Here is a 461,373-nt window from a genome sequence, read left to right on the forward strand (position 1 = left end):
ACAAAGCACTAGAGAATTTTAAAGCAAACCAAACTGAAGTAACTGTATTCTTTCTAAACGGTTTCCAAATGAAAGGTGTTATTGAAGAATACGACAAGTATGTCGTAAGCTTAAATTCTCAAGGCAAACAACACTTGATTTACAAACATGCGATCAGCACTTATACAGTAGAAACTGAAGGTCAAGCATCTACTGAAAGTGAAGAATAAGTTGTAATCATATGGGCACGATTTAATGACTCGTGTACATAACGTTTGAAGTATGATAAATAGATATAGAAATAAAGTCATATGTGACATCAATTAAATGATGTTCAAATGACAAGATACAATAGAGGAATGTTTGTAATAAAAACGCTTCATATAAAGGTCGAGTCAATATATGATACGACTTTATATGAAGCGTTTTATTTGCTATGAGCTAGTATATTTTATAATAATTTTTCTATTTCTCTTTCGATTTGAACAGGTTTTTTTTGAGGTGCAAATCGTTTAACAACGTTACCTTCGCGATCCACTAAAAACTTAGTGAAATTCCATTTGATTTTCTCATTAAAGAATCCGTGTTGTGCCGCAGTCAAATATCTAAATAAAGGTAATTGATGTTCCCCTTTTACGTCTATTTTTTGATGCATAGGGAAGGTAACACCATAGTTTAATTTACAGTTTTGAGCTGCTTCTTCGCCTGAACCAGGTTCTTGGCCACCAAATTGATTACAAGGGAAACCTAGAATTACAAACCCTTGATCTTTGTATTTCTCGTATAATGATTGCAAACCTTCAAATTGTGAAGTAAAGCCACATTCGCTAGCTGTATTAACAATTAGCATAACGTCACCCTTATATGCATCTAATTTGTAAGTAACACCTTTATTTGTTTCTACTACAAAATCATAAATTGTCTCCATTGTATCATCCTTTCGATTTACTTAAAATGTACCACAAAATCGTGTAATAGTCTTTACTAAAACTCTATGATAGAATACTTTGAGTAGGATTTTATTAAGGAGATGTATAACATGGCTCAGCAACAAATTCATGATACTAAAAATAAACTAGAAAAAGCTGTCTTAGTCGGTGTACATGCTCAAGATGATAAGCAATTTAATTTTGAGTCTACAATGGAGGAATTATCATCTTTATCAGAGACTTGCCAACTTGAAGTGTTGGGTCAAATTACTCAAAACAGAGATCGTGTAGATCGCAAATATTATGTTGGTAAAGGTAAAATTGAAGAAATTCAAGCATTTATTGAGTTCAAAGATATTGATGTAGTCATCACAAATGATGAATTAACGACTGCACAATCCAAATCACTAAATGAAGCTTTAGGTGTAAAAATTATTGATAGAACTCAGTTGATTCTTGAAATATTTGCATTAAGAGCAAGAAGTAAAGAAGGTAAATTGCAAGTAGAGCTAGCACAACTTGATTATTTATTACCTAGATTGCAAGGCCATGGTAAAAGCCTTTCTCGTTTAGGTGGCGGTATTGGAACTAGAGGCCCTGGTGAAACGAAGTTAGAGATGGATCGCAGACATATTCGAACTCGTATGAATGAAATTAAACATCAATTGCGGACGGTAGAAGAACATCGCGAAAGATATCGAAATAAAAGAAATCAAAATCAGGTGTTTCAAGTAGCTTTAGTTGGTTATACAAATGCTGGTAAATCATCATGGTTTAATGTTTTAGCAAATGAAGAGACGTATGAAAAAGATCAATTATTTGCAACGTTAGATCCTAAAACACGACAAATTCAAATAAATGATGGATTTAATTTAATTATTTCAGATACTGTTGGTTTTATACAGAAACTACCTACGACGTTAATTGCAGCTTTTAAATCAACTTTAGAAGAGGCTAAAGGTGCAGATTTATTAGTACATGTCGTAGATAGTAGCCATCCTGAATACCGTACGCAGTATGACACAGTTAATGATTTAATCAAACAATTAGATATGAGTCATATTTCTCAAATAGTTATTTTTAATAAAAAGGACTTATGTGATCATGCATCAAATCGTCCAGCAAGTGATTTGCCTAATGTTTTTGTTTCTTCTAAAAATGATGGTGATAAATTACTTGTTAAGACGTTATTTATTGATGAAATCAAAAGGCAATTAACTTATTATGATGAGACAATTGCGACGAATAATGCAGATCGATTATATTTTCTAAAACAACATACATTAGTGACTGAACTTAAATATGATGAAATTGAAAATGTTTATCGTATAAAAGGATTTAAAAAATAATAAAAGGACGAAATTCAAATGAAAGATATAAGTAAGATAGTAGCTGACGTCGAATCAACGTTAGCACCATATTTTAAAGAAATTGAAGAAACAGCATATATTAATCAAGAAAAAGTATTAAATGCATTTCATCATGTCAAAGCAACCGAAAGTGATCTACAAGGATCAACAGGATACGGGTATGATGACTTTGGACGTGATCATTTAGAAGAAATATATGCGCAGGCATTTAAAGCAGAAGATGCAATTGTTCGTCCGCAAATTATTTCAGGTACGCATGCGATTACTATTGCATTACAAAGTTTATTAAAACATGGTGATGAATTAATTTATATAACGGGTAGTCCATATGACACTTTACTTGAAGTCATTGGCGTAAACGGAAATGGTATTGAAAGTTTAATGGAGCATGGCGTATCGTATAAAGATATTGCACTTAAAGAAGGTAAGATCGATATTGAAAGTGTGTTAGATGGGGTTTCTGAGCGCACCAAAGTAATAGCGATTCAACGTTCGAAAGGCTATGATCAAAGACCTTCAATTCCGCTAGATGAAATTGAAAAGGTAATTACTAGGTTGAAAAACGTGCATCCTAATATTTTAATATTTGTGGATAACTGTTATGGGGAATTTGTTGAAAGACGTGAACCTATAGAATGTGGTGCCGATTTAATAGCAGGATCATTAATTAAAAACCCTGGCGGTGGTTTAGCTAAGATTGGTGGATACATTGCTGGTAGAAAAGATTTAATTGAACGATGTGGTTATAGATTGACAGCACCTGGTATTGGTAAAGAAGCGGGTGCATCATTAAATGCATTGCTTGAAATGTATCAAGGTTTCTTTTTAGCACCACACGTTGTCAGTCAGAGTCTTAAAGGTGCATTGTTTACTAGTTTATTTTTAGAAAAAATGAATATGAACACAACGCCGAAGTACTACGAAAAACGAACTGATTTAATTCAAACAGTTAAATTTGAAACGAAAGAACAAATGATTTCATTTTGTCAAAGTATTCAACACGCATCCCCAATTAATGCACATTTTAGTCCAGAACCTAGTTATATGCCTGGTTACGAAGATGATGTTATTATGGCAGCTGGTACGTTTATTCAAGGTTCATCGATTGAATTATCTGCAGATGGACCTATTCGTCCTCCTTATGAAGCATATGTTCAAGGAGGATTAACATATGAACACGTTAAAATTGCTGTGACAAGAGCTGTTAATCAGTTGAAAGAACAAGGACTTATATAATAGATTAAATTTCACCCTAAATGATAATGTGTTTTGGGTGAAATTTTTTGCGGAGATTTATCAGATTATTTTTAAAAATTGAAAAAATATTTTAGCTGTAGATTGTTTTATGTCGTTTTAGAAGTCGAAATCGCAGTTATATCAATGTTTTAAGCTTTATGTTAGAAAACCTGACATATTTTTGAAATCCTAAAAAAATTATGATAAGTTATTAACAAGTTCAAAAGTAGAGGAGAGGAACAATGATATCGAATGATGCAATCAGACGAAATATGGCTGTCTTCTCTATGAGTGTAGTAAGTAAGTTAACGGATTTAACGCCAAGGCAAATACGTTACTATGAAACACATGAACTCATCAAACCTGAAAGAACAGAAGGTCAAAAACGTCTGTTCTCACTCAATGATTTGGAAAGATTACTAGAAATTAAATCATTATTAGAAAAAGGATTTAATATCAAAGGGATTAAACAAATCATTTATGACTCACAAGAGCATTTAACAACAGATGAACAAGAGATAAGAAAAAAGATGATTGTAGATGCCACGCAAAAGCCTATTGGAGAAACTTTGCCAATAAATCGTGGTGATTTATCCCGATTTATTAAATAAAATTTGGAGGATTTTAAAATGCCAAAACGTACTTTCACTAAAGACGACATTCGTAAATTTGCAGAAGAGGAAAATGTAAGATATTTAAGATTACAATTCACTGATATTTTAGGAACAATTAAAAATGTTGAAGTGCCTGTAAGCCAATTAGAAAAAGTACTTGATAACGAAATGATGTTTGACGGTTCTTCTATCGAAGGTTTCGTACGTATCGAAGAATCAGATATGTACTTACATCCAGATTTAGATACTTGGGTAATCTTCCCATGGACTGCTGGACAAGGTAAAGTTGCACGTTTAATTTGTGATGTATATAAAACAGATGGAACACCATTTGAAGGGGATCCTCGTGCAAACTTAAAACGTGTATTAAAAGAAATGGAAGATTTAGGCTTCACAGACTTTAACCTAGGACCTGAACCAGAATTCTTCTTGTTTAAGTTGGATGAAAAAGGGGAACCAACTTTAGAACTTAATGATGATGGTGGATATTTCGATTTAGCACCTACAGATTTAGGTGAAAACTGTCGTCGTGATATTGTTTTAGAATTAGAGGATATGGGCTTCGATATTGAAGCTAGTCACCATGAAGTTGCCCCTGGTCAACATGAAATTGACTTTAAATATGCAGATGCTGTTACAGCATGTGATAATATCCAAACATTTAAATTGGTTGTTAAAACAATCGCACGTAAACATAATTTACACGCAACATTTATGCCTAAACCATTATTCGGTGTGAATGGTAGCGGTATGCACTTTAACGTTTCATTATTCAAAGGTAAAGAAAATGCATTCTTTGATCCAAATACTGAAATGGGCTTAACGGAAACTGCATATCAATTTACAGCAGGTGTGCTTAAAAATGCACGCGGATTTACTGCTGTATGTAACCCGTTAGTAAACTCATATAAACGTTTAGTACCTGGTTATGAAGCACCATGTTATATTGCATGGAGTGGTAAAAACCGTTCACCATTAATCCGTGTACCATCTTCAAGAGGATTATCTACTCGTATCGAAGTACGTTCAGTAGATCCAGCTGCAAACCCATACATGGCGTTAGCTGCAATCTTAGAAGCTGGACTAGATGGTATTAAAAATAAATTAAAAGTTCCAGAACCAGTTAACCAAAATATTTACGAAATGAACCGTGAAGAACGTGAAGCAGTAGGCATTCAAGACTTACCTTCAACACTTTATACTGCATTAAAAGCAATGCGTGAAAATGAAGTTATTAAAAAAGCTTTAGGAAATCATATCTATAATCAATTTATTAATTCAAAATCAATTGAATGGGATTACTACAGAACTCAAGTCTCTGAATGGGAAAGAGATCAGTACATGAAGCAATATTAATACGCTAAACAATGATGGGAAATCAGTAATATCAAGGGCTAGAGCATTTTGCTTTAGCTCTTTTTTGATTTGGAAAGATGGGATTTCACTTGACCACTTTTGTTAAAAAATGGATTTGGTCAAGTTTTGGTCAAGTAAATGTTTTATGTATTTATTTTTTTAAAGCTGGGGAAGACCATTTTATATTTTAGTTCACATGAATTTTAATATATTTGGAGGTGATGAGATGAGGCGATAAAAGAACGTCGCGAAAACGTTGAGTATTACTTGAAAATAGCCATATTCATATTACTTCTCATCGAATTCATTTGCAGAACGTTCTAAGGTAAGACCCCGAAAAGAGGGACCTTACTACGCATTATTAAGGGGGTAATACTATATGAAAAGAGAAACAAAACAAAAAATATCTTTTTGTTTATCGATCGGTATTTTCATTTTAGTTATACTACTATTGATATTCTAAAAAATTAAAAATTTCGCCTCATCTAATTTATGAATTGCTATGATGAAATATTCAATACAATCAAAGAATTGATAGAAAACAAAGAGATATCGAGTTATCAAATTAATAAAGATACTGGGATAAGTTACGGTAATATTAATGCTATGCGCCGTAGAGAAAGAAGAATAGAAAATTTAAGCTTAAAGAATGCAAAGATCTTATATGAATATGCGAAAAAGGTATTGTAATATAAGCATTGAGTTCAATAGGCATACAATAACTGCCCAAACTAGTGACTGAGTGGGTGCTTTTATAGTATTAAAAGTTTTCTAAAAGTGAAAGAAATCATGTTTAGTGATTTACTTATGTTTTTCAAAATAGTATAATAATTTTATATAATATATAGAGCTTCAGTATACCTTTTGAGTATATATGGAGTTCTTTCTTTTTATACAAGATGTATATGTATAAATGGAAATATTTAATACATTACATAAAAACCTTTAGGTGCACTTAGAGGGATGTTAATCATAAAAAAAGAGATTTTGAAAAATATAGGCTATTATACTTTAGAATTACAAATTATAAATCTTGCCAGTGGATATGGGAGTTCAACATGTCACTTACCCCAATTTGTGGAATGTTAAATAACTATAAAGAGGAAAGGAGAAAAAATGATAAGAATGGTTAAAGAAAAAGAACGAATAGCAAAATTAAATTTCGAATAGCTGTGACGAGCTTAATAATTCAAGTACTTAATTTTATCAAATCGTTCTTTTAAAAAGGTAAAGGGCAAAAGACCTTTACCACATTAAATAGGGAGGTGGTATTTATGACAAGAGAATTAAGGAAAAAATTAACTCTCTATCTTAACATTGCAACTTTAATATTATTTATTATTAATTTAACTAGAAAAAAATAAATTATTCTTTCATTTTGACAAAAATTATGAACCAGTTTAAAGAAATTTATAATACAATAGAAAAATTACTAAATGATAAATCAATATCTAATTATAGAATTAATCAAGACACTGATGTTTCTTATGGTGGTATAAGTGAATTAAGAAGCGGGAAAAGAAAAGTGAATAATTTAACTTTAGAAACAGCGGAAAAACTCTATAATTACCAAAAACAATTAGAAATAATGATTGAAGATTAAAATAAGGCCATATTTTTGAAATATCATGGAGTGAGCCTTTTAAGTCATCTAATTTTAAAGTATATTAAATATGGATAACTTAATGTGAATATAAATAAAAAATTATCAAATAATATAATATAGAATAGATGGAGACAAGAAATTTTATCAATATATAAAAAAAACGCCAATACTATTAGGTATTAGTTTATGAATTAACTAGTTTGGCAACTAGAAAAAAACAATGTATTGCTAAACGTAGTTACTGCATTAGGATTATTATAATTATAAATAGAAAGAGAGTGTGATTAATAATGAATGAGATTGAAACTATTATAAGTGAAATAGAAAAGTTATTAACTAACAATACACCATATAGTATTTCAAAAAACTCAGGTGTACCACGTCAAACAGTTACTGATTTAAAGGTAGGTAAAACTAAAATAAAAGAAGCTAAATTTAAAACGATAATCAAGTTATATGAATATCAAAGAACATTAGAAAATAAAACAGAATGTTAACAAAAATATTTTGTTAGGTTAGGTGGACAAGAAATTAAATTTCTAATGATTTCATGGTTGTCTGTCCACGTTTTGTCCACCTCAATAAGATAATCTCTTAGTTTTAGAAATTGTACATGGTTAAATAATCAAAAATGCATATTATGAAATTATCATTGCCATTAAATCTTGAATGATCTTTAAGCGATGATATAAAAGGCTGAACACAGTAAATAAGTTAACTTTAATGCAGTATTCTATACTATACATATTTTGTAATAATGTTTATGCACATAATTTTTCATTGACAATTTTTTATATTAAATTGTGTAATTGGCATATATGATGATTTGTGATAATTATATTGTAATATAGCATTTGGTTTTATGATTCTAAAATTAATAGATTTGAAAAGTATACTTTATTTCATGAAAGTTTTTGGTACATTTATTTGAAAATGTTTTTATTACAAAGTTACATGGCTAAATGTTTCTTAACAAAATTAATTTTTCGAGTGTAAAGAATCGTGTGGTAAACATAATTTATATAGATTATAAGGAGGTGAAAATGGTCGAGGAAGTTAAAACGATAAAATAGTTTGAATGTTTTGATTTCAATTCTGGTAGGACTATTGAATTTGCAATCTAATAAGAATGTGAGGTTTGATTTAATATGAAGTCATATTCTTTGAATAAAATATTACTTTCTCACCATTAGTAAAATGAAGATGACTATTAAAGTGCGAAAAACAAATAAAAAAGAGAAAATAGAATTTTTAATAGGGACGTTTATAATTATTTTAGTAATATTAGGGTTCAAAATTATGAAATAAATGTATAGTATTTGAGAAGTCTATATGACTCCGGAAAAATTAAATTCTAAAGATATCTCAATATCTCAAATTTAATAGACTACTGGAGTTAGTAGTTTGAATATTGAAAGACACTAATCTAATAAAAATACATAAAAGGTTAAACTTTAGAAGTGGCTGTAAACTTCAATGAATACTAAACATTGAAGTTTTGTAAAAGGCGTAAGGTATACAAGACAAATCGTTTATCTTTGACAAAGTAATTGATGATGAAAAGTCGTTAATATGTAGAAACAAAAATTGAAAATATAAAATTTAACTATTATGAAGTGATGATAGCCATTAATGAATAGAAAAATAATAAAATCATTTATAGATAAAAAATACGTTAAGTTCACAGAATTTCGAAAAAAAGCAGAAAACATTGTACAGATATGGAGATGAAAAAATGTCAGAATACAAGAAAAAAATAATTGAATTAATTGAAAGTAATTTAACAGGATATGAAATTTCTAAAAAAACTGGAGTTTCTCAATACGTACTTTCACAATTAAGACAGGGCAAACGCGAAGTAGATAATCTAACCCTGAATACAACAGAAAAATTATATGAATATGCCAATAAAGTTTTGTAATTTAACTAATGTATAAATTAATCAAGCTATGTTTATTTGATTTAACTATTAATAAAAATCATATGGTGAATGGATATTATAATAATTAAAATACAAAAATAGTAGATTCCAATTTGTGAAAAAGGAGTATGTCGTTTCATTTAGAATTTATTGCACGAAATTAGCATCGAATAAGGGAAAATAAGTGTTAAGTTTTAAATGATAAAAAAGATTGGAATGGATCGTCTTGAAATGCTCCCTTCAAAGTTTTCATTTTTTCAATGTCGACTTCGAAGGGGGCATTTTCATTAAATTGTTATAGCTTTTTATATTTGTATAATGAACATATAAGTTTAAGAAGGTGCGAGTGAAGGAAATAAAAAAGCTCAAATGTACCAAATTGTTAATCTTAATAAATCTCTACTTTATAAAGATTGAATGGACATTCGAGCGTTAATCAGTCAGGAGGGACTTTCCCTCCTACAATTTAATAATAATACTTGCTTCACCACTATACAAGGAGTGAGTTGTTATGTTCAAAGTGAATTATTCGATTTTAAGTTATTATCCAGAATATAATATCGCAGTAAGTTGGCAACGTTTAAGAGAAGGAAAAACAATAAAAAACAAGATTTAATACTGCTGCGTCATGAGGCGCTTGAACATTATTTGATGAATAAGTATAATTTCAACTATGATTATGCACATAAAATTGTATCAAAAAAATACGATTATTCAATTTTTATAAAAAAGAAGGTGGATTAAATGCTTACATTAATAAAATTGAAAGAAGATGAACAGGTTATAATATATGAATATATACCTGAAGATGATATAAGTAACGGTAAAGGTTCAGTAACTTTTAATAAAAAAGATGCAGAGGTTATAGATTTCTCATTATCTGAAATAGAAAATGAAGAATATTTTATGTTATATCGTAATAAGTCTTTTTCTGTAGTAAGAGACTTTATCGAGAAGCAAGAATTTCCCGAAAATTATAAAATAGCATGGTATTAAAGCATCCTTTCTACACAGATAAAGAGAAAGCGATGCTATTTTTATATGCTTTTTTCATTATTCGTTGAAAAAGAAGAGTCACAAAAGTTAACATATTTAAAAGAACTTGGTGAAGATGGCGAATATAAATATGTTGCCAAAATAGATAGTAAAACATCTAAATTATGTCATTCACTCAACGGAAAAATATTTAAAGTTAAAGATATGATACCAGGTGTGAATGCGCCACCTATGCATCCTTGGTGTAGAAGTACCACAGTGCCACATGTCGGCAATTGGCGAGACAAGTTCTTTAAAGAGCGTGAAGGTAAATATCAAGTAGAAGGTTGTTTTATTGAATCAGGTGCACTTAATAATAAAAGTGATGAATACGGTATCAAAAGGAACAGACATGCTCAAATTTATTATAATTCAGTTAGAAATCGAGATAAACAGATAGAGATTTCTAAAATTGCTAAAAATACTAATATAAATAAAAATTTAATTCAAAGAGTTTATGAACATATATTTGAAAATAAGTATTTATTAGAAAGTGGATTTAAACAATTTGATCCTGACTTTTATATGGCTCAAAGTTGGCAACGTTTAAGAGAAGGGAAAAATATTAAAAAAATGGATATAATAATGTAGAAACATGAAGCTCTTGAACACTATCTAATGAATAAGTATAATTTACACTATATAGAGGCACATAAACTTACAGAAATAAAATATAATTATAGTATTTTAATTAATTAGAGGTGGAAATGATTGCTAATATTAAAAATAAAAGAAATTAATGATAAAAGTGTTACATATAAATATTTTCCTAATAATGATGAAAATATTAAGCCTGGTATTATTCAAATGGATATAGATAGTCTTGAAGTTATCAATGCTGAAAAATCTAGTTTAGAAAAAAATACAAGAGATAATTATTTTATTCATGCCATAGACAGAATATACATAAATACTAGTAAAGGGCTATTTCCTGAATCTGAACTCGTAGCATGGGGATAAAGAAAGTTTACTTTAAAAATTTTAACCTTCAAATGTGAAGGTTATTTTTTATTGTCCAAAACGTGCTGATGACATTTTAAAAGCAAGTATGGAATATCAGTCGACAGACTATAAACGGAGGTATATCTCATGGAAAACAATGATAGCAATGAAGTAGCTTATTTGTTAAAAGATGGTAAATTTACAAAAGTATATGTCAATCAAGATAGTGTATCTTTTGTGCCAGGGTAACAAGCAACCGAATTATTATTTAACAGTAAACCGAATTCAATTGTTATGTTACATAACCATCCTGGACAGTCAGGATTTTCAGAATATGATTTATTTACATTTTTTAAGCATCCATCAATAAAATCAATGACAATCGTTACTAATAAGGGACAAGTAAAATTTATTACCAAGTCAAATAGGTTTCATGGTAAAATAGTGAGTAAATTTTGTGCTAAATATTTTACGCATATTAATATCATTAATGATAGCCATATTGAAAAATTATTGAAAAAACTTTATAGTATAAATATGATTAAATATAAAGTGAGATGATTTTAATTATGTTAGATTCACAATTAGATGGAAATGTAACTGCAAAAGAATTGAGTGAATCTTTTAAAGAATTAGTTGAAGAATTTGAAAGTATAGAAAAAGCGAAAAAGAATTCAAATTCAAAAGATAAATAGCATCCTTTTTAGACAGATAAAGAGAAAGTGGTGCTATTTTTATACGCTTTTTTAACTATTTACTGAAAATGCAGAAGCACAAAAGTTAACATATTTAAAAGAACTTGGTGAAGATGGCGAATATAAATATGTTGCCAAAATAGATAGTAAAACATCTAAATTATGTCATTCACTTAACGGAAAAATATTTAAAGTTAAAGATATGATACCAGGTGTGAATGCGCCACCTATGCATCCTTGGTGTAGAAGTACCACAGTGCCACATGTTGGCAATTGGCGGGACAAGTTCTTTAAAGAGCGTGAAGGTAAATATCAAGTAGAAGTAAAAGAAGCATAATTACAGGAAAAAGCTAAAAACCAGATGAAAGAAATGATTAAAAATGGTAAAATAAAAATAGAAATAAATTGCGGAAAATAAAATAGATATATGTTAGGTCATCACCTATATAATGAAAATAAAAAAAGAGCCATTTTAAATAATAAGAAATTGCCTAGCTATACAATACTTTCTATAGATTTATTGAATGAATTGTTAAGAGAAAAAATGTCAACAGGCAATCTAATATTAAGTGATGAGCGATTTGATTTGAAAGAGATTATTAATTTTAATCAAATTATTGGAAAAATACATATCGAAAATGTGTATATTGAAACCAGAAAGGGAAAAGTGCATTATTCGAAGACAGGTGCTCATATAGTACCTTATATTGATAAGTAGGTGAAAAGTATTGAGAATTGAAGATGCATATCGTAAAGATGTTATTATCACGCTTTTGAATAATGAAGAATACGAAGGGTTTGTAACTGACTATGAAAATGAATTCGAGAGCGAAACAGGAAATCTTGTTGTAGATATACAGACTGATTTTGCTGTTTATTCGTTTGATGAAACTGAGATAAAAAGTATTAGATTATTAAAATAATTACAAAATAGCATCCTTTCTACAAAAAGCTAAAAAAGAAATGCTTGAAATGATAAGTAATGGTAAAATGACGATGAAATTGAATAATGTTAAGCAAAAGCGTCATATTTTATGCACAAATGAATATAATAATAAGAAAAATAATTCATCTTTATTACCAAGTTATACTATAATAGATTCTAATGAAAGTGAAAAGATGACTAAAAAAGAATTTATTGATATTCCAGTTTTGTTTGATGATGAAGGGAATTTTAGAATAAAACAAGTTATAGATTATAAAAAGATAATAGGTAAATCTTATGTGAATGGTAAATATATTGAAACGAAATTAGGTAAGGTTCATTATTCTAAAACTGGTTTTCATGTAGTTCCGTATATTAAAAAGGAGTGATTAAATATGAATTTACAGTCATACATAGGCAAATTAGTCAAATTAACGCTTACTAATAATAAAATATTAATTGGAAAAGTGATAGACTTTGATGATAAAGTTGATAATTTTGATGGTTATAATTCGATAGAAATTGATACAGGTAGAATTACATATGATATATCAGAAAATAAAATTAAAACTATTGTTTTACAATAATAGCATCCTTTCTACACAGATAAAGAGAAAGCGGTGCTATTTTTTGCGCTTTTATAACAACTAAGGATACAAGACACATAACTTCAACAATATCCTCATCTAAACCTATCGATTTCCTAAGCTCAATTTTAAACACAAAGTTTATTTGAAATGATGCACACCTATAAAAATCTTAATCATCGAAAAGTCACAAACATCTCCATATTAAAAACTTAAATAGTGCATTCCATTTAAACTAAACATCGATATTCCTACCAATATAGACTTAGTAATTCGATTGTTAATACATTACTTTCATAAAATAACTACAACCATCATAATACTTCTCAAATGTCGTCAAATTAAAGTAAATACAGCACAAATTAACATTTTTAAATATATAAAATAAAACAAGATACTCAATAATCTGTAGTACCTTGTTTTGGAATAATGTAATTTTATATCATCAACGGCTACAAATGAGCAGTTTCATATATAAATAAACACATCTACTCAACTGATCTTAATTAATTAATAAATGATTTACCAGATGACATATAACAGCATTATTAGATTAATTCTAATAGTTTATTTAAATTTTCTTCGGTTGTCGCCCAACTGGTTGCGAATCTAACAACACGATGTTGATCATCGTATTTTTCCCAAACAGCAAATTTAACTTTTTGTTCTAACTCTGCTATTTTCTCGTTACTTAAAATAAAAAATTGTTGATTGGTTGGAGAATCAAAGTAAAGACGATAGCCTTTATTTTTAAACCCGTCTTTCATCTTATTTGCCATTTCGATAGCATGTCTGCTTATATTAAAATATAAATTGTCCGTAAATAATTCTAAAAATTGTATGCCTGTTAACCGTCCTTTTGCTAAAAGGGCACCGTGATGCTTGATTCGAGTGGTAAATTGTTTCGGTTCATTATTTTTCGTAAAAACAATGGCTTCCCCGCATAATGCACCTATCTTCGTACCACCTATATAAAATACATCACAATATTTAGCGATGTCTTTAATAGTCATATCTGATTGGTCACTCATCAATCCATACCCTAATCGTGCACCATCCATAAATAATGGAAGCTGATATTGCTTACATACTTTGCATAACTCTTCCAATTCTGATTTAGAGTATAATGTGCCATATTCTGTAGGATGAGAAATATATACCATTCCTGGGAATACCATATGGTCCTTTTTAAAATCACTTTTAAATGTCTCCATGTAAGTTTCAACATCTGAAGCACTAACTTTTCCTTCCTTAGAGGGTATAGTAATTACTTTATGTCCACTATATTCAATTGCACCGCCCTCATGCACAGCAACATGACCAGTGTCTGCTGAAATGACCCCTTCGTAACTTTCTAACATTGAATTAATAACAACCTGATTGGTTTGTGTTCCACCTACTAAAAAACGAATTGTAGCATTTGGACAGTCAATTGTATCTTTAATCTTTTCAATTGCCTGAGCTGTGAATTGATCAAAGCCATATCCCGAAGCTTGTACAAGATTTGTATCTACTAATCGTTTTAATACTTTTTCATGAGCACCTTCTAAATAATCATTTTCGAATGAAATCACTACATTTCCCCCTAAAACTAATATCAACATTTTAATAAGATAAACCAATTTCAAAACTAGTTCGATATTTAAAATGTATTATGAATGGTTAAAGTTTGTATCGCATTATCGCGAAGTTGAATAAATATATTATACATCAAACAATACATTATGAAAATTAATTAATTTTTTATCACAGCGACTTTTCATGCTGGAACACATGTATTAATGATTGAATTTTACTGTTAAAAGTTCTATGATTTAGGAAATAGAGAAAAGAGGGGATTTAAATGGAACAAATTAAACTTAAAACTTTTACAGCTGAGACTTTAGAGTTATTAGAAAAAAACATTAATGCTTTTTTAAGTTCTGAAGAAGCTACAAATTTAAAATTAGTAAATATTACTATTAAAGAAATAGAAGAAAGAACATTCCCAAATAATGAAGAAGAATTCAATGCAATTTTAACTTTATCTGTGAATAAATAATATGACGTGAAAGGTGCAAAATGTTTTTTTGTGCCTTTCTTTATAGGAGAAAAGACTATGCGATTTACATTTTCAAACGATTTAGGAACGTTATTTACTATTATTTTAGCCATTGGATTCATCATTAATTTAGTATTGGCTTTTATTATTATCTTTTTAGAAAGAAATAGGCGTACAGCGAGTTCAACTTGGGCATGGCTATTTGTACTTTTTGTCTTACCATTGATTGGTTTTATTCTTTACTTGTTTTTTGGTAGAACCGTTTCGGCACGCAAATTGAATAAAAACAATGGTAACGTGTTAACGGATTTCGATGGACTTTTAAAACAACAAATAGAAAGCTTTGATAAAGGTAATTATGGTACTGATAACAAACAAGTTCAAAAACATCATGATTTAGTACGTATGCTTTTGATGGATCAAGATGGTTTTTTAACTGAAAATAATAAAGTTGATCATTTCATTGATGGAAATGATTTATATGATCAAGTTTTAAAAGATATTAAAAATGCAAAAGAATATATCCATTTAGAGTACTATACTTTCGCTTTAGATGGTTTAGGTAAAAGAATTTTACATGCTTTAGAAGAAAAATTGAAACAAGGTCTAGAAGTAAAAATATTATATGATGATGTTGGATCTAAAAATGTTAAGATGGCAAATTTTGATCATTTTAAATCGTTAGGTGGAGAAGTTGAAGCATTTTTTGCTTCAAAATTACCGTTATTGAATTTCAGAATGAATAATAGAAATCATAGAAAAATCATCGTAATCGATGGTCAACTAGGTTATGTCGGAGGATTTAACATTGGTGATGAATATCTAGGATTAGGAAAATTAGGATATTGGAGAGATACGCATTTACGTATACAAGGGGATGCGGTTGATGCACTGCAGTTGCGATTTATTTTAGACTGGAATTCGCAAGCGCACCGTCCACAATTTGAATATGATGTTAAGTATTTCCCTAAAAAGAACGGACCATTGGGCAATTCACCAATTCAAATAGCTGCAAGTGGCCCGGCTAGTGACTGGCATCAAATTGAATACGGTTATACAAAAATGATTATGAGTGCAAAGAAATCTGTATATTTACAATCACCATATTTCATTCCGGATAATTCATATATAAATGCCATTAAAATTGCTGCTAAATCAGGTGTAGATGTACATTTAATGATTCCATGTAAGCCAGATCATCCATTAGTATATTGGGCGACATTTTCAAATGCCTCTGACTTATTATCAAGTGGTGTTAAAATTTATACGTATGAAAATGGATTTATACATTCTAAAATGTGCTTAATTGATGATGAAATCGTATCAGTGGGCACAGCAAATATGGACTTTAGAAGTTTTGAATTAAATTTTGAAGTAAATGCCTTTGTATATGATGAAAATCTTGCTAAAGATTTAAGGGTGGCTTATGAACATGATATTACAAAATCAAAACAACTAACCAAAGAATCATATGCCAATAGACCGCTGTCTGTTAAATTCAAAGAATCGTTAGCAAAATTAGTTTCGCCAATTTTATAATTTATTTGTAAGGAGTCTCGATTATAGAGGCTCTTTTTATTTTGCCCAAAATTAAAATAACGATAAATATATTATGTAAATCTAATAATGACATTTGTCATTTCAAATCTATGACAAAGTGTTCTATTTTAAATCTAATAAATTTACTAATATTAAATTAAGAAAAAAATAGAGGTGATTAAATTGATTCAAATATCTAATATCAACAAGTCATTTAATAAAAGATGTGTTCTAAAAAATATTTCGTTCGATATTGAACAAGGTAAATGTATCGCTTTAATTGGAAAAAATGGTGCTGGAAAGTCAACGTTAATTGATATATTAATTGGTAATGTTAATGCTAATTCTGGTGAGATATTTGATAAAGACAAGTTATTACAAAGTGAAAATCGCAGTATAATGTTCCAAAAAACGATGTTTCCAGATCAATTAAAAGTTATTGAGATTATCAACTTATATCAATCATTTTACGAAAATCCATTACCATTGGAAGAAATAATAGAACTGACGAAATTTGATTCTAGTCAACTGAACCAATTTGTAAATAAACTTTCTGGTGGTCAACAACGATTACTCGATTTTGTATTATCTTTAATCGGACAACCACAATTGATCTTATTAGATGAACCAACATCGACTATGGATATAGAAATTAGAGAATATTTTTGGTCAATTATTGAAAATTTAAAAGAAGATAATCGAACGATACTCTATACATCGCACTATATTGAAGAAGTCGAACGTATGTCAGACAAAATTATTCTCATTGAAAATGGAGAAATAATACTTAATGATTCAACGTCACATATTAGAACCAATCAGCAATCTCAGATTACGTTATCCGATGAATATATAAGAAAGTTAAAACTAGATAAAGATGATTTAGTTATTCAAAAAAATCATAATGGCACTATCAAAATTATTACTTCAAATGTAAATGATACGATTTTATATCTTCAACAACTTCATATTAATTTGGATGATATTGAAATACAAAAAGTCTCAATTGTTGATTCATACTTCAACAATAAAAAGCAAAGGGGATCTAATTATGATACTAAGTTACTTGAAAATCGAATTTAAAGTTATAATGCGTAAAAAAACAACATTAATATTATCTATTTTATTTCCTGTTATATTCTATATATTATTTACTTCGATATTGGAATTGCCGGAAGATGTTAAACCTAAATTTTATAAAGAGTATATGTATAGTATGACGGTTTATAGTTTGTTAAGTTTTAGTTTACTAACTTTTCCATTAGATATTATTAATGAAAAACAAAATGAATGGCGCCAAAGATTAATGGTAACACCATTTACTTTTACTAGTTATTATATTTCAAAAGTAGTGAAAACTATGCTGCAATTTGCAATAGCGATATTAGTTATTTTTATGGTTGGACATTTTTATAAAGGTGTTGCAATGAGTGCAGTTCAATGGTTAGAGTCAGGAATATTTTTATGGTTAGGTGCGTCTCTATTAATAACTTTTGGCATATTATTTTCTTTGTTAAATGATATTCAAAAAACAAGTGCTTTAGCTAATATCGTAACAATTGGTTTAGCAGTATTAGGTGGATTGTGGTTTCCGATAAACACATTTCCAAATTGGCTTCAACATGTTGCTCATGTTTTACCGAGCTATCATTTGCGTAAACTAGGTGTAGATATTGCTTCAAATCATCATATCAATTTAATATCATTTGCTATAATACTCTTGTATGCTTTAGGGAGTATAATAGCAGTATATTGTATTAGTCATTTTAAAAGGGCGGAATAAAATATGAAATTTTTAAAAGATACTTCAATTGCTGAAATATCGTCTATACTTTATCTGATTTTTCCTATTGCCGGTATATTTTTTAATGAAGTATATGGTCCCAAATGGTTGTATATTATATCAGTCATTGTCTTTTCGTTGTCGTATCTTATATTAGTTATAGTAAATAATAGACTTAATACATTAATGTTTTACATTTTGTTGATTATTCATTATTTTATTATTTGTTATTTTGTTTTCAGTGTACATCCAATGCTAAGTTTGTTTTTCTTTTATAGTGCTTTTGCCGTTCCATTTACTTTTAAAAATAATGTTAAAAAAACGGCAACTAATCTTTTCATACTAACAATGATTATATGTACAATAATAACGTACTTATTGTATAACAACTATTTTGTTGCAATGATGGTTTATTATGTCGTTATATCGTTAATAATGCTAGATAATTTTAAAAAAATGAAAAACCGTGAATATCAAAAAGAAATAGCAGAAAAAAATAGACATATTAATACATTAATTGCTGAACAAGAGCGACATAGAATTGGTCAAGACTTACATGATACGTTAGGGCATGTGTTTGCAAGTTTATCATTAAAATCAGAATTAGCTTATAAACTAATAGATGCTGATGTAGAAAAAGTAAAAGCTGAATTATTAGCAATTAATAAATTATCTCGTGAATCATTGAACAAAGTTCGAGAAATTATTGATGATGTAAAATTACCATCATTTATTGAAGAGATTGATAGTATACGTAAAGTTTTAAAAGATGCTGATATTGATTTTACATTTGAAAATAAAGAATTAGCGCAAGTATTAAGTCCTACTAAACAATCTATGTTAGTTATGATTACGCGTGAAGCGATAAATAATGTTATTAAACATGCAAATGCTTCAAAAGTTCATGGTAAATTAAAAACTGTAAACAATCATAAATTACTGCTTATGATTGAAGATGATGGCAAAGGTATCGATAGTGATTGTGAGGTGAAAAGTATTTCACAGCGTGTACAACATTTAAATGGAACTTTAGCAGTCGACTCAACAAATGGAACTAAAATAATCATTGAAATCTCAACAGGAGGAATAGCATGACATCTTTAATTATTGCAGAAGATCAAAATATGTTACGACAGGCAATGGTTCAATTAATTAAACTACATGGTGATTTTGAAATTTTAGCAGATACTGATAATGGTCTCGATGCAATGAAACTTATTGAAGAATATAATCCTAACGTTGTTATTTTAGATATAGAAATGCCAGGCATGACTGGACTTGAAGTTTTAGCGGAAATTAGAAAAAAGCATTTGAATATTAAAGTGATTATTGTAACAACTTTTAAAAGACCGGGATACTTTGAAAAAGCAGTTGTGAATGATGTGGATGCATATGTTTTAAAAGAACGTTCTATAGAAGAATTGGTGGAAACCATTAATAAAGTAAATAACGGAGAGAAAGAATATAGCGCCACATTGATGACTTCATTTTTTGTAGATAAAAACCCATTAACGCCCAAAGAACAAATTGTATTAAGGGAAATTGGCAATGGTTTAAGTAGTAAAGAAATAAGTGAAAAATTATTTTTGACAGATGGAACAGTTAGAAATTATACATCTGTTATAATTGATAAATTATTTGCAGATAATCGTTTTGATGCTTGGAAAAAGGCAAATGAAAAAGGCTGGATCTAAATACAAACAAAAAAGTATTGAGTGTTTTGATTTAAGAGACTTGGAAAGTGAGTCAATAATCAAAATCTTACTCAATACTTTTATTTTGGTACTCGCAATTTAGATTTGTTAACTAATTTTTTCGCTTATTATAAAACGAAACAATCAAGTAAACGATAAAGCCTACAAAGATACCCAATAAAATAGATAGTACTGCCGTCACTATTAATGGTAATTTGAAAAATATTTGTAGGAAAATACCAATGATAATTGCGATAATTACTGCAATTAATGTGACTGTATTTTCATTTGAAATGTTCATTTATTTTCACTCCTTAACAATAACATTATATCATGCTATAGCTTTCCAAAATATTGAAATATGTAGATATGGCTATTGACGATATTTCTTAACTTTTATATGATTAATCGGAATGAAAAAAGAGAAGTAGGTGGCAATATGAAGTCAAATAAATCGCTTGCTATGATTGTGGTAGCCATCATTATTGTAGGTGTATTAGCATTTCAATTTATGAATCATACGGGTCCTTTCAAAAAGGGGACGAATCATGAAACTGTACAAGATTTAAATGGTAAAGATAAAGTACATGTTCAAAGAGTTGTGGATGGTGATACATTTATTGCAAATCAAAATGGTAAAGAAATTAAAGTTAGGCTTATAGGGGTTGATACGCCAGAAACGGTGAAACCGAATACGCCTGTACAACCATTTGGCAAAGAAGCATCAAATTATAGTAAGAAGACATTAACAAATCAAGATGTTTATTTAGAATATGATAAAGAAAAACAAGATCGCTATGGTAGAACATTGGCGTATGTATGGATAAGTAAAGATCGTATGTACAATAAGGAATTAGTGGAAAAGGGACTTGCTAGAGAGAAGTATTTTTCACCAAATGGCAAATATAGAAATGTATTTATAGAAGCACAAAATAAAGCTAAACAACAGAAATTAAATATTTGGAGTAAATAATTAAATAGGTGATTATATATATTAAAGTAAAATATACTTGAAGCATCGATTTATTATTACCATAAATTTATATATAGAAATAATTTAAAGGCATAATAACCATAGTGCGTATCGAGCGTAATGGATTATTATGCCTTTGATTTTACTTGAATATAGCTGTGATTTGATCAACCTGTTCTTTATTTAAAGGGTGTTTAGATAGCTCTATGGCTTCGCTAATAATACGTCGTAACGAAGATTTTGTTGAAACTGTATCAACATATTTATCTCTTTCTTCAGAACCTTGAATGATATTAACTGTACCATCACTAAAGTAAATAACACCGGTACTTTGGACTTTAAAGTTAAAGTTTTGTTCAATATGATCCTTTAATGCTTTCGCATTATTTGCTGCTAATTGATACGGATCATAATCATAAAAATCATAAATAACACGATTTGGTTGAACTGTTTCTGTAAAAGTATAGATAGACTTTCTTGATGAATTAAACTGATCATGATATTGCTGGCTAATGTAATGACCGACAACTTTTTCAATATTACTATTGCTTATTTCTGTATCATGCTCATCAGGTACATCAAAGTGATAAAATGTTTTTTCACCCCAGCTTTTTACATCAACGTTTATTAAACCGATATCTGAAACAATGATAAAATCAAATGAACGTGCATACTCGAAAAACGGATGTTTAGTAGCTAAATTGCTTGTAACGATAATATCGTAATATTTTAATTTACCATTTTCGAGATAGCTATCTAAAATCTTGCGTAATTCTCTTTTAGCATTTTTGTATGCATGGTGGCCAACATCATTATTAGAACTCAGCATTTGACTTCTTAATTCAGCATTTTCTGCACTTAATGCTTTGTTCTTTTTAATAAGTTGCTTTCTTGCATAAACTTCGGTATCTATTTTACTATTACTATACCTTTGATTTAAAACTAATATACCAATTAATGCTACAATGATAATGATAAGTACAACATAAAAAGACATTTTTTCACCAATCCTTTTTGACTTCTTTAACTTTGTATACAATAATAATTAATAAAGATTAATTGTTATTCAATTTCCCACATTTTTATTAGTTGATTTTAGTTCATCATTGTTATAATCAAATTATAAACTGACAGATATTGATGTTCAATGAATATGACGTGAAAGATTCGTGAATTCAAGTTTATGTCGAATTTATGTTATAACGGTCATTTAAATGACAGAATTAGGTCACTCATAGTATTTTGAAGATTGAATTCATTAATTTTAAAATGTATAATGATATTTGTGAAAGCGCTTGCTTAGGAGGTGTATTTGAGAGTGAATGAAATGAATGCTAAAGAACAATTAGTGGACAATTTAATGAAAACATCATCGCAATTATTTAAATTTCACGGTGAAGTTGCCATGCAGCTTTTCTTAAATGATGAATTAAAATTACCTTCTATTGTTGAAATATGCGTGGAACGTAAGCGTTTAAGTGATATTGTGAAAGTTATTCCGCAATCATATGCGTTACTATACATAGATAAGCAAGATCAAGCAATAGCTAAAGAAGATTTATCACTTTCAAAAATTGCAAAAGTTTATGTGCAATATGATGATACAACAATAATGAGTATTTTCGTTTATGATGTAGTAAACGATGAATGGATTTTTAGATTGGATCCGAATATACGTATACCTAAGAGTAACATATACTTCCATAGTTTAAATTGGGATGTGGATTATATTAAACCGGAGATCGTTCTAATGTATGATCTAATGCAACACCATCAGTATCATCATTATTCCAATTATAAACGAGTCATAGATGCATTAAGCTACTATCAATTTTTTATTTTAAAATTTGTAGTAGGTGAGCAACGTATTAAGGATGCAATCCAGAGAACAATAAATAATTAAGAAAAAGCAATTCATAACGCAGTTGAATACATGTGTTACGAATTGCTTTTATATTAGTTTTTATCACACAAGTTTTTTAATGCAACCCCGTGATAGCAAAACTCATATGTAGATAATACAGCTTTTTCAGCATCATCTACATGAATTCCAAACATCATCGAGATTTCCGAAGCACCTTGGTTAATCATTTTTAAGTTAATTTTTGATTCAGCTAAGGCATGTGTAATTTTATTTGCAGTACCGATGACTTTATTCATACCTTCGCCGACAATCATTAATATTGCTAAATCATGCTCAATACTTAGCTCATCAACATCACATTTTTGACGAATTTCATTTAATACTTTTGTTTCTTTATTTTGAATTTGTTTTGAACGCATAACGATACTGATAGTATCAATACCTGAAGGCATATGATCAAATGAAATATTATTATCCTCTAAGACACCTAATATCTTTCTAGTAAAGCCGACTTGTCTATTCATTAAATACTTTTTGATATTAATAACGGTAAAATCTTTATCACAACTTATACCGCTAATCACATTTTTCGCATTTATTTCTCTATCATGCACTATAAATGTACCCTTATCTTGAGGGCGGTTCGTATTTTTAATCACCACAGGGATGCGATCTTTATAAAGTGGTTGTAAGGCTTCATCATGGAAAACACTAAAACCAGCATAAGATAATTCACGCATTTCTCGATAAGTGATTTCTTCGATTAATTCAGGATCTTTGATGATATTTGGATTAGCTTTATAAATACCAGACACATCGGTGAAATTTTCATAAATTGTGGCTCTAACACCACTTGATATGATGGCGCCAGTTATATCTGATCCGCCACGTGGAAATGTAACTATATATCCTTCATGAGATACGCCAAAAAATCCTGGGATAATTAGTTTTTCATCATAATCTCTTAATTTTTTAATTTCAGAGTAAGCACTATCTAATATTTGTGCTTCTTGTGGGACGTCAGTAACAAAAATACCCGCTTCCTTCGGTGATATATATTTTGTTGGTATACCTTGACTATTATTATATAAAGCTATCAATTGCGCATTAAAATCTTCACCACAAGAAAGTAATGCATCTAATAGTCTCTTTGGTTCATTTTTTAATTGATTTATATAATGTTCCAAAGTCACATCTATCGTCCGTAAAATACTTTCATCCATTTGCAATTCTTTTACAATATCATCATAACGCTGAATAATTTCTCTTTTTTTATCATGATAATCAAGATGATTAATGACCTTTTCATATAATCTGATTAACAAATCAGTTGTTTTAATATCATTATCATGTCTTTTACCTGGAGCAGAAACGATAACAATCTTTCGCTCTGGATCAGAATTAACAATATTTAAAACCTTTTTAATTTGAGTAGCATTGGAGACGGAGCTACCACCGAATTTGGAAACTTTCATAGTGCATGCCAACCTTTCTAAAAAATCAGAAAATTGTATTCAGTTTTGTAAGTAAGAATGATATTATGTATTTATATTTTGAATATTACGAACTTTACAAAAATAAAGAATAATTCTATACTATACTATCATCTAGTGTTTTTCAATAATACATTTGTTTTTCTCAAAAGCACAAACGGAGGTACATAAAATGAAAAAATTAAATATAGCATTATTAGGATTAGGTACTGTCGGATCTGGTGTTGTTAAAATCATCGAAGAGAACCGACAGCAAATTCAAGATACATTAAATAAAGATATTGTCATAAAGCATATTCTTGTTCGAGATAAATCTAAAAAGAGACCGCTAAATATTAGCCAATATCATTTAACTGAAGATGTTAATGAAATTTTAAATGATGATTCATTAGATATTATCGTTGAAGTCATGGGAGGAATTGAACCAACTGTAGATTGGTTAAGAACAGCACTTAAAAATAAAAAACATGTTATTACCGCAAATAAAGATTTATTAGCAGTACATCTTAAACTTTTAGAAGATTTAGCAGAAGAAAATGGTGTAGCTTTAAAGTTTGAAGCGAGTGTAGCAGGTGGTATTCCGATCGTAAATGCCATAAATAATGGTTTGAATGCGAATAATATTTCAAAATTTATGGGAATTTTAAATGGTACCTCTAATTTTATTTTATCTAAAATGACTAAAGAGCAAACGACATTTGAGGAAGCACTTGATGAAGCGAAAAGACTTGGTTTTGCTGAAGCGGATCCAACTGATGATGTAGAAGGGGTAGATGCAGCGCGTAAAGTTGTCATTACATCATATTTATCATTTAACCAAGTCATTAAATTAAACGACGTTAAACGAAGAGGAATTAGTGGCGTAACTTTAACTGATATTAATGTAGCCGATCAACTGGGGTATAAAATTAAATTGATTGGTAAGGGAATATATGAAAATGGCAAAGTTAATGCATCGGTAGAACCAACGTTAATTGATAAAAAGCATCAATTAGCAGCTGTAGAGGATGAATATAACGCGATTTATGTTATTGGTGATGCCGTTGGTGACACGATGTTTTATGGAAAAGGAGCAGGCAGTTTAGCAACAGGTAGTGCCGTTGTCAGTGATTTATTGAATGTAGCATTATTCTTTGAATCAGATTTACACACATTGCCACCACATTTTGAATTAAAGACAGATAAAACACGGGAAATGATGGATTCAGATGCAGAAATTAATATTAAAGAAAAATCCAATTTCTTTGTAGTAGTGAATCATGTCAAAGGTTCAATTGAAAATTTTGAAAATGAGTTAAAGGCAATATTACCATTTCACCGATCATTAAGAGTTGCAAATTACGATAATCAATCATATGCCGCTGTTATAGTTGGATTGGAATCATCACCGGAAGAATTAATCACTAAGCATGGATACGAAGTTGACAAAGTATACCCAGTAGAAGGAGTTTAATTATAATGAGAAGATGGCAAGGATTAGTAGAAGAGTTTAAAGCACATTTACCAGTAAATGAAAATACACCAAAATTAACATTGAACGAGGGAAATACACCACTCATTCATTGTGAAAATATGTCTAAAATACTAGGCATAGATTTATATGTGAAGTATGAAGGTGCCAATCCGACAGGTTCATTTAAAGATCGCGGTATGGTAATGGCTGTGACAAAAGCAAAAGAGCAAGGTAAGAAAATTGTAATATGCGCTTCGACTGGAAATACATCAGCGTCTGCAGCAGCATATGCAGCGAGAGCAGGTTTAAAAGCTATCGTCGTAATACCAGAAGGTAAAATTGCATTAGGTAAATTGTCGCAAGCAGTAATGTATGGTGCAGAAATCGTTTCTATTGAAGGAAACTTTGATGAAGCTTTAGAAATTGTAAAAGAAATTGCAAAAAGTGGCGAAATCGAGCTTGTAAACTCTGTCAATCCATTTAGAATCGAAGGACAAAAGACAGGCTCATTTGAAATTGTACAACAATTAGACGGTGAAGCACCTGATATTTTAGCGATTCCTGTAGGTAATGCAGGTAATATTACTGCATATTGGAAAGGCTTTAAAGAATATCATGAAGCTAAAGGATCACAATTGCCGAAAATGTTTGGCTTCCAAGCTGAAGGCGCATCACCAATTGTTCAAAATAAAGTCATTAAAAATCCTGAAACGATTGCAACTGCTATTCGAATTGGTAATCCTGCTAGTTGGGATAAGGCGACTAATGCTCTTAAAGAATCAAATGGATTAATAGATAGTGTTACTGATGATGAAATTCTAGAAGCATATCAGTTAATGACAACTAAAGAAGGTGTCTTTAGTGAACCAGCGAGTAATGCTTCTATTGCAGGTTTAATTAAATTGCATAGACAAGGTAAATTACCTCAAGGTAAAAAAGTAGTTGCTATTTTAACTGGTAATGGATTAAAAGATCCTGATACTGCTATTTCACTACTAGATAATCCGATAAAGCCATTGCCAAATGATAAAGATAGCATTATCGATTATATTAAAGGAGCTTTATAACATGTCGAATGTTTTGGAGTTAACAATTCCTGCATCAACAGCCAACCTTGGAGTTGGCTTTGATTCTATAGGTATGGCTTTAGATAAATTTTTGCATCTGTCTGTAAAGGAAACATCAGGGACAAAATGGGAATATATTTTCCATGATGATGCATCTAAGCAATTGCCTACTGACGAAACAAACTTTATTTATCATGTAGCACAACAAGTTGCTTCTAAATATAGTGTTGACTTGCCTAATTTATGTATCGAAATGAGAAGTGATATTCCATTGGCAAGAGGGTTAGGTTCGTCAGCTTCTGCTTTAGTAGGAGCTATATATATCGCAAATTATTTTGGTGATATCCAACTGTCTAAACATGAGGTATTACAATTAGCGACTGAAATCGAAGGACATCCTGATAATGTTGCGCCGACCATTTATGGTGGTTTAATCGCTGGATATTATAATGATGTCTCGAAAGAAACGTCAGTTGCACATATCGACATACCAGACGTGGATGTGATTGTAACGATACCAACTTATGAACTAAAAACAGAAGCATCAAGACGTGCTTTACCACAAAAATTAACACATAGTGAAGCGGTTAAAAGTAGTGCAATTAGTAATACAATGATTTGTGCATTAGCACAGCACAATTATGAATTAGCAGGTAAACTCATGCAACAAGATGGCTTTCATGAACCGTATCGTCAGCATTTAATTGCTGAATTTGATGAAGTGAAAACAATTGCTAGTCAACATAATGCCTATGCAACTGTAATTAGTGGTGCTGGACCAACTATTTTAATATTTAGTCGTAAAGAAAATAGTGGGGAATTGGTTCGCTCTTTAAATAGTCAGGTAGTATCATGCCATTCTGAATTGGTCGATATTAATATCAGTGGTGTTAAAGAACGAATTGTATACCAATAGACGCTTTATATTGTAAAATAGTATTAAATGCAGAATAGAGAGGAGATTTAATGCGATATGACAAATTATAAAGTTGTCGTTTTAGATATGGATGACACATTGCTAAATTCAGATAATGTGATATCAGAAGAAACTGCAAATTATTTAACAGCAATTCAAGATGAAGGTTATTATGTTGTTCTAGCATCTGGTAGACCTACTGAAGGTATGATTCCAACTGCTAGAGATTTAAAATTACCTGAACATCATAGCTATATTATTAGTTATAACGGTAGTAAAACGATTAACATGACTAATGAAGAAGTAGAAGTAAGTAAATCGATTGGTAAGCAAGATTTCGATGAAATTGTAGATTATTGTCGAGATAGAGGCTTTTTCGTTCTTACATATCATGATGGTCAAATTATTTACGACAGCGAACATGAGTATATGAATATTGAAGCAGAATTAACAGGTTTACCGATGAAACGTGTTGATGATATCAAAGCGTATATTCAAGGCGATGTACCCAAGGTCATGGGTGTAGATTATGTAGCGAATATTACAGAAGCTAGAATTGATTTGAATGGTGTGTTCAATGATAATGTAGATGCTACGACAAGTAAGCCATTCTTCTTAGAATTTATGGCCAAAGACGTTTCAAAAGGTAATGCAATTAAAGCGTTATGTCACAAATTGGGATATTCGGTGGATCAAGTCATTGCTTTTGGTGATAGTATGAATGATAAATCAATGTTTGAAGTCGCAGGTCTAGCTATTGCTATGGGGAATGCATCAGATGAACTTAAGCAATATGCAAATGAAGTTACGTTGGATCATAATGAAAATGGTATTCCACATGCGCTCAAAAAATTGTTATAAATTTTAAAATAAGCCTTAACACATGATATTTGAATAAGATATCTTGTGGTTAAGGCTTTTTATTTTTGTGAAAATGACTTCAGTTATACTATGGAGGATTTGAAATACATATTTTAGATTAGTAATGATATCAAACGAATAGAGTAAATGTATATTTTTTGAATAAATCAAGTATTAACTAGTCACGGAAGGTAGATAAATAAATTTGATCATTCTGAATAATAACGAATGCATTAAAAAATGCAGTGACAATCTAACATTAATTGTTAAAATCACTGCAAGCATCTTGATTTTATTTAGCTGTTTGTGTCCAGTCATGCTTACCTCTGAAACGTTTTACATGAGCATATATTTGGTCAGCAGTATAATCTAAATTTGTATAAACTGTAATACTGAACGCTGATTGGTTTTCAGCAAATGATTCTTCGGAAAATAATTCCTTTAAGTGCATAAATAAATCATTCATTTGTTTATGGTTTAAACCGGGATATTCCCTTAAAGTTCTCTTTAATAATTGTCCGTTCTTTTCTTCTAATGCTTGAACTACAATAACAAATCTTTCATCTTGCTTTAGTACATCATCAAATAAATTTGTTTGTCCAATCATTGAATTTCACCCCTGAAAAGTTATTGTTATCTATATTATACACGATATGCAAAATATCTAAAATAAAGAATGGTAACATGGTAATAATAAAATATAAACAGAATACTAGTTAATACACTTTATACTAGAAAAAGATATTAAAGTATATCTGCTTTACACCATTAAAAAGCGGCAAATGCTATAGATAATCTAAAGCATCTGCCGTATGAGAATTTATTTATTTTTGATTGTCATAATCGTGTGGTTTTAAATTAATTGTTTCTAGCTTTACAAATTTTGTTTTGTGAATGATTTTATGAATAAAGTAAATCAACGCTAGAATGATTAAAGGTAAAAAGTTTTTAAAAGCATTTAACCATTGATCTTTTAAAATATATTCAACTGAGCCACCAAATAGCAAGAATAATAGTGTAGTGATGACAATGATTGGTCCTAATGGATAAAAAGGTGCTTTATATGGTAGGACCTTATTAGGGTCTTGACCTTGTTTTTTAATAGCTTGTCGCAATCGTATTTGTGACCAAATGCTTGATCCCCAAACAACTATAATCATTGAACCAATAATTTCAAGTAAATTAAAAACGGCATTTGAATTAAAGTTTGCATAAATAATAACAATAACAACGACTGCATAAGTAGTTAATAATGCTCTTAAAGGTAACTTAGTTGTCTTGTTTAATTTACTTAAAAATTGGGGTGCTTTTTTGTCTGAACTTAAGGAATACAACATTCTGCCTGTTGTATAAACACCTGAATTTGCAGCGGATAATAATGAAGTTAAAATAACCGCGTTGATTACTGATGCTGCAAAGGCTATGCCTACTCTATCGAATACAATTGTAAATGGGCTTTGACTTATTGAACTACTTGCTCTTAATAATGATGGATCTGTGTACGGAATAATTGCACCAATTACTGCAATTGATAAGACATAGAATAAAAGAATACGCCAAAATACTTGTTTAATTGCCTTAGGCATAGACTTTTTAGGGTCATCTGATTCACCAGCAGTTACTGCTACTACTTCTGTACCACCAACCGAAAATCCGGCGACTAATAATACGCCTAAGAAACCAGAGATACCACCAACAAACGGTGCTTGGCCTTTTGTATAGTTTTCAAATCCATATGTATGACCACCTAAGATACCGAAAATCATTAAAAAGCCAAAAATAACGAATACGATAATTGTTAACACTTTAATCAATGATAACCAAAACTCAGTTTCTCCAAATGATTTTACAGAAAAAATGTTTAATAATAGTAAAATTGTAATAAAGATTAAGCTCCAAGTAATGGGGTGGAAAAATTTAAATGTGTCCCAGAAATAAAGCACATTTGACGCTACTATGACATCAACACTTGTAACTAATGACCACAATGCCCAATACAACCATCCCATGGTAAAGCCAAGAGATGAGTCAATAAAGCGTGTTGAATAAGAGCTGAATGAACCTGATACTGGATAAAATGTTGCCAACTCTCCAATTGATGACATTAAGAAATATAGCATGACACCAATAACAAGATAAGCGAGTATAGCGCCTCCAGGACCAGCTTGAGAAATGATATTACCAGTAGCTACAAATAGACCAGTCCCAATTGCACCACCTATAGCAATCATGGAAATGTGTCTTGAGTTAAGACTACGGTTCATTTTATTATCTTCCATATTTAGTCTCCCATCTATTTAAATATACCCATTATTGTAAGCTTTTTAAGTGTACTATTCAATAACTATTTAGTACTGTAAAGCGAAAAAATTAAAATTTTCTGATTTTTTAATCATCTTGAGCATGTTTAATTGTAATTTTGATGGGGTTAAATTATAATATGTATTAAATTATAATTATTATAAATTGTGGAGGGATGACTATGTCACAACAAGACAAAAAGTTAACTGGTGTTTTTGGGCATCCAGTATCAGACCGAGAAAATAGTATGACAGCAGGGCCTAGGGGACCTCTTTTAATGCAAGATATTTACTTTTTAGAGCAAATGTCTCAATTTGATAGAGAAGTAATACCAGAACGTCGAATGCATGCCAAAGGTTCTGGTGCATTTGGGACATTTACTGTAACTAAAGATATAACAAAATATACGAATGCTAAAATATTCTCTGAAATAGGTAAGCAAACCGAAATGTTTGCCCGTTTCTCTACTGTAGCAGGAGAACGTGGTGCTGCTGATGCGGAGCGTGACATTCGAGGATTTGCGTTAAAGTTCTACACTGAAGAAGGGAACTGGGATTTAGTAGGGAATAACACACCAGTATTCTTCTTTAGAGATCCAAAGTTATTTGTTAGTTTAAATCGTGCGGTGAAACGAGATCCTAGAACAAATATGAGAGATGCACAAAATAACTGGGATTTCTGGACGGGTCTTCCAGAAGCATTGCACCAAGTAACGATCTTAATGTCAGATAGAGGGATTCCTAAAGATTTACGTCATATGCATGGGTTCGGTTCTCACACATACTCTATGTATAATGATTCTGGTGAACGTGTTTGGGTTAAATTCCATTTTAGAACGCAACAAGGTATTGAAAACTTAACTGATGAAGAAGCTGCTGAAATTATAGCTACAGATCGTGATTCATCTCAACGCGATTTATTCGAAGCCATTGAAAAAGGTGATTATCCAAAATGGACAATGTATATTCAAGTAATGACTGAGGAACAAGCTAAAAACCATAAAGATAATCCATTTGATTTAACAAAAGTATGGTATCACGATGAGTATCCTCTAATTGAAGTTGGAGAGTTTGAATTAAATAGAAATCCAGATAATTACTTTATGGATGTTGAACAAGCTGCGTTTGCACCAACTAATATTATTCCAGGATTAGATTTTTCTCCAGACAAAATGCTGCAAGGGCGTTTATTCTCATATGGCGATGCGCAAAGATATCGATTAGGAGTTAATCATTGGCAGATTCCTGTAAACCAACCTAAAGGTGTTGGTATTGAAAATATTTGTCCTTTTAGTAGAGATGGTCAAATGCGCGTAGTTGACAATAACCAAGGTGGAGGAACACATTATTATCCAAATAACCATGGTAAATTTGATTCTCAACCTGAATATAAAAAGCCACCATTCCCAACTGATGGATACGGCTATGAATATAATCAACGTCAAGATGATGATAATTATTTTGAACAACCAGGTAAATTGTTTAGATTACAATCAGAGGACGCTAAAGAAAGAATTTTTACAAATACAGCAAATGCAATGGAAGGCGTAACGGATGATGTTAAACGACGTCATATTCGTCATTGTTACAAAGCTGACCCAGAATATGGTAAAGGTGTTGCAAAAGCATTAGGTATTGATATAAATTCTATTGATCTTGAAACTGAAAATGATGAAACATACGAAAACTTTGAAAAATAAATTTGATATGTAGTTTCTATATTGCGTAGTTGAGCAGTTTATGATATCATAATAAATCGTAAAGATTCCTAACAAGAGAGGGTGTTTAACGTGCGCGTAAACGTAACATTAGCATGCACAGAATGTGGCGATCGTAACTATATCACTACTAAAAATAAACGTAATAATCCTGAGCGTATTGAAATGAAAAAATATTGCCCAAGATTAAACAAATATACGTTACATCGTGAAACTAAGTAATTCTTATCATTCAAATACGACGATTTGAAAATAAAGCGGGCTTACCTATTATATTGGGGAGCTCGCTTTTTTATGAAATTTTTGTGAAGAGTGATTAATGGATTGAGTTTCATCGGTAGAACAATATATGATTATATTAGTTGTTACTTTATTAAAATTTGAGAATATTTATAGAAGGAAATAGATTACTGATTTTATAAAGTCACTTTGTTAGCGAATGCTTGAAAGAGTATTTAATATAGTAGAATTTAAAATTTCAAAGCGGAATTTAATAAGTACGAAGTAGTTCTGGGTATGTTTTATAAATGTTCGATAATACACTTTAATCTTAAATATGATGGTTTAGAAAATGATTTAACAAAGAAATGAAACTTTACTGTTGAATTATGTGAGGATTGTGTTATTATATAAATCGTAATAATTACGATTTGATAAAAAGTGAGGTAACTATATATGGCTAAGAAATCTAAAATAGCAAAAGAGAGAAAAAGAGAAGAGTTAGTAAATAAATATTACGAATTACGTAAAGAGTTAAAAGCAAAAGGTGATTACGAAGCGTTAAGAAAATTACCAAGAGATTCATCACCTACACGTTTAACTAGAAGATGTAAAGTAACTGGAAGACCTAGAGGTGTATTACGTAAATTTGAAATGTCTCGTATTGCGTTTAGAGAACATGCGCACAAAGGACAAATTCCAGGTGTTAAAAAATCAAGTTGGTAAAATCAAATTTCGTACTTTAGCCCATTTACAATATCAATAAAACAATGTACAGTATATACGAATGCTATAAACTGAATGTTTTCTCATATTAATAAGGAAACATTCGGTTTTTAATTTGCATTTAAAAATAATTAGTTTTTAAAGGGGCTATTTAAAGTGAAAATATTTGATTACGAAGATATTCAATTAATACCTAATAAATGCATAGTTGAAAGTAGGTCTGAATGTGATACAACTATCCAATTTGGTCCGAAAAAATTCAAGCTACCTGTAGTTCCTGCAAATATGCAAACAGTTATGAATGAGAAATTAGCGAAATGGTTTGCTGAAAATGATTACTTTTATATCATGCATCGTTTTGATGAAGAAGCAAGAATACCTTTTATAAAACATATGCAAAATTCAGGCTTATTTGCATCTATTTCAGTTGGTGTAAAGAAAGCGGAATTTGATTTTATTGAAAAGTTAGCTCAAGAAAAATTAATCCCCGAATATATTACAATAGATATTGCGCATGGTCACTCAGATTCAGTGATAAACATGATTAAACATATAAAAACCCATATACCTGATAGTTTTGTTATTGCTGGTAATGTTGGTACGCCAGAAGGTGTTAGAGAATTAGAAAATGCTGGTGCTGATGCTACCAAAGTCGGTATAGGTCCTGGTAGAGTTTGTATTACAAAGATTAAAACAGGTTTTGGTACTGGTGGTTGGCAGTTAGCGGCATTAAACATATGTAGTAAAGCAGCTCGTAAACCTTTGATTGCCGATGGTGGTATAAGAACGCATGGCGACATTGCTAAATCAATTAGATTTGGTGCATCAATGGTCATGATTGGTTCATTATTTGCGGCACACGAAGAATCACCTGGTGAAACTGTAGAACTTGATGGTAAACAGTATAAAGAATATTTTGGTAGTGCATCTGAATTTCAAAAAGGCGAACATAAAAATGTAGAAGGTAAAAAAATGTTTGTAGAACATAAGGGTTCATTAATGGATACCTTAAAAGAAATGCAACAAGATTTACAAAGCTCAATTTCATATGCCGGTGGAAAAGACTTGAAATCATTACGTACTGTAGATTATGTTATTGTTAGAAACTCTATTTTCAACGGTGATAGAGATTAATATTTATAGTAGGTGATGTAAATTAAAAAATTCATAGTAACTGTTGTTGCGTTTTTATCAATTATTATCATTGCGCCAATAACAGAATTTAAACCATTCATTCATTTACAAAATGAAGTAAGACAATATATTGACATTCACATCAATAAAGAAACAATTTCTGCGGAAAATAAATTGGATACACCGAAGAAACAACAATTTGCCTTTAATAATATACAAATGAACATGTCGAAATCAGATGTTGAGAAAACATTAAATAAACCAAAAAGAGTGACATTTAATGAATATGGTACGAAGTGGTATACGTATTATGATGACGATTACAATAATTTTATAATGATAAGTTACATGAAAGATAAAGTTAATGCGTTATATACAAATCAAAATATAATCACTTCAAAATCAAAAATTAAATACAATACACCTAAATCGGTTGTAAGGCAAAGATTAGGCGAACCAGAAACAGAGATTGTTAAAGGTAGAGTGCGTTACGAACAAAATAATAAAGAATATGATGTTTTCCATAAAAATCACATTTATACGACGGTATTTTATGATAAGCATCGACGTAATAATGTAACAGCTGTTTTACAAGTAAGTGATGCTATGGAAAATAGATTAAAAGAACAATATGGAGCACCATCGAAATCGCTTGCAGATAGTTTTGAACTACAAAATTTTGATTTAGTTAATGCTGAAAGAAAACAACATCAATTATCTACATTGAAGTATTCTAAACAGAATTCTGAAACTGCACGTAAGCATAGTAAAGATATGGCCAACAATCATTATTTTGATCATACAAATTTAAAAGGTCAATCACCATTTGATCGATTGAAAAAAGATGGTATTACATTTAACTCAGCCGGAGAGAATTTAGCATATGGTCAAGTTAGTAGTATCTATGCACATCAAGGATTAATGAATTCTATTGGTCACAGAAAAAATATTTTAAATGATACGTTTAAAATATTAGGTGTTGGTGTTGATTTTAATGATGAAAAACAACCTTTTTGGACAGAAAATTATACTGGTTAATGTTTTTGGCATGAGATTAAAGGGTAATGTTTGTCTGTAAGGAAGTAGATAAACATGATGACAACAGATAAACCAAAAGATGCGGATATACTTGAACGCGTCAAAGATATACTTAATAAAAAAGAAAGAAAAAAATAATAATGGCTCGCTCCTGTAAATTATTACGGGGGCGAGTTTTAATTTGTGTAACATTTTGCAGAAATCTGTAATTCAAAATTTATATTAAAGAATGAGATTATCTAACAATTCGCAATTTCTGTTTGAACTGAATTTAGATTAGAATAAATAAAACCTCTTGAAAACGTAACTTTTTCAAGAGGTCCAAAATTTATAAAAATGAGGGCTTAACAATTACGATAATATATAACGGTTTAAAATATTACATTTCGCGGTACAAACCAATTACTTTCCCAATTACAGCAACATTGTCTAGGTAAATTGGCTCCATTGTACTATTTTCAGGTTGTAATCGATAACGATTTTTTTCTTTATAGAAGCGTTTGACAGTTGCTTCATCTTCCTCAGTCATAGCAACAATAATGTCTCCATTTTCTGCTATGGTTTGACTGCGAACAATTACTTTGTCTCCGTCTAATATACCAGCCTCAATCATACTGTCGCCTACGACGTTTAATATGAATATGTCGCTATTGTGTGTCGATGTTAAGTGTTCAGGTAATGGAAAATATTCTTCAATATTTTCTACTGCGGTAATAGGAACACCTGCTGTGACTTTACCAATAACTGGCACATGAATCGTTTCTTCCATATTAATATTATCATTTGTTTGATCACTTACAATTTCTATAGCACGTGGTTTCGTTGGATCTCTTCTTATATAGCCTTTTTCTTCAAGACGTGAAAGGTGACCATGAACAGTTGAACTGGATGCTAAGCCAACTGCTTCACCAATTTCGCGAACACTAGGCGGATAACCTTTCGTTTGAACAACTTGTTTAATATAGTTATATATTTCGCTTTGTCGTTTTGTTAATTCTCTCATATATAGGCACTCCCTAAATTAATTTAAATACAGTATATCATTAATTTGAAACCAAAACAAACATTTGTTCGTTAAAATATTGACACAGAACATAAGTTCTGATAAATTACTAATACAAACAAATGTTCTAGGAGTGAAAATGATGTTTTACAATAAATATAAAAACGTATCAACATATATCATCATATTTTTAGTTTCAAGTGCAGCCTTTGCAATATTCTTGTTAAGTGCGAACATTAGTGCTCACTCGGAACAAGTGTACGAAATGACTGACCATCAAATTAAGAACAATACGATAAATAAAGCATACGAACATAAAGACCCTACAAACAATAGCGAACAAAGAGATGGGAAAGTGTTCGCTTTAATAAATTGATACATTGTCACAACGTTATTTTGCCTATTTTTGCGAAATAGCGTTTTTTATTACTTTTTTGCTGATCTTAAATTTGTTATATTTTGTTAAAGTATTATAATGATTGAATAAACAAATTGAAGGTAGGTTTTTTAATTGAGTAATTCTGATTTGAATATCGAAAGAATTAACGAGTTAGCTAAAAAGAAAAAAGAAGTAGGATTAACTCAAGAAGAAGCAAAGGAGCAAACAGCCTTAAGAAAAGCTTATCTTGAGAGTTTTAGAAAAGGGTTTAAACAACAAATTGAAAATACTAAAGTAATTGATCCAGAAGGTAATGATGTAACACCTGAAAAAATTAAAGAGATACAACAAAAAAGAGATAATAAAAATTAAATCACAAATCTGTAAAGAATTTTCTGACATTATAACTTGAAATAAGTATTTTACTTATCTTTTTATTTTAAAATAAGTTATAATGTATTTGATAAAATTGAAGAAGGGAAGATACACAAGATGTTTAATGAAAAAGATCAATTAGCTGTTGATACGCTACGTGCACTAAGTATCGACACAATCGAAAAAGCGAATTCTGGTCATCCAGGATTACCTATGGGAGCTGCCCCAATGGCTTACACTTTGTGGACACGTCATCTGAATTTTAATCCACAATCTAAAGATTACTTCAATAGAGACCGTTTCGTATTATCTGCAGGGCATGGTTCAGCATTATTGTATAGCTTGTTACATGTTTCTGGTAGTTTAGAATTAGAAGAATTAAAGCAATTTAGACAATGGGGTTCTAAAACACCAGGTCATCCTGAATACAGACATACAGATGGTGTAGAAGTTACTACCGGACCACTTGGACAAGGTTTTGCTATGTCAGTAGGATTAGCTTTAGCAGAAGATCACCTAGCAGGGAAATTTAATAAAGAAGGATATAATGTTGTAGATCATTACACATATGTATTAGCTTCTGACGGTGATTTAATGGAAGGTATATCGCATGAAGCAGCTTCATTTGCTGGACATAATAAATTAAGTAAATTAGTTGTTTTATACGATTCAAATGATATTTCATTAGATGGCGAATTAAACAAAGCTTTTTCTGAAAACACAAAAGCTCGTTTTGAAGCATATGGTTGGAATTACTTACTAGTTAAAGATGGTAATGATTTAGAAGAAATTGATAAAGCGATTACTACAGCTAAATCTCAAGAAGGACCAACGATTATTGAAGTTAAAACAACAATCGGATTTGGTTCACCGAATAAAGCAGGAACTAATGGTGTTCATGGGGCACCTTTAGGTGAAGTTGAAAGAAAATTAACATTCGAAAATTACGGTTTAGATCCTGAAAAACGTTTTAATGTTTCAGAAGAGGTATACGAAATTTTCCAAAATACTATGTTAAAACGTGCTAATGAAGATGAATCTCAATGGAATTCATTATTAGAAAAATATGCAGAAACATATCCTGAATTAGCAGAAGAATTTAAATTAGCGATTAGTGGTAAATTGCCTAAAAATTATAAGGATGAATTACCACGTTTTGAACTGGGTCATAATGGTGCATCTCGTGCTGATTCTGGTACTGTTATTCAAGCAATCAGTAAAACTGTCCCTTCATTCTTTGGTGGATCAGCAGACCTTGCTGGTTCAAACAAATCCAATGTAAATGATGCAACTGATTATAGTTCTGAAACACCTGAAGGTAAAAATGTGTGGTTTGGTGTACGTGAATTTGCTATGGGTGCTGCTGTAAATGGTATGGCTGCACATGGAGGTTTACATCCATATGGTGCAACATTCTTCGTATTTAGTGATTATTTAAAACCAGCGTTACGTTTATCATCAATTATGGGATTAAATGCAACGTTCATCTTCACACATGATTCAATTGCAGTAGGTGAAGATGGTCCTACTCATGAACCAATTGAGCAATTAGCTGGATTAAGAGCCATTCCAAATATGAATGTTATCCGTCCTGCTGATGGTAATGAAACAAGAGTAGCATGGGAAGTTGCCTTAGAATCTGAATCTACACCTACTTCATTAGTATTGACACGTCAAAACTTACCGGTATTAGATGTACCAGAAGATGTAGTTGAAGAAGGCGTTCGAAAAGGTGCCTATACAGTTTATGGCTCTGAAGAGACACCAGAATTCCTATTATTAGCTTCAGGTTCAGAAGTTAGTCTTGCAGTTGAAGCTGCTAAAGATCTTGAAAAACAAGGTAAATCAGTACGTGTTGTTTCAATGCCTAACTGGAATGCATTTGAACAACAATCTGAAGAATATAAAGAATCAGTTATTCCATCAAGCGTAACAAAACGTGTTGCGATTGAAATGGCTTCACCGCTTGGATGGCATAAATATGTAGGTACTGCAGGTAAAGTTATTGCTATTGACGGCTTTGGCGCAAGTGCACCTGGCGATTTAGTAGTTGAAAAATATGGATTTACAAAAGAAAATATCTTAAACCAAGTTATGAGCTTATAAGAATAATTTATAAAGCGAGTATGTTTAGAAGTCTAGGATGCATAATCTTAGGCTTCTTTTAAAGTGTTGAAATTTAGAGTATAGCACTTAAACTACATCATAAGTGATAAGTTATGAAAGTATACTATTTCAGATTAATCTTTAAAAGCTCTGTTATAACAGCATGATTTTTGATATTATTTTTAGTATCGATATTAAAATACTTGAATAAACTAGTTCTTGAAATAATGTGATGAATTTAGTAAAATTCAGTAGGATAAAGAAAGCGGGTGAAACAATGGCAACTTGGTTAGCAATTATTTTTATAGTAGCTGCATTAATTTTAGGTTTAATTGGAGGTTTCCTTTTAGCTAGAAAATATATGATGGACTACTTGAAGAAAAACCCACCAATCAACGAAGAAATGCTTCGTATGATGATGATGCAAATGGGTCAAAAACCTTCTCAGAAGAAAATTAATCAAATGATGACGATGATGAATAAAAATATGGATCAAAATATGAAGAGTGCGAAAAAGTAAATTCGCAATTGATAGAGGCTATTTTCCAGATATGGAAATGGCCTCTTTTTATAATCAAATTAATAAGAATAAATATGTTTATTAAAATTAAAGTTAACAAAATGACGAATAGACTGAGAAATGCTATAATTCATTTTGTATGATTTACAGAGAGTTTATTTAACGAGAAGGTGTCTGCGTGCTCTATTTAATATTTTCAATCATTGTAGCTTTATTTATGGGAACTATAGTTATAGTTATTCGTATGAAAGCTCAAAATTATCCGGTAAATGAGAAAAAAATAGTTTTGCCACCGTTTTTTATGGCGACCGGTGCATTGATGTACGTCGTTCCATATTTTAGGCTAACAGGATCGGAAATGCTAGAAGCCTTTATAATTGGTTTGCTTTTTTCTACAGTTCTAATTTGGACTTCTCGATTTGAAGTCAAAGGTACAGAAATTTATATGAAACGATCTAAAGCATTTCCAGTTATTTTGATTTCATTACTTATCATTCGTACTGTGATGAAAATATTCATTAGTAATGAAATAGATCCTGGAGAATTAGGCGGCATGTTCTTTTTATTAGCATTCTGTATGATTGTTCCTTGGAGAGCAGCAATGCTATATAAATACAAAAAACTAAAGAAAACATTAATCAATTAATTACTTTTAAAACCACTTGTGATCGACTTCTAAATCAGTCAATGAGTGGTTTTAATTTTACTTGAAAAGGTGAAATGATTATATTAAAATAAAAGCGAACAAATGTTCTATATGGAGGCAGTAATGAAAATTATACATACAGCAGACTGGCACTTAGGGAAAATATTAAATGGCAAACAGCTTTTAGAAGATCAAGCGTATATTTTAGATATGTTCGTAGAAAAAATGAAAGAAGAAGAACCTGATATCATTGTGATAGCTGGAGATTTATATGACACAACATATCCAAGTAAAGATGCAATCATGTTATTAGAACAAGCGATTGGAAAGTTAAATTTAGAACTGCGTATACCAATAATTATTATTAGTGGAAATCACGATGGTAAAGAGAGGTTAAACTATGGGGCGAGTTGGTTTGAACATAATCAGTTATTTATAAGAACAGATTTTACATCGATTAATTCACCAATAGAGATAAATGGGGTTAATTTTTATACACTCCCTTATGCTACTGTGAGCGAAATGAAACACTACTTTGAAGATGACACCATTGAAACACATCAACAGGGAATTACGCGCTGTATTGAAACAATAGCACCGGAAATTGATGAAGATGCCGTCAATATTTTAATTAGTCATCTGACTGTTCAAGGTGGAAAGACATCTGATTCTGAAAGACCATTAACTATTGGAACGGTTGAATCAGTTCAGAAAGGTGTTTTTGATATATTTGATTATGTCATGCTAGGTCACTTGCATCATCCATTTAGTATAGAAGACGACAAAATTAAATATAGTGGCTCCTTATTGCAGTATTCATTTTCGGAAGCGGGTCAAGCTAAAGGGTATAGACGTGTAACAATTAATGATGGCATTATTAACGATGTATTTATTCCTCTTAAGCCACTTAGACAATTGGAAATTATCTCAGGCGAATATAATGATGTTATTAATGAAAAAGTTCATGTGAAAAATAAAGATAATTATTTACATTTTAAACTTAAAAATATGTCTCATATTACTGATCCAATGATGAGTTTAAAACAAATTTATCCTAATACTTTAGCGCTGACGAATGAAACTTTTAATTACAATGAAGAAAATAATGCTATAGAAATAAGTGAAAAAGATGACATGTCAATTATCGAAATGTTTTATAAACATATAACTGATAAAGAATTATCGGATATCCAATCTAAAAAGATAAAAAATATTTTAGAAAACGAATTGAGAAAGGAGGATTAATGAATGAAACCATTACATTTAAAGTTGAATAATTTCGGCCCCTTTTTAAAAGAAGAAATTGATTTTTCTAAAATTGATAATAATGAATTGTTTTTAATAAGTGGTAAGACTGGATCGGGTAAAACAATGATTTTTGATGCAATGACTTATGCCTTGTTTGGTAAAGCATCAACTGAACAAAGAGAAGAAAATGATTTGAGAAGTCATTTCGCTGATGGTAAACAGCCGATGTCAGTAACATTTGAATTTCAATTAAATCATCGAATTTATAAAGTGCATAGACAAGGCCCTTATATCAAAGAAGGTAATACAACAAAAACGAACGCTAAATTTGATGTATTTGAGATGGTGGATGGCAAGTATGAAATTAGAGAAAGTAAAGTAATTTCAGGTACCCAATTCATTATTGAATTATTAGGAGTAAATGCAGATCAATTCCGACAATTGTTTATTTTGCCTCAAGGTGAATTCAAACGCTTTTTAATATCAAACAGTCGTGAAAAGCAAGGGATATTAAGAACACTGTTTGACAGTGAAAAATTTGAAGCTATACGAGAAATATTAAAAGAAGAAGTAAAAAAAGAAAAAGCTCAAATCGAGAATAGATATCAACAAATTGACCTTTTATGGCAAGAAATTGAATCATTTGATGATGACAATATAAAAGGCTTATTAGAGGTTGCCACTCAACAGATAGACAAATTGATTGAAAATATACCACTTTTACAAGCTAGGTCGAAAGAAATACTAGCATCTGTAAATGAAAGTAAAGAAACTGCTATTAAAGAATTTGAAATAATAGAAAAGAAAACATTAGAAAATAATATATTAAAAGATAATATTAATCAACTCAACAAAAATAAAATTGATTTCGTTCAATTGAACGAACAACAACCTGAAATAGAGGGAATTGAAGCTAAGTTAAAGTTGTTACAAGATATTACAAACCTATTGAATTATATTGAAAATAGAGAAAAAATTGAAACTAAAATTGCTAATAGCAAAAAAGATATTTCTAAAACCAATAATAAAATATTGAATCTTGATTGTGATAAGCGAAACATAGACAAAGAGAAAAAAATGTTAGAAGAAAATGGAGATTTAATTGAAAGTAAAATCTCTTTTATTGATAAAACTAGAGTATTATTTAACGATATTAATAAGTATCAACAAAGTTATCTCAATATTGAACGCTTGAGAACTGAGGGTGAACAATTAGGTGATGAATTAAATGATCTAATTAAAGGTTTAGAAACGGTCGAAGATTCAATAGGTAATAACCAAAGTGATTACGAGAAAATTATCGAACTAAATAATACGATAACGAACATAAATAATGAAATTAATATAATTAAAGAAAATGAAAAAGCTAAAGCTGAATTAGATAAACTATTAGGTAGTAAGCAAGAGTTAGAGAATCAAATTAATGAAGAAACATCTATATTGAAGAATCTCGAAATAAAATTAGATCGCTACGATAAAACAAAATTGGACTTAAATGATAAAGAAAGCTTTATAAGTGAAATTAAATCTGCTGTAAATATTGGAGATCAATGTCCGATATGTGGTAATGAAATTCAGGATTTAGGGCATCATATTGATTTTGACAGTATTGCTAAACGTCAAAATGAAATTAAAGAAATTGAAGCAAATATCCACGCTATAAAATCGAATATTGCTGTGCATAATTCTGAAATTAAATTTGTTAATGAAAAAATATCGAATATTAATATTAAAACGCAAAGTGATTTTTCACTTGAAGTATTGAATAAGCGTCTGCTAGAAAATGAAAATGCATTGAATAATCAAAGAGATCTTAATAAATTTATAGAACAAATGAAAGAAGAAAAAGATAATCTAACGTTGCAAATTCATAATAAACAATTGCGTCTAAATAAAAATGAATCTGAGTTGAAATTATGTCGAGATCTCATCACTGAATTTGAAACACTCTCGAAATATAATAATATCACTAATTTTGAGGTGGATTATAAGAAGTATGTTCAAGATGTGAATCAGCATCAAGAACTCTCAAAGGAGATTGAAGATAAGTTAATGCAATTGTCTCAAAGAAAGTTAATTGAGCAAAATAATCTAAATCATTATGAAAATCAACTAGAAACTTACAATAATGACTTAGAATTGAATGAACAGTCTATTGAAATGGAAATGTCGAGGCTGAATTTAACTGATGACAATGATATAGATGAAATAATAGCCTGGAGGGGCGAGCAAGAGGAATTAGAGCAGAAAAGGGATACTTATAAAAAACGTTATCATGAATTTGAAATGGAAATAGCTAGGTTAGAATCATTAACTAAGGATAAAGAGTTATTGGACTCTGATAAATTAAAAGATGAATATGAGCTAAAAAAAGGAAAGATGAATACACTGATAGATGAATACTCTGCTGTTCATTATCAATGTCAAAATAATATTAATAAAACACAATCTATAGTTTCGCATATTAATTACTTAAATCAAGAATTAAAGGATCAACAAGAAATATTTCAATTGGCTGAAATTGTCAGTGGTAAGAATAACAAAAATCTTACATTGGAAAACTTTGTCTTAATTTACTATTTAGATCAAATTATTGCTCAAGCAAATCTGAGATTAGCAACAATGTCAGATAATCGATACCAACTAATTAGGCGAGAAGCGGTTTCTCATGGTCTTAGTGGCCTAGAAATTGATGTATTTGATTTGCATTCAAATAAGTCTAGACATATTAGCTCGTTATCAGGTGGAGAAACTTTCCAATCGTCGCTTGCATTAGCTTTAGGGTTAAGCGAAATTGTACAGCAGCAATCAGGAGGTATTTCACTAGAATCAATATTTATTGATGAAGGATTCGGTACATTAGATCAAGAAACGCTTGAAACAGCGTTAGACACTTTATTAAATCTTAAATCAACTGGTAGAATGGTTGGGATTATTTCACATGTGAGCGAATTGAAAAATAGAATACCTTTAGTTTTAGAAGTGAAATCAGATCAATATCAGAGTTCAACAAGATTCAAAAGAAATTAAAACATAAAAAATAGAGATGGTACTTTGGAATGTATAGAACAACCTTAGCCCATCTCTTTTTATTTAAAAATTATTTTTTCTCACGTAATAAATCTCTGATTTCAGTTAATAACACAACATTTTCTTCCACAACTGCTTCTTCTTCGGCTTCTTCTTTCTTCATTAATGTATTTGCAATCTTAACAAAGATGAATAAAGCAAACGCGATGATAATAAAGTCGATAACAGATTGGATAAATAAACCGTATTTAATACCCCAGAATGACCATTCTTTAGCAAAATCAACTGATCCGAAAATTTTACCAATTAATGGCATAATGATATTTTCTACTAATGAAGATATAATCTTGTTGAAAGCTGCACCCATCACAACAGCAATTGCTAAATCTAAGACGTTACCTTTTAAGGCGAACTCTTTGAATTCTTTTAACATTACACTCAACCTCTCTTTTTTAAATGTAACCTCAATTATACAACAAATAAAAAAATTAGAAAATAGATTATTCAAGAAAATTTGATTATCGCAAAGACCTTTGTTATCCTATAAAGGTGCGTGAGTTATTGAATAAAATGTTTAGATAATATTTTTATTCTACTACATAAAATTAAATATAGAATTGAAGGGAGTAATTAATTATGAATTCTTCTTCACCAGAGAATCCAAATGGAAAGAAGTATTCACCAGTCTTCATCTATAGTGCAATTGTTGTTGCTATAGTCGTATTACTTGGTGCATTTTTACCTGAACAATTCAACTATGTTACCAATAATATTAAAATGTGGATTACAGAAAAGTTAGGTTGGTATTATCTTATTCTTACTACGATTATCGTGTTCTTCTGTATATTCCTTATTTTTAGTCCTATTGGAAAACTTAAACTAGGTAAACCAAATGACAAACCTGAGTTTAATACAATTTCATGGTTTGCTATGTTGTTTAGTGCTGGTATGGGGATAGGTTTGGTGTTTTATGGTGCAGCTGAACCGATGGCGCACTTTGCTACGCCACCTACAGCAGATCCCAAAACTACTGAAGCTTATACTGAAGCTCTACGTTCAACATTTTTCCATTGGGGATTCCATGCTTGGGCTGTTTATGGTGTTGTTGCGTTAGCGTTGGCATATTCGCAATTCCGTAAAGGTGAACCAGGTTTATTATCTAGAACTTTACGTCCTCTTTTAGGTGATAAAGTAGAAGGTCCTATTGGGATTTTTATTGACGTTTTATCTGTATTTGCGACAATCGTTGGGGTAGCCGTTTCGTTAGGTATGGGTGCTCTACAAATTAATGGTGGTTTACATTACTTGTTCAATGTTCCAAACAATACGTTTGTACAAGCGATTATCATCATTGTTGTTACTATCTTATTTATAGCAAGTGCATGGTCTGGATTAAGTAAAGGTATTCAATACTTAAGTAACTTGAACATTGGTTTAGGTACTATTTTAATGGTAGCTGCTTTAATTGTTGGACCAACTGTTCTTATTTTAAATATGTTAACTAGCTCTACGGGTAGTTTACTAAACACATTCTTGTTTAATAGTTTTGATACAGCAGCTTTAAATCCTCAAAAACGTGAATGGATGTCTTCATGGACACTTTATTACTGGGGTTGGTGGTTAAGTTGGAGTCCATTCGTTGGAGTGTTTATTGCACGAGTTTCAAAAGGACGTTCAATTAGAGAGTTCATTTCTGGTGTCTTGCTAGTTCCAGCAATTGTTAGTTTTGTTTGGTTTAGTGTCTTTGGTGTATTAGGCATCGAGACAGGTAAGAAACACAAAGAAATTTTTGATATGACTCCTGAAACACAGCTATTTGGAGTGTTTAATCATGTGCCATTTGGCATTGTTTTATCGTTGATTGCATTATTATTAATTGCATCATTCTTTATTACATCTGCTGACTCAGCAACATTTGTATTAGGAATGCAAACAACATTTGGTTCATTAAATCCATCTAGTATGGTAAAAGTTGTTTGGGGAATTTCACAGGCCTTAATAGCATTTGTACTTTTATTAGCTGGTGGCGGTAACGGCGCTGAAGCTTTAAATGCGATTCAAAGTGCTGCAATTATAAGTGCATTCCCATTCTCCTTTGTCGTCATACTCATGATGGTAAGTTTCTACAAGGATGCGAACCAGGAACGTAAATTCCTAGGTTTAACATTGACTCCGAATAAACATCGCTTACAAGAATATATCAAGAGTCAACAAGAAGATTATGAATCTGACATTCTTGAAAAGCGTCAGTCACGTAGAAATATAGAGAAAAAAGATAACTAATAAAGTTTAGTTAAGTATTTTAATAACAAGTAGTATGTCATTCTAGTAGCTAGAACAGATATACTACTTGTTTGTTTTTGTGGAAAATTGAGTATATTCAAAAGGATAAGAACGAGAATTTCGTTATTAAACTACGAATTCTCGATTTTTTTATATTTTAAGATAGGTTTATTTCTGAAAACTTAATAGAAAGGGGTTTGACAAAGCTAAAGTGAAGTTTGACGGTATAAACGCAAATTAAATATACTTTTATAGAAAATTAACTCAGGCTGGGACATAAATCAATATTCTATGCTCTACGAAGTTATATTGGCAGTAGTTGACTGAACGAAAATGCGCTTGTAACAAGCTTTTTTCAATTCTAGTCAGGGGCCCCAACACAGAGAATTTCGAAAAGAAATTCTACAGGCAATGCGAGTTGGGGTGAGGGCCCCAACACAGAAGCTGACGAAAAGTCAGCTTACAATAATGTGCAAGTTGGGGATGGGCCCCAACAAAGAGAAATTGGATTCCCAATTTCTACAGACAATGCAAGTTGGGGTGGGACGACGAAATAAATTTTGCGAAAATATCATTTCTGTCCCACTCCCATCAAAAGAATGACATTGAAAAAAATATTAAAGTTTGGTGCCATAATTTTCTTTCTGCTCAATGAAATAATACGTTTAAAAATTGAATTGAATCATTCGCGAAATTGATAATTATTCTCAATTAATAAAAAATACTTATTACACCTTACCTGTATGATAAGTTTTGCTTATATACTCTGATTAAAAAGTCAAAACCTAAATTAAGCGTTTTCTAAGCATGATGAGTTGTTTATCAATAAATATAATAATACAATTTAATCAAGGCATATAAATATAAAAATGTATCAAGGGGGATCATTAAATGGCTGCAAATTTTAAAGAGCAATCAAAAAAACATTTTGACTTGAATGGCCAAAGTTATACTTACTATGATTTAAAAGCTGTAGAAGAGCAAGGTATTACTAAAGTTTCCAATTTACCTTATTCAATTCGTGTTTTGTTAGAATCTTTACTTCGTCAAGAAGATGATTTTGTAATTACAGACGATCATATTAAAGCTTTAAGTCAGTTTGGAAAAGATGGAAATGAAGGCGAGGTACCATTTAAACCTTCTCGTGTTATTTTACAAGATTTCACAGGTGTACCAGCCGTAGTTGATTTAGCTTCTTTACGTAAAGCAATGGATGACGTTGGGGGAGATATTACTAAAATTAATCCAGAAGTACCGGTGGATTTAGTTATTGACCACTCAGTTCAAGTGGATAGCTATGCAAATCCAGAAGCTCTTGAACGTAATATGAAATTAGAATTTGAACGTAACTATGAACGTTATCAGTTTTTAAATTGGGCAACGAAAGCATTTGATAATTACAATGCAGTTCCTCCTGCAACTGGAATAGTTCACCAAGTTAACTTAGAATATTTAGCAAGTGTTGTACATGTTCGTGATGTAGATGGTGAAAAAACTGCATTTCCAGATACATTAGTTGGTACTGATTCACATACAACAATGATAAATGGTATTGGCGTACTAGGATGGGGTGTTGGTGGTATTGAAGCTGAAGCTGGAATGCTTGGACAACCTTCTTATTTCCCAATTCCAGAGGTTATTGGTGTACGACTAGTAAATTCATTACCACAAGGCGCAACAGCAACTGATTTAGCGTTAAGAGTAACTCAAGAGCTACGTAAAAAAGGTGTTGTTGGTAAATTTGTGGAGTTCTTTGGTCCAGGTGTACAACATTTACCACTAGCAGACCGTGCTACAATTGCAAACATGGCACCAGAGTATGGAGCAACTTGCGGATTCTTCCCAGTTGATGATGAATCTCTTAAATATATGAAGTTAACTGGTAGATCAGACGAACATATCGCGCTAGTAAAAGAATATTTGAAACAAAACCATATGTTCTTTGATGTTGAGAAAGAAGATCCTAATTATACAGATGTTATCGAATTGGATTTATCAACAGTTGAAGCATCGCTTTCAGGACCAAAACGTCCTCAAGATTTAATTTTCTTAAGTGATATGAAATCATCATTTGAAAATTCTGTAACAGCTCCAGCAGGCAACCAAGGACACGGTTTAGATAAAAGTGAATTTGATAAGAAAGCTGAAATTAACTTTAAAGATGGATCAAAAGCTACAATGAAAACAGGTGATATTGCAATAGCAGCAATTACATCATGTACAAATACATCTAACCCTTATGTAATGTTAGGTGCAGGTTTAGTTGCTAAAAAAGCAGTTGAAAAAGGCTTGAAAGTTCCTGAATACGTTAAAACTTCTCTAGCACCAGGATCAAAAGTTGTTACCGGATATTTAAGAGATGCTGGCTTACAACCTTATTTAGATGATTTAGGCTTCAACTTGGTTGGTTATGGATGTACAACTTGTATCGGTAATTCAGGTCCTTTATTACCAGAAATTGAAAAAGCGATTGCTGATGAGGACCTATTAGTGACATCTGTATTATCTGGTAACCGTAACTTTGAAGGTCGTATCCATCCTCTTGTTAAAGCCAATTACCTAGCTTCACCACAGTTAGTTGTTGCTTATGCATTAGCTGGAACGGTTGATATTGATTTACAAAATGAACCTATTGGTAAAGGTAATGACGGTGAAGATGTATATTTGAAAGATATTTGGCCATCAATTAAAGAAGTTTCAGATACCGTTGATAGTGTTGTAACACCTGAATTATTTATTGAAGAATATAATAACGTATACAATAACAACGAATTATGGAATGAGATTGATGTAACTGATCAACCTCTATATGACTTTGATCCTAATTCAACATACATTCAAAATCCATCATTCTTCCAAGGATTATCTAAAGAACCGGGTACGATTGTTCCATTAAATGGTTTACGTGTTATGGGTAAATTCGGTGATTCTGTGACAACTGACCACATCTCTCCAGCAGGTGCAATTGGTAAAGATACGCCAGCTGGTAAATATTTACAAGATCATCAAGTGCCTATTCGTGAATTTAATTCATATGGTTCAAGACGTGGTAATCACGAAGTAATGGTTCGAGGTACGTTTGCTAATATACGTATTAAAAACCAATTAGCGCCAGGTACTGAAGGTGGTTTTACAACTTATTGGCCAACAAATGAAGTAATGCCTATCTTTGATGCTGCAATGAAATATAAAGAAGATGGTACAGGTTTAGTTGTATTAGCTGGTAACGATTATGGTATGGGTTCATCTCGTGACTGGGCAGCAAAAGGTACAAACTTATTAGGTGTTAAAACAGTTATTGCACAAAGTTATGAACGTATCCATCGTTCAAATTTAGTTATGATGGGTGTATTACCATTAGAGTTTAAAAAAGGTGAATCAGCTGATTCTCTTGGTCTAGATGGTACAGAAGAAATTTCTGTTAATATTGATGAAAATGTTCAACCACATGACTACGTCAAAGTTACTGCTAAGAAGCAAGATGGTGATTTGGTAGAATTTGACGCTATGGTTCGTTTTGACTCACTTGTTGAAATGGATTACTATCGTCACGGTGGAATTTTACAAATGGTTTTAAGAAATAAATTAGCGCAATAAAAAATAGATATCACAGTAAAATTTTAATCGGTATTTGAGGCACTTTGATAGTGCTCAAAAATACTTCTATAAACTTTATGATATAATAGGTCGGTTCAAAACCTTTGTGTTCTTGGCCGGCCTCTTCTTGTATTTTATGTTAGAATGAGATATAAAGTTAAACTGAAAGAAGGCTTAAAATGATATATAGTATTACAGAAATAGAAGCGCGTTATGCTGAAACTGATAAGATGGGTGTAATTTATCACGGGAATTATGCAACTTGGTTTGAAGTTGCGCGGTTGGATTATATATCGAAGTTAGGTTTTAGTTATGCTGATATGGAAAAACAAGGAATCATTTCACCTGTGACTGACCTCAATGTCAATTATAAAAAGTCTATTTTTTATCCAGAAAAAGTTAAAGTTAAAACTTGGGTTGAAAAATATTCGAGATTACGTTCAGTGTATAAATATGAGATTTTTAATGAAAAAGGTGAACTTGCAACTACAGGTTCCACAGAATTGATTTGCATTAAAGAAGATACTTTTAAGCCTATACGGTTGGATCGTTATTTCCCAGATTGGCATGAAGCTTATAGTAAAGTGCAAACGCTCAATAATGAAGGGAAAACAGTAGAGATAATGGATGGTATTGATTCTTTATAAGTTACTGTAAATGTTTGGAGAGGCAATATTAACAATTAATCTATAAAAAATAGCCAATACGTTAACATTAATGTAATTAGCGTGAAGATAAGCTAATATATAGCAAAAACGAACTTGTTCATACAACATCAGATGTGCTAAACCAAAGTACAACTTCCGAGGTTCAGGACACATCAGAATGTGTAAACAAGTTCGTTTTATTTTAGTTATTTTGTGGAATAAGAAATTTCATCTTCGTGATCAACTACATTTACAATAATGTGGTCATCTTCAAAGTACCACAAATCTTTTTCCGCTACGACAACATTTAAATCGTCATATTGTTGTTCATAGCCAATATCAACATCTTCCTTTGGTTCAACTGTAAAAGCAGGACTAAATCCTTGCTTGAGTTGGAATTCGCCACCATATCTTACAAAAAACACGAGCACTTTATTATTTTCAGGCAACTCAAGTTCATTTTTAAACCAAGTTACTGCTGCATCAGTAAGTTCTATTTGCATAACAATGACCTCCTATATTTATTACAGAATGGGAGTGGGCCAACTTGTATTATTTGTGGAATTTCTTATCGAAATTCTCTGCGTTGGAGCCCACCCCAACCTGCTCATTATTGTAAGCTGAATTTCCATAAGCTTCTATGTTGGGACCCCCGACCAGAATTGAAAAAACCTAGTTATAAGCGCATTTTGTTCGGTTAACTACAGCTAATATAACATTGTGGAGCCTATGACATTGATTTATGTCTCGGTCTCAAATGTTCTTGTAAAAAAACTAAGTATAGTTGAATTTTAAGTTAAAAAAATTGTTTTTGCAAAAATAAAATAATCCATCAACTGCAAAAAAATATGCAATGATGGACTAATGTCAAAAAATTGTTACATCCATTTTATTTTAGGTTCTTCGCCTCTAAAAATCCTTGCGATATTAGAGCGATGTCTAATTATCAATATGATTGAAACTAAGAAACTAACGACTAATAAAATATAGTCTTGAATGATAAGCGAGCCAATCACACAGCAAATTGCTGCAACGATACTTGCTAAAGAAACATATTTAAAAATCTTCAATACAATAAAGAAGATAATTGCAAGTATTAGTAAAAGTATCGGATTGACTCCCAAGACGACACCTGCACTAGTTGCAACAGCTTTGCCACCTTGGAATTTTAAATAAACAGGATAAACGTGTCCAAGTATAGCGAATAAGCCAACAATTAAACCATTTGTAAAAAAAGTACTAATAGGGCCATCTGCGTGAACTTGTAACCATAAAGGGAAGAAAACAGTTATGAACCCTTTGAAAATATCTAGAAATGTTACCAAGAATCCTGCAGGACGACCTAATACTCTAAAGCTATTAGTAGCGCCAGTATTACCACTACCAAATTGTCTAATATCTTTTTTGAAAAATAATTTTCCAATTACGAATCCACTTGGGAAAGCGCCGATAAGATAACTTAGTAGTAACATGACGATTATCATCATAAATATTACACATCCTTTAATATCTTAGGACTATTTTATCATATTCATTTAAATTACGGCTAAAAATTTTAAAAACGGGGATTAATATATGGAATTAAGCTATGAAAGTTAATTGATACTTGCATTTTACGCTGATTTATATAAGAATAACTATTGTATAGTTTTAAAAACGAACGTACGTTTGCAGGAGGCGAAATCATTGGCAATGAATAAACAAAATAATTATTCAGATGATTCAATACAGGTTTTAGAGGGGTTAGAAGCAGTTCGTAAAAGACCTGGTATGTATATTGGATCAACTGATAAACGGGGATTACATCATCTAGTATATGAAATTGTCGATAACTCCGTCGATGAAGTATTGAATGGTTACGGTAACGAAATAGATGTAACAATTAATAAAGATGGTAGTATTTCTATAGAAGATAATGGACGTGGTATGCCAACAGGTATACATAAATCAGGTAAACCGACAGTCGAAGTTATCTTTACTGTTTTACATGCAGGAGGTAAATTTGGACAAGGCGGCTATAAAACTTCAGGTGGTCTTCACGGTGTTGGTGCTTCAGTTGTAAATGCATTGAGTGAATGGCTTGAAGTTGAAATCCATCGAGATGGTAATATATATCATCAAAGTTTTAAAAACGGTGGTTCGCCATCTTCTGGTTTAGTGAAAAAAGGTAAAACTAAGAAAACAGGTACCAAAGTAACATTTAAACCTGATGACACAATTTTTAAAGCATCTACATCATTTAATTTTGATGTTTTAAGTGAACGACTACAAGAGTCTGCGTTCTTATTGAAAAATTTAAAAATAACGCTTAATGATTTACGCAGTGGTAAAGAGCGTCAAGAGCATTACCATTATGAAGAAGGAATCAAAGAGTTTGTTAGTTATGTCAATGAAGGAAAAGAAGTTTTGCATGACGTGGCTACATTTTCAGGTGAAGCAAATGGTATAGAGGTAGACGTAGCTTTCCAATATAATGATCAATATTCAGAAAGTATTTTAAGTTTTGTAAATAATGTACGTACTAAAGATGGTGGTACACATGAAGTTGGTTTTAAAACAGCAATGACACGTGTATTTAATGATTATGCACGTCGTATTAATGAACTTAAAACAAAAGATAAAAACTTAGATGGTAATGATATTCGTGAAGGTTTAACAGCTGTTGTGTCTGTTCGTATTCCAGAAGAATTATTGCAATTTGAAGGACAAACGAAATCTAAATTGGGTACTTCTGAAGCTAGAAGTGCTGTTGATTCAGTTGTTGCAGACAAATTGCCATTCTATTTAGAAGAAAAAGGACAATTGTCTAAATCACTTGTGAAAAAAGCGATTAAAGCACAACAAGCAAGGGAAGCTGCACGTAAAGCTCGTGAAGATGCTCGTTCAGGTAAGAAAAACAAGCGTAAAGACACTTTGCTATCTGGTAAATTAACACCTGCACAAAGTAAAAACACTGAAAAAAATGAATTGTATTTAGTCGAAGGTGATTCTGCGGGAGGTTCAGCAAAACTTGGACGAGACCGCAAATTCCAAGCGATATTACCATTACGTGGTAAGGTAATTAATACAGAGAAAGCACGTCTAGAAGATATTTTTAAAAATGAAGAAATTAATACAATTATCCACACAATCGGGGCAGGCGTTGGTACTGACTTTAAAATTGAAGATAGTAATTATAATCGTGTAATTATTATGACTGATGCTGATACTGATGGTGCGCATATTCAAGTGCTATTGTTAACATTCTTCTTCAAATATATGAAACCGCTTGTTCAAGCAGGTCGTGTATTTATTGCTTTACCTCCACTTTATAAATTGGAAAAAGGTAAAGGCAAAACAAAGCGAGTTGAATACGCTTGGACAGACGAAGAGCTTAATAAATTGCAAAAAGAACTTGGTAAAGGCTTCACGTTACAACGTTACAAAGGTTTGGGTGAAATGAACCCTGAACAATTATGGGAAACGACGATGAACCCAGAAACACGAACTTTAATTCGTGTACAAGTTGAAGATGAAGTGCGTTCATCTAAACGTGTAACAACATTAATGGGTGACAAAGTACAACCTAGACGTGAATGGATTGAAAAGCATGTTGAGTTTGGTATGCAAGAGGACCAAAGTATTTTAGATAATTCTGAAGTACAAGTGCTTGAAAATGATCAATTTGATGAGGAGGAAATCTAGTGAGTGAAATAATTCAAGATTTATCACTTGAAGATGTTTTAGGTGATCGCTTTGGAAGATATAGTAAATATATTATTCAAGAGCGTGCATTGCCAGATGTTCGTGATGGTTTAAAACCAGTACAACGTCGTATTTTATATGCAATGTATTCAAGTGGTAATACACACGATAAAAATTTCCGTAAAAGTGCGAAAACAGTCGGTGATGTTATTGGTCAATATCATCCACATGGAGACTCCTCAGTGTACGAAGCAATGGTCCGTTTAAGTCAAGACTGGAAGTTACGACATGTCTTAATAGAAATGCATGGTAATAATGGTAGTATCGATAATGATCCGCCAGCGGCAATGCGTTACACTGAAGCTAAGTTAAGCTTACTAGCTGAAGAGTTATTACGTGATATTAATAAAGAGACAGTTTCTTTCATTCCAAACTATGATGATACGACACTCGAACCAATGGTATTGCCATCAAGATTTCCTAACTTACTAGTGAATGGTTCTACAGGTATATCTGCAGGTTACGCGACAGATATACCACCACATAATTTAGCTGAAGTGATTCAAGCAACACTTAAATATATTGATAATCCGGATATTACAGTCAATCAATTAATGAAATATATTAAAGGTCCTGATTTTCCAACTGGTGGTATTATTCAAGGTATTGATGGTATTAAAAAAGCTTATGAATCAGGTAAAGGTAGAATTATAGTTCGTTCTAAAGTTGAAGAAGAAACTTTACGCAATGGACGTAAACAGTTAATTATTACTGAAATTCCATATGAAGTGAACAAAAGTAGCTTAGTAAAACGTATCGATGAATTACGTGCTGACAAAAAAGTCGATGGTATCGTTGAAGTACGTGATGAAACTGATAGAACTGGTTTACGAATAGCAATTGAATTGAAAAAAGATGTGAACAGTGAATCAATCAAAAATTATCTTTATAAAAACTCTGATTTACAGATTTCATATAATTTCAACATGGTCGCTATTAGTGATGGTCGTCCAAAATTGATGGGTATTCGTCAAATTATAGATAGTTATTTGAATCACCAAATTGAGGTTGTTGCAAATAGAACGAAGTTTGAATTAGATAATGCAGAAAAACGTATGCATATCGTTGAAGGTTTGATTAAAGCGTTGTCAATTTTAGATAAAGTAATCGAATTGATTCGTAGCTCTAAAAACAAGCGTGACGCTAAAGAAAACCTTATCGAAGTATACGAGTTCACAGAAGAACAGGCTGAAGCAATTGTAATGTTACAGTTATATCGTTTAACAAATACTGACATAGTTGCGCTTGAAGGTGAACATAAAGAACTTGAAGCATTAATCAAACAATTACGTCATATTCTTGATAACCATGATGCATTATTGAATGTCATAAAAGAAGAATTGAATGAAATTAAAAAGAAATTCAAATCTGAACGACTGTCTTTAATTGAAGCAGAAATTGAAGAAATTAAAATTGACAAAGAAGTTATGGTGCCTAGTGAAGAAGTTATTTTAAGTATGACACGTCATGGATATATTAAACGTACTTCTATTCGTAGCTTTAATGCTAGCGGTGTTGAAGATATTGGTTTAAAAGATGGTGACAGTTTACTTAAACATCAAGAAGTAAATACGCAAGATACCGTACTAGTATTTACAAATAAAGGTCGTTATCTATTTATACCGGTTCATAAATTAGCAGATATTCGTTGGAAAGAATTGGGACAACATGTATCACAAATAGTTCCTATCGAAGAAGATGAAGTGGTTATTAATGTCTTTAATGAAAAGGACTTTAATACAGATGCATTTTATGTTTTTGCGACTCAAAATGGCATGATTAAGAAAAGTACAGTGCCTCTATTTAAAACAACGCGTTTTAATAAACCTTTAATTGCTACTAAAGTTAAAGAAAATGATGATTTGATTAGTGTTATGCGCTTTGAAAAAGATCAATTAATTACCGTCATTACTAATAAAGGTATGTCATTAACGTATAATACAAGTGAACTATCAGATACCGGATTAAGGGCAGCTGGTGTTAAATCAATAAATCTTAAAGCTGAAGATTTCGTTGTTATGACAGAAGGTGTTTCTGAAAATGATACTATATTGATGGCCACACAACGCGGCTCGTTAAAACGTATTAGTTTTAAAATCTTACAAGTTGCTAAAAGAGCACAACGTGGAATAACTTTATTAAAAGAATTAAAGAAAAATCCACATCGTATTGTAGCTGCACATGTAGTGACAGGTGAACATAGTCAATATACATTATATTCAAAATCAAATGAAGAACATGGTTTAATTAATGATATTCATAAATCTGAACAATATACAAATGGCTCATTCATTGTAGATACAGATGATTTTGGTGAAGTAATAGACATGTATATTAGCTAAAAACTATATGCAATCACGAAATTAAATGATAAAATACAGTAATGTTAAATTTTGACTAAATTCAAGGGATTTATATTAAATGCTGACCAAGTACTTATCGTTAAATTAGCGATATACTTTGACCAAACTAATATAAATCTCTTGTATTGTATAAGAAATGATGATGTATCTCTATATTTACTGAAGGTTCAATTCGGTCTAATTTTATAGAAGGTACATGATTCATGTAGAGGATGCGAGGGGTTTATTTTGAAAGATTTCGATAGTTTAATACCTGGATGGTTTAAAGAATTTGTCCATGTTGGTACCGATTTAATATGGTCTCAATATTTAATTGGTCTATTATTGACAGCTGGATTCTTCTTTACGATTAGTTCTAAATTCGTTCAATTACGAATGTTACCTGAAATGTTTAGAGCTTTAGTAGAACGTCCAGAAACTTTAGAAGATGGTAAGAAGGGTATTTCGCCATTCCAAGCATTTGCGATTAGTGCTGGTTCGAGAGTTGGTACTGGTAATATTGCTGGTGTTGCGACTGCGATTGTTTTAGGCGGTCCAGGTGCAGTATTTTGGATGTGGGTTATTGCATTTATAGGTGCAGCGAGTGCATTTATAGAAGCGACTTTGGCTCAGGTTTATAAAGTACATGATAAAGATGGTGGATTCCGTGGTGGTCCAGCTTACTATATTACTAAAGGTTTAAATCAAAAATGGCTAGGTATCGTATTTGCGATTTTAATTACAATTACATTTGCATTTGTATTTAACACAGTGCAATCTAATACAATTGCGGAGTCGTTAAATACGCAATATAATATTAGTCCAGTAATCACAGGTATTATTTTAGCAATCGTAACAGCTATTATTATATTTGGTGGTGTACGTAGTATTGCTACGTTATCTTCGTTAATTGTACCGATTATGGCTATCATTTACATTGGTATGGTTTTAGTAATATTGCTATTTAATTTAGATCAAATTGTTCCTATGATAGGTACGATTATTAAAAGTGCATTTGGTATCGAACAAGTAACTGGTGGCGCTGTAGGTGCTGCGGTTCTTCAAGGTATCAAACGTGGTTTATTCTCTAACGAAGCTGGTATGGGTTCTGCGCCGAATGCAGCGGCAACTGCTGCCGTACCACACCCTGTTAAGCAAGGTTTAATCCAATCATTAGGTGTGTTCTTTGATACAATGTTGGTTTGTACAGCAACTGCAATCATGATTTTACTATATTCAGGACTGAAATTTGGTGATAACGCACCTCAAGGTGTTGCAGTTACTCAATCAGCACTTAATGAGCATTTAGGTTCTGCTGGAGGTATTTTCTTAACAATAGCAGTTACACTGTTTGCATTTTCATCTGTTGTAGGTAATTACTATTACGGTCAATCTAATATTGAATTTTTATCAACAAACCGTGTAATATTATTTATCTTTAGATGTCTTGTTGTAGTACTTGTCTTTGTCGGTGCAGTTGTAAAAACAGAAACAGTATGGAATACGGCAGACTTATTTATGGGCTTAATGGCAATTGTAAACATTATTTCCATTATAGGACTGTCCAATGTAGCTTTTGCATTGATGAAAGATTATCAAAAGCAGAAAAAAGAAGGCAAGAACCCTGTCTTTAAACCTGAAAACTTAGAAATTAACTTATTTGGAATTAGTGCTTGGGGCGCTAACAAATATAAGAACTCTGATAAATAAATATTTTTAATGTAACGATTCATTATATAAAAATCAAATAAACCCTGAGGTTTTCAAATTAAAGCGAAAATCTCAGGGTTTTAAATTTGTACTCAATTATCATCTGTATCATTACACTAGTTAATCTAAGATTTGATTATATATTAATATAGTAAGGTTGAGATTTATTTCCTCCATTGGTGTGCAAAGACTATACCATTGATAAGACATATTGTTGGATAGATGAATATAAATTTGTTTTAGCTTTGCACAATTTAATAGTACGTTTTAGTTTGTATTGAGTATTAATTCAGATAATATATAAATAAATAGAATTATTTGTAAATATGGGAGTCAGATTTTTTTATTATAGTTATTCCACTTTGAGAGACATCGAAATTAAATTAAGATATATCATATAGGATAGGCGTGTAATAGAACACAAGTATTTAAATTATTATACTTTCAAGTTAGACATTTCCGATATATAATCTTAATAATAGAAAAATAGGTGATGATAATGGGAGAATATATTGTTACTAAAACATTGAACAACAATGTCGTAGTATGTACTAATAATGATCAAGAAGTTATTTTAATCGGTAAAGGTATTGGTTTTAACAAAAAAGAGGGAATGGCGTTAAACGACCAAACTATTACAATAGAGAAAATTTATAAATTAGAAAGTGAGCAACAAAAAGCACATTATAAAAGTTTAGTTGAAATCGCTGATGATAATGTATTACAAGTAATTATTGATTCGTTGAATTTTATTTCTAATACTGCGATGAATGTTGATTCAAAACAACTTGTAGTTTCATTAACGGATCATATTATATTTGCTTATAAACGCTTAAAACAAAATCAAGTTATTAGCAATCCATTTGTTATGGAAACTATGCAGTTATATAGTGATGCATATCATATTGCTAAACAGGTGATTGATCAGTTAAATGCAGCATTAGATGTACATTTTCCTGAAGATGAGATAGGATTTATTGCATTACATATTGCATCTAATACAGAAGATTTATCTATGCATGAGATGACCTTGATCAATAATGTTATTAAAAAAGGTATAGATATCATTGAATCAGACCTTGTGACAACTGTTGATAAGGAATCATTACAATACCAACGTTTTATAAGGCACGTACAATTTTTAATTCGCCGATTAAGAAGAAAAGAATATATACATGCACAAGATGATTTTGTGTCTATGATTAAAAATCACTATCCGATTTGCTATAACACAGCATATAAAATTTTAACTATGATACAAAAACAATTTGATGTTAATATCAGTGAGTCTGAAATTATATATTTAACATTACACATTCATCATTTTGAAGAAAGGATTAATCAATCCTAAATTAAGTGTATTACACGGGCGTTTCGTTACTGTAAAGGGTATTTGTATGGTATCATTGATGTTAGTAATTTTACATAAGTGGACTGTTTTTATACAACATCTTATGAATATTTTAAGTGGTGGTGAATCTATAATTGAATGAAAATGAAAAGAATATAAGAAAGAATTTTTTAAAATTTACCGAATCACGGTATATGAAGTTTGTTGGTGGGAATGATTTAGTCTTCTCATTAATAGCGCTAGTATTGTTGGGTATTGTTATTTTTATTTTCGAAAAAGTATCATATGTTTTTGATCCTTTTATCATCGTTTTTAAGACGATAGCAGCACCTATCATCGTCTCTTTAATTCTATTCTATCTATTTAACCCAATCGTAAATATGATGGAACGTTATAGAATACCAAGAGTTGCAGGTATTTCTATTATTTATCTAGCTGTAGTAGGTGTTATTACGTTAATTGTTAATTTATTGATACCTATTATTGGTTCGCAAGTAGATAGTTTAGTTAAAAATTCACCGCAATATCTAGAAAAATTAATTAATTCTATTGATAAAATAGCAAATAATACGTTTTTCTCTTCGTATTATAGTCAAATTAATGATTGGTTAAATTCTTTACCTAAGAAAATACCATCTATGTTAAGTGAATTTACAGATGGCTTTGGGTCTAAAATTGCAACGTTTGCAGAAACGATTGCTAATATTGGCGTTGTGATTGTCACAACACCATTTGTACTATTCTTTATGCTTAAAGATGGACATCACTTCAAAGAATTTTCAACGAATATTATGCCACCGAAATTCCGAAAAGATTTTCATGATCTACTTGAAAAAATGAGTGTTCAAGTTGGTTCATACATTCAAGGACAAATTATCGTTTCATTCTGTATCGGTATACTGTTGTTTATCGGTTATTCGGTTATCGGGTTGAAATATAGCTTAGTATTAGCTAGTATTGCGGCAGTTACAAGTGTTGTACCATATTTAGGGCCTACTATAGCGATTTCTCCAGCTATTGTAATAGCTGCTATAACATCGCCGTGGATGCTCTTAAAATTAGCAGTAGTATGGACTTTAGTACAATTTGTTGAAGGGCACTTCATTTCACCAAATATCATGGGTAAAACACTTAAGATTCATCCACTTACAATCATTTTCATTTTACTGTGTGCAGGCAAATTGCTTGGTATTGTAGGCGTTATTTTAGGTATTCCGGGATATGCTATTTTAAAAGTATTAGTTACTCATTTATTCCAATTATTTAAACGTCGATACAATCGTTTCTATGGTAATGATGTAGGTGAATATGATATTAAAGAAAGTAATAAAATAGTTGAATAAGTAATAAAAAATACCAATGACTATATGTTTGTTGGTATTTTTTATGGTGCTTATAATGTTGGGCAGTTACATTTATGATTATCAGCACATGTTTAGCTTATAAATTTTTACGAAAGTTTAGCCGTTTATAAAGCACATGCATAATGAAACGAGTATTTGCCACTTGATTAGTACTTCATTATTATGTCGAAAATAAAAATAAGTGGTATTTTTAATATATTAAGAAGCACTCATAATCGGCTGTTAATTAATAATATTTTTCATAAGTATTGATTCATCATTTTCTTTATGTTAAATATGAATCAGTATAGATAACCATATTGTTCTGTTTGAGATAGAAATATTTTCTATTTACTTCTTAATACAGATATCAATATGACAAAAGTGTTATATAAATCAAAGGTAAATGATATGCTATTTTTATGGTTTATATGATATATTTTGATTTATAACAGAAATAATTAGAATTGATGTGAAAAAATGAATCAGGAAGTTAAAAACAAAATATTTTCAATCTTAAAAATTACGTTTGCTACAGCTTTATTTATTTTTGTAGCAATCACATTGTATCGGGAGTTATCTGGTATTAACTTTAAAGATACGTTGGTTGAATTTAGTAAGATTAACCGTATGTCCTTAGTGTTACTATTTATTGGTGGTGGGGCATCGCTTGTTATTCTATCAATGTATGATGTGATTTTATCTAGAGCTTTAAAAATGGATATATCCTTAGGCAAAGTTTTAAGAGTAAGTTATATCATCAATGCATTGAATGCGATTGTAGGTTTCGGTGGCTTTATTGGTGCAGGCGTTAGAGCAATGGTTTATAAAAACTATACGCATGATAAAAAGAAATTAGTTCACTTTATATCCTTAATACTTATTTCAATGTTGACAGGTTTAAGCTTATTATCATTGCTAATTGTATTCCATGTTTTCGATGCATCTTTAATCTTAGATAAGATTACATGGGTAAGATGGGTATTATATGTAGTGTCATTTTTCTTACCATTATTCATTATTTATTCAATGGTTAGACCACCCGATAAAAACAATCGTTTTGTAGGATTGTACTGCACTTTAGTGTCGTGTGTTGAATGGTTAGCAGCTGCAGTTGTATTATATTTCTGTGGTGTAATTGTTGACGCTCATGTATCATTCATGTCCTTTATTGCAATATTTATCATTGCTGCATTATCAGGTTTAGTCAGCTTTATTCCTGGTGGTTTCGGCGCTTTCGATTTAGTTGTATTACTAGGATTTAAAACTTTAGGTGTCCCTGAGGAAAAAGTATTATTAATGCTACTTCTATATCGTTTTGCGTACTATTTTGTACCGGTAATTATTGCATTAATTTTATCATCATTTGAATTTGGTACATCAGCTAAGAAGTACATTGAGGGATCTAAATACTTTATTCCTGCTAAAGATGTTACGTCATTTTTAATGTCTTATCAAAAGGATATTATTGCTAAAATTCCATCATTATCATTAGCAATTTTAGTATTCTTTACAAGTATGATCTTTTTTGTAAATAACTTAACGATTGTTTACGATGCTTTATATGATGGAAATCACTTAACGTATTATATTCTATTGGCAATTCATACTAGTGCTTGTTTATTACTTTTACTGAATGTAGTTGGTATTTATAAGCAAAGTAGACGTGCCATTATCTTTGCTATGATTTCAATTTTATTAATCACAGTGGCGACATTCTTCACTTACGCTTCATATATTTTAATAACATGGTTAGCTATTATTTTTGTTCTGCTTATTGTAGCTTTCCGTAGAGCACGTAGGTTGAAACGCCCAGTAAGAATGAGAAATATAGTTGCAATGCTTTTATTCAGTTTATTTATTTTATATGTTAACCATATATTTATTGCTGGAACGTTATATGCATTAGATATTTATACGATTGAAATGCATACATCTGTATTGCGCTATTACTTCTGGCTTACGATTTTAATCATCGCTATCATCATAGGTATGATTGCATGGTTGTTTGATTATCAATTTAGCAAAGTACGTATTTCTTCTAAAATTGAAGATTGCGAGGAGATTATTAATCAGTACGGCGGTAATTATTTGAGTCACTTGATATATAGTGGTGACAAGCAGTTTTTCACTAATGAAAATAAAACAGCATTTTTAATGTATCGTTATAAAGCAAGTTCATTAGTGGTTCTTGGAGATCCGTTAGGTGATGAAAATGCCTTTGATGAATTGTTAGAAGCATTCTATAATTACGCTGAGTATTTAGGCTATGATGTTATATTCTATCAAGTTACAGATCAACACATGCCTTTATATCATAATTTCGGTAACCAATTTTTCAAATTAGGTGAAGAAGCAATTATTGATTTAACGCAATTTTCAACTTCAGGTAAAAAACGCCGTGGATTTAGAGCGACTTTAAATAAATTCGATGAACTTAATATTTCGTTCGAAATTATTGAACCACCGTTTTCAACTGAATTTATAAATGAACTTCAACATGTAAGTGATTTATGGCTAGATAATCGTCAGGAAATGCATTTCTCTGTTGGTGAATTTAATGAAGAATACTTATCTAAAGCGCCAATTGGTGTAATGCGAAATGAAGAAAATGAAGTAATTGCATTTTGTAGTTTAATGCCAACATACTTTAATGATGCCATTTCAGTCGATTTAATTAGATGGTTGCCAGAGTTAGATTTACCATTAATGGATGGTCTATACTTGCATATGTTACTTTGGAGTAAAGAACAAGGTTATACAAAATTTAATATGGGTATGGCAACGTTATCGAACGTTGGTCAATTGCATTATTCATATTTAAGAGAACGACTTGCAGGCCGTGTCTTTGAACATTTCAACGGTCTATATCGTTTCCAAGGATTACGTCGTTATAAATCTAAATATAATCCGAATTGGGAACCACGCTTTTTAGTTTATCGTAAAGATAATTCGCTTTGGGAATCACTTTCTAAAGTAATGCGTGTAATACGTCACAAATAATTAAAATCCAAGTGCTAAGAGGTATACAGTTATGCCTGATGCGCTTGGATTTTTTGGTTTCTATAAAGAATGATTTATAAAAAACGGTACAGATAAGAATATTTAAGTTTCCTATCTGTACCGTATTTTAATATTGAAATGAGCTAAAGTTAAGTCGCCTAACTTTTATTATCAGTCCAATCAGTTTCATCAAGTATAAATGTTATTGCTTATTTTTGTATTCTTGGCGTATTTTTTGTTCTTCTGCATAGCGCTCTGGATTTTTCTTATAAAAATCTTGGTGATAGTCTTCGGCTTTGTAAAATTGTGACGCTGGTAATATTTTTGTTGCAATTGCCTTATCAGCATTAATCGTATTTTTAAGCTGCTCGATATAAGTCTCAGCGAGTTCTTTTTGATGATCATTAGTGTAGAAAATAGCTGTTTGATATTGAGGACCACGGTCTTGATATTGACCACCTGTATCTAATGGGTCAATGACTGAGAAAAATATTTCTAATAACTTATTGTATGAGAATAATGCAACATCATATTGAATTTCAACAGTTTCTAAATGACCACTCGTACCTGATTTTACTTGTTCGTAAGTAGGATTTTCAATATGTCCGCCCATATATCCAGAAGTTACTTTTTCTATGCCGTCAAAGGTGTCAAATGGTTTCGTCATACACCAAAAGCAACCTCCGGCAAAATAAGCTGTATTAATATTCATTTTTGACATCCTTTCATTAGACCTTAGTACGATTTATTAAGAAATCACTTGCTTTTTGAATTGTTTTTATATAACGTTAATATGTGATTATTATAGTACACAAAAATCTATTTTTGAAGATATAAGGTAGGTAAATATGGATAAAGAAACTAATGACAACGAATATAGACGTCAAAGTGAACATCGCACTTCGGCGCCTAAGCGAAAAAAGAAGAAGAAAATTAGGAAATTACCTATCATTCTTCTGATTGTTGTAATTTTACTTATCGCATTAGTTGTATATATTGTACATAGTTACAATAGCGGTGTAGAATATGCCAAGAAACATGCGAAAGATGTTAAAGTACATCAATTTAATGGACCAGTAAAAAATGATGGTAAAATTTCTATTCTTGTACTCGGTGCAGATAAAGCACAAGGTGGACAATCAAGAACAGATTCTATCATGGTTGTTCAATATGACTTTATCAATAAAAAGATGAAAATGATGTCTGTCATGCGTGATATTTATGCAGATATTCCAGGATATGGAAAACACAAAATTAATTCAGCATACGCTTTAGGTGGTCCAGAGCTACTTAGAAAAACACTTGATAAAAATTTAGGAATTAATCCTGAATATTATGCAGTAGTTGATTTTACTGGATTTGAGAAAATGATTGATGAATTAATGCCTGAAGGTGTACCAATTAATGTCGAAAAAGATATGTCGAAAAATATTGGTGTATCTTTGAAAAAGGGTAACCATAGGTTGAATGGTAAAGAATTACTTGGTTATGCAAGATTCCGTCACGACCCTGAAGGTGACTTCGGACGCGTGCGACGTCAGCAACAAGTGATGCAAACATTGAAAAAAGAAATGGTTAATTTTAGAACAGTTGTTAAATTACCAAAAGTTGCAGGTATTTTAAGAGGCTATGTGAATACAAACATTCCTGATTCAGGGATTTTCCAAACAGGTTTGAGTTTTGGTATCCGAGGTGAAAAAGATGTTAAGTCATTGACTGTGCCAATCAAGAACTCATACGAAGATGTCAATACAAATACTGATGGTAGTGCATTACAGATTAATAAAAACACAAATAAACAAGCTATTAAAGACTTTTTAGATGAAGATTAAAAATAAACAAGGCGATTTCTATCATACTCAGATAGAAGTCGCCTTGTTCGTTTTCAAAGAATTAATTGGCATGCATCTTATGAAGAATTATTGATCTGACTTTCTTACGCCAGCCACACCATAATGGTTTGGTTTCATTTCTTCTATAACAACGTGAATTGCTTGTCTATTTGCCCCCGTTGTTTTTTCTACGGCGTCAGTTACTTCGCTAACTAAATTTTTTAATTGTTCATCCGAACGACCTTCTAATAATTTTACATTGACGATTGGCATCATCCAAACCTCCTAATCATTATTAATTTGAGTATATCATGTAATACTTAAAAATTCATTTGCAAAATAACAGAACATTTGTTCTAAAATAGTTGAAATAGAACACGTGTTCGTATATAATAAGATTCAAGTAAGGGAGGAATAACAGTGTATAATTATCATTTATTAGAAGATAGGGATGTTCTATGTATTGACCAAAAAAGTTTTTTTGCGAGTGTTTCTTGTATTGAAAAGGGGCTAGATCCATTAGAAACAAAGCTAGCTGTTGTTGCAGATACTAAGCGTCAGGGTTCTGTAATATTGGCTGCGACACCTAAATTAAAAGAATTAGGCATCAAGACAGGGTCGCGATTGTTTGAAATACCACATAGAAATGATATTTACATTATCAATCCAAGTATGCGTAAATATCTTAATGTTTCAGTTGCTATTTCTAAGATTGCATTGCGTTATATTCCACCTGAAGATTTACACCAATATAGTATTGACGAATTTTTTATGGATGTTACTGATAGCTATCATAGATTTAGTTCTACAGTACATGCATTTTGCGAAAGACTTAAACGTGAAATTTATGAAGAAACAGGCATTTATTGTACTGTGGGCATTGGTTCTAATATGTTATTAAGTAAAATTGCTATGGATGTTGAAGCGAAGCATAGTCAAAATGGTATAGCTGAATGGCGATATCAAGATGTACCAACGAAATTATGGCCAATTCAGCCCTTGCGAGATTTTTGGGGTATTAATCGTCGAACAGAAGCCAAATTGAATAAAAGAGGAATTTTTACTATAGGAGATTTAGCGAAATATCCATATAAATTTTTAAAAAAAGAGTTCGGTATTTTAGGTGTTGATATGCATCTACATGCGAATGGGATAGATCAGAGTAAAGTACGTGAAAAGCACAAGATCAGCAATCCATCGATATGCAAAAGTCAAATATTAATGAGAGATTATCATTTTGATGAAGCAAAAGTAGTAATGCAAGAGTTAATTGAAGATGTTGCTAGCAGAGTTCGAGCAAGAAAAAAAGTGGCAAGAACGATACATTTTGCCTTTGGCTATAGTGATGAAGGCGGTGTACATAAGCAATATACTTTGAAAGATCCAACAAACTTAGAAAAAGATATTTATAAAGTAGTAATGCATTTCGCAGATAAATTATGTAATAAACAAGCACTATATCGTACGCTAAGTATATCTTTGAGTCAATTTATTAATGAGGATGAGCGACAGTTAAGTCTGTTTGAAGATGAATACCAACGCAAACGTGACGAATGTCTAGCTAAAACGATAGACCAATTACATTTGAAATACGGCAAAGGTATTGTGTCCAAAGCAGTATCGTTTACAGAAGCAGGTACAAAACACGGCAGATTAGGTTTAATGGCTGGACATAAAATGTAATGACTATACGGTTTAAGTAATATATAACTGTGATTCGTATAAAATAAGTCTCTAAAGATAAATATTTCATATATCACAATAGATTTTCACAATAATATCTAAGAATACATGGAATTTATCAAAAGAGACTTAATAATTATTGGATATAACAATCAAAATCACTCAATGCTTGCATACCGCGTTCTCGGTCAGTAGGGTTTTTGAAACTAATTTTTAAAGCACCGTATATATCTTCGCGTACTTCTAAGATTCTTAAGTTGCTTATAGATATGTTATGTAAACTCAGGATATAAGTCACTTTACTTATCATACCTGATTCATCCGGAATGTCTACATATAGATCATACGCAGTATTTAGTCCACCTAGTTGTTTAGCGGGTAGTGCGTCGCGATACGATTTAGCTTGGGCAAAAAATGATAACAATTTTTCAGAATCATTGCTTTCAATTAGTCTTTCTAAATCTTGAAACTGACTTTTTAGCTGTCGAATCATTTCTAAAATATACGTTTTATTACTCAAGGTGATATCTTTCCACATTTGTGCATTACTACTAGCTATACGAGTGATATCACGAAAACCACCAGCTGCAAGTTTATTAACTAAATGATGTTCTTGACCGTTCTTTTGACTAACATGAACTAAACTAGATGCAACGATATGAGGTAAATGACTTACGACGCTTGTTACGTAGTCGTGTTCTTCAGCAGTAGTTACAATAAATTTAGCAAGAGTAGGTGATAACAGTTCTTTTAACGTGTTTGCTGCTTGCTCATTTCTTGGCTCATTGTAGACTAAAATATAATAAGCGTTTTCAAATAAGTGCTTTTTAGCATTTAGTACACCAGATTTATGACTACCAGCCATTGGATGACCACTGACTAAATGAATATTATGCTTTAATAAATTGCATTCGTGTTGCTGTATCATTGCTTTAGTACTACCAGTATCAGAAACAATAACACCAGGTTTAGTTGGCATATCTATAAGCTCGCTAAGATATTTATTTGTGATAGCAACAGGTGTTGCATAAATAATTACATCGGCTTTTTTAATAGCTTCACTATAATTTAAACATTTTTCATTAATAATGCCGATTGATTTAGCTTTATCTAACTGAGAAATATCTGCATCGTATGCAATAATATTAGTATTAGGGTTATGGTATTTTATATTGCTAGCAAGACTTCCACCAATTAATCCAAGCCCAACAAATAAAACTGTTGTCATATAAATCACCTTATTTCGAAATTTTCAGAATAATAACATTGTAAATGAGCTGTTGACACAGTGCAATAGTAAATAAAAATCGATAATAGCATTAATAGATAAACGGAGATAAATCATCTACAATAAAGAGTATAGTAACACAATGGCAACGGAGGGGTAAATCAATGGAACCAATATTAGAAATGATTAAAACATTAACAGGTATTAATAGTCCTTCAGGAGACACAGAAGAAGCAATTCAATTTGTCGAAAAATATGCAAAAGACTTGGGTTATCAAACAACACTAACAAATAAAGGTGCGTTATTAATAACAGTGCCAGGCAAAAATGATGAAGTACAACGCTGTATTACTGCTCATGTTGATACTTTAGGTGCAATGGTTAAAGAAATTAAAGAAGATGGTCGCTTAGCAATAGAATTAATTGGAGGATTCACGTATAACGCGATTGAGGGTGAATATTGCCAAATTAAAACTGATGCTGGTCAAATATATACAGGAACAATTTGTCTGCATGAAACAAGTGTTCATGTATATAGAAATAATCATGAAATACCTAGAGATCAAAAGCATATGGAAATAAGAATTGATGAAGTAACTACATCAGAAGAAGATACAAAGAGTTTAGGTATTTCAGTAGGTGATTTTGTTAGCTTTGATCCACGTACAGTTATCACGTCATCAGGTTTTATTAAATCTCGTCATTTAGATGATAAAGCTAGCGTAGCGATGATACTACAATTACTAAAGAAATTAAAAGAAGAGCAAATAATATTACCACATACAACGCAATTTTATATTTCTAATAACGAAGAAATAGGTTACGGTGCAAATGCATCAATTGATTCGAAAATCAAAGAATATATTGCATTAGATATGGGCGCGTTGGGAGACGGTCAAGCATCGGATGAATATACAGTTTCTATTTGTGCCAAAGATGCTTCAGGTCCATATCATAAGCAATTGAAATCGCACCTAGTTAATCTTTGCAAAATAAATAACATTCCATATAAAGTAGACATATATCCATATTATGGTTCAGATGCTTCAGCAGCTTTACATGCTGGTGCGGATATCAGACATGGTTTATTTGGCGCTGGCATTGAATCATCTCATGCAATGGAACGAACACATATTGATTCTATTAAAGCGACAGAGAAATTACTATATGCATATTGCTTATCACCAATTGAGTAAACAATTAGTGTTGACAAATGTGAACGACCTATGTAATATAATGAACTATAAAAATAATTAGAATTTTCTAAAGAAATAGTAGCAGATATGAAACGTAGCAAATAGAAAGCTAATGGGTGATGGGAATTAGCACGCCATATCTTGTGAATTGGACTTTGGAAAACAATTGAATGAGTTTTGAAAGTGAACATGAATTATGTTAACTAAGGTGGCACCACGGTAACGCGTCCTTACAGGTATATGCGTTATGTGGTGTCTTTTTATTTAGACAAAATGTAGTAGTTAATTAAAGGTAGCAACAGAAAGTTAGTGGATGATGTGAACTAACACCGAGATTAATGAAATTGGGTTTTGTCTGCAACAGAAAAATTATATATAGTAAAGAGTGAACTATGAATATTTCGAATATTCGGTTAATTTAGGTGGTACCACGCGTCAGCGTCCTTTATATTGATAAGGATGCTGGCGCTTTTTTGAAAGGAGCGTATAGAATGGATATATTTTATAAAAAAATAAAAGCAAATGTAACGCCCGAAGTTTTAGCACAACTTCATTCCAAGAAGATCATTTTGGAAAGTACAAATCAACAACAAACTAAAGGTCGCTATTCAGTTGTTATTTTTGATATTTATGGCACTTTAACTTTAGATAATGATGTATTATCAGTAAGTACTTTAAAAGAATCGTATCAAATCACTGAAAGACCGTACCATTATTTAACGACTAAAATAAATGAAGACTACCATAATATTCAAGATGAGCAACTTAAGTCATTACCATTTATATCTGGATATGTTGGGACGTGTAGCTTTGATTTAGTAAGACATGAATTTCCTAAATTGCAATCAATACAATTAGAAGATCACAAGCAGCACGATGTAAGGTTATATATGGTTGAACAAGTTTATGTATTTGACCATTACAAAGATGAGTTATATATCATCGCGACGAATCAATTTTCAAATTCAACAAAATCAGATCTTGAGAATCGAGTTATTAAGTCTATCGAAGACTTAACTAAAATCCAACCATTCATGCCTACACAAGATTTTGATTTTAAAACTAAAGAAATTCAATCAAACATTTCTGAAGAAAGATTTATCGAAATGATTCAGTATTTCAAAGAGAAAATAACAGAAGGGGATATGTTCCAAGTTGTGCCATCAAGAATTTACAAATATGCGCATCATGCTAGTCAGCATTTAAATCAACTTTCGTTTCAACTGTATCAAAATTTAAAACGACAAAACCCAAGTCCATATATGTATTATCTTAATATCGATCAACCATATATTGTCGGTAGTTCTCCCGAAAGTTTCGTAAGTGTCAAAGATCAAATTGTAACAACTAATCCTATTGCAGGTACGATTCAACGTGGTGAGACGACACAAATAGATAATGAGAATATGAAACAACTACTTAATGATCCAAAAGAATGCAGCGAACATCGTATGCTAGTTGATTTAGGACGTAATGATATTCATAGAGTAAGTAAAATCGGTACCTCAAAAATTACTAAATTAATGGTTATTGAAAAATATGAACATGTTATGCATATCGTAAGTGAAGTCACAGGTAAAATAAATCAAAATTTATCGCCAATGACAGTTATTGCGAATTTATTACCAACAGGTACCGTTTCAGGTGCACCAAAATTACGTGCAATTGAAAGAATATATGAACAATATCCACATAAACGGGGCGTTTATAGTGGTGGTGTTGGATACATAAATTGTAATCATAACTTAGATTTTGCATTAGCAATTCGAACGATGATGATAGATGAGCAGTATATCAACGTAGAAGCTGGTTGTGGCGTTGTATATGATTCTATTCCTGAAAAAGAACTGAATGAAACGAAATTGAAAGCTAAAAGCTTATTGGAGGTGAGCCCATGATCTTAGTTGTAGATAATTATGATTCCTTTACATATAACCTAGTGGATATTGTTGCTCAACATACTGACGTCATTGTTCAATACCCTGATGATGATAATGTGCTGAATCAATCGGTGGACGCTGTTATTATATCTCCTGGTCCAGGGCATCCATTAGACGATCAACAGTTAATGAAAATCATATCAACCTATCAACACAAACCCATTTTAGGTATTTGTTTAGGGGCTCAGGCACTGACTTGTTACTACGGTGGAGAAGTCATTAAAGGCGACAAGGTTATGCACGGCAAAGTTGATACACTAAAGGTTATATCGCATCATCAACATCTGTTATATCAAGATATACCAGAACAGTTTTCAATTATGAGATATCATTCATTAATAAGTAACCCTGACAATTTTCCAGAAGAATTGAAAATTACTGGACGTACCAAAGATTGTATACAGTCATTCGAGCATAAAGAAAGACCGCATTATGGTATTCAGTACCATCCTGAATCATTTGCTACAGACTATGGTGTCAAAATAATTACAAATTTCATTAATCTAGTGAAGGAAGGATGAAAACCATGACATTACTAACAAGAATAAAAACTGAAACTATATTACTTGAAAGCGACATTAAAGAGCTAATCGATATACTTATTTCTCCTAGTATTGGAACTGATATTAAATATGAATTACTTAGTTCCTATTCGGAGCGAGAAATCCAACAACAAGAATTAACATATATTGTACGTAGCTTAATTAATACAATGTATCCACATCAACCATGTTATGAAGGGGCTATGTGTGTGTGCGGCACAGGTGGTGACAAGTCAAATAGTTTCAACATTTCAACGACTGTTGCTTTTGTTGTAGCAAGTGCTGGCGTAAAAGTTATAAAACATGGTAATAAAAGTATTACCTCAAATTCAGGTAGTACGGATTTGTTAAATCAAATGAACATACAAACAACAACTGTTGATGATACACCTAACCAATTAAATGAAAAAGACCTTGTATTCATTGGTGCAACTGAATCATATCCAATCATGAAGTATATGCAACCAGTTAGAAAAATGATTGGAAAGCCTACAATATTAAACCTTGTGGGTCCATTAATTAATCCATATCACTTAACGTATCAAATGGTAGGCGTCTTTGATCCTACAAAGTTAAAGTTAGTTGCTAAAACGATTAAAGATTTAGGTAGAAAACGTGCAATCGTTTTACATGGTGCAAATGGTATGGATGAAGCAACACTATCTGGTGATAATTTGATATATGAATTGACTGAAGATGGAGAAATCAAAAATTACACATTAAATGCGACTGATTATGGTTTGAAACATGCGCCGAATAGTGATTTTAAAGGCGGTTCACCTGAAGAAAATTTAGCAATCTCCCTTAATATCTTGAATGGTAAAGATCAGTCAAGTCGACGTGATGTTGTCTTACTAAATGCGGGTTTAAGCCTTTATGTTGCAGAGAAAGTGGATACCATCGCAGAAGGCATAGAACTTGCAACTACATTGATTGATAATGGTGAAGCATTGGAAAAATACCATCAAATGAGAGGTGAATAATATGACGATTTTATCAGAAATTGTTAAATATAAACAGTCACTTTTACAAAATGGCTATTATCAAGACAAACTTAATACCTTGAAAAGTGTGAAGATTCAGAATAAAAAATCTTTTATAAACGCAATTGAGAAAGAACCAAAGCTAGCAATTATTGCAGAAATTAAATCGAAGAGTCCTACAGTTAATGACTTACCTGAACGAGATTTATCGCAACAAATCTCAGATTATGACCAATATGGTGCAAATGCCGTGTCCATTTTAACTGATGAAAAGTACTTTGGTGGTAGTTTTGAAAGATTACAAGCATTGACGACAAAAACAACATTACCCGTATTATGCAAAGACTTTATTATAGACCCGCTTCAAATTGATGTTGCTAAACAAGCTGGTGCATCTATGATTTTATTGATCGTTAACATCTTATCTGATAAACAATTGAAAGATTTATATAACTACGCTATATCGCAAAATCTAGAAGTGTTAGTTGAAGTACATGATCGCCATGAATTAGAACGTGCCTATAAGGTTAATGCTAAATTGATTGGTGTAAATAACAGGGACTTAAAACGATTTGTTACAAATGTGGAACATACAAATACTATTTTAGAAAATAAAAAAACAAATCATTATTATATTTCTGAAAGTGGTATTCACGATGCATCTGATGTAAGAAAAATCTTGCATAGTGGTATCGATGGCTTACTAATAGGTGAGGCGCTTATGCGTTGTGACAATCTATCTGAATTTTTACCACAACTGAAAATGCAAAAGGTGAAGTCATGATGAAATTGAAATTTTGTGGCTTTACATCAATAAAGGATGTTACAGCGGCCAGTCAATTACCTATTGATGCGATAGGTTTCATCCATTATGAAAAAAGTAAAAGGCATCAAACAATTACCCAAATAAAAAAGTTAGCGTCTGCTGTTCCAAATCATATCGATAAAGTATGTGTCATGGTAAATCCTGATTTAACAACAATTGAACACGTATTAAGCAATACGTCAATTAACACAATACAGTTACACGGCACAGAATCTATTGATTTTATACAGGAAATTAAAAAGAAATATTCAAGCATTAAAATCACTAAAGCTTTAGCTGCAGATGAAAACATAATCCAAAACATAAATAAATATAAAGGGTTCGTAGATTTATTTATTATCGACACACCCTCAGTGTCGTATGGTGGTACCGGTCAAACATATGACTGGACTATTTTGAAGCACATAAAAGACATACCTTATTTGATAGCAGGAGGCATTAACTCTGAAAATATTCAAACAGTTAATCAACTTAAATTATCACATCAAGGTTATGATCTTGCATCAGGTATAGAAGTAAATGGGCGAAAAGATATAGAAAAAATGACAGCAATTGTAAATATTGTGAAAGGAGATAGAGACAATGAATAAACAAATACAAACAGAAGCAGATGAATTAGGTTTCTTTGGTGAATATGGAGGGCAATATGTTCCAGAAACATTAATGCCAGCAATTATTGAGTTGAAAAAAGCTTATAAAGAGGCAAAAGCAGACCCAGAGTTTCAAAGAGAACTGGAATACTATTTATCAGAGTATGTAGGACGCGCGACACCACTTACATATGCTGCATCATATACTGAAAGCCTAGGTGGCGCTAAAATATATTTGAAACGAGAGGATCTAAATCATACAGGCGCCCATAAAATTAATAATGCGTTAGGTCAAGCGTTGCTTGCTAAAAGAATGGGCAAGAAGAAGCTTGTTGCTGAAACTGGTGCGGGTCAACATGGTGTAGCTAGTGCTACGGTTGCTGCATTATTTGATATGGAACTTGTTGTCTTTATGGGAAGTGAAGATATTAAAAGACAACAACTTAATGTATTTAGAATGGAATTACTTGGTGCAAAGGTTGTGGCAGTTGAAGATGGTCAAGGGACTTTATCGGATGCAGTTAATAAAGCATTGCAATATTGGGTAAGTCATGTAGATGATACACATTATTTATTAGGTTCTGCATTAGGTCCAGACCCGTTCCCAACGATTGTTAGAGATTTTCAGAGTGTGATTGGTAAAGAAATAAAATCACAGATATTGAAGAAAGAAGGTCGACTTCCGGATGCAATTGTAGCATGTATCGGTGGTGGCTCAAATGCAATCGGTACATTTTATCCATTTATTAAAGATGATGTTGCATTATACGGTGTTGAAGCCGCAGGTCAAGGCGATGATACTGATAAACATGCACTTGCAATTGGCAAAGGATCACCTGGCGTATTACATGGTACTAAAATGTATTTAATTCAAGATGAAGATGGGCAAGTGCAACTAGCACATTCTATTTCAGCAGGACTTGATTATCCTGGTATTGGACCAGAACATTCTTATTACCACGACATTGGTAGAGTAACTTTTGAAAATGCTAGTGATACACAAGCAATGAATGCTTTAATCAACTTTACAAAACATGAAGGTATTATACCTGCAATTGAAAGTGCACATGCACTGAGTTATGTTGAAAGACTAGCGCCTACGATGTCGAAAGAAGATATTATTGTAGTAACTATTTCTGGACGTGGCGATAAAGATATGGAAACAATTAGACAATATATGGTAGAGCGAGGTCTTGCAAATGACTAAATTATTTATACCTTATATTATGGGCAATAAAGATTTGATTGAAAATGCAACATTGTTGAGTGAAAATGGTGCAGATATAATTGAAATTGGAGTACCTTTCTCTGATCCGGTTGCTGATGGTCCAGTTATCATGGAAGCAGGTCAACAAGCGATTAAACAAGGCATCACGATAGATTATATTTTCAATCAATTAGAAAAACATGGTGATCAAATTAAGTGTAACTATGTATTAATGACGTATTATAATATTATTTGTCATTATGGAGAACAAGCGTTTTTTGAAAAATGTCGAGATACTGGTGTCTACGGCTTAATTATTCCTGATTTACCATATGAATTATCGCAGCGTTTAAAACAACAATTTAGTCACTATGGCGTCAAAATCATATCGTTAGTTGCGATGACTACTGATGACAAACGTATAAAAGATATCGTATCCCATGCGGAAGGCTTTATTTATACTGTGACGATGAATGCGACAACAGGGCAAAACGGTGCGTTTCATCCAGAATTAAAACGAAAAATTGAGTCAATTAAAGCGATAGCCAATGTGCCAGTTGTCGCAGGATTTGGTATAAGAACACCACAACATGTTGCAGATATAAAAGAGGTTGCAGATGGCATTGTCATTGGTAGCGAAATCGTTAAGCGATTTAAATCTAACACGCGTGAGGAAATCATTAAATATTTACAATCTATCCAACAAACATTGAATAATTAAGTTTACTTGATTTAAAAAAATTAGGCGAATACTGTTTGAAAAAGTGAAAAACGGTGAATTATAAAATTGAATACAATTTCAAAAAAAGTAATATGAGCAAACCCAAACGTTCATATTACTTTTTTTGAAATTGTATTCAAAAACCTAAATATTACTATAAAAGTATACGCAATTAAAGCGTTTATGTTTTAGTTTTAACATTAACTATTGTATACTTATTTAGATTAGATTTATTATTTTTGACATTTGCAGAGGGGAAATAGAAAAACTGCAAATACGGAAATGAAATTAATTAACGAGAGACAAATAGGAGTAATGATAATGAAGTTTACAAATTTAACAGCTAAAGAGTTTGGTGCCTTTACAGATAGCATGCCATACAGTCATTTCACGCAAACTGTTGGCCACTATGAGTTAAAGCTTGCTGAAGGTTATGAAACACATTTAGTGGGAATAAAAAACAATAATAACGAGGTCATTGCAGCTTGCTTACTTACTGCTGTACCTGTTATGAAAGTGTTCAAGTATTTTTATTCAAATCGCGGTCCAGTGATTGATTATGAAAATCAAGAACTCGTACACTTTTTCTTTAATGAATTATCAAAATATGTTAAAAAACATCGTTGTCTATACCTACATATCGATCCATATTTACCATATCAATACTTGAATCATGATGGCGAGATTACAGGTAATGCTGGTAATGATTGGTTCTTTGATAAAATGAGTAACTTAGGATTTGAACATACTGGATTCCATAAAGGATTTGATCCTGTGCTACAAATTCGTTATCACTCAGTGTTAGATTTAAAAGATAAAACAGCAGATGACATCATTAAAAATATGGATGGACTTAGAAAAAGAAACACGAAAAAAGTTAAAAAGAATGGTGTTAAAGTAAGATTTTTATCTGAAGAAGAACTACCAATTTTTAGATCATTTATGGAAGATACGTCAGAATCAAAAGCTTTTGCTGATCGTGATGACAAATTTTACTACAATCGCTTAAAATATTACAAAGACCGTGTGTTAGTACCTTTAGCGTATATCAACTTTGATGAATATATTAAAGAACTAAACGAAGAGCGTGATATTTTAAATAAAGATTTAAATAAAGCGTTAAAGGATATTGAAAAACGTCCTGAAAATAAAAAAGCACATAACAAGCGAGATAACTTACAACAACAACTTGATGCAAATGAGCAAAAGATTGAAGAAGGTAAACGTCTACAAGAAGAACATGGTAATGAATTACCTATCTCTGCTGGTTTCTTCTTTATCAATCCATTTGAAGTTGTTTATTATGCTGGTGGTACATCAAATGCATTCCGTCATTTTGCCGGAAGTTATGCAGTGCAATGGGAAATGATTAATTATGCATTAAATCATGGCATTGACCGTTATAATTTCTATGGTGTTAGTGGTAAATTTACAGAAGATGCTGAAGATGCTGGTGTAGTTAAATTCAAAAAAGGTTACAATGCTGAAATTATTGAATATGTTGGTGACTTTATTAAACCAATTAATAAACCTGTTTACGCAGCATATACCGCACTTAAAAAAGTTAAAGACAGAATTTTTTAGGAAGGGAATTATCAAAACATGAAATTTACAGAGTTAACTGTTACCGAATTTGACAACTTTGTACAAAATCCATCATTGGAAAGTCATTATTTCCAAGTAAAAGAAAATATAGTTACCCGTGAGAATGATGGCTTTGAAGTAGTTTTATTAGGTATTAAAGACGACAATAACAAAGTAATTGCAGCAAGCCTTTTCTCTAAAATTCCTACTATGGGAAGTTATGTTTACTATTCGAATCGTGGTCCAGTAATGGATTTTTCAGATTTAGGATTAGTTGATTATTATTTAAAAGAGTTAGATAAATATTTACAGCAACATCAATGTTTATATGTTAAATTAGATCCGTATTGGTTATATCATCTATATGATAAAGATATCGTGCCATTTGAAGGTCGCGAGAAAAATGATGCCCTAGTAAACTTGTTTAAATCACATGGTTACGAGCATCATGGCTTTACAACTGAGTATGATACATCGAGCCAAGTACGATGGATGGGCGTATTAAACCTTGAAGGTAAAACACCCGAAACATTGAAAAAGACATTTGATAGTCAACGTAAACGTAATATTAATAAAGCGATAAACTATGGTGTTAAAGTCAGATTCCTTGAACGTGATGAGTTCAATCTTTTCTTAGATTTATATCGTGAAACTGAAGAGCGTGCTGGATTTGTATCAAAAACAGATGATTATTTTTATAACTTTATTGACACATATGGAGATAAAGTATTAGTACCATTAGCATATATTGACCTTGATGAATATGTGTTAAAGTTGCAACAGGAATTGAATGACAAAGAAAATCGTCGTGATCAAATGATGGCGAAAGAAAACAAATCAGATAAGCAAATGAAGAAAATTGCAGAATTAGATAAGCAAATTGATCATGATCAGCATGAATTATTGAATGCAAGTGAATTGAGCAAAACGGACGGCCCAATTCTAAACCTTGCTTCTGGCGTTTATTTTGCAAATGCATATGAAGTGAATTATTTCTCTGGTGGTTCATCAGAAAAATATAATCAATTTATGGGACCATACATGATGCATTGGTTTATGATTAACTATTGCTTCGATAATGGCTATGATCGTTATAATTTCTATGGTTTATCAGGTGATTTTACGGAAAACAGTGAAGATTATGGCGTATACCGCTTTAAACGTGGATTTAATGTACAAATCGAAGAATTAATAGGGGATTTCTATAAACCAATTCATAAAGTGAAATATTGGTTGTTCACAACATTGGATAAATTACGTAAAAAATTAAAGAAATAGATGTAAATGATGTTAGGGCTTATAGTTATTGATACTATAGGCTCTTTTTTATATGTTTTTTAATAAAGCCTCGAATAATGATATATTAAATGACAAGTTTAACAAGTGATTGCAATAAATATAAATATGAATTGCACAACCTATTTGTAAATGATTGAGTTGAGTATACTTTTTAATTCATTCAATATGACTCAAAACAAGCCAATATGTATTATATTTTTGGTGAATAAACCTTAGCATAACAATTTATGTCTGATTATATATGTGTGTGTTTGCAAGTGTGTGATATCAAATGTCATATTTGTCTAATTGTAATTTATAAAATGCATGAGCAATGATTGCTGTAACAAATTCTAGCAAAGTATTCAGTTTGTATTTTAGAAATAAAAATGATGATAGATGTATGATCGATATAAAAGATTTAATATGCACCAAAACGTGAGTAATTGGTTTAATGAAACATAACATGAATGTAAATTTAGCTTACTGACATAAACACTACACAAACATACAGTTATATAAGTCCCCTTATGGAATTTCACATTCTAGTTTACATAATATATATTATAGGAAGTTATATGTGTGTAACGCAAAAGGTACCCTACATCATAATCATTATCTAATATCGTCACATAACTTACTTATGCTATAATCATGGTATTATATTGTTTGGAGTGATTTGATGAGATTTGTCTTTGATATTGATGGTACGCTTTGTTTTGACGGCCGATTAATTGACCAGACTATTATTGATACATTGTTACAATTACAACATGATGGTCATGAACTTATATTTGCATCAGCACGTCCGATTCGTGATTTGTTGCCAGTTTTACCATCAGTATTTCATCAGCACACATTAATTGGCGCAAATGGTGCTATGATTTCACAGCAATCAAAGATTTCTGTTATCAAACCAATTCATACTGATACATATCATCATATCTTCAAAATAATTCAAAAGTATGAGTTAGATTATATTATTGATGATGATTGGAATTATGCTGCACAACTTGACGCTGAGAACGCGATTTTTGAGCGTTTAGATCCACATAAGCTGGCCAGTTGTATTGATGTTGCAAATATCGACACGCCAATCAAGATTATTTTATTAAATATAGACCCGGCACAAATTACAACTATATTAGACGAGCTAGATAAATACCATCAAGAATTGGAAATGATTCACCATTCAAATGAGTATAACATTGATATAACAGCGCAAAATATTAACAAATATACTGCATTACAATATATATTTGATGCAGATGTTAAATATATAGCATTTGGTAATGACCACAATGATATTGTCATGTTACAACATGCTAGTAGTGGCTATATTATAGGACCATCAGAAGCATACACACACGCAATATTGAAACTTGATAAAATCAAACACATCAATAATAATGCACAAGCTATTTGCAAAGTCTTAAAATCATATAAATAAAAACACCCCTATCAAATGATAATCATTATCAATCGATAGGGGCTATTTTAATAAAATTCGTCCTCGAACATTTCTTCCTCTTCATCTAATCCAAATAATTCTGCCATTTCTCCATGTTCAATTAACATGTTTAAATATGCATCGCGGAGTTCTTCTTCACTCATATCATTAATCATTTCTTTAAGACTATCAATCCACATATTTCTGCGTAATTGATAGTCTTCTTCAACTTCGTTTAACATCATTATATGTTTATTTGCTGCTTCTGGACTAGCTGTAAAGAGTAATGCAATCATATGTTTACATATCACTCGTCTTCCATCAGCATGAGGACAATTACATATGGATTTTCTAGGATGTTCCATATCAATATAACAACGATATACTTTGTTGCCACTGCCCTTTACTTCAGCCTCATGCTGCGTTTCTGAAAATGATTTTAAGTTAATGACGCATTCACTTTGATAATAATTAAAGCCTCTTTCTATAGAACGAATACTTGCAATATCAAGTAATCCCATTAATGATACTCCTTTTTATTATTATTTTTAAATAAAGAAAATAAAATAGATAAGTGTCTAGATTAAAATACTTGATTTATCTATATTTTATAACAAGTCTAGAATTATCGCATTCTTAAATAACTAATATGAAAATGCTTGCACTAATTCTTTTGTATAAGGGTGTCTATCAACATTAAATAATTCCTCTATTGCAAAATCATCGACTATCATGCCATCCTTAAGAACGATAATTCTATTAACTAAGCGTTGTAACACGGATAAATCATGAGAAATAACGATAAAATGATTTAAGTTCGTAATCGTTTGCGCTTTTAATATATTGATTACATTTTGTTCAGCTATAACATCTAAATTTGAAGTTATCTCATCACATATTAAAACGCGAGGCTGTGCTAATAACGAACGCATGACATTAAATCTTTGTAATTGTCCGCCACTCACTTCGCTTGGTAATTTAGTCAATAATTGCGCGTTTAACTCAAAAGTAGATAAATGTTGTAATAATAATTGATCCTGAGCAGTATTATCAGTTAGACCTCTGTAATAATATAACGCTTCTTTTAATGAGGTCTCAATCGTCCAATCAGGGTTAAAGCTAGTTAAAGGGTGTTGGAAAATCGGTAACACAGCATTGTCACTTAAGTAAATCTCTCCTTTAACAGGTTTAAACAAGCCAAGAACCAATGAAGCGAGCGTACTTTTACCACAGCCACTTTCGCCTAAAATACCAACATTTTCTCCATCAGGTATAGTAATATTGATATCTTGTAGCACCATCTGCTTTTTATTATAACCAAAAGTCACATGTTTTAACTCAATCATAGTAATCCCTCTTTAATTGTGTTCTATATTTAATTAGACGTTCAGTATACGGATGCAAATGCTCATACTTGAAATGATTAATATTACCTCGTTCAATGATTTGACCTTCTTTTAAAACATAAATGTACTGACAATATTTCAATACATGACTTAAGTTATGTGTGATAATAAATAATGTTTGACCATGTTCTAATACAATATGCTGTAATAAATCCATCACTTGATTACCGTTCAAAGCATCCAATGATGCAACTGGTTCGTCTGCAATGATTAATTTAGGCTCCAACATGAGAACGCTTGCTATGTATACGCGTTCAAGTTGGCCCCCAGAAAGTTGGAAACTATATTTATTTAATATATCTTTGCTTTGTAAATTAACCCACGACAAAGCCTTATCAACTTTGGACAAAGCCTCTTCTTTACTACCTTTATAATGCTTACGATAAATCGCAGTTAACTGTTTACCTAATTTAGTATGGTCGTTAAAACTTTCTGCATAATTTTGAGAAATATAGCCAATTGTATGACCATAATATTGACTCAATCTACTAACATTTTCCCCATCAAATTGGTACGAATCATACGTGCAGCTTAAATCAAATGGTAAATATTCAAGTAAAGCTTTAGCAATCAAACTTTTTCCAGCGCCGCTCTCTCCAATCAAGGCATTAATCTGTTGACTAAAAATTTTCAAATCAATCCCTTTAATAAGAGATTTCTCACTAGTATTCTTTATTGTTAAATTTTGTATATCAATGAGACTCATCATATTCACCCCGTTGTTTCAGCAATCTATCTCTTAGTGCATCACCGGTTAAATTAAAAATTAAAATAGTTATAGCAATGACTGAAGCAGGTGCAATCAACATAATTGGATGAGACGAAATAAAATCACGACCTTGTTGCAACATAGCGCCCCACTCTGGTGTTGGCGGTTGTGCACCTAACCCAATAAATGATAGTGAACTTATATATAGAATGATTTTACCGAAATCAACGACCATCAAAACGATAATAGCCGGTATAATTTTAGGTGTTAAATGACGTATTAATATTGTTCTTGTTGGTACATGAAATAATTGTGCCATTTTTATATAAGGCTTATTCATTTCGCTATTAACTATACTTCTAGTCAACCTTGTGTAATTCATCCATTTTATTAATGTAATTGAGATAACTAAATTCCATAAAGATGGTTGAAAAAAACTTGCTAAAGCAATCATGATGATAAATTCTGGAATACTTAGACCAACATCAATAAACCTTAACACTAATCGTTCAATCCACCCTTTTTTGTATCCGGCAAATAGACCTAGTGTAACACCTATGACAACGATAGCTATTAATGTTAAAACAGTAACAAACAATGTTGAACGTGCACCGATAATAATTCGGGTAAATAAATCTCTCCCATAATCATCAGTTCCTAATAAATGCAACCAACTAATAGGTTCAAAAGTTTGTGATAAATTGACTTTGGTTGCATTTTCACTACTGACAAAGAATTGCAGTACAATTACCACAAAAATAAATGCAACGAATACAAAAAATATCAGGTTATTCTTTGAAAATATTTTATGCATGACGGTCACTACTTTCTGATATCAATGGTGTATTGGTTTTGATTTTTGGATTTCCTAATTGTAAACGCTGCTTCGGATCAAGTAATAACGTTAATAAATCAGCAATCGTATTGATAATAACAACGAAGAAGCCAATAAATAACACGCATCCTTGAATAACAGGATAATCTCGAGATTTAATACTATCCATTAATAGATAACCAATACCAGGTATATCAAATAAATTTTCAATCACTACAGTACCACCTATTAGACTGCCAAGTGAAATCCCTAGTAATGGGATAATCGGCAAAATTGTTGGTTTTAGTAAATCATGAATTAAAATATAACGTTCATTCATACCGCGTAATCTTGATGCTTGTACGATATTACTTTGCAATAACATCAATAAATTAGAACGCACTAAACGAATGATGTATGCACACATACCTAAAGATAGCGTGATTACAGGTAATATAAACTGACTTAGTATAACGCTATCTATATTCATTAAATTTGTGACAATAAATAATAAAATAATACCGATAAAGAACGCTGGTAAACTAATCGATAGTGTTGAGATCACTCTAATCACTTTATCCGTCCACTTATGAAATCGTTTGGCTGCTATAATGCCGAGCGGTATAGATATGCATAACGACACTACTAATGTTGAAAATGATATGAGTAATGTTATGGGTGCATAGTTGAATAATATCTGTGTTACCGGTTCTTTTGATTCAAAACTTTTTCCTAAATTAAAATGTAATAAATGATTCATCCAATGCCACCACTGTACCAATAAAGAATCATTTAATCCCAATTTATCTTTGGTTGCATTTATTTGTTCCGTCGACACTTGTGCTACATCAAGATGTAATATTTTATCAACAGGATTGCCTGGTGATAATTTCATTAAAATGAATGTAAGTGTAGAAATAACAAATAAAACAACTATCATTTGCATCAGTCTATACAACATAGACTTTATTATGAACATAATAGTCCCCCTCCTTGTGTAAGTTACTAACACTTTCTTTTTACATGAGAATGGCGCATGTATATGCAACTTACATATTAAGAACTAACGTTCATTATAGTATTATCCATAAAGAAATTGAAGTATATTTAATTTTTTAACAAAATCATTATAAAATATAATATTTTGAATCAAGTCAACCATGTAAAATATAAAAAAGTCAAAACAAAAACAACTATAGCACTGTATTCCATCTCTTTCGAAATAATTGTTACTGCAGTGTAACTTAAAAGTCGATGATTTTGTGCATATAGTTGTCGAATATTATTTTTTATCTTTACGGCGAAGTTCAGCGCCCTCATAGCCGTATTTTTCAATTTGCTTTTCTAATTTACGCGCTTTTCTTTCTTTACGCCAATTTCTAGTAAAATACCATAATAGAAAACTAATTAATAAACTCATAATCGCTAAAAATGCAGCGTATCCTAATAATGGTTGATATTTTATATCTTGAAAATTTGGAATAAAAAATGCAAGCACACCTAATATAACAAATGTAATTACTGCAGATACAAACCATTTATTTAAAACTAAGCAACAGAATATTGTTAATAAAATCATTATTAATGTTGTGATCCATAAATAATTAGGCATATCGAATAATGTCATATTCATTCTCCTTTTATTTCATTACTTTCCTTGTATACATTTTATTATAAATTTTTAAAAACTTAAACAATAGCAGTCAGTTTCAAGCAATATTCTATCTACTAATAGAAAAATCATTGTTCCTTGCGACATGGAAATCGTAACATTATCGTTTAGGAGACAAAATTATGTATAATGAATGTATTATACCAAAGGAGTGATTATATGTCTCAAGGTTTACCTTTAAGAGAAGATGTTCCTGTTTCAGAAACATGGGATTTAGTAGACTTATTTAAAGATGATCAACAATATTATGAAAGTATTGACGCTCTAGTACAACAAGCAAATCAATTTCATCATACATATGCAACAACATTAAATTCAATCGAACAAATTAATACTGCTTTAGCTGAATTAGAAAATATTTTAATTGCCTTAGATCGCTTAAGTAATTATGCAGAACTACGTTTAAGTGTAGATACTAGTAATATCGAGGCACAAGTATTGAGCGCTAAATTATCTACTACATACGGTAAAATTGTTAGCCAATTATCATTTGTAGAGTCAGAAATACTTGAATTACCAGAAGAAATACTTCAACAATTAGAAGAATCATGTCCATATCAACACTATATTAAACAGTTAATAAAACAAAAGCCATTCCAATTATCTGCGTCGGTAGAACAAGTATTAGCAACTTTATCACCTACGCTAAACAGTCCTTACGATTTATACGGCACGACAAAAATGCTAGATATTACATTCGATTCATTTGAACATGATGGTACAACGTACCCTGTCGACTATGCTACGTTTGAAAATGATTATGAAGATAATAAAGATCCTGAGTTTAGACGTAAAAGTTTCAAATCGTTTAGCGATGGGATTCGAAAATATCAGCATACTACCGCGGCTACATATAATATGCAAGTACAACAAGAAAAAATTGAAGCTGATTTACGTGGATTTGAATCAGTCATCGATTATTTATTACATAGTCAAGAAGTAACGCGTGATATGTTTGACCGTCAAATCGATATGATTATGCGTGACTTGGCACCAGTTATGCAGAAATATGCTAAACTTTTACAACGTATTCACGGATTAGATAACATGCGTTTTGAAGACTTGAAGATTTCTGTAGACCCTGATTATGAACCAGAGATTTCAATTGAAGACTCAAAAAATTATATTTTCGGTGCGTTAAGTGTTTTAGGTGATGACTATACAAACATGTTACGTGAAGCATACGATCAGCGATGGATTGATTTTGCACAAAATAAAGGTAAAGATACAGGCGCATTTTGTGCAAGTCCATACTTTACACATTCATATGTGTTTATTTCTTGGACTGGTAAAATGGCTGAAGCATTTGTCTTAGCACATGAATTAGGTCATGCAGGTCATTTTACATTAGCTCAAAAACATCAACCATATCTTGAATCAGAAGCATCAATGTACTTTGTTGAAGCCCCTTCTACAATGAATGAAATGTTGATGGCCAATTATTTATTTAACACAAGTGATAATCCAAGATTTAAGCGTTGGGTTATTGGCTCAATTTTATCTAGAACATATTATCATAATATGGTTACCCATTTATTAGAAGCTGCTTATCAACGTGAAGTGTATCACAAAGTAGATCAAGGTGAATCTTTAAATGCGCCGACATTAAATGAAATAATGCTAAATGTTTATAAACAATTTTTTGGAGATGCAGTAGACATGACTGAGGGTGCTGAATTAACATGGATGCGTCAACCTCATTACTATATGGGATTATATTCGTATACGTATTCTGCTGGCTTAACAATCGGAACTGTCGTTTCTCAAAAGATTAAAAATGAAGGCCAACCAGCTGTTGATGCTTGGTTAGAAACATTGAAAAAAGGTGGTAGTGTATCACCTGTCGAACTTGCAAACATTGCAGGTGTAGACATTACTACAGAACAGCCACTTAAATCTACAATTCAATATATTTCTGATTTAGTCGATGAAGTTGAAAAATTAACAGATGAAATTGAGCAAGCAAATAACTAAGATGCGAGACAATTTATAGTAGAACAATATAAACCAAGATTTTCACATTACTAATTGTGAGAATCTTGGTTTTTTTGAGGGTTTATGAATAATAGAAATATATATTTATCGTAAGGGATTTTATAGTAATAACTTTAAGTTATTGTTCGTAATGTGTACCTGTTAAATAAAAATAAACACTTTCAGCGATGTTAATAATATGATCACCAATACGTTCTAAATGTCTTGCTGCTAAATGAGCTTGTGCAGCGACAAATGGATCGTTATCAATAAGATACGTTGCGTTAATAATATGACTATATAAGTCATCGATATCTTCATCACGCTCAATTATTTCTCTTATTAATACGGTATCTTTCTTTTTAAATGCTTGATCTAAGTCCTTTAACATTAACATAGCTAATTTACCCATTGTCTTTAAACGGGTTAACACATAATCATCTGTAATCTTTGTACGCAATCGAATATTGGCAATACTCGAGGCATTATCTCCTATTCTTTCTAAATCGGAGGCGATTTTTAATGAAGAAATCATCATACGCAAATCACTCGCAATGGGCTGTTGCTTTGTAATTAACATGATAACTCGCTCATTAATATCATAATTTAATTGATTGATATGTTTATCGTTTTTAACTGTTTGTCGTGCAAAGCCTCTATCGTCAATACTTAATGATTTTATACCATTTTCAATACTCACATAGACATTTGCACCTAACCGACGTAATTCTTTTATTAAATCATCAAGTTGCTCCTGATATCGTTGTCTAATTATTGCCATTATATATCAACCAAACCTTCCTGAAATATAATCTTCTGTTTTCTTGTTTGATGGGTTAGAGAAAATTTTATCAGTATCATCATATTCATTGACATAACCATTTAAGAAAAATGCAGTTTTATCTGATACACGAGCTGCTTGTTGCATATTATGTGTAACCATAATAATTGTATACTTTTCTTTTAGTTCTTGAACCAACTCTTCTACTCTTAATGTTGAGATTGGATCTAATGCTGATGTCGGTTCATCCATTAAAATGACTTCAGGTTCAATTGCTAAACAACGCGCGATACAAACACGTTGTTGTTGCCCACCGGATAAACTATATGCATTTGTGTGCAACCTATCCTTTAATTCATCCCAAATTGCAGCGCCACGTAATGATTTCTCAACGATTTCATCAAGAACTTTTTTATTTTTAATACCGTGAATCTTTGGACCGTAAGTAATATTATCGTATATTGATTTTGGAAATGGATTAGGTTGTTGAAAGACCATGCCCACATTTGTACGTAATTGTTCTTTAGAATATTTTTGATCAAAAATGTCTTGATCTCGATATAATATTTTACCAGCTGTTTTCACAGAAGGTACTAACTCAACCATTCGATTCAAAGTTTTAATATATGTTGATTTGCCACAACCAGATGGACCTATAATGGCAGTAATTTGGTTTTCATAAATATCTAAATTAATATTTTGTAATGCATGATTTTCGCCATACCATAAGTCTAAATTTTGTGTTGAATATATAACAGAATGTGAGTTTGTATCATCTGGTGTTTTATGATGACTTTGTGAGACATCAAACGTATGACTTTGAGATATTTGTTTAGTTTGTGCAAGTGTTTGCGCCATATTTAAAACTCCCTTTTTAATAGATAAATGAGATTGATTGTTTAAATTAGAATTTTTTACTAAATTTGTTACGTAAAATAATCGCAACGCCATTCATTAAGATTAAGATAACTAGTAAAACGATAATGCCTGCCGATGCAACATTCTGGAATTCTTCTTGAGGCATTTTCGCCCAAGTAAATATTTGGATAGGTAATGCTGAAAATTGATCCAATATACTTCTAGGTGTTGCCAATAATATAGTCGGTATACCGATTAGCACAAGTGGCGCTGTTTCTCCCAGTGCTCTTGAAAGAGACAAAATGAATCCAGTTAAAATACCAGGTAACGCTGCTGGTAAGACAACACGTCTTATCGTTTGCCATTTATTAGCACCTAAGCCGTAAGAAGCTTCGCGTACTGAGTTAGGTACAGCTCTAATTGCTTCCTGACTTGAAACAATAATAATTGGTAATATCAGTAAGGTCATTGTTAGCGCTGCTGCCAATATACTGTTACCCATTTTCAAGGCTTCAATCCCTGCACCACCAACGAACAAAGTATAACCTAATAACCCAAATACAACTGATGGTACACCAGCTAAATTGGAAATACTGATTTTAACAAACTGAGTAAATTTGTTGTTTTTCGCATATTCTTCTAAGTATATAGCTGTACCTATTCCTAGGATGATTGATAATGGAATGATACTTAACATTAACCAAAGTGAACCGATTAACGCGCCTTTAACGCCAGCCATAGATGGTGTTGAAGAAGAAAAATTAGTGAAAAACTGTAAATTTAAATGACTTACCCCTTTAATCAATGTTTGAGTTAACAACGCAATAAGTACGACAAGTCCTAATAATGTACATGCTAAAAATATGAGTTTGAACACTTTATTTTTAACCGTTCTGGATGATAAATGTTTTTGGACAAGTTGTTGATCGACGAGTGATTGTCTATTATTATCTGTCGTTTCCATATTAATACTCCTCCCTAAAACGCTTAGAAATCCACTGAGAAAGTAAATTCATGATTAAGGTAAAGATAAATAGTGTGAACCCTACAGCATAAATACTGTAATAAATATTTGATCCAAATGTTGCATCACCTGTCGCTATCTCAACAATATATCCAGTCATTGTTTGAATCGAACTTGTTAAACTTAATGAAGCTGTTGGCGAACTACCTGCCGCTAATGATACAATCATCGTTTCTCCAATTGCTCTTGAAATCGCGAGAACGATTGAAGCTACAATACCTGATGTTGCTGCGGGAAGTACGACTTTAGTTGCTACTTCTAATTTAGTTGCTCCAAGTCCATAGGCACCTTCTCGAATTTTATTTGGTACAGATGCCATTGCATCCTCACTCAAACTTGTGATGAGAGGGACAATCATAATACCGACAACTAAGCCGGGACTTATAGCATTAAACTCTCCAAGACCTGGTATGAAAGATCTTAATACTGGTGTAACAAAGGTTAATGCAAAGAAACCAAACACAATTGTTGGTATTCCTGCTAAAATTTCTAATATCGGTTTAATTATGCGTCGTGCACGGTCACTTGCATATTCACTTAAATAAATTGCTGCACCAAGCCCGACTGGAACTGCAAATATAGTCGCAATAACTGTGATTTTTAAAGTCCCTATTATCAATGCCCAGATACCAAACTTAGGGTCTGAACCGGTAGGATTCCAAGTAGTAGAAAATAGAAATTCAGTTATTGGAATTCTGGTGAAAAAAGTGATGGTTTCTAAAAGCAATGTGATTAATATACCTAGTGTTGTTAAAATGGAAATCGCTGAAATTGCGGCTAAAATAACTGGTATAATTTTGTCATTATGCTTTCCTTTTTTATTATTATTTTTTTCGATTAAAGCTTTAACATTAGTAGATGAAGTCATAATCAAACCTCTTTCTATTACTCCCAAAATAATTAGATTTGTAAAATAATGATGAACCACTATTTTAAGTTGATAAGCTTGTAGACTAACTGAATGTCAAAATCAGCGTCTCGATAAATCAAGCTTTGTACTCTAAATAATGATTCACCATCAAAATCATGTTTCAAGACACATTTGAAATTGCGTCTTATTATTTTTTGTCTTCAGACTTTTTATCATCAGATTTCTTGTCGTCTGATTTTTGATTTTTATCAATAAATGCTTTTAAATCATCTAATTGTGATTTGTATGTTTTCTCTGGTGCTGCTACATATCCAGCTTCTTCAGCTGCTTTACCTTTATCTTCTAAGACGAATTTGATAAATTCTGACATTACTTTATTATCTTTCAATGCTTTTTCATTTACATAAATGAATAATGGTCTACTTAATGCATAAGAGTTATCTTGAATTGTTTTTTTCGTAGGCTCTGTTGCTTTACCATTTTCATCTTTGATTTTAACTTCTTTTAATTTATCTTTATTTTGTACGTAGAAGTTATATCCAAAGTATCCGATTCCCTCTTTGTTTTTCGTTACAGAAGAAACGATAGCATTTGTATCAGCATTTTTTTCTGCTTTAATATCTTCTTTATTCATTACTTCATTTTCAAAGAAGTCATAAGTACCATGACTTGAGTTTGGTGATACAGCATTTATTTTTTTATCTGGCCATTTACTATTAACATCTTTCCATGTTTTAGCTTTTCCAGAATAAATTGCTTTTAATTGCTGTTTGTCTAATTCATCTACAAAATCATTTTCTTTATTTACAGCAACCGTTACACCATCTTGCGCAATTTTGAATTCTTTGTATTTGATATTCTTATCTTGTAATTTTTGCTTCTCTTCATCTTTAATTGGTCTAGAAGCATCAGCGAAGTCGATATCTCCTGCAATGAATTTTTGGAAACCAGCACCTGTACCAGCTTGTCCTGCTGAGATTTTAGCATCCGAGTGATCTTGAGCCCATTTTTCATTTAATTTCTCCACAATTGGTGCTACTGTTGATGAGCCATCACCTTTAGCTTCCCCTTTTAAATCACTATTACCACTGCCACCATTACCGCCACCACAAGCACCTAATAATAGTGTTGCACCTAAAGCTGTAGTACCAACAAATTGCCATTTTTTCATTGAAATATCCTCCCTGTATGAACAACAAATAGTATTTGTATTGATTACATCTTTATCTTAACCTTGAATTATTAACCTCATTTTTAGAAACTGTAAATGTTACATAAAAAATTGTTAAGAAAATGTAAATATTAATTTTTGTTAATCTAAAAAATATTGCTTCATTAGTAAAATTAAAATGCTTCCTGAAAAATTATCGAAATTTAAATATGAATACAAAAATGGCTGGGACATAAATCCCTAAAAAAACAGCAGTAAGATAATTTTCAATTAGAAAATATCTTACTGCTGTTCTCTATTTATACAATACTTCGTATTGAATGGCTTCGCTTTGCCCGTCTGTCACATTACTGTAAAATTCTATAAATAGAATTTTTGATGACGGGTCCCTTCCTAGGGTGCCGTCTCAGCCACCCCAACCGGCACATTGTTGTAAGCTGACTATATGTCAGCTTCTGTGTTGGGGCCCCTGTCTTCGACTGGCACTGCTCCCTCAGGAGTCTCGCCATTAATACTACGTATTAACATGTAATTTTACTTTGAAATACATTAAAGCCCAAATTAATCAAAAGCTTTCTGAACCAGAAACGAAAAAAATCTATAGTCATAGAAAAATTTATGTAGAGCCTGTTTTTGGATTTATGAAGGCTATTTTGGGTTTCACTCGAATGTCAGTTCGAGGAATAAATAAAGTTAAACGAGAGCTAGGTTTTGTATTAATGGCACTTAATATAAGGAAAATAGCAGCTCAACGAGCTGTACATTATAAAATACATATCAAAAAAGCTGATTTCCATCAAATAATTAATAGAAATCAGCTTTTTTACATTGCCTAAGAACTTAATGTCCCAGCCTATTCGTTTGAATTATTTAATTTTTTACTTTGAAAGGAATGTTTAAAAAACTACTTCATCTGTCCGATTTAATATTGAATAAAAAAAACACGCATCCTACGACACGTGTAAAAATGATTATTCTTTTGAGTCCATTCGACTCCAACCTTTTTTAGTTAAAGCGATTTTACCTGTTTCTATATTAATAATCTTCTGTTTATATAAGTGACCGATTGCACGTTTGAATGAACCTTTACTCATATTGAATACTTCTTTAATCGCTTCAGGGCTTGATTTGTCCCAGAATGGTAATTCACCATCATATTCAACTAGTAAATCAAAGATGACTTGGCCGTCATCGTCTAAACGTTCATGTGCAAGTGGTAAAAATGAACCATTTAACTCACCTTTATCATTATGCCCGATAATTCTAACTTGAACAGATTCACCTAATCTTGGTTCAGCTTTACGTTCTGATTCATGTACGAAAATTTTGTAACCTGATTCGCTTAATAAAAAGCTACCAATTCGTAATACGCGGTAAGGTTTGGCTTCAATGACTTCGTTTTTTAAATTATCGTCGTGTACAGGTGTAAACATATTTTCTACAACAGATTCACTCGCTAAACGTCCATACATATGATTCTCACGGTCAATTCGTAATGTAACTAGCAAATAATCACCAGGTTGTGGCCATAGTGATTTCACTTTTGGTAAATCTTCCCATGGTACTAACACTTCACGGGGTAATCCAACATCTATACGTGCCCCATCGCGATCCGTTTTAAGTACTTTAGCAAAGTCATATTTATCTTTCGTAATATCAGGCATATTTTGAGTTGCAAATAATTCACCTGAACGGTTTGGATAAATGAAGAAACTATATTCTTCACCTACTTCTAATTCATCATCATCGTTCATTTCTGATTGGTTTAACTTTACGTTTTCACCGTTTGGTCCTTTTAAAAGGTAAGTTGAACCTTGTAACCCTACTACTTCAAGGAATTCTATAGAACCTACTATATCTTTGTCTAATGCCATGTTATTCTCCTTCGATTCTTGTATTCTTTATTATTATAACATGTGTGAGTCATTCTATCATTACAACTTATATGAGGTCGAAACTGTGACGATAATATGATATAATTCTTCCGTTAGAATATCGAATGAAAAAAAGGAGAAAATGCATGTTACAAGTAACTGATGTGAGTTTACGTTTTGGAGATCGTAAACTATTTGAAGATGTAAATATTAAATTTACAGAAGGTAATTGTTATGGATTAATTGGTGCGAATGGTGCAGGTAAATCAACATTCTTAAAAATATTATCTGGTGAATTAGATTCTCAAACAGGACATGTTTCATTAGGGAAAAATGAACGTCTAGCTGTTTTAAAACAGGACCACTATGCTTATGAAGATGAACGCGTGCTTGATGTTGTAATTAAAGGTCACGAACGTCTTTATGAGGTTATGAAAGAAAAAGATGAAATCTATATGAAGCCAGATTTCAGTGATGAAGATGGTATCCGTGCTGCTGAACTTGAAGGTGAATTTGCAGAAATGAATGGTTGGAATGCTGAAGCTGATGCTGCTAACCTTTTATCTGGTTTAGGTATCGATCCAACTTTACACGATAAAAAAATGGCTGAATTAGAAAACAACCAAAAAATTAAAGTATTATTAGCGCAAAGTTTATTCGGTGAACCAGACGTACTATTACTGGATGAGCCTACTAACGGTCTCGATATTCCAGCAATCAGTTGGTTAGAAGATTTCTTAATTAACTTTGATAATACTGTTATCGTAGTATCGCATGACCGTCATTTCTTAAATAATGTATGTACTCATATCGCTGATTTAGACTTCGGTAAAATTAAAGTTTATGTTGGTAACTATGATTTTTGGTATCAATCTAGTCAGTTAGCTCAAAAGATGGCTCAAGAACAAAACAAGAAAAAAGAAGAAAAAATGAAAGAGTTACAGGACTTTATTGCTCGTTTCTCAGCTAACGCTTCTAAATCTAAACAAGCAACAAGTCGTAAAAAACAACTCGAGAAAATTGAATTAGATGATATTCAACCATCATCAAGAAGATATCCTTTCGTTAAATTCACACCTGAGCGCGAAATCGGTAATGACTTACTAATCGTTCAAAATCTATCTAAAACGATTGACGGTGAAAAAGTATTAGATAATATTTCATTCACAATGAATCCAAATGATAAAGCAATTTTAATTGGGGATAGTGAAATTGCGAAAACCACATTGCTTAAAATATTAGCCGGTGAAATGGAACCAGACGAAGGTTCATATAAATGGGGTGTAACAACGTCATTAAGTTACTTCCCTAAAGATAACTCAGAATTCTTTGAGGGCGTTAATATGAACCTTGTAGATTGGTTAAGACAATACGCACCAGAAGATGAGCAAACTGAAACATTTTTACGCGGCTTCTTAGGCCGTATGCTATTTAGTGGAGAAGAAGTTAAGAAAAAAGCTAGTGTACTTTCAGGTGGAGAAAAAGTACGTTGTATGCTAAGTAAAATGATGTTATCAAGTGCAAACGTTCTTTTACTTGATGAACCAACAAACCACTTAGACTTAGAAAGTATTACTGCTGTTAATGATGGACTTAAATCATTCAAAGGTTCTATTATCTTTACTTCATATGACTTTGAATTTATCAATACAATCGCAAACCGTGTTATCGATTTAAATAAACAAGGTGGCGTTTCAAAAGAAATTCCATATGAAGAATATTTACAAGAAATCGGCGTTTTAAAATAAACATAATATGTAGAATTTCTTTTCGAAAATCTCTGTATTGAGGCCCGACCAACTTGCACATTATTGTAAGTTGGCTTACTGTCACCTTCTATATTGGGACTTATTCCGCAACTTGTATTGTTTGTAGAAATTAGGAATCCAATTTCTCTATGTGTTGCACCGACAAGGATTGAAAAAAGCTAGCTACAAAGTCATTTTCATTCAGTCAACTACTGTCAATATAACATTGCAGGGCCTAGGGCATTGATTCATGTCCGAGACTATATTCAATTTAATAGACATTAACTGGGCGTCTCGATGCTAATATTTATAGCATCGAGGTGTCCTTTTTATTTTATTTTTTAACACATCAGCATAGTGAACACCCCTTCTCTAAATTACAAATACAGTTATCAACGCATTAAAAGAGTACATTTATTTAATGTGCATATTGATTATGCTATAAGTATTTTGAATTTTATTTTTCAAAAAGTCTCATTATCACCACCTTTTAAAATATAAGCAACGCTATAACTTGAATTTTCAGGTTATTCCAAAAAATCTAAATTATCGGTTTACATTCATATTTGTCATATGTATAATGAACACATACCAATTTAATAATATTTTGATGAGGCGCATCAATCATGAGTAAAGTTTAGATTACTGTCTGCTAACAGCTAAATTTGAAAGGGTGCGATGCCGAAGCAATTATAATAGCAGTTATAATTTGTTGGACTTTTTGGTTAAGAGCTGAGAGTTTGTCATTATTTAAAAATAATGGAGTGCATCACTTGTATATAGATTAAGAGCAAGTTCGCATTCCGAACTTGTTCTTTTTTTATTATTGTGTGCCCTTCCTAACAATTAGGAGGATTATATGGTAACAAGAAGTGTGTTGAAATTTGGCGGATCATCCGTCAGTGATTTTACAAAAATAAAAAGGATCGCTGAAATGTTAAAGGAGCGAGTCAATCAAGATGAACAATTAATTGTCGTTGTAAGTGCTATGGGTAACACAACAGATCAATTAATGACGAATGTATCAACCTTGACTAAAGCACCAAAACAACAAGAACTGGCATTATTATTGACAACCGGAGAGCAACAAACTGTATCTTATTTATCAATGGTATTAAATGATATCGGTATGAATGCCAAAGCAATGACTGGCTATCAAGCGGGTATTAAAACCATTGGCCATCATTTAAAAAGTAAAATTGCTCAAATTAATCCTCAAACATTTGAACAAGCCTTTCAAGAAAACGATATTTTAGTAGTTGCTGGATTTCAAGGCATCAATGAACATCAGGAATTAACAACTTTAGGCAGAGGTGGTTCTGATACGACCGCTGTGGCACTTGCTGTTAGTAATCAAATACCTTGTGAAATTTATACCGACGTTGATGGTGTGTATGCCACTGACCCAAGACTTTTACCAAAGGCTAAACGACTAGACATCGTCTCATATGAAGAAATGATGGAAATGAGCGCTTTAGGTGCTGGTGTACTTGAAACAAGAAGTGTTGAATTAGCTAAAAACTATAATATCCCTTTATATTTAGGAAAAACTTTATCGAACGTGAAAGGAACATGGATTATGTCAAATGAAGAAATATTAGAGAAAAAAGCAGTTACTGGTGTGGCTTTGGATAAACATATGATGCATGTAACAATTAGTTATCCCCTACCTGACAATCAGCTACTTACCCAACTATTTACGGAACTTGAAGAAGGTGCTGTAAATGTTGATATGATTTCACAAATCGTCAACTTGGATGGGCTACAACTATCCTTCACGATTAAAGATAGTGATTTTCATCAAATTTCTATGATTCTTGAAACATTAAAGAATCAATATGAAGCATTAGCTTATAAAATCAATGAGCATTATGTCAAAATTTCATTAATTGGCTCAGGCATGCGTGATATGTCAGGTGTGGCATCAAAAGCATTTTTGACATTAATTGAAAATAATATACCTTTCTACCAAACAACAACATCTGAAATAAGTATTTCATACGTCATTGATGATTTTAATGGGCAACAAGCGGTAGAAAAACTATATGACGCATTTAACATTTAATGGTAAAATGATTGTTAAAATATTCTAAAAATTGGAAATTATTATAAAATGGAGTGACAAGTTATGACAAAGTTAGCAGTTGTGGGTGCAACAGGATTAGTAGGTACAAAAATGTTGGAGACATTAAATCGTAAAAATATTCCTTTCGATGAATTAGTATTATTTTCATCAGCACGTTCTGCAGGGCAAGAAGTTGAATTTCAAGGAAAAACATATACAGTTCAAGAATTAACTGATGCTCGTGCAAGTGAACATTTCGATTATGTATTAATGAGTGCTGGTGGCGGTACAAGCGAACACTTTGCCCCACTTTTTGAAAAAGCTGGTGCAATCGTTATAGACAATTCAAGTCAATGGCGTATGGCAGAAGATATTGATTTAATCGTTCCGGAAGTCAATGAACCTACATTTACAAGAGGTATCATTGCCAATCCAAACTGCTCTACGATTCAATCTGTTGTACCTCTAAAAGTATTGCAAGATGCTTATGGTTTAAAACGAGTGGCATATACAACATATCAAGCTGTATCAGGTTCAGGGATGAAAGGTAAGAAAGATTTAGCTGAAGGTGTAAATGGTAAAGCACCAGAAGCATATCCACATCCAATTTATAATAATGTGTTACCGCATATTGATGTGTTTTTAGAAAACGGATATACAAAAGAAGAACAAAAAATGATTGATGAGACGAGAAAAATTTTAAATGCGCCAGACTTAAAAGTAACAGCAACATGCGCACGTGTGCCTGTTCAAGATAGTCATAGTGTTGAAATTGATGTAACGCTTGACAAAGAAACAACAGCAGAAGATATTAAAGCGTTATTTGATCAAGATGACCGCGTTGTTTTAGTAGACAATCCAGAGAACAATGAATATCCAATGGCAATCAATTCTACTAATAAAGATGAAGTGTTTGTTGGCCGTATACGTAGAGATGATTCATTAGAAAATACTTTCCATGTATGGTGTACATCAGACAATTTATTAAAAGGTGCTGCATTAAATGCTGTACAAGTATTGGAACAAGTTATGCGTTTAAAAGGAGCGAATTAAAATGACACATTTATTTGAGGGTGTTGGCGTTGCACTTACAACCCCTTTTACAAATAACAAAGTTAATATTGAAGCTTTGAAAACACACGTTAATTTTTTACTAGAAAATAATGCCCAAGCAATCATCGTTAATGGAACTACTGCTGAGAGCCCTACTTTAACAACAGATGAAAAAGAACGCATTCTAAAAACAGTTATTGATCTTGTAGATAAACGTGTTCCTGTCATAGCAGGAACTGGCACTAATGATACTGAAAAGTCAATCCAAGCTTCAATCCAAGCTAAAGCCTTAGGGGCTGATGCAATTATGTTAATTACGCCCTACTACAACAAAACGAACCAACGTGGTTTAGTCAAACACTTTGAAGCGATTGCAGATGCTGTGAAATTACCAGTCGTGCTGTACAATGTTCCTTCAAGAACGAACATGACAATTGAACCAGAAACTGTAGAAATATTAAGTCAACATCCTTATATAGTTGCTTTAAAAGATGCTACGAATGATTTTGAGTATTTAGAAGAAGTGAAAAAGCGCATTGATACAAATTCATTTGCATTATATAGTGGCAATGATGACAACGTCGTCGAATACTATCAACGTGGCGGTCAAGGGGTTATCTCTGTTATTGCCAATGTCATTCCTAAAGAATTTCAAGCGTTATACGATGCTCAACAAAGTGGATTAGATATTCAAGATCAATTTAAACCAATCGGCACACTGTTATCAGCTTTATCAGTTGATATTAACCCAATTCCTATTAAAGCTCTAACAAGTTATTTAGGATTTGGAAATTATGAATTACGTCTACCATTGGTTAGCCTAGAAGATACAGATACTAAAGTGCTTCGTGAAACATATGACACATTTAAAGCGGGTGAAAATGAGTGAAAATATTACTAATTGGCTATGGCGCAATGAATCAACGCGTTGCTAGATTAGCAGAAGAAAAAGGACATGAAATCGTTGGGGTCATTGAAAATACACCGAAAGCAACAACGCCATATCAACAATATCAACATATTGCAGATGTTAAAGGTGCCGATGTTGCAATAGATTTTTCAAATCCAAATCTGCTTTTCCCTTTATTAGATGAAGATTTTCATTTGCCATTAGTTGTGGCAACAACTGGCGAGAAAGAAAAACTACTTAATAAGTTAGATGAATTGAGTCAAAATATGCCTGTGTTTTTCAGCGCGAACATGAGTTATGGCGTTCATGCATTGACTAAAATTTTAGCAGCTGCTGTTCCCCTACTTGATGATTTCGACATCGAATTGACTGAGGCACATCATAATAAAAAAGTAGATGCACCAAGTGGTACGTTAGAAAAATTGTATGATGTGATCGTATCTTTGAAAGAAAATGTAACACCTGTGTATGATAGACATGAATTAAATGAAAAACGCCAGCCACAAGATATTGGTATACATTCTATTCGTGGAGGTACGATTGTCGGTGAACATGAAGTTCTATTTGCTGGCACTGATGAAACGATTCAAATCACGCATCGTGCACAATCAAAAGATATTTTTGCGAATGGTGCAATACAAGCAGCAGAACGCTTAGTTAATAAACCAAACGGCTTTTATACGTTTGACAACTTATAAACATATTAAAGGAGATCGATTATTTTATGGTACAACATTTAACAGCTGAAGAAATTATTCAATATATAAGTGATGCTAAAAAGTCTACACCAATAAAAGTATATTTAAATGGTAATTTTGAAGGCATCACATATCCAGAAAGTTTTAAAGTATTTGGTTCAGAACAATCTAAAGTAATCTTTTGTGAAGCGGATGATTGGAAACCTTTTTACGAAGCATATGGTAGTCAATTCGAAGATATAGAAATTGAAATGGATCGTCGCAATTCTGCTATTCCATTAAAAGACTTAACAAATACGAATGCACGAATTGAACCAGGTGCGTTTATTAGAGAACAAGCCATTATTGAAGATGGTGCTGTCGTTATGATGGGCGCAACAATTAATATTGGCGCAGTCGTTGGCGAAGGTACAATGATTGATATGAATGCTACTCTCGGTGGTCGTGCTACAACTGGTAAAAATGTACATGTAGGGGCTGGCGCAGTATTAGCAGGTGTGATTGAACCCCCTAGTGCTTCACCGGTTATAATCGAGGATGATGTATTAATCGGTGCAAATGCAGTTATTTTAGAAGGTGTACGTGTTGGTAAAGGTGCTATTGTTGCAGCTGGCGCGATTGTGACACAAGATGTACCAGCTGGTGCAGTTGTTGCTGGTACACCTGCAAAAGTGATTAAGCAAGCTTCTGAAGTACAAGATACTAAAAAAGAGATTGTAGCAGCATTAAGAAAACTGAATGACTAGTGACGTCAACGTATAATAATTTCAAGGTTGAGATACGATTATGTCTCAACCTTATTGTTTAGCATTGAATAAACTTATGATCACAAATTTCGAAATACGTTACACTATTTATATAGTAATTTAACACAAAGGATTGATAATTATGAATGAATTAGAATTTGTTACGAAACATCGCCGTCATTTACATCAACATCCTGAATTAAGCTTACATGAATTTGAAACAACTGCTTATATTAAAGCGTTTTTAGATAGTTTAAATATTAAATACGATTGCCCATTGGAAACTGGCGTCATTGCATACTTAGAAGGTAATGGCTCACATACGATAGCGTATAGAGCTGATATTGATGCGTTACCTATTTTAGAGGAAAATGATGTGCCTTATCGCAGTCAATCTGATCATGTGATGCATGCTTGTGGACATGATGGTCATACAACTGCATTAATGCTTTTTGTACAACGTTGCAAAGACATGCAAGATGCAGGTCAATTACCGCAAAATGTCGTTTTCATTTTCCAACCTGCAGAAGAAACTGGTGGCGGTGCAAATCGATTAATAAAAGCCGGTGCCTTTGATAAGTATCCAATTGAAGCGGTATTTGGTATTCATGTTAACCCATTTGCTGATGAAGGCATTGCAGTGATAAGAGATGAAGAAATTACGGCCAGCGCAACAGAGTATCGCTTTTTCTTAACAGGCCTGTCAAGTCATGTTGCTGATAAAGAACAAGGTCATTCTTGTGGTGAAGCATTACAACATGTATTAACTCAAATATCACAAATTCAACAATTTCACCTTAACGGTTTGAAACGAAATATTGTTCATATTGGTCATTTTAAAGCTGGTGAAGCGATTAACACTGTACCAAGTAATGGCTATTTAGAAGGTACTATTCGTACATATGATATTGATGATTTAACAATCGTTAAAAATCAAATGCACAAGATAGCAGAAAGTGTCAAGCTTCTGTTTAATGTAGATTGTGAAGTTAAATTTGCAGAAGGTTATCCCCCTACAATCAATAGTCCGAAATTACGTACTCAAATAGAGGACGCCTTAATAAAAGCTGATTTAAATGTCTATGACAAACCAACGCCATTCTTATTTGGGGAAGATTTTAGTTTTTATGGTCAACAACTAGCTCCAGCTTACTTTGTTTTTATAGGAACACGAAATGAAGATAAAGGTTTTGTAACTGGTTTGCACACATCACATTTAAATTTTGATGAAAAAGTGTTAATAAACGTGGTTAATTTTTACGAAAATTTATTAAATAATTACAAAGAGGTGTAATACATTGACAGCAACATGGTCTGTAAATAAGAAAATATTTTTACAAAATGCAATCACAGTCAAAAACAATCAGCCATTAATGGCAGTTGTTAAAAATAATGCATATCACTATGACCTAGAATTTGCTGTAACTCAGTTTATCCATGCAGGTATAGATACATTTAGCACAACATCACTACGAGAAGCAATTCAAATTAGACAACTTGCTCCAGATGCAACAATCTTTTTAATGAATGCAGTTTACGAGTTTGATTTAGTCCGTGAACATCAAATACACATGACTTTGCCGTCGTTGACATATTACTATAACCATAAAAATGATTTAGCTGGTATTCATGTTCACTTAGAATTTGAAAATTTATTACATCGGTCTGGATTTAAAGATTTAAACGAAATTAAAGAAGTATTGAAAGATCACCATCATAATCAAAATGCAAAAATGATTATTAGTGGTTTATGGACCCATTTTGGATATGCTGATGAATTCGATGTGTCAGATTATAATGTTGAACGTTCACAATGGATGGAAATTGTTGAAGCACTTTTATCTGAAGGTTATCAGTTCGACCTAATCCATGCTCAAAATAGTGCGAGTTTTTATCGGGAAGGACAAATATTACTACCCCACCATACACATGCGCGTGTAGGTATTGCGTTATACGGTTCAAGACCATATAGTTCACTGAATCAACATGATATAGTTCAGTCATTAACTTTAAAAGCACATGTTATTCAAGTGCGCGAAGTACAAGCTGGTGATTATTGCGGTTATAGCTTTGCCTTTGAAGTGACTAAAAACAATACAAAATTAGCTGTAGTTGATATCGGTTATGGCGATGGAATTTTAAGAACTCGTGCTAAACATGAAGCACTTATCAATGGTAAACGCTACCCGATACGTGCATTAATGATGAGCCATATGTTTGTTGAAGTAGATGGCAATGTACATGCACAAGATGAAGTTATTCTTTATAATAATGATATCCGCATCGATGAATATACCTTTAAAGGTGTTGGTGCAAATTCTGAACAATTAAGTGCTATGAATCATGATTCTTTAAAAAAGGAGTACATTTCAAATGACTGTTAAATATAATCAAAATGGCGAATTAACAATGGATGGTATTAGTTTAAAAACGATTGCACAAAGCTTTGGTACACCTACCATTGTTTATGATGAACTACAAATTAGAGAACAGATGCGCCGTTACCATCGCGCATTTAAAGATAGTGGATTAAAATACAATATTTCATACGCCTCAAAGGCATTTACTTGCATTCAAATGGTCAAACTTGTAGCTGAGGAAGATTTACAGTTAGATGTTGTTTCTGAAGGTGAATTATATACAGCTTTAGAAGCAGGTTTTGAACCGAGTCGCATCCATTTCCATGGTAACAATAAAACGAAACATGAAATTAGGTATGCTTTAGAAAATAATATCGGTTATTTTGTTATAGATTCATTAGAAGAAATTGAATTAATAGACCGCTATGCTAATGATACGGTTCAAGTTGTATTACGAGTTAATCCAGGTGTTGAAGCACATACACACGAATTTATTCAAACTGGGCAAGAAGATAGTAAGTTTGGATTATCAATTCAATATGGCTTAGCTAAAAAAGCAATTGACAAAGTCCAACAATCTAAACACTTAAAATTAAAAGGTGTACATTGTCATATTGGTTCACAGATTGAAGGTACAGAAGCATTTATTGAAACTGCTAAAATTGTTTTACGTTGGCTTAAAGAGCAAGGCATTCAAGTTGAATTATTAAACCTTGGTGGTGGCTTTGGTATTAAATATGTTGAAGGTGACGAAAGTTTCCCTATCGAAAGTGGTATTAAAGATATTACAGACGCAATAAAATCCGAAATTAAAGTTCTAGGTATAGATGCACCAGAAATAGGTATTGAACCGGGACGATCAATTGTAGGTGAAGCTGGCGTTACTTTATATGAAGTTGGAACCATTAAAGAAATTCCAGAGATTAATAAATATGTTTCAATCGATGGCGGTATGAGTGATCATATCAGAACTGCACTTTATGACGCAAAGTATCAAGCATTGCTTGTTAATAGAAATGAAGAAGCAGATGACAGTGTAACTATAGCTGGAAAATTATGTGAGTCTGGTGATATCATTATTAAAGACGCTAAATTACCTTCATCAGTCAAACGTGGAGACTATCTTGCTATATTATCAACTGGTGCATATCATTACTCTATGGCATCCAATTACAATCAAATGCAAAAGCCTTCTGTGTTTTTCTTAAAAGATGGCAAAGCACGTGAAGTTATAAAGCGACAATCGTTAAGACAACTCATTATTAATGATACAAAATAAAAATAAACAAAGTAATCCCCGAAGCACAGAAAATTATACTGTGACTCGGGGAATTTTTATGCATTATAGATGACTGTAGAAAACATGCTTGGACATATACTCTAAAAAAGGAAGAACAGCACATTTTTAGTTAGAAAGTATTTATTTCTTTTTGTCATTAATCCTTTATATTTAGTTAGCCCTATTCAACTAATTTAAAGCATCATATACATACCACACTTTAAACAAGCATCATGAAATTAGATTTTATGCTTTACTTGCTTTTTCAAATAATATAAAACGATAAGAATTAACAACAAATATAATGTATAAAACAGAATTTCATCAAATCCAAAATCTTTACTTGTAATTAATACATCAATATCTTCTAATTCCATCATCTCTGCTTTAATATAATTATTAAACTTTGGCAAAGTCATTAAATGTACATTGTAAATATAGTAATAAAAGTCGATAAATATGATGTTAAAAAATATGTATGTTTTATCAATATTAGTTTTGAAAAATAGTATCCCAGAAATCATTATCGGAATCACTAATACAATCATCATTGCTGCTAAAATATTAATATTTAATCCAATTGCAGATAATACACCGAAAACTAATAAATTAGCAACTAAACTAAGGATAAGATATTTCATAAAATCACCTCGTCGTTGTACACCATAATTATATTATATAAATATATTTTTCTATTGCAAACAATGTTGGTGATATAAAAAAAGAGTTCTCAATTTGGTTGAGAAACTCATCGCGTTAAGTATTTGTAATAAGCATATAAAAACACCTTACTTCTTGGTAAGGTGTTAGTTAAAATCAATGATTCAAATCTAAGAATTATAGTTTAACAACGTTTGCAGCTTGTGGACCGCGGTCGCCTTCAACTACTTCAAACTCAACAGCTTGACCTTCTTCTAATGATTTGTAACCATCTTGGTTAATTGCTGAAAAATGTACGAATACGTCATTTTCTCCTTCAACTTCGATAAAGCCGAATCCTTTTTCAGCGTTAAACCATTTAACTGTACCTTGTTTCATAATCTGAAACCTCCAAGACTAAAATTCATTCAATATGCTTATTCGCATATTACAAAAAATACATGCAAATTTCACTCAAATATTCTTTGCAATATGGAATAATCATCTGCTTAACTTGTATTATAGTGCAGTTATTACCAAATTGCAATACAATAATAAAAAATATTCATTTAATCAATTATTGGTAGTTTATAATATACTTCATTATTTTGTAAAACAATGAAACTATAAAATATTTGTAAATCCTCTTCACAATCTTCGCAATAGTTCATGTCACAATTATTATAAAATGCATAAATATTATATTTGCCTGTGACATAGTTATCGAACTGAACTTTACATTGATTAATCAATTGTTGATAGTGCTTAAACATGTCATCAAAATCTTGATATTGATATTTTTCAACAATGTTTTCTGGCCAGTCACTGAATAACCACCATCCCTCATAATCGGCTCTAATTTTGGTAACTGTCCACATTATTAAAGACCCCTTCCATACTTCAAAAACTCTATACTTATTTTTATACCTTTATCCTCTGAAAATCAAGTTTGACGACTTGAAACAAACAAAGTAGTAACTATAGTAATTATTAGTTTTTTTAAGTAAAACTACGTATAATAACATTATGAGGTGGTAAAAATGAGACATATACATTTACAAGTATTCGGACGCGTTCAAGGCGTCGGATTTAGATATTTTACACAACGCATTGCAATGAACTATAACATTGTCGGTACTGTTCAAAATGTAGATGACTATGTAGAGATATATGCACAAGGGGATGACGCAGATATAGAGAGATTTATTCAAGGTGTAATTGAAGGTGCCTCACCAGCATCAAATGTAACAAGCCATCAACTTGAAGAGTTAGAACTAAATCAAAAATTATCGGATTTTCGATCAATATAAAATGCTAAATAAAGGAAGATGACAGTGAGATATAATATTTCTCATATATTTGGGGTGTTAGTGGGAATTCCTGTAGCGTTTTTAACAAGCATATTTGGGATGATTGCACTTGATGTATCTTTTTTAATTGATATGTCTATTGGTATTGTTGGCTTTTTAATGACATACCTACCGATACAAAAACTCACTTCACGCAAATATTTAAACGAAATTGGTTTGACTAGAAAAGACTATCGCTATATTCGAAATCAGTTAAATCATACACACCAAAAACTTAGAGGTATTTTAAAAACGTATGTCAATATAAGATCAATTAAAGATTTTAGGCAGATTAATGATATATACCAAATTTCACGTTCTATTTATACGACAGTTAGACAGAGACCTGCATCATTTTATAAAGTTGAAGGCTTTTTTTATTCTCATATTGATAATGCTTTAAATTTGGTTGATGCATATACACGTCTAGCAAAAATGCCCAAAAAATCAATTAATGAACAGCAAAAGTTAGAACAAACACGAATTACTTTGGATGAGGTCAAACGAACATTAATCGCTGATTTAAAGCGTCTCAACGAAGATGATTATGAACGTTTAGATATTGAAATGGAATTAAATAAGTTACATCAAAAACATCATCAAGATTGATGTAAAATAGCAACTATTGGAGAGATGATTGATGACTGAAAATAAAAGTTTCAAAGAAAGCCATCCACTAGATGATTTTATAAGCGATAAAGAATTATCGAATACTACTATTCAAAAAGAAAAGTTAACAATTGAACAACAAAAACAGGTAGACACAATCAGTAAACAAATTAACCCTTTAGACAATGAAGGTTTATTAGCGTTTGGTTCTGATTTACAGAAACAAATGTCTCAATTTTCACATCAAATGTTGGATGAAGTACAAAGTAAAGATGTTGGTCCTATTGGAGATACTTTGTCAGATCTAATGTCAAAACTAAAGTCAGTTAATCCAAATGAGTTAAATACTGATAAACCATCTATGTTAAAAAGAATTTTTAGCAGAGCAAAGTCGTCTATCAATGAAATCTTTTCAAGAATGCAATCAGTTAGTGCTCAAGTCGATCGCATAACGATTCAACTGCAGAAACATCAAACACATTTAACAAGAGATATTGAATTATTAGATACGCTATATGATAAAAACAAACAATACTTTGATGACTTATCATTGCATATCATTGCTGCACAGCAAAAAAAGTTGCAATTAGAAAATGAAAAGCTACCACAATTGCAACAGCAAGCGCAGCAATCCACTAATCAAATGGATATTCAACAAGTTGCAGATATGCAGCAATTTATAGATAGACTAGATAAACGCATATATGACTTACAGCTTTCAAGACAAATAGCTTTGCAAACTGCGCCACAAATTCGTATGATTCAAAATGTTAATCAAGCACTTGCCGAGAAGATACAAAGTTCAATTTTGACAAGTATTCCACTATGGAAAAATCAAATGGCCATTGCGCTTACATTAATGAGACAGCGTAATGCAGTTGCTGCACAACGAGCTGTCACTGATACAACTAATGATTTATTAACAGCAAATGCTGAAATGTTGAAACAAAATGCGATTGAAACTGCAACAGAAAATGAGCGTGGCATTGTTGATCTTGATACATTGAAACGTACACAGCGTAACATTATTGAGACAATTGAAGAAACATTAATTATTCAACAACACGGTCGCGAAGAACGACAATTAGCTGAAAAAGAATTACAACAATTAGAACAAGATTTAAAGTCACATTTAGTGAACATCAAAGGACCGAATAAACAATCATAAATTACGAATTAGATATAACAAAAAAGAGCTTGGGACATTAAGTTCCTTAAAGTTCTTAGGCAATGTAAAAAAGCTGATTTCTATTATTTATTTGATAGAAATCAGCTTTTTTGATATGTATTTTATAATGTACAGCTCGTTGAGCTGCTATTTTCCTTATATTAAGTGCCATTAATACAAAACCTAGCTCTCGTTTAACTTTATTTATTCCCGAACTGACATTCGAGTGAAACCCAAAATAGCCTTCATAAATCCAAAAACAGGCTCTACATCAATTTTTCTTTGACTATAGATTTTTTCGTTTCTGGTTCAGAAAGCTTTTGATTAATTTGGGCTTTAAAGTATTCCCAATTATAATTCTTCATAATTTTCTTATTGGATTTCGAATTTGGCTTCATGCATTGATGTCTCAAAGAACATGATGAACAGTCATCACATTCATATAGCTTGAAGTCACGTTTAAAACTATATCTATCATTACGGTATGCATATCTTTTAAAACCTATTCTTTTGTTATTAGGACATATAAATTCATCGAATTCGCTATCAGATATCGTTTCAACAATTTCATTAACATATCGCGTATTATCATTTTGAGGAATTCTAACAGAAGTTTCTATTGGTAGTGTAAGTTGGGTCATGTTATAATTTTTATACATAAGGCACCTCGTTAATTTAGTTTAGTAGTATTTATTAAATTATACGAAGGGATCCAACACAGAAAATTTATTTTATTGAATTTTACATTTATGTGCAAGTTGGGCAAAGTGTCTTATTTTTTTAAAGTATTTCAAAGTAAAATTACACGTTAATACGTAGTATTAATGGCGAGACTCCTGAGGGAGCAGTGCCAGTCGAAGACCGAGGCTGAGACGGCACCCTAGGAAAGCGAAGCCATTCAATACGAAGTATTGTATAAATAGAGAACAGCAGTAAGATATTTTCTAATTGAAAATTATCTTACTGCTGTTTTTTTAGGGATTTATGTCCCAACCTCTTTTATATTATTCGTTATTCCTGTTGATATTTAATTGGATCTTGTTTTACAAATATGCCGACTAGATAGCCTAATATCGTTGCAATAATTGCTACTGGGAACCACTCTAAAGAATACGCTCTTAGAGGCAATGATTCTATAAAGTTAATTTTCAGCCAACCTAACTTACTAATAACACTGAAAATCGACAATATAAATACGATAATAACTGGAATTTGTTGTGAAATGCGTTTTGTCGGTATGAATTTGGCAATTAAAATTAATAATACAACAGTTATTGCTACTGGGTATACAATGCTTAATACCGGAATTGACATTGAGATAACAGCATTTAAACCTTGGTTAGCAATAATAAAACTCATTAAAATGAAAACTAATACAAATGCTTTGTATGATACTTTAGGTACGATTCTATGGAAATATTCAGAAACTGCAACAATAAGCCCGCATGCTGTAGTTAGACATGCCAGCGCCACAATGATGCCCAATAAATATTTTCCGAATGAACCAAATCCTGTTGAAGCCATTGTCGTTAATAAATATGTCCCAATGTTTCGATCTTTGGATTTCAATTGATCTAACGTCATGTCACTTACTGGCATATGATTACCAATATAACCTAATGAAATATATATGAAAATTAAAGCTACGGCTGCAATTAAACCAGCAGTCAAAGTTTGTTTGAATATTTGATTTGTTTTAGTAATGCCTGTTAGTTTTACTGCATTAACAACAATCATTGAAAAAGCAATTGCTGCAATGGCATCCATTGTTAAATAGCCTTGTGTAAAGCCTTCAGCAAAACTTGAAAAATTAGAATGATATAGTGCTTCATTGCCCTTTCCAGCACTATTACCGCTAAAGTCTAAGTATCCTTTAATAATCATCGCTAAAATAGTAATCAATAATAATGGTGTTAATAATGAACCAATACGATCGATTAACTTAGATGGATTTAAACAAATATACAAAACGACTATGAAGTAGATAATCGTAAATATAAATAAAGCGATACTACTATTGCTATGTATAATTGGTGTAATTGTCATTTCAAAAGATGTAGATGCAGTTCTAGGTATTGCAAAAAGTGGTCCTATAGTCAAATAAATGATGATTAAGAACAATATTGAAAATTTAGGTGAAATTTTATTTAATGCGCCAATATATCCTTCTTTATCAAGTGCACCTACAATCACACCTAATAATGGTAAACCAATCCCAGTTAGAACAAACGCTAAAATGGCGGGCCAGAAAAATTGACCACTATCCAATCCGAGATTAGGAGGAAAAATTAGATTGCCTGCGCCAAAAAACATAGCGAAGAGCGTAAACCCAATGACCCATGTATTTTTATTCATAGAGTTACTCCTTTTTTTAAAACACGAAATAATTTACAAGTAAATATTTTAGCACAAAAAATAATAAAGAGTCTATATGAAATATGTTGTACATAGCAGAAACAAAACACATGTGTTGTTTAAATCAAATTATGTCAGAAAATAAAATTCTTCAAATCCACTTTTTAAATAGTAACTGATGACTTTTATTCACAATTTCATATAAACTCATATTTTAAATTTATTTATAAAGATTTAAGTAGTAATTTTTTTAATAATGGAGAGAGATGTCCAGGTAAATGCGCAACACCTTCAACGAAAATAGCATATTGACCATAAATATTATGAATTGTTTGTTCAACATCTTCAGTTATTGGATCTTGACTCAAAAATACATTAAATACTTCAATACCAAATTTACGTGACATTTCTACAGCTTCATACGTATCAATAATACCATCTTGACTATAATTAAATGCAGACGGTTCGCCGTCTGAAAATACGATTAAAAATCGTTGATGTTGATTTCGACGCATTAATCGTTCACTTGCAACTCTAATAGCAACACCATCACGATTATCATCTTGAGGTTCAAGTGCCATAATACGTGGGCCATCTTTTTCAAAGGTTGAGTAATCATAGTTAATAATTTCATTAATGATATTTGGTTGTGCATGCTCGTCTGAATCAAAGGCATCCTCACTGAATGATAAAATTTCATGTTTAATGTTCAATGCTTTTAACGTCTCGTGGAATAACACTACACCTTTCTTCGTTTCAGCCATTTTATCATGCATACTTGCTGACGCATCAATTAACAATGTAAATGTCGCATCAAATGATTTACTTAAATCTTGTTTTTTGTAAAACAATTTATATTGATCGTCGATAAACCAATTAATTAAATCCTTTTGTAATCGCCCTTTTGTTAAATTAAAACGTGCATCTCGTTGTTCTCGTTCAATCGTTTTCTTTATAATTTGAATTAAGTCTTTGATTTCATATTGTACGTCTTGTTTCGATTCTTGATATTCTAAAACATATTGTGGCTCAATTTCAGGAATTTGCCATTTTATTTCTACATTTTTGTTCACACCATCAAGTTGAAATGCTTGGCTTTGACCAACAGCATCGCCTTCTTCACGATTTAGCGTATCGTTTGATCCTTTGCCCTTTTTGGTCATCATATCAGTCATATCATCTGTAGCATCGCCTTCACGTGCTTCATCATTACCTAATGTTTCACTATTTTGTCCTTCGTGAAGCTCCATTTCTAAATAGGCGCCACCTTTTGACTCACTATCTGCAGATTTAGAGTCAGCTTTTTCACTTTCGTTATCATCATCTTCTGAAGTATCATCTTGCCCATCGACTTGACTTGCATCAGTTCTCTTTAAATCATCAAACTCTGGACTAGCTAATGTATTATATAGTGTTTTAGGTAAGTAATAATATTCGTTTAGCATATCTTCTTTTAAAATATCATCTACTTGATACATAATTCTTTGAGCCAGATACATATTATCTTCAGAATTTTGATTTTGGAAAAAATTAGGTAAATATAAGAACATATTTACTAAAATATCATCTAAATCTGAATGTATAGATGGTATATCAAAGAAATCTTGGCTTAAAAATGCATGTTCTAAATACAAAAATAATAAATCTGTATATTGTGTTTTAGTACGATACACTTTAATTTGAGATTCCGTATATGATATACGTGTATCTAAGCGAAGATCAATTAATTTAGCAGTACTTGGGCGCTCAACTTTAATAGAATTTAATACGCGCATATCTTCTAATAATTTAAAAAGTTGTTGATAAAATTTAGGGTGTTTAAAAGTTTTATCTTGTACTACTTCATTTACAATTTGTACATCCATCATATGATAACCGTAAGCAGCTAACATAACATCTGTTTTTAAACCAGCCATTTCGATATGGCTTGGTCGATGTGACCAAAACCAACTCGTAATCAAAACATTTTGAACAGGATTATAGTAAGGGAATTTTTGGATTTTAACTTGTGTTTGTTCATTTTTTAATAAGAGTCGAGCTAAGTCTTGCAACATCATTACTTGCTTGGCATCTAACTGTTCGTCATTAAATTTTATGAAACGATCACTCATGTTTTATCCCTCTTTAAAAGTTTAGTTCTACAGCATTATATATTGCTTGTTGTTCACGTTCATCTTCCAATTTATCAATAATTGTACGTTTAATTGCACGTTCAACTGGCATTACAGTGATTAAATCACACAAGTCTAATAATGCACGGATACTAGCGGCTTCTTCAGAAATTTGTCCCTGCTTAGACATAGTACGTAAATCTTCATTAAACTTAATAATTTGTTCGATTTGTTTATCATCTTGTAATAAACTTTGCTCTTTAATCACATTTTTTAAAATGTCCCCATCAATATAATCAACGTGAATAACAACAAAGCGATTTTTTAGTGCTTCATTCATTGGCAAAGTACCAACATAACCTTCATTTATCGCTGCTATAACGTTAAATCCTGGTACAGCTTTGATTACTTCACCAGTGTATGGATTCGTAATTTGACGACGATAATCTAAGACCCCATTTAATACAGGCAATGTTTCAGGTTTAGCCATATTTATTTCATCAATATATAAAATATGCCCCTCTTTCATAGCTTTAATAACTGGACCATCTACAAAGACAATTTCTTGTTGACCTTCCGCATTTGTTTTAATTGTTTTAAAGCCTAATAAGCTTTCTGTATCTAAATCAACAGAACAATTGACTTGATGCATGGGTGTATCAACAACTTCACTTAATGTTTCTGCCAACTTTGTTTTCCCTGAACCTGTTGGACCTTTAAGTAAAATATTTTTATTTAAATCAAATAATGCCTTCGCATCATTGAAAACTGTTGAATCTGAATTCTTATAATGTTTTAGTGCCATTTTAAAACGTTCTCCTTTAAATAAATTAAAAAACTAAGACATGGAATAAGTTCTCCAAATGCCTTAGTTTACTATTCTATTCTGATATAAAACGCAATGCTTAGTATGCGAATTGTTTATATTTTACCAAATTTACTAATTGAAAATCTCATATTAGGCTTCATTTCAATAATTATGCGTTTAAACTTCTTTGAAATATGTTTTATAGTAACCGCCAACTAATCCAGAATTATCTATTATTTGATAATATTCTTCAGTTTCGTTGATAACATCATATTGTTTGCCAACCGTTAACATGTCAGAAACTGTAAATTTCTTTGCATCTGTATTAATGACTTCTACTTTCTTGATTGGTGTACGTTCTTTCCAAGTTTCATGTAACATAAATTTTGTCCTCGCTATCGTAAAAAAATTATTTTTGTAAAGTGAATATAAACGATAATCCACTGTTTTCAGTAATTCTAATTGATTCAATATCATCTTGCTCAAGCGTTTGATATGGTATTTCCACTTCATCTAAGCGCGATTTCGCTTGATTAAAGAAATCTGCATCTTTCGTTTCAAACTCAACTTGATCGACTGCGCCATATTCCGGCATTGTCATTTCGGTTTCTACAGGCATTAAATGTATTTCGCCACCTAGACCACCCGTTCCAACTTTGAATACTTGGACATGATAGTCAGCATTGTCGAAGGGTTGGTATTCTGCAAATACTTCAAGTCCGAATATATTTGTTAAAATTTGACCTGTAATATCTACATGATTCACTTTAAGAATCACTGGTCCTAAACCTTGCACTTGATGTAACGGATTGACCGCACTCTCAAAAGAAGGCATACCTAAACCAACGCCATAATTATTCTCGTTTGAATATATTGAGAAAATATGACCATTGTTATCTTCGAGACTGAAATATTTATTGCCATTTAATTCTTTAACTGTTGTAAATGGAATATCCTTATTCGATAATATTTCCGCATACTCCTCTAAACCTGAGTCAGTTGGTGTACGTAATCCAATACCCACAAAGTGAGATTCTTCTAATTGCTCACTTGGAACTTGTATAAATTGAAGTCTTGTTCCTGGGCTTATATCTGCATCGCCGAAACGAATTGAGTTTTCAAGAAGTTCTTCATAATTTAATCCTAATATGTCAACCATGAAATGTTTTGTCTGTTCTATATTTGTTGTACCTAATGTTATACTTCTAAGTCCACACATTATAGCCACCTCTATCTTTATCTTTACTATTATATTATAACTTATTTTAATCATAAATTATAGAATATCGGTCAGTTGATTTTGATTATAGATTAATATGTGAAAAATGTATTTCTTTAAAAGAACTATTTCATTTAAATAGGTAACATAATATTGTTATGGTTGCTATTGAGTGTGTCATTAATGAATATCTGTATATAGCAATTGAATATTTCGTTTTTTGTAGGACATGAAAAACATATATATGTCGTGTCCATAAAGCGAATTTACATCATGTTCAGATGATTTTAAATTAACTAAAGGCGCTTATAGAATTCATATATTTCATCGTTTGTTATTATCTAAAATGCATTCATTAGCATATTGAAACACGCTATTCTACCTATATTTCTATTGTGAGTCTATTTCAATAGAAATGATATATTTTTTAAGTAGTCAAAATTAAACCCACATTTTAATACGAATCATTATAAAAATAAAGTACAGCAGTAAGATATTTCGACTAGGAAATAATCTTACTGCTGTTTGTTATTGATTTAATCCCGCTTTTAGGAATAGTAAACTATTTTGTGTTGTGGATTAAGATTCTAATAATAAGTCTTCTGGGTTTTCAATTAATTCTTTAATTGTTTTTAAGAATCCAACTGCTTCTTTACCGTCAATAATTCTATGATCATAGCTTAATGCAATATACATCATTGGACGATTTTCGATTGTATCTTGATCAATCGCAATTGGTCTTGTAATAATTGAATGCATGCCTAAGATTGCAGCTTGATTACCATTGATAATTGGCGTACTCATCATTGATCCAAAAATACCGCCATTTGTAATCGTAAATGAACCATTAACCATATCATCTAAGCCAAGTTTTTTCTCTCGTGCTTTAACTGCTAAATTAGCAATTTCTGCTTCGATTTCTGCAAAATTCTTTTTATCACAATCTCTTACAAATGGTACTAATAATCCATCATCTGTAGAAACAGCTACACCAATATCATAATATTGTTTCGTAATCATGTCGTCGCCGTCGATTTCTGCATTAACTTCTGGATACTTTTTCAAAGCTGCTACAGAAGCTTTAGTAAAGAATGACATAAATCCTAATTTAGTACCATCATGATCTTTCATAAATTGTTCTTTCTTACGTTTACGCAATTCCATAACATTTGTCATGTCAACTTCGTTAAATGTTGTTAACATAGCTGTATTATTAGATACCTCTAATAATTTTTTGGCAGCTGTTTTCTTTCTACGTGACATTTTTTCACGAATCACTGGTTTTGTAGGATATTGATTGTATTTTTTCTCTTCTTTTGCAGATGCTTGTTGTGTTGTTTGTGTTGATGCCGGTGCCTGTTGTTTCTTATCAATATCTTCTTTACGAACCACATCATTTGTTTTCGGACTTACTTCAGCAAGATTCACACCATTTTCACGAGCATATCGACGCGCAGAAGGCGTAGCATTAATACGTTGCTGATTGTCATCATTTGCTTGATTTACTTCAGCTTTATCTACCGAATTATTTGTTGTTTCTTCTTTTTTATTATTTGTTTCTTCATTTTGTTGTGGAGTATTGTCGTTACTATTTTCTTTAGAAGCATTGCCACTACCTTCGCCGATGATAGCAATTGCTTGTCCAACTTCTACAGTGTCGCCTTCACTTGCAAGTTGTTCAGATAATACACCTGCTTCTTCAGATACAACTTCGACATTAACTTTATCAGTTTCTAATTCAAGAATAGCTTCACCTTTTTCTACGCTATCCCCTACGTTTTTCAACCATTCTGCAATGGTACCTTCTGTAATAGATTCTGCTAATTCTGGAACTTTAACCTCTGGCATGACTTATTTCCCCCTAGTTATTTTTTAATGCATTTTCTATAATTTTATTTTGAACAAGTTTATGAATTTCTCCATCGCCTTCAGCTGGAGCAGCCCTTTGAATTCTGCCATGATAACTTAAATCATATTTATCTGCAACTAGCACTTTAACATATGGATAGACATATAACCATGCACCTTGATTTTTAGGTTCTTCTTGTACCCATGACACTTCTTCAAGGTTTGGCAATTGTGCTAGTAATGCTTCAATCTCTTCCTCTGGGAATGGATACAATCTTTCAATCGCAACGAGTAATACTGATTCGTCTGGATTTTTAGCTAATGCTTCTTTTAAATCAATGAACATTTTACCAGTTGCCAAAATAACTTTTGTAACCTTATCCGCTTGATATGATTCTGTCAAAATTGGCTCAAATCCACCAGAAGTAAATTCATCAATTGGTTTTGCAACTGTTTTATTTCTCAGTAAGCTTTTTGGTGACATAACAACCAATGGTCGCATTTGTTCAGAATCTAAACTAGCCGCTTGTGCACGCAATAAGTGGAAATAATTACTTGAACTAGATAAGTTGACAACTGTGCAATTATTTTCAGCAGCTAATTGTAAAAATCGCTCTAATCTTGCTGATGAATGTTCAGGCCCTTGACCCTCATATGCATGAGGTAAGAATAATGTTAATCCTGAACGTTCTCCCCATTTTGAGCGAGAACTGAATAAGAAGTTGTCAAAAATCATTTGTGACATATTTGCAAAATCACCATATTGTGCTTCCCAAATATTGAAGCTTTTTTTGTTTTCCACATTATAGCCGTATTCAAAACCAACTACTGCTGCTTCTGAAAGCGGAGAATTGTGTATATCAAATGTCGCTTTTTGATCAGGAACATGATGTAAAGGTGTATATGTTTCACCTGTTTGCTCATCATGTAACACGGCATGCCTATGACTGAATGTACCACGTTCACTATCTTGACCAGTTAAGCGAATCGGTGTACCATCTTGTAAAATTGTCGCAAATGCAAGTTGTTCTGCTTGTGCCCAATTAACTAAACCATCTTCTTTATTAAACGGCTCATGACGCTTCTCAAGAACTTTGTTTAACTTTTTCAAAATGTTAAAGCCATCCGGATATGTTAACAATGCATCATTTATTTCTTTCAAGTGATCAAAAGTAAATGATTGTTCGTCTGCTTGTAACGGTAATGCAAGATCTGCAGGCTTTTCCATATCTGGATTATCCATTTTATCAGCTTTATTAATTTTATCATGAGCTTGTCTTAGTTCCTTTTGGACTTGTTCTATAAATGAATGCATTTCATCTTCTGAAATGACACCTTCATTAACAAGCTTTTTACCAAACACATATTCAACAGAGTCATGTTTGCGAATATTCTGATAAGGAACTGGATTAGTAATTGATGGTTCATCCATTTCGTTATGTCCGAAACGACGATAACCTACTAAATCAATAACGACGTCTTTATGAAACTCTTTTCTAAATTCCATTGCAATATCAATTGCTTCAATAGTAGCTTCAACGTCATCTGCATTGACATGGAATATTGGCACATCATAACCTTTGGCCACATCTGTAGAATAAGTTGTTGAACGTGCATCAATTGGTTCTGTAGTAAATCCAATTCTATTGTTAGTAATAATATGCAATGAACCACCCGTAGAATAGCCTTTCAAGTTTCCTAAGTTCATTGTTTCGAAGTTAATTCCTTGACCAGGATAAGCAGCATCGCCATGTATAATAATTGGCATTGCTTTATGATGATCAGTCGTCGGAGCCCCAGCTCGTTGTGTATCATCTTGTGCTGCTCTCGTACGCCCCTCAACAACAGGTGCAACAATTTCCAAGTGACTTGGATTGTTAGCCAGTGCAATACGCTGCATTGTACCGTATGAATCAGTAGTTTTAATGCCACCAAGGTGATATTTCACATCACCAGTCCATCCAGCAGTTAACTGCAAGCTACCATCTTCAGGTAAGAATTTCATTGGATCTGTATGCATAAATTCTGAAATCATCATTTCGTACGGTTTTTCTAAGACATGCGTTAAAACGTTTAAACGTCCACGGTGAGCCATGCCTATTTGTATATTTTTAATACCTTCTTTCGCAGCAATCGTAATAGTACGTTGTAACATCGGTACAAGTGCGTCTACCCCTTCAATTGAAAAACGCTTTGCACCAACGAAGTTTTTATGAAGATATTTTTCAAACCCTTCAACATACGCTAATTGTTTGAATAGTGCCCTTTTTTCGTTATTATTTAACGTTACTTTATATGGCGTTTCAATTCTTCTTTTTAACCAACCACGTTCGGTATTGTTATTAATATGTGTATACTCAAATGCAATTGGTCCTTTGTAACGTTTTTCCATTCTTAAAATTGCTTCATAAGCATTATCATAAATGTCGGCAAAGTGATCTGAAACAATTCCTGCTGATATACCTTCCAAAGTCTGTTGATCTAAATCAAAGTCTTCAATCTCTAATTTAGGTACATGTTTCCTTTTTGGAGGATTTACAGGATAAATATCGGCTTTAAGATGCCCGTATTGGCGAATATTATCAATTAAACGCATGACACGCTTAATTGTGCCGTCGCTATTTTGACTACTTGTACTTTTTAAAGCTGGTACAATTGAGTCATCATTCTTAATTGTGCTGAATAAGACTTGTAAATCTTCTGGTACAGATGATGGATCTTGTAAAAAGTCATCATATAGATCTAACATTAGACCTAAATTCGCACCGAAGTTTACAGGAGCCTCTGAAACTTCTTTTCTTTCGTTAGTCATTTTACACCCTCCACAAAAATGTTGAAACGCTTACAATGTAATAATATCACTATTTAGTTATTTGTTAAAGTAGATTTACCTATTTATCTGCTAAAAAGAAGAATCAACAAAAGCGTTGATTCTTCTAGGTTTATAGATGTATTTTATTGTAAATTTTGGGAGTACAACAGAAATGATAAAGAACCACTGTTTATTTGTTTTATAGTTGTTCTTATACATTAGTCACAGCTAATGTGTACTTAAAAAATTGATCCTATGACTTTGATTGACGTCTCAGTCATGATTAAAATATGATTTTAAACGTTGTTCCTTTGTTAATTTCACTTTTAATTTTAATCGATCCTCCGTTTAATTGAATGATTTTTTGAGCAATAGATAATCCGAGTCCATTACCGCCTTGACTTCTTGAACGAGATTTATCCACTCGATAAAAGCGATCAAAAATGAAATCTTGATCTTCCTCTGGAATACCAATTCCATGATCTGTAATTTCAATTATTTTTTGCTTATTTTTTAACCTTGTCTTAACTTTAATTTTCTTATTCTTCACATCATATTTGATTGCATTATCAATAAAGATTAAAAATAATTGTTCGAATTGATGAGGTTTCATTTTAATTTCTAGATTTTTAGATGTCAGATCCGTATCAAATTGATAATCAGGATGCAATTGTTTTAATGAGTGTATTCGCGAGCGAATTTCATCATTAATATGCACGGTCTGTGCTTCAGAAGAAATGTCATTTACATCTCCTTTAGTCAATTCAAGTAATTCTTCGACTAATTTTATGATACGATTCATTTCTTCAATAGAAATATTTAACGATTCTTCTAATACTGCTGGGTCTTTTTTTCCCCATCGCTGAATCAAATTTAAATGACCTTGAATAATTTGTAATGGTGTTCGTAATTCATGTGACGCATCTTCAACAAATTGTCTTTGTTGATTAAATGATTCTTCAATTTGGCTCATCATCTCATTAAACGTATTTGCTAAATTATCTATTTCTTCATAATTTGTATTTAATTGCAATTTATTTTGAAAACCATCTCGTCGAATCTCAATCATTTTATTTGATAAACTGACAAGCGGTTTAGTAATTTGTGTTGAAAATACATAACTGATTGTGGCAGTTATAATTGTTGCAATCACTCCAAATGCCAGCGCAATGATATACAATGATTTTACGATGTTATCATAATTTTCTAGTGAATGAATTAACAAGCTATACCCTTTGAAATCTTGCGTTGTAATTGGTTCTTTAATAATTAAATATTCAATGCCTTTATAGCGTTTTTTTATTACGCGGTCAAAATAACGGTGTTCATAACCTGGTTCAACTCTCACTGTGTTATCATTCGATGTCTCAAATAATTTATTATTATGCTCATCATAAATAATTATCTCTTGAAAATTACCTAAAGATGCATTCAAGTCTAATGCAGATATATCTTTAACAGGCTTAGAATGAAATAAATTATTAATATCGCTTGAGCTTCGTTCTGCATCATCAAGCTCACTATTATGCAGTGTATCTTTCAAGAAAAAAATAATAATTAAACAAAACAAAAATATCGTGACAAACGTAATCATCGTGGTAACAATAATCCAGTTATTGCGCAATTTACGTTTTGTCATCGTATCACATACCCAACGCCACGAACTGTTTCAATCATTTTGTCACGATCGTATGGTTTTAACTTGTTTCGTAAATATCTTATATAAACATCTACGACATTTGTTTCTACTTCACTATTATAACCCCATACATGATTTAAAATTTGTTCCCGTTGCATAACATGGTTTTTATTTTCAGCTAGAAGATATAGTAAATCATACTCTGTTTTTGTTAATTCAATTTCTGCGCCATTTACCGTCACTTTAAAAGCGTTCTTATCAATTGTAATACCGTTGACATCGATAATATCCTTTTGTGGCTGACGACGTAAAATTGCACGAATTCTTGCTAAAAGTTCTTCAATATCAAACGGCTTAACTATATAATCGTCTGCACCGTAATCAAGCCCAGCAACTTTGTCATACGTATCACTTTTCGCTGTAATTATAATGATAGGTGTAGATTGTTGTTGTCTAATTTTGCGACAAATTTCTAAGCCATTAATTGACGGCAACATTAAATCTAATATGATTAAATCATAGTAATGGCTAAGCGCTTTATCTAAACCGTCTTGTCCATCATACTCTGTGTCCACATTGTAATTTTCATGTGTGAGTTCCAATTCAAGAAATCTTGCTAAGTTTTGTTCATCTTCTACTATTAAAATTTGCGTCATTTGTACACCTCATATTACGACTTTTTCTAATAAGGTAATATATTTTAAATTTTGTATTTTTCTATACAATAGTTGCTTTTTAAATTAGTTTGTTTACGTTTAAATTTTATCACAAATCAATAACCATGTTTTAAATTTTTCAAGCTACAATCATTAATTATTTATTAACTCAAATATTTAATAATCAGTTAATGGCATTCTGTTAATTCTGATTGCAGTACTTAAATATAGAATACTGTAACACAAGGCCTTACCGCAATATTAATTGTTGTCATATACTGACTTTTCACTATTGTAAAATGAATAGTTATTATCTTTATTTTCACAAAATGACCGTAGTTTAAACATTTCACACATCATTTCAATGTGCGATTTTGAACTTGGAAGTAACATTTCATAATGTATGAATTCAAAAGGAGTATGTAAACAATATAATGTTTAAACCTCATCACTTTTAAATATTCTAATTCTAATGAGAAATACAAATTTTTTTATTTTCTAAAATAGCGTAATCATGCGTTTTATTTACTATTCTTAAAAAATATTCAAAAAAAGTTTTAGTTTCTAATTGACAATGATTCTCACTAATGTATAATAGTAGTTGAAAATGATTATCAATACCACATAGAACATCCCCCCCACAACGTTTCGTTCTTGTTGGATTGGTCATTTTCAAATATTCCCCTTTTATATGCCCGTAAAAGACAATATACGTTATAACAACGTTTTATAAAAGCAGTAAACCCTTACGACACTTTAGGTTTACTGCTTTTGTTTTTTTACTATTTAATTTATTAATTTATTTCTAAGTAATAACGTTGATAAAATAATGCAAAATAATCCACCAATAATGCCGGCAATAATATCTGTTGGATAATGTACACCTAGATATACACGTGATATGGAAATCAATAAAATCATAGCTGCACATAACCCTATAAGAATACCTTTTGAATTACCTTGATTTAATCGATTTAATAGATAGATACCACTTCCAAAATATGCAGTTGATCCCATAGCATGACCGCTAGGAAAACTAAATCCTGTTATATCAATTAAACGCAGCAATGTAGGTCTTTCTCTATCGAATATATTTTTTAATGCTGGATTCAAAATTCCAGATAATGCCATTGTTAATGCAAAAAATAATGCTTCAATTTTGTGGCGCTTTAACATGAGATATGCCACAAGAAGTAATGAAATACATAACATTGCCCAGACTTCACCTACTTTAGTAGCCCCAAGCATGATAGATGTCGTAATAAAGCTCTCTGATGAATATACAAACTCATAAACTTCATTATCAATCCATTTCCCAAGTCTTGATTCGTGGAAAAACGCGATAATTCCAAAAACCAATGTAAAAACGATGAGCAAAGAGATACGTTTCCATTGACTCATAAAGCATTACCCCCCATTAATTCAATGCGTCTTTAATCATCTTATCAAATAAAGCTTCTTTCGTATAACTTTGTTCATACGATTTCATATTATTGATAATTCGAGTTCTTTCCTGTTCCATTTCATTTAGTTCTTGTAATAAAATTTGTGCTGTTAATTGTTCTTCATCAATCGCTTTAGCATATCCTTTATCAGCAAAATGATTTGCATTGTCAATTTGGTCGCCTCGGGATTGATCTAAACCTAATGGTACTAATAACATTGGTATACGTAATGTTAAGAACTCATAAATCGCATTTGATCCAGCTCTACTTATTACTGTATCCGTAATTGCTAATAAATCTGTTAAATCCTCTTTAACAAATTCATATTGTATATATCCTGATTTTTTAACTTGAGCATCTTTTAATCCTTTACCAGTTAAATGTATCACTTGATATTGTTGTAATAATGCATCTAAGTTTTCGCGAATAATGCTATTTAATTTTTTACTTCCTAAGCTTCCACCCATAACGAGTAAAACTTTTTTATTTTCATTAAAGCCTGTTAATTGATAACCATTATGTGCATTACCATTTTTTAAATCTTCTCGAATTGTTGCTCCAATAAAATCAGCTTTCTCTTTAGGTAAGTAGTTTAGCGTTTCTTCAAATGTTGTATATATTTTCTTGGCAAATTTAAGTGCTATCTTATTCGCTAATCCTGGTGTTAAGTCAGATTCATGAATAATAGTTGGTATATTTAATGATTTGGCTGCAATAACAACAGGCACAGATACAAATCCACCTTTTGAAAATAATAGATCAGGTTTTTCTTTTTTCAAAACTTTACGAGCATCAAGAATACCTTTCAATACTTTAAATACGTCTTTGGCATTTTCTAAAGAAATATATCTTCTTAATTTACCACTCGAAATAGGATAATACTTAATTTCTGGTAGTTGTGATTCAATCATTTCTCTTTCAATACCATTTTTAGAACCAATATAAAGCGCTTCATAACCTTGTGATAATGCAGTTGGAATTAAACTTAAATTTACTGATACGTGTCCAACTGTTCCCCCTCCGGTAAATGCGATTTTCGTCATTAATATTACCTCTATTCTTTTAAATTTTTATAATATGCATAAAATGGTTCACCTTTATCATATGGCGGATATTCCATTAATTGTTCACCGACCTTATGAAATCCAAATTTGGCAAATAAACCTTGTGCAGGTTTGTTTAACGCAAAGGTGTCCGTTAAAATAACTTCTGCACCACGTGCTTTAACTACATCAATAACATAATTGAATAATTCTGTAGCAGCTCCTTTATATTCTTTCGAACCAGTTAATCGATGAATAACAAAGGCGCCTTCTCTATTTACTGGCCAGTCAATGTCATCATACCATTCTGCTTGGTCTTGGTCGACAACAATAAAGCCATAAATTTTGTCATTTTCCTCTAATACGTACAAATAATCTTTAGCAATATCTTCTTCAAAATGTTCTAAAAGTGGGTACTGATCGTCCCATTGCTCGTTGTCGTGTTCTTTCATTAATTCTTTTGCTTCTTCTACTAGATTTAAGATTTGATCTAAATCTGACATTTTACCTAGACGGATCATGTACGTCACTCCTTATATCATTATGTTAAACATGTTTTTCAGTACATGTTAATCTTACACACTATTAACATGCTTTAAACCTTTATTATGAATGAAAAATAGTAATTATCACACTATGGGATAAAAATAACCAATAAAAGTATCATATACCAATTAATTGATTGTTAAAACTAGTGAATAATACTATTTAAAAAGTATATGCTCATTGCATATTAAACCATGAATTGTTATCAGCGATGATAGAAATTGCGTTATTTACATCATTTGTAAATGTCTAATTTATATCTTTTAGAGTTAGACGTCAATAAAAATAAACACGCCTCCTAAATTGCTATCTTTGCAAATTTAGGAGGCGTGTCATTAACATAATAATAATACAATTTTAGTAGTGTGTATCGCTTATTTTAAAATATTAATCAACTTATCGAGAACATCATCATGTTTATTAGCTTTTTCAACTAATAACTCAGTAAATTTATTATTCGTTTCTTTATTAAATTCACCAGTTACCTCAAGTTTATTCGCTTGTTGGAAAGCTTTAACTTGATTTTCTAAAGCTTTATCAAATTGCGTTGATTCATTATCAACTTTATAACCTAAAGCTGATAAACCAATTTTAATAGTTTTAATATTTTTATCATCGTCTCCAACTTTAAATGTTTTCGTATTAGGAATGACATTTAAAGATTGATATTTAGGTGTGTCAATAGTAACGTCTGGTTTAATGCCTTTACCGTGAATATAATGACCATCTGGCGTTAACCATTTCATTTCAGTATATTTTAACAATGAACCATCCTTAAACTCTCTTGTAGTTTGTACGACACCTTTGCCGAATGTTTTTGACCCATAAACTTTAGCTTTATTATAGTCTTTTAGCGCACCAGTAAACACTTCAGAAGCGCTAGCTGAACCTTCATTCACTAAGATGGATATATCCATGTCTTTCGCTTCTTTTAACGCATCATTAGAAGTTTGAATTGCTTCAGTATCTTTACCTTTTTCTAGTTTAACAACAGTTTTTCCTTTATCGATAAAAATATTTGCCATTTTAACAGCTTCATCTAGTAGTCCACCTGGATTATTTCTTAAATCTAAAACAATCTTTTTCAAACCATCTTTGTGAGCTTTTAGAACTGCATCTTTCAATTCACCTGATGTATCATTCTGGAATTTATTAATAGTAATAACTCCAACTTTACCTTTTTTCTTATACTCAACACTTTTAACATGAATTTTTTCACGTTTAATCTTAACGTCTTTTTCTTCACTACCTCGTTGAACAGTTAAAGTGACTTCAGTGTTTTCTTTACCACGAACATCTTTGACAACTTCATCTAATGCTTTACCTTTAATTGATTTTCCATTTACTTTAGTAATGACATCTTTAGGACGAATGCCAGCACGTTCTGCTGGAGATCCCTTCATAGGACTAGTAACCATAATTTGATCATTTTTCTTTTGCATTTCTGCACCAATACCTACAAAATCACCTGAAACACCTTCATTAAAGGATTTCGTTTGTTCTTTTGTTAAATATTCAGAATAAGGATCTTTTAATTCTTTGACCATGCCATCAATTGCAGCTTTACTTAACTTGTCAGAGTCCTGTTTTTTGTAATAATCACTATTTAAGATTTTATACACATTTTCAATTTTATTTAAGTTTGCTTGATCAGTTTTGTTTAAACCACTTATTTTTTGATTTATAAAAATATATGCAACAACTGTGATGACAGCTGTTATTAGGATTGTACCAATTAATATTGATATGAATTGCCAACGTTTTAAGTGAACGCGTTTCGATGAATTAGTTTCTTGGTCTTGATTGCTTGTTGCAATTTCAGCGCGTTCATCATCGGATGAAGATGTGTGTTGCTTATCATCCATTGTATCACTTCCTTATTATGTATTATGTACTTTTAAATTCTGTGTAGTTAATCATATCAATTTATGCAAGATAGCGCACCATATTTCACTATAATTGATTAATTTTTAGTCACAACTTAGTTTATTTTAAATTAAAACCAGGATAACGAATTGCATCACCCTGGTTCTAACTATTATTATTAAAAATTATATTAAAATTTTAGCCATTCCGTATATTCTTCATATAAATCATCAAATACAGACATTGGCAATGTGAAATCACCATGTGTCTCAATATAATCAGACAGTATGTTAAAATCATCATCGTGTTTTGGGAAAGCAAGATCGTCAAATATCTCTTCTGCTAGACGACCTTTATCGTCGTGTCGACCACGAACTGTCATGACAAATTGATAAAACGAATAGTTTTTCATTAGTTCATTGTCACATCAATCACTTTTGTTTCACCTTTAATCACAGCATTTTCATCATAAATATTAATTGAAGCTGCTTGATCAGTGTTAGTAATTATAATTGGTGAAATTACAGATTTAGCGTTATTATTAATATATTCAAGGTTGAATCTTACTAATGGATCTCCGACGTTAACTTCGTCACCACTAGACACTAACACTTCAAATCCTTCACCGTCTAATTGAACTGTGTCTAAACCGATATGAACTAATAATTCTAATCCGTTATCTGCTTTTAACCCAATCGCATGCTTAGTTGGAAAGACATTGTCAACACGTCCTGCAATTGGAGACACAACTTCTCCTTCAGTTGGATTAATACCAAAACCTTCGCCCATCATTTTTTGTGCGAATACAGGATCTGGAATATCTTCAATTTTCACGAATTCTCCAGTTAATGGTGCATAAATTGCGATATCTTTCTGAACTTCTTTGCCTTTTCCGAATAATTTTTTAAACATACTTTCCACTCCTACTTATCAAAATGTGATATTAAATCGCCATAACCCAATTCTTCTAACTTTTCATATGGAATAAATTGAATTGCAGCGGAATTGATACAGTATCTTAAGCCGCCACTTTCTTTAGGTCCATCATTAAAGACATGTCCTAAATGACTATTTGATTCTTCTGAACGCACTTCAGTTCTCAACATACCAAATGATTTGTCGACTAATTCTATAATTTCATCGTCATCAAGCGCTTTGGAAAAGCTAGGCCATCCACATTCAGAATGAAACTTTTCTTCAGATGTAAATAAAGGTTTACCAGAAATTTTATCTACATAAATTCCTTTAGCAAAATGATTCCAATATTCATTCATAAATGGTGGTTCAGTGCCGTTTTCTTGTGTAACAATATATTCTATATCTGTTAGTTCACTTTTATCTTTTTTAAGCATTTTGATTCCCCCAATGTGATTCTATAAACGCTTTTCTACCTGAACCACGTTGATATTGGTAATAATGTACCGGGTTCTTTTTGTAATAATCTTGATGGTAGTCTTCAGCTGGATAGAAATTTTTATATGGTTTAATAGGTGTAATCACTGGTTTCTTGAAAATACCTTGTTCATTTAATTGTTGCTTTTTAAACTCAGCAGCCTTTTTCTGATGTTCATCATGATAGAAAATGACTGGTTGATAGCTTTCGCCTCTATCGAAAAATTGCCCTTGATCATCAGTTGGGTCAAATGTTTTGAAATATATGTCTAATATATTTTCAAAGGAAGTAACCTCTGGATCAAACGTAATTTGTACTGCTTCGACATGGCCGGTTTGATTCGTACATACCTGTTCATAAGTTGGGTTGTCAACATGACCGCCACTATAACCAGATACGACTGACTTGATGCCTGGATATGATGTAAATGGTTTAACCATGCACCAGAAACATCCTCCTGCTAATGTTGCATATTCTTTTGTCATATGAATTACCTCCTCTATCTATCTAATTATAAATTTAGTCTATAAAGGATTGAAATGGAAGTAATTAACACTGAAAAGATTAAATTTACTTCTTAAGGACTACGAGGCCAATCGCACCTTGACCAGTATGTGCAGAAATAACTGGTGTAGTTACATTTATATCGTAATTATTCACATGAAAAGCTTCATTAAAAACTTTCTTCAATTTATCAACATATTCAATGACGTTAGCATGTGCGACACCAATGGATTTGATTTCATGATCTCCTATAAATTCAGCAATTTCCTTTTTCAAGTATTGGATACTAGAATTTTGAGTTCTCGCATTGTGCACAAGCTCTAAGCGACCATCATCTAGTGTACCAATTGGTTTAATTTTCATAAGATTACCAATCAAACCTTTTGTTTTACTAATTCTGCCACCTTTAATTAATTGATTCAATTGCCCTATAACTACAAATAATTTAATGTTTTCTCTTAAATGATTTAACTTTTTAACTATTTCAGAAGTTGAGACACCTTCTTTTACAAGCTCTACTAGGTGTTGTATTTGATACCCTAAACCAAAAGAAATAGATTTTGAATCAATAACAGTTACATTAGCATCTACCATTTGACTTGCTTGGTAAGCAGTGTTATATGTACCACTTAATCCTGAAGAAAGATGAATACTTATGATTTCAGAGCCATCTTTTCCTAGTTCTTCATAAGCAGATATAAATTCACCTATGGCTGGCTGACTTGTCTTTACATCTTCATCATTTTCAATATGATTAATAAATTCTTCTGATGTAATATCTACTTGGTCAACGTATGAAGCTCCTTCAATAGTTAAACTTAAAGGAATTACATGAATGTTGTTTGCTTCTAAGTATTCTTTAGATAAATCGGATGTTGAGTCTGTTACTATAATCTGTTTTGTCATGGTCGTTTTCCCCCTTATTTTTTACGAATTAAATGTAGAAAGGTATGTGGAATTGTATTTTTCTCATCTAGTTTACCTTCAACTGAAGAGGCAACTTCCCAGTCTTCAAATGTATAAGGTGGAAAGAACGTATCACCACGGAATTTACCTTCAATAACAGTAATATACATGTCGTCCACTTTATCAATCATTTCTTCAAATAATGTTTGCCCTCCAAATATGAAAACATGGCCCGGTAGTTGGTAAATATCTTCAATAGAGTGAATTACATCAACGCCCTCTACGTTGAAACTTGTATCTGAAGTAAGTACAACATTTCGACGATTCGGTAGTGGTTTACCAATCGATTCAAATGTCTTACGACCCATTACTAAAGTATGACCTGTTGATAATTTTTTAACATGCTTCAAATCATTTGGTAGGTGCCAAGGTAATTGATTTTCAAAACCAATTACTCGTTGCAAGTCATGTGCAACTAGAATGGATAAAGTCATAATTATCCTCCTTCTTCTATCATTTCATTTTTTATTACTAAGTTATCTTTAATTTAACACAATTTTTATCATAAAGTGTGATAGAAATAATGATTTTGCATAATTTATGAAAACGTTTAACACAAAAAAGTACTTTTTTGCACTTGAAAATACTATGATGTCATTTTGATGTCTATATGGTTAGCTAACTATGCAATGACTACACTGCTATTGGAGCTTTTATTGCTGGATGTGATTCATAGTCAACAATTTCCAAATCTTCATAATTTATGTCGAAAATAGACTTGTCACTGTTAATTTTTAATGTTGGAGGATTGAAGCTTTCACGTGCTAATTGTGTTTGAATCGCATCAATATGATTTGAATAAATATGTGCATCTCCAAATGTATGCACAAATTCACCCACTTCAAGTCCACATTCTTTGGCAATAAGGTGTGTCAATAAAGCGTAGCTTGCGATATTAAATGGCACACCTAAAAAGATATCTGCGCTACGTTGGTATAACTGGCAACTTAACTTACCATCTTGGACATAAAACTGGAACATGGTATGACAAGGCGGAAGTGCCATTGTATCAATTTCTGTTGGATTCCATGCAGATACGATGTGTCGCCTTGAATCTGGATTATGCTTAATTTGTTCAATTACTGTTTTAAGTTGATCAAAATGATTACCATCTTTATCAACCCAATCTCGCCATTGTTTACCATAAACATTTCCTAAATCCCCGAATTGCTTCGCAAATGTATCATCTTCAAGAATACGTTGCTTAAATTGTTTCATTTGTTCTTTATATTGTTCGTTAAATTCAGGATCACTCAATGCACGATGCCCGAAATCTGTCATATCTGGACCTTTATACTCGTCTGATTTGATATAATTTTCAAAAGCCCATTCGTTCCATATATTATTATTATATTTTAATAAGTATTGGATGTTTGTATCTCCTTTAATGAACCATAATAATTCGGTTGCTACTAATTTAAAAGAAACTTTCTTTGTCGTTAATAGTGGAAATCCTTTAGATAAGTCAAAGCGAAGTTGATGACCAAATTTCGAAATCGTACCTGTATTTGTGCGATCATTTCGTGTATTTCCTATTTCTAAAACTTCTTCACAAAGACTGTGATATGCTGCATCAAATGAATTCAACATATGCGATAACACCTCATTTTCATTATTTATAGTATGTATATTTAGTTTGATATAACTTAACTTTATGTAGCATTTTGTTATCACTCATTTTAGGAATATGATATTAATATCATGAATTCCGTTACTTTATTTATAAAATGCTGATTAAGTACCTACCCCATCGTAACGTGATATATGTTTCCAATTGGTAATTGTTTACCCAAATCTATAACTTTAATGCTAAAAAATTTTAAAAAAGAGGTTAACACATGATTTGAATATTATGTTTGATGTCCTATTAAAACAGTTAAATTTCTAGAAAATATAGTTGGTAAAAACGGACTTTATTTAACAAATAGAATACAACTATATTCTCTATTTTCAATGACAGACACCATTTTTAATATTATAAAATGTGTTAACCTTTATATTTATTTATGTGTACTATTTACAATTTTCGTCAAAGGCATCCTTTAAGTCCATTGCAATGTCATTAATATCTCTACCTTCGATAAATTCTCTAGGCATAAAATAAACTAAATCTTGACCTTTGAATAAAGCATACGAAGGACTAGATGGTGCTTGCTGAATGAATTCTCGCATTGTAGCAGTTGCTTCTTTATCTTGCCCAGCAAAAACTGTAACTGTATTTGTAGGTCTATGTTCATTTTGTGTTGCAACTGCTACTGCAGCTGGTCTTGCTAATCCAGCTGCACAGCCGCATGTAGAGTTAATAACTACAAAAGTAGTGTCATCAGCATTTACTTGGTTCATATACTCCGATACTGCTTCGCTCGTTTCTAAACTTGTAAAACCATTTTGAGTTAATTCGCCACGCATTTGTTGCGCAATTTCTTTCATATAAGCATCATATGCATTCATATTTAATTCCTCCAATTAAATTGTTCTGTTTGCCATTTGTTTCCATACTGAACCAAGTGCTTCATCTCCGTTTTCAATACGAGATATGGCCATTTCAATTTGTAATTTAACTTCAAACGCATTGTCATTAATATGGGCTTTTAGTGCGGGAAGCTGCTCTGCATTACCTTCATCAAAGATAAACATAGCAGCACGCCACCTAACGATTTTCTGTGGATCATCTAATAGTAGCACCATTTCTGGTAGTGCCTCTGGATACCCTAAATCGCTTATGCAATCCCCTGCTGTTCTTCTTACAGCAGGACTTTTATCACGAAGCCCCTTATATAAATACGGTAAAATTTCTTTACTTTCAATCATACCTAATAATACAATCGCTTGACGTCTAACCGGTACTTTTTCATCAGATAAAGCTAAATCAAGCAGCGGTATATCTTCAAAAGTCGGCTTTGGAAAATGGTTTAACATTCGTAATCGAGTCTTCCAATTATCAGTTGCATGATATTCATCCAAAGAGACATGTCGATAGAAATGATAATTATTAGTTGCGTGATTTTCTTCTAAAGCATGTTTTACCAATACGGGTAACTGTGATTCTGGATAGGTAGCTAGCACTTCTTCTAGGACACCATCCATTACTTCTTGAATATTTCCATAGCGATTTCCTAAATCTAGCCATTTACGCATAAAAACAATATTGTCATGTGCTGTTTGCGCTTGAGTCATATGGTCAACATATGTTTGTGGTAATTGTTCTCTTAATTCTTGGTCAGCAGAAGTTAGCTTAATTTGATACGGTATACCCTTAAAAGTTAATAATTCAGCTTTAATTTCACCAAAATGATTGTCAATTTGAGGTTCATTTACAGATTCTAAAACCTTATTCGCATCAGAAAAAGCAGCTTTAATATCAGGTAATATGACTTCCCAATCAGCTTTTGGTGCCTTATCAACAGCTAAGAAGTTCATGACATGAAAAATGGAAGTGATACCATCTATAGATAACAACTGATTTATAAATCTTGGTTGTGTTTCTTCTACTTTTTTATAAGTATTAGATAACTTGTCTTCTCTTGTATATGACAAAACAACTTTCATTGTATTTGGACTTGGTGTTGGCTCTATACGTAAAATTTCCATATACTTTATTCCCCCCGAATACTAGTTGATGAAAAATTTATTCGAATACAGCCTCTACTTTTGGCAATACTGTTTCCCAATTTGCGTCATTTTCTTTATCTACTGAAATAAAGTCCATAACATGGAAAATTGATTTAACGCCTTCAACCTTTAAGATGTCATTAATAAATGCTGGCTGTGAATCATCAACTTTAGTATACGTATCTGATGTCATACCTTCTCTGCTTTCACTAAGTGTAATCTTCATTGTGTTGTGGTTCGGTGTTTCTGATATAGATATAATTTTCATTTGACTTCCTCCTATTGAAGTTCATTTCCTAATTGTTTTATTTCTTTCCCTATTGAACACTCATTGATACAAAAATGATGCGCCTTCGTTTTCCCCTCTAATTTACGCAGACGAGTTTTGATTGGACATTGATTGCAATAAGTATTCATTAAATCATCTATTTTCGCGAGTGCATTTTGCTCTGAAAAAGTTAAAATACGCGACACTTCCTTTATTACTTCAAAATATTGCAACCTTGTAAATAAGTGTTACTGTTTTAAATTTGACATAAAAATATTATAACATTTTTGACCCTAAGATTTGAATGAAACCTTTTATAATTCTATACGTAAAATGTATTTATATTCAAATGCTATTGCATCGCAAACGATTTTTCAGTAAAATGAGTTAGTTATTTATTGAGCGGTTTCTAAACACCCGCATGATCAAAATTTAGGAGGACATTTTAATATGTATAATGAAATTTTAGGACTAGTTACGTTTATTGCAACGTTCGTGCTTATGGTACTTATGTATCGCTTTTTTGGTAAACAAGGTTTAATTGCATGGGTTGCAATTGGCACAATCATTGCCAACATACAAGTGATTAAAACTGTAGAAATCTTTGGTATTTCAGCAACTTTAGGTAATGTCATGTTTGCTTCTATTTATTTAGCAACAGATATATTAAACGATATTTATGGGCGTAGAGTTGCAAAAAGAGCAGTTTGGTTAGGCTTTTCATCAACATTAATTATGATTATTGTTATGCAATTGTCATTACATTTTATTCCTGCACCAGAAGATATGGCACAAAAAGCATTACACGCAATCTTTGATGTTGTGCCACGCATTGCTTTAGGCTCAATCGTCGCATATATTATTGGTCAACATATTGATGTATTTATCTTTTCACTAATTAAAAAAGTATTTAGTTCTGATAAAACGTTTTTCATCCGTGCATATGGTAGTACATTTTTAAGCTCAATAATTGATACAGCTTTATTTGTAGCTATCGCATTTATCGGAAGTTTACCTGGTACAGTTGTATTTGAAATATTTATTACAACGTACGTATTAAAATTAGCTTCAACAGTTTTCAATGTACCATTTGGATATATTGCTAAATCATTTTATCGTAAAGGTAAGATTGATAAGTTAGATCAAGGCTATTAACGCACTTACTACACAAAAGAATAAGTTTTAAGGGAGTGGGACAGAAATAATATTTTCGCAAAATTTATTTCGTCGTCCCACCCCAACTTGCATTGTCTGTAGAAATTGGGAATCCAATTTCTCTTTGTTGGGGCCCATCCCAAACTTGCACATTATTGTAAGCTGACTTTTCGTCATCTTCTGTGTTGGGACCCACACCCCAACTCGCATTGCCTGTAGAATTTCTTTTCGAAATTCTCTGTGTTGGGGCCCCTGACTAGAATTGAAAAAAGCTTGTTACAAGCGCATTTTCGTTCAGTCAACTACTGCCAATATAACATCGTAGAGCATAGAACATTGATTTATGTCCCAGCCTGAAGATGATTTTTTTAGGAAGTATATTACAGTACTACGTATTAGAAAATCATCTTTGAATCAGCGAGTATTTTAAACACGTGTTACTTATTTAAGTGATGCGTGTTTTTTAATGGATTACCCAACATATTTTGTATTACAGTAATAGTAACTTTAACTAAGTATTGAATAGAAAGTAGGTTTATTATGGCGAAAATAAATTTTGATGCTGCGACGAAAGGAAATCCAGGCATAAGTACATGTGCCATTGTAATCAAAGAAGATGAGCAGCATTATACATATACACATGAGTTAGGCGAAATGGATAACCACACTGCAGAATGGGCTGCATGTATTTATGCACTAGAACATGCACGTGAATTAAATGTTCAAAACGCACTATTATATACAGACTCAAAGCTAATTGCAGATAGCATTGAAGCTGGTTATGTGAAAAACGCAAATTTCAAACCTTATTTTGATCAAATAGAAATATTTGAAAAAGATTTTGATTTATTATTTGTTAAATGGATACCGAGAGAACAAAACAAAGAAGCGAATCAACACGCTCAACAGGCATTGTATAAATTAATTAAAAAGAATAAATAAAAGGAGCACCGACTGATGTGATGTCAATCGGTGCTCCTCTATTTATCAAAGAAACAAATTATTTTTTATTTTTCTTAGCTTTCTTTTTCTTCTTTTTAGCTGCTACCTTTTTAGAAGTATTTTTTGATGCTGACTTTTTGTCTTTGGATTGGTTATCTTTTTGATTTTTCTTTTTAGCCAATAATAAAGGAACGTCCTCATCTTTAGATTCAATACTAGTTGTTGTTTCAACATCTTCCTCTTTATCTTTGCGTCGTTTTGCGAATAAGAGTGGTGAATGTTCGTTATCTTTCAACACTTTTTCATCTGTGTTTTCATTTGTAACTTCCACATCTTCTTCATCTTCTTTACGACGACGTTTTGGTAAGAAGAACGGCGTATGTTTAACTTTATCGAGTGACTCGCCATTATTTAGCGAATCTTTTTCTTCAACAGTAACATCTTCTTCATCTTCTTTTCTGCGACGTTTCGCAAATAAAAGTGGTAAATGTTTTGTATCGTCTAAAGTCTCTTTTATTGAATCTTTATTATTATCTCTTATTTCTAATTCTTCCTCTTCATCTTCTTTACGACGACGTTTGGCAATGAAGAACCAGAAACTAGCTAGTAAACCAGAGATACCCACCACACCAATAGCGTTTTTAATAACATTACCGAAATTATTACTAAAGTGACGCATATGAAGTGGATCAATGTCATCATCTTCATCAAGTTTCTTTTTATGTCCAATAGTCGAACTGTTAAATGGATGATTTGCAGTTCCATAACCAATTGTTAAATGGCTATTAGATTCATTTCCAGTACTTGACGATTGTTTAGCACGATCAGATGTTACAATTTGTACTGCTGAAATTCGAGCAATACCATTGTTCAATGCAGCCTCAACTTGCTGTAATGTATGCGCATTATTAATATCTCTAATTGTTTCAAGCACAATTTCGTTAATTTGATTCATTGCTGCTTGTTTTTCATCAGCTGTGCCAATTTCACTATTTCGAATACTATTTATTTTTTCATTTGAAAAGTCTTTAATTCTACTAATAGCTTCTTGCTTGCGTTTAGCTAGTTCTTTTGCTGTTGGATTAGCTGCTTTCATTTGAGCTTTAAATTGTTCCAATTGCTCACTTATTTCATCGATGCTTTGCGCACGTTGAATCGCTTGAATTGCTTGTTCTTTTAATTGATTTAACTTAGCAATAGCTTCTTGCTTCTCTTTATCTGTTAGATCAGTACGAGCTTTGATTTCATCAATCATATGTTGAATTGCATCTTCAATCGATTTAATTGCATTTGATTTTGCTTGTTCAATCGTAAATTGTTCTGGATTAAATTGTTCAATATGCGCTTGTTCTTGTTGTTGAATTTCTTCAACTGAATGAACATCAGGTGCATTGTTAACATGATCAATTGCTTGTTGTTTAAGCTTATTAACTTCTGCAATTGCAGCTTCTTTTTGTTCCAGTGTTAATGTCACACTATTATTGATTTCATTAATCTTTTGTTGTGCCGCATTTTCGATTGATTCAATTGCCTGTTGTTTGACTACTGACAATTCTTTTTCTACAACTTTTACAGGAACATTAACAATCACTTTTGATCCATCAAGCAATGTAACTTCAACTTTTGCTGTTAAGCTATCAGAAATCGTTGCAGTTGATGGTGTATCGATGACTTCTGCTGAAAGCTGATCAATTAAGTTTATGTGTGCAAGAATATCTTGTTCTGTAATGATGTCATCACGATGTACAATGAGTTCACCATTAACTAGGATTTGCTCAGGTGTTGCTTCAAAAATTTCATTTACAGCAGGTTGTTCATCAACCTCCCATACATGTGTATTTCTAATGTCATCTAAACCTAAGTTTAATCCTCGATTTAATTGATCTATAGTTTGAGCATTCTCAACGTTTTGTAGTGCTCGTTTTTCAGCTTCGTCAATTTCTTTGAGCGCTTTTGCTTTTTGCTCAGGTGTTAAATCTGGATTTGAATTGATTTGATCACGCTTCGCATTAGCTAAGGCTTTTATTGCATTTTTCGCATCTTCTTTAGCTTTCACTAAATCTTTGATGTCTTGCAATGCTTGTGCAAGTTGTGCTTTTGCCTGCTCAATTTCTTCTTTAGTCAGCGCATTGTTAATGTCGTTATGACCTTGTTGAAGTATTTGATTAATTCGATCTTTAAGTGCTTGTTTTTCCTTATCTGTTAGATTTGGATTTTGATCGATTTCGTCAATTAAAGCTTGTACACGTTTATCAATATCATTTTTCGCATCTTCTTTAGCTTTCACTAAATCTTTGATGTCTTGCAATGCTTGCGCTAAACGTTCTTTTGCTTGTTCAATTGCTTCTTTTGTCATCGCATTGTTAATGTCGTTATGACCTTGTTGAAGTATTTGATTAATACGATCTTTAAGTGCTTGTTTTTCCTTATCTGTTAGATTTGGATTTTGATCGATTTCGTCAATTAAAGCTTGAACTTGTTTATCAACATCTTGTTTCGCATCTTCTTTAGCTTTCACTAAATCTTTGATGTCTTGTAATGCTTGCGCAAGTTGTGCTTTGGCTTGTTCAATTTCTTCTTTAGTCATCGCATTGTTAATGCCGTTATGACCTTGTTGAAGTATTTGATTAATACGATCTTTAAGTGCTTGTTTTTCCTTATCTGTTAGATTTGGATTTCGATCAATTTCGTCAATTAATGCTTGAACTTGCTTATCAACGTCTTTATTGGCATCAATTTTTGCTTTTGGTATTTCATTGGCATGCACTTGTTCAATCGCGTGGTTGCCTGCTGTTTGAACTTGAGATACAGCCTGATTACTTGTTGCTTTATTAATGTTGTTGATGATGCTGTTTGCCAATTCTTCTGCTTTATTTTTCGCAATAAGCTTGTCTTGATCCGTCGCATTTGAAGCTTCGATTTCTTTTAGCTTATTAGCTAAAGCTTGATTAATAGATTGAATTGCCTTGTCTTTAGCATCTTGTAGTCGTTGATCACCATTAAGATTATGGATTGCATCATTGACTGCTTGGATTGCGCCATTGATATCATTCACATTTGTGTTATCACTATTTAGCAATGTATTTGCTAGACGTTTGGCATCATCGAAGTTTGTTTTAGCATTATCGTCAGCGTTTTGGTAATTGACAGTTTGCTCTGCATTTGGAATTTCATTGTCAACTAAATGTTTCAATGTTTCCATTGCATCATTTAAGTCAATTTGATTATTAACAATATCTGTTACATCTGATACAGTATCGGCATTGTTAATTGCTTTATGTGCAAGATCTTGTTGCTGTTGATTTAATCCATTTAACGAATTAACAAACGCATTTGCTTTATCTTTGGCATTTGCAAGGTTTTGGTCTCCATTTAATGCATTTTGAGCATCGATAATATTTTGTTTCAATTGCTCTGCTTCAGCTTTTGCAATTGCATTACCTTGCACTTTATCTAACTCATGTGCTGCATTCGCAATTGCATTATCATAATTTGCTTTCAAATTGTCATCTGCATTGATGTAATTTGTGCTGCTGATAACACCAAGGTGCTGTTCGTCAATATATTGTTGTACTGAACCCATTGCATTATCTAATTTAGTTGCTCTATTAATTGCTCGAGATGCTTTATTTAGCGTTTCAGCATTATTAATTTGTTGGATTGCTAATTGTCTTTGAGCATTGTTTAGATGTGTTAATTGATCCAATCTTTGTAATGCTTCAGCTTTACGATTATTAAGTCTTTCTTCACCATTTAATGCTTTCTTAGCTGCAGTGACTGCATCATTTAATTTGATAACTTGTTTTGCAGTTAAGTTTTGACCAGTCGATTTATCAAGTGCTTGTTTCGCTTTATCAACCGTTTCATCATATACTTGTTTGACTTGTGTATCTGCATTGACATAGTTCGTGCTACCTTTCGTGCGTCCTTCATTGTCAGTGATTTCTTGTGACAATTGATCCATTGCACGATTAAGTGCCTTAGCCTCATCTACAATTTGTTGGATTTGATTTAAATCGTTTGATTGATCGATGCGACCTTTAAATCCATCTTGTTGAGCATTGTTTAATGCATTCAATTGGTCGATGTCATGTTTACCATTTGTTTTAGCAAGTGCTACACGTTCATCACCATTTAATGCTTGTTTTGCATTTAAAATATTTTGAAGTGCTTGATCCACTTGTTGCTTATTCGCATTTTGTTTCAATACATTTTCAGCATCAGCAATAGCTTGTTTATAAGCATTTTGTTTATCTGAATCTGCTTGTGTGTAATCTACAGTTTGCTCAACGTTAGCATGTTCATTAACTGCTTGTTGTAATTGATCCATAGATTGATTCAATTGCGTTGCTTGATCTACTAATTCAGCAATTGGTTGAAGTTTCGTCGCTTGATCAATGTTTTGTTTAGCAGTTGCAATTTGATCAGCATTTAAATGTGTTAATTGGTCAATAGTTTGTTTCGCTTGTGTTTTAGCTTCAGCGACTCTCTCATTACCATTTAACTCATTTTCTTTTTCTTGAAGCTTAGTTAATACTTGGTCTACAGCGTCTTTATTCGCATTTGAACCATTAGTTGGATCTGTAATGCTTTCTGCAGCTTGTAACGCTTGATCTACTGCTTCTTTTTTATCAGTTGACGCTTCAGTGTAATTTGGTTGAGCCTTATCTGTATTCACTTGATCAACTTTATTTTTCAATGTTTCCATCGCGTGATCAAGTTCAGTAGCAGTTTGAACATGTTGTGCAACCTCTGTTCTTGTAGGCGCTGCATTTATAGCATCAGTTAATGCTTGTTGTTGTGCATGATTTAAGTTTGGCAATGCATTTACAGTTGTTACTGCTTGTTGTTGATCACGAGCAAGTTTTTGATCACCATGTAGATTATCTTTTGCAGTTGTTACTGCTTGTGTCAATTGTTCTACTTGTGATTTGTCGAGTGTTGGATTACCTGTTTGGTTAATTAAATCTTTTGCATTTTGAACTGCTGCTTGGTAAGCATCTTTTTGCGGTTTATCTTCATTGATAAACTTGCTACCAGATTCTGTTTGTTGTTGATCTTGAATACTATTACGTAATGCTTGCATTGCTTGATCAAGCGCTTTTGCTTCAGCTAATTTTTGTGCTACTTCGCCACGAGTTGCTGCGTTGTTTATTTGGCTTTCAAGTGCTTGACGTTGCGGATTATTCAAACCATTTAATTGATTTAAATCAGTAACCGCATGTTGTTTATCGTCTGCAAGTTTTTGATCACCGTGTAGGTTATCTTTAGCTTGGTTAACAGCTTGTGTCAATTGTTCAACTTGTGCTTTATCAAGCGTTGGATTGTTAGTTTGATTAATTAAATCTTTTGCATTTTGAACTGCTGCTTGGTAAGCATCTTTTTGTGGTTTATCTTCATTGATAAACTTGCTACCCGCTTCCGTTTGCTGTTGATCTTGAATGCTATTACGTAAAGCTTCCATTGCTTGGTTAAGTGCTTGTGCTTCAGTTAATTTTTGTGCTACTTCGCCACGAGTTGCTGCATTATTAATTTGATTTTCAAGTGCTTGACGTTGTGGTGTATTCAAGTTAGACAAGTTATTTAACGTTTCTGTTGCACGTTGCTTATCTTGAGCTAGTTTTTGATCACCATGTAAATTGTTTTTAGCATCTGTCACTGCCTGTGTCGCTTGATCAATGATTGATTTAGCTAATGTAGGATCAGTTGTTTTGTTAATCAAATCTTTCGCGTGTTGTACTGCTTGCGTATAAGCATCTTTTTGCGCTTGATCCTCGTTAATAAATTTACTACTTGCTTCAGTTTGTGGTTGATCCTTAATACTTTCTTTTAATGCTTTCATCGCTTCATTTAATGCTTGCGCTTGTGCAATGATTTCAGCCACTTTATCACGAGTTGTTGCATTATTAATTTGATTTTCTAGCGCTTGTTGTTGAGCTGGTGTTAATTGATCTAAATGATTTAGAGAATTTCCAGCAGTTTGCTTATCTTGAGCTAATCGTTCAACACCATCTAATGCATTTTTAGATGATATTACTGCTTGAGTCGCACTTGATACATTACCTTTATTGATAGTTGGATTATTTAATCCTGCAATGATAGACTCAGCATTTTGAACTGCTTCATCATAGGATTGTTTTTTATTCGGTTCTGCATTGACATATGCACTGCTCGCACGTGTTGCATCTTTGTCAGCAATACTTTGTTGTAATGCATCCATAAGTTGATCTAATGCTTGTGCTTCAGTCAAATCTTGCTTAACTGCTGTTCTAGTTGTTTCACTATCAATTAACGTATCTTCCATATGTTTTTGTGCATTGTTTAGATGTGCTAATTGACTAACCGTTTGCTTAGCATGATCTTTATCATTTTGTAACTTCACATCACCATGTAATGCTGCTTTCGTTGTATTCACAGTTGTCGCTGCTTGATTAATCGCATTATTATCTAATGTTGCAGTTTGTTCATTGATAATATTATTTGCGGCTTGAACAGCTTGATCATAGTTTTGTTGCTCTGGTTGATCTTCGTTGATATATTTGCTATTTGCTTTAGTTGCTGCGTTATCTTGAATGCTCTGTCTTAAACCATGCATTGCTTGGTTAAGCGTATTCGCATTTTGTTCAATTTGATGAACTGCAGTTACTAAAGTTGCAGCTGTAACTTGGTCTTTTAATGCTGTTTTTTGAGGATCATTTAAGCTTGTTAAAGCATCAATTGCTTGCGTCGCATTTGTTTTAGCAACTTGTAAATTATGGTCTCCATTTAACGCTTGAAGTGTTGTTTGAACTTTAGTAATAGCTTGTTCTACTTCTGTTTGGTTCGCATTTTGACCAGTTTGTTTGTTAATCATTGCTGCTGCTTCATTTACCGCTGTATTATAAGCAGTTTGTTTATCAGTATCAGCATTGATGAAGTTACCACGTTGTTCAACGGCTTGATGATCTGCAATCGCATTAATTAAGTTACCCATCGCAGTATTTAAAGATTCTGCTGTTTGTTTGTGACCATTAACTGCAGCAATATCAGATGATTGCGTAATTTGTGATTGTAACTGTTGCTTTTGCGCATTATTCAAATGATCTAATTGATCAAGTCTGTTGTTTGCTTGTTGTTTAGCTGCTGCAAGGTTTTCATCACCATCTAATGCAACTTTCGTATTATTCACTTGTGTCGTTGCACCATTAACATCATCTGGATTCATCGTAGGCGATGTAGTTTGATTAATTATATTATTAGCAGCTGTTACAGCTTGGTTATAGTCATTTTGTCTTTGCGCAGTTGCATCATGATAATCTTCAGACGCTAATGTCGTTTGATTATCCGCAACACTATTTCTTAATAATTCCATCGCATGATCTAACGTTTGTGCTTTTTGATTAATCGTAGTGACATCTGTAACAAGTGGCGCTTGTGTAATTTGACTTTCAAATGATTGTTTTTGTGCATCATTTAAGTGTGTTAAGTTCGCCAATTGTTGTTTTGCTTGTTGTTTTGCATTTGCCAAATTGTCATTACCATTTAATGCTTGTTTCGCTGCGTTCACTTCATTAGTGATGCTTTCAACTTGTGCTTGTACTTCATTAGTACCACTTTGTTTATTCAATAATGCTTCAGCTTTTGCTACTGCCTGTTTATACGCATTTTGTTTGTCAGGATCTGCATTTAAGTAATTACCGTCCGCTAATGTTTGAGCTTTATCATTAATAGCTTGTGATAATTGATCCATTGCTTGATCTAGGCTCGTTGCTGTTTGTTTAACTTGGTTCACTGTAGCAATTTCAGGCGATTGATCGATTTGACCTTTTAATGCTTGTTTTTGAGCATCGTTTAAATGCGTCATCCCACTTACGGCATCTTTAGCATTTTGCTTTTCAGTTGCCAATTTAGCTTCACCGTTTAAGCCATTTTTAGCATCAGTCACTTGAGTTAATGCACGTGTTATTTCATCTGGGTTAAGCGTTGGATTTGTCGTTTGATTGATAATACCTTCCGCTTGAGACACTGCATTTGTATATGCTGTTTGCTTATCGGCATCAGCATCATGATAGTTCTCACTTGCTTTGACAGTATCTTTGTTTGCAATACCTTGTTTCAAGTTACTCATTGCTGTATTCACATTTTGTGCATTTTGTTTAGTTTGTTCAACTGTAGCTAACGCTTGTGCTTGATTGATTTGGTTACGTAATGCATCACGTTGTGGTTGATTTAAATCGCGTAACGTATCAAGATTTGCTAAAGCTTCTTGTTTCGCTTGTGCTAATTTTTCATCACCGTTTAATGCATCTTTCGCTTGATTCATAGTTGTCACTGCTTGTGTTACTGTATCAGGCGTCAATACAGGTGTTGGTATGCCATTTGCGATTTGTTGCGCTTGGTTAGCCGCATTGTTATATGCTTGTTGTTTGTCTTGATCCGCTTGTGTAAAGTCAACTGACTGTGGTACTTGACTGTTCGCTTGAATTTGTTGTTTCAATGTACCCATTGCATTATTTAACGCATCAGCATTTTGCTTAATAGCATTAACACCTGTAACAAGTTCTGCATGCGACACTTGGTCTTTTAATGCTGTTTTTTGTGGTTGATTTAAGTTTGGTAACTGATCAATGGCTGTATTTGCATTGTCTTTAGCAACTTGTAAGTTATGGTTACCGTTTAAATCACCCTTAGCTTGATTCACTTGTTGTAACGCTTGAGCCACTTGTTGTGGATCCACGTTTGCATTTGGTGTACCACTAATTATTTGTTCAGCATGTGCTACCGCATTGTTGTAAGCATTTTGCTTATCAGTATCAGCATTGACAAAGTTACCATTTGCTTTAGTTTGGTCTTTATCTGCAATACCTTGTTTCAATTGTGTCATTGCTTGATTTAAATCATTTGCATTTGTAATCACTTGTTTCGCTGCATCTTTTGCACGTTGTACATTGTCATTACCATTCAATGCTTGTTTCGCTTCGTTCACACGTTGCATCGCTTGTTCCACTTCAGTTTGACTTGCATTGCTGCCATTTGCTTTAGATAAAATACCTTCTGCATGTGAAACCGCATTAGTATAAGCATCTTTCTTAGCTTGATCTGCATCAGTAAAGTTAATGCTATTTAATGTCTCAGTTTTATCTTGTAATGCATTGTTTAAGTTAGTCATAGCATTATTCAGATTTTGAGCATTTTGCTTAACATTATTAACTGTTGCAATATCTGGTGCTTGTTCAACTTGAGTTGTTAGCGCTTGTTTTTGAGCATCATTTAAATGATCTAGTGTACCAAGTGTTGTCTTAGCATCTTGTTTGGCATCAGCTAATTTTTGATTACCGTTAAGTGCTTGATTTGTGTCATTCACTTTAGTTAATGCTTGTTGAATTGTATTTGGATCCATTGTTGGATTTGTTGTTTGTTTTAACAATTCTTCTGCTTTTGTTACTGCATTATCATATGCTGTTTGCTTGTCAGTATCAGCATCGTGATAGTTCTCGCTACCTTTAATTTGTGCTTTATTCGCAATACCTTGTTTCAATTGTGTCATCGCGTCATTAAGCGTTGTCGCCGCTTGTTGAATAGCATTGACGTTTGGTACAAGTGTTGCTTGCGTGATTTGTTTGCTGTATTCATCACGTTGCGCTTGGTTTAAGTTTGGCAATTGATCAATAGCATGTTGAACATTTTGTTTCGCCGTTGCTAAGTTTGTATTACCATTTAAATCATTTTTAGCTTGCGTAACTTTATTTAACGCTGCAGTAATTTCGCTAGGTGTAACGACAACATCAGGCGTAGCACTAATTAATGCTTCAGCTTTCGCTACTGCTTGATTATATGCATTTTGCTTATCAGGATCTGCATTGACAAAGTTACCATCAGCTTTTGTTTGTTCTTTATCTGCAATGCCTTGTTTTAATTGTGTCATAGCATTGTTTAACTCTTGTGCTGTTTGTTTAACATTGTTTACACCAGCTACAGTAGTTGCATTTTGAACTTGTTGTTTTAATGCGTCTTTTTGTGCTTGGTTAAGGTCATTAGAGCTATTAATTAATGCTGTTGCTTCGTCTTTTGCATGTTGAACGTTGGCATTACCATTTAATGCTTGTTTTGCAGCATTAACTTGTTTGATTGCTTGTTCAACTTCAGCTTGTGTTGCATTGCCGCCATTAGCTTTTGAAATGATATTTTCAGCATTTGTAACAGCAGTGTTATATGCTTGTTGTTTTGCTTGATCTGCATCAGTGAAGTTAACTGTCGCTTTCGTAGCATCTTTGTCAGCTATCGCTTGTTTCAAGTTACCCATCGCTGTATTTAAGTTTTGCGCATTTTGCTTAATTTGATTTGCTTCATCAACAGTATGCGCGCCATTAATTTGATCAGTAACTGTTTGTTTTTGCGCATTATTTAAGTTATCTAATGAACCTAATGATTGTGACGCTTGTTGTTTCGCTGCCTCTAGGTTTTCATTACCATTTAATGCATTTTTAGTTGTGCTTACTTGTCCAGCAGCTTGATTGATAACAGTCGGATCTAAAGTTGGACTTGTAGTTTGATCAATAATACCTTGTGCAGTTGTGACAGCATTATTGTACGCATCCTTTTTATTCTGACTTGCATCAGTATAATTTTGGTTTTGTTTTGTTGTCGCATTATCTGCAATACTTTGACGTAATTTGTCCATTGCTGCATCAACATTGTTTGCTTTTTGCTCATTACCTTGTGCTTCTGCAACAGTAGTCGATTGTTGTACCAATTGTTTTAATGCCTCTTTTTGTGCATTTGTTAAATGGCTTAAACCGTCAATTGCTGTATTTGCGTGTTGTTTAGCTTTTTCAAGGTTTTGAGTACCATTAAGCGCTGCTTTTGTAGCTGCTTCATCATTAATACCATTTTGTAAGTTGCTCATTGCTGTATTTAATTCAGATGCCGTTGTAGACACTTGATTTACACCTGCAACTGTTGTCGCACCTTCAATTTGTGATTTCAATGCTTCTTTTTGTGCATTATTAATTGATGTTAGGTTATTCAATGCATTTTTCGCAGTTGTCTTAGCGTTCGCAACATTTTGATTACCGTTCAATTCGTTTTTAGCACGTTGTACATTTTCTAACGCAGTTTCGACACCGTCTTTTGAAGTATTTGGACCTTGTGCTTTATTTAAAATTTGTTCAGCTTGCGTCACTGCATTTGTATATGCATTACGTTTCGCTTCGTCGGCATCAGTGAAGTTAACACCTTGCTTAATCGTATTCTGATCTTGAATACCATTTTTCAAGTTCGTCATAGCTGTATTTAATGCATCCGCATTATTTTGTGCTTGTGTTACTTCATTAACATGCGTTGCACCTTCGATTTGACGTTTCACTGCATCTTTTTGAGCGTCAGTTAAGTCACTTAAGCCGTTCAAATGTTGCTTCGCATTTGTTTGCGCAGTTCTTAAGTTTTCTTGACCGTTTAACGCTTGTTGTTTAGCTGTCACTTGGTCTTTCGCTTGATTAATTTCTTGCGCATTCATTGATGGACTAGTTGTTTGACCAATGATTGCTTTTGCTGCAGTGACTGCACTGTTGTAGTCAGTTTGTTTGTTTTGACTTGCATCTGTGTAGTTTTGACCTGCTTTAATCGTTGCTTCATTCGCAATGCTATCTCGTAGACCTTTCATTGCAGTGTTTAATGTTTGTGCATTATCACGAACAGTTTGAACATTTGGCAACGTCGTCGCTTGACCCACTTGTTCTTTAAGTTTTGCTTTTTGCGGACCATTTAAAGAAGTTAAACCATCAATTGCAGTGTTAGCATTTTGTTTCGCTACTTCTAAATTATGATTACCGTTTAACTGCGTCTTAGCATTCGTTACTTGCGTTGCTGCATTTGTAACATCTGCTGGTGTTAACGTTGGTGTTGGTGTACCACTAACGATATTTTCGGCAGCTGTAACTTTTTCATCATATGCTTGACGTTTATTCGCATCAGCATTGACATAGTTACCACTAGCTTTTGTCTCAGCTTTATCAGCAATGGCACGCTTTAAAGCTGTCATCGCAGTATTTAATTCAGTCGCAGTATGTTCAACACCATTTGCTGCAGATACACGTCCTGCACTTGTTACTTGTGCTTTTAATGCTTCTTTTTGTTTTGTATTTAAGTCCGAAGCATTTGTAATCGCTGTGTTAGCAGCCTGTTTCGCACGATCTAAGTTTTGAATACCGTTTAATGCAGTATTTGCTTGTGTAACAGCTTGCATTGCTCTTTCAACATCTGCTTTAGGTGTATTACCGCCAGCTGTTTTATTTAAAATAGTTGCTGCTGCATTTACTGCTTGAGAATAAGCAGTTCGTTTAGCATCATCAGCATCTTGATAATTTTGACTTTGTAACGTCGTGTCTTTATCACGAATTGATGTTTCTAATTGACCCATAGCACCATCTAATTGTTGCGCTTTGGCTTTAACTGTATTAACACCTTCAACATTTGTTGCTTGTGTAATTTCATTGTCTAACGCTGTACGTTGTGCATTATTAATGTGTGTTAATGTACCTAACGTTTGTTTCGCAGCTGCTTTAGCTTCATTTAATTTCGCATCACCGTTCAACGCCGTCTTCGTACTGTTCACATTTTGCAATGCTTGTTCAACTGCTGCTTTGTCTACATTTTGACCACTAGCTTTTGTTAAAATTGCTTTCGCTGCATTTACTGCTTGATCATAAGCTGATTTCTTACTTGGCTCTGCATCTAGGTATTTCTGAGTTTGTTTTGTTTGTGTCTCATCATTGATACCATTTTGTAAACTATGCATTGCGTTATTTAATTCTGTTGCTTTTGCAGTTTCTTGATTTACACCAGCTACTGTTGTTGCACCATCAATGCTACGCGTTAACGCATCTTTTTGTGCATTGTTAATTGATGTTAAGTTATTCAAGTTGTTTTTCGCAGTTGTCTTAGCTTGAGCTAAGTTTCGCGCACCATTTAATGCCTGTTCTTTAGTTGTCACTTGTGATGTTACTTGCGTAATAGTATTTGGTTCCATCGTTGGGTTCGATGTTTGATTAATGATTGCTTTTGCTGCAGTAACTGCACTGTCGTACTCGTTACGATTATTTGGACTTGCGTCAGTGTAGTTTTGACCTGCTTTAATTGTTGCTTCATTCGCAATACTATCTCTTAAGCCTTTCATCGCTGTATTCAACGTTTGAGAACTATTTTTAACAGTTTGAACACCATCTAATGTAGTTGCACTTTGAACTTGTTCTTTTAATTTTGCTTTTTGTGCATTATTCAATTGTGCTAAGCCGTCAATTGTATTGTTGGCATGCTCTTTCGCTACACGTAAGTTGTTATCACCATTTAATGCTGTTTTAGCCGCATTGACTTGTGATGCCGCACTATTTACGTCATTGACTGTTAATGTCGCATTCGGTGTACCACTAATGATATTTTCAGCGTTAGTCACTTTTGAATCATACGCTTGACGTTTTTCTTGATCAGCATTGACATAATTACCGCTTGCTTTTGTTCTTTCTTTATCAGCAATAGCTGCTTTAAGTGCTGTCATCGCACTGTTCAATTCAGTTGCAGTGTGTTGAACGTTATTTGCATCAGATACACGTTGTGCATTGTTAACTTGTGTTTTTAATGCATCTTTTTGTTTTTGGTTTAAGTCATGTGCGTTGTTAATTGTGTTCGTCGCATTTGTTTTAGCTTGAGCTAAGTTTTGTGCACCATTTAACGCTGCTTTTGTTGTATTGACTTGATTTGCCATGCCATTAATCGCATTAGCATCCATATTTGGATTGTTCGTTGCATTAATAACACCATTTGCATTATTTACAGCAGTATTGTAATTATTTTTGTTGCTGTCAGATGCATCAAGATAATTTTGACTTGTTTTCGTCGTATTATCATTTTGGATACTTGTACGTAATGCACCCATGGCAGTATTTAACGTATTACCTTTATCTTTAACACCATTTACACCTGCTACATTTTGCGCTTGTTCAACTTGATGCTTCAAGTTGTCTTTTTGTAATTGTGTTAAGTTAGGTAAACCATCAATCGTATTTGTTGCTGAAGTTTTCGCATTTCTTAAGTTGTCAGCACCATTTAAAGCCGCTTTCGCTCTTGTAACTGCATTTAATGCATTATCAACGTCTGCTTTAGATGTGTTACCACCAGTTTGTTTATTTAAAATGCCTTCAGCCGCTGTGACAGCTTGCGTATATGCATTTCGTTTTGATTCATCCGCATCAAGATAATTTTGATTTCTTAATGTCGCATCTTTATCATTGATTGAACCTTGTAAGCTATTCATTGCGCCGTCTAATGTATTGGCATTTGTTTTTACAGTATTAACGCCATCAACAGTCGTCGCTTGATTGATTTGGCCTTCTAAGTCAGTACGTTGTGCATTCGTAATATGGTTTAAAGTGCCTAAGTTTTGTTTAGCTGCCGCTTTCGCTTCTGCCAGTTTTGCATCACCATTCAATGCATCTTTCGTACTTGTTACTTGTTGTAATGCACGGTCAACTGCTGCTTTATCTGAATTTGAACCTGTTTGTTTATTTAAAATTGCTTTCGCAGCAGCTACAGCTTGATCATAAGCAGTTTTCTTACTTTGTTCAGCGTCACGATATTTTTGAGTTTGTTTTGTTGCATTTTCATCATCAATACCATGTTGTAATTGACCCATAGCTGTATTAAGTTCATTTGCAGTTTGTTGGATACTTGTTACATTTGCAACACGTTGCGCACTTGTAACTTGTGCTTTTAACGCATCTTTTTGCGCTTTATTTAAGTTAGTAGCACCATCGATGGCATTTGTTGCTGTTTGTTTCGCTTGCGTTAAATTATGTGTACCATCTAATGCATTTTTCGTTGATGTCACTTGTGTAGCGATTTGGTTAATTGCATTAGCATCCATATTTGGATTGCTTGTTGCATTAATGACACCATTAGCACTATCAACAGCATTGTTATAGTTTGTTTTGTTACGTTCTGTAGCATCAAGATAGTTTTGGCCATTTTTCGTAGCTGTGTTATCTTGTATGCTATTTCTTAACGTACCCATAGCACCATTTAATGTGTTGGCACTTGATTTAACAGTATCTACACCTGCAACATTTTGTGCTTGTTGCACTTGTTGTTTCAATTTATCTTTTTGAGCAGTTGTTAAATGTTGAAGTCCGTTTATAGTAGTGTTTGCATTTGATTTAGCTTGCTCTAAATTATGGTTACCATTTAGGGCACCTTTCGCATTAGCAACTTGTGACAACGCGTTTTCAACGGCAGTTTTGTCTAAATTTGATCCACTATTTTTATTTAAAATATTTTCTGCGTTCGTAACGGCTTGAGTATAAGCAGTTTTCTTATCTGAATCAGCATCATGATAGTTTTCACTTGCTAGTGTATTTGTTTTATCATTAATACCATTTTGCAAGTTAGCCATCGCTGTATTCAATTGTGTACTCGTATTAGATACAGCTTCAACACCAGCTACAGTTGTTGCTTGATCAATTTTAGTTGTTAAGTCACGTTTTTGTGCATTATTAATTGACGTTAAGTTATTTAATGCATTTTTAGCTGCATTCTTCGCATTTGTAACGTTTTGATCACCATTCAATGCATTTTTAGCACTTGAAACATTTTGAATAGCCGCTTCAACATCTTGTTTAGACGTATTTGCACCTTGCGTTTTATTCAGAATTGCTTCAGCTCTGCTTACCGCATTTGTATACGCATCACGTTTAGCTTTATCTGCATCAGTAAATTTAACACTTTGTTTAACTGTGTTTTGATCATGGATAGCTTGTTCCAAGTTACCCATTTGCGTATTCAACTCAGTTGCTGCATTTTTAGTAGCAGTTACCTCACTCACATGACCTGCACGATCAATTTGTGATGAGATGGCAGATTTTTGGTTATTTGTTAAGTGTGATAATGTATTTAAGTTTTGCTTAGCAGTGTTTTGTGCATTTCTTAAGTTTTCAGCACCGTTTAAACCATTTTTAGCATTATTCACTTGTGTTGTAGCTTGGGTAATCGCACTAGTATCCATAGTCGGATTGTTAGTTTGATTAATGATACCTTTCGCATTTGACACAGCGCTATTATATGTTGATTGGTTATTCGGACTTGCGTCTGTATAGTTTTGACTTGTTTTGACTGTTGTTTCGTTAGCAATACTATCTCTTAAGCCTTTCATTGCATTGTTCAATGCTTGTCCATTTGTTTGAACAGTTTGTACGTCTTCTAATCTATTGGCTTGTCCCACTTGTTCTTTTAATTTAGCTTTTTGAGGTGTATTTAATTGTGTTAATGCATCAATAGCAGTATTGGCGTTTTGTTTTGCTTCACGTAATCTTTCGTCACCATTTAATTCTTGTTTCGCGCTGTTTACTTGATTAGCTGCAGCTGTTACTTCTGAAGGTGTCGTAACAACCGTTGGCGTACCGCTAATAATATGTTCAGCATTGGTAACTTTAGTTGTGTAAGCATTTTGTTTAGTGCTATCGGCATTAACATATTTACTGCTTGCTAACGTATTCGTCTTATCTGCGATGGCATGTTTTAATGTGCCCATTGCCGTGTTCAGTTCAGTCGCATTGTGCTGTACATCTTGTGCATTAGATACGCGTTGAGCACCATTAGCTTGTGCTTTTAATGCATCTTTTTGTTTTTGATTTAAATCAGATGCGCCATTGATTGCTGTAATCGCTGCTTGTTTCGCATTGTTTAAGTTTTGCGTACCATTTAATGCATGTTTCGCATTATTAACATTATTAAGTGCTTGTTCGACTGCTGTTTTCGCTGTATTCGGTCCAGTTTGTTTATTTAAAATGGTTTCGGCTGCTGATACAGCTTGATTGTATGCATTACGTTTTTGCTCATCAGCATCCAAGAAGTTTTGGCTCGCTAATGTTCCTGACTTATCGTTGATAGCCGTTTGTAAGTTACCCATAGCACCATCTAAACTATTCGCATTTTGTTTAACAGATTCAACACCAGCTAAGTTTGTAGCTTGTGAAATTTGATTTGTTAAATCATTACGTTGAGCTGTAGTGATATGCGTTAAAGTACCTAAATGTTGTTTCGCTGCGTTTTGAGCTGCAATTAATTTTGCATCACCATTCAATGCATCTTTCGCATTATTAACACGTTGTAATGCTGCTTCAACTGCATTTTGCGCAGTGTTTGGACCTGTCGATTTATTTAAAATCGCTTTCGCTGCAGTAATAGCATTATCATACTCTTGTTGTTTATTTGTATCAGCATCACGATATTTCTCAGATGATTTCACTTGAGATTCGTTGTTAATACCATTCTGTAAGCTAGCCATAGCTTGGTCTAGATGTTGCGCATTTTGTTTTACAGTATCAACACCACTCACTCTTGTCGCACTAGTAATTTGACTAATCAAATTGTTCTTTTGAGCATCTGTAATACTTGTCAATGTGTTTAAGTACGTTTTCGCATTTTGTTTTGCAGCAGCTAAGTTTTCATCACCGTTAAGTGCCGTTTTAGAACTATTCACTTGCTCTGCTTTTTGTGTAATCGTACTTGGATTCATTTCTGGATTACTATTAGCATTAATAATCGTTTCAGCAGCAGCTACTGCGTTGTTATATGCTGTTTGCTTATCATTATTAGCATCTACGTAATCTTCACTTGCTTTAGTCGCATCTTTGTTGGCAATACTTTGTCTTAACGTATTCATGGCTTGATCTAATGTATTGGCATTTGATTGAACCGTTTGAACACCAGCGACAGTAGTACCACTATTAATTTGGTTTGTTAAATTCGTTTTTTGTGCAGTTGTTAAATGCGTCATATTATTTAACTGCTGTTTTGCTGTTTGCTTCGCTTGATCTAATAAACGCGTACCATCTAAGTTATTTTTAGCAGAATTCACTTGATTCATCGCTTCAGTAACTTGATCTTTCGTTTTATTTTGACCATTTGATTTATTTAAAATATCTTTCGCAGCTTGTACCGCATTTGTGTATGCTGTTTTCTTACTAGGTGTCGCATCTTGATAGTTTTGACTATTAAGCGTCGTTTGTTCATCATTGATTGCACCTTGCAAGTTACCCATCGCTGTATTTAAATCTGTACCTTGTTGTTTAACAGTATTTACGCCAGCAATATTTGATGCAGCATTAATTTTAGATTTAACATCTGCTTTTTGTGCATTATTTAAATGTGGTAATGCATCAATTGCTCTTGCAGCATCTGTTTTAGATTGTGCTAATTTTTCATAACCATTTAATGCATTTTTATTAGAAGTAACAGCTGAAGTTGCACGATTAACATCATCAACAGACATCGTTGGATTTGTTGTTTGATTAATGATTGTTTCGGCACTTGAAACTGCACTGTTATATGCATTTTGTTTAGCTGTATCTGCATCCGCATAATCTTCTGTACGTTTCACTTGATCTTTATCTGCAACAGCTTGTCTTAAGTTACCCATTGCACTATTCAAGTTTGTTGCATTTTGCTTAATTGTATTAACTGCATCAATTTGATGCGCACCATTAATTTGCGATTGTAAGTTTTGACGTTGTGCATTATTTAAATTGTTTAAATGACCTAATGCAGTATTCGCTTCTTGTTTCGCAGCATTTAACTTAGCTTCACCATTCAATGCATGTTCTTTACTTGTGACATTTGATAAAGCATTGTTAACATCACTTGGTGTTATAACTGGATGTTGTGCATTACCATTAATAATGTCATTCGCATGGTTGTATGCATTGTTGTAATCATTTTTCTTATTAGTATCTGCGTTGACATAATTATCACTTTGTACGACTTGGTTATGATTAGCAACGCCACGTTTTAAACCTGTCATAGCAGTATTTAAGCTTTGAGTCGTTTGTTTAATATCATTTACTGCTTGCACGTTTTGTGCACTATTCACTTGTTGTGTTAATGCATTCTTTTGTGCTTGGTTTAAATCACTTGCATGCGTAATCGCATTTGTTGCTTCTGTTTTCGCACGTTGTAAGTTTTGTTGACCATCTAAAGCATCTTTCGTCGATTTAACAGATGCTGCTTTTTGGTTCACTGTGTTAACATCCATCGTTGGATTAGTCGTTTCTCCAATGACACCTTTAGCCGCATTAACTGCATTATCATACGCTTGTTTATTAGCTGGTGTTGCGTCAGTGTAATTTTGATCTGATTTAATTGTATTATTATCCGCAACACTGTCTTTTAATTTCGTCATCGCAGTATTTAAAGCCGTAATGTTAGACTTAATTGTTTCAAGCGCAGCATGATTTTGAGCAGCATTAATTTGTTGCGTGAAATTATTTTGTTGTGCTTGGTTTAAGTTAGATGCACCATGTAATGTTGTTAACGCTGGCTGTCTATCTAATGTTAAACCTTGACGTGCTGTATTTAATTGATCCTTAGCTTGGTTTGCCTCTGTCACTTTATCATTGATATTTTGGACAGTTGGGTTGCCATTCAACACTTGATTAATTTCAGTTAACTTTTGACGCGCTGCTTGTAATTTTTGGTTGTACGCATTTAACGAAGCGGTCGTCATACCTGTTGTATCCGTTGGTTGATTAATGCTTTGTTCTAATTGCGTTTTCGCAGTTTGAAGCGGCGCTTTATCTGGTGTTAAAGCTTGACGTGCATGATCTAAATCAGATTTAGCTTGATTTGCTGTAGACGTATTTGTATTAATTTGTTCTACAGTCGGTGAACCTGCTAATACTTGATTGATTTGTTGAATCTTATTACGTGCAGCTGTTAACTTCGCATTGTATGCATTTATAGAGTCTTGTGTCATACCAGTTGTACTTGTTTGCGTGTCAATACTATGTTGTAGTTGATTTTTCGCATTTTCTAAAGGCGCTTTATCGACTGTTAAGCCATTACGTGCTTGATCAAGTGCTGATTTAGCGGCATTCGCTGCTGTCACGTTTTGACGTATTGTCGCAACATCTGGATGTGAGGCTAATACACGATCAATTTCTTGAATTTTAGTTCTAGCTGCTGAAAGTTTTTCATTAAATGCTGCAATAGATGCGCTTGTCATACCAGTCGTACTCGTTGGCTGATCAATATCATTTTGCAACTGAGTTTTTGCAGTTTGTAATGGTGCCAAGTCTGGAGTTAATCCAGCAATTGCTTGTTTTAAGCTATTATATTTTTCTTCTACTTTTGTTTTTTCTGCGGCAATTTGTTGGTCAGTCGCATCACCATTGTTAATAACATTTTGTGCATTTGTTGATTCTGTTTGACCCGCACGTTTAGCATTTTCATATGCTTGGATTGATGATTGTGTCATACCATCAGTAGTTACTGATTTATTGATTTCTTCATCAAGTTTCGTCTTAGCAGTTTTTAAAGCACTATTATCAGCTAAAGGTACTAATTGATTAATTGCTTGCGTTAATCGCTCATTGACACGATTTACATTTGTTAACGCAGATTGCACTTCTTGTACTGTTCTTATTGGCTTTTGAATAATAGCATTAGCGCTATTTTTAGCACTTGTTAAGTCACTTTGAAGTGCACGAATCGAATTATTGTAAGCAGTAATACTTGCCGGCTTCTTACCAGTCGTTGTACCTGTGCGATTCAATTGTTGCACTGCTTGCTCTAAGGCATGTGTATCTGCAGTTAAATCATGTTTCGCTTGGTTTAATGCTGTTAATGCGTTATCGACACGATGTTTTTCATCTGAAATTTGTTGTGCAGTTGCATCGCCATTGTCAATAACACGTTGAGCTGCAGTTATTTCAGTTTCTGCTTCACGCTTCTTCGCATTATAGTTATCAATACTTTGTTGCGTCATACCAGCAGTTGATGGTACTTGGTTCACAGAACTTTGTAAGTTATTTTTAGACGTTACTAATTGGCTATTATCTTCTTTATTTTGAAGTAATGCTTTAGCTTGATCAATCTTAGTTTGTGCTGCACGAACTTTAGTTAGTGCGTCAGAAACTTGTTGTGGTGTTGCACGCTCATTATTAATCACTTGTTGTGCTTCTGTTTTCGCAGTATTGATTTGTTGTTGCGCATTATGCATTGCATTATTGTACTGCGTAATTGTACCTGGCTTTTTACCTTCAGTGCTTACTGGATCATCTAAATGATTTTTAGCTGTGATTAACTCACGTTTATCCGCTTTTGTGAAAATGGACTCTTGTACTTCTTCAGTACTACCATCATTGTAAGTTACTGTCACAGGAATCGTCGTTGTGCTACCACCAGCTAAATTAGTAGGCATTGCTGTGCCATTTTTAATCGTTGCAGTACGTTTATTAGCAACTTGAACTGCATTGTTAATTTCAGCTGCTGTTACATTTGAACCATAATCTTTCACAATTTCAGTTGTGTTGACAGTATGAGCTGCCGGTGCAGTTAATGTACTTGGATTACTACTTACTGAGTGACCTGTACCTGCTTTCGGAGTAATTGTGATTGATGAATTTGGTTTTATAGTATTGGCATTGAACGTCACTTTACCAGTTTGTGCATCTAACGTTACATAGTCAGGCTTATTCGCAATTGTCCATTGATTATTTTGACCACGAACAACATTAATTGTCTTACTATGTTCTGCACCATTACCCACTTTTTCAGTGTAAGCAATATCCATTGCTTGAGTTGGATTAATTAAATGTCCTGATGGATTATTAGGCGTGATATCAATATGACCATTTTGCCAAATCTTAGTAGTCGCTTGGTTCGGTTGTGGTGCGACAACTGTGAAATCATCACTACGTTGCTCATCACTCACTGTCTCTCCGCTTCCTTGCGTTGCAACAACTTGAATTGTATCAGCAGGGTTGAAAGTACCTGCTGCAACAGTAATACCATTATTAGTTCCAGCAATACCTGCTACAGTTGCTGCAGATGCTTCTTTCACCCATGGACTCGTATTATTGCGACGTGTAAATGTCGTCACAACGTTACCATTACGTTTAATAACTAATTTATCAGCGTATGTCGTTACGTTACCGGCATGTGTATTCACTGTTTGGTTTGCTCCAGGTGCAATTGTAATCGCTCCTGCCGCTGTTTCAGTCACAGTTGGTTTCGCTGGTTGCACATCTTTTACTACAAATTTCGCTGGTAAAGATGTTGCAAAAGTATGTCCGTTATAGATGACGTCATATTTTGCGTTAACGACTTTAGCCACATTCGGTTTATTCATAGCTGACCAGTTTGCGTCATTTGTACCTGTAGTATCACGATTCCATTTATACGTAAATCCATCTGTTGGTAAACCAGTAGCATTTTGCATATGTGCATATCCTGATGCTTGCGTACCACTTGCTAAAGTGCCTCCAACCGTTGTCGTATAAGTAGTTTGAGGGAATTCAAATTGATATACATTAACAGTAACAGGAACTCGTTTAGCAGCTGAAATACCTGGATATGTGACATCGACATTTAAATGTTGCACGCCTGCTTGTTGGTTATTTGGTTGTTGTCTATTTGCCCATGCTGCAGTGATACCATTTGTGTTTGTATTTGGATCAAATGTAATGTAGTTCATCGCATCCGTTCCATTAGTCAAATTTTGACCTTTCACATCACGTGATGGCGCCTTTGCATTAGCAACTGGATAAACTTTGACTGGAACTTCAACATTACGCGTACCTTGACCATTAGGTAATGTTACAACCGCAGTTTTATGAGTGTTACCGACTGTATTCTTCCATGTATCTGGACTATCATGCCATGCAACCGTTGCCCCATGTGGCGGGTTTTGAATAAATCTTTCTACGTGTCCGAAATCAAAACCGTCGCCACCTTTAATAAATACAGCGCCTTCAGTAGTTGCTTGTAATTGTGGTGTCACTGTTACTGTTGCACTGTCATTTGAATCAACAGATTCATTTCTTGTTACTGTAACAACTTGACCATGTTCGTCTTGCGTCGTATACGTCACATTGTTCATTGAAATTGAAGATTTTGCTTTAATTCCGCCATTTGGTAACGCGTCACTTACTGTCACAACCGAACTAAAACCGCTACCATGAGTAATATTTGTGACATTTAATGGTGTATTATCTGCTTTAAATAATTTTACTGACGAGTTATTTAATACGTTATTAACTTTAATTTCTTGGTTTGTAAGACCTGCTTTATATGTCACAGAGTTTGCGTCAATTCTAGGTGGGTCAGGTTTAACTTTAGATAAAATAGTTAAATCTTCTGTTTGTCTATTATCATATGTCACTCTAATAAGACGAGTAGATATGCCTACAACATCTTTGTTAGGACCATATGTTCCAACAAATTGGAAATTCATATGTTGCGCATTTGTCGACCAAGAATTATTTACTGGCTTAACATATTGTTTCGCATCATACATATCTGAAACACCTGGGTATAAAACACCTCTGGCTGTTTCAAAGACATGTTTCGGTACAGTTCTTACTACTTTATATGTTGCTGTTTTCGTAATCGGCGTTGTTTCGCCATCAATTAAGATATGTGCAGTTACAGTTATATCTTCACCAATACGTGTATTATCTTTATTTGGCGCTTGTCCACTTACCCATGTAATAGTTGCATCTGCAATGTCACTACCATTAGATAACTTAAAGTAATCTGATGCACTAGAACCATTACCTGCTGGGAAGTCTTGGCCTTGTACAGTGTAATGCGAATGTGCAACGATTTCTGGAATGACATGCTTTACAGGTACAGTCACTGTTGATGTTGTTCCATCTTGATAAGTAACAGTTACTGTGACATTGGCATTATTTCCAGTACGACTGACATTACTAACTGTTTTACTAGTGATTTCATTCGCACTTGCTCTTGCATAACTTCTATTTGGTACTGTTTCAGTAAACGTTAACGAATTAATAATTGTCGTTTGATCAGCTTGTGATACTGTCGCATTATTCGAAATATTGGCAATTCTCACAGGATTAGCAGCCGTTGATGAAGTACCAACTCGATATTTATCACGCAAAGGTTTCACTGTTACATTGAACGAAGTTGTAGCTGTATTGCCGCTTGTATCAGTTGCTAATAAATTGATTGTCTTATTAGTTGCTGATGTCACATTTGGTGCCGTTGCAGAAACATGTTGATGGTTATTATCAACAGTACCTGTAATTTGTGATGTATTTGGTACAGTTACAGATTGCACACCAAAGTTATCATTCGCTGTAATAGTATTTGTAAATGTTTCACCTGAGAACACTTGATGATTAGTGTAATTACCTACTGAAATTGTTGGATTCACTAAGTCACTTGGTACAAAATAAATGTTAATAGCGTCAGTAGTATTTCCTGTATTTTGATTTAAATGTTCAACATATTGTTTTGGACCATATGGCGTTAAGTATAACTGTGCTTTATAAACTGCATCACTTGCATTATGTGTAGAATTACTTTTTACAACGTGGTCAATTGTAAATGCGCCAGCACCATTAGCTGCCGGTTCGTTTACGTTAACAACAGTTGAGTTACTATGGTTTGCACGAGTATTTGAATTTGTAACAGGTTGCCCACCATAACCGTTTGAAGGGTTGATGATGTCTAACACTTGAATCACTTGACCATTCAACGTAAATTGACGTTGACCATCAGTTGTCGCATTTGATTGTGAATAACCAGTCGTTCTAAAGTTAGGTCTTCCGCCAGCTTCTGCTTGTGATTTTTCATTACCAGTAATGTTATTTCGCAATCCAGGCACTGTAGTTGTTGCTTTTAACATTGTTAAAATATCATTCGTCGTAATTTGAGTACCTAATGTAGCATCATAACGATAAATTAAAGATTTATGGTCATCAGACCATGATAAACCACCATCTGTTGGTCTGTTTGCAATTTTTGCATTCGTCCATGTCACTGTATAATCTTGTGGGAAATTAACCCAACGCAAGAAATTCATATTAGCTAGGTTTGACGCGAATGATTTCGTTAATCGACCTTTATTAATATTTACTGTAATAGTACTTACATTAGCACCATTAGGTGTATTTGTAACTGAAATATCACCTTCGGCAAGCGTAATTACATCTCTATTTGCATTAATAAATGCTTGTTTTACTTTTGAGATTTCATCAGTAGTTAAATCATATGTTGATGTACGATATACACGTTGATCGCCTTCTGGTTGTTTCACATCGATGATTTTCAAACTAATATAGAAGTCTTCACTATCTTTATGATACGCATTTGTAGCAGTTATATGGTATAACTGCGTGCCTGCGTTCATTTGACTAACTTCTTGTGCAGTTGGAATAGTTCTATCAGATGTAATATTTGTAAATGTGCCACTTGGAATAGGTTGTCCATTACTTAAAGTAAAATATTGTTTAATATCACCAATACTAAATGATTGTCCTTTAGCAATCGTTACCGTTGCTGTTTTAGCAGCATTGACAGTTTGGTATTCAGGTTTCACAACTGGTTCGTATGTCATCACATTTGTAGCATCAAGCGTTGTCGATGAGCCATCACGGTAATGTAATGTGACATTACCATTATTATCGACAGTTACTGGATCAGTTGATGCTAAATATCCTCTTATATTTTGGTTTTTATTCATAAAGGCAGTAATTATGCTTTGCTTTTCATCATTAGATACAGCAGTCGGATTGACTACTACAACTTTCTCAGTATTTCCTAATACAATCGGATGAGCATCTTCACTAATTTTACCTACATGAATTGAAACATGTTTAGATTGACTATCATTTGTCGTATTATTGACATTGTCTGTCGCTGACACTTTAAATGTAATATCACTGTTAAATGCCTGATTCATACTCACTCTACCTGTAATAGATAATGAGCCATTATTCTTATCCGCTTTTGTTAAATTTGATGTCCAACCATTCGGCAATGTCGTAATAGTTGTATTTTTTATACCAGAATGTCTATCAGAGACACCCATTGTAAAGTTGACTTCGTCGCCTCGATAGTATTTGGCATTTATTCCAACAGGATTATTGATTGTTGGTGGAATGTCATCTGGCAAAATAGTAACAGCATTACTCATATTAGATGCAACTACTTTATTATAATAAACTACTGCTCTAATTTGTTTACCTACAGGTGGTATGAATACAACATAATCTTGCGGTCGTATAGTAATTGTATTATGCACCCCATCAGGTGTACCAGTCGCAAGTATCGTATAACCAGATGGTATTTGATCTGCCTCACTACCACCATTCGTAGTTTGATTTGTTGGTGCAACTAAATAAACCAATGCCGATGGATCCAACGGTATTCCCGAAATATTAACAGGCACTTTTTGTAATGCTGTACCTCTTAATTGCTCAGCTGTCGTTGTAATTGTTGGTGTATGTGGTTTAACACGAATTTCGAATAATTGTTCTTTACGTCCAAAACGTATCGTTCCAAAGTAATCCCCTGGTAATAAGTTACCAACAAGTTCAATATTGCGTTCTCTGGCATTATTAGGTCTATTTGTCGAGTTTTCAATGTGTAATGTACGCGGAATACCTGTAATTTGCCAATCTTTATCTGTAAAATTCTCATTACTTGTTAAATTAATACGTAATGGTTGAATAGATGTTACGCTACCACCTAAATTCACGGAAGCATTCCCTTGGTTACCTGCATATACATAGAAAACTGGATGCCCAGCTTGTTTTGAAAATGGTTTTTCAGCAATATTTTGAGTATCGTCATTTTTAAAGAATTTAATATTATGTTGGATTTCAGGTAATACCGTTAAGTTAACAGGAACTAAAGTTTCACTATTACCATAAGCATCAGGATAGTCGAAACCAATCATTAATCTTATTGGGTTTCTAGTTCTTGCTGCTTCTTGTAATTTTTGATCAGTAAATAATTGACTTAATTGATATTCATTTAATTGTTGGGCTCCACCCGGTCTAAAAGCATTAGTATTTGCATTATTCGAATAAAATCCTAACACTTTATTACTCGGCGTCTTAACATAACTTAAAGGATCATCAACAAAATCATCTATATTTAGGTTTGTACTTTCTAATACCTTTTTCGTTTGTACATTTCCTTGACTCACTTCTACACGTTTAGTTGTACCTATGCGATATGTACGATTAACCACTTGTCTTAAACCATTAAGACGTTGTTGATGGTCTTGCGTTGATTCGACGTATAGTTGACTGTACATAAATAATTGATTGTACTCTAAAGCACGCCCACCTGCTGCATAGTACAATTTATTAACAGTTGGACCTTGTGTTTTAAATGAAATTGTATAACTTGCATCACCTTGACCGATGAAAGTATAAACTTTAGGAACACCCGGTGATTCAGCAGGTTTTTGACCATTAATATATTCAAAATTTTGTCTACCAAAAGCTTTAGTAGCAGGTGTCGCTCCAGCTTCACTAAAATAATCACTCGCTCTAGATAAATCTTCTAAAGAATAAATATGGACAGTTGGCCAGTCATATATTACTTGGCCACTTCTATTTCTTATTTTAAAGTCATGTGAACGATGAGGATCATTTACTCCATATTCCCACATTTGTTGAAGTGGTTTATTTGCACCTGCTCCTGCTCCATGACTCCATTGTACATTTGTTCCATCTGAATTAACTGTTACAAAGTCAGTTCTTCCTACTGGCACTTGGTCTGCTGGTAATGCAAACCAAAAGATCATATTTTGATGTGGAGCATGTCCTTTATTAAACTTAATAACCCATTGGTACCCGTCTCCAGTTTGTTTCGCTGTCATAAGAGCAATTTCCTTTGAGTCAGAGGCCTTCAATGTATTCCATGGTGTAGTTGGTAAATTATATGGCGCCCCTTTACTAGAAGCATTGATATATGTACCAACAGGATAGCCCGAACCATCATTAGCATTTTCAACATAATATGATGAATTTGCATTTTGATAGTCTGATACTGATCTAGGCTCTGCAGCTCTTGACTCAACCGAACGCGTTTGAATTCTATTTGAACGTCGGCTAGTCTGTTGACGTTGAGGCATTGTACGAATTAAAGCAACAGCTTGTTCCAATTCTTTGTATGCAAGTTGCAAGTCTTTATTGTTTATTGGATCATTACTGCCTAATAACGTATTAATCTTATCAAAAATGCCTTTTACATAGTTAAATGTGCCAGAATCTGCATTTTCACGGTCAATAAAGCGATAATCATGATAATTTGCATCAAAAAACGCTTGTAATTCATTTCGGTCATGTTGTACGTTACCATTATCAGATGAATCTGAAGCTGTTACTACATTTGCTTCATGATTTTCTACATGAGCCGCTCTATTGTCGTTTCCATTTTTATTAGCAGATTGACTTTCGTTTTGTTTATGCTTACTTTGTTCTTTATCTGGTTGTGTTGTCGCAGCCGTTGCCGAATCTTTCTTTGTATTTACATTTTGAGATGCTGGTTGTTCATCATTAGTAGTAGATGATTGCGCTACTTTTTGATCTACTAAATTAGCTTGACTAATATTTGGTTGCTCATTTTCATGAGTAGCAGATAATGATTGACCATTTTGTGAATTTTGAGAATTTTGTACTTGAGATTCTCGATTCTCAGTCTGTTCATTATTACTTTGTTGTTTCTGTTTAACCACGCTTGCTGGTTGATTTGTTTCAGCAGCATGTGCTTGTGATGTATTGAATCCTAAAAATACCAATGTCGCAATGACAGTTGAAAATGTACCAACTGTATATTTACGAATACTAAACTTTTGAATTTTATCACGATAATTCACAGCTATTGTTCACTCCTTATCTTGTTGTTATGTCTCTGTTGTGTTGTGAATGTATTTACTTTTGATTGCTTGTGTATTGTAATGCTCATTCCATTCTCATTTAAAAATTTAAAACGATGACGATTCAATACAATTTCGCAATCTATCCAAAAAGTATTGAAACACATTACAACTATGTGTTGAACAATTTATTTATGCTCCAGAATATAATAACACAAAATATATTGTAAGGTAAATTGAATTTGTGACAATTTATAATAATTATAAATAAAGTAGCGTAAAAGAGTAATAAAAAACCAATCCCTATGTTCATTTAAAATAATGACACATAAGAATCGGTTTATATTTTTGTTTAATATTGTAGCGACTTGTATGATTTCAATTTAATTCTCAATTATCATAATTGAGTGTCGTTTTGTTTAGGCACAAGTAACAAAATGATAACGAATGATAATATTCCCATACCTGCATTTAACCATAATGCAATCATTGCACCTGTATAAATGTTTGTCATATTTGATACGATTGCATATACTGCACCACTCAATGCGACGCCAAATGCTCCACCTAATGCAGAAGCCATTTTATAGATACCTGCAGCAACGCCTACTTTTTCTAACGGTGCATTTGCAATTGCTGTATCTGTTGATGGTGTAGCATATATCCCTAGTCCTAAACCAAAGAATAAATAACCTATAATACAACAAATGACATAGAATATTTCTGGCAAGAAAGTTAATGAAATGAGACATTCTCCGACAATAAGAACTCCTGTTCCAATTAACATTGGTTTCTTGCATCCGAGTGTTTGAAGTAACTTTTCACCAACACGAATCATAATTAGTACCATTACTAAATAAGTGATTGATAAACTTCCTGCTTGCAATGAAGAATATCCTAAACCTCTTTGAACAAATGTGTTGGCTACTATTAATGTTCCTGCAACACCATTTAACAAAAAGTTTGAAGCTGTTGCACCTGTGTAAGCTTTATTTTTAAATAATTTAAAATCGATTAAAGGATTTGTAGCACGCTTTTCAAGAACTATAAATAAACTAAAAGATCCAATTGCAATAGCTAATAAAGTAATAAAAAGAAGTGAGGTTACACCTAATTCTGATCCTTTAGTAATTAAAATATTTAAACTGAGGAGCATAATGACTAAAAGAACCAGACCTTTAATGTCAAATTTATTTAGAGAAATCGATTTAGATTTAGTTTCAGGTGTGCCTTTAATAAGAAACAGTGCAATTAATGAAATTATAATTGATAGGATGAAAATCCAACGCCAACCTAAAAGCGTTGCAACTGCACCTCCAAAAAATGAACAAACACCAGAGCCGCCCCATGAGCCAATTGACCAATAACTTAAAGCGCGTTGTCTATCTTTCCCAATGTAATATGACTTAATAATAGACAAAGTTGCAGGCATAATACATGCTGCTGAAAGTCCTTGAATTAATCTTCCTATAATAAGTAATAAAGGAATATTTGAAATAATGATTAATAATGAACCTAATATATTTAAGATAATACCAATGTTCGTGAGTTTAATTCTGCCATATTTATCAGCAAGACCACCTGCTCCTACTACAAACATTCCTGAAAATAAAGCAGTTATACTAACGGCGATATTAACCGTTCCAATATCTGTATTGAAACTATCTTCAAGTATTGGTACAACATTAACCAATGATTGTGCAAATAGCCAAAACGTTATTACACTTAGAACAATTCCTATTAACAACTTATTATTGCCTTCAAATGCCTCTCTTGACGGCTTTTCCATCTCTATTTGCCTCCCTATACTTTTGAAAAACAGACAAATTCCATAACAGAAATTTGTCTGTTCCATAGAATAATTGAATGGTTTTTGATTTTAATGTGTAAAACTTTAAATTTATTAGTAGTCCATCCATTTATTCTCAATGCTAGTTATCTTACCTTATGCTGCTTTTTGTTTCTTTTTATAGTAATAAACTGGTATACCAAGTGCTGTTATTAGAATTCCAATGATTGCTAATATAAATTGTGTAAACAGTGTATTAATTAATACAAATGATCCTGCCAAAATAGCAATTAAAGGTATGATCGGATATAACGGTACTTTATATGGTCGTTCCATATTTGGTTCACGTTTTCTTAAAATTATTACCGCAACAAATGACATACAATAGAACAACCAAATAACAAAGATTAACATATTTGTAATTGTATCAAATGCTCCCATTGACATCATGATGATAGCGATTATAAGTTGTATAATTGCGCCAAACCATGGTGCGCCAGATTTTGTTAATTTTGCGAATAAATGGCTAAATGGCAATAATTTTCTTTCAGCCATTGCATATGGTACGCGCATACCAGTCATAGTATAGCCATTGATCGTACCATAAACAGAAATTAATATACCGATTGTAATAATCTTACCGCCATTTTCACCAAATAATATTTTTGATGTATCTGAAGCTGCATTTAAATTACCAGCAAGTAGTTCTATTGGCAACGTTAATAAGAATGTAGCGTTAATTAATAAATACACAGCCATAATACAACCGATACCAACTGAAATCGCTAAAGGTAAATCGCGTTTAGGATTTTTAAGTTCCCCCGCAACATTTCCTACATGAATCCAACCATCATATGCAAACATAGTTGCTAATAAACCACTACCAATTGCTGTAAAGAAGCCATTTCCTGAATTACCTGTAGTTGGAATTAATGAAAAAGTGATATCTCCAGATTGAAAAATACCAAAAATTACAATAACGATGATTGGAATCAGTTTAATTACTAAAGTAACTGATTGTAAAATTCCGCCTGCTTTTGAACCTAGGAAATTTATCAACACAATAGATAACGCAGATGCGATTGCTATTGGTATTAACGAACCTATAGATAAATGGAATAAATTAATTAGCTGTGTCGCAAATACGATAGACAATGCTGCTACGTTAGCTGGAAAATAAATAAATGATTGCGCCCAACCTGATAGGAAGCCCCAGAAATCACCGTATGTATATTCTATATACTTCGTTAAGCCACCTGTTTCAGGGATTGCAGCAGCAAGTTCTGCTGCTGTTAACCCCGCACAAATGGTAATGATGCCGCCTAGGAACCATACAAACAAGGCCATTCCTGCTGTTCCTGTTACTTCTGTTACGTTTGATATTTTAAAGAATACTCCTGAACCAATAACTGTCCCCATAACAATAGCAAACGCTGAGAAGAAACCTATATTTTTTTGTAATTCTTTACCATTTGACATAATTACACCTCATTTTTAAGATTAAATGTTTTAACCTACCACACCCTTGCTTGTATCTGCAATATTCAGTCCATGTTCAATGACACCTGAAACTCTAGTTAAGTCAACATTCCCGCCTGAAACTAATGCAACAACATTTTTATCTTCAAGCCATTTATTGTTTATTTTTCCACTTAAAATTGCAGCTGTTGGTAATGCGCCTGCACCTTCAGTAATAATTTTGGCACGCTGCATTAAATCTTTCATAGCATGTTCAATTTCTTCTTCAGTAACAAGAATAAATTCATCTACTAAATGTTTAACTACTTCATATGTTTGTTCACCAGGAACTTTTACATCACAACCATCTGCTATTGTGCTATCCACTCGATGTTCAGTTAAATCTCTCTTATAGAAAGACTCAGCCATACCATGAACATTCTCAGATTGAACACCGATAATATGAATTGAAGGGTTAAATGATTTTAATGCGGTGGCAATACCTGCAATTAATCCTCCACCGCCAACTGGTACGATGACTGTATTCACATTCCAAATATCATCTAAAATTTCTAAACCAATTGTTCCTTGGCCTGCCATTACAAACTTATCGTCATATGGATGAACGATTGTCATGCCATTTTCTTTCGCTAATTCTTCCATATAAAGTCTAGTTTCGTTAAAGTTTTTACCTTTTAAAATAACCTTTGCCCCATAGCCTTTTGTTGCTTGTTGTTTCGCTTGTGGTGCTGTTTCAGGCATTACAATCGTTGCATCAATGCCTAATAATTTAGCTGTTAAAGCAACACCTTGTGCATGGTTCCCAGCAGATGCTGCGATAATGCCTTTTTCTTTTTGTTCATCTGTTAAGTGATTAATTTTATTGCTAGCGCCTCTAAATTTAAAAGATCCTGTGAATTGCATATTTTCTAATTTTAGAAATACATTCCCTTTAGTTATACTTTGGCTTAAATACATTGATTTAATTAGAGGTGTTCGACGAATAAATGGTTTAATGCTTGCTTTAGCTTCTTCGATATCTCCTAAACTTACAATATGTGCTGTTTGTAATGTAACTGTGTTGGTTGTCATAATAATTACATCCTTCCGTTTTGTAAATTTTTAGTCCAAACTATAATGCTATATTTAAAATATTCATTTCACTCAATTTCATTTAAATTACTATCTATTCGATAACATTTAATATTTCTTTATAATCTAGGTCATGTGATGAAGCTAATCCTTGATTTGTCACTTGTCCTTGGTAAATGTTTACACCAGTACTTAAGGCTTCATTATCTTTAATTGCTTGTTCTAAGCCTTTGTCACAAATTTCTAATATATAATCAATATTTCCTTGTGCTAATGCCATTGTTGAAGTTCTTGGGACTGCTCCTGGTTGATTTGGTACACCATAATGAATCACACCTTCTTCTTCATACACTGGATCAGAAATTGTAGTTGGTCTAATTGTTTCAATAGTTCCACCTTGGTCAATAGCTATATCGATTAATACTGAACCTTTTTTCATTGATTTAACCATCTCACGAGTAACCAATTTTGGCGGTTTCGCACCTGAAATTAAAATTGTAGAAATAAATACATCTGCTTTCTTAATTTGTTCTGCTAAATTTTCTGGTGTTGATTTGACTACTGTGACATCTTTTTCTGCATACATATCTTCAAGATATTTAATGCGGTCATCGTTTAACTCGATAATGATTACTTTAGCATTTAGTCCCAAGGCAACATTTGCTGCATTTGTTGCTGCTACTCCACCACCGAAAATCACATATGTACTACCAGGTATATCCACATTTTCATGTACACCAGTCACTAAAGTACCTTGACCACCATGTTGTGCTTCAGAGTAGTAAGCTCCCATAATTGCTGAGCGTTGACCTGCTATAGCACTCATTGGCGCTAATAATTCTGCTTTTCCATTTTTTATAATGGTTTCACCACTAATCGCAGTTACACCAACTTCTTGCATTTTTTCTACTATTTCTTTTGAAGATGCTAGATGTAAAAATCCCCAGATAATTTGATTCTTTTTGAAATATTGATATTCGCTTTCATGAGGTTCTTTTACTTTGATAACAAGATCAGCTTCCCATGCTTGTTCGTGAGTTACGATCTTAGCGCCTTCTTTTTCATACATATCGTTAGAAAATCCTGAACCAATGCCAGCATTTTTTTCAACAATTACTTTATGTCCTGCATCCGTTAACTTACGCACATTTTCGGGTGTGCAAGCTACACGTCCTTCACCTTGTTTTAATTCTTTGACTACTGCAACTAACATTTGCAACACTCCTCTTTCATTTGTGAATAATTTCACAATTATTTTATCCTTTGGTTATGAATATGTAAATACCATTAATTAATTATTCATATTTTATCTATAATTTGTTAATAAATATTTAATATATTATTCTTATTCTTAAATATTATGTGCAATTATACCACTATATTTATTTCTTATACTCCATTTGATTTATAGTTGTATTAATACATTGACTCAAAAACTAATTAATCAAATATGTTTTTTAGATTAATAAAGTTGTAACTGTACTATTTTGTAGTGTATGGTAATTTATTTGGATGAAATATAATTCTTTATACTCTATTGATTAATCAAATATGTATCTATCAAAATTCGGCTTATTTATTCACTCTGACATATCCAAATACGCAAAAAGACTATTTCTACCTTGTATCGATAGAAATAGTCTTTTTATACTTAATTGGTTTAATTTTTCATAAAATCTTATACTTTTTAAAAATGGGATGAAATATATTTTCCTGAAACATGTAATTCATGTTCGTTACAAATTGATAAAATATGATTAAGCGTTGTTGCAAATGACATTTTCTCAAAAAGCGCTTCACTATCAATTGGTACTTGTGTGTGAATTTCAGCCAGTCGCTTCGATAAATATAGTTCATCTAAATTGTCATTAATCTTATTACGTTGCCCAGCTGATAATGCATCAATGTTTTCAACCACATTTTCAACGCTTTGATATTGCTGAATTAACTTAATAGCCGTTTTCTCGCCAATACCTTTAACACCCGCATATCCATCTGCTGTATCACCCATAAACGCTTTAATATCGATTAGTTGTTGTGGTTCAAGGGCATATTCTTCGTTAAAACGATGTAATGTATATCTATTATAAATGTTAAAACCTTTTTTAATTAGCCAAACTTCAACATTGTCATTAATACATTGCAGTAAATCTTTGTCGCCCGTAATAATATAGACATCGTTATCAGTTGAATATTGTTGTGCTAATGTACCTATAACATCATCCGCTTCATAGTTTTTAACGCCAATATTTACAAAGCCAAATTGCTCTGAAATTTCTTTAACATAATCAAATTGTGGTATCAATTCTTCTGGTGGTGCAGAACGATTTTGCTTATAACCATCAAACATATCATTTCTAAAAGTTGATTGTCCCATATCCCAACATACAGCTACATGTGTAGGGCGTATTTCATGTATTGCCGAAAAGATATGACGCACAAATCCTTGTATTCCATTTGTAGGTTCACCTTGTGAATTGTACATAAATTGTTTATGAAGACTTGTAGCATAGAAATGTCTAAATAATAGCGCCATACCATCTACAAGTAATATTTTATTAGGCATTTAAAACGTTCCTTCTTTCTTAATATAAAATAGTTTTCAGTTGTTGATGTTTATCTTTCAATTGATTGATAAGTGTTGTATCTAAATCAAATGCTAATAAATCGTTTATTTGCGTTTGAATATTAGCTTCAAAACTTTCAAATTGCGATTCAGCTTCTACAGCCATTTGCTTTACATATAATTCAAGCTGTTGCCTCAATAATCCCATTTGTGGTTGTAATAATCCTAACGTACTTTGACAAATTGATTCATGTATATCTCTTTGCCCATTTGGATTCAAAATTTTACGTTTTGTTAATTGTTTAGGCAATGCATTTAGCATATCGTTGAAATCGATGTGCAATAATGGTTGCTCTATATTAGCTGATTCAAAGTTAAACTGAGGATTAATAATGACATGTAAATCTGCTAATTGTTGAACGATTGGTGCAATTTGCTCAGTGAGTTGCTTATTAAAGTATTTTTTTATACGTTCTGTAATTAAAGATTGCTCTAAAAACAATCGTTGATGAATTTGATCTAAGTATACTCTCGTAGACACTTTCTTTTCTTCATTAAAATCACTATTTTGCGTCATTTGAGAATTAAACACTGATTTAACATCGTCAAGTAGTTGTAGTTTTAAACGGGCATTTAAATGATAAACTTGTTCTTCAACTTCGTTGTCTGTATGTTGTAACGTCGCATCAATTAATTGATGTTGTAAACGCTGTTTATCTTTATAATCTGTTAACCTTTGTTGGCGACGTGAAATATCAGCTTTATTTGTTTCAAATTCTGTAATCATCTCTACATAAGAACGATCCATTTGTTGAAGCTGATGAATCATTTGTTGTTCTAAAATTGATTTAGATTCAACATCAACAAATTGTTGTATGCTTTGTTTTAATTGATCAATGCCCTTATCTTCAGCTTGCAATGCATTTCGACTTGATACAGCAAAAATGTCTGATTGTAAGTGTACTTGTCTTAATGCATCTGATACATATGTTTCAACTGCTTCAAGATCATCTTGACTTTCTGCTAAATCAGCAGCATTAATTACCATTTTAAATGCTTGGTTTTCATTCAACTGGTTCATATCTTTCATGTGTTCTATAAACGCTTTGTCATTATCAGTAAATGAATGATTAAAATAACTTACATACAATATTAAGTCTGAAGAAGTTAAAATTTGTTCGGTTTCATTTGTATGCCTTTGGTTATTTGAGTGTAGCCCTAATGAATCAACAATTATTTTACCTTTTAACCAATCATGCATTAATGCAATGTGTACTGTCTTAACAAATGTTGCATATTCATCTTCTGCACTCCACTTTTTCAATTCCTGTTGATTAATGGCATGTTTTTCTCCATTTTCCAACATATTGACATACAATTTATAATGTTTTTCAACTGCCTGAATAAAAGCGAGTTGATTTTTATTTAAATGTGATTTTAACTTTTCTAAATCTGAATTAATAAAGTCTTCTATAGTCGAATAAGACATATCTTGGTATTCAACTACTGCATTAATTTCATCTAATAATTGCGATTGTGATTTTAGCGTTATATAACTCTCGTCTCCATAAGATATTTCTGTAGTAGCTGCTGTAGTAGGATTTGGAGAACTGACTAAAATATGCTCGCCTAATAATGCATTTATCAAACTACTTTTACCAGCACTAAATGTTCCAAATACACCTATTTTTATTAATTTATTATCTATACGTGTTAATGTTTCGTGGATATCTTGCTTTGTACGCTTGAACAAAGGCACATCCGAAATTATATCAAGCGCTTTTTGAATATCTATAGACATATTTGTTGTAGCTGTATTTTGATTTAGCTGCTGATTATCACGATTATCCTGAGCATTATCAGTAGCCACTTGATATGTTGTCTCTTGTCGACCTATTAATTTATCTAGAGATTCATCTAAATGAATATAGTAGTGACGATAATTCTTAGTCGTCAATGACTGACGCAGCTCATTTAATTCTGTATAACGTTGATATTCTTTTAAATCATCACTTTCTTCTGTTGGTAATTCATCTGCCTGCACATTTTCTATTATTTCTTTAAAAATTGGTGTTGATTGTTGTTCAACATATTTCTTAATGGCTTTAACCACTTCGTCTGAAAATGTAAGTACATAAGTATTGCTGATTGATGTTTGTGGTTGATATAAACCTTCAATCATTTCTGGCTTAACGTCATAATGCTGATTTAATACTTTATCTGAAGCTTCTTTTTTATTGATAAAACGCGTAACAAATGACATATCTTCTCGCATTGGTTGACGAATTTGTTGATTAACATGTTCTTGTAACGCATCTGTCGCTGTTAATAATCGCTGTTGTTGAATTTGTAGTTTTTTCTTCTTTTTATTAAAAAATCCGCCAACATTAAAGTCTTGAGACATACTTTCCAAATAACTTCGTAACATTTCTCTCATATTATGCGGCATAATGTATGCATTTTCTAAAATATTTTTACGCTTATTCTTTAAAAATGCCATTAATTCATCTGGATTATTTAAAAGTTGTGCCTCTTCACTAATTGCTTGATGTTGTTGACTATTTAAAAATGCTTGTTCAAACTCCGCTTCTTCGATACCTAAATCTTCTAGTACTTCCTGAATTTCAGACTGAATGTAATCTAGCTGAGCTTCGGTAATGTATTCAACCGTTCTTGATGTATAATCCTCTATTGTCTCTCTATGTTGATCTAATGAAATTAGATAACTTGATAATACTTCAAGTTCATTTTCAGGGTGATCAAATTTAGATACATAAAAGGTGCGTTCTAATTTAATACCCCAATCTGCAATTGATTTTTCAACTCGAGATTTAAACGTAGAGAATGACAATTCATCGTCTTGATGCTTGTCAATTTGATTAATGATAAACACAACAGGTATTCCAACATCATTTATATGCTTCATAAACTTAAAGTTAAGTTCAGATTGAACGTGGTTATAGTCAACCGTATAAAATATCATATTACTTGTATACATATATTGTTCTGTTATTGACTGATGTGATGCAACATTTGAATCAACACCTGGTGTATCTTGCAACGTAAACCCATTTTCAAATTTAGCTGATTGAAAATTAATTTCTACAGATTCAACGTCGACATTTTGGCGATTCATTTCCCTTACTTCATCATAATTAGATAATTTGGCATACGTTTGATTCGGCAAATTAGCAATAATATCGTGATTGTCTGAAACTGACACAATAGCAGTATTACTTGTCGTTGGTACAGGTGAACTTGGTAAGATATCTTGTTCAATTAATAAATTTATCAGTGTCGATTTACCTGCAGAAAAATGTCCAACGAACGAACATGTATATTGCTGCAAATATACTTTCTTAATTACTTGGTTAATTGTATGTAAAAGTGCTTCATTTCGCGACTTTTCAACTTCTTTTTTTAATTTATATAAAAGATCTAATTGTTCTTTATTAATCATGTTACTTTCCCCTTTGGTTCGTTCACATAGAAATGCTTGCTTGTTACAACGAATTCATACAATATCGATGTCCATTTAAACATAGATCGTTAAATGGCTCGCATTGTATTATGTTTAAATTTTATCATAGCTGCTTGATAAAACATACGAATAATCAATTTTCTTCAAACATTCCAACTTAAAAGTTCATTTTTCTAAAAATCACAAATCATCGTTAAATTTTTCTAGAAAATAAATATTGTCACAGTTTGTTCACACACATCACAGAATTGACACCGTATAATAGCCAATTGGGAGGGAAATATGAAAAATACATTTAATCCATTACAAAGATTACATTTCTATGCAGCAATATTTATTGCTCCACTGTTAATCACTTTAACCATTTCGGGCATTGGTTACTTGTTCTTTCCAGAAGTTGAAAATAATATTTATAAGAATGAGTTTTTTGGTGACAGTGATGTAAAAACGCATCAAACATTAAATGATGCAGTACATCAAGTTGAACAACAATATGAAGGATTCTTTGTAAGTAAAGTTAGCATACTTGATGAACCATATAACAAACGAATTACACTGAGTGATATGGCAGGAAATCAACGTTACGTCTTTCTAGATCATAACAATCAATTTGTTGCAGATCAAAATGCGAAACATACGTATTCTAATGTGATGCGAAGTATACATAGTTCTTTGTTTACTGAAAATACTATTATTAATTATTTAGTAGAGTTAACCGCATGTTGGATGATATTCATGATTTTATCTGGTACTTATTTACTCATTAAGAAGCATTTAATTTCTAACAAAAGTAAGGCACTTCGTTGGCAAAAGTGGCACGCAATGATTGGAGTTATCATTGCAATTCCAGTATTTGTATTAGTCTTAACTGGATTGCCATGGTCTGGTTTTATGGGCAGTAAAATTGCCGGTATGATGGACACAAACGGTGACCTTGGTCAAGGTGAATTAGCGATTAATCCACCTAAATCAGATTTGAACGAATTACCTTGGGCTACACGTAAAAATAAACAGCCAGCTTCATCCGAAAAAGGTTCAAGTGGTCATCATGGTAATGCAGCAATGCCTCAAACCAAATTAGATTATCAAATATCTATTGATAAGGTCGTTGAACAGGCGCAAAAAGCTGGTATTAAAAAGCCGTTTTCAATCGTATATCCAAGTGATAAAAATGGTACCTTTATTGTATCTAATACTAGTAATTCAGGTGTTACTGGGCTAGATGTATCACCATACAAGGAACAAACACTTTATTTCGATCAATATAGCGGTAAAAAGCTAGGTACGATTAAATATGATGACTACGGTATTATTGCTAAATGGTTTACATGGGGCATTCCGCTTCACGAAGGTCATTTATTCGGCATTTTAAATAAAATCATTAATTTATTTGTATGTATCGCTTTATTAGTAGCCATTGGCATGGGGTTTGTCTCTTGGATAAAGCGTACAAAAAATACTGCAGTAAAAGTACCACATCGCGTAAAAAAACCAGCATCTATATCACTCATAATATGTTTAATTGTATTAGGATTATTAATGCCATTATTTGGATTATCACTTATCCTTGTATTTATAATTGAATTAATATTATATATTAAAGATCGTCGTGCTAAACAATAATGCACTTAAAGTTTTGAACTGACGAAATTTACAAAATGATTCTCGTCTCTCTAATTACTTAAAACGGGTTCTATAATAAATCGTACTGATGGAAAGTTTTTACTTTTTATCTGTCCGATTTTTTGAATTTGAAGATAAAAAAGCATCTAAAACGCATAAGAAGATAACTCTACTTCTTCAAAATTACGTTATAGATGCTTTTTTATTAATTCATATGCATGTCGTGAATTTTCATCATTAAACCGTGTGGGACGTCATCATGTTTAACAATCTCTTGTTTATAAAATGTCTTCCCATCATCTTTAGAAACTAATTTTACAAAGTCTCCTTTTTTCGGCTTGAAATCATTAGATGGTTCTACTTTGATATTATGTTTGACTAATCCATCTTTTTCACTGACAACTTTTTCTGCATTTGTATTACTATTCATATAACCAAAATAAGTCGTTTTTTGACTAGAAAAAATCATTAAACATACAACGGCAATACCAATAACAACCAATGCAATAGATAAACCTAGACCCATTTTTTTACCCATTTATAGACTCCTCCATTTTTCAAAAATACCTATTATCATGAGAACTTAATTATTACTAATTTTAGTCACGCATTAGAAACACTTTAGTTTTCAATAGTTTTACGTTCTGTCTTTTTACCCCAGTATTGATAATAAGTACATTCTATATATCCATTAAATAACTTACGTCGCTTTGTTGCTTTACGATCTACTAAATATTCAAATTCTTTATTACTTGTTAAAATGTATGTAGATAAAAATGGATGTTGTTTCATTAGTTTACCAATATAACGGTACATTTCTTCAACTTCTTCACGATCACCAATACGTTCACCATATGGAGGATTTCCAATTAACGCCACCGGTTCTTCTGTATCAATTGTTAATGTATTGACATCTTTTACACTAAATTTAATAATATCAGACAACCCAACTTCTTCAGCGTTACGCTTAGCAATCTCTACCATTTCTGGATCGATATCAGAAGCATATACTTCGATTTCTTTATCATAATCAGCCATCTTATCCGCTTCATCACGGTAATCATCATAAATATTTGCTGGCATGATGTTCCATTGCTCTGATACGAACTCGCGATTAAAACCAGGTGCGATATTTTGAGCAATTAAACAAGCTTCTATAGCTATTGTACCCGAACCGCAAAATGGATCAATTAAAGGTGTATCACCTTTCCAGTTTGCAAGACGGATTAAACTTGCTGCCAACGTTTCTTTAATTGGTGCTTCACCTTGTGCTAATCTATAACCACGTCTGTTCAAACCAGAACCTGATGTGTCGATAGTCAATAATACATTATCTTTTAAAATGGCAACTTCAACAGGGTATTTGGCACCTGATTCATTTAACCAACCTTTTTCGTTATATGCGCGACGTAATCGTTCAACAATAGCTTTCTTAGTTATCGCCTGACAATCTGGCACACTATGTAGTGTTGATTTAACGCTTCTACCTTGAACTGGGAAGTTACCCTCTTTATCAATTATAGATTCCCAAGGGAGCGCTTTGGTTTGTTCGAATAATTCGTCAAACGTTGTTGCGTTAAAACGTCCAACAACAATTTTGATTCGGTCTGCTGTGCGCAACCATAAATTTGCCTTTACAATTGCACTTGCGTCTCCTTCAAAAAATATACGACCATTTTCAACATTTGTTTCATAGCCTAATTCTTGAATTTCCCTAGCAACAACAGCTTCTAATCCCATCGGACAAACTGCAAGTAATTGAAACATATATGATTCTCCTTTTATACAGGTATTTTATTCTTAGCTTGTGTTTTTTATACATTTCCAACAAATTTAATCGCTGATACATTAACGCATCCGCTTACTATTTTAAAACAAGGCAGTGTCATTATATCAAGACAAGGCGTTAATTTTAAGTGTTCTTTTCATGAAAAAAGCTCTCCATCATCTAGGAGAGCTAAACTAGTAGTGATATTTCTATAAGCCATGTTCTGTTCCATCGTACTCATCACGTGCACTAGTCACACTGGTACTCAGGTGATAACCATCTGTCTACACCACTTCATTTCGCGAAGTGTGTCTCGTTTATACGTTGAATTCCGTTAAACAAGTGCTCCTACCAAATTTGGATTGCTCACTCGAGGGGTTTACCGCGTTCCACCTTTTATATTTCTATAAAAGCTACGTCACTGTGGCACTTTCAAATTACTCTATCCATATCGAAAGACTTAGGATATTTCATTGCCGTCAAATTAATGCCTTGATTTATTGTTTCATCAAGCACGAACACTACAATCATCTCAGACTGTGTGAGCATGGACTTTCCTCTATATAATATAGCGATTACCCAAAATATCACTTTTAAAATTATAACATAGTCATTATTAGTAAGACAGTTAAACTTTTGTATTTAGTAATTATTTACCAAATACAGCTTTTTCTAAGTTTGAAATACGTTTTAAAATATCTACATTATTTGAAGATGTATTTGTTGTTGTATTATTCGAAGAAAAACTTTTATTGTCCTGAGGTCTTGATGTTGCTACACGTAGTCTTAATTCTTCTAATTCTTTTTTAAGTTTATGATTCTCTTCTGATAATTTTACAACTTCATTATTCATATCGGCCATTTTTTGATAATCAGCAATAATGTCATCTAAAAATGCATCTACTTCTTCTCTTCTATAGCCACGAGCCATCGTTTTTTCAAAATCTTTTTCATAAATATCTTTTGCTGATAATTTCAATGAAACATCTGACATTTTTTCCACCTCATTAGAAACTTTGATCTTCAGACCACTGTAAGTCATTGATGAATGCTGTTAATTCATCGAACGTCACAATATCACAAGTATAGTTTGTTTTATCCATAAAATCAACTAACATCTGCTTGAAGAACTTAGGACTCGCCTCTTGTTCCTCATCATAAATGAGCAATGTTTGATCCGAATGTTCAAGCATAAATTGATCTGCTTGTTTAAATTGAAAAGGACCTTGATACGACGTATGAAAAATACTATCAACATAATCTGCATGCTTAATTATGTTGGCATACTTACTTTGATTATGTTCATTCCACTTTTCTGTATGTCCTTGGAACGGTGTAATTACAGCAAACTTTAACGAATCATATGTTCGTTGTAATTCAATAACAACTTCTGCAGTCCATAATTCTATACCCATTTGCCCTTGTATTAACACCCATTCTAATCCTTCATCCAACAGTTGTTCAATTTTATGTTTTATAAATTGTTTTAAATAATGTACTTCAGGTGCGTCATCTTTAAAAATGTTTAATTCGAATGATTTGTAACCTGTTACATAAACTGTTTTAACCATCAGTACCCTCTTTTGTTACGCCATCTAATATATTTTGTAAATCATATTGAACACTTTTAAGCTTTTCTATAAATAACTTTCGACTTGTTCGCTTAAAATGACATTCGACAGAAAGTTGTTCAATGTTAGCAATCAGTAGCTCAAATTTCCTTGAATTCATATAAGGTACTTCTATAATAAATTCACGATGTAATTTGATCTCATTGAGTATGCTATCAATATGTTCAGTATATGGCTTTACAGTTTGGTAAAAATCATGATCTTGTTGTTGTGATTTCACATTTTCAAAATTTTGTTGCATGTTGTTAACTTCATAAATTAGTGATTCGACTACATCATTCATGAGGACGCCTCCTACATTTTTTAATTTATCACAATATACTGTATTCGTCATGTTTTAACACTCTATATAATTTGATTTAACTATTTTTTCAAATGTGTTATCTGTTAAATCAAGTAAATCTAAAAACTTCCTATATAAATACAAAATTTTATCGTGTATGTTGTTATACGATGAAAATACTTTTAATCTAATAAAATCATTTAAATCAAATACACCTCTGCTGATTAACAACACATACTTGTACTTGCCTCAAAAATAAAAATTACTAATCATGATTTGACTTTTATAACAAAATTCAAAAATATTGTAATGAGTATTCATTTTTATAAGCAAAACTTTTCAATTAATTAAAATTGTGTGTAAAATTCCAACATTAACGGTAAATGTATTATAATATTATTGTGTTAATGCTGAAATCACGTTAAAATAAGCTTTGGTGTATTGTGTCTTTCGCATTTATACTAATTTAAGTTTGGTGTTTCACTATAATGTTGTGTATAATAAACAACGTTTACTACCAAACTTGTGTGGTGAAATTTATGAATTATCCAAATGGTAAACCATATCGTAAAAATAGTGCTATAGACGGAGGGAAAAAGACCGCTGCCTTTAGTAATATTGAGTATGGTGGACGTGGTATGTCACTTGAAAAAGATATCGAACATTCAAATACGTTTTATCTTAAAAGCGACATTGCAGTTATTCACAAAAAGCCTACGCCAGTACAAATAGTTAATGTCAACTATCCTAAGCGGAGTAAAGCTGTGATTAACGAAGCTTATTTTCGTACACCTTCAACAACTGATTACAACGGCGTTTATCAAGGTTATTATATTGATTTTGAAGCAAAGGAAACTAAAAACAAGACGTCCTTTCCTTTAAATAATATTCATGACCATCAAGTCGAACATATGAAAAATGCATATCAACAAAAAGGTATTGTGTTTTTAATGATTCGTTTTAAAACGCTAGATGAAGTTTATCTTTTACCCTATTCAAAATTCGAAGTATTTTGGAAGAGATATAAAGATAATATTAAAAAGTCTATAACAGTTGATGAAATACGAAAAAATGGTTACCATATTCCTTATCAGTATCAACCAAGATTAGACTATCTAAAAGCAGTTGATAAGTTGATATTAGATGAAAGTGAGGACCGCGTATGACGGAAAACAAAGGATCTTCTCAGCCTAAGAAAAACGGTAATAATGGTGGGAAATCCAACTCAAAAAAGAATAGAAATGTGAAGAGAACGATTATTAAGATTATTGGCTTCATGATTATTGCATTTTTCGTTGTTCTTTTACTAGGTATCTTATTGTTTGCTTATTATGCTTGGAAAGCACCTGCTTTTACCGAAGCTAAATTACAAGATCCGATTCCTGCAAAGATATATGACAAGAACGGAGAACTTGTTAAAACATTAGATAATGGCCAAAGACATGAGCATGTAAATTTAAAAGACGTGCCGAAATCAATGAAAGACGCAGTACTTGCAACTGAAGACAATCGTTTCTACGAACATGGCGCACTTGATTATAAACGTTTATTCGGTGCAATTGGTAAGAACTTGACTGGTGGATTTGGTTCTGAAGGTGCCTCAACATTAACACAACAAGTTGTTAAAGATGCATTTTTATCACAACATAAATCTATTGGACGTAAAGCTCAAGAAGCATACTTATCATATCGTTTAGAACAAGAGTATAGTAAAGATGATATCTTCCAAGTATATCTAAACAAAATTTACTATTCTGATGGCGTAACAGGTATTAAAGCTGCTGCTAAGTATTACTTTAATAAAGATTTAAAAGATTTAAACTTAGCGGAAGAAGCTTATTTAGCCGGTTTACCTCAGGTTCCAAACAACTATAATATTTATGATCATCCAAAAGCTGCTGAAGATCGTAAAAACACTGTTTTATACTTAATGCATTATCATAAACGCATTACAGATAAACAGTGGGAAGATGCTAAGAAAATCGATTTAAAAGCGAACTTAGTAAATCGTACTCCTGAAGAACGTCAAAACATTGATACAAATCAAGATTCTGAGTATAATTCATACGTTAACTTTGTAAAATCTGAATTAATGAATAATAAAGCATTCAAAGATGAAAATTTAGGTAATGTATTACAAAGTGGTATTAAAATTTATACAAACATGGATAAAGATGTTCAAAAAACATTACAAAATGATGTTGATAATGGTAGCTTCTACAAGAATAAAGACCAACAAGTTGGTGCAACAATTCTTGATAGTAAAACTGGTGGTTTAGTTGCTATATCTGGTGGACGTGATTTCAAAGACGTCGTTAACAGAAACCAAGCAACAGATCCTCACCCTACTGGTTCATCTTTAAAACCTTTCTTAGCGTATGGACCTGCCATTGAAAATATGAAATGGGCAACAAACCATGCGATTCAAGATGAATCTTCATATCAAGTTGATGGTTCTACATTTAGAAACTATGATACGAAGAGTCACGGTACTGTATCTATTTATGATGCTTTACGACAAAGTTTCAATATCCCAGCTTTAAAAGCTTGGCAATCAGTTAAGCAAAATGCTGGTAATGATGCACCTAAGAAATTCGCTGCCAAACTTGGCTTAAACTACGAAGGCGATATTGGTCCATCTGAAGTACTTGGTGGTTCTGCTTCAGAATTCTCACCAACACAATTAGCATCAGCATTTGCTGCAATCGCTAACGGTGGTACTTATAACAACGCGCATTCAATTCAAAAAGTAGTTACTCGTGATGGTGAAACAATCGAATACGATCATACTAGCCATAAAGCGATGAGTGATTACACTGCATACATGTTAGCTGAGATGCTAAAAGGTACATTTAAACCATATGGTTCTGCATATGGCCATGGTGTATCTGGAGTAAATATGGGTGCTAAGACAGGTACTGGTACTTACGGTGCTGAAACTTATTCACAATATAATTTACCTGATAATGCAGCGAAAGACGTGTGGATTAACGGCTTTACACCTCAATACACTATGTCAGTGTGGATGGGCTTCAGTAAAGTTAAACAATATGGTGAAAACTCATTTGTGGGACATAGCCAACAAGAATATCCACAGTTCTTATATGAAAATGTGATGTCAAAAATTTCATCTAGAGATGGCGAAGACTTTAAACGTCCTAGCTCAGTAAGTGGTAGTATCCCATCAATCAATGTTTCTGGTAGTCAAGATAACAACACTACAAATCGTAGTACACACGGTGGTAGTGACACATCAGCAAACAGCAGTGGTACTGCACAATCAAATAACAATACTAGATCTCAACAATCTAGAAACAGCGGTGGATTAACAGGTATATTCAACTAATCCACTCAACATAAAATCCTCAGTTATACCATATTTATGGTGTAGCCGAGGATTTTTTTAGGTTCTTCATCTTTTATGGTGGGAAGGTAAAACTTCCTGCTTTTTTTATAAGTATTCATACGCTATTGCTATATTAGTAGAAACCGTAAAATCAGTCATTCACATACATTTTGAAACATCTAAATAGTTTTTCATATTCACATCTTTAGCTATGTAAAATTATTGAATTTGAATAAGTGGTTGTTCCCATTTTTAAAATTATGATTATATTTTCTCATAGTCATCTTAGACGCTGTTTTAAATTGATATATTTATTAATTCCCTGTGTACGTTAATCAGTGAAATATCAACATGTTTGCAACATATTTTCACAATCATAGATATAAGAAATCCACCTACGATTCGAAATAGATATCTTAAAGCATATCTCAAGATATCCATTATGATGTAGATGGACAGTTTTTATATTAAGACGTTGTAATGACACGACACCTAACATAATTATAAATATGTGTGCATGAATTAGTTTTATATATTTTCAACATTAGGAAATGATCAATCTTGTCTATACCTGCTTATTCTTTAACCTTGTTTGATAACTAGCATTCATTTTAATCAATTCAGTTTTAAAGGTCTTCATTTGTCGATAGCCCATAAAATGATATTTACGTTCAATCATATAATCATATCTTTCTTTAAAATTCATTGGCACAACAGGATATTGATTTAATTTATCAAAATCAATATTGCCAGTTATGTCATTAACCTGCTTAAAATAATCAATAATTTTACTATGGTATTCATCCAAGTAGGGCTTTGCTTCACTAGAACCTAATGTCTTATTTTTGGCAAATAAATCAATCTCTTGTTCTAAATTATCAAATACCTCTTTTGTAATATTTGTCATGTTATCACGCTTCTTTCAAACTAGCTTTATAACGTTTTTGTCCTTCTCTACAATCTTCTAATAGTGGACAAATATCGCATTTAGGTTTTCGGGCTAAACAGTGGTATCTTCCAAAGAAAATGAGTTGATGATGGCTCCTATTCCATCTATCTCTAGGTATGACAGAACATAAACGGTCTTCTACCTGTCTCACATTATCTTTCCAACGATTAATACCTAAGCGTTTAGAAACACGTTCTACATGCGTATCAACAGCTAATGAAGGTTCATCAAATGCTACACTCATGACTACATTAGCAGTTTTACGTCCTACACCTGCTAAACTTTCTAATTCCTTATGTGTTTGTGGTATTTCTCCATTAAATTGATCAATCAAAGATTGACAAAGTTTCTTAATATTCTTAGCTTTGTTACGATACAGACCGATAGAACGAATATCATTCATAAGTTCTTCATCACTGACTGCCAAATAATCTTCAGGCGTTTTGTATTTTTTAAACAGCTCAGTTGTTACTCTATTTACTAGAACGTCTGTACATTGCGCTGACAATAATACAGCAATAGTTAATTCGAACGGATTATCATGTTTTAATTCACATTCTGCATCCGGAAACATATTTGCTATAACATCAATCATTTCTAATGCTTTTTTCTTACTTACCATCAAGGTTCTCCCCGTTTAACCAATCAAATTTAGGTACCGTTTTAACTGTGTGCGTCATTTTCGGTTTATTGAATTTTTCTCTTATTTTTCTAGAATCGTCAATTGTTTTGACATTGTTTTTCTTCCAATTAAGTAAAATACGATCTATATATTTAAAGCTAAGTTTATTCAAACTATTCGCCTCGTCTAATGCCGCTTGTATAATTGCAGTATCGTGTTTATCAACATCAATCCATTGATTTAACGTTTCTATTTCATATGGAGATAACGGCCTTGCAAATGTATCCTCTAAAACTCTAAATAATTGTTTAAATTTTTCTTTACTATTTAGCTCTTTCGTTTCCATACTTTGTTGCTTCAATATATGACTTAATTTTTCGAAAAAAGGATCTAGATTCATATATTCGGTAAATCTACCTTCTTCATCTTTTTGAACTTGTAATTCTAGCAATTCACGTTGTATCAAATTTTGAATAACCATTGTAATATCACGTGGTTGCATAGTTGAGCCCTTCTGAAGCAATTCAATTGAAGGCTGTTTATTTGATGTTTCGGAAGCATAAATCAATTTAAGCAAAATGACTAAATCTTGCTCATCTAAACCTAAGTCACTGTAATGGTCTAATAATTCTCTTCGTATCACTACAGGTCTTGCTTTTAATTGATATTTATCCATGTTCGTGCCCCCTTTTAAATTTAACCATTACTTAATAGTATAAATCATTTTCTTTAATTTTCGACTAAAATGCTTAATATATTTAACTAGTAGCAAACAAATTTTAAATAACAGTATTTTTTAACACTAGATTTTAACAATGAACTTTATGGATAATCAGATGAACTATTTATTTTCCAAATATAGTTACTAAACAAAAGTTTGTTCATGATTAATATAAGCCGTTATCAATCTTCATTTTCCAAGAATAAATCGCCCAGCTATTAATATAGGCTGGACGATTCTTTTTATTATCATAATATATATTTTAAGTAACGACCCTAAAACTTATGGATATAAACGGTTTAATAATCTTGGGAATGGCGCTGTTTCACGAACGTGTTCAACACCAGAAATCCATGCTACTGTACGCTCTAAACCTAAACCAAATCCACAGTGTGGCACACTACCATAACGACGTAAGTCTAAGTAGTAACTATATGCTTCTTCGTCTAATCCATGTTCTTTAACGCGTTGTTCTAACAATTCTAAGTCATCCACACGTTCAGATCCACCAATAATTTCACCGTATCCTTCAGGTGCAATTAAGTCTGCACATAATACAGTTTCTTCATTTTCAGGATTTGGTTGCATATAGAAAGGCTTAATTTTAGTTGGATAATTAGTAATAAACACCGGTAAATCATAATGATTAGCAATGGCTGTTTCATGTGGCGCACCAAAATCTTCGCCCCATTCAATATCATCAAAGCCTTCTGCTTTTAAGAATTCAATTGCATCATCATATGAAATTCTAGGGAATGGTGTCGCAACTTTTTCAAGTTTTGATGTATCACGCTCTAAAATTTTCAACTCTAGTTTACAATTTTCTAAAACTGATTTTACAACATGTGTTACATATTGTTCTTGAATTTCTAAACTTTCAGCATGATTTGTGAAAGCCATTTCTCCTTCAATCATCCAGAACTCGATCAAGTGTCTACGTGTTTTTGATTTTTCAGCTCTGAAAGTTGGACCAAATGAAAATACTTTTCCGTGTGCCATTGCTGCAGCTTCTAAGTATAACTGACCACTTTGAGATAAAAACGCATCTTGATCAAAGTATTTAGTATGGAATAATTCACTTGTACCTTCTGGCGCACTTGCTGTCAAAATTGGTGGATCAACCTTTGTAAATCCATCTTTGTTGAAAAATTCATACGTTGCACGAATAACTTCATTTCTAATTTTCATTACAGCATGTTGTTTTTTAGAACGTAACCATAAATGACGGTGATCCATTAAGAATTCTGTACCATGATTTTTAGGTGTAATCGGATAGTCATGCGCTTCTGAAATAACTTCAATTGATTTCACTTGCATTTCGTATCCTAAGTCAGAACGATTATCTTCTGTAATTGTGCCTGTAACGTATAGAGATGATTCTTGAGTAATTTCTTTCGCAAGTTTGAATACCTCTTCATCAACTTCTGATTTAACTACTACGCCTTGCATAAAGCCTGTTCCATCACGTAATTGTAAAAAGGCGATTTTACCACTTGAACGTTTATTTGTTAACCAAGCACCAATTGTAACGTCTTGGTTTAAATGATCTTTCGCTTGTTTAATCGTTGTTTTCATAACCATTCTCCTATTTATTTTTTCGTTATACAATACTCATTCATTTTAACAAAATCCGCTTTCAAGTTCTAGAACTAGACTAAAAGATAACGTGTAAATGGTAATGATTTACGCACAGATTTGAACATTAATTTATATTAAGACAATACAATCATCAGTTTCAGACAAAATATATAATAAAGCCTCAATATTATTAGTATGAAGGTCGTTTTTTGTGCTAACATTCAAGTTTAATTATAAAACTCAAATTTTGACGACCAAACAAAAATTCTTGTAACAGAACATAGCACATGTCATGTCACAAGAATTTTACTTTGTATTTCACTTTTTCTTTTTTTGAATTTGTCTTAATAATTTTCCAAACTGTTGAATGTCGCCTTTTTTCTGACGATAATTTTCAAGTGTTTGTTCAAAAAAGTTTTTATAATTACTGTTTATGAGTCGATCATCAAATGAAACTATTATGCCGCGATCATTTTCATTTCTAATTAATCTTCCAAGTCCTTGTCTAAAACGTGTAACTGCATCAGGTAATACATATTCCTTGAAAGTTGAAGTGAATTCAGAATCCATAAGCCAATATTTTGCATTATGCTTGTTCATAAACGGTAACTTCGCTATCATCACACATTTAATACCATTTGCTTGAAAATCAAAACCTTCAAAAAATGTTGACGTACCAAGCAGTATGGCCTTATCAAAATTATTAAACTGTTGTACTATTTTATAATTTTGGTTCTGCTGTTGTGTTAATACAACATAATCTTCAAATTCTGGCAATTCATTTAGCATATCTTGTACCATATGCATCATTTTATAACTCGTAAATAAGACTAAACATTTTGATGACGTTATAGTCGTATATTCAATAATATAGCTTACAATCGATGCTACATACTCATCTATATTTTTATATTGATAAGATGCTACATCACTCGGTATAAATACACTTGTATTTTTTGCACTTTGTAACGACGTGTTAACTTCAAATGTATTAAAGTGAACATCTTTGTTGAATAACTGTTTAAAAGCTTCAAACGAATGATTAAATTTTAAAGTACCAGATATAAAAATGAGTGATTTAAATTTTTCCAATACTTGTTTCGTTAATACATCTTTTACAGCGTAATCTTTCACATATAAACGTATTGTTGATTTTTGAGATAAATTTTTAATCGAAATGAAACTAGTATGTCCAGCTTTTAAACTTTGTTCGATATTTTTAAATTTATCTTTTAAATACAACAACTGTTTCCGTAATGATTTAACTGTTTTATGACTAATGCCATTGAATATTTCTAGCGTTTTATTTAACTTATCGATAATCGCATGTAAATCCTTCAAAATGTCTTTTGTTTCAAAAGTAAATACATTATGGAAGCGATGAATATCATCATCATAAACATCAGAATCATTGATAATCGTAAATATCGTTGAGAACAATTGCTCATTTAACTCATGAATCTCATTCATACTAGCCTTCAAGCCAAAAATATCAATTGGTGCAATATCTAATTTTTCCAAAATTCGCTGCTTTTCCAGTTGATCAATTGCCTTTAACAATTTTTCATTTTCGTTTTTACCAATCAAACCAAGCTGATATTTAATATCAGCATAACTCAACTCATTTGTCACTTGATTTAAGGCATAGTCTGGTAAGCGATGTGCTTCATCCACTATACAATCATCAAACAATTGATATATTGAATTTTCAACATCAGAATGAATTAAATGTGCATGATTTGTAATACCAATTTGAATGTTCTGTGCATTTCGCTTAATAAAATTATAATAATGAACATCGTGACGTGCCGGTACATATGTTTCAATTTTCTGGTCAAAATACATCTTTTGACCACCTTTTAAATTTAATTCCTGTATATCTCCGGACGGCGTCTCTGTAATCCAAATCAGCAATTGCATTTTCAAGATATTCACTTCGTAATTACTTGTGTCATCTTTTAAAATTTGACTAATAAGCCCCAATGAAATGTAATCACTTTTACTTTTAATCAATAGTGCATTAATTTTAAAATTCAACGCTTCATTCATTGCTGGAATATCTTTTTCTAACAATTGACTTTGCAGTAATTTAGTATTGGTAGAAATCATGACATGCTTCCCAGTTTCAATATTATACATCAAGGCCGCAAGTAAATATGCTAATGATTTACCACTGCCTAGTGATGCTTCAATCATTGCTTTTTCACTATGCATGAGCTGATCTAATATAGTTTCCGCTAAATATAATTGTTGCGGTCGATATGTTAAGCCAAGTTGATCTACAGCTTTGCTATATAAAGACTTCAAGCTGCCATTATAATTTGTTGTCGGCTTTTTAAAATCAACTTGCTTACGATAGATAATCTGTTCGAACTTTTCGTACGATTTATCCAATGGCTTTGCATCATATTGCCTAACCATCTCAAAGAAAATATCATACAAATCGTATTTCAACTGTTTACTTAAATAATATAATTGCTTCAAAGTATCTAACGGTAACTTTTCAAATTTTTCAAAAGCTAATATCATCAATTTAGCAGTAGTAGCGGCATCTTCGTCAGCTCGATGGGCATTTGCTAAGGTAATACCATGTGCCTCTGCTAATTCACTTAATTGATAGCTTTTATCTGTAGGAAAAGCTATTTTAAAGATTTCTAGTGTATCTATAACTTTTTTGGGACGATATTGAATATTACAATCTTTAAATGCCTTTTTAATAAAATTCAAATCAAAATCTACATTATGAGCTACAAAAATGCAATCTTTTATCTTATCGTAGATTTCTTGTGCAACTTGATTAAAATATGGCGCTTGTTGTAGCATATTTTCTTCAATGGATGTTAACGCTTGAATGAACGGCGGAATCTCTAAATTTGTTCTAATCATAGAATGATATGTATCAATAATTTGGTTATTGCGCACAAACGTTATACCAATTTGAATGATATCGTCAAAATCTAATTGGTTGCCTGTTGTTTCCAAATCCACAACGGCATAGGTTGCCATACCCATAGCTATCTCTCCTTGCTTTAGTGTTAAAAATCTATATCTGCACTAATTAAACGGTGTGATTCACCCGCTTCATCTCTAACAATTAGATAGCCATCGTAATCTAAATCAATTGCTTGTCCTTTAAACTGTTTATCATTTTCTGTAAATAGCAACGTTCTATTCCAAATATTAGAAGCTGCAGTATATTCTTCACGAATTTCAGAAAAAGGTAACGTTAAAAATTGATTATATCTTTTTTCAATTTCTTGAAGTAATATCTCTAAAAATTGATATCTATCTAATTTATTTTTATCATGTAATTGTATACTTGTTGCTCTATGTCTAATACTTTCATCAAAGTTTTCTAGTTGTTGCGTCAAATTAATACCTATACCACATATTATTGCTTCTATACCATCATTATTAGCAACCATTTCAGTTAAGAAACCACACACTTTACCATTATCAATAAATATATCATTCGGCCATTTCACTTTGACTTCATCTTGACTAAAATGTTGAATCGCATCTCTTATCCCTAATGCAATAAATAAATTAAATTTAGATATCATTGAGAATGCAACGTTAGGTCTTAACACGACAGACATCCAAAGTCCTTGCCCTTTTGAAGAACTCCAATGTCTATTAAATCGCCCACGACCTTTCGTTTGTTCATCACTCAAGATAAAAAATGAAGATTGATTTCCAACAAGTGACTTTTTCGCAGCAAGTTGTGTAGAATCTATTGAATCGTATACTTCACTAAAATCAAACAAAGCAGAACTTTTTGTATATTGGTCTATTATACCTTGATACCAAATATCTGGGAGCTGTTGTAATAAATGCCCTTTATGATTTACTGAATCTATTTTACATCCCTCTAACTTTAATTGGTCAATCACTTTTTTTACTGCAGTGCGTGAAATATTAAGTGATTCCGCAATGCTTTGTCCAGATATATAATTCGGTTTATTTTTATAGAGTAATTGAAGTACATCTTGACTATATTTTGACATGATTATCCACCCATTTCAAAATTTCAGTTTCTTCGTTGCTTACTTTACCTGTTACAATCGCTATCTCAATTTGTCTTAGCACATCTTTTAACCACGGACCACTTTTGGCATTTAAATGTGCCATAAGTACACCGCCATTAACCATCATGTCTTTTCTATTATGCATAGGTAAACGATGTAATGTTTCATCAATCGTTTGAAGGTTAACGATTAATGGTTCATGTCCTTGAATATCATTTGCCTTTAACACGTCTGCTGCAACCATTACATTTTTAATGAGATGCGTATCATAATCATAAACAAACATTTTTAATTGTTCTTTTGTAATAATACTTGGTAATGCATTCATAATTTGAATATATTGATTGATATCTTTTACTTGTCGGTTACTTAGCTTTAAAGGCTTCAATGAGTAATTAATATCAAATTTAACTGATACTATAGCAATCAACAATTCTAAATCAATTGCTTCAGTTACATTAATTTGATTCATATCAAGATGTTCGAAATACGGCATATAATTAAATGCTTTCAGCGATTTTAAATGATTAAAACTCTTTTCAACATTAATACCTCGCATTAATTTAGTTAGTTCAATCACTATACGCTCAATTGATAAAAATTTAATATCTGCCATTTGTATACGCATCGCTTCGAATGTTTCCGTTGCAATATCAAATGATAATTGTGACTGGAACCTTAAACATCGAATCATACGTAAAGCATCTTCTTGGAATCGTTCCTCAGCTATACCTACAGTTCTTATTATTCGATTATTAATATCTTGTTGACCATCAAAATAATCATACAATTTGTATGCTGTATCCATTGCTATCGCATTCATCGTGAAATCTCGTCGTTGCAAATCTTCGTATAAATCACGAACAAATGTAACACCACTTGGTCTACGGTGATCGACATAATCTTCTTCAGCCCGGAATGTTGTCACTTCATAATTTTCATCATTAAAAACTACATTTATCGTGCCATGTTCTTTACCTACAGGTATCGTATGACTAAAGATAGATTCTATTTCATCCGGCGTTGCACTTGTTGTGATATCTATATCATGAATATTTCTTCCCATGACATAATCTCTTACAGAGCCACCTACATAATATGCTTCAAAACCATTGTCTTGAATTTGTTCTAATATAGGCCTTGCCTGTTCAAATAATGATTTATCCATATTATTACTCGCCTTTACTTTTGTTATGCTCATTTAGCATTTTTTGATAATAATACTCATATTGATCTGTAATAAGTTCTGATCCAAAACGTTCAGCAATATCTGCTAGCATGTTTTTCTGAAGTTTGTTGTATAACACCTTATCTTCAAGTAATCGGATAGCATAGTCACTCGCTGAATCACAATCACCCACATCTACGACAAATCCAGTTTCACCATGTTTAATAACCTCTTTAATTCCACCGGCATTTGAACCAATTGGAACGACGCCTGTTTTCATAGCCTCAAGTAAAGTTAGTCCAAAGCTTTCTTTTTCACTTAATAATAATACTAAGTCAGATAATTGGTAAAATTCACTTACGCAATCTTGTTTCCCTAAAAATAAAACATCCTCTTCTACGTTTAACTCTTTCGTCAATTGACGCATTGGCACTAATTCAGGACCATCTCCAAGTAAAATTAATTTACTAGGTATCTTTTCACGTACTTTTGCAAATGTTTCTATAATAGTATCTATGCGTTTTACTTGTCTAAAATTCGATACATGTATTAACACTTTTTCATCTGGTGCTATACCAAATTGTGATTTTAATGCTGTGTTATGTTTAGTTGGAAACTCATTTTCACGTACAAAATTATAAATCGGTATAATTTCTTTGTTAGTTTCAATAATTTCATGTGTTTCTTGTGCTAAAGATTTACTCACACTTGTCACAATATCACTTTTTTCAATGCCAAATTTAATTGCACCTTGGAGTGAATGATCATAGCCCAAAACAGTAATATCAGTACCGTGTAGCGTTGTCATAATTTTTATATCTTTACCTGACATCTCACGAGCTAAAATCCCACAAATTGCATGAGGTACAGCATAGTGCATATGCAACAAATCAAGATCATATTCTTTAATAACTTCAGCGATTTTAGTACTTAACGTAATATCATACGGTGGATACTGAAATACTGCATATTGATTCACTTCAACTTGATGAAAAATCATATTCGGTAATGGTTTTCTTATTCTAAACGGGATATTTGAAGTGATAAAATGTACTTCGTGACCTCGCTCTGCTAATTTAATTCCTAATTCTGTGGCAATAATTCCAGAACCACCCATGGACGGGTAACATGTTATACCTATCTTCATTCGCTTGCCCATCCTTTCTTTCTATTTCTCTCTATTATTCTCGATGCGTAGATAATTGTTTAAATTTAAGTTTATAGTAATGTTGAGTTTATAATTTCATATATCTAAAAACAGGTGTTGTATATATAATCATTCATCTAGTTATACTTACTTTAAAAATAATATAATTTCATGCGATGCAATTCATTGATGGATGTTTTTAATCTTAATCAAATCCAAATAAAGCATATATTTTTAAATTCACTTTCTTTCGAATCGATTTTTATCTCTTGTATTAAACTTTTCCATTGTTTCATTAAAGCTCTCTGTCATATCTATTCCCATTGAATTCGCTAAACATAACAACACAAATAAATTATCACCTAATTCTGCTTTAATCGTATTTGCTTCCTCTGAATCTTTCTTCTTTTTTTCACCATAGGTATGATTTATTTCACGTGCAAGTTCGCCCACTTCTTCAGTCAATCTAGCTAAGTTAGCTAATGGTGAAAAATATCCTGTTTTAAATTGTCCAATATATTCATCAACTTCACGTTGCATTTCTACCATTGATTTCATTTCTACGTTCTCCTTATATTGCATTTCTAATATAGTATATATCAATTTGAAGTCTCATGCATGTTTAGTGCAATCTACTGACTCTAGCTAAACTAGATGACAAGTTGTTTATTTTAGAAGTTTAATAATTCAGTTTATATAAATGTAATGCATTCCTAACTAAATTAAATCAATTGAAATTGGGATTATAACTTTATGATACGTACCACTACAATAAAATAATATAGTGAATAATCTACCATTAGAAAAATAAGCACAAAAAAACTAGCAACCACACAAAAATGTGATTAGCTAGTTAATAAGTGTCTAATTTAAGTTAATTGTTAATCTATAAGATTAATCACTTGAACGCGCAATCAAAATAATACGTACAAGCTCTGCTACAGCGACTGCAGTTGCTGCAACATAAGTCATTGCTGCTGCAGATAATACTTTACGCGCATGCTTGTATTCTTTTTCATTTACAATGTTCAATGCCGTAATTTGTTTCATCGCTCTTGAACTCGCATCAAACTCAACTGGTAACGTAACAATTGAGAATAATACCGCTAATGACATTAAACCAGCACCAATCCATAAAGCAGTTGAACCAAATGCACTACCTATCGCTGTTAAGATAATACCTAACATGATGATCATATAACTTAATGAACTCCCTAGGTTTGCAACAGGTACTAATGCTGCTCTGAATCTTAAGAACCAATATCCTTGGTGATCTTGAATGGCATGACCAACTTCGTGGGCTGCAATTGCAGTTCCAGCAACTGATGGTCTGTCATAGTTTGCAGGAGATAGTGAAACAACTTTCTTTTTAGGATCGTAATGATCTGTTAAGAATCCTTCACCTTTAACAACTTCGACATCATAAATACCGTTTGCATGTAAAATTTCTAATGCAACTTCACGACCCGTTTTACCACTAGTTGATCTAACTTGTGAATATTTCTCATAGTTAGATTTAACTTTGTGTTGTGCCCATAAAGGAAGCACCATTAATATTACGAAATAAATTATCATAGTAAAAATTGAAGACAATAAACTCACTCTCCTTTATAAATATTTTACTGTCATTTGCCGTTTTTATCAAATCATTTACACTTTAATAATTTGTTTAATTCAATATAAAGCAAAAGTCCAAAAACACTTAGACAACATGATAATACACCAATTTGCCACACATGTGTAGTTATAAAATCATAATATGGAAATTGAAGGTGAAAATAGTCAATATAATCATTCAAAAACACCCAAATCATCGCTACACTGATTCCAATCATAGAACGTTTAAACCTAGGATAGAAGTAAATTGCCTGAACAGCCATTATACTGTGGGAAAACATTAATACCAAACCATTTACTGTAATATCACCTTGTTCAATAATAAATAATATATTCATTATAACTGCCCAAATCCCATATTTGAATAATGTTACAAATGCCAGTGCATCGATAATACTATTTTGTTTTTGAATTAATATCAATGAGATAGAAATAACTAAGTATAATATTGCAGTTGGGCTATCTGGAACAAAAATCTTAAAATGCCAGGGCGTATGACTTAATTGTTCACCATACCATATATAACCATAAATCATCCCTAATATATTACAAATGAGTAGCATCATTAACCAAGAACGTTGATAAAGTGTATATTGCCAAAATGCTTTAATTGTCATCTGCTAAGTCCTCAAATTGATTATGTTTATTTACTAGCTTGAGTGTATTTAAAATTTGCGTTAGTTGATAAAAACGTTGCTTTTCATTCATCTGTAAACTTAAATCAATATTGTGTAACAAGTAATCTATTAATAACGCATGTTTATGCCGATCTATAGCCATACTATTTAAGTCATGAAGATAAGTTTGATAACTGGGCGATTCCGTTAGTTGAGCAACTATTAAATCATCTAGCCTTTGCTCACGCTTTGACACGTTTGCGAAGTGAATTTGAATATCAAAAGCACAGTTATGATTAGCGATATAATCAAATATTTCATTTGTATTCATTAACTTTATATTACGCTTAGTAAATTGAATTGCAGAAGCGTGACTTCCCACTTCTGCAATTTCTAATGTTTCATGATGATTAATTTTTGTATCTACAAAATGAATGTTTGCCAATTTCGCCTCATTCACTTTTATATAGTTAAGCACCCAAACTGCAATACGCGACTTAAATCGATATTGAAAAAGTAAATATTCAATAAAACTTTCTTTAATTTGATTGAGTGTCTCTGACATCAAATACCCCATTTTAAGATTGCAATCTTGATAATTCGTCATGCCAATTTTCGTTACTTGGCTCTAGTTCCAACAATTGATTTAAAATAGTAATTGCTTGTTCCTTTTGACCAATTTCAATTAAATAGAAATAATAATCACTCATAAAATCAATATTTGTTTTCATCGTTGGATATGCTAATTCAAAGAAATGTTGAGCTTCTTTATCTCGCTCTTCTTGACCATAGGCGAACGCTAAATGCCACATGAATGTAGGATCCAAATCTTCTTCATCTACATATGTTAATAATTCAATGATTGCTTCATAATCTTCTTCATTACGATATAAATCGCTTAAAATCAATAAAGGTTCTTGGTAAGCATTATCAACCTCTAATGCTTGTTTTAACAATAATACACCTTCATTAGCATCGCCGTGTTCTATTTCCAAACATCCAGTTGTATACATTAACTCTTTATAAAATTGACTTAGTCGTAATCCTTCTTTACCCGTTTCAATGGCATCTGGATAATTTTTTTCATTTTCATATAATGATTGTAAATACAAGTAGCCTTGAATATAATCAGGATCTTTAGAAAGTAATGTAGTCATTATTTTAATTGCTTCTTGAGTGATGTCATTTTTATCGTAAGAAATGGCTTTTTTGAGATAATCTTCTGAAGTCATTTCATCTTCATTAATTTCATCGTATAAGCGAATCGCATCACTATAGTTACCACTTTGTAAACTACAATCTGCCATACGAGAGAATAAGTTTACACCATTAACTTGATATTCACCAGTTTCTAAAACGGTTTCGTATTCAGAGGTAGCACGTAAATATTGACCATCATAATATAACATTTCAGCCAATGCAAAATGGATTATTGGATCATTTGGCTCTAGTTCAAGTGCTTCTTGTAATTTATCAATAGCAACTTCCATCATATTAATTTGTTGATATAAATCTGCTTCTAACATCAACTTTTCAGGTGATGGTTCAACATAACTTAAATATTCTAACGCTTCGTCAGTTTGATTTTCAGACATTAAACCTTCAATAAAATAAATCAGCAATTCACTTTCGTCTGGATATTTGTGATATAACACGCGGAATACTTCCAAACCTTGTGGCATTAATCCAAAATTGTAAAGTGTCTCTCCTAGAATAAATAATGCGTCATCGTTGTCAGTAGTTATTGCTTCATTAACACGAGAGTCTAAATTTTCTAGTTTTTGTAGATTGATATCGTCTATTAATTTATAGATATCTTCCATTTTATATTATCCCTCATTTTCTAAAAGCTTTAGTTTTGGTAAAAATCCTGGAAATGATACATTTACAGCATCAAATTGTTTGATTTTGACAGGCTCGCTTGAAAGTAGAGAAGCAACTGCAAGCATCATTCCTATTCGATGATCAGTTAAACTATCAACTGTTGCATTTGTTTTAAATTCTGACGGATGAATAATCAATCCATCATTAGTTGGTTGTAATTCAAACCCTAACAAGTTTAACATATCAGCCGTTGTATCAATTCTATTTGTTTCTTTTACTTTTAATTCCTCGGCATCTTTAATTGTACTCGTGCCAACTGCTTGTGTACAAAGTAATGCTATTACAGGCAGTTCATCAATTGCTTTTGGAACTAATTCTCCTTCGATTGTTATTGGTTGAAGCATTGGTGTGTATTGAATACGAATAGAAGCAGTAGGTTCAGCACCAGTTGTTTGATTGAAAAGTTGGATATTACCGCCCATTTTTTCAACAATATCAATAATACCTGAACGTGTTGGATTGATTCCAACATTATGAATTGTTACATCACTTCCTGGTGTGATAAGTGCTGCAACAATAAAGAACGCTGCAGATGAAATATCGCCAGGAACATGAAAATCTGCAGGTTTAATGTATCGAATTGCTTCAGGGGTTGTATTAATTGATAACCCTTCTGCTTCAATTGGAATATTAAAATGTTTGAACATCGTCTCAGTATGATTTCGACTTACATCTAATTCTTTAATGATGGTCGGTTCCTTAGAAAACAAACTTGCAAATAAAATGGCACTTTTTACTTGTGCACTTGCAACTTCCATTTGATAATTTATACCTTTTATGACAGATGGCTTAATAATTAATGGTGTATAATTATCTTCAATACCTTCAATATTCGCATCCATAAGTTTCAATGGTCTCAAGACACGATCCATTGGCCTTTTACCAATTGAAACATCGCCAGACAAAACACTTTCAATACCTAAACCACTTAACAAACCTGCCAATAATCGTGTTGTCGTACCAGAATTACCTGTATACAATACTTGATGTGGCGTGTTAAAAGATTGATATCCTGGGGAAGTCACAACTAATTTTTCATCATCTTCTTTGATTTCTACACCTAACAGTCGGAAAATGTCCATCGTACGACGACAATCTTCGCCAAGTAGTGGCTTATATATAGTAGATACACCTTCAGCTAGCGACGCCAACATGATTGCACGGTGTGTCATTGACTTATCGCCCGGCACTTCTATTTCGCCCTTTAACGGACCTGAAATATCAATGATTTGTTCATTTACCATTTCATTCACCTACTTAAAATATGTTTTTAATTGTTCACATGCATGTTGTAATGTTAGTTGATCAACATGTTGTACAACGATATCTCCAAATTGTCTAATCAAGACCATTTGTACACCTTGCTTATCATTCTTTTTATCACTTAGCATATATTGGTATAACGTTTCAAAATCCAAGTCAGTTATCATGTCTAAAGGATAGCCGAGTTGTATTAAATATTGAATATAATGATTAATATCATGCTTAGAATCAAACAAAGCATTCGCAACTATAAATTGATAGATAATGCCAACCATCACTGCATGACCATGAGGTATTTTATGATAGTATTCAACAGCATGACCAAATGTATGACCTAAATTTAAAAATTTACGTACACCTTGTTCTTTTTCATCTGCAATAACAATATCCAGCTTCGTTTCAATACCTTTAGCAATATATTTATCCATACCATTTAATGACTGTAATATCTCTCTATCTTTAAAGTGCTGTTCGATATCTTGCGTCGCTGATTCACCATTCAATAACGCATGCTTATAAACTTCTGCATAGCCACTTAATATTTGCTCAAATGGTAACGTCTTTAAAAAGACTAAATCATAAATCACAGCAGTTGGACGATAAAATGCACCGATAAGGTTTTTACCTTGCTTTGAGTTAATACCCACTTTACCGCCAACACTAGAATCATGCGCTAGTATAGTCGTTGGCACTTGTATAAAGTGCACGCCTCGTAAAAGTGTCGCCGCAATAAACCCAGCAAAATCACCAGTTGCACCACCACCAACAGCAATAATTGCTGTATTACGAGTTACATGATGGGATAAAATATACTCTAATGTTTCTTGATATTGCTCAAATGTTTTCGTCTTTTCACCAGCTGGAATAATAACTTTATGTACATTTTCATATGATAAAATATCATCAAATTTATCAGCAAAATATTGATTTACATGCTCGTCAATTAATATAAAACTTTGATCAAACTGATCAATATACGTGCTAATATGGTCAATTGCACCGTGTTCAACATATATTGGATAATTATTTGAAGGGTATGTTGTTTGTAATTTCATGATTACACCTCAATTGTTCTTGTTGTTAAAACTCAATATTTAATTGTCTGCGCTCAATAATTTGTTGTTTAAGTTGCTCAATATGATTTGATTGGAATTCTTCCAATAATGCTTTTGCTATTTCAAATGCTACGACATGTTCGCAGACGATACTTGCTGCAGGAACAGCACAACTATCAGAACGTTCAATTGTTGCTTTAAAGTCTTCTTTAGTATTAATGTCTACTGAATTTAATGGTTTATATAACGTTGGAATTGGTTTCATTACACCATTAACGATAATTGGCATTCCATTTGACATACCGCCTTCTAAACCACCTAAGTGATTAGATCCACGATAATAACCAATTTCACTATTATATAGAATTTCATCTTGAATCTCACTACCTGGCTTTTCAGCTGCTTTAAATCCTTCACCAAAGCTTACACCTTTAAAAGCATTTATGCTGACAACACCTTGTGCAATCTTACCATCTAACTTACGATCATAATGCACATAACTACCTACACCAACAGGCATATTTTCAACTACAACTTGAACGACACCGCCAATTGAATCTCCTTCATTTTTAGCTTCGTCAATTTTATCTCGCATTGCTTGTGCGATACTGTCATCAATTACACGAACATCATTACGATCAAGATTTGCTTTAAATGTTTCTGAATCATAAAAATCTTTATCTTTAATTCCACCTATTTCAACAACACGACTGTATATATCGATATCTAACTGTTGTAATAACACTTTACATAAGGCACCGACTGCAACTCGAGCTGCTGTTTCTCTAGCAGATGATCGCTCTAGCACATTTCGTAAATCACGATGATTATATTTCATACCTCCAACCAAATCTGCATGACCAGGTCTTGGTTTTGTAATAGTACGTTTCATATTTTCACGTTCTTCTTCACTTATTGGAGCTGCTCCCATAATTTTTCTCCAATGCGTAAAGTCATCATTGGTTACAACCATAGTAATTGGACTACCTAATGTATAACCATTTCTAACGCCTGATACTATTTCTACTGTATCTTTCTCAATTTGCATACGACGTCCACGTCCGTAACCGCCTTGACGCTTAAACATTTCTTTATTAATATCCTCAACCTTAATTTCTATATTTGCAGGTACACCTTCAACAATAACTGTTAATTGAGGTCCATGTGATTCTCCTGATGTTAGGTATCTCATACACACTCGCTCCTTTCATACTTCCACGATAACATTATAATATGTTGTTAATCTTATCATATTCATTGTGCATTCATAAATGTTTGTTTTCAAGCTCAATTAAGAAAATGGATGACATCTCATTTTAAATGTCAGAATTATCTTAATATTAAACGAACTAAAATTAATTATAATATATTCGTCTGTAGAAAAGTATCATGAATTTCTAAACAGTTGCATCATATAATCATTAATTAAAAATGATTAGCCGTTTTAATATAATCGTATCGCAACTTTAGCAAATAATATACTGACTACATTTCTTAATACAAAAGAACGAACTGTTAATTATTAATAAAGTTAATCAGTCCGTTTAAAAAAATTATGATATTAAAATATACATATGTTAAGCGCTTTTGTTATACTTTGACTTCAAAAATATAATCAATTCTTTTACTAATACATAAAAAATATAAATGAGAGTCAGTATAAAAATAATTTTTGTTATAGGATTAAGTGGTTTATCTAAAAATATAGCACCATATAGTAATTCCATTAATTTTAAGAACATTAAAATCCCCAAAATAATCGAAATAATATTCTTCATTTTAACAACCCCTTCTCTCTGTTTAGTTTCATTTGATAAAGAATATTCCTCTCTTTTTAATACGTGTTACCAAAAAACTATAAAATTTTTCAAGTAATTTACTACAACATAAAAAACGGGCCTTGTTATGTATAATCATAATGACTAACCACATAACAAAACCCTTTCTACCTTTATAAATAAATCGTAAAGGTTTACAGTTTATATTTTATTCATATAACCATGCATCACGTGGTGAAGCATAGCTAGTAATTTCATTTTCATTAAACCATAGATTAATTTCACGTTCAGCAGACTCTAATGAATCTGAACCGTGAATGATATTTCTACCAACAGTTAAACCTAAATCACCTCTAATTGATCCTGGTGAAGCTTCTGAAGGATTGGTGCTGCCAATAATATGTCTAGATACATTAACTGCATCTTCACCTTCAACTACCATTGCGAACACTGGTGCTGATGTAATAAATGAAATTAAATCATTATAAAATGGTTTACCTTGGTGTTCACCATAATGTGTTTCAGCAAGTTCCATTGGTACTTGCATTAATTTACCACCGACAAGTTTTAGTCCTTTTCTTTCAATTCTTGAAATTACTTCACCAATTAGATTTCTTTGTACTGCATCTGGTTTAATCATTAAAAATGTACGTTCCACTTTATGTATCCCCCTGTGTTTAATAGGTTTATGTATATTACTATTATATATTAACAGGTTGGTAAAGCGCTTTCAATACTTTTCATAAATACTACGTGTTTCTTGAACCCATTTTTTTCGTCAAACTTAAAAGTAGTGATTTCGGATGTCCATCTGGTAACTCAGAAATCAAATTCAAAGCTTTACTTAAATACTTCGAACTTACTGCCTTAGCCTCATCGATGCTGTCAGATTTTCTAATGATTTGGATACATTCTTCAAATTCTTTGCGTTCACTATCACGACGTAACTGTTCGATTTTCAATTTGAAGTCTGGATTTTTACGCATTTCTAATAAAATCGGTAACGTAATATGACCATTAAGCAAATCACTTCCGACCGGCTTACCTAATTTCTTTTCGGTACTTGTGAAGTCTAATACATCATCAATGATTTGGAAGCTCATACCTATATAATGACCAATCATTTTCAATTTTCGTACAGTCTCTTTATCAGATTGAGAAGTAATTGCACCAACTTCAGTTGATATTTGAATTAACAGTGCTGTTTTGCGATTGATACGTCGTAAATAATTAATAATTGTCTGTTGACTGTTAAATTGGTCTTGAAATTGGAAAAGTTCCCCTCTACAAACATCAACGATAGATTCAGATATCAATTGATGTACACGATTATCTTTAACGGCCATTAAGTGTTCAAGTCCTAATGCCAATAAAAAATTCCCAGTTAAAATAGCAGTTGTCTGATCCCATTTCTTTGATATGGTTAACTTGCCTCGACGCTTGTCGCTTTTATCAATAACGTCATCATGAACAAGTGTTGCCATATGAATTAACTCTAATGCGACTGCAACTTGATACGTTTGTTCAGACGTTTGTTCATCTTTGCCAAATTGGCTACTCAGAATAACAAATGCTGGGCGTACTCTTTTACCACCAGAAGACAATAAGTGTAATGATGCCTGTTCTAATACAGAATCTTTACTTTTTATTGCCTTTTCAAGTCGTTGTTCCACTTTCTTAATTTCATTGTTCATGTTTAACTTTGCCACGTTAATCACCTTTGGTATTATCTTTTTCTTTATAGCCAAGGTGCATTGCAGCAACGCCCCCTGTAAAACTACGTACTCTTACATTTATGAAACCTGCTTCTTCAAACATGCGCTTCAACTCTTCTTTTCCAGGAAAATTAAACGTAGATTGCTGTAACCATTCATATTCTTCTTTTGATTTTGCAAATAATTTTCCAAAAATAGGCATAACAAATTTAAAGTATAGTGCATACATTTGTTTAAAGACTGGCAAAGTTGGTTGGCTCGTTTCAAGACATACCACCATACCACCTGGTTTAAGTACTCTATTCATTTCTTTTAACGCGACTAAATAGTCTGGCACATTTCTTAATCCAAACCCAATTGTTACATAATCAAAAGAATTGTCTTCAAACGGCAATTCCATTGCATCACCATGAACAAGTTTAACATTTTCCATTGAAGCAGTTTTTTCTTTTCCTACTTCTAACATATTCTCACTAAAGTCAATACCAGTAACTTCACCTGTTGGTCCTACAGCTTTGCTTAATGCGATTGTCCAATCACCAGTACCACAACAAACATCTAATGCTTTCGTCCCTTTTCTAACACCCATGTCTTTCATGACGCGTTTTCTCCATACTTTATGCTGCTCAAAACTAATAATATTATTTAATCTATCATATTTTTTTGAAATATTTTGAAAAACGCGATGTACTTGCTCTTTATTTGCTTTATTGTCAGCCATGCTTAATTACCTCTACTTTTTAAATAACTTTTTTGGATATCGTGTAAGTAATGCTTTACTTCACTTTGATTATATTTCTTGAAGTATGATGGATAGTAATCAGACATATCTTCAAATAAATAATTATATATTTCCGACTCATCAATATTGATACCGAAATGAGATAACGTAATATATGGGAAAAGTGTTTCAATTTTTACTATTGCTTGAGAAATTTCATAATCATTTAAAGCTTGATGATGTAATGAAGATTTCAATTCATTAATTTCAACAATTGCTTTACTAATTTCATTTTGAAATGATAAATCATTGATTTCTGCTAGTAGCGTATAAAAATGTGCACTAATTAAATCTCCAATCAAAATGGAATGTTTAGACAAATGATTATATGTAATGTCATCAAGGTGTCTCATTGATGTGTCAATTGTGAGGCATGCCACTTTGGCAACATCTGGAATATCATATAAATCAAGTAACTTACCTAACCGATGATTAATATTAATGGATTCATATTCTGATACGCCCTTTAATCTTTCTTCTATTTGTCTTTCCAATTTGCTAACAGTTGTTTCCATGTCTACACCTCACGATATTATCACTATTCATATTAACATTATATGTAAGAAATTAAAATCTTTTGAAGCATTAAGATTACTTATCATTTTTAAATTTCAATTTAAACTAACAGTAATTTATGTAGCTTTTGTAATTCTCATAATAACCTTTACTTCATTTACATTATTCATCTTTTTAAATAACGTAAAATACTATAGTAGACATGGTTACCTTTTAAGTAAATTCAACGCTAACAATTAATCTCAATATTCATATGTATATTTTGTAGTTGCTATTTTTATCAAAACTATTATGTCATGTAATATTTTGAACGCTTAAACAATGAATGTTCCAAAGATTAAAAACTTAGAAGAACATTACAATTTATGTACAGGTTGTAAGTATTAAAAGCAAAATAAAAAGCCCTTATTCAGGGCTTTTTAAGTAAAATTATTTTACAGCATCTTTTAATGCTTTACCAGCTTTGAATGCTGGAACTTTACTTGCTGGGATATCAATTTCTTTACCAGTTTGAGGGTTACGACCTTTACGTGCAGCACGTTCACGTACCTCAAAGTTACCGAAACCAATTAATTGTACTTTTTCACCTTTAGCAAGTGAGTTTTGGATTGATTCGAATACAGCATCTACTGCTGAACCAGCTTCTTTTTTAGTTAAATCAGCTTGCTCTGCAACTGCATTGATTAAATCTGTTTTGTTCATTAGACATTCACCTCCTGAGGTTTGATAATGATATGTTTATATCATTATGGTAAAACTTTAACACAAGCATTACATAAATCGCAATCATTTATGTGGCAAAAACGTTGAATTTAAGCCATTTCTATTCATTTTACGTAATTATTAGCCGTATATGTGTAATAATACACATTTTATTCAGATTTTTTATCGCGCTCCATTAAATCTTTTACGCATTCTTTTACTGAGATATTTTCAAATAATACTCTATATAATGCATTTGTAATTGGCATATCCACATTTTTTTCTTTAGCTAAATGATAAACTGATTTAGTTGTATAAATACCTTCAACAACCATATTCATTTCAGATAATGCTTGATCCATTGATTCACCTTGTCCAAGTTTATATCCTAATGTGAAATTCCGAGAATGTGTTGATGTGCAAGTAACGATTAAGTCACCGATACCACCTAAACCTAGAAATGTCATAGGATCGGCACCTAACTTTTCACCTAATCTACTAATTTCCGCTAAGCCACGAGTCATTAATGCAGCTTTTGCATTATCACCGTAGCCAATTCCAGCTACGATACCACTTGCTACTGCGATGATATTTTTCAATGCACCACCAAGTTCAACACCAATCAAGTCATCATTCGTGTACACACGCAAATAATCATTCATAAATAAATCTTGCGTTAATTTACTTACACTTTTATCTTTTGATGAAGCAGCAACTGTAGTTGGTTGCTTGACTACAACTTCTTCCGCATGACTTGGCCCTGACAACACGCCAATACCTGCATTATATTCAGGTGAAATAGAATCTTCAATCATTTCTGACACACGTTTAAACGTCCCATTTTCAATACCTTTAGCAACATGTATAAAAGTCTTTTTAGAGGTCAGCTTATCATTAATTTGAGAAGCAACTTCTCGCATTGCTTTAGTAGGTAAAGCCATTAAGTAAATATCTGCAAATTGAATTGCTTTGGTCATATCTGAAGTAGCGATGATGTTAACATCTAATTTCGCGTATTTTAAATACTTTTTATTTGTATGACATGTATTTAATTCATCAACAGCATCTTGATTTTTACCCCACATCAAAACATCATGTCCATTTTCTGCAAGAACATTGGCAAGGGCTGTCCCAAAACTTCCCATACCAAAAACGGTAATTTTAGTCATTGTTATCCCCCAATCGTTAATTTCTCTTTCGAGCTATAATATGAATTGGTGTACCTTCAAAACCAAAAGCGGCACGGATTTGATTCTCTAAATAGCGTTTATAAGAAAAATGCATTAATTCTACATCATTAACAAATACAACAAATGTCGGTGGTTCTATAGCAACTTGTGTTGCATAAAAGACATTCAAACGTCTACCTTTGTCTGTTGGTGTAGGGTTCATGGAAATTGCATCAGTAACAACTTCATTTAAAGTTGAACTTTGAACACGTTTTTTATGGTTTTCACTTGCTTCATTGATGTAAGGGAATAATGTACGTAATCTTGTGCGTTCTTTAGCAGACACAAAAGCAATTTGTGCATAATCTAAAAATTGGAATTCTTTACGTACTTCATCTTCAAATTTCTTCATCGTTTTACTATCTTTTTCCACAGTATCCCATTTATTTACGACAATCACGACTGCTTTACCTTGTTCATGTGCATATCCTGCAACACGTTTATCTTGTTCAATGATGCCTTGTTCTGCATCTATGACCACTAAAACAACATTTGAACGTTCAATCGCTTTTAAAGCTCTTAATACTGAATATTTCTCAGTTGATTCATATACTTTTCCTTTTTTACGCATACCAGCAGTATCGATTAAAACATAATCTTGTCCATCATAACTATACTCTGTATCAATAGCGTCTCTCGTTGTCCCTGCAACATTAGAAACGATAACGCGATCTTCACCTAAAATAGCATTTACTAAACTTGATTTACCTACGTTTGGTCGTCCAATAATGGATAGTCGAATTGTATCTTCATCATAAGGATCTTCTTCCTCTTCACCAAAATGAGAAACAACTGCATCTAACAAGTCACCAAGACCTAAACCATGTGACCCTGATATCGGATACGGTTCACCAAATCCTAATGAATAGAAATCATACACGTCTGTACGCATTTCCATATTATCTACTTTGTTAACCGCTAATACGACCGGTTTTTTAGATTTGTATAAAATTTGAGCGACCATTTCATCGCTTTGTGTCAATCCTTCACGCACGTTAACCATAAAAATAATAACATCCGCTTCATCTATGGCGATTTCTGCCTGCGCTCTAATTTGTGTTTGGAATGGTGCATCACCAATTTCAATACCACCTGTATCAATAATATTGAAATCATGTGTTAACCATTCACCTGAAGAATAAATACGATCTCGTGTTACACCTGGCGTGTCTTCCACAATCGAAACACGTTCTCCAACTATTCTATTAAAAATTGTAGATTTACCTACATTAGGCCTACCTACAATAGCTACTATAGGTTTAGTCATAAGCTAACTTCCTCTCTTTCTTATATCTTTTTAATAATATCACATGAGACTGTGTATTCAAAATGAGTTTATTACTGTAATGATAAAAATCAGCACTTAAAACTTTATCTTTTTAAACACTTAGTTAAATTTGTCCACGTTATCATTCCGAGTATATTTTGTTACATAAAAATACTCCACATGCAATCATAAACATGTGGAGTTGACTATTAAATATTAAATTATAGTTTAAGATTTTTAAGTTTATCACCAATCATATCGCCAATTGTTGGATTATCTTCTTCTTCGTTTTCTAAGTACGCCTTAGTCGTAGAAGGATCACTTTCAACAACATCTTCGTTTGGTAATGTTGCTTTAATAGATAGTGATACTCTTTCATTCTCTTCATCAATACCTAATATTTTAACATTTACTTGTTGACCAGGTTCTAACACTTCACCTGGCGTACCAATGTGTTTGTGTGCAATTTCAGAAATATGTACAAGTCCTTGTACACCTGGTGCAATTTCAACAAATGCACCAAAGTTTGCCAATCTTACTACGACACCTTCAATGACATCATTTTCGTGGAATTGACCTTTAATATTTTCGAAAGGTGTTGGTAACGTATCTTTGATTGATAATGAAATACGTTCTGTATCTCTATCAATAGATTTAATTTTAACTTTAACATCTTGACCAATTGAAACTACTTCTTCTGGTGTTTGAACATGTTCGTGAGAAAGTTCAGATACATGCACTAAACCATCAACACCGCCAATGTCTATAAATGCACCAAATTGAGTTAAACGCGCTACTTTACCATCAATAACATCGCCTTCATTTAAAGATTGTAATAATTGATCTTTTTTAGCATCGTTTTCTTCTTGTTCAACTGCTTTACGGCTTAAAATGACTCTATTATTTTCAGGATCCAATTCTTCAACTTTAATACGAATTGTTTGTCCATCAAACACAGAGAAATCCTCAATGAAGTCTGTTGAAATTAGTGAAGCCGGAACAAAACCTCTTTGTCCTACATCAACAACCAAACCACCTTTAACTACTTCTGTTACTTTCGCTTCGATGATTTCATTATTATCTAATTTTTCTTGTAAATAACTATAAGACTTCTCAGTTTCAAGTTGTCTTCTAGATAAGATGTAAGCTCCAGTTTCATTTTCTTCATCAAACTCAACTTTAGTGACATATGCTTCAACTTCGTCGCCCTCTTTTACAACTTCACTTGGGCTATCAATATGATGCGTAGATAGTTGACTAATAGGAATAATCCCATTAAATTTACCACCGTTGATATGAACAACAACTTGCTTGTCTTCAACTTGTTGTACCTCGCCAGTGACTTTGTCACCTTCTTTAATATCGTTAATCATTGATTCATTGAATTCTTCAGTCATCTTGTTTGCCTCCTTATACACTACATATTTATAACATCTTATAAACTGACAGAATTGTCAAGAAATTCTACCTCGATTACATTTTGCGAAATAGTCATATACATAAATATGTCACTTTATCATATTCAAGTCGTCATATCGATAAATATTTATTACAACCATTTTTGTATCAAAGTAATACAGTTTGCTATGTTTATACATATTTTTTGTATAAAAATTAGCATAGCTTACTATTTTGTTTTATAAGTCTGTCATTTCATTGTTCTCTACAAGATATATTATAGTAAAATTTTATACTTTTATAAAACAAAAAGCCACGCAAATAAGCAACTTTTACATTTGAATAGTAAGAAGACCGTATATAGTGCATCTTTCTCGAATTATTACATAGGACATTTTTTGTGACTAAATCAGCTTCTTTTGCAATATTTAGATTTGTAACACTCATTTTCTTACCATTTGTAAAATGCTTTATGAATGTAATGAATTATTTTTGGAATTCTAATAATTCACCTTTATTATTTCTTTTTACTTTTTGAAAAACTTACACAATTCACTGACGCATTAACTTTTACCAAAAATAAAAAGGCAACTTTCATTCATCATTGAATAAAAATCACCTTTTAATTTGAGTAAATCATTATCAGCACATTCATTTTGTATATGCGTTAAGCGTTGCACATTACAAATAGATAGTTATGACTTATTAGATTATTTAATTTGACTCACCATCGCTAAAATTTCGTCAGTAACTTCTTCAATCGACTTGCCTGTCGTATCTAATGTCACTGCATCATCTGCTTTTCTTAATGGTGATATTTCACGGTTCATGTCATATTGATCACGAGCTTCAATATCACGTTTTAAATCTTCAAAATTTGATTCGATACCTCTTAATTGATTATCTTTATATCTTCTTTCTGCTCGCTCTTCAACTGATGCAATCATATATACTTTTAAATCTGCATCTGGTAGCACTACAGTTCCGATATCGCGACCATCCATTACGATACCTTTTTCTGCAGCTAACTCTTTTTGTTTTTTAACGGCGAATGAACGTACTGGCTCTTTAGATGCAACGTATGAAACATGTTGCGTCACATCATTATTTCTTAAAAAGTCTGTTACATCTTCGTTATCTAAAATGACACATTGACCTTTATCTGCTTTATAAGTTAAATCTAATGTTGTTTGGTCAACTAGTTTTGCAAAGTCCTCAGTTTTGTTTAATTTTAAATATTTGTATGTTAATGCACGATACATTGCTCCTGTATCGACATAAATCATTGATAGTTCGCTGGCTACACGTTTCGCAATTGTACTTTTTCCGGCAGCAGCTGGACCATCTAATGCAATATTAATGGCTTTCATGCGTCATTTCCCTTCCTTGTCGTTTTATGAATAATATTTTATCATAATTAGGTAAATTAAATATAGGAGGAAATATATGAAACATCTACTTGTTATTCATACTGGTGGCACCATTAGTATGTCACAAGACCAATCTAATAAAGTAGTAACAAATGATATCAACCCTATTTCAATGCATCAAGATGTCATAAATCAATATGCACAAATAGATGAATTAAATCCTTTTAATGTACCATCACCTCATATGACAATCCAACATGTTAAACAATTAAAGGATATTATTTTAGAAGCAGTAACAAATAAATATTATGATGGTTTCGTTATCACGCATGGTACCGATACGTTAGAAGAAACTGCCTTTTTACTTGATTTAATATTAGGTATCGAGCAACCTGTTGTTATTACTGGCGCAATGCGCTCGTCTAATGAAATTGGTTCTGACGGATTATATAATTATATTTCCGCTATTCGCGTTGCCTCTGATGAAAAGGCCCGTCATAAAGGCGTGATGGTTGTATTTAATGATGAAATTCATACGGCGCGTAATGTTACCAAAACACATACGTCTAATACAAACACATTTCAAAGTCCAAATCATGGTCCGCTAGGTGTATTGACAAAGGATCGTGTGCAATTCCATCATATGCCATATCGCCAACAAGCATTGGAAAATGTCAATGACAAACTAAATGTACCATTAGTAAAAGCATATATGGGTATGCCAGGTGACATTTTTAGTTTTTATAGTCGAGAAGGTATCGATGGTATGGTTATTGAAGCGTTAGGACAAGGCAACATACCTCCAAGCGCATTAGAAGGCATTCAACAATTAGTATCTTTAAATATACCTATTGTGCTAGTTTCACGTTCCTTTAATGGTATTGTGAGTCCAACTTACGCATACGATGGTGGTGGTTACCAACTCGCACAACAAGGTTTTATTTTTTCTAACGGCTTGAATGGTCCAAAAGCAAGATTAAAATTATTAGTCGCGTTAAGCAACAATTTAGATAAAGCTGAAATCAAATCATATTTTGAATTATAATGAATACGTAACATAAAAAGGTCTATGTACAATCAATAGTCATCAACCTCATTTGACATATCATGAATGTCAGTCGTTGTAAAACTAAGTTATTTAGTACATAGACCTTTATTTTTATGATTCTAAGGGCGTTTGTTTCTTAGCTAGCATGCTTTGAGCAATAATGCCCCCGTGGAATTTACCATTTTCAATAAAAATGGTATTCGCATCGTTCCCTGCAGCAATTACACCTGCAATATAGCAATTTTCGATATTTGTTTCGTATGTTTCTTTATTATACATAGGCGCTGTTCCAAATTCATTTGTATTAATTTGAATGCCTACAGATTTTAAAAATTCATAATCGGGATGATAACCAATCATCGCAAATACATAATCATTGTGTATCGTTTTACTTTCACCATTTACTTCATAAGTCACAGTATCTTCAGTTATTTGGGTAACATTAGCATTAAATTCCATGTCAATTTTTTCATGATTTACTAATGCTGTGAAATTTGGAAGTATCCACGGTTTAATTGAAGGCGAATAATCTCCACCACGATATAGAACCGTCACGTTAGCACCAGCTTTTTCCAACTCCAAAGCAGCATCGATAGCCGAATTCTTACCACCGATAATTACAACATCTTGATCAAAATACGGATGTGCCTCTTTAAAATAATGGAACACTTTAGGTAAATCCGCACCTTCAACTTCTAATGTATTATGCTGACCATAATAGCCTGTCGCGATTGTTAAAAATCGACATTCATAAACATCTTTCGTCGTAGTAATAGTAAATTTATTATTCATTTTTTTAACAGTTAATACTTCTTCAAATGCATTTACTTTTAATTGATGATGTTTTACAACTTCTCGGTAATAAACTAGCGCTTGATTACGTCTTGGTTTACTTTCTTCAACGATAAACGGTACGTCCCCAATACTTAATTTATCACTTGATGAGAAAAATGTTTGGTGAGTAGGATAATTGTAGATTGATTCAACGACATTACCCTTTTCAATAATTAAGGTATCAATACCTTTTCTTTTTTGTTCAATAGCCGCACTTAATCCGCATGGCCCTCCACCAATTATGATACTTTCAACTTTTTGCATTGTTTCGGCCTCCTTTAATCCCAAACTATTATAACAGTTCAGTGATTGATGCGCTAAGTCTGTGCTTGAAGATTTATGATATATTTTTGACAATTTGTTTAATGTGAATAGAGAATTGTTAGCTACGGAGTTGAATAACACTACAATTTAATATGTTGATTTATTTTTTATTCTTCCTCGTTAAATTTGTTGATTGTGGTGTTTTATCTTTTTGATGACTATTTAAAAAGTTAAATTGATATGCCAATATTCGAGACAAGACCTTGTTAAATAACAAACTTTGAAAAATGAAAAAACCGCTACATACTTATAAGCGCAATTTAAGTTCTCCAAAATATTTAGAGATACTTATAATATGCACGTTTGTATATAGCAGTTCAGTTACAATTTATATAGTTATATTATGGAATAACGATTTGTTGACCGTTTCTAATATTGTTACCACTTAAACCATTGGCACGTCTAATTTTTTCAACATTTTCCGGTGAACCTGAACCGTAGTATTGAATTGCGATACGGTATAAGTTTTCTTGACCATTCACTGTATGTCTTTGGCCACCACCTTGACGTTGTTGTTGCTGTTGTTGATTTTGATTAGCTTGTTGTTGATTTTGATTATTTTGTGCTTGATTGTTCGCTTGATTAGCGTTGTTTTGATCATTATCAGATTCATCTTTAGTCGCTTTGTCTTGATCCTCTTTTGATTTATCACTGTCTGTAGATTTTGATTTATCTTTAGAAGCGTCTTTAGATGTGTCTTTGTCTTTACTTTCATCAGCATTATTTTTATTTGTATTCGCGATTTTATTTTCTTTTGTACCATTATTATGATTGTTTAATGCCATGCCTCCAAATATCGCTAATGCACCGATAATTAGTACAGCTGCAATTAATGGTAACAATACTTTGGCCATGCCACCTTTTTTACGTTCTTTATCTCTGTCATGATTGTCATGTTCATCATGGTTTTGGCTTGCATTATTAGAGGCATGTGGTTTTGAAGCGGCAGAAGCACTTTTACTTGCTGCGCCTCCAGCCAAACCTGCTGTTCCAGCACCGATCGCTGCACCTTTTTTGCCATTATGATGATCTTTAGACTTATCTTGAGACGCTTTATCCTCAGTCGAGTTATTCGCCTTGCCAGAATTACTTTTGTTTTGAGCGTCATTTGAATGTTTCTTAGCTTTAGAAGCAGCCATTGCACCAGCTGCACCTGCAACACCTGCTGTTCCAGCACCAATAGCTGCTGCTTTTTTACCATTATGATGTTCTTTAGGTTCATCTTGATCTTGTTTTACAGAATCATTATCATGTTCATTTTTTGATGTTTCTGATTGGTTAGCACCTGTTGTAAAATATGGTTTAGGTTGCTGAGATTGTTCAGCTTCACTCTTATCAGAAACTGTTGAATGCTCAGTGTTATTTTCTGCATTTTTAATAGTATCGTGTTTATCATTGTCTTCGATTGGTTCTGGATGTGATTTATCCATTGCAAAAGCATTCTTATTATAATATTCCTCTTCATGTTGAGGTGTACTGTCTTGATGGCTAGGTTCTTGACTTTCAGTACTGTGTGATGATTCGACTTGACGATCATCTATTGTGCCAGCCTCATTTTGAACATTGTCTTCAGATGTTTGTGATTCATTGTGAACTTGTTTATTATGATTCGTTGCTAAATCACGGCGTCTTTTTCTTCTTTGGGCATTTCTTGGCGGAAACTGTTGCTCCGTATTCTCTATTGTATCCTGATGTTCTAATTCTGATTGGTCTTTTTCAACATCTTCCGTATGGTCTTGATGTGAATTTGTGTCTATCGATTGACGATTTTTTTCAAAGTCATCTTTAAAATTATTAGACATAGCCATCTTCCTTTCTATTCTATTACAATGATTTTACATAAAATATACCCACATGACATATGTTTATGTATATTTTTCAAAATTATTTCAATCATTTTTCAATTGTGTATACACTAATTATAGCTTGTCAATTTTCTTTTAGTAAAGTAATACTATCTGAGAAATAAATTTTGCAACTTTTCATCAAATCCAATACTTCTAATTACCTTCTTCTTATTTAAAATTGCGATATCAGTTATATTAGAATCATTGTCACAACATCGATCTTGTGCCGGTGGATATTCACCGAAAAATTCTAATAAATACTTCCGTCTACATTGATCCAATTTGCAATAGCCAATCATGCGAAAGAATCCTAATTGCTTTCGTTTAAATGATTGCTTAAATATCTGTTTCAAGGCGCCGATACTATAGAATGATTGCAACGTTGTCAAAACGGCTTGTTTATCGGGAGCTAAAAATTCTCCTATTTCGAAATTTTGTACATCTTCTTCTGTTATCATATCTGCAAATAATAACGTTTCTAAAATATATTTATCGTCCGGTTGGAATAAACTAATTGCCTGACTTAGTTCACCATCGCGACCCGCACGGCCAATTTCTTGAATGTAGTTAGAAGGACTTGTTGAAAGATGAAAGTGAATGATTGTGCGAATATCTTTTTTATTAATTCCCATACCAAAAGCACTCGTTGCGACTATAATCGGAATATCATTATTTAAAAATTGTTGTTGAACTGTGTGTCGCTCTTGATAATTCATATCACCATGATAAATACCTGTAAGAAAACCTGAATCATAAATAAGTTGCGCTAAATTCAGACACATCTTTTTCGATGAGACATAAATAATCGTTGGTCCCGACTGTTGTAGAAACGGCAGCAACCATTCAATTTTATCTTCATCATCATGAAAATTAAGATGCTTAAAGCTTATATTTGGGCGATTCATTGTAGTTTTAATAACATTGAATTGAATCGCTAACATTTCCGTCAAATCATCTTGTAAATGCGGTGGTGCAGTTGCTGTCAATGCTAAGACAACCGCTTCTTTAAAATGCTTTGTTACTTTTCCTATTAGAGCATAATGTGGTCTGAAATCATATCCCCATTCAGATAGGCAATGTGCTTCATCTAGAACAATCATGCCAAAGTCTATCATAGATATTAATTTAAAATTTGACGGTTGCAGGAGAAATTCTGGACTTAGAAAGATGAAGCGGCTATGTCGTAAACATTTAATATTATGCTTTTTCTCAATTTCATCCATACCAGAGTGAATACATGTTACACGTTTTTCTCCATTTATTTTCAACTGCATAACTTGGTCATCCATTAAAGATATTAACGGTGAGATAATTAATGTCGGCTTACCTGATAAATACGTAGGTATTTGATAACACAAACTCTTTCCACTTCCAGTTGGAAGTATACCTAGAGTGTGTTGTTGAGACATTATACTTTCTATAATTTCCTGTTGTCCCGGTTTAAAACTCTCGAATCCAAATTTGTTTCGTAAAATATCATGCAACATTCAGATCACCTCTTTCAAATCCAACGATTAATACTTTTAATTGAAAATATGATAACGTGTCAAATTGTTCTTTGTAAAATTTTAATCGTTCGCCACGATGCTGTTGATAAAAATTCAAAAACTGGAGTTGATCTTCTAGTTCAACATAATCATCGTAATTAGACATGTAACCTTTGATTAAGATTTCAAGTACATGATCTTCGATAGTATTGATTTTAACTTGTTGTTGAGCCGCTATATCTTCCATCGTGAATTGTTCAAGCAATTTTGTATAAGTAATATAAGTTTGATTTAATAATGTAGGTTTCATTATTATTTTTGATAAAATAGTATATTCTCCACTTTCTAATTCAAACATCATTGTCACTAAATTATTCATTTCGTATTCAAACAATTGCTGTTGAGATAGCTTTTCTATTAAACTAACTTGCTGTCTCGTATACATTGGTTCATCATAGCCTTGCAAATAATAATGTAAGTAACATGGCCCTTTTAAAGTTATTGCTTTAAACAAGTTATGTAGTTCATTTTCAAAATCAATTTGTAATTGGTTTTCTTTAATGTAGTTATAGACAATCTTTACAGTTTCTTGTATCTTATTATTTTGAGAGATTGGTACAAAATGAAAAACATGTTGTTTGGTATTAGACATGGTTTGCACTAATAGTTGAATTGCTTGAAATGTTTGCCCCATGCTTTCAAATGTATATCTAGGATGCAACATGATTTCCATTTCAGCATTAAATTCATTGATTTTTTCTAAAAATAGCTCAAAAGACGGATATTTTAATAGTGGTAAACTGTGATATAATGACAACTGTTGTTGACTACAAGCGTCAAAAAAGGTTTGGTGAGATTTCTTACCAACTAAGATATTGTAAATACTTTTATTTGTTTTATAGTTAAATGTTTGTTGTAATGCTGTTTTTATAATGTGTTGCAAATTTAACCCTCACTCTGTAAAACGGATAATTTGAAAATAAAAATGATGCTGTCTAAAATTTTAGTCACATTACTATTTTAGCATTTTTATCAAAGGAGGCGAAGACATTGGCAAAATATACAATCGTTGATATGGATACTTGTATTGCATGTGGTGCATGCGGTGCAGCAGCGCCAGATATATATGATTACGACGACGAAGGTATTGCTTTCGTAATCCTTGACGATAACCAAGGTACTGCAGAAGTACCTGAGGAATTATATGAAGATATGGAAGATGCAATTGATGGATGCCCTACAGATTCTATTAAAATTGCAGACGAATCATTTGATGGGGACGCTTTAAAATTTGAATAATTGATTTTTTAGACAAATGTTCTATAGAAAAAGCAGGCAAGCTATCGTTTATTGATAGTCACCTGCTTTTTATTATTATGTGTATATTATTTTGCTTTAATTTGATTAAATTCTTTTCAAGAAATTCGCAAGCCTTCTATATAGTAAAATAAATACAATAGAAATAACGATACCTTTAATAATATTGAATGGTATAATTCCTGAAACAATGATTACTTTAAGATTATTTGCGATATCAGCTAAGTTAAATATCATACCGTACAAAGGTAATAGAACGAAATAGTTCAAAATACTCAACACGATAGTCATAACGATTGTTGCAATGATTAATCCAGTAATCAAAGATTTTGTTGAACGTTTATTTTTATAGATGGCGTAAGCAGTTAATAAGAAACTTGCGCCTGCTAAAAAGTTAGCAAATGGTCCAACTGGATCGCCCATACTAAATAAGTAGTTCAATAAATTTTTAACCAGTGCAACTACGATACCGGCAACTGGTCCAAACGTAAATGTAGCTAGTAGTGACGGTACATCACTAAAATCTAAAGTTAAGTATGGTGGCAAAAATGGTATAGGAAACTTGATAAAAGTTAACACAAACGCAATCGCGCTCAACATACTTATTGTGATAAGACGTTTATTTTGTTGCATATTCAATTTTCTCCTTCCATTCATCTCGTAAGAATAGGAGGATTATTGCACAACAAAAAACCTCCATCTTCTCCCATCCAGACTATACTGTCGGCTCTAGAATCTCACTAGATCAGCCACTAATATGATACATACTAGCAGGTCGCAGGCTTTATTTACTGCCGGTTGGGAATTACACCCGACCCCGAAGATGAATTTTACATTATTAAATTTAATTCTCATTAATTTTATACTATATATCACAAAACCTCAATAACTATGCTTAAATTAAATCATAGTTACGTAATTGGAGAGTGATACATTGGTGATTTGCGAGCATTGTTTGGAATGTTGTTTGCTTGATTAATTTTTGAGATGGCTTTTTTGATTCTATCACTCAATTGAGTAAAAATCGTCATAAAATGGAAAGCAAATTATAAGAATCTAGTAGGTTAAAAAGTTTTATATCAGTACTTCCATTTATATTATTATTTAAATCACCAGAAATTACACTTAAAATCTTCTACTTATTTGCCTTCACAACAATAGTAGAATTATCTTTTTATTCTTGATCTACTCAATATACACTATTCTCCGTTAAATTTTCATCATTAATTTTATTCTTGATCAAACACACCATATTCTGAAGTGCTTTCACCGTTAAAATTTGGTTTAACCGTATTTATTTTATTGTCCGAAAATTTTATACTAAGCTCTATACCGTTTGGTATCTCTTTATCTTTTTTTATTTCTTCTGCCATTTTTATTACATTTTCACTGTTACTTTTTTTAGTATAGTTCTTTTTTTTACTAAATAGAGTAGTAGTTACCGAAACTTTAGACTTATCTTTTAATTGCTTCTTAACATTTGACAATTCTTTTGAAAATTCACTGTCACTTTTGTTTAACAATGGTTCAAAATAGTCTCTATACTCAGCTAAATTATAAGGTATGGCCGAAATATAAAAATATTCATTTTCATAACCACTATTTTGCGTCTTATTAATTGCTTCTTTTGTAAATCCTGTATATTGATATTTCTCTTCATTATCTTTGAAAAATTTATATAATTTATCATATTTTTCTTTTTGTGCTCGATATTCAAACCCACTGAGTACTGCACCAACTAAAGTACTCATATCATCACCTTTATCCTTACTTCTTAATGAGCTATCACTGTCAATAATTGATTTATCAAATGGAATACTCGCATTAAATACGATGTCGTGGTCATCACAATGCACGAATACTTCTACACCATCGCCACTACCTATAACATTTGTAGCTTTAACTTTTAGACCGAAGTTATCCATAAAAAATTGTTCGCCTCGCTTAGCAATTTTATCTTTATGCTTCTTTGCAAATTCAATCGCATCTTTTTCTGCAGGTGGTTGGAATCCTTGTCCTACATATTTTGAAGCATCCATTTCTTCTGGTACAGATTTTGTTTCTTTGTTGGATTCGTTATTGGTAGTTGAACATCCTGATAGTAGTATCGTTGCCATTAAGATAAATTTTGCTTTTTTAAGCATATCTCATCACCTATTTATGCGCTTTTAAAAGTTTCATTTTGTAAATAATTATACTCTCTTAATTTATTTGTGTCTTTTAGTTTCTCTCTATATAAATCTTCAAATACATCTGCCTGCTTAAATCGTTTTTCGTTAACTGTAAAGTCATTATCTTTATTGATGTCTTGATAAACCCTATAGCTACTCAATTCTGTTAAATCTCTATCATTTATTTTATTCATCTTCAAATGCTCCAAACGACACTACTTTCTTATCATCAAAACGAGCTTTTTTTGTGCCAATAAGTTTATTTCCTAATTGAGTAGTTATAGTATTCTTGATTGGCATATCTTTTGTTCTTTCAATTTTCTCGGATAAATCTATTACATTATTTATCTTTTCTTTTCTATTCCTTTCATCATTCGTACTAAACAACGTTGCTACAGTATTTGTATTAGCAGTATAGTTTAGCTCTTTTCTAGCTCGTTGCATACCTTCTTTAAACTCTTTATCATTTTTATGTATCAATGGTTCGTAATATTTTCTATATTCTTTTAAATTTCTTGATAAATATGTAATATAAAAATATTCATTTTGATACCCGACGTTTTGCGTCTTGTTAATTGCTTCTTTAGTAAAACCTGTATATTGATATTGCTTTTCATTTTCTTTTAAAAATTTATATAAATTATCATACTTTTCTTTTTGCGCTCGATATTCAAAGCCACTCAGCACTGTACCCACCATCATACTCATATCATCACCGTTGTCATTACTACGCATTGATCCTTTTTGATGGATGGCATCTTTGTACAAAGGTAGACTTGCATTAAATACAATGCCATGATCTTCGCAATGCACATAAACTTCTACACCATCATCTTTACCTACAACATTTGTAGCTTTAACTTTTAGTCCAAAGTTATCTTTAAAGAATTGTTCACCTACTTTTTCAAATTCTTTACGATGCTTCTTCACAAATTCAATCGCATCTTTTTCTGCAGGTGGTTGAAAGCCTTGTCCTACATATTTTGAAGCTTCCATTTCTTCTGGTACTGATTTTGTTTCTGTATTTGTTTCTGTATTTGTTTCTGTATTTGTGTCTTTTTTTGATTCATTATTCATCGCTGAACATCCTGATAACAGTAGCGTTGCTATTAAGATTAATTTCGCCTTTTTAAACATAGCTCATCACCCATTTATGTGTTTATATAGAATATTAAAAAGCATTTTAAAAAAAATTTATTCATCTTTACGATACACTCCATATTCTATTGGATCATTATCATCATAAAAGGCTTTTTTAGTATTAATAGTAGGCTTTCCTATTTGAATTGTAATTGTAGATTTTTCTGGCTTATTTTTAAAATTATATAGTTTATCACTCAGTTCAATTACATCATCAACTGTATTGTCTTTAGTAAAATTTTCCTTTGTACTAAACAATGTTGTTACTGTATCTGTATTAGCAGCGTAATTCACTTCTTTTCTGGCTTGTTCCATTCCTTCTTTAAATTCTTTATCATTTTTATGAATCAATGGTTCGTAATACTTACGATATTCTTTTAAGCTTCTTGACGAGTAAGTGATATAAAAATATTCATTTTTATATCCGACATTTTGCGTCTTGTTTATTGCTTCTTTTGTAAAGCCTGTATATTGGTATTTCTCTTCATTATCTTTGAAAAATTTATATAAATTGTCATACTTTTCTTTTTGTGTTCGATATTCAAAGCCACTCAACACTGTACCAACTAAAGTACTCATATCATCGCCTTTGTCCTCACTTCTTAATGAGCTATCACTCTCAATTATTGATTTATCAAATGGAATACTCGCATTAAATACGATATCGTGGTCATCACAATGCACGAATACTTCTACGCCTTTTCCACTACCTACAACATTGGTAGCTTTAACTTTTAGACCGAAATTATCCATAAAAAATTGTTCGCCTCGTTTGGCAATTTTATCTTTATGCTTTTTCGCAAATTCAACCACATCTTTTTCTGCAGGTGGTTGGAAGCCTTGACCTACATATTTTGAAGCTTCCATTTCTTCTGGCACTGATTTTGTTTCTTTATTAGATTCGTTATTGGTAGTTGAACATCCTGATAGCAGTAATGTTGCTATTAAGATTAGTTTAGTTCTTTTAAACATAGCTCATCACCCATTTATGTGTTTGTAAAACTTTTATGTTTGAAAAAGCTACTTATTCTCAATGAAAACAAGTAGCATTTAATAAATTAATTAGTATACAGCTAGTTTTTCTAATTGTTCTTTAACTTGAATTAAGTTTGACCGTATTAGAGAGGCAGATTGATCCATCGTTTGAATTGCTTGTCCTTCATTTTCGTTCAAGCCATTACAAACAACTTCAAACTGTTGTGCCATTTGATCAAGACGCGCATGAGCTTGTGTGTTTAAAATAAACATATCGTCATAATGTGATGGTTCAAATATCATTTGTACAATCAAAGGCTTCATGTTCTTAACAATATCATCTAAATGGTTATCTAAAATTGGTGACACTGCTTTTAAATCATTAAGAAAAGGCTCCCATTTGCCTAAAGTATTATCTAATTCTTCTAATTTAGTTTTAATATAATTACAAGTTACATTAGGAATCAGGGACAAAAATTCTTTCTTTTTTACATTTAACATTTCAATTGCATGTCTTAAATTCTTACGTATTTTGGGAATTGTATTAATCAAATATTTTATTACATCGACAATTTTCGATGCATATTCATCATATATACCTTGAACATAGTCTGCTATTTTTTTAATACCATCATCGATATGGTCTTTTAATATTTTCATTTTTCTTCCTAAATAATTAGAAGGTATAACTAGACCCTGTACCATATTTTCGCCGCTACAATTAATTTGAAAATTTCCATCTAAAATTGTTGCATCTTGTTGTTTCATAATACTTCTAATATCTGCAATTTGCCTACCATAAATATCATTTTGATTTTTTATTTGGTCTATATTCTGTTTCACTACTTTCAAATGTTTCATCATTTCTTCAGATACTCCATCTCTGAAGTCGTGATCTATATTTTTGAAAATTTCTAAAATTTCATTATCTATACTATCATACACTTTTTCTATAAAAGATTTTATACCTTTAAACAACTCATTAATTCTTTCTTTTAATGCATCCAATGCAAAATCAGGTAATAAGTGTTTAACAGCACTAATACTTTCTATTGTTTCATCTGCAACTTCTTCAAGTGAGTTTATTTTACTAATTAAAGTTCTTTCCATTTCTTCTAACTGAAATAAGTTAATCTTATCCTTAAATCCTTCTGATAATTGTTTCTTTCTATCTGCAAAATTTTTATTTTCATTTTCTGAGATGTTAAAACTTTCATTTAAAAAGATTACGCATTCTGCTAACATACCACTTGTTTCACCAGTAATCAGTTTACTCAACGCATCAAGATTTTCTAAATTAAGTTTAATTAAAGTTCCTCTTCCAGAACGTGCAATCGAATCTCCTGTCCAAACATTTATTGGAATTCGCCCATCCATATCTAATGTTATGTTAATAGTCTTTTTTACTTTTTTTCCATTTTTAATTTCTGTATCTTTTACCGACTTTATTTTGATTAGTGGTACAGTATCGTATGTGTTATCTTTTCTATTTAACTTCCTTTTATAACCTACATGGCTGTCTATTAAAGTATCTAACCTGGGCACACCATCATTAATGTTAACGCGTTTTCCTGGCATATCTTTGATGAATGGATCTTGTAACCATGTTAATAAATCGTTGGTACTATTAAAACTAATCATATTATCAAAGCGTGGTCTAGCAAATTTCTGCCAAGCAGCATAAGGAATCATTGCTGAGTCAGTAGCAACAACTTTTTCATTCGGATGTTTCGCTCCTTGATATTTTGCTCCTGCACCGCCTTCCGAATTACCGCCATCCGCCACAATGGTTTTGTTTTTGAAGTTACTTGATTCCATTCTATATTTTTTTAAAAAATCACTATTTGATAATCTATCTGCATCTTCTAACTTTATTTTATATTGATTTGATAATTGATCTGTTTGCTTTAAATAATCTGTGCTTTCATTATCATTATTCATTAATTTAGCATTTTGGAGCCAATCATCTCCAAACCCCGATGATTTTAATGGATTATTTGGATTAATTGCCTCATTAGATGTTCCTTGATAAATTATTGTCTGTTGACCAGTTGGTTTACTTTTATCATCTAATAACTCATATATTTTAATATCAGCAGCACCATTCAAATTACTATTCTTATCATCATTATAACTGTCTACTTGTTTAAACCTTTTTCCATTAACTTTAAATTCTTTTTTTATATCAATATTTTGATAAACCCAGTAACTACTTAATTCTGTTAAATCCCTATCATTAATTTTATTCATCTTTACTGTGCACCCCATATTCTATTGGACGATTATCATCATAAAAGGCTTTCTTAGTATTAATAGTGGGTTTCCCTATTTGTATTGTGATTGTAGATTTATCTGGTTTATTTTTTAAATTATATAATTTATCACTTAGTTCGATTACATCATCTACTGTATTGTCTTTAGTAAAGTTTTTCTTAGTAGAAAAAAGTGTAGCAACAGCATCTGTATTTGCAGCGTAATTCACTTCTTTTCTTGCTCGTTCCATTCCTTCTTTAAATTCTTTATCATTTTTTCGAATCAGTGGTTCATAATACTTTCGATATTCTTTTAAACTTCTAGAAGAGTATGTAATATAAAAATATTCATTTTTATATCCGACATTTTGTGTCTTGTTAATTGCCTCTTTTGTAAAGCCTGTATATTGATATTTCTTTTCATTTTCTTTGAAGAATTTATATAAGTTATCATACTTTTCTTTTTGCGCTCGATATTCAAAGCCACTCAGCACTGTACCCACCATCATACTCATATCATCACCATTGTCATTACTGCGCATTGATCCTTTTTGATGGATGGCATCTTTGTACAAAGGTAGACTTGCATTAAATACAATGCCATGATCTTCACAATGCACATAAACTTCTACACCATCATCTTTACCTACAACATTTGTAGCTTTAACTTTTAGTCCAAAGTTATCTTTAAAGAATTGTTCACCTACTTTTTCAAATTCTTTACGATGCTTCTTCGCAAATTCAATCGCATTTTTTTCTGCAGGCGGTTGGAAGCCTTGGCCTACATATTTTGAAGCTTCCATTTCTTCTGGTACAGATTTTGTTTCTGTTTTTGTGTCTTTTTTTGATTCATTTTCCATCGTGGAACATCCCCCTAAAATTAATGTCGTAGCTAAAACTGATCCAATGAATTTTTTCATATGACACCTCGAATAATTTAATTAATACAATATATCTATATTTTACCCTATTTTTATAATCAAATAAATAACTTTATCAAACTTTATATTTTTGTATAAATTAGTAATATATTTAATAGTTGATATTCGCAAAAACCCTAAGTTCTAATCCACATACAAAATTCCCCACATCAATCAAAAAACGCATGCTATAAATTAGAGTCTCTAATCAATAACATGCGTTCTGAAATAACTATATTCAATTTTATTCTGGTTTTGGTAGTTTAATAATAAATGTTGTGCCTTTCCCTAATTCGCTTTTAACATCTATGGAACCACCATGCTCTTCGATAATCATTTTACAAATGAACAAACCTAAACCGGTACCTTGTTTACCTCGCGTTCTCGCTGCATCAACTTTATAAAAACGATCAAATACTTGTTGTAAATGTTCTGGTGCAATGCCTGTACCTGTATCTTTAATGTATAAAATATCTTCGCTTTCATTTTCATCACAAGTAATTGCAATTTCATCTCCAGGTTTCGTATAACGTGATGCATTATCAATTAAGTTCGTTAGTACTTGGTCCATGCGATCCATATCATAACTCCAAACACGCTTCTTACAATAATTAAAAGTCATATTTAGACCTAAATCATCAGCTTGTTGGCGATACTTAATTTTCATCTTATCTAGTAACGCTGCAATAGGCTGAACTTCTTTATTTACGGATAACCCTTCAGCATCCATGCGTGCGACATTTAACAATTCATTAACTAAACGATTTAAACGTTTCGATTCATCAAGGACAATGGCAAGCGATTCTTTTATTTCATCCGGTTCTGTAACAATACCATCTACAATTGATTCAGTATAACCTTGAAGTAATGATATCGGTGTACGTAATTCATGTGATACATTAGCAATGAAATCTTTCTTCATTTGATCTAGATTGTGCTCATTAGTCATATCACGAACTGTCACAACAACACCACTTTTACCTCCCTGTTCAATCTTGTCGATATAGCTTGTGGTCACAACAAAGAATCGTGCATTCATTTCTAAATCGCGCATTTCAGTTTGTTTTGATTTAAAAGTATCTTCTATTTGTCTTAATAAGAAAGCTTTAGCATCTTCATCAATATTGTCCATAATATCATTCGCCATCTTATTAGATAAGATAATTTGTCGACTCTCATTAATACCTAGGACACCTTCTACCATAGAGTTAATTAAGCTGTCTCTAATATTTTTAGATGTGGATAATGCGTCGACATGCTCTTCGATTTCTGTACTCATCTGATTAAATGCCTGCGATAATTGACCAATTTCATCTTTCGTTGTGACAGAAGGTTTATAAGAGTAATCCCCTTCAGATACACGTGTAGCTTGGTCTCTTAAACGTCTTAAAGGTTTTGTAATTCTTGACGATAAGAAAAACGCAAAGACTGTTGTAATTGTTAAGAAAATAACAGCCGTAATTATGGTGATAATCGTAATAGCATTATTTGTATCTTCGATTGATTTCAAGTCTTTATATATAAAGACTCCACTATATTTGCTATGACTATTCTTCTGTGCTTTTGTTGGATAGCCTAACAAAATATATGTTTGAGATGAGCCCTTTTCTTTAATCGTTACATTTCGAGTAACAGATTTACCTTTATCAAACACATCGTCAAAATGGTCGTTGTTGACTACTTCATTCAACATTTGCTTTTTAATATTAGAAAGTGAAGCCGTTGATTGACGATGTTTATTATTTATAATCATCAACCCACCAGGATTTTCAATTAATGTTTGACTATATTTTATTGCTTCTTCTTTATTATGTGATTGTTCGACCAGTGAACTTATACGTCTAGCATCTTCTCTTATGGCATTTTCGGTTTCTTGTGTGAAATAGTATTGCATAAAGGTAATTAAAGCAATACTTAATAAAATTAAAACTGTCGTCACTATTAAAATAATAGTTAACCACAGTTTAATTACGACACTATTTAGCCGGCTCATCATTAGATTTAACCTCAAATTTATACCCAACGCCCCAGACTGTTTGAATCATATGCGCAGCTTCACTAGACACACGATTTAACTTTTCTCTAAGTCGTTTAACATGAGTATCAACTGTTCTTAAATCACCATAGAATTCATAATGCCAAACTTCTTTTAATAATTGTTCACGGTCAAATACTTTATTTGGTGTTTTAGCTAAATATATTAATAATTCGTACTCTTTAGGAGTCAAATTAACTTCTTGATTATCAGCAAGTACGCGATGTGCATCATTATCTATTTCTAAATGTTTAAATTCAATCACATCACGTGCGTGAGGTTCGCTTTGTTCTACAGTTGTAGATTGCGTTCTTCTTAGAAGTGCTTTAACTCTTAAGACTACTTCTCTTGGTGAAAATGGTTTGACGATATAATCATCTGCACCAGATTCAAAACCTTCAACACGGTTTGTTTCTTCACCTTTAGCAGTCAACATAATAATCGGTGTTTGTTTATGTTCACGCAATTTAGTTGCCACCTGGATACCATCCATTTCAGGCAACATTAAATCTAGTAGTATGCAAGCATAATTATTCTCCATTGCAAGTTCATAAGCCTCTTGGCCATTACTTGCTTCATGGATTTCAAAAGATTCTCTTTCTAAATACATTTTAAGTAATCTTCTGATTCTATCCTCATCATCTACGATAAGTATTTCGTTCGACATACAGGTCATACCTCCCACACATGCTTTTCTTTACAAAAGTATTATATCACAGGAAAGCGCATACAGTTATTAAAAACCTAAAATTTTGTGAAAAAATTCTCAAACTTTGTGATAAATACATATTTTATTTAATTATTTCCCATGTTCTGCTAAATGACGCATCACTTTTACTTCATGAGGCGTCAATACACGTCCTTCACCAGCATTCAAACCGACAACATTTAAAGGCCCATATTCAATACGAGACAGTTTCGTCACTTGATGACCAAAATGTTCGAACATTCTTCTGACTTGGCGATTACGACCTTCTGTAATTGTAATTTCAACCAATGTTGTGTTTTTATCTTTATCTTGTTTCTTAACTTTCACTTCAGCCGGTTGCGTCATACCATCTTCTAATTCAATACCTTTTTCTAGCGCTTTCACTTCTTCTCTCATTAAATAACCTTTTAATTTCGCAACATATTTTTTCTTAATTTGATATCTTGGATGTGTCATTAAATTAGTAAATTCACCATCATTTGTGAGTAATAACAATCCAGAAGTATCATAGTCTAAACGACCAACAGGATAAATACGTGCTTCTATATCTTTAAAGTAATCTGTAACCACTGTACGTCCTCTATCATCAGATACACTTGTTATCACTTGAGTTGGTTTATGGAATAAAATGTAAATTTTGTCTTCTAGTTCTATTTTAATACCTTCAACTTCAATCGTATCTGATGGCTTCACTTTTGTTCCTAATTCAGTGACAGTCGTACCATTCACTTTCACTTTTCCTTCAGAAATTAAAGTTTCTGCCTTACGTCTTGAAGTATAACCGCTATTAGCTATACGTTTTTGTAATCGTTCTAATTCTTTAGTCATTATTTTCTCCTTTTTGATTGACTAGATTACTGAAAAAAGCATCCATTTCTTCATCGTCTTCTTCAGTTGTCGGCAAATCTTCTATATTGGAAATACCAAATACATTTAAAAATAAATCAGTAGTAATTAACTGTTGGCTACGCTGTTCATTAACCACTTTAGCCTCAACTAGTCCTTTGGCAATCAATGTCTTAACTGCACCATCTGAATTGATACTACGAATTAATTCAATATCACTTCTTGATAATGGCTGGTTATAAGCAATAATTGATAGTACTTCCATTGCTGCTTGTGATAATTTCATTTGTGACTTTTGTTCAATTAATTGTTCAATATACGTTGCCGCTTCTTTTTTAGTCGTTAAAACATACGTCATTCCAAATCGTTGTATCATTAATCCATGTGATGAATAATTTTCAATTAATTCAACGAGTTGGTCTTTCGACATATCTAATATTTCTAATAGTTGTTTTTCATCTAAACCTTCATCGCCAGCTGTAAATAAAAGCGACTCTAATATACCATGATTATCCAAAATGGTAGTTCACTCCTCTAATAATGTTAATATCTTCAAAATTACGTTGTTGCTCAATATTAATTATTCCTGCTTTTGACATCTCTAAAATAGCTAAAAAGTGAGTGACTACTTGTTCAATTGGCTCAGAAAACGTAAACAGACTAAAGAAGTTAAAATGATCTTTATCTTTCAATCTCGATGTCACTTGTTCTGTAGCTTGTTGAATGGTAAATGTCTCTTTTCGGATTTCAACAGATTTAGGTGTATTTAACTCAACTCTATTTTTAACTCTTTGATAAGCTACAATTAATTCAGTTAAATCAATCGTATGATTTGGATCCCAAGATTCATCTGTTTCCAAATGAGATAAATCTGTCGGTCTTTTTGTAAAATAAAAATCTCTTTCTTCTTTCATGTCATTTAAAATAGCAGTATATTCTTTATAATTTTGATATTCTATTAAACGCCCAACTAAATCTTCCCGTGGGTCATCATCAACATCCATATCTGATGTTGATTGTGGTAATAGCATCTTACTTTTAATCATTAAGAGTTCTGACGCTAATACTAGGTATTCACTTGCAATATTAATTTCAAGCTGTTTCATTGCATGAACGTACTGCATATACTGCTCTGTTAATGCTTGCATAGGAATATCATAAATATCTATTTCAAATTTTTGGATAAGATGCAGCAATAAATCTAATGGTCCATTGAAAGCATCTAATTTAACTTCATACATAATATCTACCTCGTATTGCGTCATATGTGCATAATTCTCTAAAATATTATAGCATGAAAATAACTTACTTTTAAATTGGGGTGATAACAAAATGCAACAGGCACTGATAAATTTCTATTATCAATTTCATACTAAGCAACATTATTTCCTATGTCATGACATTTTAGAAGATGCATGGAAAGCTGAAAATAACTACAGTAAGCAAGATGCAGTTGTTAGTTTAATCTTGTTTGCAACTGCTTGTTACCATTATCGCCGCAATAATTTAAAAGGCGCCTATAAGTCTTTTAATAAATCTAAAGAAATAATACAAAATGCTAAAGATAGAGATGCGTTATACCTTAATTTAAATGATTATCAGTTGTTAATTGAGCAACAGATTGCAAAATTGAATGCAGCAAAGCCTTTTTCATCTGTTATATTACCAATAACTCCAGTCTTTGAACGCATCATCAAGGCCAACTATCCAGACTATGATTATAATCAGGAAACAGCAACAGATCCTTTTATTGTAGACCATCACATGCGCCGTGATCGTTCAGAAGTGATTGCAGCAAAAGAAGAAGCGATTCAATTAAGAAAACATAGACGTAATTAATCAACCAATTTAAAAAAGCCACAATAGCACAGACATTTTTAGTCATGTGTATTGTGACTTTTGAGTTATTGTTCACTTTATGCTCTAGGATGAAATTGGTTATACATTTTTCTAATTTGAGATTTCGAAACATGTGTATAGAGTTGGGTAGTAGATATGTCAGAGTGACCTAACATCTCTTGCACTGCTCTTAAATCTGCGCCATTTTCCAATAAATGTGTCGCAAAAGAGTGGCGTAACGTATGTGGCGTTAACGTCTTTTTAATGTTTGCCTTTACACCATTTTGTTTAATCATTTTCCATATTGCTTGTCGTGATAAAGGTTTACCATGCATATTTAAAAATAAGACTTCAGTAACAGTCTTTTTTAAAAGTTGCGGTCTAATCGTTTCAATATAAGTAGTTAAGTACTCAATGACTGCGTCGCCTAATGGTACAATTCTTTCTTTATCGCCTTTACCAAATACGCGTACAAATCCCATTATTAAGTTCACGTTTTCTAACTCTAAATGTATCAATTCAGATACACGCATTCCCGTTGCGTACAGAAGTTCTAACATCGTACGATCACGATATCCATTAATTTTATTTAAATCTGGCGTTTCTAATAAAGCCAACACTTCGTCAACATTTAAAACGTCAGGCAATTTTTTGTCATATTTTGGTGAATCTAATAATACCGTTGGATCTTTCGCCGCATATTTTTCTCTTATAGCAAATTGATGAAAACTACGGATTGTTGAAATAAATCGCGCAATAGATTTAGCAGATTGCCCTTGGTCTATTAAATGCCCCAAACACTCTTGAATTAATTGTCGATCTATAAAATCAATATGCGAGATATGATGTTCAGTCATATAATCTTGATACTTTTTCAAATCACGTCTATAAGCACCAATTGTGTTAGAACTTAGTCCTTTTTCAATTTGTATAAAACGCAAATATTCTTCAATAATTGTTTCCATAACCACACCTCTAAAAAAAGCGAAGGTTAATTTAACCTACGCAATTTACTATCCTTTACCTTTAGCTTGGCACGTTTCACACACACCATGGAAAGTTAAACGATGATCTAAAATTTTAAAATTGAACTCATTTTCAACTCGATTTTCAACTTCTGGTAACAAATCTTCATCGATTTCATCTACACGACCACATTCCATACATACTAAATGATGGTGGAAATGTTTTGCGCCTTCTTTTCTTAAATCAAAACGAGCGACGCCATCACCAAAGTTAATTTTGTCGACAACTTTTAGTTCAGCTAACAACTCTAACGTTCTGTATACTGTCGCCAAGCCAATTTCAGGCGCTTTATCTTTTACTTTCAGATATACGTCTTCAGCACTTAGATGATCTTTTTCATTTTCAATTAGAACTCTAACAGTAGCTTCGCGTTGTGGCGTTAGCTTATATGATGATTGTTGTAATTGTTGCTTAACGCGATTTAATCGTTCTTCCAACGATGTCCACTCCCCTACTAATAATTAAAATCATTACAAATTATTTCAAACTTTACAATTAAAACTAACAGTTTTCTCAATAAAATGCAAGCTTTTCTCATTTGTTATTTAGAATGATTATAATTTAATAATAGGTGTTGCAATGCAATGATAGTCTTCGCATCTTCTATTTCTTTATTCATTAGCATCGATTTAACATTCTCAATCGGAACTTTAATGACTTCGACAAATTCATCTTCATCTAAGTGAACTGTACCTTCTTCTAAATTATCCGTAAAATATATTGATAATTGTTCATCGCAAAAACCTGGTGAACCATACATATCTACAACATGTGTTAACTCTTTGGCAATATATCCTGTTTCTTCTTCTAATTCACGTTTTGCCGCTTCGACTCTATCTTCATCATCTTCTAATTTACCAGCTGGAATTTCTAGCAATGGTTTTTCTACTGGTTTACGATACTGTTTCACTAATACGACTTCTTTTTTAGGTGTCACTGCACAAACAGCAACTGCACCATTATGATAAACTAATTCTCTTGTTGACGTTTCACCGTTTGGTAATGTCACTGTATGAATTTCTACATCTACAATTTTGCCATTATAAATAACTGTTCGATCAATTGTTTTTTCATTTAAATCCATTATAATCACGTTCCTTTAAATTCATATTATATATTGATACACTATGCTTGTTAGCTAAAGTGTATCGAAAGGAGAACAGACATGCAAAAAAATATATTAAAAAGTGGTATTTCATTATCTGAATTAGGTCTAGGTTGCATGAGTTTAGGTACAGATTTAAAAAAAGCCGAACAAATTATAGATTGTGCTGTTGAAAATGGTATCACTTATTTTGATACAGCAGATATGTACGATAAAGGTATAAATGAATCAGTTGTTGGTAAGGCACTTCTTAAATATCAACAACGCGATGATATTTTTATTGGTACAAAAGTAGGCAATCGTTTAACAAAAGATGGCAGTACAACATGGGATCCGAGTAAATCCTATATTAAAGAGGCAGTTAAAGGTTCACTAAAGCGTTTAGGTATCGATCATATCGATTTATATCAACTTCATGGCGGAACCATTGATGACCCATTAGACGAAACAATAAGCGCATTTGATGAATTGAAACAAGAAGGAATTATACGTGCTTACGGTATTTCTTCTATTCGCCCAAATGTAATTGATTATTATTTAAAACATAGTCAAATCGAAACGATAATGTCTCAATTCAATTTGATTGATAATCGTCCAGAATCATTATTAGATGCAATTCACAACAATGATGTTAAAGTATTGGCAAGAGGACCTGTGTCTAAAGGATTATTAACTTCAAACAGTGTTAATGTGCTCGACAATAAATTTAAAGATGGTATTTTTGATTATTCTCATGATGAATTGGGTGAAACAATAGCCTCTATTAAAGAAATTGAAAGTAATTTATCTGCATTGACATTTAGTTATTTAACATCACATGACGTGCTTGGTTCCATCATTGTAGGTGCAAGTAGCGTCGACCAATTAAAAGAAAATATTGAAAACTATCATACTAAAGTTAGTTTAGATCAGATTAAAACAGCAAGAGCTCGTGTAAAGGATTTGGAATATACCAATCATTTAGTGTAGAAGTCATTTTCAGTAATAAAAACAGCAGCATGAGGCGTTTCATTATAAAAATGCCTTACTGCTGTTGTTTATGTACAATTCGCTATAATTTATGATTATGATTACTCACTTATGATAGAAATTAAAGCGTTGTCCTCACGCATCAGTATTTAGTAATTTCGCCTTGCGGCATTGCCTTAAGCAAACTTCTGCCACTTCATCTCTTAATAATTTTATTAAAACATCTTTCTATATTTCACTTCGCATGTTGATTCATCATTATTAGTTATTATTTGTACACCCAGCACATTTCCTTGCAACACAAGTAGTTTGAATTTTTCACAAGTATAATATAATGTACCGTCTGAAATTTGGTCTACAGAAATATCGCCTAAAATATCCAGCACTGTAAATTCTTCAAATACTGATAGTTGTTCCGCATATCGTACACAAAGTCTTACCACACTCTCCGATTGACAGTTCATTGCCATCCCACCTATTTATGCTTTATTTTTAAATAATTTAGGGAAACATCGTTCAAAAAATCTAGGCGCAATTTGATACATTTTCAACGCATGATGCATCCATTTAGGCCGATTAATTTCCAATTGTTTTGTTTTAATGCCATAAATGATATCTTCTGCAAGCTGATTAGCATCAAGCATAATTTCCCCCATCTTTTTAGCATACTTCATTGATGGGTCGGCTTTTTGATGAAAAGGTGTATCAATCGGGCCAACATTAACTGTCATGATATGTAAGTTTGGTGACTCTAGTCTTAAAGCATTCATTAATGCATAAAACCCTGCTTTCGATGCCCCATAATGTGCAGCATTTGCTTGTGTGGAAAATGCAGCTTGACTTGAAATACCTACAATATGTGCGTTAGATGTTAAATATGGTCTCAACACAGTATATAAAACATTAAAACTAATTAAATTAAGCTGATACGTTTCAATCATTTCTGAAAAACTATGGTCTGAAATAGATTTGAAATAACCTAAACCTGCACTATAAATGAATCCATCGAATGATGTATTGTCTTCAAATTGCAGTGCCTGTATCGACTTCAAATCATTTAAGTCACAAGGAATAACATTTATAGTTTTCCCCAATTCCTGTTCAAAGATTCTAGTTGCTTTATCAACATCACGCACCAACAACGTTACATGCACTTTATTTTCTAGTAACTTTCGGACAATCGATAAACCTAAACCACTCGTACCACCAGTCACTATAAAATGTTGTCCTTTCATCAATTAACCTTCCTTTTCAATTATATAGAATGCAATTTATCAACTTTACATAATTGAGACAAGTTGATTATCTTTCCTAATATATATACAATAATAAGAAAATATAACATACAAATCAAAAACTAAAGGGATGTGACGTTAATGAAACTCGTATTTTATGGAGCTGGTAATATGGCACAAGCTATATTTACAGGAATTATTAACTCAAGCAACTTAGATGCCAATGATATATATTTAACAAATAAATCTAATGAACAAGCTTTAAAAGCATTCGCTGAAAAACTAGGTGTTAACTATAGTTATGATGATGCGACATTATTAAAAGATGCAGATTATGTATTTTTAGGTACCAAACCACATGACTTTGATGCTCTAGCAACACGCATCAAACCACATATTACAAAAGACAATTGCTTCATTTCAATTATGGCAGGTATTCCGATTGATTATATTAAACAACAATTAGAATGCCAAAATCCAGTTGCTAGAATTATGCCAAACACAAATGCGCAAGTTGGACACTCTGTTACTGGCATTAGTTTTTCAAACAACTTTGACCCTAAATCTAAAGATGAAATTAACGATTTAGTTAAAGCATTTGGTTCTGTAATTGAAGTATCAGAAGATCATTTACATCAAGTAACAGCTATCACCGGAAGCGGCCCAGCATTTTTATATCATGTATTCGAGCAATATGTTAAAGCTGGTACGAAACTTGGTCTAGAAAAAGAACAAGTTGAAGAATCTATACGCAACCTTATTATAGGTACAAGTAAGATGATTGAACGTTCAGATTTGAGCATGGCTCAATTAAGAAAAAATATTACCTCTAAAGGTGGTACGACACAAGCTGGCCTTGATACATTGTCACAATATGATTTAGTATCTATTTTCGAAGATTGTCTAAACGCTGCCGTCGACCGTAGTATTGAACTTTCTAATATAGAAGACCAATAAAAACAAACCCGCCAACACATGTATGCATCATCGCAAGCACTGTGTTTGACGGGTTATTTTTATAATTTATTGTTATTTGGCAAGCATTGTTTATTACTTTGTCATTAGATTTTAAAACTATCAAAATCTTTTACAAAATTAAAATTAGGTGTATCTTCATTTTGTATCAATGTTTGATAAATTTCATTTATATCTTCTGTATTATAGCGATTGCTCAAATGTGTAATCAACGTACGTTTAACATTGGCTTCTTTTATCAATGCAAATACGTCTTCAATATGGCTATGATGATAATTGTTGGCTAAATGCTTTTCACCATCTATATAGGTCGCTTCATGTACCATCACATCAGCATCTCTAGAAATCACACGTTCATTAGAACATGGTTTTGTATCACCAAAAATTGCTACAACTGGACCCTGTTTGGACTCACCTCTAAAATCTTTTGATTGATAAACTTGACCATTATGTTCAAATGTATCATGAGATTTTACTTCTTGATATTTAGGACCTGGTTCAAGACCAATGTTTTTTAACGCTTCAACATTGATTGTACCTGTAGTTTCAGGTGCCATTACTCTATATCCATATGATGGAATACCATGATTAAGTAAATGCGCCTCTACAGTAAAACCATCATGATGATATGTCAGATGATCATCGATTTCAATATATGTAATTGGATAGTTTAAATGTGACTCTGATAAATTCATAGACATTTCCACATATGCTTTAATTCCTTTTGGTCCAACCAATGTAAGCGGCTTCTGTTCACCGCCCTGAAAAGAACGACTAGAAAGTAATCCTGGCAAACCAAAAATATGATCGCCATGCATATGAGTAATAAATATATGTGTCACTTTTCCTAATTTAATTGCATGATGTAAAATTTGGTGCTGTGTACCTTCACCAACGTCGAAAAGCCATATGGAATTGGAATATGGTTCTAAATTTAAGGCGATTGCTTGTGTATTTCTCTCTTTTGTAGGCAAACCTGCACTCGTTCCAAAAAATGTAACTTCCATATATGCCCCTCCTTTTCTTCAATTCATTTTATCATAAAATTTGTATCAATTTAGTTTTAATTTATACTTGAATCAAAATCTGTTAAAAATTCGTCTTTGCTAGTTAATTTTTCTAACTTTAACGTAGACATAACTATATAAATTTTGATAATTACGTTATACTTATCATTAATAAGTATCACATTAAACATGATACATGAATCGATATTTCATTTAAGACACTGCATACAGTCGAGCATATTGTATGACCTACTGAATGGATTATCTTATAATAATAAATCATATATCTAATTAAGAATTGAGGTTTTAATCTTGAGTACTAAAAACAAACACATCCCATGTTTAATCACAATCTTTGGTGCAACTGGTGACTTAAGCCATCGTAAGTTGTTTCCATCAATATTCCATCTCTACCAACAAGACAATTTAGATGAACATATTGCCATCATCGGTATTGGACGTCGTGACATTACTAATGATGATTTCCGTAATCAAGTAAAATCATCAATTCAAAAGCACGTAAAAGATACAAACAAAATTGACGCGTTTATGGAACATGTCTTCTATCATAGACATGATGTTAGTAATGAAGAAAGCTATCAAGAATTACTAGATTTTAGTAATGAATTAGATAGCCAATTTGAATTAAAAGGTAATCGACTATTCTATTTAGCAATGGCACCACAATTCTTTGGCGTTATTTCTGATTATCTAAAATCTTCTGGTCTTACTGATACAAAAGGATTTAAACGCCTTGTTATCGAAAAACCATTCGGTAGTGATTTAAAATCAGCCGAAGCATTAAACAATCAAATTCGTAAATCATTTAAAGAAGAAGAAATTTATCGTATTGACCACTATTTAGGAAAAGACATGGTTCAAAATATCGAGGTATTACGTTTTGCGAATGCGATGTTTGAACCATTATGGAATAACAAATATATTTCAAACATCCAAGTTACATCTTCTGAAATACTAGGTGTTGAAGATCGTGGTGGTTATTATGAATCAAGTGGCGCGCTAAAAGATATGGTGCAAAACCACATGTTACAAATGGTTGCATTATTAGCTATGGAAGCACCTATTAGTTTAAATAGTGAAGATATCCGTGCTGAGAAAGTAAAAGTACTTAAATCACTGCGTCATTTCCAATCTGAAGATGTTAAAAAGAACTTTGTTCGTGGTCAATATGGCGAAGGCTATATCGATGGTAAACAAGTTAAAGCATACCGTGATGAAGATCGCGTTGCAGATGACTCTAACACACCTACCTTTGTTTCAGGTAAATTAACAATTGATAACTTTAGATGGGCTGGTGTACCATTCTATATTCGTACTGGTAAACGTATGAAATCTAAAACAATTCAAGTTGTCGTTGAATTTAAAGAAGTACCAATGAACTTATACTATGAAACTGATAAACTGTTAGATTCAAACCTATTAGTAATCAATATCCAACCTAATGAAGGTGTATCTTTACATCTAAATGCTAAGAAAAATACACAAGGTATCGAAACAGAACCTGTCCAATTGTCTTACTCAATGAGCGCTCAAGATAAAATGAATACTGTAGATGCATATGAAAATCTATTATTTGATTGTCTTAAAGGTGATGCCACTAACTTCACGCACTGGGAAGAATTAAAATCAACATGGAAATTTGTTGATGCAATTCAAGATGAATGGAATATGGTTGATCCAGAATTCCCTAACTATGAATCAGGTACTAATGGTCCATTAGAAAGTGATTTACTACTTGCTCGTGATGGTAACCATTGGTGGGACGATATTCAATAATTGAATTAAAACGCACATGTTAAACAAAAATAAATGAGCGAATGACAAGGATTGATTACGAATCAAGTAAATCAATTGTTCTATCATTCGCTTTTTTTCTAGACTATATTATGAAATTATATTTTACAATGCCCAAAACTATTTTAATAATCATTGAACAAATGGGTGTATAATTTATAGAAATAATGTAGAATAAAAATAAATGATTGAATTAATTGGAGTGAAAGTTTTGGACGTTATCAAGCAAATACAACAGGCAATTGTTTATATTGAAGATCGTTTATTAGAGCCTTTCAATTTGCAAGAATTAAGTGATTACGTTGGTCTTTCGCCATACCATCTTGATCAATCATTTAAAATGATTGTCGGCTTATCTCCAGAAGCTTATGCACGCGCGCGTAAAATGACACTCGCTGCAAATGATGTGATTAATGGTGCTACACGACTTGTAGATATCGCTAAAAAATATCACTATGCAAATTCAAATGATTTTGCAAATGATTTTAGTGATTTTCACGGCGTATCACCTATTCAAGCCTCTACTAAAAAAGATGAATTACAAATTCAAGAGCGATTATATATCAAATTATCAACTACTGAGAGAGCACCTTATCCATACAGATTAGAAGAGACAGATGATATTTCATTGGTTGGATATGCACGATTTATAGACACTAAGTATTTGTCACATCCTTTTAATGTTCCGGATTTTTTAGAAGACTTGCTCATTGATGGTAAAATTAAAGAGTTACGACGATATAATGACGTTAGTCCATTTGAACTATTTGTTATTAGTTGTCCTCTTGAAAATGGTTTAGAAATATTTGTAGGTGTACCAAGTGAACGTTATCCTGCACACTTAGAAAGTCGATTTTTACCTGGCAAACATTGTGCGAAATTCAATTTACAAGGTGAAATTGATTATGCAACTAATGAAGCTTGGTACTATATTGAATCAAGTTTGCAGTTAACATTGCCATATGAACGAAATGATTTATATGTTGAAGTGTACCCTCTCGATATTTCATTTAATGACCCATTCACTAAAATTCAGCTTTGGATTCCTGTTAAACAGAGTCCTTATGACGAAGATTAAATAATAAAAAACAAAGAAGCCCCCTAATATATCTATAGGTCTACAAATGGCCTTAGATTCTATTAGGGGGCATATTAATATGTTAATTTAGTTCGATAACACATGCTTCATATGGACGTAACTGTTTTAAATTAACTTTGGCATCATAATTAAATAGCTTTACTTCTCCATGGCTTAAATCAAATGGTACAGTTAATTCTGCTTCGTGGTTAGTAAGATTACCTACAATAAGAACTTGCTTTTCATTTAATGTTCTCGTGTACGCAAAAACTTGTGAATTTTCAGCATCTACTAAATCAAATTGACCATATACGTATACATCATTAGACTTTCTTAATTGAATTAAATCTTTATAAAATTGTAATACTGAATGCTCATCTTCTAATTGTTGTGCAACATTGATAGTTTTATAATTCGGATTCACTGGGAACCACGGTTCACCATTTGTAAATCCTCCATTTAACGTATCATCCCATTGCATTGGTGTGCGAGAATTATCTCGGTTCTCATCTTTATATTTCGCAAGTAAAGCGTCTACATCTCCACCTTGAGCTTTCACTATTTGATAGTCATTTTTAACAGCAACATCGTTAAACGTTTCAATACTTTCAAATGGATAATTCGTCATACCAATTTCTTGACCTTGATAAATGAATGGCGTACCTTGTTGCAAGAAATAAACAGCTGCATGACTTGTTGCTGATTCATACCAATACTTGTCATCGTCACCCCACGTCGATACACGTCGTGGTTGGTCGTGATTTTCAATAAACAACGCATTCCAACCTTTATTTTCAAGTTGTTTTTGCCATCTATTTAATACAGATTTATACGAATTTACATCAAAGTGAGAATCACCACTATTCCACAGTCCCAAATGTTCAAATTGGAATATCATATTAAATTTACCATTTTCTTCCCCGACCCAGTCATCAGCATCATCAGGGCTTACACCATTCGCTTCACCAACAGTCATAATGTCATACTTACTTAATGAGCGATCTTTCATCTCTTGTAACCAAGTTTGTATACCTGGCTGATTCATATCTACATCAAATGCTGGGGCATATGTTTTACCCTCAGGTACAGGTAAGTCACCCGCTTCAAACGTCTTCTTAATATGCGTAATTGCATCTACTCTAAATCCATCAATGCCTTTATCAAACCACCAGTTCATCATTTCAAATACAGCATCTCTAACTTCCGGATTACCCCAATTCAAATCAGGTTGTTTTTTACTGAATAAATGGAAATAATATTGCTCAGTATTAGCATCATATTCCCATGTAGATCCATTAAATATACTTTCCCAGTTGTTAGGTTCAGAGCCATCTGGCTTTGGATCTTGCCAAATGTACCAATCACGTTTGGGATTGTCTTTACTAGATTTGGATTCTATAAACCAAGGATGTTCATCAGATGTATGATTTACAACTAAATCTAAAATAAGCTTCATGCCTCTATCATGAACACCTTTTAATAAACGATCAAAGTCTTCCATCGTTCCAAATTCATCCATAATCTCTTGGTAGTCACTAATATCATAACCATTGTCATCATTAGGTGATTTAAACATTGGACTGAGCCAAATGACATCGATACCGAAATCTTTTAAGTAGTCCAATTTATCAATCATTCCAGGTAAATCCCCAATACCATCGTGATTACTATCATTAAAACTTCTTGGATATACTTGATATGCTACTGCTTCTTTCCACCATTGCTTATTCATTTTAAAACTCCTTTGCTATCGCTGTGTTGATTTTCTTATTTTTAATTCTGTATCTATAATGACGAGTTCAATAACATCCTGTGCTTTGTTTTTCAATATATTTAAAATTGCTGCACCAGCCTGTTGACCTAACATTCGAGGCTTGATGTCAATACAGGTTTGTGGTGGTGACGCAATTTCGGTTAAATAAGAATCATTGAACGTTGCTGTCATTACATCTTTCGGAATTTCAATATTAAGTTCATATAGGACACTTAAAATCGCTAAATGTAACATAGCATCTAACGAAATGATTGCCTGTTTAATATTTGGGTCCTTCAAACGCGTATGTAGATTTTGCATGTAATTAAAAATAACTTCTCTTTCATTACTAGTCTCAATAATTTGATAATTAATTTTATTTTGAGAAGCTATCGTTTCAAATCCTTGAATTCTATCTTTTGAAACTTCAAAATTTCCTTTTTCTGTAATAAATATTAATTCATCTACACCTTGTTCAATAACATGTCGTGTCAAATTTTCAGAAGCTAATATATTATCATTATCTATATGTGTAAATTGATGATCTATATCCGATGTAGGCTTACCAATCACAATAAATGGCATGCTTTCATCAATTAACATTTGTTTAATCGGATCATTTTCTTTTGAATAGAGCAGTATAAACGCATCAACCATTCGTTGTTTAATCATTTTATAAACTTCATCCATTAAATCATTCATATTATTTGAGACTGTCGTTTGTGTACCATAGCCATGCTGGTTACACGTTTCAGAAATTCCTAGCAATACATTGATGTAGAATGGATTCAGTCGAATAGGCTCCTCAGACCCTTTTAACACTAAACCAATTTTATATGTTTGGTTTGTAATTAAAGTTCTAGCAGCGGTATTAGGAAAATAATTCAATTCTTCCATAACTTTCTTCACTTTTGAAATTGTCGCTTCGCTAATACGTTGATTTCCTTTTATAACTCTTGAAACTGTCGAAGGAGAAACACCGGCTTTTAGTGCAACATCTTTAATCGTAACCATTTAATCACCTCCTGTTAATTTCTGCATCGGAAAACGCTTCCAACCACTGTATAATACCAGTTTAGTCACACTTTCTAAAAAAGTCAAAAGATTTGTGCAAACGATTGCATAAAACGATAAAAATAAAACCTTCATACTGAAATTCAATCCGAAAATCAATATAAAGGTTTGTATAAATATTAAAATCGATTGTTTAGTCACTAACTGCAAAATAGTTACCTTGGCCATCTTGAAAATTAAATACACGTTGACCATTCATTTCTACTATATCATGCCCAGTTAAACCTAAATCATTTAATTTTGAGTATAATGCATCAAAGTTTTTCTCTTTAAACATTAAAGATGGTGTTCCTAGGTTCACTTCCGGGCTATGCTTTTCAATAAATTCTTTTGCCATAATCGTCAATGACGTTTCAGCATCTTTGGTAGGTGATACTTCAACTGCAACATAGTCCTCAGCTAACGGTGTTTCACTTACAACAACAAATTCTAAAGTTTCTGTCCAAAATGCTTTCGCTTTTTCGACATCATCAACATATAACATAACTTGATTTAACTTTTCCATAAAATAGTACCTCTATTTCTCTATAGTACATGCTATCATAACACAGTAAATATTTTATTACTTCACAAAATGCTTAAAAATATGGCGGGATGCTTTTAAGGTCAAGGATAATACTTGTGTAATTTTTTATAGGTTGTAGCTACTCTATCACACTCTCTTTTATATTTATCAAAAGATATAAAAAAGGATAGTATCTTTCAACTATCCTTTAATCAATATTATTCTTCAATCCATTGTGTATGGAATACGCCTTCTTTATCTTTTCTTTCGTACGTATGAGCACCGAAGTAGTCACGTTGTGCTTGAATTAAGTTTGCAGGTAAATCAGCAGCACGGTAACTATCATAGTAATTAATACTTGATGAGAAACCAGGTGTTGGTACACCATTTTGAACACCAGTTGCGACAACATCACGTAACGCATCTTGATATTCAGTAACGATGTTTTTAAAGTAAGGATCTAGCAATAAGTTTTGTAATCCTGGATTATTATCGTAAGCATCTTTGATCTTTTGTAAGAATTGTGCACGGATAATGCAACCTTCTCTCCAAATCATAGCTAAATCACCAAGTTTTAAATTCCATTCATTATCTTCACTTGCTTTACGCATTTGCGCGAAACCTTGTGCATAAGAACAAATTTTACTCATATATAATGCTTTACGAATTTTTTCTAAAAAGTCTTTCTTGTCACCATCAAATGATGCTTTTGGACCATTTAATTCTTTAGAAGCATTTACGCGCTCTTCTTTGATTGAAGAGATAAAACGTGCAAATACAGATTCAGTAATGATTGTTAATGGAATACCTAATTCTAATGCGTTAATTGAAGTCCATTTTCCTGTACCTTTTTGACCTGCAGTATCAAGAATTTTTTCAACTAATGCTTCTTTATTTTCATCTAATTTCATGAAAATATCACCAGTGATTTCAATTAAATAACTTTCTAATTCACCAGCATTCCAGTCTTTGAACGTTTGAGCAATGTCTTCATGAGACATGCCTAATAATTCTTTCATCATAGCATAACTTTCTGCAATTAATTGCATGTCAGCATATTCGATACCATTGTGTACCATTTTCACATAGTGTCCAGCACCATTAGGTCCAATATAAGTAACACATGAAGCACCGTCTTTTGCCTTTGCAGCAATTGCATCAAGAATATCTGCAACTTTGTTATAAGCTTCTTCTTGTCCACCCGGCATTAATGACGGACCAGTTAACGCTCCAATTTCACCACCAGAAACGCCCATACCAATAAAGTTGATTGCACTTTGTGCTAATGCTTTATTACGTCTGATAGTATCTTGATAGTTTGTATTACCACCATCAATTAAAATATCTCCATCATCTAATAAAGGTAACAAACTATCAATCGTTGCGTCCGTAGCTTTACCTGCTTGAACCATTAATAAAATTTTACGTGGTTTTTCTAAAGAATTAACAAATTCTTCCAATGAATACGTTGGATGAATATTTTTCCCTTTTGATTCTTCAACCATTAAATCAGTTTTTTCACTTGAGCGGTTAAATACAGATACACTATATCCGCGTGATTCAATATTCCAAGCTAGGTTTTTACCCATAACGGCTAAACCAATAACTCCAATTTGTTGTGTCATATTACTTACCTCACTTGTTGATTTTTCATTAGTATTGTATCACAAAATAGACATACACTACACTAAATCATTTCGAATGTCGCGCAACTATTTTGATTATTTCTAACACTTGACTTGCAAGCAAGTTCAATGATTTAATCGGCATTCTCTCATTTGTTGTATGGATTTTTTCATAACCCACTCCTAAAATGACTGAAGGAATACCAAATGTATTAATAATACTGCCGTCTGAACCGCCACCAGAAATAATTGTATTTGCAGATAATCCTAAATTACGAGCACTTTCTTGTGCAATTTTAACAACCGCTTCATTATCATTAATTTTAAATCCTGGATAACTTTGCTCCACTGTAACTACTGCTTTCCCACCTAATTCTGATGCAGTAGTTTCAAACACATCAGTCATATGTTTGACTTGTGTTTTTATTCTTTCTGGATCGTGAGAACGTGCCTCTGCTTCTAAAATGACTTCATCTGCAACAATATTCGTAGCTGAACCGCCATGAAACTTACCAATATTGGCAGTAGTTATTTCATCAACTTGTCCTAATTTCATTCGACTAATTGCTTTCGCCGCAATATTAATAGCACTAACACCCTCTTTTGGCGTACTTGCATGAGCCGTTTTGCCAAAAATTTTAGCTGAAATTAACATTTGCGTCGGTGCACCTACAACCGTAGTACCGACATCAGCACTTGCATCAATAGCATAACCAAAGTCCGCGTCCAACAACTCTGAATTTAATTCTTTAGCACCAATTAAACCTGATTCTTCTCCAACAGTAATCACAAATTGAATTTGTCCATGTGGGATTTGTTGTTCCTTTATCACTTGCAAAACTTCAAGCATCGCTGATAATCCTGCTTTATCATCTGCACCTAGAATAGTCGTACCATCAGAGTATATGTAGCCGTCATCTTTTACAATTGGCTTTACATTAATTGCGGGTACAACAGTATCCATATGGCTCGTCAAATATAATTTAGGTACTTCGCCTTCTTCGATAGTACTATTCATTGTACACACTAGATTATTGGCACCTAATTTAGGATGTTTAGCCGCTTCATCTTCTTTAACATCTAACCCTAATGCTATGAATTTTTCTTTTAAAATAGGTTGGATTGTTGATTCATTCCCTGTCTCAGAATCGATTTGTACAAGTTCAAAAAACGTATTAAGTAATCTTTGCTCATTAATCATAATGGAACCCCTTTTATCAAAATTTTCATGTACGCCAAACGGTAAAAATTGATGAAATAAAATGTTACAGTAATTGACGTTACACAGATTTATCAGGTTTGTAAATTGTGTCATATTATTTTCAATTTATTATATATAATTATTGTAACTCAAACTAAGCTTTGTCAAAAATATATTGATTGATTTTTCAAAGATATCGTATAATGAGGAAAATGACATAAGCAAACTTACTCATGTTTTTTATTATATTCCTTTATGATGATTGCTAGTTATATCGTCTCAAGTTAAAAGTTTTATATCTTATGTCGTAATTATTAATACAAAGGTTATTCATTTGGAGGCACACAAAATGCAAAATAAAGTTTTAAGAATTATCATTATCGTTATGCTTGTATCAGTTGTATTAGCATTGTTATTAACGAGTATCATTCCAATTTTATAAACTATATCTCAACTACCTATACAAAATCATACAATTAAAAATCCATCCATTATAAACGCATGTATTAATAAGTTATCGTATTGCAACGATTACTTTCAAACATGGGTCATACGGATGGATTATTTTTTAAGCTACTTCACTATGCATTTTCAATGAACCAAATTGCGATTTGATTTGTAAATATTCTTCTAATTCATTTAATATTTGAATAATACTTGCTCTCGAGTTAAGCGCTTTGTGTGTTGTTGGCAATGGCAGTTCATCCAATTTCAAACGCGTCTCATACAAATTGTGTAAACGCATTGCTGTATAGTCATTACTATTCACATTTAGACCAATTTCTTTCAGCAGTGACGCAACATCATTTAAAAGCGGATCTTTATGACAGATACTTTCGATGAGCGGTTTCATTCTCATTAACAATTCCACTTGCTCTTCTCGCATATCAAAATAATGATAGTATGAATTTTCGTTTCTAACAAAATGATTTTTAACATCTCGGAACGCGATAGACTTCGCCTTTTTAATATTTAAAAGTAACACTTCAAATTCAATCGCAATGGTATCTTCATATTTTTCACAAATATAACTATATTTACTAAAAATATCAGCAATTTGTTGCTCAATTTTACATTTGTATTCGTCTAGTTGTTTGTCTAAACTTGGCATCATTAAATTCATTGTAAATGCAATGCTTAGTCCAATTAACAGTAATAATGTTTCATTAACAATTAAATGTGCATCAATTGATTTTGCATTAAAAACATGAAGTAATATAACGCAACTCGTAATGACACCTTCTTGTACTTTTAATACGACAGTTAATGGTATAAATAACAATACGATAATACCGAGTACAATTGGACTCTGACCTAATAAACTAAATATTGCTGAACCTAAAAACAATACTAAAAAACATGATACTAATCTTGAAATAATCGCTTGTAGCGAATGTACTTTTGTATGTTTAATACATAATACGACTAATATGGCGCTTGAAGCATAATTATCTAAACCTAACAGCTTACTAATAATTACACCTAAAGTCATACCCACTGCTGTTTTTATTGTTCTAAATCCAATCTTGTAAGGATTTAACTTTAACATGGGTTAGCGCCTCTTATCTTTCTTCACAATATTTATTGAATAATGTTTGTAATTGATTAATTACGTTCATCACATCATGACCTTCGATTTGATGTCTTTCAATCATTTCTGTAATCTTTCCATCTTTTACTAATGCAAATGACGGACTTGAAGGCGCATAACCTTCGAAGTATTCACGCGCTCTTTGTGTCGCTTCTTTATCTTGTCCAGCAAATACTGTCACTAGACGATCAGGTAATACGTCATAATGTAAAGCATGTGATGCTGCTGGTCTTGCGATACCACCTGCACAACCACATACAGAATTGATCATAACTAGTGTTGTACCATCTTGTTTAAGAACTTTGTCAACATCTTCTGCAGTAGTTAATTGCTCATATCCCGCAGATTCAATTTCATTCCTTGCTTGTTCTACAACACCGTTCATGTATAAATCGAAATTCATGTCCATAAGTTCAATCACCTATCCCTTTATATTTAAACTATCCTCATTCTACTAATTAATAACATATTGTTCAATAAACTAATCTGAATCACACCTATATTTAGACACAATTTTAACAATATACCAAACATTATTGTGCTTAAAATCATGGTAACTAATTTGTTCACATGTTTTCATTAATATGTTTCAAGTATGATGTCTTATTTTGACTTTACTGCAAAAATGCATTCAACCATGTTGATTATTGTTCTTTATCTTTTTTGAATATATTGCACATATTTTAGTGCCAAAAAATAATACATCCATCGACAAGAACAAGATAAAACAAGTTGTCGATAGATGCATCTATGTTATCACTAATATATATTTGTATTTTCTAAAGTATACTGTTCGATACGCTGTTTAATATGATTCATAAATTTACCTGTTTGTAAACCATCTAAAATACGATGATCAATTGAAATACATAAATTAACCATGTTACGAATTGCAATCATATCATTAATTACTACTGGCTTTTTAACGATTGATTCTACTTGTAAAATCGCTGCTTGTGGATGATTTATAATACCCATTGATGATACTGAACCAAATGTACCAGTATTATTTACCGTAAATGTACCGCCCTGCATATCTTCAGCTGTCAATTGCTTATTACGCGCTTTCGTTGCTAAAGTATTAATTTCTCTAGCTATACCTTTGATTGACTTTTCGTCTGCATGCTTAATCACAGGTACGTATAATTTATTTTCATCAGCAACAGCAATTGAAATATTAATGTCTTTATGTAAGACAATTTCATTTCCTTGCCAGCTACTATTTAATAAAGGATATGCTTTTAAAGCATCTGCTACAGCTTTTACAAAGAAAGCAAAGAACGTTAGATTATATCCTTCTTTATTTTTAAAGCTGTTTTTATAATGATTTCTCGTATTCACAAGATTTGTAGCATCTACTTCAATCATCATCCATGCATGTGGAATCTCTGTTACACTATTAACCATATTTTGCGCAATTGCTTTACGCACACCATTTACTGGTATTGTGCTGTTTTCACTATTGTCTTCAGATGATTGGTTACTTGATGTATCTACTGATGTTGATTTTGTTTGAACTTGTTTGTCAGATTGAGCTGTGGTACCACCATTTTCAATAACTGACATTATATCCTTCTTAGTTACACGACCTTCAAATCCACTACCTACAACTTGTGATAAATCAATGTCATGCTCTGAAGCGAGTTTAAATACAACAGGTGAAAAGCGACCATTATTACGTGGTTGATTTTGTTTAGCAGTAGATGTCTGTTCCACTGTTGCACTAGCTTTTTTAGTAGATTTCTGAGTATGCTCATCCACTTTTGCTTGTATCTCTTCAGTTGTTTCATTTGTCTTTTCATCAGCAGTTTCAATTTTACAGATAATTGTATCAATAGCTACTGTCTGCCCCGCTTCAACTAAAATTTCTGTAATTGTTCCTGATATCGTGGAAGGGACTTCAGCTGTCACTTTATCTGTAATAACTTCACATAATGGTTCATATTCATCAATATGATCACCAACAGAAACTAACCATTGTTCAATGGTGCCTTCATGAACACTCTCACCTAACTTAGGCATTGTTATTTCCATGACTTTCCCTCCCTAGAATTCTGCTAATTCACGCATTTTATTTAAGATTTTTTCTGGATTCATCATAATTTCATTTTCTAATACAGGAGAAAATGGCATAGATGGTACATCTGGAGCAGCTAAACGCATGATTGGTGCATCTAAATCGAACAAGCAATGCTCTGCAATAATCGCTGACACTTCTGACATAATACTACCTTCTAAATTATCTTCAGTTACAAGTAAAACTTTACCTGTATGTTTAGCACGATCAATAATTGTTTCTTTATCTAATGGATAAACAGTTCGTAAATCAACGACTTCAACATTGATACCGTCTGCAGCTAAAATATCCGCTGCTTGTAAACAATAATTGACCATTAATCCATAACAAAATACTGTTAAATCTTCACCTTCACGTTTCACATCTGCTTTTCCTAAAGGTACAGTGTAATATTCTTCTGGCACTTCTTCCTTTAAGAAACGATAAGCTTTTTTATGCTCAAAGTACAATACTGGATCATTTGATTCGATAGATGATAATAAAAGCCCTTTAGCATCATACGGTGTGGAAGGAATAACAATTGTTAAACCTGGCGATGAAGCAAATATACTTTCAATACTTTGTGAATGATATAGTCCTCCGTGAACACCGCCACCAAATGGTGCACGAATCGTTAATGGGCATTGCCAATCATTATTTGAACGATAACGCATTTTCGCAGCTTCACTAATAATTTGATTTGTCGCAGGTAAAATAAAATCTGCAAATTGAATTTCTGCAATTGGTCTTTTACCTACCATAGCTGCACCAATGGCAGTTCCAACAATATTTGACTCAGCTAATGGCGTATCGATAACTCTGTCTTCACCATATTTTTGTTGCAGTCCTTGAGTAGTACCAAATACGCCACCTTTTCTACCAACATCTTCACCAAGAATAAACACATCTTTATTTTGTTGTAATGCTAAGTCTTGTGCCTGGCGTATCGCCTCTAAATAAGATAATTTAGCCATTAGTTAAGACTCCCTTCTTCGTACACAAATGCATAGGCTTCTTCGACACTTGGATATGGCGCGTCTTCAGCAGCCTTTGTCGCTTTATTGATGATGTCTTTATGCTCCGCTTCTATTTCTGCCAACCAAGCATCATCGATAATGCCAGCTGAAAGCAACTCTTTTTTGAACTTTTCATTGCAGTCTGCTTTTTTAAGCGTTTCACGCTCTTCTTTCGTACGATATTGGTCGTCATCATCTGATGAATGAGCTGTCATACGACTTGTTACTGCTTCAATCAAAGTTGAACCTTGACCAGAAATAGCTCGATCTCTTGCTTCTTTCATCGCTTTATACATTGCTAATGGATCATTACCATCTACTTGTTCACCATGTATACCGTAACCAAGTGCTCTATCCGATAATTTTTCAGCTGCGTATTGTAATGAATCAGGTACTGAAATTGCATATTTATTATTTATAATGACACATACAAAAGGAAGTTTGTGTACACCCGCGAAGTTTAAACCTTCATGGAAGTCACCTTGGTTTGAGCTACCTTCACCAACAGTTGCTGTTGCAATTTTCTTCTTACCATCCATTTTTAAAGCTAAAGCAGCACCAACAGCATGGGGTATTTGAGTTGCTACCGGTGAACTTTGAGACAAAATATTCTTAGCTCTACTACTAAAGTGTGATGGCATTTGTTTTCCACCAGAGTTAACATCGTCTTTCTTTCCAAACGCTGATAAAAACGTATCATACGCTGAGATACCCATATAAGTAACGAAAGCTAGATCTCTATAATAAGGCGCTGTAATATCACCTTCTTCTAATGCGTATGCCATCCCAATCTGAGTTGCTTCTTGTCCTTGACCACTTACAACAAATGGAATTTTACCTGCACGGTTCAATAACCACAGTCTTTCATCTATTTTTCTACCTAAATCCATCCATTTATATATTACTTTTAGGTCTTCTTCGCTAAGGCCTAATGATTTATAATCAATCATGTTAAATCCTCCTATTTATACGTGAATAGCTCTACTTTCTGCTTTCAATCCTAATTCCATCAACACTTCAGAGATGGAAGGATGTGCGTGTGTTGTTAGTCCTAATTCTAATGCCGAGCCATTCATGAACTGTAACAGTGATGCCTCATTAATCAATTCTGTTACATGTGGACCAATCATATTAATACCCACAATTTCTTCAGTTGATTGATCAATCACCATTTCGCTATACCCTTCGTTTGTGTCATGGCTATCAATCACTGCTTTACCAATTGCTTTAAATGGTACTTTAAAACTTTTAACTTTCATTCCCTCTGCCTTTGCTTGTTCAATGTTTAAACCGATAGAAGCAATTTCAGGTTGTGAATAAATACACTTAGGCATCATGTTATAGTTTACTGGGATTGGGTTCCCCTCAAACATATGATCAACAGCCACAACACCTTCTTTTGATCCAACATGTGCCAATTGTAATTTTCCTATACAATCACCAGCTGCATAAATATGTTTATCTTCAGTTTGTTGAAATTCGTTCGTTAAAATATGTCCTGATGTTGAAAGTTTTATTTTAGTGTTGTTTAAACCAATATCTGATGTGTTAGGTTTTCTACCAATCGATAGCAACACTTTATCTACTTTAATTATGTCTGAGGAAATTTCAAACGTAACACCATCTTCGTTAACATTTATATCATTTTCAGAAAGTTTTATTCCCTCATAGAATTTAACACCACGTGCTGACAATGATTTTTTTAATAGTTGTGAAGCTTGTTTACTTTCAGTTGGTAAAATTCTTTCACCTGCTTCTATAACTGTTACGTCAACACCTAAATCTATCATCAATGATGCAAATTCCATTCCGATAACACCACCACCAATAATACCAATACTTGATGGTAACGTCTTTAATGATAATATATCATCGCTAGATAAAATTTTATCATGATCAAATGATAAGAATGGCAACTCTGCAGGCGAAGAACCAGTTGCAATTAATACAAATTGGTTGGGTAATAAGTCTGATTCACCATCTTCATATTCGACAGAAATTGTGCCACTTTGAGGTGAAAATATAGATGTACCTAGAATACGTCCCGTGCCATTATAAATGTCAATGTGATTGTGTTGCATTAAATGCTTTACACCTTGATACATTTGATTAATAATGTCTTCTTTTCGTGCCAACATATTTTCAAAATTAACATTAGCATCTTTGACATCAACGCCAAACATTGCTGCCTGTTTTACTGTTTGAAATACTTCAGCAGATTTAAGCAGCGATTTAGTAGGAATACAACCTTTATGGAGACAAGTACCTCCTAATAGTTGTCGTTCTACTATTGCCACTTTTTTACCTAATTGAGACGCACGTATCGCAGCAACATATCCTGCAGTACCTCCACCGAGAACGACTAAATCATATTGTTTCTCTGACATGTTCTTACTCCTAACTAATGATATATATCCATTGAAAATTTATTAATACATAGTTTTCATGTCCATTAATTACCTATTTTACATGATTGTCTATTTAGTTTGAATGCACATAAATAAATCCATAAATGAGTATTCAACACACTTTGGAAATTATCTACGTCTTTGATTGTGTTGTATCATTTCTCTTGCATTTTCTCGAGTTAAATCAGTAACACTTGCACCTGAAATCATTCGTGCAATTTCATCTACTTTATCATCGCTAATTAACTCTTGAACTTGTGTTGTTGTACGATCATCTTTTGATGATTTCGAAATTAATAAATGATGGTCGCTCATCGATGCAACTTGTGGTAAGTGAGAGATACAAATAACTTGTATATATTCTGCTATATCTCGCATTTTCTCTGCCATTTTTTGTGCAGCTTGTCCAGATACACCTGAGTCAACCTCATCGAATAAAATTGCAGTTTGACCTCTCGATTTAACAAAAATACTTTTTAACGCTAACATAATTCTAGAAAGTTCTCCACCTGACGCAATTTTATTTAAACTTTTTAATGGTTCCCCTTTATTTGGACTGATTAAAAATTCTACAAATTCGATTCCATCAATATTCGGTTCTTCTAATTTTTTAAATGAAATCTCAAGATTTGCGTCTTTCATTTGTAAGTTTTGAATTTCCGATACAATGTGGTCTCTTAACTCCCTAGCGACTATACGACGCTGCTTTGATAACGCTTGTCCAACCTCTATAACTTGATTATACAATGCATTTATTTCTTCTCGTAACTGCGATGTACTTTGTTCATAGTTTTCAATTTTATTGATTTCATTATTAAGCTTTTCTTGATATGCGATTAATTCTGAAATATCTTTTCCATATTTACGTTTTAAATTATTCAGCAAATTCATACGAGATTCATACTCGTTTAACACTTGTTCGTCGAATTCTGTATTAGCCATTTCATCATATAACTCATGTTTTGCATCTTCTAAAATGTAGTAAAATTGATCAATATCTTCTTTTAATTTGTCATATTTGTTTGGAACTATATCGTTTATTGTTAACAAATGGTTGCTTAGTTCATATAAACGATCAGTGATAGCATTTTCATCCGTTAATGTCATATATGCGTTATTAAGCGCTAAGCTTAATTTTTCAGAGTTTTGAATGCGTTTAATATCTATTTCAAGTTGCTCTATTTCGCCTTCTTTTAGATGTGCTTCAGACAATTCTTCTAATTGGAATTTCATTAAATCTAAACGCTGTAGCAATGCTTGGTCTGCTGATTCTAAATCTTCTAACTCTTGCTTTTTGGCTTTATAATTTTGAAAAGTTTGGTGATATTTATCCAACAAATCTTGATAACGTGATTCTGCGTAATTATCCAATAATGTTAAATGGTATTTTTGTTTCAACAAAGACTGCGTTTCATGTTGGCCATGAATATCTAATAATTCTTGCATAACTTTTCGTAAATCTTGTAAAGTAACTGTTTGATTATTAATTTTACAAAGACTTTTACCAGAGCTGAAAATTTCCCGTTTAACTAATAAAAAATCTTCATCTACATCAATATCCATATTTTTCAATATATGTATAGCATCTTTACTCTCGTCAATATCAAATATACCTTCGATGACAGCCTTTTTTTCACCATGTCTTACAAAATCAGATGAAGCTCTCATTCCAATTAATTGTCCAATTGCATCTATAATAATTGACTTACCTGAACCCGTTTCACCACTTAAAACAGTTAAACCATCAGAAAATTGAATTTCTAATTCTTCAATAATAGCAAATTGCTTGATTGATAAGGTTTGTAACATAAACTCATCGCATCCTTATAACAAATTGAAAATTCTTGACTTGATTTCATCACTTGCCTCTTTGCTTCGACAAATAATTAAACAAGTATCATCACCACAAATTGTGCCTAGTACTTCTTCCCAATTGATTTGGTCTAATATAGCTCCAATAGATTGTGCATTACCAGGTAATGTTTTTAGAACAAGTAAATTATCAGTACCATCTATATTAACAAAGGAATCCATTAAATAACGTCCCAATTTTTCTAAAGGATGGAATTTTCTATCATTTGGTAAACTATAAACATATTGACCTGAAGGTATAGGTACTTTAATAAGTTGTAGTTCTTTAATATCACGAGAAACAGTTGCTTGAGTGACATTTAAATCATAATCGTTTAATCGTTTAACTAATTCATCTTGTGTCTCTATCTGTTCATTTGAAATAATTTCTCTAATTTTTATATGCCTAACCGATTTTTTGGGCACAGTAAACACCTCTGATTACGAATATTTATACATTTATTTTAACACATGCACTGATTTACGACTACTAAACACCTTTACGTAAAAAGGGTAAACATGGTTTATCTATCTTGGTTATCTATTTATAAATATTTTTCATATTACGCATAACAATTGCTTAAAATATGTATAAAAATGAATATATGTGTAATAAACTTGCTAATTATTAGATTTAATAAGCGTCAATTGTTTGAACATATTTAATTAAAATCACATTGATATCACAGATACGAATATTGTCGTATAGAAATTGAAAATTCTATTTTTTAAATGAAAGTCTTCAACATAATTTTAAGTTTCAACATGAGAAAAATCGATTAACAAACAACGTCAGTTGAATATGCCTTTTGAGACATTTCAAACTTTACAATTGTTGCTAATCGATATATTTGCTTTTAGTGATCCCTGCTATAAAATAAATCAACGATTTCTAATAAGTGTTTTGTATTGAATTGTTCATCAATTTGCGTTAGTTCATCCACTGCTGCGTCTCTATGATAAGTCAATTTATCTTCTGCGCCATCTTTCCCTAATAAACTCACGTACGTACTTTTATTATTTTCAAGATCGCTGCCCACTTTTTTACCTAACTTTGCTTCATCACCATAGCAGTCTAATAAATCATCTTTAATCTGGAACATCATACCTAAATGATAACTATAACTTTCTAAATGTTCTTTAGTTGTATCATCGACATTAGCGATATCTGCTGCACTCATAACCGCAAAAGTTAATAATGCTCCTGTTTTTGTTTTGTGTATCATTTCCAAAGTTTCAAGATCAATTGGTTGGCCTTCGCTTTGCATATCTAACATTTGACCGCCGACCATTCCAACATGACCACTTGCTATTGACAGCCGTTGTAGAACTTTTATTTTTACTTCATCAGTTAATCTATCATCACTTGAAATAAGTTCAAATGCTTTAGTTAATAAAGCATCACCTGCTAATATCGCAGTCCACTCACCATATACTTTATGATTTGTTAATTTTCCTCGTCGATAATCATCATTATCCATCGCTGGTAGGTCATCATGAATAAGTGAATATGTATGAATCATTTCTAGTGCAATTGCGCTCTTCATACCTAACTCATACTCGGTATTTAGTGAATCTAAAGTGAGTAATAACAGAACTGGTCGGATGCGTTTACCTCCAGCATTTAATGAATACAACATACTTTCTTCTAGCTGAGTATCCATTACTGATTTATTTATCGCAACCGATAATTCATTATTGACTTCATCTATTAATTTATTCATCGGTAGATTCGTCATTTTTTACATCCTCAGCTTCTTCTTTTATTAAGTCATTCACCTTTTTTTCGGCATTTTTTAAAGTTGTGTCACAAGCTGCTGATAGTTTCATACCACGTTGATATAAATCTAATGATTCCTCTAAAGATACTGTTTCATTATCTAATTTTTGAACAATTTGCTCTAATTCTTGCATCATTTCTTCAAAACTTTGCGTTTCTTTAGTCATTATTACACCTTACTTTCGTAACTTTTGCATCTACTAAGCCATCTTTCATTGTTAACGTCAATTGATCATTTTCTGTTAAATCTTTAGTACTCGTAATGACTTCGTCTTTTTTATTAACAATTGCATATCCACGCAACATTGTATTAGTTGGACTTAAATTGTTTAAGTTTTCTACTTTATTTTTCAAATCATTTTTATAACTTAATATCTTAGAATTCAATAATTTAACAAGTTGGTTTGTCAATTGAAGATTATTTTGTTGTTCTTGATTAACACTACTTAGTAATGCTTTTAAATTATAACGTTGTTGCAACAGCATTAATCGATGTCTCTGTTGTTCAAAAGTTGCCTGAATTTGTTGTTTCAGTCTCTTTTCTAAATCATCTCGACGTTGTATCTGTTGATCATACAATAAAGTTGGTTGTTTAAACTTGTAATACGATGACAAATGTTCAACATGTTTACGTTGTTGTTCTAAATGTTTCTTGATGAAACGAGTCAATGTAAACTGATATTGCTGTATTTGTTGCAGCAATTCATATTGGTCTGGTGTTGCAATAACAGCAGCTTGAGTTGGAGTCGCAGCTCTGATGTCTGCAGCAAAATCACTTAATGTAAAGTCTGTTTCATGACCAACTGCTGATATAATCGGTGTCTTACAATTATATATTGCACGGACGACAGCTTCTTCGTTGAAATTCCATAAATCTTCTATGGATCCACCGCCTCGACCTACAATAATGGTATCTACACCTAAACTATCTGCATATTCAATTTTTTCAATAATGTCGTCTTTTGCTTTTTCACCTTGAACCAAAGTACTAATTTGTATTTGTTCAGCTAATGGAAAACGACTATTTATCGTTGAATGGATATCTCGAATTGCGGCACCTGTACTCGCTGTTAAAACTGCAATTTTTTTAGGAAACTTAGGTATTGATTTCTTATTCGCTTTATCAAAACAACCTTCTTCAGTTAATTTTTTCTTTAATGCTTCTAATTTTTGATATAAGTTCCCTATACCATCTAATTGCATTTTATTTACATAAATTTGATAGTTTCCACGACGTTCAAAAACAGAAACACGTGCTTCTAATAAGACTTCATCTCCTTCTTTAGGTTCGAAGTTTAATTTAGAAGCACTACCTTTGAACATCATGGCACTTATAACGCTTTCTTTATCTTTCACATTAAAGTATAAATGACCACTTGAATGCTTTTTGAAATTTGAAAGCTCACCTTTAATCAATACAGATTGGAGATGTGGATCTTGATCAAATTTATATTTAATATATTTCGTTAAAGCTGAAACACTTAAATAATCTGACATATAACATCACTCAATTTTATTTTTTTATATTACTCAATACACCATTTATAAATTTATAATGATCATCATCACTGAATTGTTTTGTTAATTCAACTGCTTCATTCATTACGACTTTAGCAGGTGTATCACTGTGTAATATTTCATATGTTGCCATTCTTAAAATAATACGATCCGTTTTTAATAAACGTGCAATAGTCCAATCTTTTAAATAAGGACTAATTGTCTCGTCTAATACAGGTTCGTGATCTTTAACGCCAGAAACTAGCCAATGAATAAATTCGAAGTCTAAATCTGGATTATCGTCTTTAATAAAGCTTATCGCTTCATTTATCGTTAAATCACTGTCCTTCATTTCTAATTGAAATAAAGTTTGAAAAGCTTGCACTCGGGATTCTTTACGACTCATTTTTAACTCCTTCAAACGTTTGTATTTTTCTTTATTTAATTACTGAATTAGGTATGACATTACTTTTCAATAACGATTTGTGTAATGTGAATATTAATTTGCTTAGGTTCTATCGCTGTCATATTAGAAATTGAATTAAAAATTGACGTTTGAATTTTGTTTGCAGTTTTTGAAATATTAACACCATGTTTTAATGCACAATATACATCTATATATATGCCATCTTCTTTACTCTCGATTTTTAAATCACGGCTTAAATTTTTACGACTAACTTTTTCTAAATTTGTTTCTTTTAATTCAGCAAAATGGCCAGTGATGCCTTCGACTTCCGAAGTAGCTATACTTGCAATAACAGATAGCACTTCTGGCGCTATTTCTACTTTACCTAATTTTGAATTTGAATAATCAGTTACTTTGACCATGGATTGACCTCCTATTAACCTTCATCATTCATAATGCTATTTTGCTCTAAAAAGTTTGTATTAAATTTACCGCTTCTAAATATATCGTTATTCAATAATTTAATATGGAATGGAATAGTTGTATCAATACCAAGAACCACAAATTCACTTAGTGCACGAATGCCAGCCATAATCGCTTCATCTCGTGTCGGTTCATGTATGATTAATTTCGCTACCATCGAATCATAATATGGCGGTATCGTATAATTAGTATAACATGCTGACTCTATTCGAACACCATATCCACCTGGTGCAAGATATTGCTCAATTTTACCTGGTGATGGCATAAAGTTCTTGTAAGGATTTTCAGCATTAATTCTAAATTCAATTGCGTGTCCTGTTAATTTAATATCTTCTTGTTTATACGGTAACACGTCACCCATAGCAACTTGTAATTGTAATTTAACTAAATCAATTCCTGTTACCATTTCAGTTACAGGATGTTCTACTTGAATACGTGTATTCATTTCCATAAAATAAAATTTATTATCATTTAAATCATATATAAACTCAATTGTTCCCGCATTTTCATAATTTACAGCTTTCGCTGCACGAACTGCGGCATTTCCCATTTCACGACGTGTTTCATCATCTAAAATTGGGGAAGGTGCTTCTTCCACTAATTTCTGCATACGTCTTTGAATTGTACAATCACGTTCTCCTAAATGAATTACATTACCATAGCTGTCCCCAACAATTTGGATTTCAATATGGCGGAAGTTTTCGATGAATTTCTCCATATAAAGTCCACCATTACCAAATGCAGTTTGAGCTTCTTGTTCTGTCATTCGGAAGCCAGTTTCAAGTTCTTTTTCATCACGAGCAACACGGATACCTTTTCCGCCACCGCCAGCAGTAGCTTTAATGATGACCGGATAGCCAATTTTTTTGGCGATTTTCTTAGCTTCTGAGACGTCTTTCATTAAACCGTCACTACCAGGAACAACTGGAACATTGGCTTTGATCATTTCTGCCTTAGCAACATCTTTGATACCCATTTTTTGGATAGATTGATAACTTGGTCCAATGAACTTCAATTGGCATGCTTCGCATAATTCTGCAAAATCAGCATTTTCAGCTAAAAAGCCATAACCCGGATGAACGCCATCACAACCTGTAGAAGTTGCAATAGATAAGATGTTCGGAATATTTAAATATGAATCTTTAGACAAAGTGGGACCTACGCAATATGCTTCATCAGCAATTTGAGTATGTAGCGCATCTTTATCCCCTTCAGAATAGATTGCAACAGTTTGGATGCCTAAATCACGACAAGCGCGAATAATCCTAACTGCGATTTCACCGCGGTTTGCAATTAAAACCTTTTTCATTATTTCACCTTAAATAACGGTTGGCCATACTCTACCATTTGTCCGTCTTCTACTAAGATTTCAACAATTTCACCTGAAATTTCTGCTTGAATTTCATTAAATAGTTTCATTGCCTCTAAAATACACACTGTTGTTTCATTTGAAACAGTGTCCCCAACTTGCACATATGCTTCTTCGTCTGGAGATGGCGATTTGTAAAATGTACCTACCATAGGTGCATTAATTGTTTTGTGATTATCTGAAGTTGGCTTTGGAGCTTCAGTTTTATTGCTATCAGTTGATTGTGCTTGAGGCATAGGCATTGCCGCAGCTTCAACTGGCATTTGTGAGATTTGTGGCGTGATAATCTCAGTTTCTTTTTCTTTCTTAAGCGTCACTTTGCCTTTAGTATCTTCAATATTGATTTCCGTTAAAGTTGATTTATCCAGAATTTCAATTAATTCTTTGATTTCTTTAAAGTTCATTATTACTGACTCCTTCAGTTTGTTTTCATCTACCCGTCTATTTTACTTGAGACAACTCTTCAATTCAAGCATGTTCATATTGCTGGCGACATTATAAGTCTATCCCAAAGTTATAATAAAACCACATTTTAAATTAAAAACACTTGTGTATTTATTACTTAACATTGACTCATCTTAACTCTTGATTAAAAATTTTATGCATTCAGTTAAACATATCAATGTTATTTTTATTAGCTATTATGTTTTATCCTCAACAATATGATATGTAGATATATACCTTTACTCATGTCTATGTTTTTTCACTACCAATTAGACGATTCGTTTTATATTTTAAAAATTATTTTAAAAATAAAAAGCCTCATATCAGCATATAACCTATAATCATTTTAGGCAATAGCTTTATGAGACTTATTTAGAATATCTTACGTTAAATCAGTATAGTGAATACAAGCTATTTGTTAACAAATTAGAGATTATCCTCTTGAAATGTAGCTTCCATCACCAGTGTTGATAATTAAAACGTCACCTTCGTTTACAAATAAAGGTACATTTAATGTATAACCAGTTTCAACAGTTGCCGATTTAGTGGCACCAGTTGCAGTATCACCTTTAATACCAGGTTCTGTTTCAGTTACTGTTAATTCAACAGTTTTAGGTAATTCAACACCGATAGTTTCACCTTCGTATGTTTGAATTTGTACTTCCATACCTTCTTTTAAGTAATTCAATTCTTCTTTTAAGTAATCACTTGAAAGTTCTGTTTGTTCAAAGCTTTCATTATCCATAAATACATGATTATCTCCGTCAGCATATAAATATTGCATGCGACGATTTTCAATCATTGCTGGTTCAACTTTTTCACCAGCTCTAAACGTTTTCTCTTGAATTGCACCAGTTCTTAAATTACGTAATTTTGAACGAACGAATGCTGAACCTTTACCAGGCTTTACATGTTGGAAGTCTATAACTTTCCAAATAGCGTTATCAACAGAAATTGTTAAACCTGTTTTAAAATCATTAACCGAAATCATTCAGTTTCCTCCTCATTTTACACGCTTATGTTAAAACTATAAGGTCTTTTGTGCATTTAGTAAAGACTTGACAACCATTTTCTGTAATTAAAATATCATCTTCTATTCTTATACCGCCCAAACCTTCTATATAAACACCAGGTTCTACTGTAACACAGTTGTTAACTTGAAGTTTATCTTGTATCGTACGAGCCAGCATTGGCCCTTCATGGATTTCTAAACCAATACCATGTCCTAGTGAATGTCCAAATTCTTTTCCATACCCTTTTGACTCTAAATAGTTTCTTGAAATGGCATCAGCTTCTGCACCAGTCATGCCAGGTCTAATCTCATTAATTGCTTTCATTTGAGATTCAAGTACTATTTGATATATTTCTTTCAGTTTAGGATCTGGTTCTCCAATAGCAAATGTTCTAGTAATATCTGAACAATAGCCGTTATAATACGCGCCAAAATCTAATGTAATCATGTCGCCTTTTTCAATAATTTTATCACTTGCAACACCATGTGGTAATGCACCTCTATGACCAGATGCTACAATCGTATCGAATGATGGTCCATCTGCTCCTAATTCTAGCATTTTGCTTTCTAATATTGCCTTTAATTCTTTTTCAGTCATGCCTGCTTTTACAACAGTTAAAATATATTCATATGTTTCATCAACAATATTAGCTGCTTTTTGAATTAAAGCAATTTCGTCAGCATCTTTGACGTCTCTAATTTTATCTACAGTATTAGAAATGCTTATTAATGATATACGGCTTTTATTTAATTCAAGGTATGTATCATAACTTACATGATGCCCCTCAAAACCTACATTTTCAAAATTTTCTTGGTGTAGCAATTCTTTAATCTCACCAATAATAGTAGATTTACGATTAATAATTTCATAATTTGGCGCCTGCTTAGTTGCTTGATCAATATATCTAAAGTCTGTTATCAAATATTGTTTATCTTTAGATATGATAAGTGCTCCACTGGTACCAGTAAAACCTGATAAATATCTTCTATTGTAATCCGAAAGAATGATAATCGCATCTAAATGTTTTTGTTCTAAAATACGATGCACTTGTGTTATTCTGCTCATCTTATTACCTCCTAGTGAAACGTTTGTGCATTTCAACTTTATACATTAAAATAATATCATAATAAGGATAAAAAATAATAGATATTGATTTTAGGGAGATAGTAATGAAAAAATTGGTTTCAATTGTTGGCGCAACATTATTGTTAGCTGGATGTGGATCACAAAATTTAGCACCATTAGAAGAAAAAACAACAGATTTAAGAGAAGATAATCATCAACTCAAACTAGATATTCAAGAACTTAATCAACAAATTAGTGATTCTAAATCTAAAATTAAAGGGCTTGAAAAGGATAAAGAAAACAGTAAAAAAACTGCATCTAATAATACGAAAATTAAATTGATGAATGTTACATCAACATACTACGACAAAGTTGCTAAAGCTTTGAAATCCTATAACGATATTGAGAAAGATGTAAGTAAAAACAAAGGCGATAAGAATGTTCAATCGAAATTAAATCAAATTTCTAATGATATTCAAAGTGCTCACACTTCATACAAAGATGCTATCGATGGTTTATCACTTAGTGATGATGATAAAAAAACGTCTAAAAATATCGATAAATTAAACTCTGATTTGAATCATGCATTTGATGATATTAAAAATGGCTATCAAAATAAAGATAAAAAACAACTTACAAAAGGACAACAAGCGTTGTCAAAATTAAACTTAAATGCAAAATCATGATAGGAGTCTTTTAATGCGTAATATAATATTTTATCTTGTACTTATTATTGCTGCGATTGGATTAGTAATGAATCTAGATGCCTTTATTTTTTCAATCGTCAGAATGTTAATCAGCTTTGCTGTAATAGCTGGTATTATTTATCTGATTTATTATTTCTTCATCTTAACTGAAGACCAACGCAAATATCGCAAAGCAATGCGTAAGTATAAAAGAAATCAAAGAAGAAAATAGATAAAAAAACGGAAGCACTTGTAGGTAAAATAGTCTACGTGCTTCCATTTTTTATTCTAAAAACTACTTTCTAAACATCCATTCATCTGAACGATATTTTTCAGTTAATTCTTCCACTTCTGCCAATTGAGCTTCTGTTAATTCAAGTGGCTTTAATTCTATATTTAAACCTTTCTTAAAACCTTTCTCGAAAGCTTCTTCCATTTGACTAATAGTAATGTGTTCATCTGAAATATCATTGATGGCAACTGCTTTTTCAACGAATGCCTCTTTCATTTTTAATTTTAATCTTTCATTTTTATAAATAAACATATCAAACAGTTCATCAATATCAATATCTTGTAAAATCGAACCGTGTTGGAGGATTACGCCCTTTTGTCTCGTTTGAGCACTCCCAGCAATCTTACGGCCTTCAACAACTAGCTCATACCAACTTGGTGCATCAAAACACACTGAACTTCGAGGTTGTTTTAATTTTTGACGCTCTTCAGGCGTTTTAGGTACCGCAAAATAAGTATCAAATCCTAAGTTTTTAAATCCTTCTAATAATCCTTGTGAAATCACTCTGTACGCTTCTGTAACTGTAGAAGGCATATTCGGATGCGATTCAGGCACAATCACACTGTAAGTTAACTCTTTATCATGTAGCACCCCACGGCCACCAGTTTGACGCCTTACGAGACCAAAACCTTTCTCTTTAACCTTATCAATATCAATTTCTTTTTGTAGCCTTTGGAAATACCCTATTGATAATGTTGCAGGATTCCATGTGTAAAAACGTATAACTGGATCAATTTCACCTCTAGAGACAAAATTTAATAACGCTTCATCCATTGCCATATTATAATATGGGTCTTTACTTCCTGTATTAATAAAATTCCAAGTTTCAGTCATATTCAAGAACTCCTATCAGCAAAATGTATAATATTTGATTCGCTAATTAATCAATTTAACTAAATGAATAATAATTGCAATTCTTTAGTGAAATATTTTGATAATTTGACCTAACAGTCTTATAATTATATTATCGTTTAATTAGGGAGGATGCAAGATGAGTGCTAGTTTGTACATCGCAATAATTTTAGTTATAGCAATTATTGCTTATATGATTGTTCAACAAATTCTTAACAAGCGAGCTGTTAAAGAATTAGATCAAAATGAATTCCATAATGGGATTAGAAAAGCTCAAGTCATCGATGTTAGAGAGAAAGTTGACTATGACTACGGTCACATTAATGGGTCTCGCAATATTCCTATGACAATGTTCAGGCAACGATTCCAAGGATTAAGAAAAGATCAACCGGTATACTTATGTGATGCCAATGGGATTGCTAGCTATAGAGCCGCTCGTATTTTGAAAAAGAATGGATATACAGATATCTATATGTTAAAAGGCGGCTATAAAAAATGGACTGGAAAAATAAAGTCTAAAAAATAGTTTTTGTAAATTTAATATACGATTTAATAAAATCTGAGTGTTAATTGATCATCAATAACAATACTCAGATTTTAATTTTTTAACAAAGTCTGTTACTATATTTCTCTAGCTTCACTGATCATTAAACTTAGTTTCAGCATAATAAAGAAAGTTCAGCTCATTTTCAATACGATTCAATTACCGCAATCTAAAAAATGAAAAGACAATTTCTATGAAAGAATAATACCAAACCCTAAGAGTTATTACTTCGGTTTAGTTTTCTTGTTTAAATAGAAATTGTCTTTTTCAATTGATTTTGAAACCATTATCCTTAAATCTTCATACAAAGTTAGAATAATAATTCTCGGAATATGTGTTTAATACTTTATTTTTCCTGTTTAAGATTTTCAAACTTTAATATTGGTTTACGAGCAGCTGTAGCTTCGTCTAATCGATCAATCACAGTTGTATGTGGTGCTTCTAGCACTTTATCAGGATCATTTTTAGCTTCTTCAGCAATACTAATTAATGTATCGATAAAATAATCAAGTGTTTCTTTAGACTCTGTCTCAGTCGGTTCAATCATCATACCTTCTTCAACATTTAATGGGAAGTATATTGTTGGTGGATGTACACCGAAATCTAATAATCGCTTAGCCATGTCTAAAGTACGTACACCAAATTCTTTTTGACGCACACCACTTAACACAAACTCGTGTTTACAATATTGTTTATAAGGTATTTCAAAGTGTTTAGATAAACGTGCTTTAATATAATTCGCATTAAGAACCGCTGCTTCAGAAACCTCTTTAAGTCCAGTTGCTCCCATAGTTCGAATATACGTATAAGCTCTTAAGTAAATACCAAAGTTACCATAAAATGGTTTTACACGTCCGATAGAATTTTTAATGTCATTATCATATTTAAATTTGTCGCCATCTTTAATAACCATTGGCTTTGGTAAGTAACTTGCTAGTTCTTTTACTACACCGACTGGACCTGAACCAGGACCGCCACCACCATGTGGACCAGTAAATGTTTTATGCAAGTTTAAATGAACAGCATCAAATCCCATATCTCCTGGGCGAACTTTGTCCATAATAGCGTTTAAATTCGCACCATCATAATATAATAGACCACCAGCATTATGGACGATTTCACGGATTTCCATAATATTTTTTTCGAAAATACCTAAAGTGTTTGGATTAGTTAACATAATAGCTGCTGTATTTTCATTTACAACACGTTTCAAGTCATCAATATCAACTTCGCCACGTTCGTTTGATTTTACAGTAACTGATTTAAATCCTGCAAATGAAGCTGAGGCTGGATTCGTACCATGCGCAGAATCTGGCACAATGACTTCATCACGATGACCTTCACCATTATTCTCATGGTAAGCTTTAAATATCATCAATGCAGTCCATTCACCATGTGCGCCAGCAGCTGGTTGTAATGTCACCTCATCCATACCAGTAATTTCTTTTAATTCTTCTTGCAAACTATAAATAATTTCTAATGAACCTTGAACTTGATCTTCATCTTGTAATGGATGTGATTCACTAAATCCTGGTATTCTAGCAACCTTTTCATTAATTTTAGGGTTATACTTCATCGTACATGAACCCAATGGATAAAATCCGTTGTCTACACCGAAATTTTTATTTGAAAGTTCAGTATAATGACGTACTAAGTCTAGTTCAGCAACTTCAGGAAACTCCGCTTTGTTTTTACGAATAAATTTATCATCTAACAATGACTCAACAGAATTTGTTTTAATATCACTTTTTGGTAATGAATATGCATATCTGCCTTCACGAGATCTTTCAAAAATTAATGGACTTGATTTACTAGTCATTTAACTCACCAGCCTTTTCTACAAATGTATCGATTTCATCTTTTGTTCTTAATTCAGTTACAGCTATTAACATGTGATTTTTAAAGTCGTCTGAAACAACACCTAAATCAAAACCACCGATAATATTGTACTTCACTAATTCCTCGTTAACTTGTTGAATTGGTTTGTCAAATTTGACTACAAACTCATTGAAAGATGTACCATCTAATACTTCAAAACCTTTTTTAATAAATTGTTGTTTAGCATAGTTAGCATGTTCTATATTTTGAACTGCAATATCATAGATACCTTGTTTACCAAGTGCTGACATTGCAATTGATGACGCTAAAGCATTTAATGCTTGGTTAGAACAAATATTAGATGTCGCTTTATCGCGTCGAATATGTTGTTCACGTGCTTGTAATGTTAATACAAAGCCACGATTACCTTCATCATCTTGTGTTTGACCGACTAATCTACCTGGCACTTTACGCATTAACTTTTTCGTCGTTGCAAAATATCCACAATGTGGCCCACCGAATTGAGCAGGAATTCCGAATGGCTGAGTATCACCTACAACAATATCTGCACCAAATGAACCTGGAGGTGTAAGTAATCCCAATGCTAATGGATTTGCATATACGATAAATAATGCTTTTTTATCTTCAATAAAGCTATGAATCTTTTCAAGATCTTCAATTGAACCGTAAAAGTTTGGATATTGTACTGCAACAGCTGCTGTTTCATCATCCACTGCTGCTTCTAATTTTTTCAAATCTGTAACAGTGCCATCTAAATCGATTTCCACTACTTCGAATTCCTTACGCGTCTTAGCATAAGTATGAAGTACTTGTAATGCTTGATAATGTAAACCTTTTGAGACTACAATTTTATTTTTCTTTGTTTGACTAAATGCTAAGATACATGCTTCAGCAAAGCTAGTCATCCCATCATACATAGAAGAATTTGCTACATCCATATCTGTTAATTCACAAATTAAAGTTTGGAACTCAAAAATGGCTTGTAATTCACCTTGAGAAATTTCCGGTTGATATGGCGTATATGCTGTGTAAAATTCTGATCTTGAAATCATAGCATCCACAACTGATGGCGCGTAATGATCATAAACACCAGCACCCAAAAATGATGTATGCGTTTCTTTAGTGATATTCTTGCTTGCAATGCGATTTAATCTTCTAAGTAACGTTGTTTCCGCTTCGCCTTCAGCAATATTTAAATCTCTATTTAATAAAATGTCACTTGGTACATCACCGAATAATTCTCCTATAGATTTTGCACCAATTGTTTGTAACATTTCTTGCTTGTCTTTTTCAGTTAAAGGTATATAACGATGACTCACAATGCACACCCCTTTTTAATTATTTATCAATTTGATTTTTCTTAACAATTTTCGCTTTTAATTGACGCTTACGAACTTGAACAAGCAACTCTCTACCCATTTCAAACTCATCTCTTTTTATCATTGCAAGTGCAATTGATTTTCCTGATGATGGAGACTGTGTTCCTGAAGTTACTTCTCCAATAATATTTCCATCTAAATCCATAACTTCATAACCAGTTCTTGCAATTCCTTTTTCAAGTAATTCTAATCCCACTGTTCTTCTTGGTGCACCATTTTCTTTTTGATCTTTTAATACAGATTTACCAATAAAATCAGCATCAATTAATGGTTTACTTGCAAAAGCGATACCACCTTCATATGGTGTAATTGATTCAGTTAAATCTTGTCCATGTAATGGCAATCCAGCCTCTAATCTTAATGTATCACGAGCGCCTAACCCACATGGCATAACATTATACTCTAATAAACCATCCCAAATTTTTTCAGTATCATCGATATTACAATAAATTTCAAACCCATCTTCACCTGTGTAACCTGACTGAGATAAAATGACGTTTGCTCCAAATAATTTGACACCCTGTTTAAATTCAAACATTTTCATTTCAGTTACATCTTCATCAACTAATTGATTAATTAAATCTCTAGCTTTTGGTCCTTGTATTGCTAATTGACCATATTGGTTTGATACATTTTGTACTTCAACATCAAATTTCTCTTTGTGTTTTAAAATCCAATTAAAATCTTTTTCAGTATTAGCAGCATTAACAACTAATAAATAATTGTCGTCAGCTAATTTATATATTACTAAATCATCAATAATACCGCCTTCTTCATTACATAAAGCAGTATATAATGCTTTTGAAGTAGTTAAATTATCAGTATCATTTGATAATAAATATTGCACAAACTGACTAGCATCTTTACCTGTTACTTCAATTTCACCCATATGACTAACATCAAACAGGCCAATTTCGTATCGAACAGCATTATGCTCCTCTTTAATACTTGAAAATTGAACAGGCATCGCCCATCCTCCGAATTCCACAATTTTTGCACCTCTATCAACATAATTTTGATATAAAGGTGTTTGTTTTAAATCACTTGACATTGAAATACCCCCTTAAAATTATAAAAACAGGATAGCAATCGCTACCCTGTTTATAAATCACCAATTCAGGAACGCGTTACAGTATTATCCTTTTGCCTGAGAGTTTCGTAATAAATTACTTGCACCTTCGGCGATAGAGTCTTAACGCTCTATTCTCTCTAATACTGATCACTCGCTTTTATTAAATTTAGCAATTCATAATATATTTCTGAAATTGATAGCAAATGACTATCAAATTTCTTGAATGCGATTTCATTATATCTTAAATTCCGCGAGCAATACAAGTCATTTAACTGCTTGATTGTCTTATTATTTGCATTAGGTCGATGTGGGTCATCATTGATTCGACTATATATAATATCAATATTACAATCTAACCAAATAATGTTTTTTTGATTTTTCAAAAAATTAAATGCCTCTTCACTCTCAATAATACCACCACCAGTAGCAATTATATCTGCAGTGTTAATACATTCTTGCAAACATGTGAACTCTAAATTCCTGAAATATTGTTCACCATGTTTACAAAATATTTCTGGTATTGTTAACTTATACTTCTCTTCGATATATGAATCTATATCAATAAATGATAAATTTTGCTCATCTGCAACGTATTTACCAATCGTAGATTTACCGGTACCCATGAAACCAATTAAAATTATTGGTGATTTATCATGATTCATGCGTTTTCCCTTCTTTCAATAACAAAACAATCTTATAGTTATAGTCAGTTTCAATATTATATAATGTCTTTAATTTTAAACTATATTGACTGATATAAAAAGTGAAAATGGAAAAATAAATTGCTGTTAGCATCAATAAGAACGGCGTAACATATCCTTTTTCTTTATATAAATCAAAATTAATAAATTATTTCACATCCTTTTTAATAGTACTCATTTAAATACTAGTAAGTTATACATAAATAGTTTTAGTCTGCACATTTGTACCGACTTTAACTGTTATCGTTATTTTAATAATGGATTTATAGTAGATATTTGCAGTAAATGCTGTAACATTATTAATCATTGTTATATTTCCTCTGTCATTTACAACTTTAATAATTTTATTATTAATTAATTTGTATTCGATCATTTCTTCACCTTTATGTAAAATGATACGGTGTTGCCTAATTTCAATATCGTTTCTATCTACTCCTTTAAAATCATCTAGAATATCTCTTGAGAAAAATTCGAAATCTACAGTTGTTAAATCCCTACTTTCAATTAGAAAAGTTTTACTAAGTCTAATTAAGTCTGGAACAATTAGTAAAGTTATACTTATAACCATCATCGCTACTAACATTTCAATGAGCGAAAAAGCTTTGACATTAATACTGTATACATGTCTTTTGATAAGAAGTGGTATTTTTTGAAATAGCACAAATTTGTTGGTCACTTTGCTTAATATCATACTTCCCTATAGTTACCCCCTTCTTAAGTTCTTCTTTATTAATTTTAGATACAGTCGTCAAAATTACTTTAGAAGCATCAATTGTTTGTAGTTTATGGTTTATACTCGCTTGCATTTGATTCATCATTGGTATCAATAGTAATGTAATCAATCCAATTAGCAAAAATCCAGCCATACTATCTATTAAGAATGAACCTTTACACTTATAGCTTTTCATAACGAATTCTTCCTTTTTCAATATGGAATATTATTCTATAAATTGAATTGTTATTGTAAATTGTTATGCTACCAAATTTATTGATATTCCCTTTTTTATCAAAGGCAATAATATCAACTTTTGCAACATTAATTATTTTGCCTACTTTTAATTTTAGAAATCGTATTTTATTATTCTCTATTACTTTAATAGTGTCACTGTTTTCATAAAATCTAACATTGATATATCCTTGATTTGCTATAGCTTGCGACTTAATATAATTCAATTCAGTAATAAAAGAAATGATATTTGCCTCATCATCTATTACTCTAAGATTGCTTAATCCTTTAGATGTCATTGTCAAAAGTAGAAATATACTGATTAACATCATTACCACAAGCATCTCAATCATAGTAAATGCTGACTGCTTTCTAATTTGCAACTGCTTCTCCATTACTAATTGTGATTGTCTCTCCTGATTTACATGTCTTTTGTGCTTCTTTTATAAAACCATCTGCAATTAAGTCTTCAATAGACGATGGATTTCTATTATGTTTCAATGCATACGCTTCAATTTGACTATTAACCATTTTTACCTGTGCATTACAACCTGTTGATTGTATGTGAGCAGTTTGTTTAGCAATATTTGGAATGATTAAAATTAATAATAAACTGATGATTAATAACACTAATAGCATCTCTATCAATGTAAACGCTTGAGTTTTCTTAAGAAATTTAAACATATATTAACCTCCATTATTTTATACTTTGCATCATTTGAAACATTGGTAACATAATTACTAAATAAATTGCGACAATAAATAAACCTAAAATCAAAAATAAAATAGGCTGTAAAAACTGAGTCTGTTTTATCGCTTTATCTTCTATTTGTTTTACTAATATTTGCGAATATAACTTTAGTTCTACTTCTAGCTTCCCTCTCTTTTCACCTTGTAGCACAAACTTAATTAATTGAGGCTTAAAGCATTTTAGTTTTTCTAAAATTTGAGGCAAACCATATCCCATTTCTGAATAAGTTAATAAGTATTTACCTAGAAACTGTCTAAATGGATCACTACTATGGTTAATATAAACGTCTACTATTGATTGAAGTGTAATACCATTTTTATAAAACAACACTAATTCATTAGTTACAAAATAAGTTTTAAATAATTGGAAATAGCCTGATATTAGCGGTAGTTTCATCACAAAGTTTATCTTATTGAGCATATTTAAATTGTTATAAATTAATTTCATAATAATAGCCAACATAGATACTATTATGAGCATTACTACAATTATAGTAGGTAAGCTGGTAATGAAAAAAGACAATGTTTTTTGAAAAGAAGATAGTTGAATATTCATAGAAGTATATAATTGTTGAAACTGTGGAATTACTGTGAGGTTTAATATAATAATCATAGCAATAAAGATAGAAACTAGTATTAAGGGGTATTGCAGTGTCTTTAACAATCGTTGTTCTGACTTTCTATTCACTTTCATATAATTTACGGTTTCTTCTAGAACGTCTATAATATTGCCAAATCTTTCTGCCAAATATACTTGCATGACGATAGTATCGCTATAACCTATCAGTGATAATATTTGATTGCATGGTGCACCATTTGAAATTTCACTTAGAATGGTGGTACCTAATTGCTTATTTTTATATGTCATTTGAAGATTTAAAAATTAAAAACTTTGATACAGAGTGAAACCATATTTCAACAAATTACATAAATTTGAAAGTAAGTCGATTTGTTGGGCCTTACTTAATTGTCGCTTCTTAGAATGTAGTTTAAATGTATTTATGCATTGTAGTTTCACAAATGACACCTGCTTTTGTCATATCATCAAGTTTATCTTCTAAGTTCTTAAATGATGATGGTAATGAATGATTATGGGAAAAGAAATATCGGAGTTGTTGCTGAGATAGAATTTCACATACTAATTGTCGCTGTTGCTTAATAGTAGTTACAAGTCGTTGGTTTATAATTAAGTTAGTTGCCTGTATCAATTCTTGTACAGAAATGCCCATTTCTAATAGCCTTAAAATAGCACCTTTACAATCAGTTGCATGCAATGTAGTCAGAACAAGGTGACCACTTAAACTAGCCTGTATAACACACTTGGCAACATCTTTATCTCTGATTTCACCTATTAAAATAACATCAGGATCACATCTTAAAATAGCTTTAAACGAATTTACATAGTTTATGCCAGCTTTATCATTCACATTAATTTGGACGATACCAGGAATTTGCATCTCTACAGGATCCTCTATAGAAATTACATTTAAATTCAAGGCTTTATTCGCGTATGAGACCATTTGATACATTAATGTACTCTTTCCTGAACCAGTTGGTCCACTAAACAATAGTAATCCTTGTTTCTTATTCATGAGGTGTTTAAAATCATTGAATTTATAAGTTGATTTCTGTGGTTGAAAAAATTGAGGTACAATTCTGATAACACAACTTTCTTGGCCAAGTGACAATGGTAAAGTTGATATTCTCAAAAAATATATTTTATTGAAAAGGTAACTATATCGACCGCTCTGTGCGACTTGCTGTGTAGAAACATCAAGCCCAGCTTGAAACTTCATATAAACTAATAACTTTTGATAAATGCTATTCCCAATTTGTTCATACTGCTCCAAGTTATCATTAATTCTAAATTTAATACTTACTTCATTTTTAACTGGAATAAAATGTACATCACTCGCTTTCATTTCTATCGCTTTATTAATTATTTCTTGAAATAGAATCTTCAAAAAAACACCTCCTACATATAATCACGTAGGAGGTGTTTTTATTACTTCAATTTAACCGTGTAAAAATGGATTTAATTGTTCATCATCAACCGTCGTATATGGACCATGTCCAGGGAATAAAGGTAAATCGCCTTCTAATTCAAATATTTTATCTTGAATAGAATCAACTAGCGTTTCATAATCACCTTTATATAAATCTGTACGTCCGATTCCATTATTAAATAATGTATCTCCAACAACTGCGAATTCATCGAACACATATGTTAAACTTCCTGGTGAATGTCCAGGTGTGTGTAACACATTAAACTTAAATCCTTCTATTTCTGTGCTACCTTCGTTTAACTTTTCAGGAGTTACCTTACTTGTAATAATTGGTAATCCATATTGCTTAAATTTATCTGCCCCATTTTTAACGGGATCTTTTAGAAAATCAAACTCTGCTTCATGCATATAAACCGGGACATCGAATCGATCAACTATATCATCGACTGCTCCGATATGATCAAAGTGTGCATGTGTTAATAAAATAGCTTTTAACGGTTTATTTATTTGGTTTAATTTTTTAATAATTTTTTCACTTTCACCTGAAGGGTCAATCAGAATAACAGCTTTGTCATTTTCGATGAAATACGTATTAGTATCAACTAAGCCTAAAGTTAAGCTTGAAATCCTCATAGGTTTTCACCACTATTTTCTAAATGTTTTTGTACTGATGTTAGTTTATCATTCATTTTTCTAGATTTGTCTCGTCGGTCATCAATACGGATATTTGTACAAACTCTACTTAAACCTTTATCAAAAGGTAATTCATGTATCACTTGCACAACTTCTAATACATCGCTTAATTCACCTTCAATTAGAGTATTCATTGGTGTTAATTGAAAATCAATTTTACCCATTGCTTTATATTCTTGAAGTTTTTTCTGAATATCTGCAATATATTTACTAACACTCGGACCTTCCGTTCCAACTGGAATAACAACCACATCAACAATAGCCATTATTTTACCCCCTCTTTATCTAATACATAGGTCTTGATTAATCCTGCTGCTCCTGTAATACCTGCATCATTACCTAATTTCGCTTGTACAATTTCAGTTTCAAATTGAGCAGGTGCAAATGTTAAATTATGATATTCTGTTTTAATATTTTCAATTAAAATAGGTCCTGCAGTAGACATTCCTCCACCTAGAACGATATATTTCGGATTACTTGTAACACTAATAATACTACATAAATATCCAATATAGTTTGCAACCTTTTCAGTAATGAAAATACAGAATTGGTCACCAGCTTTTGCCGCATCAAAAACAGCTTTTGCTGTAACCTTATTTTCTTTAATCAATTCTAATATAGAAGATCTAAACGTCAACTTCGGATAGTAGAAGTTAACTAAGTTAACAACGCCTGTCGCTGAAGCAACTGTTTCAATACATCCAGAACGACCACAATTACATTTAAATCGTTGATCGAAGTCTGCTCTAAAATGACCTATTTCTGCGCCAGAGCCATTATGACCATGTACGATTTCACCATTTGAAATAATTCCTCCACCTAGACCTGTACCAAGTGTGATGGCAACAACATCATCGGCACCTTCACCAGCACCTTTGTGTTTCTCCCCTAAAGCAGCTATGTTAGCATCATTATCTACATACACTGGACAATCAACGAATTGTTCAAAAATCTCACGTACATTAACTTTTTCTGGCCAATATAAGTTTACTGCTCCATTTACTGTACCTTTTTCAAAGTCAACAGGACCTGGTACACCAATACCTACGCCAAGTACATTTGAAAAATTATAATTATTTTCATTTACTTTTTCAACAAACGAATCATAAATTCCTTTCAAAAGTGTATATCCTGTACTATCAGATGTATCAGTGTGAATAGACCATTTATGTAATTGTTCTAATTCAGGTGTGAAAATACCTAATTTACAAGTCGTCCCGCCTACATCAGCTGCTAAAATAATTTTTGTCATTTCTGTTCATTCCTTCTCTGATTAATTATCAACGTACATTTCAAATATTCTTCCTTAGATAACAGTTCATATTGATACAATGATGAAATCTCCTGTTGAATCATTTCGTACATATCTTCTGGATTTTTAAAATATATTAGAAATCCGTAACTTTTCAATAACTGTTGTACATCATAAAAGTTATTTATTTTTCGACTCATTTGATTTAGTCAACTCTTTTTCTAAGTTAATATAATCTGTATTTTTAGGGTCTGCATTTAATGCTTTACGCACATATTTTAATGCTTTTTCATCATCATTTAATGAACGATTTGCTATCGCTAACTCAAAATTTAATAAACCTGATTTAGGAAACATTCTAAGTCCTCGCTCCCATTCTGTCATACCTTCGGACTTAGAATTGATAGTAGCCATAATCATACCACTTAAATAATATGTTTGATCATCGGCATAATTTTTATTTATTGTCTGCTTCGCAATATTTTGAGCATTATCATAATTACCACTAGTCATATCATCTTTGATCAATTTATTATAAATATTATCTTCTTTAATTGTAAAAATTCTAATTTGAAGTGCAATAAATATAACAAGCATACCAATTAGTAAAATCCAAAAAATATTACGATTCACTTTATAGTAATAGCCAATTAAAGTTATTAATAAACCACCAATGAATCCTCCAATATGCGCCACAATATTTATATTTGACATAAACAGAGAAACACCAACTAATATCACTAATGCAATTAATAACTGTCCTAACATTTTTTTGTTAAATGTTTTTGAAACATACATCATCGCAAAAATTGATCCAATCAGACCAAATATAGCACCACTAGCCCCAACTGAAATTGTAGTCGTATTAAATGATAGTGATACAAAGTTTCCAAACAACCCTGCAATAAAGTATACAGTTAACATCCGCCATGAACCAATAATTGCTTCGACTATTTTACCAAAAATAAATAATGAAAGCATATTCATAAGTATATGTTCAAAACTAAAATGTAAAAACATCGATGTAACAATTCGATACCATTCACCATGTACGACATTAAAATGCACTAACCCGCCAACATCTAATAATTTTACATCCGAAAAATTATTTAAATATAAAATCATACATAACCATATTAAGACATTTACAAATATTATTGTGTATGTTGCCGGTGAAAATTTCTGCATATATTTATCTAAAAAGTTATCGGTTAATACTTTGCGTTTATAGAACATATATGTCTTTTTATCATTATCTTCTGAAATAAGTCTAGCCAAAAATATATTCGGCATATGCTTTATCAAATCTTTTGTGTGTCTTATAACATTGAATTTAATTCTAATTGGCGAAACTTCATTTAATTGTTCTTCTGAAAATTCCGATTCTGTAAAATAATAAAATTCAAAACTTTGTGGTTCGAAAGAAATAAAATTTGCTATTTCATCTTTGTGTTCAAGCACTTTCGCTTTGTCAAAACGTATTTCTTGGGTAGACTTGATATGTTGTTTAAAAATGACTACTTGTTTTTTTCTTTTATGGGCTAACCAAATTTCTTGGTCATCTTTTTCCCTACTGACAATATCAAAATTCAAGTACCTAATCCAATAATATATTGTTTTCCAAAATTGTTTGTCTATGTTCATTTAGTCCTCCACTATGCTGCTTGATATATAATCAATTTATCGACTGGTTGATCGAATGATTCCGGTTCAAATGATGTTATTTGAAAATCGTATAATAAGCTTATTGTCTTTGTCTGATAATTAGCTAAAAACCTGTCGTAATAGCCACCACCATACCCAATTCTATATCCATCGTCTTGAAATCCAACACCAGGAACAACAATTAAATCTAGGTTATTCGTTGTTTCACCTTTTGAAGTTGGATAGTAAATCCCCTTATTATCGACATCAATATCTTTGAGATTAAATATCTCTTTAAAAGTCATTTGATGATTTAAATAATCCATTTTCGGTACAAAAATACGTTTATGATCCATTAAGGCTTGTTCAATAATAGAAAAAGTATCTACTTCATGATTAAAAGAAAGAACTAGCGCAATTGCGTTTGCTTCTTTGTATTCTTCAGTTGCAAAAAATTGATTTCTTAACCATGTGTCTGCTTTTCGCTTTTCAGCTTTATTAAAATTCTTCATTTTATGTAAAATGTATTTTCTAATCTCATTTTTAGTCACATTATCACCCACTTTATTCAATTCTATTATATCGTTAATAACAATACATGTCATTATGTTGTCATGATGAATTATGCGACAATTCTAAAATTTATTATTTCAATTGAAAATCTTTTATCATTTCATACGTGTGCATAATTAAAAAGGTGAAACCTCTTATTTTGAGATTTCACCTTTTTTATTGTTAATTTAAATTTAATTTTAATGATTATTTTGTTTCACGGTGTAAAGTTTGTTTGTTTTCACGTGAACAGAATTTCTTCATTTCAACACGTTCTGGATTATTTCTTTTGTTCTTAGTTGTAATGTAGTTTCTGTCACCACATTCCGTACAAGCTAAAGTTACGTTTACGCGCATGGTTATTCCTCCTTATCATTTCTAAATACGACTTTATTATTATACCAACATCTATAATATTTGCAAAGTTAAAATTTTACAACCATGCGCTACACAATCGTCAGGTTAAATTTTATTTGTCTTTGTCTTTATTTTTATCATCTTTACCTAACTGCTTAAAGTAGTAGTTAATTACATCTCTACCTAAGTCTCCACCTGTTAACCATGGTGGTGGTACAGGCTGATTTGTATATACAATTGAAAACGCTAATTTTGGATCATCAATTGGCGCGTATCCTATATAAGTAGAGTTAACTCTTGGCTCTCCGTTTTGGAACACTTCTGCGGTACCCGTTTTACCAGCAGTAGGTACTACTGTATCTTTAAAACTAACATATCCAGTACCATCTTTATCATTAAATGCCATTTTGAATCCTTCTTGAATTTGTTTGATTTCCTTTTCAGTATTATTAACCTTGTTCAAGACAGTGCCATTAATTTTCTTCTTGAGTGGACCAACCTCATCTTTATTAGTTGATTCATGAATCGTTAATCCAATGTGTGGCTGTATTCTATAACCATCATTCGCTATAGTTGAAACATATTGTGATAATTGTAATGGTGTATAGGTATCATATTGACCAATTGATAAATCTAGATAATTACCTGGATTATTTGTTAATGGTTCGATTTGACCTCTTGTTTCATTTGGTAAATCTATCCCTGTTTTCACACCTAAGCCTACTTGATTTAATCCTCTTCTTAGCTTTTGGGCAGGTGAACTTATGTCTGAAGGTAAAGCCATACCAGAATAATAAGGGTCTCCCGCTAATTTTAATGCTGTTTTAAACATATATACGTTTGATGAATGCATCAAAGCTTGCTTATCATTAATAGTTACATGCCCGTTTTTATTGAAGTATGATCGTTTTGTCAAACCACCTTGGAAATGTAATGGTTCATCGACCATTGTTTCTCCAACTTTGATAGCTTTATTCTGATAACCGGCTAATAATGTTCCACCTTTTACAGAAGATCCAACCGCAAATTGAGAAGTAAACGTACCAATGTCATAATCAGTCATTTTACCACTCTTATTAATCTGCTTTCCGGCAAGCGCAAGAATGTCTCCATTTTTAGGATTTTGTACAACCATCATTGCATTATCCATATCTTTGGCACCTTGACTGCGAAGCTTCTTAATTTGTTTATCTAATAATGCTTCTACTTCTTTTTGAAGATCTATATCGATCGTTAATTTCAAATCTTGACCGCGAGCGCCAGGATTTAACACTTCTGAAGATGTAACTTTACCAGATTTGTCCGTTGTGTATTTCATTTCTTTCTTCTTACCACGCAATACATCTTCATATTGATATTCTAGGTAAGATTTTCCAACACGATCATTGCGTGAATATCCTTTGGATAAGTAATGTTCTGTCAATTCTTTTGGAATACCTTCAGCAGGTGTCGATACATCTCCGAATATACCTCTTAAAGTATCGCCATATGGATATTTTCTATCCCAATCCATAGACGTGTTAACACCTGGTAATTTGGAAAGTTGCTGAGAAACTGCTGCATACTCTTTTTCACTGACATCTTCATTTTTTATCATTTGTGGATCTAAAACTGTTCCTGCATTCATCTCTCGAAAAATAGCTAAAACTTGTAAATCTTTAGAAGACAATTCATCTAATTGTGATTTTCCGATTTTCGATAACAGTTGTTTATCATATTGATCTTGTTTAATACTTCCATCTGCTAACATAGCTTGTTCTTTTGTCATCATTGCTTTTGCTTTTTTAGGATGCAACTGAATCCAGAAATCTTTCTTATCACGTTCTGTAATTTTCTTAGTATCCATCTTGATTAGCTTTGATAACTTTTCAGCCGTATCCAACATTTCCGATTGTGTTGTTTTTCGACCCCTAGTATATGTAATAGCCATTTTAGAAGCATTATCAACTAAAACTTTCCCATTTCTGTCTAAAATACGACCTCTTGGCACAGACTCATTCACTGTAATGTTTTCATCATTTTTTATAATTTGTTTATAATGTGAGCCTTGTGCGATTTGTAAATAACCTAAACGTAGTACTAGTACTGCAAAAATAAATACAATCACACCAAATATAAAGTTAATTCTCTTGTTAATTGTATTTTGAACGATTTCATCATTTGATTTTTCTTTTAGTCTTTTTAACAAAACTACCTACCTCTATTCAAAGTCTTTCACTTTAAATCATATATGAATTTAGAAATTATTTCTATCTTTTTGACAAAAAAATAACGGTCTCATTTAAGAGACCGAACAAGTAATCATACTTTATTTTGTTGCATTATATAATTCGTCAACTTTTTCCCAGTTAACTACATTCCAAAATGCGCCAATGTAGTCAGGGCGTTTGTTTTGATATTTTAGGTAATAAGCGTGTTCCCATACGTCTAAACCTAAAATAGGTGTTTTACCCTCAGTTAATGGATTATCTTGGTTTGGTGTAGTCACAATTTCTAACTGGCCATTGTTTACGACTAACCAAGCCCAACCTGAACCAAAGCGTGCAGCTGCTTTGTCAGCAAATTCTTTTTTAAATTCTTCTAAAGAACCCCATTGTTCTTTAATTTTTTCTACTACAGTACCTTTTTCTTCTGAGTTTGGTGAAAGTAACTCCCAGAATAATGAATGGTTTAAATGTCCACCGCCATTATTACGTACAGCAGTTTGGATGTTAGCTGGTACACTGTCTAAATTAGCAACAATTTCTTCAATAGATTTAGATTCTAAATCTGTACCTTCTACTGCAGCATTTAATTTCGTAACATACGTGTTATGATGTCTGTCATGGTGAATTTCCATAGTTTCTTTGTCAAAATGTGGTTCTAATGCATCAAATGCGTATGGTAATTTTGGTAATTCAAAAGCCATAAATAATCATCCTCCTAAAATGTCTGTAAGTAAATAATAACAAGCAGTGACTGGTTCAACAAAGAATTTGCTTAAATTCTACTACTTATTATTTTCTCTACTCATTTAATATAACTCAAATCAAAAATAATTAAACATTTTGTATATAAAAAGTTAACAGATTTGCCATAAAATCATACGAACGGAGTATGAAATGAACCTTTATCTTCTATAATTTAAAAAATGAGATTTATGCATACATCGGACCAAATGTGCATAAATCTCATTTCTTTATATTAATCTTGGCAAGACTCACATACACCATAAACTTCAAGTTTGTGTTTGTGAATATTAACACCAGGTAGTGATAATTTTATCTGATCTATTGGACAATAATCTATTACCTTTGTATCTCCACACTTTTCACAGATAAAATGATGATGATGATGGTTTGTACAAGCGATTCTAAACTTCATTTCACCATCAAGTTCTGTATTTTCAATAATTCCTAAATCTTTAAATAAGTGCAGGTTTCTATATATTGTGTCGAATGAAATTCCAGGATAATTTTCATCCATAACTTGTTGTATATACTTTGCGTTTATATACTTATCTTCTTCGACAAAAATATCTAACATATCTTTACGTTTATCTGTATATTTTAAACCGTTCTCTTTTAAAATTTTAATAGCATCATTTGTATTCATTGATATTAGCTCCCTTTTTAAACTTCATTCGCATTTTCTGATAAGCCATTGTAATCATAAGTAAAATAACAAGTAGAACTACAATTACACCACCCGGAGAAATGTCCATATAGAAAGCTAGGACTAAGCCTAATATTACTGATAATTCACCTAAAAATACACTTAGTAATATCAATTGCTTAAAACTTTTTGTTATTCGCATACTTATTGCAATTGGTAACGTGATTAACGCACTTACTAACAGTATCCCTACAACACGCATTGAGGCAGAAATAACCATCGCTACAATAACAATAAATAAAAATTGAATCCATTTAGGAATGCCAATGACTTTACTATATTCCTCATCAAATGACAATATAAATAATTCTTTATAAAACAATGTAATAAACAGAACAACTATGATGGCAATGACAATAATCGTTGTTAAATCACTTATATTCACTGCGCTTATTGAGCCAAATAGCAATCCAACAATTTCTTGATTGAACCCATCAGCTAATGAAATGAAGATTGCACTCAAGGCGATACCAGCACTCATTATAATTGGAATAGCAATTTCTTGGTAAGCAGTGTATGACGTTCTTAATTTTTCAATTAGAAGCGCACCTACTATTGCGAATAAGATTCCAAACCACATTGGATTAATAAATACTAGTGTTGGCATAATAGTAAGTAAAAACATACCGAAAGATATACCACCTAAAGTTACATGACTTAGAGCATCAGCTATAAGTGATAGTCGTCTAACAACGATAAAAGCACCGATTAGAGGCGCAATAAAACCTATCAAGATACCACTAATTAAAGAGTACCTCATAAAATCAAAATTCAATAATGCATCTATCAATTGTGACACGCCTTTCCATTTTAAATAAACTCAAATCTTTATTAATTACAACATTCTCGATTATGCTGATGATCGACAAAACGTACAGGATGTCCATAAATTTTTGAAATTTCAACTTCATCAAGTGATTTAAACTCATCAGTTGTACCATGGAAATGCAAATGCTTATTTAAACATGCTACTTCAGTAGCAGTATCTGCTACAACACCGATATCATGAGTAACTAAGATAATGGTGATACCTTCTTGTTTTAATTGATCTAAAGTATTATAAAATTCACTTACATGTTTTGCATCAATACCATTCGTTGGTTCATCAAGTACTAATACTGCAGGTTCTGAAATCAATGCTCGAGCAATCATTACACGTTGTTGTTGACCACCTGATAATTCTGCTATATTTTTATGAATTAAATCACTTATATTCAGTCTTTCTAGTACTTTAATCACTTTTTCATTATCTTTGCTATTAAATGTTTGGAAAAGACGTTTTGTCTTTGTTAATCCGCTTAAAACAACTTCTTTAACACTTGCTGGGAAACCTGAATTAAAGGCATTTGCTTTTTGTGATACATAGCTTAATTTAATTGATGTTTTCTTATTTTTAAAATCAATACCTTCAACAAAAATCTCACCACTTTGTAAAGGTAATAACCCTAGAATCAACTTCAATAATGTTGATTTACCAGCACCATTTGGTCCAACAATTGCTAAAAATTCACCTTTATTTATTTTAATGTTTATATTTTCTAACACTTTTTTATGATCATAGTAGTAATTGACATTTTTCAATTCAAAGACTGGTGTCATCGTATTCTCACCTCGCATTCAACTATACAACTCCTAGTAACATATGTAAACAGTAATGTTTACGACTCAAAATTAGACAAAATAAAGAGATATGCCCCCTTCAAGTTTTATTTATCGCATTTCTTGAAGAGAGCATTATCATTTTATTGTTGCATAACCTTATTTTTTAATTCTGGGTCAAATTGCTGTTGTTTTAACATTTCAATTTCAAGTTTATATGGCGGTTTTTTATTTTTCTTATCTTCACCAACATAAGGTGTTTCTAAGATTTTCGGAATATCTTTAAAACTATCATGATGCACAATGTAATTTAATGCATCAAAACCAATGTAACCGAAGCCAATATTTTCATGTCGGTCTTTTTGAGCGCCACGGTCATTTTTAGAATCATTGACATGAACAACTTTGATTCTGTCGACTCCAATGATTTTATCAAATTCATTTAATACGCCATCAAAGTCCTCTTTAACATTATATCCAGCATCATGCGTATGACATGTATCAAAACATACTGATAAACGTTCGTTATTATGAACTCCATCAATAATACGTGCTAACTCTTCAAATGAGCGACCAATCTCTGTACCTTTACCTGCCATCGTTTCAAGCGCAATACGTACATTATTGTCATTCGTTAAAACTTCATTTAATCCTTCAATAATCTTATTAATTCCGGCATCAACACCAGCTCCAACATGCGCACCTGGATGTAATACAATATCTTTAGCCCCTATAGCTTGCGTTCTTTCAATTTCTTGTTGCAAGAAATCTACACCAAGATTAAACGTTTCTGGTTTGGTTGTATTTGCAATATTAATGATGTATGGTGCATGAACAACAATATTAGATAAACCATATTTTTCCATCACTTCATGACCTTTAGTTATATTTAAATCTTCAATACTTTTACGGCGCGTGTTTTGAGGTGCACCAGTATAAATCATAAATGTTGTTTCACCATATTCATGCGCTTCTATAGCAGAACCTTCTAACATCTTTTTACCACTCATTGAAACATGTGATCCTAATAACATAAAACACACCTAACCTTTTTTGTTTTGCTTACGTTTTTGTCTATTTTGCTGCTTACTAAATTGCTTACGCTCTTGACGTTTCATTTTTTCAACTTCTTGTTTAAATTTCTTCTTATAACCTGGTTTAACTTTGTTTTTAATTTTACTTCGAACTTTGTTCTTCACTTGATTAGTTAAATGGTCATCTTTGCGCATTCTTGCTTGACGCTGATTGTGCGCTTTAACTTCTTTTAACTCACCATCTTTAATATCAACAGTATTGAATACAAAACCGCGATCTTCTATTAATGAAATATTGTGTTCTTCATCAGGACTATAAAGCGTAATTGCTACACCTTTATAATTCCCACGACCAGTTCGTCCGACTCTATGCGTAAAGAAGTCAATATCATTTGGCACATCAAAATTGATGACATGACTAACACCTTCAATATCAATACCACGAGATGCTAAATCGCTGGCAATAACGTATTGGAATTCTAAATTACGTATACGTTTCATTTGTTGTTTACGTTCACGTGGCGTTAAGCCACCATGAATCATACCAACTTTAATACCAGCTTCATTTAGTGAACGTGCTAAATCATTTGCATTATCTCTACTATTACAGAAAATAATACATAAGTATGGATTTAGTATATCAATTAAATTTAAAGTCTTTTCAACTTTAGCTGCACCTTTAGTAGGTATTAAATAGAATTCGATGTTCTTTTTATTTTGTTTTTTACTGTCGACAGCTACATATTCTGGATGACTTAAATATTTATTTAAAAATGGTTGTAACTGTTGTGGGATTGTAGCACTAAACACCGCAATATTTGCATTATCTTCCAATCTTGCAGCAATGTAATCTACATCTTCAATTAATCCTAAGTCAATCATAAGATCCGCTTCATCAATAACTAAATATGATGCTAAGTGCACATGTAAATGTCCCGTTTTAGCTAAGTCATTAATTCTAGTAGGGGTGCCTATAATCAATTGTGGTTGTGCATTACAACGTTGTCTATCTTTCTCTATATCTGTACCACCAATAAAAACTTTAACTGAAACACCAGCTTTAAATTGGCTTAAATGGTTCGCTGCATCGTATAGTTGTTGTGCAAGTTCTCTTGTTGGTGCAACTACGATTGCTTGTGGTTCTTTTATTTCACTATCAATTAACTGCATTAATGGTAATAAAAATGCATGAGATTTCCCTGTACCCGTTTGAGATTGACCAATTAAATTTGTTCTCTTTAGTATTCTTGGAATAATTCGATTCTGAATTTCAGTTGGTTTTTCAAAATTAAGGTCTTTCACAGCGTCAATTAAACTAGATTCTAGATTAAATTGTTCGAATGGATGTTTTGCCATGATTTGGCCTCCTTATATGTTCATCTTTACTATTATAAAGTATAAATGTGCTATTTTAAATAAAAATATTAAAACCTCGAAATTTCAAAATTTAGAAATCCCGAGATTTTAGTTTAAATATATTGAAATGGATCTGTATTAATTGTAGATGCTTCAACATCTAAATTTATTTTTTCTGTATTGAACCAATTCATTAGTAACGCTTTTAAACCTTCTTTCATCACATATTCGCTGTAATGATTAATATCAATTAAATTCACACCATGAATTTTAGCATCTAAGGCATCATGATGTTTAATATCACCTGTAACAAAGACATCTGCGCCTTGTTGGACAGCTTGATATTCATATCCAATACCTGAACCACCAATAATTGCAATACGTTTAATTTTCTGATTAGACTCACCAACAAAACGGACACTTGGGATATTTAATTTAGATTTAATATCAGCTGCGAAATCTTCCAATGTCATTTGATTATCCACTTCTGCCATAACGCCAAGTCCATAAAGGGATGTTTGTTTTATCTCAATAAAATCAAATACCGGTGTTTCATATGGATGGTATTGTTTAATTAATTGCTCAGCCCTTGACTTTTGATATGCATCTATCATAAATTCAATTTTAACTTCATCTACATATTCAATTTTATCAATTTGTCCTATTGTTGGATTAGCTTCACCAACTGGTTTGAATTGCCCTCTTCCTTCACTTTCAAAGAAACAATATTCATAATTACCTTCTTGCGCTAATCCATTTTCACTAAGCTTATCTTTAAATGGTCCAACATTATCCTTAGGTATATATGTTTGAACTTTATAGTATACATCTTGTTGATTATTTATTATTGAAATGTTCTTCAAACCCATCGCCTTCGCCAACATCATATTGACACCATACGGATTTACATCTAAATTTGTATGCATCGCTATTAAATTAATGTCATGTTGAATTAGTTTTCTAATGATCAAACCATAACCATTAGCTTTTAATGATGTTACGCCTTTAAAGATTAGAGGATGATGACTAATAATAGTATTATAACCTTTTTCGATTGCTTCATTTACTACTTCCAACGTACAGTCTAATGCTGTTAAAACACCAGTAACTTCAACATCTTCATCACCTATTAACAATCCTACATTATCCCAAGATTCAGCAGTACTAAATGGCACATGATGATCTAACAATGTCATTAAATCAGCTATTTTCATTACTATAACACCCTTTCAATTACAGCAATTTCGTCATTAATTTGAGCTAAACGTTGATGATGTTGTTCAGTATTGAGTTTCGATTTAATATGATAAAGTGCTTCTAACTCTCTTTGCCATTTTTTTATAAAATATTCATTTTTGTTGTTCAGCAATTTTGGTCCGAATTTCAATTCATCAGATGATAGCTCTATTAATTCTGTAGAATATTCTGCTACAACAATTTCATAAATATGGCCTTTTTCTTCCATTATTATTTCATCAATTATTTCATAATTCAATTGTTGTAATGTTTGTCTTAAATTTTCAGTTTGGATATTACTTTGTAAAATCAACCTTGGATGTTGACTTAACTTATCTTGCCCATCTTTTAAAATTTTAGCAATAAGTGGTCCGCCCATACCACAAATTGTGATATTATCGATTACGTCCTCAGGTTGAATAACACTTAAGCCATCCCCTAAACGTACATCAATTCTATCTACTAATTGGTTTGCAGCTACATTTTTCACAGCAGCTTGAAAAGGGCCTTGAATAACTTCTCCAGCAATACCGCATTCGCATAAATGGTTTTGAATTGCATAGATTGGCAAATAAGCATGATCTGAGCCAATATCCGCGATTGTACCTTGTTTTAAAAATCGACTTACCGTCGTTAATCGGTTATTTAACGAAATCATTTTATTCTCCTTTATGAAAAAAGAGGTTGAACATTATTCAATGTACCAACCTCACTCAAGTTAAATCTTAATCTAAAAATAAATAAGCGCTTATTCATGTCTTGGTATCAATCATTAAAATTGATATAAATTAATCCATAAAGTCTTTCAAACGTTTACTACGACTTGGATGTCTTAATTTTCTAAGTGCTTTTGCTTCAATTTGTCGAATACGTTCACGTGTAACACCGAAAACTTTACCAACTTCTTCAAGTGTTCTTGTTCTGCCGTCATCAAGACCAAATCTTAATCGTAATACATTTTCTTCTCTATCAGTTAATGTATCAAGCACATCTTCTAATTGCTCTTTTAATAATTCATAAGCAGCATGATCTGAAGGACTTTGTGCTTCCTGATCCTCAATAAAGTCTCCTAAATGACTATCATCTTCTTCACCAATTGGTGTTTCTAATGAAACAGGTTCTTGCGCAATTTTTAAAATTTCACGAACTTTTTCTGCTGGTAAATCCATTTCTTCACCAATTTCTTCTGGTGCTGGATCTCGACCTAAGTCCTGTAATAATTGACGTTGAACACGAATTAATTTATTAATTGTTTCTACCATATGCACAGGGATACGAATCGTACGTGCTTGGTCAGCAATTGCACGAGTGATTGCTTGTCTAATCCACCATGTTGCATATGTTGAAAACTTAAATCCTTTGTTAAAGTCAAATTTTTCAACAGCTTTAATAAGACCCATATTACCTTCTTGGATTAAATCAAGGAATAACATACCACGACCTACGTATCTTTTAGCAATACTTACAACTAAACGTAAGTTCGCTTCTGCAAGTCTTGATTTTGCTACTTCATCACCTTGTTCAATACGTTTGGCTAATTCGATTTCTTCTTGTGCACTTAATAAGTTAACACGCCCAATTTCTTTAAGGTACATACGAACTGGGTCATTTATTTTAACACCTGGAGGGGCACTAAGATCACTTGGATTCAGTTTCTCGTCAGTATCTGAACTATCTTTTTCATTAACTAGTGAAATATCATTATCATTTAATTGATCAAAGAAATCATCCATTTGATCAGAGTCGATATCAAAATTCTGAAGTTTTTCAGCAATTTCTTCATGACTTAAATGACCCTCTTTTTTACCTTTTTCAATTAATTGCTTCTTAACATCTTCTAATGTTAATGTCGGATCAATTGTTTGTTTTTTAATTTTAACTGTGTTATCAGACATGAAACGGCCTCCCGATTTTAAATATGAACATTCGAAATTTATTCAATATTGCTATTTTAAACTAAATTCTTAATTAATTCATCCATATTTTTAATTTTATTTTACAAATTGGAACTAATCCCAATATTTATTTTTCAATAGTGTTGTTTAAATGCGGTAACTATCATTTACCCTTATACATTTTGACATAATCATTATTCGTATTATTCTTTAAAATCACATGCTACATGCGTTCTTTATTCTTAGCAACAATTTGCTGTAAATAGTATTTTTGTAATTCTACATCGCCAATCCTTGTAGCTTCCCTTAATTTATGATTCAATGACTCAATTGTTTCTTGTCCTTTTTCATTAATAACATTGACATAATCATCAATTTCATTTTCATATGGTTCGTCATTCAAATTATATTGTTCTAAGCTAATTAGTGTTTCTCTCAACTCATTTGAATTAACATACTGCACAGCATCACTGATATTATATTGATCATTTTCCGCATAAAAATCATGTAAGACTTCGAATACATATTTAAAATGCTGATTTGTGAAGTTATCCTTATCAACACTTTCATAATAATTTAAAAATGTATCTTTATCTCTCATTAAATGTTTTAAAAATGCTCGCTCCGCTTTTTCTTGACGGCTCAAATTGTCAAATTGTGCCATACCAATTGGCTCAGGTTCAATGTAACCGCCATACTCATCTTCTGGATAATAATTGGCTGGTGCTTGATTGAATTGTATTTCGTTAGCTAATTGCTCAGGACTAACATTGAAAAATGGTGCAACATCATTTAAAGCCTTTTGTTGCAAAATCGATGATTTCATAAGCGAAATATCATGACTTAGTTCTTTCAAATAACGTTCATATGAAAGGTCATTATGTGCAATTTCATCTTTTAATATACTCACTTTATAATGTGCAAATGACTTTTTGTCATTTTTTACAAAAGCAGTAAATGCATCGTTGCCATACTTACCAATGTATTCATCCGGATCCATGCCTGATGGCAATTGTATAACAAATACATTTAGCCCTTGCTGTAACAAATTTTGACCTGTTTTAAGTGTTGCTTCACTACCCGCAAAATCCCCATCAAACATTAATGTTATATTTGATGTTAACTTTCGTATAAAAGTAATATGTTCATCTGACAACTGTGTACCCATTGTTGCAACAACGTTTTTCAAGCCAGCAGTATCAGATTTTATAACATCCATAAAACCTTCTAGTAATACGATTTCATCTAATTTTCTAATTGATTTACGCGCTTTATCTAAGTTGTATAACAACTTTCTTTTTTGAAAGATAGGTGTTTCAGGACTATTTAAGTATTTTGGTTCTTGACCGGTATATGTTCGACCTGAATATCCAACAATTCTTCCTTGCGCATTTTTCAAAGGAAACATAATACGATTTCGAAATCTATCGTAATAACTGAAATTTTCTTCGTTACGTGATAATAATCCGGCTTCATATGCTAATTCAATATCGTAACCCTTTTTTTGAAGAAAATCATGACAAAAATGTGAGCTATCGGGTGCAAAGCCAATGCCTCGCTCTTTAATAAGCGCATCTGTAAAACCACGTTCTTGTAAGTACGTTAATGCTTGTTCGCCTTCGACTGTCTTTGTTAAAGCGTAATAATAAAATTCTTGTATTAACTCATGCATTTCAATCATTTGTAAATCATCAGAAGCAATTTGAACATTTGAGTTAGATTGTGTTGCCTCAATATCTACAGCAACATTAACTCTATCACCTAATTCTTTAACCGCTTCAACAAATGATATGTCTTTAATTTCTTGAGTAAATTGAAAAACATTGCCACCTTTTTTACAACCAAAACAATGACAAATTTGTTTATCTTCAGAAACTGTAAATGAAGGTGTCTTTTCATCATGAAAAGGACACAAACCTATATAATTGCGTCCTCTCTTTTCTAATTTTACATATTCACTTACCAAGTCTAAAATGTCGGTTTTATCTTTTATTTCATTAATGATCGATTGATCTATTCGCAAATTAAATCACCTATTAAGCATTAGTTATACTATTATACCTAATTTTCGACAAAAATGAAATCATTTCGATTTATTTTGTTCAATATAATGGATTATATCGTTTGCTGTTTCTTCGATTGCTTTTTGAGAAACATCAATGACAGGACATCCAATTTCACTTACGATTTCTTCAAAGTAATTCAATTCTTCTTGAATTCGTGCTTCTGTTGCATATCGAGCTGTGTCACCTAGTCCTAATTGTTTTAGTCGCTCTTTTCTAATGCGATTTAATTTTTCTTCACTTATTTTAAGTGCGATACATTTCTTTGGATTAATATCATATAAGCCATCTGGCGGTGTCACTTCTGGTACAATCGGTACATTCATAACTTTGTAACTCTTATGCGCTAAATACTGAGATAATGGTGTCTTTGAAGTTCTCGAAATACCAAGTAAAACAATATCAGCTTTAGGTAATCCTTTAGGATCTTTACCATCATCATATTTAACTGCAAACTCTATCGCATCAATTTTCTTGAAATATGCATCATCTAATCTATGAACGATACCTGGCTCATTATAAGGTTTTTCTTCAACCGAAGCAGATAATAAATCCATTAATGGCCCCATGATATCGACAGACTTCAATTGGAATTCTGCTACTTTCTCACTCATATATTGCTTCATTTCAGGTTTAATAAGTGTATAAACAATGATAGCATTTGTATCTTTTGCAACTTGAATCACTTCATCAACATCTTCAAAAGATTCAATATATGGATATCTTAATAATTCATTTTTACATTGCTTAGGATTGAATTGTGAAATACCTGCCCTAGCAACTAACTCTGCCGTTTCACCTATAGAATCTGAAGCTACGATAATTTTAATTTTTTCCATTACTTCTCACCTATTCTTTATATAATGCTACTAATAACTTAGCTATTGTTGTTTTGGAAATTCTTCCAATTACTTCATACTTTTGATTATCTTTTTTTCTTACAATTGGAATCGAATCAATTTCTTTTTCAATCATTCTATCTGCTGCGTATATGACTAATTCGCTTTCCTCTAAATAAGTGACATTAGGCATACGTGTCATATTTACACTGATAGGTACTTTATGAATATCTGCTCCAATCATTGAAGCTCTTAATAAATCTTTTCTTGAACACACACCAACAAAATCGTTATCTTCATTAATAATAAATAATGTACTTACATCTTCTAAAAAAATTGTACAAATAGCGTCATAAACTGTTGTATTCTCTCTTAGCACAACAGGTTGAGACATATAGTCCTTAACCTCAAATTGTCGAAGTTTTTCATTAAAAAATTTGCCTTTTGATTTACCTGAATAATAATATCCAACTCGGGGACGCGCTTCTAAAAAACCTGACATTGTTAATATCGCTAAATCTGGTCTAAGCGTTGCTCTTGTTAAATTCAACTTATCTGCTATTTGTTCACCAGTAATGGGTCCTTTAGTTTTAACAATTTCGATGATTCGTTCTTGTCTTTGACTGAGTTCTATAGGTCTTCACCCCTTTTTTATTCACCTATTATTATACCGATATTTCTTTCATGTCACAAACACATTAATTTTACTTGCCTTTAAATAATCTATCAATTAGAATAAACGTACAGCGAGTTAAGGATAGTGTAAGCTTAACAATAAGATTGGCGCAACGAATCATTTTAAAATAAAAGCGAGTGACTACACTAATTTGGGTGGAACCGCGGGTTAAATACGTAACTTATTTTGTATTATATACAATTTAAAATATTAACTCGTCCCATGGAAGTAAAGCATATTTACTATGCTGTTATTTTCCATGGGGCGTTTTCATGTATGAGGAGAGGTAATTATGGCAAAAGATATGGATACAATTGTTTCATTAGCAAAACACAGAGGTTTTGTGTTCCCTGGTAGTGATATTTACGGTGGTTTATCAAACACATGGGATTATGGTCCTTTAGGTGTTGAATTAAAGAATAATGTTAAAAAAGCTTGGTGGCAAAAATTCATTACACAATCACCGTTTAACGTTGGTATCGATGCTGCAATCTTAATGAATCCAAAAGTATGGGAAGCTTCAGGACACTTAAACAACTTCAACGACCCAATGATTGATAATAAAGATAGTAAAATTCGATATCGCGCTGATAAATTAATTGAAGATTATATGCAAGATGTTAAAGGTGATGAAAACTTCATTGCCGATGGTTTAAGTTTTGAACAAATGAAAAAAATTATTGACGATGAAGGTATTGTTTGTCCTGTAAGTAAAACTGCTAACTGGACTGAAATTCGCCAATTCAATTTAATGTTTAAAACATTCCAAGGTGTAACTGAAGATTCTACAAATGAAATTTTCTTACGTCCTGAAACAGCACAAGGTATTTTTGTAAACTATAAAAACGTGCAACGTTCAATGCGTAAAAAATTACCATTTGGTATCGGTCAAATTGGTAAATCATTCCGTAATGAAATCACTCCAGGTAACTTCATTTTCAGAACAAGAGAATTTGAACAAATGGAACTTGAATTCTTCTGTAAACCTGGAGAAGAAATCGAATGGCAAAATTATTGGAAAACTTTTGCAAGTGACTGGTTAACAAGCTTAAATATGAGCAGTGAAAATATGCGTTTACGTGATCATGATGAAGATGAATTATCTCATTACTCAAATGCAACAACTGATATTGAATATAAATTCCCATTTGGTTGGGGTGAGTTATGGGGTATCGCAAGTCGTACAGACTTCGACTTACGTAAACATGCTGAACACTCTGGTGAAGATTTCAGATACCATGATCCAGAAACGAACGAAAAATATATTCCATATTGTATCGAGCCATCACTTGGTGCAGATCGTGTAACATTAGCTTTCTTATGTGATGCATATGATGAAGAAGGCGTTGAAGGTAGTAAAGATGCACGTACAGTTTTACACTTCCATCCTGCATTAGCACCATATAAAGCAGCGATTTTACCTTTAAGTAAGAAATTATCTGGCGAAGCGATTAAGATTTTTGAGCAATTAAGTTCTAAATTCTCAATCGATTTCGATGAATCACAATCTATCGGTAAAAGATACCGTCGTCAAGATGAAATCGGTACACCTTATTGTGTAACATTCGACTTTGATTCATTAGAAGATAATCAAGTTACAGTACGTGACAGAGATTCAATGGAACAAGTTCGTATGCCAATCTCAGAGTTAGAAGCTTTCTTAACTGAAAAAACAAAATTCTAATTAAAAAGACTTTCCACCATATGTGGTGGCTATATAATTTATAAAAAGAGATACTGGTTAGTAAAATTGCCAGTATCTCTTTTCTATTCAAAAAGGTATTCAAATAAACACATCTATGTGGCTACTTGAATACCTTTTATTATTTTATGTTATTGTTCCAATCTTTTTAATTGGTTGATTAGTTTCTGACTTTTAAAAAACATACCTGCATATTCACGATATAACATTAAAATGATATCTGACATTTCATCAATAATTTCTTGATGGATATTCAATGAATTCATTTTATCTATCGGTAATTTTTGTAATACATCTAATAAATATAGTGTTTTATTCGATAATATAACTGCATGTACATCTTTAGAAGCCTCTTGCCTTGAAATCGCACCGTCAAACTTAAAACTATAACCTATTAAATCTGCTTGTGTGTCATTACCACTCACAGCACAGCGATTAAATGATGCAGTAAAACCAAATCGTTTCATGCACTTTAACATAACTACGACTGACATTAACTGTGCAGATGTACCTGATTCTATTTTTTCAAGAACAAATTGTAATAATTGATAGTTATATGGTGCAATGTCACCTTCATCCATTGAGCGCTCAATAGTTTCAGCTGCCAGAGCGGCATAACTGCTTACGTAAAGGTCCATTTGTAATTTATAATGTTGACTAATAACATCTACAGAATTTAACGTTCCCATACCTCGCCACTGATTGTAAATAAACAAACCATAAACAAACAATTGCGTTTGCGCTTGTAAACCCGTCTTAACTTTTTTAGCACGTCTTGCCATAAGTGGTACTTTTGCACCATGCTCATTTAAAATCGTGATAATTTTATCAGATTCACCATAATCAACTGCTTTGATGATAATCCCTTTTTGGCGCATTAACAATTATCTTCACCACTTTTAAGATTAATCTTGGTCTTCAACATAACCAATTTGGCGAATAAAGTTAACTTTGTTTCGCCAGTCTCTTTGAACTTTGACCCATAATTCTAAGTAAACTTTAGAGCCTAGAAGCATTTCTATATCACGTCTCGCACGTTTTCCTACTTCTTTTAACTTTTTACCGCCTTTTCCAATGACAATTCCTTTTTGCGAACCTCTTTCAACATATATAGTTGCTTCGATATGAACACGATCTTCGCTTTCTTTAACCATACGGTCCACATTAACACCAATCGCATGAGGGATTTCTTCACTTGTAAGATGAAGGATTTTTTCACGAATGATTTCACCCACTACAAATTGTTCAGGATGGTCTGAAATTTGATCATCTGGATAATATTTAGGTCCTTCGGGTAAATACGTCTTTAAAACATCAATAAAATGATCGACATTTAGCCCTTCTAATGCTGAAATAGGTACAATCTCTGTAAAGTCCATATAACTTTGATATTCTTCAATCTTTGGCATTAATTCATCTGGATGCACTAAATCTATTTTATTTAATACTAAAAATACTGGTGTCTTAACATTTTTCAACATTTCTATAATATATTCATCGCCTCGTCCAATTTCCTCATTGGCATTAACCATAAACATGATTGCATCTATCTCAGATAATGTATTTTTAGCGACTTTCATCATATAGTCACCTAATTTGTGTTTAGGTTTATGAATACCTGGCGTATCAATGAATATAATTTGCGCGTCATCTCTTGTCATAACACCTTGAATTTTATTTCTAGTTGTTTGAGCTTTATCGGACATGATTGCTATTTTATGGCCGATCACTCTATTAACAAATGTTGACTTTCCTACATTTGGTCTACCTATAATTGAAACAAATCCTGATTTATGTTCTGTCATTTATTCTAAATCCTTTCCTGAAAATCCAAATGGTAGTAACTCTGCGACTGTCATCATAACCATATCTCCTTTATGATTTGTCATATACACAGGCATATCATCATCACATAATTCCTTCAAAACTTGACGACATGCACCACAAGGTGATGACGGTTTATCTGCATCTACGGTTACAGTTATTGATTCAAAATCACCTGGTCTGTATCCTTGAGAAATTGCCGATACCAAACTAGCTCGTTCAGCACATATCGATAATGGATAAGAAGCATTTTCTACATTGGTACCATAAAAAGTTCTACCGTCTTTCGTTTTTAAATAAGCCCCTACTTTAAATTGACTGTATGGCGAATATGATTCTTGTTGTGCTTTTCTAACTTCTTGAAAATAATGAGGTTGATAACTCATATATGCCTCCCTAAAATAACGCTATAAAATGTGGTAAAAATACTATTAAACCTATAATAAATGCTAATATTGAAACTATAAGTACACTAAAAGCCGCAATATCTTTAGCGTATTTAGCTAAATCATGATATTCAACGGTCACTAAATCGACAACATATTCAATAGCAGTGTTTAAAGCTTCAACAGTGAGAACTAATGCAATAGCAATGAGTATAAATATCCACTCAATCCGATTAATATTTAGTACGAGACCAAAGACAATAGCAACAATCATTGCAAACACATGTAAAAGAAATTTATAGTCTTTTTGAATTAAGATTTTCAGCCCATCAAGTGCATATTTAAACCTTTTCATAATTAGTCTCGTGTTAATCCATATGCGTTTAATATTGTATCTTGTCGACCAAACATTTCCTTTTCATCCGCTTCAGTCATATGATCATAACCTAATAGATGCAAAAATCCATGTAATGCTAAAAATCCTAATTCTCGTTCAAAAGAATGTCCGTAATTGTTTGCTTGTTCTTGCGCTACATCCGTACAGATAATTATATCCCCTAAAACACGTGGTATATCAAGACCACTAAAATCAATCTCTGGCTCATCTTCTTCTAAAGCAAATGAGATTACATCTGTAACTTTATCTTTATCTCTATATGTTCGATTAATTTCTTGTATTTCTTGTTTATCTACAAATGTAACAGAAAGCTCAGCATCGTCTTCTATATGCTCTTCTTTTTTAGCAAATTCTAATAAATCTTCAATTTGTTTATACCAAGCATCTTTAACTAAGCCTGTGTGATCGCTAAAATCTATCGTAAACATTTAATTCTCTCCTTCATAATGTTCAATGATCTTACTTACCAATGGATGTCTGACTACATCGCTCTGATCTAATTTCAATATACTTATACCTTTAACGTTGTGTAACCTACTGACCGCTTCCTTAAGTCCACTTTTAACACCTTTAGGTAAATCGATTTGAGTTTGGTCACCAGTAACTACCATTTTTGAGCCAAAACCTAGTCTTGTTAAAAACATTTTCATTTGCGCATGTGTCGTATTCTGCGCCTCATCAAGAATTACAAATGCATCTTCTAATGTTCGTCCGCGCATATATGCAAGTGGCGCTATTTCGATAATGCCTCTTTCAATAAATCGCTCTGTTTGTTCACGCCCAAGAACAGTATATAGACCATCATATAAAGGTCTTAAATATGGATCTACCTTTTCTTTCAAATCTCCTGGTAAAAATCCAAGTGACTCTCCTGCTTCAACAGCAGGTCTTGTTAATACAATACGTTTAACAGCACCTTTACGGAGTTGCTTTGCTGCATAAACTACAGCTAAGAATGTCTTACCTGTACCAGCAGGACCTATACCAAATACTAAATCATTATTTTTCATGGCATTAACATATATACGTTGCCCCATCGTTTTCGCACGAATCGTCTTACCAAATGCATCTTTAGTTATCTCTTCATCATATAAATCTAACAGATGTTGAATTGTGTTATTATGCGCCATTTTAATAGCTGCTTCAACATCTTTAATTGTAATATTATTACCTAAATCAATAACCTTCAGCAAATTGATTAATACTGATTCCGCTTTTTCTACGTTTTCTATTTTTGTACCTTTAACGGCAACTTCTTGTCCTCTTGCATGGATGACAACATCGAAACTCTCTTCAATTGCTTTTAAATGTTCATCATTATTTCCAATTAAAGCTTGAGATTGGTTCATATCGTCTATTTGTATAATTCCAGGCATACACGCGCTCCTTTTCATATATCATTTATATTCATTCTATGATGCTTTAATATCTACTTAATTATATCATGCAATTGATTGATTTAAACATCTTTGCATTGACTTACTCATTTTTCTTTAATTTAAAATAATCATTTATACTTTTCACCTTGTCATAAAAGCAGATTCAATTTTAGACTAATCAATTTTTTGCTGTAATTTAAATAACTAATATTTCTCGAAAAATTCTCTTTGTTTTTTAATTTTCCTTAACGTAAAAAAACAAGCAACTACCATTACGATAGTGCTTGTTTTCAAAAAATTTTATAATTGTTTTGGTTTAGCTAAAATTTCTGACCATATCATACCATTGATTACTTCATCTTTATCAAATTGGAACGCTGATTTAGTCAAATCTTTTTCGACATTTTGAGAATTAAGCAGCTGCTTTAATTTCAAACGTTTTGTACGTTCAGATAAGTATTTATCCTCAATAATATCTCTAGCACGTTTTTCCATTTTAGCAATTTGCTTTTCTTTTTCTCTATCAATGTCAGTACGAATCGTTTTAATATCATCTCTAAGTGATTTTTCTAATTGACGTCTAATTTCGTCAGAATTATCTTGTCTAGAAGGTCTATGTTTCTGCTCCACCGGTTCTGCTTTAGGCACTGTGATTGGTTTCTCTGTCATCGGTTTTGTTTCTTGTTGTTTTTTAGGTGCCATAGGTTCTACAACAGGTTTCGATTTAGGCTCTTCCTTTGGAAGTTCATCGAATAAAGGTGGTAACGTATCATCATATTTTCGTTTCGATGATTTCTTTTCTTCTTCATTTAATTCTTCACTTATTTCTTTAAACGTTCGCTCAATTTCTTCAAAAAAGCCACCTTTTTTTGGTTCATTATCGGTAGATGTTTTTTGAGGTGGCTTTTGATTTTGTCTATCTTTATGACTATTTTCGCGCATAGTAGTAATGATAGAAATGATCACTGATATGACAAAAATTAGAATACCGACACTCATTTAATCACCTCTCGACTTAATGTTCAGGTGACTCATCATCACTTTGATCAGTTCGTTTATTAATTGCATTTCTCATGCCTGTATCAGCTTCGATATTTTTCAAATTATAATAATCTTTAACACTGATATTACCTGAACGTAATGCTTCAGCCATAGCTAATGGTACTTCAGATTCGGCTTCAACTACTTTAGCATGCATTTCTTGTACACGCGCTTTCATTTCTTGCTCAGTTGCTACAGCCATAGCTCTACGTTCTTCAGCTTTTGCTTGTGCAATATTTTTGTCTGCTAATGCTTGTTCAGTTTGTAAGTCTGCACCAATATTTTTACTAATATCAACGTCAGCAATATCAATTGATAAAATTTCAAATGCAGTACCTGAATCTAAACCTTTGCTTAAAACTGTTTTAGAAATATTATCTGGGTTTTCAAGTACTTCTGTATGATGCTTACTAGAACCAATTGTTGAAACGATACCTTCACCAACACGTGCGATGATTGTTTCTTCACCAGCACCACCAACAAGTCGAGCAATATTAGCTCTAACTGTGATACGAGCTTTGGCTTTCACTTCAATACCGTTCATTGCTACACCTGCGATAAATGGTGTTTCAATGACTTTAGGATTAACAGACATTTGAACCGCTTCTAATACGTCACGTCCTGCAAGGTCAATTGCAGCAGCACGTTCGAAAGGAAGATCAATGTCAGCACGTTGTGCAGCAATATTAGCGTCAACAACTCTGTCAACATTTCCTCCTGCTAGATAATGCGATTCTAATTGGTTTGTTGTTAATGCTAGTCCTGCTTTGTGCGCTTTAATTAATGGCGCTATAACTTTTCTTGGAGATACACGACGTAAACGCATACCAACCAATGTACCTATACCAACATGAACGCCAGCTGCTAACGCTGAAATCCATAAACCAATGGGTACAAATGAGAATAAAATAAGTAATGCAACTACTATAATAACTGCTATTACGATAAAACTTAAACTAAACATGGTATCGCTCCTTTTAATTAATCTACTTCCCTCACAACTACTCTTGTTCCTTCAACTTCAAGGATTTTTACCGTTTTATTGCGCAAAATAAAGTTGCCATCTGAAACAGCATCAATACGTTCATTTTCACAAAAAATAATCCCTGCAGGTCGAAGATCTGTAACTGTTTGAGCAGTCTTTCCTACGAGGTGCGAGCGGTTATCATGAGAATTGTAACCTGACTCAGAATTAGTTGAATCTTTTAAGATAACTTTATCCAAAAACGGAATCTTTCTGTTGAAAATCTTCACTAATATCACCCATTCTACAATCGTTAAAATCAAGGCAACGATAACATTCGCAAGCATAAATAGCAAATTATCACCGAGCGTTGTTATGCTTATAGTTATCAGTATCATGCCAATAATACCAATTACTGCACCAACTACAAATAATTCAATTACAACTAATATAACGCCAATTGAGAATATTAAGATAGAATGCATATTGACATTTCCTTGGATTAGAAATCCCAAAAATAAAATAAGTAATGATAATGTGGCGATAATACCAGCTGCATTGATTTTTTTAGAGTAAAGTTGATATACAAATCCTAAGAATGTCAAACAGGTTAATATTAACGTAAAAATAGGTTGAACAATTATATTGCTAACTTGTTCAACCCAAGTATCTCCAGCCGTTGATTCCAAGATAGTTGTCATTTGTAAAAAATTATTATAACTCACAATTTCACCTCGCCCTCACATTAATTATACATGAAATTGAATATACTTTATAGTTATAAGAACCTATAGAATATCAATTTGATTATTTATAAACTATATAACTTTTTTTAATTAAAAATTGACAACAAAAAAACATCACATATTAGTGTCAGACACTAACTTGTGATGTTTGTTTTATATAATTAATATTCGTGTTGAGGGAGTCAACAGAGGTATTAATTATTTGAATTTACGTTTACGTGCAGCTTCTGATTTCTTTTTACGTTTTACGCTTGGTTTTTCGTAAAATTCACGTTTACGTACTTCTTGGATTGTTCCACTTTTAGAAACTGAACGTTTAAATCTACGTAACGCATCTTCAAGTGATTCATTTTTACGTACTACTGTTTTAGACATCTGTATTTCCCTCCCTCCAAATATCAACGGAACTTTATAGTCAATTGCACAGTAAAACTATGCATTTATAAGTATAATATATCTGTAATTTATGGTCAATTAGTAAATTGTTTTTTATTTGAAACATATTTCACATCAAAATCACAAAGACTTTTAGATTTTGTTCTAAAAATCTCTTAATAATTTATTTAATGAGAAGAGTTGCTTATATAGTAAATTGTGAAGCCGTTAAAACAACGTTACAAAACCTATATCTTTAATACGGAACCATATGGTATGAATCAAGGAATACTTAAACTAAAACTTCTCTATCAGATTTATTTGTTGCGAAATCAACAACTTTAATTGCTTGCCCTTCATTTAATGGATAATTTGCTTGCGTAATTTTAACTTTTACAATTTGACCTATGAGTGATTCGTCACCTTCAAATTGTACTTTCATATAATTATCTGCATATCCAACTAATGTACCTTCTGTGTCACCCTGTTCCTCAGGAATTACTTCAAGCACATCTTGATCAAATTTAGACGCATATAACTTTCCGAGTTGATTGCTTAGCGTAATTAACTTATGCACCCGTTCATTTTTAATTTCTTCATCAATTTGGTCATCCATTCTTGCAGCTGGCGTGCCAATTCTAGGAGAATAAGGGAAAACATGCAGTTCAGAGAACTTATGCTTTACGATAAAATCATATGTTTCTTGGAACTCAGCTTCAGTTTCACCTGGGAAACCAACAATTACATCACTCGTAACTGCCAAGTCTGGTAAAGCTTTATGCAATTTTGTTAATCGTTCTGAAAATCTATCCATTGTATACTTACGTCTCATACGTTTTAATACTGTATCTGAACCAGATTGTAATGGAATATGCAAATGACGCACAACTTTTGTTGAACGTTCTAAAACGTCAATTACTTCATCTGTAAGTTGACTTGCTTCAATTGAAGAAATTCGAATTCGTTCTAATCCATTAATCGTTTCAAGATCACGTAATAATTGGGCCAAGTTATAATCTTTTAAATCTTGACCATATCCACCTGTATGAATTCCCGTCAATACAATTTCCTTATATCCTGAATTCACTAGTTGCGTCGCTTGTTCAACTACTTTTTCCGGATCTCTTGAACGCATTAAGCCACGAGCCCATGGAATAATACAGAATGTGCAGAAGTTGTTACAACCTTCTTGAATTTTTAATGACGCACGTGTTCTATCTGTAAAATAAGGGACATCTAATTCTTCATATTTACGATTTTTCATGATATTTCCAACACCATTAATTGGTTGGCGTTCTTTACGGAATTCGTCAATGTAACCTAATAGTTTATGTCTATCTTGTGTACCAACTACTACATCGACACCAGGAATTTCCATAATTTCAGCTGATGAAGTTTGCGCATAACAACCTGTTACACAGATTACAGCATCAGGATTTTGTCTTATTGCACGTCTAATTATTTGACGACTTTTTTTATCACCCGTATTCGTTACTGTACAAGTATTAATAACAAATACATCAGCATTCGCTTCAAAGTCAACGCGCTCATAGTTTGCTTCTTTAAATAATTGCCAGATTGCTTCAGTTTCATAATGGTTTACTTTACAACCTAATGTGTGAAACGCAACTGTTGACATAAATATTCACCCCATTAATTCTTTTTCATAACTTATTGCACTTAACGCATACAATGGCGCAGTTTCTGCCCGTAAAATTCTCGGCCCAAGACCAACAACTGTACTAGTATTACTAAATAATGAAATTTCATTTTCTGACAAACCACCCTCAGGACCAAAAATCATCAACACTTTATCCTGAGCATTGAATTGTTGTAAAGTTTGCTTGAAATTGCTTAACTCACCATCTTTTGCTTCCTCTTCATATGCAATAAGAATATAGTCATAATTATCAATAGTATCACAAATTAATTTTAAATTCGACTCGAATTGAATAGATGGAATCACTAAACGATAGCTTTGTTCAGCAGCTTCTTTAATTATTTTTTGCCAACGCTCTATCTTTTTGGCAACTTTTGCCTCGTTTAATTTAACAATTGAACGTTCCATGCTCACAGCTATAAATGATGAAGCACCCAATTCAGTAGCTTTTTGTAGCAACCACTCATATTTGTCAGCTTTGATTAGTCCACTGCAAATCGTAACATCAACTGGCAATTCTGTATTAATATTTTGTTTTTCTTTTAAATCAACTTCAATTTTATCACTTGTTATGTCAGCAATTTCACATAAATAAACTGTTTGATCATTAAAAGTTAAAATAATTTTACTACCAACATCATATCTCATTACATTTGTTATATGATGAATATCTTCTTTTTTTGTAATAAAAAAACGCTGACTTACATCAGCGTTTTGGTCTATGAAATAACGTTGCACATTATTCACTCACTTTCTGGCCAACAAGACAAACCCAACCGTTGTCATGTTGTTCTGAAATAATTTTAAAACCTACACGCTCCATATGTGACTGTATACCTTCATACTTCTCTTTTATAATACCAGAAGTAATAAAATAACCGCCTTCATTTAGAGTATTATAAGCATCTTCAATCATTTCATCAATAATATGCGCTAAAATATTTGCTATTACAATATCAAATTTTTCTGTTTCGTCTTTCAATAAGTTACCTGGAACAGCTTCAATTAACGTTTCACAATGATTTCTTCTGAAGTTTTCTTTAGCTACACTCACTGCCATTTCATCAATATCCAACGCTTTAATACGTTTTACACCGATTAGATGACTTGCAATACTTAATATACCTGAGCCAGTACCAACATCAATTACTGAATGCTGTGGCAATACATATGTTTCTATTGCCTTCAAACACATACTTGTAGTCGGATGATCACCTGTTCCAAAAGCCATACCTGGGTCGAGCTCAATGCAAAGCTCTTCATCCGCTTCTTTAGCATATGTTTCCCAACTAGGAACTATTGTGAACTTCTTCGACGCTCGGAATGGATGGAAATAGTTTTTCCATTCATTTTCCCAATCCGTCTCTGCAATAATTTGCTCACTGAATTGAACGTTATGTTGATCAAGTTCATCTAAATTTAATAACTCATCTTTAATTTGCTGTCGCAACTTATCATCATAAGTCATTTCATTAAAATAGGCTTTCAATCTTACTCCCTTATCTGGATAATCCTCTTTTTTCAAAGCGTAAATTTCACCGTATTTATCTTCTGGTTGGTTAATTAAATCATCTGAATCTTCTATCACGACACCATTTGATCCATGATTTTCAAGTATATTGGTAGCCAATTCTACTGCTTCATGATTAATAATAATTGAAAGCTCTGTCCAGTTCATACTTTATTCTCCCTTAAAGAATCTTTTTGCTCTATCTTTAAAATTCGAAGGTTGTTCATTAATTTCTTCACCATTTAATTGGGCAAATTCTTTCATTAGTTCTTTTTGTCTATCTGTTAATTTAGTAGGCGTTACTACTTTAATATCAACATATAAATCTCCGTATCCATAGCCATGAACATTTTTTATACCCTTTTCTTTTAAGCGGAATTGCTTACCTGTTTGTGTACCAGCAGGGATTGTTAACATAACTTCATTATTTAATGTTGGTATTTTTATTTCATCGCCTAAAGCTGCTTGTGGGAAGCTAACATTTAATTTGTAATAAATATCATCACCATCACGTTTAAATGTTTCAGATGGTTTAACTCTAAATACTACGTATAAATCACCAGCAGGTCCTCCATTCACGCCTGGAGAGCCTTCACCAGCTAATCTAATTTGTTGTTCATTGTCGACACCTTCAGGTACTTTCACTTCTAATTTAACTGTTTTATTTTCAGTACCTTTTCCGTGACATGTTGGACAAGCTTCTTCAAATTCTTGACCACTTCCATTACATTTAGGACAAACTTGTTCAGTACGAACTCTACCTAAAATTGTGTTTTGTTCTACAGCTACATGACCAGCGCCATTACAGTAACTACAAGTCTTTTTACTTGTTCCAGGCTTTGCACCATCACCATGACATGTTTCGCATGTTACATCTTTACGGATTGAAATTTCTTTTGTTGTACCAAATACCGCTTCTTCAAATGTTAATGTCATTGTATACTGAAGATCATCACCTTTTTGCGGTGCATTTGGATCTCTTTGTCTGCCGCCACCGAAGAAAGAGCTAAAGATATCTTCAAAACCGCCGCCACCGAAGCCACTAAAACCGCCAAAGTCAGAGCCATTGAATCCTTGTCCACCAAAACCTTGTGGACCATCATGTCCAAATTGATCATAGCTTGCGCGTTTATTATCATCACTTAAAACTTCATAGGCTTCAGAAATTTCTTTAAACTTTTCATCTGCACCTTCTTCTTTGTTAATATCTGGATGATATTTTTTCGAAAGCTTTCGATACGCTTTTTTGATTTCATCTTTTGAAGCATCCTTACTAATGCCTAAAACTTCATAATAATCTCTTTTGGCCACAGCTATCTCTCCTTTTCTTAATTAACTCATATAGTTTAACGTAATATGTCATACTATCCAAATAAAAAGCCAAAGCCAATGTTCTATTGACTTTGACTTTTCAGATCATGACAACATTCTAATTGTATTGTTTAATTATTTTTTGTCGTCGTCTTTTACTTCTTTAAATTCAGCATCTTCTACAGTACTATCATTGTTTTGACCAGCATTAGCACCTTGTGCTTGTTGTTGCTGTTGAGCCGCTTGCTCATATACTTTTGCTGATAATTCTTGAATCACTTTTTCAAGTTCTTCTTTTTTAGATTTAATATCTTCTATATCTTGACCTTCTAAAGCAGTTTTAAGAGCGTCTTTTTTCTCTTCAGCAGATTTTTTATCTTCTTCACCGATATTTTCGCCTAAATCAGTTAAAGTTTTTTCAACTTGGAATACTAGACTGTCAGCTTCGTTTCTTAAGTCTACTTCTTCACGACGTTTTTTATCTGCTTCAGCGTTAACTTCAGCATCTTTTACCATACGGTCGATTTCTTCGTCTGATAATGAAGAACTTGATTGAATTGTAATTCTTTGTTCTTTATTTGTACCTAAGTCTTTTGCAGTTACATTTACAATACCGTTTTTATCGATATCAAACGTTACTTCAATTTGAGGTTTACCACGTTCAGCTGGTGGAATATCAGTCAATTGGAATCTACCAAGTGTTTTATTATCCGCAGCCATTGGACGTTCACCTTGTAATACGTGTACATCTACTGATGGTTGATTATCTACTGCTGTTGAATAGATTTGAGATTTAGATGTAGGAATCGTAGTGTTACGTTCAATTAACGTATTCATACGTCCACCTAAAATTTCAATACCTAAAGATAGTGGTGTTACGTCTAATAATACTACGTCTTTAACGTCACCTGTGATAACGCCACCTTGGATTGCAGCTCCCATTGCCACTACTTCGTCCGGGTTTACTCCTTTGTTAGGCTCTTTACCGATTTCTTTTTTGACAGCTTCTTGTACTGCTGGAATACGAGTTGATCCACCAACTAAGATAACTTCATCGATATCTGAGTTTGTTAAGCCAGCGTCTTTCATTGCTTGGCGTGTAGGTTCCATTGTTCTTCTAATTAATGAATCTGATAATTCTTCAAATTTAGAACGAGTTAAGTTTACTTCTAAGTGTAATGGACCGTTTTCACCAGCTGAGATAAATGGTAATGAGATTTGAGTTTGTGATACACCTGATAAGTCTTTTTTAGCTTTTTCAGCAGCATCTTTCAAACGTTGTAATGCCATTTTATCTTGAGATAAGTCTACGCCATTTTCTTTTTTGAATTCTGCAACTAGGTAGTCAATAATTACTTGGTCAAAATCATCACCGCCAAGTTTGTTGTCACCGGCTGTTGATAGTACTTCGAATACACCGTCACCTAATTCTAGGATAGATACGTCAAATGTACCGCCACCTAAGTCAAAAACAAGAACTTTTTCATCTTTATCAGTTTTGTCTAAACCATATGCTAATGCTGCAGCTGTTGGTTCATTAATGATACGCTCAACTTCTAAACCAGCAATTTTACCAGCATCTTTAGTTGCTTGACGTTCAGCATCGTTAAAGTATGCAGGTACTGTAATTACAGCTTTGTCAACTTTCTCACCTAAATAGCTTTCAGCTGTATTTTTTAAGTTTTGTAAAATCATAGCTGAGATTTCTTGTGGTGTGTATGATTTACCTTCAATATCTACTTTATAATCAGTACCCATATGACGTTTAATAGATTGAACAGTGTTTGGGTTTGTAATAGCTTGACGTTTTGCTACTTCACCAACTTGAGTTTCTCCATTTTTGAAAGCTACAACAGATGGTGTTGTACGTGAACCTTCAGGGTTTTGAATTACTTTTGGCTCATCGCCTTCTAATACTGTTACACATGAATTTGTTGTACCTAAGTCTATACCAATAATTTTACTCATAATAAAATTCCTCCATTTAATCATTAAATTAATTTAATTTTAAACAATGTCTTTTCGCCAAATTTAAGTTATTGGTTTACTTTGACCATTGATGGTCTTAATACTCTATCTTTAAGCTTGTATCCTTTTTGTAGTTCTTGAGTGATTTCGCCAGATTCAAAATCAGGGTTATCATCTTGAACTACAGCTTGGTGAATATTTGGATCAAATGCTTCACCTTCAGTTTTAATAACTTCAAGACCATTATCTTTTAGTGCGTTAATCAAACTTTCATGCACCATTTGTACACCTTTTTGAAGAGATTTAAAAGTCTCATCATCACCTTCAATTTGAAGTGCACGTTCTATATTGTCTATTGCTGGTAAAATATCTGTTAACACACGTTGTGCTTGATATGTTTTGTTTATTTCATTTTCTTTTTGAATTCTACGCTTATAATTTTCAAACTCAGCGTAGAGCCTTAAATATTTCTCTTCGTTTTCATCTGCTAATTGTTGAAGTTCATTAATTTTTTGATCTTTTGGATCTATTTCTTCAATAACATTCTCGTCAGACGTTTCTTCTATTGCTTCATCTTGTAAATGACCTTTACTTTCTTCAGCTTGTTCAACTGAATCATCAATATTTTGTTTGACGTTTGTTTCTTCAACTGTTGATTCAGTGTTTTTTTCAACTGATTCGTCTTTATTTGTCATTTTCTGTCCTCCAATACTTTCTAATCCATCATTACCAAATTCTATTTAATAATTGAATGACATTTTGATAATGCATAGCTGTAGGTCCAATCACAGCGATTTGACCTTTTAACGTTTCATCAAAATGATATTGACTTGTTACAATTGAAATATCACTTAAGCTGTCATCAATTTCATTACCAATTTTTACATTAATATTTGGTGAAGATATATCTTGTAATAATTCTGCAATTCTATTTGATTCTATATATTGTAGAATGGGCTGAATTGAAGATACATTACTTTCATTCAATGCATCAATAAGTTTAACCTTTCCACCCATATAAATGCTATTACTTTGATTAGAAATATGATTATTCATCGTATTTAACAATTTATTGATAAAAATTTCTTCCTGCTCTGATTGAACAAAAGAGACAATATCATCTTGTAAATTCTGATTAAACTCAGTTAGTTTGTTTGTAACAAAATTTGATATTGTATTTAGTTTGTCATTATTAAACGGTATGTCTGAAGCAAGATGTACATGCTCAACATGACCTGATGAAAATACGATAACCATTATAACTAAATTAGGATTAGCACGAATCAAGTGTACATTATTGATAATATCTTGTTTATGATTAGGATGAACAACTAAAGTTGTATATTGAGATATATTTGATAATTCATCTGCAAAATATGTCAATGCTGATGATACATCATATTGATTCTCAACTAACAATTGATTTAATCGTCTTAATTTATTTGTTTTTTGATGAGATGTTTGTTCAAGTAAACGATTGACATAATACCTAAAACCTAATTGTGATGGCGAACGCCCTGAAGAACTATGTGTCTTCTCGATATAGTTTAAATCTTCAAGCTGTTTCATCTCATTTCTAATTGTAGCAGGACTAACATTCAAGTTATGTCGCTCAATTAGTGTTTTAGAACCAACGGGTTGTCCAAAATCAACATAATCCTCAACAATTGCGTTTAATATACTCAATTGCCTATCTGTAATCATGTTTTCACCTCATTAGCACTCACTTATCTCAAGTGCTAATTATAATTTATCAAATTGGTCAAAGTAAGTCAATGTTAAAGACTCGAAATTTCAATTTTTTTTAATCATTTATTAGGAAAGCTTCAAAAACCTCATTACCTATGACTTTCCCTCTATTTGTAAGTGCAATCACATCGTTCTTTTCTACAATTAATTCCTTCTCTTTTAAATTATTTATTGTTTGACCAAAGACACTTTCAATAGATTGGTCAAACTTCTTTTTGAACCTACTACTACTCACACCTTCATTTAAACGCAACCCAAGAAACATTTCTTCTTCCATTCTCTCAGTCAAAGAAGGTTTATTTGATACTAAAATTGCTTTACTTTCTTTATTTATAGCTTTGATATAATGATTCACTGGATTGATATTCGTATAACGCACACCATCTACATAACCACTTGCACCTGCTCCAAATCCATAATATTCCTCATTAAACCAGTAAACCTTATTATGTTCTGATTCATGGCCATCTAATGCAAAATTAGATATTTCGTATTGATGGAAAGGAGATTGTTCTATCTTAGACATCAGCAACTGATACATGTCAGCACCTAAATCCTCATTAGCAAGTTTGAGCAAGCCTTTTCTATACATATTATAAAATTGGGTTTTAGGTTCAAGTATTAAGCCGTAACTCGAAATATGTTGAATATCCATATCTAAAGCTAGATCTAAACTTTGTTCAAAATCTTCAATCGTCTGTTTCGGTAAATGATACATTAAATCTAAACTGATTGATTTAATACCTGCGTTTTTAGCATTTAACACCGAAGTGTAAATATCTTCAGTATTGTGCGTTCTACCTAAAACAGACAATAACTCCGGCTTGAATGTTTGAACGCCCATTGAAATCCTTTTTACTCCATATTTCTCTAATAGTTGGACTTTCTCTTTAGTTAACTCATCAGGATTTGCTTCAAATGTATACTCGCCTGTGATTGTAAACGTATCACGTATTGCTTTAAGTAATCTTTCCAACTGATTAATAGAAAGGGCCGTTGGTGTGCCGCCACCTACATACATGGTCTTTAAGATCCTATATTTTGCTGTAGACATTTCTGTGATTAGTGCATCTAAGTACTCATCTACAGGTTGATTCTGTATAAAATATTTATTGAAATCACAATATGTACATATTCTTACACAAAATGGAATATGTATATATGCACTTTGTACCGTCATTTTAATGCCCCGCTTCTCAGACTTTTTATCCAATCGGCTATATCCTGTTGGACTATCTGCAATTATTCTTACTTTTAACTTTAACGTTTAATCAATGATTGTCTAATATATCGATTCATTTTAATATTTATTCTTGTTTAGAGGGAGTGAGATAGAAATAATAAAGAACCACTAATGATTTATTATGTAGTGGCTCTTACACATTAGCCAGATGTAATATGTCCTTAAAAATAAAATTACATGAGTAAAACTCATGCATAAGGGAGTGGGACAGAAATGATATTTTCGCAAAATTTATTTCGTCGTCCCACCCCAACTTGCATTGCCTGTAGAATTTCTTTTCGAAATTCTCTATGTTGGGGCCCCACCCCAACTTGCACATTATAGTAAGCTGACTTTTCGTCAGCTTCTGTGTTGGGGCCCCATTGTTATAAGCTCATTTTAACTCTGTCGATGGCTGCCAATATAACATTGTAAAGCCCAGGACGTTAATTTATCCTAGGCTCCCTCTTTTTAGTTATTAAACTTTATTCATTGTAAATTGTTAATTGATTTTTTAAAATTATTCATCATCCATTTTCAATACAGCCAAGAAAGCATCTTGTGGAATTTCAACATTACCAACTGCTTTCATCTTAGCTTTACCTGCTTTTTGTTTTTCAAGTAATTTACGTTTACGGCTTATGTCACCGCCATAACATTTAGCTAAAACGTTTTTACCCATTGATTTAATATTTGTACGCGCTACAATTTTTTGTCCTATTGCAGCCTGTACAGGTACTTCAAATTGCTGTCTTGGAATTAACGTTTTAAGTTTTTCAACTAATGCTTTACCACGTTCATATGCAAAATCTCTATGAACTATGAAGCTTAGCGCATCCACTTTATCACCATTTAATAAAATATCCATCTTGACTAAATTACTTTCTTTATTTTCGATGAATTCATAATCAAATGATGCATATCCTTTAGTATTAGATTTAAGTTGATCGAAGAAATCAAATACAACTTCAGCTAAAGGTAATTCATAAACAATATTTACACGAATATCATCTAAATAGTCCATATTTATAAATTGTCCACGTTTACGTTGACATAATTCCATTACTGCACCGACATAGTCATTTGGAACCATCATAGTTGCACGAACATATGGCTCAAATATTTTATCAATTTTATCACGATCTGGCATTTGTGCTGGGTTATCAACCGTCACTTCTGAACCGTCCCTTAAAACACATTGATAAATTACAGATGGTGCAGTTGCAATTAATTCAATACCAAATTCTCTTTCAATTCTTTCTTGAATTATTTCCATGTGTAACATACCTAAGAAACCAGTTCTATAACCAAAACCTAATGCTTGTGACGATTCAGGCTCAAATTCTAATGATGCATCATTCAATTGTAATTTTTCTAATGCTTCTCTTAAATCATTATAATTTTTGTTATCTATTGGGAACAGTCCGCAATATACCATTGGATTCATTTTCTTATAACCTTGCAATGGTTCTGATGCAGGTCTACTAGCTAATGTGATGGTGTCACCAACCCTAGAATCATCAACATTTTTAATACTTGCAATAATATAACCAACATCACCAACTGTTAATTCATCAACTGGAAGCTGCTTAGGTGTATTAATTCCAACTTCTGTTACTTCGAACTCTTTACCAGTGGCCATCATTCGAATTTTATCTCCGGCTTTAACAACACCGTCCACAATTCTTATCGATGAAATTACCCCTCTATATGGATCATACTCAGAATCAAATATTAACGCTTTTAGTGGTGCTTCTGGGTCACCATCTGGAGCTGGCACAACTTCAACTATTTTCTCTAGTATCTCTTCAATTCCAATGTTAGATTTAGCACTTGCTAAAACAACATCGTCTTGGTCTAAACCTATCATATCTTCAATTTCTTGTTTCACGCGTTCAGGTTCTGCAGCAGGTAAATCAATTTTGTTAATAACAGGCAATAACTCTAACTCATTATCTAATGCTAAATAAACATTTGCTAATGTTTGTGCTTCGATACCTTGAGCCGCATCTACTACTAAAATCGCGCCCTCACAAGCTGCCAAAGAACGTGACACTTCATATGTAAAATCGACGTGTCCAGGCGTATCGATTAAATGGAATGTATAAGTATTTCCATCTTTAGCTTCGTACTTTAAACGTACTGCGTTTAATTTGATTGTAATACCACGTTCTCTTTCTAAATCCATTGAATCTAGTAACTGATCTTGCATATCTCTTGTTTCAACTGATTTGGTATTTTCTAAAATTCTATCAGCCAATGTAGATTTTCCGTGGTCAATATGTGCTATAATCGAGAAATTCCTTATATTCTCTCTTCTTTTTAAGCGTTGCTCATTATCCATTTTATCCTTCTCACTTTCATAAAATAAACCCGTATTATCTTTCGCATCTTTGATATAATAACGTTTTTAATAGGTAAATGCAAACGCCATAATCTTGGATGAACTTTGAAATTATAACAATCTTTATTTAAATACATACTTGCGATATGTTAATATGTTAATTACGTACTTATAATTATAAAACGTATTGATTGTGTTTCCAACACAATTTATTAAATCTGCAAAATTTTAAGCTAACCCCATCAAATAAATGATTGCACAACGGTTAGACTTTTGTTAAAATATTTCTTGTTGTAATCAAATAAAATTTTGATAAGATGAACTCACTTTTAGGAGGTGACAGAAATGGCAAATATCAAATCTGCAATTAAACGTGTAAAAACAACTGAAAAAGCTGAAGCACGCAACATTTCACAAAAGAGTGCAATGCGTACAGCAGTTAAAAACGCTAAAACAGCTGTTTCAAATAACGCTGATAATAAAAATGAATTAGTAAGCTTAGCAGTTAAGTTAGTAGACAAAGCTGCTCAAAGTAATTTAATACATTCAAACAAAGCTGACCGTATTAAATCACAATTAATGACTGCAAATAAATAATCTTTTTAAATAAAAGTTCAAGCGCATGCTTGAACTTTTATTTTTTATAAAGATAGAATGAATAATTCCAGTATTAACTGTTTATCCATATATGATGATTTAAGTTTATAATCAGTTTCCGCACAAGCATCTATAATATTCAATAATTCATCAAGTTGATAATGTCTTACTTGTCCTAACGCTAATTTTACTCTGTATGGATGTACTCCTATTGTTTTAGCAATTTGCTGTCCACTATATCCTTTTTGACTCAGAATCTTACATTGATAAAATAATCGGTAATTACTTGTAATTAGTGCAAGTAATTTAATTGGTTCTTCTTTCATAGTTATTAAATCTTTTACTAAATGAATTGCTTGTTCTTTCTTTCTTTTCTGAATGTATTCAGTCAGTAAAAATACATTTTGCTCTAAACTTCTATTAATAATTTGGTTAACATCCTGCTTATTAATTGTTGGTCTATCGCCTAAAAATAAAATCAACTTTTCTATCTCTTGTGAGACAATATTAAAGTTAATACCTGTCAACTCAATAAATAAATCTAATGCATCTCTTTTGATATCTTTGAAATTCTCATTTAATTTACTTTGAATCCATTTTTTTATTTCTTCTTCAGACATTTGCTCTATTTTTTTAAGCCTTGCATGCTTTTTTAGAGTTTTAGTTAACTTTTTTCTTTCATCAAGTTTATTTTGATATATCTCAAAGACAATCAAATTTTCGCCATCATATTTTTCAATAAATTCTATTAATTGATCTACATTATGAGCCATATCTTTTGGCGCTTTTTCACCTGTAAATATATATGCATTTTTAACCAAAATTGCTTTTTTATCTGAAAAGAAAGGCAATGTTAATGTTTCTTCAACAATTGGTGCAATCTCTGTTTCGTATAAATTATATTTCACAAAGTTAAAGTCATCTCTATCACTTTTCAAAAATTGTGATATGATTTCTGCACTTTGTTTTTCAACCAATTCAGGCACATCTCCATAAATAGCTACAATATTGTCGCTCATTCATTACACCCTTTCATTCGTTTGACACATCAATAGATTATATCATGTTTCTGTATCTATAAACCACTTGCATTTCCATAAGAGCTTGAATCAACTTTTAAATTATCATCTAAGTCAATTGTAACTTGACCGTTTTGTTGACTATTGTAAATGCGACTGCGAATCCTTTGCAATCGTTTAACAACTTCTATATTAGGAAGATGATACATATTGTTCTTCCCAGAAGAAATCAAACTTATTTTAGGCTTAATCATCTCTATAAATTCTTTAGAACTACTTGTCTTGCTCCCATGATGTCCTACTTTTAAAATATCAATCTCCGGCAAGTTATATTTTTTTAGTAGTAAAGATTCATTATTTTTACTAGCATCGCCCATTAATAAAACTTTTTTATTTTGATATGTAATCATAGTAATAATCGAATACTCATTTTTATCTCGGCTATTTGGAATAAAACTATCAAAAAATAGAAAACTACTATCTCCAAGTTTAAAACTACTAACTTGTCTTACATCCATAAGTTTAATGTTGTACTTATGGCTTAATTTCGATAATAACATCAATGTATTACTACTATATCCCTTATTGTATATCACTATATGTTTAATTTTAATATGACTAATAATATATTCCACTTCACCAATATGGTCATTGTGTGGATGTGTTAAAATTAGATACTCTAATTCATTTATCCCTCTTTCATTTAGCGTTGGTAAAATATGATATTTAGAAATTGAATAACTAGGTTGTTTAGTATCATCAATCACTTTCCCACCTGTATCAATCAAGACATTTTGGTTCTTACCGCCTTCATATAAAATACTGTCTCCCTGCCCCACATTTAACATTGTAATTTTGTGATGTGAATTTGTTGGAAACGTTATTAATAATGTCAGAATAATTATAGTCCAAAACGTAACCAATATATATTTACGTTTAGCCAATAACCAAAATATGTAATAAACAGAAATTATAAATACTATAAATATCCAATCATTAAACTTGGGAACAGAAAAATGTGATTGCTTGATTCTTGTGAATAGGTCTAGTAACCAGTCATGAAAATTAAAACTTAGGTCAACCAAGTAATTTAGCGGCGTTAATCCCACAATAAAATGACTTGTAATAAAGAATAAAATAGATAGCGGAAACAATATAATCGAATAGTACGGTACAAAAATCAAATTAGATAAAAATCCCACCCATTGAAGTTGATGAAAGCTTGGAATGGCAACGATAAATGAAGCTAATTGTGCAATAAACGTAATTATGAATAATGATTGTAACTTTGACAATTGCTGTAAAAAAGGAAAAAGTAGCATAATAAAAAATGAAATGATGAATGAAAATTGAAATCCAATATCATAAACAACTAGTGGATTTAAAATAAACATAATTATAAATGCAAATGCTAATAGCTGAATACCCTTTATTTTAATTTGCTTAGTAATAACCAGTACAAGAGTTGTCATTATTATAGCTCTTACAGCACTAGGTGCATAATTTGTGTATTGAGCAAATAAAGCTAATACAATGATTGTAATTCCTTTAATGACAAATAAAGGTAAATTTAATCGTTTTAAAGGTTGGTAAATTAAAAATACAATTGCAGCTATATGCGAGCCACTAACTGCCAGCAAATGATATATACCTATCTCTTTAACACGTTCCTTAAATTGCTCATTAACTTCTTTTACGTCACCAGTAATCAATGCCATAATACGATCCGGAAACTTAATACCCGAATCATAAATTCGATTCATTATAAACTGTTTATGTTTCTCAATTAAATTAGACCGGTTCGATTCTAGGCAGCTTTGTACAACTATACTTTGTAATTTAAGAGTTACAAACTTATTGTCATTAACTTTGAATTGTCCTTTAACAATACAATTACGACTTTCAATTTTCTTTAAATCAAAATTCTTTTTATCTGTTAAAAAGAAAGGATATATTTCATTTTTTAAACTCAACCTACCTTTATATGTGTCACTACCTTGACGTTGAATTTGGATTACTTGAGCACGCTCATTAAACTGAGAATTACGTTCAATATAATTGATATAATTAAATATTGCTTGTTGTGAATAATGTAAATACCATGCGGAGAAAATGATTAAAAAGAGAGAAATAGGGGCATAAACGATTTTATTTTTACGATAAGTAATATACAAAAGTAAAATGAAAAGAAATGTAGAGAGCACTTTGCTAGAATTCCAAAGCACTCCTACAATCATTGATAACGCGACAAACAGCAAAACATTAACCTTTAGTCAGATATTTAGCAACATATTCTGGTGAAAATGGAATTTTTTTAAATTCAATACCAGATTGTTTGAGTAATTTAGTTGCATATTCATGGTTATGATAATCTTCTGCATAGTAGATACGCTTTATACCTGCTTGAATAATTGACTTTGTACAATTTAGGCATGGAAAATGAGTAACATAGATTGTTGCACCTTCAGTAGATACACCTTGTTTTGCACATTGTAATAAAGCATTCATTTCTGCATGTATCGTTCTGATACAATGTCCATCTTCAATTAAACATCCTTCATCTATACAATGCACCTCGCCAGCTACAGAGCCATTATAACCACCAGCAATAATACGATTATCCTTAACAATCGTTGCACCTACAGATAATCTTTGACAAGTTGAACGTAATGCTAGCAAATGACTTTGTGCCATAAAATATTCTTCCCATTTGATTCTTTCCAAGATGTTCACCTTCCATACTTAAAATTTAGTAACATTTTCTAATAATATAAGATTAATCACAAAAAATAAAATTTGCAATTAAAATAATCCATTATGTCGTGAAATAAGATTTCAGTTTATCAAAAGTTTTACTTCCAAAACCTTTTACTTTTTTCAAATCGTCAATTTCTTGAAATGCACCTTGTTGGTTGCGATATTCAACAATTGCATTAGCTTTAGCTTGCCCAACTCCAGGAACAGACATCAATTCTGATACAGATGCCGTATTTAAATTTACTTTAGTATTATTTGTGTTCCCATTTTTTTCGTGCACACTGTTTACTTCAATTTGTGGTTCAACATTCTTTTGTCCTTTATGAGGTATGAAAATCATTTTTTGATCTGTTAATTTTTCAGACAAATTAATTTGACTTACATCTGCATCCTCCAATAATTGTGCTTTATCAAGTAAATCAACTACTCTATCCTTAGATGTCATTTTATAAACATTAGGATGTTTAACAGCACCTTTTACATCGACATATACAGGACCCTTATTTTTGGAATTATCTCCATCTTTGACCTGGACATCTTCTACTTTGGACAAACTACTATTTTCACTAGTGCTTTGTTTCAGAGCAGTATCTTTATTTTCAAAATTTCTTGAAGTATAATCATCTTGTCTCCAGAATATAAAACCAATTAATACCATAATTAAAACAACAGCACTTAGAATATATAACTTCCATTGAGTTAAAAAATCTTTATAGCGTAATAAAAATTGATACAATAAAACCACTCCTCAACTTTATACACGTCTGAGCGAGTGGTTTTACTTTTATTTTTTCGCAATGAAAAACAATCTTTCTGCATCTTCATTATGTTCATCTATATTAAAATCAGTAAATGTTTCAACATGTTTAAAACCAACTTGAGCTAACCAAGACAAATATGTCTTTTCATCAAATGTTCTCTGAAAATGAGACTCATCAAATCTTGAATATGTTTCATCTTCATGTCGAATGAAAAATGTCATATCATGATAAACACTTAAAGGTAAATCTCCTTGCACAGCATCCCATGCTAAAAAAATGTCCCCTTTATCATCAATATAACTTTGATTATTAAACAAAGTCATCATTTTATAAACAGTATGTACATCAAAAATAAATACACCTGAATCAGTCAGATGATGATAAACATTGATGAATGTTTCAATCACTGCAGTTTCATCTTGCAAATAATTTAGAGAGTCACAAAAAATAGTGATGATATCAAATTGTTGTTGCAAATCAAAAGATGTCATATCTCCTTCAAGCCAATTTACATTTGCTGATTTTTGAGCTGCAACAGTCAACATATCAACACTTAAATCCATACCAGTAACATTACCTAAAGCTTCTAATTGAACTGTTAAACTACCAGTACCGCATCCAATATCTAAAATATTTGATTCATCTTTGCAGTGATTTTTTACAATTTCAAACCATTTTTCATATGGTTGATCTTGAGTCAATTGATCGTACACTAGGCTCATTTCTGCATATTGCGACATAATTAATACGCAACCTGACTATATGATTCTAATGGTGCATCTTGATATAACTTTTCAATATTATAATAATTTCTTTCGTCTTTATGGAAAACATGTACCACAACATCAGCTAAGTCAATTAATATCCAACGCGCTTCATTGTATCCTTCCATACGTTTTACTTCTATATTTTGTTCATTGGCTACTTCTTTCACCGCTCTAGCAATCGCTTGAACTTGTCGTTCATTATTTCCGTGCGTTACAACAAAATAATCTGTCATATCGCTGATACCTTTCATTTCTAAAGAAATCGTATCTTCGCCTTTTTTATTGTCAATTGCATCCACAGCAATTGCTAATAATTCTTGTGAATTCATTTAATCATCCTTTATTCTTTCGTCACTATAGTTATAATAATTTAAACAGTCAATCGTCTTATTATATACCGTAATATCTTTCTGTATTAAAAATAGTACTGTGCGTTTAGAAATTTCATAAATTGTCTTATCTAAACTACCTTGATTGTATGCCATATCTCGAATATCATCAACTCCTGGGATTGTTCTTCCAGGTTCGATGTAATCTGCAATAAAAATCAGTTTTTCAGTTTTTGTCATTTGTTGACGTCCAGTAGTATGGTATTTGATAGCCATTAATACTTCCTCATCATTGATACCATATTCATGTTCCATGATTGCTGCACACACAGGGCCATGCAATATTTCACTACCATAACTCAGTAGATCATTACCTAATTCGTATTGTCGAACAATTTGATACATTTTACCTAAATCATCATATTTACAGAAATCATGTAATACACCTGCTAATTCTACTTTACTAGTGTCTCCATCATAAATTTCTGCCAATTTAATCGCTGTTTCTGCAACTCTTAAAGAATGATTATAACGTTTCTCTGGCAGTTTCTCTTTTGCAAGCCGTTTTGCTTTTTCAATGTTCATATAATCCTTCCCCCTTAATATAGTTTTCAACGGATTTAGGAACAAGAACTTGGATAGATTTCCCTTCACTAACTCTTTGTCGAATCATTGTCGAACTTATATCTACCCTAGGTATCTGAATTGCAATCATAGCATTTTCAACATTTTGACTATTTTTGTCTCGATTTACAACTACAAAAGTAACCATTTCTTTTAAGTATTCAATTTGATACCATTTCTCTAGTTGGTTATACTGATCCGTCCCAATAACAAAGTACAACTCACTGTCTTTGTGTTGCTCCTTGAATGCCTTGATCGTGTCATAGGTATAACTTTGACCACCACGTTTAATTTCATCGTCACAAATATCTCCAAAACCAAGCTCGTCGATAATCATCTGTATCATTGTTAATCTGTGCTGAACGTCTATAAAATCATGGTGCTTTTTCAATGGAGACATAAAACTAGGTAAAAAATAAAATTCATCTGGCTGTAATTCATGAAATACTTCGCTAGCTACTATCATATGTGCAGTATGGATAGGGTTAAACTGACCGCCGTAAAGTACTATCTTTTTCATTATTATGGCAATTCAATTTCTTTATTATCTTTAGATTCTCTATAAATCACTATCATAGATCCAATCACTTGCACTAATTCACTATGAGTAGCTTCGCTTAATGTTTCAGCTAATTCTTTTTTATCATCAAAGTTATTTTGTAGTACATGTACTTTAATCAATTCTCTGTTTTCTAACGTATCATCTATTTGTTTAATCATATTTTCGTTGATACCGCCTTTTCCAATTTGAAAAATCGGATCAATATTGTGTGCTAAACTTCTTAAGTATCTTTTTTGTTTGCCAGTAAGCATATGTTATTCTCCTTTTAATTGTTGTAAAACTGCTGTTTTCATAGAATTAATATCAGCATCTTTATTAGTCCAAATTTTAAAGCTTTCCGCACCCTGGTAAACAAACATATCTAAGCCATTATAAATATGGTTTCCCTTGCGCTCTGCTTCCTCTAAAATAGGTGTTTTATACGGTATATAAACAATATCACTCATTAAAGTATTGGGAGAAAGATGCTTTAAATTAATAATACTTTCGTTATTTCCAGCCATACCCGCTGGTGTTGTATTAATAACGATATCGAATTCAGCTAAATACTTTTCAGCATCTGCTAATGAAATTTGGTTTATATTTAAATTCCAAGATTCAAAACGAGCCATCGTTCTATTCGCAACAGTTAATTTGGGCTTTACAAATTTTGCTAATTCATAAGCAATACCTTTACTTGCACCACCTGCGCCCAAAATTAAAATGTATGCATTTTCTAAATCTGGATAAACGCTGTGCAATCCTTTAACATAACCAATACCATCTGTATTATACCCTATCCACTTGCCATCTTTTATCAAAACAGTGTTAACTGCACCTGCATTAATCGCTTGTTCATCAACATAATCTAAATACGGTATGATACGTTCTTTATGAGGAATTGTGATATTAAAGCCTTCTAATTCTTTTTTCGAAATAATTTCTTTAATTAAATGAAAATCTTCAATTGGAATATTTAAAGCTTCATAAGTATCATCTAATCCTAAAGAATTAAAATTTGCTCTATGCATAACGGGCGACAAGGAATGTGAAATAGGATTTCCTATAACTGCAAATTTCATTTTTTTAATCACCTTATAAAATAGAATTTCTTAATACAACATCAACATTTTTAGGAACACGAACGATTACTTTAGCCCCTGGTCCTATAGTTATAAAGCCTAGACCAGAGATCATAACATCGCGTTTCTCTTTGCCTGTTTCAAGTCTAACAGCCTTTACCTCATTAAGATCAAAATTTTGTGGATTTCCAGGTGGCGTTAATAAATCGCCAAGTTGATTACGCCATAAATCATTAGCCTTCTCCGTTTTAGTACGATGTATATTCAAGTCATTAGAAAAGAAACAAACTAACGGACGTTTACCACCTGATACATAATCTATGCGCGCTAGACCGCCGAAGAATAATGTCTGCGCCTCATTTAATTGATATACGCGTTGTTTTATTTCTTTCTTAGGCATAATAATTTTCAATTCTTTTTCACTAACTAAATGCGTCATTTGGTGATCTTGAATAATACCTGGTGTATCATACATAAATGATGTTTCATCTAAAGGAATATCTATCATATCTAAAGTTGTTCCAGGGAATCTTGAAGTTGTTACTACATCTTTTTCACCAACACTAGCTTCAATCAGTTTATTAATCAATGTAGATTTCCCAACATTCGTTGTCCCTACAATATACACATCTTCATTTTCTCGAATATTCGCAATTGATGATAATAAGTCGTCTATGCCCCAGCCTTTTTCAGCTGAAATTAATACGACATCGTCAGCTTCCAAACCATATTTTCTTGCTGTTCGTTTTAACCATTCTTTAACTCGACGTTTATTAATTTGTTTCGGCAATAAATCCAATTTATTTGCTGCTAAAATGATTTTTTTGTTTCCGACAATACGTTTAACTGCATTAATAAATGATCCTTCAAAGTCAAATACATCCACGACATTGACGACAATACCCTTTTTATCCGCAAGTCCTGATAATAATTTTAAAAAGTCTTCACTTTCTAATCCTACATCTTGAACTTCGTTATAATTTTTCAAGCGGAAACAACGTCTGCAAATCACGTCATCACGAAACATATTATGCTCTGGTACAAAACCAGGTTTATTTTTATCTTCAGATTGAAGTGGCGCACCACAACCGATACATTTTAAAATGTCAGACAATCAATTTTCCTCCCATGTGATATAACCTTTTTTACTGAAATGACGTAATAATCGTCTTTCAATTAATCTATTAAACTTAGTAATAAAGCCATCAGTTCGTTTAACTGGAACAACCATAATTGTATATAGACCTCGACGATTACCACCAAATACATCAGTAAGCATTTGGTCACCTATAACAACAGTTTGATCTGGTCTGATATTCATCTTAGTTATTGCTTTATCAAACGCTTTCCCCATTGGCTTTCTCGCTTTAAAAATAAAATCGATGTCTAAATGCTGACTAAAACTAGCAACACGAGACTCATTATTATTAGACACGATTGTAATAGTGATTCCTTTTTCATTAGCTTCCTTAAACCATGCTTTAACACGTTCTGTAGGTTCTTTAACATCCCAACCTACTAGCGTATTATCTAAATCTGTAATAATACCTTTAACGCCTTTGTCCACTAACTTGTCTAAATCAATTTGAAATATTGATTGAACATATGAATTCGGCATAAAAAACTTGCGAACTAAACCCATTTAACTCACCTTTACCTTTTTATAATTGAGACACTAATGCTTCAACAGTTTGACTTGATGATACAGCTGCTTTTTCTAAAAATGCTTCGAAGCTCATTTCCGCTTCTCCATTTGCTAAGTCTGAAACTGCACGAACTACAACAAATGGTACATTAAATTGATAACATGTTTGTGCAATTGCAGTTGCTTCCATTTCAACCGCCATCGCATTTGGAAATGCTTTTTTAATTTTTTGGCGTTGTTCAACACTACCGATAAAGCTATCACCACTTACAATTAAGCCTACTTTAGCTGTTAATTGTTGTTGTTGTACAACTTGAGATACTTTTTCTATTAAAGGTTTACTTGATTGAAATGCTACCGGCATCTGTGGTATTTGTCCATATTCATAACCAAATGCTGTTGCGTCTGCATCATGATATTTTACATCATCACTTATAAGAACGTCACCTACATTTAAACTTTCATCTAAAGCTCCAGCAGAACCTGTATTAATAATGACGTCCGGTTTAAACTTATTAATTAATAATGTCGTAGAAATTGCAGCATTAACTTTTCCAATGCCACTTTGGGTAATCACTACTTCTCTATCTTTTAAAATGCCAGTATAAAATTTAACATGTGCAACTGAAATTTCGCTTAATTGTGTTAATTTATTTTTTAATATTGTTACTTCTTCTTCCATGGCACCAATTATACCAATCATCTTTTGATTCACCTCTTTTAAAAAATCCTAGCATTTGTTATTTTATCACATTTTAATCACTACAACGACAAGTATCATGATTTTCATTACTGTATAAAACTTTTGCTTTATTTTTATAAAAAGCTCTTTCAATAACTTGGTATCATAAATAATTATTTTTGAACTCATAACAGTGAATTCGATGCTTCTAATTTGTCTATTTTTCAAAAACTAATCATATCAATTACATCAACCAATCGTGTCAAGAAACTTTATTAAATAACAGGAAAATGATATGTTTAAAATAATAATGATGAAATAAGAGGATTTTACAATGGCTGAAAATAATCAAAATAGTCTCGTAACAAAGATAGCTACATACGGCAGTTTTATTGCAATTGCGTCGTTTGTCATTTTATTTATAAGTATATTTTTAAAGTTTTCATTTAATATCGAGTTTACAGCAACAATTATGAACATATGTCGCTACACTCTAATTCTAGGATTTATACTTATGTCCTTACCTGATGTTGTTGATAAAAACATCAAGAAAATTATATTCGATGCATTTATTATCATCGTCTTTATCTTCTTTTTACTATAGTAGTTTTATTTTGTAATTACACAGTTAATCATATTTGTTTCGTATCGAATTCCTTTGTGCATTAAAGATAATTCTAATAGAAAACAGCAGTAAGACTTTTCTAAGTGTTAGCATCCTTACTGCTGTTTTTATTTGTAACAACATAATGACAGGTACTTTATATTTCACTGTCAAAGATTATTAATGATTAACTTAATTAAATTATGATTTGAATAAATAGATATCTAAATGCAATTTGTCACTATTGATAGTTTTATTATCAGCATACATTTTTAATACCTCACGACCATACTCACCATTTAAATTATAAAAATCATATTCTACATTTTGTTCATCATCATTATAATATTTAACATACCCTTTAACAATGTCGCCACCTTGTTCGTACAACTTATACTTCTCATTCAAATAATTTCTTAATTGAACCTCTAATTCTTGAATAGTAACAATTTTCTTTTTCGTTTTTACTGCAGTTAGTTCTATTTCTGTTTGATGTCCGTCAATCCATAAATTACAAGGTATATTCTTATAATCATCGTATTTATTATTGTCACTTAAAGTAACACCACCATAACTACATTGCGTTTTATTGGTTGCTCCCCCATGACATCCGTATCCATAATTTCCAGCAAATATATCGATATCCTTATTTATAAATTTCTTTGAAAGTGCCTCATTTTCAAATTCAACTTTAAAATCCTTTTTCCAATCATCATTTACGAACATGTCATGAAATAACAAATCATGCTTCAACAGTCTATCGTTTGTGTTTTTATTTTCAAGCTGAGTTGGATTGATGAATGACATCTTAGCATTACTTAGACGCTTTGAATCAAACTTACTTTTATGATGTAAGTCTGAATATTCGATTGCACTCGCTGAATTTGTAAAAATTCCTTCTAACAATAATATTAAAATAAATCCTGTTAAATATTTAACTTCAAACTCCCCCAAAACAATTATTAATTTACATTTGAGAGCGAGACATAAATGATAAAGAACCGCTTATGGTTTATTATGTAGTGGTTCTTGAGCCTACAATTTTGATTATGTATCACGCTCATAATACTTTTCAATTTGAAATACTCTGTTCGCAATTATTAGTTGAGTTATATCAACCAATACAGTGTATACCTAAAAATTCCAAACCGTTTAACAGTATATAAGAAAAAATGATAATCATTTCTTTTATTTTTATTAAATTTCATAATGATTCATATAATATTCTCATTAAAACATCACAATACTGATACACAACAAAAAGAGCAGTACATTTGTCATGCACCACTCTCAACAAATATATTTTTTCAATGAAGCAATTACGCGATCTTACAAATACTATAAGTATAGCTGATCACATATTATATTTATTTTATAATCGAATTTAGAAATTCATCACTTATCTCATAAATTGTTGGTCTACTTTTAATTTTAACTAAGTAGTTATCATATTTTTTAATTGTATTATTAATTTTTACTCTTCCTACTCCCAATATGTTTTCTAAATCAATTAATGTTAATCTATTTCTTTTATTTCCAAACAATTTATCCATTGAAAGGAGATACAAAAATTCATAATCTATCTGTTTATAATGACTAGTTAAATAAAGCGTTAATTTTTCAGTCGCATCCATTTTTGGTATTAACTCATCAAGTATTCTTTCTTGTCCTGCTATCAATAGCTCAAGCATTGTGTCAATAAATTCCGTCAAATCACCACAATTCAAATGATTTGAAGCAGTCATAAACGCCTTGTAATATTTCGATTTATTTCTATTTATAACATATGAAAATGTCAAAGCAGTATAATTATCATAATAATCACTCAAGAGCTTGGCAATTATAAATCTTCCAACTCTACCATTGCCATCATAAAAAGGATGTATATATTCAAACAGATAATGACTAGCCATGATTTTGAACGGCTGAGGCGCATCAAAATATTTTAAAAATGTTAGCATTTCACCTATAAATTCAACAATTTTGGTTTCAGGTTGTAACCCAACATGTATATATTTATTCGTTGACCCATCATGCACACCGACAAAATTTTTACGAAATAGCTCTCCATCTAACTTATCTTGTTCGTTAATTTCATTTGAAACTAATTTATCATAAATCGCTCTAATGTCTCTTACATTATCAACTTTAATTTTTTTATTAAGTTCTATCTCTTTATATTGATCCACGAGGCCTCTGAACTTAAGAAATTCTGATGCTTGGTTATTTAACGCATGTGCAATCTCTTGTTTAGTACTAAATACATTTTCAATTTCATTAGTACTTTGTAATTCATCGATTAATAAATCATTAAAATATTGTTCTCTAGCTGCATATGGTAAAGAATTAAGTGCTCTATCAATTTTTCTACTATTAATTGATATTAATTCTTGTTTTTTTGATAGATTTTTAGTCACCATAAAGAATAGAGGATATTCCAAATCATTAACTTTTTTTCCATTTTCCATAGGTATGATATTAATATTAGTATTGAAAGAAGCTAAAGAATTAAATCTTTTAATATACTCTTCCTTCATTTTACTTTCATTGTGTTCATGAAAAATACTTTTTAAAGTTCTGTAACCCATTTGCAGCCTCCTCTACTCATTTAAAATGTATTTTTTGTCCAATAAATCAATTTTCATTAGATTAGCTAAATATTATCACTTTTTTTCTTTAAAAACTATATAAATAACTATTTTCTCAATCAATAGAAAAAGATTTTTCATCACAACAAAAAGAGCAGTACATTTGTCATGCACCACTCTCCCTTAAAATATATCTAATTATGCTTTATAAATGAATCACCGGAAATCAAAATATATCTTGCCTAATACTAACAACATTTACAGTGATGCTATTAGTCGAAATGTCTTTTAAAATAACTGAAGTACTTCTTTGAATGAGAATATACCTGTCAATATTGTAACAAGTACTGCAACGATACCAAAGATGAACATCCAATTTGGGTGTTTATAATCACCAACAATTGATTTCTTTTTACTTGCAATCAAAATTGCACCTAACGTAATAGGTAAAATCCATCCATTTATCGCGCCTGCTATAATTAAAAGGCTGATTGGTTTTCCAATAAATAAGAAAATCATTGTTGAAATAACGATAAACACAATCACAATTAAATTACTTCTTTCGTTAAGTGATTTATGAAGTGTTTTTAAAAATGTTGCGCTTGTGTATGCTGAGCCAATTACTGATGACATAGCTGCAGCAAATAACACAATACCAAAAATATTCTTTCCAATTGGTCCAATTGCGTGTTCAAAAACTGACGCTGGTGGATTTTCAGAACTTAGTGTCACACCTGTTACAACAACTCCTAATACCGCTAGGAATAGTAACGTTCTCATAATACCTGTAGTTAAAATACCAGCAATTGCTGATTGATTTACAAATGGTAAATATTGCTTACCTTTAATGCCAGAGTCTAATATACGATGTGCACCTGCAAAGGTAATATAACCACCTACAGTTCCACCAACTAACGTAATGATGGGCAAGACTAATTTCATTGGATGTTCTGGCGCAAATGTATGCACAAAAGCATCACCATAAGGTGGATTAGAAACAAACATCACATATGCCACAACTAAAATCATCACAATACCAAGAATCATTGAAACAACGTCCATAATTTTTTGGCCACTTTTACTTACAAAGATTAATATTGCAAAGATTGCAGTAATAGCTGCGCCCCATTTTACATCTAATCCAAAAATTGCATTTAAACCTAAACCGGCACCAGCAATATTACCAATATTAAAAGCTAGACCACCAAATGCAATCAATATTGAGATAACAGTACCAAGCCCAGGAACAACTTTATTTGATATTTCTTGACCTCTTAAACCAGTTACAACTAATATGCGCCATATATTAATTTGTGCACCAATGTCAATGATGATAGACAGTAATATGGCAAATGCGAAACTTGCAAAAAATTGTGATGTAAATACTGCTGTTTGCGTTAAAAATGCTGGCCCAATTGCAGAAGTTGCCATCAAAAATACAGAACCTAATAATAACCTTTTATGATTTTTTGTGAATTCAAAGTCACTTTCTTTTTTAAGCTTTAAATTTCTCCCCATTTTTTTAGCCCCCTATAAGGATTGAATATCAATGCCTTCTTTCATTAAAATTTCTCTAATTTTCGAAACAAATAATAATGCATGTTCTCCATCACCATGCACACAAATTGTATCTGCTTGTAACGTTACTTCCTTATTGTTTTTTGAAATAACTTTATTTTCCTTCACCATCTTTAAAACCTGCTTAAGTGCTTCGTCAGTATCAGTAATCACAGCATCACTTTCTTTTCTACTAACGAGCTGCCCATCATCTTCGTATCGTCTATCAGCAAACACTTCAGAAGCTGTAATTAATCCGACATTCTTTGCTTCTGAAATTAGATATGAATTTGCTAATCCTACTAACACTAGTGATGGATCAAAGTCATAAACAGCTTGTGCTATAACGTTTGCTATTTCTCTGTCTTTTGCACCCATCTGATACAATGCACCATGCGGTTTAACATGATTAATTTTAACTTGATGAATGCGACAAAACCCTTGTAATGCACCTAATTGATAAATCATCAAATTATAAATCTCGTCGTTAGAGATATCTATATTTCGTCTGCCAAAGCCTTTCAAATCAGGTAAACCAGGATGTGCACCTACTGCAACATTATGTGCTTTGGCAAGTTTTACCGTTTCATTCATTACATTTTCATCACCAGCGTGAAAACCACAAGCAACATTCGCACTTGTAATTAACGGAATAATTTGATGATCACCACCAAAGGAATAATTTCCAAATGCTTCGCCTAAATCACAATTCAAATCAACTCGCATTATAATTCCACCCCTTTAACAATTTGATGTTTTTCTAAAAATTTAATATCAACATCTTTTGCATCTCCATCACGATATAGTGGATAATTTAAAACTGCATATAAAAAATCGGCAGTTGTAGAAAATCCATCTATCACCATTTCATCTAAGGTGACTTTCAACTTATCAATTGCTGAAGCTCTATCATGAGATTTTACAATTACTTTAGCTACTAAAGAATCATAATATGGTGAAACTTGATAACCGTGATATAGTAAAGAATCGACTCGCACATTAAAGCCTTGAGGTAAATGTAACGCTGTCACTTTACCTGGTGTTGGTTGAAATTTCTTTTCAGGATTTTCGGCATTTATTCTCGCTTCTATCACATGACCATTAAATTGAATATCGCTTTGTGAAAAAGGTAAATGATTATGTTCCAATAAATACAGTTGTGCTGCAACCAAATCACGTTCTGCTCGCATCTCTGTAACAGTATGTTCAACTTGTATTCGAGCATTCATTTCAATAAAGTAATGTGCGGTATCAGTTACTAAAAATTCAATCGTACCTGCACTTCTATAATTTGCTGCACGTGCAACTTTAACAGCATCGTTACATATTTGTTGTCGTCTTTCTTCAGTTAATGCTGCACAAGGAGATTCTTCGATTAATTTTTGATTTTTACGTTGTACAGAACAATCACGTTCCCCTAAATGTACATAATTATCCTGCCCATCTCCCATAACTTGAACTTCAACATGTTTTGCAACAGGTATAAAAGCCTCAACATAAACACGATCATCATCAAAGTATTTTTTTCCTTCACTTTTAGCTTCTTTAAATGCCTTTTCTAAATCTTCAGCTTTCTTTACAATACGTATACCTTTACCACCACCGCCACTGGCAGCTTTGATAACAACTGGATAACCGATGTCTTTGGCAAGATTCTCAATTTCAGACACATGATTCACAGCACCATTTGATCCTGGAATCACAGGAACACCTGCATGATGAACTGTTTGTCTTGCTGTTATTTTATCCCCCATCATTTCCATCGTTTTTTTAGTAGGCCCTATAAACGCTATGCCTTGTTCCTCAACGGTTTGAGCAAATTTTGTTGATTCTGATAAAAAGCCATATCCTGGGTGAATTGCATTAGCACCAGTGATTTGTGCAGCAGATATGATGCGGTCAATATTTAAATAACTATCTAAAGCATTAGCTTCCCCAATACATATAGCTTGATCTGCTAAATGTACATGCAAGCTTTGCTCGTCCCCTTTTGCATAAACTGCTACAGTTTCAATCCCATATTCTCTGCAAGCTCTTATAATCCTTACAGCAATTTCACCTCTGTTCGCAATTAAACAACGAAGCATTTACTTACCCCCTTTACTTAATACGTACCAAAACTTGGTCGTATTCAACATTTGTGCCATGATCAGCTACTATTTCAGTAATTTCTCCAGCAACATCTGTTGTTACCTCGTTTAATACTTTCATCGCTTCAACATATCCTATAATATCTCCCTTGTTAACTTTGTCACCGACATTCACAATTGGTTCAGTTAATTCTTTACTATCTTGTAAAAAGAATGTACCTATCATTGGTGATTTAATGTCATGATAATCATTTGTCGAAACATCGGAGTTATCATTCGCTTTTGAAGCTGTCAAATCATTATTGTTCATACTTTGATTTGATTGATTACTGTGTGCAGCCAAATGATTCGAGTCAGTGAAGTCAATTTCTATTTCATCTTCAAAATTTTTATATTTAAATTTCTTAACATCATTTTCCTTCACTAATTTGATTATTTGTTCGATTTTTTCAATATTCATTTTACAAATCCCCTTTTAAAATTGTTGCTAATTTTTTCGAAGTATGTCGCAAGCTAGATGTATCAAAAATTGGAGTCTTTTGATGACTCTTAAGAATTTCATTAAACAGAGACATTTGTTCCCGATTCTTATCTACAGCTTCTTGGAATGATATCCATTTAAATTGAATTGTATCTTGTGGTTTCATCTGTGCTAACTTTGGCAGATCAAATTTGCATACAGTTGCAATTTTGGTATAACCACCTATCGTTTGTTTATCATTAAGCAGAATAATAGGTTGACCATCATTTGGTACCTGAACACTACCAAGAGCAACCGGTTCAGAAATGATATCTGCTTGATTAATTGGTGCAACGCTGTCACCTTCCAAACGATAGCCCATACGGTCTGATTGTTCAGTAATTAAATATGGATGATTTACAATTTTCGCTCTAGCCTCTTCAGAAAATGCCTCGAATTGAGGTCCTTGAAGAATGTGTATAATATTATTTTCTGGCAATAAATCGTCCTGTAAATGAATCGTCTTTCCAATGTTTTCTTTAAAGTCATTATTTATTTTCACTGTTATTACATCATCAGCTAATAACTTTCTACCTTTGAATCCTCCTATACTGCTTCGGGTATGTGTTGCATAACTTTCAGCAATAGAAGGTACGTTGATAGAATGACCAAAAGTAAGATAACCGCGTGCACCTTTGGTTATAGCACCTATTTTTAAAATGTCACCTTTCTCAGCTAATATGACAGAATTCATTGATATAGTTTTATTATTTAGCGAAGCATTAATACTACCACCGGTTATAACAAATGTATTTTGCGTATTAAATTGAATGGTAGGACCAATCAAAGTATATTCAATCGCTGGACCATCATTGTTAATTAATGACTGCGCAACCTTAAAACTAAATTGATCCATGGCACCTGCGCCTGAAAATCCAATATGTTCATAACCTATTCTTCCTAGATCTTGTACCGTTGAAAAGAGACCTGGTTGTAAAATCTTAATTGACATTTTCAATCACCACCCAGTCATCAACATTAAAGTTGCCATCTGATATATCTCTTTCGATTTGTATAAATTTCTGTTCATCTATTGCATAAAATTGTATCCATTCTCCTGCTTCGTACATTGACATTGGTTCACGCTCGCTGCTAAATACTTTTAACGGTGTGCGTCCAATAATTTGCCATCCGCCAGGAGAATCTGATGGATATAGTCCTGTTTGATTATTCGCAATACCTACAGAACCTGCATGAATTTTTAACCTTGGCTGATTACGTCTAGGTGTATGTAGTTGTTCATCAAGTCCGCCTAAGTATGGAAATCCTGGCATAAATCCTAGCATATATATTAAATAAGGTTTACTTGTATGTTTTTCAATAACTTGCTCAACAGTTATTCGATTATGCTTTGCTACTTCTTCAATATCTGGTCCATATGTACCACCATATTGAACAGGTATTTTAATAATACGATTGGTTTGATTCACAGCATGAACATTTTTTTCATTAAATTTGTTAAGTTCTAAATTTTCAATTAATTTAGAAGATGTTATAGCTTGTTCATCAAAATATATTAGAACTGCTCGATACGAAGGGACAATATCTTGAATTTCTAATATTTCTTTTTCTCGTATCCACCGTACCATTGCTGTGACATTACGATATGTCTCTTCGGATATTTTATTTTCAAAATAAATCATAATTGTCTGCTCGTTAATAAATCTTACATCCACTTTAAATCCCCCTTTGTATTGCAATAAACCAGTATTGAATACCTTTTCATTGTATCATTGAGAAGCACAAGTTGTTTAATAAGTAATTCAAATCGCATATAATAACAAATGATAATCAATTTGTTTTCTCGGAAATATTTTGCTTTTTTAAAATGGAGTAGTTAATATTGTAACTCTTACACTAATTTAGGTTCTGCTATCATTCGGTCTGATGGAAAATTTTTACTTTTCATCTGTCCGATTTTTTGATTTTGAATATAAAAAAGCACGACCGAAGTATCATTAACACACTTCAATCGCGCAATTAAATAATCTATTTGATCATTTATTGGATATTAACAATTTTTACGTTCATTTCGCCACCATTAGGTAGTGGAACACGAACTTCATCATCTAAACCTTTACCAATTAACGCTTTAGCCATTGGTGATTCATTTGAAATCTTACCATTAAATGCATCTGATTCAGCTGAACCAACGATTTGATAACTTTCCTCTTCATCACCTGGTAATTCTACAAACGTTACTGTTTTACCAATTTTAACAACGTTGTTATCTCCAGTATCTTCAATGATTAATGCATTTCTTAACATATGCTCAATTCTTTGAATATCTTGTTCGATGAATCCTTGTTCATCTTTTGCTGCATCATACTCAGAGTTCTCTGATAAGTCACCAAATGAACGTGCAACTTTAATTTTCTCTACAACTTCAGGACGCTTAACTGTTTTTAATTCTTCAAGTTCACGCTCTAATTTTTCAAAACCTTCTTGAGTCATTGGATATTGCTTTTGATTTTCCATATTGTCATCTTCCTTTACTGAATTATACTATTGCTTGCTAACTAAAGACTGAATTTTTGTTGTCATAATATCTATTGCAACTTTATTGCTCCCACCTTCAGGAATAATTATATCAGCATATTTCTTAGTCGGTTCAATAAATTGGTCATGCATAGGTCTAACAACACTTAAATATTGATTGATAACAGAGTCCATTGAACGCCCACGCTCTTTAGTATCTCGTGTTAAACGGCGTAATATTCTCAAGTCTGCATCTGTATCAACATATATTTTAACATCCATCATATCACGTAATACCTTATTTTCTAAAGCGAAAATGCCTTCTACGATAATAACATCTTTAGGTTTAAAATCAATGGTAATGTCACTTCTTGTATGACTAGCATAATCATATGTCGGTACTTCTACTGCTTTACCATTTTTCAAGTCTTTAAGATTTTCAATTAATAAATCATTATCGAATGCAAATGGATGGTCATAATTGGTTTCTAGGCGCTCGTCGAAAGTCAAGTGCTTTTGATCTTTATAATAGTAATCTTGAGCAAGTAAAGCGACACTATGACCTTCTAAGTTTTTCATAATTTCGTTAGTTACAGTTGTTTTTCCTGAGCCAGATCCACCAGCTATGCCAATGATTGTAGTAGCTTTCATTAGCCAATTTCCTTTCTCATCATGTTGTTTGGATATATCGGGCGATCCACTTTAATTTGAACGATTTGTAATGGATGGCGCGCCGCGTCTAAGCTGTTACCTTCTTCATCATAAATTGCTTCTACTACTTGTGTAAATGTTTCAATTTCTGGACCAAAGAATTCTATTTCTTGACCTGGTTTAAAGTTATTTCGTTGTTGAATAGTCGCAATTTTTGTATCTTCATTATAGTCTAATACCAAACCACAAAAATCAAATGGTGATTTTTTAGATTGTTGTTGACCAAACATCTGTTCTTCATAACCAGGTGTTCCCTCAAAGAATGCTGGTGCAGTGTCTCTATTTGCACATTTATCTAACTCTATTAACCATTCCGGATTAATCTTAAAGTTGTCAGGATCTGCCGCATACGCATCAATGACTTTACGATATACTGAGACAACTGTTGCAATATAATGAATTGACTTCATACGTCCTTCAATTTTTAATGAGTCCACACCAATATCCATCATTTGAGGAATTGATTCGATTAATTTTAAATCTTTAGGACTCATCGCAAACGGTGTAACTTCACCTTGATTATAAAAAACATCAAGTTCACCATTATCATCAACTTCTAATAATTCATAATCCCAACGGCAACTTTGACAGCAACCGCCTCTGTTGGAATCCCTTGCAGTCATATGATTACTTAATGTACATCTACCTGAATAGGCGATACACATAGCACCATGAATAAATGCTTCGATTTCAATATCTACTTTTTCCTTCATTTCACGCATTTCCATCGCGCCGGTCTCACGTGCTAATACAACACGATCCAATCCTTCTTCTTTCCAATATTCTACAGCTTTGTAATTAGAAAGTGATTGTTGAGTAGATAAATGAATTTCAAGTTTTGGCGCAACTTCTTTACATGTTTCGATAATTAAAGGATCTGCAACAATGATACCTGTCGCACCAGTCTTTTCCAAATTACGCAAATATGATTCTAGACCTTCAATATTCTCATCATGTGCAATAATATTTGTCGTAACATAAATTTTGGCACCGTAACGGTTCGCAAATTCAACACCTTCAGCTATTTCTTCCATCGTGAAATTATCAGCATTTGAACGTAATCCATATTCTTGACCACCTAAAAATACGGCATCAGCGCCATAATGTACTGCTATTTTTAACTTTTCTAAGTTTCCAGCAGGTGCTAATAATTCTGGTTTCTTCATAACTGTTTTAGGAGTTGATTTAATCTCTTCTATTGTCTTCATGATTAACCTCCTTAATATACTGTTTGTTTATATAAGAAACCTTCGTCAAATGGTCGATGATCAGGTTGAATTTCTTCAATTGGATCCATCAACATAAATTTCTCATCTTCATAGATTTCAGGATCTTCATTGTACAAATCTATCGCTTGACGATACTGTTCCGTTACCACATTAATATATTCTTCCGTTTGTAGAATACCATCGATTTTAAATGAATCTATACCCGCCTCAAAAAATGGTGCTAATTCTTCAATTAAACAAATGTCGTTTGGTGACATAATGTGCGTACCATTGTAATCTTCGTAAACTGGGTAATTATTTTGTCTTTCTTCATCATAAAGTAATAAAGATTGTTCATCATTGCGACGTTCAATTTTCATTTGGCGATCTTGGAACGTATAATAATTGCCTAGTAGCATACGCTTTGATTGAAACATACAAGTCATTCCTTGAACTTGCACCTCAATTTCCACATTTGAATTTTCTTTTATATTAATAATTTCATCCAAATTCAGCTCACGTGCTAAGACAGCTCTTGATGCGCCTCTTTTACCCCAGTAATTACATTGAAAATGATTAGTTACTAACGTCTCTGCATTCCAATGAAGTGGTATTGGATTTTCTTGCGCCTTCACATACATTACTACTGCTGGATCCCCGAAAATAATTCTGTCAACTCGTATTTCATGTAAAAAATTAATATAATCTTCTACAGCATCTAAATGATAATTATGAAATAATCCATTCACTGCCGCATATACTTTTTTATCGTTTTTGTGAGCTAATGCGACAGCCTCTGTCATTTGTTGTCTATTGAATTCCCCTGGAAGTCTTAAACCAAACTTTTGCTCGCCAATTACAAAAGCATCTGCACCTAAATCAATAAGTGTTTCCATATGGCTTAATGACTTGGGTGTGACAAGTAATTCTGTCATAGTCATTCTCCTTTAATTGAAATCGCTAATCCATCGTCTATATTTAAAAAATTCGTTGTATATCCTGGTTGCTTTATTAACCACTCATTATAATCTTGAACCTTTTTAACCATTTGTCTTACATTTCTCGATCTAACAATCCCAATATCCGATACAAAACCGTGATATAAAACATTATCTGTAATTACGAGACCTTGGTGCTTTAAAAGTGGTGTATATATTTCAAAAAATTTCTTTGATTGCGCTTTTGCTGCATCAATAAATATCATATCATAAACTTTGTCATTTACATTTTCAAATTGCTCTAAAGCATTACCTTCAATAATTCGAACCTGGTTTTCAAAATGATAAGTAGCTAAATTTTGTTTAGCATATTGAATCATCGTTTCATTACGCTCTATCGTTGTGACATGAATGTCATCAGATATAGAAGCGAATTGCATAGAACTATAGCCGATTGCTGTACCAATTTCTAAAATATTTTTAACATTATTCATACGAATTAATTGCTTAATTAAATCTAATGTTAAACGATCTACAATTGGCACTTCATTTACCTCGGCAAATTCACGCAAAACTTCGATTGAACTATTTTGATGTTGATGTAAATCTATTAAATATTTTTTATTTAGGTCATCCATGTTTTAAACTTCCTTTATGTAAAATAAGTCAATATGATTATGACAATAAAATAAATCAGCCTTCACAATTGATTATAATTTTGCCAACCAATTAAATGACTGATTTCGTGTTAGACGCAAAGCTATTTTATTTATAGAAGCGAATCATTCATATAAAATTTAACTTTAGATATTTTACCATATTTTCAATAAAATTATAAGCGTTAATTATTTATACATTGCTTGACTTAAAAAATACTCTTGCCTCCCCATCTTTAAGGTTAGCAAGAGTAAAATCTTTTTAATTATTCTTCCATTTCAGTATTTACAACTTCTTCAATCATGTCCCATTCTTCATCAGTTTCGATTGGTACTAACTTACCACCGTCACCTGACTCATCTGGTTCATTGATCATTGGTACAAGCTCAATCATATCGTCTTCATCTGATTGAGCACCTTCTTCAGCTAAGATAACATACTCTTTTTTGAATTCAGGATGATAAAATTCTAAAACTTTTCGGTATAAAACTTCATTTCCCTCTTCATCGAATAAAGTTAATAATTCTTCTTCGTTATTAATTTCTAGTTGTGAATCATGATTATGTTCAGTCATAGTAAAATCTCCTTTTAATGTAGTGAATCTAAATAGCCTTGTAAAATAAATACCGCTGCCATTTTATCAATCACTTGTTTTCTTTTTTGTCTTGAAACATCTGCTTCTAATAATGATCGTTCAGCAGCCATTGTGCTTAATCTTTCATCCCACATCACAATCTCAATAGAAGGATAAGCTTCTAATAATTTTTCTTTATATGTTAACGAAGCTTCGCCTCGAAATCCTATTGAATTATTCATGTTTTTAGGTAGTCCTATTACGACTGTACCCACATTATGTTTTTTAATAATGTCTACTAATTGGTCAATACCTAATTCATTATTTTCTTCATTGATTCGGAGTGTGTCTAATCCTTGTGCCGTCCAACCCATTATATCACTAATTGCAATTCCTACCGTTCTACTACCGACATCGAGTCCTAAAATTTTATGTTGTAACATAAATTATTTATTTTGCTCTTTTAAATAGTAAGAAACAAGCTCTTCCATAATAACATCTCTATCAATATGACGAATTTGATTTCTTGCTTCATTTTGGCGTGGAATATACGCAGGGTCACCTGATAATAAATAACCTACAATTTGGTTTACGGCATTATATCCTCGTTCATCTAATGTTCGATAAACATTATTTAAAACATCTCTTACATCTTGCGTTGGAAGTTCTTCATAGTCGAATTTCATTGTTTTATCAAAGTTTTCCATTTGCGACACTCCTTTAATTACAAATATAACTCACTATCATCATACAATATTATGGCTTTAAATTATAGATTTTTAATGTAATCTTTAATAAAGCTTAATGATTTTGAGATATTTTCAGGTTGTGTACCGCCACCTTGAGCCATATCTGGACGACCGCCACCTTTACCACCAACGATTGGTGCCATTTGTTTGATAAGATCACCGGCTTTAACGTTATTTGTTAAAGATTTAGGGACAGTTGCAACCATCGATACTTTATCATCAACATTACTTGCAAGAATGATAATTGTATCTTGTAGTTTAGATTTAAAATCGTCCATTGTCGAGCGAATTGCTTTCGCATTTGGTACATCCACTTCAGTAACCAATACTTTATAGCCATTGATTTCTTCAACTTGATCTTCAATATTACCCATTTTAAGTGATGTGATTTCTTTGTCACGTTGCTCTAATTGTTTTAATAATGCTTTTTCTTCATCTTGTAATTGTGTTAACTTATCGACTACTTGATCATCAGATTTCACTTTCAGCTGTGATTTCATCGTATTAAATTTCTCTTGAATATCTTCTAAATATAAGAAAGCTGCTTTACCTGTTAATGCTTCAATACGACGCACACCAGCTCCTGTACCTGACTCACTTACTATTTTGAATAAGCCAATTTCAGAAGTATTGCGGACATGAATACCACCACATAATTCAATTGAAAATGGTGCCATATTTACTACACGCACAACATCACCATATTTTTCACCGAATAATGCCATTGCGCCCATTTCTTTAGCTGAAGCAATATCCATTTCTTGAATGTTAACGTCAATACCTTTCCAAATTTCTTCATTTACTAAGCGTTCAACTTGATCAATTTCATCATTAGTCATTGGACCAAAATGAGAGAAATCAAAACGTAAACGATCTGCTTCTACTAGTGAACCAGCTTGGTTAACATGATCACCCAGTACTGATTTCAACGCTGCATGTAATAAATGTGTTGCACTATGGTTCTTTTGAATGTCACGTCGATCATTTTGGTTCACTTCAGCAGACACTGTAGCGCCAACATTTACTTGGCCAAATTGTACTACTCCTTTATGCAAGTTTTGACCATTTGGTGCTTTGGTTACTTCACTAACAGCAATTTCAAAATTGTCATTATAAACAATACCTGTATCCGCAACTTGTCCACCACTGATTGCATAAAATGGTGTTTCCGTTAACATGAAGTATACTGTTTCACCCGCTTCAACTTGTGAAACTTCTTCACCATTGTATATCAAGTGTGTTAGTGTTGTTTGAGCTGTCGCAGTATCATAACCAACAAAAGTACTTGCAGATGTAATATTTTTCAATACTTCACTTTGAACTTGCATTGATTGAGAATTTTGACGTGCTTGACGTGCACGATCACGTTGTTGTTGCATTTCTGACTCGAATGTTGTCATATCAACTTTCAATCCTGCTTGCACTGCTATTTCTTCAGTTAATTCAATTGGGAACCCATACGTATCATACAATTTAAATGCATCTTTCCCATTAATTTCATTTGTTGTCGCTTTAGCTTTTTTAATTAATTCATTTAAAATCGCTAAACCATCTTCTAATGTTTCATGGAATCGTTCTTCTTCAGACTTTATAACACGCTTAATGAAATCTGCTTTTTCCTTAACATTTGGATAATATGGTTCCATAATGTCTGCAACAATATCAACAAGTTTGTACATAAATGGCTCATTGATTCCTAACGTTTGACTAAAACGAACGGCACGACGTAACAATCGACGTAATACATACCCTCTACCTTCATTGGCAGGTAATGCACCATCAGAAATTGCAAATGCAATCGTACGAATGTGGTCAGCAATTACTTTAAATGCCACATCTTGTTCGTTGTTTACTAAATATTGTTTACCTGATACTTTTTCGATTTCATTCATTATAGGCATAAATAAATCTGTTTCATAGTTAGTACGTACATTTTGAGAAACTGAGGCCATACGCTCAAGCCCCATGCCAGTATCAATATTTTTATTAGGTAATGGTGTGTAACTATGATCTTTATTATGATTGAATTCACTAAATACTAAGTTCCATACTTCAAGATAGCGTTCATTTTCTCCACCTGGATACATTTCTTCTGCCGGATCGTCTTGTCCATATGCTTCTCCGCGATCATAGAAAATCTCAGTGTTCGGTCCTGAAGGCCCTTCACCAATATCCCAGAAGTTACCTTCAATGCGAATAATACGACTTTCTTCAAGCCCAATATCTTTATGCCAAATGTTGTATGCTTCCATATCTTCCGGATGAATCGTAACGTACAATTTATCTGGCTCCATACCCATCCATTTATCACTCGTTAAAAATTCCCAAGCAAATTCAATCGCTTCTTGTTTAAAATAATCACCAATTGAGAAGTTACCTAACATTTCAAAGAATGTATGGTGACGCGCTGTGAAACCAACATTTTCAATATCATTTGTACGAATAGCTTTTTGAGAGTTTACAATTCTTGGCTTTTTAGGTGTTTCACGTCCATCAAAATATTTCTTTAATGTTGCTACACCTGAATTAATCCATAATAATGTATCATCATCAATTGGCACTAATGGTGCAGAAGGTTCAACCATATGTCCTTTTTCAACAAAGAAATCTAGATATTTTTGTCTAATTTCACTCGCTTTTAACTTTTTCATCATTTACACATCCTATTTACTGTTTTTAAATTACCATTCCATAAAAATTGATGACACAGATAGTCGATTTGCAAAACTAGTATAAATCAATATCATTTTTTATTATTAAAAAATAAAAAACGCCCATCCTCAAAAGGGACGAACGTTATCGCGGTACCACCCTAGTTATAAATGCAATTCAACACATTTATCACTTTAATTCGACTATACAGTTGTGCATAAAGTAGCGTTCACTAATGTTTGTTGTACTTTTCACCAACCAGTACATCTCTGATAAACAAATCATTAACTACTCATCTTTATACGAATTTAATTCTATTTTAGTTACATTTACGCTTGTTGTCAACGTTCTATAAAGTCATACGGCGTGATTTCTCCCATATTAATCATTGGGTCAATTTTAAACATTGTAGCTTCCGTTAATACATTTGTATCTGTTTTTGTTGAATCAGACATAACTTCTTCACTATCATTCGATGACATTGGCGCTTCTACTTGATCATCTATTGTCGTTTGTGAAGCTCCTGTATCATTAGTTGCTGTGTTTTCCAGCATTTCTTCATCTTCTGAATTAAAATAATTTTTCAACAATGTACATAATTGTGTTAAACGCGCTTGACCATTTGTTTTCAATCCAATATCAAATGCTTCCGGATCACCAAGTAAAACTAAACTCGTTTTCGCTCTAGTTAAACCAGTATATAATATCGGTCTTTGTAACATTCTAAAATACTGTTTAACAATAGGCATGATAACAATAGGAAATTCTGAACCTTGTGATTTATGGATTGATGTACAATAAGCATGTGTTAATTCCATCATATCTTGTTTCGTAAATGTAATTTCATTACCTTCAAAATCCACAACAAGTACATCTTTATTAAGGGCATTTTCTTTCGCCCAAAAAATACCAACAATAACTCCTATGTCACCATTGAATATGTTATCATTTGGCCTATTAACAAGTTGTAATACTTTGTCACCTTTTCTAAAGACTACATCACCAAACTCAATTTCTCGTGTGTCTTTCTTTTTAGGGTTTAAAATATCTTGTAAAACTTGATTTAAACGTTTAATACCGGCATTTCCTTTATACATTGGTGCAAGCACTTGAATATCAGCCATAGTATACCCTTTATTAACAGCACTAGTAACTACCTTCTCAACAACTGTTGGTATTTGGTTTGCCTGACAGTTAATAAAACTTCTATCATGAAAACGCTGTGTAATATCAATTTTCTGACCCAACTTCATTCGATGTGCTAATTCTATAATGCTTGAACCATCTTGTTGACGATATACTTCAGTCAGATTTACTCGTGGTATAGCTTTCGATTCAATTAAATCTTTAAATACTTGACCAGGACCTACAGAAGGCAATTGGTCCTCATCACCTACAAATATCAATTGTGCATCTAAAGGAACTGCACTTAAAAATTGGTGGAACAACCAAGTATCTACCATAGACATCTCATCAATGATTATGAGTCGTGCGTTTATTTCATTTTCTAATATATCCTCTGGCTTTGTGTCTTGATTCCAACCTATTAAACGATGAATCGTCATTGCTTCTAATCCAGTTGACTCTTGTAGTCTCTTAGACGCTCTTCCTGTTGGCGCTGCTAATACAACTGGATAATCATCATTGACATAATCATCATAATCTAATGATAAGCCATGAATCTCAGCATATAATTCAACAATACCTTTAATTACTGTCGTTTTTCCTGTTCCCGGTCCACCGGTTAATAGCATCACCTTAGAATTGATAGCCGTTTGCAAAGCTTCTTTTTGTGAAGCTGCATAGTTCACTTGATTCGCATCTTCTATTTCACCAATATGCATTTGTAAATCTGACTGTTCAATTTCTGTAAGTTTATTTGTATGCGTCTTTATTCTGAATAAGTTTTGAACACTTTTGATTTCAGAATAATACAAACTTGGAATTGCAACTTGTTCATTGTCAATAATTAGTCGTTTTTCCTCATTTAAGTATTGCAACATTTCGTCTAATTTTTCAGGTTCGATGACCTCTTCATCTTGATAATTTAATACATCAACCGTTAAATCTATAACAACATTGATAGGCAAATATGTATGTCCCTGTTTAATACATTCTTCTTCTAACGTATAGAGCAACGCAGCTTTTAATCGTTCATTATCGTTATAAGCGATACCAATATTTCTAGCAAGTTGATCTGCTTTATTAAAACCAATACCTTTAATATCATAAATCAATTGATATGGATTTCGATCTAAAATAGTCAGTGTATCGCCGAGATAAAACTGATAAATTGCCATTGAAAGTTTAGGACCAAACCCTAAATCATGTAAACGAATCATTATTTTTTCAGATTCTTGATTTGCTGAAATTTGTTCTGCAATTTGTTTCTGTTTCTTTTTAGATAATCCCGAAACTTTTTCTAGCACTGAATGGTCATCTAATATATCATTTATCGCATTGTCACCTAATGTATTAACAATATTTTGAGCTGTCTTTTTACCTACACCTTTAAACAAATCACTAGATAAATAACTTATAATTGCTTCTTTCGTTTGTGGCATTTCTTTTTCAAAAGTCTCTGCTTTTAATTGTTTACCATAACGTGGATGATCAACAACTTGCCCTTTAAATGTGTAGACATCGCCTTCAACAATATTCGGAAGAAACCCTACAACAGTTGGCATTGTATCAAAGTCTTCATTTGTTTCAATAGTATCTACTTTAAGCACTGTATAAAAATTATCACTGTTTTGAAACAATATCGCTTCAACAGTACCTTTGATCATTGAATAATCAAATAGTGTAGGGTCTGACATGTTACTCCTCCTCTTTCATTTTAGTGAATGTTTTCAGCGCATGCTGACTTAATAAGTGTTTAGGGTCGATAGTCACAGCTTCTTTAAAATGAGTTATTGCTTCATCAATATCTTCATTTTTCATAAATAACGCTAAGCCCAAATTGTATCTTGCATCAACATGATTTTTATCAATCGTTAATACATGTTTAAGTTGAGTTATGGCTTCATTAAACATTTCTAATTGACATAATACAAGACCATATTGAAATTGAACTTCTGCATCTTTGTCTTTATCTAGTTCCGCAGCAGTCATTAAATACGGCAATGCCAGCTTAAATGATTCTAACTGATTAAACGCCATACCGATCATATAATTACAATCAACTTGTTCAATCTCTGTTTGTAATGCTTGTTGATATAATTTAATAGCTTCTTGATAACGTTGCTGATTATAATATACATTTGCTAGATTAAAAAATACGACGCCATTCTTCGGATCTATTGTTAAAGCTTTTTGGAAAAAACGCTCTGCCTTTTCAATCTCATTCGCATCAGCAAGTACGATACCAGCATTAATATAATTTTCAATAATTGTAGGATTTTCTTCGATATTTCCGAACAATGCTTGTAACGCTTCTTCTATTTTTCCATTTTGTATGTATTGATAAATTGTTTGTTGATCTATCATTTACGAACCTCATTTCTCATCAATTATAACATCTTGATAAATTGTATGTCTCGAATCACTTAACAACGAATAAAATATAATCTAATATCATCTTCATTCATGAAAAAGCGGGAATGGAATAGAAATGCTTAAGAACCATTAACGGTTTATTATGTAATGGTTCTTCCACATTAGCCACCACTATTATGTACTTAAAAATAAGAATACATAATTAGATTCATGCATAGGGAGTGGGACAGAAATGATATTTTAACAAAATTAAATTCGTTATCCCCAACTGGCATTGCCTGTAGAATTTCTTTACGAAATTCTCTATGTTGTGGTCCCGCCAATATAACATTGTAGAGCCTAGGACATTGTGATGTCCCAGACTCTATCCTCATGAATTATTCTCATCAAAAACTGTCTTTCGTCATTTTCAACGTTGAAACTTCAAATAAGTAATTTATTGTTGCCATTGTTTATACAACATAATTTAATTGACCTTCATTTTTGAACACATCGTCAATTGTTGCACCACCAAGACACACATCACCTTGATAAAAAACAACTGCTTGTCCAGGTGTGATTGCTCTTACTGGCTCAGCAAAAGTAACACGTAGTGCATGGTCGTTTTCACGTTTCACAAAAACTTTCGTATCTTTTTGGCGATATCTAAATTTAGCTGTACATTCAAAACCTTGATCTAAGTCATTATCTTCTGGATTTACAAATGAATAGTCTGAAGCAATTAAGTAATCACTGTATAATGCATCGTGATGGAATCCTTGTTCTACATATAAAACATTATCTTTTAGGTTTTTACCGACAACAAACCAAGGATCGCCATCTCCACCTATACCTAATCCATGTCTTTGTCCTATTGTGTAATACATCAAACCACTATGTTTACCCATTTTCTTACCATCAAGTGTTATCATATCACCCGGTTGTGCAGGTAAATATTGTGATAAAAATGTTTTAAAGTTTTTTTCGCCGATAAAACAAATGCCTGTAGAATCTTTTTTCTTAGCAGTAACAAGTCCTTGTTCTTCAGCAATTCGACGCACTTCACTCTTTTCGATGTCGCCAATTGGGAACATCACTTTTGAAAGTTGTTGTTGAGATAATTGATTCAAGAAGTATGTTTGATCTTTATTATTATCTACACCACGTAACATTTCAACATGACCATCTTCATGACGATGTATGCGTGCGTAATGTCCTGTTGCTACATAATCTGCACCTAAATTCATCGCATGATCTAAAAAGGCTTTAAACTTAATTTCTTTATTACACATAACGTCTGGATTTGGAGTACGACCTTTTTTGTATTCATCTAAGAAATACGTAAAGACTTTATCCCAATATTCTTTTTCAAAATTAACAGCGTAATACGGAATGCCAATTTGATTACACACTTCAATAACATCGTTGTAATCTTCAGTTGCAGTACATACGCCATTTTCGTCAGTGTCATCCCAGTTTTTCATAAATATGCCAATGACATCATAACCTTGTTCTTTTAAGACGTGGGCTGTTACAGAACTATCTACACCGCCTGACATACCAACGACAACACGTATATCTTTATTTGACAATTATGACTCCTCCTTAAATTTAAAATATATTTTATGAATTTCAGCTACAATTGCATTAATTTCATTTTCAGTAGTCAATTCGTTAAAACTAAATCGAATCGAATGATTTGATCGCTCCTCATCTTCGAACATTGCATCTAAAACATGCGACGGTTGTGTAGAGCCTGCTGTACATGCAGATCCAGACGACACATAGATTTGTGCCATATCCAACAATGTTAACATCGTTTCAACTTCAACAAACGGAAAATATAGATTTACAATATGGCCTGTAGCATCCGTCATTGAACCATTTAATTCAAATGGAATCGCTCTTTCTTGTAATTTAACTAAAAATTGTTCTTTTAAATTCATTAAATGAATATTGTTATCGTCTCGATTCTTTTCTGCTAATTGTAATGCTTTAGCCATCCCAACAATTTGCGCAAGATTTTCAGTGCCTGCACGGCGTTTCAATTCTTGTTCACCGCCAAGTTGAGGATAATCTAGTGTAACATGGTCTTTAACTAGTAATGCACCGACACCTTTTGGTCCGCCAAACTTATGAGCAGTAATACTCATTGCGTCGATCTCAAATTCGTCAAACTTAACATCAAGATGTCCAATTGCTTGAACCGCATCAACATGGAAATATGCATTTGTCTCAGCAATAATATCTTGAATATCATAAATTTGTTGCACTGTGCCAACTTCATTATTTACAAACATAATAGATACTAAAATCGTCTTATCTGTAATTGTTTCTTCAAGTTGATCTAAATCAATAGCACCTGTATCATCAACATCTAGATATGTTACATCAAAACCTTCTCGCTCTAATTGTTCAAAAACATGTAACACAGAATGATGTTCAATCTTCGATGTGATAATGTGATTACCCAATTGTTCATTTGCTTTTACTATGCCTTTAATTGCCGTATTATTCGATTCTGTTGCGCCACTCGTAAATATAATTTCATGTGTATCTGCACCAAGTAATTGTGCAATTTGACGTCTTGACTCATCTAAATATTTACGCGCATCTCTTCCCTTAGCATGTATTGATGATGGATTACCATAATGCGAATTGTAAATCGTCATCATCGCATCTACTACTTCAGGTTTTACTGGTGTGGTCGCAGCATAATCTGCATAAATTTCCATGTTTGGACACTCCTCACAATTTTATCAATGTTCCAATAATAGCACCTTACATACTATTTTTCTACTTTTCTGTTTAACTTTATTTATAATGTTTTTAATTATATTTTACCATTTTCTACACATGCTTTTCGATAGGCTTTTTTAAGTTTATCGCTTTATTCTTGTCTTTTTTATAAATTTTAGTATTTGCAGATATTTTTTTATTTGTAAAATGTAACGTACTATTATTTTGGTTATGAGCAATTTAATATTTATCTGGTTATTCGATTGGTATACTTCTTATATCATAAAAAAGGAAGGACGATATAAAAATGGCGATTAAATATTCAGCATTAAACCTTGTCCCTATTCGAGAAGGTGAAGATGAACAAACAGCAATTAATAATATGGTTAATCTCGCACAACATTTAGACGAATTATCATATGAAAGATATTGGATTGCTGAACACCATAACGCTCCCAACCTAGTAAGTTCAGCAACTGCTTTATTAATTCAACATACGTTAGAACATACGAAACACATACGTGTAGGTTCTGGAGGCATCATGTTACCTAATCATGCTCCATTAATCGTTGCGGAACAATTTGGCACGATGGCAACATTATTTCCAAATCGTGTCGATTTAGGATTAGGACGTGCACCTGGAACAGATATGATGACCGCAAGTGCATTAAGACGAGATCAACATGATGGTGTTTATAAATTTCCAGAAGAGGTTTCATTATTACAACAATATTTCGGCCCTGCTCACCAACAAGCATATGTTCGTGCTTATCCAGCAGTAGGTAAAAATGTGCCTTTATACATTCTTGGTTCTTCAACAGATTCTGCACATTTAGCTGCTCGCAAAGGGCTTCCATATGTGTTCGCTGGACATTTTGCACCTCAACAAATGAAAGAAGCTATCGAAATTTACAAAACGTTATTTGAACCTTCTGATGTATTAGACGAACCTTATGTTATTGTATGTTTAAATACAATCGTTGCTGAAAATGATGACGAAGCACAATATTTAGCTTCATCTATGGCACAAGTAATGGTTAGTATCACTCGTGGCAGAATGCAGCCCGTTCAACCGCCAACACATGAACTACAAAATATATTAACGCCGAGAGAATACGCGATGGCTATGGAAAGACAGAAAATATCATTAATAGGTTCAGAAAATACTGTTCAACAAAAAATTCAAGATTTTATGGAAACTTATGGTGAAGTCAACGAAATTATGGCAATAAGTTATATTTATGATAAAGATATGCAATTAGACTCTTATCGTCGGTTCAAGAATGTTATAAATCAGATAAATGAAAAAAACACTTTATAATGTGATAAATAAACTAAGTGAAAGTATGTATCCATAATATTAATAAAAATATACAGTAACAGCATTTTGAATGAAAGATGTCTTTATTGTTCAATCATTTATTTTAGTAATGATTCAAATTCACTTAAAATTCTAATGCAAATATGAAAGCGCCCCTTCAACTTTACACTGTGTAAGTGTTTATTTGATGGGGCGCTTTCAAAATATTGAAAAGCATATCCAAAATTTAAAGAAATTTATTTCTCTTTATCTTCATTTTCTTTTTTCTCTTCGTTATTCGATCCTGTATATTCATTTATCTTATCTTTTACATTTTTAACTTGTTCATTATCGCTATTTTTAAATTTTTCTACTGCGTCTTTAGCTTTATCCATAAAACTCATATTAATCGCTCCTCTTATATTTGATTAGTTTAATTGAACTTATTTTTTAAGTTTATCAATTGCATCAGTTATTTTGTTTTTAGCATTTTCAACAACTTCTTTTGCTTTACCAGTCGCTTTATCTTGCTGACCTTCTTTTTCTAATTCTTTGTTATCAGTAACGTTACCTACTGTTTCTTTAACATTTCCTTTAAATTGATCGAACTTACTTTCGTCTGCCATAGTGAAACCTCCTTGGATGTATATATTTATATACCACTAAGGAGGTTCGCTAAACATTATAATATGAAGTTTTTATGTTATAGTATAGTATTTATACGATTAAATATAAAACATGTATCCGTCTAAATCTTCACTTGTATCTACATATTCCGCTAAATATTTCAATGTTGTATTATCTAAAACATCTCTCACTGCATCTCTCATGCGAATCCATAGTTGTTTTTGCGCAGGTGGTTCTGATTCAATACTTTCAACAAATGTAATTGGACCTTCTAACAGTCTTATAATATCCCCTGCTGAGATTTCTTCCGCTGGCACTCTTAATTGGTATCCACCTTTAGCACCGCGTACACTTCGAATTAACCCCGCATTTCTTAAAGGACCTACAAGCTGTTCTAAATATAAATCACTCAAATTATTTTCTTCAGCAATTGACTTTAATGATATACATCCTTGCCCCTCTTTTTTAGCAAGAGAAATCATCAATGTAAGTCCATATCTCCCTTTAGTAGAAATTTTCATTGTATAACCTCACTTAATTCGAATATTGATATTCCCATTTTAGCATTTTTTGAGTTAAGATAGTATAAGAAAGGTGTGACAAATGTGAGTACAGAACCATTAGCATCGAGAATGCGCCCAAAAAATATAGATGAAATCATTTCCCAACAACATTTAGTTGGACCAAGAGGCATTATCAGAAGAATGGTTGATACAAAAAAATTAACTTCAATGATTTTTTATGGTCCACCTGGTATAGGCAAAACAAGTATTGCCAAAGCAATTTCGGGCAGTACGCAATATAAATTCAGACAATTGAATGCTGTAACTAACACTAAAAAAGATATGCAACTTGTTGTTGAAGAAGCTAAAATGTCTGGTCAAGTTATCTTGTTATTAGATGAAATACATCGACTAGATAAAGCTAAACAAGACTTTTTATTACCTCATTTAGAAAATGGCAAAATCGTCTTGATCGGTGCTACAACTTCAAATCCTTATCATGCTATCAATCCAGCGATTCGTTCAAGAGCGCAAATTTTCGAGTTATATCCTTTAAATGACGAAGATGTGCGCCAAGCGTTAACTCGTGCAATAGAAGATGATGAGAATGGTTTGAAAACATATCAACCCAAAATTGATGAAGATGCCATGACCTACTTTTCTACACAAAGCCAAGGTGATGTTCGTAGTGCGTTAAATGCATTGGAATTAGCTGTATTAAGCGCAGATAATGACAAAGACGGTTATCGACATGTTACATTGCAAGATGCTAAAGACTGTTTACAAAAAGGTGCATTTGTAAGTGACAAGGATGGTGACATGCATTACGATGTTATGAGCGCTTTCCAAAAATCTATCCGTGGTAGCGACGTCAATGCCGCTTTACATTATTTAGCACGATTAATTGAAGCTGGAGATTTACCTACAATAGTTCGACGATTACTTGTAATTAGCTATGAGGATATAGGCTTAGCCTCACCTAATGCTGGTCAGAGAACACTTGCTGCTATTGAATCAGCAGAACGTCTAGGTTTACCAGAAGCTAGAATTCCACTAAGCCAAGCAGTAATCGAACTATGCTTATCACCTAAGTCAAATTCAGCAATGAGTGCCATTGATAGTGCATTGTCCGATATTAGAAACGGTCATGTGGGCCAAATTCCAAACCATTTAAAAGATGGACATTATCAAGGTGCTAAAGATCTAGGCCGATCTATTGGTTACAAATATCCACACCAATATGTTAATGGCTATGTTTCACAGCAATATTTACCTGATAAACTAAAAAACAAAATTTATTACGAACCAAAAACGACATCTAAAAGTGAACAACAACTCAAAGAAATATATAACAACTTACTTAAACAAAGGCCGTAAAAATAAGATTAAATCGATTACCTTTGATATTTTAGCTATAATCAAATCAAAACTGACTAGTACACGAGGCATATTCTACTATGCTTGCGAACTAGTCAGTTTTAGTTTTATGGTGTGGTTACACTTGCCTTACGTTGAAAATTATCCCTTTCAAAATGAATTATTGCCCTTTGTCTTTAATGCGACGAACTGGAATATCTTTTAATACGTCATTCACCACATAACTTGCACAAATTAATCCAACAACACTTGGCACAAAGGCATTTGAAGAAGGTGGCATTTGTCCTTTTCGATTGATAGCATTTTTATCTCCAACTATATCTTTTACATCTTCTCTTATGACAATTGGACTTTCATCTGAAAATACAACTGGAATCCCTTTACGAATTCCTAGTTTTTTCAATTTTTGACGAATAATTTTGGCCATTGGATCGGTATGTGTTTTAGAGATATCTGAAATTGTAAAACGTGTTGGATCTGTTTTATTTGCAGCACCCATACTGGAAATCACTTTAATCCCTCGGTCAAGACACTCTTTCATTAAGTGTACTTTGTACATTATTGTATCACTTGCATCTACAAAATAATCTATATCGTAGTTATCGAAAATTTCTTCATATGTCTCTTCTGTATAAAACATATGTAAGGGCGTGACTTTACAATCTGGATTAATTAATTTAATACGTTCTTCCATCAAAGAAACTTTACTTTGTCCTACCGTTGTAGTTAAAGCGTGTAATTGTCTGTTTACATTTGTAATATCAACATCATCTTTATCTATTAATATAATATGACCAATATTCGTTCTTGCTAATGCTTCAGCAGCAAATGAACCAACACCTCCAACGCCAAGTATGACAACAGTTTGTTGCTTCAATAAATCTAAACCTTGTTGTCCAATCGCTAGTTCATTTCTTGAAAATTGATGTTTCATTATTTTACCTCTTTCACTGATTTATACATAAGTACATAGTAACTTAAAATTTTATATTTAGCATTATCACTTTGATTATTTTCCCAAAATTCAACGAGGAAACATTTATTAAACGCTATAAAACCCAACTAATTCTTTATTAAAAACTTAAAGAAACGCATAAAAATACGCAAGACAAAGTCTTGCGTATCGATAGAGTCCGTATTGCCGTAGTTATAATAGCTTGATCATTCGGCCTGTTATATACAGGTGGGTGCCCTGTTTCTTGTTTTGTACGTCCTTCATATAAGGCGTGTACGCTGCAAGAAAACCCATTGGGCTCCCTTGATCAAAGAGTGTTAGGCCCAAATTAAAAAGCAAACTTACGAACAACTCAGATGACTATCTTATGATGTTATATTACCACATAATTAAAATTAATGAAATTATAACAAACCAAAGTTTATTGATTTTTTAAAATTTAGTGACGAATTCGCAAAGAAAGTTCTTCTAATTGTTTATCAGAAACTTCACTAGGCGCATTCGTTAATAAACATGTAGCAGATGCTGTTTTAGGGAATGCGATTGTATCTCTCAAGTTTGTTCTATTAGTCAATAACATGACTAATCGGTCTAATCCTAATGCAATACCGCCATGTGGTGGTGCACCATATTTAAATGCATCTAGTAAGAAGCCGAACTGTTCTTGTGCTTGTTCTTTAGTAAATCCAAGAACTTCGAACATTTTTTCTTGTAACTCACCATCATGAATTCTGATTGAACCGCCACCTAATTCATAACCATTTAATACTATGTCATAAGCATTTGCCTCAGCTTCTTCTGGCGCAGTGCCAAGCTTAGCAATATCAGCTTCTTTTGGAGATGTAAATGGATGATGTGCTGCAACGTAACGTTTCGCATCTTCATCATATTCTAATAATGGCCAATCTGTCACCCATAAGAAGTTTAATTTTGTTTCATCGATTAAACCTAATTCTTTAGCTAATTTGACACGTAATGCACCTAAACTTTGTGCAACGACATTTGGTTTGTCTGCAACAAACATTACTAAGTCACCAGCTTCAGCACCAGTTAATGTAAGTAATGTTTCAACATTTTCTGTTTCAAAGAAACGTCCAATTGGACCTGTCAAACCATCTTCCACAACTTTAACCCACGCTAATCCTTTAGCACCATAGATGTTTACAAATTCTGTTAAAGCATCCATATCTTTACGAGTATATTGTTCAGCTGCACCTTTAGCGACAATTGCTTTAATTTCACCATCATTTTCAACAGTATCTTTAAATACTTTAAAGTCCATATCACGTCCTAATTGAGAAACGTCAATTAATTCCATTTCAAAACGTGTATCTGGTTTATCAGAACCATAGCGACGCATCGCTTCTTTATATGTCATGCGTGGGAAAGCGCCATTAATTTCAACGCCTTTAACTTCTTTAACAACTTTTTTAAGCATTTCTTCACCCATTTGCATCACATCTTCTTGGTCTACAAAACTCATTTCAATATCGACTTGTGTAAATTCAGGTTGACGATCTGCACGTAAATCTTCGTCACGGAAGCATTTTACGATTTGGTAGTATTTGTCAAATCCACTAATCATCAATAATTGCTTAAATAATTGTGGTGATTGTGGTAATGCATAAAATTCACCATCATGAACACGAGATGGTACTAAATAGTCACGTGCACCCTCAGGTGTTGACTTCGTTAGTACTGGTGTTTCGATGTCAAAGAACCCTTCATCATCCAAATATTGACGAATAGAACGTGTAATTTGATGTCTCATTTTAAATGTTTGCGCTAACTCTTGACGACGTAAATCTAAATAACGGTATTTTAATCGAATATTTTCATCAACGTTAACATTTTCTTCATTTATAGAAAATGGTGGTGTCTCAGATTTATTAATCACTTTAATATTTGTAACTTGTACTTCAACTTGGCCAGTTTTAATTTTAGGATTAACTGTTTCAGGGTCACGCTTCGTAACTGTACCTTGAACTTCTACAACATATTCAGAACGTACTGTTTCAGCAATTTTCAATGCCTCTTCTGAAAATGCAGGATTAAACACGACTTGTACAATTCCTTCTCTATCTCTTAAATCAACGAAAATCAATCCACCAAGGTCACGACGATTGTTAACCCATCCTTTTAATGTAATTTCTTGTCCTAAAAATGCCTCAGTAACTAATCCACAATAAGTTGTTCTCTTACTCATATTTTAACGCCCTCTCTACTTCTTAAAATATTCGACTAATGCGTCTAATTCAATTGTTTCAGATTCACCAGTTGTCATATTTTTAACATCGATTTTATTATTTTCTAATTCTTGATCACCAATAACGATTGTAAACTTGGCACCTAAACGGTCTGCTTGTTTCATTTGTCCTTTAATTTTACGCTGTAAATAGTCTTTATCTGCTTTAATACCATTATGTCTCAAATGATTTAATAGCTTCACAGCATATCGATCTGCTTGATCACCCATTGTAACAATGAATAAATCTAAGTTTTCTTCAATATCTAATTCGATACCTTCTTCTTCAAGTGCAAGCAATAATCGTTCTATACTTAGCGCAAAACCAATACCTGTTTCACTTGGACCATCTAGCAATTCTAATAAACCATTATAACGGCCACCACCACAAAGCGTTGTAATGGCACCATCATAGTTAGGGTTATCCATCATTAATTCAAATGCTGTATGTGTATAATAATCCAATCCACGAACTAAGTTAGGATCTTCAATATATGGAATACCTAAATCATCTAAATAAGCTTTTACTTGTTCATAATATGCCTTAGATTCCTCATTTAAGAAATCAGTGATTCTAGGTGCAGTCTTAATCGCTTCTTTATCACGGTCTACTTTACAATCCAAAATTCGCATCGGATTTGTATGCAAACGTGATTGACAATCTGAACAAAATTCATGAATTACTGGTTCAAAGTGTTTCACTAACGCTTCGTTATATTCTTTTCGAGACGCCATATCCCCTACACTATTAATAACAAGCTTTAAATGTTTTAATCCAAATGATTGATAAATATGCATAACCATAGCTAATACTTCTGCATCTACGCTAGGATTTTCAGCACCAATAGCTTCTACACCAAATTGATTAAATTGACGATAGCGTCCTTTTTGCTTACGTTCATATCTAAACATCGGTCCATTGTAATAAAGTTTAATTGGTTGGTTTGGATTACCTTGCATTTTATGTTCAATATATGAACGCACAACTGCAGCTGTTCCCTCAGGTCTTAATGTAATACTTCTATCGCCTTTATCTTTAAATGTATACATTTCTTTTTGTACGACATCGGTTGAATCACCAACACCTCTTGCAAAAAGATCTGTACTTTCAAAAATTGGTGTTCTTATTTCTTTATAATTATAAAATGTCATTAATTCATCTAATTGATTTTCAATGTAACGCCATTTCTTTGAATCTTCAGGTAAAATATCCTGCGTCCCTCTAGGTATTTTAATCATTTTGACATCTCCCTCGGCAAACTATTTTATTTAATTACCTTTTTAAAACTAAAACTATATACGACCACTTAACTTTGCACGATAAATCATAATCTTAAAAGCAAAAGAAAAAGCCCTTGCACAGCCTGAAACTGCACAAGGGACGAATATCCGTGTTGCCACCCTCATTGGTTTAAAAAACATGCCTAATTGTAATCATCATTACTTTTTATAAGCGTGCATTTAATAAACCCACTCAAAACGTTTAACGTACGTTTAACGGCTTTACTTTTCATAAAGCACCTCTTCTTGTGTTCAATGTATATAAACTACTCAGCATAATCTTTCAGTCTATGGATTATATTCCTACACAATCTTAGTTAGATTGCTACCTATTTCATTTACCATTTCAAGAATACTAACGGTTTTAGTTATAAAATTCAATATCAATGATAACTACTTTCACATATTTTTGCAAGCCCTACGCAGAAAAATAAATTTTAAGGCCATCAACAATTGCTTGTTCTAAAATTTGTCTATGTAATTGATCTTTAATCATCGTTTCATCAGTTGGGTTACTAATATAACCTAATTCTAATAAAACAGCAGGAACTTTTGTTTGTCTTAACACTTGATAATTTTCTTGTCTTGAACCGCGATTAGAAAGTAGACCTTTCTTCTGAATCGTAGCGTCTAACGTATCTGCTAAAGCTCTTTGATTATCATGATACCAATAAACTGTCATTCCATTTGCATTAGATGATTCTAACGCATCATTATGTATACTCAAATAGGCATCGCCTTTGATATCACGATTTTCTAGTGAAACATATGTATCGTCTGTTCTTGTCATCTTAACAGTTGCGCCTTCTTTTTCTAAAGTACGCTGCAATTCTTTTGCTGTTTTCAACGTATAATCTTTTTCTAAACTTTTATATTTAGTATTGCTTGAAGCACCCTGGTCACTACCTCCATGACCAGGATCAAGCACTATTGTTTTACCTTGCAAAGGATTTTTCTCCTTCGTATTATCCGCGACAATATCTAAATTTGTGTGCCATCCAGCTATCCAACCTTTTTCATTACTGGATGTATCTTCAACTTCAATCCATTTACCTACTTTACCAATCTTTTTAAAATGGTCACCTTTTTCAACTTTATATATGACTGGATACGCAGCGTTTGGACCTGTACGTAATTCAGCATTTTCAGTTATCGTGATGTTCCCACTATCTTCACTATTGCTATTCAGCAATAAAAATAAAAAGATGATAAATAAGACAAAGGCAATCACTACTATTAGAGTACGTTTATTTTTAAGACCCTTTTTAGATAACCATGCCTCTATTTTTTTCATTGAATTTTGCCGTCCTGACTTTCATAAATAATAGTGACTGGACCATCATTATTTATGCTAACATTCATGTGTGTTCCAAATTCACCTGTTTTCACAGTAAGACCATACGCTCGTAGCGCATCATTAAAATACTCATAAATTTTTACCGCTTGATCAGGATTTTTAGAATTTGAGAAACCTGGACGGTTACCTTTTTTTACATCTGCATAGAGAGTAAATTGTGAAACTGATAGTATTTCACCATTCATTTGTTGGATATTAAAGTTTAATTTATTATTGTCATCTTCAAATAATCTTGCATTAGCAATTTTCTTTGCAATTACATCTGCATCTTGCTCTGTAGAGTTCTGACCGATACCGACTAATAAACAATATCCTTTTTTGATTTGATTATTTAATGTATCATTCGTCACCGATGCTTCTTTAACTCTTTGTACAACTACTTTCATATTTTGCACCTCTAGTTCCAAACTCTTGTTACTGTATAAACATCACCAAGTTGTTTGTTCTTTTCTACCACACGATAAACATCATTCACGTTTTTCACCATGACACTAATATTTATTATTGCATTTTTATCAATATCTGAACGTCCTGAAACTTTAATTAAATTGCCGGCTGTCGAGCTAACAGCTTGTAGTACTTCATTCAACAAGCCATTTCGGTCATACGCAGTTACCTCTAAATCAACCTGATATTTTTGAGTTGCGTCTTTTGATTTTACCCATTCAACATTAATTAGTCGTTCAGTTTCGTTCTTAATATTTGGGCAATCAGTGCGATGTACTTTAATACCGTGACCTTTGGTGATATAACCTACAATATCATCACCTGGTATAGGATTACAACATTTTGACAACTTGATAAGTACATTTTCTAAACCTTCTACATAGACACCACTATCAGTAATGATGTTGTCTTTAATAGGCAATGATTTCGTAACTTCTTGTGCTTCATTTAAAGCACGTTGTTTATCTAAAATACGTTGTCTTTCAGTTAATTTATTAACAATCTGTAAGGATGTCACGCCGCCAAATCCTACAGCTGCGAATAAATCATCTTCATTTGCAAAGTTATATTTTTCATTAACAACCTGAATATTTTTCTCTGTCAAAATATCTTCGACTCTAAATCCTTGCTCTTTTATTTCAGCTTCAACCATCATTCGGCCTTTTTCAATATTAGATGAACGATCTTGTTTTTTGAAGAAACTTTTAATTTTACCTTTGGCACTAGACGATTTAACAATTTTCAACCAATCACGACTTGGTCCATATGAATGTTTACTAGTACGTATTTCAACAATATCGCCTGTTTGTAAAATATAGTCAATTGGTACAATTTTGCCATTCACCTTGGCACCAATCATCTTATTACCTACTTCACTGTGAATCGCATAAGCAAAATCAATCGGCACAGCACCATATGGCAACTCAATAACATCACTCGCTGGGGTAAATGCGTATACTTTGTCACTCTGTAAGTCATATTTTAAGGTTTCCATAAATTCTTGAGCGTCAGACGATGTATGATCCGCTTCAGCTAATTCTTTTAACCAATTTAACTTATTTTGATAAGTTTGATCTTTTTCACTTACTTTTTTACCTTCTTTGTAAGCCCAGTGTGCTGCAACACCATGCTCAGCAATTTCGTGCATATCAAACGTTCGTATTTGGATTTCGAGCGGGTCTCCATTTGGGCCTACTACTGTAGTATGCAATGACTGATACAAATTTTGTTTAGGCATTGCAATATAATCTTTAAAACGTCCTGGCATCGGTTTCCATAACGTATGCACCAACCCAAGTATCGCATAACAATCATTAATAGAATTGACAATAACACGTATCGCCAACAAATCAAAAATTTGATCAAATTGTTTTTTCTGCTTCATCATTTTCCGATAAATACTGTAAATATGTTTAGGTCTACCATTTATATCGCCTTCGATATTCATTCGGTCCATTTCAGTACGTATTCTATCAATAGCCGTTTCGATATACGCTTCACGTTCACTACGTTTCTTCTTCATTAAATTGACTATTCTAAAATATTGCACATTATCAATATAACGAAGAGCCGTATCTTCTAGTTCCCATTTGATTGTATTAATACCAAGACGATGTGCTAATGGTGCATAAATTTCTAATGTTTCTCGAGAAATTCTAATTTGTTTTTCGCGCGGCATGGCTTTCAAGGTACGCATATTATGTAATCTGTCTGCTAATTTCACCAAAATTACGCGTACATCTTTGGCAATCGCAATAAATAACTTGCGATGATTTTCAGCTTGTTGTTCTTCTTTTGAGCGGTATTTTACTTTTTTAAGCTTCGTCACACCATCAACAATTCGAGCAACTTCTTCATTGAACATTTCTTTTACATCTTCAAATGTATACGGTGTATCTTCAATTACATCATGCAAAAAACCTGCGACAATCGTCGGTCCGTCTAATCGCATTTCTGTTAAAATACCTGCAACTTGTATAGGATGCATAATGTATGGTAATCCGTTTTTTCGGAACTGACCTTTATGTGCTTCATAAGCAATATGATAGCTTTTTAAAACATACTCATATTCATCTGCTGACAAATATGATTTTGCTTTGTGAAGAACTTCGTCTGCACTATATGGATATTCGTTGTTCATTATATGATACACCCCATTCATATTTATTACTTCGCCTTAAACAATGATTTAGGTACTCTTGTTGAATAGTATTTGTCCCACACCAATCATACGTCCGTCGACGATAAATATTTATCCTGTCGTCATTAATCGTAATATTAATTTTACTTGAGCGAGTTTAATTTGTATACTATTCCTACTTTTAAAACTTTTACAAAAATTCGACCTAAATCTACTGTTTCATTTTTTAAATATTAGTTCTATGATACTACAATTTATGAAATAAATAAACGATGTTATTAAGGTATAATGCTCAATCATCTAACATTTTCAGTAAATAAAAAATCCTAACATCTCATGTTAAGAAAACTTAAACAACTTTTTTAATTAAGTCATTGGTTCTTATACATTTGATGAAGGATTTCATTTGATAAAATTATATTATTTATTATTCGTCGTATGAGATTAAACTCATAACATCGTAATCTTTAATTTTTTCAATACCATTTAAATATTTCAATTCAATTATAAATGCAATACCTACTACGATACCGCCTAATTTTTCAACTAATTTTATTGCTGCTTCAATCGTACCACCAGTAGCTAATAAATCATCTGTAATTAACACACGTTGACCTGGTTTAATTGCATCTTTGTGCATTGTTAAAACATTTGTACCATATTCTAGGTCATACTCATAACGAATGACTTCACGAGGTAATTTCCCTTCTTTTCTAACAGGTGCAAAGCCAATCCCCATTGAATAAGCTACAGGACAGCCAATGATAAAGCCACGCGCTTCAGGTCCTACAACGATATCAACATCTCTGTCTTTTGCGTATTCTACAATTTTATCTGTTGCATAGCCATATGCTTCACCATTATCCATAATTGTAGTAATATCCTTGAAACTAACACCTGGTTTCGGCCAATCTTGAACTTCTGATACGTATTGCTTTAAATCCATTAATATTTCCTCCTAAATTGCTCACGACAATTGTGACTTTATCCAATTTTTTATTTCTGAAAAATCTTGATATAATAATTGCTTTTCAACATCCATACGTTGTTGTCTTAATTGATATACTTTGCTGGAATCAATCGATCTTTTATCAGGTTGTTGATTGATTCGAATTAAACCATCTTCTTGTGTTACAAATTTTAAGTCTAAGAAAACTTTCAACATGAATTTAAGTGTATCTGGTTTCACACTTAAATGTTGACACAATAACATACCCTCTTTCTGGATATTTGTTTCTTGTTTAGTTATTAATGCTTTATAACACTTTTTAAAAATATCCATATTAGGTATACCATCGAAGTAAATCGAATGATTATGTTGCAAAACTATATAAAGTTGAGAAAATTGCAGTTGTTGCAAGGAATTAGACAAGTCTTCCATTGACGTTGGTAAATCTCTTAATACTACTTTATCAGTTTGTTGTTTAATTTCTTCACCATAATAATATTCATTCGCATTTACTTTATCACTTTTAGGATGAATAAGCACGACAATATTTTCATCATTTTCTGTAAAAGGTAAACTTTTTCGCTTACTTCTATAATCTAATATTTGCTGTTCATTCATCGCAATATCTTGAATAATTATTTGCGGTGATTGATTACCATTCCATTCGTTGATTTGAACAGATCCTAATATATTAATTGGCTGTTCATCTTGTAACTCAGGTTCTAAGTGTCCATTTTGCCAAAATAGCGCGGCGATATTACTTTCACCAAGTGTCAATTTTAGATGATTTTTTTGTTGACCTATCGCCTTAACTGAAGAAACTGATAAATCATCCATTTCAAAAATAGGTCTAGAAAAATCTGTTCCGAAGGGTCTTAAACGATTCATATCACGAATATTTTTAATCGTTATATCATTTTCTGTTAATAATACATCTACTTGCTTTACGGGATCTAACGAAGTTGTTTTAGATAATTCTTTCATCCATTTATTTAAACCTTCAGCTAACGATTCTATATTTTCAATATCCATCGTCATACCTGCAGCCATATGATGGCCGCCAAATTTAGCGATTAACTCTTGATGTGCTGATAGTATTTCAAACATCGACACTTGATCAATTGATCTGGCGGAGCCTTTTGCATGATTTTGCTCCCTATCAATATTTAAAATTAATGTTGGCAAAGCAAATGTTTCGACAATTTTCGAAGCAACAATACCTAAGACACCTTCATGCCAATTTTCTTTTGCTAAAAGTAAAAATAAATCTCCCTTTTTAACTTTCGTTTCTGCCATAGCCATTGCTTCTTCTGTGATAGTTGCTACAATATCTTTTCTTTCACGGTTAAAATGTTCAACTTGTTCTGCTAAAAATGCAGCTTCTTCTTCGACGTCAGTCATCAACAATTCGCAAGCTAATGATGCGTCATCTAAACGACCTACAGCATTAAGTCTAGGTCCAATAATAAAACCAATTGTTTCTTCATCAATATTGTCATTGTATCCCGCTTCTTTTAGCAATGCTTTAACAGAGGTCGGACATTGATCATTTAAGACTTTTAATCCTTGTTTCACTAATGATCGATTTTCATCAGTTAAGGATACTAAATCCGCAATGGTACCTATCGCAACTAATGCTTTAAAATAATCAGGTACATTTTCAATCAATGCTTGTGCTAATTTGTATGCAACACCTGCACCACACAATTGTTGGAACGGATAATTAAACGATGGATGCATTGGATGTACGATTGCATATGCTTCTGGTAATGTACTACCAATTTCATGATGATCAGTTACAATGACATCAACTCCTAAATCTTGAACCATTTTAATTTCATTATGACCTTGTATGCCATTATCAACAGTTATGATTAATGTTATGCCTTCATCATGAGCATTTCTAAATGCTAGTTCGTTTGGTCCATATCCTTCGGTAAAGCGGTTAGGAATATGCCATCCTACTTGTGCACCTAAAAGTTGTAATGTTATCACTAAAATTGTAGTTGCGGTAACACCGTCGGCATCGTAATCACCATAAACTAGGATTTTCTCATCATTCGCTATCGCTCTTTTAATTCTTTCAATAGTCTTAGTCATATCGCTCAATTGCAGTGCATCATGATTGATATCTGTATCTGAAATGATGGATTCTATTGCTTGTTCATCAATAATCGATTTACTTTCTAATATTTTTTTTACGATTGGCGTTAACTTTAATTTTGATGTTAATTCATCACTTATGTATTCAGCTGGTTTAGTTAATTTCCACTTATACTTCGGTTTAATCATATATATTTACGCCTCATTTCCAAAAGACATTATATCTAAAATTACTTTAAATAAAAAGCACTTATCTAAATAATCAAGACTTTAATTATACCATTTTTTAAAAATGAATGCGGGAACTTATTTATATATATTTTGTTAAATTTAAATAAAGTAAAAAGCGGTATGTGAACTCTTTATTGTTTCACATACCGCTTAATTCATTTTAAACTAAAATCTTTTCATCGTTCGATTTCTTTTCTTTATATACAACTAATTTGTGTTTCGGCGATTTTTTCAACTGACGTTTTTTCATTATTCCCCATAGCGGAACGGCAATGAAGATTGAAGAGAATACACCAGAAATCAATCCGATAAATAATGCTAAAGTAAAGTTGAATATCGTAGGAGCACCGAAGAATAGTATAGCAACTACTACTACAATAACTGTTAATACTGTATTAATTGAACGTGTCATTGTCTGTCTAATTGATCTATTAACGATATCATCAATTTGTTCTGTTGTCGTAATCACTTTAACCTTTTGTAAGTTTTCACGTACACGGTCAAACGTTACGATTGTATCATTAATTGAATAACCGACAATTGTTAATACAGCGGCGATAAATGTTAAATCTACTTCAATTCTAAATAAACTGAAAATCGCTACTATAATGAATACATCATGTAATAATGCCAATACAGATGAAAGACCCATGCGCCATTCAAATCGTAATGATACATAGATGATGATACCTATCGATGCATAGATTAATGCAAGCATTGCATTTTTTGCTAATTCCTGTCCAATAATTGGTGATACAGTGTTAATTTGAGGTGTGTCACCGAATTTCGATTTAATATTATCACTCAATTTATTATCTTGAGCACGCGTTAAATCGTCTTTAAATTGAACAGTTGCTACTTTATTGTCTTTACCATTGATCTGAATTTGATCCGCTTTAAGTCCACTATCTTTTACAACTTGCTCTACCTTTTGTTGAGTAATTGCTTGTTTAGATTGGAAATCTACGCGTGTACCACTTGAGAAATCAATTCCTAAGTTTAACTTGAAGATATAAAGAATAACTAAACCGACAACTACAATTAAAATACTTACTCCAATTAATGGCTTAGCTAATTTAACAAAATTCCATTTCTCGAATGAAGTTTTAAGGTCATGAACATCTACACCTTCATTAATATCATGTCGTTTATTCTTTTTAACACCAAATAACCAAAATTGATTTTTGAATATATTTGATGAAACAAGTAATGATAATAAGAATCTTGATAAGAACACGGCTGTAACAAAGATCATTAGAATACCTAATAATAACATTGTCGCGAAACCTTTAACTGAACTTTCACCGAAGAAGAATAATACTGCTGCGGCGATAACTGTTGTTAAGTTAGAATCAAAAATTGTTAGGAATGAACTTTTGTTTGCTTTAGAAAAGGCTTGCTTTATCGTTCTACCTATTCGAAGTTCATCCTTAATACGCTCATACATGATAATATTGGCATCTACAGCCATACCTACACCTAATACCAACGCCGCTAATCCTGGTAAAGTTAGAACCCCGGAAATGAAATTAAATGCTACTAACGTTAGATAGATATAAGTTGTCAATGCAATAATCGCTACTAAACCAGGTAATCGGTAGAATCCAAGCATGAATAAATAAATTAATGCTACACCAATAAACGATGCAAACACAGTTTTATCTAATGCATCTTGACCAAATTGGGCACCTACTGAGTTTGAATAAATTTCTTTCAAGTCAACTGGTAAAGAACCTGCATTTAACAATTCGGCGATTTGTTTTGCTTTTTTAACGCCTTCTTGTCCTTTAAATCCACCCGAGATTTCTACGCTATCAGAATTGATTGGTTGATCAACACTTGCTGCAGAAATAAATTTAGGGTTTTTCTTTTGTGCTTCTTTTTTATAGCTGTCACCTTTTTTGAAATCTAACCAAACAACCATGACATTATCACGTTTCTTAGAGATTTCTTCCGTTACTTTTTTAAATTTGTTTTTGTCTTTTACTTTAAAAGTAACTGTAGGCTGGTTTGTTTCCTGTTTAAATTCTTGTTTGGCAGATCCCTGTTTAATATCAGAACCGCTTAATTTTACTTTATCTTCTGCATCGCGAATTGTTAAATTAGCTTGAGAAGATAAAATTTTACGTGCTTCATTCTGGTCTGTTACACCAGCAAGTTGTACTCTAATTCTATTAGGTTCTTCAACTTGAATTTTAGGTTCCGAAACACCTAAAACGTTAACACGATTTTCTAATGTTTGCGCTGTTGATTGTAAGGCTTTTTTATCTATTTTGTCGCCTTTATTTAAAGGATCGACTTGATAAAGCACCTCAAATCCACCTTGCAAATCAAGTCCTAAATTGACATTCTTTATAACACTTTTATAAGTTGCAGCCATTCCGGCAAACAACAATACGACTAAAAGCAAGAACGCAATTATTCTACTACTTTTCTTCACATGAACACCTCATTATTTACGTATGTATTTAGAATACTTGAATACTATTTTATAACGCAAGTTAAATCTTTCTTACAAAATTTATTAGCCTTATACATATTAACATACTAGAGCAGGGAGTAAAAATAGTCATAGATATATTTAATTTAAATTTAACAATTATTATGTATCACAATTTCTTTTTTTGGAATAAAAATAAGCTATTCTACATACTACTTATAACTTAAAAAGGATGAAACGCTATTCGTTTCATCCTTTTTAATACCACTTCTCATTATGAAGGGTCAACTTGTTTAATAGCAGGTTTTTCGAAAGTTAATTCAGTACCATGACCATTAACTGTAATAACAACAGTTGTTTCATCTACTGCTTTAACAGTACCTTTAATACCACCAATAGTTGTAATTCTTTGACCAGATTGAATGTTATTAATCAACTCACGATGCTGTTTCGCACGTTTTTGTTGTGGTCTGATCATCAAGAAATACATAACCGCAAAAATTACGACTATATATATTAGTAATGAAAATTGCATTTTATACGCTCCTCTTGCTTAAAAGTTTTTTGGGTTCTCAACATTTAATCCATATTGCTCGAAGAATTCTTCTTTGAAATCTAAAAGACGATCTTCTCGAATGGCTTGTCTTATATCTTCCATTAATTTTAGCAGAAAATGTAAATTATGAATAGTAGTAAGACGAATACCAAAAGTTTCCTCTGCCTTGATTAAATGACGTATATACGCTCTTGAATAGTTTTGACATGTATAACAGTCACAATTCTCATCTAACGGTCTTAAATCATCTGCAAATTTTGCATTTTTAATAACTAAACGACCTTGCGATGTCATACAAGTACCATTTCTGGCAATACGTGTCGGTAAGACACAATCAAACATATCCATGCCGCGAATACTACATTCGATTAACGCATCTGGAGATCCTACACCCATTAAATATCTTGGTTTATCTTTAGGCATAAACTGCTCTGTATGTTCAACCATTTTATACATAACCGGTTTAGGTTCACCAACTGACAAACCGCCGATTGCATAACCAGGAAAATCTAATTCTACTAAATCCTTTGCACTTTGTTCTCTTAAATCTTCATATTCGCCACCTTGTATAATGCCGAACAATGCTTGATCTTCAGGTCTTTGGTGTGCATCTAGACATCTTTTCGCCCAACGTGTTGTACGTTCAATAGATTTTTTTACATAATCATATTCAGCAGGCATCGGTGGACATTCATCAAATGCCATCATAATATCAGATCCTAAATCATTTTGAATTTGCATTGATTTCTCAGGACTCAAAAATAATTTAGACCCATTAGTATGATGTCTAAATTCCACGCCTTCTTCTGTAATTTTACGTAAATTACTTAAACTAAACACTTGGAAACCGCCTGAATCTGTAAGAATCGGACCATCCCAATTCATGAATTTATGTAATCCCCCAGCGTGTTTGATAATATCATTTCCGGGTTGTAACCACAAATGATATGTGTTGCCCAAAATGATTTTTGCTTCAATTTGTCTTAACTCTTCTGGACTCATTGTTTTAACGGTTGCTTTAGTACCAACTGGCATAAACATAGGTGTTTCAAATGAACCGTGTGGTGTGTGCACGATACCTAAACGCGCACCTGATTGTTTACAAGTTTTAATGTGTTCGTATGTTACTGCAGGCATATTCAAAATCCTCACATTCTTTTTATATAATTAACATTGCATCGCCAAAACTAAAGAATCTATATTCTAAATTTACTGCCGTTTTATAAGCATTCAGAACATTTTCACGACTACTAAACGCTGATACTAGCATAACTAATGTTGATTTTGGTAAATGAAAATTAGTAATCTGGCCATCAATTGCTTTAAAATCAAATCCTGGATAAATAAATATATTAGTCCAGCCACTCGTTTCAACAAATTTATCATGATCGCGTCGAATTGTTTCAAGTGTACGTGTTGAAGTTGTACCAACTGATATAATGCGATGTCCTTTGGACTTAGTATCATTTAATAAATCAGCTGTTTCTTGTGTCATTTGATAATATTCACTATGCATTTCGTGGTCATTCACATCGTCTACGCTCACCGGTCTAAACGTACCTAACCCAACATGTAATGTAACAAATGCGATATTAACACCTTTATTTTTAATTTCAATTAATAACTCATCAGTAAAATGTAATCCTGCTGTTGGTGCTGCCGCTGAACCACTTTCTTTAGCGTAAACTGTTTGATAACGATCTGGATCATCTAAACGTTCTTTGATGTATGGTGGCAGTGGCATTTCCCCTAATTCATCTAATCTTTCTTGTAAAATACCTTCATAATGTAAACGCATGATGCGTCCACCTTGATCCATTTCTTTTATGCATTCAGCTATAATTTTGCCATTACCAAAATTCAATTTATTACCAACTTTAATACGCTTAGCTGGTTTCAGTAAGACTTCCCAATCATTACCTTCAATTTGAGTTAACATTAACATTTCAACTTTTGCACCAGTTTCTTCTTTTAAACCAAAAAGTCTAGCTGGCATTACTCGCGTATCGTTAAGCACTAATGTATCACCAGGTCTAAAATACTCAATGATATCTTTGAAATGTAAATGTTTCATTTCACCAGTTTCTCTATCCATGACTAATAAACGACTATGATCACGATCTTTTAAAGGCGTTTGAGCAATTAATGATTCTGGTAAGTCATAGTCAAATTCTTCAATATTCACGTTATTCTCTCTCCTCATTCGACTTTGCAAAATGTTCATAAGCTAATGGTGTTGCTTTTCTGCCACGTGGCGTACGTTCTAAAAAGCCTTTCTGAATAAGAAATGGCTCATAAACGTCCTCAATTGTAATACGTTCTTCACCAATTGTTACGGCAATCGTATCTAAACCAACAGGTCCGCCATTATACTGCTTAATAATACAGTTCATCATTTTATGATCAATGTAATCTAGTCCGTGTTGATCAACTTGAAGTAAACCTAATGCGTGCTTCGTTGTTTCAATGTATATTTGTTCATCTTCATTCACTTGCTGGAAGTCTCTTACCCGCTTCAATAGTCGATTTGCTACTCTTGGAGTCCCTCTAGAACGTTTAGCAAGTTCAATGGCACTTTCTTCATCAATACCTGTGCCTAAAACCTCAGCTGTTCTAATAATGATTTCTTTTAAATCTGATTCGTTATAATATTCTAATCTTAAGTGCACACCAAATCGATCCCTTAGTGGACCTGTTAAGCTGCCAGCTCGCGTTGTTGCACCTACCAAAGTGAATGGAGGTAAGTCGATACGGATACTTCTAGCCTCATCGCCTTTACCAATGATAATATCTAAAAAGAAATCTTCCATTGCAGGGTATAACACTTCTTCAACAACACTACTCAGTCTGTGTATTTCATCAATAAACAAAACATCTCCAGGTTGAAGTCCTGATAAAATTGCAGCCAAATCACCAGGTCTTTCTAATGAAGGCCCTGATACTGTACGTATATTAACTTCCATTTCATTGGCAATGATATTAGATAATGTTGTCTTACCTAATCCAGGGGGGCCAAAAAGCAATACATGATCTAATGGTTCATGACGAAGTTTAGCCGCTTTAATAAATACTTCTAAATTACTTTTTATTGAATTTTGACCAATATATTGTCGTAATCTCGTAGGTCTAAGCGACAATTCGAAATCAGTTTCTTCACTATGCATTGATTGATCAACCATACGCTCATTCATGACAACACTTCCCCTATTAATCTATTTAAAATTAAGATACAACTAATTGAAGACCTGCCTTAACAGCTTCATCAACTGAGTCATATTTATTTTTATTTAACGTTTTCTCAACTTTTGCAAGCTCTCGTTTAGAATAACCTAATGCTTCTAACGCTAACATTGCTTCTTGCACGAATTGATCTTGCACCGTCGAAGTAGCGTCTACTTGTAATAATGAATCGCTATCTTCTTCAGTAATTTTCACTTTACCTTTTAAATCTAAGACAATCTGTCTTGCCGTTTTCTTACCAATTCCTGGGAATTTAGTTAAATACGTATCATTTTCATTTTCAATGGCACGTTTTACTTCATTAGGCGTACTTGTCGCTAAAATAGCTAAAGCTGATTTCGGACCAATACCAGTAACTTTAATTAAACTCAAGAACATATCTTTCTCTTCTTCACTACTAAATCCATACAATAATTGTGCATCTTCACGAACAATTAAAGATGTATGAATTAAAACTTCATGATCTAGATGCTTTTGAAAACGATAAGAATTTGGTGTTTGAATTTCATAACCAACACCAGCAGTTTCAACAACTACGTGTGTAGGATATAAATGTGTTAACTTACCTTTGACATACGCGTACATTATAGGCACATCCTTACATACTCATACTAATTAATTCTACTTTTGATACATAATCTAAATTTCTCAAAGCGCCAATAACATCTTCTACTGAAGTTTCTTTAGATTTAGCATTCAGTGATAATGTTATTGTTGCTTTTTCTTCCATTGGAATACTTTGATGAATCGTTAATACAGATAGTTCTAACTTTGATATAACATCTAGTACACGTGCCAACATACCAACAATATCAGTTACATATAAAATTAATGTAAATTCTCGATGGTCAAGCATTTTATCGTCTACTGGAAATATCGTTTCTCTATATTTATAAAAAGCACTTCTAGATAGATCAAACTGTTTAACGGCATCATAAATGGACAATGTCGGATCACTTTTTAAGGCATCTTTAATCTTCAATGTTTTAACCACGGATTCAGGCAAGACATCTTCTCTAATTAAATAAAACTTTTTATAATCTTTATTGTCCATCATGTTTCGCTCCTATTCAACGAATTCAAATTCTCCGCCAAGAATTCTAACGATATCACCATTTTTACAACCACGTTCTCTAAGCGCATCATCAATACCCATCGAACGCATTTGACGAGCAAATCGACGTACTGCTGGATCACTGTTAAAGTCAGTCATTTTAAACATTCTTTCAATAGCATTACCACTTACCACATAAGCACCATCATCATCTCTTGAAATTGTAAATTTATCTTGTGACGGTGTATGTTTATATAATACTCGGTTAATGCCAACTGACTCCTCTTCTTCAACTGTGAAGTCAACATCTTTATATTCTTCTAATTTATCTGCTATTGCATATAATAATTGATCAATATTATCACGCGTTATTGTTGAAACTGGAATAACTGGCACATCTTCGCCAATTTCTTCTTTAAACAAGTTTAAATTATCTTGTGATTCAGGTAAATCCATCTTGTTAGCTACTACGATTTGAGGTCTATCTTCTAAACGTTGCTCGTACGCAGCTAATTCTTGATTAATGACTTTATAATCTTCAATAGGTTCTCTACCTTCAGAACCGCTCATATCAATCATGTGAACAATAACTTTTGTTCTCTCTACATGTCTTAAAAATTGATGTCCTAATCCAACGCCATCAGATGCACCTTCAATTAAACCTGGTAAATCTGCCATAACAAAACTACGTTGATCAGGCGTTGAAACAACACCTAGATTTGGTTTAATCGTTGTAAAATGATATGCCCCAATTTTAGGCTTAGCTTTTGAAACGATAGATAATAAAGTCGATTTACCCACACTAGGGAAACCTACTAATCCTACATCAGCTAATAATTTCAATTCTAAAGATACATCTAATTCCTCACCTGGTTCACCTTTTTCACTGAAGTCAGGTGCAGGGTTTCTAGGTGTTGCAAAACGTGAATTACCTCGGCCACCTCGACCGCCCTTCGCTACTACAGCTCTTTGACCATCTTCAACAAGATCTGCTAACACTTCGTCTGTTTCAACATTTTTAATAATTGTACCAGGTGGAACTTTTAATACTAAATCTTCCGCATTTTTACCATGCATATTACTACTTTGGCCATTTTCACCTTTGCTTGCTTTAAAATGACGTTGATATCTAAAATCTAATAACGTTCTTAAACCTTCATCCACTTCAAATACGACTGAAGCACCTTTACCACCGTCACCGCCAGCTGGTCCACCAAATGGTACATATTTTTCTCTTCTGTATGCGGTAATACCATTACCACCATCACCGGCTTTAAGAGATATTTTGACTTGATCGACAAACATATATCTCACCTCTTTTACATATAATTTTCATTTTCCCAATAATTATAGCATATTAGAGCCCCTTATATATTGTAAATAATTAGGGGCTCTTATGCAGTTACTTTTATAAATCTTTGCTTTAAAATACTTATATTTCTCAGCACCAATTGTGGTACAGTTTATTCTTTAAACGCTGCAACTGTATTCCTTTGTCCCCCTTATAGTTTAGTGATTAGGGGCTCTTATACAGTTGCACATTTAGTATAACGTCTAAAATTCCCATTTTTTAATAACATAATGAAAATAATAATGAAAAACATTTTATAAAAAGTAAAAAACACCAGAAGATTCACTTCTGGTGTTAACTAGACAAAATTATTCAGCTACTGCATATACAGAAACTTGTTTTTTGTCGCGACCTTTACGTTCGAATTTAACAACGCCGTCGATTTTAGCGAATAATGTATCATCGCCACCACGACCTACATTTTCACCAGGGTAAATTTTAGTACCACGTTGGCGATATAAAATTGAACCACCTGTTACGAATTGACCGTCAGCACGTTTAGCACCTAAGCGTTTTGATTCAGAGTCACGTCCGTTTTTTGTAGAACTTACCCCTTTTTTAGATGCGAAGAATTGTAAGTTTAATTTTAACATCGGAATGCACCTCACTTATAATTTAATCTAATATTCTCATTATATTCTTCTTCAATAGTTTGTAAAGACACAAGCATTGTTTGAAGAATTAGTTGCGCTTCATCGTTGTTTGTATCAACGCTTCTTATATGAAAATGACCACCATTGTCGTCATAATTGATATCTGGTCTCTCAGATGTCAATCCTATAATCGCATTAACACTACCAAACAATACAGCTGAAGCTCCAGCACAAACGATATCATGACCATATTCACCATGGTCAGCATGGCCATCCATAATAACGTCTGTTACTTTGCCTTCATCATTAACTGTAATATCAACAGTAATCATAATAATTACGCGTTGATTTTATCGATTGTTAATTTAGTGTATGGTTGACGATGGCCTTTTTTACGTTTTGAATTTTTACGACGTTTGTATGTGAATACAGTGATTTTTTTACCGCGACCTTGTTTATTAACAGTAGCAGTAACTGTTGCACCTTCAACTGTTGGCGCTCCAACTTTAACTGAATCTCCACCTACAAATAATACTTTATCAAATGTAAAAGTATCTCCTTCGTTTACGTCTAATTTTTCAACGAAGATTTCTTGACCTTCTTCTACTTTGATTTGTTTTCCACCTGTTTCAATAATAGCAAACATACTTTGCACCTCCTGTATAATAAGTCACGCCATACATAGGTGACATTTCGTTATTGAGTCAAGCGTTTGCACTCTGTGGGAAAATCGCTTTCTTCATTAAAAATGTTCTTGAACCTATATTTGAGCGGTTGTATGTAGCTACTTATAACTACTCAACTATTGCATCTTACCATTGACGACGTTTCATGTCAATGTCATTGTTTGTTTTTTTAAGGAACTTTATAATCAACGGATAAAGCATAATCAACAGTACAAAATTCATAATTAATGTTGGCAATAATCTAAAGACTACAAAATGAATAATATCAAATTGAATGAATCCTAACATACCGTATATTAATGCCACATAGACTTCTAATAATAAGGTGCTGGCTAATATAATAATGAATAACATCGAATGATCTTTGTAAAAAATTTTAAAGAATCGATCTATAAGTGCTAAAAACAATATATAGCCAAATAAGTACACTCCATAAATACTACCAAAGTATACATCAGTCATTACGCCTAAAAATATGCTGAGCAATAATGATACGCCAAAGCCACGATACACTACCATCATTAAAATATACATAAATGTAAGGTGTGGTACAAATACAAGTTCAAACTTACCTATGTGCATTGGAATAAGAAGCCCAATTGCAGTATCTATATAAAATAGTAAAATACCTATCAAAAAATAATACAGTGTACGCATTATTTATCCCTGCTTTCATCATCAGGAATTGTTTTAGGATCTCTTTTTGCAACATAAACATGACTCAAATCTGTTAAGTCCGCACCAGTCTTAACCCTAACTTCTTTAGCTAAGCCGTATTGATCATTTTGAACCTTAGTCACTTCTCCTATATATAAATTACTTGGTAGTTGATCAGCTAATCCACTTGTAACGACTTTATCACCTTTTGAGATATTATCTCTATTATTAATGTCACTAATTACAAGTTCTGAGTTCTTTTCATCATAACGATCAATTAAACCAAATATATTTTTAGAACCGTGTTGTATATTTACAGATAATTTACCCGCACGTGTATTAGTTGAGATTAAATCAACTTGTGAAGAAAATTTATTAACTTTAGTAACTCTTCCAACAAAACCTTGTGATGTCATCACAGCCATATTTGAAGTTATACCTGATTTAGATCCCTTATCAATTACAATTGTATTCATCCACTGATCCGGATTTCTTGCCAAAACCGTAGTAGAAATAGGATCAAATTTTGAAATATCTTTTAAATCAAGCTCTTTTTTTAATTTTTCATTTTCCGCTTCTAATTGTTGGTTCTTAGATTCTAACTGGCTAATCTTATTTTTAGATTCTTTAGAATCTCCTTTTTTAAAAAAGTCCCCAATCGTACCAGCAACAAAATTAACTGGATAACTCACAACTCGTTGTCCAAAAGACACAGAATCACCTATATATTGTTCAGGAGGTGATTGAGATTGTGAACGTATGGACAGCCCAATTAATGCAATAAAAACGATAATTGCACATAAAACAACAATTAATTTGTTATTTTTAAAAAACTTAAGCACCCAGAACACCTCTATTATGTCAAAATATTGTATATCCTTTTCTATTTTATATTACTCCCATTATGAAATAAAGCACTAACTACGAATTACTTTGAAAATGAACAACTCCGTAAAAAATTTGTGGCATTTTAAAAACAAAAAAACTACTAGCAAACATTCCAGTCACTAGTAGTTTAAATAATCGATTTAAATTTTAAAATTATTTGTTTGTATCGTTCGAGGATTCACTGTTCGAATTCTGAAGTTGTCTCCAACGTGCGAATAAGTTCTGGGCCTTTTGTTGTTCATTAGCTTGTTTCTGTTTTGATTGTTCTGCCATTTGAACTACACCAACCTTTTAAATTTATTCTAGTGACAGGATAACTAAAATATATTTCTTATGCAATAATTTCCTATTGATAAGCATTTTCAGATTTTAGTTGTAAATTTTGCCCTAATTCATTTAAGTCTTGTTGCATTTCAAATTCAGTATTGTAAACACGCATTGACTCATCTCCAAATTTATAAAGAATAAATTCGTCTCCTCTTTGACCTATAATATATTGATCATTATAAGCCATGCGATTCATTCCAGACACAGCCATAAACTCTTGTTTATCTATCATTTTAAATACATTTTTAATTTGGCTTAATGGTACATTCTTTATTAAATCATTTTCTTTTAATGAATATTTCTCACCACTTACATAAACATGTTGGGCATCATTAGTGGGTTGCGTAACTTGATTCATTTGATCATTATCGTGATTTACAGGATTCCAATCTTGTTCTTTTAAAAAAGGTGCGTATTTCAAGGCGATATAAACAATTATCACAATTGCTATTACTGCTATAATGTTTTTAATCATACTAAATATCAATCTCATAGTTCGCCTCCAATGTCTTCATCTAATTATATATTTTATTATGTATATTTTCCTCAGTCTTCAGCCTTAATCATGATATATCTTAGGACTGATGCACGTTCATTTAAAATAGCTTATAATTTTGTTATGATTTAAAAGCGTATTAGGAGGTTTGTAGCATTGAGTATACTAACAATTATTTTAATAGCACTATTAGTCATCCTCCTTTTTAGAGTTGGACTTTCTATTTTGCGATTTTTAATTTATGTCGGACTTGTTTTATTATGTATTTACTTAGGATATCAAGGTTTAATTTGGTTGCTCGATTTTTTTCAAATAAATAGTGGATTTTTACCGCACTTTCAATTTAACAATTAAATTTATTCTGCATAACAAAACTCCTAATGTACTAGTTTAGAATTTTTTAACTAGTTCCACATTAGGAGTTTTAGTTTGTTTTCAAGCACGGATACTACTTGATGAACAGATTACTATTACTTACGCCCAAATGCGTTAGATAAAAATCGTATCAGCGCGTAGCTACCACTTAGTAAAAGGCCCCAAACGATTCCAGTAAAAATTGAGCCAATTGCTACACTTAATAAAGGAAAAGCTTGTTTCGTAACGATTACACCTGCTAACGCGGTTACTAAAATACCTAACGTAGATAAAGCTAATGTTATTAAAAGATTGCGCTTTGTTACAGGTTCATTTTTAATATTTAACTGCATGGTATAAACCATTGGCACGAGAACCCCGATAATAATAAATAGAGTCACTATTTTTCCTCCAATGAAAGTACTTCGTAGGTATTATACACAAGATACGTCATTAATTCTATCAACTTCAATCATTTTCATCAAAGTAACCCGCTTCTACAAGACTGGTAAATCTATTATCACCGATTATAATATGATCCAATAAATCTATCCCTAAAATCAAACCACACTCCTTCAACCTCATTGTTGTTATGATATCTTCTTGTGAGGGCGTTACATCACCGGATGGATGATTATGAACTGCGATGATTGCATTGGCATTTTCTCTCACCGCAATACTAAAAATTTCACGTGGATGTACAATCGAACTATTTAATGTACCTTTAAAAACACAGGTTTCTTTAATCACTACATTTTTTGAATTTAACAATAAAATGACAAAATGTTCTTGTGTTAAATCTTTCATTGTTGGAATCATATAATCAGCAACATCACTTGGTTGCGTTATTTTTATACGATTATTTTCAGCTCTTCTCCCCATCCTTTCCCCTAACTCAAATGCTGCTTTTAAAGTAATTGCTTTTTGTAATCCAATCCCTTTAACTTTTATCAAATCGTTAATTGAAGATTTTTTCAATTCATTCAGATTCGAAGCAGATTTAAGCAGTTCATTACTAATGTCTATGCTCGAGAATCCTTTTCTTCCGGTGTTAATTAATATAGCTAATAATTCTGTATTCGAAAGACTTTTTGCACCATGGCTTAACAAACGTTCTCTTGGCATTTCTGAAGTTACCATTTCTTTAATTTTCAAAAATATACGCCTCCTAAAAATTGATGGATATCATTATAAAAAAGTGAATTGATAAAAAAGGAAATAAATATAAATGGAACAAGGGGTAATAGTTTAATCGGCTTAAATATCATGGTAATTAAAGCAACTAAACCAGCAATGACAAATGTAAATAAAATGACATAAATAGTGAATTGGAGAGGGAAAAACAAAGAAAGTGCAGATATTAGTAAAACGTCACCATAACCAATATATGCCCGAAATAAAAAGTAGAATATATGCGTGGTCATACTAATAATGATAAAAGCTACTGGATAAATCATACTTAACGAGAGAGAAACGATACAATAAATTATAATTAAGCGACAATCTAACATTAAAGAAGTGATATCGGTCATAGTAAAAATAAGCAGAAAAACATATGTAGTTATAAATAGCGTAGCATTTACGTATGTGAAATCATACTTAATAAAGACGATAGGTATTAAAGCAAAGGTTTCCCCTAAGAAATGTGTTAGGGAAATACGCTTTCGACAGTTTCGACATCGCCCTTTTAATAATAAAAAACTAATAATCGGCATTAATTCATACCATTTGAGTGACGAATTACAATAATCACATTTCGATCTTCTATGTAAATAATCAAATGACGTTTCTTCTATAGATATAAATTGATATAGAAAACTAAAAATACAACTGCAACTATAAGATAACAATACTACCAAATGACAACCTCCTTATGTAAATTATAGTTAGTTATTACCAAAATGTAAATATACACTATTTTTCAAGAATTGAACCGCTTTTTCATTTAAATTTTTCAATATTGCTAAGCATAATTGATGGATACTTTAACAACCCATTACTGCTCGGCAAAATTAATAATGGCAAGAAATTGAACCTTATAAACACATACGATTTAGAGCATAAAAAATAACCATGAAGCTCTACCTATTGATTAAATAGATTCTTCATGGCTATTTTAGTTTTAGTTTTATAATGCTTCAAAGTCTAATTTTGATTTAACTTCACTTATGAAATACAGACTACCGGTAATTACTAATGTATCACCTTGATAATTTTTTATAAATTCAACGTAGTCATCTACTAATTGTATTTCATCATTTTCAATACTACCTACAATTTCTTCTTTGCGTAACGCTTTCGGAAAATCAAATTCAGTTGCATAAAACGTATGCGCAATTAAACTTAAATGTTTGACCATCTCGTTAATCGGTTTTCCGTTTATTGCTGAGAACAAAATATCTACTTTTTCTTTATCATGGTACTGTTTAATTGTATCAATTAGAGCATCTATACTCTCTGAATTATGTGCGCCATCCAAAATGATTAAAGGTTTGTCATGCACCTGCTCAATACGTCCAGTCCAACGAACTGATTCAATACCGTCTATCATCTTATTGAAATCTAATTCAATTAATCCTTGTTCATTTAATTCAATAAGAGCTGTTATGGCTAATGCAGCATTTTGTTTCTGATGTTCACCTAACATGCTTAAAATGATTGTTTCTAATTCATAATCTTTATAACGGTAAGTAAATTCATCATTTTGCGATACAACAACAATTTCTCTATCTAATTCAATTGGCTTTGCATGTTGTTCAATTGCGCGTTCACGAACATATTTTAATGCATCTTCATTTTTAACAGCATATATCACTGGAACGTTAGGCTTTATAATCGCGCCTTTATCCCTAGCAATATCTAGATAAGTACCACCTAAAATATCTGTATGGTCTAGACCGATACTAGTTAAGATTGATAAAACCGGTGTAAAGACATTTGTCGAATCGTTCTTTATACCCAATCCAGCCTCAACAATGACAAAATCAACAGGATGTATTTCACCAAAATATAAAAACATCATCGCTGTGATTATTTCGAATTCAGTTGCAACACCTAAATCTGTTTCACGTTCCATCATTTCACTTACTGGTTTAATACGTGATACTAATTCTACAATAGCGTCATTTGATATTGGCACACCATTTAGACTAATTCGTTCATTAAATGTTTCAATAAACGGCGACGTAAATGTACCTACTTCATAACCATTTTCAACTAAAGCTGTTCTAAGGTAAGCAACTGTAGAGCCTTTACCATTTGTGCCACCTACATGAATACCCTTAATGTTATTTTGAGGATTATTAAATTGTGCTAGCATCCATTCCATACGTTTAACACCTGGTTTGATGCCAAATTTAGTTCTTTCGTGTATCCAATACAAGCTCTCTAGGTAATTCATTGTTACTAACTCCTATGCTTTTAATTGTTCAATTCTTGCCTTCACACCATCATATTTTTCTTGATAATCTTGTTTTTTACGTTTTTCTTCATTTATAACCTTTTCAGGTGCTTTACTTACAAAGTTTTCATTAGAGAGCTTTTTATCTACTCTATCTAATTCGCTTTGAAGTTTAGCTAATTCTTTTTCCAAACGGCTGATTTCCTTATCCATATCAATTAGCCCTTCTAATGGTAATACCACTTTACCTGCAATTACAACTGATGTCATTGCTTTCTCAGGAATTTCCACGTCAGTGCTAATATTTAAGGTACTAGGATTACAGAATTTGATTAAATAATCTTTGTTTTGTGATAAAGTTGTTTCAATTTCTTTATCTTTAGCTTGAATTAAAATAGGTATTTCTTTAGACAATGGCGTATTTACTTCTACACGTGATTGTCTTACAGATTTAATGATTTCAACAAGTTGTTGCATTGTTTGTTTACTTTCTTCAAAAATCAATGATTCACGCACTTCTGGCCATGAAGCTTTAACAATTGTGTCACCTTCATGTGGTAAACTTTGCCATATTTTCTCTGTTACAAATGGCATGAATGGATGTAGCATTCTCATAATATTGTCTAAAGTATAACTCAATACTGAACGTGTAACTTGTTTTTGTTCTTCATCATTACTATTCATTGGAATTTTACTCATTTCAATGTACCAATCACAGAAATCATCCCAAATGAAATTATATAATGCACGTCCAACTTCGCCGAATTCATATTTGTCACTTAAATCAGTAACTGTTGCAATCGTTTCATTTAAACGTGTTAGAATCCATTTATCTGCTAATGATAAGTTACCACTTAAATCGATATCTTCAACTTTAAAGTCTTCACCGATATTCATTAAACTGAAACGTGCCCCATTCCAGATTTTATTGATAAAGTTCCACACTGACTCAACTTTTTCAGTTGAGTATCTTAAATCATGTCCTGGAGATGAACCTGTTGCTAAGAAGTAACGCAAGCTATCAGCACCGTATTCGTCAATAACATCCATTGGATCCACACCATTACCTAATGATTTACTCATCTTACGCCCGTCTTCAGCACGAACTAAACCGTGTAATAATACATCATTAAATGGACGACGATCTGTAAATTCTAAGCCTTGGAATATCATGCGTGCTACCCAGAAAAAGATAATATCGTAACCTGTAACTAAGGCATTTGTTGGGTAGTATCGTTTAAAGTCTTCACTTTCTAAATCAGGCCAACCTAACGTAGAGAAAGGCCATAAAGCACTTGAGAACCACGTATCTAATACATCTTCATCTTGTTGCCAATTTTCAATATCAGTTGGCGCTTCTTCTCCAACATATATTTCGCCTGTTTCTTTATGATACCAAGCCGGAATTTGATGACCCCACCATAATTGTCTTGAAATCGTCCAATCTCTAATATTTTCCATCCATTGGTTAAATGTATGTTCGAAACGTTGCGGATAAAAATCAATACGATCATCTGTTTTTTGGTTATCTAATGAACGTTTCGCTAAGTCTTCCATGCGCACAAACCATTGTGTTGATAAATATGGTTCAACAACAGCGCCAGATCGTTCTGAATGACCTACAGAATGAACATGATCTTCAATCTTGATAACTAAATCTTGTTCTTTTAAATCTTTAACTAGCTGTTTACGACAATCAAAACGGTCCATACCTTCATATTTACCCGCTTTGTCGTTCATTTTACCATTTTCATCCATAACGATAATATTTTCTAATTGATGTCTTTGACCAATTTCAAAATCATTAGGGTCATGTGCTGGTGTCACTTTCATAGCACCAGAACCGAAGTCTATATCAACATACTCATCTGCTAAAATAGGCAGTTCGCGTCCTACGATTGGTAATATAACAGTTTTACCGATTACATCTTTGTATCGTTCGTCATTAGGGTTAACAACAATCGCTGTATCACCTAACATCGTTTCTGGTCTTGTTGTTGCAATTTCAATAAAACCTTCACCATCAGCGTAAGGATATTTAAAATGATAAAACGCACCTTGAACATCTTCATGTATTACTTCAATATCAGATAAAGCTGTACGTGCTTTAGGATCCCAATTTATAATACGTTCGCCACGATAAATAATTCCTTTATTGTATAAATCAACAAAAACTTTTTTAACTGCTTTACTTAAACCTTCATCTAAAGTAAAACGTTCTCTACTATAATCTAAACCTAGACCTAATTTAGCCCATTGCGCACGAATAAATGACGCATACTCTTCTTTCCAATCCCATGCCTGTTCTAAAAACTTTTCACGACCAAGATCATATCTAGTTATTCCTTGTTCATTTAATTTAGCTTCTACCTTTGCCTGTGTCGCAATACCAGCATGATCCATACCTGGTAAGTATAACGTATCGTATCCTTGCATACGTTTCATACGTGTAATGATATCTTGTAAAGTCGTATCCCATGCATGTCCTAAATGTAATTTACCAGTTACATTTGGTGGCGGGATAACAATTGTATATGTTTCTTTTGATTTATCTTCTGACGGTTTAAAATAACCATTCTTTACCCATTCTTCATAACGTCCCGCTTCAACTTCACGAGGATCATATTTTGGTTTCATTTCCATTTGCTATACCTCCTAAAAAAATAAAAATATCCATCCTATATACAAATAGGACGGATATTCCGTGGTACCACCTATATTCAAGAAGGATGATTAATATCAAATTCACTCTTTTAACATAATTGGAATAATCATACCAATACTATCATCGTGAAATTTGAAATGCTTCATCTCTTCAAGCACTCTAGATTATGATTAACGCTCAAACACGTCTTAGCCTACTATTAATCACGTTCAGCTAAGATACTCTGTGGGCTACCTTCAGTAAAAATCATTTACATACTCACACCAAATCATATGCTCTCTTTAAAATAATTTGAACTTACTCTTCCCAAATCCTATATTAAACTCTTAACTTATAGTATAATGATTGACAAAATAAGTCAATGTATAGGTGGGAATAAAATGAATGAATGCGCATTTGGTACTAAAGATCCAGTCTACTTAGACTATCATGATCATGTATGGGGACAACCGCTCTATGATAGCAAGGCATTGTTTAAACTTTTAGCATTAGAATCACAACATGCTGGGCTATCTTGGTTAACTATTTTAAAAAAGAAAGAAGCCTATGAAGAAGCATTTTATGATTTCGAACCAGAAAAGGTAGCACAAATGACCGCTCAAGATATCGACCGCTTAATGACTTTTCCAAATATCGTTCATCATCGTAAAAAATTAGAAGCAATTGTTAATCAAGCTCAAGGGTATTTAAAAATTGAACAAGCATATGGTAGTTTTAGTAAATTTTTATGGTCATATGTAAATGGTAAGCCTAAAGATTTGCAGTATGAACATGCTTCTGATCGTATCACAGTTGATGATACTGCAACACAACTATCTAAAGATTTAAAACAATACGGGTTTAAATTTTTAGGTCCAGTAACAGTATTTTCGTTTTTAGAAGCAGCCGGTTTATATGATGCACATTTACAAGATTGTCCATCAAAGCCTAAACATAATTAATTTGCTATAGCATCATAAAGTAAACGAGACATCATCTATTTTTAACTAATAGACTGTCTCGTTTTTTAATGTGAAAATTTATTCAAATCATAAGTTAAAGTTCCAAGTTAATGCTCTGCTAATATTAGATATCTTAATCTAAAAATAGATGTACAACCTTTGCTTAAACCTTAATAATGAATTCTATCCTAAGCATAATTCAACTTAGATGGATGATAGTTTCTAATCTTCACGCTTATTCGAACGATATTTTAAAAAGTAATTAATTCCTGGTGCAATAATAAATAGGATGAAAAAGATTCGGAAAATATGATAACTCGTAATCATAGCAACATCGGCACCAGTAGCTAATGCAACTAAAACTATCTGATTAACCCCTCCTGGTGCTGCACCAAGAAACAATTCATTAATAGGATTATTATCAAAGAAATGTATGATATAAACCATGATTAGCGCACCAATTATCAACATAATATTTTGAATTGTAATTGCGATTGCTAGTCTACCTTTTAAATCTGACAATAAATGCGCAATTTGAACTCCAATTCTAATCATATATATTAGTTGTGCCATGTTCAACAACCAATGATCTAGTGTAAATGTTAAACCTGTAGAAAAATTCCAAACAATTAATACAATGAGTGGTGCTAATAATTGAAATGTTGGAAACTTTATTTTAGACATAATTAGATAAACTATAAAGATAGCTATCGCTAAAATAACTATTTGCCCTATGTTTAATACTTGTGATAAAGGCAAGACTTTTGTTAACTTTCCATTCGCATGCATGTTACCATCATGAAAAAAATATGAAATGAACGGTACTAAAACAACAACAAATATAATTCGTGATGTTTGCGTTAAGCTAACAACTAACAAATTAGCACGTTTGTCTTGTTCAGCCATGACCAGCATTTGTGTTAGTGCTCCTGGTATAACACTTAAAATAGCTGTTTCTGTATTAATACGTGCAATTTTTTTAAAAACAAATGCCATTACTATTGCAATTAATAATATCGAAATAGATACAACAATAATCGAAAGCCAATTGTTTTTAATATCCATAACGACATTTTTCGTAAACGTTGATCCGATTTGCACACCTAATAGTACAATACCTAATTCACTAAGTAAGAATGGCCATTTAATATCAAGTTTGAAAACTTTTACACAAATGATTGATGCGATAATAGGACCAAACATAAATGGAAGTAATACGTGCGATGAATACAGTAGAATACTAATAAAAAATGATAAAACGAACACAATGAAATTATTTCTATATATCATTGCCATGTTTTCCACTTCTTTCAATAAAAAATAAAATGACTAAATTGCTGCTTGAGCTTCACGTTTGTTAAGATAACAATATCCGCTAGCAGTTTTGACTACAAAGCATATATGGACTTTCACTATCAAGTCGCCGCCCATGCCTTATATACATTTAAAAAGAGCCTGAACAAAGTTCAGGCTCTCAATTTGTCCGTATATTTATTTTACAATACGACTTAAAGCCGTATCAAATGCTTGAATCGTTTTTTCAATATCTTCTTTCGTGTGTGCCGTAGATAAGAATGTACCTTCAAATTGAGATGGTGGTAAAAACACACCTTCTTTTGCCATTTCTCGATACATTTCTGCAAATAATTTCAAATCACTTTTATTCGCTTGTTCAAAATTAGTTACAGGTCCTTCATTTAAGAAATAACCAATCATTGAACCTGCTCTATTTACAGTTATTGGTACATTGTGTTTAGCAAATACACGTTTTAAACCGTCTTCAAGTATATCGCCTAACATATTAAAATACTCATATGTCTCTGGCGTTAATTGGCTTAACGTTTCATAACCACTTGTCATTGCAAGAGGATTTCCTGATAACGTACCCGCTTGATAAATATTTCCTAATGGTGCTATATGATCCATGATTTCTTTTTTACCACCAAATGCACCTACAGGTAGTCCTCCACCGATAACTTTTCCTAAGCAAGTTAAATCTGGTGTCACACCAAAGTAACCTTGTGCACAATGATAACCGACTCTGAAACCAGTCATTACTTCATCGAAAATTAGCAATGCGCCGTATTCAGTCGTAATATCTCTTAATCCCTGTAAAAAACCTTCAATCGGCGGTACGACACCCATATTACCAGCAACAGGTTCTACGATTACACCAGCAATATCGTTTCCAAATTTTTCGAAAGCGATTTTAAGTGCATCTAAATCATTGTATGGAACTGTAATTGTATTTTTAGCAATACCTTCAGGCACACCAGGAGAATCCGGCAATCCTAATGTTGCCACCCCAGAACCAGCTTTGATTAATAACGAATCACTATGACCATGATAGCAACCTTCAAATTTCACAATTTTATTTCTGCCAGTATAACCACGTGCTAATCTTAAAGTATCCAATGTAGCTTCTGTACCAGATGACACCATACGCACTTTTTCTATTGAAGGTACTCGGTCAATAACGAGCTGCGCCAATTTATTTTCAAGTAATGTTGATGCACCAAAACTTGTACCTTTATCAATTGCTTCATGTAAATGACTAATAACTTGAGGGTCTCTATGTCCTAAAATAAGTGGTCCCCAACTTAGTACATAGTCGATATACTCGTTACCATCGATATCATAAATTTTTGAACCTTTACCGTGATCCATAAAAATTGCTGGTGTATCTACTGATTTAAATGCGCGTACTGGACTATTTACACCACCAGGCATTAAAGTTTCAGCAACCTTCATTGCTTCTTCTGATTTCGTATATCTCATAAAGTAAATTCCTCCTACAGTTTATGGAAAATCATAAATATAAAACCTTATTTATCTAAATAGCGACAAATGTCCTTTGCAAAATACGTAATAATCATATCAGCACCTGCACGTTTCATTGAAACCATTTGTTCCATAACGACACGTTCTTCATCTATCCAACCATTTTGTGCCGCTGCTTTAGTCATACTATATTCTCCACTCACATTATATGCAACAACTGGAACATTCGTATGATTTTTAACATCTCGAACTATATCTAAATAACTTAGAGCAGGTTTAACAATCATCATGTCGCACCCTTCTTTAAGATCACTTTCTAATTCACGAAGTGCTTCCAAACGGTTAGCAGGGTCCATCTGATACGTTTTTCTATCCCCAAATGATGGCGCTGAATCTGCTGCATCTCTAAAAGGTCCAAAGAAACTTGATGCATACTTGACACCATAACTCATTATAGGAATATTGTAATAGCCGGCTTCATCTAATCCACGACGAATTTCAGCAACAAAACCATCCATCATATTACTTGGCGCAATAATATCAGCACCAGCTTCCACTTGAGAAATTGCTGTTTTAACAAGTAGTGGCAATGATTTATCATTGTCAACGTCATGTGTATGGTCATCAATCACGCCACAATGACCATGATCAGTATATTCACATAAACAAGTGTCTGCAACAATTAATAAGTCATCATACATTTTTTTAGCAATACGTGTTGCCTGTTGAATAACACCATCGTGAATGTATGCACCAGTACCTATATCATCTTTTGAGTTTGGAACACCGAAAAACATAATGGCACGTATGCCTAAGTCATAAGCTTCTTTTAATTCACTTTCAAGTAAATTCAAACTGATTTGGTATACACCTGGCAATGACTTAATTTCTTTTTTCACATCGTCTTTTTCAACTACAAAAATTGGATATATTAAATCTTCTTTTCTTACATGATTCTCTCTAACCATATCTCTCATTGTCGCTGATGATCTCAATCTTCTATGTCTATCAAATTTCATTTTTAGCCCCTACTTTCTAAAATCTTTTCAATTAGTGATTCGAGTGTTTGAATTTCTGCAATTGTTACTGGTTGTTGATATGATTTAATGGTCCGTGCTGTTTGTTCTCCAATAGCAAAATACGACTTGAATTTTGGTACAAATCCTTCATTAAAATAATAACGTACTGCCGACGAACTTGAAAATGTTAATGCATCGATTTGTTGATGTTCTATCATTTCTTTAACATCTTGTATATTTTGTTTGTTAGGCACTGAAGTATATAAATCTATTTTAACAACTTCATTATCTTTAGATAACGCTGCTAATAACAATGGTCTCGCCAATTCACTCGAAGGCAAAAGTATTTTTTGGTTAGTTTGATTAAATGATTTTAAAAATCCTTCTTGAGAAAAGTCGTTTGGCATAAAATCAACTCGAATGCCAAGTGATTCACAATATTGCGCTGTCTTACTTCCTATCACAGCAATGTTATCAACATTAATTCCTTTTAGATATTTATAAAAGAATTTCACAGCATTTTTAGATGAAAAAATAAGCCAGTCATAGCGTTGATTTAACAAATGAATATCAAAATTTAGTGGCTTTATATCAATAAAGGGTTTGTGAATAATTGATACTAAATCACTTTGCATGTCATTTGTTTGTGTCATAACTACAACTGGCTTCATATTTAAACGTCACTCCATTATTTAATGTTGTTCATTTAAGCGTTTTATAATTTCATAAGCACCTTGCTCTTTTAATTTGTTACTCACTGTTTTGCCTAACTCAACCGGATCTGTTCCGTTCATTGTATATTCAAATCGTTCTTTACCATCTGGGGTCATAATTAAACCTGTAAATTCGATTTCGTTTTGATCTGAGATTGTAGCATATCCTGCAATTGGCACCTGACAACTACCATCCATTTCTGCTAAAAACGTTCGTTCAGCAGTCACACATTTTGCAACCTCATCATTATGTACTTTGCTTAATAATGTTAATAGTTCTTCATCGTCACTACGACATTCTATCCCTAAAGCACCTTGTCCGATTGCAGGTAACAATGTATCTCTATCAAGATAAGATGTTACAATATCATCTGACCAGCCCATTCTTCTTAAACCAGCTGCAGCTAAAATAATCGCATCATAATCTTCAGTTTGTAACTTTTCTAATCGTGTATCTATATTACCTCTAATCCATTTAATCTCTAAATTAGGATACTTAGATAATATTTGTGCACCACGACGTAATGAACTAGTACCAATAATACTGCCTTCTGGCAATTGGGATAGTGGTGTATGTGTTTTAGAAATATACGCATCAAAAGGTAATTCTCTATCAGGGATACAACCTAATGTTAAACCTTCCGGAATTACACTTGGTACGTCTTTAAGCGAGTGTATTGCCATATCGATATTTTTTTCAAAAAGTTCATGTTGTATTTCTTTAACAAATAAGCCTTTGCCTCCGACTTTAGACAATTGTTTATCTACTATACGATCGCCTTTCGTGACAATTTCTTTAATTTCAATTTCTAGATTTGGCTCGACAGCTTTTAATTTATCAATAAATTGCTGGCTTTGTGTTAAAGCTAATTTACTTCTTCTGGAGCCAACGACTAATTTACGCATGTTCAATTCCTCCTAGGAACGGATTGCTCTAGATTATTTTCTCAATTCACAAAATGTGTTGCAAAAAATAAATTAATCATATTTAAGCAAAATAAAATAATGTTATAGTATATTAAATATCTTGAATTCAACCATTTGTTGATTCTAAGTAAAATATAACTTCCATATAATACTGTAATAATTGAAGAGAGTATTACCTTCGGGTCAATGAATATACGTTCACCAACTGAAATTACACCCCACTGTGTACCTAAAATAATACTAAATATGAGAATTATCCACCCACTTAACGTTGAGTAAAACACAATTGATTCAAGTGTAGCAACGCTACCAATTCTAAAGTATTTTTGATCAAAACGTTTTTCCTTCAAATTACGGTATTGCATGATATACAGTAATGCATTGACAAAAGCTAAGGCAAAGAAGACATAACTTAACACAGCTAGACCGATATGGACTAACAGTAACTCGTCTACAACAGCAATTTTCTGAACCTTATTAGTATAATGTGTCGGTTGAAATGTATTCATCCCTAAAAGTGTTAACCCTATTAAATTCAAGAAAAACACAGAGAAATTCAAAACTTTGATAAGGTTAAGAATTAAAGAGATTGAAATAATCAGCCAACTTAAAGTATAGAATACATCTGAAATAGACCCTAATGGAATATGTCTAGTTTGTATAATAAAAATAGATAAAGAGATTGTTTGTAAAACCCAAACAATCCCCAATAAATATATGCCTAAACTTCTAATCTTATGACTTTTTTGTACAAAATCATAAAAATAGCAAATGATACTGATTAAGTATATTAATAATATAATTTCATTGAATCGAATAAACAGGTTTTCTTGCATATTATCACCATATTAATATGCTTATTCAAAACTAAAGATACGTCGCGCTGAAATTTCCTTGACCTTGCTTTCTTTTTGTTGCTTCGCTTGCTCATGAGGACATTCAGCTTCGATATCAAATATATTTTGAAATAGCTCTAATTTTTCATTACTTTTCTTATCACTACTTAATTCTTTGGCCTGTTTAATAGGATCTTTCAACATTTGATTGATGATACTTTTTGTATGTTTAGATATAATTTTACGTTCTCTTTCGCTTAACCCTGGCAATTTACGATCAATACTGTCCATCGTTTCTGCTTGAATTGCCATAGCTTTTTCACGTAAAGCTCTAATCACTGGAACAACACCCAACATACTAATCCACTCATTGTGTGCATGTATTTCTGTAGGAATTTGTTCCGAAATTGTTGCAGCCGCTAATTGTCGCTCACGTAAGTTTGCATCAACTAAACCTTTTAAGTCATCAACATCATAATTAAAGATGTTTGTGATGGCACTAATACCAGGTTCAATATCTCGAGGAACTGCAATATCAATCAATACTAGTGAATCTTGCTTTCTATTTTCTGCAATTCTTTCTATCATTTCATTTGTAATGATATAAGATTGTGCACTCGTTGAACTAATCACAATATCTGCACTTTCAAGTAAATTTGGTAATGATGATAGTTCATCATATTTCACTTGATGCTTTGCTGCTAATTTCATAGCATTTTCAATTGTTCTATTTACTACTGTAATATCAGTAATTCCAGAACCAAGAAGATTTAATAGTGATAATTCACTCATTTCCCCTGCACCAATAATGATAGCTTGCTTACTTTTCAATTTGCCAAATACTTTTTTCGCCAACTCGACCGCAGCATAAGACACACTTACAGCATTATCAGCTATATCTGTTTCATTATGTGCTCTTTTTGCAAAAGTAATTGCCTGTTTAAATAGATGATTAAAAATTGTTCCTGTCGTACCTGTGCTTTGCGCTAAGAAAAATGCATCTCTTATTTGACCTAAAATTTGAGTTTCTCCAAGTACGATTGAATCTAAACCAGAAGTGACACGCAATAAATGTTCTACTGCTTCGTCCCCCACTTTTACTTCTGACATTGCTTTAATATCATCTACTTCAAATCCAAATGCACGAGCTAGAAATCGTTGAATATAGTAACGACCTGTGTGAATTTGATCAACAACAGCATATACTTCAGTTCGATTACATGTTGATAATATGACATTTTCTAAAATAGATTTAGTTTCATATAAATCTTCATGGGCAATTCGTAAGGCATCATCTCTAAAAGTAACTTGCTCTCTTAGTGCAACATCAGCTGTGCGATGATTTATACTAATTGCAATAAAATGCATTTGAAACGCCCCCATATATACTAACAATACAAATATTATAACATAATTTAAAATCCAATTAAGTACGATGCTTAAATAAATTATAATCTTTCTAATTTACTTTTGAGTTTTTGACAAAATGATGAACGTTGAAAAATGTTATCAATTGTGTACTAATTAAAAGTTTCGTGCTTACATTATTTTTAAAATTTTTGTATAAGTTTTGACGTACAAAAACTATGAAATATACGGTTCAATTAAATTCCATATTTGTTGTTGTTTATTATTTTGAATTGATGAATAACTTACAATTGTATCGTCTGGGTCCATATCTAATTGTGTCTTAATATTTTTAATATGCTTTTGAACCTTACCTTTTGGAATTTTGTCTTCTTTAGTGCATATAACTAAAGTAGGAATATCAAAATGTTTCAAATAATTGTACATTAAGATATCATCTTGTGTTGGATCATGTCTTAAATCAACTAATTGAATAACTAATTGCAAATTCTCTCTCTTAGTTATATATTCCTCAATCATTTTCCCAAATTTTTCACGTTGTGTTTTACTTACTTTAGCATATCCATACCCTGGAACATCCACAAAAATAAGTTGTTCATCTATATTATAAAAATTTAACGTTTGCGTTTTGCCGGGTTGCTGTGATGTACGTGCCATATTTTTTCTGCCAATCATACTATTGATAAATGTAGACTTACCTACATTAGATCGACCGCTCAGTGCAACTTCAGACAATTCTGTTTCTGGATATTGTTCTTCTTTTACTGCACTAATGATTAATTCTATATTATTAGGATTAACTTTCATTTTATATCCTCACTTTTTTATATTCTCTTTCAATTCTACCATTATATAATATTTGAACCTTTCGGTATACATTATAAAAAAGCTCCGATCAAAGTTAAACTATTTGAGCGTCAACTTTGATTGGAGCTTTTCACTTTTATAACACATCAATGATTAAGCTGATGTTTTACTATTATTAATTAAATTGCCTTCTGCGTCGTATAGTTCTGGTTCAGTTTCTTCATTAATTGTTTGTGCTGTAATAACTACCTTCGTTACATTTTCGTTAGAAGGCACATCAAACATAATATCGATTAACGATTCTTCTATGATTGAACGTAAACCACGCGCACCTGTTTTTCTTTCAATTGCTTTTTCACTAATTGCTGATAAAGCTTCTTCAGTGAACTCTAAATCCACATCATCTAATTCCAGCATTTTAGTATATTGTTTCACAAGTGCATTTTTAGGTTGCGTTAAGATGTTTTTCAACGCAGTTACATCTAATGTTTCTAAATTAGCTACAATTGGCACACGTCCGATAAATTCAGGAATCAAACCATAGGCTTGCAAATCTTCTGGGCGAATTTGTGCTAATAATGCTTGTTCGTCATATTTATCAGCTTCATTGCTTGAGAAACCAATAACTTTTTCACCAAGACGGCGCTTAATCACTTCTTCAATACCATCAAAGGCACCACCAAGAATAAATAAGATATTTGTTGTATCAATTTGAATCATTTCTTGGTTTGGATGTTTGCGTCCACCTTGTGGCGGAACACTTGCAGTCGTACCTTCTAAGATTTTAAGCAATGCTTGTTGAACACCTTCACCTGAAACGTCACGTGTTATAGATGTGTTTTCAGATTTACGTGCAATTTTATCAATTTCATCTACATAAATAATACCTTTTTCGGCTTTATCAATGTCAAAGTCAGCTGCTTGAATTAATCTCAACAAGATATTTTCAACATCATCGCCTACATAACCAGCTTCAGTTAAACTTGTCGCATCTGCAATTGCAAATGGTACATTCAACGTCTTGGCTAAGGTTTGAGCTAATAATGTTTTACCACTACCTGTTGGCCCAATTAATGCAATGTTACTTTTTTGTAATTCAACATCATCTTCTTTTGGTCCTAATTGTTGAATACGCTTATAGTGGTTATAAACAGCTACAGCTAAAGATTTTTTAGCTTTTTCTTGACCAATAACATATTCGTTTAAATGATCCATAATTTCTTTAGGAGTAGGTAATTCTGTCATCGCTTCAGAAGTGTTTTGAGCTAATTCTTCTTCGACGATTTCTGAGCATAATTCAATACACTCATTACAAATATATACACCACTTCCTGCTACAAGTTTTTTTACTTGATCTTGGTCTTTTCCGCAGAAAGAGCATTTCAAATTTTCTTCATCTTCATTGAATTTAAACATTCTTTTTACACCCCTATTCGTTAAAGACTATACTAGATTGGATGTTACAATGCAACATATTAACATACAAACTTTTTGCTTAAAGAATAGTAGCAGATACATAAGCTATGCATCTGCTACTCATTTTTGTAATTTAATATTTAATGAAGATTAATCTTCTTTAGTTCCTTCAACGAACTTTGCGTTATCTCTTAATAAATCGATAACTTTTTGGATACGAACATCATTTTTAATGATATCAGTATTACCTAAAGTATTTTTGATATCTTCAACTGAGATATTAAATTGTTTACTCATTTTTTCTAATTCTTTATCGATATCTTCATCAGTAGCTTCGATTTTTTCAGCTTCAGCGATCGCAGTTAAAGTTAAGTTAGTTTTAACACGTTGTTCTGCATCGTCTTTCATTTGCTCTCTTAATTGAGTTTCATCTTGACCTGAGATTTGGAAGTACGTTTGTAAATCTAAACCTTGTTGTTGAATTCTTTGTGCAAATTCAGACACCATACGATCTAATTCAGTATTAACCATTGCTTCAGGAATATCGATTGTTGTATTATCAGTAGCTTTTGTAATCGCTTCTTCTTTTTCAACATTTTCAGCATCTGTAGCTTTTTGTTCAGCTAAACGTTTACGTAAGTTTTCTTTGTACTCGTCTACTGTATTTGCTTCTGCATCTAATTCATTAGCAATTTCATCTGTTAATTCTGGGACTTCTTTAAATTTAATTTCGTTAACTTTTGTTTTGAAAGTTGCTTCTTTACCGGCTAATTCTTCAGCATGGTATTCTTCTGGGAATGTTACGACAACATCTTTTTCTTCGTCAACTTTCATACCTTCTAATTGCTCTTCGAAACCAGGTATGAATGAACCTGAACCGATTTCTAAATCGTAACCTTCAGCTTGTCCACCTTCGAATTCTTCTCCGTCAACTGAACCACTAAAGTCGATGTTAACTGTGTCGCCATTTTCAACAACACCATCTTCTTTAACGACCATTTCAGCTAAATGTCCTAAGCTGTGGTCAATCGCTTCTTGTAACTCATCATCAGATAATTCAGTTTCTTGTTTTTCAATTTCAAGACCTTTATAGTCTCCTAATTTAACTTCTGGCTCAACTGTAACTGTTGCTTCAAAAATGAAATCTTTACCTTTTTCAATTTGAGTAACACTTACTTCTGGTTGTGCAACTGGTTTAATATCAGTTTCGTCAATTGCTTCACCATAAGCATCTGGTAATAAAATGTCGATAGCATCTTGATATAATGCTTCTACACCAAAGCGTTGTTCAAAAATTGGACGTGGCACTTTACCTTTACGGAATCCAGGTACGTTAATTTGTTTAACCACTTTTTTGAATGCTTGATCTAACGCTTTGTTTACTTTTTCTGCAGGAACAGTAACAGTTAATAAACCTTCGTTACCTTCCTTTTTTTCCCAAGTTGCTGTCATGTATATATACCTCCATGATTAACTAATTTATTTTTTCAACTTCCCTATTATATCATACGTCTATTCCCTATACAAACATTGAAATCACAACGTTTATATATTTGTAAATCAACTTTTTTCGTCAAAACTATATTAAAATGCTGAGTATTATTTTGCAACAATTTAACTATTATTATTCAAATCTAATTGCTGAATAAAATTAAATGCATCGATACTTTGTAATTCACATTTAAGTCCTAACATATTTTTGAAATAACATTCGTATGCATTAATCCATTTATTCGTTTCAAACAAAGTTTCAATATCAATTGGATAAATCATGATAGAGTGATTATTCATAATATGGTGTGCTTCTTCAGCGATATGTAAAGCACCATCATTTAATGTTTCCATAACGTTAGGTATAACTTTTTCTTTAAGTGTTGTATGTTCTAGCCCTTTTAAATTAGCTGGTACAAAAGTTACATCCATACCATACTTTTCAATTGTCAGTTCTTGTGTACAATTTGCGAACCTTAAATACTCAATCATTAAACTAATGAGGTTATAACTGTACGTATTAGATTTTAATATATATAATACCGTTTCTTGAAATTGAAAATGACCATTGTCTATTAACTTCAAAATCAAGTGCGTCTGTTCCCTCATTGATAACGTATCAAAATCAGCTAATGACTGAGTCAATCGTTTTTCATCTTCAATTAATTTTGACTTAGCAAATTCTTTAAGAGGATGTAATGCCATTCTTGTTTTGTGATCTTTGACTTCATCAATAATTTGATGAATTACTTCTACCGCTTCAAAATATTGTCCCAAACCAATCAAACTTTTCACGTAATAAATCATCAATGCATCATATTGTTGTATGCCAGTTTTCAATAAGACAATTGTTTCTTCTCTTAATTCAAGAAATGACCCCGTCTCATATAACATACGGCATTTCATCATTGCTATTTCTTCAGTGAGTTCAAATTGACGTTCATATTGCACAATATATTCATACATCAGGTCATAGTTTTGGTCTTGTTCAGCACGTTTTATATCTTTATATAACTTTTTCGAAGAGTTAGGAAACTGAATAATATCTGACATATATGTCACCTCGTTTGATTATAAATCTTGAAGGATTAATGCACTCCACGTTTCGAAATCATCATATGACTCTATGTTGCCTTTTTCAACCCATTTTATTCGTAAAGTATCTGTTTCTTTAGCTTCTACATCATTCGTACTTACAGTGATTTTAAATACAACACCAATATGTACCTTGCCCACTTCATTATTATCGTCATTAATAAAACCGATATATTCCATATTTTGTGAATCTTGCTCACTTAAACCTACTTCTTCTTCTAATTCTCTCTGTGCATTAACTCTCAATACTTCGTTAATAGATTCTGCTCCTGGAACATCATTCATATGACCGCCTACACCTATTGAAGATTGTCCATGCAATCGAGCTTCTCCACCGCCAGATAATCGTTCATACACTAATATCTCGCCATGCTCATTTTCAAGTAAACAATAAGAAATGAGTTGTTTATATGATGGATCCTCTTCCATATCGCCGCGTCGCTTAACTTCATATTGACTTAGCGCATCAAAAATATTTTGACCTTCTGGTTTATTCTTATTTAAAAACCCATTGAAAGTATTCTTTTCATTATTAAAAATAATTTCTCTAGGTACTACAATGATTTGTTCATCAAATTTAGACATCGTATAAAACTCCTCACTTTAATGTTTGTTCTCTTAAATGCATTTTAGCAAATATGTCATATTTTAGCGATTAAATGTGGCATTTTGCTATTTAAAAAATAAAAAAGAGATGACAATGCCATCTCTTTTTTATAAGTGTTATTATTTTAAAGCATCTTTAGCTTTAGTTACTAATTGAGCAAATGCTTTTTCGTCAGAAATTGCGATTTCTGATAACATTTTACGGTTAATGTCGATACCAGCTTTTTTCAAACCGTTCATTAAACGTGAGTAGCTCATTTCATGTTGACGAGCTGCTGCGTTGATACGTGTAATCCATAATTTACGGAAGTCACGTTTACGTTGACGACGGTCACGGAAAGCATATTGACCTGATTTCATTACTTGTTGCTTAGCTACTTTGTATAATGTATGTTTTGAACCGAAGTAACCTTTAGCTAATTTAATCGTTTTTTTACGACGCGCTCTTGTTACTGTTCCACCTTTAACTCGTGGCATAAAAAATTCCTCCTTAGGTAATTCCTACCGATTTCTGTATTTGTTCTTATTTTTTGTATGCTAATAATTGTTTTACACGTTTCATATCGCTCTTAGACACTAATCTAGCTTTACGTAATTGACGTTTTTGTTTAGTGCTCTTGTTTGCGAATAAGTGAGATGTGAAAGCTCTTGAACGTTTTAATTGACCTGAAGCAGTTCTTTTAACACGTTTAGCTGCTCCGCGGTGAGTTTTCATTTTTGGCATAATATAAGTCCTCCTGTAATAGCTTTAATTATTTTTCAGCTGTTGGCGCTAACATGATAAACATTTGACGCCCGTCCATTTTAGGTTTTTGTTCAACTGTTGCTATATCTTTGCATTCATCTGCATATTTTTCTAGCACACGTTGACCAATTTCCTTATGCGTAATGGCACGCCCTCTGAAACGAATAGATACTTTACATTTATCGCCTTTAGTTAAGAATTTACGTCCGTTTTTCAACTTCGTTTGGAAATCATGTTCCTCAATTGTTGGACTTAAACGAATTTCTTTAACATTGATAATTTTTTGTTTCTTTTTCATTTCTTTTTCTTTTTTCTGTTGTTCGAATTTGAATTTACCGTAATCCATAATTCTTGCAACTGGTGGTTTCGCATTCGGTGCAACGACCACTAAGTCTAAATCTACACGTTCAGCCATTTCTAAAGCTTCACGCTTTGATTTAACACCAATTTGTTCACCATCTTGACCGATTAAACGTAATTCTTTTGCACGAATTTTGTCATTGATTTGAGTTTGATCTTTTGCTATGGTTGACACCTCCAAAATTTTTACGAAATTTGCACCAAGCAAAAAGGAAGAGCAGGTATAAAATACCCGCTCTTCCTTATACACAGTTATGTGTAATGTGATTAACCTGCCAACTGCTTTATGCGTCGCTACAGGTGAGAAGCGGGTGCTTCTACTTGGTTCGTTTCGTATTCAACGTTATTAATCATATCAACAATTCACATTTAAGTCAACACTATAACTGTAATTATTTTTATTTTAACCTTTTATTTCATCCATTGACACGTCTTGACGTAAATCTACTTGTTCTAATGGAATTTTTTTCGTTTTATATCGAAGCTTATGATAAATAAAGAATGCTAAAAATACTGGAATTCCCATATACGTAATTAAGAAGCGACTAAAATTAAAATCTCCTGTTTTAATAAAGTCAACATCTTGACCAATAATTACTACAATACATAAAAAGCCAGCAAATAATGGTCCGAATGGGAATAATTTAGCAGTATATTTTAATTTAGATTTGTCATAATTTTGTTTATCAAATGCTCTTCTAAATCGATAATGACTTACTGCTATACCTACCCAAGCAATAAAACCAGTTAAACCACTTGCTGCAACGATATATTCGTATGCACCTTTTGTAAGGCTTTGTAATACGAAAATTATCACTACAATGATTGCTGTAACGAGTAACGACATATATGGCACACCGTTTTTATTTGTTTTACCAAATGCTTCAAACGCTAATTTATCTTTACTCATTGAATATAGCATTCGAGTTGAAGCATACATACCTGAGTTACCTGCTGATAACACAGACGTTAAAATGACTGCATTCATAAATGATGCTGCAAACGCAAATCCAGCATTTTTAAACACTAATGTGAATGGAGACGTTGCTACATTATCACTACCCCCCATTAATGCACTACTATCATAAGGAATTAACATACCGATAACAAAAATGGCTAAAATGTAAAATAATAAAATTCTCCAGAATACTTGTTTAATTGCTTTCGGCACAGCACGTTCAGGATTTTCTGATTCACCAGCCGTAATACCAATTAACTCAGTACCTTGGAATGAGAAACCAGCGATTAAGAATACACCTAGAATTGATAACAAACTTCCTCCTAAGTTGCCACCAAGAATTGGACCTTCACCTTTATTAAATATTTCGAATCCTACAACATGACCACCCATGATTCCGACAATCGTTAATAAACCAATTGCAATGAAAACAATAACTGTAACCACTTTTATCAATGCCAACCAGTATTCACTTTCACCATAGACGCGAACTGATAACGAATTCAGACTAAAAATTATAACTAAGAACAACGCACTCCATGCCCAAGCGGGTATGCCTTGCAATGGTGTCCAATATTGAATGACTTGTGCTGCAATCGTAATATCTGCTGCTACAGTCACTACCCAGTTAAACCAATAGTTCCAACCAAGCGCAAACCCTAAAGATGGATCAACAAATCTTGTAGCATATGTACTAAATGAACCTGATACTGGCAAATACGTAGCCATTTCGCCAAGTGACGTCATTAAGAAAAATACCATTATTCCGATAATTGCGTATCCTATTAATGCACCCAAAGCACCTGCATCATGAATTGCTCCACCAGAAGTTACAAATAAACCTGTACCAATACAACCCCCAATCGCAATCATAGAAATATGACGATCTTTAAGTCCCCTTTTGACAACATTGTTACTTTCATTTTGAACTTTTGACATATAAGCTCCCTTTCCATGTTTTAGAGGCCAAGAAATAAATAACCTTTATTCACTTTCATACCCTTTTTTACAGAACATAGTGATATTAAAAGTAAAAAAGTGGCTACATACCTTTAAGATATGCAACCACTTTGGCAATTATCTATATAAGGTAGCACATCACATTCTGTGACAGTACAGTTCCTATTCGAAAACTGTCCCAATAGATATAATTTATGGTTTATATCTATTTCGGCATCTTTACCTTTCACTTGTTCAACTTATGTACCATAAATACTTCTGACAAGTTACTAATTAAACATGCAACCTCTAACTCAATTTAATATTTTAACTAACTTGTAATATACAGGATTCATCACGCATAATCAACCCTGTAAAACTTGATACGCAATAAAAGTTTTAAAGCATTTTATTGCGACAACTGTCTATCTATGTTTTTTCAAACGAATTTCATCAACTAGATTCCAGATAAATTCATCTTTTTCAACTGTTTCTTGGTCTTGCGATCCATATTGACGCACATTCACTTGATTATTTTCAACTTCCTTATCCCCAACTACGATTTGATAAGGTATTTTTTGCATTTGAGCTTCTCTGATTTTATAACCCATTTTTTCATTACGGTCATCAATACTTACACGAACGCCTTGAGATTTCAATTCATCTTGTAATTGGCGCGCATAATCATAATGTAAATCAACGTTAACTGGAATGATTTGAACTTGTTTTGGCGCTAACCAAGTTGGGAATGCACCTTTAGTTTCTTCAGTTAAAAATGCTACAAATCGTTCCATTGTTGATACAACACCACGATGAATAACAACTGGACGATGATGTTCACCATCTTGACCAATATAAGTTAAATCAAAACGTTCTGGTAATAAGAAATCAAGTTGTGCTGTTGATAATGTCTCTTCTTTACCCATCGCTGTTTTAACTTGAACATCTAGTTTCGGACCATAGAATGCCGCTTCACCAATCGCTTCTTCGTACGATAAGCCAAGCTCATCCGCTGCCTCTTTAAGCATATTTTCAGCTTTATTCCACATATCATCATCATCAAAGTACTTTTCTTTATCTTCAGGGTCTCTATAACTTAATCTAAAGCTATAATCCTCGAAACCAAAGTCTTTATACACATCAATAATCATGTTTACAACGCGTTTGAATTCTTCTTTAATTTGATCAGGTCGAACAAAGATATGTGAATCATTTAAAGTCATACCACGAACACGTTGTAATCCTGATACAGCACCACTTGCTTCATATCTATGCATCGTTCCTAGCTCAGCGATACGGATAGGTAATTCACGATATGAATGTGGTTTATTCGCATAAATCATCATATGATGTGGACAGTTCATTGGACGTAATACCATAGATTCAGTTTCATCTAACTGCATTGGTGGGAACATATCTTCTTGATAGTGATCCCAGTGACCAGATGTTTTGTATAAATCAACATTAGCAAGTACTGGTGTATAAACGTGGTCATATCCCATGCTAACTTCTTTATCAACAATGTAACGTTCAATTTCACGTCTAATTGTTGCACCGTTAGGTAACCATAATGGCAAACCAGCACCAACTAATTGGCTATTTGTGAATAGTTCTAACTCTTTACCAATTTTACGATGATCACGTTCTTTACGCTCTTCTAACATTTGTAAATGTGCTTTCAATTCTTTTTTATCAAAGAAAGCAGTACCGTATATACGTTGTAACATTTTGTTGTTACTATCTCCACGCCAGTATGCACCTGCTGTAGATAATAGTTTAAACTCTTTAATTTTAGCTGTTGATGGAACGTGAACTCCACGACATAAATCAGTAAAATCACCTTGACTATATAATGTTACATTTTCATCTTCAGGAATCGCGTCGATTAATTCTAATTTGTATTCATCATTGCTGAATAACTCTTTCACTTCATCTCGTGAAACCACTTTTCGTTCGATTTTCATATTTTCGTTAACGATTTGTTTCATTGTTTTTTCAATTTGTTCAAAGTCATCAGATGAGATGTTTTGGTCAATGTCGAAGTCATAGTAGAATCCACCTTCTATTACAGGACCTACACCAAATTTAACATTACCATATAACCTTTTAATCGCGTGTGCCATTAAATGTGCAGTAGAATGACGTAATACCTCTAACGCTTCTTCACTACCTGGTGTCACAATTTCAATTGATCCATCAGTTTCAAGCGGTTTAGTTAAATCTACAAGTTGCCCGTTAAATTTGCCGGCAACAGCTTTTTTACGTAATCCAGGACTAATTGATTGTGCTATATCTTCAGTAGTAGTACCTTTATCAAACGCCTTTTTATTACCATCTGGAAATTGAATATTAATTTGTTCCATGTTAAACCCTCCTATTTGCTTTATAAATACTTTTATCTGACCTCGTTAAAAAATTGAACAACAATCATCGTTTTAACATTAAACCTATTAACAATAAACAGGGAATTTATGACACCAACAAACATTTATGTCTGAAAAAAACAAAAAATCCCGCCCCTATACAAGGGACGAGATCGTCGTGGTACCACCCTAGTTATCTAATACAATTTATGTATTAAATATCTCTGCTTAAGATAACGGTCTTGATCCGGGTATTCATTACAAATACCATAAATGAAGTAGTAATCATCTAATTTATTAACCATATTCTCATCAAACAATGGCTTTCTGTGTAATATTGATTAGATCATCTTGTCTTCAATCATTTAAACGATTTAGATTTGTATTCATTATACACCAATCATTTTAAAATTCAATTGTTTCTGAAATTTTCTCCTGATAAAAAGTATGGTGTTGACAAAGATTTGACACGTTCAATAATACGTGCTGCTTTAGTCTTCTCTTCACCATCACGAGTCATCGCTAAATGATGTTCCAATTCACTATAGTCAAAATTAGAACTAAAGAATGTTGGTAATTCATGAACCATTCGATAATGTAGCAAAGGTCCAATTACCTCATCTCTCACCCATGGAGTCACTTCTTCAGCCCCAATATCATCAAGCATTAAAATGTTTGCTTCTCTTACGCGATGTAATTTCTTTTCAAAAGAACCATCTTTAAAGCCACCTTTTAATGTTCTAATAAATTCCGGTAAATAAATAATTGTCGAACGTACCTTCTTAGATTTGAGCTGATTCGCAATTGCACCTAGAATAAAAGATTTACCTGTCCCAAATGGACCATAAAGGTAAAGGCCTTTCACTTGTTCCCCATTAGTTATTGCTGTACAAATATCATCTGCTGCCATAGCTACATCAAGACGGTCTCGATGATTCATATAAATATCTTTCAATTTGGCATTTAAAGTATCTCGTTGCATATGATGAGATGTAATTAGCTCAGCTTCAAAGCGTTCTTCGTCGTACTTGATTTTACATGGGCATTGTAAATAGCGTATTTTAATTCGGTTATTATCAACATATAACTCAGGCACATGCCCCTTTACGAAATTTGGACAATCAGCAAATTTATGACCGTCATAATGTTTTTGTTGATCTTTATACTCTTGTAACACATTTAAGTCTTCATCAATCATAGCATTCGTTAATTCAGCTCGATGCGCTTCCAAAAATTGCTTAACATCTGGGTCATTGATTACTTCTTTTTTTATCTTTTCTATTCTTTTTTCAAAGTCCTGCGACGTGTTAATTATACTTTTAAATTGCTTCATTATTGACTGTCCTCCTCCCATTTTTTAGATAATTTATCTAGAAATGCTTGTCGATCTTGCTCTAATTGTTGATCATCTACGCTATTATCTTTAGCCGAATCTTCTTCACTAGGTTTATCTCTATTTTCTAACCATTTAGGTGTTTTTTCTTTTGAAATACGATTACGCTGCCCATAGTATGAACCACGCTTTTGGTAATTTCCGCTAGAACCCTCATTTTTAGGTTGATTAACTTTTTTAGCGTAATTATATGCTTCTTTAGCTGTCTTAATACCTTTTTTCTTCCAATTTGATGCTATTTCCAAAATATACGCTTTAGGAAGTTTCATATCTTCTTTTAACATGACAAATTGCAACAAAATATTAATGACGCCAAAAGACATTTTTTCACGTTCAATTAATTCTTCAACCATTGTCTTTTGCGATATAGTTGGTTCTGATTCAGACCAAGAAGCTAACATATCAATTGGACTCGTTTGTTCAAGTAACTCAAACCATTCATCACTTTGTGGCTTTGGATTCACTTCTGAAGATTTGCCCGCCGAAGATGATGTAGCAGGAGATTTCACCTGTAATTTAGGCATTTGATTTTCGTGTTCCATTAAGTAATACGAGCGTGCTTGTTTACGCATTTCTTCAAAGGATAACTGTTGTCCACTTGTAATTGAATTTAAAATAACATGCTTCATGCCATCTGCTGTTAAACCATATAAAGTCGCGAGTTGTGTAATTAAACGCTTTGCATCTTTGGTAACAATGTCTTGACTAATAAAATGTTTACCTAACATTTGTCTCAACATTTCAAAGTCAAAAGATTCATTTGATAAATCGATACCTTGGTACGGTTCATTAATCGGAATATCACTTGTATCGATATCTATTTTTGTAGACGGCACTTTAAAAACATCAGTAAATTGTCTTGTTACCTGTTTAAATTCACTCAAATCAATTTGTTGATACTCAAAGTATTTCTTCAACTCATGAAATCGACGATGCTCGACTTCACTATATAAAAAGATTGACAACATTGGATCATTAAAAAATAAATGTGCTGAAGGCGGTTGAATTAATTGGTAAACAAATTGTGTTTCTTGTTCATCATGTTTGACAAACGCCTTTAACAATCCAATCGCTTCAAGTAAGTCCATTTGTTGTCTAAACTCTAGTAAATTAATTTTAAGTTCATTCATAAAAATATAATGAGAAAGAATCAATGTTTCATTATGACTTTCTTTAACGAATTGAGTCATAAAATGATATAAACCCACTGCTTGCGTTCCAATTAGCGGTGTATACAGTCGATTCAATACCTCTAAATGATTCGTATTTAAATCAAAGTGTTGCATAACTTTGAATTGATCCTTTGGTCTTAAGCCGAATTCGAAGGCTTGTCGTCCCATTTAAGCATCACTCCGTTTGTTTTCGCTTAAAATCCCTTGCATCGATGCTAACAATTGATCAACATCTTTAAATTCTTTATAGACTGATGCAAATCTAACATATGAAACTTGATCAACATGCATTAACAAGTTCATAACGTGTTCACCTATATCTCGTGAAGACACTTCCGTATGACCTTCATCTCGTAATTGCCATTCAACCTTGTTAGTTATGTCTTCAAGTTGTTGATATCTAACTGGTCGTTTCTCACAAGAACGCACAAGTCCATTAAGTATCTTTTCTCTTGAAAACTGCTCTCTTGTGCCATCTTTTTTCACAACTATAAGCTGACTAACTTCGATATGTTCAAATGTAGTGAAACGTGTTCCACAATTTTCACATTCTCTTCGTCTTCGAATGGCATTTAATTCATCGGCATGCCTTGAATCTACAACTTTAGATTGTGTAGAATTACATTTCGGGCATTTCATTACATCACCCTCTTTATTTTGATTATGCCTAATTATACTATAAATCTAGAGATGAAAAAAGAATCCCTCAATTTAATTCATTTAACCAAATAATGAAACAATAAAAAACATTATATCGTTACTTATTAAGTAATTTGCATGACAATATTATTGTATTAAAAATAAAAAACCTAACTCCGAAGTCAGAGTTAGGCTATAAATTAATTGTATTAACTTGCACTTACAGTTTCTTTTGATGTCAAAAGTGCTCCAATTTGCTCAGCAACATCTACAACTCTATTTGAATAACCCCATTCATTATCATACCAAGCAATAACTTTTACTTTATTCCCTGACATGACCATTGTTGATTTTGCATCAATAATAGCTGAATTTGGATTAGTATTAAAATCAACAGACACTAGTGGTTGATGTTCGACTTCTATGATACCTTCTAAACCTGCATTTTCAAAAGCTTGGTTTACTTCTTCTGCAGTTACTTCTTTTTCTAAATCAACAACTAAATCAACGAGCGATACATTCTTTGTTGGTACACGTAATGCCATGCCGTGTAATTTACCTTCTAATTCTGGTAATACTTCTTTTAAAGCTTTCGCCGCACCAGTAGAAGTAGGAATAATGCTTTCATTACATGAACGTGCACGTCTTAAATCTTTATGTGGATTATCAATATTTTTTTGGTCATTTGTAATAGCGTGAACAGTAGTCATTAAACCATTAACTATTCCAAACTGATTATTTAAAACTTTTGCAACTGGACCAATGCAATTAGTAGTACATGAAGCATTACTAAAAATGTCAAATGCTTCTATATCTAATTGGTTATCATTTACGCCTTTAACTACCATTTGAACATGTCCACCTTTTGAAGGACCAGTTAACAAAACTTTTTTGGCACCTGCTTTAATATGTGCGATGGCTTTATCACCATGATTAAATTTACCAGTTGCATCTATAGCAATATCGATATCTAATTCTTTCCATGGCAAGTTTTCAGGATTGCGATCAGCAACCAATTTAATTTTATGATCTCCAACTTGCAATCCATTTTCAATCGGTTCAACTTTTAGATTATATTTTCCATGTGTCGTATCGTAATTGATTAAATGTGCAATTGTTTCGGGTGGATAACTAGCATTTATCGCTACTACATTTAAATTTTTATTTTGTAATGCAATACGTAATACCATTCTTCCAATTCTACCCATACCATTAATTGCAATATTCGTTGACATTAAAAGCACCCCTTGATCTTTATGTGTTATACTTTATGGAATTAGTATAGCATATTATATGAAATTTGAAAGCGTTTTCCGTTGATTTATTTATCTTTTTTATAAAAAATAGTCATTACTTACATACATCAACGCGTACGTAAAGTAATGACTTATTTATAGTGTAATATTAATCTTCTTCTCCGTAATTCGGCTTTTCAATATAACCTTCTTCTTCTAACAATCTCTCAAGGTTTTGTTTTAATTCAAGTTTATCCCCTAAATTATCGATAACATGATCGGCCATTCGGCTTTTTTTATCAATAGAAATTTGGCTATAGACACGTGCTTTCGCATCTTCTAATGACAAATTATTACGTTGCATTAAACGATCCATTTGTATACTTTCAGAAGTGTATACAACCCACACTTCGTCTACTGCATTTTCCAATTCATTTTCAAATAATAATGGAATATCCATGATTACATTATATCCTTGTTTTAAATATTCTTGCTTTTCTTCTTCCATAATATCTCGCACGATAGGATGTATGATAGCATTTAATTCTAAGCGTTTTTCTGGATGATTAAACACTAGATCACCCATATAACGACGATTCATCTCACCATTTTCATCAATTGCTTCATCACCAAAGACTTCTCGTACTTGAGCTAAACCTTTACTCCCCTTTTTAACAGCTTCCCTGGCTGCTTTATCAGCATCTACTACTTTAAAACCGAATACGGATAAGAGTTCTGATACTGTTGATTTTCCTGAGGCGATTCCACCTGTTAGACCAATAACTTTCGGCATAATTTCACTCTTTCTTTATTTTTGACATACTGGACAATAATGACTATTTCTTGTCGCGATGATTTTTGTTTCAATTTGACTTCCACACACTTTGCATACCGGCTGCTTATATACATTAAGATGCAATTGCATCTCACCAGTTTTTCCATCAGCATGACGATAATCTGAAATACTTGTACCGCCATATTTAATACCTTCTTCTAGTACTTCTCTAACATAATAAAAAACCATTTCTTGTTGTTGGTGTGTTAAGTCTTTTACTTTTTTATCTGGTAAAACACCTGCACGAAACAACGCTTCACATGCGTAAATATTTCCACAACCTGCGATTACTTTATGATCCAAAATCACTTGTTTGATTGGTTTATTCTTATTAGACTGTTGATGAATTCGATTTAAATAATACGTCAATGCTTCATTTGAAAAAGGTTCAGGCGCTATTTCTAAAAATGAAGGATAAGATGCTACAGACGCAACATTTCTAATTTCTCCAAAACGACGTATATCTGAATAAATTAACTTTTTGTCATTTGACAACTCAAAAATAACATGCCAATGCTTACGATAATTAGGTATCATAATATCTTCAAGTTCATCTACAATGAAAAAACCGCCCGCCATACCTAAATGACTAATTAATGTACGTTGTTCTCGTTTATTATCTAGCTGAAAAACGATATATTTACTTCTTCGTTCTACATTTGTAATGGTATAGCCTTCCGATAAAGTTTTAAAAGTATCTAATTCAATTCCTTTTATAATTGTTTCCTTGCCTTGAGCTTTACCTTCGATTACTTTATCCGAAAATATAACGTGTTCAATTTTTTGATTTATAACGTAGGGTTCAATTCCTCTTTTTACATGTTCTACTTCTGGTAATTCGGGCATACCATTAACCTCACTTTATTTTGCATCATACCAGGTTGCACCATAACTTGAGTCTACTTTTAATGGAACATCTAATTGCAATGCATTTTCCATTATCTCTTCTACAAATTCACTAAATGAATCTACTTCTGACTTAGGTACTTCAAAAATTAATTCATCGTGTACTTGTAATAATAGTTTAGCTTGATATGTTGTCTCTTTCATTTTTTGAGCAAATTTAACCATTGCCAGTTTAATGATATCTGCAGCACTGCCCTGTATTGGCGTATTCATAGCAGTACGTTCAGCAAAGCCGCGTAAATTAAAGTTACGACTCGTAATATCAGGAATATAGCGTCGACGATGTAGCAATGTTTCCACGTAACCTAAAGCTTTGGCATCTTTTACAATATCAGACATATATTGTTTTACACCTGGGAAACTAGCTAAATAATCATCAATGAATGCTTTTGCTTTTTTACGAGTAATACCTAAACTTTGACTTAAACCATAATCACTTATCCCATAAACAATTCCAAAGTTAACTGCTTTTGCTTGACGACGCATTAAACTATCGACTTGATCAGCTTCTACACCAAATACTTTCATAGCAGTTGCTGTATGAATATCATCGCCGTTGATAAATGCTTCTTTCATACTCTCATCTTGTGTAATGTGTGCTAATACACGCAATTCAATTTGAGAATAATCTGCTGATAATATAACGCTATCTTTTGAAGTTGGTTTAAAGGCTTTTCTTATTTTACGCCCTTCTTCAAGTCTAACCGGAATATTTTGTAAATTAGGATCTACACTTGATAAACGTCCAGTTTGCGCTAAAGTTTGATTAAAACGTGTATGGATACGTTGATCATCACTAATTACCTTTTGCAATCCTTCAACATAAGTAGACTGTAACTTAGATAATTGACGATATTCTAAAATATAATCAATGATAGGATGTTCACCTTGCAATTGCTCTAAGACATCTACAGCAGTAGAATATCCTGTTTTCGTCTTTTTAATAACAGGTAATTGTAATGTCTCAAACAATACAACACCTAATTGCTTAGGAGAATTTATATTAAAATCTTCACCAGCTGCATCATGGATATTTCGAATCAAGACGTCTAATTTTTCTTGAATTTCTTTTTCCATTTCTTCTAAATCATGAACATCTGTAAATATACCAATTTCTTCCATTTCACTTAAAATCTTAGCTAGCGGTAGCTCTAAATCAGCCAAGAGTTCTACCTGATTGTATTCTTCTAATTGTTTATCCATATTTGGTTTCGCAAAGTAAATTGCATCAGTAATAGAAGCAACATATGGATTTAAAACATCATCTTCAGGTACCTTAAATTTCTTACCTTTTCCATATATACTCACATCGTCTTTCACAAAACTTTGACCGTACAATGAAACAACTGATTGAACATCACTAATCGTACGAGATGGATCAATTATATAACTGGCCAACATAATATCGAAAGAAATATTTTGAATATCAATCCCCAATCTATGTGATGCTACATATGTTTTTTTAGCATCATATACGACTTTTTTCGAATTCGGATTTTCTAACCATGAAACTAGTTCGACATAATTATTTATGTCATCCGCATTAATTACAATATGTTTCTCACCTGTAAATAAAGAGAATTTTAAAATATTATTTCGCAAATAGTTACCACCGTCTAATTCGAAATGGATGGCCGCTTCTTTCAATGAAGTAAAATCAATATTATCAAAAGACGTTTCAATTTCAAATGTCTTTTCTATTGCATCTTCAACGCTTGCTGATTGATCAATGTCAGCCAACAATTGTTTGAATTCTAACTTCTTAAACAATTCGATTTTTTCTTGTTGTTCATCTTGATGAGTCATTAACGTATCTTCAAGTTTTACTTCAATCGGACTATCTACATTAATCGTTGCTAATTCTTTACTCATTAATGCATCTTCTTTGCTATTTTGAAGTTTTTCTTTTAACTTTTTACCTGAAATTTCATCTAAATGTTCATAGACACCTTCTACTGTGTCAAATTGGTTTAGCAATTTTATTGCTGTTTTCTCTCCAACACCTGCAACACCTGGTATATTATCAGAAGTATCTCCCATTAATCCTTTCATATCAATAATTTGATTAGGTGTTAACCCGTTGTATTTTTCCGCAATAAAGTCAGGTGTATAATGATCAACATCAGTAACACCTTTTTTAGTGTAATAAATGGTTACATTATCCGTTGCAAGTTGTGTTAAATCTCGGTCTCCCGTAATAATAATTGTCTGAAAGCCCGCTTTATCTGCTTCTTTACTTAAAGTTCCGATAATATCATCTGCCTCATAGTTATCTAATTCATAACGTTTAATATGATAAGCATCTAATAATTGGCGAATATAAGGAAATTGCTCACTTAGTTCAGGCGGCGTTTTCTGGCGTCCACCTTTATATTCACTATATTTTTCATGTCTGAAAGTCGTTTTACCTGCATCAAACGCTACTAAAAAATGATTTGGCTTTTCTTCTTTTAAAATCTTCTCTAGTAACATTGCAAAACCATATACTGCATTGGTATGAATGCCTGCTTTGTTTGATAACAAAGGTAATGCATAAAAAGCTCTAAAACTTAAGCTATTACCATCGATTAATACTAATTTATTCACAATTTTAACCTCCAGAACTAATTTATATATATTTTAGCATATTCGACTGTGATGTCGTAATTAAAGAAACTATCTCATAGAGTATTTATACACGACCTAATTTCAAATAAAACAAGTGCCTATATAGACTTAGCTAAAAAATAAAAAAGACATAATCATGATTGTTCTTGATGAGCACTCCATAAAGTCAGGTTAAAAGTCCAACTTTTGAGATGCACATTATCATTTCATGATTATGTCTACTTTTTAATATTTTTATGCTGCTATTTTAAATTTTTATAGGTAAGAATAAGTTATGAATCGTCTGAACCAAATGGAATATATTTAACTTTGGTCATTTTCGGTAATTCTTCATAATTATTAAACCACTCTTGGTAATTTTTATTGATTGGTGACGGATGATGCATATAATGTTCAAACGGCAATGATTCCACTGTATAAACCTCTTGTCGTGGATGATCTTTAATTTGTTGTTTTAATAACTGAACTCTTTTTTCATGTTCATAATGAACATAAATAAATGCACTAAGATATATCACAGCTAAAACTAGTGATGCACCTTTAATAAAATTAACATTGATTGACTTATATTTCCGAAATTCTTTTAATAAAATAATTAAAATGATTACATGTATCGTATAAACAATCAAAAAATTACCTGGTTCTATTGGAGTAACAATGACTAGTGTCGACGCCGAAACACATATTGCAATAAGTAAGGAATATAAAGTGATTTGTGTTTTACGATCATTAATAGACAAATAAATACCTACAAATATCGAAAACGCAAAGTAACCACATACAATTACGTTCACAAAACCAACCAATCCAATATCTGTATTTTTATTTAATAAAAACTGATTGTAAAATAGTAAATAATAAAGCGGTAAAGTGATAAATCCTATCATAATGATACGACGCTTTAATATTGTTAAATGTACATACCGATCACTTCTAAGCAGTAGATAAATAATAAGCGCTGCAATCATACTTAAAATTATAATCTGACTGAAAATGACACCATATGGAAGTGACGTTGATATCATTTCTGCAAATTTTGAAAAGATACCTTGATTATTTGAAACTTGTTGATATTCTGATCCTTCAAATAAAATTTTGCGATAATTTGGATTGGAAAACATAATGATTGTACCTATAGTAGCAATCATAAATGAAAACAATAATTTATAATTAAGTGTTCGATTTGCAGTAAATTCATACAGAAAAGCTAAAATTAAAATGATACAGTGGAATAATGTCACATTCTCCATAAATAATTGACCGAAGAAGCATAAAACATAGAATAGTACAGTAACACTTACCGGCTGCTTTTCTTTATATATAATTGCATTAATACAATAATAAATAATAAAGAGTGAAATTAGTGTTGATGTCGCATAATTATAAAATCCTGCAAACCAGCCATATGTATCTGCATAAATAGCACTTGGTAAAATTAACATTAAAGAAAATGCTAACAAATAATAGCTTGTCCACGCTTTACAACGTGTAATGTGCATAATCATCCAAATGATGCCCATACTAATGAGGCCATATGAAAGCCAACGTAACCAGCTTACATGTACAGCTATAATTTCAAAGATATTTCCGATATAGCGACCATTAAGTGATGCAAATCCTACTTTTAAAATATCAGTATTATAATTGCTAAACCATTGTAAATCATCGTGCATGAGTGGTAGTAAGATACCCATAAAAGTATAAAACAATAATATCGCAATTAATATCAAAGTTGTCTTGTGTAATTGAATTGTTTTCACTTTGCTAATCCTCAAATCTAGTTAAATTTTCCTCAACTTGTAGGTCGAAAAATTAATTCAATATTTTTAATGTATTTCTAATTTTCACCTATGCATGTTTCCTCAATCAAATTAGATAAACAAGGTATTTAATATTACTTTCAACAATTTATCTAAATCGCCCCTCGTCTTTTTCTATGACGAATGATTACACTTGTCTATTCAAGTGTTTAAATTAAGATTTATTTCCGTTCAAATAAAACTTATTACTTTTTAATTAAGCATCTATTTCAAGCGCGTTACTAAAATTTCTTTATTATAATAAATATATTATAAAATTGCTTGATTCACAACAATCTATTACTTATAACTTACAAATCGACATATACAAATGACAAAATTGACAACCGAATTTATTCCACTTCATTAACTCTAATTTAATACCAATAGAGATTTGAACGAAATAAAAAAGCAGCAACAACTTCGTGAAAAATACACGCGCTGTTACCACTTTAATTTTTATTCTTTATAATCTTTTAGAATAACTTTGAACGTTGAGCCTTTGCCAACTTGACTATTCACTTCAATATTGCCTTGGTGGGCCTCTACTATATGCTTTGTAATTGATAATCCAAGACCTGTCCCACCAGAATCTCTACTTCGTGCTTTATCTACTCTATAAAATCTTTCAAAAATACGTTGTTGGTCTTCTAATTTAATACCTATACCAAAATCTTGTACTTCGAAAATGACACGAAAGTCATCTCGATACACACGAACGTTAATATCTCCATCTTCATAAGAATAGTTAATTGCATTCGTTAACAAATTCGTGATAACTTGAGCAATTTTACTTTCTTGTGCTTTAACAATGACATCTTTTTCAATATCAGTATGAATGGAAATATTTTTTTGATTGGCTTGAGTCATCATATTATCAATAATACGCCGCGTTAAATCTGATAAATTCATATAGTCTGTATCTAACTCTGTATGTTGCTCAATATGCGATAAATCTAACAGATCTGTTACTAAAGATTCTATTCGATTTGATTCTTTTAAAATTATGTTTAAAAACATGTCTAATGATTCCGCATCATTTTTTGCACCATCAATAAGCGTTTCAGCAAACCCCTTAATTGAAGTAATAGGTGTTTTTAATTCATGTGAAACATTTGCTACAAATTCACGTCTTAGATTTTCAAGTTGTTTCAGATTTGTTATATCATGCATCACAACTAAAATCCCTTGCAAACTTTTTTGAGACCTAGTTAAAATCGGAACGCATGAAATATCAAAGTACTTGGCATGGACTTGGTTTATTGCAACTTCCAATTGTTCATAAATAGGTTTTTCAACTTTAAAACTTTCTAAAATTAATTGCTCAATTTCAGTATTAACATAGCCGTGATAGCCTACTTGTTCAATATTATGCGAGATGTTGAACTGTTCATAATACGCTTTATTTGCAACAACGATTTTTCCATTTCGATCTATCATTAAAATAGCACTTGGAATATTTTCAATCGTTGTTTTTAAACGGTTGGATTGAATTTTTTGCTCATTATTAAGCTTTTGAAGGCGTCGTGCTAAATCATTGGTAGACACAAAAAGCGCTTTAGTTTCTACAACATTACTTTCAGGTACACGTATGTGATAATAACCATTTGCCAACAATTGTGTTGCATAAGTAACTTCTTGAATGGGACGGATTAATGTACGCTTAAAACTACGGCTTGCAAAATACAGACAAATGAGTACAACTAAACATGTCAAAATAAGATATTTCCACAACGTCCAATGCATTTCTGTAATATCGTTATTGTAACCTTTAATCCATACATGATAACCGTTAACCTTCTTATTAAAAATAAAAACGTCCCTTTTTTGAATATAGCTATCACTATTTGGGATAGCTTTCAGTTTGCCACTACTAAACACCTTTTTATCATGCTTAGTTATCAATAAATCTATATTTTGCTGTTTTACAATTTTTTTAACTTTATCAATCTCATTATCTTGGACTAAATAAATATATGATCTTGCATCTGTTGCTAGAGCTTGTTCGTGTTTTTCTGATAAAACATATGTGATGGAAGCGTGAATAATAATGCCTAATGTAACAAAACTGATAATTAATATACTGCTTATCAATAACATTAAGCGGTGGTGAAACTTCATCATTGTTCTTTAGGTCTTTCCAATTTATAGCCTAAGCCACGCACAGTTTTAATAAGTTGTGGCTTCTTAGGATTATCTTCTAATTTATCTCTTAAATGACTGATATGTACATCAACAATTCTTGAGTCTCCTGCAAATTCATAATTCCATACCGTATTTAACATATGCTCTCTCGTAATGACTCTGCCTTGTCTTTCTATCAAATAAAGCAAGAGTTCAAATTCTTTCGGTGTTAGCTCCAATAACTCATTATGCTTATATACTTCAAAATAATCGGGTCTAATACGTATCGATCCGATGGTAATATCATCGTCAATCTCTTCTACTTCTTTTACAAATTGAGAACGTCTTAAAATGGCTTTCACACGGGCAACAACTTCTCTAGGTGAAAAAGGCTTAGTCATATAGTCATCGGCACCTAATTCTAAACCTAATACCCGATCAAATTCATCATTTTTCGCCGTTAACATTAATATAGGGACTAAATTTTTATTTGTTCTTACAGTCTTACATACGTCAATGCCATCTTTTTTAGGTAGCATAACATCTAAAATAATTAAATCTGGCTGTTCACTTTCTACCTTTTCTAAAGCCTCATCACCATCAAATGCGACAACAACTTCATAACCAGCTGTTTCTAAGTTATATTTAAGTAATGTTACGATTGAATGTTCGTCATCTACTACCAACACTTTTTGCGACATGGTATGCCTCCCTAACTTATAATTATATTTACATTATAACCGAACTATTTATAAAAATAACATCCTACACATTATCTTTACACATTTTTTACATTACTTTACATATAAATAAAATACTTCTTATATTTCCTTCTATCATTTGCATGACTTACTCTGGGACAACGAAATAAATTTTGTAAAAATAGCATTTCTATCCCACTACCTATGCATGAGTTTTACTCATTTATTCCTAAGCTTATGTACATATTCGCTTTGTCTAATGTGTAAGAAACACTACATAATCAATCATTGGTGACTCTTTATTATTTCTATCCTGTTGCCAACTTCAATTCATTTAAAAAGGCGAACCTAGCAATTAAAGTTGCTAGACTCACCTAATTTTATTTTGCTTATTTTAAATTTTTAATCAATTCATCTGCAAATGCTGATGTAGAAACTTCTTCAGCACCATCCATTAAACGGGCAAAGTCATAAGTAACAACTTTTGAAGCAATTGTATCTTCAATTGAATCTGTAATCTTATCTGCCGCTTCTTGCCATCCTAAATGTTCTAACATTAATACAGAACTTAAAATTACTGAAGATGGATTCACTTTATTTAAACCTGCATATTTTGGAGCTGTACCATGTGTTGCTTCAAAAATAGCATGACCTGTTTCATAATTAATGTTTGCACCTGGCGCAATACCAATACCACCAACTTGTGCAGCTAAAGCATCTGAAATATAGTCACCATTCAAGTTCATAGTTGCTACAACATCATGCTCAGCTGGACGAGTTAAAATTTGTTGTAAGAAAATGTCAGCAATAGAATCTTTAATGATAATCTTGCCTTCTTTTTCAGCTTTTTCTTGAGCAGCATTAGCAGCATCTCTGCCTTCATTTTCAACAATTTCGTCATATTGTTGCCAAGTGAATACTTGATCACCAAATTCAGATAATGCTAAATCGTAACCCCACTGCTTAAATGAGCCTTCTGTAAATTTCATAATATTACCTTTATGAACTAAAGTAACTGATTTACGGTTATTATCGATAGCATATTGTATAGCTGCTCTAACTAATCGCTCAGTTCCTTCTTTAGAAACTGGTTTAATACCAATACCTGAAGTTTCTGGGAATCGAATGTTTGTCGCACCCATTTCGTTTTGTAAGAAGTCAATTACCTTTTTAACTTCTGTTGTACCTTCTTTAAATTCAATACCAGCATAAATGTCTTCAGTATTTTCACGGAAAATAACCATATCAACATCTTGTGGACGTTTAACAGGTGATGGTACTCCTTTAAACCAACGTACCGGTCTTAAGCAAGTAAATAAATCTAATTCTTGGCGTAAAGCCACATTTAATGATCTAATACCACCACCAATTGGTGTTGTTAAAGGTCCTTTAACAGCAATTAAATATTCTTTAATTGTATCAAGTGTTTCTTGAGGTAACCATTCACCAGTTGTATCAAATGCTTTTTGGCCAGCTAGCACTTCTTTCCATTCAATGCGTTTTTCGCCATTATAGGCTTTCTCAACAGCAGCATCTATAACTCGGCTTGCTGCCTTCCAAATATCCGGTCCAATTCCATCACCGATAATAAATGGGATAATTGGTTCATTAGGTACGTTTAATCCTTCAGTTCCTTGAGTAATTTTTTCTGCAGTCATAGTTATTTTACCTCCAAATTTTACATCTTCATTTTTAATTTGTATTGATTATTTTCTTTCTTCAAGCGGGATATACTTACGATTCGTTTCGCCAATATATTTCGCTCTAGGACGCATAATTCTATTATCTTTATATTGTTCTAAAATATGAGCAATCCATCCTGCAGAACGACTTACAGCAAAGATTGGCGTGAATAAGTCATGAGGTATTTCCATACAGTGATAAACACTCGCACTATAAAAATCAACATTAGGAATTAATCCTTTTTCTTCTGCCATACGTTTTTCCATTTTCACTGACATTTCAAATAATTCTTCACGACCAGCGTCTTTCGTAATTTGACGGCTCATTTCTCTTAAATATTTCGCTCTAGGATCACCATCTTTATATACACGATGACCGAAGCCCATTACTTTATCTTTATTAGCAAATTTTTCATCTAAGTAAGCATCAACATTTTCAATTGACCCAATCTCAGATAACATCGTCATAACTTGTTCGTTTGCACCACCATGTAATGGCCCTTTCAGAGAACCTACGGCTGCTACAATACCTGAGTACATATCTGACAATGATGATACCGCACAACGTGCCGTAAATGCAGATGCGTTCAACTCATGATCAGCGTGTAAAATAAGTGCTTTATTGAAGGCTTCTACTTCTATATCTGTTGGTAATTCCCCACGTAACATATATAGGAAGTTTGCCGCATAACTTAAGTCAGGATTAGGCTTAAGTGGTTCTTTATCTTGTCTTACTCGAGCAAACGCTGTAACTAATGATGCTACTTTAGCCTGTATACGCATTGCTCTTTCATAACGATTTTCATCTGATTCATTTTCAGCATCAGGATCGAAATGTGCAATATATGATAATGACGTACGTAATGCTGTCATTGGATGCACGTGATCTGTAACATACTCCTCAAAATGTGTATACACACGAGGATTTAATGTCATGTATTGATTTAATTTCCCTTTTAGATGAGCAAGCTCTTCTTCGTTTGGCAATCTATAGTTCCATAATAGGAAAATAACTTCTTCAAATTGCGCATTTTCAGCTAGATCATCAATATCATAGCCGGCATAAGTCAATTGACTTTCAATAATTGAACTTATTTTAGTCTCCGCTGCGATAACCCCTTCTAAACCTCTTTGTAATTCTGCTATGATAAATTTCCCCTTTACTGTTTCTTTATGAAATGGCTTTCAACTAATATTATAGCTAAACGCATTTCGTTTGTGAAATATAAAAACTGGCATTATATGTGCAACAATTTTTTTGTAAATCTATGTAAATGTCACAGAATAGCCACAAATAGCACCATTAAAGCTTTTTCAAGATGTGAATAATCCATGAATTTTACAATAGAATTAAATTTTCAATTGGTTATTATATATGATTATAAAAACCAAAGTATATTAACATGGAATTTTACACATTTTTACCGAAAATAATTGTATATATCTCAATATAAGTGCATAATAAACATATCTATATTTAAGGGAGATGTATTATGGCTGAAAAATTACAAAGGGAACTGAGCAATCGCCACATACAATTAATTGCAATTGGCGGTGCAATTGGTACAGGCTTATTCTTAGGTGCTGGTCAAACGATTGCATTAACCGGCCCTTCAATTCTATTAACATACATCATTATAGGATTTATGTTATTTATGTTTATGCGAGGTTTAGGAGAAATCATTATACAGAATACTGAATTTAAATCTTTCGCAGATGTAACCAATACATATATTGGGCCTTTTGCAGGATTTGTTACCGGATGGACATACTGGTTCTGTTGGATTATTACAGGTATGGCTGAAGTAACGGCTGTGGCAAAATATGTTAGCTTTTGGTTCCCAGAAATTCCAAACTGGATAAGTGCACTATTTTGTGTACTGTTATTAATGTCATTCAACCTACTTAGCGCAAGACTTTTCGGAGAATTAGAATTTTGGTTCTCTATCATTAAAATAGCGACAATTATTGGTTTAATAGTAGTTGGTTTCGTCATGATTCTATTTGCATTTAAAACTCAATTCGGGCATGCCAGTTTCACAAATCTATATGAACACGGCATATTCGCTAAAGGTGCTTCTGGATTCTTTATGTCTTTCCAAATGGCACTATTCTCATTTGTAGGAATTGAAATGATTGGTGTTACAGCTGGGGAAACAAAAGATCCAGTTAAAACAATTCCAAAAGCAATTAACAGTGTACCCATTAGAATTTTAATATTTTACGTTGGGGCGTTAGCGGTTATCATGTCTATTATCCCTTGGCAGCAAGTTGATCCTGATAACAGTCCATTCGTAAAATTATTCGCATTGATCGGAATTCCGTTTGCTGCGGGCTTGATTAATTTTGTAGTATTAACCGCTGCTGCTTCATCATGTAACAGTGGTATATTCTCAAATAGCCGTATGCTTTTCGGTTTATCAAGTCAACAACAAGCACCTCCGAACTTTTCTAAGACGAATAAATATGGCGTTCCACATGTTGCAATCTTTGCTTCATCAGCATTATTACTTGTGGCAGCATTACTAAACTATATTTTCCCAGATGCGACAAAAGTATTTACGTATGTGACTACCATCTCTACAGTGTTATTTTTAGTTGTATGGGGTCTGATTATCATTGCATATATCAATTATAGTCGTAAAAACCCAGATCTACATAAAAATGCTACGTACAAACTATTAGGTGGCAAATATATGGGCTACTTAATATTTGTATTCTTCATTTTTGTGTTCGGGTTATTATTTATTAATGTTGATACAAGACGTGCAATTTATTTTATTCCGATTTGGTTTATACTTTTAGCATTTATGTACTTAAGATATAAACGTATCGCTGCTAAATCAAATAAATAACAACAAGTTTTAGGGCTTGGGACATTAAGTTCTTAGGCAATGTAAAAAAGCTGATTTCTATTAATTATTTGATAGAAATCAGCTTTTTTGATATGTATTTTATAATGTACAGCTCGTTGAGCTGCTATTTTCCTTATATTAAGTGCCATCAATACAAAACCTAGCTCTCGTTTAACTTTATTTATTCCTCGAACTGACATTCGAGTGAAACCCAAAATAGCCTTCATAAATCCAAAAGCAGGCTCTACATCAATTTTTCTTTGACTATAGATGTTTTTCGTTTCTGGTTCAGAAAGCTTTTGATTAATTTGGACTTTAAAGTATTCCCAATTATAATTCTTCATGATTTTCTTATTGGATTTCGAATTTGGTTTCATGCATTGATGTCTCAAAGAACATGATGAACAGTCATCACATTCATATAGTTTGAAGTCTCGTTTAAAACCATATCTATCATTACGGTATGCATATCTTTTAAAACCTATTCTTTTGTTATTAGGACATATAAATTCATTATTAAGTTCGTCATATTTCCAATTTTGAGTGTTGAAAATGCCACTTTTAAACTTTCTAGTTTTATCTTTAATAAACATGCCATACGTAATAAGTGGCGTTTTATTAAAATCATCTATAATAGCCATATAGTTTTGCTCACTACCATAACCTGCATCAGCTACAATATACTCTGGTAAATAACCGAAGGTATTTTGAATCATTGTTAAAAATGGGATTAATGTTCTAGTATCTGTTGGGTTTTGAAATAGGTCATAGGATAAAACAAATTGAGAATTTGTCGCTATTTGTAAATTGTATCCTGGCTTAAGTTGGCCATTTTTCATATGGTCTTCCTTCATTCTCATAAAAGTTGCATCATGATCAGATCAGTTTTAGAAAAACTATTTCTATCTTTAAGAATCGATTTTTGTTCTTCATATTTATTTTTTCTTTCGGAATAATCATCAAATTTCTTTTTGAACTTCTTAATCTCAGTTATTTTTTTACGGGTCTGTTTTCTAATTTGAGCACAATCTTCGTTCTCAATAGAATGATTTAAATCTTCGATTTCTTTATCTAAATGACTACCAATTAAATCTATTTCTTCTATTGTTAAATCGCTATCTCCATCTTCTTTTATCTCTGGTATTATTTTTTCTTCAACTAAGTCACGATATAATGTTTTTGAATTTTCGTTCAATTTCGATTCGTGATTTTGAATACTTTTCTTCCACACAAATGTATATCTATTGGCATTAGCTTCTACTTTTGTACCATCAATAAAAATTGAATTATTATCAATAAGATTTTGCTTTAAACATTGACTATGGAACTGAATAAATAAAGATTCAATTAACGCATCAGTATTAGGATTCACTCTAAAACGATTAATAGTTTTATAAGAAGGTGTTTGATCTTGAGCTAACCACATCATTCGAATACTGTCATGAAGTAATTTTTCTATTCTACGACCAGAAAATACAGATTGAGTATATGCATATAAGATGATTTTTAACATCATTTTTGGATGATAGGATGTTGCGCCACGATGATGTCTGAATTCATCGAATTCGCTATCAGGTATCGTTTCAACAATTTCATTAACATATCGCGAAATATCATTTTGAGGAATTCTAACAGAGGTTTCTATTGGTAGTGTAAGTTGGGTCATGTTATAAATTTTATACATAAGGCACCTCGTTAATTTAGTTTAGTGGTATTTATTAAATTATACGAAGGGACCCAACACAGAAAATTCATTTTATTGAATTTTACATTTATGTGCAAGTTGGGCAAAGTGTTTTATTTTTTTAAAGTATGTAAAAGTAAAATTACATGTTAATACGTAGTATTAATGGCGAGACTCCTGAGGGAGCAGTGCCAGTCGAAGACCGAGGCTGAGACGGCACCCTAGGAAAGCGAAGCCATTCAATACGAAGTATTGTATAAATAGAGAACAGCAGTAAGATATTTTCTAATTGAAAATTATCTTACTGCTGTTTTTTTAGGGATTTATGTCCCATCCTGTTTTATATGCAACTTATAATATTAAATTGCGTACTTGGCTCAAAACTTTTACTTTCTCATCTATTTAATAATGTATCATTTCAGAAATACATCCATACTTCTATTTTATAATAAATTTCCAAAGTAATATGAGTGAAAGTTTGAAGGTGATAATGTACATGTATAAAAGATATAAACATTTATATAGATTGCCATTCATACACTATCATTATCAAATAACCTATTAATTACGTCATAAAATACCAGATGAACCAAAAAACGCCTTTCCATTGTTGATAAATGGAAAGACGTTTTTTTATAAATTATAGTACGTTTGCATATCCTTCAAAGATTTTACCTTGAGCAGCATCAATCGTAACTAACATGTTATTGCTTATGTTTTTAACAGCTTTTTCTACACCTACAACTGTTGGAATACCTTTTTCTAAACCAACAATTGCACTTGGTGATGTAATACCATTTTCTTCTGTAATTAAGCCTAAAGCTTTTTCTACATAAGGTACAAACGTTTCATCGATTGAGTTAGTAACGATAACTTTGTCAGATAAATCTTTACCTTCTAAATCTTTAACAGTTTCAGCAACTAACGTAGTACCAACAACTGATCCACGTCCAATACCTTGACCATTAGCAATTTCGTCACCAACTAGGTGGATTTTCATCATATTAGTAGTTCCAGTTTCACCAGTTGGTACACCAGCAGTAATAATGATTAAATCACCATTAGATACTCTACCAGTTTCAACAGCTGTTGCAACTGCATTGTTTAACAATGCATCTGTACTCTTACGTCCTTTTTTAACTACAGGTTGAACTCCCCAAACAATTGAACATTGACGTGCAGTTTCTTCACTTGGAGTCACCGCAATAATGTCTGAATGTGGACGATATTTGGAGATAGTACGTGCCGTTGAACCACTTTCAGTAGCAGCTACAATTGCTTTAACATTTAAGTTTAAAGCTGTATGTGCAACCGAAATACCGATAGCATTCACTAATGAAGTTTCAACTAATTTAGTACGATCTGACAATAACTTTTTGTAATCTTGGGCTGCTTCAGCTGATACAGCAATATTTCTCATTGTTTTAACAGCTTCTTCAGGATATAAACCAGCAGCAGTTTCACCAGATAACATTACTGCATCTGTACCATCATAGATTGCGTTGGCAACGTCACTAGCTTCTGCACGTGTAGCACGTGGGTTACGTTGCATAGAATCTAACATTTGTGTAGCTGTAATAACTGGTTTACCTAATTTGTTACATTGTCTGATTAAATCTTTTTGAACCATTGGTACTTTTTCAGGTGGAATTTCAACACCCATGTCACCACGTGCAACCATTAAACCATCAGACACTTCAAGAATTTCCGCAATATTATCAATACCTTCTTGGTTTTCAATTTTAGGGAATACTGAAATGTTAGCTTTTTGTTCTTCTAAAATTTCACGAATTTCTAAAACATCACTAGGACGACGTACGAAACTTGCTGCAATGAAGTCAACATTTTCTTTAATACCGAAACGGATATCTTCAGCATCTTTTTCTGTAATACCAGGTAAACTTACTCTTACGCCAGGTAAGTTAACACCTTTTTTGTTTTTAAGCTCACCAGAGTTTAAAATATCACATTTAACTTCTTTTTTAGCATGGTCAATATCTTTAACTTGTAATTCAATTAAGCCATCATCAAGTAAAATGTATGAACCTACTTGAACATCGTTAATTAAGTTTTCATATGTTACTGAGAACTTTTCAGGTGTTCCTTCAACTTCATTCATGCTAACAATAACTTCGTTGCCACGTTCAAGTTCAATGATACCGTCTTTCATATTATGCGTACGAATTTCTGGACCTTTTGTATCTAATAAAATTGCTACAATTTTGTCTAATCTTTTAGCTACTTTACGAATTGTATCAATTCTACCTTTATGCTCTTCATGACTACCATGTGAAAAGTTTAATCGTGCAACGTTCATACCAGCATTGATTAATTTCTCAATCATTTCTTCTGATTCTGAAGCTGGTCCAATTGTACATACAATTTTAGTTTTTCTCATTTTATAATTCCTCCTGAAATCTTATATAGATAACTTGTTAGCAAGTTCATATAGACTATAATCAAATTTATGATCTTTACCATCAAAAATTTCATCAAAAGATGTTGCTACAATTTTATTGTTCTTAATTCCAACACCCTTAGCTGTTTCACCTTGCATTAATAAGTCTACCGCATATCCACCTAAACGTGATGCTAAAACTCTATCCGCACCTGTTGGGCTACCACCACGTTGAACGTGACCTAACACAGACACTCTATTATCAACATTGATGTATTGTGATAATTCTTTTTGACAATCTTGCGCAGTCATACAACCTTCTGCTACAAGAACGATTGAGTGTTTCTTACCACGTTTAATACCTTGTTCAATTTTATCAGCTATTTCTTTAATATCTGTTTTCACTTCTGGAACTACAATTGTCTCAGCACCAACTGATAATCCAGCCCATAATGCTAGATCTCCACAATCACGGCCCATTGCTTCAATGATAAATGTTCGTGCGTGACTTGACGCAGTATCTCTAATTTTGTCGACTAAGCCAATAATCGTATTTAATGCTGTGTCAAATCCAATTGTAAAATCAGTACCATTGATATCATTGTCAATCGTACCAGGAATACCGATAGTTTGAATTTCTTTACATTCCTCACTGATGCGTTGTGCACCGCGATAACTACCGTCACCACCAATAACTACAAGGCCCTCAATCCCTCTTTTACGTAAGTTTTCGATTGCAACTTTACGTACTTCTTGCTCCTTAAACTCTGGACATCTTGCTGAATACAAGAATGTACCTCCACGCTGAATCGTATCCCCAACTGATCCTAATTCAAGTTTATGAATATCATCATTTAACAATCCTTGGTAACCATGATACACACCATAAACTTCAATTTCATTGTAAATTGCTGTACGAACAACTGCTCTTACGGCAGCATTCATTCCAGGTGAATCTCCACCACTAGTTAAAACTGCAATTTTCTTCATGACGACATACCTTTCTATAACTGATTTATCTTTAACTCTAAATTACCACAAATTGATATGTCATTCCATCAAAACTAATGTATTGAATTGATGTAAACGTTTTAAATATTGAATTTTATTTTAACTTAATTAAAAAAAGATTAGTAGCCACAATTTTGACTACTAATCTTAGTTAAAATTCAGTATCTAAATATTAAATTATTGTTTTAATGTACTTCAATTTATGGTAAAACCCAGTATCGATTTAACATAAAAATGCTCAAGTTGATTATTCTATATAAGAACCGATATTTCTGAATTTTTCAAAGCGATCATTAGCAATTTCATCACGTGATAATGACTCAAGTGAATCTAACTGTGCAACAAACGCTGATTTAATAGCTAAAGCTTGCTGTTCAATATCTTTATGTGCACCGCCAAGTGGTTCAGAAATGACATCATCTATAATACCTAATTGCTTAATATCATGGGCAGTAATTTTCATTGTTTCAGCTGCAATTTTAGCCAAATTACTGTCTTTCCATAATAATGCCGCTGCACCTTCAGGAGATATAACAGAGTAAGTACTATTCTCTAACATCAATACTTTATTGGCAATACCAATACCTAGAGCACCTCCACTGCCACCTTCACCAATGACAATCGCAATAACTGGTACTTTTAATGAAGCCATCTCAATCAAATTTGTTGCGATAGATTCACTTTGTCCACGTTCTTCAGCAGCTTTACCAGGATATGCACCTTTTGTATCTATAAATGTAAAGATAGGACGATTGAATTTTTCAGCTTGTTTCATTAAACGTAATGCTTTTCGATAACCTTCTGGATGCGCCATACCAAAATTTCGATAAATATTATCTTTTGTATCTTTTCCACGTTGTTGTCCAATAACTGTAACAGCACGACCATTTAAAAAGCCAATACCACCAATCATTGCTGGATCATCTCTAAAATTACGATCACCATGTAGTTCCATAAACGAATCAAAGATATATGGAATATAATCTAGGGTCGTAGGTCTTTCTTGCAAACGCGCAATTTGCACACGATCCCATGGTTTTAGATTTGTATATATTTTTTTAGTTTCTCGTTCCAATGACGCTTCAAGCATGTCAATTTCTTCTTGTAAATCCACATCATTTTTATCTTGAGATTCTTTTAAAGATTCAATTTTATTTCGAATTTCAAAAAGTGGTTTTTCAAAATCTAACATTATTTAGTCACCTCTTGATGGATTTTTAGAATTTCAGACAATGTTTGACGCATATCATTACGATGTACAACTTTATCCAATTGTCCATGCTCTAATAAAAATTCTGCAGTTTGGAAATCATCTGGCAATTTTTCGTTTATTGTCTGTTCAATAACTCGACGACCTGCAAAACCTATCAACGCTTTTGGCTCACTTAAATTTATATCACCAACTGATGCAAAACTTGCAGATACACCACCAGTAGTTGGATGTGTTAAATATGATATATATAATAGTCCAGCGTCAGAATGACGTTTTAAAGATACACTGGTTTTACCCATTTGCATCAAGGAAATAATACCTTCTTGCATACGTGCACCACCACTTGCAGAGAAAAGAATAAATGGTAAACGGTTCTCAGTGCAGTAATCAATGATGCGACATATCTTTTCACCGATAACCGATCCCATACTTCCCATTCTAAAACGTGAATCCATGACAGCAACGCCAAATTTCATACCATCTAGTTGTGCTGTACCAGTCACAACTGCTTCTTTAAGACCTGTCTTTTGTTGGTCCTTTTCAATTTTTTCTAAATAACTTGGAAAATCTAATGGATTCGCAGAGGTCATTCCCTTATCGAATTCTGTAAATGATCCTTCATCAGAAATTGCTTCTATACGTTTATACGCAGTTAAAGCAATATGATGATCACAATTAAAGCACACATTTAAATTTTCAGCTAATTCTTTTGTGTACATAATTTTCTTACACTTTGGACACTTAGTCATAATACCTGCAGGCACATCATTATTTTTAGAGTCTTGTACTGTAAGATATTTCTTTTTCTTTGTTCGATTAAAAAAATCTTTAAACATAGGAAAACCTCCAAATAACCTCTGTTCTAACCATTTAGAGCCTTAAACTGAACTTGACCAGTTAAAAACGGGTTTAAATTTATTTGATTTATATTCGTTTGACTGTTGAATGTTTATCATAAACTTTCATTTTCATCATTTTAATGACTCTTTATTGCTAACTTTTAAGCAATTTAATTAAACGTTAATTATTTTTATTGTAAATCTGTAAGTTTCATTGTTTTATCATACACATCTTGCGGATCAACTTCAATCCTAGCTACTCCAGATTCCATTGCCGCTTTAGCAACATTACGAGCAACTGATGGCGCTACACGTTTATCAAACGGTCCTGGGATACAGTAGTCTTCATTTAATTCAGAACTATCGATTAAATCAGCAATCGCTTCTACAGCTGCCTTTTTCATTTCTTCATTTATATGTGTAGCTTCAACCTCTAATGCACCTCTAAAAATACCAGGGAAAGCTAATACATTATTAATTTGGTTAGGATAGTCTGAACGTCCTGTACCAACAACTCGTGCACCTGCCGCTTTGGCATCATCAGGTATTATTTCAGGATTTGGATTAGCCATTGCAAATATAATTGGATTATCTGCCATACTCTTAACCATATCTTGTGACAGCGCATTAGCTACAGAAACCCCGATAAATACATCTGCGTCTTTTACGACTTCTTCTAAAGACCCTTCAATCTTATCTTTATTTGTCCATTTTGCTACAACATCTTTCGTAGGATTCATACCATATGAACGTCCTTCAAAAATTGCGCCTCTTGAGTCACACATAACCATATTTCTTACACCATACGCGTATAGTAATTTAACAATGGCTATTCCTGCTGCACCAGCACCATTTAGTACAACTTTTATTTTAGCAATATCTTTGTTAACAACTCTCAATGCATTTACCAAACCTGCCAATGTTACAATTGCTGTACCATGTTGATCGTCATGGAATACCGGAATATTAGTTTCTTTTTTCAATCGTTCTTCAATTTCAAAACAACGTGGTGCCGAAATATCCTCTAAATTAATACCACCATAATTAGGTTCTAACAACTTAACTGTTTTAATGATTTCTTCGGTATCAGTTGTATTTAACGCAATAGGCACCCCATTGATACCAGCGAAGCTTTTGAATAATACTGCTTTACCTTCCATTACAGGAATACTTGCTTCAGGTCCAATGTTACCTAAACCTAATACCGCTGTTCCATCAGTAATAACTGCAACTGTATTTCCTTTAATTGTGTAATCATATACTTTTCTTTTATCTTCATAAATATCTTTACACGGTTCAGCAACGCCAGGTGAGTATGCTAAACTTAATTCCTCTTTATTAGTAACTTTTACATTTGGTTTAACTTCTAATTTACCTTGATTACGTTTGTGCATTTCCAATGCTTCATCTCTTAATGACATGAAATCAGCCCCTAATTCAATATTTATTTTTAAAAAATAACTTGGATAAAACGCATTACATTATAAAAGTAAAAATATTGGGTAAATCTGAATGAGTAAGAATTTATGGTTTTGATTATGTAACACAAATAGCGATAAACGATAATAAAATAATATTTATAAAGATACATTAAACCATACTATCTAAAGATATACCTTTAATTATTATAATGGATAGCAAAAACCAATATATCAAAAAGTTATTATTTTTCCGCACGATATATCGACAAAATTCTTTACTCAATTTATGTATACTGCTTTTTGTGCTAATTATTCTTATGGATTAATCAATAATGTAAAGTGAAACTCATAAAAATAATAAGCATAAAAAACTAATATAAACGCAAACTGATGGTTAAAAAATATCTAACCATCAGTTTACTATATCATAATTTATTAGTTGATAAAAGTTATATAAGCCTAATATCACTAGGGTTAAAGGATTGTATAAAATTATTAAACATACTATCTTTTTGATTAATATAGCCTAAAGTAGTCATTTGTTTAATCGTTTCATCATAAAAGGATAACACAACATCATTAGCATTCTCTTTCGTAGCTTTAATCATCTCTTCAAACATATCTATTTGTGATTTATTTCTAATTATAATTTGTTTGGCAAATGCTAATTTTTGTTCTTCAAAAGTGGCTAATGTCTGAATCTCATTTATAATTAGTTGACGTTGTTGCTTTCTATGGTCAAATTTCCCGCTAACTATAAACAAGTCATTATGTGATAACAACTCTTCGTACTTTTTAAACTGATTAGGGAAAATCACACCATCTAAAGTTTCAATGCCATCATTTAATGTGACGAATGCCATATTTTGACCATTTTTAGTTCGAATTTGTTTAACTTTATCAAACTGTACTAATATAGGTTTATAATTCTGCGCGTTACTCAATTTAAATATCGTTAAATATTGTTTGGCAACAAACTTTTTATCTACTGGGTGTTGCGAAACATAAAATCCTAAATATTCTTTTTCGTACTGACTAATAAGTGCATCAGGCAATTCTTCTTTATCTTCATACATCTGTTTTGGCGTTAAAATATCAAATAAAAAACCATCTTGTTCAATGTTTAAATCGCCATCCAACACTTGATCAATAGCTTGCAACAACGTTGAACGTGTTTTACCAAAAGCATCAAACGCTCCCACTAAAATCAGTGCTTCAAGTAACTTTCTCGTTTTGACTCTCTTCGGTATACGTCTAGCAAAATCAAAGAAATCTTTAAATTTGCCGTTCTGATAACGTTCATCAACAATCACTTTCACACTTTGATAACCAACACCTTTAATTGTACCAATTGATAAATAAATGCCTTCTTGGGAAGGTTTATAAAACCAATGACTTTCGTTAATGTTCGGTGGCAATATAGTGATACCTTGTTTTTTTGCTTCTTCTATCATTTGAGCAGTTTTCTTCTCACTTCCAATAACATTACTTAAAATATTTGCGTAAAAATAATTTGGATAATGGACTTTTAAAAAGCTCATAATGTATGCAATTTTAGAATAGCTGACAGCATGTGCTCTAGGAAAACCATAATCAGCAAATTTCAGAATCAAATCAAATATTTGCTTACTAATGTCTTCGTGATAACCATTTTGCTTTGCACCTTCTATAAAATGTTGACGCTCACTTTCAAGAACAGCTCTATTTTTTTTACTCATTGCTCTTCTTAAAATATCCGCTTCACCATAACTGAAGTTTGCAAATGTGCTCGCTATTTGCATAATTTGCTCTTGATAAATAATAACACCGTAAGTATTTTTTAATATAGGTTCTAAATGCGGATGTAAATATTGAACTTTGCTTGGATCATGTCTTCTTGTAATGTAAGTTGGAATTTCTTCCATTGGACCTGGTCTATACAAAGAAGTTACAGCAACAATATCTTCAAAGTGTTCCGGCTTTAATTTTTTTAATACACTTCTTACACCGTCAGACTCTAATTGGAATATGCCAGTCGTATCTCCTTGCGACAACAATTCAAACACTTTTTGATCATCAAACGGAATCTTTTCGATATCAATATTAATACCTAAATCTTTTTTGACTTGTGTTAAGATTTGATGAATAATCGATAAGTTTCTCAACCCTAGAAAATCTATTTTTAATAACCCAATACGTTCGGCTTCAGTCATTGTCCATTGCGTTAATAATCCTGTATCCCCTTTCGTTAAAGGGGCATATTCATATAATGGATGGTCATTAATAATAATTCCTGCCGCATGTGTAGATGTATGTCTTGGTAAACCTTCTAACTTTTTACAAATACTGAACCAGCGTTCATGTCGATGGTTTCGATGTACAAACTCTTTAAAATCGTCAATTTGATATGCTTCATCAAGTGTAATTCCTAATTTATGTGGGATTAAACTTGAAATTTCATTTAATGTAACTTCATCAAACCCCATAATTCTTCCAACATCTCTAGCAACTGCTCTTGCAAGCAGATGACCGAAAGTCACAATTCCAGATACATGTAGCTCGCCATATTTTTCTTGGACGTACTGAATGACCCTTTCTCGGCGTGTATCTTCAAAGTCAATATCAATATCAGGCATTGTTACACGTTCTGGGTTTAAAAAACGTTCAAATAATAGATTGAATTTAATAGGATCAATCGTTGTAATTCCCAATAAATAACTGACCAGTGAGCCAGCTGAAGAACCACGACCAGGACCTACCATCACATCATTCGTTTTCGCATAATGGATTAAATCACTTACTATTAAGAAATAATCTTCAAAACCCATATTAGTAATAACTTTATACTCATATTTCAATCGCTCTAAATAGACGTCATAATTAAGTTCTAATTTTTTCAATTGTGTAACTAAGACACGCCACAAATATTTTTTAGCTGATTCATCATTAGGTGTCTCATATTGAGGAAGTAGAGATTGATGATATTTTAATTCTGCATCACACTTTTGAGCTATAACATCAACCTGCGTTAAATATTCTTGGTTAATATCTAATTGATTAATTTCCTTTTCAGTTAAAAAATGTGCACCAAAATCTTCTTGATCATGAATTAAGTCTAATTTTGTATTGTCTCTAATAGCTGCTAATGCAGAAATCGTATCGGCATCTTGACGTGTTTGGTAACAAACATTTTGAATCCAAACATGTTTTCTACCTTGAATCGAAATACTAAGGTGGTCCATATATGTGTCATTATGGGTTTCAAACACTTGTACAATATCACGATGTTGATCACCGACTTTTTTAAAAATGATAATCATATTGTTAGAAAATCGTTTTAATAATTCAAACGACACATGTTCTAATGCATTCATTTTTATTTCCGATGATAGTTGATACAAATCTTTTAATCCATCATTATTTTTAGCTAGAACAACTGTTTCGACTGTATTTAATCCATTTGTCACATATATTGTCATACCAAAAATCGGTTTAATGTTATTTGCTATACATGCATCATAAAATTTAGGAAAACCATACAATACATTGGTGTCAGTTATGGCAAGTGCATCAACATTTTCAGACACAGCAAGTCTTACGGCATCTTCTATTTTTAAGCTTGAATTTAACAAATCATAAGCCGTATGAATATTTAAATATGCCACCATGATTGAATGGCCCCTTTCTATTAGTTAAGTTTTGTGCGTAAAGCTGTAGCAAGTTGCTCAAATTCATCCCAGCTGTCCACTGAAACTCCTGACGCATTCGGATGACCACCGCCACCAAAATCTTGCGCAATATCATTAATAATCAATTGCCCTTTAGAACGTAATCGACATCTGATTTCATTACCTTCATCGACTGCAAATACCCATATTTTCAAGCCTTTGATGTCAGCAATTGTATTAACAAACTGAGATGCTTCATTTGGCTGAATACCGAATTGCTCCAATACATCTTCAGTTATTTTAACTTGGCAGAATCCATCATCCATAAGTTCGAAATGTTGTAAAACATAACCTTGAAACGGCAACATTTTTGGGTCCTTCTCCATCATTTTATTTAAAAGCGCATTATGATCAATATCATGCCCAATTAACTTTCCAGCAATTTCCATAGTATGTTCTGAGGTATTGTTAAAAAGGAATCGCCCAGTATCACCGACGATACCAAGATATAAAACGCTCGCGATATCTTTATTAACAATTGCTTCATCATTAAAATGTGAGATTAAATCGTAAATGATTTCACTTGTAGATGACGCGTTCGTATTAACTAAATTAATATCACCATACTGATCAACTGCAGGATGATGATCTATTTTAATAAGTTTACGACCTGTACTATAACGTTCATCGTCAATTCGTGGAGCATTGGCAGTATCACATACAATTACAAGCGCATCTTGATATGTTTTATCATCAATGTTATCTAACTCTCCAATAAAACTTAATGATGATTCCGCTTCACCCACTGCAAATACTTGCTTTTGCGGAAATTTCTGCTGAATATAGTATTTTAAACCAAGTTGTGAACCATATGCATCAGGATCTGGTCTAACATGTCTGTGTATAATAATTGTATCGTTGTCTTCGATACATTTCATAATTTCATTCAAAGTACTAATCATTTTCATACTCCCTTTTTTAGAAAAGTTGCTTAATTTAAGCATTAGTCTATATCAAAATATCTAAATTATAAAAATTGTTACTACCATATTAAACTATTTGCCCGTTTTAATTATTTAGATATATATATTTTCATACTATTTAGTTCAGGGGCCCCAACACAGAGAAATTGGACCCCTAATTTCTACAAACAATGCAAGTTGGGGTGGGGCCCCAACGTTTGTGCGAAATCTATCTTATGCCTATTTTCTCTGCTAAGTTCCTATACTTCGTCAAACATTTGGCATATCACGAGAGCGCTCGCTACTTTGTCGTTTTGACTATGCATGTTCACTTCTATTTTGGCGAAGTTTCTTCCGACGTCTAGTATGCCAAAGCGCACTGTTATATGTGATTCAATAGGTACTGTTTTAATATACACGATATTTAAGTTCTCTATCATGACATTACCTTTTTTAAATTTACGCATTTCATATTGTATTGTTTCTTCTATAATACTTACAAATGCCGCTTTACTTACTGTTCCGTAATGATTGATTAAAAGTGGTGAAACTTCTACTGTAATTCCATCTTGATTCATTGTTATATATTTGGCGATTTGATCGTTAATTGTTTCACCCATCTGAGGCTGTCTTCCTAAAAGTTGCATAGACTTTAAAACATCTTGTCTATTAATCACACCCACTGTCTTTTTATTACTCGAAACGACAGGAATCAATTCAATACCTTCCCAAATCATCATATGCGCACAACTTGCTACTGTACTCATAGCATTTACATAAATAGGATTTCGCGTCATCACTTTATCTATTTCGTCGTCGTCCTTTGTATTAATCATCTCTCGACTTGTTACAATACCTACTAATTTATACGACTCATTGACTACCGGAAATCTTGTATGGCCAGTTCGATTCGCCATACGCTTATAATCTGCTATTTTCATCGTATCAAACAGCACAGATAAATCATCTAATGGCGTCATTATATCTTGAACTATTAAGATATCTTTTCGTATTTTCTGATTAAAAAGTGCTTTGTTGATAATATTTGCAACTAGGAATGTATCATAACTTGATGATAGAACAGGTAAATCATGTTCATTCGCAAAATTAATAACTTTATTAGATGGCTTAAATCCACCAGTAATTAATATAGCCGTACCTCTTTTTAAAGCTTCAATCTGCACATCTTCACGATTTCCGACAATCAATAATGTCTTTGGACCAATATACTTTAAAATATCTTTGAGTTCCATTGCTCCAATTGCAAATTTAGATACCATCTTAGTGATACCTTTGTTGCCACCTAACACTTGGCCATCAATAATATTGACAATTTCATTAAAAGTTAAATGTTCAATTTCATTACGATTACGTTTTTCGATTCGAACCGTACCAACACGATCTATCGTTGCGACCATGCCCATTTTATCAGCATCTTTAATTGCACGATATGCTGTCCCTTCAGATACGTTTAAAAATTTAGCGATTTTACGCACCGAAATTTTAGAGCCTATAGATAACGATTCAATATAATCTAAAATTTGTTCATGTTTTGTCATTCTTTACCTCTTCTTTTCGAACAGTATTAACTACATTATAACTTTATTTTGGATAAAAAGCATTGAAGTGAAATGAAATAATGATCGTTTCACCTATTTTATTTTTTGAAAATATACAACAAACACAAAGATCACAAAATCTTTAATTTTAAATGGAAAAATCCATTATTATTTATTAGAATGTAAGTGAGGAGGGATGTACTAATGTATAAAAATATATTACTTGGTGTAGACACTCAGTTAAAAAATGAAAAAGCACTAAAAGAAGTGTCTAAATTAGCTGGCGAAGGTACAGTCGTAACAGTTTTAAACGCAATCAGCGAACAAGATGCTCAAGCATCAATTAAAGCAGGTGTTCATTTAAACAAACTTACTGAAGAACGAAGCAAGCGATTGGAAAAAACACGCAAAGCTTTAGAAGATTATGGTATTGATTATGACCAAATAATTGTTCGTGGTAATGCAAAAGAAGAACTATTAAAACATGCTAATAGCGGTAAATATGAAATTGTTGTTTTAAGTAACCGTAAAGCAGAAGACAAAAAGAAATTTGTACTTGGAAGTGTCAGCCACAAAGTAGCAAAACGTGCGACTATCCCTGTATTAATCGTTAAATAAAATTTTTATCCAGAATCACAAATAATCTTTCAATCATGATGCAGTCTCAAACGACTGAGTAAATACAAGAAACGATTATGACTGTGGTTCTGGATTTTTTATATCGTAGTAAATTTATAATCAATGTCTAATTGTATAAAACTAAAATTACGAGAGTAGGTCAGAAATGATAAAGAACCACTGATGTCCCCCGTCCACGTCGTAACTGAATCAGTAGAATATAAAAACACCCACTAAAAATATGCAGACGATAACTTCCACATAGATTAGCGAGGTGTTTTTTAGTGTAAAATCTATATTCTATTTAAAACTGAACAGATTCACCTGGTTTTAAAATTTGCACGTCCCCTACATTAACAGCATCTTTAAATTGTTGTGGATCTTGTTCGATTAATGGGAATGTATCATAATGAATCGGTACAGAAATTTTTGGTTTAATAAATTCATTAATAGCATAACTTGCATCATCAATACCCATCGTAAAATTATCTCCAATTGGTACAAAACATACATCAACTGGATGACGTTTCGCAATAAGTGACATGTCACTAAACAGACCTGTATCACCAGTATGATAAATTGTTTTTCCTTCAACTTCAAACACGATACCCATTGGCATACCTAAATAAACTGGAATACCATTTTCATGTGTAAAACTTGAACTATGAAATGCTTGAACAAATTTAACGCTTCCGAAATCAAAGTTTGCTTTACCACCAATATTCATACCATGAACATTTTCAACACCGTGATATGAAGAAAGATAGTCAGCCATTTCTGCACTTCCAATTACTGTTGCTCCTGTTTTCTTTGCTAGTTCCACAACATCACCAAAATGATCAAAATGACCGTGCGTTAAAACGATATAGTCTACCTGCACTGTTTCAATATTCAAATCACACTTAGGGTTATTTGAAATAAACGGATCTACGATAACCTTTTTGTTGTTCCCTTCTAAATAAATCGTTGATTGACCATGAAATGATAACTTCATTTGAGCATCCTCCTATCAATTACTATATAAATTTAGTACCCTTTTGCCACTTAATTATAACAAATTCTCAAATTTTAAAAATTGAAAATCTAGTTAATGTATTAGCTCGATTTTGAAATCTAATAATAATTGGCATAAAATGGAAGTAATATTATGTTGAGGAGTGTTTATAAAATGACAAAAATATCAAAAATAATAGACGAATTGAACAATCAACAAGCTGATGCAGCATGGATTACAACACCGTTGAATGTATATTATTTTACTGGATACCGTAGCGAACCCCATGAAAGATTATTTGCATTATTGATTAAGAAAGATGGTAAACAAGTACTATTTTGTCCAAAAATGGAAGTCGAAGAAGTCAAAGCATCACCTTTCACAGGTGAAATCGTTGGATATTTAGACACTGAAAACCCTTTTTCACTTTATCCTCAAACAATCAATAAATTACTAATTGAAAGCGAGCACTTAACAGTAGCACGCCAAAAACAATTAATCTCTGGTTTCAATGTCAATTCATTCGGAGATGTTGATTTAACAATCAAACAATTGAGAAATATTAAATCCGAAGATGAAATTAGCAAAATACGTAAAGCTGCTGAGTTAGCAGATAAGTGTATCGAAATAGGTGTTTCTTATTTAAAAGAAGGTGTGACTGAATGTGAAGTAGTCAACCATATTGAGCAAACTATCAAACAATATGGCGTCAATGAAATGAGTTTTGATACGATGGTTTTATTTGGAGATCATGCCGCATCACCTCATGGCACACCAGGAGATCGCAGATTAAAAAGCAATGAATATGTACTATTTGATTTAGGTGTAATTTATGAGCATTATTGTAGCGATATGACACGTACTATTAAATTTGGTGAACCTAGCAAAGAAGCACAAGAAATTTATAATATTGTATTAGAAGCAGAAACATCTGCAATCCAAGCAATTAAACCTGGAATACCATTAAAAGATATCGATCATATCGCTAGAAATATTATTTCAGAAAAAGGTTATGGTGAATATTTCCCTCATCGCTTAGGTCATGGCCTAGGATTACAAGAACATGAATATCAAGATGTTTCAAGTACTAATTCTAATTTGTTAGAAGCTGGCATGGTTATTACAATCGAACCAGGTATTTATGTACCTGGTGTTGCAGGTGTAAGAATTGAAGATGACATACTTGTCACTAATGAAGGATATGAAGTATTAACACATTACGAAAAATAAGGAGTGGGATAAAAATGAAAAGCTTGTTACAAGCGCATTCTCATTCAGTCAAACACTGCCAATATAACATTGTAGCGCCTAAGACATAAATTTTTATCCAAGTCTAAATGCAATATGTAACAAACAAGCTAGAAACACATATGCAGGTATGTTCATCAGTAACATGTAATGAATCAAATCAATATCATTCATGTTCGATGATTTCTTCGCATTGTTTCTAGCTTTAATTTATCATTATTTAATTTTAATAACCAAGGAGATGATAACGTCATTCTTTAGTACGCTGTAATCCATTCCCTTTTCATCAAATTCAAATTATAATTGTAATGCTTCTTCTACAGATTTATATTCCATTTCAAATGCCTCTGCAACGCCTTTATTGGTTACGTGACCTTTGTAAGTATTTAAACCTAATGATAATGGTTGATTTGATTTAAATGCTTCTCTATACCCTTTATTAGCTAGCATGAGCGCATAAGGTAGCGTAGCATTATTTAAAGCTAACGTCGAAGTACGCGGTACTGCACCTGGCATATTTGCAACTGCATAATGAACCACACCATGCTTAATATATGTAGGATCATCATGTGTCGTAATTTTATCAGTTGTTTCAAAAATACCGCCTTGATCAATAGCAATGTCAATAATAACTGACCCATTTTTCATTTGTTTAATCATGTCTTCTGTTACAAGTCTTGGCGCTTTAGCACCTGGAATTAAAACTGCACCTATTACTAAATCACTTTGTTTAACATACAACTCAATATTCAACGGATTTGACATAATTGTATGTACACGTCCACCGAATAAATCATCTAATTGTTGTAAACGCTTTGGATTAACATCTAAAATCGTAACATCTGCACCTAGTCCTAGTGCAATTTTAGCTGCATTTGTTCCTGCTTGACCACCACCGATAATAGTTACTTTACCCTTAGGTACTCCTGGGACACCACCTAGTAGAATTCCCATACCACCATTAAGTTTTTGTAGGAACTCTGCGCCAACTTGAGCTGACATTCTTCCTGCTACCTCACTCATTGGTGATAACAATGGTAAAGATCGGTCTGGTAACTGCACAGTCTCATATGCAATACTAATTACTTTTCTATCTATCAAAGCTTGTGTTAATTTTTCTTCATTTGCTAAATGAAGATAAGTGAATAATACAAGCCCTTCTTTAAAATATGGATATTCAGATTCAAGTGGTTCTTTAACTTTAATAACCATATCCACATCCCAAACTTTTGCTTGTTCAGCAACAATCTCAGCACCTGCTTCTTTGTAATCTACATCTTCAAAGAATGATCCTGAACCCGCATTTGTTTCCACTAAAACAGTATGCCCACTTTCTACTAAAGCGTGCACACCACTTGGTGATAAACCAACACGATTTTCATTATTTTTAATCTCCCTTGGTATACCAATTTTCATACCATCCACCTCCATAATCATCTTAACGCGAACATTTTGAAAGCGCAATCAAAAATCCACAAAATTGTAAAGGTTATTACACTGACTTTTCCGAAAATTGTGGTAAAATATAATTAAGAAAGAACAAGGAGGCACTTACTATGATTACTTACAAAAATATTTTAATCGCAGTTGACGGTTCACATGAAGCGGAATGGGCATTTAACAGAGCAGTTGGTGTTGCTAAACGTAACGATGCGAAGTTAACAATTGTGAATGTAATTGATTCAAGAACGTATTCTTCTTATGAAGTTTATGATGCTCAATTTACTGAAAAATCTAAGCATTTTGCAGAAGAATTATTAAATGGTTATAAAGAAGTAGCTACTAACGCTGGTGTTAAAGATGTAGAAACGCGTCTAGAGTTTGGCTCTCCTAAATCTATCATTCCTAAAAAGCTTGCACATGAAATTAATGCAGACTTGATTATGAGTGGTACATCAGGCTTAAATGCCGTGGAAAGATTTATTGTTGGTTCTGTATCAGAATCTATCGTTCGTCATGCGCCATGTGACGTGTTAGTTGTTCGTACTGAAGAGTTACCAGCAGACTTCCAACCACAAGTTGCAACAACTCAATTACGTGAAAAATATCAAAATTAAATATAGATGATCATTAGATAACTACTTGATCATTATGAACCAAGTGCAACTTTCTGCACTTGGTTTTTTATTGTTTATAAATAAAACTCACTTAATAATGTTTTCATAATCTTCTTCGACTACTTAATTCTTTAAGATATTCGTGAAAAGAGACATTACACTAGTTAATTTTCAAACAATACAAAAAGCGTCTACCTCCTACATATAATTGTAGCGGAGATAGACGCTTAATATTTATTTAAAAATTATTTTAAACCACCGAATGTCATAACATCACGGGCAATCATACTTTCTTCATCTGTTGGAATAACGACAACTTTAACTGGTGAATGAGGATAGTTAATAAATCCTTCTTTACCACGTAGTAAGTTTTCATTTTTCTTAGGATCCCAGTAAACACCCATAAATTCTAAGCCTTCAAGAACTTTCGCACGAATTTCTACTGAGTTTTCACCGATACCTGCTGTAAATACGATAACATCAACACCATGCATTCTCGCAGCATATGATCCAATATATTTGTGAATTTTAGAAGCAAATACATCTAAAGCCATTTGTGAACGTGCTTTACCTGATTCAGCTTCTTCTGATAAGTCACGTAAATCACTAGATGTACCTGATAATCCTAATAAACCTGATTCTTTGTTTAAGATTTCCAATACTTGTTCAGCAGTTTTACCTGTTTTTTCCATAATAAATGGAATTAAAGCAGGGTCAATATTACCAGAACGAGTACCCATTGTTACACCAGCAAGTGGTGTGAAGCCCATTGATGTATCAATAGATTTACCGCCATCGATAGCTGCAATTGATGCTCCATTACCAATGTGACATGAAATAATACGTAAATCTTCAATTGGCTTATCTAACATTTCTGCCGCTCTTTGTGATACAAATTTATGGCTTGTACCATGGAAACCATACTTACGAATGCCATAATCTTTATAATAATGATATGGCAAGCTATATAGATATGCTTTTTCAGGCATTGTTTGATGGAATGCTGTATCAAAAATTGCCACATGAGGGATATTTGGTAATAATTTACGGAAAGCACGAATACCCATCAAGTTAGCTGGGTTGTGAAGCGGTGCTAATTCGCTTAATTCTTCAATTTCCTTTTCAACCTCATCAGTAATAGCTACTGATTCAGGGAATTTTTCACCACCATGTACAACACGGTGACCTGTTCCATCGATATCGTTAATATCATTAATAATATTGTGCGCTTTAAAAGCATCCAACATGATATCAACTGCCTCAACGTGATCCTTGATATCTTGTACTGTTTTAACTTTTTCCCCGTTGACTTCAATTGTAAAAATTGAATCCTTCAATCCGATTCTTTCTACTAAACCTTTTGTTACTAATTCCTCTTCAGGCATTCTAATTAATTGAAATTTTAATGATGAACTACCAGCATTGATAGCCAAGATTAATTTTGACATAAGTAATGATCCTCCATCGTTTGCTTTTTATACTATTTCATTTTTCATTTTATCATTCATACAGTTTTATGACTATACTATTACAGATTATTTTTTAGGACGATTTGTGTCCATCCACTGATTTAACTCTGTCATAAATCCTTGAAATTGTGAAGGAATTTTGAAATCAGGAATATTTGCCAATAATACTTCAACTGGCTTTGTTTCACCCGATTTTTTCTTTTGTAAAATTAATATAGATTTTCGCGCTTTTTCATTTTTAAATAAAGTTGGTGGTAAATTTAAAAATGCTTGCATCTCTGTCTCTGTTGCAATATATTTTTCAAGCTGTTTTACATGTTCACCTGTAAAAATATTACTTGGTACCACTAGAAAGGCATATCCAGCATCTTTTAATGCATTTATTGCTTGTTCTATTAATAAATAATGTGAATAACTATGTCCTTCTTCAAAACCTAGCTTAAACTCCTTACTTCTTTCATCAATTGGATAATAGCCTACTGGAAAATCACCAATAACGATATCTGCTTCTTCTAATGGTAGTGGCATGATGGCATCTTGAGGATACACATCGAAAGGAATTTCTAAGAAGTTTGCTAAATGTACACTAACACGTGATAAAACTGGATCAACTTCAATTAAATGATGCATAACCGCAATTTCAGGTAACACTTCTTTTACAGTAGCACTTAAATGACCGGCACCACTTGCAATATCAACAATATGTAATTCTTCTTGGTTGTTCATAAAACGCTCAACTAAAAATCCTAGTATCAATCCAATTGAATCTGGTGTAATTTGATGATTTGCTTGTATCTTTTCTTCCTGCATTAAACTTAAATATGCAAATTGGAATGCTTTACGTCGATCTTGTAACGTCGATTGTTCTAACAATCCTCTTTCATTGGTATATACTTGTTCCATTGCTAGCCCAAGATTTTCAATAAAACTTTGGCCATTTTCATTATTTAATGTTTTAGCTTTTTCATCTAATGTATGAAACAAGCGTTCCATAATTGTTTGTTGTTCTGCCATATTCGTCCCTCTCCAATAAAAAGTGCCCATAGGTCTTAGCAATCATAGAAAACAATTCTATTTTAATGCTGTTGACAACGATGGACACGATGTATACATTTTAAGATTTATCTCTTTAATGATTAAATATTTTTGTATGCAGCTAAAGCAGCATCAAAATCTGGGAAATCAGTACCTTCACTAACGATTTCTTTATAAACAACTTTATTATCTGCATCTAATACAAATACTGCACGAGCTAATAAGCGAAGTTCTTCCATAACAACGCCATAGTTTTCACCAAATGATAAGTCACGGTGGTCACTTAATGTAATGACATTGTCTAAACCTGCTGAAGCGCACCATCTTTTTTGTGCGAATGGTAAGTCTGCTGAAATTGTAAGCACAATCCCCTCTTCTTTAGAAGCATCAGAGTTGAATTTGCGAGTCTGCTGATCACAAACACCTGTATCAATTGATGGTACCACACTAATTAATTTCTTTTTACCAGCATAATCTGCTAATGTTACTTGATTTAAGTCATTATCTAACACTGTAAAATCAGGTGCAAAATCACCTTCATTAATTTGTTGACCTTTTAAGTGGATTGGTCCACCTTTGAATGTTATTTCAGTCATATACTTGACCTCCTGCATTTTAAAATTCTAACTACATCATACGACAATTTATGGTTTGATTACAATTTTCATGCTTTAATCAAAAGCAAATTTAATTTTATACAAATTGTTGAATATAATCAAAAGCATTTTTTAAAATTAAAATAGCAGTAATAATAATAAATAATACTTTTACATAACCAACACCTTGTTTAATAGCAAAATGAGCCCCAGCATATGACCCAGCAATCATACTTATAGCCATAATTAAACCTATTACATAATCTACTTGTCCTAATACCATAAATAATACAAGCGCACCTATATTAGAAGCAAAGTTCAAAACTTTAGCATTTCCTGCTGCACTTAAAAAATCAAAACCAAAGACTAACAATACAAAAAGCATAAATGAACCTGTTCCCCCACCTACAAATCCATCATAAAAGCCGATTAATATAAAAAGTGCTGCAAATATTATGGCTTTCTTAAATGTAAATTGAGTAAACGTGCGTGTATTGCCCCAATCTTTTTTAAGTAATGTGAATATAAACACCGACGAAAGTGCAATGATGATTAAAGGTTTCAATATTTGTGACGGAACCATCGTTGCAATATATGCGCCACATGCAGATGCCAAAAATACAAAACCAAATAATTTGGCAACAACATATAAGTCCACTTTACCGGACCTTATAAACTTTATCGTACTAGTTAAAGAACCAAACGAACTTGCCAATTTATTTGTACCTAAAGCCACAGATGGTGGTAGACCGATTGCTAATAATGCTGGCGTAGAAATTAAACCGCCACCCCCTACAACCGAATCTATAAACGCCGCGATAAAACCAAATAAAATTATGATTATAATCATCGTTAAGTTCAAATCCATAGTTTAACATCCCCTTATGTTTAAATTTACTCTAGGATTTTATTTATAAAAAGTCGTTTATTAATTGGTTTGTTTGCTGTTCTTTAATAGTTTTATAATCACTAGTTATTTCAAGTGTTTCAATATTTTCAACAGCACGATTAATCATCTCTTCAAAATCAAAGACACTTTCATATTGGACTACCTTATCAAAGTTTGGTTCGGTTACTGGATTTTTAGGGGTGAAAATTGTACAACAATCTTCAAATGGTTGAATAGATGTTTCAAATGTACCAATTTCTTTCGATTTAATAATAATTTCTTCTTTATCGTAAGTTAATAAAGGACGTAATACAGGAGTAGAAGTTACATTATTAATTGCATACATGCTATGAAGTGTTTGACTGGCTACCTGCCCTAGGTTTTCACCATTTACAATAGCTAAAGCCCCTATTTGATGTACTAATTTATCAGCAACACGCATCATCATACGTCTCGTTGAAGTCATTGTATATCTTGGATGTACAACTTTATTTACCTGTTTTTGCAATTCTGTAAATGGTACAATATGCAATTTAATTGGTCCAACACGTTCAGCTAAAATACGTGTCAATTCAATAACTTTTTCTTTTGCTTGATCACTTGTAAATGGTGGACTATGGAAATGAATCGCTTCAATTGTTACGCCACGTCTCATCACTTCCATCCCAGCAACTGGTGAGTCTATACCGCCTGAAAGCATTAGTAACGTCTTACCACCAGTACCAACTGGTAATCCACCTGAACCCGGAACAACTTCTTCATACATATAAATTGCATCTAATCTAACTTCCACTCGAATTTCATGATCTGGACGTTTGACATTCACTGAAATATTGTCGAAGTGCTTCAATACTGCACCACCCAATTCACGCTGTAATTCATACGTATCCATTGGGAAATTTTTATCGGCACGCTTCACATCAATTTTAAATGTGCTGTTTTCTTCAAATTGCTGCGCAAATTTAATTGCCGCTGCACTTATTGCCTCTATTGTTTTTTCTACTTTTAATACTGGACTAATAGATTTAATACCGAAAATTTTTGATAATCGATATGTTATTTCATTTATATCTGCATGGTCTTCAAGTTCAATATACATACGATCTCGTTTGCCTTTAACGACAAACCCATCAAGTCCTTTTAATGACTTATTTACATTATTTCTTAATTGATTTACAAATTTCTTTCTATTTGAACCCTTTAATGTTAACTCCCCGTATCTAACAAGCAAGTGATCATACTTCATTATTTTAGCAACTCCTTAATTTCCTCATAAATGATGATAAATATTTCTTTAAACCTCGCTATATCTTCTTTAGTTGTAGTAGCCCCAAATGATAATCTTATACTACCTTCAATAGATTTGTCTGATAATCCCATTGCAGCCAATACTTCATTTAATTTATTACGTTTAGATGAACAAGCACTTGTCGTAGATATCATAATGTCATATTTTGAAAAAGCATTAACTAATACTTCACCTTTTACGCCAGGAAAACTAATATTTAAAACGAATGGTGAACCTGAAGTTGAAGAATTAATATAAACTCCATGATATTTATTTAAAAATTGACGGACGTCATTATTTAACTCAGTAACAAATGCATTCAATGCTTCAAAGTTTTCATTAGCTATCTTCATCGCTTTAACCATTGCAATATCATTTGGCAAATTAACTGTTCCACTTCTAACACCATATTCTTGACCACCACCATGGACAGTTGGTTCAACATTTTGAATGTGATTTACAAGTAAGACGCCTTGTCCTTTTAAACCATTAAACTTGTGTCCACTTAAACTAATACTATCTATGTTATTGAGATCCATTGAAATTTTGCCGAATGCTTGAACCGCATCTACATGAAAATGTGCCTTAGGATAATTTTTTATAACTTTAGCCATTTGTGGAATAGGCTGTATTTGTCCAGTTACATTATTTACATACATACATGTTACTAAACCGACTTTGTCTGACATTAATTCTTTGAAGTGTTCTAAGTTAATACTGCCATCTTTCTTTACATCAACATATTTAACTTTAAATCCTTCGTGTGCTTCCAAATATCTTACAACCTCTAATACGGACGGATGCTCTAACACGGATGTAATTATTTCCTTCGCTGTATCAAATTTACGATAGGCAATACCTTTTAAAGCAAGATTATTGGATTCAGTTGCACCACTAGTGAATACAACATCATAATTTGTTTTTGAATTAATCATTGCATTAATTTGGGTTTTTGCTTGTTGTAGTAATTGATTTGCCTGCAAACCAGCTTTATGCGGACTATTCGGATTATAATACATTGATTGATTTACTTTTAAATAAGTATCTAACACTTCTTCAAATGCTTTCGTCGTTGCCGCATTATCTAGATATATCAAAATAAACACTTCTCTTTCATTAATCATCAATCGTTAAAATTGTTTTACTCAAGCATTATACTATTATCCGACAAAAAATAAAGGTTATAGCGCAAAATAATCTTATTTCTACTTATTAAATAAGAATTAGACTATTTCACTCTATTTAAACAGCTGTGTGATTATGCTTTTTTCACTACTTATATTAATTAAAACAACACATTTGATTACGTTTATCTTTAAACAATTGCTATTTATATTTATTGTCCCTTTCATTTATCCATATAAAAAAGAAGCTAGACAACGTATCGTTGGCTAACTTCAATTATTAAACTCATCAGTCCAATTTGACAGAGTGCTCATATTATTTAAGTATAACTACATACTAGTTTCTATTGCTTAATAACTTCTTCTTCAATATGTTTAGTAACACCTGGCTCAACACTTTCAAGAGCTTGCTCTGCAATTTCAATCGCACGCTTATAGCGATTATTTTTAAATAATCGTTCAGCTTCATTTAAGCTCTTATCAACATTGCTATAGTCCTTACGATATCTATTTCCATATTGAATTAATTTCTCTGCATAAACAGCATTAACAAGAACATCATTTGCTTCATCTTCAAATGTATTCATTTGAATCACAATTTTAGACACTTTATCTTTTAACTGTTTAACGTGTATTGGACGTTCACTAAATTGTTCGTTAACATCACGAACTTCATGATCAATTTCATTTTTCATGATGATAAACCTTTCAGGAACGCTTGTTAAGTTAGAAGCAAGTAATCGACGATACACTTCTTCTTTCTTCGATTGTACTCGTAGCAGATTGTCTTCTGCTTCTGCTTCATCTTCACGCAATTGAATCAGATGATTTTGTAGCTTTTCTTGTTTGTCATTAATAACTGTGACATGATCTTCTAAATATTGTAAATTATCCTGAACCTCGCTATATCGCACAGCAGATTTAGACATTTCTTTTAAAATATCATCATATACAGAAATTAAACTTTGAATTTCATTTTCAAATTGACGAACACTCTGAGCATCAGATTCATTTATATAGTAGTTTTCACGTACATATTCAATTTCTGTTTGCAATGTATAATTCATGTCTTTAGCTTTGAATAAGTTATCCGTAATGATATCTTTTGTTTCTTCGACATCATTTTTAGCTTTAACTTCATGTTCAATTAAATCATACATGTCATCTAACTTATCATTGATATTAGCTAGTTTATCATTAGCTTCTTCTAATTCTAAGCGGCTAATTAATGGTTCAACGAAACTAAGCTCTGTTTTTAAGCTTTGTAATGTACTGTCTACTTTCACGTGATCCAGATCATACCCTTCAACTTTAAGATCACGGCAACCATATTTTAAATCTTGGAATTGACCAGGTAATTCTTTTTGAGTTTCTCTAATTAATTCTGGTATTTCTTCCATATAAGATCTTAGCTGTTTCATTTGTTCATTCAAGGCAGCTATATGGTTGTGCGCTTGTACATAATTACCATCAGCTTTTAGTACTTCATATTGCTCTAACCTTGGCTCAAATTTTTCAATTTCAGTTTCAAGTAGACTTGCTGCCTCACCAAATTGATGACGATTTGCTAAAACATCACGTTTCATTTCACGATAATCAACCTTACATTTGTCATATAATTCATCATTATCTTTGTATAACGCAATAATTTCATTTACATCTTCTAATTGTTGCTGATAGCTTTGTTCGTAACTATCCATCAACTCATTTGCATCATCAATTTCACTTTGAGATGCGTTGAAACTAAATTTATCTAATAAAGCCTCAGCATTATGGATTTTTTCTTCCACAGGAGCTAGATACTTATTTGTACTTTCTACGTTGTCCTTTTTCATTGCATCGTATTTCGTTTTTGTTTCACCTTTTAAATTCAACTTAGATAATTGTGCAAGGTTTTGATCAAAAGGTAACGTCTCAATTTCATTTTTACGTTCGATTGCTTTTTCAATAATTTGTCGTTTATTTGAACGTAAATAGAATAATACACCTACAGCAATCAATATAATCACAATTATTGCCAAAATGATATATAACACCATATGCTTCTCCTCCTAATTTATCATTACTATTATAACGTAATTTTGCTTAAGGATAAATTATAAAATGAATTTATTGCCATAATATTTTCGAAATTCTATACTATTATAAAATCTATGAAAATAAGAGGTTTTAAATATGACAACAATTAACCCAACAAACTACACATTATTAAAGAAACAAGCAGCAAGCCTTATTGAAGATGAACATCACATGATTGCTATTTTAAGTAACATGTCTGCCTTATTAAATGATAATCTAGATCAAATTAATTGGGTTGGCTTTTACTTATTGGAACAAAATGAACTTATACTTGGACCTTTCCAAGGACACCCCGCTTGTGTCCACATTCCAATCGGAAAAGGTGTATGTGGTACAGCCGTTTCAGAACGTCGTACACAAATTGTAGCTGATGTTCATCAATTCGAAGGACATATCGCTTGTGATGCTAATAGTAAGTCTGAGATTGTCGTTCCAATTTTCAAAGATGATAAAATTATCGGCGTCTTAGATATCGATGCCCCTATAACGGATCGATTTGATGACAATGACAAAGAACATCTTGAAGCAATTGTTAAAATTATTGAAAAGCAACTCGCATAAAAGGACATCAGCATTTTCAATAAAGTGTTGACAGTTAGCAGGAAAATGTTACAATAATCTTTGTGTGAATTAACGAAAGTAGCAGTTGTATATTATTGAGCGCTATGTTGTTCCCAATGCGGACGTGTCACGTAACTGTCGCTATAAGGTGAAGACACATAAAACAATATATCTTAGTAAGCATGCAACACTCTTTTTTGTTTATTCATAACAACAAAAAAGAATTAAAGGAGGAGTCTTATTATGGCTCGATTCAGAGGTTCAAACTGGAAAAAATCTCGTCGTTTAGGTATCTCTTTAAGCGGTACTGGTAAAGAATTAGAAAAACGTCCTTACGCACCAGGACAACATGGTCCAAACCAACGTAAAAAATTATCAGAATATGGTTTACAATTACGTGAAAAACAAAAATTACGTTACTTATATGGAATGACTGAAAGACAATTCCGTAACACATTTGACATCGCTGGTAAAAAATTCGGTGTACACGGTGAAAACTTCATGATCTTATTAGCAAGTCGTTTAGACGCTGTTGTTTATTCATTAGGTTTAGCTCGTACTCGTCGTCAAGCACGTCAATTAGTTAACCACGGTCATATCTTAGTAGATGGTAAACGTGTTGATATTCCATCTTATTCTGTTAAACCTGGTCAAACAATTTCAGTTCGTGAAAAATCTCAAAAATTAAACATCATCGTTGAATCAGTTGAAATCAACAATTTCGTACCTGAGTACTTAAACTTTGATGCTGACAGCTTAACTGGTACTTTCGTACGTTTACCAGAACGTAGCGAATTACCTGCTGAAATTAACGAACAATTAATCGTTGAGTACTACTCAAGATAATACGTTCAATACAAACACCCACAATTGTGGGTGTTTTTTTTATTAATTTAAAAATGATAGATTCAAAATTATATGGAGCTACCCTATTTTACAATCAACTTAGAATTTACAAGTCTTATTTGTTTAATTATCTTTAGTATTTCATCATTAGTTTTTAAAATTATCAATTGCGATATACGAATCCTCATCCCTCTATCAAATTACCATTCATCGTCTCACTTAATAAATAATTTCGGATTATCTGTAATTAATCCATCTACACCCATTTGTCTTAATTTTTCTCCAGTTTTCAATTTATTAACTGTGTATGGCATAACCTGTAATTGATGATGATGTGCTTTATCAACAAATTTTCTGGTCACTAATGCATAATTAGGATTAACATAACTAGCAATTTGAGCAATTCTTGAAAAGTTTGGCTTTTTATACCAATAATTACGTTTACTACAAAGCACACCTAATTCATATATACTGCCCAATGTGTTTAACTTTTCGATGCATTCGATATCAAAAGATTGTATAACTACTTGTGTCGCATCGACTTTCTTTTCTTCCAAAAATGCCAGCAATTTACATTCTATTTCTGGATATAAATTCGGACTTTTCAATTCAATCAATAGCTTTTTATCATACTTTAAGCATAATGAAAGTACTTCATCTAACGTGGGTATTCGTTCTCCCTTAAAAGCAACATCTTTATAACTACCAAAATCAAATGATTTTAATTGCGATAATGTGTAATCAGCAATACGCCCCTTACCATCCGATGTTCTATCAATTGTTTCATCATGTATCACAACAAAATGTTGGTCTTTGGTCAAATGAACATCTATTTCTAACATAGCAACATTGAGCCCCATTACCTCTCGATAACCGACCATTGTATTTTCAGGAAAATCACTCGGCAATCCACGGTGCGAAACAATTTGTAATTCATCTTTCAGTTTATTCAGAGTCATTGATAAGTCACCTTTCTGTTAAACTTTGATAAACTATTCTAAAATTAAACTATCACAATTATATTGGAGGTTAAAGCAATTGCATCAACATGACTTTAAAGTCCAAACTTCTTGGCAAGGTGGTCGTAACAATGTCGGAAACGTTCAAGGCGACATACTTTCAGAGAATATTTCTATACCTGCTTCTTTAGGTGGTGTTGGTATAGGAACAAATCCCGATGAAATGTTAGTATCAGCCGCTTCATCATGTTATATCATCTCATTAGCAGCTACTCTTGAACGTGCAAAGTTCACAGATATTTCAATTGAACAACAATCGATTGGAACAGCTTGTTTAAATAACGGAAAATTCAGTATGTCAAAAATTGTGCACCATCCTCAAATTCAAATTCCAAGTGATCAAATAGCACAATTAGAAAAGCGATTACCAAAATTGATAACAATTGCAGATAATAATTGCATGATTTCAAATGCTGTAAGAAATAATGTGGACATAAAAATCTATCCCATCATTCAGGCCAAATAAAATCGTTAAGTGATAACGTTTGTTCGACAATATAGCGTTATCACTTTTTTAGGCTTTTAAATTTTCAGAAAATTTGCTAAAATAGTGAAATCTTATTTATAGGAGGCATATAAATGTATTATCATCAACCGTTGTTATTAACACCTGGCCCAACCCCTGTACCTGATGCCATTATGAGAGAAATTCAAGCACCTATGGTTGGTCATCGTTCTAAAGATTTTGAAGACATCGCACAACAAGCATTTCAAGGTCTAAAGCCAATATTTGGGAGTCAAAATGATGTACTTATTTTAACATCTAGCGGTACAAGCGTCTTGGAGGCTAGTATGTTGAACATTGTAAACCCTGAAGATCACTTCGTTGTCATTGTTTCAGGTGCCTTTGGTAACCGATTTAAACAAATTGCACAAACTTATTACAAAAATGTGCATATTTATGACGTAACATGGGGAGAAGCTGTAGATGTCAAAGATTTCATCAATTTCCTTTCAACTTTAAATGTTGAAGTTAAAGCAGTATTTAGTCAATATTGCGAAACATCTACGACAGTGCTACACCCTATTCACGAGTTAGGAAATGCCATTAATCAATTTAATAGTAATATTTATTTTGTAGTTGACGGCGTAAGTTGCATTGGTGCTGTTGATGTTGACATTAACAAAGATAAAATTGATGTACTTGTTTCTGGTAGTCAAAAAGCAATTATGTTACCTCCAGGATTAGCTTTTGTAGCTTATAGCCACCGTGCAAAAGAACATTTCAAAGAAGTAACTACGCCAAAATTTTATCTAGACTTAAATAAATACATTTCGTCACAAGCTGACAATTCTACACCGTTCACACCAAATGTGTCTTTATTTAGAGGTGTAAATGCATACGTTGAAACCGTAAAAGCAGAAGGTTTCAATCACGTAATAGCACGACACTATGCAATTAGAAATGCATTAAGAAGCGCCTTAAAAGCATTAGATTTAACTTTATTAGTCAATGATAAAGATGCATCTCCAACGGTTACAGCATTCAAACCTAATACAAATGATGAAGTGAAAATAATCAAAGATGAACTTAAAAATCGCTTTAAAATAACAATTGCTGGTGGTCAAGGCCATCTTAAAGGTCAAATTTTAAGAATTGGTCATATGGGGAAAATTAGTCCTTTCGATATTTTATCGGTAGTATCTGCTTTAGAAATTATTTTAACTGAACACCGTAAAGTTAACTATATCGGTAAAGGTATATCAAAATATATGGAGGTTATTCATGAAGCAATTTAATGTACTCGTTGCAGATCCCATATCAAAAGATGGTATCAAAGCATTATTAGATCACGAACAATTCAATGTAGATATTCAAACTGGCTTGTCCGAAGAAGCATTAATCAAAATTATACCTTCATACCATGCTTTAATCGTTCGTAGTCAAACTACGGTTACTGAAAATATCATAAATGCTGCTGATTCTTTAAAAGTAATCGCACGCGCCGGTGTTGGTGTAGATAATATTAATATTGATGCTGCAACATTAAAAGGTATTTTAGTTATTAATGCCCCAGATGGTAATACGATTTCAGCTACTGAACATACACTGGCAATGTTATTATCAATGGCACGAAATATTCCGCAAGCACACCAATCACTTACAAATAAAGAATGGAATCGAAATGCATTTAAAGGTACTGAGCTTTATCATAAAACATTAGGTGTCATTGGTGCTGGTAGAATTGGTTTAGGTGTTGCTAAACGTGCGCAAAGTTTCGGAATGAAAATACTAGCTTTTGACCCTTACTTAACGGATGAAAAAGCAAAATCTTTAAGCATTACGAAGGCAACAGTTGATGAGATTGCCCAACATTCTGATTTCGTTACATTACATACACCACTAACACCTAAAACAAAAGGCTTAATTAATGCTGTCTTTTTTGCCAAAGCAAAACCTAGTTTGCAAATAATCAATGTGGCACGTGGTGGTATTATTGATGAAAAGGCGCTAATAAAAGCATTAGACGAAGGACAAATTAGTCGGGCAGCTATCGATGTGTTTGAACATGAACCTGCAACTGACTCGCCTCTTGTTGCACATGATAAAATTATTGTTACACCTCATTTGGGTGCTTCAACAGTCGAAGCTCAAGAAAAAGTGGCAATTTCTGTTTCAAATGAAATCATCGAAATTTTAATTGATGGTACTGTAACGCATGCAGTGAATGCACCTAAAATGGACTTAAGCAATATAGATGATACTGTAAAATCATTCATCAATTTAAGCCAAACAGTTGGTGAATTAGCTATTCAATTAATGTACAATGCACCAAGCTCTATTAAAATTACGTACGGTGGCGACTTAGCCTCTATTGATAGTAGTTTATTAACACGTACAATTATTACTCATATTTTAAAAGATGATCTTGGTCCTGAAGTCAATATTATCAATGCTCTAATGTTGTTAAATCAACAACAAGTGACATTAAATATTGAAAATAATAAAGCAGAGACAGGTTTTAGTAACTACTTAGAGGTAGAACTATCAAACGATAGCGATTCCGTTAAAGTTGGCGCTTCTGTCTTTACAGGTTTCGGTCCAAGAATTGTTAGAATTAATAATTTTTCTGTAGACTTAAAGCCAAATCAATATCAAATTGTGTCATATCATAATGATACTCCAGGTATGGTAGGAAAAACTGGCGCATTGTTAGGTAAATACAATATCAACATTGCATCTATGACTTTAGGTAGAACTGAAGCGGGCGGAGATGCGCTAATGATTTTATCCGTTGATCAACCTGTTTCAAACAATATAATTGATGAACTTAAACAAGTTGGTGAATACAATCAAATTTTCACAACTGAATTGACGGTACAGTCATAAACAATTTATGTAAATTCAAAATGCCAAGAAGACATTGGATTACTTCCATTGCTTCTTGGCATTTTTTCATTATTAATTTCATTGTAACTCAATATGAAACCTTTGGTTCAATCATTCACTACAAGTTATGCTGTCAAACAACAATCAAATTACAAATTATCTAGTACACCTCTAAGTTCACCTAAATGATTAATAACATAGTCGGCATGATGCGCTTCTAACTCACCTGCAGCATCCTTACCTTTTAAACCTGTTAATGTTCCAATAAACGTTGCACCTATTTTTTGAGCACTTAATAAGTCAGCTAACGAATCGCCTACTATAAATACGTCATCTTTATTTACAATGTTATCTTGCTTATTGATATAAGATTCATATTTATCGCGATTATTACCATATAAAGCTGCGATATAACTAAAAGGATTCGGCTTTCCTAATGGTCGTGCTTGCGGATACATATTCTCTGCTTCTAAAACATCACTTGCTGTTGCAATAAAATCAGCTTCAAAATATGGTAACAATCCTAAATTTTCAAATGGCACAACAGTCTCAGTATAAGGACGACCTGTTGCAATACCTAATTCGAAACCAGCACCTTTTAAATCATTCAGAAGTACCTTAACTTCATCTACTGGTCTCAAAATAATTTCTTGATAAATATAACCTGTCTTAAAAGTAGTTCGTGCTATTTTCTTTTCAACATCTTCATACAACTTCGATCCTAAATACCATTCTTGATAAACTTCTTGCGCTAACGTCCATAATGCACCCTTCAAACTAAATAAAGTAGCATCCGAAACATGTAACTCTGTTGTTGCAAACTCTTCCAAAGCAGCATAAATATTATTTTTACCAACTTTTACATTATCCAAAAATTGTAAAGGTAGTTGTTCATTTAAATTAAAACAGTCTGCTAAGTTTGTGCTTATATTTTGCAACTTCAATTCGACAGGCTCATCTTGATACATGAATGCCTCAATTTCATCATGTGATAACTTTTTCAAAATATCAATTAAATGAATACTAAAAACGATAAATAACATATCCCAATTTGAATTCAGCCCTAGCGATTTTAATTTGTTTAAAATCTTATCTTTTTGAAAAATTCGATTCCTAATGTCTTGTATATCGTTATCAGTCAAAGTTTCCCAATCTATATGTGAATGAAGACCTAAATAACACTTATCCATTAATAATTCATATACCGTTAATGCAGAGACATCGAAACAACGTTCTTCACTTAAAAAAACGCCATCAACATCAAATAAAATTTTCTTCACAATCCCCACTCCATTTCTGAAAATTCAGATATAAATCATTCTACTATTTGACTAAAAAAAGCGCAAACCCTATTGAAGTTAGATTTGCGCTTTAGCTGTTTAAATTTTATAAATGTTTTTCAATTTCATCAGCAACCTGCTGTACGTGTGTACCGACAATAACTTGAGTTGAATGTTTGCCATTAACAGTAACACCAACTGCACCGGCGTTTTTAATCTTCTGTTTATCAATAATAGATGTGTCTTTTAACTCTAGACGCAACCTTGTTGCACAATTGGTTAAATTAACAATATTCTCTTGACCGCCTAAACCTTCTAATATTTGTATAGCATGTTGATGATATTTACTTTGTTTAATATCATTTTCACCAGGAGCAATATTATCTTTTACAACTGTTGGGTCAACTAATTCATTTTCACCTCTACCAATCGTATTCAAGTTAAATACTTGGATTACTACACGGAAAATCACATAGTATAAGATGAAAAATACAACACCTTGAACAAGCAACATCAATGGATGATTTGATACTGGATTAATTAGTGATAACACATAATCTATCAAACCTGCACTAAATGAAAATCCAGCTGTCCAATGGAATGTAGCTGCGATAAATAAAGATAATCCTGTTAATAACGCATGAACAACATATAAGATTGGCACAACAAACATAAATGCAAACTCAATCGGCTCTGTAACACCAACGAAAAATGCTGCAACTGAACTCGCTAGGAACCAACCGTAAACTTGTTTTTTCTGAGTAGTTTTAGCTGTATGATACATTGCTAACGCAGCCGCTGGAATACCGAACATCATGATTGGGAAGAATCCCGCTTGATAGCGTCCTGTAATACCTTTTATAGCATCTTTGCCACTTTGGAATTTACCAATATCATTAATACCAATCGTATCAAACCAGAACACACTATTCAGTGCATGATGTAATCCTGTAGGAATTAATAATCTATTGGCAACACCATATATGAAAGCTCCAAACGATCCTAAACCGACTATAGATTCACCAAATTTTACAATCCATGAATAAAGTAGTGGCCATAAGAATAACAATATGACAACTAAAAATGTACAGTAAAATGCAGTCATAATTGGAACTAGACGTTTACCACTAAAAAATGATAATGCTAATGGTAATTCTGTTTCACTAAACTTATTGTATGCATAAGCTGCTATTAAACCTATTACAATACCAACAAAGACATTGCCATTATTCATCTTTTCAAAAGCTGAATTTATTTCCGAAGCTTTCATTCCTAATAAAGGCGCTAATTTCATTGGTGATAATACAACTGTAACTAAAAAATATCCTAACGTAGCTGCAAGCGCGACTGCACCATCATTTTTCTTTGCCATTCCTATAGCTACACCAATTGCAAATAAAATACCTAATTGCTCTAAAATCGTAGTACCTACCGTAGTAAAGAACATTGCGATTTTCGGCGTCGCATGAAGTGCATTTAACGTATTACCAATTCCGGCAATAATTGCTGCAGCCGGTAAAATGGCAACTGGTAACATTAACGAACGCCCTAAATTTTGGAAAAATTTATACATTGAATGTCATCCTTCTTAAAATAATGTAGAAATATAAAGATTACTAATGTAACTAGAATAACTACTTCGATACTCCGTTATAGTCACCTAGGCTTACTAACCAGCTATATTTCTACCTCAAGTTATTTTATAAACTTTTTACAATTTCATGCAATTCTTGTTGTAACTTTGCTGTTCGTGTTTCAATCTCTTTTGTAATATAATCGATACGCTCGTTTCGTTTTAAATCTTTAGGTAAATCGTTAATATCGATTGGTTTGCCAATATTTATGTATGCTTGTCCTGTTAAAAGACCGTGAATCTTAGTAGGACCAACATAAGCAACAGGTAATATTGGTGACTTACTTAACATTGCAATTGTTGAAGCACCACGTTTCAAAGGTGCACCTTCTTGCGATGTGCGAGAACCTGTTGGGAAGATACCAACTGTCTTATTATCTTTCAACAAATTGATTGGGCGTTTTAAAGTACTAGGTCCTGGATTTTCACGATCTACAGGAAATGCATTTAAAGACGTTAAAAATTTACCAATCCATTTATTTTTGAATAATTCTTTTTTAGCCATATAATGAATTTGATTAGGATATAATGCCATACCTAGCATAATGACTTCGTTATAACTTTCATGCGTACAAGTTACGACATATTTACTATCCTTAGGAATATTATCTTTACCGATTACGTATAATGATTTTGACATTTTAACTAAAATGAAATTCAAAATCTTACTAATCACTGAATACATTGTGCCACCTACTTAACTTATTTGTTTATAACAACTAGATTTTATCACTATATTTTTACTAGAACAAGATAGTCTGAAAATACATCTAAAGTTGTATAGTGTATTACTAGCAATAATTATAAAAAAAAGACATAATTAAAGCATATATAAATCATATAATGGAGGTTAAGTATGTCAGATTTTAATCATACAGATCATTCTACAACAAACCATAGCCAAACACCTAGATACAGAAGACCTAAATTTCCATGGTTTAAAACAGTCATCGTTGCATTGATTGCTGGAATTATTGGTGCACTTCTAGTACTTGGTATAGGCAAAGTATTAAATAGTACAATTTTAAATAAAGATGGTTCAACTGTTCAGACAACAAATAATAAAGGTGGCAATCAATTAGACGGTCAAAGCAAGAAATTCGGTACCGTTCATGAAATGATAAAATCTGTCTCCCCTACAATTGTTGGAGTTATTAACATGCAAAAAGCATCAAGTGTAGACGACTTATTAAAAGGCAAATCATCTAAACCATCTGAAGCTGGAGTAGGTTCAGGTGTTATCTATCAAATAAACAACAATTCAGCTTATATCGTTACAAACAATCATGTTATTGATGGCGCAAATGAAATTAGAGTCCAATTACATAATAAAAAACAAGTTAAAGCGAAATTAGTTGGTAAAGATGCAGTAACTGATATTGCTGTACTTAAAATTGAAAATACAAAAGGTATTAAAGCGATTCAATTTGCCAACTCTTCAAAAGTACAAACTGGCGATAGCGTATTCGCAATGGGTAACCCATTAGGATTACAATTTGCTAACTCTGTAACATCTGGTATCATTTCAGCAAGCGAACGTACGATTGACGCTGAGACAACTGGTGGCAATACAAAAGTTAGCGTTCTTCAAACAGATGCTGCTATTAACCCAGGTAACTCAGGTGGCGCATTAGTAGATATTAATGGTAATTTAGTTGGTATTAACTCAATGAAAATTGCTGCGACACAAGTTGAAGGTATCGGGTTTGCTATTCCAAGTAATGAAGTTAAAGTAACAATTGAACAACTTGTAAAACATGGTAAAATTGACCGCCCTTCGATTGGTATTGGTTTAATTAATTTGAAAGATATTCCTGAAGAAGAGCGCGAGCAACTTCATACTGATAGAGAAGACGGTATTTATGTCGCCAAAGCTGATAGTGATATTGATCTTAAAAAAGGTGATATTATTACAGAAATTGATGGCAAGAAAATTAAAGATGATGTTGATTTAAGAAGCTATTTATATGAAAATAAAAAACCTGGTGAATCAGTCACTGTTACCGTTATCCGTGATGGTAAAACAAAAGAAGTTAAAGTGAAATTAAAACAACAAAAAGAACAACCAAAACGTCAAAGCCGATCAGAACGTCAATCACCTGGCCAAGGCGATAGAGATTTCTTTAGATAATTTACAGACAGAAAAGTACATTAAGAGCCTACTCATTACATTCTTAGGAATGAATATGAGTAGGCTCTAATTTATTTAGCTATGCAATTATATTTATTGATAGTTAACCATGAAGTATTTTTTCTTACCGCGACGAATAATCGTAAATTCGCCATCAATTTTATCTTCTGGTGCTAAAGCATAATTAACATCTTGTTGTCTCTCACCATTAATATAAATCGCACCATTGTTAACATCTTCACGTGCTTGTCGTTTAGAAGGAGAAATGCCTGTTTCAATAAGGACTTCAACGATATTTGTTGTGTCATTTGATAATGTCACTTGAGGCACATCTTTAAATCCATCTTTTAATTCTTTCGCTGATAATGATTTTAAATCACCACTAAATAATGCTTGTGAAATACGGATTGCATCATTTAATGCATCTTCACCATGAATAAATTTAGTTACTTCTTCAGCTAATGTTTTTTGAGCTTCACGTAAATGCGGTGCTTCATTTTTAGATTGTTCTAAGCGATCAATTTCTTCTTTTCCTAAGAAAGTAAAGTATTTTAAGAATTTAATTACATCTTCGTCTGATTGATTAATCCAGAATTGATAAAATTCATAAGGACTTGTTTTTTCAGCATCTAACCAAACAGCACCTGACTCAGACTTACCAAATTTCTTACCATCTGATTTAGTTACAAGCGGAATAGTTAAACCGTATGCGTCTGTTTGACCATACATACGACGCATTAATTCAATACCACTTGTGATATTACCCCATTGATCTGATCCACCTACTTGAATCTTACAATTCAATTCTCTATTCAAATGACCGAAATCAATAGCTTGTAAAATCGTGTATGTGAATTCTGTATATGAAATACCATGTTCTAAACGACTTTGGATTGAATCTTTACCTAACATGTAATTAACGCCGACGTGTTTACCATAGTCACGTAAAAAACTAATTAATGAGATTTGTCCTAACCAGTCTCTATTATTAACAAGCACTGCACCATGGTCTGTTCCAAATTCAAAAATATTGTGCATTTGCTTACTAATACCTTCGATATTTTTATCTACTTGTTCTTCTGTTTGTAGCACACGTTCTTCTGATTTACCTGATGGATCACCAATCATACCTGTACCACCGCCAATTAAAACGATAGGACGATGTCCATGTTCTTGAAAACGTCTTAATGTTAAGAATGGTAGTAAGTGACCAATATGTAAACTATCTGCCGTTGGATCGGCACCGCAGTATAACGTCACTTGTTCTTTATTTAATAAATCTTCAATACCTTGTTCATCAGTTTGTTGATAAATAAGACCTCTCCATTTTAAATCTTCAATTAATACATTCGTCATTATTATTTCCTCCTATTTATAATTATTTATTGAATACTTGTTAAAATACTTTAAAGTTTTTTGAACGTAAAAAAAACCCTTACAACAAATATGTAAGGGCGCGATTGCACGTTACCACCAAACTTAAACATAATCATAAGATA

General features: G+C 32.3%; 430 protein-coding genes, 2 other RNA genes, 7 pseudogenes, 4 riboswitches and 4 other annotated features (1 of these 447 cut by a window edge). Of the genes and pseudogenes, 117 read left to right on the forward strand and 322 right to left on the reverse strand.

The genetic code is table 11. The features are described from left to right. On the forward strand, positions 1-209 hold the 3' portion of the coding sequence (gene hfq / locus JG553_RS03625) for an RNA chaperone Hfq (RefSeq protein ID WP_000561358.1). 25 nt of this gene lie to the left of the window's left edge; 209 of the gene's 234 nt are visible here — the last part of the coding sequence; the start codon falls outside the window, past its left edge; its stop codon occupies positions 207-209. Between the two features lie 221 nt (positions 210-430). On the opposite strand, the gene JG553_RS03630 is transcribed toward hfq, so the two are convergent. Beyond that, positions 431-907 (reverse strand): glutathione peroxidase, encoded by a 477-nt coding sequence (locus tag JG553_RS03630; protein WP_000448078.1) that lies wholly within the window; start codon positions 905-907, stop codon positions 431-433. 111 nt (positions 908-1,018) lie between these two features. On the opposite strand from JG553_RS03630, the gene hflX reads away from it, so the two are divergent. The 19 genes and pseudogenes from hflX to JG553_RS03735 all read left to right on the forward strand — a co-directional run bounded on the left by hflX (position 1,019) and on the right by JG553_RS03735 (position 13,195). Then, a complete protein-coding gene (gene hflX, locus JG553_RS03635; protein WP_000068617.1) occupies positions 1,019-2,257 on the forward strand; it encodes a GTPase HflX in 1,239 nt (412 codons plus the stop codon). 18 nt (positions 2,258-2,275) lie between these two features. Continuing rightward, positions 2,276-3,514: a methionine gamma-lyase family protein gene (locus JG553_RS03640; protein ID WP_000652047.1), complete on the forward strand. Its 1,239-nt coding sequence runs from the start codon at positions 2,276-2,278 to the stop codon at positions 3,512-3,514. Positions 3,515-3,756: 242 nt separating this feature from the next. Then, on the forward strand, positions 3,757-4,125 hold the full coding sequence (locus tag JG553_RS03645; RefSeq protein WP_000624945.1) for a MerR family transcriptional regulator: 369 nt from the start codon (positions 3,757-3,759) through the stop codon (positions 4,123-4,125). An 18-nt stretch (positions 4,126-4,143) separates the two neighbouring features. Next, complete coding sequence (glnA, locus tag JG553_RS03650; RefSeq protein ID WP_001126603.1) at positions 4,144-5,484, forward strand: type I glutamate--ammonia ligase; 1,341 nt, start codon at positions 4,144-4,146, stop codon at positions 5,482-5,484. 492 nt (positions 5,485-5,976) lie between these two features. Continuing rightward, positions 5,977-6,174, forward strand: coding sequence for a hypothetical protein (locus JG553_RS03655; protein ID WP_001789891.1), 198 nt, complete (start codon positions 5,977-5,979; stop codon positions 6,172-6,174). Positions 6,175-6,862: 688 nt separating this feature from the next. Continuing rightward, complete coding sequence (locus JG553_RS03660) at positions 6,863-7,087, forward strand: hypothetical protein (protein ID WP_001789892.1); 225 nt, start codon at positions 6,863-6,865, stop codon at positions 7,085-7,087. A gap of 293 nt (positions 7,088-7,380) precedes the next feature. Then, the gene (locus JG553_RS03665; protein WP_001002340.1) at positions 7,381-7,587 is read left to right on the forward strand and encodes a hypothetical protein; all 207 of its coding nucleotides are present in this window, start codon (positions 7,381-7,383) and stop codon (positions 7,585-7,587) included. 700 nt (positions 7,588-8,287) lie between these two features. Next, positions 8,288-8,398: a hypothetical protein gene (locus JG553_RS03670; RefSeq protein WP_001788716.1), complete on the forward strand. Its 111-nt coding sequence runs from the start codon at positions 8,288-8,290 to the stop codon at positions 8,396-8,398. A 427-nt stretch (positions 8,399-8,825) separates the two neighbouring features. Then, the gene (locus JG553_RS03675) at positions 8,826-9,011 is read left to right on the forward strand and encodes a hypothetical protein (protein ID WP_000006110.1); all 186 of its coding nucleotides are present in this window, start codon (positions 8,826-8,828) and stop codon (positions 9,009-9,011) included. A gap of 511 nt (positions 9,012-9,522) precedes the next feature. Then, positions 9,523-9,627, forward strand: a complete 105-nt coding sequence (locus tag JG553_RS03680; RefSeq protein ID WP_000477492.1) for a hypothetical protein — start codon at positions 9,523-9,525, stop codon at positions 9,625-9,627. A 128-nt stretch (positions 9,628-9,755) separates the two neighbouring features. Further along, entirely contained in the window at positions 9,756-10,007 is a 252-nt protein-coding gene (locus JG553_RS03685; RefSeq protein WP_000956747.1) for a hypothetical protein, read from the forward strand. A 75-nt stretch (positions 10,008-10,082) separates the two neighbouring features. Beyond that, positions 10,083-10,332, forward strand: a pseudogene (locus tag JG553_RS13315) (minor capsid protein); the annotation flags it as partial. 425 nt (positions 10,333-10,757) lie between these two features. Beyond that, the gene (locus tag JG553_RS03695; RefSeq protein ID WP_000906224.1) at positions 10,758-11,006 is read left to right on the forward strand and encodes a hypothetical protein; all 249 of its coding nucleotides are present in this window, start codon (positions 10,758-10,760) and stop codon (positions 11,004-11,006) included. Between the two features lie 34 nt (positions 11,007-11,040). After that, entirely contained in the window at positions 11,041-11,163 is a 123-nt protein-coding gene (locus JG553_RS03700) for a hypothetical protein (RefSeq protein WP_001790531.1), read from the forward strand. A 382-nt stretch (positions 11,164-11,545) separates the two neighbouring features. Further along, complete coding sequence (locus JG553_RS03710) at positions 11,546-11,683, forward strand: hypothetical protein (RefSeq protein ID WP_000600812.1); 138 nt, start codon at positions 11,546-11,548, stop codon at positions 11,681-11,683. Between the two features lie 70 nt (positions 11,684-11,753). Continuing rightward, positions 11,754-12,401: pseudogene (locus tag JG553_RS13320) on the forward strand (minor capsid protein); the annotation flags it as partial. 10 nt (positions 12,402-12,411) lie between these two features. Beyond that, positions 12,412-12,606, forward strand: coding sequence for a hypothetical protein (locus tag JG553_RS03725; RefSeq protein ID WP_001217295.1), 195 nt, complete (start codon positions 12,412-12,414; stop codon positions 12,604-12,606). Positions 12,607-12,646: 40 nt separating this feature from the next. Beyond that, positions 12,647-12,997, forward strand: a complete 351-nt coding sequence (locus JG553_RS03730; RefSeq protein ID WP_000891995.1) for a polymorphic toxin type 50 domain-containing protein — start codon at positions 12,647-12,649, stop codon at positions 12,995-12,997. Between the two features lie 6 nt (positions 12,998-13,003). After that, positions 13,004-13,195 (forward strand): hypothetical protein, encoded by a 192-nt coding sequence (locus JG553_RS03735; protein ID WP_001053371.1) that lies wholly within the window; start codon positions 13,004-13,006, stop codon positions 13,193-13,195. Between the two features lie 548 nt (positions 13,196-13,743). On the opposite strand, the gene JG553_RS03740 is transcribed toward JG553_RS03735, so the two are convergent. Continuing rightward, positions 13,744-14,769 (reverse strand): threonine aldolase family protein, encoded by a 1,026-nt coding sequence (locus JG553_RS03740; RefSeq protein WP_000622700.1) that lies wholly within the window; start codon positions 14,767-14,769, stop codon positions 13,744-13,746. Positions 14,770-15,038: 269 nt separating this feature from the next. Between JG553_RS03740 and JG553_RS03745 the strand changes: the two genes are divergently transcribed. The 6 genes from JG553_RS03745 to JG553_RS03770 all read left to right on the forward strand — a co-directional run bounded on the left by JG553_RS03745 (position 15,039) and on the right by JG553_RS03770 (position 20,252). After that, positions 15,039-15,236: a hypothetical protein gene (locus tag JG553_RS03745; RefSeq protein WP_000435068.1), complete on the forward strand. Its 198-nt coding sequence runs from the start codon at positions 15,039-15,041 to the stop codon at positions 15,234-15,236. A gap of 57 nt (positions 15,237-15,293) precedes the next feature. Next, entirely contained in the window at positions 15,294-16,775 is a 1,482-nt protein-coding gene (gene cls, locus JG553_RS03750) for a cardiolipin synthase (RefSeq protein WP_001212860.1), read from the forward strand. 174 nt (positions 16,776-16,949) lie between these two features. Next, on the forward strand, positions 16,950-17,858 hold the full coding sequence (locus tag JG553_RS03755; RefSeq protein WP_000593436.1) for an ABC transporter ATP-binding protein: 909 nt from the start codon (positions 16,950-16,952) through the stop codon (positions 17,856-17,858). Then, positions 17,827-18,558, forward strand: coding sequence for an ABC transporter permease (locus JG553_RS03760; protein WP_000603968.1), 732 nt, complete (start codon positions 17,827-17,829; stop codon positions 18,556-18,558). The genes JG553_RS03755 and JG553_RS03760 overlap by 32 nt, the downstream gene beginning before the upstream one ends. Positions 18,559-18,561: 3 nt before the next feature. Beyond that, positions 18,562-19,653 (forward strand): sensor histidine kinase, encoded by a 1,092-nt coding sequence (locus JG553_RS03765; protein ID WP_000670300.1) that lies wholly within the window; start codon positions 18,562-18,564, stop codon positions 19,651-19,653. Beyond that, positions 19,650-20,252 (forward strand): response regulator, encoded by a 603-nt coding sequence (locus JG553_RS03770; RefSeq protein ID WP_000202390.1) that lies wholly within the window; start codon positions 19,650-19,652, stop codon positions 20,250-20,252. The genes JG553_RS03765 and JG553_RS03770 overlap by 4 nt, the downstream gene beginning before the upstream one ends. Before the next feature lie 112 nt (positions 20,253-20,364). Here JG553_RS03770 and JG553_RS03775 read toward each other — a convergent pair whose 3' ends face one another. Beyond that, entirely contained in the window at positions 20,365-20,553 is a 189-nt protein-coding gene (locus tag JG553_RS03775; RefSeq protein WP_001027143.1) for a hypothetical protein, read from the reverse strand. A gap of 138 nt (positions 20,554-20,691) precedes the next feature. On the opposite strand from JG553_RS03775, the gene nucI reads away from it, so the two are divergent. After that, a complete protein-coding gene (gene nucI / locus JG553_RS03780) occupies positions 20,692-21,225 on the forward strand; it encodes a thermonuclease NucI (RefSeq protein ID WP_000841351.1) in 534 nt (177 codons plus the stop codon). Between the two features lie 142 nt (positions 21,226-21,367). On the opposite strand, the gene JG553_RS03785 is transcribed toward nucI, so the two are convergent. Next, on the reverse strand, positions 21,368-22,222 hold the full coding sequence (locus tag JG553_RS03785) for a hypothetical protein (RefSeq protein WP_000011823.1): 855 nt from the start codon (positions 22,220-22,222) through the stop codon (positions 21,368-21,370). Positions 22,223-22,552: 330 nt separating this feature from the next. Between JG553_RS03785 and JG553_RS03790 the strand changes: the two genes are divergently transcribed. Continuing rightward, the gene (locus JG553_RS03790; protein ID WP_001803470.1) at positions 22,553-23,128 is read left to right on the forward strand and encodes a hypothetical protein; all 576 of its coding nucleotides are present in this window, start codon (positions 22,553-22,555) and stop codon (positions 23,126-23,128) included. A gap of 53 nt (positions 23,129-23,181) precedes the next feature. Here JG553_RS03790 and JG553_RS03795 read toward each other — a convergent pair whose 3' ends face one another. Then, positions 23,182-24,564, reverse strand: coding sequence for an aspartate kinase (locus JG553_RS03795; RefSeq protein ID WP_000868645.1), 1,383 nt, complete (start codon positions 24,562-24,564; stop codon positions 23,182-23,184). Positions 24,565-24,754: 190 nt separating this feature from the next. Here JG553_RS03795 and JG553_RS03800 point away from each other — a divergent pair, with 190 nt between their 5' ends. Genes JG553_RS03800 through JG553_RS03815 form a run of 4 tightly spaced genes read left to right on the forward strand, consistent with a single transcriptional unit; the run spans position 24,755 to position 28,879 of the window. Further along, on the forward strand, positions 24,755-26,035 hold the full coding sequence (locus tag JG553_RS03800) for a homoserine dehydrogenase (protein ID WP_000735864.1): 1,281 nt from the start codon (positions 24,755-24,757) through the stop codon (positions 26,033-26,035). A 5-nt stretch (positions 26,036-26,040) separates the two neighbouring features. Beyond that, the gene (gene thrC / locus JG553_RS03805) at positions 26,041-27,102 is read left to right on the forward strand and encodes a threonine synthase (protein WP_001255460.1); all 1,062 of its coding nucleotides are present in this window, start codon (positions 26,041-26,043) and stop codon (positions 27,100-27,102) included. A gap of 1 nt (position 27,103) precedes the next feature. Beyond that, positions 27,104-28,018, forward strand: a complete 915-nt coding sequence (gene thrB / locus JG553_RS03810; protein WP_000073184.1) for a homoserine kinase — start codon at positions 27,104-27,106, stop codon at positions 28,016-28,018. Positions 28,019-28,075: 57 nt separating this feature from the next. After that, positions 28,076-28,879 (forward strand): Cof-type HAD-IIB family hydrolase, encoded by an 804-nt coding sequence (locus tag JG553_RS03815; protein WP_000186313.1) that lies wholly within the window; start codon positions 28,076-28,078, stop codon positions 28,877-28,879. Positions 28,880-29,171: 292 nt separating this feature from the next. Here the strand turns inward: JG553_RS03815 and JG553_RS03820 are convergent, their stop codons facing one another. The 3 genes from JG553_RS03820 to JG553_RS03830 all read right to left on the reverse strand — a co-directional run bounded on the left by JG553_RS03820 (position 29,172) and on the right by JG553_RS03830 (position 31,158). Continuing rightward, on the reverse strand, positions 29,172-29,486 hold the full coding sequence (locus JG553_RS03820; protein WP_000580198.1) for a hypothetical protein: 315 nt from the start codon (positions 29,484-29,486) through the stop codon (positions 29,172-29,174). Beyond that, a complete protein-coding gene (locus JG553_RS03825) occupies positions 29,461-29,565 on the reverse strand; it encodes a hypothetical protein (RefSeq protein WP_001791424.1) in 105 nt (34 codons plus the stop codon). The genes JG553_RS03820 and JG553_RS03825 overlap by 26 nt, the downstream gene beginning before the upstream one ends. Before the next feature lie 138 nt (positions 29,566-29,703). Beyond that, positions 29,704-31,158 (reverse strand): amino acid permease, encoded by a 1,455-nt coding sequence (locus tag JG553_RS03830; protein ID WP_000389956.1) that lies wholly within the window; start codon positions 31,156-31,158, stop codon positions 29,704-29,706. Positions 31,159-31,361: 203 nt separating this feature from the next. Here JG553_RS03830 and JG553_RS03835 point away from each other — a divergent pair, with 203 nt between their 5' ends. The 5 genes from JG553_RS03835 (at position 31,362) to JG553_RS03855 (ending at position 36,014) form a co-directional block, all read left to right on the forward strand. After that, positions 31,362-32,879 (forward strand): catalase, encoded by a 1,518-nt coding sequence (locus tag JG553_RS03835; protein WP_000082539.1) that lies wholly within the window; start codon positions 31,362-31,364, stop codon positions 32,877-32,879. A gap of 90 nt (positions 32,880-32,969) precedes the next feature. Then, positions 32,970-33,119, forward strand: coding sequence for a 50S ribosomal protein L33 (gene rpmG, locus JG553_RS03840; protein ID WP_001265708.1), 150 nt, complete (start codon positions 32,970-32,972; stop codon positions 33,117-33,119). Between the two features lie 453 nt (positions 33,120-33,572). Then, positions 33,573-33,842, forward strand: coding sequence for a 30S ribosomal protein S14 (gene rpsN / locus JG553_RS03845; RefSeq protein WP_001085655.1), 270 nt, complete (start codon positions 33,573-33,575; stop codon positions 33,840-33,842). Positions 33,843-33,998: 156 nt separating this feature from the next. Next, positions 33,999-34,976, forward strand: a complete 978-nt coding sequence (gene guaC / locus JG553_RS03850; protein WP_000688126.1) for a GMP reductase — start codon at positions 33,999-34,001, stop codon at positions 34,974-34,976. Positions 34,977-34,997: 21 nt separating this feature from the next. Continuing rightward, the gene (locus JG553_RS03855; protein WP_001789887.1) at positions 34,998-36,014 is read left to right on the forward strand and encodes a CAP domain-containing protein; all 1,017 of its coding nucleotides are present in this window, start codon (positions 34,998-35,000) and stop codon (positions 36,012-36,014) included. Positions 36,015-36,393: 379 nt separating this feature from the next. Here JG553_RS03855 and lexA read toward each other — a convergent pair whose 3' ends face one another. Continuing rightward, positions 36,394-37,017, reverse strand: coding sequence for a transcriptional repressor LexA (lexA, locus tag JG553_RS03860; RefSeq protein ID WP_001208760.1), 624 nt, complete (start codon positions 37,015-37,017; stop codon positions 36,394-36,396). 142 nt (positions 37,018-37,159) lie between these two features. Here lexA and sosA point away from each other — a divergent pair, with 142 nt between their 5' ends. The 8 genes from sosA to sbcC all read left to right on the forward strand — a co-directional run bounded on the left by sosA (position 37,160) and on the right by sbcC (position 45,321). Continuing rightward, positions 37,160-37,393, forward strand: coding sequence for a DNA damage-induced cell division inhibitor SosA (sosA, locus tag JG553_RS03865; RefSeq protein WP_000499647.1), 234 nt, complete (start codon positions 37,160-37,162; stop codon positions 37,391-37,393). Positions 37,394-37,528: 135 nt separating this feature from the next. After that, positions 37,529-37,768, forward strand: coding sequence for a DUF896 domain-containing protein (locus JG553_RS03870; RefSeq protein WP_000071351.1), 240 nt, complete (start codon positions 37,529-37,531; stop codon positions 37,766-37,768). Positions 37,769-37,888: 120 nt separating this feature from the next. Then, complete coding sequence (tkt, locus tag JG553_RS03875) at positions 37,889-39,877, forward strand: transketolase (protein ID WP_000481443.1); 1,989 nt, start codon at positions 37,889-37,891, stop codon at positions 39,875-39,877. Positions 39,878-40,154: 277 nt separating this feature from the next. After that, entirely contained in the window at positions 40,155-40,397 is a 243-nt protein-coding gene (locus tag JG553_RS03880) for a YneF family protein (protein ID WP_000246909.1), read from the forward strand. After that, on the forward strand, positions 40,384-40,482 hold the full coding sequence (locus JG553_RS03885; RefSeq protein ID WP_001789897.1) for a hypothetical protein: 99 nt from the start codon (positions 40,384-40,386) through the stop codon (positions 40,480-40,482). The genes JG553_RS03880 and JG553_RS03885 overlap by 14 nt, the downstream gene beginning before the upstream one ends. A gap of 93 nt (positions 40,483-40,575) precedes the next feature. Then, the gene (locus JG553_RS03890) at positions 40,576-41,043 is read left to right on the forward strand and encodes a CcdC family protein (protein ID WP_000966142.1); all 468 of its coding nucleotides are present in this window, start codon (positions 40,576-40,578) and stop codon (positions 41,041-41,043) included. A gap of 123 nt (positions 41,044-41,166) precedes the next feature. Further along, positions 41,167-42,288: an exonuclease subunit SbcD gene (gene sbcD, locus JG553_RS03895; protein ID WP_000691284.1), complete on the forward strand. Its 1,122-nt coding sequence runs from the start codon at positions 41,167-41,169 to the stop codon at positions 42,286-42,288. Positions 42,289-42,291: 3 nt separating this feature from the next. Next, positions 42,292-45,321, forward strand: a complete 3,030-nt coding sequence (sbcC, locus tag JG553_RS03900) for an exonuclease subunit SbcC (RefSeq protein WP_000803169.1) — start codon at positions 42,292-42,294, stop codon at positions 45,319-45,321. Between the two features lie 70 nt (positions 45,322-45,391). On the opposite strand, the gene mscL is transcribed toward sbcC, so the two are convergent. Further along, complete coding sequence (gene mscL / locus JG553_RS03905) at positions 45,392-45,754, reverse strand: large conductance mechanosensitive channel protein MscL (RefSeq protein WP_000910489.1); 363 nt, start codon at positions 45,752-45,754, stop codon at positions 45,392-45,394. Between the two features lie 203 nt (positions 45,755-45,957). On the opposite strand from mscL, the gene JG553_RS03910 reads away from it, so the two are divergent. The 3 genes from JG553_RS03910 (at position 45,958) to menI (ending at position 51,848) form a co-directional block, all read left to right on the forward strand. After that, the gene (locus JG553_RS03910) at positions 45,958-47,604 is read left to right on the forward strand and encodes a BCCT family transporter (RefSeq protein ID WP_001088978.1); all 1,647 of its coding nucleotides are present in this window, start codon (positions 45,958-45,960) and stop codon (positions 47,602-47,604) included. Positions 47,605-48,495: 891 nt separating this feature from the next. Next, positions 48,496-51,201, forward strand: a complete 2,706-nt coding sequence (acnA, locus tag JG553_RS03915; protein ID WP_000729744.1) for an aconitate hydratase AcnA — start codon at positions 48,496-48,498, stop codon at positions 51,199-51,201. Between the two features lie 179 nt (positions 51,202-51,380). Next, positions 51,381-51,848 (forward strand): 1,4-dihydroxy-2-naphthoyl-CoA hydrolase MenI, encoded by a 468-nt coding sequence (gene menI / locus JG553_RS03920; RefSeq protein WP_000640487.1) that lies wholly within the window; start codon positions 51,381-51,383, stop codon positions 51,846-51,848. Between the two features lie 206 nt (positions 51,849-52,054). Here the strand turns inward: menI and JG553_RS03925 are convergent, their stop codons facing one another. Continuing rightward, complete coding sequence (locus JG553_RS03925) at positions 52,055-52,351, reverse strand: HesB/YadR/YfhF family protein (RefSeq protein WP_001165377.1); 297 nt, start codon at positions 52,349-52,351, stop codon at positions 52,055-52,057. Positions 52,352-52,726: 375 nt separating this feature from the next. Further along, a complete protein-coding gene (plsY, locus tag JG553_RS03930; RefSeq protein WP_000972781.1) occupies positions 52,727-53,335 on the reverse strand; it encodes a glycerol-3-phosphate 1-O-acyltransferase PlsY in 609 nt (202 codons plus the stop codon). A 205-nt stretch (positions 53,336-53,540) separates the two neighbouring features. On the opposite strand from plsY, the gene parE reads away from it, so the two are divergent. From parE to mprF, 7 genes are all read left to right on the forward strand, one after another. After that, a complete protein-coding gene (gene parE / locus JG553_RS03935) occupies positions 53,541-55,532 on the forward strand; it encodes a DNA topoisomerase IV subunit B (protein WP_001548666.1) in 1,992 nt (663 codons plus the stop codon). Beyond that, on the forward strand, positions 55,532-57,934 hold the full coding sequence (gene parC / locus JG553_RS03940; protein ID WP_001289569.1) for a DNA topoisomerase IV subunit A: 2,403 nt from the start codon (positions 55,532-55,534) through the stop codon (positions 57,932-57,934). Before parE ends, parC begins: the two co-directional genes overlap by 1 nt. A 249-nt stretch (positions 57,935-58,183) precedes the next feature. Further along, positions 58,184-59,644 (forward strand): glutamine transporter AlsT, encoded by a 1,461-nt coding sequence (gene alsT / locus JG553_RS03945; protein ID WP_000651160.1) that lies wholly within the window; start codon positions 58,184-58,186, stop codon positions 59,642-59,644. 499 nt (positions 59,645-60,143) lie between these two features. Next, a complete protein-coding gene (glcT, locus tag JG553_RS03950) occupies positions 60,144-60,995 on the forward strand; it encodes a glucose PTS transporter transcription antiterminator GlcT (RefSeq protein ID WP_000505015.1) in 852 nt (283 codons plus the stop codon). Next, a complete protein-coding gene (locus JG553_RS03955; protein ID WP_001788758.1) occupies positions 60,970-61,137 on the forward strand; it encodes a hypothetical protein in 168 nt (55 codons plus the stop codon). Before glcT ends, JG553_RS03955 begins: the two co-directional genes overlap by 26 nt. Then, positions 61,130-62,338 (forward strand): cell elongation protein CozEb, encoded by a 1,209-nt coding sequence (cozEb, locus tag JG553_RS03960; RefSeq protein ID WP_001004752.1) that lies wholly within the window; start codon positions 61,130-61,132, stop codon positions 62,336-62,338. The genes JG553_RS03955 and cozEb overlap by 8 nt, the downstream gene beginning before the upstream one ends. A 480-nt stretch (positions 62,339-62,818) precedes the next feature. Beyond that, a complete protein-coding gene (gene mprF, locus JG553_RS03965) occupies positions 62,819-65,341 on the forward strand; it encodes a bifunctional lysylphosphatidylglycerol flippase/synthetase MprF (RefSeq protein WP_001071135.1) in 2,523 nt (840 codons plus the stop codon). 202 nt (positions 65,342-65,543) lie between these two features. Here mprF and msrA (JG553_RS03970) read toward each other — a convergent pair whose 3' ends face one another. Further along, positions 65,544-66,053 (reverse strand): peptide-methionine (S)-S-oxide reductase MsrA, encoded by a 510-nt coding sequence (gene msrA / locus JG553_RS03970; RefSeq protein ID WP_001024830.1) that lies wholly within the window; start codon positions 66,051-66,053, stop codon positions 65,544-65,546. A gap of 136 nt (positions 66,054-66,189) precedes the next feature. Between msrA (JG553_RS03970) and JG553_RS03975 the strand changes: the two genes are divergently transcribed. Then, positions 66,190-67,173 (forward strand): LCP family protein, encoded by a 984-nt coding sequence (locus JG553_RS03975; protein ID WP_000356975.1) that lies wholly within the window; start codon positions 66,190-66,192, stop codon positions 67,171-67,173. Positions 67,174-67,260: 87 nt separating this feature from the next. Here JG553_RS03975 and JG553_RS03980 read toward each other — a convergent pair whose 3' ends face one another. Beyond that, entirely contained in the window at positions 67,261-67,446 is a 186-nt protein-coding gene (locus JG553_RS03980; RefSeq protein ID WP_001123276.1) for a 2-hydroxymuconate tautomerase, read from the reverse strand. Between the two features lie 147 nt (positions 67,447-67,593). Between JG553_RS03980 and JG553_RS03985 the strand changes: the two genes are divergently transcribed. Beyond that, positions 67,594-68,856 carry a Y-family DNA polymerase gene (locus tag JG553_RS03985; RefSeq protein WP_000283016.1) on the forward strand — a complete coding sequence of 421 codons (1,263 nt, stop codon included), beginning with the start codon at positions 67,594-67,596 and terminating at the stop codon, positions 68,854-68,856. A gap of 136 nt (positions 68,857-68,992) precedes the next feature. Here the strand turns inward: JG553_RS03985 and JG553_RS03990 are convergent, their stop codons facing one another. Further along, positions 68,993-70,084: a prephenate dehydrogenase gene (locus tag JG553_RS03990; protein WP_000214264.1), complete on the reverse strand. Its 1,092-nt coding sequence runs from the start codon at positions 70,082-70,084 to the stop codon at positions 68,993-68,995. Between the two features lie 164 nt (positions 70,085-70,248). Here JG553_RS03990 and JG553_RS03995 point away from each other — a divergent pair, with 164 nt between their 5' ends. The 11 genes from JG553_RS03995 (at position 70,249) to JG553_RS04045 (ending at position 82,401) form a co-directional block, all read left to right on the forward strand. Then, positions 70,249-71,280: a M42 family metallopeptidase gene (locus JG553_RS03995; protein WP_000433354.1), complete on the forward strand. Its 1,032-nt coding sequence runs from the start codon at positions 70,249-70,251 to the stop codon at positions 71,278-71,280. Between the two features lie 491 nt (positions 71,281-71,771). Continuing rightward, positions 71,772-73,178 (forward strand): anthranilate synthase component I, encoded by a 1,407-nt coding sequence (locus JG553_RS04000; RefSeq protein WP_000350978.1) that lies wholly within the window; start codon positions 71,772-71,774, stop codon positions 73,176-73,178. After that, a complete protein-coding gene (locus JG553_RS04005) occupies positions 73,175-73,741 on the forward strand; it encodes an anthranilate synthase component II (protein ID WP_000604817.1) in 567 nt (188 codons plus the stop codon). Before JG553_RS04000 ends, JG553_RS04005 begins: the two co-directional genes overlap by 4 nt. A 5-nt stretch (positions 73,742-73,746) precedes the next feature. After that, entirely contained in the window at positions 73,747-74,745 is a 999-nt protein-coding gene (gene trpD, locus JG553_RS04010; RefSeq protein WP_000173832.1) for an anthranilate phosphoribosyltransferase, read from the forward strand. 1 nt (position 74,746) lies between these two features. Then, positions 74,747-75,529 (forward strand): indole-3-glycerol phosphate synthase TrpC, encoded by a 783-nt coding sequence (gene trpC / locus JG553_RS04015; protein ID WP_000154116.1) that lies wholly within the window; start codon positions 74,747-74,749, stop codon positions 75,527-75,529. Then, the gene (locus JG553_RS04020; RefSeq protein ID WP_000768192.1) at positions 75,529-76,161 is read left to right on the forward strand and encodes a phosphoribosylanthranilate isomerase; all 633 of its coding nucleotides are present in this window, start codon (positions 75,529-75,531) and stop codon (positions 76,159-76,161) included. Before trpC ends, JG553_RS04020 begins: the two co-directional genes overlap by 1 nt. Continuing rightward, the gene (gene trpB, locus JG553_RS04025) at positions 76,154-77,368 is read left to right on the forward strand and encodes a tryptophan synthase subunit beta (protein ID WP_001041337.1); all 1,215 of its coding nucleotides are present in this window, start codon (positions 76,154-76,156) and stop codon (positions 77,366-77,368) included. The genes JG553_RS04020 and trpB overlap by 8 nt, the downstream gene beginning before the upstream one ends. Next, positions 77,361-78,089 carry a tryptophan synthase subunit alpha gene (gene trpA / locus JG553_RS04030; protein ID WP_000163627.1) on the forward strand — a complete coding sequence of 243 codons (729 nt, stop codon included), beginning with the start codon at positions 77,361-77,363 and terminating at the stop codon, positions 78,087-78,089. The genes trpB and trpA overlap by 8 nt, the downstream gene beginning before the upstream one ends. Before the next feature lie 321 nt (positions 78,090-78,410). Continuing rightward, a complete protein-coding gene (gene femA, locus JG553_RS04035; protein ID WP_000673309.1) occupies positions 78,411-79,673 on the forward strand; it encodes a glycine glycyltransferase FemA in 1,263 nt (420 codons plus the stop codon). An 18-nt stretch (positions 79,674-79,691) separates the two neighbouring features. Beyond that, the gene (gene femB / locus JG553_RS04040; protein WP_000673098.1) at positions 79,692-80,951 is read left to right on the forward strand and encodes a glycine glycyltransferase FemB; all 1,260 of its coding nucleotides are present in this window, start codon (positions 79,692-79,694) and stop codon (positions 80,949-80,951) included. A 682-nt stretch (positions 80,952-81,633) separates the two neighbouring features. Continuing rightward, the gene (locus tag JG553_RS04045; RefSeq protein WP_001213019.1) at positions 81,634-82,401 is read left to right on the forward strand and encodes a Cof-type HAD-IIB family hydrolase; all 768 of its coding nucleotides are present in this window, start codon (positions 81,634-81,636) and stop codon (positions 82,399-82,401) included. Positions 82,402-82,448: 47 nt separating this feature from the next. Here the strand turns inward: JG553_RS04045 and JG553_RS04050 are convergent, their stop codons facing one another. The 7 genes from JG553_RS04050 to JG553_RS04080 all read right to left on the reverse strand — a co-directional run bounded on the left by JG553_RS04050 (position 82,449) and on the right by JG553_RS04080 (position 86,957). Next, positions 82,449-82,922, reverse strand: a complete 474-nt coding sequence (locus tag JG553_RS04050) for an SWIM zinc finger family protein (RefSeq protein WP_000523665.1) — start codon at positions 82,920-82,922, stop codon at positions 82,449-82,451. A gap of 123 nt (positions 82,923-83,045) precedes the next feature. Continuing rightward, positions 83,046-83,747, reverse strand: a complete 702-nt coding sequence (locus JG553_RS04055) for an ABC transporter ATP-binding protein (RefSeq protein ID WP_000571258.1) — start codon at positions 83,745-83,747, stop codon at positions 83,046-83,048. Further along, positions 83,740-84,513, reverse strand: coding sequence for an ATP-binding cassette domain-containing protein (locus tag JG553_RS04060; RefSeq protein WP_000052317.1), 774 nt, complete (start codon positions 84,511-84,513; stop codon positions 83,740-83,742). The genes JG553_RS04055 and JG553_RS04060 overlap by 8 nt, the downstream gene beginning before the upstream one ends. Beyond that, positions 84,500-85,330 carry a nickel transporter permease gene (gene nikC, locus JG553_RS04065; RefSeq protein WP_000548932.1) on the reverse strand — a complete coding sequence of 277 codons (831 nt, stop codon included), beginning with the start codon at positions 85,328-85,330 and terminating at the stop codon, positions 84,500-84,502. Before nikC ends, JG553_RS04060 begins: the two co-directional genes overlap by 14 nt. After that, positions 85,323-86,309 (reverse strand): nickel ABC transporter permease, encoded by a 987-nt coding sequence (nikB, locus tag JG553_RS04070; protein ID WP_000469949.1) that lies wholly within the window; start codon positions 86,307-86,309, stop codon positions 85,323-85,325. The genes nikC and nikB overlap by 8 nt, the downstream gene beginning before the upstream one ends. A gap of 170 nt (positions 86,310-86,479) precedes the next feature. Continuing rightward, the gene (locus JG553_RS04075; RefSeq protein ID WP_001791844.1) at positions 86,480-86,665 is read right to left on the reverse strand and encodes a hypothetical protein; all 186 of its coding nucleotides are present in this window, start codon (positions 86,663-86,665) and stop codon (positions 86,480-86,482) included. Next, on the reverse strand, positions 86,613-86,957 hold the full coding sequence (locus JG553_RS04080; protein WP_000171798.1) for a 6TM ABC transporter family protein: 345 nt from the start codon (positions 86,955-86,957) through the stop codon (positions 86,613-86,615). The genes JG553_RS04075 and JG553_RS04080 overlap by 53 nt, the downstream gene beginning before the upstream one ends. Positions 86,958-87,161: 204 nt before the next feature. Here JG553_RS04080 and pepF point away from each other — a divergent pair, with 204 nt between their 5' ends. Next, positions 87,162-88,976: an oligoendopeptidase F gene (pepF, locus tag JG553_RS04085; protein ID WP_000077571.1), complete on the forward strand. Its 1,815-nt coding sequence runs from the start codon at positions 87,162-87,164 to the stop codon at positions 88,974-88,976. 139 nt (positions 88,977-89,115) lie between these two features. Here pepF and phoU read toward each other — a convergent pair whose 3' ends face one another. The 5 genes from phoU to JG553_RS04110 all read right to left on the reverse strand — a co-directional run bounded on the left by phoU (position 89,116) and on the right by JG553_RS04110 (position 93,681). Beyond that, positions 89,116-89,757 carry a phosphate signaling complex protein PhoU gene (gene phoU / locus JG553_RS04090; protein ID WP_000974847.1) on the reverse strand — a complete coding sequence of 214 codons (642 nt, stop codon included), beginning with the start codon at positions 89,755-89,757 and terminating at the stop codon, positions 89,116-89,118. A gap of 6 nt (positions 89,758-89,763) precedes the next feature. Next, complete coding sequence (gene pstB / locus JG553_RS04095; protein ID WP_000079447.1) at positions 89,764-90,615, reverse strand: phosphate ABC transporter ATP-binding protein PstB; 852 nt, start codon at positions 90,613-90,615, stop codon at positions 89,764-89,766. A gap of 46 nt (positions 90,616-90,661) precedes the next feature. Next, the gene (pstA, locus tag JG553_RS04100; protein WP_000450297.1) at positions 90,662-91,579 is read right to left on the reverse strand and encodes a phosphate ABC transporter permease PstA; all 918 of its coding nucleotides are present in this window, start codon (positions 91,577-91,579) and stop codon (positions 90,662-90,664) included. Position 91,580: 1 nt separating this feature from the next. Then, entirely contained in the window at positions 91,581-92,507 is a 927-nt protein-coding gene (gene pstC / locus JG553_RS04105; protein ID WP_000204625.1) for a phosphate ABC transporter permease subunit PstC, read from the reverse strand. Between the two features lie 190 nt (positions 92,508-92,697). Continuing rightward, entirely contained in the window at positions 92,698-93,681 is a 984-nt protein-coding gene (locus tag JG553_RS04110) for a phosphate ABC transporter substrate-binding protein PstS (protein ID WP_000759232.1), read from the reverse strand. 545 nt (positions 93,682-94,226) lie between these two features. On the opposite strand from JG553_RS04110, the pseudogene JG553_RS04115 reads away from it, so the two are divergent. Continuing rightward, a pseudogene (locus JG553_RS04115) lies at positions 94,227-94,517 on the forward strand (transposase); the annotation flags it as partial. 135 nt (positions 94,518-94,652) lie between these two features. On the opposite strand, the gene cvfB reads toward JG553_RS04115, so the two are convergent. Further along, positions 94,653-95,555, reverse strand: coding sequence for an RNA-binding virulence regulatory protein CvfB (gene cvfB, locus JG553_RS04120; protein ID WP_001162359.1), 903 nt, complete (start codon positions 95,553-95,555; stop codon positions 94,653-94,655). A 146-nt stretch (positions 95,556-95,701) separates the two neighbouring features. On the opposite strand from cvfB, the gene JG553_RS04125 reads away from it, so the two are divergent. The 9 genes from JG553_RS04125 to lysA all read left to right on the forward strand — a co-directional run bounded on the left by JG553_RS04125 (position 95,702) and on the right by lysA (position 106,414). After that, on the forward strand, positions 95,702-97,303 hold the full coding sequence (locus JG553_RS04125) for an ABC-F family ATP-binding cassette domain-containing protein (protein ID WP_000942300.1): 1,602 nt from the start codon (positions 95,702-95,704) through the stop codon (positions 97,301-97,303). Between the two features lie 602 nt (positions 97,304-97,905). Then, positions 97,906-98,081: riboswitch (Lysine riboswitch) on the forward strand. A gap of 81 nt (positions 98,082-98,162) precedes the next feature. After that, positions 98,163-99,368 carry an aspartate kinase gene (locus tag JG553_RS04130; RefSeq protein WP_000258712.1) on the forward strand — a complete coding sequence of 402 codons (1,206 nt, stop codon included), beginning with the start codon at positions 98,163-98,165 and terminating at the stop codon, positions 99,366-99,368. A gap of 63 nt (positions 99,369-99,431) precedes the next feature. Continuing rightward, the gene (locus JG553_RS04135) at positions 99,432-100,421 is read left to right on the forward strand and encodes an aspartate-semialdehyde dehydrogenase (RefSeq protein ID WP_000163531.1); all 990 of its coding nucleotides are present in this window, start codon (positions 99,432-99,434) and stop codon (positions 100,419-100,421) included. Position 100,422: 1 nt separating this feature from the next. Further along, a complete protein-coding gene (gene dapA, locus JG553_RS04140; RefSeq protein WP_000149257.1) occupies positions 100,423-101,310 on the forward strand; it encodes a 4-hydroxy-tetrahydrodipicolinate synthase in 888 nt (295 codons plus the stop codon). Then, positions 101,307-102,029, forward strand: coding sequence for a 4-hydroxy-tetrahydrodipicolinate reductase (gene dapB / locus JG553_RS04145; RefSeq protein ID WP_000698235.1), 723 nt, complete (start codon positions 101,307-101,309; stop codon positions 102,027-102,029). The genes dapA and dapB overlap by 4 nt, the downstream gene beginning before the upstream one ends. 26 nt (positions 102,030-102,055) lie before the next feature. Then, positions 102,056-102,775 carry a 2,3,4,5-tetrahydropyridine-2,6-dicarboxylate N-acetyltransferase gene (dapD, locus tag JG553_RS04150; protein ID WP_000249839.1) on the forward strand — a complete coding sequence of 240 codons (720 nt, stop codon included), beginning with the start codon at positions 102,056-102,058 and terminating at the stop codon, positions 102,773-102,775. A gap of 142 nt (positions 102,776-102,917) precedes the next feature. Further along, positions 102,918-104,069: an amidohydrolase gene (locus tag JG553_RS04155; RefSeq protein ID WP_001003793.1), complete on the forward strand. Its 1,152-nt coding sequence runs from the start codon at positions 102,918-102,920 to the stop codon at positions 104,067-104,069. Between the two features lie 4 nt (positions 104,070-104,073). Next, positions 104,074-105,159 (forward strand): alanine racemase, encoded by a 1,086-nt coding sequence (locus JG553_RS04160; RefSeq protein WP_000127593.1) that lies wholly within the window; start codon positions 104,074-104,076, stop codon positions 105,157-105,159. Further along, complete coding sequence (gene lysA / locus JG553_RS04165; protein ID WP_000216946.1) at positions 105,149-106,414, forward strand: diaminopimelate decarboxylase; 1,266 nt, start codon at positions 105,149-105,151, stop codon at positions 106,412-106,414. The genes JG553_RS04160 and lysA overlap by 11 nt, the downstream gene beginning before the upstream one ends. Before the next feature lie 239 nt (positions 106,415-106,653). Here lysA and msaC read toward each other — a convergent pair whose 3' ends face one another. From msaC to msaA, 3 genes are all read right to left on the reverse strand, one after another. After that, positions 106,654-107,055 carry a sarA expression modulator MsaC gene (gene msaC, locus JG553_RS04170; protein WP_000876201.1) on the reverse strand — a complete coding sequence of 134 codons (402 nt, stop codon included), beginning with the start codon at positions 107,053-107,055 and terminating at the stop codon, positions 106,654-106,656. A 196-nt stretch (positions 107,056-107,251) separates the two neighbouring features. Beyond that, on the reverse strand, positions 107,252-107,452 hold the full coding sequence (gene cspA / locus JG553_RS04175; RefSeq protein ID WP_000809131.1) for a cold shock protein CspA: 201 nt from the start codon (positions 107,450-107,452) through the stop codon (positions 107,252-107,254). Positions 107,453-107,622: 170 nt separating this feature from the next. Further along, entirely contained in the window at positions 107,623-107,931 is a 309-nt protein-coding gene (gene msaA, locus JG553_RS04180) for a regulatory protein MsaA (protein WP_000269923.1), read from the reverse strand. Between the two features lie 162 nt (positions 107,932-108,093). On the opposite strand from msaA, the gene JG553_RS04185 reads away from it, so the two are divergent. The 3 genes from JG553_RS04185 to JG553_RS04195 are packed head-to-tail and all read left to right on the forward strand — an operon-like array spanning position 108,094 to position 110,179. Then, the gene (locus JG553_RS04185; protein WP_001215907.1) at positions 108,094-108,363 is read left to right on the forward strand and encodes an acylphosphatase; all 270 of its coding nucleotides are present in this window, start codon (positions 108,094-108,096) and stop codon (positions 108,361-108,363) included. 18 nt (positions 108,364-108,381) lie between these two features. Continuing rightward, entirely contained in the window at positions 108,382-109,011 is a 630-nt protein-coding gene (locus JG553_RS04190; RefSeq protein WP_001788788.1) for a 5-bromo-4-chloroindolyl phosphate hydrolysis family protein, read from the forward strand. A gap of 31 nt (positions 109,012-109,042) precedes the next feature. After that, positions 109,043-110,179, forward strand: coding sequence for a toxic anion resistance protein (locus tag JG553_RS04195; RefSeq protein ID WP_000138413.1), 1,137 nt, complete (start codon positions 109,043-109,045; stop codon positions 110,177-110,179). Positions 110,180-110,234: 55 nt separating this feature from the next. On the opposite strand, the pseudogene JG553_RS04200 reads toward JG553_RS04195, so the two are convergent. The 27 genes and pseudogenes from JG553_RS04200 to JG553_RS04330 all read right to left on the reverse strand — a co-directional run. Then, a pseudogene (locus JG553_RS04200) lies at positions 110,235-110,715 on the reverse strand (transposase); the annotation flags it as partial. A gap of 475 nt (positions 110,716-111,190) precedes the next feature. Then, entirely contained in the window at positions 111,191-112,534 is a 1,344-nt protein-coding gene (brnQ3, locus tag JG553_RS04205; RefSeq protein WP_001039275.1) for a branched-chain amino acid-like transporter carrier protein BrnQ3, read from the reverse strand. A 224-nt stretch (positions 112,535-112,758) separates the two neighbouring features. Further along, a complete protein-coding gene (locus JG553_RS04210; protein WP_001283665.1) occupies positions 112,759-114,645 on the reverse strand; it encodes a nitric oxide reductase activation protein NorD in 1,887 nt (628 codons plus the stop codon). Between the two features lie 13 nt (positions 114,646-114,658). Further along, complete coding sequence (locus JG553_RS04215) at positions 114,659-115,450, reverse strand: ATP-binding protein (RefSeq protein WP_001185421.1); 792 nt, start codon at positions 115,448-115,450, stop codon at positions 114,659-114,661. A 180-nt stretch (positions 115,451-115,630) separates the two neighbouring features. Further along, the gene (locus JG553_RS04220) at positions 115,631-115,834 is read right to left on the reverse strand and encodes a DUF6501 family protein (RefSeq protein ID WP_000902175.1); all 204 of its coding nucleotides are present in this window, start codon (positions 115,832-115,834) and stop codon (positions 115,631-115,633) included. Positions 115,835-115,862: 28 nt separating this feature from the next. Beyond that, positions 115,863-116,672: a VOC family protein gene (locus JG553_RS04225; RefSeq protein ID WP_000334518.1), complete on the reverse strand. Its 810-nt coding sequence runs from the start codon at positions 116,670-116,672 to the stop codon at positions 115,863-115,865. A gap of 579 nt (positions 116,673-117,251) precedes the next feature. Continuing rightward, complete coding sequence (gene sucB, locus JG553_RS04230; RefSeq protein ID WP_001115440.1) at positions 117,252-118,520, reverse strand: dihydrolipoyllysine-residue succinyltransferase; 1,269 nt, start codon at positions 118,518-118,520, stop codon at positions 117,252-117,254. A 13-nt stretch (positions 118,521-118,533) separates the two neighbouring features. Further along, complete coding sequence (locus JG553_RS04235) at positions 118,534-121,332, reverse strand: 2-oxoglutarate dehydrogenase E1 component (protein WP_000180669.1); 2,799 nt, start codon at positions 121,330-121,332, stop codon at positions 118,534-118,536. A 283-nt stretch (positions 121,333-121,615) separates the two neighbouring features. Continuing rightward, entirely contained in the window at positions 121,616-122,971 is a 1,356-nt protein-coding gene (gene arlS / locus JG553_RS04240) for a sensor histidine kinase ArlS (protein WP_000166801.1), read from the reverse strand. Beyond that, positions 122,968-123,627, reverse strand: a complete 660-nt coding sequence (gene arlR, locus JG553_RS04245) for a response regulator transcription factor ArlR (protein ID WP_000192137.1) — start codon at positions 123,625-123,627, stop codon at positions 122,968-122,970. Before arlR ends, arlS begins: the two co-directional genes overlap by 4 nt. 261 nt (positions 123,628-123,888) lie before the next feature. Further along, positions 123,889-124,020, reverse strand: a complete 132-nt coding sequence (locus JG553_RS04250) for a hypothetical protein (protein WP_001788795.1) — start codon at positions 124,018-124,020, stop codon at positions 123,889-123,891. Between the two features lie 76 nt (positions 124,021-124,096). Beyond that, positions 124,097-124,297, reverse strand: coding sequence for a hypothetical protein (locus JG553_RS04255; protein WP_000184336.1), 201 nt, complete (start codon positions 124,295-124,297; stop codon positions 124,097-124,099). A gap of 116 nt (positions 124,298-124,413) precedes the next feature. Continuing rightward, the gene (locus tag JG553_RS04260; protein ID WP_000084780.1) at positions 124,414-125,028 is read right to left on the reverse strand and encodes a phosphatase PAP2 family protein; all 615 of its coding nucleotides are present in this window, start codon (positions 125,026-125,028) and stop codon (positions 124,414-124,416) included. 16 nt (positions 125,029-125,044) lie between these two features. Further along, positions 125,045-126,115 (reverse strand): undecaprenyldiphospho-muramoylpentapeptide beta-N-acetylglucosaminyltransferase, encoded by a 1,071-nt coding sequence (locus JG553_RS04265; protein WP_000160904.1) that lies wholly within the window; start codon positions 126,113-126,115, stop codon positions 125,045-125,047. An 11-nt stretch (positions 126,116-126,126) separates the two neighbouring features. Continuing rightward, entirely contained in the window at positions 126,127-126,636 is a 510-nt protein-coding gene (locus JG553_RS04270) for a GNAT family N-acetyltransferase (protein ID WP_000620194.1), read from the reverse strand. Between the two features lie 399 nt (positions 126,637-127,035). Beyond that, positions 127,036-128,526, reverse strand: a complete 1,491-nt coding sequence (locus JG553_RS04275; protein ID WP_000342125.1) for a S41 family peptidase — start codon at positions 128,524-128,526, stop codon at positions 127,036-127,038. 191 nt (positions 128,527-128,717) lie between these two features. Next, positions 128,718-128,939 carry a YozE family protein gene (locus JG553_RS04280; RefSeq protein WP_000801007.1) on the reverse strand — a complete coding sequence of 74 codons (222 nt, stop codon included), beginning with the start codon at positions 128,937-128,939 and terminating at the stop codon, positions 128,718-128,720. Next, complete coding sequence (locus JG553_RS04285) at positions 128,939-129,439, reverse strand: PTS sugar transporter subunit IIA (protein ID WP_000473652.1); 501 nt, start codon at positions 129,437-129,439, stop codon at positions 128,939-128,941. Before JG553_RS04285 ends, JG553_RS04280 begins: the two co-directional genes overlap by 1 nt. A gap of 11 nt (positions 129,440-129,450) precedes the next feature. Then, positions 129,451-129,879 (reverse strand): peptide-methionine (R)-S-oxide reductase MsrB, encoded by a 429-nt coding sequence (msrB, locus tag JG553_RS04290; protein WP_000913315.1) that lies wholly within the window; start codon positions 129,877-129,879, stop codon positions 129,451-129,453. Continuing rightward, on the reverse strand, positions 129,872-130,405 hold the full coding sequence (msrA, locus tag JG553_RS04295) for a peptide-methionine (S)-S-oxide reductase MsrA (RefSeq protein ID WP_000159902.1): 534 nt from the start codon (positions 130,403-130,405) through the stop codon (positions 129,872-129,874). Before msrA (JG553_RS04295) ends, msrB begins: the two co-directional genes overlap by 8 nt. Positions 130,406-130,490: 85 nt before the next feature. Further along, entirely contained in the window at positions 130,491-131,330 is an 840-nt protein-coding gene (fakB2, locus tag JG553_RS04300) for a fatty acid kinase binding subunit FakB2 (RefSeq protein WP_000166059.1), read from the reverse strand. Positions 131,331-131,344: 14 nt separating this feature from the next. Further along, positions 131,345-131,824 (reverse strand): dihydrofolate reductase, encoded by a 480-nt coding sequence (locus tag JG553_RS04305; RefSeq protein WP_000175746.1) that lies wholly within the window; start codon positions 131,822-131,824, stop codon positions 131,345-131,347. Positions 131,825-132,023: 199 nt separating this feature from the next. Continuing rightward, complete coding sequence (locus JG553_RS04310) at positions 132,024-132,980, reverse strand: thymidylate synthase (RefSeq protein WP_000934885.1); 957 nt, start codon at positions 132,978-132,980, stop codon at positions 132,024-132,026. Between the two features lie 423 nt (positions 132,981-133,403). Further along, entirely contained in the window at positions 133,404-133,841 is a 438-nt protein-coding gene (gene brxA / locus JG553_RS04315; protein ID WP_000995287.1) for a bacilliredoxin BrxA, read from the reverse strand. A gap of 15 nt (positions 133,842-133,856) precedes the next feature. Next, the gene (locus JG553_RS04320; RefSeq protein WP_000404650.1) at positions 133,857-134,981 is read right to left on the reverse strand and encodes a virulence factor; all 1,125 of its coding nucleotides are present in this window, start codon (positions 134,979-134,981) and stop codon (positions 133,857-133,859) included. 37 nt (positions 134,982-135,018) lie between these two features. After that, on the reverse strand, positions 135,019-135,270 hold the full coding sequence (locus tag JG553_RS04325; protein WP_000691942.1) for a NifU N-terminal domain-containing protein: 252 nt from the start codon (positions 135,268-135,270) through the stop codon (positions 135,019-135,021). Positions 135,271-135,281: 11 nt separating this feature from the next. Next, positions 135,282-135,476 carry a zinc-finger domain-containing protein gene (locus tag JG553_RS04330; protein WP_001795441.1) on the reverse strand — a complete coding sequence of 65 codons (195 nt, stop codon included), beginning with the start codon at positions 135,474-135,476 and terminating at the stop codon, positions 135,282-135,284. Between the two features lie 244 nt (positions 135,477-135,720). On the opposite strand from JG553_RS04330, the gene JG553_RS04335 reads away from it, so the two are divergent. Then, a complete protein-coding gene (locus tag JG553_RS04335; RefSeq protein WP_000282171.1) occupies positions 135,721-136,425 on the forward strand; it encodes a queuosine precursor transporter in 705 nt (234 codons plus the stop codon). Positions 136,426-136,489: 64 nt separating this feature from the next. Here JG553_RS04335 and JG553_RS13370 read toward each other — a convergent pair whose 3' ends face one another. Next, positions 136,490-136,621, reverse strand: a complete 132-nt coding sequence (locus tag JG553_RS13370; protein WP_000529138.1) for a hypothetical protein — start codon at positions 136,619-136,621, stop codon at positions 136,490-136,492. 344 nt (positions 136,622-136,965) lie between these two features. Between JG553_RS13370 and JG553_RS04340 the strand changes: the two genes are divergently transcribed. Next, positions 136,966-137,367 (forward strand): ribonuclease HI family protein, encoded by a 402-nt coding sequence (locus tag JG553_RS04340; RefSeq protein WP_001062936.1) that lies wholly within the window; start codon positions 136,966-136,968, stop codon positions 137,365-137,367. A gap of 58 nt (positions 137,368-137,425) precedes the next feature. Here the strand turns inward: JG553_RS04340 and ebh are convergent, their stop codons facing one another. The 7 genes from ebh to JG553_RS04375 form a co-directional block, all read right to left on the reverse strand. Further along, a complete protein-coding gene (gene ebh, locus JG553_RS04345) occupies positions 137,426-166,033 on the reverse strand; it encodes a hyperosmolarity resistance protein Ebh (protein WP_001109324.1) in 28,608 nt (9,535 codons plus the stop codon). Positions 166,034-166,430: 397 nt separating this feature from the next. Then, the gene (norB, locus tag JG553_RS04350) at positions 166,431-167,822 is read right to left on the reverse strand and encodes a multidrug efflux MFS transporter NorB (protein WP_000414685.1); all 1,392 of its coding nucleotides are present in this window, start codon (positions 167,820-167,822) and stop codon (positions 166,431-166,433) included. 156 nt (positions 167,823-167,978) lie between these two features. After that, entirely contained in the window at positions 167,979-169,301 is a 1,323-nt protein-coding gene (locus tag JG553_RS04355) for an APC family permease (protein WP_000064778.1), read from the reverse strand. Positions 169,302-169,331: 30 nt separating this feature from the next. Further along, positions 169,332-170,372, reverse strand: coding sequence for a bifunctional threonine ammonia-lyase/L-serine ammonia-lyase TdcB (gene tdcB, locus JG553_RS04360; RefSeq protein WP_000210828.1), 1,041 nt, complete (start codon positions 170,370-170,372; stop codon positions 169,332-169,334). Between the two features lie 94 nt (positions 170,373-170,466). Further along, positions 170,467-171,585: an alanine dehydrogenase gene (gene ald, locus JG553_RS04365; RefSeq protein WP_000959429.1), complete on the reverse strand. Its 1,119-nt coding sequence runs from the start codon at positions 171,583-171,585 to the stop codon at positions 170,467-170,469. 474 nt (positions 171,586-172,059) lie between these two features. Continuing rightward, positions 172,060-172,938: a 5'-3' exonuclease gene (locus tag JG553_RS04370; protein ID WP_001133011.1), complete on the reverse strand. Its 879-nt coding sequence runs from the start codon at positions 172,936-172,938 to the stop codon at positions 172,060-172,062. Between the two features lie 19 nt (positions 172,939-172,957). Further along, positions 172,958-176,398, reverse strand: coding sequence for a dynamin family protein (locus JG553_RS04375; RefSeq protein ID WP_000608521.1), 3,441 nt, complete (start codon positions 176,396-176,398; stop codon positions 172,958-172,960). Positions 176,399-176,701: 303 nt separating this feature from the next. Here JG553_RS04375 and JG553_RS04380 point away from each other — a divergent pair, with 303 nt between their 5' ends. Then, positions 176,702-178,042 carry a PepSY-associated TM helix domain-containing protein gene (locus JG553_RS04380; RefSeq protein ID WP_000798980.1) on the forward strand — a complete coding sequence of 447 codons (1,341 nt, stop codon included), beginning with the start codon at positions 176,702-176,704 and terminating at the stop codon, positions 178,040-178,042. 205 nt (positions 178,043-178,247) lie between these two features. On the opposite strand, the gene JG553_RS04385 is transcribed toward JG553_RS04380, so the two are convergent. The 7 genes from JG553_RS04385 to JG553_RS04415 all read right to left on the reverse strand — a co-directional run bounded on the left by JG553_RS04385 (position 178,248) and on the right by JG553_RS04415 (position 181,958). Next, a complete protein-coding gene (locus tag JG553_RS04385; RefSeq protein WP_000516800.1) occupies positions 178,248-178,580 on the reverse strand; it encodes a DUF4889 domain-containing protein in 333 nt (110 codons plus the stop codon). Between the two features lie 83 nt (positions 178,581-178,663). Beyond that, positions 178,664-179,809 (reverse strand): THUMP domain-containing class I SAM-dependent RNA methyltransferase, encoded by a 1,146-nt coding sequence (locus tag JG553_RS04390; protein WP_000487150.1) that lies wholly within the window; start codon positions 179,807-179,809, stop codon positions 178,664-178,666. A gap of 208 nt (positions 179,810-180,017) precedes the next feature. Continuing rightward, positions 180,018-180,397, reverse strand: an RNA gene (gene rnpB / locus JG553_RS04395) — RNase P RNA component class B. A 62-nt stretch (positions 180,398-180,459) separates the two neighbouring features. After that, positions 180,460-180,804 carry a cell division regulator GpsB gene (gene gpsB, locus JG553_RS04400; RefSeq protein ID WP_001286320.1) on the reverse strand — a complete coding sequence of 115 codons (345 nt, stop codon included), beginning with the start codon at positions 180,802-180,804 and terminating at the stop codon, positions 180,460-180,462. A gap of 13 nt (positions 180,805-180,817) precedes the next feature. Continuing rightward, entirely contained in the window at positions 180,818-181,381 is a 564-nt protein-coding gene (locus JG553_RS04405; protein WP_000241308.1) for an SLOG family protein, read from the reverse strand. After that, on the reverse strand, positions 181,374-181,724 hold the full coding sequence (locus tag JG553_RS04410; RefSeq protein WP_001000800.1) for a YppE family protein: 351 nt from the start codon (positions 181,722-181,724) through the stop codon (positions 181,374-181,376). The genes JG553_RS04405 and JG553_RS04410 overlap by 8 nt, the downstream gene beginning before the upstream one ends. Before the next feature lie 54 nt (positions 181,725-181,778). Then, complete coding sequence (locus JG553_RS04415; protein ID WP_001788819.1) at positions 181,779-181,958, reverse strand: hypothetical protein; 180 nt, start codon at positions 181,956-181,958, stop codon at positions 181,779-181,781. A gap of 305 nt (positions 181,959-182,263) precedes the next feature. Between JG553_RS04415 and recU the strand changes: the two genes are divergently transcribed. Continuing rightward, positions 182,264-182,890, forward strand: coding sequence for a Holliday junction resolvase RecU (gene recU / locus JG553_RS04420; RefSeq protein ID WP_001108889.1), 627 nt, complete (start codon positions 182,264-182,266; stop codon positions 182,888-182,890). Beyond that, a complete protein-coding gene (locus tag JG553_RS04425) occupies positions 182,887-185,070 on the forward strand; it encodes a transglycosylase domain-containing protein (RefSeq protein WP_000138351.1) in 2,184 nt (727 codons plus the stop codon). The genes recU and JG553_RS04425 overlap by 4 nt, the downstream gene beginning before the upstream one ends. Positions 185,071-185,635: 565 nt before the next feature. On the opposite strand, the gene JG553_RS04430 is transcribed toward JG553_RS04425, so the two are convergent. The 28 genes from JG553_RS04430 to cmk all read right to left on the reverse strand — a co-directional run bounded on the left by JG553_RS04430 (position 185,636) and on the right by cmk (position 212,475). Next, positions 185,636-185,977 carry a YpoC family protein gene (locus JG553_RS04430; RefSeq protein ID WP_000182019.1) on the reverse strand — a complete coding sequence of 114 codons (342 nt, stop codon included), beginning with the start codon at positions 185,975-185,977 and terminating at the stop codon, positions 185,636-185,638. A gap of 4 nt (positions 185,978-185,981) precedes the next feature. Next, positions 185,982-186,641, reverse strand: coding sequence for an endonuclease III (gene nth, locus JG553_RS04435; protein ID WP_000253765.1), 660 nt, complete (start codon positions 186,639-186,641; stop codon positions 185,982-185,984). Next, complete coding sequence (locus JG553_RS04440) at positions 186,631-187,317, reverse strand: DnaD domain-containing protein (protein WP_000362212.1); 687 nt, start codon at positions 187,315-187,317, stop codon at positions 186,631-186,633. The genes nth and JG553_RS04440 overlap by 11 nt, the downstream gene beginning before the upstream one ends. A gap of 327 nt (positions 187,318-187,644) precedes the next feature. Next, positions 187,645-188,937: an asparagine--tRNA ligase gene (gene asnS, locus JG553_RS04445; protein WP_000858789.1), complete on the reverse strand. Its 1,293-nt coding sequence runs from the start codon at positions 188,935-188,937 to the stop codon at positions 187,645-187,647. Positions 188,938-189,258: 321 nt separating this feature from the next. Continuing rightward, the gene (locus JG553_RS04450) at positions 189,259-191,952 is read right to left on the reverse strand and encodes an ATP-dependent DNA helicase DinG (RefSeq protein WP_000525078.1); all 2,694 of its coding nucleotides are present in this window, start codon (positions 191,950-191,952) and stop codon (positions 189,259-189,261) included. 23 nt (positions 191,953-191,975) lie between these two features. Then, positions 191,976-192,947, reverse strand: a complete 972-nt coding sequence (locus JG553_RS04455; RefSeq protein ID WP_000049911.1) for a biotin--[acetyl-CoA-carboxylase] ligase — start codon at positions 192,945-192,947, stop codon at positions 191,976-191,978. Further along, positions 192,934-194,136 carry a CCA tRNA nucleotidyltransferase gene (locus JG553_RS04460; RefSeq protein ID WP_000361544.1) on the reverse strand — a complete coding sequence of 401 codons (1,203 nt, stop codon included), beginning with the start codon at positions 194,134-194,136 and terminating at the stop codon, positions 192,934-192,936. The genes JG553_RS04455 and JG553_RS04460 overlap by 14 nt, the downstream gene beginning before the upstream one ends. Positions 194,137-194,140: 4 nt before the next feature. Beyond that, positions 194,141-195,283, reverse strand: a complete 1,143-nt coding sequence (gene bshA, locus JG553_RS04465; protein WP_000690027.1) for an N-acetyl-alpha-D-glucosaminyl L-malate synthase BshA — start codon at positions 195,281-195,283, stop codon at positions 194,141-194,143. Positions 195,284-195,523: 240 nt separating this feature from the next. Next, the gene (locus tag JG553_RS04470; protein ID WP_000839926.1) at positions 195,524-195,841 is read right to left on the reverse strand and encodes a nucleotide pyrophosphohydrolase; all 318 of its coding nucleotides are present in this window, start codon (positions 195,839-195,841) and stop codon (positions 195,524-195,526) included. Between the two features lie 336 nt (positions 195,842-196,177). Next, a complete protein-coding gene (locus JG553_RS04475; RefSeq protein ID WP_001827022.1) occupies positions 196,178-196,858 on the reverse strand; it encodes a zinc metallopeptidase in 681 nt (226 codons plus the stop codon). 71 nt (positions 196,859-196,929) lie between these two features. Then, positions 196,930-197,517 (reverse strand): DUF1405 domain-containing protein, encoded by a 588-nt coding sequence (locus tag JG553_RS04480; RefSeq protein ID WP_000152734.1) that lies wholly within the window; start codon positions 197,515-197,517, stop codon positions 196,930-196,932. Then, entirely contained in the window at positions 197,507-198,082 is a 576-nt protein-coding gene (locus JG553_RS04485; protein WP_000005213.1) for a YpiB family protein, read from the reverse strand. Before JG553_RS04485 ends, JG553_RS04480 begins: the two co-directional genes overlap by 11 nt. 13 nt (positions 198,083-198,095) lie before the next feature. Then, positions 198,096-199,340, reverse strand: a complete 1,245-nt coding sequence (locus JG553_RS04490; RefSeq protein ID WP_000389524.1) for a tetratricopeptide repeat protein — start codon at positions 199,338-199,340, stop codon at positions 198,096-198,098. A 6-nt stretch (positions 199,341-199,346) separates the two neighbouring features. Next, positions 199,347-200,645: a 3-phosphoshikimate 1-carboxyvinyltransferase gene (gene aroA / locus JG553_RS04495; protein ID WP_000245895.1), complete on the reverse strand. Its 1,299-nt coding sequence runs from the start codon at positions 200,643-200,645 to the stop codon at positions 199,347-199,349. A 9-nt stretch (positions 200,646-200,654) separates the two neighbouring features. Then, entirely contained in the window at positions 200,655-201,719 is a 1,065-nt protein-coding gene (gene aroB, locus JG553_RS04500; RefSeq protein WP_000776325.1) for a 3-dehydroquinate synthase, read from the reverse strand. A 25-nt stretch (positions 201,720-201,744) separates the two neighbouring features. Continuing rightward, positions 201,745-202,911 (reverse strand): chorismate synthase, encoded by a 1,167-nt coding sequence (gene aroC / locus JG553_RS04505; RefSeq protein WP_001269929.1) that lies wholly within the window; start codon positions 202,909-202,911, stop codon positions 201,745-201,747. Positions 202,912-203,296: 385 nt separating this feature from the next. Further along, on the reverse strand, positions 203,297-203,497 hold the full coding sequence (locus JG553_RS04510) for a hypothetical protein (RefSeq protein WP_000789522.1): 201 nt from the start codon (positions 203,495-203,497) through the stop codon (positions 203,297-203,299). A gap of 208 nt (positions 203,498-203,705) precedes the next feature. Beyond that, a complete protein-coding gene (ndk, locus tag JG553_RS04515) occupies positions 203,706-204,155 on the reverse strand; it encodes a nucleoside-diphosphate kinase (RefSeq protein WP_000442480.1) in 450 nt (149 codons plus the stop codon). A gap of 91 nt (positions 204,156-204,246) precedes the next feature. Next, entirely contained in the window at positions 204,247-205,206 is a 960-nt protein-coding gene (locus JG553_RS04520; protein WP_001096471.1) for a polyprenyl synthetase family protein, read from the reverse strand. A 1-nt stretch (position 205,207) separates the two neighbouring features. After that, positions 205,208-205,933 (reverse strand): demethylmenaquinone methyltransferase, encoded by a 726-nt coding sequence (locus JG553_RS04525; RefSeq protein WP_000774684.1) that lies wholly within the window; start codon positions 205,931-205,933, stop codon positions 205,208-205,210. Between the two features lie 2 nt (positions 205,934-205,935). Continuing rightward, positions 205,936-206,508 (reverse strand): heptaprenyl diphosphate synthase component 1, encoded by a 573-nt coding sequence (locus JG553_RS04530; protein ID WP_000450553.1) that lies wholly within the window; start codon positions 206,506-206,508, stop codon positions 205,936-205,938. 430 nt (positions 206,509-206,938) lie between these two features. After that, positions 206,939-207,211, reverse strand: a complete 273-nt coding sequence (locus JG553_RS04535; RefSeq protein ID WP_001043863.1) for an HU family DNA-binding protein — start codon at positions 207,209-207,211, stop codon at positions 206,939-206,941. Between the two features lie 170 nt (positions 207,212-207,381). Next, positions 207,382-208,380 carry an NAD(P)H-dependent glycerol-3-phosphate dehydrogenase gene (locus JG553_RS04540; RefSeq protein WP_000161738.1) on the reverse strand — a complete coding sequence of 333 codons (999 nt, stop codon included), beginning with the start codon at positions 208,378-208,380 and terminating at the stop codon, positions 207,382-207,384. Positions 208,381-208,396: 16 nt separating this feature from the next. Next, positions 208,397-209,707, reverse strand: coding sequence for a ribosome biogenesis GTPase Der (gene der / locus JG553_RS04545; protein ID WP_000165530.1), 1,311 nt, complete (start codon positions 209,705-209,707; stop codon positions 208,397-208,399). 221 nt (positions 209,708-209,928) lie between these two features. Further along, positions 209,929-211,104 carry a 30S ribosomal protein S1 gene (gene rpsA / locus JG553_RS04550; RefSeq protein WP_000133954.1) on the reverse strand — a complete coding sequence of 392 codons (1,176 nt, stop codon included), beginning with the start codon at positions 211,102-211,104 and terminating at the stop codon, positions 209,929-209,931. 256 nt (positions 211,105-211,360) lie between these two features. Continuing rightward, entirely contained in the window at positions 211,361-211,552 is a 192-nt protein-coding gene (locus JG553_RS04555) for a hypothetical protein (protein WP_001789944.1), read from the reverse strand. A gap of 116 nt (positions 211,553-211,668) precedes the next feature. Further along, positions 211,669-211,785 carry a hypothetical protein gene (locus tag JG553_RS04560; protein WP_001789945.1) on the reverse strand — a complete coding sequence of 39 codons (117 nt, stop codon included), beginning with the start codon at positions 211,783-211,785 and terminating at the stop codon, positions 211,669-211,671. Between the two features lie 30 nt (positions 211,786-211,815). Then, complete coding sequence (gene cmk / locus JG553_RS04565) at positions 211,816-212,475, reverse strand: (d)CMP kinase (RefSeq protein WP_000644391.1); 660 nt, start codon at positions 212,473-212,475, stop codon at positions 211,816-211,818. Positions 212,476-212,551: 76 nt separating this feature from the next. On the opposite strand from cmk, the gene JG553_RS04570 reads away from it, so the two are divergent. Further along, complete coding sequence (locus JG553_RS04570; RefSeq protein ID WP_000681756.1) at positions 212,552-213,520, forward strand: asparaginase; 969 nt, start codon at positions 212,552-212,554, stop codon at positions 213,518-213,520. A gap of 114 nt (positions 213,521-213,634) precedes the next feature. Here JG553_RS04570 and ypdA read toward each other — a convergent pair whose 3' ends face one another. From ypdA to JG553_RS04595, 5 genes are all read right to left on the reverse strand, one after another. After that, the gene (gene ypdA, locus JG553_RS04575) at positions 213,635-214,621 is read right to left on the reverse strand and encodes a bacillithiol disulfide reductase YpdA (protein ID WP_001174260.1); all 987 of its coding nucleotides are present in this window, start codon (positions 214,619-214,621) and stop codon (positions 213,635-213,637) included. A gap of 160 nt (positions 214,622-214,781) precedes the next feature. Next, the gene (locus tag JG553_RS04580) at positions 214,782-214,898 is read right to left on the reverse strand and encodes a hypothetical protein (protein WP_011447014.1); all 117 of its coding nucleotides are present in this window, start codon (positions 214,896-214,898) and stop codon (positions 214,782-214,784) included. 124 nt (positions 214,899-215,022) lie between these two features. Further along, positions 215,023-216,483: an elastin-binding protein EbpS gene (gene ebpS / locus JG553_RS04585; RefSeq protein WP_000069282.1), complete on the reverse strand. Its 1,461-nt coding sequence runs from the start codon at positions 216,481-216,483 to the stop codon at positions 215,023-215,025. A 152-nt stretch (positions 216,484-216,635) separates the two neighbouring features. Then, entirely contained in the window at positions 216,636-218,015 is a 1,380-nt protein-coding gene (locus JG553_RS04590) for a RecQ family ATP-dependent DNA helicase (RefSeq protein WP_000902119.1), read from the reverse strand. Beyond that, a complete protein-coding gene (locus tag JG553_RS04595) occupies positions 218,005-218,958 on the reverse strand; it encodes a YpbB family protein (RefSeq protein WP_001163801.1) in 954 nt (317 codons plus the stop codon). Before JG553_RS04595 ends, JG553_RS04590 begins: the two co-directional genes overlap by 11 nt. A gap of 107 nt (positions 218,959-219,065) precedes the next feature. On the opposite strand from JG553_RS04595, the gene JG553_RS04600 reads away from it, so the two are divergent. Beyond that, entirely contained in the window at positions 219,066-219,314 is a 249-nt protein-coding gene (locus JG553_RS04600; protein ID WP_001151997.1) for a ferredoxin, read from the forward strand. Between the two features lie 105 nt (positions 219,315-219,419). Here the strand turns inward: JG553_RS04600 and JG553_RS04605 are convergent, their stop codons facing one another. The 13 genes and pseudogenes from JG553_RS04605 to JG553_RS04665 all read right to left on the reverse strand — a co-directional run bounded on the left by JG553_RS04605 (position 219,420) and on the right by JG553_RS04665 (position 231,621). Beyond that, positions 219,420-219,965, reverse strand: a complete 546-nt coding sequence (locus JG553_RS04605) for an ECF transporter S component (RefSeq protein WP_001186912.1) — start codon at positions 219,963-219,965, stop codon at positions 219,420-219,422. Positions 219,966-220,026: 61 nt separating this feature from the next. Next, positions 220,027-220,161: riboswitch (FMN riboswitch) on the reverse strand. Between the two features lie 82 nt (positions 220,162-220,243). Further along, positions 220,244-220,363, reverse strand: a complete 120-nt coding sequence (locus tag JG553_RS04610) for a hypothetical protein (RefSeq protein WP_001789947.1) — start codon at positions 220,361-220,363, stop codon at positions 220,244-220,246. Between the two features lie 198 nt (positions 220,364-220,561). Beyond that, entirely contained in the window at positions 220,562-221,476 is a 915-nt protein-coding gene (locus JG553_RS04615) for a DUF1672 domain-containing protein (RefSeq protein ID WP_000913219.1), read from the reverse strand. A 103-nt stretch (positions 221,477-221,579) separates the two neighbouring features. Beyond that, positions 221,580-221,697 (reverse strand): annotated as a pseudogene (locus JG553_RS13415) (hypothetical protein); the annotation flags it as partial. Beyond that, positions 221,690-222,640, reverse strand: a complete 951-nt coding sequence (locus tag JG553_RS04625) for a DUF1672 domain-containing protein (RefSeq protein ID WP_000472939.1) — start codon at positions 222,638-222,640, stop codon at positions 221,690-221,692. The gene JG553_RS04625 and the pseudogene JG553_RS13415, both read right to left, overlap by 8 nt. 57 nt (positions 222,641-222,697) lie before the next feature. Further along, positions 222,698-223,615, reverse strand: a complete 918-nt coding sequence (locus JG553_RS04630) for a DUF1672 domain-containing protein (protein WP_000476873.1) — start codon at positions 223,613-223,615, stop codon at positions 222,698-222,700. A 90-nt stretch (positions 223,616-223,705) separates the two neighbouring features. Further along, on the reverse strand, positions 223,706-225,868 hold the full coding sequence (locus JG553_RS04635) for a hypothetical protein (RefSeq protein WP_001033768.1): 2,163 nt from the start codon (positions 225,866-225,868) through the stop codon (positions 223,706-223,708). Then, entirely contained in the window at positions 225,861-226,790 is a 930-nt protein-coding gene (locus JG553_RS04640; protein WP_001548912.1) for a DUF1672 domain-containing protein, read from the reverse strand. Before JG553_RS04640 ends, JG553_RS04635 begins: the two co-directional genes overlap by 8 nt. Before the next feature lie 244 nt (positions 226,791-227,034). Beyond that, positions 227,035-228,786: a two-component system sensor histidine kinase SrrB gene (gene srrB, locus JG553_RS04645; RefSeq protein ID WP_000987769.1), complete on the reverse strand. Its 1,752-nt coding sequence runs from the start codon at positions 228,784-228,786 to the stop codon at positions 227,035-227,037. Next, positions 228,767-229,492, reverse strand: a complete 726-nt coding sequence (gene srrA, locus JG553_RS04650; protein ID WP_000064078.1) for a two-component system response regulator SrrA — start codon at positions 229,490-229,492, stop codon at positions 228,767-228,769. Before srrA ends, srrB begins: the two co-directional genes overlap by 20 nt. A gap of 132 nt (positions 229,493-229,624) precedes the next feature. After that, positions 229,625-230,362: a pseudouridine synthase gene (locus tag JG553_RS04655; protein ID WP_000159577.1), complete on the reverse strand. Its 738-nt coding sequence runs from the start codon at positions 230,360-230,362 to the stop codon at positions 229,625-229,627. After that, positions 230,355-230,897 carry an SMC-Scp complex subunit ScpB gene (gene scpB / locus JG553_RS04660; protein WP_000368653.1) on the reverse strand — a complete coding sequence of 181 codons (543 nt, stop codon included), beginning with the start codon at positions 230,895-230,897 and terminating at the stop codon, positions 230,355-230,357. Before scpB ends, JG553_RS04655 begins: the two co-directional genes overlap by 8 nt. Further along, positions 230,890-231,621: a segregation and condensation protein A gene (locus tag JG553_RS04665; RefSeq protein WP_000273371.1), complete on the reverse strand. Its 732-nt coding sequence runs from the start codon at positions 231,619-231,621 to the stop codon at positions 230,890-230,892. The genes scpB and JG553_RS04665 overlap by 8 nt, the downstream gene beginning before the upstream one ends. Before the next feature lie 91 nt (positions 231,622-231,712). Here JG553_RS04665 and JG553_RS04670 point away from each other — a divergent pair, with 91 nt between their 5' ends. Next, the gene (locus JG553_RS04670) at positions 231,713-232,219 is read left to right on the forward strand and encodes a DUF309 domain-containing protein (protein WP_001183429.1); all 507 of its coding nucleotides are present in this window, start codon (positions 231,713-231,715) and stop codon (positions 232,217-232,219) included. A gap of 77 nt (positions 232,220-232,296) precedes the next feature. Here the strand turns inward: JG553_RS04670 and xerD are convergent, their stop codons facing one another. The 3 genes from xerD to JG553_RS04685 form a co-directional block, all read right to left on the reverse strand. Next, the gene (gene xerD, locus JG553_RS04675; protein WP_000447733.1) at positions 232,297-233,184 is read right to left on the reverse strand and encodes a site-specific tyrosine recombinase XerD; all 888 of its coding nucleotides are present in this window, start codon (positions 233,182-233,184) and stop codon (positions 232,297-232,299) included. Between the two features lie 48 nt (positions 233,185-233,232). Further along, positions 233,233-233,682: a ferric iron uptake transcriptional regulator gene (gene fur / locus JG553_RS04680; RefSeq protein ID WP_000392691.1), complete on the reverse strand. Its 450-nt coding sequence runs from the start codon at positions 233,680-233,682 to the stop codon at positions 233,233-233,235. A 104-nt stretch (positions 233,683-233,786) separates the two neighbouring features. Beyond that, positions 233,787-234,329: an NUDIX hydrolase gene (locus JG553_RS04685; RefSeq protein ID WP_000365246.1), complete on the reverse strand. Its 543-nt coding sequence runs from the start codon at positions 234,327-234,329 to the stop codon at positions 233,787-233,789. 81 nt (positions 234,330-234,410) lie between these two features. Between JG553_RS04685 and JG553_RS04690 the strand changes: the two genes are divergently transcribed. Next, positions 234,411-235,319, forward strand: coding sequence for an aldo/keto reductase (locus tag JG553_RS04690; RefSeq protein ID WP_001171351.1), 909 nt, complete (start codon positions 234,411-234,413; stop codon positions 235,317-235,319). A gap of 215 nt (positions 235,320-235,534) precedes the next feature. Here JG553_RS04690 and JG553_RS04695 read toward each other — a convergent pair whose 3' ends face one another. Then, complete coding sequence (locus tag JG553_RS04695) at positions 235,535-235,783, reverse strand: hypothetical protein (RefSeq protein ID WP_000995800.1); 249 nt, start codon at positions 235,781-235,783, stop codon at positions 235,535-235,537. A 15-nt stretch (positions 235,784-235,798) separates the two neighbouring features. Further along, the gene (locus JG553_RS04700; protein ID WP_000678232.1) at positions 235,799-236,554 is read right to left on the reverse strand and encodes an SDR family NAD(P)-dependent oxidoreductase; all 756 of its coding nucleotides are present in this window, start codon (positions 236,552-236,554) and stop codon (positions 235,799-235,801) included. A 141-nt stretch (positions 236,555-236,695) separates the two neighbouring features. Between JG553_RS04700 and proC the strand changes: the two genes are divergently transcribed. Next, on the forward strand, positions 236,696-237,511 hold the full coding sequence (gene proC / locus JG553_RS04705; RefSeq protein WP_000779748.1) for a pyrroline-5-carboxylate reductase: 816 nt from the start codon (positions 236,696-236,698) through the stop codon (positions 237,509-237,511). A 104-nt stretch (positions 237,512-237,615) separates the two neighbouring features. On the opposite strand, the gene rnz is transcribed toward proC, so the two are convergent. Further along, positions 237,616-238,536 (reverse strand): ribonuclease Z, encoded by a 921-nt coding sequence (rnz, locus tag JG553_RS04710; RefSeq protein ID WP_000454064.1) that lies wholly within the window; start codon positions 238,534-238,536, stop codon positions 237,616-237,618. A 312-nt stretch (positions 238,537-238,848) separates the two neighbouring features. Between rnz and zwf the strand changes: the two genes are divergently transcribed. Further along, positions 238,849-240,333, forward strand: a complete 1,485-nt coding sequence (gene zwf, locus JG553_RS04715) for a glucose-6-phosphate dehydrogenase (protein ID WP_000105070.1) — start codon at positions 238,849-238,851, stop codon at positions 240,331-240,333. 229 nt (positions 240,334-240,562) lie between these two features. Continuing rightward, positions 240,563-241,429, forward strand: coding sequence for an AraC family transcriptional regulator (locus JG553_RS04720; RefSeq protein WP_000382585.1), 867 nt, complete (start codon positions 240,563-240,565; stop codon positions 241,427-241,429). 82 nt (positions 241,430-241,511) lie between these two features. Here JG553_RS04720 and JG553_RS04725 read toward each other — a convergent pair whose 3' ends face one another. The 6 genes from JG553_RS04725 to JG553_RS04750 all read right to left on the reverse strand — a co-directional run bounded on the left by JG553_RS04725 (position 241,512) and on the right by JG553_RS04750 (position 247,587). After that, positions 241,512-243,161, reverse strand: a complete 1,650-nt coding sequence (locus tag JG553_RS04725) for a glycoside hydrolase family 13 protein (protein ID WP_001041911.1) — start codon at positions 243,159-243,161, stop codon at positions 241,512-241,514. A gap of 15 nt (positions 243,162-243,176) precedes the next feature. After that, the gene (locus JG553_RS04730) at positions 243,177-244,196 is read right to left on the reverse strand and encodes a LacI family DNA-binding transcriptional regulator (RefSeq protein WP_000256338.1); all 1,020 of its coding nucleotides are present in this window, start codon (positions 244,194-244,196) and stop codon (positions 243,177-243,179) included. After that, the gene (locus JG553_RS04735) at positions 244,197-244,451 is read right to left on the reverse strand and encodes a hypothetical protein (RefSeq protein WP_001791638.1); all 255 of its coding nucleotides are present in this window, start codon (positions 244,449-244,451) and stop codon (positions 244,197-244,199) included. Continuing rightward, positions 244,390-244,761, reverse strand: coding sequence for a VOC family protein (locus tag JG553_RS04740; protein ID WP_000413437.1), 372 nt, complete (start codon positions 244,759-244,761; stop codon positions 244,390-244,392). Before JG553_RS04740 ends, JG553_RS04735 begins: the two co-directional genes overlap by 62 nt. Positions 244,762-244,979: 218 nt before the next feature. Beyond that, positions 244,980-246,386 carry an NADP-dependent phosphogluconate dehydrogenase gene (gene gndA / locus JG553_RS04745; protein WP_000193707.1) on the reverse strand — a complete coding sequence of 469 codons (1,407 nt, stop codon included), beginning with the start codon at positions 246,384-246,386 and terminating at the stop codon, positions 244,980-244,982. Between the two features lie 67 nt (positions 246,387-246,453). Further along, on the reverse strand, positions 246,454-247,587 hold the full coding sequence (locus JG553_RS04750) for a tripeptidase T (RefSeq protein WP_000606678.1): 1,134 nt from the start codon (positions 247,585-247,587) through the stop codon (positions 246,454-246,456). A 262-nt stretch (positions 247,588-247,849) separates the two neighbouring features. Between JG553_RS04750 and prli42 the strand changes: the two genes are divergently transcribed. Then, a complete protein-coding gene (gene prli42 / locus JG553_RS04755) occupies positions 247,850-248,029 on the forward strand; it encodes a stressosome-associated protein Prli42 (protein ID WP_001789875.1) in 180 nt (59 codons plus the stop codon). A gap of 126 nt (positions 248,030-248,155) precedes the next feature. Here prli42 and JG553_RS04760 read toward each other — a convergent pair whose 3' ends face one another. The 17 genes from JG553_RS04760 to JG553_RS04840 all read right to left on the reverse strand — a co-directional run bounded on the left by JG553_RS04760 (position 248,156) and on the right by JG553_RS04840 (position 264,566). Beyond that, positions 248,156-249,136 (reverse strand): aromatic acid exporter family protein, encoded by a 981-nt coding sequence (locus JG553_RS04760; protein WP_000916195.1) that lies wholly within the window; start codon positions 249,134-249,136, stop codon positions 248,156-248,158. 13 nt (positions 249,137-249,149) lie between these two features. Beyond that, on the reverse strand, positions 249,150-249,587 hold the full coding sequence (gene brxB, locus JG553_RS04765; protein ID WP_000367419.1) for a bacilliredoxin BrxB: 438 nt from the start codon (positions 249,585-249,587) through the stop codon (positions 249,150-249,152). 350 nt (positions 249,588-249,937) lie between these two features. Beyond that, complete coding sequence (locus JG553_RS04770; RefSeq protein ID WP_000406843.1) at positions 249,938-251,212, reverse strand: dihydrolipoamide acetyltransferase family protein; 1,275 nt, start codon at positions 251,210-251,212, stop codon at positions 249,938-249,940. A gap of 12 nt (positions 251,213-251,224) precedes the next feature. Then, a complete protein-coding gene (locus tag JG553_RS04775; RefSeq protein ID WP_001096642.1) occupies positions 251,225-252,208 on the reverse strand; it encodes an alpha-ketoacid dehydrogenase subunit beta in 984 nt (327 codons plus the stop codon). After that, positions 252,208-253,200 (reverse strand): thiamine pyrophosphate-dependent dehydrogenase E1 component subunit alpha, encoded by a 993-nt coding sequence (locus JG553_RS04780; protein WP_000568353.1) that lies wholly within the window; start codon positions 253,198-253,200, stop codon positions 252,208-252,210. The genes JG553_RS04775 and JG553_RS04780 overlap by 1 nt, the downstream gene beginning before the upstream one ends. Positions 253,201-253,215: 15 nt before the next feature. Then, positions 253,216-254,637: a dihydrolipoyl dehydrogenase gene (gene lpdA, locus JG553_RS04785; RefSeq protein ID WP_001291535.1), complete on the reverse strand. Its 1,422-nt coding sequence runs from the start codon at positions 254,635-254,637 to the stop codon at positions 253,216-253,218. A 150-nt stretch (positions 254,638-254,787) separates the two neighbouring features. Then, positions 254,788-256,467, reverse strand: a complete 1,680-nt coding sequence (recN, locus tag JG553_RS04790; protein WP_000942214.1) for a DNA repair protein RecN — start codon at positions 256,465-256,467, stop codon at positions 254,788-254,790. 15 nt (positions 256,468-256,482) lie between these two features. Next, the gene (ahrC, locus tag JG553_RS04795; RefSeq protein ID WP_001124985.1) at positions 256,483-256,935 is read right to left on the reverse strand and encodes a transcriptional regulator AhrC/ArgR; all 453 of its coding nucleotides are present in this window, start codon (positions 256,933-256,935) and stop codon (positions 256,483-256,485) included. 431 nt (positions 256,936-257,366) lie between these two features. Next, a complete protein-coding gene (locus JG553_RS04800) occupies positions 257,367-258,248 on the reverse strand; it encodes a polyprenyl synthetase family protein (protein ID WP_000183378.1) in 882 nt (293 codons plus the stop codon). Continuing rightward, entirely contained in the window at positions 258,226-258,456 is a 231-nt protein-coding gene (locus JG553_RS04805; RefSeq protein ID WP_000159865.1) for an exodeoxyribonuclease VII small subunit, read from the reverse strand. Before JG553_RS04805 ends, JG553_RS04800 begins: the two co-directional genes overlap by 23 nt. Beyond that, positions 258,449-259,786 (reverse strand): exodeoxyribonuclease VII large subunit, encoded by a 1,338-nt coding sequence (gene xseA, locus JG553_RS04810; RefSeq protein ID WP_001286928.1) that lies wholly within the window; start codon positions 259,784-259,786, stop codon positions 258,449-258,451. Before xseA ends, JG553_RS04805 begins: the two co-directional genes overlap by 8 nt. A 16-nt stretch (positions 259,787-259,802) precedes the next feature. After that, entirely contained in the window at positions 259,803-260,192 is a 390-nt protein-coding gene (nusB, locus tag JG553_RS04815) for a transcription antitermination factor NusB (RefSeq protein WP_000087385.1), read from the reverse strand. Between the two features lie 59 nt (positions 260,193-260,251). After that, positions 260,252-260,614, reverse strand: a complete 363-nt coding sequence (locus JG553_RS04820) for an Asp23/Gls24 family envelope stress response protein (RefSeq protein ID WP_000241588.1) — start codon at positions 260,612-260,614, stop codon at positions 260,252-260,254. Between the two features lie 14 nt (positions 260,615-260,628). After that, positions 260,629-261,984 carry an acetyl-CoA carboxylase biotin carboxylase subunit gene (accC, locus tag JG553_RS04825; protein ID WP_000756612.1) on the reverse strand — a complete coding sequence of 452 codons (1,356 nt, stop codon included), beginning with the start codon at positions 261,982-261,984 and terminating at the stop codon, positions 260,629-260,631. Then, positions 261,984-262,448, reverse strand: a complete 465-nt coding sequence (gene accB, locus JG553_RS04830) for an acetyl-CoA carboxylase biotin carboxyl carrier protein (protein WP_001009516.1) — start codon at positions 262,446-262,448, stop codon at positions 261,984-261,986. The genes accC and accB overlap by 1 nt, the downstream gene beginning before the upstream one ends. A gap of 473 nt (positions 262,449-262,921) precedes the next feature. After that, the gene (gene efp / locus JG553_RS04835; protein ID WP_000626504.1) at positions 262,922-263,479 is read right to left on the reverse strand and encodes an elongation factor P; all 558 of its coding nucleotides are present in this window, start codon (positions 263,477-263,479) and stop codon (positions 262,922-262,924) included. 25 nt (positions 263,480-263,504) lie between these two features. Continuing rightward, positions 263,505-264,566 carry a M24 family metallopeptidase gene (locus tag JG553_RS04840; protein ID WP_000087107.1) on the reverse strand — a complete coding sequence of 354 codons (1,062 nt, stop codon included), beginning with the start codon at positions 264,564-264,566 and terminating at the stop codon, positions 263,505-263,507. 104 nt (positions 264,567-264,670) lie between these two features. Here JG553_RS04840 and JG553_RS04845 point away from each other — a divergent pair, with 104 nt between their 5' ends. Then, positions 264,671-265,252 carry a hypothetical protein gene (locus JG553_RS04845; RefSeq protein ID WP_000737686.1) on the forward strand — a complete coding sequence of 194 codons (582 nt, stop codon included), beginning with the start codon at positions 264,671-264,673 and terminating at the stop codon, positions 265,250-265,252. 13 nt (positions 265,253-265,265) lie between these two features. Further along, positions 265,266-265,484 carry an SA1362 family protein gene (locus JG553_RS04850; protein WP_001244298.1) on the forward strand — a complete coding sequence of 73 codons (219 nt, stop codon included), beginning with the start codon at positions 265,266-265,268 and terminating at the stop codon, positions 265,482-265,484. A 63-nt stretch (positions 265,485-265,547) separates the two neighbouring features. Here the strand turns inward: JG553_RS04850 and JG553_RS04855 are convergent, their stop codons facing one another. Continuing rightward, the gene (locus JG553_RS04855; protein WP_000141109.1) at positions 265,548-266,378 is read right to left on the reverse strand and encodes a lipoate--protein ligase family protein; all 831 of its coding nucleotides are present in this window, start codon (positions 266,376-266,378) and stop codon (positions 265,548-265,550) included. Positions 266,379-266,535: 157 nt separating this feature from the next. On the opposite strand from JG553_RS04855, the gene JG553_RS04860 reads away from it, so the two are divergent. Next, positions 266,536-266,922, forward strand: coding sequence for a rhodanese-like domain-containing protein (locus tag JG553_RS04860; protein ID WP_001276571.1), 387 nt, complete (start codon positions 266,536-266,538; stop codon positions 266,920-266,922). Positions 266,923-267,286: 364 nt separating this feature from the next. Here the strand turns inward: JG553_RS04860 and gcvPB are convergent, their stop codons facing one another. The 31 genes and pseudogenes from gcvPB to ccpN all read right to left on the reverse strand — a co-directional run bounded on the left by gcvPB (position 267,287) and on the right by ccpN (position 294,441). Next, the gene (gene gcvPB / locus JG553_RS04865) at positions 267,287-268,759 is read right to left on the reverse strand and encodes an aminomethyl-transferring glycine dehydrogenase subunit GcvPB (protein WP_000202189.1); all 1,473 of its coding nucleotides are present in this window, start codon (positions 268,757-268,759) and stop codon (positions 267,287-267,289) included. Then, positions 268,752-270,098, reverse strand: coding sequence for an aminomethyl-transferring glycine dehydrogenase subunit GcvPA (gene gcvPA / locus JG553_RS04870; RefSeq protein WP_000019687.1), 1,347 nt, complete (start codon positions 270,096-270,098; stop codon positions 268,752-268,754). The genes gcvPB and gcvPA overlap by 8 nt, the downstream gene beginning before the upstream one ends. A 19-nt stretch (positions 270,099-270,117) precedes the next feature. Beyond that, positions 270,118-271,209 carry a glycine cleavage system aminomethyltransferase GcvT gene (gene gcvT, locus JG553_RS04875; protein ID WP_000093349.1) on the reverse strand — a complete coding sequence of 364 codons (1,092 nt, stop codon included), beginning with the start codon at positions 271,207-271,209 and terminating at the stop codon, positions 270,118-270,120. Positions 271,210-271,283: 74 nt separating this feature from the next. Beyond that, positions 271,284-271,381, reverse strand: a riboswitch (glycine riboswitch). Continuing rightward, on the reverse strand, positions 271,368-271,892 hold the full coding sequence (locus JG553_RS04880; protein WP_001015117.1) for a shikimate kinase: 525 nt from the start codon (positions 271,890-271,892) through the stop codon (positions 271,368-271,370). (Overlaps the previous riboswitch by 14 nt.) After that, positions 271,882-272,028 (reverse strand): hypothetical protein, encoded by a 147-nt coding sequence (locus tag JG553_RS04885; protein WP_001789879.1) that lies wholly within the window; start codon positions 272,026-272,028, stop codon positions 271,882-271,884. Before JG553_RS04885 ends, JG553_RS04880 begins: the two co-directional genes overlap by 11 nt. 96 nt (positions 272,029-272,124) lie before the next feature. Next, positions 272,125-272,622, reverse strand: coding sequence for a competence type IV pilus minor pilin ComGF (locus tag JG553_RS04890; protein WP_001789864.1), 498 nt, complete (start codon positions 272,620-272,622; stop codon positions 272,125-272,127). Further along, entirely contained in the window at positions 272,540-272,839 is a 300-nt protein-coding gene (locus JG553_RS04895; protein ID WP_000844413.1) for a hypothetical protein, read from the reverse strand. The genes JG553_RS04890 and JG553_RS04895 overlap by 83 nt, the downstream gene beginning before the upstream one ends. Next, positions 272,826-273,272 (reverse strand): competence type IV pilus minor pilin ComGD, encoded by a 447-nt coding sequence (comGD, locus tag JG553_RS04900; protein WP_001790850.1) that lies wholly within the window; start codon positions 273,270-273,272, stop codon positions 272,826-272,828. Before comGD ends, JG553_RS04895 begins: the two co-directional genes overlap by 14 nt. Continuing rightward, entirely contained in the window at positions 273,250-273,561 is a 312-nt protein-coding gene (gene comGC / locus JG553_RS04905) for a competence type IV pilus major pilin ComGC (RefSeq protein WP_000472256.1), read from the reverse strand. The genes comGD and comGC overlap by 23 nt, the downstream gene beginning before the upstream one ends. Before the next feature lie 13 nt (positions 273,562-273,574). Then, positions 273,575-274,645 (reverse strand): annotated as a pseudogene (gene comGB, locus JG553_RS04910) (competence type IV pilus assembly protein ComGB). Then, a complete protein-coding gene (gene comGA / locus JG553_RS04915) occupies positions 274,617-275,591 on the reverse strand; it encodes a competence type IV pilus ATPase ComGA (RefSeq protein WP_000697228.1) in 975 nt (324 codons plus the stop codon). Before comGA ends, comGB begins: the two are co-directional and overlap by 29 nt. Positions 275,592-275,642: 51 nt before the next feature. Continuing rightward, positions 275,643-276,266 carry an MBL fold metallo-hydrolase gene (locus JG553_RS04920; protein WP_001223008.1) on the reverse strand — a complete coding sequence of 208 codons (624 nt, stop codon included), beginning with the start codon at positions 276,264-276,266 and terminating at the stop codon, positions 275,643-275,645. Further along, positions 276,263-276,592, reverse strand: a complete 330-nt coding sequence (locus tag JG553_RS04925) for an MTH1187 family thiamine-binding protein (RefSeq protein WP_001018871.1) — start codon at positions 276,590-276,592, stop codon at positions 276,263-276,265. The genes JG553_RS04920 and JG553_RS04925 overlap by 4 nt, the downstream gene beginning before the upstream one ends. Next, the gene (locus JG553_RS04930; RefSeq protein WP_000161314.1) at positions 276,592-277,578 is read right to left on the reverse strand and encodes an ROK family glucokinase; all 987 of its coding nucleotides are present in this window, start codon (positions 277,576-277,578) and stop codon (positions 276,592-276,594) included. The genes JG553_RS04925 and JG553_RS04930 overlap by 1 nt, the downstream gene beginning before the upstream one ends. Continuing rightward, positions 277,575-277,778, reverse strand: coding sequence for a YqgQ family protein (locus tag JG553_RS04935; RefSeq protein ID WP_000087561.1), 204 nt, complete (start codon positions 277,776-277,778; stop codon positions 277,575-277,577). The genes JG553_RS04930 and JG553_RS04935 overlap by 4 nt, the downstream gene beginning before the upstream one ends. Next, positions 277,759-279,222 (reverse strand): rhomboid family protein, encoded by a 1,464-nt coding sequence (locus JG553_RS04940; protein ID WP_001017863.1) that lies wholly within the window; start codon positions 279,220-279,222, stop codon positions 277,759-277,761. The genes JG553_RS04935 and JG553_RS04940 overlap by 20 nt, the downstream gene beginning before the upstream one ends. 11 nt (positions 279,223-279,233) lie before the next feature. Then, the gene (locus JG553_RS04945; protein ID WP_000164545.1) at positions 279,234-279,773 is read right to left on the reverse strand and encodes a 5-formyltetrahydrofolate cyclo-ligase; all 540 of its coding nucleotides are present in this window, start codon (positions 279,771-279,773) and stop codon (positions 279,234-279,236) included. Between the two features lie 208 nt (positions 279,774-279,981). Then, the gene (gene rpmG, locus JG553_RS04950; protein ID WP_001265709.1) at positions 279,982-280,131 is read right to left on the reverse strand and encodes a 50S ribosomal protein L33; all 150 of its coding nucleotides are present in this window, start codon (positions 280,129-280,131) and stop codon (positions 279,982-279,984) included. A 112-nt stretch (positions 280,132-280,243) separates the two neighbouring features. Continuing rightward, the gene (locus JG553_RS04955; protein WP_000919772.1) at positions 280,244-282,319 is read right to left on the reverse strand and encodes a peptidoglycan D,D-transpeptidase FtsI family protein; all 2,076 of its coding nucleotides are present in this window, start codon (positions 282,317-282,319) and stop codon (positions 280,244-280,246) included. Between the two features lie 120 nt (positions 282,320-282,439). Next, positions 282,440-283,039 (reverse strand): superoxide dismutase, encoded by a 600-nt coding sequence (locus JG553_RS04960; protein WP_000863556.1) that lies wholly within the window; start codon positions 283,037-283,039, stop codon positions 282,440-282,442. Positions 283,040-283,314: 275 nt separating this feature from the next. Next, positions 283,315-283,725 (reverse strand): Fur family transcriptional regulator, encoded by a 411-nt coding sequence (locus tag JG553_RS04965; RefSeq protein WP_001095260.1) that lies wholly within the window; start codon positions 283,723-283,725, stop codon positions 283,315-283,317. After that, a complete protein-coding gene (locus JG553_RS04970) occupies positions 283,712-284,575 on the reverse strand; it encodes a metal ABC transporter permease (protein ID WP_000564316.1) in 864 nt (287 codons plus the stop codon). Before JG553_RS04970 ends, JG553_RS04965 begins: the two co-directional genes overlap by 14 nt. 41 nt (positions 284,576-284,616) lie before the next feature. Beyond that, positions 284,617-285,402 (reverse strand): metal ABC transporter ATP-binding protein, encoded by a 786-nt coding sequence (locus JG553_RS04975; RefSeq protein ID WP_001213908.1) that lies wholly within the window; start codon positions 285,400-285,402, stop codon positions 284,617-284,619. Positions 285,403-285,527: 125 nt separating this feature from the next. After that, positions 285,528-286,418, reverse strand: coding sequence for a deoxyribonuclease IV (locus tag JG553_RS04980; RefSeq protein WP_000924214.1), 891 nt, complete (start codon positions 286,416-286,418; stop codon positions 285,528-285,530). Between the two features lie 9 nt (positions 286,419-286,427). Beyond that, positions 286,428-287,774 (reverse strand): DEAD/DEAH box helicase, encoded by a 1,347-nt coding sequence (locus tag JG553_RS04985; RefSeq protein WP_001062180.1) that lies wholly within the window; start codon positions 287,772-287,774, stop codon positions 286,428-286,430. Positions 287,775-287,887: 113 nt separating this feature from the next. Further along, a complete protein-coding gene (locus JG553_RS04990; RefSeq protein WP_000683931.1) occupies positions 287,888-288,988 on the reverse strand; it encodes a Nif3-like dinuclear metal center hexameric protein in 1,101 nt (366 codons plus the stop codon). A 2-nt stretch (positions 288,989-288,990) separates the two neighbouring features. Next, entirely contained in the window at positions 288,991-289,668 is a 678-nt protein-coding gene (locus tag JG553_RS04995; RefSeq protein WP_000624584.1) for a TrmK family tRNA methyltransferase, read from the reverse strand. Positions 289,669-289,798: 130 nt separating this feature from the next. Continuing rightward, positions 289,799-290,905, reverse strand: coding sequence for an RNA polymerase sigma factor RpoD (gene rpoD, locus JG553_RS05000; RefSeq protein WP_001283055.1), 1,107 nt, complete (start codon positions 290,903-290,905; stop codon positions 289,799-289,801). 223 nt (positions 290,906-291,128) lie between these two features. Next, complete coding sequence (gene dnaG / locus JG553_RS05005) at positions 291,129-292,928, reverse strand: DNA primase (protein ID WP_001217261.1); 1,800 nt, start codon at positions 292,926-292,928, stop codon at positions 291,129-291,131. 60 nt (positions 292,929-292,988) lie between these two features. Next, positions 292,989-293,807, reverse strand: a complete 819-nt coding sequence (locus JG553_RS05010) for a pyruvate, water dikinase regulatory protein (RefSeq protein ID WP_000411299.1) — start codon at positions 293,805-293,807, stop codon at positions 292,989-292,991. Positions 293,808-293,817: 10 nt separating this feature from the next. Beyond that, positions 293,818-294,441: a transcriptional regulator CcpN gene (gene ccpN / locus JG553_RS05015; protein WP_001789866.1), complete on the reverse strand. Its 624-nt coding sequence runs from the start codon at positions 294,439-294,441 to the stop codon at positions 293,818-293,820. 334 nt (positions 294,442-294,775) lie between these two features. Here ccpN and JG553_RS05020 point away from each other — a divergent pair, with 334 nt between their 5' ends. Then, positions 294,776-296,167 (forward strand): glycine--tRNA ligase, encoded by a 1,392-nt coding sequence (locus JG553_RS05020; RefSeq protein ID WP_001030080.1) that lies wholly within the window; start codon positions 294,776-294,778, stop codon positions 296,165-296,167. A 149-nt stretch (positions 296,168-296,316) separates the two neighbouring features. On the opposite strand, the gene recO is transcribed toward JG553_RS05020, so the two are convergent. The 19 genes from recO to lepA all read right to left on the reverse strand — a co-directional run bounded on the left by recO (position 296,317) and on the right by lepA (position 315,061). Beyond that, positions 296,317-297,063 carry a DNA repair protein RecO gene (gene recO, locus JG553_RS05025; protein ID WP_001548963.1) on the reverse strand — a complete coding sequence of 249 codons (747 nt, stop codon included), beginning with the start codon at positions 297,061-297,063 and terminating at the stop codon, positions 296,317-296,319. Between the two features lie 27 nt (positions 297,064-297,090). Further along, positions 297,091-297,990 (reverse strand): GTPase Era, encoded by a 900-nt coding sequence (gene era, locus JG553_RS05030; protein WP_000134766.1) that lies wholly within the window; start codon positions 297,988-297,990, stop codon positions 297,091-297,093. Next, a complete protein-coding gene (cdd, locus tag JG553_RS05035) occupies positions 297,991-298,395 on the reverse strand; it encodes a cytidine deaminase (protein ID WP_000121875.1) in 405 nt (134 codons plus the stop codon). It lies immediately after the preceding gene. A 10-nt stretch (positions 298,396-298,405) separates the two neighbouring features. Beyond that, a complete protein-coding gene (locus tag JG553_RS05040; RefSeq protein ID WP_000819532.1) occupies positions 298,406-298,750 on the reverse strand; it encodes a diacylglycerol kinase family protein in 345 nt (114 codons plus the stop codon). A 2-nt stretch (positions 298,751-298,752) separates the two neighbouring features. After that, positions 298,753-299,220 carry an rRNA maturation RNase YbeY gene (gene ybeY / locus JG553_RS05045; RefSeq protein WP_000494134.1) on the reverse strand — a complete coding sequence of 156 codons (468 nt, stop codon included), beginning with the start codon at positions 299,218-299,220 and terminating at the stop codon, positions 298,753-298,755. Continuing rightward, positions 299,221-300,168 carry a PhoH family protein gene (locus JG553_RS05050; protein ID WP_001117767.1) on the reverse strand — a complete coding sequence of 316 codons (948 nt, stop codon included), beginning with the start codon at positions 300,166-300,168 and terminating at the stop codon, positions 299,221-299,223. A 303-nt stretch (positions 300,169-300,471) separates the two neighbouring features. Continuing rightward, entirely contained in the window at positions 300,472-301,170 is a 699-nt protein-coding gene (locus JG553_RS05055) for an SPOR domain-containing protein (protein ID WP_000110603.1), read from the reverse strand. A gap of 16 nt (positions 301,171-301,186) precedes the next feature. After that, complete coding sequence (floA, locus tag JG553_RS05060) at positions 301,187-302,176, reverse strand: flotillin-like protein FloA (RefSeq protein ID WP_000492114.1); 990 nt, start codon at positions 302,174-302,176, stop codon at positions 301,187-301,189. A 17-nt stretch (positions 302,177-302,193) separates the two neighbouring features. Then, a complete protein-coding gene (locus tag JG553_RS05065) occupies positions 302,194-302,877 on the reverse strand; it encodes an NfeD family protein (RefSeq protein WP_001802667.1) in 684 nt (227 codons plus the stop codon). Between the two features lie 243 nt (positions 302,878-303,120). After that, complete coding sequence (gene rpsU / locus JG553_RS05070; protein WP_000048060.1) at positions 303,121-303,297, reverse strand: 30S ribosomal protein S21; 177 nt, start codon at positions 303,295-303,297, stop codon at positions 303,121-303,123. A gap of 292 nt (positions 303,298-303,589) precedes the next feature. After that, positions 303,590-304,936 (reverse strand): tRNA (N(6)-L-threonylcarbamoyladenosine(37)-C(2))-methylthiotransferase MtaB, encoded by a 1,347-nt coding sequence (gene mtaB, locus JG553_RS05075; RefSeq protein WP_000108667.1) that lies wholly within the window; start codon positions 304,934-304,936, stop codon positions 303,590-303,592. A gap of 6 nt (positions 304,937-304,942) precedes the next feature. Beyond that, positions 304,943-305,695: a 16S rRNA (uracil(1498)-N(3))-methyltransferase gene (locus tag JG553_RS05080; RefSeq protein ID WP_001190128.1), complete on the reverse strand. Its 753-nt coding sequence runs from the start codon at positions 305,693-305,695 to the stop codon at positions 304,943-304,945. Between the two features lies 1 nt (position 305,696). After that, complete coding sequence (prmA, locus tag JG553_RS05085; RefSeq protein ID WP_001104611.1) at positions 305,697-306,635, reverse strand: 50S ribosomal protein L11 methyltransferase; 939 nt, start codon at positions 306,633-306,635, stop codon at positions 305,697-305,699. A gap of 3 nt (positions 306,636-306,638) precedes the next feature. Continuing rightward, complete coding sequence (dnaJ, locus tag JG553_RS05090) at positions 306,639-307,778, reverse strand: molecular chaperone DnaJ (protein ID WP_001119021.1); 1,140 nt, start codon at positions 307,776-307,778, stop codon at positions 306,639-306,641. A gap of 135 nt (positions 307,779-307,913) precedes the next feature. After that, the gene (dnaK, locus tag JG553_RS05095; protein ID WP_000034716.1) at positions 307,914-309,746 is read right to left on the reverse strand and encodes a molecular chaperone DnaK; all 1,833 of its coding nucleotides are present in this window, start codon (positions 309,744-309,746) and stop codon (positions 307,914-307,916) included. Positions 309,747-309,814: 68 nt separating this feature from the next. Next, entirely contained in the window at positions 309,815-310,441 is a 627-nt protein-coding gene (gene grpE / locus JG553_RS05100; RefSeq protein WP_000182215.1) for a nucleotide exchange factor GrpE, read from the reverse strand. Positions 310,442-310,472: 31 nt separating this feature from the next. Next, on the reverse strand, positions 310,473-311,450 hold the full coding sequence (hrcA, locus tag JG553_RS05105; RefSeq protein ID WP_000627140.1) for a heat-inducible transcriptional repressor HrcA: 978 nt from the start codon (positions 311,448-311,450) through the stop codon (positions 310,473-310,475). A gap of 100 nt (positions 311,451-311,550) precedes the next feature. Next, on the reverse strand, positions 311,551-312,675 hold the full coding sequence (gene hemW, locus JG553_RS05110; protein ID WP_000218088.1) for a radical SAM family heme chaperone HemW: 1,125 nt from the start codon (positions 312,673-312,675) through the stop codon (positions 311,551-311,553). A 562-nt stretch (positions 312,676-313,237) separates the two neighbouring features. After that, the gene (lepA, locus tag JG553_RS05115; protein WP_000368341.1) at positions 313,238-315,061 is read right to left on the reverse strand and encodes a translation elongation factor 4; all 1,824 of its coding nucleotides are present in this window, start codon (positions 315,059-315,061) and stop codon (positions 313,238-313,240) included. Positions 315,062-315,406: 345 nt separating this feature from the next. Between lepA and rpsT the strand changes: the two genes are divergently transcribed. Further along, the gene (gene rpsT / locus JG553_RS05120; protein ID WP_001274017.1) at positions 315,407-315,658 is read left to right on the forward strand and encodes a 30S ribosomal protein S20; all 252 of its coding nucleotides are present in this window, start codon (positions 315,407-315,409) and stop codon (positions 315,656-315,658) included. A gap of 44 nt (positions 315,659-315,702) precedes the next feature. On the opposite strand, the gene holA is transcribed toward rpsT, so the two are convergent. From holA to mtnN, 13 genes are all read right to left on the reverse strand, one after another. Continuing rightward, positions 315,703-316,677 carry a DNA polymerase III subunit delta gene (gene holA, locus JG553_RS05125; RefSeq protein ID WP_001282562.1) on the reverse strand — a complete coding sequence of 325 codons (975 nt, stop codon included), beginning with the start codon at positions 316,675-316,677 and terminating at the stop codon, positions 315,703-315,705. Positions 316,678-316,733: 56 nt separating this feature from the next. Beyond that, a complete protein-coding gene (locus tag JG553_RS05130; protein ID WP_001805151.1) occupies positions 316,734-318,935 on the reverse strand; it encodes a DNA internalization-related competence protein ComEC/Rec2 in 2,202 nt (733 codons plus the stop codon). A 4-nt stretch (positions 318,936-318,939) separates the two neighbouring features. Continuing rightward, complete coding sequence (locus JG553_RS05135) at positions 318,940-319,401, reverse strand: ComE operon protein 2 (protein ID WP_000439693.1); 462 nt, start codon at positions 319,399-319,401, stop codon at positions 318,940-318,942. 91 nt (positions 319,402-319,492) lie between these two features. Next, the gene (locus JG553_RS05140; protein WP_001792568.1) at positions 319,493-320,179 is read right to left on the reverse strand and encodes a ComEA family DNA-binding protein; all 687 of its coding nucleotides are present in this window, start codon (positions 320,177-320,179) and stop codon (positions 319,493-319,495) included. 39 nt (positions 320,180-320,218) lie between these two features. Beyond that, positions 320,219-320,935 (reverse strand): class I SAM-dependent DNA methyltransferase, encoded by a 717-nt coding sequence (locus JG553_RS05145; protein ID WP_000084829.1) that lies wholly within the window; start codon positions 320,933-320,935, stop codon positions 320,219-320,221. A 2-nt stretch (positions 320,936-320,937) separates the two neighbouring features. Further along, positions 320,938-321,291, reverse strand: coding sequence for a ribosome silencing factor (gene rsfS / locus JG553_RS05150; protein WP_001088022.1), 354 nt, complete (start codon positions 321,289-321,291; stop codon positions 320,938-320,940). Next, a complete protein-coding gene (gene yqeK, locus JG553_RS05155) occupies positions 321,292-321,876 on the reverse strand; it encodes a bis(5'-nucleosyl)-tetraphosphatase (symmetrical) YqeK (protein ID WP_001019324.1) in 585 nt (194 codons plus the stop codon). Beyond that, a complete protein-coding gene (gene nadD / locus JG553_RS05160) occupies positions 321,866-322,435 on the reverse strand; it encodes a nicotinate (nicotinamide) nucleotide adenylyltransferase (protein WP_000725162.1) in 570 nt (189 codons plus the stop codon). Before nadD ends, yqeK begins: the two co-directional genes overlap by 11 nt. A 2-nt stretch (positions 322,436-322,437) precedes the next feature. Then, positions 322,438-322,728, reverse strand: coding sequence for a ribosome assembly RNA-binding protein YhbY (gene yhbY / locus JG553_RS05165; RefSeq protein ID WP_000955231.1), 291 nt, complete (start codon positions 322,726-322,728; stop codon positions 322,438-322,440). Between the two features lie 3 nt (positions 322,729-322,731). Next, positions 322,732-323,538 (reverse strand): shikimate dehydrogenase, encoded by an 807-nt coding sequence (gene aroE, locus JG553_RS05170; RefSeq protein ID WP_000666761.1) that lies wholly within the window; start codon positions 323,536-323,538, stop codon positions 322,732-322,734. Positions 323,539-323,551: 13 nt separating this feature from the next. Then, the gene (gene yqeH, locus JG553_RS05175) at positions 323,552-324,652 is read right to left on the reverse strand and encodes a ribosome biogenesis GTPase YqeH (RefSeq protein WP_001280141.1); all 1,101 of its coding nucleotides are present in this window, start codon (positions 324,650-324,652) and stop codon (positions 323,552-323,554) included. Next, positions 324,653-325,180, reverse strand: a complete 528-nt coding sequence (locus tag JG553_RS05180; RefSeq protein WP_000524902.1) for a YqeG family HAD IIIA-type phosphatase — start codon at positions 325,178-325,180, stop codon at positions 324,653-324,655. 19 nt (positions 325,181-325,199) lie between these two features. Next, complete coding sequence (gene mtnN, locus JG553_RS05185) at positions 325,200-325,886, reverse strand: 5'-methylthioadenosine/S-adenosylhomocysteine nucleosidase (RefSeq protein ID WP_000579275.1); 687 nt, start codon at positions 325,884-325,886, stop codon at positions 325,200-325,202. Positions 325,887-326,199: 313 nt separating this feature from the next. Between mtnN and JG553_RS05190 the strand changes: the two genes are divergently transcribed. Further along, on the forward strand, positions 326,200-326,469 hold the full coding sequence (locus JG553_RS05190; protein WP_000829750.1) for a hypothetical protein: 270 nt from the start codon (positions 326,200-326,202) through the stop codon (positions 326,467-326,469). 201 nt (positions 326,470-326,670) lie between these two features. Here JG553_RS05190 and sel26 read toward each other — a convergent pair whose 3' ends face one another. The 21 genes from sel26 to JG553_RS05295 all read right to left on the reverse strand — a co-directional run bounded on the left by sel26 (position 326,671) and on the right by JG553_RS05295 (position 349,403). Further along, positions 326,671-327,423, reverse strand: a complete 753-nt coding sequence (sel26, locus tag JG553_RS05195; RefSeq protein WP_001548981.1) for a staphylococcal enterotoxin type 26 — start codon at positions 327,421-327,423, stop codon at positions 326,671-326,673. A 413-nt stretch (positions 327,424-327,836) separates the two neighbouring features. Beyond that, positions 327,837-329,057, reverse strand: coding sequence for a Fic family protein (locus tag JG553_RS05200; RefSeq protein WP_000542309.1), 1,221 nt, complete (start codon positions 329,055-329,057; stop codon positions 327,837-327,839). A gap of 288 nt (positions 329,058-329,345) precedes the next feature. Further along, positions 329,346-330,575 (reverse strand): NRAMP family divalent metal transporter, encoded by a 1,230-nt coding sequence (locus tag JG553_RS05205; protein ID WP_000533238.1) that lies wholly within the window; start codon positions 330,573-330,575, stop codon positions 329,346-329,348. A gap of 12 nt (positions 330,576-330,587) precedes the next feature. Then, positions 330,588-331,340: a 5-oxoprolinase subunit PxpA gene (gene pxpA / locus JG553_RS05210; RefSeq protein WP_001261795.1), complete on the reverse strand. Its 753-nt coding sequence runs from the start codon at positions 331,338-331,340 to the stop codon at positions 330,588-330,590. After that, a complete protein-coding gene (locus JG553_RS05215) occupies positions 331,340-332,701 on the reverse strand; it encodes an acetyl-CoA carboxylase biotin carboxylase subunit (RefSeq protein ID WP_000942744.1) in 1,362 nt (453 codons plus the stop codon). The genes pxpA and JG553_RS05215 overlap by 1 nt, the downstream gene beginning before the upstream one ends. A 13-nt stretch (positions 332,702-332,714) precedes the next feature. Further along, a complete protein-coding gene (locus tag JG553_RS05220) occupies positions 332,715-333,164 on the reverse strand; it encodes an acetyl-CoA carboxylase biotin carboxyl carrier protein (protein ID WP_001019337.1) in 450 nt (149 codons plus the stop codon). 1 nt (position 333,165) lies between these two features. Further along, positions 333,166-334,176 carry a 5-oxoprolinase subunit C family protein gene (locus JG553_RS05225; protein ID WP_000023316.1) on the reverse strand — a complete coding sequence of 337 codons (1,011 nt, stop codon included), beginning with the start codon at positions 334,174-334,176 and terminating at the stop codon, positions 333,166-333,168. Beyond that, positions 334,166-334,900, reverse strand: a complete 735-nt coding sequence (gene pxpB / locus JG553_RS05230) for a 5-oxoprolinase subunit PxpB (RefSeq protein WP_000383180.1) — start codon at positions 334,898-334,900, stop codon at positions 334,166-334,168. Before pxpB ends, JG553_RS05225 begins: the two co-directional genes overlap by 11 nt. Before the next feature lie 325 nt (positions 334,901-335,225). Next, positions 335,226-335,702 (reverse strand): transcription elongation factor GreA, encoded by a 477-nt coding sequence (gene greA, locus JG553_RS05235; RefSeq protein ID WP_000431312.1) that lies wholly within the window; start codon positions 335,700-335,702, stop codon positions 335,226-335,228. A gap of 27 nt (positions 335,703-335,729) precedes the next feature. Next, complete coding sequence (gene udk, locus JG553_RS05240; RefSeq protein ID WP_000648617.1) at positions 335,730-336,353, reverse strand: uridine kinase; 624 nt, start codon at positions 336,351-336,353, stop codon at positions 335,730-335,732. Then, positions 336,353-337,621: a peptidase U32 family protein gene (locus JG553_RS05245; RefSeq protein WP_000848304.1), complete on the reverse strand. Its 1,269-nt coding sequence runs from the start codon at positions 337,619-337,621 to the stop codon at positions 336,353-336,355. The genes udk and JG553_RS05245 overlap by 1 nt, the downstream gene beginning before the upstream one ends. An 11-nt stretch (positions 337,622-337,632) precedes the next feature. Beyond that, a complete protein-coding gene (locus JG553_RS05250) occupies positions 337,633-338,556 on the reverse strand; it encodes a peptidase U32 family protein (RefSeq protein WP_000137775.1) in 924 nt (307 codons plus the stop codon). Positions 338,557-338,558: 2 nt separating this feature from the next. After that, positions 338,559-339,197 carry an O-methyltransferase gene (locus tag JG553_RS05255; RefSeq protein WP_000342266.1) on the reverse strand — a complete coding sequence of 213 codons (639 nt, stop codon included), beginning with the start codon at positions 339,195-339,197 and terminating at the stop codon, positions 338,559-338,561. A gap of 284 nt (positions 339,198-339,481) precedes the next feature. Beyond that, positions 339,482-339,790, reverse strand: a complete 309-nt coding sequence (locus tag JG553_RS05260) for a DUF1292 domain-containing protein (protein ID WP_000134779.1) — start codon at positions 339,788-339,790, stop codon at positions 339,482-339,484. 14 nt (positions 339,791-339,804) lie between these two features. Next, complete coding sequence (gene ruvX / locus JG553_RS05265; protein WP_000939059.1) at positions 339,805-340,233, reverse strand: Holliday junction resolvase RuvX; 429 nt, start codon at positions 340,231-340,233, stop codon at positions 339,805-339,807. Between the two features lie 3 nt (positions 340,234-340,236). Beyond that, on the reverse strand, positions 340,237-340,497 hold the full coding sequence (locus JG553_RS05270; RefSeq protein ID WP_000426912.1) for an IreB family regulatory phosphoprotein: 261 nt from the start codon (positions 340,495-340,497) through the stop codon (positions 340,237-340,239). A gap of 62 nt (positions 340,498-340,559) precedes the next feature. Beyond that, positions 340,560-343,190, reverse strand: a complete 2,631-nt coding sequence (gene alaS / locus JG553_RS05275; protein WP_000734064.1) for an alanine--tRNA ligase — start codon at positions 343,188-343,190, stop codon at positions 340,560-340,562. Positions 343,191-343,321: 131 nt separating this feature from the next. Further along, positions 343,322-343,499 (reverse strand) — a binding site (T-box leader). Between the two features lie 33 nt (positions 343,500-343,532). Next, a complete protein-coding gene (gene recD2 / locus JG553_RS05280) occupies positions 343,533-346,010 on the reverse strand; it encodes an SF1B family DNA helicase RecD2 (RefSeq protein WP_001283311.1) in 2,478 nt (825 codons plus the stop codon). A 1-nt stretch (position 346,011) separates the two neighbouring features. Next, positions 346,012-346,680 (reverse strand): tetratricopeptide repeat protein, encoded by a 669-nt coding sequence (locus JG553_RS05285; protein WP_000567028.1) that lies wholly within the window; start codon positions 346,678-346,680, stop codon positions 346,012-346,014. A gap of 461 nt (positions 346,681-347,141) precedes the next feature. Then, a complete protein-coding gene (gene mnmA, locus JG553_RS05290) occupies positions 347,142-348,260 on the reverse strand; it encodes a tRNA 2-thiouridine(34) synthase MnmA (RefSeq protein WP_000066097.1) in 1,119 nt (372 codons plus the stop codon). Then, positions 348,261-349,403, reverse strand: coding sequence for a cysteine desulfurase family protein (locus tag JG553_RS05295; protein WP_000409167.1), 1,143 nt, complete (start codon positions 349,401-349,403; stop codon positions 348,261-348,263). 311 nt (positions 349,404-349,714) lie between these two features. Here JG553_RS05295 and JG553_RS05300 point away from each other — a divergent pair, with 311 nt between their 5' ends. After that, on the forward strand, positions 349,715-350,728 hold the full coding sequence (locus JG553_RS05300; protein WP_000985889.1) for an LLM class flavin-dependent oxidoreductase: 1,014 nt from the start codon (positions 349,715-349,717) through the stop codon (positions 350,726-350,728). A gap of 236 nt (positions 350,729-350,964) precedes the next feature. Here JG553_RS05300 and JG553_RS05305 read toward each other — a convergent pair whose 3' ends face one another. From JG553_RS05305 to cymR, 3 genes are all read right to left on the reverse strand, one after another. Beyond that, the gene (locus JG553_RS05305; RefSeq protein WP_000009238.1) at positions 350,965-351,111 is read right to left on the reverse strand and encodes an SAS049 family protein; all 147 of its coding nucleotides are present in this window, start codon (positions 351,109-351,111) and stop codon (positions 350,965-350,967) included. 39 nt (positions 351,112-351,150) lie between these two features. Next, entirely contained in the window at positions 351,151-351,333 is a 183-nt protein-coding gene (locus JG553_RS05310) for a CsbD family protein (protein ID WP_000752909.1), read from the reverse strand. A 99-nt stretch (positions 351,334-351,432) separates the two neighbouring features. Further along, on the reverse strand, positions 351,433-351,855 hold the full coding sequence (gene cymR / locus JG553_RS05315; RefSeq protein ID WP_000704122.1) for a cysteine metabolism transcriptional regulator CymR: 423 nt from the start codon (positions 351,853-351,855) through the stop codon (positions 351,433-351,435). An 84-nt stretch (positions 351,856-351,939) separates the two neighbouring features. On the opposite strand from cymR, the gene JG553_RS05320 reads away from it, so the two are divergent. Then, positions 351,940-353,214, forward strand: a complete 1,275-nt coding sequence (locus JG553_RS05320) for a replication-associated recombination protein A (protein WP_000102735.1) — start codon at positions 351,940-351,942, stop codon at positions 353,212-353,214. A 160-nt stretch (positions 353,215-353,374) separates the two neighbouring features. Here JG553_RS05320 and JG553_RS05325 read toward each other — a convergent pair whose 3' ends face one another. From JG553_RS05325 to JG553_RS05445, 25 genes are all read right to left on the reverse strand, one after another. Next, a complete protein-coding gene (locus JG553_RS05325) occupies positions 353,375-354,148 on the reverse strand; it encodes a tRNA threonylcarbamoyladenosine dehydratase (RefSeq protein WP_000682646.1) in 774 nt (257 codons plus the stop codon). Beyond that, positions 354,148-354,276, reverse strand: coding sequence for a hypothetical protein (locus JG553_RS05330; protein WP_001790559.1), 129 nt, complete (start codon positions 354,274-354,276; stop codon positions 354,148-354,150). The genes JG553_RS05325 and JG553_RS05330 overlap by 1 nt, the downstream gene beginning before the upstream one ends. 64 nt (positions 354,277-354,340) lie before the next feature. Beyond that, positions 354,341-354,531, reverse strand: a non-coding RNA gene (gene ssrS, locus JG553_RS05335) — 6S RNA. A 77-nt stretch (positions 354,532-354,608) separates the two neighbouring features. Continuing rightward, complete coding sequence (gene aspS, locus JG553_RS05340; protein ID WP_000044800.1) at positions 354,609-356,375, reverse strand: aspartate--tRNA ligase; 1,767 nt, start codon at positions 356,373-356,375, stop codon at positions 354,609-354,611. 15 nt (positions 356,376-356,390) lie between these two features. Next, positions 356,391-357,653, reverse strand: coding sequence for a histidine--tRNA ligase (hisS, locus tag JG553_RS05345; protein WP_000590826.1), 1,263 nt, complete (start codon positions 357,651-357,653; stop codon positions 356,391-356,393). A gap of 460 nt (positions 357,654-358,113) precedes the next feature. Next, a complete protein-coding gene (locus tag JG553_RS05350; RefSeq protein ID WP_000717800.1) occupies positions 358,114-358,989 on the reverse strand; it encodes an N-acetylmuramoyl-L-alanine amidase family protein in 876 nt (291 codons plus the stop codon). Beyond that, positions 358,986-359,438 (reverse strand): D-aminoacyl-tRNA deacylase, encoded by a 453-nt coding sequence (gene dtd, locus JG553_RS05355; protein WP_000869983.1) that lies wholly within the window; start codon positions 359,436-359,438, stop codon positions 358,986-358,988. The genes JG553_RS05350 and dtd overlap by 4 nt, the downstream gene beginning before the upstream one ends. Positions 359,439-359,449: 11 nt before the next feature. Then, positions 359,450-361,639, reverse strand: coding sequence for a RelA/SpoT family protein (locus JG553_RS05360; RefSeq protein ID WP_001058584.1), 2,190 nt, complete (start codon positions 361,637-361,639; stop codon positions 359,450-359,452). A 427-nt stretch (positions 361,640-362,066) separates the two neighbouring features. Next, positions 362,067-362,585: an adenine phosphoribosyltransferase gene (locus JG553_RS05365; RefSeq protein ID WP_000364542.1), complete on the reverse strand. Its 519-nt coding sequence runs from the start codon at positions 362,583-362,585 to the stop codon at positions 362,067-362,069. Positions 362,586-362,606: 21 nt separating this feature from the next. Next, positions 362,607-364,880, reverse strand: a complete 2,274-nt coding sequence (gene recJ, locus JG553_RS05370) for a single-stranded-DNA-specific exonuclease RecJ (protein ID WP_000594993.1) — start codon at positions 364,878-364,880, stop codon at positions 362,607-362,609. Between the two features lie 202 nt (positions 364,881-365,082). Further along, the gene (secDF, locus tag JG553_RS05375; RefSeq protein WP_000749795.1) at positions 365,083-367,362 is read right to left on the reverse strand and encodes a protein translocase subunit SecDF; all 2,280 of its coding nucleotides are present in this window, start codon (positions 367,360-367,362) and stop codon (positions 365,083-365,085) included. A 274-nt stretch (positions 367,363-367,636) separates the two neighbouring features. Continuing rightward, the gene (gene yajC / locus JG553_RS05380; RefSeq protein ID WP_001160682.1) at positions 367,637-367,897 is read right to left on the reverse strand and encodes a preprotein translocase subunit YajC; all 261 of its coding nucleotides are present in this window, start codon (positions 367,895-367,897) and stop codon (positions 367,637-367,639) included. Between the two features lie 18 nt (positions 367,898-367,915). After that, positions 367,916-369,055: a tRNA guanosine(34) transglycosylase Tgt gene (gene tgt, locus JG553_RS05385; protein WP_001112045.1), complete on the reverse strand. Its 1,140-nt coding sequence runs from the start codon at positions 369,053-369,055 to the stop codon at positions 367,916-367,918. 22 nt (positions 369,056-369,077) lie between these two features. Beyond that, a complete protein-coding gene (queA, locus tag JG553_RS05390) occupies positions 369,078-370,103 on the reverse strand; it encodes a tRNA preQ1(34) S-adenosylmethionine ribosyltransferase-isomerase QueA (protein ID WP_001019172.1) in 1,026 nt (341 codons plus the stop codon). A 1-nt stretch (position 370,104) separates the two neighbouring features. Continuing rightward, positions 370,105-371,109: a Holliday junction branch migration DNA helicase RuvB gene (ruvB, locus tag JG553_RS05395; protein ID WP_001005767.1), complete on the reverse strand. Its 1,005-nt coding sequence runs from the start codon at positions 371,107-371,109 to the stop codon at positions 370,105-370,107. Positions 371,110-371,140: 31 nt separating this feature from the next. Further along, entirely contained in the window at positions 371,141-371,743 is a 603-nt protein-coding gene (gene ruvA / locus JG553_RS05400; protein WP_000271547.1) for a Holliday junction branch migration protein RuvA, read from the reverse strand. Positions 371,744-371,756: 13 nt separating this feature from the next. Then, entirely contained in the window at positions 371,757-372,212 is a 456-nt protein-coding gene (locus JG553_RS05405) for an ACT domain-containing protein (protein ID WP_000368902.1), read from the reverse strand. 12 nt (positions 372,213-372,224) lie between these two features. Next, positions 372,225-373,517 carry a GTPase ObgE gene (obgE, locus tag JG553_RS05410; protein WP_000496100.1) on the reverse strand — a complete coding sequence of 431 codons (1,293 nt, stop codon included), beginning with the start codon at positions 373,515-373,517 and terminating at the stop codon, positions 372,225-372,227. Positions 373,518-373,871: 354 nt separating this feature from the next. Then, a complete protein-coding gene (gene rpmA / locus JG553_RS05415) occupies positions 373,872-374,156 on the reverse strand; it encodes a 50S ribosomal protein L27 (protein ID WP_000916187.1) in 285 nt (94 codons plus the stop codon). Positions 374,157-374,167: 11 nt separating this feature from the next. After that, positions 374,168-374,488 (reverse strand): ribosomal-processing cysteine protease Prp, encoded by a 321-nt coding sequence (locus tag JG553_RS05420; RefSeq protein WP_000633692.1) that lies wholly within the window; start codon positions 374,486-374,488, stop codon positions 374,168-374,170. Between the two features lie 5 nt (positions 374,489-374,493). Further along, positions 374,494-374,802 carry a 50S ribosomal protein L21 gene (rplU, locus tag JG553_RS05425; protein ID WP_000457386.1) on the reverse strand — a complete coding sequence of 103 codons (309 nt, stop codon included), beginning with the start codon at positions 374,800-374,802 and terminating at the stop codon, positions 374,494-374,496. Positions 374,803-374,814: 12 nt separating this feature from the next. Then, positions 374,815-374,942 (reverse strand) — a sequence feature (ribosomal protein L21 leader region). Positions 374,943-374,968: 26 nt separating this feature from the next. Further along, the gene (gene mreD / locus JG553_RS05430; RefSeq protein ID WP_001259925.1) at positions 374,969-375,499 is read right to left on the reverse strand and encodes a rod shape-determining protein MreD; all 531 of its coding nucleotides are present in this window, start codon (positions 375,497-375,499) and stop codon (positions 374,969-374,971) included. Beyond that, entirely contained in the window at positions 375,499-376,341 is an 843-nt protein-coding gene (gene mreC / locus JG553_RS05435) for a rod shape-determining protein MreC (protein WP_000911041.1), read from the reverse strand. Before mreC ends, mreD begins: the two co-directional genes overlap by 1 nt. 199 nt (positions 376,342-376,540) lie before the next feature. Then, the gene (locus JG553_RS05440) at positions 376,541-376,660 is read right to left on the reverse strand and encodes a hypothetical protein (protein ID WP_000840602.1); all 120 of its coding nucleotides are present in this window, start codon (positions 376,658-376,660) and stop codon (positions 376,541-376,543) included. Positions 376,661-376,733: 73 nt separating this feature from the next. Continuing rightward, on the reverse strand, positions 376,734-377,207 hold the full coding sequence (locus JG553_RS05445) for a DUF4930 family protein (RefSeq protein ID WP_001236735.1): 474 nt from the start codon (positions 377,205-377,207) through the stop codon (positions 376,734-376,736). A 159-nt stretch (positions 377,208-377,366) separates the two neighbouring features. Here JG553_RS05445 and JG553_RS05450 point away from each other — a divergent pair, with 159 nt between their 5' ends. After that, entirely contained in the window at positions 377,367-377,564 is a 198-nt protein-coding gene (locus JG553_RS05450; protein ID WP_000025835.1) for a hypothetical protein, read from the forward strand. Between the two features lie 116 nt (positions 377,565-377,680). Here JG553_RS05450 and JG553_RS05455 read toward each other — a convergent pair whose 3' ends face one another. The 5 genes from JG553_RS05455 to JG553_RS05475 form a co-directional block, all read right to left on the reverse strand. Beyond that, positions 377,681-377,965 carry a hypothetical protein gene (locus JG553_RS05455; RefSeq protein WP_000171859.1) on the reverse strand — a complete coding sequence of 95 codons (285 nt, stop codon included), beginning with the start codon at positions 377,963-377,965 and terminating at the stop codon, positions 377,681-377,683. A gap of 67 nt (positions 377,966-378,032) precedes the next feature. Further along, entirely contained in the window at positions 378,033-378,719 is a 687-nt protein-coding gene (radC, locus tag JG553_RS05460) for a RadC family protein (protein ID WP_000692870.1), read from the reverse strand. Continuing rightward, positions 378,716-379,423, reverse strand: coding sequence for a prepilin peptidase (locus JG553_RS05465; RefSeq protein ID WP_000261115.1), 708 nt, complete (start codon positions 379,421-379,423; stop codon positions 378,716-378,718). Before JG553_RS05465 ends, radC begins: the two co-directional genes overlap by 4 nt. Positions 379,424-379,692: 269 nt before the next feature. After that, positions 379,693-380,964, reverse strand: coding sequence for a bifunctional folylpolyglutamate synthase/dihydrofolate synthase (locus tag JG553_RS05470; RefSeq protein ID WP_001108346.1), 1,272 nt, complete (start codon positions 380,962-380,964; stop codon positions 379,693-379,695). Positions 380,965-380,976: 12 nt separating this feature from the next. After that, the gene (locus tag JG553_RS05475) at positions 380,977-383,607 is read right to left on the reverse strand and encodes a valine--tRNA ligase (protein ID WP_000425353.1); all 2,631 of its coding nucleotides are present in this window, start codon (positions 383,605-383,607) and stop codon (positions 380,977-380,979) included. 43 nt (positions 383,608-383,650) lie between these two features. Next, positions 383,651-383,952: a binding site (T-box leader), on the reverse strand. A 57-nt stretch (positions 383,953-384,009) separates the two neighbouring features. Here JG553_RS05475 and JG553_RS05480 point away from each other — a divergent pair. Continuing rightward, the gene (locus JG553_RS05480) at positions 384,010-384,570 is read left to right on the forward strand and encodes a DNA-3-methyladenine glycosylase I (protein ID WP_001001228.1); all 561 of its coding nucleotides are present in this window, start codon (positions 384,010-384,012) and stop codon (positions 384,568-384,570) included. A gap of 222 nt (positions 384,571-384,792) precedes the next feature. Here the strand turns inward: JG553_RS05480 and JG553_RS05485 are convergent, their stop codons facing one another. From JG553_RS05485 to JG553_RS05640, 32 genes are all read right to left on the reverse strand, one after another. Further along, positions 384,793-385,866: an AbrB family transcriptional regulator gene (locus JG553_RS05485; protein WP_001240848.1), complete on the reverse strand. Its 1,074-nt coding sequence runs from the start codon at positions 385,864-385,866 to the stop codon at positions 384,793-384,795. A 33-nt stretch (positions 385,867-385,899) separates the two neighbouring features. Next, positions 385,900-386,001: a hypothetical protein gene (locus JG553_RS05490; protein WP_001788970.1), complete on the reverse strand. Its 102-nt coding sequence runs from the start codon at positions 385,999-386,001 to the stop codon at positions 385,900-385,902. 60 nt (positions 386,002-386,061) lie between these two features. Continuing rightward, positions 386,062-387,348: a glutamate-1-semialdehyde 2,1-aminomutase gene (hemL, locus tag JG553_RS05495; protein ID WP_001270868.1), complete on the reverse strand. Its 1,287-nt coding sequence runs from the start codon at positions 387,346-387,348 to the stop codon at positions 386,062-386,064. A gap of 47 nt (positions 387,349-387,395) precedes the next feature. After that, on the reverse strand, positions 387,396-388,370 hold the full coding sequence (gene hemB / locus JG553_RS05500) for a porphobilinogen synthase (RefSeq protein ID WP_000667126.1): 975 nt from the start codon (positions 388,368-388,370) through the stop codon (positions 387,396-387,398). Positions 388,371-388,372: 2 nt separating this feature from the next. After that, on the reverse strand, positions 388,373-389,041 hold the full coding sequence (locus JG553_RS05505; RefSeq protein ID WP_000805950.1) for a uroporphyrinogen-III synthase: 669 nt from the start codon (positions 389,039-389,041) through the stop codon (positions 388,373-388,375). 21 nt (positions 389,042-389,062) lie between these two features. Beyond that, complete coding sequence (gene hemC / locus JG553_RS05510; protein WP_001230228.1) at positions 389,063-389,989, reverse strand: hydroxymethylbilane synthase; 927 nt, start codon at positions 389,987-389,989, stop codon at positions 389,063-389,065. Positions 389,990-390,030: 41 nt separating this feature from the next. Continuing rightward, entirely contained in the window at positions 390,031-390,846 is an 816-nt protein-coding gene (ccsA, locus tag JG553_RS05515) for a cytochrome c biogenesis protein (RefSeq protein ID WP_001157329.1), read from the reverse strand. Between the two features lie 21 nt (positions 390,847-390,867). Next, complete coding sequence (gene hemA, locus JG553_RS05520) at positions 390,868-392,214, reverse strand: glutamyl-tRNA reductase (protein WP_000545467.1); 1,347 nt, start codon at positions 392,212-392,214, stop codon at positions 390,868-390,870. Positions 392,215-392,430: 216 nt separating this feature from the next. Then, positions 392,431-393,021, reverse strand: a complete 591-nt coding sequence (gene yihA / locus JG553_RS05525) for a ribosome biogenesis GTP-binding protein YihA/YsxC (protein WP_000867697.1) — start codon at positions 393,019-393,021, stop codon at positions 392,431-392,433. Positions 393,022-393,174: 153 nt separating this feature from the next. Then, a complete protein-coding gene (clpX, locus tag JG553_RS05530) occupies positions 393,175-394,437 on the reverse strand; it encodes an ATP-dependent Clp protease ATP-binding subunit ClpX (protein WP_000472302.1) in 1,263 nt (420 codons plus the stop codon). A 150-nt stretch (positions 394,438-394,587) separates the two neighbouring features. Then, positions 394,588-395,889, reverse strand: a complete 1,302-nt coding sequence (tig, locus tag JG553_RS05535) for a trigger factor (RefSeq protein WP_000127573.1) — start codon at positions 395,887-395,889, stop codon at positions 394,588-394,590. Between the two features lie 47 nt (positions 395,890-395,936). Then, positions 395,937-396,047 (reverse strand): hypothetical protein, encoded by a 111-nt coding sequence (locus tag JG553_RS05540; protein ID WP_011447025.1) that lies wholly within the window; start codon positions 396,045-396,047, stop codon positions 395,937-395,939. 4 nt (positions 396,048-396,051) lie between these two features. Continuing rightward, positions 396,052-396,981: a hypothetical protein gene (locus JG553_RS05545; protein WP_001280018.1), complete on the reverse strand. Its 930-nt coding sequence runs from the start codon at positions 396,979-396,981 to the stop codon at positions 396,052-396,054. An 18-nt stretch (positions 396,982-396,999) separates the two neighbouring features. Beyond that, positions 397,000-397,608, reverse strand: coding sequence for an NUDIX domain-containing protein (locus JG553_RS05550; RefSeq protein ID WP_000032657.1), 609 nt, complete (start codon positions 397,606-397,608; stop codon positions 397,000-397,002). A 141-nt stretch (positions 397,609-397,749) separates the two neighbouring features. Then, entirely contained in the window at positions 397,750-398,106 is a 357-nt protein-coding gene (rplT, locus tag JG553_RS05555; RefSeq protein WP_001138360.1) for a 50S ribosomal protein L20, read from the reverse strand. A gap of 46 nt (positions 398,107-398,152) precedes the next feature. After that, on the reverse strand, positions 398,153-398,353 hold the full coding sequence (rpmI, locus tag JG553_RS05560) for a 50S ribosomal protein L35 (protein WP_001125540.1): 201 nt from the start codon (positions 398,351-398,353) through the stop codon (positions 398,153-398,155). Positions 398,354-398,381: 28 nt separating this feature from the next. After that, positions 398,382-398,909 (reverse strand): translation initiation factor IF-3, encoded by a 528-nt coding sequence (gene infC / locus JG553_RS05565; RefSeq protein WP_001791162.1) that lies wholly within the window; start codon positions 398,907-398,909, stop codon positions 398,382-398,384. A 28-nt stretch (positions 398,910-398,937) separates the two neighbouring features. After that, positions 398,938-399,063: a sequence feature (ribosomal protein L20 leader region), on the reverse strand. Between the two features lie 74 nt (positions 399,064-399,137). Beyond that, on the reverse strand, positions 399,138-400,631 hold the full coding sequence (locus tag JG553_RS05570; RefSeq protein ID WP_000049154.1) for an amino acid permease: 1,494 nt from the start codon (positions 400,629-400,631) through the stop codon (positions 399,138-399,140). A gap of 144 nt (positions 400,632-400,775) precedes the next feature. Next, positions 400,776-400,951: riboswitch (Lysine riboswitch) on the reverse strand. A 105-nt stretch (positions 400,952-401,056) separates the two neighbouring features. After that, on the reverse strand, positions 401,057-402,994 hold the full coding sequence (gene thrS / locus JG553_RS05575; protein ID WP_000435140.1) for a threonine--tRNA ligase: 1,938 nt from the start codon (positions 402,992-402,994) through the stop codon (positions 401,057-401,059). Positions 402,995-403,191: 197 nt separating this feature from the next. Further along, on the reverse strand, positions 403,192-403,314 hold the full coding sequence (locus tag JG553_RS05580) for a hypothetical protein (protein ID WP_001790562.1): 123 nt from the start codon (positions 403,312-403,314) through the stop codon (positions 403,192-403,194). A gap of 92 nt (positions 403,315-403,406) precedes the next feature. Further along, the gene (gene dnaI, locus JG553_RS05585) at positions 403,407-404,327 is read right to left on the reverse strand and encodes a primosomal protein DnaI (protein ID WP_000808621.1); all 921 of its coding nucleotides are present in this window, start codon (positions 404,325-404,327) and stop codon (positions 403,407-403,409) included. Further along, complete coding sequence (locus JG553_RS05590; protein WP_000533485.1) at positions 404,327-405,727, reverse strand: replicative helicase loading/DNA remodeling protein DnaB; 1,401 nt, start codon at positions 405,725-405,727, stop codon at positions 404,327-404,329. Before JG553_RS05590 ends, dnaI begins: the two co-directional genes overlap by 1 nt. Then, positions 405,728-406,198, reverse strand: a complete 471-nt coding sequence (gene nrdR / locus JG553_RS05595; protein WP_000650082.1) for a transcriptional regulator NrdR — start codon at positions 406,196-406,198, stop codon at positions 405,728-405,730. Positions 406,199-406,407: 209 nt separating this feature from the next. Beyond that, on the reverse strand, positions 406,408-407,433 hold the full coding sequence (gap, locus tag JG553_RS05600) for a type I glyceraldehyde-3-phosphate dehydrogenase (RefSeq protein WP_000106141.1): 1,026 nt from the start codon (positions 407,431-407,433) through the stop codon (positions 406,408-406,410). Positions 407,434-407,602: 169 nt separating this feature from the next. Then, positions 407,603-408,226 (reverse strand): dephospho-CoA kinase, encoded by a 624-nt coding sequence (gene coaE / locus JG553_RS05605; RefSeq protein WP_001127160.1) that lies wholly within the window; start codon positions 408,224-408,226, stop codon positions 407,603-407,605. A 15-nt stretch (positions 408,227-408,241) separates the two neighbouring features. After that, the gene (gene mutM, locus JG553_RS05610) at positions 408,242-409,114 is read right to left on the reverse strand and encodes a bifunctional DNA-formamidopyrimidine glycosylase/DNA-(apurinic or apyrimidinic site) lyase (protein ID WP_001114452.1); all 873 of its coding nucleotides are present in this window, start codon (positions 409,112-409,114) and stop codon (positions 408,242-408,244) included. Positions 409,115-409,129: 15 nt separating this feature from the next. Further along, entirely contained in the window at positions 409,130-411,760 is a 2,631-nt protein-coding gene (gene polA, locus JG553_RS05615; protein WP_001038308.1) for a DNA polymerase I, read from the reverse strand. 293 nt (positions 411,761-412,053) lie between these two features. Beyond that, complete coding sequence (locus JG553_RS05620) at positions 412,054-413,541, reverse strand: hypothetical protein (protein ID WP_000849439.1); 1,488 nt, start codon at positions 413,539-413,541, stop codon at positions 412,054-412,056. A gap of 498 nt (positions 413,542-414,039) precedes the next feature. Continuing rightward, positions 414,040-415,701 (reverse strand): two-component system histidine kinase PnpS, encoded by a 1,662-nt coding sequence (gene pnpS, locus JG553_RS05625; protein ID WP_011443641.1) that lies wholly within the window; start codon positions 415,699-415,701, stop codon positions 414,040-414,042. Next, entirely contained in the window at positions 415,701-416,405 is a 705-nt protein-coding gene (locus JG553_RS05630; protein ID WP_000080028.1) for a response regulator, read from the reverse strand. The genes pnpS and JG553_RS05630 overlap by 1 nt, the downstream gene beginning before the upstream one ends. Before the next feature lie 389 nt (positions 416,406-416,794). Beyond that, positions 416,795-418,063 carry an NADP-dependent isocitrate dehydrogenase gene (icd, locus tag JG553_RS05635; RefSeq protein ID WP_000123165.1) on the reverse strand — a complete coding sequence of 423 codons (1,269 nt, stop codon included), beginning with the start codon at positions 418,061-418,063 and terminating at the stop codon, positions 416,795-416,797. Positions 418,064-418,111: 48 nt separating this feature from the next. Continuing rightward, the gene (locus JG553_RS05640) at positions 418,112-419,233 is read right to left on the reverse strand and encodes a citrate synthase (protein WP_000829167.1); all 1,122 of its coding nucleotides are present in this window, start codon (positions 419,231-419,233) and stop codon (positions 418,112-418,114) included. A gap of 347 nt (positions 419,234-419,580) precedes the next feature. Here JG553_RS05640 and JG553_RS05645 point away from each other — a divergent pair, with 347 nt between their 5' ends. Further along, complete coding sequence (locus tag JG553_RS05645; RefSeq protein ID WP_000818525.1) at positions 419,581-420,942, forward strand: amino acid permease; 1,362 nt, start codon at positions 419,581-419,583, stop codon at positions 420,940-420,942. Between the two features lie 32 nt (positions 420,943-420,974). Here the strand turns inward: JG553_RS05645 and JG553_RS05650 are convergent. The 9 genes and pseudogenes from JG553_RS05650 to JG553_RS05690 all read right to left on the reverse strand — a co-directional run bounded on the left by JG553_RS05650 (position 420,975) and on the right by JG553_RS05690 (position 435,676). Next, a pseudogene (locus tag JG553_RS05650) lies at positions 420,975-422,626 on the reverse strand (IS1182 family transposase). 640 nt (positions 422,627-423,266) lie between these two features. Then, a complete protein-coding gene (gene pyk / locus JG553_RS05655; protein WP_001232648.1) occupies positions 423,267-425,024 on the reverse strand; it encodes a pyruvate kinase in 1,758 nt (585 codons plus the stop codon). A 21-nt stretch (positions 425,025-425,045) separates the two neighbouring features. Further along, positions 425,046-426,014: a 6-phosphofructokinase gene (pfkA, locus tag JG553_RS05660; RefSeq protein ID WP_000717561.1), complete on the reverse strand. Its 969-nt coding sequence runs from the start codon at positions 426,012-426,014 to the stop codon at positions 425,046-425,048. A 268-nt stretch (positions 426,015-426,282) separates the two neighbouring features. Beyond that, a complete protein-coding gene (locus JG553_RS05665; protein WP_000883645.1) occupies positions 426,283-427,227 on the reverse strand; it encodes an acetyl-CoA carboxylase carboxyltransferase subunit alpha in 945 nt (314 codons plus the stop codon). Next, on the reverse strand, positions 427,227-428,084 hold the full coding sequence (accD, locus tag JG553_RS05670) for an acetyl-CoA carboxylase, carboxyltransferase subunit beta (RefSeq protein ID WP_000471571.1): 858 nt from the start codon (positions 428,082-428,084) through the stop codon (positions 427,227-427,229). The genes JG553_RS05665 and accD overlap by 1 nt, the downstream gene beginning before the upstream one ends. A gap of 194 nt (positions 428,085-428,278) precedes the next feature. Next, complete coding sequence (gene ystJ, locus JG553_RS05675; protein WP_000058383.1) at positions 428,279-429,508, reverse strand: NADP-dependent malic enzyme; 1,230 nt, start codon at positions 429,506-429,508, stop codon at positions 428,279-428,281. A 449-nt stretch (positions 429,509-429,957) separates the two neighbouring features. Continuing rightward, entirely contained in the window at positions 429,958-433,155 is a 3,198-nt protein-coding gene (locus JG553_RS05680; protein WP_000226907.1) for a DNA polymerase III subunit alpha, read from the reverse strand. Positions 433,156-433,175: 20 nt separating this feature from the next. Further along, positions 433,176-434,117, reverse strand: a complete 942-nt coding sequence (gene pde2, locus JG553_RS05685) for a pApA hydrolase Pde2 (RefSeq protein ID WP_000626074.1) — start codon at positions 434,115-434,117, stop codon at positions 433,176-433,178. Between the two features lie 260 nt (positions 434,118-434,377). Beyond that, complete coding sequence (locus tag JG553_RS05690; protein WP_000160435.1) at positions 434,378-435,676, reverse strand: CBS domain-containing protein; 1,299 nt, start codon at positions 435,674-435,676, stop codon at positions 434,378-434,380. Positions 435,677-435,880: 204 nt separating this feature from the next. Here JG553_RS05690 and JG553_RS05695 point away from each other — a divergent pair, with 204 nt between their 5' ends. After that, complete coding sequence (locus tag JG553_RS05695; RefSeq protein ID WP_000277602.1) at positions 435,881-436,294, forward strand: universal stress protein; 414 nt, start codon at positions 435,881-435,883, stop codon at positions 436,292-436,294. Positions 436,295-436,598: 304 nt separating this feature from the next. Here the strand turns inward: JG553_RS05695 and JG553_RS05700 are convergent, their stop codons facing one another. After that, positions 436,599-437,288 carry a metal-dependent hydrolase gene (locus tag JG553_RS05700; RefSeq protein ID WP_000777188.1) on the reverse strand — a complete coding sequence of 230 codons (690 nt, stop codon included), beginning with the start codon at positions 437,286-437,288 and terminating at the stop codon, positions 436,599-436,601. A 174-nt stretch (positions 437,289-437,462) separates the two neighbouring features. Here JG553_RS05700 and JG553_RS05705 point away from each other — a divergent pair, with 174 nt between their 5' ends. Then, positions 437,463-438,518: a M24 family metallopeptidase gene (locus tag JG553_RS05705; RefSeq protein ID WP_000161661.1), complete on the forward strand. Its 1,056-nt coding sequence runs from the start codon at positions 437,463-437,465 to the stop codon at positions 438,516-438,518. 93 nt (positions 438,519-438,611) lie between these two features. Here the strand turns inward: JG553_RS05705 and JG553_RS05710 are convergent, their stop codons facing one another. Both JG553_RS05710 and ald (JG553_RS05715) read right to left on the reverse strand, forming a co-directional pair. Continuing rightward, positions 438,612-438,710: a hypothetical protein gene (locus JG553_RS05710; protein ID WP_001789984.1), complete on the reverse strand. Its 99-nt coding sequence runs from the start codon at positions 438,708-438,710 to the stop codon at positions 438,612-438,614. 123 nt (positions 438,711-438,833) lie between these two features. Next, positions 438,834-439,952, reverse strand: a complete 1,119-nt coding sequence (gene ald / locus JG553_RS05715) for an alanine dehydrogenase (RefSeq protein ID WP_000689998.1) — start codon at positions 439,950-439,952, stop codon at positions 438,834-438,836. Positions 439,953-440,092: 140 nt separating this feature from the next. Between ald (JG553_RS05715) and JG553_RS05720 the strand changes: the two genes are divergently transcribed. Beyond that, complete coding sequence (locus tag JG553_RS05720; protein ID WP_000634175.1) at positions 440,093-440,593, forward strand: universal stress protein; 501 nt, start codon at positions 440,093-440,095, stop codon at positions 440,591-440,593. A gap of 245 nt (positions 440,594-440,838) precedes the next feature. Here the strand turns inward: JG553_RS05720 and JG553_RS05725 are convergent, their stop codons facing one another. From JG553_RS05725 to JG553_RS05750, 6 genes are all read right to left on the reverse strand, one after another. Beyond that, positions 440,839-442,041: an acetate kinase gene (locus JG553_RS05725; protein WP_000040069.1), complete on the reverse strand. Its 1,203-nt coding sequence runs from the start codon at positions 442,039-442,041 to the stop codon at positions 440,839-440,841. A gap of 87 nt (positions 442,042-442,128) precedes the next feature. Next, complete coding sequence (locus JG553_RS05730; protein WP_000840574.1) at positions 442,129-443,076, reverse strand: class I SAM-dependent methyltransferase; 948 nt, start codon at positions 443,074-443,076, stop codon at positions 442,129-442,131. Positions 443,077-443,198: 122 nt separating this feature from the next. Beyond that, positions 443,199-443,693, reverse strand: a complete 495-nt coding sequence (gene tpx / locus JG553_RS05735; protein WP_000136253.1) for a thiol peroxidase — start codon at positions 443,691-443,693, stop codon at positions 443,199-443,201. 97 nt (positions 443,694-443,790) lie between these two features. Then, positions 443,791-444,561 (reverse strand): sulfite exporter TauE/SafE family protein, encoded by a 771-nt coding sequence (locus JG553_RS05740; RefSeq protein ID WP_000365320.1) that lies wholly within the window; start codon positions 444,559-444,561, stop codon positions 443,791-443,793. 43 nt (positions 444,562-444,604) lie between these two features. Next, positions 444,605-445,828, reverse strand: a complete 1,224-nt coding sequence (gene thiI, locus JG553_RS05745; protein ID WP_000872653.1) for a tRNA uracil 4-sulfurtransferase ThiI — start codon at positions 445,826-445,828, stop codon at positions 444,605-444,607. Beyond that, positions 445,828-446,976 carry a cysteine desulfurase family protein gene (locus JG553_RS05750; RefSeq protein WP_011447028.1) on the reverse strand — a complete coding sequence of 383 codons (1,149 nt, stop codon included), beginning with the start codon at positions 446,974-446,976 and terminating at the stop codon, positions 445,828-445,830. The genes thiI and JG553_RS05750 overlap by 1 nt, the downstream gene beginning before the upstream one ends. 148 nt (positions 446,977-447,124) lie before the next feature. Between JG553_RS05750 and JG553_RS05755 the strand changes: the two genes are divergently transcribed. Then, on the forward strand, positions 447,125-447,265 hold the full coding sequence (locus JG553_RS05755; RefSeq protein WP_001789981.1) for a hypothetical protein: 141 nt from the start codon (positions 447,125-447,127) through the stop codon (positions 447,263-447,265). A 73-nt stretch (positions 447,266-447,338) separates the two neighbouring features. Here the strand turns inward: JG553_RS05755 and ezrA are convergent, their stop codons facing one another. Beyond that, the gene (ezrA, locus tag JG553_RS05760) at positions 447,339-449,033 is read right to left on the reverse strand and encodes a septation ring formation regulator EzrA (protein WP_000244865.1); all 1,695 of its coding nucleotides are present in this window, start codon (positions 449,031-449,033) and stop codon (positions 447,339-447,341) included. A 136-nt stretch (positions 449,034-449,169) separates the two neighbouring features. Between ezrA and JG553_RS05765 the strand changes: the two genes are divergently transcribed. Further along, entirely contained in the window at positions 449,170-449,634 is a 465-nt protein-coding gene (locus JG553_RS05765; protein WP_000207845.1) for a GAF domain-containing protein, read from the forward strand. Between the two features lie 243 nt (positions 449,635-449,877). Beyond that, the gene (gene rpsD, locus JG553_RS05770; RefSeq protein ID WP_000090512.1) at positions 449,878-450,480 is read left to right on the forward strand and encodes a 30S ribosomal protein S4; all 603 of its coding nucleotides are present in this window, start codon (positions 449,878-449,880) and stop codon (positions 450,478-450,480) included. Between the two features lie 215 nt (positions 450,481-450,695). Here rpsD and JG553_RS05775 read toward each other — a convergent pair whose 3' ends face one another. After that, positions 450,696-451,439: a glycerophosphodiester phosphodiesterase gene (locus JG553_RS05775; protein WP_000174282.1), complete on the reverse strand. Its 744-nt coding sequence runs from the start codon at positions 451,437-451,439 to the stop codon at positions 450,696-450,698. A gap of 79 nt (positions 451,440-451,518) precedes the next feature. Here JG553_RS05775 and JG553_RS05780 point away from each other — a divergent pair, with 79 nt between their 5' ends. From JG553_RS05780 to JG553_RS05795, 4 genes are all read left to right on the forward strand, one after another. Continuing rightward, the gene (locus tag JG553_RS05780; RefSeq protein WP_000553926.1) at positions 451,519-451,965 is read left to right on the forward strand and encodes an OsmC family protein; all 447 of its coding nucleotides are present in this window, start codon (positions 451,519-451,521) and stop codon (positions 451,963-451,965) included. Positions 451,966-452,078: 113 nt separating this feature from the next. Next, positions 452,079-453,239: a pyridoxal-phosphate-dependent aminotransferase family protein gene (locus JG553_RS05785; protein WP_000291415.1), complete on the forward strand. Its 1,161-nt coding sequence runs from the start codon at positions 452,079-452,081 to the stop codon at positions 453,237-453,239. Then, a complete protein-coding gene (serA, locus tag JG553_RS05790) occupies positions 453,226-454,830 on the forward strand; it encodes a phosphoglycerate dehydrogenase (protein ID WP_000808845.1) in 1,605 nt (534 codons plus the stop codon). Before JG553_RS05785 ends, serA begins: the two co-directional genes overlap by 14 nt. Before the next feature lie 93 nt (positions 454,831-454,923). Further along, the gene (locus tag JG553_RS05795; protein WP_001789986.1) at positions 454,924-455,019 is read left to right on the forward strand and encodes a hypothetical protein; all 96 of its coding nucleotides are present in this window, start codon (positions 454,924-454,926) and stop codon (positions 455,017-455,019) included. Here JG553_RS05795 and JG553_RS05800 read toward each other — a convergent pair. From JG553_RS05800 to JG553_RS05810, 3 genes are all read right to left on the reverse strand, one after another. Then, positions 454,980-456,110, reverse strand: coding sequence for an HAD family hydrolase (locus tag JG553_RS05800; protein ID WP_000721707.1), 1,131 nt, complete (start codon positions 456,108-456,110; stop codon positions 454,980-454,982). The genes JG553_RS05795 and JG553_RS05800 overlap by 40 nt on opposite strands. A 106-nt stretch (positions 456,111-456,216) precedes the next feature. After that, positions 456,217-457,683 carry an N-acetylglucosamine-specific PTS transporter subunit IIBC gene (gene nagE, locus JG553_RS05805; RefSeq protein ID WP_000276370.1) on the reverse strand — a complete coding sequence of 489 codons (1,467 nt, stop codon included), beginning with the start codon at positions 457,681-457,683 and terminating at the stop codon, positions 456,217-456,219. 127 nt (positions 457,684-457,810) lie between these two features. Further along, positions 457,811-458,428 carry a lysophospholipid acyltransferase family protein gene (locus JG553_RS05810; RefSeq protein ID WP_000287588.1) on the reverse strand — a complete coding sequence of 206 codons (618 nt, stop codon included), beginning with the start codon at positions 458,426-458,428 and terminating at the stop codon, positions 457,811-457,813. Between the two features lie 171 nt (positions 458,429-458,599). On the opposite strand from JG553_RS05810, the gene JG553_RS05815 reads away from it, so the two are divergent. Next, entirely contained in the window at positions 458,600-459,874 is a 1,275-nt protein-coding gene (locus JG553_RS05815) for a S1C family serine protease (RefSeq protein ID WP_001279338.1), read from the forward strand. 93 nt (positions 459,875-459,967) lie between these two features. Here the strand turns inward: JG553_RS05815 and tyrS are convergent, their stop codons facing one another. Beyond that, a complete protein-coding gene (gene tyrS / locus JG553_RS05820; RefSeq protein WP_000186029.1) occupies positions 459,968-461,230 on the reverse strand; it encodes a tyrosine--tRNA ligase in 1,263 nt (420 codons plus the stop codon). Positions 461,231-461,373: the final 143 nt, after the last annotated feature.

This window comes from Staphylococcus sp. T93 (assembly GCF_016743875.1).
In the GTDB taxonomy this organism is placed as follows: Bacteria; Bacillota; Bacilli; order Staphylococcales; family Staphylococcaceae; genus Staphylococcus; species Staphylococcus aureus.

Excerpts from the sequence above, each read along its gene's own strand:
- JG553_RS03630 (WP_000448078.1), bottom strand. The coding sequence starts at position 907 with ATGGAGACAATTTATGATTTTGTAGTAGAAACAAATAAAGGTGTTACT.
- hflX (WP_000068617.1), top strand. The coding sequence starts at position 1,019 with ATGGCTCAGCAACAAATTCATGATACTAAAAATAAACTAGAAAAAGCT.
- JG553_RS03640 (WP_000652047.1), top strand. The coding sequence starts at position 2,276 with ATGAAAGATATAAGTAAGATAGTAGCTGACGTCGAATCAACGTTAGCA.
- JG553_RS03645 (WP_000624945.1), top strand. The coding sequence starts at position 3,757 with ATGATATCGAATGATGCAATCAGACGAAATATGGCTGTCTTCTCTATG.
- glnA (WP_001126603.1), top strand. The coding sequence starts at position 4,144 with ATGCCAAAACGTACTTTCACTAAAGACGACATTCGTAAATTTGCAGAA.
- JG553_RS03655 (WP_001789891.1), top strand. The coding sequence starts at position 5,977 with ATGAATTGCTATGATGAAATATTCAATACAATCAAAGAATTGATAGAA.
- JG553_RS03665 (WP_001002340.1), top strand. The coding sequence starts at position 7,381 with ATGAATGAGATTGAAACTATTATAAGTGAAATAGAAAAGTTATTAACT.
- JG553_RS03670 (WP_001788716.1), top strand. The coding sequence starts at position 8,288 with ATGAAGATGACTATTAAAGTGCGAAAAACAAATAAAAAAGAGAAAATA.
- JG553_RS03675 (WP_000006110.1), top strand. The coding sequence starts at position 8,826 with ATGTCAGAATACAAGAAAAAAATAATTGAATTAATTGAAAGTAATTTA.
- JG553_RS03680 (WP_000477492.1), top strand. The coding sequence starts at position 9,523 with ATGTTCAAAGTGAATTATTCGATTTTAAGTTATTATCCAGAATATAAT.
- JG553_RS03685 (WP_000956747.1), top strand. The coding sequence starts at position 9,756 with ATGCTTACATTAATAAAATTGAAAGAAGATGAACAGGTTATAATATAT.
- JG553_RS03710 (WP_000600812.1), top strand. The coding sequence starts at position 11,546 with ATGATTTTAATTATGTTAGATTCACAATTAGATGGAAATGTAACTGCA.
- JG553_RS03730 (WP_000891995.1), top strand. The coding sequence starts at position 12,647 with ATGCTTGAAATGATAAGTAATGGTAAAATGACGATGAAATTGAATAAT.
- JG553_RS03735 (WP_001053371.1), top strand. The coding sequence starts at position 13,004 with ATGAATTTACAGTCATACATAGGCAAATTAGTCAAATTAACGCTTACT.
- JG553_RS03745 (WP_000435068.1), top strand. The coding sequence starts at position 15,039 with ATGGAACAAATTAAACTTAAAACTTTTACAGCTGAGACTTTAGAGTTA.
- cls (WP_001212860.1), top strand. The coding sequence starts at position 15,294 with ATGCGATTTACATTTTCAAACGATTTAGGAACGTTATTTACTATTATT.
- JG553_RS03760 (WP_000603968.1), top strand. The coding sequence starts at position 17,827 with ATGATACTAAGTTACTTGAAAATCGAATTTAAAGTTATAATGCGTAAA.
- JG553_RS03765 (WP_000670300.1), top strand. The coding sequence starts at position 18,562 with ATGAAATTTTTAAAAGATACTTCAATTGCTGAAATATCGTCTATACTT.
- JG553_RS03770 (WP_000202390.1), top strand. The coding sequence starts at position 19,650 with ATGACATCTTTAATTATTGCAGAAGATCAAAATATGTTACGACAGGCA.
- JG553_RS03775 (WP_001027143.1), bottom strand. The coding sequence starts at position 20,553 with ATGAACATTTCAAATGAAAATACAGTCACATTAATTGCAGTAATTATC.
- nucI (WP_000841351.1), top strand. The coding sequence starts at position 20,692 with ATGAAGTCAAATAAATCGCTTGCTATGATTGTGGTAGCCATCATTATT.
- JG553_RS03785 (WP_000011823.1), bottom strand. The coding sequence starts at position 22,222 with ATGTCTTTTTATGTTGTACTTATCATTATCATTGTAGCATTAATTGGT.
- JG553_RS03790 (WP_001803470.1), top strand. The coding sequence starts at position 22,553 with ATGAATGCTAAAGAACAATTAGTGGACAATTTAATGAAAACATCATCG.
- JG553_RS03795 (WP_000868645.1), bottom strand. The coding sequence starts at position 24,564 with ATGAAAGTTTCCAAATTCGGTGGTAGCTCCGTCTCCAATGCTACTCAA.
- JG553_RS03800 (WP_000735864.1), top strand. The coding sequence starts at position 24,755 with ATGAAAAAATTAAATATAGCATTATTAGGATTAGGTACTGTCGGATCT.
- thrC (WP_001255460.1), top strand. The coding sequence starts at position 26,041 with ATGAGAAGATGGCAAGGATTAGTAGAAGAGTTTAAAGCACATTTACCA.
- thrB (WP_000073184.1), top strand. The coding sequence starts at position 27,104 with ATGTCGAATGTTTTGGAGTTAACAATTCCTGCATCAACAGCCAACCTT.
- JG553_RS03815 (WP_000186313.1), top strand. The coding sequence starts at position 28,076 with ATGACAAATTATAAAGTTGTCGTTTTAGATATGGATGACACATTGCTA.
- JG553_RS03820 (WP_000580198.1), bottom strand. The coding sequence starts at position 29,486 with ATGATTGGACAAACAAATTTATTTGATGATGTACTAAAGCAAGATGAA.
- JG553_RS03825 (WP_001791424.1), bottom strand. The coding sequence starts at position 29,565 with ATGTTACCATTCTTTATTTTAGATATTTTGCATATCGTGTATAATATA.
- JG553_RS03830 (WP_000389956.1), bottom strand. The coding sequence starts at position 31,158 with ATGGAAGATAATAAAATGAACCGTAGTCTTAACTCAAGACACATTTCC.
- JG553_RS03835 (WP_000082539.1), top strand. The coding sequence starts at position 31,362 with ATGTCACAACAAGACAAAAAGTTAACTGGTGTTTTTGGGCATCCAGTA.
- rpsN (WP_001085655.1), top strand. The coding sequence starts at position 33,573 with ATGGCTAAGAAATCTAAAATAGCAAAAGAGAGAAAAAGAGAAGAGTTA.
- lexA (WP_001208760.1), bottom strand. The coding sequence starts at position 37,017 with ATGAGAGAATTAACAAAACGACAAAGCGAAATATATAACTATATTAAA.
- sosA (WP_000499647.1), top strand. The coding sequence starts at position 37,160 with ATGTTTTACAATAAATATAAAAACGTATCAACATATATCATCATATTT.
- tkt (WP_000481443.1), top strand. The coding sequence starts at position 37,889 with ATGTTTAATGAAAAAGATCAATTAGCTGTTGATACGCTACGTGCACTA.
- JG553_RS03880 (WP_000246909.1), top strand. The coding sequence starts at position 40,155 with ATGGCAACTTGGTTAGCAATTATTTTTATAGTAGCTGCATTAATTTTA.
- sbcD (WP_000691284.1), top strand. The coding sequence starts at position 41,167 with ATGAAAATTATACATACAGCAGACTGGCACTTAGGGAAAATATTAAAT.
- sbcC (WP_000803169.1), top strand. The coding sequence starts at position 42,292 with ATGAAACCATTACATTTAAAGTTGAATAATTTCGGCCCCTTTTTAAAA.
- mscL (WP_000910489.1), bottom strand. The coding sequence starts at position 45,754 with ATGTTAAAAGAATTCAAAGAGTTCGCCTTAAAAGGTAACGTCTTAGAT.
- JG553_RS03910 (WP_001088978.1), top strand. The coding sequence starts at position 45,958 with ATGAATTCTTCTTCACCAGAGAATCCAAATGGAAAGAAGTATTCACCA.
- acnA (WP_000729744.1), top strand. The coding sequence starts at position 48,496 with ATGGCTGCAAATTTTAAAGAGCAATCAAAAAAACATTTTGACTTGAAT.
- menI (WP_000640487.1), top strand. The coding sequence starts at position 51,381 with ATGATATATAGTATTACAGAAATAGAAGCGCGTTATGCTGAAACTGAT.
- JG553_RS03925 (WP_001165377.1), bottom strand. The coding sequence starts at position 52,351 with ATGCAAATAGAACTTACTGATGCAGCAGTAACTTGGTTTAAAAATGAA.
- plsY (WP_000972781.1), bottom strand. The coding sequence starts at position 53,335 with ATGATGATAATCGTCATGTTACTACTAAGTTATCTTATCGGCGCTTTC.
- parE (WP_001548666.1), top strand. The coding sequence starts at position 53,541 with ATGAATAAACAAAATAATTATTCAGATGATTCAATACAGGTTTTAGAG.
- glcT (WP_000505015.1), top strand. The coding sequence starts at position 60,144 with ATGGGAGAATATATTGTTACTAAAACATTGAACAACAATGTCGTAGTA.
- mprF (WP_001071135.1), top strand. The coding sequence starts at position 62,819 with ATGAATCAGGAAGTTAAAAACAAAATATTTTCAATCTTAAAAATTACG.
- msrA (WP_001024830.1), bottom strand. The coding sequence starts at position 66,053 with ATGAATATTAATACAGCTTATTTTGCCGGAGGTTGCTTTTGGTGTATG.
- JG553_RS03975 (WP_000356975.1), top strand. The coding sequence starts at position 66,190 with ATGGATAAAGAAACTAATGACAACGAATATAGACGTCAAAGTGAACAT.
- JG553_RS03980 (WP_001123276.1), bottom strand. The coding sequence starts at position 67,446 with ATGCCAATCGTCAATGTAAAATTATTAGAAGGTCGTTCGGATGAACAA.
- JG553_RS03990 (WP_000214264.1), bottom strand. The coding sequence starts at position 70,084 with ATGACAACAGTTTTATTTGTTGGGCTTGGATTAATTGGTGGAAGTCTT.
- JG553_RS03995 (WP_000433354.1), top strand. The coding sequence starts at position 70,249 with ATGGAACCAATATTAGAAATGATTAAAACATTAACAGGTATTAATAGT.
- JG553_RS04000 (WP_000350978.1), top strand. The coding sequence starts at position 71,772 with ATGGATATATTTTATAAAAAAATAAAAGCAAATGTAACGCCCGAAGTT.
- JG553_RS04005 (WP_000604817.1), top strand. The coding sequence starts at position 73,175 with ATGATCTTAGTTGTAGATAATTATGATTCCTTTACATATAACCTAGTG.
- trpD (WP_000173832.1), top strand. The coding sequence starts at position 73,747 with ATGACATTACTAACAAGAATAAAAACTGAAACTATATTACTTGAAAGC.
- trpC (WP_000154116.1), top strand. The coding sequence starts at position 74,747 with ATGACGATTTTATCAGAAATTGTTAAATATAAACAGTCACTTTTACAA.
- JG553_RS04020 (WP_000768192.1), top strand. The coding sequence starts at position 75,529 with ATGAAATTGAAATTTTGTGGCTTTACATCAATAAAGGATGTTACAGCG.
- trpB (WP_001041337.1), top strand. The coding sequence starts at position 76,154 with ATGAATAAACAAATACAAACAGAAGCAGATGAATTAGGTTTCTTTGGT.
- trpA (WP_000163627.1), top strand. The coding sequence starts at position 77,361 with ATGACTAAATTATTTATACCTTATATTATGGGCAATAAAGATTTGATT.
- femA (WP_000673309.1), top strand. The coding sequence starts at position 78,411 with ATGAAGTTTACAAATTTAACAGCTAAAGAGTTTGGTGCCTTTACAGAT.
- femB (WP_000673098.1), top strand. The coding sequence starts at position 79,692 with ATGAAATTTACAGAGTTAACTGTTACCGAATTTGACAACTTTGTACAA.
- JG553_RS04045 (WP_001213019.1), top strand. The coding sequence starts at position 81,634 with ATGAGATTTGTCTTTGATATTGATGGTACGCTTTGTTTTGACGGCCGA.
- JG553_RS04050 (WP_000523665.1), bottom strand. The coding sequence starts at position 82,922 with ATGGGATTACTTGATATTGCAAGTATTCGTTCTATAGAAAGAGGCTTT.
- JG553_RS04055 (WP_000571258.1), bottom strand. The coding sequence starts at position 83,747 with ATGATTGAGTTAAAACATGTGACTTTTGGTTATAATAAAAAGCAGATG.
- JG553_RS04060 (WP_000052317.1), bottom strand. The coding sequence starts at position 84,513 with ATGAGTCTCATTGATATACAAAATTTAACAATAAAGAATACTAGTGAG.
- nikC (WP_000548932.1), bottom strand. The coding sequence starts at position 85,330 with ATGCATAAAATATTTTCAAAGAATAACCTGATATTTTTTGTATTCGTT.
- nikB (WP_000469949.1), bottom strand. The coding sequence starts at position 86,309 with ATGTTCATAATAAAGTCTATGTTGTATAGACTGATGCAAATGATAGTT.
- JG553_RS04080 (WP_000171798.1), bottom strand. The coding sequence starts at position 86,957 with ATGACATTATTCGATATGCCTAATTATTTATGGATCACAACATTAATA.
- pepF (WP_000077571.1), top strand. The coding sequence starts at position 87,162 with ATGTCTCAAGGTTTACCTTTAAGAGAAGATGTTCCTGTTTCAGAAACA.
- phoU (WP_000974847.1), bottom strand. The coding sequence starts at position 89,757 with ATGGCAATAATTAGACAACGATATCAGGAGCAACTTGATGATTTAATA.
- pstB (WP_000079447.1), bottom strand. The coding sequence starts at position 90,615 with ATGGCGCAAACACTTGCACAAACTAAACAAATATCTCAAAGTCATACG.
- pstA (WP_000450297.1), bottom strand. The coding sequence starts at position 91,579 with ATGGAAACGACAGATAATAATAGACAATCACTCGTCGATCAACAACTT.
- pstC (WP_000204625.1), bottom strand. The coding sequence starts at position 92,507 with ATGACTTCATCTACTAATGTTAAAGCTTTAATCGAAAAAAATAATAAT.
- JG553_RS04110 (WP_000759232.1), bottom strand. The coding sequence starts at position 93,681 with ATGAAAAAATGGCAATTTGTTGGTACTACAGCTTTAGGTGCAACACTA.
- cvfB (WP_001162359.1), bottom strand. The coding sequence starts at position 95,555 with ATGGCATTAGACAAAGATATAGTAGGTTCTATAGAATTCCTTGAAGTA.
- JG553_RS04125 (WP_000942300.1), top strand. The coding sequence starts at position 95,702 with ATGTTACAAGTAACTGATGTGAGTTTACGTTTTGGAGATCGTAAACTA.
- JG553_RS04130 (WP_000258712.1), top strand. The coding sequence starts at position 98,163 with ATGGTAACAAGAAGTGTGTTGAAATTTGGCGGATCATCCGTCAGTGAT.
- JG553_RS04135 (WP_000163531.1), top strand. The coding sequence starts at position 99,432 with ATGACAAAGTTAGCAGTTGTGGGTGCAACAGGATTAGTAGGTACAAAA.
- dapA (WP_000149257.1), top strand. The coding sequence starts at position 100,423 with ATGACACATTTATTTGAGGGTGTTGGCGTTGCACTTACAACCCCTTTT.
- dapD (WP_000249839.1), top strand. The coding sequence starts at position 102,056 with ATGGTACAACATTTAACAGCTGAAGAAATTATTCAATATATAAGTGAT.
- JG553_RS04155 (WP_001003793.1), top strand. The coding sequence starts at position 102,918 with ATGAATGAATTAGAATTTGTTACGAAACATCGCCGTCATTTACATCAA.
- lysA (WP_000216946.1), top strand. The coding sequence starts at position 105,149 with ATGACTGTTAAATATAATCAAAATGGCGAATTAACAATGGATGGTATT.
- msaC (WP_000876201.1), bottom strand. The coding sequence starts at position 107,055 with ATGAAATATCTTATCCTTAGTTTAGTTGCTAATTTATTAGTTTTCGGT.
- cspA (WP_000809131.1), bottom strand. The coding sequence starts at position 107,452 with ATGAAACAAGGTACAGTTAAATGGTTTAACGCTGAAAAAGGATTCGGC.
- msaA (WP_000269923.1), bottom strand. The coding sequence starts at position 107,931 with ATGTGGACAGTTACCAAAATTAGAGCCGATTATGAGGGATGGTGGTTA.
- JG553_RS04185 (WP_001215907.1), top strand. The coding sequence starts at position 108,094 with ATGAGACATATACATTTACAAGTATTCGGACGCGTTCAAGGCGTCGGA.
- JG553_RS04190 (WP_001788788.1), top strand. The coding sequence starts at position 108,382 with ATGACAGTGAGATATAATATTTCTCATATATTTGGGGTGTTAGTGGGA.
- JG553_RS04195 (WP_000138413.1), top strand. The coding sequence starts at position 109,043 with ATGACTGAAAATAAAAGTTTCAAAGAAAGCCATCCACTAGATGATTTT.
- brnQ3 (WP_001039275.1), bottom strand. The coding sequence starts at position 112,534 with ATGAATAAAAATACATGGGTCATTGGGTTTACGCTCTTCGCTATGTTT.
- JG553_RS04210 (WP_001283665.1), bottom strand. The coding sequence starts at position 114,645 with ATGAGTGATCGTTTCATAAAATTTAATGACGAACAGTTAGATGCCAAG.
- JG553_RS04215 (WP_001185421.1), bottom strand. The coding sequence starts at position 115,450 with ATGGCACTAAAACATTATAAGAATTCAGATTCAACAGTTTTCAATGAT.
- JG553_RS04220 (WP_000902175.1), bottom strand. The coding sequence starts at position 115,834 with ATGTTACATGAAACTTGGAAAGAACGTACACCAATCAAGAAAGTAGAA.
- JG553_RS04225 (WP_000334518.1), bottom strand. The coding sequence starts at position 116,672 with ATGTGTGGACTTAGAAGTATAACATTAGGTACAACAAATATAGAACAG.
- sucB (WP_001115440.1), bottom strand. The coding sequence starts at position 118,520 with ATGCCAGAGGTTAAAGTTCCAGAATTAGCAGAATCTATTACAGAAGGT.
- JG553_RS04235 (WP_000180669.1), bottom strand. The coding sequence starts at position 121,332 with ATGACTAACGAAAGAAAAGAAGTTTCAGAGGCTCCTGTAAACTTCGGT.
- arlS (WP_000166801.1), bottom strand. The coding sequence starts at position 122,971 with ATGACAAAACGTAAATTGCGCAATAACTGGATTATTGTTACCACGATG.
- arlR (WP_000192137.1), bottom strand. The coding sequence starts at position 123,627 with ATGACGCAAATTTTAATAGTAGAAGATGAACAAAACTTAGCAAGATTT.
- JG553_RS04250 (WP_001788795.1), bottom strand. The coding sequence starts at position 124,020 with ATGTTACTTCCAAGTTCAAAATCGCACATTGAAATGATGTGTGAAATG.
- JG553_RS04255 (WP_000184336.1), bottom strand. The coding sequence starts at position 124,297 with ATGACCAATCCAACAAGAACGAAACGTTGTGGGGGGGATGTTCTATGT.
- JG553_RS04260 (WP_000084780.1), bottom strand. The coding sequence starts at position 125,028 with ATGAGTCAATGGAAACGTATCTCTTTGCTCATCGTTTTTACATTGGTT.
- JG553_RS04265 (WP_000160904.1), bottom strand. The coding sequence starts at position 126,115 with ATGACGAAAATCGCATTTACCGGAGGGGGAACAGTTGGACACGTATCA.
- JG553_RS04270 (WP_000620194.1), bottom strand. The coding sequence starts at position 126,636 with ATGATCCGTCTAGGTAAAATGTCAGATTTAGATCAAATCTTAAATCTA.
- JG553_RS04275 (WP_000342125.1), bottom strand. The coding sequence starts at position 128,526 with ATGGATGATAAGCAACACACATCTTCATCCGATGATGAACGCGCTGAA.
- JG553_RS04280 (WP_000801007.1), bottom strand. The coding sequence starts at position 128,939 with ATGAAAAACTATTCGTTTTATCAATTTGTCATGACAGTTCGTGGTCGA.
- JG553_RS04285 (WP_000473652.1), bottom strand. The coding sequence starts at position 129,439 with ATGTTTAAAAAATTATTCGGAAAAGGCAAAGAAGTTCAGAAAGATATC.
- msrB (WP_000913315.1), bottom strand. The coding sequence starts at position 129,879 with ATGCTTAAAAAAGATAAAAGTGAACTAACAGATATAGAATATATTGTT.
- msrA (WP_000159902.1), bottom strand. The coding sequence starts at position 130,405 with ATGACAAAAGAATATGCAACATTAGCAGGAGGATGTTTCTGGTGCATG.
- fakB2 (WP_000166059.1), bottom strand. The coding sequence starts at position 131,330 with ATGACAAAACAGATTATAGTAACAGACTCAACATCCGATTTATCTAAA.
- JG553_RS04305 (WP_000175746.1), bottom strand. The coding sequence starts at position 131,824 with ATGACTTTATCCATTCTAGTTGCACATGACTTGCAACGAGTAATTGGT.
- JG553_RS04310 (WP_000934885.1), bottom strand. The coding sequence starts at position 132,980 with ATGTTGAATTCATTTGATGCAGCATATCACAGTCTTTGTGAAGAAGTT.
- brxA (WP_000995287.1), bottom strand. The coding sequence starts at position 133,841 with ATGAATGCATATGATGCTTATATGAAAGAAATTGCGCAACAAATGCGT.
- JG553_RS04320 (WP_000404650.1), bottom strand. The coding sequence starts at position 134,981 with ATGGAAATTTTACGTATAGAGCCAACACCAAGTCCAAATACAATGAAA.
- JG553_RS04325 (WP_000691942.1), bottom strand. The coding sequence starts at position 135,270 with ATGAAAATTATATCTATATCAGAAACACCGAACCACAACACAATGAAG.
- JG553_RS04335 (WP_000282171.1), top strand. The coding sequence starts at position 135,721 with ATGTATAATGAAATTTTAGGACTAGTTACGTTTATTGCAACGTTCGTG.
- JG553_RS04340 (WP_001062936.1), top strand. The coding sequence starts at position 136,966 with ATGGCGAAAATAAATTTTGATGCTGCGACGAAAGGAAATCCAGGCATA.
- norB (WP_000414685.1), bottom strand. The coding sequence starts at position 167,822 with ATGGAAAAGCCGTCAAGAGAGGCATTTGAAGGCAATAATAAGTTGTTA.
- JG553_RS04355 (WP_000064778.1), bottom strand. The coding sequence starts at position 169,301 with ATGTCAAATGGTAAAGAATTACAAAAAAATATAGGTTTCTTCTCAGCG.
- tdcB (WP_000210828.1), bottom strand. The coding sequence starts at position 170,372 with ATGACAACCAACACAGTTACATTACAAACAGCACATATTGTAAGTTTA.
- ald (WP_000959429.1), bottom strand. The coding sequence starts at position 171,585 with ATGTTAGTTGCAGTAGTCAAAGAATTAAAACAAGGTGAAGGACGTGTA.
- JG553_RS04370 (WP_001133011.1), bottom strand. The coding sequence starts at position 172,938 with ATGCCTAATAAAATATTACTTGTAGATGGTATGGCGCTATTATTTAGA.
- JG553_RS04375 (WP_000608521.1), bottom strand. The coding sequence starts at position 176,398 with ATGATTAATAAAGAACAATTAGATCTTTTATATAAATTAAAAAAAGAA.
- JG553_RS04380 (WP_000798980.1), top strand. The coding sequence starts at position 176,702 with ATGAAAAATACATTTAATCCATTACAAAGATTACATTTCTATGCAGCA.
- JG553_RS04385 (WP_000516800.1), bottom strand. The coding sequence starts at position 178,580 with ATGGGTAAAAAAATGGGTCTAGGTTTATCTATTGCATTGGTTGTTATT.
- JG553_RS04390 (WP_000487150.1), bottom strand. The coding sequence starts at position 179,809 with ATGTTTCAATTACTTGCAGTTTGTCCGATGGGATTAGAAGCTGTTGTT.
- gpsB (WP_001286320.1), bottom strand. The coding sequence starts at position 180,804 with ATGTCAGATGTTTCATTGAAATTATCAGCAAAAGATATTTATGAAAAA.
- JG553_RS04405 (WP_000241308.1), bottom strand. The coding sequence starts at position 181,381 with ATGGTTAAAACAGTTTATGTAACAGGTTACAAATCATTCGAATTAAAC.
- JG553_RS04410 (WP_001000800.1), bottom strand. The coding sequence starts at position 181,724 with ATGAATGATGTAGTCGAATCACTAATTTATGAAGTTAACAACATGCAA.
- recU (WP_001108889.1), top strand. The coding sequence starts at position 182,264 with ATGAATTATCCAAATGGTAAACCATATCGTAAAAATAGTGCTATAGAC.
- JG553_RS04425 (WP_000138351.1), top strand. The coding sequence starts at position 182,887 with ATGACGGAAAACAAAGGATCTTCTCAGCCTAAGAAAAACGGTAATAAT.
- JG553_RS04430 (WP_000182019.1), bottom strand. The coding sequence starts at position 185,977 with ATGACAAATATTACAAAAGAGGTATTTGATAATTTAGAACAAGAGATT.
- nth (WP_000253765.1), bottom strand. The coding sequence starts at position 186,641 with ATGGTAAGTAAGAAAAAAGCATTAGAAATGATTGATGTTATAGCAAAT.
- JG553_RS04440 (WP_000362212.1), bottom strand. The coding sequence starts at position 187,317 with ATGGATAAATATCAATTAAAAGCAAGACCTGTAGTGATACGAAGAGAA.
- asnS (WP_000858789.1), bottom strand. The coding sequence starts at position 188,937 with ATGAAAACAACGATTAAACAAGCGAAAGATCATTTAAACCAAGACGTT.
- JG553_RS04450 (WP_000525078.1), bottom strand. The coding sequence starts at position 191,952 with ATGGGTATGGCAACCTATGCCGTTGTGGATTTGGAAACAACAGGCAAC.
- JG553_RS04455 (WP_000049911.1), bottom strand. The coding sequence starts at position 192,947 with ATGTCAAAATATAGTCAAGATGTACTTCAATTACTCTATAAAAATAAA.
- JG553_RS04460 (WP_000361544.1), bottom strand. The coding sequence starts at position 194,136 with ATGGATAAATCATTATTTGAACAGGCAAGGCCTATATTAGAACAAATT.
- bshA (WP_000690027.1), bottom strand. The coding sequence starts at position 195,283 with ATGAAGATAGGTATAACATGTTACCCGTCCATGGGTGGTTCTGGAATT.
- JG553_RS04470 (WP_000839926.1), bottom strand. The coding sequence starts at position 195,841 with ATGAAATCAATGGTAGAAATGCAACGTGAAGTTGATGAATATATTGGA.
- JG553_RS04475 (WP_001827022.1), bottom strand. The coding sequence starts at position 196,858 with ATGATAATTTATTTCGTAATATTAATGGTGCTTCCTTTATGGGCACAA.
- JG553_RS04480 (WP_000152734.1), bottom strand. The coding sequence starts at position 197,517 with ATGACAATTAAAGCATTTTGGCAATATACACTTTATCAACGTTCTTGG.
- JG553_RS04485 (WP_000005213.1), bottom strand. The coding sequence starts at position 198,082 with ATGTCAGAGACACTCAATCAAATTAAAGAAAGTTTTATTGAATATTTA.
- JG553_RS04490 (WP_000389524.1), bottom strand. The coding sequence starts at position 199,340 with ATGGAAGATATCTATAAATTAATAGACGATATCAATCTACAAAAACTA.
- aroA (WP_000245895.1), bottom strand. The coding sequence starts at position 200,645 with ATGGTAAATGAACAAATCATTGATATTTCAGGTCCGTTAAAGGGCGAA.
- aroB (WP_000776325.1), bottom strand. The coding sequence starts at position 201,719 with ATGAAATTACAAACAACATACCCTTCAAATAATTATCCAATATATGTT.
- aroC (WP_001269929.1), bottom strand. The coding sequence starts at position 202,911 with ATGAGATACCTAACATCAGGAGAATCACATGGACCTCAATTAACAGTT.
- JG553_RS04510 (WP_000789522.1), bottom strand. The coding sequence starts at position 203,497 with ATGAAGAATATTATTTCGATTATTTTGGGGATTTTAATGTTCTTAAAA.
- JG553_RS04525 (WP_000774684.1), bottom strand. The coding sequence starts at position 205,933 with ATGGCTGACAATAAAGCAAATAAAGAGCAAGTACATCGCGTTTTTCAA.
- JG553_RS04530 (WP_000450553.1), bottom strand. The coding sequence starts at position 206,508 with ATGGAAACAACTGTTAGCAAATTGGAAAGACAAATAGAAGAAAGATTA.
- JG553_RS04535 (WP_001043863.1), bottom strand. The coding sequence starts at position 207,211 with ATGAACAAAACAGATTTAATCAATGCAGTTGCAGAGCAAGCTGATTTA.
- JG553_RS04540 (WP_000161738.1), bottom strand. The coding sequence starts at position 208,380 with ATGACTAAAATTACCGTTTTTGGTATGGGAAGTTTTGGGACAGCCCTT.
- der (WP_000165530.1), bottom strand. The coding sequence starts at position 209,707 with ATGACTAAACCTATAGTAGCTATTGTAGGTAGGCCTAATGTAGGTAAA.
- rpsA (WP_000133954.1), bottom strand. The coding sequence starts at position 211,104 with ATGACTGAAGAATTCAATGAATCAATGATTAACGATATTAAAGAAGGT.
- JG553_RS04555 (WP_001789944.1), bottom strand. The coding sequence starts at position 211,552 with ATGAGTGTTACAAATCTAAATATTGCAAAAGAAGCTGATTTAGTCACA.
- cmk (WP_000644391.1), bottom strand. The coding sequence starts at position 212,475 with ATGAAAGCCATTAATATTGCATTAGATGGTCCAGCTGCTGCCGGAAAA.
- JG553_RS04570 (WP_000681756.1), top strand. The coding sequence starts at position 212,552 with ATGAAACATCTACTTGTTATTCATACTGGTGGCACCATTAGTATGTCA.
- ypdA (WP_001174260.1), bottom strand. The coding sequence starts at position 214,621 with ATGCAAAAAGTTGAAAGTATCATAATTGGTGGAGGGCCATGCGGATTA.
- ebpS (WP_000069282.1), bottom strand. The coding sequence starts at position 216,483 with ATGTCTAATAATTTTAAAGATGACTTTGAAAAAAATCGTCAATCGATA.
- JG553_RS04590 (WP_000902119.1), bottom strand. The coding sequence starts at position 218,015 with ATGTTGCATGATATTTTACGAAACAAATTTGGATTCGAGAGTTTTAAA.
- JG553_RS04605 (WP_001186912.1), bottom strand. The coding sequence starts at position 219,965 with ATGCAACAAAATAAACGTCTTATCACAATAAGTATGTTGAGCGCGATT.
- JG553_RS04610 (WP_001789947.1), bottom strand. The coding sequence starts at position 220,363 with ATGACGATTTTTACTCAATTGAGTGATAGAATCAAAAAAGCCATCTCA.
- JG553_RS04615 (WP_000913219.1), bottom strand. The coding sequence starts at position 221,476 with ATGCTTAAAAAAGCAAAATTTATCTTAATGGCAACGATACTACTATCA.
- JG553_RS04625 (WP_000472939.1), bottom strand. The coding sequence starts at position 222,640 with ATGTTTAAAAAGGCGAAATTAATCTTAATAGCAACGCTACTGTTATCA.
- JG553_RS04630 (WP_000476873.1), bottom strand. The coding sequence starts at position 223,615 with ATGTTTAAAAGAACTAAACTAATCTTAATAGCAACATTACTGCTATCA.
- JG553_RS04635 (WP_001033768.1), bottom strand. The coding sequence starts at position 225,868 with ATGAATAAAATTAATGATAGGGATTTAACAGAATTAAGTAGTTACTGG.
- JG553_RS04640 (WP_001548912.1), bottom strand. The coding sequence starts at position 226,790 with ATGAAAAAATTCATTGGATCAGTTTTAGCTACGACATTAATTTTAGGG.
- srrB (WP_000987769.1), bottom strand. The coding sequence starts at position 228,786 with ATGATGAGCCGGCTAAATAGTGTCGTAATTAAACTGTGGTTAACTATT.
- srrA (WP_000064078.1), bottom strand. The coding sequence starts at position 229,492 with ATGTCGAACGAAATACTTATCGTAGATGATGAGGATAGAATCAGAAGA.
- JG553_RS04655 (WP_000159577.1), bottom strand. The coding sequence starts at position 230,362 with ATGACTAAAGAATTAGAACGATTACAAAAACGTATAGCTAATAGCGGT.
- JG553_RS04665 (WP_000273371.1), bottom strand. The coding sequence starts at position 231,621 with ATGTATGAAGTTAAATTAGATGCTTTCAATGGACCATTAGATTTATTG.
- JG553_RS04670 (WP_001183429.1), top strand. The coding sequence starts at position 231,713 with ATGCAACAGGCACTGATAAATTTCTATTATCAATTTCATACTAAGCAA.
- xerD (WP_000447733.1), bottom strand. The coding sequence starts at position 233,184 with ATGGAAACAATTATTGAAGAATATTTGCGTTTTATACAAATTGAAAAA.
- JG553_RS04685 (WP_000365246.1), bottom strand. The coding sequence starts at position 234,329 with ATGGATTTAAATGAAAAAACAATTGATCGAACAGTTATTTATAATGGC.
- JG553_RS04690 (WP_001171351.1), top strand. The coding sequence starts at position 234,411 with ATGCAAAAAAATATATTAAAAAGTGGTATTTCATTATCTGAATTAGGT.
- JG553_RS04695 (WP_000995800.1), bottom strand. The coding sequence starts at position 235,783 with ATGAACTGTCAATCGGAGAGTGTGGTAAGACTTTGTGTACGATATGCG.
- JG553_RS04700 (WP_000678232.1), bottom strand. The coding sequence starts at position 236,554 with ATGAAAGGACAACATTTTATAGTGACTGGTGGTACGAGTGGTTTAGGT.
- proC (WP_000779748.1), top strand. The coding sequence starts at position 236,696 with ATGAAACTCGTATTTTATGGAGCTGGTAATATGGCACAAGCTATATTT.
- rnz (WP_000454064.1), bottom strand. The coding sequence starts at position 238,536 with ATGGAAGTTACATTTTTTGGAACGAGTGCAGGTTTGCCTACAAAAGAG.
- JG553_RS04725 (WP_001041911.1), bottom strand. The coding sequence starts at position 243,161 with ATGAATAAGCAATGGTGGAAAGAAGCAGTAGCATATCAAGTATATCCA.
- JG553_RS04730 (WP_000256338.1), bottom strand. The coding sequence starts at position 244,196 with ATGGTTACGATTAAAGATGTTGCACTAAAAGCCGGTGTTTCTCCTTCG.
- JG553_RS04735 (WP_001791638.1), bottom strand. The coding sequence starts at position 244,451 with ATGGTCAACGTGTATTTAATTTTCAAGATGGCCAAGGTAACTATTTTG.
- JG553_RS04740 (WP_000413437.1), bottom strand. The coding sequence starts at position 244,761 with ATGGAAAAGTTAAATCAAGTTATGTTATATGTTGATGATGTCGAAAAA.
- gndA (WP_000193707.1), bottom strand. The coding sequence starts at position 246,386 with ATGACACAACAAATTGGAGTTATTGGTTTAGCCGTTATGGGTAAAAAC.
- JG553_RS04750 (WP_000606678.1), bottom strand. The coding sequence starts at position 247,587 with ATGATTAATGAGCAAAGATTACTTAATACGTTTTTTGAACTTGTACAA.
- JG553_RS04760 (WP_000916195.1), bottom strand. The coding sequence starts at position 249,136 with ATGTTAAAGTTAAATCCTTACAAGATTGGATTTAGAACAATAAAAACA.
- brxB (WP_000367419.1), bottom strand. The coding sequence starts at position 249,587 with ATGGACATGAATTTCGATTTATACATGAACGGTGTTGTAGAACAAGCA.
- JG553_RS04770 (WP_000406843.1), bottom strand. The coding sequence starts at position 251,212 with ATGGAAATAACAATGCCTAAGTTAGGTGAGAGTGTTCATGAAGGCACC.
- JG553_RS04775 (WP_001096642.1), bottom strand. The coding sequence starts at position 252,208 with ATGGCTAAATTATCTTATTTAGAGGCGATACGCCAGGCACAAGACTTA.
- JG553_RS04780 (WP_000568353.1), bottom strand. The coding sequence starts at position 253,200 with ATGATTGATTATAAATCATTAGGCCTTAGCGAAGAAGACCTAAAAGTA.
- lpdA (WP_001291535.1), bottom strand. The coding sequence starts at position 254,637 with ATGTCAGAGAAACAATATGATTTAGTCGTTCTCGGTGGAGGTACTGCA.
- recN (WP_000942214.1), bottom strand. The coding sequence starts at position 256,467 with ATGTTACAAACCTTATCAATCAAGCAATTTGCTATTATTGAAGAATTA.
- JG553_RS04800 (WP_000183378.1), bottom strand. The coding sequence starts at position 258,248 with ATGACGAATCTACCGATGAATAAATTAATAGATGAAGTCAATAATGAA.
- JG553_RS04805 (WP_000159865.1), bottom strand. The coding sequence starts at position 258,456 with ATGACTAAAGAAACGCAAAGTTTTGAAGAAATGATGCAAGAATTAGAG.
- xseA (WP_001286928.1), bottom strand. The coding sequence starts at position 259,786 with ATGTCAGATTATTTAAGTGTTTCAGCTTTAACGAAATATATTAAATAT.
- nusB (WP_000087385.1), bottom strand. The coding sequence starts at position 260,192 with ATGAGTCGTAAAGAATCCCGAGTGCAAGCTTTTCAAACTTTATTTCAA.
- JG553_RS04820 (WP_000241588.1), bottom strand. The coding sequence starts at position 260,614 with ATGGTCAAAGTAACTGATTATTCAAATTCAAAATTAGGTAAAGTAGAA.
- accC (WP_000756612.1), bottom strand. The coding sequence starts at position 261,984 with ATGAAAAAGGTTTTAATTGCAAACCGCGGTGAAATCGCAGTTAGGATT.
- accB (WP_001009516.1), bottom strand. The coding sequence starts at position 262,448 with ATGAACTTTAAAGAAATCAAAGAATTAATTGAAATTCTGGATAAATCA.
- efp (WP_000626504.1), bottom strand. The coding sequence starts at position 263,479 with ATGATTTCGGTTAATGATTTTAAAACAGGTTTAACAATTTCTGTTGAT.
- JG553_RS04840 (WP_000087107.1), bottom strand. The coding sequence starts at position 264,566 with ATGAGCAGAATAACACAAGTGCATCGTATTTTAGAACAAAAACATTTA.
- JG553_RS04845 (WP_000737686.1), top strand. The coding sequence starts at position 264,671 with ATGAAAAAATTGGTTTCAATTGTTGGCGCAACATTATTGTTAGCTGGA.
- JG553_RS04850 (WP_001244298.1), top strand. The coding sequence starts at position 265,266 with ATGCGTAATATAATATTTTATCTTGTACTTATTATTGCTGCGATTGGA.
- JG553_RS04855 (WP_000141109.1), bottom strand. The coding sequence starts at position 266,378 with ATGACTGAAACTTGGAATTTTATTAATACAGGAAGTAAAGACCCATAT.
- JG553_RS04860 (WP_001276571.1), top strand. The coding sequence starts at position 266,536 with ATGAGTGCTAGTTTGTACATCGCAATAATTTTAGTTATAGCAATTATT.
- gcvPB (WP_000202189.1), bottom strand. The coding sequence starts at position 268,759 with ATGACTAGTAAATCAAGTCCATTAATTTTTGAAAGATCTCGTGAAGGC.
- gcvT (WP_000093349.1), bottom strand. The coding sequence starts at position 271,209 with ATGTCAAGTGATTTAAAACAAACACCTTTATATCAAAATTATGTTGAT.
- JG553_RS04880 (WP_001015117.1), bottom strand. The coding sequence starts at position 271,892 with ATGAATCATGATAAATCACCAATAATTTTAATTGGTTTCATGGGTACC.
- JG553_RS04890 (WP_001789864.1), bottom strand. The coding sequence starts at position 272,622 with ATGATATTAAGCAAAGTGACCAACAAATTTGTGCTATTTCAAAAAATA.
- JG553_RS04895 (WP_000844413.1), bottom strand. The coding sequence starts at position 272,839 with ATGAAAAGCTATAAGTGTAAAGGTTCATTCTTAATAGATAGTATGGCT.
- comGD (WP_001790850.1), bottom strand. The coding sequence starts at position 273,272 with ATGGAGAAGCAGTTGCAAATTAGAAAGCAGTCAGCATTTACTATGATT.
- comGC (WP_000472256.1), bottom strand. The coding sequence starts at position 273,561 with ATGTTTAAATTTCTTAAGAAAACTCAAGCGTTTACATTGATAGAGATG.
- JG553_RS04920 (WP_001223008.1), bottom strand. The coding sequence starts at position 276,266 with ATGAGGATTTCAAGCTTAACTTTAGGCTTAGTTGATACTAATACGTAT.
- JG553_RS04925 (WP_001018871.1), bottom strand. The coding sequence starts at position 276,592 with ATGGCTATTGTTGATGTGGTTGTTATTCCAGTTGGAACGGAAGGTCCG.
- JG553_RS04930 (WP_000161314.1), bottom strand. The coding sequence starts at position 277,578 with ATGACAAAAATTATTTTAGCAGCTGATGTAGGCGGGACGACTTGTAAA.
- JG553_RS04935 (WP_000087561.1), bottom strand. The coding sequence starts at position 277,778 with ATGAGTCGAAAAATAAATAACTTTTATGATGTACAACAGTTATTGAAA.
- JG553_RS04940 (WP_001017863.1), bottom strand. The coding sequence starts at position 279,222 with ATGAACATAGACAAACAATTTTGGAAAACAATATATTATTGGATTAGG.
- rpmG (WP_001265709.1), bottom strand. The coding sequence starts at position 280,131 with ATGCGCGTAAACGTAACTTTAGCTTGTACGGAATGTGGTGACAGAAAC.
- JG553_RS04960 (WP_000863556.1), bottom strand. The coding sequence starts at position 283,039 with ATGGCTTTTGAATTACCAAAATTACCATACGCATTTGATGCATTAGAA.
- JG553_RS04965 (WP_001095260.1), bottom strand. The coding sequence starts at position 283,725 with ATGAATACAAATGATGCTATTAAAATTTTAAAAGAGAACGGTTTAAAA.
- JG553_RS04975 (WP_001213908.1), bottom strand. The coding sequence starts at position 285,402 with ATGCGAGGTGAGAATACGATGACACCAGTCTTTGAATTGAAAAATGTC.
- JG553_RS04980 (WP_000924214.1), bottom strand. The coding sequence starts at position 286,418 with ATGTTATTAGGATCACATGTTTCAATGAGTGGTAAAAAGATGTTAGAA.
- JG553_RS04985 (WP_001062180.1), bottom strand. The coding sequence starts at position 287,774 with ATGGCAAAACATCCATTCGAACAATTTAATCTAGAATCTAGTTTAATT.
- JG553_RS04990 (WP_000683931.1), bottom strand. The coding sequence starts at position 288,988 with ATGAAAATAGCTGATTTAATGACATTGTTAGATCATCATGTGCCATTT.
- JG553_RS04995 (WP_000624584.1), bottom strand. The coding sequence starts at position 289,668 with ATGATTTCGTTAAATAACCGATTAACGACGGTAAGTCGATTTTTAAAA.
- rpoD (WP_001283055.1), bottom strand. The coding sequence starts at position 290,905 with ATGTCTGATAACACAGTTAAAATTAAAAAACAAACAATTGATCCGACA.
- JG553_RS05010 (WP_000411299.1), bottom strand. The coding sequence starts at position 293,807 with ATGGAAAAAATTAAAATTATCGTAGCTTCAGATTCTATAGGTGAAACG.
- JG553_RS05020 (WP_001030080.1), top strand. The coding sequence starts at position 294,776 with ATGGCAAAAGATATGGATACAATTGTTTCATTAGCAAAACACAGAGGT.
- recO (WP_001548963.1), bottom strand. The coding sequence starts at position 297,063 with ATGCGCCAAAAAGGGATTATCATCAAAGCAGTTGATTATGGTGAATCT.
- era (WP_000134766.1), bottom strand. The coding sequence starts at position 297,990 with ATGACAGAACATAAATCAGGATTTGTTTCAATTATAGGTAGACCAAAT.
- cdd (WP_000121875.1), bottom strand. The coding sequence starts at position 298,395 with ATGAGTTATCAACCTCATTATTTTCAAGAAGTTAGAAAAGCACAACAA.
- JG553_RS05040 (WP_000819532.1), bottom strand. The coding sequence starts at position 298,750 with ATGAAAAGGTTTAAATATGCACTTGATGGGCTGAAAATCTTAATTCAA.
- ybeY (WP_000494134.1), bottom strand. The coding sequence starts at position 299,220 with ATGTTTACGATAGATTTTAGCGATCACACAGGCTTAGTTAAAGATGCT.
- JG553_RS05050 (WP_001117767.1), bottom strand. The coding sequence starts at position 300,168 with ATGCCTGGAATTATACAAATAGACGATATGAACCAATCTCAAGCTTTA.
- JG553_RS05055 (WP_000110603.1), bottom strand. The coding sequence starts at position 301,170 with ATGAGTGTCGGTATTCTAATTTTTGTCATATCAGTGATCATTTCTATC.
- floA (WP_000492114.1), bottom strand. The coding sequence starts at position 302,176 with ATGTTTAGTTTAAGTTTTATCGTAATAGCAGTTATTATAGTAGTTGCA.
- JG553_RS05065 (WP_001802667.1), bottom strand. The coding sequence starts at position 302,877 with ATGACAACTATCTTGGAATCAACGGCTGGAGATACTTGGGTTGAACAA.
- rpsU (WP_000048060.1), bottom strand. The coding sequence starts at position 303,297 with ATGTCTAAAACAGTAGTACGTAAAAATGAATCACTTGAAGATGCGTTA.
- mtaB (WP_000108667.1), bottom strand. The coding sequence starts at position 304,936 with ATGTCAACAGTTGCGTTTCACACATTAGGTTGTAAAGTAAACCATTAT.
- prmA (WP_001104611.1), bottom strand. The coding sequence starts at position 306,635 with ATGAACTGGACAGAGCTTTCAATTATTATTAATCATGAAGCAGTAGAA.
- dnaK (WP_000034716.1), bottom strand. The coding sequence starts at position 309,746 with ATGAGTAAAATTATTGGTATAGACTTAGGTACAACAAATTCATGTGTA.
- grpE (WP_000182215.1), bottom strand. The coding sequence starts at position 310,441 with ATGACAAATAAAGACGAATCAGTTGAAAAAAACACTGAATCAACAGTT.
- hrcA (WP_000627140.1), bottom strand. The coding sequence starts at position 311,450 with ATGATTACAGATAGGCAATTGAGTATATTAAACGCAATTGTTGAGGAT.
- hemW (WP_000218088.1), bottom strand. The coding sequence starts at position 312,675 with ATGACGGTACAAAGTGCATATATACATATTCCATTTTGTGTAAGAATA.
- lepA (WP_000368341.1), bottom strand. The coding sequence starts at position 315,061 with ATGGATAATGAGCAACGCTTAAAAAGAAGAGAGAATATAAGGAATTTC.
- rpsT (WP_001274017.1), top strand. The coding sequence starts at position 315,407 with ATGGCAAATATCAAATCTGCAATTAAACGTGTAAAAACAACTGAAAAA.
- holA (WP_001282562.1), bottom strand. The coding sequence starts at position 316,677 with ATGAGCGACAATATTGTAGCTATTTATGGAGATGTGCCTGAATTGGTT.
- JG553_RS05145 (WP_000084829.1), bottom strand. The coding sequence starts at position 320,935 with ATGTCGCAATATGCAGAAATGAGCCTAGTGTACGATCAATTGACTCAA.
- rsfS (WP_001088022.1), bottom strand. The coding sequence starts at position 321,291 with ATGAATTCACAAGAATTATTAGCAATTGCTGTGGATGCAATTGACAAT.
- yqeK (WP_001019324.1), bottom strand. The coding sequence starts at position 321,876 with ATGAACATTGAAAAAGCAAAACGGCTTGCAAAAGAGAAACTGCCAGAG.
- nadD (WP_000725162.1), bottom strand. The coding sequence starts at position 322,435 with ATGAAAAAGATAGTACTTTACGGCGGTCAGTTTAACCCTATCCATACT.
- yhbY (WP_000955231.1), bottom strand. The coding sequence starts at position 322,728 with ATGCTTACTGGCAAACAAAAAAGATACTTAAGAAGTTTAGCACACAAT.
- aroE (WP_000666761.1), bottom strand. The coding sequence starts at position 323,538 with ATGAAATTTGCAGTTATAGGAAATCCTATTTCACATTCCTTGTCGCCC.
- JG553_RS05180 (WP_000524902.1), bottom strand. The coding sequence starts at position 325,180 with ATGGGTTTAGTTCGCAAGTTTTTTATGCCGAATTCATATGTTCAATCA.
- mtnN (WP_000579275.1), bottom strand. The coding sequence starts at position 325,886 with ATGATTGGTATAATTGGTGCCATGGAAGAAGAAGTAACAATATTAAAA.
- JG553_RS05190 (WP_000829750.1), top strand. The coding sequence starts at position 326,200 with ATGGCTGAAAATAATCAAAATAGTCTCGTAACAAAGATAGCTACATAC.
- JG553_RS05200 (WP_000542309.1), bottom strand. The coding sequence starts at position 329,057 with ATGGGTTACAGAACTTTAAAAAGTATTTTTCATGAACACAATGAAAGT.
- JG553_RS05205 (WP_000533238.1), bottom strand. The coding sequence starts at position 330,575 with ATGGGGAGAAATTTAAAGCTTAAAAAAGAAAGTGACTTTGAATTCACA.
- pxpA (WP_001261795.1), bottom strand. The coding sequence starts at position 331,340 with ATGCGAGTTGATTTGAATTGTGATTTAGGCGAAGCATTTGGAAATTAT.
- JG553_RS05215 (WP_000942744.1), bottom strand. The coding sequence starts at position 332,701 with ATGCTTCGTTGTTTAATTGCGAACAGAGGTGAAATTGCTGTAAGGATT.
- JG553_RS05220 (WP_001019337.1), bottom strand. The coding sequence starts at position 333,164 with ATGAATATTGAAAAAATCGAACAAATAATCAAATTAGTGAAGGAAAAT.
- JG553_RS05225 (WP_000023316.1), bottom strand. The coding sequence starts at position 334,176 with ATGTCAATTAAGATTTTACAACCAGGTCTCTTTTCAACGGTACAAGAT.
- greA (WP_000431312.1), bottom strand. The coding sequence starts at position 335,702 with ATGGAAAATCAAAAGCAATATCCAATGACTCAAGAAGGTTTTGAAAAA.
- udk (WP_000648617.1), bottom strand. The coding sequence starts at position 336,353 with ATGAAAGCTACTACAATCATTGGCATAGCTGGTGGATCTGGCTCAGGA.
- JG553_RS05245 (WP_000848304.1), bottom strand. The coding sequence starts at position 337,621 with ATGAAGACAATAGAAGAGATTAAATCAACTCCTAAAACAGTTATGAAG.
- JG553_RS05250 (WP_000137775.1), bottom strand. The coding sequence starts at position 338,556 with ATGACAGAATTACTTGTCACACCCAAGTCATTAAGCCATATGGAAACA.
- JG553_RS05255 (WP_000342266.1), bottom strand. The coding sequence starts at position 339,197 with ATGGATGACCTAAATAAAAAATATTTAATAGATTTACATCAACATCAA.
- JG553_RS05260 (WP_000134779.1), bottom strand. The coding sequence starts at position 339,790 with ATGACTGAACATAATCATGATTCACAACTAGAAATTAATAACGAAGAA.
- ruvX (WP_000939059.1), bottom strand. The coding sequence starts at position 340,233 with ATGTTACAACATAAAATTTTAGGACTCGATGTCGGTAGTAGAACGGTA.
- JG553_RS05270 (WP_000426912.1), bottom strand. The coding sequence starts at position 340,497 with ATGGAAAACTTTGATAAAACAATGAAATTCGACTATGAAGAACTTCCA.
- alaS (WP_000734064.1), bottom strand. The coding sequence starts at position 343,190 with ATGAAAAAGTTAAAAGCGAGTGAAATTAGACAAAAATATCTAGATTTC.
- recD2 (WP_001283311.1), bottom strand. The coding sequence starts at position 346,010 with ATGTCAGACCCTACACTATTTGATTATTCAATGATCAAAGGTACTGTT.
- JG553_RS05285 (WP_000567028.1), bottom strand. The coding sequence starts at position 346,680 with ATGATAGATCAACAAACAATTTATCAATACATACAAAATGGAAAAATA.
- JG553_RS05295 (WP_000409167.1), bottom strand. The coding sequence starts at position 349,403 with ATGGAAATTTATGCAGATTATGCTGCGACCACACCAGTAAAACCTGAA.
- JG553_RS05300 (WP_000985889.1), top strand. The coding sequence starts at position 349,715 with ATGGCGATTAAATATTCAGCATTAAACCTTGTCCCTATTCGAGAAGGT.
- JG553_RS05305 (WP_000009238.1), bottom strand. The coding sequence starts at position 351,111 with ATGAGTTTTATGGATAAAGCTAAAGACGCAGTAGAAAAATTTAAAAAT.
- JG553_RS05310 (WP_000752909.1), bottom strand. The coding sequence starts at position 351,333 with ATGGCAGACGAAAGTAAGTTCGATCAATTTAAAGGAAATGTTAAAGAA.
- cymR (WP_000704122.1), bottom strand. The coding sequence starts at position 351,855 with ATGAAAATTTCTACTAAAGGGAGATATGGACTTACATTGATGATTTCT.
- JG553_RS05325 (WP_000682646.1), bottom strand. The coding sequence starts at position 354,148 with ATGAAACATCAATTTTCAAGAAATGAACTAGCGATTGGACAACAAGGT.
- aspS (WP_000044800.1), bottom strand. The coding sequence starts at position 356,375 with ATGAGTAAGAGAACAACTTATTGTGGATTAGTTACTGAGGCATTTTTA.
- hisS (WP_000590826.1), bottom strand. The coding sequence starts at position 357,653 with ATGATTAAAATACCTAGAGGGACGCAGGATATTTTACCTGAAGATTCA.
- JG553_RS05350 (WP_000717800.1), bottom strand. The coding sequence starts at position 358,989 with ATGAAAAAAATAGAGGCATGGTTATCTAAAAAGGGTCTTAAAAATAAA.
- dtd (WP_000869983.1), bottom strand. The coding sequence starts at position 359,438 with ATGAAAGTAGTTGTACAAAGAGTTAAAGAAGCATCGGTGACGAATGAT.
- JG553_RS05360 (WP_001058584.1), bottom strand. The coding sequence starts at position 361,639 with ATGAACAACGAATATCCATATAGTGCAGACGAAGTTCTTCACAAAGCA.
- JG553_RS05365 (WP_000364542.1), bottom strand. The coding sequence starts at position 362,585 with ATGGATTTAAAGCAATACGTATCAGAAGTTCAAGATTGGCCGAAACCA.
- recJ (WP_000594993.1), bottom strand. The coding sequence starts at position 364,880 with ATGATTAAACCGAAGTATAAGTGGAAATTAACTAAACCAGCTGAATAC.
- yajC (WP_001160682.1), bottom strand. The coding sequence starts at position 367,897 with ATGCAATTTTCATTACTAATATATATAGTCGTAATTTTTGCGGTTATG.
- tgt (WP_001112045.1), bottom strand. The coding sequence starts at position 369,055 with ATGCCTGCAGTAACATACGAACACATTAAAACTTGTAAACAATCAGGT.
- ruvB (WP_001005767.1), bottom strand. The coding sequence starts at position 371,109 with ATGAATGAGCGTATGGTTGATCAATCAATGCATAGTGAAGAAACTGAT.
- ruvA (WP_000271547.1), bottom strand. The coding sequence starts at position 371,743 with ATGTACGCGTATGTCAAAGGTAAGTTAACACATTTATATCCTACACAC.
- JG553_RS05405 (WP_000368902.1), bottom strand. The coding sequence starts at position 372,212 with ATGGACAATAAAGATTATAAAAAGTTTTATTTAATTAGAGAAGATGTC.
- obgE (WP_000496100.1), bottom strand. The coding sequence starts at position 373,517 with ATGTTTGTCGATCAAGTCAAAATATCTCTTAAAGCCGGTGATGGTGGT.
- rpmA (WP_000916187.1), bottom strand. The coding sequence starts at position 374,156 with ATGTTAAAATTAAACTTACAATTCTTCGCATCTAAAAAAGGGGTAAGT.
- JG553_RS05420 (WP_000633692.1), bottom strand. The coding sequence starts at position 374,488 with ATGATTACTGTTGATATTACAGTTAATGATGAAGGCAAAGTAACAGAC.
- rplU (WP_000457386.1), bottom strand. The coding sequence starts at position 374,802 with ATGTTTGCTATTATTGAAACAGGTGGAAAACAAATCAAAGTAGAAGAA.
- mreD (WP_001259925.1), bottom strand. The coding sequence starts at position 375,499 with ATGCGTACACTGTATTATTTTTTGATAGGTATTTTACTATTTTATATA.
- JG553_RS05440 (WP_000840602.1), bottom strand. The coding sequence starts at position 376,660 with ATGGCAGAACAATCAAAACAGAAACAAGCTAATGAACAACAAAAGGCC.
- JG553_RS05445 (WP_001236735.1), bottom strand. The coding sequence starts at position 377,207 with ATGAGATTGATATTTAGTATGATTAAAAACATTATAGCAGTAATAGCA.
- JG553_RS05470 (WP_001108346.1), bottom strand. The coding sequence starts at position 380,964 with ATGAATTACCTAGAGAGCTTGTATTGGATACACGAAAGAACTAAATTT.
- JG553_RS05475 (WP_000425353.1), bottom strand. The coding sequence starts at position 383,607 with ATGGAAATGAAACCAAAATATGATCCTCGTGAAGTTGAAGCGGGACGT.
- JG553_RS05480 (WP_001001228.1), top strand. The coding sequence starts at position 384,010 with ATGAATGAATGCGCATTTGGTACTAAAGATCCAGTCTACTTAGACTAT.
- JG553_RS05485 (WP_001240848.1), bottom strand. The coding sequence starts at position 385,866 with ATGGCAATGATATATAGAAATAATTTCATTGTGTTCGTTTTATCATTT.
- JG553_RS05490 (WP_001788970.1), bottom strand. The coding sequence starts at position 386,001 with ATGGGCGGCGACTTGATAGTGAAAGTCCATATATGCTTTGTAGTCAAA.
- hemL (WP_001270868.1), bottom strand. The coding sequence starts at position 387,348 with ATGAGATATACGAAATCAGAAGAAGCAATGAAGGTTGCTGAAACTTTA.
- hemB (WP_000667126.1), bottom strand. The coding sequence starts at position 388,370 with ATGAAATTTGATAGACATAGAAGATTGAGATCATCAGCGACAATGAGA.
- JG553_RS05505 (WP_000805950.1), bottom strand. The coding sequence starts at position 389,041 with ATGAAGCCAGTTGTAGTTATGACACAAACAAATGACATGCAAAGTGAT.
- hemC (WP_001230228.1), bottom strand. The coding sequence starts at position 389,989 with ATGCGTAAATTAGTCGTTGGCTCCAGAAGAAGTAAATTAGCTTTAACA.
- ccsA (WP_001157329.1), bottom strand. The coding sequence starts at position 390,846 with ATGCAAGAAAACCTGTTTATTCGATTCAATGAAATTATATTATTAATA.
- hemA (WP_000545467.1), bottom strand. The coding sequence starts at position 392,214 with ATGCATTTTATTGCAATTAGTATAAATCATCGCACAGCTGATGTTGCA.
- yihA (WP_000867697.1), bottom strand. The coding sequence starts at position 393,021 with ATGAAAGTTAATCCTAATAATATAGAATTAATCATTAGTGCAGTAAAA.
- clpX (WP_000472302.1), bottom strand. The coding sequence starts at position 394,437 with ATGTTTAAATTCAATGAAGATGAAGAAAATTTGAAATGCTCTTTCTGC.
- tig (WP_000127573.1), bottom strand. The coding sequence starts at position 395,889 with ATGACAGCAACTTGGGAAAAAAAGGAAGGTAACGAAGGTTTATTAACT.
- JG553_RS05545 (WP_001280018.1), bottom strand. The coding sequence starts at position 396,981 with ATGTCAGATATTATTCAGTTTCCTAACTCTTCGAAAAAGTTATATAAA.
- JG553_RS05550 (WP_000032657.1), bottom strand. The coding sequence starts at position 397,608 with ATGTCTAAATTTGATGAACAAATCATTGTAGTACCTAGAGAAATTATT.
- rplT (WP_001138360.1), bottom strand. The coding sequence starts at position 398,106 with ATGCCACGAGTTAAAGGTGGAACAGTAACAAGAGCGCGTCGTAAAAAA.
- rpmI (WP_001125540.1), bottom strand. The coding sequence starts at position 398,353 with ATGCCAAAAATGAAAACTCACCGCGGAGCAGCTAAACGTGTTAAAAGA.
- JG553_RS05570 (WP_000049154.1), bottom strand. The coding sequence starts at position 400,631 with ATGTCAAAAGTTCAAAATGAAAGTAACAATGTTGTCAAAAGGGGACTT.
- thrS (WP_000435140.1), bottom strand. The coding sequence starts at position 402,994 with ATGGAACAAATTAATATTCAATTTCCAGATGGTAATAAAAAGGCGTTT.
- dnaI (WP_000808621.1), bottom strand. The coding sequence starts at position 404,327 with ATGAAGCAATTTAAAAGTATAATTAACACGTCGCAGGACTTTGAAAAA.
- JG553_RS05590 (WP_000533485.1), bottom strand. The coding sequence starts at position 405,727 with ATGGGACGACAAGCCTTCGAATTCGGCTTAAGACCAAAGGATCAATTC.
- nrdR (WP_000650082.1), bottom strand. The coding sequence starts at position 406,198 with ATGAAATGCCCGAAATGTAATTCTACACAATCTAAAGTTGTAGATTCA.
- gap (WP_000106141.1), bottom strand. The coding sequence starts at position 407,433 with ATGTCAACGAATATTGCAATTAATGGTATGGGTAGAATTGGAAGAATG.
- coaE (WP_001127160.1), bottom strand. The coding sequence starts at position 408,226 with ATGCCGAAAGTTATTGGTCTAACAGGTGGAATCGCCTCAGGAAAATCA.
- mutM (WP_001114452.1), bottom strand. The coding sequence starts at position 409,114 with ATGCCCGAATTACCAGAAGTAGAACATGTAAAAAGAGGAATTGAACCC.
- pnpS (WP_011443641.1), bottom strand. The coding sequence starts at position 415,701 with ATGAAGTTTCACCACCGCTTAATGTTATTGATAAGCAGTATATTAATT.
- JG553_RS05630 (WP_000080028.1), bottom strand. The coding sequence starts at position 416,405 with ATGTCGCAAAAAGTGTTGGTAGTAGATGACGAACATTCAATCGTAACA.
- icd (WP_000123165.1), bottom strand. The coding sequence starts at position 418,063 with ATGACTGCAGAAAAAATTACTCAAGGAACTGAAGGATTAAACGTACCT.
- JG553_RS05645 (WP_000818525.1), top strand. The coding sequence starts at position 419,581 with ATGGCTGAAAAATTACAAAGGGAACTGAGCAATCGCCACATACAATTA.
- pyk (WP_001232648.1), bottom strand. The coding sequence starts at position 425,024 with ATGAGAAAAACTAAAATTGTATGTACAATTGGACCAGCTTCAGAATCA.
- pfkA (WP_000717561.1), bottom strand. The coding sequence starts at position 426,014 with ATGAAGAAAATTGCAGTTTTAACTAGTGGTGGAGATTCACCTGGAATG.
- JG553_RS05665 (WP_000883645.1), bottom strand. The coding sequence starts at position 427,227 with ATGTTAGATTTTGAAAAACCACTTTTTGAAATTCGAAATAAAATTGAA.
- accD (WP_000471571.1), bottom strand. The coding sequence starts at position 428,084 with ATGTTTAAAGATTTTTTTAATCGAACAAAGAAAAAGAAATATCTTACA.
- ystJ (WP_000058383.1), bottom strand. The coding sequence starts at position 429,508 with ATGTCATTAAGAGATGAAGCATTGGAAATGCACAAACGTAATCAAGGT.
- JG553_RS05680 (WP_000226907.1), bottom strand. The coding sequence starts at position 433,155 with ATGGTGGCATATTTAAATATTCATACGGCTTATGATTTGTTAAATTCA.
- pde2 (WP_000626074.1), bottom strand. The coding sequence starts at position 434,117 with ATGATTAGTACTTTGAATGAAATTATGAAATGTATCGAAGACAACGAT.
- JG553_RS05690 (WP_000160435.1), bottom strand. The coding sequence starts at position 435,676 with ATGACAAAACATGAACAAATTTTAGATTATATTGAATCGTTATCTATA.
- JG553_RS05695 (WP_000277602.1), top strand. The coding sequence starts at position 435,881 with ATGTATAAAAATATATTACTTGGTGTAGACACTCAGTTAAAAAATGAA.
- JG553_RS05700 (WP_000777188.1), bottom strand. The coding sequence starts at position 437,288 with ATGAAGTTATCATTTCATGGTCAATCAACGATTTATTTAGAAGGGAAC.
- JG553_RS05705 (WP_000161661.1), top strand. The coding sequence starts at position 437,463 with ATGACAAAAATATCAAAAATAATAGACGAATTGAACAATCAACAAGCT.
- JG553_RS05710 (WP_001789984.1), bottom strand. The coding sequence starts at position 438,710 with ATGAATGATATTGATTTGATTCATTACATGTTACTGATGAACATACCT.
- ald (WP_000689998.1), bottom strand. The coding sequence starts at position 439,952 with ATGAAAATTGGTATACCAAGGGAGATTAAAAATAATGAAAATCGTGTT.
- JG553_RS05720 (WP_000634175.1), top strand. The coding sequence starts at position 440,093 with ATGATTACTTACAAAAATATTTTAATCGCAGTTGACGGTTCACATGAA.
- JG553_RS05725 (WP_000040069.1), bottom strand. The coding sequence starts at position 442,041 with ATGTCAAAATTAATCTTGGCTATCAATGCTGGTAGTTCATCATTAAAA.
- JG553_RS05730 (WP_000840574.1), bottom strand. The coding sequence starts at position 443,076 with ATGGCAGAACAACAAACAATTATGGAACGCTTGTTTCATACATTAGAT.
- tpx (WP_000136253.1), bottom strand. The coding sequence starts at position 443,693 with ATGACTGAAATAACATTCAAAGGTGGACCAATCCACTTAAAAGGTCAA.
- JG553_RS05740 (WP_000365320.1), bottom strand. The coding sequence starts at position 444,561 with ATGGATTTGAACTTAACGATGATTATAATCATAATTTTATTTGGTTTT.
- thiI (WP_000872653.1), bottom strand. The coding sequence starts at position 445,828 with ATGAAGTATGATCACTTGCTTGTTAGATACGGGGAGTTAACATTAAAG.
- ezrA (WP_000244865.1), bottom strand. The coding sequence starts at position 449,033 with ATGGTGTTATATATCATTTTGGCAATAATTGTGATTATATTGATTGCT.
- JG553_RS05765 (WP_000207845.1), top strand. The coding sequence starts at position 449,170 with ATGACAACAATTAACCCAACAAACTACACATTATTAAAGAAACAAGCA.
- rpsD (WP_000090512.1), top strand. The coding sequence starts at position 449,878 with ATGGCTCGATTCAGAGGTTCAAACTGGAAAAAATCTCGTCGTTTAGGT.
- JG553_RS05775 (WP_000174282.1), bottom strand. The coding sequence starts at position 451,439 with ATGACTCTGAATAAACTGAAAGATGAATTACAAATTGTTTCGCACCGT.
- JG553_RS05785 (WP_000291415.1), top strand. The coding sequence starts at position 452,079 with ATGTATTATCATCAACCGTTGTTATTAACACCTGGCCCAACCCCTGTA.
- serA (WP_000808845.1), top strand. The coding sequence starts at position 453,226 with ATGAAGCAATTTAATGTACTCGTTGCAGATCCCATATCAAAAGATGGT.
- JG553_RS05795 (WP_001789986.1), top strand. The coding sequence starts at position 454,924 with ATGAAACCTTTGGTTCAATCATTCACTACAAGTTATGCTGTCAAACAA.
- nagE (WP_000276370.1), bottom strand. The coding sequence starts at position 457,683 with ATGTATAAATTTTTCCAAAATTTAGGGCGTTCGTTAATGTTACCAGTT.
- JG553_RS05810 (WP_000287588.1), bottom strand. The coding sequence starts at position 458,428 with ATGTATTCAGTGATTAGTAAGATTTTGAATTTCATTTTAGTTAAAATG.
- JG553_RS05815 (WP_001279338.1), top strand. The coding sequence starts at position 458,600 with ATGTCAGATTTTAATCATACAGATCATTCTACAACAAACCATAGCCAA.
- tyrS (WP_000186029.1), bottom strand. The coding sequence starts at position 461,230 with ATGACGAATGTATTAATTGAAGATTTAAAATGGAGAGGTCTTATTTAT.